Genomic DNA, 452,307 nt, shown 5'->3' with positions numbered 1-452,307 from the left:
ATCTCCGTTCTCCGCCCGGAGCTGGCGGGTGAGGACGGCGTGCGCGCGCTGCGCCACCGTCTCGGCGTGCGTCCGGTCTACAAGACGGTCGACACGTGCGCGGCGGAGTTCAAGTCGGAGACGCCGTACCACTACTCGGCGTACGAGCTGGACCCCGACGCCGAGACCGAGGTCGCGGAGCAGCGCGAGAAGCCCAAGGTGCTGATCCTGGGCTCCGGGCCGAACCGCATCGGTCAGGGCATCGAGTTCGACTACTCGTGCGTGCACGCGGCGATGGCGTTGCGGGCGGCCGGGTACGAGACCGTGATGGTGAACTGCAACCCGGAGACGGTGTCGACGGACTACGACACCTCCGACCGCCTGTACTTCGAGCCGCTGACGTTCGAGGACGTGCTGGAGGTCGTGCACTCCGAGCAGCGCTCCGGCACGGTCGCGGGCGTCATCGTGCAGCTGGGCGGCCAGACGCCGCTGGGCCTCGCGAAGCGCCTGTCCGACGCCGGCGTGCCGGTCGTGGGCACCACGCCCGAGGCGATCCACCTCGCCGAGGACCGCGGCCAGTTCGGCAAGGTGCTGACCGAGGCCGGGCTGCCCGCGCCGAAGTTCGGCACGGCCACGTCGTTCAGCGAGGCGAAGGAGATCGCGGACGAGATCGGCTACCCGGTCCTCGTGCGCCCCTCCTACGTGCTCGGCGGACGCGGCATGGAGATCGTGTACGACGAGGACTCGCTGTCGGGCTACATCGCCCGCGCGACCGAGGTGACGCCCGAGCACCCGGTGCTGGTCGACCGGTTCCTCGACGACGCCATCGAGATCGACGTGGACGCGCTGTGCGACGGCACCGAGGTGTTCATCGGCGGCGTGATGGAGCACATCGAGGAAGCCGGTGTGCACTCCGGCGACTCGTCGTGCGCGCTGCCGCCCATCACGCTGGGCGCGTCGGACATCGAGAACGTCCGCCGCTCCACCGAGGCCATCGCGCGCGGCATCGGCGTGAAGGGGCTCCTGAACGTCCAGTACGCGTTGAAGGACGACGTGCTGTACGTCCTGGAGGCGAACCCGCGTGCGTCGCGCACGGTGCCGTTCGTGTCCAAGGCGACGGCGGTGTCGATGGCGAAGGCCGCGTCGCGCGTCATGCTCGGCGCCACGATCGCGGAGCTGCGCGTCGAGGGCATCCTGCCGGCCACCGGTGACGGTGCCCGGCTGCCCGAGCACGCCCCGGTCGCGGTCAAGGAAGCGGTCATGCAGTTCCACCGCTTCCGCACGCCCGAGGGCCACGGCGTCGACTCGTTGCTCGGCCCGGAGATGAAGTCCACCGGCGAGGTCATGGGCATCGACTCGTCGTTCGGCAAGGCGTTCGCGAAGTCCCAGACGGCGTCCTACGGCTCGCTGCCGACCAAGGGCAAGGTCTTCGTGTCGTTCGCGAACCGCGACAAGCGCGCGATGATCTTCCCGGTGAAGCGCCTCGCCGACCTCGGGTTCCAGATCCTCGCGACCGCGGGCACCGCGGAGGTGCTGAAGCGCAACGGGATTCCGTGCACCGAGGTGCGCAAGCACTTCGAGGGCGAGGGCAACGTCGTCGACATGATCCTCAACGGCGAGATCGACATGATCTTCAACACGCCGTACGGCAACAGCGGCCCGCGCGTGGACGGCTACGAGATCCGCACCGCCGCCGTCGCCAAGGACATCCCCTGCGTCACCACGATCCAGGGTGCCGCCGCGGCCGTGCACGGCATCGAGGCGCTCATCCGGGGTGACATCGGAGTCCAGCCGCTGCAGGCGCTGCAGGCCGCGCTGCGGGGTGACGCGTGACGTTCGGGGAGAAGCTCGCCAAAGCCGTCGCGGCGCACGGACCCCTGTGCGTCGGGATCGACCCGCACCCGAGCCTGCTGGAGTCGTGGGGCCTCTCGCCGACCGCGGAGGGCCTCGAACGGTTCGCCATGACGTCCGTGGAGGCGTTCGGCGGCACCGTCGCGATGGTGAAGCCGCAGGCGGCGTTCTTCGAGGCCTACGGGTCGCGTGGCGTCGCCGTGCTGGAGCGGGTGATCGCGGGGCTGCGCGACTCGGGCACGCTGGTGCTCGTGGACGCCAAGCGCGGCGACATCGGTTCGACCATGGCCGCCTACGCCCAGGCGTACCTGAGCGACGGCTCGCCGCTCGCCGGGGACGCCGTGACGCTCTCGCCGTTCCTCGGGTTCGGATCGCTGCAGCCCGCGCTCGACACGGCCCGCGCGACGGGCCGCGGCGTGTTCGTGCTCGCGCTGACGTCGAACCCCGAGGGGGCCGAGGTCCAGCGCTCGGTTGCTCCGGACGGGCGAACCGTGGCGCAGACGATCATCGATTTCGCAACCGCTCGGAATTCAGGCATTTCCCCGAGCGGTGATGTCGGGCTCGTCGTGGGTGCCACGATCGGGGAAACGGATGTAGACCTCTCCGGGTTCAACGGACCGATCCTGGCGCCCGGTTTCGGTGCCCAGGGCGGCTCTGTGGCAGATCTAAAACGGCTCTTCGGGTCCGACATGCGGGGCGTTCTGCCCACTTCTTCACGGGATGTTCTCAAGCACGGTCCGGACGCATCGTCGCTGGTCAGCGCCGTGCGGAGGGTCCAGGAGACCCTCTAGGGGACGGGCGCGCCACAACTTTTGGGGTGTGGCGCGCTCACCTGGGGAAACATGTGTTGGTAGGGTCCACGCCACCGGCTGCCCCGCTGGTCACCGGGCTCATAGCACACGTAACGTGGGCGACGAGTTGCCGGAGGCAGTGATCAGGCCGCCGGAGGGTGTTGGTACTACTACCACCCGCCGCCTCACTCACCACCGCTGAAGATTTACCTGACTGGGTCACGTTGTACTCAGGCAATTGCGGTCGGTACGGTCGCGGCACCGATCCGAAAAGAATCCACACCACGGAGGAAATCGTGGCTCTTCCCCAGCTTACCGAGGAGCAGCGAGCCGCAGCGCTGGAGAAGGCTGCTGCCGCTCGTCGCGCTCGGGCTGAGCTCAAGGAGCGCCTCAAGCGCGGCGGCACGACCCTGACGGACGTGCTCAAGGCCGCCGAGAGCGACGAGGTCCTGGGCAAGATGAAGGTGTCCGCGCTGCTCGAGGCCCTCCCGGGCGTCGGCAAGGTTCGCGCGCAGCAGATCATGGAGCGCCTCGAGATCGCTCCCAGCCGTCGCCTGCGCGGTCTCGGTGACCGTCAGCGCAAGGCCCTGCTCTCCGAGTTCAGCGGAGAGTGATTGGCACCGAGGCGGGGGCGGGTTCCGCCCGCTCCCGCCTCACCGTCTTGTCCGGGCCGTCCGGCGTTGGCAAGTCCAGCGTCCTGGCGGAGCTGCGCAGGCAGCAGCCCGACGTCTACTTCTCCGTCTCGGCGACCACCAGGAAACCGAGGCCGGGCGAGGTCGACGGGGTGCACTACCACTTCGTGGACCGCGAGAAGTTCCAGCAAATGGCCGAGGCGGGCGAGTTCCTCGAACACGCCGAGTTCGCCGGCAACTGCTACGGAACCCCTCGCCGGCCCGTCGAGGAAGCACTGGCCGCCGGCCGTCCCGCCCTGCTCGAGATCGAACTGCAGGGCGCGCGGCAGGTCAGGACGGCCATGCCGGACGCCCAGCTGGTCATGCTGATGCCCCCGTCCTGGGAGCACCTGGTCGACCGGCTGACCGGCAGAGGCACCGAACACCCGGACGTCGTCGAACGCCGTTTGGAGATCGCCCGCGACGAGCTGGCGGCCGAAAAGGAGTTCGACGAGGTCGTCGTGAACGCCGACGTGCAGTCGGCCGCGGCCGACTTGCTATCCTTGATGGTCGGACCACGAATTTCAGGAGTCTGAAAGTGATCACCCACACCGAGCTCGGTCATCTGACCGGTTCCCCGGAGGGCATCACCAACCCGCCGATCGACGACCTGCTGGAGCAGGTGAGCTCGAAGTACGCGTTGGTGATCTACGCCGCGAAGCGTGCCCGCCAGATCAACGACTACTACGCGCAGCTCGGCGAGGGCCTGCTGGAGTACGTCGGCCCGCTCGTCGAGCCGGGCCCGCGTGAGAAGCCCCTCTCCATCGCGCTCCGGGAGATCCACGCCGGTCTCCTCGAGCACACCGAGGGCGAGTAAGTTCCTCGTGGGGGCCTGGCCCCCACACCCCACGCCGGGGGCAACCCCGGACCCCCAGCGGGTCCTCCCTTGTGGGCGTGACCTCGCGGTCGTCGCCCACAGGAGAGTCTTTGAACCCCGCTGCACCTGACGCCGATGCCCCCGTCAAGCCCAAGATCGTCCTTGGGGTTGGCGGGGGCATCGCCGCGTACAAGGCCTGTGAGGTCCTGCGGCGGCTGACCGAGTCCGGTCACTCGGTGCGGGTCATCCCGACCGAGGGCGCGCTGAAGTTCGTGGGAGCCGCCACGTTCGAGGCGCTGTCGGGCCAGGTCGTGTCCGCGGACCCGTTCGACGACGTGCACGAGGTGCCGCACGTCAAGCTGGGCCAGAACGCCGACCTCGTCGTCGTGGCCCCCGCGACCGCGAACCTCATCGCCAAGGCCGCGCACGGCCTCGCGGACGACCTGCTGACGAACACCCTGCTGACCGCGCGCTGCCCGGTCCTGCTGGTCCCGGCCATGCACACGGAGATGTGGGAACACCCGGCCACCCAGCACAACGTCGCGTTGCTGCGCGGCCGCGGTGTGATCGTGGCCGAACCCGCGTCCGGCAGGCTGACGGGCAAGGACACCGGCAAGGGCCGCCTGCCCGACCCCGCCGAGATCGTCGAGCTCGCCCGGCTGCTGCTGGTGCGGGGCGACGCGCTGAAGCGGACACTCGAAGGCGTGCACGTCGCGATCTCCGCCGGTGGCACGCGAGAACCACTCGATCCGGTGCGGTTCATCGGCAACCGCTCGTCCGGAAAACAGGGCTACGCACTGGCGAGGGTGGCCGCGCAACGCGGCGCGAAGGTGACTTTGGTCGCGGGAAACACAGCGGATCTGGCCACACCCGCGGGCGTCGATCTGGTCCGGGTGGGCTCCGCGACGGAACTGCGCGACGCCATGCACGAGGTCGCGGCGGACGCGGATGTTGTCGTGATGGCCGCCGCGGTGGCCGACTTCCGGCCGTCGTCGCTCACCGGCCACAAGATCAAGAAGACCGACGGCGACCCCGACCCGATCGCGCTGACGAAGAACCCCGACATCCTCGTGGAGCTCGTTTCCGCACGTAGGAACGGCCAGCTCATCGTGGGTTTCGCCGCGGAGACCGGCGACGAGACCACGTCGGTGCTCGACTACGGCCGGGCGAAGCTGCGCCGCAAGGGCTGCGACCTGTTGGTGCTCAACGCGGTCGGCGACGGCAAGGCGTTCGAGCAGGACGACAACGCCGGCTGGCTGCTGTCCCCGGACGGCGACGAGACGCCTATACCCCACGGGCCGAAAACTCAAGTGGCGTCCGCAGTCTGGGACGCGGTTACCGCTCGCTTGACTAGGTCTCGGTAGAGTTTTTCCTCAGTCCAACCCCGCAACTAAGGAGTGTCCGTGAGCCAGCACAGCAGCAGGCTGTTCACCAGTGAGTCGGTGACGGAGGGACACCCGGACAAGATCTGTGACGCGATCAGCGACTCGATCCTGGACGCCTTGCTGGCCAAGGATCCGCGTTCGCGCGTCGCCGTGGAGACGCTCGTCACCACCGGCCAGGTCCACGTCGCGGGTGAGGTCACCACCGAGGCGTACGCGGACATCCCCACGATCGTCCGCGAGAAGATCCTCGAGATCGGCTACGACTCGTCCGCGAAGGGCTTCGACGGCCACTCGTGCGGCGTCAACGTCGCCATCGGCGCGCAGTCCCCGGACATCGCCCAGGGCGTCGACACCGCCTTCGAGAACCGCGTCGAAGGCGCCGACGACGAGATCGACAAGCAGGGCGCCGGCGACCAGGGCCTCATGTTCGGCTACGCGTGCACCGACACGCCCGAGCTGATGCCGCTGCCGATCGCGCTGGCCCACCGCCTGTCCCGCCGCCTCACCAGGGTCCGCAAGGACGGCACCGTGCCGTACCTGCGCCCGGACGGCAAGACGCAGGTCACCATCGAGTACGCGGGCGACCAGCCCGTGCGCCTCGACACCGTTGTCATCTCCACCCAGCACGCCGACGGCATCGACCTCGAGAAGCTCCTCGGCGTCGACCTCCGCGAGCACGTCGTGGCCCCCGAGATCGCCGAGCTGGGCCTCGACACCACCGACGTGCGGCTCCTGACCAACCCGACCGGCCGCTTCGTCATCGGTGGCCCCATGGGCGACGCGGGCCTCACCGGCCGCAAGATCATCGTCGACACCTACGGCGGCATGGCCCGCCACGGCGGCGGCGCGTTCTCCGGCAAGGATCCGTCGAAGGTCGACCGTTCGGCCGCGTACGCGATGCGCTGGGTTGCCAAGAACACCGTCGCGGCCGGCCTCGCCACCCGCGTCGAGGTCCAGGTCGCCTACGCCATCGGCAAGGCGGCCCCGGTCGGCCTGTTCGTCGAGACCTTCGGCACCGAGACCGTGGACCCGCAGAAGATCCAGCAGGCCATCACCGAGGTCTTCGACCTCCGGCCCGCCGCGATCATCCGCGACCTCGACCTGCTGCGCCCGATCTACGCGCCGACCGCGGCCTACGGCCACTTCGGTCGCACCGACGTCGACCTCCCGTGGGAGTCGACCGACCGCGCGGAGGCCCTGCGCAACGCCGCCGGCGCCTGACCGTTCCGCTGTTCTGACGGCCCGTCCCCTGGTGGGGGCGGGCCGTTGACGTTGGTGGGAAGGGTGCGCCTCGCCGGCTGCGTCAGGAGGGAGCGCTGGCGCGTACCGGCGAGGCGCGGCACGCCACCTGGTCCGGGTTGTTCCTGGGGGGCACGGGCCAGGCGGGCGTTGGCCCACGTTCGGGCGGAGTTCGTCGTGGCGCCCCTGATACACGCGTTGCCCGAACTTTCTTGAGCACACCGCTCACCTCGTCGTTGTGATCTGTGAACAAGACCCCGGCCTTCCAGGGTCTCTGTTCATACGAGGGTCGGTTCCGAGTCATGTACCGGGACTACAAACTCGAGGTATGTCGCTCTCTCGTCGTGGGTTCATGGCCGCGGTCGCTGCTGCTGGTGCGGGCACGCTGTTGCCGCCGTCGGTGTACGCCGCGTTGGCCCGCGAGCCCCGTGCGGGCGGGTTGCGCGCCATCAAGCACGTTGTGTTGCTGATGCAGGAGAACCGTTCGTTCGACCACTACTACGGGTCGCTTCGTGGCGTGCGGGGGTTCTCGGATCGCAACGCGCTGAAGGGTGTGTTCAACCAGTCCGGGGTGTTGCCGTTCCCGGTGCGTGAGGCGGCGTCCGGCCGTGACATCCAGTACATCGGCGACCTCGACCACAGCTGGAACGGCGGGCACTCCGCGTTGCGCGGCGGGTGGAACGACAACTGGGTGCCTGCCAAGACCGGGGCGACGATGGCGTTCTACACGCGCCAGGACATCCCGTTCCACTACGAGCTCGCCGACACCTTCACGCTGTGCGACGCCTACCACTGCTCGGTGCCGTCCTCCACGTCGCCGAACCGCAACTACTGGGTTTCCGGCTACACGGGCTATGAGCCGGCAGGGGGTCGTGCGACCGGCAACGCGGCGTACAGCGAGGACACGCACACGGGGTACACGTGGAAGACGTACCCGGAGCGTCTTGAGGCCGCTGGGAAGTCGTGGCGGGTCTACCAGGAGTGGGACAACTTCCAGGACAACAACCTCGAGTTCTACGTGCGGTTCAAGGAGATCGCGCGGAAAGTGCTGCCCGCCGGGTTCAAGTCGCTCGACAAGCTCTACGGCACCGGCGACGCCGCGTTGATCGGCTCGCTGGACCTGACGAAGCTGTCGGCGGCGGAGAGGTCGTTGTACGACAGGGGCTTGCAGCGGGTGAAGCCCGGCGGCCTGGGGGAGACGTTCCGGGCGGACGTCGCCTCGGGGCGGTTGCCCGCCGTGTCGTACCTGGTTCCGTCCTCTGTGGACTCCGAGCATCCCGGTGCGTCGTCGCCGGCCGCGTCCGCGTCGATCACCTACCAGGTGCTGGACGCCTTGGCCTCCAACCAAGACGTGTGGGAGTCCACGGTTCTGTTCATCACCTACGACGAGAACGACGGGTTCTTCGACCACGTGCCGCCGCCGCGGCCGCCGTTGTCCGTCACGGACGAATACGTGGGTGACCGGCCGTTGGGGCTTGGTGCGCGTGTACCCATGACAGTCGTGTCGCCGTGGTCTGTCGGTGGGTACGTCAACTCGCAGGTGTTCGACCACACGTCGATGACGCGGTTCCTGGAGAAGTGGACCGGCGTGCGTTCGGAGGAGATCTCCGCATGGCGGCGCACGGTCGCCGGTGACCTGACGTCGGCGTTCGACTTCGACCGGCGGCGGACGTGGCCCGAGGTCGGGGAACCTGCCGCCGTGCCGCCCGCCACGCCTCGCTGGCGGCCCTCGCCCCCGTCCGAGCAGAAGATGCCGGAGCAGGAGGCCGGACGGCGGCGTGCGCGCGCTCTGCCGTACCAGCCCGACGCGTCGTTGCGCGGGACCACGTTGGAGATGTCGAACTCGGGTGCGGCCTCCGCGCACCTCGCGCTGTACCCGTACTCCGGGCAGTTCGCGGTGCCGCAGCACTTCGACGTCGCTGGAGAGGCGACGATCGAGATCGCCGGGGAGCACGACCTCGTGTTGCTGGGGCCCAACGGGTTCCGCCGTGAGTTCGGCGGTAGTTCTTCGGACCGTGCGCGCGTCTCGTCGTCGGTGCGCGGATACAGCCGTGTGCTGACGTTGACGTTCGAGAACAGCGGTTCGTCGCGGTTGACGTTCGTGCTGGGGCGGCGTCGTTACGTCGTGAGGCCCGGCCATCGCACCGTGATCCCGTGGCTGACCGTCATGAACTCCGGCTGGTACGACCTGACGGTGACCGTGGAGGAGGAGCCAAAGTTCCGGCGGCGGCTCTGCGGGCACATCGAGAACGGCCAGGAGTCGATCTCAGGCTAACGTCGGCCCGTGGAGATCACGGGGGACGAGATCCGGCGGCGGATGATCGAGCACGAGTCGCTGGATCCGGGTGGGTTGAAGCTCGTCGGCGCGACGATCACCGGCCGGCTCGACCTGACCGATGTGGTGGCGAAGAAACCGTTGGTGCTGCACGACTGCACCGCCGAAGCGCCGGTGCTGCTCGGCCGCGCGCAGTTCTCGCTGCTGGACCTGAGCGGACTGGCCGCGCCGATGGTCGAGGCCCGCGGCCTCGCCGTCGACCACCACCTGAGGCTGAGCGGCGCGCGGCTGAGCGGCGCCGAGTCGATCGACGCGCTGCACATGCGCATCGGCGGCAGCGTGTACCTGGACGAGGGCTTCCGCGCGGCCGGCACCGTGACGCTCAGCGGGTCCCGCGTCGCCGGCGTGCTGGCGTGCCAGGGCGGCCGGTTCGAAGACGGGCTGAACCTCGTCGACCTGCACGTCGGCGATGGCATCTTCCTGTCGCACGGCTGCGAGGTGTCCCGCGGCGGTTCGCTCGCCGCGCTGCGCATGCGCGGCACTCGGGTCGACGGCCAGCTCATCCTGCGAGCAGGCCGTTTCGTCTCGCACGACGTCGCGGTGGACCTGCGGCACATGAGCGTGGGCAGGGAGTTGTTCCTGCCGTTCGAAAGCGTCGAGGGGTTGATCAGGCTCGAAGGGCTGACCTACGAAGGACTGCCGCGTGACGCCACCGTGGACGAGTGGTTGTCGGCATTGCCGTTACGCACGCCCAACTACGCCACACAGCCGTGGACACAGCTAGCTGCTGCGCACGCCGCCGCAGGCCATGAACGCGATGTGCGCCGCATCCGCGTTGCGCAGCAACGAGACCTACGCCGCCGCGGCCAACTCTCCCGCTGGGGACGCGTGTGGCACCTGATCCGCGGCGTGACCGTGGGCCACGGCTACCGCCCCGGCCTGGCCCTCGTGTGGCTGGCCGGCGTGCTCGCCGTGTCAGTGGGCGTGGTGCTCACGAGCGGCGCCGTGCGGTGCTCGGCGGTGGAACAGATCGGCTACGCCTTGAACGTGGCGACCCCGCTGGTCAAGGTCGACACCGCCCGATGCACGGTCGACACCGCCACGGGCGCCGGACAACTGGTGCTCGCCTCCACGTGGCTGCTGCAGGTACTGGCATGGGCGTTCGCGACCCTGTTCGTGGCGGGCTTCACCGGTTTGGTGAGGCGCAACGCGTGACTGTCGGACCTGTCTGATACACCAGGAGGCATGAGCGCGAAGACCGGAGCGAGAAAAGGGGAGCGGGTCCCCGCGGAGTCGCTGCCGGTCGCCCGGATCGTGGTGGACGTGCCCCTGGCCCACCTGGACCGCCCGTTCGACTACCAGGTTCCGTCCGAACTGGACGAAGCCGCGGTCCCGGGCTGCCGCGTGCGCGTGCGCTTCGCGGGCCAACTGGTGGACGGCTACCTGCTGGAGCGCACCGAGACCTCGGAGTACGGCAAGAAACTCGCCTTCATCGAAAAGGTCGTCTCCCCCGAACCGGTGCTGGCACCGGAGATCGCCACCCTGGCCAGAGCCATCGCCGACAGGTACGCGGGCGGCATGATCGACGTCCTGCGCCTCGCGATCCCACCCCGCCACGCCCGAGCAGAAGCAGCAGCCCCAGGCGAGCCCCCACCACTACCCCAACTCCCAGCCTGGGTAACGCCCCAGCCGCCCACAAACGCCCCGGCCGCCGTCCTTCCGGGCGCTCCCGCAACCCCAGCAGACACCCCCGCCGACGCCGCTCCGGACGCGCCGGCAGCCCCGGCAGACATCCGCGCCGAAGCCGCTCCAGACGCCGAAGCCGAGTCTGAAGGTTCGCTCGCGAACGCCACCGAACCAAACGCCGCACCTGCAGACGCCACGCCCGCGGCCCCCACCATGCCCGCCTCCAGCGCCTCACCCGCCTCTACCACCGCGCCCGCCCCCAGCGACCTACCCGCTGCGCCCACCTCCGCCGCTGTGCCCGCCGTACCCACTGCCGCGCCCACTCCCGCCACGCCTGCCACCACTGCCGTGCCCGACCTCACTGCGGTATCCGCCGCTCACATCACCTCAGTCCCCATCACCTCAGTCCCCGCCGCCCCGGCCACCACCGCACTCACCGCCACCACCGCCCCGGCGACCGCTACCAACGCACCTACCCCAGCCCCGGCCACCGCCACCACCGCCCCGGCTACCGCCGCCGACGCCCCGGCCACCACCGCTCCCACCCCCGCACCCACCACCGCCCCGGCCACTGCTGCACCCACCGCCACCACCGCAGTCACCGCCACCTCAGCCCCCGCTGCCACCTCAGCCCCCGCTGACACCTCGGCCCCCGCTGCCGCCTCCGCTCCCGCCTCTGTCCCCGCTCCTGCCGCCGCCTCTGCCCCCGCCTCTGCCCCCGCCGCCGTGCCCACCCCTGCTGAGGCGCCCGCTCTCACCCCCGTCCCCGCTGCGCCCGCCTCTGCCGCCGCGCTCACCCCCGACACCGCATCCACCTCACCCTCCGCGACACCCGCCGCACCCGTGCCCGAAGCGCCCGCCCCCGCCGGTCCTGCGCGATCCGCGCTGCCGCCCGTTCCCGCGGACGCCTGGTCGCGGTACCCGCGCGGCCCCAAGTACCTGGAGGCCCTGCGCGAGGGCCGGCCCGCCCACGCCGTCTGGCAGGCGTTGCCGGCGGAGGACTGGCCCGCCCGCCTCGCCGAGGCCGCGGCCGCGGTGGCGTCGTCCGGGCGCGGGGTGGCGATCGTGGTGCCCGACCACCGCGACCTGGCCCGTGTCGCCGAGGCCTGCGGGCGGCTGATCGAGGGCGTGGTGACGTTGTCGGCCGACCTCGGGCCGTCGGAGCGGTACAAGCGGTGGCTGGCCGTGCGGCGCGGCATCGCTCGGGTGGTGGTCGGGACGCGTGCCACGGCCTTCGCGCCCGTCCGCGATCCTGGGCTGCTCGTGGTGTGGGACGACGGCGACGACCTGCACGTCGAGCAGCGGTCGCCCTATCCGAACGTGCGGGACGTGCTGGTGCAGCGCGCGCACATGACGGGTGCGGCGTTGCTCATCGGCGGGTTCGCGCGCACGGCTGAGGCGCAGCTGCTCGTCGAGACCGGCTGGGCGCACGAGATCGTGGCGTCGCGCGAGACGTTGAGGTCCGTGGCGCCGCGCGTGGTGTCGGTGGGCGACAACGACTGGCAGGACGTGAAGGACCCGGCCGCACGGACGGCGCGGCTGCCGTCCATCGCGTTCGACGCCGCGCGGTTCGCGCTGGCCGACTCGCCGGTGCTGATCCAGGTGCCGCGGCGCGGGTACGTGCCGTCGCTCGCCTGCGGGCAGTGCAGGGGGCCCGCGCGGTGCCGCCGGTGCGCCGGGCCGCTGGCGTTGCCCGGTGGCACGCAGGACGGCCTGCCGAAGCCCGCGTACTGCCGGTGGTGCGCGGCCACCGAGGCCGGGTTCCGGTGCCCCACCTGCGGGTCGCGCAAGCTGCGCGGGCAGATCATCGGTGCCCGGCGCACGGCCGAGGAGCTCGGGCGGGCCTTTCCCGGCCACCCGGTGCGCACCAGCGGCGCCGACGAGGTGCTGACGAAGGTGCCCGGCAAGCCCTCGCTGGTGGTCGCCACGCCGGGAGCCGAACCCGTCGCCGAGGGCGGGTACGGCGCCGTGCTGCTGCTCGACGGGTGGGCGTTGCTCGGCAGGGCCGACCTGAGGGCGTCCGAGGAGGCGTTGAGGCGCTGGATGACGGCCGCCGGTCTGGTGCGGCCGGGCAACGGGCGGGTGGTGGTGATCGCCGACTCGTCGCTCACGCCGGTCCAGGCTCTCGTCCGGTGGGACCCGGTGTGGCACGCCGCGACCGAACTGGCCGCGCGCACCGAGCTCGGGTTCCCGCCGGCGGTCAGGATGGCGACCGTCGACGGCACCCCGGACGCCGTCAACGCCATGCTCGACGAGCTGCGGCTGCCCTCCACCGGCGAGATCCTCGGGCCGGTGCCGCTGGGTGACGACGAGACCAAGGAACGCGCCCTGGTGCGGGTGTCGCGCGCGGAGGGCCGGCAGCTCGCCGCCGTGCTGGCCGAGGCTCAGGCCGTGCGGACGGCCCGCAAGGAGCAGGAGCTGGTGCGCATCAAGCTCGACCCGCTCGAGGTGCTGTAGCGGTCAGTTCTCGTAGTGGGAGCGCAGGCCGGCGACGTGCTCGCGGATGTCCTCGTCGGTCAGCTTCTCGTACTCCAGGTACTCGCTCATGTAGGTCATGAGGTCGTTGCGCTCGGGGTGCTGCTCGCCCGCGATCACGTGCGCCGTCGTGCCCGCGATGCCCGCCGGGAACAGCAGGAACCCGTCGAGGCCCGCCATGGTGTCGAAGGAGGCGTTCTTGGCCTCCCACAGGGCCCACACGTCGTCCTCGCGGCCGCACTCGGCGAGCAGCAGCGCGGCCAGCACCAACGCCTCGCGCACGCCCCAGCCCTCCTGGTGCGCGGCGGTCTCCTCGGCGAGCAGGTGGCGCAGCAGGTCCGCGTCGCCGTCGCGGCGTTCGCGCAGCAGGAGGTGCAGCGCCTCCTCGCGGTCGGCCTCGTCGAGCGGGGTGTTCGTGAAATCGGTTCGCAACTGGTCAAGATCGATCGACACGCCCGCACCTTAGGCCTTCCTCAAGGGGTGTTGCCATCCGGTCACAACGGAGTAGAAGTTTCCGCATGTTGCGAACGGTCGCCGCCTTGACGCTCTCCGTAGCCCTGGTCGCCCCCGCCCCGGCGGGAGCGGCGGAGTCCTCGCCAGCGCCACGCGTACCCGAGCAGGTCGGCTGGGGAGGCGCCGTCTCCAGCGTCGACCCGGACGCCTCCCAGATCGGCATCGACGTGCTCCGCCGCGGCGGCAACGCCGTGGACGCCGCCGTCGCCACCGCCGCCGCGCTCGGTGTCACCGACCCGTTCAGCGCGGGCATCGGTGGCGGCGGTTTCTTCGTCTACTACGACGCCCGCTCCGGCAGGGTGTCCACTCTGGACGGCCGCGAGACCGCGCCGAGGTCCGCGACCGACCAGCTGTTCGTGGAGAACGGGCAACCCCTGCCGTTCGCCGAGGCGATGACGAGCGGCAAGTCCGTCGGCGTCCCCGGCACGCCCAAGACGTGGCAGCAGGCGCTGCGCAAGTGGGGCACGCTCAACCTGCGCGAGGCCATGGGACCCGCGGAGTCGTTGGCACGGCGCGGTTTCGTCGTCGACCAGACGTTCAACTCGCAGATCGCGAACAACGCCGCCCGCTTCGCCGACTTCACCTCGACCCGCGACCTCTACCTGCCCGGCGGCCAGCCGCCCGCGGTCGGCAGCACGTTCCGCAACCCGCAGCTCGCCGACACCTACCGCGAGCTCGCCCGCACCGAGCTCGCCTCGCTCTACGGCGGCGCCGTCGGCCGCGACCTGGTGAAGACCGTGCAGAAGCCGCCGGTCGTCCCCGGCTCCACCCGCAACGTGCGCGCCGGCGACATGCAGCTCTCCGACCTCGCCCGCTACCAGGTCGAACGCCGCGAGCCGACGCACAGCCGCTACCGCGGCCTCGACGTCTACGGCATGGCCGCCCCGTCGTCCGGCGGCACGACCGTCGGCGAGGCCCTCAACATCCTGGAGTCGACCGACCTCTCGAAGGTCTCCGACGTCGAGTACCTGCACCGCTTCATCGAGTCGACGAAGCTCTCCTTCGCCGACCGCCTGCGCTGGGTCGGCGACCCGAAGTTCAACCGGGTGCCGACCGAGGGCCTGCTGTCGCAGAAGTTCGCCGACAGCCGCGCCTGCCTGATCAAGCCCGACGCCGTGCTGCCCGCCCCGCAGCCCGCCGCCGACCCGTACAACCCGAAGGCCTGTGAAGCCACCGCCGGCCTCTCCGCCCTGCGCGAGGACGCCGAACGCACCACGCACCTCACCACGGCCGACCGCTGGGGCAACGTCGTCGCCTACACGCTCACCATCGAGGCGGAGGGCGGCAGCGGCATCGTCGTGCCCGGCCGCGGCTTCCTGCTCAACAACGAGCTCACCGACTTCGAGTTCGTCGCCCCGACCGCCGGCGTCCCGCACCCGAACCTCCCCGGCCCCGGCAAGCGCCCGCGCTCGTCCATGGCCCCGACGATCGTCGTCGACCAGGGCAAGGTCCTGCTCGCCGTCGGCTCACCAGGCGGCTCCACCATCATCACCACCGTCACCCAGATCCTGACCGCCCGCCTCGACCGCAAGATGTCCCTGGTCGACGCGGTCAAGGCCCCGCGCGCCTCCCAGCGCAACGCCGCCACCACCCCGGCCGAGGCGGAGTTCATCGCCGCCGCGACCACCGCGGGCCTGCAGGCCATCGGCCACAAGTTCAGCCAGAACGCCGAGATCGGCGCCGCCACCGCCGTCGAACGCGCCAAGGACGGCCGCTGGCGCGCCGTAGCCGAACCCACCCGACGCGGCGGAGGCGCCGCCCGCGTGGTGAAGGTGGGCTGACCGACGGAAACACGACGCAGGTGGGGCAGACCGCGTGACGGCCTACCCCACCTGCGTTGTGGCTACTTGAGCAGTTCACCCTCGTAGACGACCTCGTCGTGGTCGTCGCGGACGACCACGTGCAGGCGTCCGGGCTCGAGCGGCGCGCCCACCTCGATCTCTTCGCGCCCGTCCCGGAGGGGGACCGTCGCCAGGAAGAAGCCGTCCGACACCTCAGCGGTGATCGCGGAACCGTCGCGGTCCGACACCTCGACGGTTCTGGCGTGCGGACCGACACGCCCCATGACGCTGTAGTCCGACGCGGTGAAGCCCAAATCCTCTTCGTAGGACTCGCCGATGTGCTCTCCGCTGATCAAGTACGGCCTGTCTGGTTCTTCCTGGACGTCGCTCAAGATCTCCAAGCGCCTGAGCTCACGCGGGTAGGTGTAACAGGTCGCGTACTCGGTTTCGCCCCGGCGGGCGACCAGCACACCGCGCGGCTCCTCGGTTCCCAGCACGGCGAGGGGTTCCCAGCCCTCCAATTGATCGCCGTTCACCCCCTCGGCTTCCCACCTCTGGTCCGCGCATTGGGCGAGGATGTTCGACGGTGACCTCGGGTCGGGCTCACCGCTCTCGAAGCTGACCGTGGTGGTCGCCGACGACTTGGGATCGATCGGCGGCGTCTCCACGGGCCGATCGTCGAAGAACAGTTCCTTCTTCAGCGTTCCCCAGCCCCAGATCTCGGCGACGAAGAAGCGCTCGGTGACCACCTTGTCGGTGAAGGCGTTGCGATCGATGTGGGTGTAGCTGTTGGGCATTCTCTTCACGGTGGTGGCGCCCGCCGGCGGCACACCGGCGATGATCTTCTCCGAGCGGTAGGCGACCGAGCCCTCCGTCATCGCGACGGGCTTGAAGCCCGGCGACGCGACGCTGGCCTTCGACCGGGTGAGTTCGCAGAACCGGCCGTCCTTGCCGTAGAGGACCTTGCGCAGGTGGAAGACGACCATCTCGGTCGACTGCCAGTTCTGGTCCCCCAGGGCGGTGCGGCAGCGCGCCAGGTCGCGGTCGGAGGGGGTGACGACGCGCACGTGGCCAGGGCTGACCTGGTGGCTGGCCGTCTGCGTGACGACCACACCGCCCGCGACGAGGAGGATCACTCCCGCGGCGACCGCGAGCGGGGCACGGCTGCGGCGCCGAGGTGCGACCGTTTCGGTGAAGTCAGGGCGCATCCGCTCCTTGACGTCCTCGGGCAGATCGCGGCGGGGAGGCAGGTCGAAGGCCATCACCGCACCTCCAGGGTGTCGAAGGAGACTTGCTTGCGGAGGCGCGTGCGGGCGCGCGAGATGCGGGACCGGACGCTCACCTCGGCCACTCCCAGGGCCTCGGCGGCCTGCGCCGTGGACAGCTCGCCGAGCAGGACCAGCTCGACGGCCTCGCGTTCGGCGCGGGGGAGGCGTTCGACCGCCTCCAGCACCTCCCGCAGCCTGGCCTCGTGGTCGAGTGACGCGGCTACGTCTTCGGCGTGGTCGCGCTGCACGTCGTCGCGCGGCACGCGGTGCAGCAGCCGGGTGAACCGCGCCCTGCGGCGGAACTCCGACCGGGCCAGGAAGCCCGCCACGGTGTAGAGCCACGGCAGCGCGCTGTCGTGCACGAGCTTCATCTCGGCGCGGCGGCGCCACGCCGTCATGAACGTCGCGGACGTCAGGTCCTCCGCGGTCGACCACGACGCCGTCAGCCGGTAGGCGTGGTTCCACACCGCCTCGGCGTGGCGGTCGTAGAGCAAGCCGAAGGCGCGCTCATCGCCGCGTGCCCACAGTTCGGCGTCCGACGGGGCGTCGTCAGGCATGGCGGCCGCCCCCTCCCAGATCGGTCGCATCAGCCTCATGTCCCGTTGGTGTCCACCTTCCGGCCGAGTGTTGCACCCGATCTTCCTACCTCGGGCTGACCACACGTCGATACCGCGAGCCGATGTGCGCTGACCTGCGCGAACGGCACAGTTGACACCATGACGACGACTACCGCATCCAGGGCCGCAGTTGCTCACTTCGACTTCCACGCGCTGCTGCGTCCGGTGCTGACGGCGCTGCGCTTCACCGGCCACTTCCTCATGGCACTGGTGGGCGTGATCTTCCTCGGCAGCGCGTCCGAGCACTGACCGCGCTCCTCGTAGACTGACTCCCAGTCCACACGAGGAGCACTGCGTGACCGTCCAACCCATCCGCCTGTTCGGCGACCCCGTGCTGCGCACCGCGGCCACCGAGGTCACCGACTTCGACAAGGAACTGCGCACCCTGGTCAAGGACCTGTGGGACACGATGCAGGACGCGGGCGGCGCCGGCCTCGCCGCGCCCCAGCTCGGTGTCGGACTGCGGGTGTTCACCTACCACTGCGACGGCTTCGCGGGGCACCTCGTGAACCCCACCTGGGACGTCGTCGGCGAGGAGATGCAGGACGGCTCGGAGGGCTGCCTGTCCATCCCCGGCATGTCGTGGGACTGCAAGCGCCACCTGCACGTGGTGGCCAAGGGCTGGAACATGCACGGCGAGCCCGTCGAGGTCGAGGGCACCGAGACGCTGGCGCGCTGCATCCAGCACGAGTCGGACCACCTCGACGGAGTGCTCTTCCTCGACCGCCTCGACGCCGAGACCCGCAAGCAGGCCATGCGCGAGATCCGGCAGTCCTCGTGGTTCGACGGTACGGTCCCCACCTTGAAGCAGAGCCCGCACCCACTCTTCGGCAGGTCCAGCTGACCATGCGACTCGTGTTCGCCGGTACGCCCGAGGTCGCACTTCCCTCGCTGCGCGCCTTCATCGACTCCCCCCGCCACGACGTCGTCGCCGTGGTCACCCGCCCCGACGCGCCCTCCGGCCGCGGCCGGAAGCTGGAGCGCTCCCCGGTCGCCGCCCTCGCCGACTCCCACGGCATCGAGGTCCTCACCCCGGCCAAGGCGGGCGATCCCGAGTTCCTCGACCGCCTGCGCGCGCTGGAACCCGACCTCTGCCCGGTCGTCGCCTACGGCAACCTCCTTCCCCAGCGGACGCTGGACGTGCCGAAGTTCGGCTGGGTCAACCTCCACTTCTCCGTGCTGCCCGCGTGGCGCGGCGCCGCGCCGGTGCAGGCCTCCGTGCGCAACGGCGACGACATCACCGGCGCCTCGACGTTCCGCATCGTCAAGGAGCTCGACGCGGGCCCGGTGTTCGGCGTCGTCACCGAGAAGGTGCGCGACCGCGACACCTCCGGCGACCTGCTCACCCGGCTGTCGATCTCGGGCGCCGGCCTGCTGCTGTCCACTGTGGACGGCATCGAGGACGGCACCCTGGTCGCCGTCGACCAGCCCGCGGACGGCGTCAGCTACGCCGCGAAGATCACCGTCGAGGACGCGCGCCTCGACTTCACCACGCCGGCCGCGGCCGTCGACCGCCTGGCCCGCGCCGTCACACCGGAACCCGGCCCGTGGGCCGAGTTCCGCGGTGAACGGCTCAAGCTCGGCCCGGTCACGCCCGTCGCCGACGTGACGCTGCCCGCGGGCGAGGTGCTCGTCGAGCGCAAGCGCGTGCTCGTGGGCACCGCGACCACCGCCGTGGCCCTCGGCGAGGTCCAGGCGCAGGGCAAGAAGCGCATGGCCGCCACCGACTGGGCGCGCGGCACGCGGATCGAACCAGGGGAGCGCATCGCGTGACGTTCCCCCGACCGAGCTCACCCGACTTCGCCCGTGAGACGCGGGACGCGTCGCTCGTGACCCGTGCCGGAGCACGCGAGTCCGAGCGCGTCGTCCTCGCCGCCGCGAGCGAGCCCAAGACAGTGGAGTGCACCGCATGACCAACGACCCGCGAGGCGCCTCCAAGCCTTCCCGCCCGCGCAGGCCGCACCCGCCGAAGCGGCGCACCGGCCCTTCCCGGCCACCCGTGGAGGACCCGGCCCGCCTCGCCGCGCTGGAGACCCTGCGCGCCGTGCGGCAGCGTGACGCGTACGCGAACCTGGTGCTGCCGCAGATGCTCCGCGACCGCCGCATCACCGGCCGTGATGCCGCACTGGCCACCGAGCTCACCTACGGCGCGGCACGAGCACAGGGACTGCTCGACGCCGTCATCGAGGCGTGCTCCGACCGCCCGCTGTCCGAAGTGGACGGCTCGGCGCTCGACGCGTTGCGGCTGGGCACGTACCAGCTGCTGCGCACCCGCATCCCGTCCCACGCCGCCGTCGCCTCGACCGTCGACCTCGTGCGCGGTGAGCTCGGGTCCGGTGTCGCGGGCTTCGTCAACGCGGTGCTGCGCCGCGTGGCCGAGCAGGACGAGGCCGCCTGGATCGACGAACTCGCACCTGACCCGGACACCGACCCGATCGGCAACGTGGCCTTCGGCCATGCCCACCCGCGCTGGATCGCGCAGGCGTTCGCCGAGGCCCTCGGCAGCCGTGAGGAACCGTTGAAGCTCGCCCTGGAGGCGGACGACGCCCGGCCGGCCGTGCACCTGGTCGCCCGCCCCGGCGAGGTGAGCGCCGACGAGCTCGCCGCGATCGTCGGCGGCGACGTGGCGCCCTACTCGCCTTACGGCGTGCACCTGGAAGCGGGCGCGGGCGATCCCGGTGATCTGGAACCGGTCCGGGAACGCCTCGCCAACGTCCAGGACGAGGGCAGCCAGCTGTGTGCCTTGGCCCTGACGCGCGCGCCGATCGAGGGCACGGACGACCGCTGGCTGGACCTCTGCGCCGGCCCCGGTGGCAAGGCCGCCCTGCTGGCCGCGCTGGTCGGCCTGGAAGGCGGCGAGCTGATCGCCGTCGAGAAGGCACCCCACCGCGCGGAGCTCGTGCGCAAGATCACCACCGGCCTGCCGGTGACCGTGGAGGTCGCCGACGGGCGCGAGACCGACTTCGTCGAAGGAGCGTTCGACCGGGTACTGGTCGATGCGCCCTGCACCGGTCTTGGTGCTCTGCGCAGGCGCCCGGAGGCGCGGTGGAGGCGCCAGCCCGCCGACGTCGGTACGCTCACGAAGTTGCAACGTGAGCTGCTCACCGAGGCGTTGCGGCTGGTGCGCCCTGGGGGCGTCGTGGCTTATGTCGTGTGCTCACCTCATCTCTCGGAGACCGTCGGGGTGGTGACGGACGTCGCCAAGCGGACCGGGGCCGAAGTGCTGGACACGCGGGAGCTCTTCCCCGGAGTTCCGGACCTCGGAGAAGGCCCGCACGTCCAGCTCTGGCCCCATCTGCACGGCACCGACGCGATGTTCTGCGCGGTGCTGCGACGCCCGAACTGAGCGCTCAGGACCTGCGAGAACCACGCTAGCGACGGGGTCTGACACACCCGGACAGGGCGAGGTCGGGCCAAGGGCGCGACGAGCCCGGCAGCAACACGGTGGGTGGCATGCGGAGCGATGCCACCCAGTTCCCTGACGCCCAGGAGAGGTCCGGAGCGGGTCGGTCCGGCGGACTTCGGCATCAGGGAGTCACGCCGGGAGTGACGGGTGCCCCGATGGAGTTGGCCGAGGTCTCGATCGTGTCCTGGGCCGGCGGTGGAGGATCGGCGGTGCGAGAACCGGCGGCGGCGTTCGTCCGGACCACCGAACCTAAGATCGTCGCCATGACACGTGGTCTGCTCGGACTCGTCGCGTCGGGCTGCGGCGGCGTGGAGAAGTGGTTCCGCACCGATCTCGCCGAACCGGCCGTCCAACGGGGCTGGCAGTTGGCCATCACCTTCACCCCGGCGGTCGCGCCGTGGTTCGAGGCGGCGGGGGAGCTCGACCAGCTGCAGGCGCTCACCGACCTCCCGATCCGCTGGGAGCCGCGGATGCCGAGCGAGCCCAAGCCGTACCGCACGCCGGACGCGTTCATCTTCGCCCCCGCCAGCGCGAACTCGGTGGCCAAGCTGGCGCTGGGCATCGGCGACAACCAGGCGCTGACCGCGTTGAACGAGGCGATCGGCGTCGAGGGCTGCAAGGTCGTCGTCCAGCCCCACGCCAACGCCGACAAGCGCCGTCACCCGATGTGGGAGACCCACGTCACGACGCTCACCGGAGCGGGTGTCGTCGTGGTCTCAGACGTGCCTCCCCGCAGCCTGCTCGACCTGCTGGACACCTAGACTTCATCCTCGTGGTCCACACGCCGATGATCGCTCCCAGCATCCTGTCCGCCGACTTCGCGCGCCTCGCCGACGAGCTCGCCGCGGTGCCCACGTCGGACTGGATCCACGTCGACGTCATGGACAACCACTTCGTGCCGAACCTGACGCTCGGCCTGCCGGTGGTGAAGTCGCTGCTCAAGGTGACCGACATCCCGATCGACTGCCATCTGATGATCGAGGACCCCGACCGCTGGGCCATCGGCTACGCGGAGGCCGGCGCGTACAACGTGACCGTGCACGTCGAGGCCGCGAACGACCCGATCGCGCTGGCCAAGAACCTCAGGGCCGCGGGCAGCAAGGCGGGCCTGAGCATCAAGCCCGGCACGCCGCTGGAGCCGTACGTCGAGGTCCTGAAGCACTACGACACGCTGCTGGTCATGTCGGTCGAGCCGGGCTTCGGCGGCCAGAGCTTCATGGCCGACGTCCTGGACAAGGTCCGCCAGGCCCGCCACCTCGTCGACACCGGTCACCTCAAGCTGCTCGTGGAGATCGACGGCGGCATCAACGCCGACACCATCGAGCAGGCCGCGCAGGCGGGAGTCGACTGCTTCGTCGCCGGATCCGCTGTCTACGACTCGGCCGACCCCGGCAAGGCCATCGAGGCCCTGCGCGCTCAGGCGGCCGGCGCCCGGGGAACCAGGACCACGTGACGCCCGAGGACGCGATGGCGCTCGCCATCGCCGAGAGCGAACGGGTGCGGGGCACCACGAGCCCCAACCCGCCGGTCGGCTGCGTGATCCTCGACGAGGACGGCAAGGCCGTCGGATTCGGCGCCACCCAACCCGTCGGCGGTTCGCACGCCGAGGTCATGGCGCTCAAAGAAGCGGGCACGAAAGCACGGGGCGGCACGGCCGTGGTCACCCTTGAGCCGTGCGCGCACTACGGCCGTACGCCGCCGTGCACCGAAGCGTTGCGCGAAGCGGGCATAAAGCACGTCATTCACGCCATCAGCGACCCGAACCCGAGGGCGGCGGGCGGTGCGAAGGTGCTGGAAGACGCCGGCATCACGGTCGAAAGCGGCCTTGGAGCGGACGACGTCGCCAGGGGCCCCCTCAGGGCGTGGCTGCACTACGCGCGCACGGGCCGTCCGCACGTCACGTGGAAGTACGCGGCCTCGCTCGACGGCCGGATCGCGGCAAGCGACGGCACCAGCCAGTGGATCAGCTCGGAGACCTCCCGCAAGGAGGTCCACGACCTGCGCGCGAAGCTGGACGCGATCATGGTCGGCACCACCACGGTCCGCACGGACGACCCCGCGCTGACCGCCAGGGACGCCGACGGAATGCCGTTGCCCCGCCAGCCGTTGCCCGTGGTCGTGGGCATGAGCGACCTGCCGGGTGGAGCGAAGCTCCAGCAGACCGCACTTCATCTGCGCACGCACGACCCGGACGCGGTGCTGAACACACTGGCCGAACGGGGAGTGGTCGACGTGCTGCTGGAGGGCGGTCCGACCCTGGCGGGCGCGTTCCTGCGCGCGGGCAGGATCGACCGCGTGCTCGCCTACGTCGCGCCGGCGCTGCTCGGGGACGGTCCCGCGGCGGTGCTGGGTGCGGGCGTGTCGACCATCACGGACGCTGTGAGGTTGACCGTGGAAGACGTCACCATGAGCGGACCGGACTTGCGGATCAGCGCGGTTCCGCAAACTTAGGAGGAGCGGTGTTCACCGGGATCGTCGAGGAACTCGGCCACGTCGAGGCGATTGAGGACCTGCCCGACGCGGCACGGATCCGCATCACCGGGCCGATCGTGACCAGCGACGCGAAGCACGGCGACTCCATCGCGGTGAGCGGCGTGTGCCTCACCGTCGTGGAGGTCGAGGACGGCGCCTTCACCGCGGACGTGATGCGCGAGACCCTCACGCGCAGCAGCCTCGCCAAGGTCGCGGCGGGCGACCGGGTCAACCTGGAGCGCGCGGCCGCGGTCGGCCAGCGCCTCGGCGGCCACATCGTGCAGGGCCACGTGGACGGCACGGGCACGATTCTCGCGCGGGAGAAGGCGGAGCACTGGGAGATCGTCCACATCGGACTCCCGCCGAGCCTCGCCCGTTACGTCGTCGAGAAGGGCTCCATCACGGTCGACGGCGTCTCGCTGACGGTCGTGACCGTCTCCGAGGACCAGTTCACCGTGAGCCTCATCCCGACGACGCTCGAACTCACCACGCTCGGGCACCGGCTGCCCGGCGACCTGGTGAACCTGGAAGTCGACGTGCTCGCTAAGTACGTTGAACGACTGGCGATCCCGCACCTGCGGGCCATCGCGGGCGAGGAGGCCCAGTGAGCACCGACTTCGCCGACATCGAGCGCGCGATCAAGGACATCGCCGCCGGACGGCCCGTGGTCGTGGTGGACGACGAGGACCGCGAGAACGAGGGCGACCTGATCTTCGCCGCCGAGAAGGCGACGCCGGAGCTGCTCGCGTTCATGGTCCGCTACACGTCCGGGTACGTCTGCGTGGCGCTGACGGACTCCGACTGCGACCGCCTCGACCTGCCGCCGATGTACCACACGAACCAGGACCAGCGCGGCACCGCGTACACGGTCACGGTGGACGCCCGCGAGGGCATCAGCACCGGCATCTCGGCCGCCGACCGCGCCCGCACGATCCGGTTGCTCGCGGACCCGACCGCGAAGGCCACCGACTTCAACCGGCCCGGTCACGTGGTGCCGCTGCGCGCCCGCGACGGCGGCGTGCTGCGCCGTCCCGGCCACACCGAGGCCTCGGTCGACCTCGCGCGTCTCGCGGGAATGTCACCCGCCGGCGTGCTCTGCGAGATCGTGTCGCAGAAGGACGAGGGCGACATGGCGCGCCGCGACGAGCTCGAGGTCTTCGCCGCGGACCACGACCTCGCGCTGATCACGATCGCGGACCTCATCGCGTACCGCCGCCGGGTCGAGACCCAGGTCGTGCGCGCCGCCGAGGCCCGCATCCCGACCGCGCACGGCGTGTTCACCGCGTTCGGCTACGACAGCCTGCTCGACGGCATCGAGCACGTCGCGATGGTGTACGGCGAGATCGGCGACGGCGAGGACGTGCTGGTGCGCGTGCACTCCGAATGCCTCACCGGCGACGTGCTCGGGTCGTTGCGCTGCGACTGCGGCCCGCAGCTCGACGCGGCGCTGGAAGCCGTTGCGGCACAGGGCCGTGGCGTCGTGCTGTACATGCGCGGCCACGAGGGCCGCGGCATCGGCCTGATGCACAAGCTGCAGGCGTACCAGCTGCAGGACCAGGGCGCCGACACGGTGGACGCGAACCTCCAGCAGGGTCTGCCCGCCGACGCGCGCGACTACGGCACGGGCGCGCAGATCCTGGTGGAGCTCGGCATCAAGTCCATGCGGCTGCTGACGAACAACCCGGCCAAGCGCGTCGGACTGGAGGCCGGATACGGTCTTCGCGTGCTCGACAGGGTGCCGCTGCCGATCTCCCCGAACCCGGAGAACCTGCGGTACCTGCGCACCAAGCGCGACCGGATGGGTCACGAACTGAGCCAGCTGGAACAGTACGAGACCGTTGTTTCCGCTACGGAGGACCAGGAATGAGCGGCGAGGGCCGTCCAGAGCAGGCGAAGCTCGACGGCAAGGGCCTGAGCGTCGCCATCGCGGCGACGCGCTGGCACACCAAGATCACCGACCAGCTCGTCACGCGTGCCCTGCAGGCCGCTGAGGACGCGGGCTGCGTCGACACCACGGTCGTGCGCGTCGCGGGCGCGATCGAGCTTCCCGTGGTGGTGCAGGAACTCGCGCGGCACCACGACGCGGTGGTCGCGCTGGGCGTCGTCATCCGCGGCGGCACCCCGCACTTCGAGTACGTGTGCGACTCGGTCACCGACGGGCTCACCCGCGTGGCGCTGGACGAGTCCACGCCCGTCGGCAACGGCGTGCTGACGACGAACACCGAGGAGCAGGCGCTGGCTCGTGCCGGGCTGCCGGACTCGGTGGAGGACAAGGGATACGAGGCGACCGTCGCCGCGATCGACACCGCACTGGTGCTGCGCGGCCTGCGTCAGCCGTGGACCGAGCAGGGATTCGAATGATGACGGCGATCGTGTTGCGCCCCAAGAAGATCCGCCGCGTCGCGTGGGCGTGCGCGATCGGCCTCGTCGCCGTGTTCACGGTGGTGGGCATCCTGCTCGGCGACACCCCGACCGGCGTGATCTTCCGGACCTCCGACCAGGTCGCGATGATCGTGCTCGGTTTCCTGCTGGCGGGCGGTGTGCTGCTGCTGACGCGTCCGCGCGTCACGGCCGATGAGTCCGGTGTCGACGTGCGCAACGTCGTGACGTCCCACCACTACGACTGGAACGACGTGCTGTCGGTCAGCTTCCCGGACGGCGCCGCGTGGGCCCGCCTGGAGCTGCCCGACGACGAGTACGTGTCCATCATGGCCGTGCAGGCGACAGACCGTGAGTACGCCGTGACGTCCGTGCGCGCGTTGCGTGAACTGCACAAGGCAGCACGCATCTAGACCCACAGACCGAGGATCGCGCCCGCGAGCGTGAGACCGACGATGTGATAGCCCGCTCCGATGGCCGCGAACGTCAACGGGGCGGGCTTCGTCATGTCGTAGCTGCCCGTCACCATCCTGACGGGCAGGGCGACGCCGATGCCGACGACCATGCCGAGCAGCAGGCCTTCCATGATGTTGTCGGTGCCGGAGGCGTGCCCGAGCATCGCGGTGGCGAGCGTGATGACGAAGCACGTGAGCAGCGGGACGGCGAAGACGGCCGCGCTCTGCTTCTCCGGAGGGCTCAGGTCCTGGCCGGACGCGCGTTGGTAGGCCCTGCCGAAGGCGTACTCCGCGTACCAGACCGCGCCCAGCCCGAAGTAGGCGATCGTGGCCACGACGACGGCCAACCAGTTCAGGTCGCCGAGCACGCTCAGGTTCATGGAATCTCCCGCAATGATCAGGGTCTCTTGGCATCGCAGGGCGAACGCGGAGCGTTACGAACGCATTGACGGCGAAAGGGCCGCCCACCTCGCGGTGAGCGGCCCTTTCGCACTGACAACTGCTAGCTGCGGACCATCTTGCGCAGCACGTACTGCATGATGCCGCCGTTGCGGTAGTAGTCGGCCTCACCGGGCGTGTCGATGCGGACGACCGCGTCGAACTCCACCTTCGAGCCGTCCGCCTTGGTGGCGACGACGTGCACCGTCGACGGCGTGGTGCCGTTGTTCAGCTCCGTGACGCCGCTGAAGTCGAACGTCTCGGTGCCGTCGAGGCCCAGCGACGACGCGTTGTCGCCCGCCGGGAACTGCAGCGGCAGCACGCCCATGCCGATCAGGTTCGAGCGGTGGATGCGCTCGTAGGACTCGGCGATGACGGCGCGGACGCCGAGCAGCGAGGTGCCCTTGGCCGCCCAGTCGCGCGACGAACCCGAGCCGTACTCCTTGCCCGCCAGCACGACGAGCGGCACGCCGGCCTCCGCGTACGACACCGAGGCGTCGTAGATGGTGGTCTGCGGGGCGCCGTCGGCCAGGAAGTCGCGGGTGAAGCCGCCCTGGACGTCGTCGAGCAGCAGGTTGCGCAGGCGGATGTTCGCGAACGTGCCGCGGATCATCACCTCGTGGTTGCCGCGGCGCGAGCCGTAGGAGTTGAAGTCCTTGCGCTCGACGCCGTGCTCGGTCAGGTACTTGCCCGCGGGCGAGTCGGCCTTGATCGAACCGGCGGGGGAGATGTGGTCCGTGGTGACCGAGTCGCCCAGCAGCGCGAGGACGCGAGCGCCCGCGATGTCGGTGACCGGCTTCGGCTCCATCTCCATGCCCTCGAAGTACGGGGGCTTGCGCACGTAGGTGGACTCGCTGTCCCACTCGAACGTGTTGCCGGTCGGCGTGGGCAGCGACTGCCAGCGCTCGTCACCGGAGAACACGTTCGTGTAGCCCTTGGTGAAGCCCTCCGCGGAGATCGAGGTCGAGATGACCTCGGCGATCTCGGCCGGCGACGGCCAGATCTCGGAGAGGTACACCGGCTTGCCGTCGGTGTCCGTGCCGAGCGGCTCGGTGGTGATGTCCTTGTCCATCGAACCGGCCAGCGCGTACGCCACGACGAGCGGCGGCGACGCGAGGTAGTTCATCTTGATGTCCGGGTTGATCCGGCCCTCGAAGTTGCGGTTGCCGGACAGCACCGAGACGACCGCGAGGTCGCCTTCCTGCACGCCTGCCGAGATCTCCTCCTGCAGCGGGCCCGAGTTGCCGATGCAGGTGGTGCAGCCGTAGCCGACCAGGTGGAAGCCGAGCTTCTCCAGGTACGGCATGAGGCCGGCGCGCTCGTAGTAGTCCATGACGACCTTCGAGCCCGGCGCCAGGGTCGTCTTGACCCACGGCTTGCGCTCGAGGCCGCGCTCGACGGCCTTCTTGGCCAGCAGAGCGGCACCCAGCATCACGGACGGGTTCGAGGTGTTGGTGCACGACGTGATCGCGGCGATCGCGACGGCGCCGTGGTCCAGTTCGAACTCGTTGCCGTCGACGGTGACCTTGACCGGGTTGGAGACGCGGCCGTCGCAGCCCTCCGCGGCGGACTGCACCGGGGCGCCGTTGGACATGCCCTCGTGCAGCGCGGCCGGGTCGGACGCCGGGAACGTCTCGTCGATGGCCTCGTCCACGTCACCCTTCGGGGCGTCGGTGACGTAGGCGCTCAGCGCGGCGCGGAAGGACTCCTTCGCCGAGGTGAGCTCGATGCGGTCCTGCGGGCGCTTCGGGCCGGCGATGGACGGGACGACCGTCGCCAGGTCGAGCTCCAGCGTCTCGGAGAACACCGGCTCGTTGGACGCGTCGTGCCAGAGGCCCTGCTCCTTGGCGTAGGCCTCGACGAGCGCGATCTGCTCCTCGGAACGGCCGGTCAGGCGCAGGTAGTCGATGGTCTCGCCGTCGATCGGGAAGATGCCGACCGTGGAGCCGAACTCCGGCGACATGTTGCCGATGGTGGCGCGGTTCGCCAGCGGAACGGCGCTGACGCCCTCGCCGTAGAACTCGACGAACTTGCCGACGACGCCCTGCTTGCGCAGCATCTCGGTGATCGTGAGCACGAGGTCGGTCGCGGTGGCGCCGGCAGGCAGCTCACCGGACAGCTTGAAGCCCACGACGCGCGGGATCAGCATGGAGACCGGCTGGCCGAGCATCGCGGCCTCGGCCTCGATGCCGCCGACGCCCCAGCCCAGCACGCCGATGCCGTTGACCATCGTGGTGTGCGAGTCGGTGCCGACCAGCGTGTCCGGGTACGCCTGGCCGTTGCGGACCATGACGACGCGGGCGAGGTGCTCGATGTTGACCTGGTGCACGATGCCGGTGCCCGGCGGGACGACCTTGAACTCGTCGAACGCGGTCTGGCCCCAGCGCAGGAACTGGTAGCGCTCGCGGTTGCGCTCGTACTCCAGGTCGACGTTCAGCTCGAACGCGTCCGGGCGGCCGAAGATGTCGGCGATGACCGAGTGGTCGATCACGAGCTCGGCGGGCGCGAGCGGGTTGACCTTCTCGGCGTCGCCGCCGAGCTGGGTGACGGCCTCGCGCATGGTCGCGAGGTCGACGACGCAGGGGACACCGGTGAAGTCCTGCATCACGACGCGGGCCGGCGTGAACTGGATCTCGGTGTTCGGCTCGGCGGCCGGGTCCCAGTTGGCGAGAGCGCGCACGTGGTCGGCGGTGATGTTCGCGCCGTCCTCGGTCCGCAGCAGGTTCTCCAGCAGGATCTTCAGGCTGAACGGAAGACGCTCGGCGCCCTCCACGGCGCTCAGCCGGAACACCTCGTACGAGGCGTCGCCGACGTTGAGCGTGCCGCGGGCGCCGAAGCTGTCCTTGCTAGCTGGTGCAGTCACGTGCAACTCCATCTGGTGACAGCGCGGTGGTCAGTTCGGGATGGGGGCAAGTCTTCCTCAAGCGGCCGACGGCTGCCCCTCGACCCCAAACAGTACGCTTGTCCTGTAAGCCGGTTCAACCCAGGTTGCCCTAAGTCACTCGCTCATCCGGTGATCAACAGCGCGATCGCGAACGCGACCAGCATCAGCACCTTCAGGCCTTCGAGTGCGATGTAGACGAGGTGCGCGCTGCTGCGAGGCGGCGTCTCGCCCGCGATGATGACCGCGGCCCTGGCTTCGAGGCGTGGCCGCAGGGCCGCGACCTGCACCGCGAGCGTCACGGCGAGGGCGACGAGCAGGACGGTCGCCGGTGCGGGACGCGGGGCGAGCGCGAACGTGACCGCCGTCGTGGTGGCCAGCACGATCTCGGCGGCGTTCAGGGCGCGGAACACGAGCCTGCCGATGCCGAGACCCAGCGGCAGCGTGATGCCCGGCGCGCGGAACTTCAGCGGTGCCTCGATCGAGATCGCCACGACCATGCCCAGCCAGATGCACGCCAAAGCGAGCGGGAGGTGCGTCATGAGTGGCTATCTTGGCGTGGTGCACCTCGAACAGGTTTCGAAGCGGTACGGGCGCGGGCCCTGGGTGCTGCGCGACCTCACGCTGGAGGTGTCCGGGCTGACCGTCCTGACCGGGGCCAACGGCACGGGGAAGTCGACGCTGCTCAAGATCGCCGCGGGGGTGCTGAAGCCGACGTCCGGACGGGTGTCGCGCCCTGCTTCGGTCGGCTACGTGCCCGAACGCTTTCCTTCTGACGTCAAGATGTCCGCTTCGTCTTATCTGACGCACATGGGGCGCGTCCGGCGCGCGTCGGCCACGGATGTGCTGGAACGACTGGGGTTCGTCGGCTCGCTGACGGCGCCGATGTCGGAGCTGTCCAAGGGCAACGCGCAGAAAGTCGCGCTGGCACAGGCTTTTCTGGCAGCGGACGTGCTGGTGCTCGACGAACCGTGGACCGGGCTCGATCCCGTGGCGGCCGCGGAGCTGGTGGTTCTGCTGGAGGGACGGACGGCGCTCGTGTCCGACCACGAAGGACACCTCGCCTCGGCCACGCGCGTGGACCTGGCCGGTGGGCACGTGACGATCGACCTGAGCCAGGTGTCGGCGCTGGAACTGCTGGAGGCGCTGGAAGGCGTGCGATCCGTGCAGACCAGGGGATCTTCGGTGCGGGTGCTCGTCTCGCCGGACCGCAGTGATCACGTGCTGGCGGAGGCGTTGCGACTCGGCTGCTCGGTGCGGGGTGTGCGGTGATCTCACTCGTCCGGTACCTCGCGGCGGACGTCCTTCGAGGGCAACGATATCTGGCGCCGCTGCTGGTGTTCCTCGGTGTGATGGGGATGCTGTTCTCCTCGGACGCGGGGCAGCCGCTGGAGGCGTACTCGGGGTCGTCGGCGTTGCTGTACCCGATCGCGGCGTGGATGGCCGTGGTGGTGGCGACGTCCGAGGACGTGGTGCGGCGTGAGATCACCGTCGTGTCCGCGGGCGGGTGGTCGCGGGTGCTGTCCGCCGCCGCACTGGTCGCGGTGCTGTTCACGCTCGTGCTGGCGCTGCTCGCCGCGGTGTGGCCGGTCGTGACCAACCCGCACCCGTACACGGCGGGCGATTTTTTTGTCGGACTGGCCGCGCATACTGGGGTGGCGTTGCTGGGCGTCGGTGTGGGCCTGATGTTCGCCCGCCCCGTTTTCGACGCCATCGGGCGCACCGTGCTGGCGGTGTTCTCGGTGGTGGTGCTGACCTATCCGCTCGGGCGGGCCACCCCGCTCGGCTGGGTGCTGGACGCGCTGGGCCACAACCAGGTGTCGCTGTCCTTGCTGGGGACGGTGGCGGCCGGCGTGGCGCTCGTGACGGCCGCGGTGGTGGTCGGGGTGCGGCGGGCCTGATGAGGGTCGACGTGCTCGGGCCGGTGCTGGTGGCGGGCGTTGGCGTGCCTGGTGCGGTGCGTGACGGGCGGTTGCCTTGGCGCGTGCCCGGGCTGCTGTCCCGGTTCGTGCCGGCTGAGGCTCGGTGGGGCCGGTGAGGTCCAGCCTGCTCGAGTTGTCGCAAGCCGCAGGCGGTGTGTCGGGTGCGGCCGGTGCCCGGTGGCAGCGCTGCTCGGCGCGTGGGGCCGGTGCGGTCCAGGGCGTCGCGAGCCGTGGACGGCGTGCTGGCGGCGGTGTGCGGCTGGCGGCTGCGTTGCTGGGTGGCTGCGGCGTGGTGGTACCGGTTAGGGCCGACGCGCTGAAGTCGTTGCGAGCCGTGGGCGGTGCGCCTGGTGAGGTGCGTCGTGGGTGCTGGTTCGGGCCGGTCTGGGTGCGGTGGGGCCGGTGAGGGTCGACGTGCTCGGGCCGTTGCGGGTCGTCTCGGCGGACGGCTCTGTCGTCGAGGTGCGCGGGAAGCGGCTGCGCTGGTTGCTGATCCGGCTCGCGATGGAACCCGGCGCCGTCGTGTCGGCGGAGCGGCTGGTCGCCGATCTGTGGCCGGACGAGCCGCCGGTCGACGGGTCTGCCGCGGTGCAGTCGCTGGTGTCGCGGTTGCGGCGGGCGGTCGGTGCCTCGGCGGTGTCGTCGCACGCTTCCGGCTATCGGCTGGAGGCGTCGACGGACGTCGAGGAGTTCGCGCGGACGCGTGATCCCGCGTTGTGGCGCGGGGCGGCGTTCGAGGAGGCGCCGTTCGCGGTGGACGAGGCCGTGCGGCTGGCGTCGCTGCGCGCGGACCTCGCGGGTCTGGAGGCGCTGGCGGCCGCGCACCCGTTGCGCGAGGACGTCCAGGCCAGGTTGATGCTGGCGTTGAACGCCGCCGGTCGGCGGCCGGACGCGCTGGCGGTGTTCGCGCGCGTCCGCACGGCCCTCGCCGACGAACTCGGCGTGGACCCCGGCGAGGCGCTGGCGGCCGCTCACCTGACGGTGCTGCGCGAGCGCGTCGCTCGGGGCAACCTGCCGGCGGCGGTCGGTTCGTTCGTCGGCCGCGACGAGGACCTGGCCGCGTTGGCGGACCTGTTGCGCGACAACAGGTTGGTGACGCTGACGGGCTTCGGTGGCGTGGGCAAGACCCGCCTGGCGCTCACGCACGCCGCGACGACGCCGGAGGCGTGGTTCGTCGAGCTGGACTCGGCGGCCGATCCTCTGGCGGCGCTGGACGCTGCCCTGGGGCCGAACCCCTTGGCGGCGCCGGTGTTCACCCGCCTCGGGACGTCCCTGGTGGTGCTCGACAACTGCGAGCACGTCGTGGACGCGGCCGCGGCCCTGTGCGTGCGGCTGCTGGCGGAGGCACCGGACGTGCGCGTCCTGGCGACGTCACGCGAGCCGCTGGGCATCCCGGGCGAGGTGGTGCGCCCGGTGGCGCCCTTGGGGCTCGACCACGCCGTGCGGCTGTTCACGGCACGGGTCGGGGCGGCGTTCGACCTCGACGTCGTGCGCCGGGTTTGCGCTGCCCTGGACGGGATCCCGCTCGCGGTGGAGCTGGCCGCGGCACGGGCGCGGTCGTTGTCGGCGGCGCAGCTCGAGTCGCGGGTGGACAGCCGGCTGCGGCTGCTGGACCGGGGAGCGCGGACGGGGCCGGCGCGGCACCGGACGTTGCGGGCGGTGATCGACTGGAGCTGGGACCTGCTGGACGAGGCGGAGCGGTCGCTGCTCGCGCGGCTGGCGGTGTTCGTGGGCGGTGCGACGGCGGCAGCGGTGCACCTCGTGTGCGGAGCGGGTGCGCTCGGGGCTCCGGAGCCGGGAACGCCTGCGCCTCAACGTGCTCAGGGGGTCCGACAAGATCAGGATCTCTGGGACACCGAGGACCTGCTGGGGGCGTTGGTCGAGAAGTCCCTGGTGGTGCGCAACGGGGATCGGTACCGGTTGCTGGAGACGGTGCGCGAGTACGCGTTGGAGCAGGGGCGGGGTGAGCACGCGCGGCACGCCGAGTACTACACCGGGCTGGCCGAGCGCACCGAGCCGCTGTTGCGGGGGCCTCGGCAGTTGGAGGCGTTGAAGGTCTTCGACGTCGAGCGCGGCAACCTCGACGCGGCGATGGCGTGGGCCGTGGCGCACGACCAGGCCGTCGCGCGGCGGATGATGGCGGCGCGGACGTGGCATTGGCTGGTGATGACCAAGCGGTTCGAGGAGATCCGGCGGTGGGCGCCGCTGGTGCGCGGGGACGCGCTGGCGGAGGTGCTGGCCTCGCTCGGGACTCCGGAGGCGGTCACGGCGGCCGAGCGGTTGTGGTCGGAGGACGTGCCCACGGCGTTGTGCGCGTTGATGTTGACCAGCGGGCAGGTGTGGGGTGATCGGGAGCTGGGGGAGAGGCTCTCGGTGCTGGCGGATCGGCTGGAGTCGTCGCCCGACGCGTGGATGCGGGCGTTCTCGGCGCTGGTGCGCGGGGTGGTGGCCGGGGAGTTCAGCGAAGGGGCCGCGCCCGAGGCCGAGGTGCAGTACCGGCGGGCGTTGGAGCTGTTCCGCGTCGTCGGGGATCGGTGGGCCCTGGTGTTCGGGTTGTCGTGCCTGGTCATGGTGCTGATCAACCGAGGTGCGTTCGCCGAGGGGTTCGCGGCGGCGTCGGAGGCGACTCGGGTCGCCGAGGAGCTGGGGGAGCCGGACAGCGTGCTGGTGCCGATGTCGGTGCTGGTGCAGACGGCGCGGCTGAAGACGCGGATCGGGGACCTCGCCGGGGCGGAGCAGGACCTCGGGAGGGTGCGGGCGGCGATCGACCTGGATCGCGGGCGGATCGAGCTGGCGCACGGCGAGGTGGCGTACTTCAGCGGGGACTTCGAGGAGGCCGTCGCGTTGTACCGCAGGGCGTTGCGGGTGGCCGGGGACGCGGAGGCCAACCAGTTCAAGGCGAACGTGCACGCCGGGCTCGGGCTCGCGCTGACGCGGCTGGGGAGGCTCCAGGAGGCGGGGGAGGAGCACCGGACGGCGCTCGACACCGTCGGGCGGAGCGCGGACGGGCCCGCGCGGGCTTCGGTGCTGGAGTCCTACGCGGACTGGCTGTTCGTCCAGGGCGATCCCACGCGGGCGAAGGACGCCCTGGACGAGGCGGAACGGCTACGCGGCGGTCCCAGCTGCGACCCGGCGGTGGTGCAGCTGCGTGACCGGGTGCGCGCCGAAGTACGCGTCGATCGCTGACCTGCCGACGGCGGCCACGTAGCCGTCCGGGCGGACCAGGACCGGGCCTTCCGGGAGGTCCAGCGTCACGAAGTCGGGGCCGCGCAGCAGGTCGAAGACGCGGCCCTGCGCGGTGACGCCGTCGGGCATGCGGTCGCCGGGCTGGAGACCCGGGCCGTCGGTGGTCCGGTACGACAGGGACAGCTGCAGGGTCTCGTCGCCGCGTTTCTGGAACGGGTTGCCGGACATGGCGATCGCGGTGGTCATGCCCAGCAGCCACTCGGCGACCGGCTTGCGTTCGGCCTCGTAGGTGTCGAGCAACGTCTCCATGCCGAGCTTCCAGCCGAGGTTGTAGGCGTCCTGGATGCCCGTGTTCATGCCCTGCGCGCCCGCCGGGGAGTGCACGTGCGCGGAGTCGCCCGCGAGGAACACGCGGCCCACGCGGAACCGGTCGACCATGCGGATGTTGGTGCGGAACAACGACATCCACGTCACGTCGCGCAGCACCACGTCGCCGCGGCCGGTGCGCTCGCGGATGATCCGCCGGTACAGCTCGACCGACGGGTCGCCGTCGCCCGCCGCCTGGAACTGGAAGAGGTCGGTGCCGGGCAACGGGCACAGCGCGAGCCACGTGTCGGCGCTGCCGCCCCACTGGTGCCAGAAGTCGCGGTCCAGGCCGGAGAGCCGGACGTCGCCGACGAGCATCCGCATGTCCTCGTGGGTCTCGCCGACGAACGACACGCCGAGCTCCTTGCGCACGAACGACTTCCCGCCGTCGCACCCGACGAGGTAGGCGGCCCGCACGGTCTCGCCGCCGACCACGGCCGTCACGCCGGAGTCGTCCTGGACGAACGAGGTGAGCGGCATGCCGTACTCGACGGGCTGTGGCAGGGCCTCTCGCAGGATCTGCTCGACCCGGAACTGCGGGATCAGCATCGTGGCCGCGTACGGGCGGTCGGCGGTGGGCTCGCGGCCCTCGTGCACGTCCCACTCGCGCACGACCTCGGTGCCGCGGTACGCGCGCATCTTCATGTGGAACCGGCCCGACGCCAGCACCGGCTCGATCACGCCCAGGTCGTGGAAGACCTCCATGCTGCGCGGCTGGAGGCCCTTGCCGCGCGAGCCGGCGAACGGCGCGGCCGCGGCGTCGACGATGCGGAACGGCACGCCGCGGCGGGAGAGGTCGAGGGCGAGGGTCAGACCGGTCGCGCCGGCACCGATGATCAGAACCTGTGTGTCCATGGCGGCAACACTGCGCCCACGCACTGCCAGGGCCCTGTCACCGCGCTGTTGCGGGTGACAGGGCCCTGGTCGGAGCACTGCGGAACTACTTCTTCATGAGCGCGATCAGCGCGTCGACGTCCTTCGGCTCGAAGCCGCGGAACAGCGTGAGCGCCAGCTCGTAGTAGGAGCGGACCGGGCTGACGTACCACTTGCCGTCGACCTCGGTGGAGACGACGCCGACACCGGTCTTCATGATCGACCCGGCCACCCGGCCGATGATCTCGACGGCCTCGGCGGGGATCTTCGCGCCGCCCTGCTGCTGCAGGAGCTGCGTGATCTCGTCCGCGCACAGCTTCTGCGAACCCTGGCCGGGCACGTCGGCGGCGTAGCAGTCGCCCTCGCGGGTGATCGTCACGGTCTCGCCCTCGGCGGTGATCGACAGCTTCTTGATCGTCACCTGCTTGCCGCCGGTCACGTCCTTGACGTCGGTCTCCAGCGCGTTCAGCTTGGCGCCGGTCGGCTTCTGCGGGCCGGCCTCGTCGACCAGCAGCGGGCCGAGGTCCTGCAGCACACCGGCCTCGTCCGGCGGCAGCAGCGCGATGACCTTGGTCAGGTCGGCGTCGAGCGCGGCGTTGACCATCTGCTTCGCGGCCTCTTCAGCCGAGTTCGCGCCCGCGGCGGCGATGCCCTGCGACGGCCACTTCTGCTTCTCCTCCTCCAGGACCGCGTTGGCGATCGTGTAGAAGGCGCTCGGGTACCACTTGTCGTCGACCTTGATCGACGCGATGCCGATCGGGGCGCCGCGCTTCGCGACCTCGGCGGTGATGTCGAGGGTCTCGGACTTGGTCGACGTGAGGTTCAGGTCGTCGCCCAGGGCGTCCACGAGCTTGTCCGTGAGCGGGATCTTCGAGGCGTCCGAGGTGATCGTGATCTTGCCCTCGACCAGCTTGTTGATGGTGAGGTGGTCGTTGATCTTCTCGGCCTTGGCCTCGTCGAACTTGATGCCCTCGCTCTTGAACTCGACGCCGGTGAGCTTGTTCGGGTCGGCGTCCTTCTTCAGGATCTCGAGCCGCTTCATCTCCTTCGTCATCGACTCCATGTAGTCCTTGGACAACGCGGCCTCGGCCGGCGCCAGGGAGGCCATGATGCCGACGACGTCACCGCTGCCCAGCTGCTCGATCAGGTTCTTCGCCGCGACGGCGGGCGTGTCCTGACCGGCGTTCGAACCGGGGTCGGCCTTCTTCAGCGCGAAGAACGTGACACCGCCGCCGATCAGCAGCAACACGGCGACGACGGCCGTGACGACCAGGCCGGTGCGCTTCTTCTTCGGCGGCTCGCCGCCCATCGGCGCGTAGCCGTACGGCTGCTGGTCGAAGCCCTGCTGGGGGAACCCCTGCTGAGGGAAGCCCTGCGGGCCCGTCTGCGGGAACCCCTGCTGCGGGTGGCCCTGCTGGGGGAACCCCTGAGGCCCGGTCTGCGGGTAGCCGCCCTGCTGCGGGTAACCGCCGGGCTGCTGCTGCGGGTAGCCGCCCTGCTGCGGCTGCTGCGGCTGCTGGCCGTACGGGTTGTTCTGCGGCGGCCACTGGCCACCGCCACCACCTGGGTAGCTCACGGGTTCCCTCCTGAGGTTCTCACTGCGCTGCGCCTGGTCGAGGTGAGCACCGTGATCGCCCCCACGATCGTCAGTACGGCACCGGCAAGGGTCGTGACTGGTCCGGCGATGCTGATTCCGACCAATGAACCCTTGCTATCCCCTTGGACTGTGGCTAGTAGGGCCACGGTTCCCCCGATCGTGCCAAAGAGAAGTGCGACGCACGCGGCGAATCGTGGAAAACGGACCACGTAGAGACCAATCGCAACCATGGCGAGCGGTGTTAGCCCCACCCAGATCGACGTGACGACCGTCCCCGCCACCCCGTCCAACCCGGCGAGATCACGCAGCGAGAGCACCTCGTAACTGTCCCTCGTGGTCGATCCGGATTTCAGCCAGGGAAGGAAAGTCCCCGCGATGGTCGTGACCAAGCCCACTGCCGCGATGGCGGCTCCCACAGCGCTGCGCACCCGACTAGTGTGAACCGATGGGGTCCCAGGCGTGCGCAGCGGCACGGGCGCTGGTCGCGTCCGCCCACCGGATCACGGTGCTGACCGGCGCCGGAGTCTCCACCGATTCGGGCATTCCGGACTTCCGTGGCCCCGACGGGCTCTGGACGCGCGACGCCGACGCCGGGCTCGGCGCCTCCATCGACGCCTACGTCTCCGACCCCGCCGTGCGCGCGCTCTCGTGGCGGGCGAAGCTCGGCAGTCCCGTGTGGACGGCCAGGCCGAACGCCGCGCACAAGGCGTTGGTGGAACTGGAACGGTCCGGCCGGTTGCGCACCGTCATCACCCAGAACATCGACGGCCTGCACCAGAAGGCAGGCTCCGACCCGCATCGCGTGCTGGAGCTGCACGGCACCCTGCACGCCACCGTGTGCCTCGGTTGCGGTGCCACGGGTCCGATGCGCGACGCGTTGAAGCGCGTCGCGGAGGGTGAGGAAGATCCGGACTGCCTGCGGTGCGGAGGAATCCTCAAGTCCGCCACGGTGTCGTTCGGGCAGGAGCTCGACGGCGAGGTGCTGCGCCGCGCCCGGCTCGCCGCCCTGGACTGCGACGTGCTGCTGGTGGCGGGAACGTCGCTGTCGGTGCAACCCGCCGCGGGACTCGTGCCGCTGGCGGCGAAGGCGGGCGCGCAGGTCGTCATCTGCAACGCCGAGCCGACGCCGTACGACGACGTGGCGGCCGTCGTGCTGCGCGAACCCGTCTCCGACGTGCTCCCCGACCTCAGCTCCGTTCCTCCATCCGGGGGAGGCCAGTTCTCGTCCTGGGGAGATCCGAGCACCTGGTCGTAGTGTCTGTTCATGCGCGTACCGCTGATCACCACGGACTTCCTGGACCGGGCGTCGTTCGCGTTCGCGGCGACCACGGCGACGATCGACGAACCCGACCAGCCCGCGAAACCGGTCGAGACGACGACGTACGCGGACATGGCCAAGCGCGTGCGTGCGTGGCAGGCGGGGTTCGACGCGCTGGGCATCGGTGAGGGCGAACGGGTCGCCGTCGTCAGCCACAACTCCGCGCGGATGCTGGAACTGCTGCACGCGCTGCCCGGCAGCGGGCGCATCTGCGTGCCGGTGAACTTCCGCCTGCGCCTCGACGAGGTGAAGTACATCGTCGAGCACAGCGGCGCGTCGGCGTTGTTCGTCGACCCCGAGCTCGAACTCGGTGACGTCGTGGCGCGCCATCGGTTCACGCTCGGCGAGGAGTCGGAGTCACTGCTTCGGTTCGATGTGGAGCCACGGCCGTGGAGCGCTCCCTCGGAGGACGCGACGGCGACCATCAACTACACGTCGGGCACGACCGCGCGGCCTAAGGGCGTGCAGTTGACGCATCGCAACATCTGGCTGAACGCCGTCACGTTCGCCATGCACACACGGGCGTGGGAAGGCGACGTGTACATGCACGTGCTGCCGATGTTCCACTGCAACGGCTGGGGAATGCCGTTCGGCCTCGCGGGCCTCGGTGTGCCACAAGTGGTGCTGCGCAAGGTCGACGGCAACGAGATCCTGCGCCGTGTGCGCGACCACGGCGTCACGCTCATGTGCGGCGCACCGGCCGTGTGGAACGCCGTGCTCGATGCCGCGCAAACGTGGGATGGCGAGATCCCCGGCCGTGACACCGTGCGGATCGTGTGCGCCGGTGCGCCGCCGCCCTCGCGCACGATCCAGCGCGTCACCGAGGAGCTCGGCTGGGAGTTCCTCCAGATCTACGGCCTGACCGAGACGGCGCCGCTGCTCACCTTCAACCGCGCCCAGCCCGGTCCTCAGGGCGAGGAGAAGGCGAAGCTCCAGTCACGGGCGGGCGCGCCGGCGTTGGGCGCGCGGCTGCGGATCTCGGACGACGGCGAGGTGATGGCGCGCTCGAACGTCGTCATGGAGGGCTACTGGGACAACCCGGAGTCCACCGCGGACGCCATCGAGGACGGCTGGTTCCACACCGGCGACGGCGGCTACTTCGACGACGACGGCTACCTGACGATCTCGGACCGCAAGAAGGACGTGATCATCACCGGCGGTGAGAACGTCTCGTCCATCGAGGTCGAGGACTGCCTGTTCTCGCACCCGGCCGTCGCCGAGGTCGCGGTCATCGGCGTGCCCCACGAGAAGTGGGGTGAAACGATCAAGGCGCTCGTCGTGCTGTCCGGCGAGGCCACCGAGGCCGAGTTGATCAAGCACTGCAAGGAGCGGCTCGCGGGCTACAAGGCGCCGACGTCGATCGAGTTCCGCGACTCCATCCCGCGCACGGCGACCGGGAAGATCCAGAAGTTCAAGCTCCGCGAGCCCTACTGGACGGGGCGCGACCGCGGCGTGAACTGATGATCGCCGACTAGTCCATCCCGGCGACACGCCGGACTTCGATCGTCCCAAAAGGACCACCGCCCGTGTTCCACTGTGACACGTGTGGTTGACGGTGCGTTAGTTCCTGATGCGCCGAATGCGTCTGATTGGTCTAATGCGGTCGGAGGTGATGCCCTGTGTTGACACGAATCTCCGCCGTGGTGGTGTTGATGACGGCCGTCCTCACGGGGACGGCCGCCGCTGTGCCGCCGCCTCCGCCGAACCCCAGTGACGCGGAGATCTCGGCGTCGCGGGCCGAGGCGGACGCGAAGGCTTCTCGCGTCGGTGAGCTGACCGGACGGCTCACGCAGGCGGAGTCACGCCTGCAGGAGCTGTTCGACGACCTGTCGTACAAGCGCGAGCTCGCGAACAAGGCCCGCGTCGACCTGGAGACCGCGATCTCCGAGGCCGAGGCCGCGCGCAAGGCGGCCTCCGCCGCCCGCGTGGAGGCCGACGCCGCGTCCGCCGCCGTCGAGGAGAGCCGCCGCCAGCTCGACGAGTTCGCCGCCGCCTCCTACGCGCAGGGCACGACCGTCGGGTCGTTCTCCGCCTACATCGGCGCCAAGTCGCCGGAGGACCTGCTCGCCCGCGCCCAGATGCTGGAGGCGGTGTCGGCGTCGAGCCTCAACCGCCTCGACCAGGTCACCCGCGACCAGGGCACGGCCGCGAACCTCGACTCGGCCGCCCGTGCCGCGCTGAAGAACGCCGAGGTCAAGCAGGCCGCCGCCGACGAGGCCAAGAAGGTCGCCGAGCAGGCCCAGCAGGCTGCCGTGGACGCGCACTCCGCGCAGTCCGCCGCCACCCAGGAGCTCCAGGGCGACAAGGACGCCGTCGAACGCGAGCTCGCCGCCGCGCGCGGCGAGGTCAGCGGACTCGAAGCCCAGCGCCGCCAGTACGACCAGTGGTCTGAGGCGAAGCGGCTGGAGGACGAGGAGAACGCCCGCCGTGCCGCGGCCGCCGCCGTCGCCCCGGCACCGCAGGCGCCGGCACCCCGGCCGGCCGCGGCGGCACCGGCGCCATCGGGCAACCGCGTGCAGACGGTCATCAACCGGGCGTTGGCCCAACGCGGTGTCATCTACGCGTGGGGCGGTGGCAACTACTACGGCCCGACGTACGGCGTGCGCGACGGCGGTGTCGCCGACTCGTACGGCGACTACCGCAAGATCGGCTTCGACTGCTCCGGCCTGATGATGTACGCCTTCGCGGGCGCCGGCGTGTACCTGCCGCACTACAGCGGCTACCAGTACAACTCCGGCCGCAAGGTGCCGCTGTCGCAGATGGCCCCCGGCGACATGATCTTCTGGGGCCCCGGCGGCGGCACGCACGTGGCGCTCTACCTGGGCGGCGGGATGATGGTCGAGGCGCCGCATTCCGGTGCCGTGGTGCGGATCTCGCCCGTGCGGTACGGCGGCATCATGCCGTACGTGACCCGCATGCTGTGACCTTTGAGGTGGCCCGCTCCGCGAGGGAGCGGGCCGGTGTCGCTCAGGCGGCGCCGAGACGCAGCGGGTTCGTCTTCGTGGTCGCGCTGCGCAGCCAGTTGTGGTGCGGGTGGACCGTCACGCCCTGCGGACCGCGGACGACGACCTCCTCGAGGCACCAGTGCGAGCTGTCGCCCTTGTTGTCGAACGCGATGTCGAACGACGACAGCGGGCCGAGCTCGGACAGCGTGAAGTCGTAGACGTCGGTCTTGCCGCGCTCGCGGTCGTCGCCGGGGTTGTCGAGGTTGAGCCAGCCGGACTGCGTGGTGCCGTTCAGCCGCACCTCGACGCGGGAGTCGGTGCCCGCCTTGTCGACGTTGCAGGTCCTGACCTCGATGCGGTACTGCGCCGGTGCGGCCTGGGCGGTGCCCGTGGTCAGCGTGCCGGCGAACGCGGCGGCGAGAACGCCGATGACCGCGGTGGTCGTCACCCTCATGTTCGTTCCCCTCTCGTGGGTCGTGCCGGGGAAGAACGTGGCACTGGGCGGTTGCGGGACTGTTCGGCGATCATGAAATCCGCAGCTCGCGCCTCCAGACCTGGCCGGTGACGTCGTGGCCGAAGCTGTGTTGCGGCGTCTCTTCTTCGAGGGCGAACCCGTGTGCCTCGTAGATCTTCCGCGCCGAGTCGAGCCCGCCGACCGTCCACAACACCATGTGGTCGTAGCCGGCGTTGCGCGCGAAGTCGACGCACGTGCTGACGAGCCTGTTGCCCGCGCCGTGCCCACGCGCGTCGGGGTGCACGAGCAGCACGCGCAGCTTTGCGGTCGTGTCGTCCTCACGAACGCAGAACACACACCCGACGCGTTGGCCGTCCAGGTCGGCGATCCACGCGCCCTCTCTCGTGGGGTCGTGGTCGGTGGCGTAGTCGCCGACGATCTTGGCGACCAGCGCCTCGAACGAGGTGTCCCAGCCGAGTTCGGACGCGTAGAGCTCGCCGTGGGCCTGGACGACCCAGCCCAGGTCACCAGGCTGGCCGAGCGGGCGGATCAGCATGGGTCTCCTCCACTGACACGAGTGTTTCAGTGGTGCGAGAATAGCCCCATGCCGTCCGCCCGCGAGACCGAGCTGCTCGAAGCCGCCTACCGCTACGTGCTCACCCACGGCCTGGCCGACGTGTCGCTGCGGCCGCTCGCGGCGGCCATCGGGTCGAGCACGCGCGTGCTGCTCTACCTGTTCGGCAGCAAGGACGGCCTGGTCAGGGCGTTGCTGGCGCGGGCACGCGCGGACGAGCTGGCGCTGCTCGCCGACATCGGCACCGGCCCGGGCGTGGCCGAACGGCTGTGGGAGTGGCTGTCGGCACCCGCGCACCGGCCGTTGCTGACGCTGTGGCTGGAGGCCTACGCACGCTCTCTCGTGGAGCCCGACGGACCGTGGGCGGGCTTCGCGCGCGCGACCGTGCAGGACTGGCTTGAAGTGTTGCGCGTGGCCCAGCCGTCAGACGTTCGTGACACCGAGGCGGGTTTGGCGGCGCGCACGCGTGAGCTCGCGTTGTTGCGAGGGGCGTTGCTCGACCTGCTGGCGACGGGGGAGACCGAGCGTGTGCTCAGCGCCGTTCGACTAGTTTGACGGCGTGAAGGTAGTGATTTTCGGTGCGTCCGGAATGGTCGGTCAGGGTGCGTTGCGGGAGAGCCTGCTCGACCCCGACGTGACGTCCGTGGTGACGGTGGGTCGGTCGCCGTCGAGCGTGAACGACCCCAAGCTGCGGCACGTCGTGCACGCCGACTTCGGTGACCTGTCGCCGATCGCCGCCGACCTGGCCGGCGCCGACGCGTGCTTCTACTGCATGGGCCTGACTTCGGCCGGTCTCACCGAGGCCCAGTACACGCCCGTGACGCACGACTACGCGGTGGAGGCCGCACGGGTCGTGGGCGGCACCTATGTGTACGTGTCCGGTGAGGGTGCCGGCGCTGACAGCAGCACGATGTGGGCACGGGTGAAGGGGCGCACGGAGAACGAGCTGCTGGCGCTCGACCGGCCCGTGTTCGTGGTGCGGCCGGGGTTCATCCAGCCGTTGCACGGGATCACCTCACGCACGCGGATCTACCGCTACATCTACTCGTGGTCGTCGTGGCTGTTCCCGGTGCTGCGCAAGGTGGCGCCGAAGTACGTGACGACGACCGAGCTGCTCGGGCGCGCGATGCTGGCGCTGGCCAAGGGCGCGCACGCGGACCGGATCCTGCGCAGCGACGAGATCAACCGGGTGGCCGGATGACGCTCGCCGAGGAGATCCGCGCGTACCAGGAGGACGGGTACGAGGTCACGCACGTCGTCGAGTCGGTGTGCGGCGGGTGCGGTGGCAAGAAGTTCCGCGTGCAGATGACTGCGGACCAGTGCATGCGCCGGACGTGCCTGGCGTGCGGCAAGGCGGAGTTCATCGCCGACTCCGCGGAGCACTGGGACGAGGACGACGCGGAGGAGTGCGAGTGCACGTGCGGCGGCGAGGAGTTCGCCGCCGCGCTCGGGTCGTCGTGCCGGCCCGACGGTGAGGTGCGCTGGGTCTCGGTCGGGCTGGAGTGCCTCGGCTGCGGGCTGGCCGGCGTGTACGAGGACTGGAAGATCGACTACCTGCCGAGCAGGCACCTCATCACGCAGGCCTGACGCGCAACCGCGGCACCGCCGAACCTAGGCCTTGAAGGCGTCCTCGGTCTTCACCACGCCCGCCGACCGGCCCGGTGCGGTGTGGTTCTCCCAGTAGAGGTTGGTGTGCGCGACGACCTTGTCCGGGGTGGGGGCGCCCCACTCCGACAGGTCCTCGGTCGTGTGCGCGTCGCTCACCAGCAGGGCGTCGTAGCCGCGCACGATCGCGCCGTGCAGGGTGGAGCGGATGCACTCGTCGGTCTGCGCGCCGGACACCACGAGGCTGCCGATCCCCTTGCCCGCCAGGACTTCCTCGAGGTCGGTGGCCTCGAACGAGTCGGCGTACGTCTTGTGCACCACCGGTTCGCCCTCGGCGAGCTTGAGCTCGGGCACGAACTGCCAGCCGTCGGACTCCTTCGGCATGTGCTCGGGGTTGCTGTGCTGCACCCACACGACGTCGACGCCGGCCGCGCGCGCCTTGTCGACGAGGGTGGCGACGTTGGCCACGACCTCGTCGCGGTTGTGGGCGTGGTCGACCACGCCGTTCTGCACGTCGATCACGAGCAACGCGGTGTTGGGGCGGTTCGCCAGAGTCGTCACGCGGCCCAGCTTAGGCCCGTTGCGGTGGCGTGCAAGGGTGTTCCTTCGACGGTGGAGGGGCGCACGCGTGCGGCTCAGCGCGAACGCAGGCGGCGCAGCATGCGGGCGTCTTCGAAACCGACGTTGCGGGCAGCGGTCTCGACCGTGGCGCCTTGACCGATCAGGTGTTCCGCCCGTTCGACGCGCAACGCCTGTTGGTACTTCAACGGCGTCATGCCTGTCGCACGGCCGAACAAGCGCGTCACGGTGCGTTCGCTGCATCCCACGTGGACGGCGAGTTCCGCGAGCGACAGACGATCGGCGAGCCGTGTCTCGATCACGTCCTGAAGGCGGTGCACCGTCTCGTTGATGTGAGAACGGTGGCGCAGCAGCACACTTGCTTGTTGGTCGTCACCGTTCCTGCGCGCGTAGATGACCATCGTGCGTGCGATCGCGGCGGCCGCGGCGGGGCCATGACGGACGGCGACGAGGTGCAACGCGAGGTCGATACCGCTCGCGATGCCCGCGGACGTCACGACCCTGTTGTCCTCCACGTACAAAACGTCACGCACGACGTGTGCGGACGGATAGCGCCGTGCGAGTTCGTCCTGCAGTTCGTGGTGTGTCGTGCAACGGCGTCCGTCGAGCAAACCGGCGCGTCCCAACACATCCGCGCCGGCGCACACACTCGCGACCGTGCCACCGGCGTCGTGATGCGCGCGCAACCACGCCAGCACGCGTGCGCTCAAAGGCCCGGTTCCGGCGATCTTCGGCGAACGCCACCCCGGCACGAACACGAGGTCGTCCACCGCGAGAGGGGGCAGCTCAACGGACGCACCGAGCGGCACGCCCTGATGGCTCGGCACGGTGGCCGAATCGCCCACATAGGACAGCGCGTACCCGCAGTCGAGGTCGGCGGCGCTGGAGAACACCTGCGCCGGCCCCGCGAGGTCGAGCAGGTGCACTCCCGGTACGAGCACGAAAACGACTTCAGTCACGATCCGGTCAGCGTAGCGACATCCGAGATCCGCGCGAACCGGCCGGCCAGCACGTACTCGGTCCGCTCGATGATCTCCTCGACGCCGAGCACCTTCCCGGTCCGCCAGTGCGGCAACGGCGTGGTCGCGGTCGCGTCCGTCACGAACGTCATGCCGAACCCGAGGTCGGAGCCGACCCGCGTGGTCGTCTCGCAGCACTGCTCGGTCCGGATGCCGCTGACCAGCAGCTCCCGCACGCCGCGCTGGGTCAGCGTCTGCTGGAGGTTCGTCGTGGTGAAGGCGTTGTGCGCGGTCTTGGTCAGCACGGGCTCGTCGTCGAGCGGCTTGAGGCCGTCGATCAGCCGCACGTGCCCGAGCGCGGGGTCGAACACGTCGCCGGTGCCGGGTTCCGAGTGCAGCACCCACACCACCAGGTCACCGGCGTCGCGGCTCATGTCGACCAGCTGGTTCACCTTGCCCACTACGTCCGGGTTCGACACCTCGGCCCAGTTCGCGCGCTGCCGGAACGACTCCTGCACGTCGATGACGATCAATGCTCGCTTCATGACATCAAGCCTCGCCAACGGCCAGACTCGCGGCCAGGCACGGCCCGGCCGAGCAGCGGACGGATCCGGTCACCGTGGCAAGATCGCGGGCATGCGCATCCTGGCGGGCGATCCGGCGGAGCAGGACCTGGGTGTCGACGTCACCCTGAGCGAGGGCCTGCTGGCCGGGCCCGCGGTGCCGTTCCTGCGGGTCACCCGCAGCCGCAAGATCCTCGTGGGGGAGGCGCGCACCGACGGCGCGAACGTCGAGATCGTGGTCAGGGCGGCCTGGAGCGACGAGCACGGCTGGCGGCAGAGCACCTGGTCGCCGGAAGACCTCGACGGCACGCTCGCCGAACCCGCCCACCGCGTTGAGGAACGGGAACGCGCGCTCACCATCGCGAAGGCGCTCGCCGAGGGGTCCCGCAACGCCGTCGCGGAGCTGCGCGGGCTCCGCTACGAGATGGAACGCCAGGTCGCCGACCTGCTGGCGCAACGCAAGAACACCGCGCTGCGCCTGGTGATGGCCCAGCTCGTCGAGCTGTCGATGGCCGTGAGCCGCGCCCGTGACGTCGCCCAGGAGGCGATCCGCGAGGGCCGCTTCACCACCGTCACCATGCGGCACTGCGAGGCGATGAACGCCGAGCTGGGCGACGAGGTCACCCGCCTGCAGGCACTGCTGAGCAGCGTGTCGACGTTCGCCGTCGCGCAGGAGGGCGAGGCGCAGCAGCGGTTCAACACGCTCGCCGCCGCGGCCGCCGCCGGGCTCGGTCTGCCCGCGCTGATCCTGTCGCTCTACGGCGCCGACGACTACCTGCCGTTCACGTGGGACAAGGCGTGGCGGGCGCTGACCCCGATCGCGGGCGCGCTCACGCTGGCCGCGGCGATCATCCTGAACCGCGTGCCCGGCCGCACGACCGCGAAGCACCACCTGATCGCGCTGGGCCTCATCACCGGGCTCGTCGGCGTGCTGCTGGTCGCCGGGTTCCTCGCGCCCGTCAAATAGGCCTGCGACCCGCGAACCCCAGATCGGTCCGGTGGTACCAGGCCAGCTCGCGGTCGCCCTCGAGCCAGCACAGCAGCACCGGCACGCCGTCGCGTTCGGACGGGAAGTCCACCAGCAACGGCGCGAGGCCCTTCAGCTCGGCCCCGGTGTGCTGCACGGTCTCCATCAGCTCGTCCAGCCTGGCCTGCGCGGCCTTGAACTCCGGTATCCCGCCGAGCGAGGAACCACCGGTGGCGAGCTCGGCGGCGTCGGCGCGCAGCCGCACGATCTCGTCCAGCACGGGCAGCAGCCGCGCGAGTTCGGACCTGGCTTCGTCGAGCGTGAACAGTGACACGACGCCAAGGCTGGCACAGTGGACGGAATGACGTGGCGACTGGGTGACCTGACCGTGCGCCGGATCGGTTTCGGCGCGATGCGGCTGCCGCAGCGGGGCACGGCGTTCGACCTGTCCGCGCCGCCACGGGACCGCGCGCAGGCGATCGAGGTGCTGCGCACGGCCGTCGAGCTCGGGGTGAACCACATCGACACGGCCGCCTTCTACTTCTCCGCCACCAGGTCCGCGAACGAGCTGATCAACAGCGCTCTCGCGCCGTACCCGGACGACCTGGTGATCGTGACGAAGATCGGGCCCGGCCGCTCGCCGCAGGGGGAGTGGCTGCCGCTCGCGACACCGGCGCGGCTGCGCGGCCAGGTCGAGGAGAACCTCCGGCAGCTCGGCCGCGACCACCTCGACGTCGTCAACCTGCGGATCAGCGGTCTCGACGACGTCAGCGCGCACTTCGCGGCGCTGGCGGAGCTCCAGCGGGCCGGGCTGGTCCGGCACCTCGGGCTGTCCAACGTCAGACCGCACCACCTCGACCAGGCGCAGCGGATCGCCGAGGTCGTGTGCGTGCAGAACTCCTACGGCCTCGGCCACCACCCCGAGCAGGACGACTTCCTCGGCGTCTGCGGCGAGCGCGGCGTCGCGTTCGTGCCGTTCTTCACGCTGGCCGGGGCGAACCAGGAGGCCGGGACGTCCGCCGAGGACGACGAGGTCACCGCGATCGCCCGCTCCCGGGACGCCACTCCCGCCCAGGTCAGGCTGGCGTGGACGCTCGCCCGCGGCCCGCACGTGCTGGTGATCCCCGGTACCGGCGACCCCGCCCACCTGCGGCAGAACGTCGAGGCGGGCGACCTCCAGCTCACCCCGGACGAGCTCACCCGCCTCGACGCCGCCCACCTCAGCGGCGGCTGATCCTGCTGAACAACCAGGTCGCCCAGCCGAACGCGACCAGCAGCAACCCGCCGGACCACGCGAGCGCGAGCCGGCCCGAGGTGGCCTCCTGGCCGTTCAGCAACGCCCGCACGGTCTCGATGACCGGCGTGATCGGCTGGTGCTCGCTGACCACCCGCAACCAGGACGGCATGGTCGCCACCGGCACGAAAGCGCTGCTCAGGTAGGGGATGAACAGCATGAAGAACCCGAACAGGCTGGCCGACTCGACGGTCCGCGCGATCACGCCGAGCCCGGCCGCGAGCCACGACAGCGCCAGCACGTAGAGCGCCAGCAGCCCCATCGCGAGGATCCACGACCCGAACGACGCCGCCGGCCGGAACCCCATCAGCAACGCCACGAGCACCACCGCGAACGTCGCGAGGCCGTTGCGCGCGACCGACGCGACGACGTGCCCGGTCAGCACGGAGAACCCGCTGATCGGCATCGAGCGGAACCGGTCGACGACGCCCTTGCGCATGTCGTCGGTCACCGACATGGCGGTGGACGTGGCTCCGTACCCCGTGCACAGCACCAGGATGCCGGGCACCACGTAGTCCACATAGGACCGCGTCGAGCTGATCGCGCCGCCGAACACGTACACGAACAACGCCATCATCAGCACCGGCAGCACGATCGCCATGAACACGAGGTCGAGGTTGCGGCGGCTCAGCCGGATGCTGCGGCCGATCATCGTCAGCGAGGCGGTCACGCGGCCACCGCCACGAGCGAGGTGAACACGTCGTCCAGCGTCGGGCGGTGCGTGGCCACCCGCAGCACCTCGACCTGTGCCGCCAGCAGGTCGTCCAGCACCCGGTGCAGGTGCGTGGCGCTGCCGTCCGAGGGCACGCTCAACACTGGTCCGTCCACCACCCCGCCGACCACGTCCCTGGCCCGCGCGGCGTCACCGGGACTCGCGAACGTCAGGTCGAGGCGCGTGCCGCCGACCGAGTTCTTCAACGCGTCCGCAGTGCCGTCCGCGACGACGTCTCCCCGGTGCAGCACCACGATCCGGTCGGCGAGGCGGTCGGCCTCCTCCAGGTACTGGGTGGTGAGGAAGATCGTCACGCCGTCGCGCACCAGGTCGCCGATCGCGTCCCACATCGTCGTGCGGCTGACCGGGTCGAGGCCGGTGGTCGGCTCGTCCAGGAACAGCAGCCGCGGCCGTGCCACCAGGCTCATCGCGAGGTCGAGCCGCCGCCGCATGCCTCCCGAGTAGGTGCGCACCCGCCGGTCCGCCGCGTCCGCGAGATCGAACCGCTCCAGCAGTTCCCCGGCCCGTGCGCGCGACGCCGGTCTGGCGAAGCCGCGCAGCCGGGCGATCATCACCAGGTTCTCGCGGCCGGTCTGCTCCTCGTCCACCGCCGCGTACTGCCCGGTCAGGCTGATCACGCCGCGCACGTCCGCGCCGGCGCGCACCACGTCGAACCCGCACACCCGCGCCGTGCCGCCGTCCGGCCTGGTCAGCGTGCTCAGGATGCGGATCGTGGTGGTCTTGCCCGCGCCGTTCGGCCCGAGCAACGCGAGCACCGACCCCTCCGCGACCTCCAGGTCCAGGCCGCTCAGGACCGTCGTGGCCCCGTACCTCTTCGTCAGTCCCTCTGTCTCGACGATCATCGAACCCCCTTTTATGCGTACCTCATACGCAAAACCCAAATTAGCGTATGGCATACGCATCTGTTTGACTAGGGGGATGAAGAGGGGGCGCAAGCCGACGATCGACGCCGCCGACATCACGCGGGCGGCCATCGCGATCGCCGACGCCGAGGGGCTTGCCGCCGTGTCGATGGCCCGCGTCGCCCAGGAGATGGGCAACGCGACGATGGCGCTCTACCGGCACGTCAAGAACAAGGACGAGCTGCTCGCGCTGATGTGGGACGAGGCCATGGAGGACCCGCCGCCGCTGCCGGACGGCGAGTGGCGCGACAAGCTCGGGTTCTGGGCGAAGGCGGTGCTCGCGGCGATCCGCCGGCGCCCGTGGTTCCTGCAGATCCCGATCAGCGGCCCGCCCTCCGGCCCGCGCAACCTCGCCTGGCTGGAGAGCGCGCTCACGGCCCTCGACGGCACGCCGCTCGATCCGGGCGAGAAGATCGGCGTCGTGATGGGGCTGTCGACGTTCGTGCAGGGCGAGGCGCGGCTGGTCGGCACGCTGTCGCAGGGGTTCGAGCAGGACCCCGACCGGTTCAACCACCAGTACGGGCAGGTGCTGCGCGAGACCGTCGACCCGCGCAGGATGCCGGCGCTGGCCAAGATCATCGCGGCCGGTGTGTTCGACCTCGACGACGTCCAGCGGGCCGAGGACCTCGGCGCCGACTTCGACTTCGGCCTGCACCTGTTCCTGGAAGGCGTCGCCGCGCACATCGGAGGCAGGGCATGACGTACGCGGTGATCGTCCTCACCGGAGGCAAGGGTGAGCGCCTCGGCGGCGTCGACAAGGCCGCACTGTCCTTTCGGGACGCCACGCTGCTCGACCACGTGCTGTCCGTTGTGGACGACGCGGCGCAGAAGGTCGTTGTGGGGCCGGAGAAGGATCTTCCCGGCGTGCTCTGGGCCCGTGAGGACCCACCCGGCGGTGGCCCGCTCGCCGGACTCGCCGCCGGACTCGCGAAGGTCACCGAGGAGTGGGTCGCGGTGCTCGCGGTGGATCAACCAGGACTCACGAAGGACACCATCGGGCGACTGCGCGCCACTGGTCGCAACGCCGTGCTGAAGGACGACCGCGTGCAGTGGCTGATCGGCTACTGGAACGCCGCTGACCTGCGCGAAGCTCTTCCCGAAGATCCTTCGAACCTGCCGTTGCGCAGGACCTTGCTGAAGCTCGACCCCGTCGAAGTGTCCGCTTTGCCCGGTGAGGCCCAGGACGTCGACACACCGGACGACCTGGACACCCTTCACAGTGGTTGAACAGGCGAAGAGCAAGACTGCTCCACTATCGGTAAACCCTGTTCCGCATGGAGGCCCGCACGTGACCGAGCCCGCCGCCGAGGCAACGCCGAACGCATCGGCGCCCGTCACCCCGGCTCGTGACGCCCAGCTGCTCGAACGCACCGTGTTCGAGGTGAAGCGGGTGATCGTCGGCCAGGACCGGCTCGTCGAGCGGATGCTCGTGGGTCTGCTGGCCAAGGGCCATCTGCTGCTCGAAGGTGTGCCGGGTGTCGCGAAGACGCTCGCCGTCGAGACGTTCGCCCGCGTCGTCGGCGGATCGTTCTCCCGCGTGCAGTTCACGCCCGACCTGGTGCCCGCCGACATCCTCGGCACCCGCATCTACCGCCAGTCCAGTGAGGCGTTCGACGTCGAGCTCGGCCCCGTCGTCGCGAACTTCGTGCTCGCCGACGAGATCAACCGCGCGCCCGCCAAGGTGCAGTCCGCGATGCTCGAGGTCATGGCCGAGCGGCACGTGTCCATCGGTGGCCGCACGTTCCCGATGCCGAACCCGTTCCTGGTGCTCGCCACGCAGAACCCGATCGAGAACGAGGGCGTGTACCCGCTGCCGGAGGCGCAGCGCGACCGCTTCCTGTTCAAGATCCAGGTCGAGTACCCGACGGCCGAGGAAGAGCGCGAGATCGTCTACCGCATGGGTGTCGAGGCGCCCACGCCGAACCAGGTCCTCTCGCCCGAGGAGCTGGTGCGCCTGCAGGGCGTCGCGTCGCGCGTCTTCGTCCACCACGCGCTCGTCGACTACGTGGTGCGCCTGGTGATCGCGACCCGCGCGCCCGGCGAGCACGGCCTCACCGACGTCGCCGGCTGGGTCGCCTACGGTGCCTCGCCGCGTGCGTCGCTCGGCATCATCGCCGCCGCCCGTGGCCTTGCGCTCGTGCGCGGTCGTGACTACGTGCTGCCGCAGGACGTCGTGGACGTCGTTCCGGACGTGCTGCGCCACCGTCTCGTGCTGTCGTACGACGCGCTGGCCGACGGCGTGCCGATCGACCACATCATCACGCGAGTGCTCCAGATCGTGCCGCTGCCGCAGGTGTCGGCCCGTCCGCAGCAGCCGGTGCCGGCTGGTAGGCCGTGAGCCGGGACAAGCAAGAGGAGCGTCCGTCCTGGGCGCCGCCCGTCCTGCGCGGGGTCCGGATGGAAGCCGCGCTGCGCATGCTGGAGCTCGACGTCCGGCGCAGGCTCGACGGCCTGCTGCAGGGCAACCACCTCGGCCTCGTGCCGGGGCCGGGCACCGAACCGGGCGAGGCGCGCACCTACCAGCCCGGTGACGACGTGCGCCGGATGGACTGGGCGGTCACGGCCCGCACGACGATCCCGCACATCCGCGAGACGGTCGCCGACCGCGAGCTGGAGACGTGGGTGGCGATCGACCTGTCGCCGTCGCTCGACTTCGGCACCGCCGCGTGCGAGAAGCGCGACCTGGCCGTCGCCGCGACGGCCGCCGTCGCGCACCTGACGCGCGGTGGTGGCAACCGGATCGGCGCCGCGGTCTCGACGGGAGCGGAGAACGTCCGCATCCCGGCGCGCGGCGGGCTGGCCCACGCGCGCGGCATGATCCGCAAGATCGCCGAGATCGACCGGGCGCCCGAGGGCACCCGCGGCGACCTGGCGGCGTTGCTGGAACAGCTGCGCAGGCCTCCGCGCCGGCGCGGCCTGATCGTGGTGATCTCCGACTTCCTCGGCGGCATGGAGTGGCAACGGCCGTTGCGCGCTCTGTCCGCCCGTCACGACATCGTGGCCATCGAGGTCGTCGACCCGCGTGACGTCGACCTGCCCGAGGTCGGCACCGTCGTGCTGTCCGACCCGGAGAGCGGGCGGCAGCGCGAGGTGACCGCGTCCGCGTTGCTGCGCAAGGAGTTCAACGCCGCGGCCGCCGAACACCGGGCCGAGGTGGCGGCGGGCCTGCGCCGCGCGGGAGCCGGGCACCTGGTGCTGCGGACCGACTCGGACTGGATCGCCGACACGGTTCGTTTCGTGGTGGCGCGCAAGCGCCGCTGGTCTGGGGGTGTCGCATGAGCTTCTCGAACTTCGTCGCCCCGTGGTGGTTCCTGCTGCTCGTGGCCGTCGTGCTGCTGGCGGCCGCGTACGTGTTCGTGCAGCGGTTGCGGCGCAAGAGGGTGCTGCGGTTCACGAACCTGGAGCTGCTGGAGAAGGTCGCGCCCAAGCGGGAACGCTGGTCGCGGCACGTCCCGGCGGCGTTCCTGCTGGCGGCACTGGCGTTGCTGACGGTCGCGCTGGCCGGGCCGACGTCCGAGCAACGCGTCCCGCGCAACCGGGCGACCGTGATGCTGGTCGTCGACGTGTCGCTGTCGATGAAGGCCACCGACGTCAAGCCGTCCCGCCTGGAGGCCGCGCAGGTGGCCGCCAAGTCGTTCGCCGAGGGCCTCACGCCGGGCATCAACCTGGGCCTGATCTCGTTCGCCGGCTCCGCCACGGTGCTGGTCGCGCCGACCACCGACCGGGCCGCCGTCTCGCAGTCGATCGACGGGCTCAAACTCGCCCAGTCGACCGCGACCGGTGACGCGCTGGTGGCCGCGATGGCGTCGATCGACTCGTTCGGCAAGGTCGTCGGCGGCGCCGAAGGACCTCCGCCCGCCCGCATCGTGCTGATGACGGACGGCAAGGAGACCGTCGGCACCCGCAAGGCGTTCGACGCGGCCGAGGACGCGAAGAAGGCCGGCATCCCGATCTCCACGATCTCGTTCGGCACCGAGGACGGCGTGGTCGACATCGAGGGCAGGCAGCAGTCCGTGCCCGTCGACGACGACTCGATGAAGGAGATCGCGAAGATCTCCGGCGGCGAGTTCTTCAAGGCCGCTTCTGCCGAGGAGCTGCGCCGCGTCTACGACACGCTCGGCGAGCAGATCGGTTACGAGAAGAAGCAGGCGGACGCCTCGAAACCGTGGCTGCTGCTGGGCACGATGACGGCGATGTTCGCCGCCGCGGCCGCTCTGCTGCTGGGTCAACGCCTTCCGTAGCTCACCCGTGGAGCCTCCTGTACTCCGCCGCCGCGCCGGGGTGCAGGGGGACCTTCCCGGTGTCTATCAGGCTGCGCACGTCGAGGTACTGCGTGCCGAGCGCCTGCTCCGGCACGAGTTCCGCGGCCCTGCCGACCAGGAGCCTGACGACGGCGCCCGCGTACTCGGTGCTGAGGTCCGGCCGGCACACCAGCAGGTTCGGCGTGCCGATCGTGGGGACGTCGGCGGGGGAGCCGTAGACGCCCATCCGGACGTCCACGCGTTCGTAGACCTTGCCGTGGTCCTGGCGCAGCTTCGGCAGGAAGCCGTCCAGCGGCAGGAGTCTGATGCCGCTGGCCTTGTCGAGCTCCGGGGTGGGGACGCCACCGGACCACAGCAGGGCGGCGATCTCGCCGGACTGGAGTGCGTCGATGGCGTTGCGCAGCGGGTAGTGCTCTTCCCGCACGCCCATCTGCAGCCTGGAGCCCTGCAAGGCGGCGCCTGAGCCGTCGGCGCCTAGCGAGACCGGTTTGCCGGCCAGGTCCGCGGCCGAGGTGTACGGGGAGTCCTTGAGGACCACGAGCTGCAGGTAGTTCTCGTAGACGCGGCCCAGGGCGACGAGGCCGCGTTCCAGGTGGGCGCTGTCGCTCAGGGAGAGGCCGAGCTCGGCGGTGCCTTCGCGGAGGTGCCTGAGGTTGTCGGCGCTGCCGCCGGTCTGGACCGGGGTGATGGTGAGCGGGCTCGGGGCGAGACGGGAGAGCAGCGACGCGAAGTCGTTGTAGAAGCCGCCCGGTTCGCCGCCCGCGATCCGGATGGTGCCCTCCGGCTCGCTCGATCCGCACGCGGTGAGCGCGAGGGTGCCGAGGAGGAACGTCCTGCGCTTCACAGCAGCGGCTCCTTCGGCAGCTCGACCGTGACCACGAGACCGTTGTCGCTGTGCAGCTTCAGCTTTCCGTCGTGCGCGGTCACGATCCGTTCCGCGATCGCGAGTCCCAGCCCCGTGCCGCGTCGTGAGTCGTCGCCGCGCCAGAACCGTTCGGTGGCGTGCTTGATGTCCTTTTTGGACAGCCCCGGTCCGTTGTCCCGCACGGTCAGGGTGGCGCGGTCGCAGATGACCCTGACCTCGGTCGCGCCGTACCTGATGGCGTTGTCCAGCACCACGTCCAGCACCTGGGCGAGGTCCGAGACCGCGCACTGCACGAGTCCGTGCGCGCGGTCGTCGATCGTGATCGTGACGCCCTCGGCCTGTGCCGCCGCCCGCCACGCGTCGACCCGGTCGTGCGCGACGATCTGGAGGTCGGCGAGCTCCGGTTCGACGCCGCCCGCGGCCCGTTCGGTGGCCGTGCTCTCGGCCGACGCGAGCGCGAGAAGCCCGTCCAGCAACGACTCCAGCCGTTCGACCTCGGTCAGCAGCGAGCCGTTGGACGGCAGCATGTCGACGCGCAGCCGCAGTGCCGCCATGGGGTTGCGCAGCTGGTGCGAGGCGTCGGCGATGAGGCGGCGTTGCTGGTCGGCGGCCTCGGCCACGGCGTCGGACATGCGGTTGAACGACTCCGACAACGCCCGCAGCTCCGCCGGTCCGGCGGTGTCGGCGACGTGCGTGCGCCGCTGGCCCGCCGCGACCGCCCGCACGCCCCGGTCGAGCTCCTTCAACGGCCTGAGCAACCACCGCGACACCACGAGCGCGAGCAGCACGCACGCACACGCCGCCAGCAACGCCCCGGCCAGCACGAGGGCCCAGCGCCGGGCCACGTCCAGCGCCGCCACCTGCGTGGAGGCCCTGAGCACCACGGCACCCGCGACCTTGGTGCCGATGCCGATGGGTCGCGCGAACAGGACGTCACCGCCACTCCACGGCAGGACCGTCGGCACGGTCTTCGCGGGCTGGTTGCGCAACGCCGCGTCGATCTGCGCCGACACGTCGTCCGCCGTCATGCCCGACTCCACGACCGGCGTGCCGGCGGCGTCGACCACCACGATCTCCTCGCCGTAGACCTCGGCGTACCGTTCGGCCTCCGACACCACGACGTCGACGGGCAGCGTGGCGAAGCGGTCGAGGTCCGCGGTGCGGCTGATCACGAACTGCTGGGTGCGTTCGTTCGCGGTGCTCATCAGCAACGGGAACGCGAACGCCGTCACGGCCGACAACGAGAACAGCAGCAGCACCAACAGAAGCCGTTGCCGCATCTATTCACCGAGCCGGTAGCCGAAACCGCGGATCGTGTGCAGCAGCCCCGGCCGGTCGAGCTTGGCGCGCAACTGCGTGAGGTGCACGTCGAGCGTGCGCGACACGGCGACGAACGCGTTGCCCCACACCTCGTCCATCAACTGCTGCCGGCTCACCGCCGTGCCGGGCCTGCGCGCCAGCACCGCCAGCACGTCGAACTCCTTGGTGGTCAACGAGATCTCGCGCCCGCCGACCACGACCTGACGGCTCTGCAGGTCGATCTCCACGTCCGACACCCGCACCACGTCGTCGGGTTCCTGCGACCGCGCCGCACTCCGCCGTGCCACCGCGTCGATGCGCGCCAGCAGCTCCGCGAGCCGCACCGGCTTCACCAGGTAGTCGTCCGCACCGAGCCGCAGCCCCCTGACCACCGTCCGTTCGTCGCCACGCGCGGTCAGCACGAGCACCGGCACCGGGTCGATCCTGCGGAGCTTGCGCAACACCTCCAGGCCGTCCTGGTCGGGCAGGCCGAGGTCGAGCAGCACCACGTCGGCGTCGCGGTGGGCGATGAGCGCGTCGGCGCCGCGGCGCACGCGGGCAGGCCGGTGGCCGTTCGCCCGCAGCGCTTCCACCAGGGCGTCGGCGACACCGTCGTCGTCTTCGACCAACAGCACCCGCATTCCAGCAGTATCGGTCATGACGACTGTTGCCCGCGCGTACCGACGCGCTTAAGTGACTGTAAAGAAGCCGCTGCGCGTCCTCGTGCTCGGTCGTTGCAGCGCAGGAGCCGCGTTCTACTGGCTGGACCCCGAGAGCACGCGCGGTTGTACTCACGACCTGTTCGGGAGGTGGGACACGTGGCGGGATGCCTGATGTGCGGGAACAACGAGTTGCGTTGCACGGGGCACCTACCTCCTGACGTCTCGCTCTGGCTCGGAGCCGCGCGACATCCTTCTGGGACGGCATCCGCGCGCTGGAACCCAGTGTGTCCGCCGAATGGCCCTAAGTGACTGTAAAGAAGCCTTCGCCCAGGTTGTGAGGGGTCCCGGGCCGTCGCGATGGTGTCCGGCATGACAGTCGTTCAGGAGAAGAGCAGCGAACGCCGAGTGGTGGCGAACGTGCTGCGCGGGTCGGTCGGCAACCTCATCGAGTGGTACGACTGGTACGCCTACACGGCGTTCAGCATCTACTTCGCGGCCGCGTTCTTCCCCAAGGGCGACCAGACCGCGCAGCTGCTCAACACCGCCGCCGTGTTCGCGGTCGGCTTCCTCATGCGGCCGCTGGGCGGGTGGCTGCTCGGCCGGTATGCCGACCGGCACGGGCGCCGTGCCGCGCTGACGTTGTCGGTCACGCTGATGGCCGCGGGGTCGTTGATCATCGCGGTGACGCCGTCCTACGCGACGATCGGGGTGGCGGCGCCGGTTCTGCTGGTGCTCGCGCGGTTGTTGCAGGGGTTGTCCGTCGGCGGTGAGTACGCGACGTCCGCCACCTATCTGTCCGAAGTGGCCTCACCTCGGCGCCGGGGTTTCTACTCCAGCTTCCAGTACGTGACGCTGACGGCCGGGCAGCTGGTGGCGCTGGGCGTGCAGATCGTGTTGCAGCAGTTCCTGTCCAAGGCCGAGATGACCGAGTGGGGCTGGCGGGTCGCGTTCGTCATCGGCGCCACCGGGGCGATCGTCGTGATGTGGCTGCGGCGCGGGATGGACGAGTCGGCGAACTTCGAGAAGCAGCAGGGCAGCGGCGAGCAGAACGGCACGATCCGGGCGTTGCTCAAGCACCCCAAGGAGTGCCTGACGGTCGTGGGCCTGACGCTCGGTGGCACCGTTGCGTTCTACACGTTCACGACGTACCTGCAGAAGTTCATGGTGAACACGAGCGGGATCGACGCCGCGACGGTCAGCTGGATCAACTTCGCCGCGTTGCTGGTGTTCGTGGTGCTGCAACCACTTGCGGGCGCGTTGTCGGACCGGATCGGGCGTCGTCCTTTGCTGCTAGGCTTTGGTGTGTTGGGCACGCTCGCGACTGTGCCGTTGTTGTCGACGCTGGCGACGACGTCCGCGGTGATTCCCGCGTTCCTGCTCATGCTGGGCGGCCTGGTGATCGTGACCGGGTACACCTCGATCAACGCGATCGTGAAGGCCGAGCTGTTCCCCACGAACATCCGCGCGCTGGGTGTCGGGTTGCCGTACGCGCTGACCGTGGCGATCTTCGGTGGCACGGCCGAGTACGTGGCGTTGTGGTTCAAGCAGGCCGGCATGGAGTCGGTCTTCTACTACTACGTCGCGGGCTGCGTGCTGATCTCCTTGTTGGTCTACGGGTTCATGCGCGAGACGTCGAAGGACTCAGTCCTCGACCGGGACTAGTGCGGCTAGCGCGCTGGCCAGGTGCACCGGTTTGCGTTCGGTGGTGTGCCGGATCTGCGTGCGGCAGCTGAAGCCGTCCGCGATCACCAGCGCGTCCTCGTTGGCGCGCAACGCCGGCAGCAGGTCCTGCTCGGCGCACGCGATCGAGACGTCGTAGTGGCCTCGCTCGAAGCCGAAGTTCCCGGCGAGGCCACAACACCCCTCGACGATCTTCGCGTCGATGCCGGCCTTGGCCATGGCCTCGCGGTCGCGGTCGAAGCCGAGCTCGGCGTACTGGTGGCAGTGGATCTGCACGACGGCCTCGCGGGCACCGTCGAGCGTCGGCAGCCTCGGGGCGACGTGCTCGGCGAACGTGCGGGTGGCCTTGGCAAGCGCTTGCACCGCCGGGTCGTCGGAGAGCTTCGGGGCTTCCGCGCGCAGGAACGCCGTGCAGCTCGGCTCCAGCCCGATCACCGGGACGCCCCGGCTCGTCCACGGCAGCAACGCCCGCGCGGTGCGTTCGACGACCCTGCGGGCCTTGCCGAGCTGGCCGGTGGAGTGCCAGGTCAGTCCACAGCAGACGTTCGCGGACGGCACCTCGACGCGGTTTCCCAGGTGTGCCAGGACGGTCGCGGCGTCGAGGCCGACGCCCGGTTCGAAGTGGTTCGTGAACGTGTCGGGGAACAGCAGCACCGGATCGCCCTGGCCGAGCGGGTGCAGCTGGCGGACCAGGCGGGTGGTCTGGCGCGGCAGCTCGCGTTCCGGAGTGATGCCCGCGAACCGGCCGAACCTCGTCGTGAACCTGTTGACCAGCCCGTACTTCAGCCACGTGGGCAGCCAGCCCATCGTGTAGTGCGAGAGCGGCCTGATGCGCCGCTTGTGGTGCTCGTGCAGGAACTCGGCCTTGTAGCTCGCCATGTCGACGTCGACCGGGCAGTCGCGCTTGCAGCCCTTGCACCCCAGGCACAGGTCGAGCGCCTCGGCGACCTCGCGCGAGCGCCAGCCGTCCTTGATCACGTCGCCGTTGAGCATCTCGAACAGCAGGTGCGCGCGCCCACGCGTGGAGTGCTTTTCTTCTTTGGTGACGCGATAACTCGGGCACATCACGCCGCCCTTGGTGTTCAGGCACTTGCCGACGCCAACGCACCGGCGCGTGTCGCTCGCGAACTCCGCACGGGTCGGGATCCTCGGTGGCGCCACGAGGATCCGCAGGTCGTCGTCGAGCTGGAGAGGCTCGACGATCCGGCCGGGGTTGAGCAGGTTGCGCGGGTCGAAGGCGCGCTTGAACTCGCCGAACGCCCTGATCGCCGCGGCCGGGTACATGCGGCTGAGCAGCTCGGACCGCGCCTGGCCGTCGCCGTGCTCGCCGGACAGGCTGCCGCCGTGGCTCACGACGAGGTCGGCGGCGTCCTGGAGGAACTCGCGGTAGCCGTGCGCGAGGTCGAAGTCGATGCGGACGTGGATGCAGCCCTCGCCGTAGTGGCCGTAGGTGATGCCACGCCGTCCGTAGCGGGTCAGGAGCTGGTCGAACTCGCGCAGGTACGTGCCGAGGCGCTCCGGCGGGACGGCCGAGTCCTCCCAGCCCGACCAGGCCTCGCTGCCGTCCGCCATCCGGGTGGCGAGGCCCGCGCCGTCCTCGCGGATCCGCCACAGCGCCCGCTGCTGTGCGGGATCGTGGATGACCAGCGAGTTCTTGGTGATCTTCGCGACCCGTTCCGGGTGGTCCTCGACCTCGACGAACAGCCAGCTGCGGCCTTCCGGCAGGTCGGGGCGGGTCTTCACGCTGTGGACGAGTGCCTCGTTCAGGCCCTCGATCGCGAGCGCGCCCTCGATCTGGGTGACCTGGTCGGCGGCCTCGTAGGTGTCCGCGAAGCCGAGCACGACCAGGATCCGGCGTTCCGGCCGTCGCACGAGCTTGAGTTCGGCGCCGAGCAGCACCACGCAGGTGCCCTCGGTGCCGACGAGCTGCCGGGTGAGCGTCGGGGCGTCCAGCGCGTACCCGCTGACCCGGCGGCTGAGCTGCGGAAACCACGCCGGGTCGTAGTCCGGGAGCTGGAGCGGCGGCGGGTTCTTCGTGTCGAACGTGCGGCCGTCGGCGGTGAGGACGTGCAGGTTCTCGACGTTCTCGCTGGTCTTGCCCCACTTCACCGAGTGCGCGCCGCACGCGTTGTTGCCGATCATCCCGCCGATCGTGCAGCGCGAGTGCGTGGACGGGTCCGGCCCGAACAGGTGGTCGCCGGCCGCCGCGTTGATCTTGTCGAGCACCGCTCCCGGCTGGACGTGCGCGCGGTCGCCGGAGATCTCGAACGCGTTCAGGTACCGGCTGAAGTCGATCACCAGTCCGGTGCCGGTCGCGTTGCCCGCGATGGACGTTCCGGCACCCCGGCTCGTGATCGGCACGCCATGTTCGGCGGCGAGCCCGACGGCCGTGATCACCGCGTCCGTCGTGCGTGGACGGACGACGACGCGGGGCACGTGGCGGTAGTTCGAGGCGTCCGCCGAGTACAGGGCCCGGCTCGCCGGGTCGTCCAGGACGTCGCCGTCCACCTGGCGCCGGAGTTGATCGAGAAAGGCCCGCATCACCCGATCATGCCCCGCCTGGTGTGACATGTCCCCGCCGATGCCGGTCTACCTGCCGGTAGCCGATAGCCTCACCCGGTCAACCAGCAGCGATTCTCGGGAGAGCTAGTGAGTCGGTCCGTTCTGGTCACCGGAGGCAACCGCGGTATCGGCCTCGCCATCGCGCAGGCGTTCGCGGCGCAGGGCGACAAGGTCGCGGTGACGCACCGCGGGTCCGGCGCTCCCGAAGGCCTGCTCGGCGTGAAGTGCGACGTGACGAGCTCCGAGGAGATCGACGCCGCGTTCACCGAGGTCGAAGCCGCGCACGGTCCCGTCGAGGTGCTCGTGTGCAACGCGGGCATGACCCAGGACACGCTGCTGCTGCGCATGAGCGAGGAGCAGTTCACGTCCGTCGTGGACGCGAACCTCACGGGCGCGTTCCGCTTCGCCCAGCGCGCCTCCCGCGGCATGCTGCGCAAGAAGTTCGGCCGCATCGTCTTCATCTCGTCCGTCGTCGGCCTCACCGGCGGCGCGGGCCAGGTCAACTACGCCGCGTCGAAGTCCGGCATGGTCGGCATGGCGCGCTCGATCGCGTTGGAACTCGGTTCGCGCAACATCACCGCGAACGTGATCACGCCCGGCTTCATCACCACGGACATGACCGCCGAGCTGCCGGAGGCCGTCCGCGACGCCGCTCTCAAGCAGATCCCGGCCGGTCGTTACGGTGCCGCCGAGGAGATCGCGCGCGCCGTCACGTTCCTCGCCGCCAACGAGGCGGGCTACATCAACGGTGCCGTGCTGCCGGTCGACGGCGGCCTCGGCATGGGCCACTGACGTTTCCTCCAGAACTGCGAAAGGGTTGGACCAAGTGACCGGACTGCTCGAAGGCAAGCGACTGCTGATCACCGGTGTCATCACCGACGCGTCGATCGCCTTCCACGTCGCACGCGTCGCCCAGGAACAGGGCGCCGAGGTCGTGCTGACCGGGTTCGGCCGGATGAGCCTCGTGCAGCGCATCGCCCAGCGCCTGCCCAAGCCCGCGCCCGTCGTCGAGCTCGACGTGCAGAACGAGGAGCACCTCGCGACGCTCGCCGACCGCGTCCGGGAGCACGTCGACGGCCTCGACGGTGTGCTGCACTCGATCGGCTTCGCCCCGGCCTCCTGCCTCGGCGCGCCGTTCATGGACGCGCCGTGGGACGACGTCTCCAAGGCGATGCACGTCTCGGCGTACTCCTACATGTCGCTGGTGAAGGCCGTGCGTCCGTTGCTGGGCCACGGTTCCTCGGTCGTCGGCCTCGACTTCGACGCCCGTCAGGCGTGGCCCGCCTACAACTGGATGGGTGCCGCCAAGGCGTCGCTGGAGTCGATCAACCGCTACATGGCGCGCGACCTCGGCCCCGACGGCATCCGCGTGAACCTGGTCGCCGCCGGACCGGTCCGCACGATGGCCGCCAAGTCGATCCCCGGCTTCTCCGAGCTGGAGAAGATGTGGGGCGAGAAGGCGCCGCTGACCTGGGACGTCGACGACGCCACCCCGGTCGCCAAGTCGGTCTGCGGCCTGCTCTCCGACTGGTTCCCGGCCACCACGGGCTCGATGGTGTTCGTCGACGGCGGCGTGCACTTCCTCGGTCTCTGACGTCACACGCGTTCGTCATGTGAGGGGATCGGGCGTCTGATTGGATGGAGCGGTGAGTTTCGATGCGCTGCTCTGGCTGTCGTTCGGCGGCCCAGAAGGTCCAGAAGACGTCCGTCCCTTCCTGGAGAACGTGGTTCGCGGACGTGGCGTACCGCCGGAGCGGCTGGACGAGGTCGAAGCCCACTACCAGCACTTCGGCGGTGTCTCGCCGATCAACCGCCTGAACCTCGAAGCGATCGAGGCCGTGCGCTCCACCGGTTTCGACCTGCCGATCTACTTCGGCAACCGCAACTGGCACCCCATGGTCGAGGACGTCGTCGCCCAGATGAAGGCGGACGGCGTCTCCCGCGCACTCGTGTTCCCGACGAGCGCCTACGGCGGCTACTCCGCCTGCCGCCAGTACGACGAGGACATCGTGCGCGCGTTGCAGGCCGTCCCGGACGGCCCGGAACTGGTGAAGCTGCGCCAGTTCTTCGACCACCCGCTCTTCATCTCCTCCTTCGCCGACGCGGTTCGTTCGGCCGCGGCCTCGTTGAACGGCGCCTACCGCCTCGTGTTCACCGCGCACTCGGTGCCGGTGTCCGCGGACAAGGCCGCCGGCCCGCCCTCCGAGGGCGGCTACCGCTACTCGCGCCAGATCGTGGAGGCCTCCCGGCTCGTGGCCGCGGAGCTGGGCATCACCGAGTACGACGTGGTGTGGCAGTCGCGTTCCGGCCCGCCGCAGATCCCGTGGCTCGAGCCGGACATCGTCGACCACATCGATGCCTTGCACGCCAAGGGAGTCGCGGGCGTCGTCGTGTGCCCGATCGGCTTCGTCTCCGACCACCTCGAAGTGGTGTGGGACCTCGACACGGAGGCGCGCGACCGGGCGTTGGAACTCGGCATGGAGTACGCCCGCGCCGCCACGCCCAACGCCGACCCGCGCTTCGCCGAGCTCGTGACGGAACTGGTCGCGGAGCACACTTCTGGTGCGCCCGTGCGGAAGTTGTCGTCGTTCGTGGCGGCGGGGTGCACCGTGAACGGCGCGCCGTGCGCACCGTTGTGCTGCGAGCCGGCGAAGAGGCCGGTCCGCACCTAGTCATCCGGACGAACTCGTGCCGGGAGGAGCCGCCCCCGGCACGTGACGTCTCAGTGCCTGCCTGCTCCGCTGTCGGCCAGGACGCGGACCGCCTCGTCCACTGCCGCGCAGCGGGCTCGGCGCACGGCCAGGGAGACCGGGCGCAGGGCTTCGGTGCGGGCCGTCATGGCGGAGGCGGAGAGCGCGCCGCCCGGTGCGTCGGAGCTCGCCACCTTCACGATCGCGTCCACCTCCGCCGCGCGCTGGAGCACGCGGAGGGACCGCGGCGGCATGGCGTCCGGCCACGGGAGGGTGGAGTGCTCGGCCGCCAGGTCGGCGATCTCCTTGCGGACGTTCGGGCGGTGCTTGGCCACGTCGAGGCTGGCCAGGGCGGCCGTCGCCTCGCGCAGTGCGGCGCCCAGGCCGTGTTCCGCCTCGCCGATCGGGATGTGCTCCAGGCCGTTGGAGGACGGCAGGTCGAAGACGGTCCAGCGCATCACGCCGTCGGCCACGATCTTGGGGACCAGGCCGATGTGCACGGACGGGACCACCAGCGCCTCGCCGGAGCGGAGCGCGCACGTGGAGAGCGGGCCCTTGCCGCCCAGGCCTCGTACGTCGCCGGGGACTGGTAGGACCAGCCTGGCCGAGGTGGCACCCGCGCGCCGCAGGGCGGCCAGCAGCAGGGCGGGGCCCACAGGGGCCTCGTCGGGACCGGGGAGGTCGAGCGCCGTGGCGGTGCCGTCGTCGTCGGCCACCACCTCGTGCTGCTCGGCCCACAGGTGCAGGGCGTCGAGGACGTCGTCGGAGGCGGCCAGACCGTGCAGCCATCCCGACGCCCACACGACCAGCGTGGCGCTCGCACAGGACACGCGACGAGATTACGTGGCCCCGGCCCGTCCGCCCCACCCGGTGTGCCCGATCCGAGACACCTAGGCGGCTGGACCGATGTGGTTCTCCAACAGCGAACGGAACGAGGTCACGTCCTCATCGGACGCGAAGGCCCGGTGCGGCACGGAAAGCGACGCCGCGCCCTCGTCCAGTGTCTCCAGCACGAAGCCCTGCCGGGTCTCGGTCCAGCCGGGGAGCTCCTGCCAGGCGATCTCCTCGCGGACGGACGTGCCGACCGCCATCCGGAACGACTGGGCGTCGGCGCTGCCCACGACCGTCCGGCTGATCATCTCGTTCGAGCTGAACCGCCACCACACAGCGACCGGCTCCATGAAGCCGATGACCAGCGCGCACACGAGGCCGAACAGGCCCACGACCAGCGCGTCCTCGAACCCGAAGAGCAGCACCAGGGAGAACGCGGCGAGCACGAGCGCGAACCACGGCGCCCATCTGAACATCGGCACCATCGCGCGCAGGCTGGCCCGCCAGTCCGCAGGTGAAGGAGCCCATCTGAAATCAACGCTGTCACTCATGTCGCCCCGCATTCTGGCGCACGTGCCCGGCCCGTGCCTGGAGTTGCTCCACATCGACGGGTCCGGGTTCGGTGCGTAGCGTCGTCTGCGTGACCCAGAACCTGGCCCGCACGGCGGGCGAACTGCGCGCCGCCGGGCACCTGCCGCGCGGCGTCAAGACCGAGATCAGGGAGAACCTCCTCGCGGCCCTGCGCGAAGGACGCAACCCGTGGCCCGGCATCGTCGGTTTCGACCGCACGGTGCTGCCGCAGCTCGAACGCGCGCTCCTCGCCGGCCACGACGTCGTCCTGCTCGGCGAACGAGGACAGGGCAAGACGCGGCTGCTGCGCAGCCTGGTGGCGCTGCTCGACGAGTGGACGCCCGTGATCGAGGGCTCCGAGCTGGGCGAACACCCGCTGGAGCCGATCACGCCCGAGTCGAAGCGCCGTGCCCTCGAGCTCGGCGACGCCCTGCCCGTCGTGTGGCGGCACCGCGACGAGCGCTACGCCGAGAAGCTCGCGACGCCCGACACGTCCGTCGGTGACCTCGTCGGCGACGTCGACCCCGTCAAAGTCGCGGAAGGCCGCTCGCTCGGCGACCCGGAGACCATCCACTACGGCATGCTCCCGCGGGCCCACCGCGGCATCATCGCCATCAACGAGCTTCCCGACCTGGCCGAACGCATCCAGGTGTCGCTGCTCAACGTCATGGAGGAGCGCGACATCCAGGTCCGCGGCTACACGCTGCGGCTGCCGCTGGACGTGCTGCTCGTGGCCACCGCGAACCCCGAGGACTACACGAACCGCGGCCGCATCATCACGCCGCTCAAGGACCGCTTCGGCGCCGAGGTGCGCACGCACTACCCGTTGGAGATCGACGCCGAGGTCGACCTGGTCCGCCAGGAGGCCGACCTCGTCGCCGAGGTGGGCGACCACCTGCTGGAGATCATCGCCCGCTTCGTGCGGCACCTGCGCGAGTCGTCGTCGATCGACCAGCGCTCCGGCGTCTCGGCCCGGTTCGCCGTCGCGGCGGCGGAGACCGTCGCGGCGTCGGCACTGCGGCGGTCCGCGCTGATCGGCGAGACGCCCGCCATCGCCCGCCCGGTCGACCTGGAGTCGGTGCCGGACGTGCTGCGCGGCAAGCTCGAGTTCGAGGCGGGGGAGGAGGGCCGCGAGGACGAGGTCCTGGTCCACCTGCTGCGCCGGTCGATCGCCGACACCGCCCGTGCCCGCCTGGCAGGCCTCAACCTGCGCGCGCTGGCCGAGGTCGTCTCCGACGGCCACCCGGTCGCGACCGGCGACCGCGTGCACGCGGGCGACCTGCTCGCGGCGTTGCCGGAGCTCCCGATCCTGCACGAGGTCGCGGCCCGCATGGGCGCGGGCCCGAAGGACCCGGTCGGCCGCATCGCCTCCGCCGTCGAGCTCGCCCTGGAGTCGCTCTACCTGACCCGCCACCTGTCGAAGGACAACTCCTCCGACGACGACCGATCGGTGTACGGATGAGATACCGCTACGGACGCTGGGGCGGCGGCGCCGATCCGCTGGCGCCCCCGGTGGACCTCCGCGCGGCCGTGGACGAGCTCGGCCGCGAGATCATGGAAGGCGCCTCGCCGCAGTCCGCCCTGCGCGAACTCCTGCGGCGCGGCGTCGACGGCACCCGCGGCCTCGACGACCTGACCTCACGGCTCTGGCAGCGCCGCTCGTCCATCCAGCGCCGGCACCGCCTCGACGGCACGCTGACCGAGGTCCGCCAGCTGCTGGACCAGGCGGTCGAAGCCGAACGCCGCACGCTCTTCCCAGACCCGTCCGACGACGCCCGCTTCCGCGAGGCGCAGCTGGACGCGCTGCCACCGGGCACGGCCGCGGCCGTGCAGGAGCTCTCCTCCTATGACTGGCGCTCCTCCGAGGCGCGCGAGGCGTACGAGAAGATCCGCGAGCTGCTCGGCCGCGAACTCCTGGACCAGCGCTTCCAGGGCATGAAGGACGCGCTGTCCAATGTGGACTCGAAGGACGTGGAGCGCATCCAGCGCATGCTCCGCGACCTCAACTCGTTGCTGGAGGCGCACGCCGCCGGCTCCCCGGACACGCCGCGCATGTTCGACGACTTCATGCGCAAGCACGGCGAGTTCTTCCCGGAGAAGCCCCGCAACGTGGACGAGCTCATCGACGCGCTGGCGGCCCGCTCGGCCGCGGCCCAGCGCATGATGAACTCGATGACCGACGCCCAGCGGGCCGAGCTCTCCGCGTTGTCGCAGCAGGCCTTCGGCGGCATCGGCTCTCAACTGTCCACTCTGGACTCCCTTCTGCAGCAGCTCCGTCCTGGGGAGGACTGGTCGTCCTCCGCCCGCTTCCGCGGCCAGGACCCACTAGGTCTGGGCGAGGGCGCCCAGGCCATGGCGGACCTCGCCGAACTGGACGCCCTGGCCGAACAGCTCTCGCAGTCCTACCCCGGCGCCCGCCTGGAGGACATCGACCTGGAGGCCCTCGAACGCCAGCTCGGCGAGTCGGCGTCGGTCGACGCACGCCGCCTGTCCGAGCTGGAGAAGGCACTCCGCTCCCAGAACATCGTGGAACGAGCCCCCGACGGCACCCTGCGGCTGACGCCCAAGGCGTTGCGGCGCCTGGGCGAGACCGCGCTGCGCGGCGTCGTGGACCAGCTCCGCTCGTCGCAGGGGTCGCGCGAGACCACCTCGGCCGGCGCGGCGGGCGAGCTGATCGGCTCGACCCGGCCGTGGCAGTTCGGCGACACCGAACCCTGGGACGTGCCGCGTTCGCTGCGCAACTCCGTGCTGCGGTCCGGCTCCATGTCCCTCGACGTGGTCGACCTGGAAGTGGCCGAGACCGAACACCGGTCGCGTGCGGCTGTCGCGTTGTGCGTGGACACCTCCTGGTCGATGGTGCAGGACGGCCGTTGGGTACCGATGAAGCGCACGGCCTTGGCGCTGCATCACCTCGTGCGCACGAGGTTCCGCACCGACGCCCTTCAGCTCGTGACGTTCGGGCGCTACGCGGAGTCGGTCGACATCGGACAGCTGACAGCGCTGGAAGGCGTGTGGGAGCAGGGCACGAACCTGCACCACGCCTTGCTGCTCGCCGGCAGGCACGTCCGGCGGCATCCGGACGCGCAGCCCGTCGTGCTCGTGGTGACGGACGGCGAGCCGACCGCACACCTGGAACCCGACGGTGACGCGGAGTTCAACTACCCGCCGCTACCGCGGACGTTGAGCAAGACGCTGAACGAGGTCGACTCGCTCGCGCGCCTCGGGGCGACGATCTCGGTGTTCAAGCTGGGCGACGACCCGCGGCTGGCCGCGTTCGTCGACATCGTGGCCCGGCGCGGCGGCGGCCGGGTCGTGGCGGCGGACGAGGAAGGGCTCGGGGCCGCTGTGGTGAGCGACTACCTGAGGTCTCGGCGTCGGCGGCGGTGAGGTGCTTCCTGCCCGCGGTCGCGTTGGACGGGGTGTGCCGTCCGCGGCGGACGCCTGGGTGCGTGGGTGGTGACGTGGTGCGGGTGACTCGTGGTGTTGGGTCGCCGGTGGACGACTGTTCGAGGTCGCGGCGCTGGCGGCGGTGAAGCGTTTTCTAGTTGGTGGACGGGCGGGAATGGCTATGGCGGTGCGGTAGTGACGACCGCTTGGGGCGTCGGCGAGACGTTTCCTGGTTGTCGTCGTGCTGAGCTCCGTCAGTGGTGGACGCTGTGATGGTGGGTGACGACGGGTGCGCGTGACTCGTGCTGCCGGGTTGCCGTTGGGCGGACGAGGAACGCCTTGGGGCCGCTGTGGTGGGCGGCTGCTTGAGGTCGCGGCATCGCCGGCGGTGAGGCGATTTTTGGCCGCCGTCGTGCTGAGCGGGGTGCCGTCGACCTTGCACGCACTGATGAGCGGTGACGATCTGGCGCGCGCTACTCGTGCTGCCGGGTCGTTGGTCGGCGGTGGGGCTCGTGCGGGCATCGTGGTGCACCTCGCTGTGTCGGCGTTCTGGGCGTTGGTGTTGACGCGGCTTCGCGTGCGGGGTGTTGTCGGTGGGGCGGTGGCCGGGATGGCCATCGCCTTGCTGGACCTGGAGGTCGTCGGGCGCCACAACGCGCTGATTCGGGCGTTGCCGCGGCTGCCGCAGTGGCTGGACCACGTGGCGTTCGGCGTCCTCGTCGCCGGGCGATGAGGACGCTTCCCGGTCAGCTCAGGAACAGGGCGGCCAGGCGGGGGGAGGCGTGCGGCCAGCTCCTCGCTGTCGTCGAAGTCGAAGTCCCAGTCCGGGTCGAGCTCCGGGTAGCGGATCCGGAAGGCGTCCTGGGGTAACTGCATGCCCGTCGCCTTGATGTGCGCGTCCCAGGCGATGGAGAGGGCCGCCTCGCACTCGAACTCCAGGCCCGACTCGGCGGCCGCGACCACCGCGGGCAGGTCGGCCAGGGTGTCCGGGGACGCCAGCACCGCGCCGTGCGTCTCCTCGCCCTGGGTGAGGAGCCAGCCTCGGAAGTAGTCGAAGCCGTCGTCGGAGCAGCCGCCGTTGATCAGGTAGGCCGCCGCCCACAGCGGGTGGGTGTACGAGGTGGCCAAGACGTCCCACAGGACCTGCTGGGCCGCCACGATCTCGGCCGGCGGGCGCGCGGAGAGCAGGGTGACCGCCTCGGCGGCCACGGCCTCGCCGTCGGACGGGTCTGGGACGGTGGAGCGGGCTTGCGCGATGAGGCTCCAGAGGGCGGTTTCGTTCACAGGACGAGCTTGGCAGAGGGGTCTGACAATTTTTGGCGCCTGACGAACCAGCGCCCACGATCTAGGTTGGAGACATGATCAGGACTTTGTTTCGCTCGCTCGAGGCCGTGCACGGAATGATCTACTTCTCGCCCGAGGCGGAGGCGCGGTACGCGGGCGTCGGGCTGGACCGGCCCGGCGGGTACTTCGCGTCGCGGGCGGCGGCGCTCGGGGCGGTCGGGGCCGAGGTCGTGATCGCCACCTTCTACAACTTCAACCCCGAGATCGTGCGCGCCCGCATCCCGCAGGCCTGGGAGAAGGTGACGCCGGAGCGGATGCTCGAACTGCGCTGGGAGGCCGCCGACGAGGCGCTCGCCAAGGTGCTGCCGGACGACCTCAAGGAGATCAACGGGCTCGCTCGGCGGGCCGCCGAGCGCTCCACCGAGATGTTGCACGGGCGCCCTTTGTTCGCCGCGCACGCCCGCCTCGACTGGCCGGAAGAGCCGCGTCTTCAACTCTTCCACGCCCAGACGCTGCTGCGCGAGTTCCGCGGCGACGGGCACCTCGCGGCGTTGCTGCGGCACAACATCACCGGCATCGAGGCGCTCGTGCTGCACGTGGCGACCGGCGACTACCCGGCCGATGTGCTGCGCAAGACCCGCGCGTGGTCGCAGGAGCAGTGGGACGCCACCGTCGGGGACCTGCAGGACCGCGGCCTCGTCGGCGAGGACCAGCTGCTCACCGAGCAGGGACGTGAGCTGCGCCAGGGCATCGAGGACGACACGGACCGCATGGCCGCGCCCGCCTACGACGTGCTGTCGGACGAGGAGAAGCAGCGGTTCGTCGAACTGGCCGCGCCGCTGGGCAAGGCCGTCGTCGAAGCCGGCATGATCCCCGGACGGCGCTAGGACTCGCCGTCCCGCTCCGTCGACGCGAGCGCCTTCTCAGTTGCCTCGTCCTTGCTCACGCGGTGCTTTCCGGGATGGGACAACGAGAAGTGCGCCTCGTCGCGCATCCGCTCCACCATGTGCGGGTAGTGCAGCTCGAACGCCGGGCGCTCGGACCGGATGCGCGGGAGCTCCTTGAAGTTGTGGCGCGGCGGCGGTGACGTCGTCGCCCACTCCAGCGAGTTGCCGTAGCCCCACGGGTCGTCCTGCGGCGCCGGGTCGCCGTAGCGGTACGAGCGGAAGACGTTCCACACGAACGGGAGCACGGACAGACCCAGCACGAACGAGCTGATGGTCGAGATCATGTTCAACGTCGTGAAGCCGTCCGACGGCAGGTAGTCGGCGTACCGCCGTGGCATGCCCTCGTTGCCCAGCCAGTGCTGCACCAGGAACGTGCCGTGGAACCCGAGGAACGTCGTCCAGAAGTGCAGCTTGCCCAACGGCTCGTTGAGCATCCGCCCGGTCATCTTCGGGAACCAGAAGTAGATGCCCGCGTAGGTGGCGAACACGATCGTGCCGAACAGCACGTAGTGGAAGTGCGCCACCACGAAGTAGGTGTCGGACACGTGGAAGTCGACGGCCGGGGCCGCGAGCAGGATGCCCGTCAGGCCGCCGAAGAGGAACGTGATCAGGAAGCCGACGCTGAACAGCATCGGCGACTCGAACGTCACCTGCCCCTTCCACATCGTGCCGATCCAGTTGAAGAACTTGATGCCGGTCGGCACGGCGATGAGGAACGTCATCAGCGAGAAGAACGGCAGCAGCACCGCGCCCGTCGCGTACATGTGGTGCGCCCACACGGCCACGGACAGCATCGCGATGGCCAGCGTCGCGAACACAAGGCCCTTGTAGCCGAACAACGGCTTGCGGCTGAACACGGGGAAGATCTCCGTCACGATCCCGAAGAACGGCAACGCGACGATGTACACCTCGGGATGGCCGAAGAACCAGAACAGGTGCTGCCAGAGGATCACGCCGCCGTTGGCCGGGTCGAACACGTGCGCCCCGAGGTGCCGGTCGGCGGCGAGCCCCATCAGCGCGGCGGTGAGGATCGGGAACGCCAGCAGGATCAGGATCGACGTGACCAGGATGTTCCAGGTGAAGACGGGCATCCTGAACATGGTCATGCCGGGCGCCCGCAGGCAGATCACCGTGGTGGTCATGTTGACCGCGCCGAGGATCGTGCCGAGACCGGAAACGGCCAGGCCCATGATCCACATGTCGGCGCCCACGCCTGGCGAGTGCACCGCGGACGACAGCGGCGTGTAGGCGAACCAGCCGAAGTCCGCCGCGCCGCCCGGCGTGACGAACCCGGCGACCACGATGATGCCGCCGAACAGGTACAGCCAGTACGAGAAGGCGTTCAGGCGCGGGAACGCGACGTCCGGCGAGCCGATCTGCAACGGCAGGATGTAGTTCGCGAACCCGAACAGGATCGGCGTCGCGTACAGCAGCAGCATGATCGTGCCGTGCATGGTGAACAGCTGGTTGTACTGCTCGTTCGACAGGAACTGCAGGCCCGGCCGCGCCAGCTCGCCGCGCATCAGCAGCGCCATCACGCCGCCGATCAGGAAGAACGCGAACGACGTGGTCAGGTACATGATCCCGATCTGCTTGGGATCCGTTGTCTTGAACAGCTGGAGGAAGTACGAACCCTTCGGTCGTGCGCGCGCCGCCCCCGGATGGGGCACTACGGGCGTGGGCTTGATCGTGGTCATCGCGCCTCCTCCGTGCCAGACGTGAATCGTCCTCCGGGTCAGACTCAGGGGCAATCCACGACGAGCGCCGCGCCGGTCACCGGGACCACCGGAGCGCCCACCGCGATACCGCTGACCTGCACGTAGTAGGCGCCGGGAGCCAATTCGCCGAATTTGACCGCCATCTTCTCGGAGATCGCCGGACTGCGCGATTCGACCTGTTTGCCGCTCTCGTCGAGCAACGCCACCTTCACCGCCCGCGCGGTCGTGTCCTTCAGCTCGACGGTGACCTCCAGGGGCTCGCCGACCAGCACCAGGTCGGGCACGCTGACCTGCGGTTCCGTGGTGGTGACGTTGCGCGGGACGACCGGCTTCGCGGTCAGGAACGACTCCACGGCGTCCAGCACGGCAGCGTTGTCCTGCAACGACGTGTGTTGCTCCGTCACGCGGTGCAGAGTGTTCGACGACAATGCCAACCCGCGCCGTGCGGCACCCACGGCAGGCACGGTCGCATCGCCGTAGAGATCATCGCCCTCATATGTCCGATAACAGGTGACTTTGCCGTCCGCAATTCGAGCCGTGGTCGCCGTGGGCTGTTTACCGCCGACGATCGCGTACGTCTGTTCGGCGAACGTGTCGGTCAACGCGCCGTGGAATGCCATCGCGTCCGTGACCATCTTCGTGTCGAGTTCCGGCAACGACACTTCTGTGGTCTTGAGCAGACCGTTGGGTGACTCGATGCAGGCGTACTCGGGCAGCAGCTGGTGCAGCGACGGCATCGACCGCGCGAACTCGGTCAGGTCGACCGCCAGCGGCCCCAGCCCCTTGCGCACGCCGTTGACCAGCTGGTCCAGCGCGGCGGCGGCACCGCGGTACGGCGTGCCCATCGTGATCAGCTTCGCCGTGCGCTCGGCCATCCCGCACTGCTCGATGCACCACCGTGCGACCAGCCCGCCCATGGAGTGGCACACGAAGCTGACCTTGGCGTTCGGACCGATGCGGTCCAACGCCTCGTCGACGCGGTTGGCGAGCAACGCACCGTTGTAGCGGTTCGACAGGCGCCAGTCGTAGGCGAACAGCAGCAGGTTGCCCTTCTCGACCGTGTAGCCGAGTGAGTTCATCCGGCGCGTGACGCGGTCATAGCCCTTCAACGGCGTCCAGATGCCCGGGATGACGTGCAGGTCCGTCATCAGGCCGACGGGCTGCACGCCGTCGCCGGGGTGCTCGTCGCCGATGCCGGCGGGCAGTTTCAGCTGCTTGAGACTGCGGCCCAGCGTGAGCACCGCGCGCAACGCGGCCTTAGGGGACACCTCCCAGACCATGCCGTCGGAGTTGCGCAGGGTGCTGCCGAGAATGCCGGGCAGGACGACGACGAGATCGCTCATCTAGGACTCCTCGGCGAGCTTGCGGATGAGGGAGAGCAACGCGAGGTTCGCGGGGACCAGGTAGGTCAGCTCGTGGATCCACGCCAGGCGCTGGCTGGGTGCGGGCAACGCCAGACGCGCGTCACCGGCGCGAGCGCGCGCGACCGCCTTGTACAGCGCCGCCAGCGCGTGCGGTTCCAACGCCGTGACGGCCTGCGTCAGCGCTTGAGGGGATGCGTGTGCTGCGAGCGAGCGCAGGATGTCCGTGACGCGTGAGGGGTCCTCCACGGCGTCCAGCACGAGGTCGAGCACGTCGGTGTCTTCGTCGGCCAGCAGCAGCATCGCGTGCACGGGCCGGTTGTCGCGGACGTTCTTCAGCACTTCCTTGTCCAGCAACTCCTCCCGGCGCGTCGCGAGCAGCTCGCGGCGGCGGGCGGGCGTGGCGTCGACGAACTCGTCCGCGAGGCTCGCGAGCAGCCACGGCCGGTAGGCGAGCGCGACGCCCTGCTGCTGCGCGGTCGTCCGGCGCGACTGGATGACCTGCGCCTCGATCAGGCTCGTGCCGTACAACGCCTCCGTGACCGCGACATCCGCGTCGGTGGACAACAACTCGGGGTGTGCGACCAGAATCGCGCGCTCTTCGGCATAGGAGCGTGCGAACACCCACGATCGTGAGGTCTTGAGCAGCGTGCGATCGACCGACAGCCAGTCCGGCGTGGTGTCCCAAGGCCACGGTCCCGAGTCGTAGTGGCGGCGCGCGATGTCGTGCACGTCGTGGATCGCCTGCCGTGACTGGCCGACGTGCGTGAGCGCCTGGCACAGCCACTTCGCCGCCTCCGGATCACCGGCCCTGGTGGCCGCCGCCCGCAGCATCAGCAGCGTGGCGAGGTGCGGGCCGTTGAACCGCGTGGTGACCTTCTCCCACGCCTCGTCGACGATCTCCGGCCGCTTCAGGCGCGCGCAGAGGACGTCGAGCGTGAACAACGCGGCCGCGAGCGTCGACAGCCGGTCGGTGTTCTCGGGCAGGAGGCAGACCTCGATGGTCTGCAGACCGGTCGCGAGCGCTTCGTCGGGCTTGTCGGCGTCCCGCTGGCGGCGCATCAGGTTGTGCAGCGCCTGGCCGTGCACGGGAAGCCCGTCGGCGAGTTCGGCCGCTTGACGCGCGGCGTTCAGCGCCGCGTCGGTGCGGTCGACCATGCTGTAGGCGACGCTCAGGCTCAGCGCGGCGTCCGCGAGCTGGGGTCGGAACGCGGCGTGCCGGCCGAGCGTGCCGCTGATCTCCGCGGCCTGCTGGGTCATCGTGCCGGCGTCGGACAGCCTGCCGAGCGCCAGGTGGTCGCGGCTCAGTTCGACGAGCGCGCTGACCAGGTCCGCGAGGAACACCGGGTTCGTCTGCGCGAGCGCGTAGTACAGCTCCACGGCCTGTTTCGACCGTTGCATGGCCTCGTAGCGCAAGCCCGAGTCACTGCACCTTGCCGCCAGACACGTCATCGCGCGCGCAAGCGGTGCGTCGGTGTCCACGGCTGCAACGGCATCACGGGCCGTGGACAGCGCTTCTTGCCTACGGCCCAACATCGCGTAGACCTCGCTCAGATCCACTAGTGCGCCGCTGAGGTGCGCTGCGTACGTCGGGTTCTCACCGCCGTGCGTCGTCGTCTTCGCGAGACGTTGCGCTAGCCGTTTGTGCGTAAGGCTTTCCGCGGTGGTAGGGGTTGATGCCACCAGTTCCCGGTAGCGCACCGCTGCTTCTTCGGCGGGCGCCACGGCCTGTTGCAGCCTGCCCGCGTCACGGAACCTCCTGCCGAGCTTGTTCAGCACGAAAGCCAGGTCCGCCAGGTACATCCGCAGCGTCGGGACGAGCGCGCGGAAGTGTTCGGCGGCCTCTTCGAGCGGCGCGACGGCCTCCTCGCCACGACCCCAGTGCAGCAGCTCGTTCGCCGCCGTCGTGGCCGCGAGCGCGATGTCCGGCAACAACATGCGGTTCATCCGCGCCAGCTCGCGCAGCCCGTCCAACGCCCGCGTGCCGGCGTGCCCGCAGTGCCGCCACGCGTACTTCCACAGGTAGCCCGGCACGTTCGGCGGCACGCCCGCCTCCAGCCGCTGCCGGTACAGCCTGATCAACGCGCAGGCGACCTGGTCGGCGCCGGGTGCGAACACCACGTCCCTGCTGGGTGCGAACTGCGGCCTCAGGTGGTCCGCGAACGTCTGATGCGTGAGCTTGAAAACCGCCGTGCCTTCCTCACCGTCCTGCACGACGTGACGGCCCAGTTCGGTGAGCACGGCCGTGATGTCGTCACGGGTGAACTCCTTACCCGACAACGCCTGCGCTACGGCCATCCACTCGGCCTCTGGGAACCCCGCGCCGTAGCTCCACGTCAACGCCGTCAGCAACGCACGAGCCGATGGCACCTTCGCAAGCTCACGGTCGAACGCCGCGTCCAGCGACAGCTTCAGATCGGCGCCGCCGTCGGCCAGCACCTGGTCGGTGATCATCCACGCGGTCAGGAACGGCAGCTTCGCCAGCTCGTCCAAAGTGGACTGCGAGGCGGTGGGACCCAGCCGTGCCACGACGTACTCGCGCACGTCGGTCTCGTTGTCGGCGGTGTCGAGGTCGAGCACCTCGACCGGCGCCAGCTCGGTGAGCAGGGGAGCGCCGCCCGCGACCCGGTGCGCCTGCCGCGTCGAGACGACCACCACGGCGTACCCGGCGAGCTTGGTGAGCAATGAGGTGGCGATCGAGAACGACTCGCCGCGCGCCTCGTCCAGGCCGTCCACCACCAGCACGGGCGGTGCGGCCAGTGCGCTGACGACCCCGACCAGTTCGGCGGCGCCCCTGCGCGGCCCCTCGGGTGCTCCGATCAGCCCGGCCGCGACGAGCTGGCGGCTGAGCAGGTCGGCCACGCGGTCGGCGTCCATCGCGCGGGCGTGCACGGCCGCGTCGACCGAGTCGGGCCCCGGATCGGCGTGCCGGAACGACGGCCCCGCGGTCAGCAGCAGGTCGCGCTCGGCGGCGTTCGACAGGCTGACCACCCGCCCGACGACTGCGGACTTGCCGGTGCCAGGCGACCCCGTCACCACCCGCAGCCCGGCCACCCCGGACTTCACCCAGCTCACGACCTTGTCGACCTGGGCGGTCCGGCCGGTGAACCACGACCTGTTGTCCCGTGAGTCGCCACCTCGCGCCGCGAGCAGAAGGTGCTTCACGACCGTGTTCGCGGCATAGAGCGGATTGGGCAACATCGGCTGTGCGGACCCGTACTGCATGAAGCGCGGCCGTTGAACGTCGCTGTCCCACGCGTTCAGCAACGCCGTGCCGACCGCACCGCCGTCCACCAACGCGATGCGGTCACTCCACCGCTGCACGTCCTCCACGGCCGTAGGACCCGCACGCAGCAGCTTGCGGAGCTTCCCGCCGAACAGTCCGTCCCGCGCCGTCTCGATGCCCGAGCACGACACCAGGACACCGGCCCAGTGCACCTGTCCCTGCAACAGGTTGTCCTGGACGGCCGCGATCGAGCCCATGACGTCGTCCAGCTGGGCGCCGGCGTAGCAGGCGTCGACGACGACGAGGACCTGGTGGGCACCCGACCGCGCACACCACACCGCGAACTCGGACAGCCCGATGCCGTCGCCGTCGCCGCTGTTGTCCTTCGCCAGCAGCTTGAGGCTCTTGGCCTCCGGGATCGCGTGCCCGCTCCACAGGGCGACGAGCGCGCCGCCGTCCTGCGAGGCCTTCAGGCCCTTCATGAACGTGCGGACCTCGAACTCGGCCGGGTCCGCCAGGGTCTCGCCGTCGTAGCCCTTGAGGAGGGCGTGCAGCTCCCGCACGTCGCTGACGGCGTGCTGCAGCGGCTGCACCAGCTCGTAGGAGCCGACGCCGACGCCGACGAACCTGCCTCTGACCCTCTCCTGCATGCCTCACTACCCCCTGTCCACACGTCGCTTCGGGGGATCGGGCGTTACGGCGGGTAACTCACATGGAGGAACGCGGGGCGGAGCGGAGAGAGGTGTGAGGAAGGAGGGGTGTGCGGGGCGGGAGGGAGAGGCGGAGGAGGGGCGCGGTGTGGAAGGGGCGGTGTGGAAGGGGCGGCGCGGAGGGCGGAGGGCGGAGGGCGGAGGTGCGGAGGGCGGAAGTGTGGAGCTGCGGGGGACAGACGGAGGAGAGCTGTCGGGGAGATGTGCGTAGAGAGAGGCGGGGAAGCGGCGCGGAGGGCAGGCGGTGTCCGCCCGCGCTCGTGCGAGCGCCGGCGGACGGTGTCGTTCACGCCTGCTCGGCGTCCTTCTCAGCGTTCTTCGCGGGATCCTTCGCCGCTTCCTGCGGCAGTTGCTTCACCGGTTCCTCCGGCAGTTGCTTCGGTGGTTCCTGCGCGGACTCCTGGACCGCTTCCGGGGTCGCGGCCGGCGGTGTGGGCGGTTCGGCGTTCGTGTTCTTCTCCAGGAACCGCAGCAGTTCCACCGGGAACGGGAGCACCAGCGTCGAGTTCTTCTCCGCCGCCACCTCCACGATGGTCTGCAGGAGGCGGAGCTGGAGGGCGCCAGGAGTCTCCTCCATCGTGCCGGCGGCCTCGGAGAGCTTCTTGGACGCCTGGAGCTCGCCGTCCGCGGTGATGACGCGGGCGCGGCGTTCCCGTTCGGCTTCTGCCTGGCGGGACATCGAGCGCTTCATGCTCTCGGGCAGGGCGACGTCCTTGATCTCCACCCGGTCTATGTCGATGCCCCAGGCCAGGGCCGGGGTGTCGATCATCAGTTCCAGGCCGTGGTTGAGGTTCTCGCGGTTGGACAGCAGGTCGTCGAGCTCGCTCTTGCCGATGATCGACCGCAGGGACGTCTGCGCCACCTGGAGCATGGCGAAGCGGTAGTCCTCCACGTTGATGACGGCCTTGGCCGGGTCCTGCACCTTGAAGTACACGACGGCGTCCACGCGCACCGTCACGTTGTCGCGGGTGATGCCGTCCTGCGCGGGGACGGGCAGGGTGACGATCTGCATGTTGACCTTGCGGAGCTGGTCCACGCCGGGCACCAGCATCGTGAGGCCCGGGCCGCGGACGGCCTCCTGGAGCTTGCCGAACCGGAAGACCAGGCCCTGTTCGAACTGCTTGATCACGCGAGCGCTCATGGCGAGGCCGAGGCCGCCGAGCGCCACCAGTCCACCTAGGATTTCTACGATCATGAGACCCGCCCTTCGACCGGCGAATGCCCTTGATCTCCGACGGTACGCCTGGGGTCCGACAATTTTCAGCAGTGCAGGACCGGGGCCGCCCAGTCGGCGTGGTCGTGCGCGTTGCCGTCACCTCCGTCCGTCACCCGGAACGTCAGCACGGTTGCTCCGGTCGTGTCGACGGTGATCGGGACGGCTGCGCTCTGTCCGGTCAGAAGTGGGCTCTGGTAGGCCGATCGGTTGTCCTTGACCACTTCGAAGCGAACGCTGCCGGAGCCGCCCGTCTCGTCGTCGACGCCGATGGTGGCGGTGAGGCTGGTGCACTTGCCGCCGGCGTAGACCTGGAACTCCGAGTCGGCGTGGGCACCGACGCCCCGGTCGAACGCGGCGCCGCGGATGCTCAGCGGGCCGCCGTCGCCGCCCGCCTGCTCGCCGTTGCTGCGGTCGCGTTCCAGCGGGCCCCAGCCGTTGCGCTCGTCCAGGAACTCCAGCGCGGACACGGGTGTGGCGCCGGCCGGTGGGCGCGGGGTGGCGGTGAAGTCCGCGGTGAGGCTGCTGGTCCCCTTGCCGGTGCTGATCTCGGCGAAGACCGGGCGGGTGCCGGTCGGGCCGCCCTCGCGCCTGATCGTCACCTTCGCCGAGCCGCCCGACAGGTCGGCCGCCGGGGTGACGGACCAGCCGTCCGGTGCGGTCAGGCGGGCGGTGGTCGTGCCGGGGCAGGGCTTGGTGACGACCAGTTCGGCCTCCACCTGTTCGCCCGGTTCCAGCACGGTGTCGTTGGCGTTGAGTTGTGCCGTAGGCGCGCAGTCGACGTTGGTGCCCAACCGTCCCGTTGCTGCCTCCACGGGCGTGAGTGGGCGCAGCAGCACGGAGTACGCGTACTCGTTGCCCGCCTCCACCTGGTACTGCGGCAACGGCTCGTGGAACGTCTCGCTGACGCCGGTCACCCGGTGCGCCACGTGCAGGCTGGTCCAGCCGTCGTTCTTCTTGAGCGCGAACGGGTACGCGGCGCGGTCGAGGTCGTCGTAGCGGGAGACGCGGACGTCCAGGTCGCCCGCGACGAGCAGGCCCGCGCGGCCGTCGGACAGCGTCGCCCAGCGCGTGTCGGCGTGGTTGCCGAAGTCCTGCGGCTTGTAGTAGTCGTTGAACTCGCGGTCCACTGTGGACTGGTAGACGCCGACCGGGTCGCCGGACCTGCGGTCGTCGTAGTTCTCGCCGGGGCCGCGGCCGTACCAGGTGAACCTGCCGAAGCTGTCCGGCACCTTCAGCGTGAAACCGATGCCCGGCAGGTAGCTGAGGTCGCGCATGCGGTCGCGGGCCGCCACCCGGTGACCGACGTGGATCTCGCCGGCGCCGGTGACGCGGTAGGTGAAGGTCTGCCCGAACGACGCGTCCGCCACGGCCTGGGCCGTCGACCTCACCGAGATCAGAGTGTCGGACCCCTGTGAGACAGTGATCTCGGCTGGTGATGTCTTGAGGCGGTCGAGGCCGCTGCGGTACCAGGACGAGTCCTCGCTCATGAACTCGTTCGACAACGGCGCGCGCCACGCGTCGAACTCCGGGCCCGTGCGCAGGAGCTCGGTGCCGCGCACGCGCATCGACGTGAGAGTGCCGGACGTCTTGCTGACGACGTACCGGAAGTCCTTGCCGGACACCACGATCTCGGACTCGGTCTGGGTGGTGGTGAGCTTTCCGGGGGTACCAGGGGCGTGCAGGCCCGCGATCTGCGTGCCGCCGAGCGGGAACTGCGCGATGCCGACGTCGGTGCCGCGCCGGTCGGTCGCGCGCACGGTCAGCCAGCGGTCGGTGTCGGCGTGGAAGTCGGGCAGCGTCACGGTGCCCGGCCGCAGCGGGCCGCGGTGCTGGGCGACCGTGCGGCCGTTGTCCTGCACCTGCCAGCGCAGTTCGAGGTCGTCGGTGCCGGTGAACTGCCGTTCGCTGACAGTCGTGAGTTCGTTGCCGGAGAAGGAGAATCGTATGGGTGAATGAACGGCCATCAGCTCGGTGGTCTCCGGTTGAGGCCTGCGGTCGGCCCAGACGACGCCGTCGACACCCCCGGTGCCGGCGCCGTACGACTGGTGGCGGCCCTTGTCCTCCAGCGTCTCGAAGTCGAGCGCCAGCACGGCGTCGCGCTTCGGGTCGGACGCGAGCTCGGCGTCGGTGAGGGCGCGGTGGTAGATCCGGACCTGGTCCACGCTGCCGTGCGCCATGCGCGTGCCTGCGTTCTCCTGCATGGTCTCGGAGTTGCGGCCGATGTTGACCGGCCAGTGCGACCAGTCGATCGTGCCGCTGAACGCGGTCGTGGCGACCTCGCGGCCGTCGATCAGCAGCCGCAGCCGCGTGCCGTCGAACGTGCCGGTGACGCGGTGCCAGTTGCCGTGGAAGTCCGCCGGGACGGTCGCGCGGACCGTGCGCCAGGTGCCGCTGTGCACGAAGAACTCCAGCGTCGTGGCGTTGGACATCTTCAGCGCGTACTGGTGGTCGCCCTTGGAGATGACGGTGAAGTCGCCGGTCCAGGTGTCGGGCTTCACCCAGGCGTCGAGCGTGAGCCCGGCGCTGACCTCGTCCAGCTCGCGGTCGCGGTAGACCTCGACGAAGTCGTCGAGTCCGCTGAGCCGCAACGCTTTGCCGTGGGGTCCGTCCTCCTGGGACGGTTTGCCGGAGAGGTAGGTGAGAATGCCGTTGGCGTCGTCGGGGGTGGTGTAGAGCGGTAGCGCGATGTTCTGCTCGGCCCAGTCCCAGATGAACCCGCCCTGCACCTGCGGGTAGGCGCGCACGACGTCCCAGAACTCCTTGAAGTTGCCGAGGCTGTTGCCCATCGCGTGGGCGTACTCGCCCATGATGATCGGCTTGGTCGTGGTCTTCGCCTTGGCTTCGAGGCTCGCGGGCGACGGGTAGCGCGGACCTGCCACGTCCGCGAACGGCGCGTCGCCGTCCGGCACGTTCGGCTGGTGGTAGAGCGGCCGGGTGTCGTTCTTCCGGGCGTGCTCGGCCATCGTGTAATGGGCTTTGCCGAGACCCGCCTCGTTGCCGGTGTCCCACATGACCACGCTCGGGTGGTTCTTGTCGCGCTGCATCATCGCGACGAACCTGTCCTGGAACGCGTCCTGCCACTCGGGGCGTTCGGCGAGGCAGTTGTCCGGGCAGCCGTCGTGGTGGTGGGTCTCGATGTCGACCTCGTCGGCGATCATCAACCCGTTGCGGTCCGCCAGCTCGTAGAAGTACGGGTCGCTCGGGTAGTGCGACGTGCGCACGGCGTTGATGTTGAACCGCTTCATCAGCTCGACGTCTTTTTGCTGGTCAGCGCGGGTGACGTAGCGGCTGCCGCGCACGCTCGTCTCGGCCCGGTTCGTGCCGCGGAACAGCACGCGCTTGCCGTTGATCTTGAACTGCCGGTCGATGATCTCGATCTTCCGGAACCCGACGGGTTGCCGGCCGGTCTGCACGACGCGGCCGTCCTTCAGCAGTTCGATCTTGAGTTCGTAGACGTCCGGGGTCTCGTCGGTCCACTTCAGCGGGTCGGCGACCTTGCCGCCGACGACCGGCACCTCCCGGCCCTTCGGGTCGAACAGCCTGGTCCGGACGGTGTGCCCGGCGGCGGGCCCGCCGATCTCGACGTCCGCGCTGAGCGTGGCGTCGCGGTACTGGGCGTCGAGGTCGGTCCTGACCGTCACGTCGGCGAGGTAGGTCTTCGGCGTCGAGTAGAGCCAGACCTCGCGGAAGATGCCGGAGAACCGCCACTGGTCGTAGTCCTCCAAGTGGGAGCCGGAGCCCCAGCGGTGGACCTGGAGCTTCAGCGTGTTGCGCCCGGCCCGCAGCTTCGAGGTGATGTCGAACTCGGCGGGCGTGTAGCCGCCCTGGTCGTAGCCGACGTACTCGCCGTTGACCCAGACGAAGTACCCGCTGGTCACGCCCTCGAAGCGGACCAGCGTGCGGTCCCAGTCGGACGGCAGCACGAACGTCTTCTCGTAGACGCCGGTCGGGTTGACGTCGTGCGGGACCGACGGCGGGGCGTCCGGGTACATCTCGGTGGGGATGTTGCGGAACATCGGGTGGTCGAGGAAGTCGGTCTGCCACGTGTGGGGGACCTGCACGGTGCGCCAGCCGTCCGGTGTGTCGCGGACGTCCTGCGGCCGGTCGAACATCCGCAGCCGCCAGTCGCCGTTGAGGCTCAGCCGCTTCTCCGGCTTCAGATCCGGGTGCGGAGGCTCCTGGTGCTCCCCTGTCATTCTGGGATTCTCCAGGTACGCCAACGCGTCCAGAGGCTCGGCGTGTGCGGTTGCCGGGGAGAGTGAGAGCGCTACCACCGTGGCTACGACGACACGAAGCATGCTTTCGGAAGCTAGGGGCGGCGCGACCGGACCGTCAACGGATGTCCAGTCTTTCTGTCCGAACGAATCGATCGTGGTCGTCCCAACAGCCGGAAATCTCACTCCGTACGGCGGCACGCGTTAGTGTCGGATCCATGCAGACCTGGTCATCCATTCCTGTGCCGCGGGTTCCGGGGGACCCCCGCCCGCTGCGGCTGTTCGACACGGCTACGGGCGAAGTGCGCCCCACGGCTCCAGGAGACACCGCCAGGTTGTACGTCTGCGGCATCACGCCGTACGACGCGACGCACCTCGGCCACGCCGCGACCTACCTCGCGTTCGACCTCGTGCACCGCGTGTGGCTCGACAACGGACACAACGTGCACTACGTCCAGAACGTCACCGACGTCGACGACCCGCTGCTGGAGCGGGCCGAGCGCGACCAGGACGACTGGGTGGTGCTCGCCATGCGCGAGACCGCCCTGTTCCGCGAGGACATGGAGGCCCTGCGCGTCCTGCCGCCGCAGGACTACGTGGGCATCGTCGAGGCCATCCCGGAGATCGTCGAGGTCGTCGCGAAGCTCGTCGCCGACGGCCACGCCTACCGTGCGGACGACTCCGAGTACCCGGACATCTACTACTCGCACGACGCCACGGGCCGGTTCGGCTACGAGTCGAACTACTCCTCCGAGGAGATGCTCAAGCTCTTCGCCGAACGCGGCGGCGACCCGGACCGCCCCGGCAAGCGGCACCCGCTCGACGCCCTGCTGTGGCGGATGAAGCGCGAGGGCGAGCCCGCGTGGCCGTCCGAACTGGGCGAGGGCCGCCCCGGCTGGCACATCGAGTGCAGCGCCATCGCCCACAACCGCCTCGGCATGGGCTTCGACGTGCAGGGCGGCGGCTCCGACCTGATCTTCCCGCACCACGAGTACTCGGCCGCGCACGCCGAGGCGCAGACCGGCGAGCACCCGTTCGCGCGCCATTACGTGCACGCGGGCATGATCGGTCTCGACGGCGAGAAGATGTCGAAGTCGCGCGGCAACCTGGTCTTCGTCTCGAAGCTGCGCGCCGAGAAGGTCGACCCGAACGCCATCCGCCTCGCCCTGCTCGCGGGCCACTACCGCGCAGACCGCCCGTGGACCCAGTCCCTGCTCGACGAGGCACTGGCCCGCGTGGACAAGTGGCGCCGGGCCGCCGCGCTCGACAGCGGACCGTCCGCAGTGGACACCGTGACGCGGCTGCGCGACCACCTGGGCAACGACCTCGACACCCCGAAGGCGCTGGCCGCCGTCGACGCGTGGGCGGACGAGGCGCTGACGCACGGCGGTTCGGACAAGCACGGGCCGTCGCAGGTGCGCACGGCCGTGGACGCGCTTCTGGGCGTGGAGCTCTAAGCCAGCGGCCAGCCGGTGGCGCTGCTCGGATGCAGCGCCACCGCCAGCTGTTCCGGCACGGACAGGAAGGTCATCGCGATCGTGGTGTTCGCGTCACGGCGCGTCAGGTAGAGCGCGCGCAACTGAGCGAACGCGATGATCCAGTCCTCGATCTCGTCGAAGCCGACCAGCCACGGGGTCGGTTCGTCGACTTTGGCGCGCACCCGTCGGGCAGGGCCCGGGTCGGTGAGGGACTCGCGGTGCCGTTCCCAGAAGTCGTCGGTGACCGGGAACATGCGCCGCAGCAAAGAGGTCGCGGCCGGGGTGCGCCACCACCGCCGGCGGTCCGGGGGCACGACGCCCTCGTCGAGCAGGAGCAGCAGTTCGTCGAGCAGGCGGGTGATCCCGGCGAGGTTCTCGTCTGTGCACCGGGCGAGCACACCGTCGCCCACGGCGGTGGCGTCGAAGTGCGTCATCGTTGTTCGCCCATCGCGGCGCGCAGCCCCAGCCGCAGCAACCGCAGGGTCGTCGCCTCGGCCGAGACGCGGTCGTACGAACCCACGACGCTCTTGCCCGAGCCGTGGATCTCCAACGTCGTCGTGCGCGCTCGTGCGTCGTCGTGGCCGCACACGGTCCGCAGCACGTGATGAACCAGCGCGAACGTGTTGTGGTCGTCGTTGTGCACGACGACCTGCCATCTCTCCCCAGGGATCACGGGGCAGAGTATGCACTCGTGACGAACGAGGCCTGGGAGCAGTTGCGCTACGAGCGCGGCCCAAACGGCGAGGACGTGAACGAGTCCGCCAGAGGCGAGGTCCTGGAGGCGGAACGCACGCCGCAGGACGTCGAACTGTTGCGGTTCCTGGTGGAACAGGAGACCTTGTGCCGCGCGAACTCCACGGGTGGCCTGGGGGAGCAGGCCGCGCTGGCCGGGTTCCTGCTGGCCGAGCACCGGCGACCCGAGGACGTGTGGCGGCACTTCGCCCTCAAGCGCTCCAACTTCGACGCGGGCTGCGCCTACGACGTCGAACACCTGGTGGCGGGTGGGGTCGAGGCCACGAAGACGTACGTGGAGGCGAGCGACCACGCGGACCGCGAGGAGGTGCTGGCGTTGATCGGCGGCTTCGACGAGGACGACGTCGAGGAGTGGTTCGGGTACCGGCGCGCGTACTTCGCCGAGTAGAGGAACCGCCCCCGAGGCGGAAGCGTCGGGGGCGGTTCGTTCAGCGGTGGAGCGCTCAGACGTCGAGCGTCCAGTTGTTCAGCGTGCCGGTGTCGAGGAACGCCGCGTCACGCACGCGCAGCGTCCAGGTGCCGTTCGCCGCCTCCGAGGAGAGGTTGCGGGTGAACGTCTCGTTGATGTTGTCGGCCGAGCCGCCGGTCCGGTTGTGCAGGTTGTAGACCGAGCCGTCGGGCGCGACCAGGTCGACCACGAGGTCGCCCTTGTAGGTGTGGGTGATCGAGACCTTGATCGACGCGGTGGCCGACGCGTTGCCCGCGCAGCCGGAGACGACGATCGTGCTGGTCACGGTCGTGTTGTCGGGGATGGCGACCGGGGTCGAGTTGGTGCGGGCGTCACAGTTGCCGCCGACCGCGTTGACGACCCAGGAGAACGTGGCCGAGCCGGTCTTGTTCGCCGAGTCGGTCACGGTCGCGGTCACCGTGGAGGTGCCCGCCGTGGTCGGGGTGCCGGAGATCGCGCCGGACGCGTTCGCCGACAGGCCGGCCGGGAGGCCGCTCACGGACCAGGTGTACGGCGCGGTGCCGCCCGAGGCCGAGAGCTGCAACGACGCCGCGGTTCCGACCGTGGAGGTCTGCGTGCCGGGGTTCGTCACCGAGGGGTTGCCCGGCTGCGGGTCGCCGCCGAACAGGGTGTAGAGCAGCTTGTTCGGGGTGTTCGCGCCGACGTTGGTGATCTTGTTCGGCGTGGAGGCGGCGTTGAGGCCGTTCCACACGGCGGCGGGGGAGTCGGTCGGGTGCGTGGCGAGCCACAGGGCCGCGGCGCCCGCGACGTGCGGGGTGGCCATCGACGTGCCGGAGATGTTGTTCGTGGCGGTGTCGTTGGTGTTCCACGACGACACGATGTTCGAGCCCGGAGCGTAGATGTCCGTGCAGGAGCCGTAGTTCGAGAACGACGAACGCGCGTCGGTGTTCGTCGAGGAGTTGACCGTGATCGCCTCGGCGACGCGTGCAGGCGAGGTGCTGCAGGCGTCGGTGTTCGAGTTGCCCGATGCGATCGCGTAGGTCACGCCCGACGCGATGGAACGGCGCACGGCCGCGTCCAGGGTCGCGTCCGCGCCACCACCGAGCGACATGTTGGCGACGGCGGGCTTGACCGCGTTCGCCGTCACCCAGTCGATGCCGCCGACGACACCGGCGGTCGTGCCGGAGCCGGAGCAGTTCAGCACCTTGACGGCGACGACCTTGGCCGCCTTGGCGAGGCCGTACTGCGAGCCCGCGATGGTGCCGGCGACGTGCGTGCCGTGACCGTTGCAGTCGCTGTTGTTGCCGTCACCGGAGGTGTTGGTGCCCCACGTCGCGCGGCCGCCGAACGTGGTGTGCGTCGTGCGCACACCGGTGTCGATGACGTACGCGGTGACGTTGGACGCCGTGGTGTCGTACTGGTAGCTGTTGCTCAGCGGCAGGTCGCGCTGGTCGACGCGGTCCTGGCCCCAGGACGGCGGGTTCTGCTGGACGTCGAGCGCGTGCACCTCGGCGTCCTGCTGGACGAACGCGACGGTCGGGTCCGCGGCGAGACGGGCGGCCTGCTTGGCCGTCATCTTCACCGAGAAGCCGTTCAGCGCGTGCTGCCAGACCTGACCGACCTGGCCGCCGTACTTCGACGCGAGGCCCGGAGCGGCGGCCCTCGACGCCGTGCCGGACTTCAGCGAGACGATGTAGCTGTCCTTCACGACATCGACGCGGTCGGCGCCGAGAATCGTCCCCACGTTTTCTTGAGCGGAAGCGGCTGGAACCACAGCGGCGGCCAGACACAGCGCGGCAGCGGCCGTGAGTCCCGCACCCAAGACTCTTCGCATGGCAGGGTTTCTCCCTCGTGCAGGGAACAGGGTGACCAGCACGCTAGCCCTAAACCGCAGGTCAGAGGGATACGCCGTCGAGTGCGAACTGTTGACAGATTTGACATTTCGTGGCAGGGCGAATGGTCGCTCTGAGTCACGGAAATAGACCGAGAGAACGCATTTGGATTCTCTATATCAACTCGGACGCCGCGAGGTCCACCCCTCGATCGACCCTACCGTCCGGTAGACATGCCGAAGTAGCGTCCCCCAGACGGAGGAACGAACTGATCGGGCAGTTCGCCGCCTGGGGACGCCATGCATCCGGTGTCGTACAGGCTGTGTTGCAGCACAGCTGATCTCCTCATCGCGGTTGCCCGGTCCGGCGTTACACCGGCCCTGCACAAAACCGAAGATCAAGGAGAAATGCCTATGAAGCGCATGGCTGTCGCAGCTGTGGCCGTGTTGGCAGGCGCTCTCGCGACCACGGCATCCCCTGCCGCCGTCGCCGCCGAGGGACCCTCTGCCGACCTGCTCGCCGCGATGCAGCGCGACCTGGGACTGGACGCCACGCAGGCGGCGGAGAGGCTGCGCCGGGAGAGCGCGGCCGTTGCCCTGCAGCGGGTGGCCGAGGGGTTCGCCGGTGAGAGCTTCGGAGGCGCGTGGTTCGACGCGGCCACCGGCAAGCTCGTCGTGGGCGTGACCGACGCGGCCAAGACGGACCGTCTGCGCAGGCTCGGAGCGGAGCCCCGCACGGTCGCGCACAAGGCCAGCGACCTCGACGCGGCCAAGCAGAAGCTGGACGCGACGCCGGCTCCGGCCGAGGTCACCGGCTGGTACGTCGACACGAAGGCCAACGCCGTCACGATCACCGTGAAGCGCGGCCAGTCCGACGCCGCGAAGTCGCTGGTGGAGAAGGCGGGCCCGGTCGCGAAGGTCGTCGAGACCGACGAGGCGCCGCGGTTGTTCAAGGACACCCGCGGTGGCGACGCCTACTACATCAACAACGCCGGACGCTGCTCCGTCGGCTTCGCGGTCGAGGGCGGCTTCGTCTCGGCCGGCCACTGCGGGTCGCCCGGCGACACGGTGACCGGCGTCGACAAGACGGCGATGGGTGAGTTCGACAAGTCGTCCTTCCCGGGCAACGACTACTCGTTCGTGAAGACGAACTCGTCGTGGACCTCCACGCCGAAGGTCAACCACTACGGCGGTGCCGACGTCGTGGTCTCGGGTCACACCGAGTCCGCCGTGGGCGCGTCGATCTGCCGTTCCGGCTCGACCACGGGCTGGCACTGCGGCGAGGTCCAGGCGAAGAGCCAGACCGTGAACTACCAGGAGGGCTCCGTCAGCGGCCTCACGCGCACGAACGTGTGCGCGGAGCCCGGTGACTCGGGTGGCTCGTGGGTCAGCGGCACGGAGGCGCAGGGCGTCACCTCGGGTGGCTCCGGCGACTGCACCAGCGGCGGCACGACCTACTACCAGCCGGTCAACGAGATCCTGGAGGCCTACGGCCTGACTCTCACCACCGGCTGATCACCTGGGCCGATAGGCCGTGACCAGCAGTGACACCTGAGTGCCCGGCACGTTCGCGTGCCGGGCACTCGTCACCTGATCGGTGCGCACGGCCACGAAGTACCGCTCCAGGGCGAGGCGCAGCAGCTCCTCGTCCACGGGTTCGCGCACCACGACCAGCACCCCGTCCGGGTGCAGTGCGCGGTGCAGGAGCGGGGCTATATGACGAACGAAGACGTGGAAGAACGGCATGGGTCAGTCCTGGGGGCTGAGTCGTGACAGGGGTGCACGAAGAGGGCGAACGCCGGTTCCAGCGTCGCCCTCATGCCCTCAAGTCACGCGAGATGGCAGCCCACTGGGCAGGATCGTAGGGACTAGCCCTGACGTCCTTCCATCCACTTTTCGCGGTGCACGCGCCAGCGGTCGAGCATCGTGCCGAGCTCGGCGTGCGCGAACCGGAAGAACTCGCGGGTCTCGTCCAGCCGCAGCCCCGCGTCGGTGTCCGCGCCGAGTGCCCGGACGCCCTCGGTGAGCACCTCGTCGATCATCACGAGCATCTGGTCCTTGCGGAACGTCGCCTCGAACCAGACGTTGTCGCGCATCCGGTACACGTCGCGGCGGGACCCCGGCTCGCGTTCGCGGCTGACGATCTGGACGGTGGTCAGGTAGCGCACCGCGCCCGACACCGCCGCCGGGGAGATCTGCAGCAGGTCGGCGATCTCGGCCGCGGTGAGCCGCCCCGAATCCGTCGTCAGCAGCGCCGCGAGGATGCGAGCCGGCATGCGGGGCACGCCGGTGTCCGCCAGAATCCCGCCGAACCGTTCGACGAACTGGCTCACCGCCTGCGTGTCACGCTCCGTAGTACTCGTCACGGCGGCATCATCCCCTTTCGTCAGCCGATCGGGCAAAATTTACGCGCTTCACGAAGTTGTGAAAGAAGTGTAGCTTACGGGGCATGACATCCGCGATATCCGTGTCGGGCCTGGTGAAGACCTTCGGCCCGACGCGTGCACTGGACGACCTGAACCTGGACGTCCAGACCGGTGAGGTGCATGGCTTCCTCGGCCCCAACGGCGCAGGCAAGTCGACGACGATCCGGATCCTCCTCGGCCTGCTGCGTGCCGACTCCGGCACCGCGCGGCTGCTCGGCGGCGACCCGTGGAAGGACACCGCAGCCCTCCACCGCCGCCTCGCTTACGTCCCCGGCGACGTGAACCTCTGGCCCAACCTGACCGGTGGCGAGGTCATCGACCTGCTCGGACGGCTCCGCGGCGGCCTGAACTCCGCGCGCCGCGCCGAGCTCCTGGAGCGGTTCGAGCTGGACCCGCGCAAGAAGGGCCGCACCTACTCCAAGGGCAACCGGCAGAAGGTCGCCCTCGTCGCCGCGCTGTCGAGCGACGTCGAACTGCTCATCCTCGACGAGCCGACCTCTGGCCTCGACCCGTTGATGGAGGCCGTCTTCCAGGACTGCATCAACGACGAACGCGAGCGCGGCCGCACCGTGCTGCTCTCCAGCCACATCCTCGCCGAGGTCGAGGCCCTGTGCGACCGGGTGAGCATCATCCGGAGCGGCCACATCGTCGAGACCGGCACGCTCGCCGACCTGCGGCACCTCACCCGCACGTCGATCTCCGCCGAGCTCGCGGGCCCGCCCAACGGCCTCGCGAACCTCAAGGGCGTGCACGACCTGGTCGCCGAGGGCAACCGGGTCAAGTTCGAGGTCGACTCGGACGAGCTCGACCCCGTGCTCAAGCAGCTGGTGTCCACGGGCGTGCGCACGCTGACCTCGCAGCCGCCCACCCTCGAAGAGCTGTTCCTGCGGCACTACGAGGACGCGAAATGATCGGCACACTCCACCTCGTCCGGCTGGCCCTGCGCCGTGACCGGATCCTGCTCCCGATCTGGGTGCTCTTCCTGGTCGGCGTCACCTACTCGACGACGACCGCGCTGGAGGAGCTGTACGGCACGCAGCAGTCGCGCGACCTGCTCGGCGTGACCGCGAACGCCAACTCGGCGTTCCTCGCGATGCTCGGGCCGTTGCACGACTGGTCGTCGCTCGGCGGTCTGGTCGTGTGGCGCTGGGGCGTCTTCTCCGGCCTGTTCATCGCGATCATGGCCATGCTGGTCGTCACGCGGCACACGCGCGCAGAAGAAGAAGCGGGCCGTACCGAGCTCATCGCCGCCACGGTCGTGGGACGGCACGCGCCGCTCGCCGCCGCCGTGATCGTCGCGGGCGGCACGAGTCTGCTGATCGGGCTGCTCCAGGCACTGGCGTTGATCGGCAAGGACCTGGATCCGGCGGGCGCGTTCGCGTTCGGCCTGTCCACGGCATCGGTGGGCCTGGTGTTCACCGGCGTCAGCGCCTTCACCGCGCAGCTCTCGGAGAACTCCCGCGTGTCGAACGCGATCGCGGGTGGGTTCCTCGGCGTGACCTACATGTTCCGCGCGGCGGGCGACGCGGCGGGGGAGTCCGGTCCGCAGTGGCTGACCTGGCTCTCGCCGATCGGCTGGACCGAGCACGTCAGGTCGTTCGGCGACAACAGGTTCTGGGTGCTGCTGCTTCCGCTCGTGGCGTTCGGTGCGCTCGTGGGCGTGTCCGCGTACATCGTGACGCGTAGGGACGTCGGTCTCGGTCTGCTGGCCGCGCGCCTCGGACCGCCTTCCGGAACGATCGGCACGCCGTTCGGGCTGGCCTGGCGGTTGCAGAAGGGGTCGCTGATCGGCTGGTCCATCGCGTTGTTCGCGGTGGGCGTGATCTACGGCAGCGTCGCGCAGGCGGTCGGGCAGATGGTGCAGGACAACCCGACGCTGGGCCAGATCGTCAGCAAGATCGGCGGCGCCGACGCGATGGTGGACGCGTTCTTCGCCACCATCACCCAGTTGCTCGGCCTGATCACTTCGATCTACCTCGTGCAGGCGATCCTGCGGCTGCGGTCGGAGGAGACGTCGTTCCGCGCGGAGCCGATCCTCGCCACGCCGGTGTCGCGCTGGGGCTGGGTCGCGTCGCACGCGGTGTTCGCCCTGGTCGGCGGCGCGGTCGTGCTCGCGGCGTCCGGGCTCGGCCTCGGCCTGGTCTACGGCCTGCAGATCGACGACGTGGGCACCGTGCTGCCGAAGATGCTCGGCGCGGCGCTGGTCCAGCTGCCGGCGGCCTGGGTGATCGCGGGCGTCGCGCTGGTCCTGTTCGGACTGTTCCCGCAGCTCACGGGCGTGAGCTGGGCGGCGGTGTCGGTGGCGCTGGTACTCACGTTGCTCGGCCCGGCGTTGCAGCTCGACCAGTGGATGATCGACGTCTCGCCGTTCACGCACGTCCCGAAGTACCCGGACATCACGTTCGGGCCGCTCGCCTGGCTCACGCTGGTCGCGGTGGTCCTCCTGGCGGCGGGGTTCGCCGGGTTCCGCCGGCGCGACCTGACCACGTGACGATCGCGGGAATGGTGATCAGCAGACCCGCCGGCACCAGGAAGCCCAGCAACGGGTGGGACTGGTAGAGCGGGACGAACGCCAACGGGGCCGCGGCCGCGCCCATGAAGCGCAGTGACTGCACGACGCTGACGCTGCCGCCCCTGTTGGCGTTCTCGCTCTGCAACACCAACGCGTTGATGCTCACCAACACACCCTGAGCAGCAGCACCGGTCAATGCCCAGCACAACACCACCATGGCGGCCAACGGCGCCGTGCCGACGGCCGCGACCATGGCCGCGCCGAGCGTGGCACCGAGGATCGCGGTGGTGCCGGCGCCGAACCTGTCGATCGCCTTGCCGATGTACCGCGCGGTCAGGAACCCGACGACGCCGAACCCGGTCAGCAGCACACCGCGCTGGCCCGCGCTCAGCCCGAAGACGTCGTCCAGCCGGAACGCCACGAGGAACGACAGCCCGCCGAGACAGCCCCAGCCGATGAACCCGACCAGCGCCGGCCACAGCGTGCTCGGCACGAACGCGCTGCGCAGACTGGCGTTCCGCTCGGGTTCGGCGTCGGTCTGCGGCACGCCCAGGACCGCGAGGCCGACGGCCACGACGGCGATCACGACGAACGCCAGCCGCCAGTCGATCTCGGCGGTCAGGCCGCCGACCAGCGGGGCCGAGGTCTGCCCTGCCGCCTGCATCGACCCGAACAGGCCGAGCGCGCGCCCGAGCTTCTCCTTGGGCGTCGAGGCGGCGATCACCGCGAGCAGCACCGGGGTCGTGAACGAGTTCGCCGCGCCCTGCAACGCCCGCGAGGCCAGCAGCACCTCGAACGTCCACGAGCAGGCGGCGAGCACGGACGTGACGGCGTAGGCCAGGTACGCGATCCGGACAGTCCGTTGTGGACCCCAGCGCTGCGCCAGCGTCCCGGAAGCCAGCATCAGCACCGCGAACGGCACCAGGTAGTACGTCAGCGTCGCCGCGGCCGAGCCCGGCGACCGGCCGAAGCTGGCCCCGATCTCGGGCAGGATCGACGTGGTGACGGCGCCGCCGAACGGCCCGATCAATGCGCCCGCGTACAACCCGGCGCGTGCCAACCGTCCCACAGACACCTCCGCCGCTCACCCTATTGCGGTGAGCGGCGGAGAGCGCCGAAAAGTGGTTGTTGTCGCTAAGTTTTAGCGGCGTGGCGCGGAACGTTGCCGTGGGAATTCGCGGTCAGACGGGCGCATCGCGGTGCCGCCCCCGCGTCCTCATACTGGACGTATGGGGGCGCGGGGGCGGTGCCGTGAGGTGCCCTGCTGAGCGTGAATTCACCGCCGACGTTCCGCGTCACGCCGCTAACCACCGAGGCGGGCGGTGAAGCCCTGGGTCTGCTCCTGCACCCCCGCGAGGTTGCCCTGGAACGACTCCCTGACGTCGCTCACGGTCGTGTGCGGACCGTGCTCCCCGAGGGAGTCGACGGAGGAGAGGGGAGCGGCACTGGCGGGGGACACGGCCAACAGCACGCCGCCACCCGCAGCGAGACCGGCAGCGATCTTGCGCACGAGAGACACGGTGGATCCTGTCTGGGAGGTGGATCTTGGTACCCATTCCTCGGCAGCTGGAAACCAGGACTCGATCACTCGGAAGCGTGAAAAAGCCGTCCCGGTCCAAATGACCGGGACGGCACTTGACCTGTATGAACCCTCAGCGGCGGGGTAGCCCGCTCGGGTCGTGGCTGGTGCTGCCCTGCGCGGTGTGCACGACGACCTTCCACGTGCCGACCTCGCCGCCCTCCGGCCCCGGCCACCACGCGGTCCACCAGCCGGAGCCGGTCCCCGCCGTGATCACCTGACCGTCGGCCAGCGCGATCTCGACCTTGGTGACGTCCGGCCCCATCCGGCCGACGACCCGCGAGTACTCGTCGTCCCCGCTGCCGCTCGAGCTCGACGTCTCGTACGTCACCTCGGCACCGGCGAGCGGGACGACCGGTCCGGCCGTGAGCCCCTGGTAGTTGAAGACCTTCTCGCCGATCGCCATGCACTCGGCGAGGCCGTCGCCCTTCTTCAGGATCAGGATCGTCGCGATGCCGCGCTGTTCGGCGAGCACGACGTCCGCGGCCGTGGGAGCGGCCGCGCCCCACTCCGCGGCGCACGCGCGGGCCTGGGGGAGCACCAGGTCGGAACCGGGTTGTCCGGGCGTGGAGGTCCACTGCGCGAACGCCTCGTCGGTGGCGCCGGGGAACAACGCGATCCCCGCCAGCACCCCCGCGGCGGCCGCGGTCGCCGCGAGTCCGATGATCGTCCGGCGCGACCGGGCCGGGCGCTGCGAGGCGTACGTGCCGGCGATGACGCGCTCGACGTGGGCGGTGGAACGGATCCACTCCACCTGGTTCGGCTCGCGGTCGCGGGCGGGGTCCAGGTCCTTCAGCTCGGTCATCACGTGCGCGCTCCTGTTCGTTCGGGCATGGGGTTCAGGGCCTGGTCCAGTCGCTGCCGCGCGCGTTTGAGCCGCATCGCGAAGGTCGTGCGGCGGCAGCGGAGCACCGTGGCGGCCTGCTCGGCGGTGAGTCCGTCGAACGCGACCAGCGCCAGCACCTCGCGGTCGGCGGCGCTCAGCGTCCGCCAGGCGCGGGCCAGGTCGAGACGTGCCGCGACCTCGGCCGAGCCGTCCGGCACCAGGTCGTCGGAGGACGACGCGATCCGCACGTCCAGCGCTCGTCTGCGCCGCAGCCCGCGGGTCTGGTTCGCCATCGTCTTGCGCGCCACCGCGAACAGCCACGGCCGGGCGTCGTCCGGCACGTCGCCGAGCCGGCGCCACGCGGTCAGGTAGACGGAGGAGACGACGTCCTCTGCCTCGGCGGGAGGCACTCGCCGTTCCACGAACCGCAACAGGTCCGGGTACGTCCGGCGGTGCAGGTCCCGGAAGCGGTCCTCCCTGGTGTCAGGCGGGGATTCCCTCATGTCGTCCTTTCGGTGGTGACCCTTACACCTCCTACCTGTCCGGCAGGCTCGCGGCTGTCACACCCGAAAACGAAGAAGGCCCCCATGGCGGGGGCCTTCTCGGCTGTCTTACTGGCGGGGACCGGTCGACGGCCAGCCGGGACCGCGGCCGCGGCGACGCAGGTAGCGCTCGAACTCCGCGGCGATGTCGTCGCCGGACGCCTCGGTGATCTGCATGGCCGCGTCGCCGCGCTCTTCGAGGGCCCGCACGTAGTTGCGCACGTCCTCGTCCTCGTCGGCCATCTCGGAGACCGTGCGCTCCCACTCCTCCGCCTGCTCCGGCAGCGCGCCGAGCGGGACCTCGATGTCGAGGACCTCCTCGACCCGGTGCAGCAGGGCGAGCGTGGCCTTGGGGGAGGGCGGCTGCGAGACGTAGTGCGGCACGGCGGCCCAGAACGAGATCGCCGGGATACCTGCCTGCACGCACGCGTCCTGGAAGACGCCGACGATGCCGGTCGGGCCCTCGTACTTCGAGTGCTCCAGGCCGAACTTCTCGGCCGCGTCCGCGTCGTAGGCCGTGCCGGTGACCGGGACCGGGCGGGTGTGCGGCGTGTCCATGAGCAACGCGCCCAGCGTCACCACGGTCGTCACCCCGAGCGCGTCGATGTGGCCCAGCAGCTCGGCGGCGAACTTGCGCCACCGCATGTTCGGCTCGATCCCGTGCACGAGGATCACGTCCACGTCGGAACCGGGCGGGCGGCACACCGACAGCCGCGTCGTCGGCCAGTCGACCCTGCGCGTGACGCCGTCCACCAGGCGCACGGACGGGCGCGTCACCTGGAAGTCGTAGTAGTCGTCCGGGTCGATCTCGGCGAGCGGGGTGGCGTCCCAGGTGAGTTGGAGGTGCTCGATCGCGGTGCTGGCGGCGTCGCCTGCGTCGTTCCAGCCTTCGAACGCACAGACCATGATCGGAGCCGTGAGCGGGATGCGCGGGTTCGAGGGGGTCGGGGATTCCTGGGACGGATCGTTCACGGCGCCAGACTACGGGTTCCGCGAGTCAACTCAGCGCAGGCTTGGCCCATGGGTGACCGCGGAGCGTCGCCGTTGCCGGAAGCCCAGCTCAGCCGCGTTGTCATCGCTGACAGCGGACAGCCGATCGCCGATCACGCGGACGAGCTGCCCGGCGGGAACGCGTATCGTGAGCACCTGGAAGTCCACGGACTGGGGGCCGGCTCACCGAAGCGCCGGCGCGTCGACGGACTCCCGGTGCCCGGCCGCGCCGGGGTCCCGCCGTCCGAGGAACTTCCACTCCACCCGGAACAGTCCACCGACGCCTTCGTGGCGCACCATCCGGAGGCGAAGTACTTCGATGTCTGACCTGCGCGCGGTCCTGTGGGACATGGACGGGACGCTGCTGGACTCCGAGAAGCTGTGGGACATCCCGCTCTACGAGTACGCGGAGAAGCTCGGCGGCACGCTGTCGCTGGAGACCCGCGAACGCATGGTCGGCACCAACGTGCCCACGACGATGCGCCTGCTCTTCGCCGACGTCGGCATCGAGCCGACGGACGCCGACCTCGTGGACGGCGGCGCGTGGATCCTGCGCCGCACCGAGGAGGTCTTCCGCGCCGGGCTGCCGTGGCGGCCGGGCGCCCAGGAGGCGTTGCGCGCGGTGCGCGCGTCGGGCGTGCCGATGGCGTTGGTGACGTCGACCGAACGCCCGCTGACCGAGGTCGCGCTGGACACGATCGGCCGCGACCTGTTCGACGTGACGGTGTGCGGCGACGAGGTCGACGGCCTCAACAAGCCGTTGCCGGAGCCGTACCTGAAGGCGGCGCGGCTGCTGGGCGTGGACGCGGCGCGCTGCGTGGCGATCGAGGACTCGCCGACCGGGGTGGCGGCGGCGGTCGCGGCCGGCTGCACCGTGCTGGTGGTGCCGTGCGACGTCGAGGTGCCGGAGGGGGAGCGGCGGATCTTCCGCGAGTCCCTGGTGGGCGTGGACGTCGAGGTGCTGCGGGCTCTCCAGGGCTGAACGCGGGCGGGGTGGCCGAACGGGCGGCCACCCCGGCACCGTCAGGCGACAGCGGCTTTCTGCGCGGCCTTGGCCTTGCGCGTGGCCGGGTCGATCAGCAGGCCGAACACCACGCCGATGCCGACGTAGAGCGTGGCCAGCTGGGCGAGCGAGCTGAGGCGGAACTGCCACAGCACGTTCACCGGCATGTCCGCGGGGATCGTGTCCGGCGGGGCGGGGAACGCGAGCAGCACCACGGCCGTGGCCGCGGCGACCGCGAGCAGCACCGCCGTCGTGCGTACAGGCTGGGACTGCGCGCGCAGCTGCTCGGCGAGCCAGCTCGCACCCCACACGATCAGCAGACCGGCGACCACCACGCCGAGGTAGAGCGCGGTGCGGTAGTTCACCGTCTCCGGGTCGCCGACGGCGGGCGGGTTGGCCGGGTACTTGATCCACGGCAGCAGCGCCACGGCACCGAAGACCGCGGCACCGAACGCGAAGCTGCGGCTGAACGGCGTGCGGTCGGTGAACCAGCGCTTCGACAGCGCGTAGGCCGTGGCGAACACCAGGCCGACCGCGATGCCGACGATCACCACGCCGAGCATGCCGCCCACGACCTGGGCGCCGCGGCTGACGAGCTCCTCCTCGCCGCCGTGGGAGTGGCCGGCCTCTTCGCCGGCGGGTGCGCGAGCCTCCTCGACCGCGAGCGCGGCCCGGATCGGGATCTCGGTCACCAGCAGCTGCACGAGCGCGGACGCGACACCGGCGATGCCGCCGGCCGCGATGCCGCGCAGTGCGATGGACTTGTACGTCGTCGTCATCTGCGTGGATCTAGTGGCAGGGGACGCCGAGGGCGTGCCGGCCGTCGTGGAAGAACTCGTGCAGCAACTCGGAACCCGCGCCGAGCGCGAGACCGTTCTCCTGCAGGACCAGGTACGTGACGATCAGGCCGAGCAGTGCGGCGGCGAACGCCCACTTCGGCACCTGGACGGCGGACAGATTTGCTGCGGGGCTCGTCATGACGGGCTCCTCCATACCTCGTGGAAGGTCAACTCTCCTAGCGGCGCCGCAGCCGGTCTCCTGACTCCCGGATCAACGCTGCCCCCGCGTCTTCCCAGTCCCGGCGGGGACCAGTGACGTGCTCGGCGGGGATCGCTTCCCGGTCACAGTGGCGAGGACCGCGCCGGATTCACACCGGCTTCCCGTCACTGCGGCGCGTGCACCGTAAGTTGAGCCGGCTCTCAAGCACAACCGGCCATAAGAGTTGTTGCGTTCCTCACTTCACGAGTGGGCAGTCGCCACACTTCCCACCTGCGGCAACGCGGTAGTAGAGACAACACGACCGGCGCCGGAACCCGAGCTCGCCGGGAAAGGCCAGAAATTCTCCCGCCTGTTCGAACGGCGGTGCGCTCATGAGCCGTTCGCCGCGTTCTTCCGCTTCCTCCGCGGTGAGCAGGCCGGCGCGCACGACCATTTTCAGCGCGCCCGCGACGTTCGACATCGCATTGCCCCACAGCAACCCGCTCGCCACCGGCGTCACCGCCTGGATCGCCTCGACGACCGGTGCGAGTGCCTCGGCGGCGGGCGGCCCCAGCCGGGGCAGGTCGATGCGGACGCTCAGGCCGTTCGCCGGGTGGTGCTGCCACCAGAGGTTCTCCGGCCGGACGTCGACCGGCAGGTTCGCCGCCGTGAGCGGGCTGAGCAACCGGGCCGTGTAACTGAGGAAGAAGAGACTCGCCGCGACCCTGGGCTCCTCGGCGCGGTAGCGGTCCGCGATGGCGTCGATGGTGGTCTGGAGCGCGGGGCCTTCGAGCAACGCCGTTCCCGGCAGCCACGACTCGTCCGGACGGCCCACGTCGAGGGCGAAGAACGGGTTGATCCCGCGCACCCGGCGCAGTGCTTCGAGTACCTCGGCGAACTCAGACACGGAAGTTCACGCTACTGGGTGTCCATGCAGGACAGATCCGTCCACGGCCTGGGACAGATGCGACCGCGGTGTGGACGGGCGTGCGCGGGATGGGAGGATGTCGTGCCGTGAAGACCTTCGATTCCCTGTTCGCTGAGCTGACCGAACGAGCCGCCACCAAGCCGGAGGGTTCCGGCACCGTCGCAGCGCTTGAGGCCGGGGTCCATGCGCAGGGCAAGAAGGTCCTGGAGGAGGCGGGCGAGGTCTGGATCGCCGCCGAGTACGAGTCCGACGAGAAGCTCTCCGAAGAGATCTCGCAGCTGCTCTACCGCCTCCAGGTGCTCATGCTGGGCCGTGGGCTCACCCTCGAAGACGTCTACAAGTACCTCTGAAAGAGACTTCCACATGCTGCGCGTAGCAGTCCCGAACAAGGGCGCGCTCGCTGAACGCGCCTCCGCCATGCTCACCGAGGCCGGCTACCGGCAGCGGCACGAGCCGCGTGACCTGACCGTCCTCGACAACAACAACGACGTCGAGTTCTTCTTCCTGCGCCCCAAGGACATCGCGATCTACGTGGCGTCCGGTGACCTCGACCTCGGCATCACCGGCCGGGACCTGGCCGCCGACTCCGGCGCCGACGACAACGGCTCCTCGGTCGAGGAGCTGCTGGCGCTGGGCTTCGGGTCGTCGACCTTCCGGTACGCGGGGCCTCGCGGCACCGACTGGAAGGTCTCCGACCTGGAGGGCAAGCGCCTCGCCACGGCGTACCCGAAGCTCGTGGGCCGCGACCTCAAGGCCCGCGGCATCACCGCGAAGGTGATCCGCCTCGACGGCGCGGTGGAGATCTCGATCCAGCTCGGCGTGGCCGACCTGATCGCCGACGTGGTGGGCTCCGGCCGCACCCTGCGCCAGCACGACCTGGTGCCGTTCGGCGAGCCGATCTGCGAGTCGGAGGCCGTGCTGATCCACCGCAACGGCTCCGAGCTCACGGCGGCGAAGAAGCAGCTCACCGCCCGTCTGCAGGGCGTCGTGTTCGCGCAGCAGTACCTGATGCTCGACTACGACTGCCCGCGCTCGATCCTGGACGAGGCCATCGCGCTGACGCCGGGCCTCGAGTCGCCGACGGTCGCGCCGCTCGCCAACCCCGACTGGGCGGCCGTGCGCGCGATGGTGTCGCGCAAGGAAGCGAACAACGTGATGGACAAGCTCGCGGCCATCGGTGCCAAGGCCGTGCTGGCCTCGGACATCAGGTTCTGCCGCCTGTGATCACGGAGCACGCGCTGCTCGACGTCCTGCCGGGTGCCGAGCAGGACTTCGAGTGGGCGTTCGGCGAGGCGCGGGAGCTGATCTCCGCCTCGCCGGGCTTCCGCGGCCTCGAACTGCTGCGCTGCCTGGAAACGGCCTCGCGGTACCTGCTGCTCGTGCGATGGGACTCCGTTGAGGACCACACGGTCGGCTTCCGGCAGGGGCCTTCCTATGCGCGGTGGTCGGAGTTGCTGCACCGCTTCTACTCGCCGTTCCCCGTGGTGACGCACTACGAGAGCGCCCTGAGCACCTCGTCGTCCGTGGTCTGAGCGAAGCTGTCGTACCAGCGGCTCACGGCCTGGAAGTGCTTCGGCGTGAGAACGGCGACGACGGGCGTGCTGAAGGTGTTCAGCGCTTCCCTCGCAGCCACCGGGACGGCCAGGGTGACGCTCTTCGGCGCGTGTTCCGCGATGTGGTGGAGCGCCGCTCTGGCGGTGACGCCGGTGGCGAGGCCGTCGTCGACCAGGATGACGTCGCGGCCGGCGATGACGAGCGGTCTGCCGGCGCGGTAGAGCGCCGTTCGCCTTCTGGCCTCTTCGCGTTCCACGTCGGCCTGGTGGCCCAGTTGTTCCTCGGTGAGGTTCAGCGCCCTGAGAACCCTGGGATCGTAGATCGGCGCGCTGCCGGCCGTGACGGCACCGACGCCGTACTCGGGATGGCCAGGTGCGCCGATCTTGCGTGCCACGACGACGTCCAGTTCGGCGTTCAGGTGGGTCGCGACCTCCTTGGCGACCGGGACACCGCCCCTGGGCAGGCCCAGGACGAGCGGGTCGTGCCAGGGTCGTCCGGCGAGTCGCGCGGCGAGGGCGCGGCCCGCTTCCTGCCGGTTCGCGAACCTCTTCATCGTCGCCCTGACGCTACGCCGTCTCGTGGTCAGTCGAACAGGCCGATGACGTCCGTGGTCATCGAGATGAAACCCGCGCTCGTGGCGACGACCGTGAGCCAGAACAGGACGGTGGCGCGCCGGGGCTCGGCGATGCTCACGTCGGGAACCCTCGCCGGGGCGGCGACGGCGCGGACGCGTTCGTGGCGGCCGAAGTGGGCGCGGAACTTGATCCAGGTGTGGCCGGACTGGCTGCACCCGAACAGCACGCCGTTGGCGCCGTTGCGGCACGAAAGGCCCTGCCTCGTCGTCACCCCGCACTTGACGGGAAACCGGGCGGCGATCCAGGAAATCGCGGCGACACCGAATATCGCGGCACGCCAGTAGTTCTCGCGGTTGAGCGCGACGACGCAGAAGGCCGCGAAGACCCCGATGAAGACCAGGTACGACGTGGCTCTCTGCCGGCGGTTCTTCCTCTTCCCCATGCCGTCCCTCCCGCGCCCACCCTGGTCGTTCGCTGGCGTGGGCCGGAAGAACCCGGTCGTGGGACGGGGGATTGCTCGCAGTCGCAACACTGTGGACGGTGGTGCCGGTGCGACTCCCGTTGCGTCCCGTGGGCTACCGGCACGCCTGGACCTGGTGACGTGGAATGGTCTTGGGCCGGTCGGGTGAAATCCGGCCTGCGAGTGCGCCGAAAGCGTGCGGACGGTGCTGCTGAACGCCGGGCTGGCGCCGACCCGCGTCACCGCTGGCAGCGTCGGGTACCCGATGCCCGACCCGCGCGATCGGCGGGTGACGGTGGAGCGGCTGATCTAGCGCTCGCGCACGAACAACGCCTGCGCCGTGGCGCCCACCGGGCCGGTCGCGTCGTGCACCACGCTGGTCGCAAGGCCCACGCCGTCCGGGCCGATCGTGGTGCGCGCGTCCATGCCGATCCACTCGCCGGCCGGGCGGCGGTGCAGGTGGACGGTCAGGTCGGTGTTGATGGCGTACCACTTGCGAATGTCCACACGGGACGAGACGCCGCTCGCGGAGTCCACGACGGAGAACAGGCGCTCCTCCGGCGTCGGTTCGTAGCCCTCGACGACGGCGACGCGCGGGCGGGCCCACACCTGGGCGTCGCCCGGCGTGAAGATGCCGCCGGACACGGAAAGCCACTCGACGGCCGCCAGGTAGCCGCCGCCCCAGTGGTCGGGGATCTCCATCGGCGTGGCGGAGGAAGGTGGTGGTAGCAAAGGGGTTTCGCCGCCCGCTACGGCTGTGGTGTCCGCGCCGACGATGCGCCACGCGCGGGCCGTCAGCACCGCGCGGCCTTCGCAGGACAGCGATGCCGCGAGCAGTTCCACGGAGCGGCCTGGGCGTTCGACCGAAGTGGACACCGTCAGGTCGGCCACCGGGACCGGGCCGAGCACCTCGAACGTGACGCGGGCCAGCGCCGACGACGGGTTGCCGAGGCCGAGCAACCCGCGCACCAGCAACGCCGAGGGCGGGCCCAGGTGCTGGCTGTCCGGGCCCCACGGGCCGACGGTGTGTTCAGTGGAGCGGAACGTGTCGCCGCCCAGCGGCAGGTAGAAGGCGGCCATCAGTCGCGGTCCTGCAGGGTCTCGGTGTCGTCCGGCTCCGGCCAGCCCGGGTAGGGCGGCGGGGTGCCGTCGAACGCCGGGCAGAACGCCTTGTGGTCGCAGTAGTCGCACAGGCGGCTCGGGCTGGGGCGGAAGTCACCGGTCGGGGCGGCGCGCATGATGGCCTGCCAGATGGCGTCCAGCGTGCGTTCGAACCGCGCGAGCTCCGACTCGTCCGGCTGGTAGGCGAGAGCCTGGCGGTCGGCCAGGTACATCAGCCGCAGCTGCCGCGGCACGACGCCGCGCAGCTTCCACAGCACCAGCGCGTAGAACTTCATCTGGAACAACGCCTTCGCCTCGCCGATCTCGCGGGGCGCGGCGCCGGTCTTGTAGTCCACGACCCGGATTTCACCCGTCGGGGCGACGTCCACCCGGTCGATGTAGCCGCGCAGCAGCACGCCGGACGGCAGCTCGGACTCGACGAGCAGCTCGCGCGACTCCGGTTCGAGCCGGCGCGGGTCCTCCAGGCCGAAGTAGCCGTCGAGCAGCTTCGTGGCCGACGCGAGCCACTCCGCCTCCTCCTCGCTGCCCTCGGACTCGAAGAGACCGGCGAACTCCGGGCGCTCGCCCTTCACCCTTTCCCAGGCAGGGGAGATCATCGCGCGGGCGCGGTCCGGCACGCGCTCGGCGGCGGGCAGCGCGAACAGGTCCTCGAGCACCGCGTGCACCACCGTGCCGCGCACCTGCGCCTTCGTCGGCCGCTCCGGCAACCGGTCGACCGCGCGGAACCGGTAGAGCAGCGGGCACTGCTTGAAGTCCCCTGCCCGGGACGGCGACAGCGCGGGCCTGCGCAACGTGGTGCTCATGCTTCGCACGATAGGACAGAGGTCTGACAATTCCGGGAGCGCCCACCGAACCGCGAGATCACACCACCCGCTCTACAGTGCTCCCGTGGCCGCGCGGATCAACGAACGAGAGGGCGGCCTGCTGCTTTTCCGGGTGGCGGGCATCCCGGTGGTGCTCGCGCCGTCGTGGTGGATCGGCTCGGCGATCGTGGTGGCGTTCTACGCGCCGCTGGTCGACGACCTGGCACCGGGAACCCCGCCCGGCGTCGGCCTGCTCGTGGCCGCGTTGTTCGCCGTCTTCCTCGGCCTTTCCGTGCTGGCACACGAACTCGGCCACTGCGTCGCCGCGCTCCGGCTCGGCCTGCCGGTCAGAAGGCTCCGGCTCTACCTGCTCGGCGGGCTGTCCGAGATCATGCGCACGCCCGGCAGACCCAGCCACGAGGGCGTGGTCGCGGGCGCGGGGCCGGTGGTGTCCATCGGGCTCGCGATCGTGTTCGGCATCGGCGGGTTCGCGATGACGTCCGGCGGCGTGTTGTGGCTGCTGGTGGTGCAGGTCGCCGGCGCGAACCTGGTCGTGGCCATCTTCAACCTGTTGCCGGGGCTGCCGCTCGACGGCGGCAGGATCGTGCGCGCGGGCGTGTGGGCCGTCACCGGTCAACGCGCGATGGGCACCCGAGTCGCCGTGGTCGGCGGTTTCGCCGTGGCCGTCGCGTTGGTGGTGTGGGCGCTGTACGGCGTCGCGCAGGGTGCCGATGACCGTTGGCTGCGGTTCGGCGTGTGCGTGCTCACGGCGTGGGTTGTTGTTGCCGGAGCGCGCAGTGAGCTCGCCAGCGAACGCCGCAGGACGTGGCCTGAAGGGGTCACGCTCAACGACCTGATCCTGCCCGTGCTGCAGCTCCCGGCGGAAAGTCCCGTCGCGGACGCGCTGAGCACCTCGGCGGGGCGTGGCGTGGTGCTGGTGCGCGCGGACGGCGTGGCGGCCGGGTTGCTGGACACCGAACTGGCGCGCAAGCTCGCCGCCGCCAGCCCGTTCGCGCCCGCCGAACAGGCCGCGGAGCCGATCCGGCCGGAGACCGTGCTGCTCGCCGACGAACCCGGCGAGGAGATCGTCGAACGCGTCCAGGGCACGGCCGCGTGGCAGTTCCTGGTCGTCGATCTGGAAGGCCGGCCCGCCGGTGTGCTGCGCAGGGAGGACCTGCGTGCGGCCATTGAGAAGGGCGTTTGACACCATTGCGCGGTGATTAGCGCAAGTGGACCGTTCCAGCCGGGTGACCGGGTACAGCTGACCGACCCCAAGGGCCGGCACTACACGGTCGTTCTCGAACCCGGCAAGGAGTACCACACCCACCGCGGCGCCATCCCGCACGACAAGCTGATCGGCCAGCCGGAGGGCTCCGTCGTCGCGTCGGTGGGCGGCACGAACTTCCTGGCGCTGCGCCCGCTGCTGCCGGACTACGTGCTGTCGATGCCGCGGGGCGCGCAGGTCATCTACCCCAAGGACGCCGCGCAGATCTGCATGTACGGCGACATCTTCCCCGGCGCGCGCGTGCTGGAGGCGGGTGCCGGTTCCGGCGCGTTGTCGTGCTCGTTGCTGCGCGCGGTGGGGGAGAAGGGCAGCGTCCAGTCGTACGAGGTGCGCGACGACCACGCAGTCCACGCGATCCGCAACGTGGAGACGTTCTTCGGCGAACGGCCGGGCAACTGGTCCATCACCGTCGACGACGTGAAGAACCACGAGGGCGAGGTCGACCGGGTCATCCTCGACATGCTCTCGCCGTGGGAGGTCCTGCCCACGATCGCGAAGAACCTCATCCCCGGCGGCGTGCTCGTCGTGTACGTCGCTACCACCACACAGCTCTCCACGGTCACGGAGGCGTTGCGGGAGATGACGTGCTGGACCGAGCCGCACGCGTGGGAGACGCTCGTCCGGCCGTGGCACGTCGTGGGTCTCGCCGTGCGCCCGGAGCACCGGATGATCGCGCACACCGCGTTCCTGCTCACCACGCGCAAGCTCGCCGACGGCGTGACGGCGCCGAAGCCGCAGCGTCGCCCCAGCAAGGGCTGAGGTCGTTCCAGCGAAAAGGGCCCGCCGCACCTCGCAGGTGCGGCGGGCCCTTTCACGTCAGCTCAGTTGCCTTCGAGCTTCTCGATGCCGCAGACCGTCCACTTGCTGCCTTCCTTCGACAGCTTGTAGATGATCGCGCCCTTCGTGGTCTTGCCGGGGTTGGCCGGGTCCGGGAGCCCCTCGATGCTCTGCCGGAACGTGCCGGTGCTGCCCGACGTCTTGACCTCCGACACGGTGGCCTTGACCTCCGGGTGGGGTGCCGACGTCTGCGCCTTGAGCTTGGGGTACTCGGCCGAGCACACGAGCTCCTTGACGTCCTCCGGCTTGCTGTTGCCCGCCCGGACGCCCTTCATGATCCGTTCGGTGAACTCCTCGGCGACGTCCGTGGCCGCGCCGTCACCGCCGCTCGACGAGCTCTTCGACGACGGCGTGGTCGGCTTGGTACCGCCGTCCGTCGGGTCGGCGGCCTGGCTGGTGTCCGAGCCGGTGGCGTTGTCGCTCGAGCTGTTGCCGGACAGCAGCACGGCCGCCGTCACGCCGCCGCCGACGAGCACCAGCACGCCGATGACGACGCCGACGATCAGGCCGGTGTTGCTCTTCTTGGGCGGCGGCGGGCCGCCGAACCCGCCGGGCTGGCCGTAGCCCTGGGGCTGGCCGTACGGCTGCTGACCGTAGGGGCCCGGCTGGCCCTGCTGCGGGAAACCACCGCTCTGCGGGTTCTGGGGTTGCCCGTACGGACCCTGCGGCTGCTGCCCGTAGCCGGGCTGGGGCTGCTGGCCGTACCCCGGTGGCGGCTGCTGGCCGTAACCGGGCTGGGGCTGGCCGTGCGGTCCCGGCTGCTGGCCGTAGGGGCCCGGCTGCTGCGGTGGGTAGGTCATCGGAAATCCCCCGAAGGTGAAGTGTGGAACCCGATCACTTGGTCGGGATCGTGGGAACCTGGAAGTCAGGCAGCTTGAGGTCCTTGGCGAGCGTGCAGAACTTCCAGTCGCCCGACTCCTTCTTGAACTTCACCGTGGTGTCGAAGGTCTTGGACTCGGTCCCGAGCGTCACCGTCGTGGACACGCCGACGTCCGCGGTGTCGCCGCTGACCTTCACGTCCTTGACGTTGACCTTGGGCGCCGGCATCTTCTTGAGCTCCTCTGCCAGCTTGCGCTGGTCCGGCGTGAGCTTCTTCTCCGCCTCCTCGGCCTCCTTGAGGGCCGCGGCGCACGCCATCGACTTGACCTTGCTCTCGTTCTTCGAGGCGCTCGCGGCGTAGTACTCCTCGGCGAACTTCTTCACGTCCGCCGCGTCGTCACCGGACGAGCCGCTGGCCGAGTCGGTCGAGCTGCTCGAGCTGTTGCCGGCCAGCAGCACGGCCGCCGTCACGCCGCCGCCGACGAGCACCAGCACGCCGACGATGACGCCGACGATCAGACCGGTGTTGCTCTTCTTGGGCGGCGGGGGACCGCCGAACCCGCCGGGCTGGCCGTAGCCCTGGGGCTGGCCGTACGGGCCGGGCGGTTGCTGACCGTAAGGGCCCGGCTGACCCTGCTGCGGGAAGCCGCCGCTCTGCGGGTTCTGCTGGCCGAACGGGTCCTGCTGCGGCTGGCCGTACTGCCCGGGCTGCTGGCCGTAACCGGGAGGCGGCTGCTGGCCGTACCCCTGCTGCGACTGCTGGCCGTACCCGGGCTGGGGCTGCTGGCCGTAACCCGGCTGCTGCGGCGGCTGCTGCCCGTGCGGACCACCGGGCGGCGGCTGCTGCCCGTAGGGCCCGGGCTGCTGCGGCGGGTAGGTCATCGAAACTCCCCCGATGCGGATGAGGTGATCTTTCGCTGGACATTGTCGTACTTGGCCGGACAACTCGCGGGCGAATGGTGCCTGTCGACACGCGCGAGTGGTTGTGCACACGGCCTCGAGTTGCGATCCGGCCGCGCGAAGGTCGCGTCTGATAACGATTGTGGCAACTCCACCGGTAATCGAGCGCGATGCTCTGCGCTGTCGGGGTGGTGCGCCGGTCGCGTCGGTGGAACCACCCGGTTGGCCGCACGCCCTCCGGACGCACCGGAGACCTGCTCGAGCGGGCGCTCCGACGGCCACGAACGGGGTGGGTTGCGGTGCGTGACCACCGAACGGGTCAATCGCTGGTCCACCTGGTGGGACGACGACAGATTCGCGCCCGTCGCCGGGCCGTGAGCCGCACCAGGTGTGTCCAGTGGCGTCCGAGGGTGGTCGCGGACAGTGGGGACCGGGCTCACGCCCTGGTGCTCCCATGACCCTCTCCTCGGGCTTCTCGCAGGTCGTCTGGCGTGTCGTCGCGCGAAACGCCGGTCGTGGCTTCTGGGACGCACCGTAGCCGTCCGGTGGTCGCGCCGGACACCGAGATGGACCAGTCGACCTCTCTTGGAGGCCTTGCCGTTGCGTCACACGAGCGAAGATGATGTTGTGAGTACCCCATTTTGTCGGTGATCGCCGGTACCGTAATCGGTACGAACACGGGAGGAGGGTGCCGACATGCAGCACGGTCATCCCGGCAGCCAACCCGATGAGGGTGGCGAGCTGAACCATGGCAACAATTCTGCTGAGCTGACTGCGCAGATCAGGTTCCTCGAGGACGAGATCGCGTCGTTGCGTCGCAAGCTGACCGAGTCGCCGCGGCACACGCGGTTGCTCGAGCAGCGCTTGGCTGAGGCGACAGAGCGCGTCAGCCAGCTGACCGAGCGAAACACGAAGCTCATAGACACCCTCCGCGAAGCACGAAGCCAGCTGCTCGCGCTGCGTGAGGAAGTCGACCGGCTGGCGCAACCGCCCAGCGGGTACGGCGTCTTCATGGCGCGGTACGACGACGGAACCGTGGACGTCTTCACCTCGGGTCGCAGGATGCGCGTGGCCGTGTCCCCCGCGGTCGAACCGGAGAAGATCGCCTACGGGCAGTCCGTCCGCCTCAACGAGGCGCTGACGGTCGTCGAGGCCGGCGGGTTCGAGCGTTCCGGCGAGGTCTGCGCACTGCGGGAGGTGCTCACCGACGACGACGGTGCGGACACCATCGCGCGTGCGCTGGTCGTGGGGCACGCGGACGAGGAGAGGGTGGTCTGGCTCGCCCAGCCGCTGCTCGACTCGCCGCTCAAGCCCGGCGACTCGCTGCTGGTCGACTCGAAGGCGGGGTTCGCCTACGAACGGGTCCCCAAGGCCGAGGTCGAGGACCTCGTGCTCGAAGAGGTCCCGGACATCGACTACAACGACATCGGTGGCCTCTCCCGGCAGATCGAGCAGATCCGCGACGCCGTGGAGCTGCCGTTCCTGCACGCGGACCTGTTCCGCGAGTACGAGCTGCGCCCGCCCAAGGGCGTGCTGCTCTACGGCCCGCCCGGCTGCGGTAAGACGCTCATCGCCAAGGCGGTGGCGAACTCGCTGGCCAAGAAGGTGCGGGAGATCCGCGGCGAGACCGACAAGCAGGCCAAGTCGTACTTCCTCAACATCAAGGGCCCCGAGCTCCTCAACAAGTTCGTCGGTGAGACCGAGCGGCACATCCGCCTGATCTTCCAGCGGGCTCGTGAGAAGGCGTCCGACGGCACCCCGGTGATCGTGTTCTTCGACGAGATGGACTCGATCTTCCGCACCCGTGGTTCGGGTGTGTCGTCCGACGTCGAGACGACGATCGTGCCCCAGCTCCTCGCCGAGATCGACGGCGTCGAGGGCCTGGAGAACGTCATCGTCATCGGCGCCTCCAACCGCGAGGACATGATCGACCCGGCGATCCTCCGCCCCGGCCGCCTCGACGTGAAGATCAAGATCGAGCGACCGGACGCCGAGGGCGCGAAGGACATCTTCAACAAGTACCTGACGCCCAACCTCCCGCTGCACGCCGACGACCTCGCCGAGTTCGGCGGGGACCCGAAGGCCTGCATCGAGGGCATGGTGCAGCACACCGTGGAGCGCATGTACGAGGAGTCCGAGGACAACCGGTTCCTGGAGGTCACCTACGCCAACGGTGACAAGGAGGTCCTGTACTTCCGGGACTTCAACTCCGGCGCCATGATCCAGAACATCGTCGACAGGGCCAAGAAGGCGGCGATCAAGTCGCTGCTGGACACCAAGCAGCCCGGCCTCTCGGTCCGGCACCTGCAGGCGGCCATCCTCGACGAGTTCGCCGAGAACGAGGACCTGCCGAACACGACGAACCCGGACGACTGGGCACGCATCTCGGGCAAGAAGGGCGAGCGGATCGTCTACATCCGCACGCTCGTCACCGGGAAGAACCAGGACGCCGGCCGCGCGATCGACACGGCCACGAACACCGGCACGTACCTGTAAGACAGCACGACCGCACCGCCCCGGCCGCACCTCGCGACCGGGGCGGTGCGGCGTTCTGCGCCCGGTGGCGGAGCGTCAGCCGTCCCTGACCGGCCTGGAATTTCGATCAGGGGGCGACATATGGGGACAACTCGGTACCTGCTGGGGGCGCTGGCCGTTGTCACCGCGCCGTCGTGGACGAGGGCTGCCGGCGGCCGCCCGGCTACCAGCCCAGGACCCTGCAGCGGCTGAACGGCGGCGTCCTGGAGGCGGGCGGCACGCCCGGCGAGCTCTTCGTCTGCGTCGTCCACGACGCCGGGAACGTCACCAGCTCGCTCGTCTCCGGCCCGCCCGGCGGCGACTTCGGCGCCCAGGTGGGCCTGTTCGACGACAGCGGGACGTCGAGGTCGGGCGGGTCACGCCGGACGTCGCCGTGCTGGAGCTGATCCCGCCCAGCGGCCGCGTGGTCAGGGCCGGCCTGCACGGCGAGGTCTTCGTCTGCCGCCTTCAGGAACGGGTCACCGCCGTGCGGGTCCGGGCCTGCGACGCGGGCGGCCGTCTCCTGCGAGACGAAGTCATCTAGCGGACCAGGCCCGACTCGTAGGCCGCGATCACCAGCTGGGCGCGGTCGCGGGCGTGCAGCTTCGCCAGCAGGTTCCCGATGTGCGTCTTCACCGTGCCGGGGCTGACGTGCAGCTCGGCCATGATCTCCGCGTTGGACCGCCCGCGCGCGATCAGCAGCAGGACCTCCTTCTCCCTCTCCGTGACGCGCTCCAGCCCGCGCACCGCGGGTGCCGCGGGCTGCCGGACGAACTCCCGGATCAGCCGCCGGGTCACCGTCGGCGACAGCAGCGACTCGCCCGACGCCACCACCCGGATCGCCGCCAGCAGCTCGGCGGGAGGCGTGTCCTTCAGCAGAAACCCGGACGCACCAGCCCGCAACGCCCCGAAGACGTACTCGTCCAGGTCGAACGTGGTCAGCACGAGCACGCGCGGGCCGTCCATCCGCCGCGTGGCCTCGATGCCGTCCATCTCGGGCATGCGGATGTCCATCAGCACGACGTCGGGTTTCAGCTCCGCCGCCAGCGCGACGGCCTCGGCACCGGTGCCCGCCTCGCCCACGACGGCCAGGTCCGGTTCGTGGTCCACCAGCAGCCGGAAACTGGCCCGCAGCAACGCCTGGTCGTCCGCGATCAGCACGGTGGTCATCGGACCGGCAGCTCCGCGACGACCCGGAAACCGCCGTCCGGGCCGGGACCCGCGCCGAACGTGCCGCCGTACACCGCCACGCGTTCGCGCATGCCGATCAATCCGTGTCCCACGCCGAGCTCCTTCACCCCGGGGCCGTCGTCCGCGACCTCCACCCTGACGGCCTCCGCCGTCACCTCCACCAGCACCGCGCAGGCGGCGGGGGCCGCGTGCTTCACGACGTTCGTCAGCGCCTCCTGCACGATCCGGTACGCCGACAGTCCGATCCCTTCCGGCACGACGGCTTCTCCGCGCACGTCCAGGGTCACGCGCACCCCGGCGAGCGACGCGCGGTCGGCCAGCTCCGCCAGTCCGTCGAGACCGGGGGAGGGGACCAGGTCGGCGTCCGACCGCAGCACGCCGAGAAGACCCCGCATCTCCGTGAGGGCCGCACGGCTCGTTTCGGAGATGACCTGCAACGCCTCGTAGGCGTGCTCGGGTGAGCGCACGTGTGCGGCGTTGCCCGCCTGCACGGCGATCAGGGAGAGGTTGTGCGCCACCACGTCGTGCAGTTCGCGGGCGATGCGCAGGCGTTCGTCGGCGAGCGCCTGCTCGGCCTGGGAAGCACTTTCCCGCTGCAGGAACGAGCGGCGCAGCCGGGTCGTGTAGCCCATCGCCCACACGGCACCGAGCACCGCTACGCAGACCAGCCACGTCTCGGGTTCGCCGCCGGAGACGCCGGACACCGCGACGGTCGCGAACACGAGGCCCGCCAGCGACCACGTGCGGTTCCGCTCGACCGCCACGGTGTAGAGCGCGAAGCAGATCGCGCCGACCGGGGCGCCCAGGGCCACGACCGGCAGCACCTGGCCGACCACCACCGCCACCGTCGCGAGCGTGCTGACCGCCAGAGCGACCACGGGCCCCCGCCGGCGCACCGCGACCGGGAACGCCACCAGCGTGGCTCCCGGTACGACGAGCCACCACGGCTTCTCCTGGTGCTCCACCATGGCGTAGGCGACGAGGACGCCGATCACCACGCTGGCGGCCGCGTCCACCAGGTAGAGGTGCAGTCTCGCGATCACGGAACTCACCGTATCGACCCGGCGGCCGACCTACCTCGGACCACGGTCCGATTCCCGGGATCGGAGCACGGGCCGATCCGCCGGGAGCCCTGAGGGAGAACTCTTGTCCGCATGATCGAGGTGCGGAACCTGACGAAGAGATACGGGGACGTGAAGGCGGTCGACGACCTGTCGTTCACCGTCCACCCCGGACTGGTGACGGGCTTCCTCGGCCCGAACGGCGCCGGGAAGTCCACGACGATGCGCATGATCCTCGGCCTCGACCGGCCCGCGAGCGGGGAGGCCCTGGTCGACGGCCGCCGTTACGCGACGCTCGACCAGCCGTTGCGGCACGTCGGCGCGTTGCTGGACCCGGCGGCGGTGCACCAGGGACGCAGCGCGCTCGACCACCTGCTGTGGATCGCCGCGAGCAACGGCATCGGCAGGCACCGCGCCGTCGACCTGCTGGAGCAGGTGGGGCTGGGAGGCGTGCGGCACAAGCGGATCCGGACGTTGTCGCTCGGCATGAAGCAACGGCTGGGCGTCGCGGCCGCGCTGATCGGCGACCCGCGGACGTTGATGTTCGACGAACCCGTCAACGGCCTCGACCCCGAAGGCGTGCGGTGGATCCGCGACCTCATGCGCGGGCTCGCGGAGGAAGGCCGCACGGTCTTCGTCTCCAGCCACCTGATGAGCGAGATGGCGCTGACCGCCGACCACGTCGTGATCGTCGCAAGAGGACGGCTGGTCGCCGAGACGCCGATGGAGGCGTTGACCCGCAACGGTTCCCTGGAGGACGCCTACCTCGACCTCACCTGCGGGAGGGGCCTGTGAAGAACGCACTCGCCGCCGAGTGGCTGAAGCTCAGGACCGTCAGGGCGCCCAAGGCACTCGTCGGGGCCATCGGGCTGATGGTGCTCGCCGGAGCATTGCTGTCGTGGCTGATGGTCCAGGACTACGACACGTCGCCGGCCGTCGAGCAGGCGAAGTTCGCCTCCGCCGACGCCACCGTGGTGATCACGCCGGTGATCCAGTTCCTGGTCGCCGCGCTCGGCGCCCTGGTCGCCACCTCCGACCCGCGGCTCACCGCGCTGACCGCAGTGCCGGACCGGAAGCGTTTGCTGGCGGCGAAAACCGTGCTCGTCGCGGCCGCGGCGGTGGTGCTCGGCGTCGTCGCGCTGGCCGTGAGCGTCGGCGCGAGCTGGTTGGTCATGGGGGACAGGCCGCCGCCGATCGCGCCGTGGGACGGCCTGGGCGACGTGCTGCCGTGGCAGGGCGCCGCGTTGCTGTCGATCTTGGTAACAGGTCTGGCCGGTCTCGGGATCGGGCTCGCGGCGCGGTCGACGGCCGTGACGGTCGTGGTCGTCGGCGTGCTGCTGTGGGGGCTGCCGGCCATCACGCCGATGCTGCCGGACCCGTGGAACGTCGACGCGTCCGCGGTGATGGTGCCGTACCTGGTGTGGGAGGTCGCGGGGGTCATCGAGGACGCACCGCTGAGCCCGTTCGCCGCCGTCGCATGTTTGGCGATGTACGCACTGGTGACCCTGAGTACCGGAACTGTGACTCTTCTGCGACGAGACGCTTGACTCCCTCTTTAGGCGGCCCTATGGTCATCTATACCTTTAATCGGTAAGGAAACTTACCTAACTAACTCCGCCGCCGCTGTCCGAGAGGAGACGCTTGATGTCCTGGCAGAAGTCTGTGGTGGCGCTCGCCGCGGCAGTAGTGCTCCCGTTGACGGGTGCGATGGCGGGCAGTTCCGTCGCCGCCGCCCCCGAGGGCGACACCTTCGCCGCCGCCGCGCTGCCGCCGGGTTCGCCCGCGGCGGTCAACGGCCAGCTCAAGGTGTGCGGCGTCAAGCTGTGCAACAAGAACGGCAAGCAGATCCAGCTGCGCGGCATGAGCACGCACGGCATCCAGTGGTACTCCCAGTGCGTGAAGACCGCGTCCCTGGACGCGCTCGCCAACGACTGGAAGGCCGACGTCCTCCGCATCTCGATGTACATCCAGGAAGGTGGCTACGAGAGCAACCCTCGCAAGTTCACCGACATGGTGCACGGCTACATCGAGGAGGCCACCAAGCGCGGCATGTACGCGCTGGTCGACTGGCACCAGCTCTCGCCGGGCGACCCGAACCACAACACCGCGCGCGCCAAGACCTTCTTCAAGGAGATCGCGCAGCGGCACAAGGACAAGACGAACATCATCTACGACATCGCCAACGAACCGAACGGCGTGACGTGGGCCCGGGTCAAGACCTACGCGGAGGCCGTCATCCCGACGATCCGCGCGGAGGACCCGGACAGCCTCGTGCTCGTGGGCACGCACGGCTGGTCGACGTTCGGCCTGTCCGACGGCCGCAACATCAACGAGGTCAGCCAGAACAAGGTCAACGCGTCGAACCTGATGTACACGTTCCACTTCTACGCGAAGGACCACCGCGACTCGTACCTGAACGCGCTGAAGACGGTGTCGAGCCAGGTGCCCGTCTTCGTCACCGAGTTCGGGTCGCAGGAGGCGTCGGGTGACGGCACCAACGACTTCACCATGGCGAACAAGTTCATCTCGTTCATGAAGGACGCCAAGATCTCGTGGACGAACTGGAACTTCTCCGACGACCACCGCACGGGCGCGGTGTTCAAGAGCGGCACGTGCTCCGGCAGCAGCTTCACCGGTGAGGGCCCGCTGAAGGACGCCGGCAAGTGGGTGCGCAACCACATCCGCACGGCCGACGACTTCTGAGCGGTCACCGATCGACCTGATCGACCGACCCCGGCGGGTCACGTGAACGGCGGTCCTCCGGGGCCGCCGTTTACCGTTGTCCGCATGGCTCAACTCGCGCTCGGTCTCGCCTCCCTCGGTCGTCCCGCGTACATCAACCTCGGACGCGAGGGCGCGCTACCGGCCGTGCGTGACGTCGAGTCCATGCGCGCGCAGTGCCACCGTGTGCTCGACACGGCCTATGCGTCAGGCATCAGGTGGGTCGACGCCGCCCGGTCGTACGGGCTGTCGGAGGACTTCCTGTCGTCGTGGCTGCCCGGCCACGACGACGTGACGGTCTCCAGCAAGTGGGGGTACGCCTACGTCGCGGACTGGCGGCCGGACGCCGAGGTGCACGAGGCCAAGGAGCACTCGCTCGCCCGCTTCACCCAGCAGTGGGACGAAACCCGCGCGTTGCTGCCGCGCGTCGACCTCTACCAGGTGCACTCGCTGACGGCCGACAGCCCGTTGTTCACCGACCGCGCACTGCAGGACGCCATGGTCGCGATCGGCGTGCCGCTGGGGTTCTCGACGTCGGGACCGCGCCAGGCCGACGCCATCCGCAAGGCCTTGGAACTGGGCATCTTCAGCTCCGTCCAGTCCACTTGGAACGTTCTGGAGACCTCCGCCGGCGACGCGTTGCGGGAGGCGCACGACGCCGGGCTCAGCGTGATCGTCAAGGAGGGCGTGGCCAACGGGCGCCTCGTCGTGCAGCCCCCGCAAGCGGTTGCGGCACAGGCGGAAGCGCTGGGCGTGGGCCCGGACGCCGTCGCGCTCGCGGCGATCGCGCGCCAGCCGTTCGCGGACGTCGTGCTGTCCGGCGCGGCGAGCCCGGAGCAGCTGCTGTCCAACCTGGACGCGCTGAAGATCGACGTCGACCTCCCGGACCTGGCCGAGCCCGCCGAGCAGTACTGGCAGACCCGTTCGGAACTCAGCTGGAACTAGGGTCTGTGTCGAAGCCCGAGTCCCCGACAGCCGGGCGACTCTCATCGAACCCGGACTTCGACACAGACCCTGTGCGACGCAACCACTCCTGGCCGATCACCCGGCCGTCCGGCACGAGCGTCCACGCCGGGTCCTCGATCTTGACGCGCAGCTCGTCCAGGTCCATCCACCCGCCCCAGGCGACCTCCTCCGGCTGGTGGGTGAACGGTCCGTCGGTGCGCGTCTCGTAGATCCACGCGTGGTACCGCGTGAGCCCGTCCACGTAGGTGGTCTGGAAGAGGAACGTCAGCGGCGACTCGACGCCCAGTTCCTCGCGCAGCTCCCGTTTCGCGGCCACCGAGGGGCTCTCGCCCGCGTCGATCACGCCGCCCGCGGTGCAGTCGTAGAGGCCGGGGAACGCGTCCTTGGTGTCGGTGCGCCTGTGCACGTAGACGCGGTCGCCGTCGAGGGACCTCACGACGATCGTGGCGCAGCCGTGCCAGAGGTTCTCGGCGCGCATCCGCTCGCGCGTCACCTCGCCGATGACGTTCGCGTCCTCGTCGTAGAGGTTGATCATCCCCGTGTCCTCCTGTGGTCGTACGCGAGCTTGCTACCCCAGTCCGACGCCCGCTGATCGCCATTCTTCCTACCTTCGGGACCGTCAGACGTCACCGAGGAGGATTCGTGTCCACTTCCCTGCGGCTCGGCGTCGCCGAGTTCCGCGCCCGGCCGGGCCGCGCGCTGCTGCCCGGCGTCGCGCTCGTCGTCGGCGTGGCCTGCCTGCTGGCCGCCCTGGTGCTGAGCGACGCGCTCACCAGGTCGGTCGACGAGGGCGCGCCCCTCACCCCCTCCTCGGTCGGGCACGTGGTGGACGTCAAGCCCTCCGATCACGGCACCGACGAGACGGCCCGGCCCAAGCTCGACGACGTGCTGCTCGGCCGGCTCTCCGCGGTCGGCAGAGCGGTGCCGGTGCAGGTGGCGCAGGCCGACCTGCTGGACGCGAACGGCCGGGCGGGGGAGCACCGCGCCGAGGTGCACGTCCAGCAGCCCGACCTCGCGCGCTGGCCGCTGGCCGAGGGGAAGGCGCCGGCGGCGGACGGCGAGGTCGCCGTCGACAAGATCACCGCGTACGAACGCGGCCTGAAGCCGGGGGACCAGGTGAAGGTCGCCGCCGCCGACGGCAGGCCGGTCTCGGTGACCGTCAGCGGGATCATGAAGAAGGGCGGCCTCGACGCGCGGCCGGTCCTGGTCGCTGGTCCGGACCTGGCGCGCAAGCTCGACCCGGCGCCGTTCACCAAGGAGATCTGGGTGATCGGCGGTGCGCGGGACGCCGTCAAGACCGCGGCGGGTGCCTCGTACGTCGTGTGGGACCCGGCGCCGGACGCGGACAAGATCGGCAACGAGCTGACGTTCATCCTGCTGCCGTTCAGCGTGCTCGCGCTGGCCACCGCGGTGTTCGTCGCGGCCGCCACGTTCCGGGCGGTCTACGCGCAACGGCAGCGGCAGACGGCGTTGCTGCGGTGCATCGGTGCCCAGCGCGGGCCGCTGGTGCGCAGGAGTCTGTTCGAAGCCCTCGTGACGGGGGCGCTGGCAGGTGTCGCAGGCGCGTTGCTCGGCGGGCCGACGGCCTGGCTGCTCGCCAGGACGTTCGACGTCACCGGCATCTCCGTGCTGTTCGGCGCGGTGGAGCTCAGCCCGGAGCTGCTGCCCTCGCTCGGCTACGTGATCCTCGGAGTCGTCGTCGCCGCGCTGTTGAGCGTCATCGCCGCCGTGCGTCCCGCGATCAACGCCGCTCGTGTGTCGCCTCTCGCCGCGTTGCGTGACGCGGACAACGAGGTGCCGCCACGGTCCGTGCGTCGCCTTCGGCTCGTGTTCGGTGTGCTGTTCACCGGTGGCGCGGCGCTGCTCGCGATGGCCGCGATCGCCGCCAAGGGCACGTCCGCCGCGCCGCTCGCCGTCACGTTCTCCGCGATCGCCGCGGTGACCGGCCTGTTCTGGATCCTCGGCCCGGTCACGGTCCCGCTGATCGCGCGGCTGTTCGGCAAGATCGGCGGCACCCAGTGGAAGCTCGCCGGAGCCGAGGTGCGCAGGATGCCGCAGCGGTCGGCCTCGGTCGCGCTGCCGTTGCTGCTGGCGAGTTCGATGGTGACGTTCTTCCTGGTGGTGCTGGGTGGCGCGCAGGAGCTGACGTTCCAGTACGCCAACGAGGAACGTCCGGACGCGACCGTGGTCGACGCGGGCGACCGGCCGTTGCCGGAGATCCCCGCGCAGCCGGGCGTGGCGGCGTCGGTGGTGCTGCACCGGACCGGGGACAGCGCCGCGAGCGTCGACCCCGACCAGTTCCGGACCTGGCTGAAGGCCCAGAACGTCTCCGGTGCGGGCGAGCTCGTCGCCGGGACCGCGCTCGTGCCCCCGCAGTGGGACGACCGGCCGTTCGTCGAGGCCGGAGGTCAGCAGTACAAGGTCGTCGGCACGGTTCCCGGCGGCATCACGCGCTACACGCCGATCGTCGCCGGCCCGACCTCGGGGCCGGTGGAGAAGGTGCTGGTCGCGCTGAAGCCCGGGGTCGACCCGGCCGAGTTCCGGTCGTCGTTGCAGGCCGCGCTGCCGAGCCACCCGACCGTGATCGTGCAGACGGACGCGGACGAACGGGCCGAGGCGGAGCGCTACATGCACCTGGGGACGGTGCTGATGATGGTGCTGCTCGGACTGTCCGTGGCGGTGGCCGTGACCGGTATCGGCACCGCGCTGACGATCTCCGTCCAGGAGCGCCGCAAGGAGCTCGCACTGCGCCGCGCCTTGGGCGTCACTCAAGGCGGACTGCAGGGCGGAGTCATCGCTGAAGCGATCATGTTGGCCCTCGTCGGGGTGATCGGAGGGGGTGTGCTCGGCTTCGCCTACGCCGAAGTGGCCTTCCTGTCGATCGGCGTTCCACTGGTGCTGCCGGGGCTCAAGGTGGTGTTGCCGCTGGTCATCGGCGCGGTGGCGGTCGTGGTGCTCGCGGTGGTGGCCGCGTTCGGGCCTTCTCGCGGCGCATCGAGGATTCGGCCTGCAGCAGGATTGGCCTCCGGGTGAATAGGGTGTGGGGAGCTTCAACGCGAGGCTCCCCACACGCTTTTGCCGGGGTCAGGTCATAAGGTGTTGCGCATGCGGCGGATCATGGGAACCGAGGTCGAGTACGGCATCGCGGTGCCGGGCGACGCGACCGCGAACCCGGTGCTCACTTCGACACAGGTGGTTCTTGCGTACGCGGCGGCGGCGGACATACCGCGCGCCCGGCGGGCGCGCTGGGACTACGAGGTGGAGTCGCCGTTGCGCGACGCGCGCGGGTTCGACCTGGGCTCGCCCGGTGGGCACCCGGCCGACTCCGACGTCGAGGACCTGGGCGCGGCGAACGTCATCCTCACCAACGGCGCGCGGCTCTACGTCGACCACGCGCACCCCGAGTACTCGGCACCCGAGGTCACCAACGCGCGCGACGCGGTGATCTGGGACAAGGCGGGGGAGCGGGTGATGGAGGAGGCCGCGATCAAGGCGGCGTCCGTGCCCGGCCAGCCGCGCCTGCAGTTGTACAAGAACAACGTCGACGGCAAAGGCGCGTCGTACGGCACGCACGAGAACTACCTGATGCAGCGCTCGACGCCGTTCACGGCCGTGATCGCCGGGCTGACGCCGTTCTTCGTGTCGCGCCAGGTCGTGACCGGGTCCGGCCGCGTGGGCATCGGGCAGTCCGGCGAGGAGTCCGGCTACCAGCTGTCGCAGCGCTCGGACTACATCGAGGTCGAGGTCGGCCTCGAGACGACGCTCAAGCGCGGCATCATCAACACGCGCGACGAACCGCACGCGGACGCGGACAAGTACCGCCGCCTGCACGTCATCATCGGTGACGCGAACCTGGCCGAGTACTCCACGTTCCTCAAGGTCGGCACCACCTCGCTGGTGCTCGACATGATCGAGGCCGGGCAGCGGTTCGACGACCTGCGCATGGTCGACCCGGTGCGCGCGGTGCACCAGATCAGCCACGACCCGACGCTGAAGACCAAGGTCGAGATGACCGGTGGGCGCAAGTTCACCGGCCTCGACGTGCAGTTCGCCTACCACGAGCGCGCGCTCGCGTTCGTCGAGAAGGAGGGCGTCGGCGACCGCGACGTCCTGCGGATCTGGGGCGAGGTGCTCGACGCGCTCGCCCGCGACCCGTCCGAGTGCGCCGACCGGCTCGACTGGGTCGCCAAGCTGCGGCTGCTCGAGGGCTACCGGCAGCGCGACGGCCTGGAGTGGGGCGCCGCCCGGCTCAACCTGGTCGACCTGCAGTACTCCGACGTGCGGCTCGACAAGGGCCTCTACAACCGCCTCGTCGCGCGTGGCTCGATGAAGCGCCTCGTGAGCGAGGACGAGGTCCGCGCGGCCATCACCACCCCGCCCGAGGACACGCGCGCGTACTTCCGCGGCCGGTGCCTGGAGCGCTACCCGACCTCCGTGGCGGCCGCGTCGTGGGACTCGGTGATCTTTGATCTCGGTCGAGAATCCCTCGTGCGAATTCCGACGCTGGAGCCCCTGCGCGGGACGAAAGCGCACGTCGGAGCCCTTCTGGAGGCCTCTGACACCGCCGAGCAGCTGGTGGACGCGCTGACTCGCGGGTGATCGTCTACCCGAGTGGCTCAGGATTTTTGTCGGTGCCGCTGGGTAGTGTTCTTGTCAGGCGAGTCAGTGGGAGGCCGAGATGTCCCAGGAACAGAAGCAGCGCCAGGGCGGTGGCGACGGAGACGACGGCGCGGACGACGCCGCCGGCGCCGGTCAGGAACGCCGCGAGAAGCTCGGCGAGGACGTGGACGCGATCCTCGACGAGATCGACGACGTGCTGGAAGAGAACGCGGAGGACTTCGTCCGCGCCTACGTGCAGAAGGGCGGTCAGTAGGCCTTCGGGGGCCTGCGGACCACCTCGGGGACGGGAGAACAACCAACACATGGACAACAGCTCGACCGGGCGTTACCCGGCCGCGGCGCTGCCCTCGGCGTACCTCACGCCGGGCTCGTCGTCGTTCACGGACTTCCTGCGGGCCCAGGCACCCGACATGCTGCCGAGCGCCCGGAAGCTCCCGGAGGGGACGATCCAGGCCCCGCACGGGACGACGATCGTCGCGGCCACCTACAAGGGTGGTGTCGTGATCGCCGGTGACCGGCGCGCGACCATGGGCAACGTCATCGCCCAGCGCGACATGAAGAAGGTCTTCGTGACCGACGACCACTCGGCCGTCGGCATCGCGGGCACGGCGGGCATCGCGATCGAGATCGTGCGCCTGTACACGGTGGAGCTGCGCCACTACGAGAAGATCGAGGGCGTGCCCCTGTCGCTCGACGGCAAGGCCAACCGCCTGTCGGCGATGATCAGGGGCAACCTCGACGCCGCCATGGCGGGCCTCGCCGTGGTGCCGCTGTTCGCGGGCTTCGACACCTCGACCGCCGATCCCGACCGCGCAGGCCGCATCGTGTCGTACGACGTCACCGGCGGCCGTTACGAGGAGTCGCAGGGCTACCAGGCCGTCGGCTCCGGCTCCCTCTTCGCCAAGTCGGCGCTGAAGAAGCTCTACGACCCGGACGCCGACGTCGACACGGCCATCCGCGCCGTCGTCGAGGCGCTGTACGACGCGGCCGACGACGACTCGGCCACCGGAGGCCCGGACCCGGTCCGCCGCCTCTACCCGGTAGTGGTCACCATCAACGGCGCCGACGGTGCCGTGGAAGTGCCGGAGTCGCAGGTCTCCACGGTCGCGGACGCGGTCGTCGAAGGCCGTCGAGCCCGTCCCGCAGGCTGAGTCCCCCACACGTTCGACGTCAGGAGCACCACCCATGACGATGCCGCTGTACGCATCGGCAGAGCAGGTGATGCGCGACCGCTCCGAGTACGCCCGCAAGGGCATCGCCAGGGGTCGCAGCGTCATCGTGCTGAAGTACGCCGACGGGATTCTGTTCGTCGCGGAGAACCCGTCCAGCACGCTGCACAAGGTCTCGGAGATCTACGACCGCATCGGCTTCGCCGCCGTCGGCCGCTACAGCGAGTTCGAGAACCTGCGCCAGGCGGGCATCAGGTTCGCCGACGTCCGCGGCTACCAGAACGACCCGCGCGACGTGACCTCGCGGTCGCTGGCGAACGTCTACGCGACCACCCTGGGCACCTACTTCACCGAGCAGATCAAGCCGTTCGAGGTGGAGATCTGCGTGGCCGAGGTCGGCGACTCGTCCGCCACCGACACGCTGTACCGGCTGACCTACGACGGGTCCATCGTGGACGAGCCCCAGTACATCGTGATGGGCGGCACCGTCGACGCCGCCAACACGGCGCTGAAGGACGCGTTCGCCGACGGGCTCACGCTGGCCGAGGCCGTGCCGGTGGCGGTGCGGGCTCTGTCGGCCGGGTCGCCGTCGACCGGTAGCGGGTCTTCGGAGTTGTTGCCGGCCGCCAAGCTGGAGGTGGCGGTGCTGGAGCGGGCTCGGCCTCGGCGGGCGTTCCGGCGGATCGCCGGTGCGGCCTTGGACGCTTTGATGCCTGCTGTGGAGAAGGACGGCAAGGCTGTCGAGGACGTCGAGCTGCCTCCGGACTCGTCTGACGAGTCGAAGTAGCGCGCTGGTGTGAAGCGTTTGGCCCCCAGGGATTCCCTGGGGGCCTTTGCTTTATGTCGCCTTGCGTTGGTGGTTGCGTTTGGTGCAGGGACTTTGACGAGCGTGGTTCAGTCATCGCCGCTGACGCGTCGATAGAGATTGGGGCTTGACTTCGGGGCCCTTGCGAGGCGCTTGTCGGACCGGAAAAGGCCGGGAAGAACGCCCGGCCGAGCCACAAGTGGTAGCACCTCGCACCCAAAGTCAAGCCCCAATCTCCAGCGTGCGTGGCTGAGTTGGGTCTGTACGTCACCACACCGCTTTCACGATGTGTGCGCTCTGTCGGGCTCGCCTTCGGCTTCGCGGTGCCTTGGCCCGCGTTGCTCAAACCCAGGCCCCACCCGGCTTTACCCGCTCGGCTCGCCCTGCCCCCTGGCCCGGCTTCGCCCGCCCGGTGCGCCTCACCCACTCGAGCTCCGTTCGTTCGCCGATCCGGAGTGTCAGACCCTCTCGGTACGTTGGGTCGCGGGGGAGGGTGGGTTCAACCGGTCGTCGCAACGGTTGATGTTGGTGGGAAGAGTAGTTGGTGGAGTGCTTCGGCTGGGGTGTGCCAGCCGAGGGTTTGTCGTGGTCGGCCGTTGAGTTCGGCGGCGATGGCGGCGAGGTGTTCTGGGGTGTGAGCGGTGAGGTCTGTGCCTTTGGGGAAGTACTGGCGGAGTAGGCCGTTGGTGTTTTCGTTGCTGCCGCGTTGCCAGGGCGAGTGCGGGTCGCAGAAGTAGATGTCCAGGTCAGTGGCCAGGGTGATCTCGGCATGGCGGTTCATCTCCGAGCCCTGGTCCCATGCCAGCGAGCGCCATAGGTGTTTCGGAAGGGCGCCGATGGTGGTGATCATCGCGTCGCGGACGCTGACGGCGTCGTAGCGGGGCAGGTGCAGCAGCAGGCAGTAGCGGGTGGCGCGTTCGACCAGGGTGCCAATCGCGGATTTGTTGTTCTTACCGATGATCAGGTCGCCTTCCCAATGTCCGGGCACGGCGCGGTCGTCGGCTTCGGCGGGGCGTTCGCTGAGCATGATCATGCCGGGGATCTGGCCTCGGCCGGTCTTGCGTTCGGCGCGGTGCGGGCGACGCAACGTCCGCCCGGTCCGCAGACATGTGGCGAGTTCGCGGCGCAACGCGCCCCGGCCCTGCACATACAGCGATTGGTAGATCGTTTCGTGCGACACCCACATCTCCGGATCGTCGGGGAAGTCGATCCTCAGCCTGGCACTGATCTGGCGGGGTGAGTGCCGTCGGGTCAGCCGCCGCTGGACCTCCTCGCGCAGTCGGGAGTTGACCGCGAGCAGGGCCGGTTTCGGGCGCCGGGCCCGCTGGTCGGCCTTGGCCTGAGCTGCTCCGGCGAGATAACGCCGAGGCCGAGCGGTCCGTGAGTTGCGGGCGATCTCCCGGCTGACCGTCGACACCGGCCGGCCCAGCCTGCGGCCGATCTCCCGCATCGACAGGCCCGCAGCCCGGCCCAGCGCGATCTCCTCCCGCTCCGCGAACGACAAATACCGCCCTGACACGGGTCTCGTTCCGTTGCCGCACACCCCGCCAGCCTTGACGAACCACTCCTGGCCCGTCGGCCACGACACACCCGCAGCCCGCGCAGCCGCGGTCACACCCAGACCACCCGCGACACCGGCCCAGAACCGGACCCGCACATCCCGAGACACCTTCGGAACACCCACACAACCCTCCAACCAGGAGCGTTGCAACGACCCACTGACCCCAAGGAGCCGAAACCCGAGGGGACCCCTGCGTCAGCCTGCGCAGGCGACCAGCAGCTCGGCCAGTTCCCTGGGCTTGCTGAGCGAGGCGCAGTGGCCCGCGGCCAGTTCCACCGGCGTGACTCCCGGCAGGCGGTCTGCCACCACCTTGCGCATGAACGCCGGCGTGAAGAACCTGTCCTCTGTGCACAGCACGAAGTGGGTTGGTACGTCGGGGAGCGACGGCAGCGGCCAGGGGGTGGCCATGGCGGCTTCGGACATGCCGCGTTCGCGTTTCTGCGCTTCTGCCACCAGGTCTGGTGGGACGTCGTGGAAGAACTGGTCTTCCAGGCCCGAGTCCTCGTAGCCCGTGTTGGTCCACCAGTCGCCCGGGGTTTCGCCCACGGCGGGGAGCATCGCCGTCACGTAGATCAGCGGGGCGTTGAGGCGGGCGGCTGCCAGAGATGCCACCAGGCCGCCGAAGGAGTGGCCCACGACGACCACGTCTTCTGTGGACGGCAGGGACTCGATGAGGGTGGTGGCCCAGTCCGTGAGGGACTTGGTGTCGTCCTCGATCGGGAGGTCCGGGGCTACCGCGGTGTGGCCCTGGGCCTGGAGTTCGTTCGCTACCAGGTGCCAGGACCAACCCACGTCGCCGCCTCCGTGCGCTATGGCGAAGGTGGTCATGCGGTCGAGCTTAGGCGCGGCGTTCGATCGGGAGGCGGGATCTGGTGAAGAGGGCGGCGCCCACCATGGCGACCGCCGGGATCACCACGACCGAGATTCCCAGGGTTTGCCACGGGATGGTCAGCGGGTTGAGGTCTGGCCGGGGCCAGACGTTCTCGTAGCCCTGGTTCAGGGCGGCGAGCAGGGCCAGGGCCGAGGCCGTGCCCGCGGTGGTGCCGAGCAGGCCGCCCAGGCCCGCGATCACTCCCGCCTGGCTGAGGGACAGGAGTTTGCGGAGGGCCGGGGTGGCGCCCACTGCCGCGAGCGTGGTGAGGTCATGGCGGCCGTCCGCTGCCGCGAGGCCGGTGGCCAGTGCGGCGGCCGCGAGGGTGATGACGCCCGCTACCAGGCCGAGGATCGTCAGGGCCTGTTGGACGTCGGACTCCGTTGGGCGGGCGACTGTCACCTCGTACTCGCCGCCCAGGGCCGCGGTGAGGGCTTCCTGTTCTGACTCGGTGGGCATGCGGGTTGTGGTGGCGTACATGGTGAACGTTGTTACGTCGTAGCCCAACGCGCGTGCGGTTTCTTGGGTCATCACGGCCAGAGGAGCGCCGTGTGCAGCCGTTGCGAAGGCCGGGGCTTCGGTGGTGGTGGCGTTCGTACCGGTGGCCAGGAGGGTTTTGCCGTTCTCCACCAGGGACGGGTCGTTGACGACGATCTTGCCGTCGCGCAGGGCGGCGGAGGCCGTGGCGGCTTCGGCGGCGGTCAGGTGCAGTAGCGATTGGACGGACGTCGGGGTTGCCACCACGAGGAAGCCGTTCGGGGTGGTGTAGATGCCGAAGTAGCGGTGGGTTCTGCCGACGCCGGTGCAACGGGAGTCGGCCAGGGCTTGCTGTTGTTCGGCTTCGGTGGGATCTCGGTGGAGAACGTCCAAGGTGTACGGGCATTCGCGCGCCGCGGGTGGGCGCAGGTGGGCGAAGCACGGGCCGCCGTCGCACGAGAGGAGTTTGAGCTCGTGGGTCTCGGCGGTGGGCACGGTGTCGCGCAACGCGGTGGTGACCGAGGCCGGGATGGGAGCCGTGGAGGACTTGGTGAGGTCGTCCAGGCGGTAGACCGTCACGTCGCCCATGGCGCCGGCGAACTGGGAGGCCTCCTGCTGGGCCTGGGACGTGAGCATCACGCTCACGGCCACCGAGCCGATCACCGCCGCCATCACGGCGGAGATGGCCGGGGCCGCCGCCGTGCGGTTGCGGGAGGCGTCGCGCAGGGCGATGCGGAGCGGGACCGGGAGCCAGCGGCCCGCGCGGGCCAGCAGACCCAGCAGCGACGGCGTGCAGAGGACCAGGCCCACCTCGGTGAGGATGAGGGCGACCAGGATGCCCGGCAGCAGCATGTTGATCGCGCTGACCACGCCGGTCCCCACGCCCGCGGCGATGAGGATCAGGCCCAGCAGCAGCCAGCGGCGACGGGAGCGGGTGATGCCCCGGCGGCCCGCCAGTGCGGTGACCACGTCCTGACGGGAGGAGATCCACGCCGGGACCAGCGCGGCCAGCACGCCGGTGACGATCGCCAGCAACGCCAGGGCGGCCAGCGCCGACGGGAAGAAGCGCTGCGCCGCGAAGCGTTCGGCCAGCAGCCACTCGACCAGCGGACGGGCGGCGACGGCGGCGAGGACGCCCAGCAGGACGCCGCCCAGAGCCGCCGCCGTGCCCGTGACGACGCCGTCGGCCAGGACGACTCGCCGGACGTGCGACGGGGAACCGCCCACGGCCGCGATCAGGGCCAGGTCGCGTTTGCGGCGGCGGGCGCCGACGGCGAGGGCAGAGCCCGCCAGCAGCGACATCTCCAGGACGGCGAGGCCCGCGACCAGCACGAGGACGTCCGCCGTCAGTTCGTTCGAGCCGGGGAGCTCCGGGTAGCGCTCGGACTGCGGCGGCAGGTTGTGCAGCACCTCGCGGGAGAGGACGGCGATGCCGGACTTGTTGAGGTCCTTGACCTTCGACCAGGACAGCGGGGTGGTGACCAGCCACGCGCGGTCGGTGGCGTCGAACGTGCCGGGCAGCGCCACGACGGTGGTGTTGTCCAGGCGGTCCGGTTCCTCGACCGCGCCCACGACCCGGAACGTGCGGGCGTCCTCGGTGGTCAGCGTGCCGCCGACCTGGGTGCCGGTGCGGTCCAACGCCTTGCGGGACAACGCCACCTCGTCCGCCGACGCGGGCGCCCGGCCCTCCAGCAGCGTGATCATGCCGGTGGTGAGCGGGTTGGCCAGGTCGAGCATGCGCACACCGGCACGGCCCACGCCCGCCGTCGTGCGGAGGTTGACGCCGCCGCGGTCCACCGGCACCAGGTCCGCGCCCGGCAGCAGGGCGCGCAGGCGGGCCTCGGACGGCGCCTCGCCGTCGGCGTTGGTGGTGGGGATCGCGAAGTCCCTGGTGGGCTCCTGGACCACCGGGCCGCGGTAGGGCCAGCTCACCAACGCCTCGGCGGCGCCCATGCGGAGGTTCGCGTCCTCGGTCGGCGTCGGGGTGGTGGAGTCCTGGACGATCGCCGCGAACGACAGGGCCGCCACCGGGACCGCGATCAGGGCGATCACGAGCGCCGAACGGCCTGCCGACCTGCGGGCTTCACGGCGTGCGATGCGCAGAGCTGCGCGCCAACCGCTCACGGCGTGCTCAGCAGTTCTTCTGGCTGGTCGCGGGACGAGACGTCGACCACCACGCCGTCGCGCAGGAAGACGACCCGGTCCGCCCAGGCCGCGTGCCGGGCGTCGTGGGTGACGAGGACCGCCGCGGCGCCGGCGTCCACCTTGGCGCGCAGCAGCCGCAGGACGGTCTCGCCGGTGCGGGAGTCGAGGGCGCCGGTGGGTTCGTCGGCCAGCACGAGGCGGCGTTCGCCGATCAGGGCCCGCGCGATGGCGACCCGTTGCTGCTGACCGCCGGACAGCTCGTCCGGGAACCGGTCGGCGTACCCGTCCAAGTCTACTTCGGACAGTGCCTTTTCGGCCTGCTGCCGGGACTTGCGGACGCCGTCGAGGTCCAGCGGCAGCGCCACGTTCTCGGCGGCGGTCAGGCTCGCGATCAGGTTGAGGTCCTGGAAGACGTAGCCGATCCGCTTGCGGCGCCAGGCCGCGAGTTGCTTGCGGGACAACGACCGGAGGCTGGTCGCGTCGACGAGCACCTCGCCGCTGGTGGGGCTGTCGAGGCCGCCCGCGAGGTTCAGCAGCGTCGACTTGCCCGACCCGGACGGGCCCATGATCGCCACCAGCTCGCCGGGCGCGACGGTGAGCGAGATGCCGTCGAGGGCGTTGACCTGCGTCTCGCCGGTGCCGTGCACGCGGTGGACGTCGCGGAGCTCCAGTGCGGTCATCTGGGCACCTCGACGTCCGTCGCCACGGGTGCGGGGGCGGGGGAGTGGCGCAGCAGGCTGGTCTCGCAGTGGTCCAGCCAGCGCAGCTCGGCCTCGGCCTGGAAGATCATCGCGTCCAGCACGAGGAGCCACGGCAGGTCGGCGGGCTGGGTCTTGAGCCGGGTGTACTCCTGCAGCGTGCGCATCGTGGCGGTGCGTTGCGTCATCACGACCTTGGCCACGTCGACCCCCGGTGTGGTGATCGCCAGCGCGAGCTTGATGGCCACCTCGTCACGGGGGCGGTCGGTGCGCTGGACCGGGGTCGCGAACCACTTCCTCAGCTCGTCGCGGCCCAGGTCGGTGAGCTCGTAGGGGCGCTGGCCCTCGCTCTCCGGCAGGGCGGCCACCAGGTCGTCGCGTTCCAGCCGGGACAACGTCGTGTAGACCTGCCCGATGTTCAACGGCCACGTGCCGCCGGTGGCCGAGTCGAAGGCCGCGCGCAGCTGGTAGCCGTACATGGGTCCGCGCTTCAGCAGCGCCAGCAGACCGTGTTTGACCGACATGCCTACCGAGTATGCATACTGAGTATGTTCCTGGCAACGGTGACTGCTCGACCACACGTGCGGGCGGGCCTCGCATCAGGAACCCTGGACAGTGCCGGAGACGTCCGGCGGTGGTCAGGTGAGCTTGGGGGACGTCGTGGTCGACGCCACGGGGAAACGAACTGGGGAAGTGCACTTGCTGGGAGCAACGGGCCGGACCGGCGGCGCGCCGGAACTGCCCGCGGAGATCAGGAGCTACGAACCGGCGGACGAGGCCTCGTGGCTGAGGTGCCGGGTGCTCGGACTGCTGGAGACGAACTACTACGACGACGTGTGGCAGGCCAAGCGCCGCACGGACCTGGAACTCGTCGCGCTGGAATCCGGTGCGGTGACAGGCATCTTGGACGTGACGGTGCCCGCCGGGGAGGCCACGATCGAGACCGTGGTCGTGCACCCGGACCACCAGGGCACCGGGATCGCGACGGCGTTGCTGGAGGAGGCGGTGCCGCGGCTGGAACGGTGCGGGGTGCGCAGCCTCGACGCGTGGATCCTGGAGGACGGGGTCGCGCTGGACTGGTTCGCGCGCAACGGGTTCGCGAAGGCCGAGGCGTACGTGCGCGTCCACGCGTCCGCCGACGAGGCCGACACGGCCGTGATCGCGAGGCACGGGCTGGTCGTGTCCGGCGCGGTGCTGCACGCCCCGATCGAACGGGAAGCCGAGATGCGGCAACGGTTCGAGCGCGTGCACGTGTGCCGGAGGGTGGTGCGCGACCTCAGGCCGTGATGCCGGTGAGCCGGGGGATCGTCGCGGTGCGGCCGGCCAGCAGCATCACCAGCGCCTCGATCGGCCCGCTGATCTCGGCGCCCTCGCCCGCGGACCACTCCGCGTCGGTCGCGACGAGCCGATGCCCCGCGAACCGGCGGCGCGCGTGGAACGGGAACCCGATCCGCTACAGGTCGGCGGCCGCGACGACGGCGGCGTCGACCGGCATGGGCCGTTCGATCCCCAGCGGCAGCCGGATGTCCTGGGGGTGCACGAGCGTGTCCATCAGGCAGTTCAGCAACGTCTGGCCGGGCGCGAGCCGGCGCGACCCGGCGATGCCGCGCAGGGTCGCCACGATCTCGTCGGGCGGTCTGCGCGCCTCGGCCCGCGCGGTCTGGTCGACCATGCGGTCGAAGCTCCCCCGCGCGCGCACGAACGCGCTGAGCGTGTCGCCGATCCGCATCCGCGGCCCGAGCGTCAGGTGGGCGGCCACCTCGCGGACCGTCCAGCCCGCGCACAACGAGGGATGAGCCCACTGCGCGTCGCTCAAGCCTGCCAGCAGGTCCGCGGTCGCCGTGCGTTCGGCGTCGACGACCTGCCAGATCCGGGTCTCGTCCATGGTCGGCCTCCCGCTTGAATTGGTTCGAGAGACTGACTACTTTAATCAGAGTCTCTGACCAAAAGCAACGGGAGTGCGCATGAACATCGGCCTGCTGCTCTTCATCCCGAACCGCGACGTGGAGAACCGCGTCCTGGCGGCGGTCAACGCGGCGGGCTTCGACGTGACGCAGGCCCAGGCACGCGTGCTGATGCGCGTCGGCCCGGACGGCACCCGCCTGACCGTGCTCGCGGAGGCGGCGCAGGTGACCAAGCAGACCGCGGGGTTCCTCGTGGACCAGCTGGAGAAGTCCGGGTACGTCGAACGCGTGCCCGACCCGGCGGACGGCAGGGCGCGGCTGGTCAGGGTCACGGAGAAGGCGCTCGACGCCGTGCCCGTCGCGAACGCGGAGCTGGCGAAGATCGAGGCGGAGTGGGAGAGGCACCTCGGGAAGCGGCGGATGACGCAGCTGCGGGAGGCGCTGGAGATGCTCGGCGAGATCACCGACCCGTACCGCTGAGCAGCGGCACGGGTCGGGACGTTCTAGGACGCGAGGAGTTCCGAGACCCGCGACCGCACCTCGGGCGAGTCGAGGCCGCGCACCATCACGGTCGTGCGGCGCCGCAGCACGTCGTCCACTTCGGACGCCCACTCGGTGCGCCGCGCGTGCTCGACCTGCGCCCAGATGTCCGGGCCGTCCGGGTGCACCCGTTCCAGCAGCGCCGGGTTCTCCAGGCCCAGGGCGACGACCTCGTGCGACGTCGTGCCGTAGTGCGTGGCGAGGTGGCGGACCACATCGTCGGGCAGCGCATCGTAGGCGTGGCCGAGCACCGAGCCGACCGTGTCCGGCAGGGCCGAGCCGGGCAGCGCGACGCCGTCCAGCGGGCCGTCGAAGGTGCGGCCGAGCTCGGAGTTCACTCTGGCCAGGACGGTGGCGCCGATCTTGCGGAACGTCGTCCACTTGCCGCCCGCGACGCTGATCATGCCGCCGGAGCCCGCGGTGATCACGGTCTCGCGCTTGGCGTGCGAGGTGTCGCCTGGGCCGCCGGGCAGCACGCGCAGGCCCGCGAACGTGTACGCGATGCGCGAGCGGTCCAGACCGGCGACCGCGACCCCCGCCTCGCCCAGGATCTGGTCGACGTCGGCGTCGGTGCACGCGACCTTCGCCGGATCGCCGTCGTACGCCTCGTCAGTGGTGCCGAGGAGGAGGTGGCCCTCCCACGGGATGGCGAACGACACGCGCACGTCGTCGACGGGGATCGTCAGCGCGGCCTTCCACTCGGAGTTCTGCTTGAGCACCAGGTGCGAGCCCTTGGACAGGCGGATCGACGGGTCGGCGGCCGGGTCCTCCATGCGCCGCAGCACGTCCAGCCACGGCCCGGTGGCGTTCACGACCACGCGAGCGTCCACCCCGAACTCGCCGAGGCCGTCGCGCAGGTCCACGCCCGTGACCTTCGTGCCGGTCTTGCGCAGGCCCACGACCGAGATGTGGTTGAGCAGCACGGCACCGGCCTCGGCGGCGGCGCGCGCGGCGGTGATCGCCACGCGGCTGTCGTTCATCTGGTGGTCGTAGTACATCGCGGCCCCGCGCAGACCGTCGGCGCGCAGGTCAGGCACCCACTCCACAGCCCTGCGCGCCGACAGCACCTTGCCCATGCCGTCGCCGAAACCCGACAGCGCGGAGTACAGCGTGACGCCCGCGCCCAGCACGAACCGGCTGTGCGGGCCGCCCTTGTAGACGGGCACGAGGAACGGCAGCGGGCGCACCAGGTGCGGCGCGAGGCGGTCGCCCAGCGCACGGCGTTCCTTGTGGTTCTCGTGCACCATCGGCACGGCCGACGGGCCCATCGCGAGGTAGCGCAGGCCCCCGTGCACGAGCTTCGACGACGCGGACGACGTGGCGCCCGCGAAGTCGCCGCTCTCGACCAGGGCGACCCGCAGGCCGGACCGCGCCGCGGCCCACGTCGTGGCGATGCCCAGGATGCCGCCGCCGATCACGACGACGTCGAACCTGCCGTGCTGGAGTTCCTCGCGTGCGCGAATGCGTTGTGCTGAGTCAGTCATCGTCCTCGTCCATCCACCCGACGGTCCGCTCGACCGCCTTCTTCCACTTCCGGTAGCCCTTCGCGCGGGCGGCCGGTTCCATCGACGGCTCCCACTCGGCCGCCTTGTGCCAGTTGGCTTTCAGCTCGTCGGTGGAGCCCCAGTAGCCCACCGCGAGTCCCGCCGCGTACGCCGCGCCCAGGCACGTCGTCTCGGCCACGATCGGACGCACCACCGGCACGTCCAGCACGTCCGACAGGAACTGCATGAGCAGGTTGTTCGCCGTCATGCCGCCGTCGACGCGCAACGTCGTGAGGTCCACACCGCTGTCGGCGTTCATCGCGTCCACGACCTCACGCGTCTGCCACGCCGATGCCTCCAGCACGGCCCGTGCGAGGTGCCCGCGCGAGATGTAGCCCGTCAGGCCTGCGATGACCCCGCGGGCGTCGCTGCGCCAATGCGGGGCGAAGAGGCCGGAGAACGCGGGGACGAAGTACGCACCGCCGTTGTCGTCGACCGTGCGCGCGAGGGTCTCGATCTCCGCCGCCGAGCTGATGAGCCCCACCTTGTCGCGGAACCACTGGACCAGCGCGCCGGTGACCGCGACGGCGCCTTCCAGCGCGTACGCGGCCGGCTGGTCGCCGATCCGGTACGCGACCGTGGTGAGCAGGCCGTTCTGGCTGTGCACCGGCTGGTCGCCCGTGTTGATCAGCAGGAACGCGCCTGTGCCGTAGGTGCACTTGCCCTCGCCGGGCGCGAAGCAGGTCTGGCCGAACAGCGCGGCCTGCTGGTCGCCGAGCGCCGACGCGACGGGCACGCCCTCGTAGGTGCCGTACACCTCGGAGGAGGAACGGATCTCGGGCAGCATCGCGCGCGGCACGTCCATGGCGGCGATGAGCTCCGGGTCCCAGTCGAGGGTCTCCAGGTTCATCAGCATGGTGCGCGACGCGTTCGTCACGTCGGTGACGTGCCGGCCGGTCAGGTTCCAGATCAGCCAGGTGTCCATGGTGCCGAACAGCACCTCGCCGCGTTCGGCCCTGTCGCGCAGGCCTTCGACGTTGTCGAGCAGCCAGCGCAGCTTCGGGCCGGAGAAGTACGTGGCCAGCGGGAGGCCGGAACGCTCGCGGAACCTGTCCTGGTCGCCCAGTCGCTTGATCAGCGCGTCGGTGCGCGTGTCCTGCCAGACGATCGCGTTGTGCACGGGTTCGCCGGTCTCGGCGTCCCAGACGACCGTGGTCTCGCGCTGGTTGGTGATGCCGAACGCGGCGATGTCGGCGTACGTGAGTGATGCGTGAGAGAGGGCGTCGCGCACGACGGCCTGGACGTTCGTCCAGATCTCGGTCGCGTCGTGCTCCACCCAGCCCGGCCTCGGGAAGATCTGCCGGTGTTCGCGCTGGGCGACCGACACGATCCCGCCTGACTGGTCGAACACGATGCACCGGGACGACGTCGTGCCCTGGTCGATCGCAGCGATGTAGCTCACCTGTCAGCACCTCTCTGTGCCGTTCGACAATGTCGAACGGTGTCAGGTTACTACCAGGAGAGGCCGCCGAGCTCCCTGGAAACGCTGCGAGCTGCCTCACGTACGTACGACACGAGCTCGAGCCGGGGCGGCTGGTCGGGGGAGTCGCAGAGCCGTTCGACCGGTCCGGAGATGCCGATCGCGCCCACGACCACGCCGCGCCGGTCCCGGATCGGCGCGGCGACCGATGCCTCGCCCTCGACCAGTTCGTGCAGGTCGTAGGCCCAGTCGCGGCGCTGGACCTCGTGCATCACGGACGCCAGCTGGTCGGTGTTCAGCGTGTGCGGGGTGAAGAGCGTGATCTCCTCGCCCTCCGGCCAGTCGTCGCTGAACGCCACCAGCGCCTTGCCCAGGGCCGTCGCGTTCCACGGCAGCAGCGAGCCGGTGTCGAGGGTCTGCCGGCTGTTGTCCGGCCGGAACACGTGGTGCACGACCAGCACGTGCCTGCCGTGCAGCACGCCGATGCGCACCGCCTCACGCGCGCGCATCGCAAGCGTGTCCGACCAGTTCAACGCCTTGGCGCGCAGCTCGTTGCCGTCCAGGTAGCTCGTGCCGATCTGGAACAGCGCCGCGCCCAGGCGGTACTTGCCGCCCTCGACCTCCTGCTCGACGAACCCGACCTCCTGCAACGTCCGCAGGATGCCGTGGACCGTCGGTTTCGCGAGGTCGAGGGCGCGGGAGATCTCGCCGACGCTCAGCTGGTGCGCGCCGCCGTGCGCGAGCAGCTTCAGGACCTCCGCGGCTCGCTTGATGGACTGAATGGGTCCGGGCACGCACCCCACTCTAGCTGCGCACGTTCGACAATGTCGAACACTTTGCGGCATTGTCGAACGCGTGGCAGCTGATCGTCACGGTCGGTAGATGCCCAGGGCGGCCGCCCGGGAGCGGAACCTGAAGTGGTTGGCCCGCTCGCGCACCTCGCCGTCCGTCGCGATCGAGATGGGCGGTCCGTGCACTTCGACGTTCAGCGAGGCCAGTTCGAGGTGCGTGTACATGCGGGAGTGCTCCAGCGCCCCGAGCAGCGCGCCGATGAAGAACCTGGTCCGCGAGTACCGGCGGTCCGCCCGGACGTACCGAACGTCGAGCAGGCCGTCGTCGAGCCGGGGACGCATGGTCGGCGCGAAACCCTTCGGCCGGTACGGGCCGTTGCCCACGAACAGCATCCAGACGAGGTGCTTGTCGCCGTCGATGGTCATGTGCAGCGGCTTCGCGCGTTGCAGGACGCGGAACATCGCGATCGCCGCGGCGGGCCACTTGCCCCAGCGCTTCTCCAGCTTCTCGCGGATGCGCACCATGTCCGGGTAACCGCCGAGCGACGCCGTGTTGACGAACCACTGGTCGTTGACCTGCGCGAGGTCGACCCGCACGCCCACGCCGTCCGCGACCGCCTGGGCCGTGTCGTGCAGGCCGGTGATGCCGACGTCGCGCGCGAAGTGGTTCAGCGTGCCCGACGGCACCAGCACCATCGGCAGGTCGCGTTCGGCGGCCGCCGCGGCCACGGCGGCGACCGTGCCGTCACCACCGGCGACGCCGAGCGCCTTCGCGTCCGGCAGGTCGTCGAGGTCCGCGACCGACACGACCCGCGCCTTCGGCCACTCCTCGGTGATCTGAGGCGTCGGGTCGGGGCCGATGCCGGAGTTCGGGTTGACGACGACGACCAGTCCGTCGCCCTCCTGCAACGACGTCAGGTCGGCGTGTTCGTACGCCGACGCGGGCTCGTTCATGCCGAGCGGCCACCACCGTCGCGTCAGGAACGCCGCACCGACGCCCACGGCCGCACCGGCCGCGACATCCGTCGGCCAATGAACGCCCGTGTGCACCCGTGAATAAGCCACGGCGGCCGCGATCGGGGCGACCACCGCGCCTGCTTTGGGTGATTCCAACGCCACCGCCGTGGCGAAAGCGGCCGCTGACGCGGAGTGACCGGACGGGAATGACGACGACGTCGGCCGCTTCGACAGCCTGCGCGGCATCGCGAGCAGATCGGCGGCGGGCCTGCGGCGCGGGAAAAGCGACTTGCCGACCAGGTTCGCGCTGGCAGAGGCCCCGGCGATGGCCGCGAGCCCCCTCAGCGCGCCCCGCCGCAACGGGCCTTTCCGCGTTGCCAGAATTGCCGCGATCACGAACCACAGCAGACTGTGGTTGGCGGCTTTCGAAAGTCTCTTCAAACCTCGGTCGAGCCTGCTCGGACGCAGTGCAGCCGAGGAGCTCATGAGCTTCTTGTCGAGAGCGCTGACCCGTTTCCACACCCCTCTGACACTAAACCGCAACCGGCGTGCCGCCCGAACGGATCACCCTGCTACACCTCCACGTCGCCTACTGTTGAGGGATGCAGCGGCGGATCTTCGGCATTGAGACAGAGTTCGGGGTGACGTGCACCTTCCACGGGCAGCGTCGTCTCTCCCCGGACGAGGTCGCGCGGTACTTGTTCCGCCGGGTCGTCTCCTGGGGTCGTTCCTCGAACGTCTTCCTGCGCAACGGTTCCCGGCTCTACCTCGACGTCGGCTCCCACCCGGAGTACGCGACGGCCGAGTGCGACGACCTGGCCCAGCTCGTCACGCACGACAAGGCGGGTGAGCGGATCCTCGAGGACCTGCTCGTCGACGCCGAGCGCAGGCTCGCCGACGAGGGCATCGGCGGCGACATCTTCCTGTTCAAGAACAACACCGACTCCGCGGGCAACTCGTACGGCTGCCACGAGAACTACCTGGTCGCACGGGCCGGCGAGTTCTCGCGCATCGCCGACGTGCTGCTGCCGTTCCTCGTCACCCGCCAGCTGATCTGCGGCGCGGGCAAGGTGCTCCAGACCCCGCGCGGCGCCGTCTACTGCCTCTCGCAGCGCGCCGAGCACATCTGGGAGGGCGTGTCGTCCGCGACGACCAGGTCCCGCCCGATCATCAACACCCGCGACGAGCCGCACGCCGACGCCGAGCGCTACCGGCGCCTGCACGTCATCGTCGGCGACTCGAACATGTCCGAGGTCACGACGCTGCTGAAGGTCGGCAGCGCCAACCTCGTGCTCGAGATGATCGAGCAGGGCGTCCAGTTCCGCGACTTCTCGCTGGACAACCCGATCCGCGCCATCCGCGAGATCAGCCACGACCTCACCGGCCGCCGCACCGTCCGCCTCGCCGGCGGCAAGGAGGCCTCCGCGCTGGACATCCAGCGCGAGTACTACGAGAAGGCCGTCGAACACGTCGCCAAGCGCTCCCCGGACCCGATGGCGCAGCGCGTCCTCGAACTGTGGGGCCGCACCCTCGACGCCGTCGAGTCGCAGGACCTGTCCAAGATCGACCGCGAGATCGACTGGGCCATCAAGAACCGCCTGATGAACAGGTACATGGCCAAGCACAACATGGACCTGTCCAACCCGCGCATCGCGCAGCTCGACCTCGCCTACCACGACATCCGCCGCGGCCGGGGCGTCTTCGACCTGCTCCAGCGCAAGGGCCAGGTCGAGCGGGTGACCGACGACGGCGAGATCGAGGCCGCGAAGGACACCCCGCCGCAGACCACCCGCGCCAAGCTGCGCGGCGACTTCATCGCGGCGGCGCAGGCGGCCGGGCGGGACTTCACCGTGGACTGGGTGCACCTGAAGCTGAACGACCAGGCGCAGCGGACCGTGCTGTGCAAGGACCCGTTCCGCGCGGTGGACGAGCGCGTCGAGCGCCTCATCTCCTCGCTGTAGGGCTGGGACTTCGAGCGGGCGGGACCTCCGGGTCTCGCCCGCTCGGTCGTGTCCGGGCCGATCGGGGCTAGGAAGCGGTCAGCGGCTGGACGAGAGTGGCCGCATGAGGATCATCGCGGCGGCGCTCGCCGCCTTCCTGATGCTGCCAGGGGTCGCCCAGGCCGACTCCTACTGGGAGCTCAAGCCCACCGGCACCGACGCGCGTCTGAGGGGCCTGTCGGCCGTGTCCGGGCAGGTCGCGTGGGCCAGCGGGTCGAAGGGCACCGTGCTGCGCACCGTCAACGGCGGGCGGACGTGGGAGTCCGTCGGTCCGCCTGGGACGGAGGCGTTGGAGTTCCGGGACATCGAGGCGTTCGACGCGCGCAATGCGGTGGCGTTGTCTATCGGTGAAGGGGAGTCGTCGCGTATCTATCGCACGGCCGATGGCGGTAAGTCGTGGCAGGAGGAGTTTCGGAACAACGATCCGAAGGCGTTCTACGACTGTGTGGCGTTCTTCGATCGGTTTCGCGGGTTGGCGTTGAGCGATCCCGTGGACGGGAAGTTCCGGGTTCTGCGGACGTGGGACGGTGGGCGGTCGTGGCACGTCAACGACGCGAAGGGCATGCCTGAGGCGTTGCCTGGCGAGTTCGCGTTCGCGGCGTCTGGGCAGTGCGTGACCACCAGCGGGAATCACGCGTGGATCGCTACCGGCGGCGGGGCGAAGGCACGGGTGCTGGAGTCGCGTGACGGTGGGCGGTCGTGGAAGGCGAGCGAGGTGCCGTTGCCGTCCGGGGAGGCGGCCGGCGTGTTCGCGGTGGCCTTCAAGACGCCCTGGCGCGGCGTGGCCATCGGTGGCGACTACCTGAAGCCGACCGATCCGACGCCGGCGTTCGCCACGAACGACGGGCGCGGGTGGACGGCCGGGAGGCAGGCGCCGGTCGGCTACCGGTCCGGGATCGCGTACCGCGGGGACGGGCTGGTGGCGGTCGGGCCGTCGGGCACGGATGTGTCGAAGGACGGGAAGAGCTGGGAGGTGGCGGACTCCGGGAGTTTCGACACCGTCGACTGCGTCGGGTTCACCTGCTGGGCCGCGGGAGAGAAGGGACGCGTCGGCCGCACCTGAGAGGAGGCGGAGATGCGTCTGCACGCCGGGGAGACTGAAGCCGCGGGGTGGAGGGTCGTGGAGCTGGCCGACGTCGTGCGGCGGCTGCGCGAGGAGAAGCCCGGGGTCACCAGGCGTCCTCTCGTCGTGGCCGTCGACGGGCGTGGTGGCGCCGGGAAGTCGACCTTGGCCGAACGGCTGCGCGCGGCCGTTGCCGGATCCGAGGTCGTGCACACCGACGACATCGCCTGGAACCACGCGTGCTTCGACTGGGGCGGCCTCCTCGAACGCCACGTCCTGGCTCCGCTGCACGGGGGCGGGGCGGTGGAGTTCCGGCCGCCGGCGTGGGTCGCGCACGACGGGCCTGGCGTGATCCGCGTAGCCGCCGGGGCGGACGTCGTGTGGATCGAGGGCACCGGGATCATCCGCGCCGAACTGGCCGGGTGGATCGACGCCTCGATCTGGGTACAGGGCGACCTGGACGAGCAGGAACGCCGGCTGGTCACCCGCGACGGCGACTCGGCGGAGCAACGGCGGCACGTCGCGGCGTGGCTGGAGGAGGAGCTGCCGTTCATGCTCCGCGAACGCCCGTGGGACGTGGCGACCGTCGTGGCGGCCGGCACGACGGGCCTCGACCACGATCCCGAGCGGCAGGTCGTAGTGGGGTGTAACGCCGGGCAGGGCCTTGACGAAAAGGGACGTGTCGGCCGCACTTCGCGGGGGTAACCCCCAGTAGGTGAACGATGACTCTCGGACGCGTTGCAGGGACGCCGAAGAGGTTTTGCCGAGCGTGAGGACCGGTGGTGCAGGGCCACCGGTCCTTCTCGTTTTCCGGAGTCGTGTCGAGGCCCATCCCGCCGTCTGTTCTGAACGGACCGTTGACGGCAGGTGGTGATGAGGTTTCGGCGCGCGCACGCGTTAGGGTTTGTCCGTGGCCATCGCACGCGCCGAACGCCTCGTCAACCTGGTGCTGTGCCTGCTGTCGACTCGTCAGTACCTGACAGCGGAGCGCATCCGCGCCATCGTCCCCGGCTATCACGAAGCCCCCACGGACGAGGCGTTCTTCCGCATGTTCGAACGCGACAAGTCCGAGCTGCGCGACCTGGGCGTGCCGCTCGAGACCGGGCGGCAGTCGAACGCCGAGGGCGCGGAGGACGGGTACCGCATCGCGCGGCGCGACTACGAGCTCGGCGACATCGACCTCGAACCCGACGAGGCGGCCGCGGTCGCGCTGGCCGCGCGGCTCTGGGACTCGCCGCAGCTCACGGGTGCCGTGCACGGCGCGTTGATCAAGCTGCGCGCGGCCGGGGTGGACGTCGACCAGGACACGCCCGCGACCGTCGAACCCAAGGTGCGGGCCAGCGAGCCGGCGTTCCCGCCGCTGCTGCAGGCGGTGCAGGCGGGGCAGGCGGTGTCGTTCGGCTACCGCAAGCCGCCGCCCGGTGGTCAGAAGGAACGCACGGTCGAGCCGTGGGGTGTCGTCGCGTGGCGCGGCAAGTGGTACCTCGTGGGCTGGGATCGCGAACGTGAGGACACACGGTGTTTCCGGCTCTCACGGGTCGTGGGCGCCGTACGGCCCGTGGGCAAGCCTGGTGCGTTCACGGTTCCTGAAGGCACAGACCTGATGAGCCTCATCGCGCGCACGGAGGTCGATCCGCACCACACGGCGCCCGCGCGCATCTGGGTCGCCAAGGACCGTGCGCAGGGGGTGCGGCGGCACGCCAAGGTCGTCGAGGAACGCGACGGCGGCGACGTCGTCGAGATCGACCTGAAGTTCCCCGACTCGGCCGCCAAGTGGCTCGCCGGGTTCGGGCCCGACGTCGTGGTGCTGGAGCCCGAGGTGCTGGCCAAGTCCGTCAGGGACCGCCTGCAGGGCGCACTGGAAGGAGCGCGGTGACCGCGTCGAACGAACGGCTGCCGCGCCTGCTCGCCCTCGTGCCGTACCTGCTCAACCGGCCCGCCATCACCGTCAAGGAGGCCGCCGCCGACTTCGGCATCACGCCGAAGCAGCTGCGCAAGGACCTCGAGCTGCTGTGGATGTGCGGCCTGCCCGGCTACGGCCCCGGCGACCTCATCGACCTGTCGTTCGAGGGAGAGACGATCACCGTGTCGTTCGACGCGGGCCTGGACCGGCCGTTGCGGCTCACCGCGGCCGAGGCGGCGTCGCTGCTGGTGGCGTTGCGGGCGCTCGCCGACACGCCCGGCGTGGTCGACGCGGACGCGGTGCAGCGGGCGCTCGCGAAGATCGAGTCGGCGGTCGGCAAAGCGCAGCCCGCCGGCATGGTGGTCGGGCTCGGCGCGTTCGAACGGGGCGAGACCACCGAGGTCCGGTCCGCCGTGCAGGACGCCGTGAAGCGCGAACGGGCCGTGCGCATCCGTTATTACTCGCAGTCACACGACGCGATGAGCGACCGTGTGGTCGATCCGATGCGTCTGCTGCTCGTCGAAGGGCGCGGCTACCTCGAAGGATGGTGCCGTTCGGCGCTCGGCGTGCGACTGTTCCGGCTCGACCGGATCGACGAGGTGGAGGTGCTGGACGAGCCGTCCGCGCCGCCGCCGCACGCCCAGCTGACCGATACGTCGGAGGGGTTGTTCCAGCCGAGGGACGATCAGAAGATCGCCGTCCTCCTGCTCGAACCCGACGCGCACTGGGTCGCCGAGTACTACCCCGTCGATCACTCCGCGGAGCTCTCGGACGGCCGCACGCGTGTCCTCATGCGCTACGACGACCCGTCCTGGATGGTCCGCCTGCTCCTCGGGTTGGGCGGTGACGTGCACGTAGAGCAGCCTGCGGAACTCGCGCAGGAGGTCGTTCGCCAGGCGGCGGAGGCGTTGCGGCGGGCAGATCACCTGCTGTCCACCTAAGACGTATAACGTGTGCTTGTGCCGTCCACACCGACCCTGGCGCTGATCGTCGTCGCCCTGATCGTGCTCGTCATCGCCGCGATCCGAGTCATCCGATCCTTGCGCCGACTTGCCCGCACCCGCACTCTGGTGAGGGACAAGGTTGGGGACCGCGTCGGTCTGCTGAAGGCGCGATCCGCGGCGCTGAAGGTGGCCCTGGCGGAGCGGCGCACCACGGAACAGGCCCGCACCAGGGCGAACCCCGCGTACGATCGTCGTGGCGGGGCAGACAGGAGGATCACCAATGGGTAACCTCGGACCCACCGAGCTGATCATCATCGCTGTGGTGATCATTCTGCTGTTCGGTGCGAAGAAGCTTCCCGACATGGCGCGTTCGCTCGGCAAGTCGGCCAAGATCTTCAAGGCGGAGACCAAGGGTCTGCGCGACCAGGACTCGTCGGACGACGCGCCGGTCCAGCAGCAGCCCGTGCAGCAGCCGGTGCAGCAGCTCCCCCCGGCCCAGCCGCAGCCGCCGGCCCAGCAGGCGCCCCAGGTCGCTCCTCCCATCGAGCAGACCACCCAGAACAAGGCCGCCAACAACTGACCTTCCGGTCTCTTCTGACTTGTAAGGACGGTCAACGCGGTGGCAAGTCCGTTCCGGTGGTTCGCTGAACGCCGGGAACGCGGCAAGCGCCGTCGGGGCAGCGCCGACGGCACGATGTCGCTCAAAGAGCACCTGTACGAGCTGAGGTACCGGCTCGGCATGGCGATGCTGATCGTCGCGATCGGTGCCATCTTCGGCTTCATCTGGTTCGAGGTGCGCCTCGGCCCGATCCCGTCGCTGGGGGACATCCTGACGGGGCCGTACTGCCAGCCGGACCTGGCGCAGTACCGGGCGGAGATCAGCAACAACGGCAAGTGCGCGTTGTTGCAGACCGAGCCGTTCGAGATCTTCATGGTCCGGTTGCAGGTCGGTACGGCGGCGGGCGCGGTGCTGCTCAGCCCCGGCTGGCTGTACCAGATCTGGGCGTTCATCACGCCCGGCCTCTACCAGAAGGAACGCAAGTTCGCGCGCGTGTTCGTGAGCGCGGGCGCACTGCTGTTCGTGGCCGGCGCGGTGCTCGCGTACCTGGTGGTGCCCGAGGGCCTGAAGGTGCTGCTCGGCTTCGGTGGCGACAACTGGGTCACGGCGCTCACCGGCAGCAAGTACATCAACTTCGTCATCACGATGTTGTTCATCTTCGGCGTGAGCTTCATGATCCCGCTGGTCGTGGTCATGCTGAACCGCGCGGGCGTGCTCTCGTACGAGCGGCTGGCGAAGTGGCGGCGCGGCCTGATGATGGGCCTGTTCGTCTTCGCCGCGATCGCGACGCCGGGCACCGACCCGATCTCGATGGTCGTGCTGGCGCTCGCGCTGGTCCTGCTGTTCGAGATGGCGATCCAGATCGCGCGCGTCCACGACAAGCGCAAGGCCAAGCTGCGTTCGGCAGAGGGCTGGGACGAGCTGGACGACGACGAGGCGGCGCCGTTCAACTACGTCGCGTCCGACGCCGACGGCAACGACCCCGGTGAGAAGGCCATCGCTGCGGAACCCGCGAAGCCCGCGGACCCCCCGAAGCGCGTGAACTACGACGACGCCACGTGACGCGGGCGGCCTTGCTGGTCTGCCCCGCGTCGGGCAAGGGGCGGGCGGCCCGGATGGCCGGGTCGACCGCCGCGGCGCTGAGGCCGCACGTCTCGTCGTTGGAGCAGCTGGTCGCGCACGACGCCGACGGAGCCCTGGAGATGGCGCACCAGGCCGTCGCCTCCGGCATCGACCTGCTGGTCGTGCTCGGCGGGGACGGGGGCGCTCACCTGGGCATCCAGGCGTGCGCGGGGACGCCGACGGCACTGGGGATCGTTCCTGCGGGCACCGGCAACGACCTCGCCGCGGCCATCGGGTCGCGGTCTGTCGAGGACGTCGTGCACGGCATCCGCAAGACGCTCGACCTCGGCCGGTTGTCGACGGGGCAGTGGTTCGCGACGGTGCTGTGCGCCGGGTTCGACTCGGCGGTGAACGAACGCGCGAACGCGATGCGCTGGCCCGCCGGCCCGCGCCGCTACGACCTCGCGATCCTCGCCGAGCTGGCGTCGCTGAAGGCGGCGCCGTTGGTCGTGACCACGGAGGCCGAGTCGTTCGAGCTCGACGCCACGATGGTCGCCATCGGCAACACGCCCAACTACGGCGGCGGCATCCCCGTGTGTCCCGGTGCGGACGCGCACGACGGGTTGTTCGACGTGACGGTCGTCGAGGGCGCGAGCCGGTCGACGCTGCTGCGGATGCTGCCGACGTTGCGCACGGGCACGCACACCGACCATCCGACCGTGCGGACGTTCCGCGCGCGCGAAGTGTCGTTGGCCGGTGACAACGGCTGGATCGCTTACGCCGACGGCGAACGCCAGGAGGCGCTGCCCATCACGGTTCGCACGGTTCCCGACGCCCTCACGGTCGTGGGTCGCTAAATTAGACGGCTGTTCGGTCCGTCTTTCGTTCTTCGGTAGGGATTCATGGAGACGCTGGAGTTTCAGTCCGAGGCGCGTCAGCTGCTGCAGCTGATGATCCACTCGATCTACTCGAACAAGGACACGTTCCTGCGCGAGCTGGTCTCGAACGCCTCCGACGCGCTGGACAAGCTGCGGCTGGAGTCGTTCCGCGACAAGGACATGAGCGTCGACGTCGACGACCTGCACGTCGTGATCGAGTCCGACCCCGCCGAGCGCACGCTCACCGTGCGGGACAACGGCATCGGCATGACGCGCGAGGACGTCGTGCGGCTCATCGGCACGATCGCGAAGTCGGGCACGGCCGAGTTCCTCAAGCAGCTCAAGGAACAGCAGTCGGGCAGCACGTCCGACCTGATCGGCCAGTTCGGCATCGGCTTCTACTCGTCGTTCATGGTGGCGGACAAGGTCACCCTGGTGACGAGGCACCCGCACGCCGAGAAGGGCGTGCGCTGGGAGTCGTCCGGCGAGGCCACGTACACGATCGAGGACGTCGACGACGCGCCGCAGGGCACCTCGGTCACGTTGCACCTCAAGCCGTCCGACGACGAGGACCGCCTGCCCGACTACACCGAGCCGGCGAAGATCCGCGAGATCGTCAAGCGCTACTCGGACTTCATCACCTGGCCGGTGCGCCTGGGCGGCGAGGAGATCAACTCCCGCAAGGCGCTGTGGGCGCGCCCGGCCTCCGAGGTGACGGAGGAGGAGTACGCCGAGTTCTACCGGCACATCAGCCACGACTGGAACGCGCCGCTCGAGACCATCCGCATGCAGGCGGAGGGCACGTTCGAGTACCAGGCGCTGCTGTTCCTGCCGGCGCAGGCCCCGATGGACCTGTTCATGCGCGACGGCAAGCGCGGCGTGCAGCTCTACGTGAAGCGGGTGTTCATCATGGACGACTGCGCCGAGCTGATGCCGGAGTACCTGCGGTTCGTGAAGGGTGTCGTCGACGCGGCGGACCTCTCGCTCAACGTGTCGCGCGAGATCCTCCAGCAGGACCGCCAGATCCAGCTGATGCGCCGCCGCCTGGTGAAGAAGGTGCTGTCGTCGATCAAGTCGTTGCAGGGCTCCCGCCCCGACGACTACGCGAAGCTGTGGGGCGAGGTGGGCGCGGCGATCAAGGAGGGCCTGCTCTCCGACACCGACAACCGCGACGCGATCCTGGAGATCTGCTCGTTCGCCTCGACCGAGTCCGAGTCGGAGCTGACGACGCTGGCGCAGTACGTCGCGCGGATGAAGGACGGCCAGGAGCACATCTACTTCATGACCGGTGACTCGCGCGTCGCCGTCGAGAAGTCGCCGCACATGGAAGCCCTGCGCGCCAAGGGGTACGAGGTCCTCGTCCTCACCGACCCGATCGACGAGATGTGGGTCGACTCCGTGCCGTCGTTCGACGGCAAGACGCTCCAGTCCGTCGCCAAGGGACAGGTGGACCTGGAGACGGAGGAGGAGAAGACCGCCAACGAGGCGAAGGCCGCGGAGTTCGGCGACCTGCTCACGTGGCTCGGCGAGCAGTTGGCGGACGACGTCAAGGAGGTTCGCCTCTCGTCCCGTCTGACGACCTCGCCCGCGTGTGTGGTCGGCGACGCGCACGACATCACTCCGACGCTGGAGAAGATGTACAAGGCGATGGGGCAGGAGCTGCCGAAGATCAAGCGCATCCTGGAGCTCAACCCGTCGCACCCGCTGGTGGAGGGCCTGCACGGGGCGTTCGCGAACGGCGAACGCGACTCGCTGGCCGGCACGGCGGAGCTGGTCTACGGGCTGGCGCTGCTGGCCGAGGGCGGCGAGCTGGCCGACCCGTCCCGCTTCGTGACGCTGGTGGCGGACCGGGTGCAGCGCACGTTCTGAGATAACCGCAGGCAGAGGGCGATGTTCACGGGACATCGCCCTCTGTCGTTTCAGTGTTGGTTGAAGTTAATCTATCTCGACGGCAATTGTCGGTGTGATGTGAAAGCCTGAAGGGGTGTCAAGTGCTTCGCGGTCCCCGGCCGAGGCCTACGCCGACTCCCGGCGTCGTGCCGAACGGCCCAAGCTGACCGACTTCCTGTCCGTGATCTCGTTCGAGCTGGACCCGTTCCAGCGCCAGGCCTGCGAGGCCCTGGAGGACGGCCACGGAGTGCTCGTCTGCGCCCCCACCGGTGCCGGCAAGACGGTGGTGGGCGAGTTCGCCGTGCACCTCGCGCTGACCGAGGGCCGCAAGTGCTTCTACACGACGCCGATCAAGGCGTTGAGCAACCAGAAGTTCGCCGACCTCACCGCGCGGTACGGGCCGGAGAACATCGGCCTGCTCACCGGCGACACGAGCGTGAACGGCGGCGCGCCGGTCGTGGTCATGACGACCGAGGTGCTGCGGAACATGCTGTACTCGGGTTCGTCCACACTGGACGGTCTCGCGTACGTCGTGATGGACGAGGTGCACTACCTCGCCGACCGCTTCCGCGGGCCCGTGTGGGAAGAGGTGATCCTGCACCTGCCGGAGCACGTGCAGGTCGTCGGTCTGTCCGCGACGGTCAGCAACGCCGAGGAGTTCGGCGAGTGGCTGGTCGAGGTTCGCGGTGACACGACGGTGGTCGTCGACGAGCACCGGCCCGTGCCGCTGTGGCAGCACATGATGGTCGGCAACCAGATGCTCGACCTGTTCGAGGGCGACCAGACGCACGCGCGGATCAACTCCCAGGTGCTGCGCAAGACCGAGGAGCTGACGCGGTACCACGTGCCGTTCAGCCGCGGGCGCAACCGCAGCGGGGGCAGTGGTGGCCGCCCGCCGCGCAACACCGGGTACAAGCCGCCGTCGCGCACCGACATGATCCAGCGGCTCGACAACGCGTCGCTGCTGCCCGCGATCGTGTTCGTGTTCAGCCGGGCGGGCTGTGACGCGGCGGTCGCGCAGACGGCGCGCGCGGGGCTGCGGCTCAACACGCCGGAGGAGTCCGAAGAGGTCCGCCGGATCATCGACGAGAAGACGCGCGACCTGCCCGAGGCCGACCTGATGGTCCTCGGCTACTGGGAGTGGCGGGAGGCGCTGGAGCGGGGCATCGCGTCGCACCACGCCGGGCTGCTGCCCGCGTTCAAGGAGACCGTCGAGGAGCTGTTCGTCCGGGGTCTCGTGAAGGTCGTGTTCGCGACCGAGACGCTCGCGCTCGGCATCAACATGCCCGCGCGCACGGTCGTGCTGGAGAAGCTCGTCAAGTACAACGGCGAGGCGCACGTCGACCTCACGCCCGGTGAGTACACGCAGCTCACGGGCCGTGCGGGCCGTCGTGGCATCGACGTCGAGGGGCACGCGGTCGTCGTCTGGCAGCCGGGCATCGACCCGAAGTCGGTCGGCGGGCTCGCGTCCACGCGCACGTACCCGCTGCGCTCGTCGTTCCGGCCCGGCTACAACATGGCCGTCAACCTCGTGCACCAGCTCGGGGCCGAGTCCGCGCGCGTGATCCTGGAGCAGTCGTTCGCGCAGTTCCAGGCCGACCGCTCGGTCGTCGGGCTCGCGCGCCGCATCGACCGCAACAAGGAGGCGCTCGCGGGCTACTCCGAGTCGATGACGTGCCACCTGGGCGACTTCGCGGAGTACGCCTCGCTGCGCCGCCGCATCGGCGACCGGGAGAAGCAGCTCGCGAAGCAGAACACGAACGCGCGCCGCATCGAGACGGCCAAGTCGCTCGAACGGCTGCGCAAGGGCGACGTGATCGCGGTGCCGTCCGGCCGCCGGTCGGGGCTCGCCGTCGTCATCGACCCCGGCCTGGAGCCGCTGGGCGAGGCGCGGCCGCTGGTCGTCACCGAGGACCGCTGGTCCGGCCGGCTCACGTCGGCGGACTTCCCGGCGCCGGTCGAGGTGCTCGGGCACGTCCGGCTGCCCCGGCAGGTCGACGTGCGTTCGCCCAAGTCGCGGCGCGACCTCGCGTCCACGATCCGCAACACGGGCATCACCGTGCCGTCGCGGGGCCGCAGGCAGACCACGGCGGACGACGACCCCGAGCTCGCGACGCTGCGCAGGGCCCTGCGCGCGCACCCGTGCCACGGCTGCGACCAGCGCGAGGACCACGCCCGCTGGGGAGAGCGCTACCACCGGCTGCTGGCCGAGACCGAGCAGCTCGAACGCAAGGTCGCGGCGACGACGCACTCGCTCGCGCGTCAGTTCGACCGCATCCGCGCGTTGCTGCGCGAGCGCGGCTACCTGAGCGAGGCCGAGGAGGTCACCGCCGACGGCAAGCGCCTGACCAGGCTCTACAGCGAGTCGGACCTGCTCGCCGCCGAGTGCATCCGCAACGGCGTGTGGAAGGGCCTCAAGCCGGAGGAACTGGCGGCGGTCGTGTCGTCGCTGGTCTACGAGGCGCGCAGGGACGGTCCCGTCGAGGCGAGGCTGCCGCAGGGCCCGGTCGCGGACGCGATGCTCAAGACCGTGCGGCTGTGGGCGGAAATCGAAGACGACGAGCGCCGGCACAAGCTCGAACGCATCACCCGCCAGCCCGACCCCGGCTTCGCGTGGCCGGTGTACCGGTGGGCGCGGGGCGAGTCGCTGGAGAAGGTGCTGAGCGCGGCCGAGGCCGGGGGCAACGAGCTCGGCGCGGGTGACTTCGTGCGCTGGTGCCGCCAGGTGATCGACCTCCTGGACCAGATCCGCGAGGTGGTCGGCCGTCAGGACCCGGTCGGCGCGGCCGCCGCCAAGGCCGTCGACGCGCTGCGGCGCGGAGTTGTGGCGATGATGTGACATGAGCCTGACGAAGGTTTTGCGAGTCGGAGTAAAGACTCACACGCAGGGTGTGATTGGATTTCGCCGCAACGTCGTACACACGGAGGTCGACTGATGAGCAGCCCGTACGGACCGTCCGGAGGGAACGATCCGCAGCAGCCCTGGGGCCAGCAGCCGCAACCGCCGCAGCAGCCCTATGGAGGCGGTTTCCCTCCCGGCACCCCGTCCGGCGGGTTCCCGGCCCAGCAGCCGGGACAGAACCCCTACGGCCCGCCGCAGCCCCAGCCGGGCCAGCAGCAGCCGTACCCAGGCTTCGACCCGTCGCAGCAGCAGACCCAGCAGTACGGCGTGCCCGGTCAGCAGCCGCAGTCGAACCCGTACGGCACCCCTGCCCAGGACCCGTACGGCCAGCAGACGCAGCAGTACGGCATGCCGGGCCAGCAGCAGCCCAACCCGTACGGCCAGCAGCCGGGCTACGGCCCGCCGATGCCGCCGAAGAAGAAGTCCAGCGCGGGCATCTGGGTCGCCGCGGTGGTCGTCGTCCTGCTCGTGGGCGCCGTGCTGTTCACCGGGTTCGTGACGCCGGCGTTCTTCAAGAAGAAGATCTTCGACAACACGGCCGTGCAGACCGGCATCGTCCAGATCCTCAAGGACGAGTACAAGATCTCCGACGTCGGCGCGGCGAGCTGCTCCGGTGAGAACGAGGTCAAGCCCAACACCTCGTTCGAGTGCAAGGTGCAGGTCGGCGGCAAGGACAAGAAGGTCAAGATCGTCGTCAAGACCGAGGACGGCGAGTACGAGGTCGGCCAGCCGACCGGCTGATCCACGCTGTCGCGATAACCTCCCTCAAGGTGACCTTGGGGGAGGTTTCGTGTCTGTGCGCTATTTCGCACTCCGCTCGGAGGAGACGAACCACTGTCCTGTCGCGGTGGTGCGGCTGTCGCCGGACGGCACCGAGGAGGCGTTCACCCGCTCGCTGGAATGGGGCCCGTCGGACCTGGTGGCGCGGCGGAGCGGTGAGCCGGCCTTCTTCGAGATCTCGGCGGCCGATGCCGAGCAGTTGGTCGTGGACATCATCGTGAAGGTGCGGTCCGAACGGTACGAGGTGCCGTTCGACCAGGGGCTGACCATCTACGCCTGGTTCTGGCGACGTGCCGACGCCCTGGACCTGGACCAGGCGTGCGAGCTGATCCGCACCGACACGAACGTGTCCGAGGCGTTCGGCCGGGACGGCGGCTGGGAACGCACCTACGTGTCCCATGACTACTACTACCCGATGCTGCGGTGGGGGAGCCCGCGGTCCCCGGTGCGCGTGGCGATCAGTCCCGCCGAGGCGGAGCGGCTCATGTCGAGGGGCCTCGCCTGGCCGCCGCGCTGGTTCGTCCTGCCGCCGGACGGGCAGAGGCCGCAGCGGGTGGCGCGAGAGCACGCGGACGGCACCACGGAGGTGCTCACCGACGAGCTGCGCTGGGAGCCGTTCGTGTGGCACGGCCAACGGCGGTTCGTGGAGGCGAAACGCGCGATGGGGGTGTACGCGGAGACAGCGGAGAGCGTGCGTTCGTCCCAGGTGGAGAGTTCCGGCTACCACTACTCCCTGACCTTCGAGGAGTTCGTGCACACGCAGGACCTGCTGCTCGGCCGGGACCTGCTGCGGTGCCGCGACGGGCTCCGCGAGCTCGAAGAGGAGTGGATGGGCGGCGAGTGGGGCGTGGGTCTGCACCGGCGGGAGATGATCAGGGAGCACAACTGGTACGCCGTGGAGCTGCCGATCACCCGAGCCGAGGCCGACGAGTACGTGCGGTCGCACGAGGAGTGGAGCAGGCTGAGGAGGCGGGTGTACGGGCGGCTCGGAAACTGACGTGCGTTCCGCCGCGCCCTGAGCGACGATCGCGGGCGTGACGGACATCCGAGTTCTCGCCGACGACGCGCAGTACCGCGACCACAACACGCTCTTCCGCCGTGCGATGCACTGGGGCCCGCCCACCGACGAGCAGTGGGCGGTCACCCAGCCGTCCTACGAGCCGGGCCGCGTGCTGGCCGCGTTCGACGGCGACACGATGGTCGGCACGACCCAGACGTTCGCGAGCTCGATGGTCGTACCCGGTGGTGCCGTGGTGCCGCACTCTGCTGTGTCACGCGTGGGCGTGCGTGCGGATTACACGCGCCGTGGCGTGCTGAGCGGTCTGATGCGTGAGCAACTCTCCACGCTGCCTGATCCGGTGGCGACGTTGCGTGCGTCGGAGGGACGCATCTACGGCCGTTTCGGCTACGGCCTCGCGGGGCGCGTGCGGTTCCTGCGGATCGACGCACGCAAGGCCGTCATCCCCGGTTCGCCGGTCGGCGGCGTGCGCATGGTGGACCTGGACACGGCCGAGAAGCTCCTGCCGGACCTGCACACCGCGGTCGGCCTCGGGCGGCCCGGCCAGATCTCGCGCTGGCAGGGCTGGTGGGTGCGCGCGTTCGACCGCAAGGGCGACTCGGGCAACCTCGTCACGGTCGTCCACAGTGGACCGGACGGCGACGACGGCTACGTGTCGTACAAGGTGACCGAGGACAAGGACTTCAACCACCACATGGAGGTCGAGGACTTCGCGTGGGCCAACGCCGACGCGTGGCGCGACCTCTGGATCTACCTCACCCGCCTCGACCTGGTCGACACGATCACCGCCGACGTGGCGCTGGACGACCCGGTCACCTGGCTCTTCGAGGACCCGCGTGTCGTCGTCACGAAGGACGTCTACGACCAGATCTGGCTGCGCCTCGTGGACGTGCCGCGCATGCTCGCCGCCCGCACGTACGGCGAGGGCTCGGTGGTGATCGAGGTGCACGACAAGGTGCTGCCCGCGAACGACGGCCGCTACCGGGTGTCGTCCGACGGTGTCGAACGGGTGGACGCGCCCGCCGACCTCACGATCCCCGTCGACCTGCTCGGCGCGGTGTACCTGGGTGACACGAGGTTCTCGCACCTCGCGGCCGCGCGCCGGATCGAGGGGACGCGGCTCGCCGAGGCCGACGCGGTGTTCGCGGTCCCCGTCGCCCCGCTCTGCTCGACGTTCTTCTAGGCGAGGGCCCAGCGGGCGTCCCGCACGATCCACGTGCCGTCACCGGGGAGCTTGATGTCGTAGGTGTCCTCCGGGACGTCGAGCTCCCCGAGCACGGCGCCGGTGGTGAGGTCGAGGACGTGGAAGACGCGGACCTCGTCCTCGTCGGTGTGGTGTTCGGCGATGACGACCGCCCTGGTGGCGTCGAGGTAGCCGCCGCCCCAGCCGACCACCACGCCGATCTCCTCGTCATCCGGACGGGGCAGGTCGCCGACCTCGACGGTGCGCGTGCGGTCGCCGGAGGGGAAGACGTGGAACGCCGCGTCGTTCTGCTCGTGGTCCACCGTCATGAACTCGCCGCCGTCCGGGGAGAGTCCGACCAGGATCCGGTCGGGCCACGGGTAGGCGTGGACCTCCAGCTCCGCGCCTTCGAGGCGGCCGAGGAACAGGCAGGTGCCGTCCTGGCCCTCGCCGACGTCGAGCAGCACGTGCACGCCGTCGGGGTGGAGCACGTGGCCCGCGCCCTGGCCGACGGTCGGCAACGGCACCTCCGCGAGAGGCCGACCGTCCGCCGCGCCGAGCACGAGCCAGGCGTCGCCCTCGCCGCGGCCGAGCATCTCGTCGGGGCGGAACACCCACACGTGGTCACCGCGGACCACGGCGTCGCCGCGGGCGATCGACGACGTCGTGGGAGGGGCGAACACGTGCCGCCAGCGGACGGCGCCGTCGCTCTCGCGGCACACCACCTCGGTCTGGGTGACCTCGACGGTCGGGCCTGCCTCGGGTTCGGTGACGTCGACGGGGCGTGCGCGCAGAACCACCACTAGGGACGCCGTTCCATCGCGTTCACCAGGCGCGGCACCGAGCTGCCGAGGCCCCAGCGCTGCGTGAGCTCCTGCAGCCGTTCGGGGTCGGCGGGCACGCGCGGCACCTCGTCGGACCGGTCGAGCACGACCGGGGCGTCCAGCGCGGTGCGGACGACGACGGGGGCGACGGCGAGGTAGTCCTCGGCGGCGATGAGGGCGTTGCGGGCCTTGGTGGTGAGCTTGCGGTCCATCGGGTCGGCCACGGCCTTGAGGACGGCGTCGAGGGAGCCGAACTCGGTGATGAGCTTCGCCGCCGTCTTCTCGCCGATGCCCGCCACGCCCGGAAGGCCGTCGGACGGGTCGCCGCGCATGACGGACATGTCGGCGTAGGCGGAGCCCGCGTTCTCGACGGGCAGCGAGTACTTGGCGGCGAGCTCCTCCGGGCCGAGCAGCTCGGCCTTGTTCCAGCCGCGGCCGACGTACAGGACGTGCACGGGCGTGGGCTCGAAGCGGACGACCTGGAACATGTCGCGGTCGCCGGTCACGACCTCGACGGGGGAGGTGGTCTCGCGGTGGGCCAGGGCGCCGATCACGTCGTCCGCCTCGTGGCCCGACGCCTCGCCGGTGCAGATGCCGGCCGCGTCGAGCACGTCGAGGATGATCGGGATCTGCGGCGTGAGGGTGTCCGGGACCTCTTCGGAGCCGTCGGTGGCGTCCTCGGCGACGCGGTGCGCCTTGTAGGACGGCAGCGCCTTCACGCGGAACTCCGGGCGCCAGTCGGCGTCGAGGCAGGCGACCAGGCGGGCGGCGCCGCGTTCGGTGATGACGCGGGCGATCGTGTCGACGAACCCGCGCACGGCGTTCACCGGCGTGCCGTCGGGCGCGGTCATCGAGTCCGGCAGCGCGTAGTACGACCGGAAGTAGAGGCTCGCGGAGTCGAGGAGCACGAGGGGATTGGCCACGAAGGGACAAGTTACTAGTGCGGGGGCGGGTGGTGCCTGCTGGGCGCGCGGGGGAGTGGCGGCGAGGGTGGTGGTGGTGGTGGTGGAGGAGGAGGAGGAGGAGGAGGAGTAGGAGGAGGAGGAGGAGGGTGGCGCGCGGGTGCGGCGGCGTGGAGGGAGCGCGGCGACGGCGGGTGCGTGCGGGCGGGGCGCGCGGGGAAGCGGCGACGGCGGGGGAGCGGCGAGGGCGGCGCCGCAGCGGAGGAGAGCGGGGGTGGCGGCGGCGGATGTGTGCGGGCGGGGCGCGCGGGGGAGTGGCGGCGAGGGTGGCGCCGACGGAGGAGGGCGAGGGTGGCGGCGGAGGCGGGGGGTGAACATGGCGCGCGGGTGCGGCGGCGTGGAGGGAGCGTGGTGGCGGCGGGTGCGTGTGGGCGGGGCGCGCGGGGAAGCGGCGACGGCGAGGGCGGCGCCGGCGGAGGAGAGCGAGGGTGGCGGCGGCGGATGTGTGCGGGCGGGGGGAGTGGCGGCGACGGTGGTGGTGGCGGCGGATGCGTGTGGGCGCGCGCGGGGGAGTGGCGAGCCGCTGATGCGGGCGCGCGGGGAATGGCGGCGGGCGCGTGCGGCCGGGTGGACGAGCCGCTGGTGCGGTGGCCGCGGTCGTGCCCGTGCGCGGCGGGCGGCGTGGTCAACGCACTAGGATTTCGGCCATGGCAACGATCACCGGACCCATCGACGTGTCCGCGCTGCGTGCGCGGCTCGACCGCGCCACCGCCGCCGCCGAGCAGGCGGGCGTCGACGCCCTCCTCATCTCGCCCGGCTCGGACCTGCGGTACCTGATCGGTGCCGGTGGCGACTCCTTCGAACGCCTCACCTGCCTCGCGCTGCCGGTCGGTGGCACGCCGCGGCTCGTGGTGCCGAAGCTGGAGCAGCCGGGTTACGCCGCCATCCCGACCGACGAGCTCGGGGTCGAGGTCGTCACGTGGGTGGACGGCGAGGACCCGTACGCGCTGGTCAAGGCCGCTCTCAAGGGTGACCGCACCGCGGTGGCGGACATGATGCCCGCGCTGCACACCATCAAGCTGAACAACGCGATCGGCGGCACGCAGGCGCTGGCCGGGCCGATCATCCGCGAGCTGCGGATGCGCAAGGACTCGGCCGAGATCGACGCCCTGCGCAAGGCCGGTCAGGCCATCGACCGGGTGCACGCGCGCATGGGCGAGTTCCTGCGGGTGGGACGCACGGAGCGGGACATCGCCAAGGACATCGCGGCCGCGATCGTCGAGGAGGGCCACACCGTGGCCGACTTCGTCATCGTCGGGTCCGGGCCCAACGGGGCCTCGCCGCACCACCGCGACTCCGACCGCGTGGTGGAGGCGGGCGAGGTCGTGGTCATCGACATCGGCGGCCCCGTCGCCGAGGGGTACAACTCCGACTCGACCCGCACCTACGTGATGGGCGAGCCGGCCTACGACGACGTCTGGGAGACCTACGCCGTCCTCGAAGCAGCGCAGAAGGCCGCCGTGGAGGCCGTCAGGCCCGGTGTGACGTGCGAGGAGATCGACGCCGTCGCGCGCAAGGTCATCACCGACGCGGGTTTCGGCGAGTACTTCGTGCACCGCACCGGCCACGGCATCGGCCTGGACGTGCACGAGGAGCCCTACATCGTCAGCGGCAACTCCCTGCCGCTCGAAGCGGGCATGGCCTTCAGCGTGGAGCCCGGCATCTACCTGCCCGGCCGCTGGGGCGCGCGCATCGAGGACATCGTGGTCGCCACGCAGGACGGCGTCGAGTCCTTCAACAACCGACCTCACGAACTGGTGGTGCTTTGACCCTCGAACAGATCGACAGAGCGATCCTGAAGGAACTCGCCTCGGACGGCCGGTGCAGCTTCACCGACCTCGCCGAGCGGGTTGGCCTGTCCGTGTCGGCCGTGCACCAGCGGGTGAAGCGGCTCGAACAGCGTGGCATCGTCAAGGGCTACGCGGCCCGCCTGGACGGCGCGGAGATCGGCCTGCCGATGTCCGCGTTCATCTCGCTCTTCCCGATCAACCCCTCCGAGCCCGACGACTACCCGAAGCGCCTCGAGCACCTGCCGGAGATCGAGGCCTGCTACTCGGTGGCGGGCGACGCCTCGTACGTGCTGCGCGTGCGGGTGTCCTCGCCGGTGGCGCTGGAGGAGCTGCTGCAGAAGATCCGCGAGTCGGCCAACGTGTCGACGCGGACGACGGTGGTCCTGTCCACGCCTTACGAGGACAGGCCGCCGGCGGTCTGAACCCGTCCGTCGGCCAGCACGAGCACCCGGTCGGCGATGGCGTGCACGGCGTCGTGGTGCGTGGCGATCAGCACCGCGGCGCCCTCGTCGGCGACGCGCCGCAGCAACCCGACGGCGGCCACCGCGCTCGCGGCGTCCAGGTGCGCGGTGGGTTCGTCCGCGAGCAACGCCGCGGGCCGCGCCACCACGGCACGCGCCAGAGCGGCCCGTTGCTGCTGACCGAACGACACCTGCCCCGGATACCGCGCGCCCAGGCTGGAGATCCCCAGCTCCGCCAGCAGTTCCGCCACCCCGGCGACCTCACGCCCTGCCAGCCGCAACGGCAGCGCGACGTTCTCCTCCAGCGTCAGCTCGGACGCGAGTCCCAGCGACTGCGGCAGCACCGCGCACGCCGACCACGACGCGAGCCCCGGCAGCACCGACCCGCTGTCCGGGAAGTCGAAGCCGCACAACAACGACAGCAACGCCGTCTTGCCCGAACCCGACGGCCCGCTCAGCGTCACCAGCTCACCGGCCGCCACGGCCAGGTCCACCCCGCGCAGCACGGACACGCCACCGAACGCGCGGTGCACCCCGTCCGCCCTGATCACGACGCGGCCAGCGGGATGCACAGGTCCGCCAGCGACACCAGCCGCGGGTCGTGCGACGCCACCACGGCGGGCACCGGCAACGACCGCAGCGTCTCCAGCACGAGGTCGGCGGATCGCACGTCGAGCTGCGACGTCGGTTCGTCCGCCACCACCACCGAGGCGCCACGGGCCAGCGCGCACCCGAACGCCAGACGTTGTTGCTGCCCACCGGAAAGCGCGCCGATCCGCCACGTCGCCGACCCGCCCAGGCCGAGCCGGTCGAGCAGCGAGAAGTCGTCCGCACCGGCCGCCCGCAGGTTCTCCCCGACGGTCAGGTGCGAGATCAGGTTGTCGGCGGGGTTCTGGAACACCACGGCGATCTCCTTGCGCCGCAATGCCCTCAGGTCCGACCACGACATCGCCGACGTCGGCACGTCCCGGACGAAGACCTCGCCCAGCGAAGGTCTTTCCACCAACGACAGCACGCGCAACAGCGTCGACTTCCCGGACCCCGACGGTCCGGAGAGGACGGTGAGACCGGGCGCGATCGACAGCGACACGTCCGTCACGGCCCGCACCGGACCGTAGGACACCCCGACGCCACAAGCGCGGATCACCTGAGCAACTCTCCCATCCGCGCGGTGCGCACACCGCGCAACGCCAACCAGGCCGCCACCACGACCACCAGCGCGCCACCCGCGAGCATGATCCCCAGCAACGGCACCAGATCCGGCAGCATCGGCGCCGGGTTCATCCACGGCGCGGGGTCGAGCCGAGGCACGGCCGCCCCGGCGCTCGCGAACGACGCGACCACGCCGATCCCCATCGCCAGCAACGCCAACGCGCCCACTTCGAGCAGGTGACTCGACCACAGCACGGACGGGCGCATGCCCATGCGGGTCGACAACGCGCCGGACACCGCGTTCTGGCGTCGCCGGACCTCCACGGCCAGTAACAACGCCACGGCGGCGACTACGGCCAGCACCACGCCGATCGCCGCCACGAACCCGAACGTCCACTCGACCGTCAGGAACGGCAGCCCGTCCAGCACCTTCGCGCGGTCGGCGACGTTCGTGTAGTGGATCCCGGCGTCCTGCAACGCGGAGGTCAAGGCGGGCAACGGAAGCGTGGACCACAGGTGCCACGAGCCGACCTGCTCGACGGCGGGCACCGAGTCCTTCGCCACCACGTACCCGCGGGTGCCGAGCTTCGGGAACGACGGCAGCTGCGCCACCGGCTTCACCAGCGGCAGGCCCGCGATCTGGATCTCCTGGTTCGCCGACCGCCCGATCCGCACCGCCGGCGCGACCTCGCCCTCGCGCCGCAGCCCCGAAAGCAGCGTCCGCACCGAGGCGGCGTCGTCCAGCACGGCCGCGTCCGTGAACGTGGCCGGGTCCACCACCAGCGCACCCGTGCTCACGCCGACGAGAGTCGTGTTGCCCCGCAACGAGGACGGCAGCGCGACCCGGCCCGAAGCGATGTCCTGCGACACCTGCACCGTGCTGTTCGCGCCGACGAACACCCCGGACTTCGAGTCCAGCGCCGACCGCTGAGCCCCCGCCACCGCACTACCGACCGCGATCGTGCCGACCGCCAGCACCCCCACCAGCAGCACCCCGGTGACCGGCCCGGCGGCGGCCGCGAGCCGGCGCAAGGCGAGCTGCGCGGCCGGCACCCGCCACCACTGCACATGGTGGGACCAGCCCAAAGACCAGCGCAGCAGCCGCGTCGCGAGCAACGCCGCCGCCAGCACCACGAGCAACGGGAACGCGAGCGCCGCGACGTCGATGCGCGGCAACGTCCCCAGCTTCGGCGAGGTGCCCAACCCGTTGGCGGACAGGCGGAACCACGCGAGCACCGCGAGCCCGGCGACGACCAGCTCCCACGGCACCAGCCCGAGCCGCCGCGACCGAGCCTGCCGCTGGAACGTCCGATGCACCCGCCACGACGCCACCAGGACCGTCACCGCGAGGCTCAGCACCACCGCGGCCAGCACGAAACCCAAGGCCAGCCACAACGTTCCCGGCGCCAGCACCACACCCGGCGCGTACAGCGGCAGCAACAACCGGGCGGCCAGCAGCCCCAGCACCCCGCCCACGACCAGCGGCAGCCCCAGTTCCAGCACGCCGCGGAGACCCAGCGCCAGCGGGCTCGCGCCGCGCACCCACAGCAGCCGCAGCTCGGAATGCCTGCGCTGCGCCCACTGCACGGTCACGGTGCCGACGCCGGCGAGCCCGACCAGCACGCTGATGATCACCAGCGGCAGCAGGGCCGACGACACGTTGCGTTCCGAGGTCTGCGCCGCCGTGATCGCCCCGGACAGCAGGTCCGTGCGCGTCAACGGCAGCGCCAACGCGGACAACCGCGCGTTCCCGGCGTCCCGCAACGCCTCCGCCTCGGCGATCGTCGCCGGAGCGTCGGCGGCGAACCGCAGCGTCACCGTGGCGTCCTGAGCGAACTCCGGCGGCAGCTTCGCGAGGTCGTCCGGCGACGACACCCAGATCACCGACGTGCTCGCGCCGTCGCCGCCCAGCGGGTTCGGCACCGCGGTCTGCGCCTCGGAGCACCACCAGCCGTCCACGGGCTGCGTGAGGTCGGTGTAGATCGCGGTCACGACCAGCGGTGACCCGGTGAGCCGGTCGCCGACCTCGACTCGGGCGGCCGTGGCGATCGACTGCGGCACCCACAACCCGGTGCCGCCGCCCTGCACGACCGCCAGGTGCTGCAACGCGTCCGGCCGATAGCCGAACCTGCCGTAGGTCGCGAGACCGTTGAAGTCGGGCCTGCCGATGCGCGAGTAGGCGCCGCCGAGATCACTGCGCGCCGCCATCGACACGGCCGTGGACAGCGGCAGCCGGTCCCCGTCCAGCGCCGGGTGCACGGAGTGCGGGCACATCCGGCTCTGCTGGTAGGCGAGCGCGGCGCTGCCGGCGGCCGAGGAGTGCAGGGCGGCCGCGGCCACCACGAAGCCCAGCAGCAACGTCGTCGCGATGCTCACCACCAGCGTGAGCGGGCTCGACAGCGCTGCCCTGGGCGCGGCTCTCCACGGCAACTGCACCAGCGCACGCTAACCGGCGTCTCAGGATTTGGGGAGGCTTTCGGTGGTAACAGAACGCATGACCCCGAACCGCGCTCCGAACGGGTCGACCAGCACCGCGATCCGGCCGACGTCGTCCAGGTCGTGGGGTGCGAGCAGGACCGGCGCCGAGGCCGCCGCCCGATCCACATCGGCCACCTCGAAGTACGGCAGCCAGAACGCCTGGGCGTCCGCGACGATCGCGCCGAACATCCGGCCGGGGCCCGCGCCCGCGGGCGCCAGGAACTGGCCGGGCGCGCCGGGGATCAGCTGGATCTCCCAGCCGAAGAGCGCGCGGTAGAACGACGCGGACGCGCTGGGCGCGGGAGAGTGCAGCTCGATCCAGGTGAGCGCGCCGGGCGTGGACACCGCGCCGAGCCCGGCCCCGCCCGGTGGCTGAGGGCCGCCCGGCTCCGCGGGGGCGGTCGACGCCATCCACACGCCGACCTCCGCGCCGTGCGGGTCCGTCAGCCGCGGCGGCGATCCGGGCCCGATCGCGGCGAAGTGGACGGTCCACGAGGAGGCTTGCGCGGCCACGTGTCCCGCGACGGCCAGCCCTCCCCGCGTGAACACGCCGCTGCCGGGCGTGCCCGCCGGGTGGTACTCCCAGCCCAGCACGGCGCCGAAGAACTCGGCCGCGGCCGCCTCGTCGGACGTGCCGAGCTCGAGCCACGCGGGCGCGCCGGGAACGAAGTCCGTGGTGATCACCTATGCCCACCTCCAGCGGATACCTACCCAGTTCACCGACACGTCAGTCTCGAAGTGGTGCACGGAGTGGGTGTGGTCGGGGCTCAGGTCGATCGTGCGGTGCGGTTCCTGCTCCTCCCAGTCCTGCAGGTACACGTGCGGGTCGACGGGCATGGCCGCCGGGTCGAAGTGCACCTCGATCAGGCTTTGCGCGAGGAAGCACCGCACGCCGTGCGCGTACTCGATGCTGTCGAGCTTCGTCGGGTCGTGCGCGGTGTACTCGAAGACCCAGGTCTCGCCTTCGCGCAACGCCCGGTCGAACAGCAGCTCGTCGACGACGAGACGTTCGGACTCGTCGCGGGTGGACCGGCCGGGACGGCAGTTGCGGACGGGTTCCTGGCGCAGCTCCGCGGTCTCCACCGAGTCGTCGCAGAAGTAGTGCGCGTGGTAGCGGTCCACGCCGTCGGTGCGCGCGCGGACCACCATCTTCGCCTCGACGCGGGACGCGTGCCGGTCGGCGTCGACGAACACCCGGTCGTGCCGGGAGAGGATCTCCAGGTCGTTGGCGTTGAAGCCGGGCATCATGCCGGGCACGACGGCGGGCCAGCCGCTCGGGCCGGTGTGCTCCAGCAACGTCAGCAGGGACCGCGGCGGCAGCTCGAGGAGCTCCTCCAGCACCGCCACGGCCTTCAACGACTTCGGGGACACCGGCCGGACCCTGCCCTGCTGCCAGTCGCTGAGCGTCGACAGAGCGACCGCCACGTCCTGCTGCGCGAGGCGTAGCCGGAGCCGTTCCAGCGTGAGCCCGCGGCGGCGGATGGCCGCGCGCAGTGCCGAGTGGAACGGTCCGATGCGCAGCAGCGCTTCCAGACTGGGCGTCGTTGTCACGGACTTGACTGTAGTGACTGCCCGGTGACTAGAGCACGAATCCCTCCGGAAACGGATCGGTCTCGTCCAGGAAGTACTGACCCATGCCGGTTATCCAGGCACGACCGGCCACAGTGGGCACCACGGCGGTGCGGTCGCCGAGCGAGACCTCCTCCACCAGCCGGCCGATGAACCGCGTGCCGATGAACGACTCGTTGACGTAGTCCTCGCCGACCGCGAGCAGGCCGCGGGCGTGCTGCTGGGCCATTCGGGCGCAAGTGCCTGTGCCGCAAGGGGAGCGGTCGAACCAGCCGGGGTGGATCGCCATGGCGTTGCGCGAGTCGGCACCGTCCTCGCCGGGCGCGGTGAACTGCACGTGCTTGCAGCCGTTGATCGCCGGGTCGGTGGGGTGCACCGGGCGGTTGGAGGCATTGATCTCATCCATGATGGACAGACCGGCCGCGAGGATCGCGTCCTTCTCGGCCCGGTCGAACGGGATGCCGAGCTGTTCCAGCGGCAGGATGGCGTAGAAGTTGCCGCCGTACGCCATGTCGTAGGTGATCTCGCCGAGCCCCGGGACGGTGACCTTCGCGTCCAGTTCGTGCGCGTACGCCGGGACGTTGCGGATGGTGACGAGCTTGGTGCGGGTGTCGTAGTCGGCGAGCACCAGCCCGGCGGGCGTGTCGAGCCGCACGGTCGTGACGGGCTCGGTCACCTCGACCATGCCGGTCTCGACGAGCACGGTGGCGACGCCGATCGTGCCGTGCCCGCACATCGGCAGCAGGCCGGAGACCTCGATGAACAGCACGCCCCAGTCCGCGTCCTGCCGGGTGGGCGGCTGCAGGATCGCTCCGCTCATCGCCGCGTGTCCGCGCGGCTCGTTGACCAGCAGCCTGCGGATGTGGTCGTGGTTCTTGATGAAGTTGAGCCGCTTCTCGGCCATGGTGTCGCCGGGGATCACGCCGACGCCGCCGGTGATGACGCGGGTCGGCATGCCCTCGGTGTGCGAGTCGACGGCGCTGAAGTACTTCTTGAACCTCATGACGTCGCCAGCTTCATGTCGGCGTCCACCCGGGCGAGCTGCTCGGCGCTCAGCGGGCCGCGCGGAGGACGGCACGGGCCGCCGTACCGGCCGACGTAGTCCATCGACCGCTTGATGGCCTGAACGAACTCGGTGCGCGAGTCCCAGCGGAACGCGGGCACGAGCTTTTCGTAAAGGGCTCGGGCTTCGTCGAGCTTGCCCTCGCGGGCGAGGGTGAAGAGCGTGTTCGACTCGGCCGGGAAGACGTTGGGGTAGCCCGCGAACCAGCCCGTGGCGCCCATCAGCAGGCTCTCCAGCACGACGTCGTCCGCGCCGGCGACGATCGTGAGGTGCGGGGCGGCGGCCTTGATCTCCAGCACCCGCCGCACGTCGCCGGAGAACTCCTTGACCGCCACGACGTTCTCGATCTGGCCGAGCTCGGCCAGCAGGTCCGGCGTCAGGTCGACCTTGGTGTCGATCGGGTTGTTGTAGACCATGATCGGCAGCCCGGCCTTCGCGACCTCGCGGAAGTGGTGCACGACCTCGCCGCGGTTGGCCCGGTACATGGTGGGCGGCAGGCACAGCACGCCGTCCGCGCCGTCCTCGGCGGCGAGCTCCGCCCAGTGCCGTGCCTGGTGCGCGCCCACGCCGTGCACGCCGATGACCGCGATGCCCTTGCCCTTGACCGCCGCGATGGCCGTCTGCGCGACCTCCCGGCGTTCCTGGTCGGTGAGCGAGGAGTACTCGCCCAGGGAGCCGTTCGGGCCCACGCCGCGGCAGCCGTTCTCGACGACCCAGCGGCAGTGCTCGGCGAACCTGTCGAGGTCGGGCCTGAGCCCCGCCGGTGCCGTGGAGTCCTCGGCGTAGGGGAGTGCGGTGGCGACGATGACGCCGTCCAGGCGTTCGGTCATGACTCTTCCTCCGGGATGGTGGCCAGTTCGCCTAGGGGGATCGGGATCGCGATGACGCGGCGCTGGGCGTCGAACGGGACGCCGGTGAGGTCGGCGGCGTTGCGGGCGCAGATGCGGCCCTGGCACCGGCCCATCGCGACGCGGCTGGTGAGCTTGAGCTCGCGCATGGTGCTGGCAGGTTCCAGGTCTTGTTTCTTGACCTTCTCGCAGCGGCAGACGGTGGTGTCGTCGTTCAGCCACTCCTGCCAGCCCGGCTGGACGGCGTGGGCCCTGGCCAGGGCTCCGGCGAAGAGGCGGCCTCGTCTGACGGCGTCCAGGGCGTGTTTCGGCGGGTTTTGACCCGCTGCGGCTGCTCCGGCGACGACACCTTCGGCTTCGGACAGGTCGGCGCCGCCGATTCCGGTGACCTCACCGGCCGCGTAGACGTTCTCAACGCTGGTCTGCTGGCGTTCGTCGACGACCAGGAAGTCGTCGGCGCGGGCGGCCTCCGGGAGCAGGTCGGTCCTGGGGAGGAAGCCGTAGCCGACGCAGACGAGGTCGGCGTGCTCGGTGCGGTGGGTGGTCGGACGCCACCGGCTGTCCAGTGTGGCGACGGTGACCTTGCTGCCGTGCTTGGCGACGACGGCGGTGCGGGTTTCCAGGTGGGGCAGGACTTTGCGGTAGCTCGCCAGTTCGCCGATCTTGTGGCGGTTGGCGGCGATCGCCCTGGCCTCGCGCAGCCACCGGGTGGGGGAGGAGGCCTCGTAGACGCCCACGAGCGTGGCGCCGAGGTCCTGCAGCGCGGTGGCGACCGGGAGCAGGAACGGGCCGGAGCCGCTGACGATCACGCGTTCGGCCAGCGTGACGCCCTGTTTGGCCAGGGCCTGGGCCGCACCCGCGGTGATCACCCCCGGGCCGTCCCAGCCGGGGAACGGAAGCGGGCGGTCGTAGGCGCCGGTGGCGATGACCAGCGCGTCGAACTGGAGCGGGTGCCGGCCGCGCAGGTGCAGGGTGCGGCCCTCGACCAGCCACGCCTCGGTGTTCTTGAGGTGGGTGACGCCGTCGTGGCCGAACCTGGCCCTGCCGCGCAGGTACTGGCCGCCGGCCTCGGGTTCGGAGTCGACCATGGTGACGGTCGCGCCCGCGTCGGCGGCCGTTCGCGCGGCGGCCATGCCGGCCGGGCCCGCGCCCACCACCACGACCGCTCTCATGGCTGTGTCCTGATCACGTCGCCGTCCTGGAGCTGATGCCGGCAGGCGCGCACCTCGGGCACGCCGTTGATCTCCGCGACGCAGCCGAAGCACACGCCGATGCCGCAGAAGAACCTGCCGGGCAACAACTCCGCGACGTGCGCGACCTCGCGTGGCGCGCCGTTGAACGTCACCTTCACACCATCACCTCCGGCCGGTCGACGCGGAACGGTTCGGGGTCCGTGAGAGGGGTGGCGCCGGTCATCAGGTCGGCCAGCAGGTGGCCGGTCGCCGGGGCCAGGCCGACGCCCGCGCCCTCGTGACCCGTGGCGTGCCACAGGCCGGGGGTGCGCGGGTCCTCGCCGATGATCGGCAGGTGGTCGGGGGCGTACGGGCGGAAGCCGCCGTACGCGCGCATCACCGGGACCGCTTCGAGCATCGGGAACATCGCGATCGCCTTTTGCGCCAACGCTTTCAGCACGCGGCTCTCGATCGTGCCGTCGAAGCCCCTGCGCTGGCGGCTCGACCCGATCAGCACCGTGCCTGCCTGGGTGGACTCGACCACGCCGGACGTCTGGAGGTCGGCGTCGCCGCTCGCCACCGCGCCCACGTAGTCGGCGTCGTAGACCTTGTGCCGGATCCTGCCGGGGATCGGGGTGGTCACCAGCACGACGCCCCGCCTGGGCAGGACGTTGACGCCGAAGGCCCTCGCCCACGGGCCGGTGGCGTTGACGACGGCTCCGCAGCTGATCACGCCGTGCTCCGTGGTGACGCTGCGGCCGTCCGTTGTGGACACCTCGGCCTGCTGGAACTCGATGCCGCGCAGGAGGGTTCTCGTCGCCTTGACCGGGTTGAGCTGCGCGTCCTCCAGGTAGTGGACGGCGGCGGTGATCTCCGGGTTGAGGTGCGGTTCGTGTTCCAGGGCTTCGGCCGTGCTGATCTCGCACGCGTCGATGCCCGCTTCGCGTTGGCCGGCGGCGAACGCTTTCAGGGGAGCTCGGGCGTCCTGAGTGGTCGCCACGACCAGTCCGCCCTTTTCCTCCCATTCGGCGTCCTCCGCGAGCGCCGGCCAGAGCGCGCGACTCGCCTGGGCGAGCGTCAGTTCCGGGCCTGGTTCCTTGTCGCTGACGAGGACGTTGCCCTCGCCCGCGGCACTGGTGCCGGACGCCGGCCCGTGGCGGTCGACGACGAGAACGGAGAGGCCGCGGGCGTGCAGCGCCTGGGCGCAGGCCGCCCCGATGATGCCCGCTCCCATGACCACGACGTCCGGGTGCATCGCCCACCTCCGTTCAATAGAATGAACGTTAGTGCTTCGGGTACTCCAGCACCAGTACCGAGCTGACTTCGCCGTCGAGGGTCTCGTAGAGGTGTGGGACCGAGCCGGGGAAGCACACGTAGTCGCCGGGGCCCAGCTCGTACGGCCTGTCCTGCGGCCCCACCCGCAGCTGACCGCTCGTGACCAGCACGTGCTCCTTGCCGGGGTGACCTTCGGTGGTCTGGGTGGCGCCCGGTCTGACCCGCTGGTCGTAGATCTCGAGGACGGTGTCGCCGATGTCCATCCGGCGCATCAGGCGCAGGTCCACGGCGCTGCTGCTGAGCGTCTCGACGTCCCGTGCCCTGACCAGGACGACGTCCGGAGGCGTCCGCTCGGTGACGAGCTCGGACACCGGCACGTCCAGAGCGTTCGACAAACTGAACACCGTCTCGATGGTCGGGTTGCCCGTGCCGCTCTCCAGCTGCGACAGGGTGCCCTTGGCGATGGAGGACCGCCGAGCCAGCTCGGACAGGGACAGCCCTCGTTGCTCGCGCAACGCCCTGATGTTGGCACCCAGCACCTGACCCGCACTCATGTCGCCGATCGTCGCATAGCGCGGGTGGGCGCACGGGGTGGCGGCTTAGGCTTGGGTCATGAGTGCGTACACGGAGGCGGAGGGGCAGATCCTTCGCACGGCCGTTTTCGGTGCCATGGTGCTGGTGTCCACTGCGGACCCCGGGTCGGTGGACGTCGAGAGCCACGCCGGGATTCGGGCGATCACGCTGCTGTCGGACGACCTGCGGGCGATCGTGTCCGCGGCGCCGCCTTCGTTGCCCGCCGGGTCGGCCGCCGATGTGGAGGCCGGGGTGCTGGAGGCGTTGCGGTCCTCGGTGGTGATCGTCGAGGCGCACGAGCCTCGGGATGTGGCGATCTTCCGGGCCGCGGTGACGGAGATGTGCCGGTCGGTGGCCGGGGCCGACGGGGAGGTCGCGGTGGCTGAGCGGGACATGGTGGGGAAGGTGGTCGAGGCGCTCGGCTGACGGTTCGCGGGCATTCGCCTCGGGGGCTGGCGGTCCGTCGCCTTTTGTGGTGGTTGCGTTGGGGGCAAAGACTTTGACGAGCCGGGTCATTTCATCGCCGCTTCGCGACGATAGAGATTGGGGCTTGACTTCGGGGCCCTTGCGAGGCGCTTGTCGGACCGGAAAAGGCCGGGCTGAAAAGCGCCCGGCCGAGCCACCAGTGGTAGCACCTCGCACCCAAAGTCAAGCCCCAATCTCCAGCGTGCGTGGCTGAGTTGGGTGGGCATGTCACCGATACCGCTTGGACAGCGGTGAGAGGGAAGGACGCCTCGCCTTCGGCATTGCGTTGGGTCTTGGCCCGGCTCGGCTGCGCCATTGCCCTGAGCGCGCGCTCGGTCGGGCTCGCCTGCGGCTTCGCCATTTCCTAAAGCCATCCTTGACCCGTCTCGCCTTGACCCGTCTCGCCTCCTCGCAGTGCTCCGATGAGTCCTCGCGTTCTTGGCGCCTTTGGGCCCTTGACCCGGCCCCTCGGGGTTGCAATCATCGGATCTTCTCGCCGCCGCCCCGGACGAGAAGGCGATGGTCATGGGACTGCGTCGTGTGTGGCTGTTGATGGTGGCCGTGTTGGTGGCCGGCCTGGTCACGGCTGTGGGGGCGGGGGCGGCTCGGGCCGAGGTGCGGCATCCGCGGCAGGAGTGGCTGCGGCAGTCGACGGCGGGGTTGTTCCTGCACTGGGGGATGTTCACCGCGCCCAAGCACCTCGACTGCGCCGGGTGGGAGCGGGACGTCACCGGTGGTGGGTGGACGCCTGACTACTGGATCGACGAGGCTCGCAAGCTCGGGGCCTCGTACGTCGTGCTGGCCACCTTTCACAGTCGGCTCGGGTATGCGCGGCCTTGGCCTTCTGCGGTGCCCGGTAGTTGTGCGACACAGCGGGATCTGCTCGGGGAGTTGGTCCGGGCCGGCAAGGCCAAGGGGGTTCGGGTCGTCCTGTACATGACGGACGACCCGCAGTGGCACAGCGAGCAGGGTGTGCAGATGCTGGATTCGGCCGCCTACTCGGCTTATCGCGGGGAGTCTGTCGACCTGACCACCCGGGAGGGGTTCGGGAAGTACAGCTACGACCTGTTCTTCGAGGTCATGCGGCGGTACGAGGACCTCGCCGGGTTCTGGATCGACAACGACAACGAGTACTGGGAGCGGAACCGGCTCTACGAGCAGATCCGGGAGTTGCGGCCGTCCTGGTTGTTGAGCAACAACAACGAGGACACGCCGATCATGGACACGGTGTCGAACGAGCAGAAGACCGGGATGTTCCCCGCTTACGACTACCCGGCTGCCACGTTCACGCCCATGCCCCGGTTGTCGGAGGCCTGCTACAAGCTGCCCAACACCGGGGACTGGTGGTACGACGGCGGTGATCATGCCGTTGACGTGCGGCTCAACACCGGGCGGTACGTGACGAACGCCGGTTCTTCCATCAAGTCGTTGATGGCCGAGACGCCCATGGTCAACGGGAAGATGCCGGTGCAGCAGGAGGCTTACAACAACTTCATGGCTTCCTGGGTGCCGCCTGTTCGCGAGTCGTTGCAAGGGGTTGAGGGCGCCGGGTACATGTACGGCGGGATGCAGCCCGGGTTCTGGAACGACGGGGCGCACGGGGTCATCACGATCAACCCGAAGACCGGGCGGCAGTACGTGCACGTGGTGACGCGGCCTCGGGCCGACTTCGTTCGGTTGCGGGACAACGGGTATCGGGTCTCGGCGGTGCGGGATCTGCGCACCGGGGAACGGATGCGGTTCTCGCAGTCGGGTGGGTACCTGGCGATCCAGGGGATCACGAAGTGGGACGAGTACGACACCGTGTTCGCGGTGGAGACTATGGGGCAGCAAGGGTTTTACAGCGGCGTGACGGCGTCGGCCACTTCGTCGGCCGGTGGGTTTCCCGCGTCGAACCTGACCGACGGCAGCTACGAGACGTACTGGGACGCCGGTGGCGCGCAGCCCGTGTCGGTCTCGCTCGATCTCGGGCGGCGCAGGGACGTGGCGTTCCTGGCGATCAACCAGCGGGAGTCGTCGCCCACGCACGCGCGGGTGTCGTTCGGGCGGCCCGAGGATTCCAGCCGCATCAAGGACTACCAGGTCACGGCATCGGATGACGGCCGGCGGTGGTGGCACGTCCGGTCAGGGGCGTTGCCGTCCGCCAGGGGGACGCAGTTCATCGATCTCGGGGCGCAGCAGGCGAGGTACCTGAAGCTCACCGTGGTCGGCACCTGGGGTGGGGCGCAGGCGCCGGTGTACTTCAAGCAGCTGAAGATCGACGATATCCGGGTCGGGCACAGCTATCCGCGCGGGGTGTCTCAAGGTGGTCTGGAGGCCGAGGACGCGCAACGGTCGGATGGCGCGCATGGGGAGGCGTGTGCCGCCTGTTCCGGCGGGCGTCAGGTGACCGGGCTGGGGGCCGTGACCTTCCGGGACGTTTCTGTTGGTGCGGCTGGGGATTACCGGTTGCAGCTGGATCTGGCGGCCGGACGGGACGCCGCCGTGTCGGTTTCGGTCAACGGTGGCGCGCCGGTGCCGGTGGCGGTGCCCAAGGGACGGGCGGACGTGCCTGCGCCCACGTCGCTCGCGGTGCCGTTGAACGCTGGGCGGAACACGGTGGAGGTGTTCGGAGGTGGGGTGGGGCTGGACCGGATCTCGGTCGGTGGACTGCCGCCCGCCGGGTACGCGCCCAAGACCACGCTGACGGTGGAACCCCATGGGGTGCAATGGGTCGGAGGCGGGCAGCAGGCGGTGAAGATCGTGGCCCGGCTTCGGCTCGACGCCGACGACCAGATCGACGACGTGGTGCTGGCGCCCTCGCTGCCCGCCGGGTGGACGTTGAGCGGGCCCGGTGCCGCTCGGGCCTCGATGCGGTTGGGCGGGGTGCTGGAAGGGGTGTGGACCGCCACGTCGCCTGCCGGGCGGGACGTCGGGGCGGTGAGCATTCCGGTGAACGCCTCGTTCCGGCTGTTGTCCAGCGAGCGCAGGGTTTCCGGCGTCGTGCCGGTGCGGGTGAGGCCTGCCGACCGCGTGTTCGTGCGGGAGGCGGAGGACTCGGCGAACCTGTTCGGGAGCACCGGGCTCACCGGGTGCGGGGCGTGCTCGGGTGGCGAGAAGGTGCGCAACATCGGCGGAGGTGCGGACGCCGCGGTCACGTTCCCGAACGTCGTGGTGCCGGACGCGCGGACGTACCGGATGTTCGTCCAGTTCACGGTGAACGGGCCGCGGTCGTACTTCGTGTCGGTCAACGGTGGCGCGCCGGTCGAGGTGAAGCTGGACGGGGTCGGCAACAACACGCCGTACGTGGTGGAGGTTCCGGTGGTGTTGAACGCCGGCGCCAACACCATCAGGTTCGGCAACGACTCCGCGGGCGCGCCCGATCTGGACCAGATCGCCCTCGCCTGAGCGATAGGGTGCCGTCCATGGGGGCTGAAAGCCAAGGATGGCAGGGTTTCTCGTACCACCACTGGAAGGACCTCGCGGCCGTGCGGGCACGGCTGGAGGCGGGCGCGGACCCGGACGGCGGGCTGCGCTGGGGAGCGCCGTTGCACACGGCCGTCGAGTTCGGCACCGCGGAGGTGGTCGCCGAGCTCGCCGGCCGGGTCGCTGACGTCGACCAAGTCGTCGGCGGGCGCACGGCGTTGTGGAACGCCGTGCACGCGCGGCAGCAGGAGAGCGCGCGGGTGTTGCTCGCCGCGGGCGCGGATCCGTTGCGGCCCATGATGTCCGGGTGGTCGCCGGCGCGGCTGAGTCTCACCACGCCGCACGTCATCCCGTCGGACGAGGTGCTGACCGCGGCGGAGTGGGCGGCGACGGCGGAGTGCGGGCGGCTGGTCGCCGCGCTGAAGGACTTCCGGTTCTACGAGGGCTACAGCCTCGCGTGCGTGGCGGGTGTCTCCGCCGCTGACGCCGTCGGGCGGCTGAACGCCGAGGTGGTGTCGAAAGAAGAGGCCGGGGAACTGCTGGAGGACTCGGATTTCGTCGCGGGCGTCACCGACGTGCCCGGCGGGTGCATCGTGATGCAGCCCCGGTACTTCCTGGTCTCGACGCCCCTGGTGCTGAAAAGGCTGTCGGCGGGCACGGTCGCGTACGGCATGTACGCGAACGCCAAGAGCGGCAACCAGGGCAGCAGCCACCGCGACGGCGAGATCCTCGGCTGGGACCTGCACCCCGGCGGTGGTCCCGGCGAGGACGGTGACACCGAGGAGGTGCTGATGAAGCACCTCTACGTCCACCAGGCCGTGGCGTTCTGCTGCGCGTACGCGGGCGTGCGGCCGAAGGACGCGAAGGCGTTCACCGAGCCGGACCGGTGGCTGGTCCTTCCCGACGTCAACTACTGGGATGCATGATGGGGTGGTGCTGGAGGCGGTGCGCAGGCAGCTGAGCCGGGGACTCTTCGGGATGGTCATTGGTCCCGAGGGGGAGAAGCACGCGCAACGGATCCACGGCTCGCCCGGCCCGCGCCTGTTCGCCGAGGACCGGCCCGTCCGGCACGTGCACGCCGACAACGCCATGTTCATCGGCGGGTTGCGGGCGTTGCTGCTGCAGTCGTTGCACCCCTTGGCGATGGCGGCGGTGGCGCAGCACTCCGACTACAAGACCGATCCGTGGGGCCGGTTGCAGCGCACGAGCCTGTTCGTCGGTGTGACGACGTACGGCACGGCCGAGGACGCCCAGGCGGCGGTGGCGCGGCTGGCGCGGATCCACGCGCACATCCACGGCGTCGCGTCCGACGGGCGGCCGTACCGGGCCGACGACCCGCACCTGCTGGCCTGGGTGCACGTGGCCGAGGTCGACAGCTTCCTGCGCTGTCACCAGCGGTACGGGGAGAAGCCGCTGGACGACTACGACGGGTACGTCGCCGACATGGCCGTGCTCGCCGAGGAGATGGGCATTCCCGATCCGCCGCGCACGGTCCGCGAGTTGGAGGCCAGGATCGACGGGTTCCGGGCCGAGCTGCGCGGGACGCCCGAGGCGCGTGAGGCGGCCCGGTTCCTGCTGCTCAGGGCGCCGTTGCCGATGCTGGCGCGGGCGCCGTACGCGATCCTGAGCGCCACGGCGGTGGCGTCGTTGCCGGTGTGGGCGCGGGTTCCGCTGCGGCTGCCGTACCTGCCGATCGCCGAGGCCACCGGGGTGCGGTTCGCGGGCCACGCCCTGATGCGCGGCCTGCGGTGGGTGACCGGTTAGGCCTGGAGGAAGCGCACTACGAGAGGGGTGGCCTCGCTCGCGAACTCCTCGAAGTAGCCGTGTCGTGCGCCTTCGATGAGGTGCATGCGTGCGCCGGGGATGCGTTCCGTGATGAGCGGAGCGTTGGCCGTGGGGTTGAAGATGTCGTCGGTGCCGTGCACTACGAGCGTTTGCGCGGTGATGGACGGCAGGACGTCCCACGCGTCGTGTTCGGCACTCGCGAAGAGGTGTCGCTTGCGCGCGTGGGGAGGCATGTTCGGGTCGCCGAGCGTGTTGTACGGGCCTTGGTACGCCGGGGTGTACATGAGCTCTTCCAACGCCCGGCGCGCCTTCATCGGTTCGACCTGGGCGAGCGACTTGCGCACCTCGGCACTGCGTTCGATGCCGTGCGCGCCGCCGGGGGACGTGCAGCCGAGCACGAGCTTGTCGACGTGTGCTCCGTGGTCCGCGGCGATCCACTGCGCGATGCGACCGCCCATCGACGTGCCGTAGACGTGCGCCCTGCCGATGCCCGCGTCGGCCAGGATCGCGATGCAGTCCTGCGCGAACATCTTGGTGCTGTACGGGACGTCCGGCTTGTCGCTGGAACCGGTTCCGCGGTGGTCGGTGACGATCGTCGTGAAGTGCGCGGAGAAGCCCGGGCGGACCTGTGACCACCAGCGGGACGAGTTCGCCTGGCCCGCGACGAGCAGCAGCGGAGGCCCGGAGCCCTCGACGTCGTAGAAGAGCCTGGTTCCGTCTGCGGCACGAGCGTGGGGCACGGGAGGAAGTCTAGAACCTTGACTTCGCGGTAGATGGTCTAGTCCAATTCGGGGTGGACCCCCTGCCGGCCGCCACGTGTGAGGGATGGAGCTACCCATGCTGCTGTTCGCCCGAATATCCGCGGTGGCCGCCCTGGTGCTCGGCACCGTGATCGTCAGCCTCGCCCCTGCCAGCGCCGCCGGAGTCACGGCGACGTTCTCGAAGAACGGCTGGAGCACCGGGTACACCGCGACGGTGACGATCAAGAACGAGACCAGCGCGGCCATCACGTCCTGGAAGGTCGAGTTCGACTACCCGGCCTCGACGTCCGTCGGGGCGTACTGGGACTCGCTGCTCACCAAGAGCGGCAACCGCAACACGTTCGTCAACCGCGAGTACAACGGGAACGTCGCGCCCGGTGCGAGCGTGACGTTCGGGTTCAACGCGGCCGGTACGGCTGACCCCGCCAACTGCACGATCAATGGCGCCGCTTGTACCGGTGGGACCGGGCCTACTACGACGTCGTCTACGACCACGACTACTACGACCACCACCACGACCACAACGACGACGACCACGACCGGTCAGCCGCCCACGGGGCAGTTGCCGAAGAAGGTGCTCGTCGGGTACCTGCACGCCAGCTTCGCCAACGGGTCCGGGTACATCCGGATGCGGGACGTGCCGGACGAGTGGGACGTCATCAACCTCTCGTTCGCCGAGCCCACCAGCGCGACCTCGGGCGAGCTCAGGTTCGCGCAGTGCCCGGTCGCGGAGTGCCCGAACGTCGAGTCGGAAGCCGAGTTCATCGCGGGCATCCGGGCCCAGCAGCAGAAGGGCAAGAAGGTCAACATCTCCATCGGCGGCCAGAACGGCCAGGTCCGGCTGGAGACGACGGCCGCGCGCGACGCGTTCGTGCGCTCGACCTCGGCGATCATCGACAAGTACGGCCTGAACGGTCTCGACGTCGACTTCGAGGGCCACTCGCTGTCGCTGAACCCTGGTGACCTCGACTTCAAGAACCCGACGACCCCGGTCGTGGTGAACCTGATCTCGGCGTTGCGGTCGCTGAAGGCGCGCTACGGAGCCAACTTCGTGCTGACGATGGCGCCGGAGACGTTCTTCGTGCAGGTCGGCTACCAGTTCTACGGCGGCACGGGCACCGGCGACGCGCGCACGGGCGCGTACCTGCCGGTGATCGAGGCGATGCGCAACGACCTGACGCTGCTGCACGTGCAGGACTACAACTCTGGACCCGTGATGGGCCTGGACAACCAGTACCACAACATGGGCGGCGCCGACTTCCACGTGGCGATGACCGACATGGTGCTGGCCGGGTTCAACGTGCGGGGCGACGCGTCGAAGTTCTTCGCGCCGTTGCGCCAGGACCAGGTCGCGATCGGCCTGCCGGCGGCCCAGTACGCGGGCAACGGGTTCACGTCGGTCGCGGACGTGCAGACCGCGCTCGACTGCCTCACCAAGGGGACGCGGTGCGGCAGCTACAAGCCGCGCGGGGTGTACCCGAACCTGCGTGGGCTGATGACGTGGTCGATCAACTGGGACAAGTACAACAACTACGAGTTCTCCAAGGCGCACAGGGCATACCTGCCCCGCTAGCGCGTTTCGGGGGCGGCCGGTGCGGCCGCCCCCGGTTTCGTCATCAGGCGAGCGTGGACCAGAACTGCAGTTCGTAGGCCTGCAGCAGGCGGCCGTAGCGCCAGGCGTGCTTCGGCTGCCAGCCCGCGTCCAGCGCCGCCTGGACGGCGGCGATCGCCCGGTCCTCGAGCTGGGGCGCCGGCGTGGCGAAGAAGTCGACGAACGCGGTCGCCTCGTCGGAGAAGCCGTAGTGCTCCTTGAGACCCTTGGCCATGCGGGCGCAGTAACCGCCCCACGCGGTGAAGTTCGCGAGGATCGCCAGGATCACGTCGGTCGGCTCGCCGTTCAGCGCCATCCACGCCTGGTAGGCGGGGTAGGACTGGCAGCCGGGGAACGGTTCGTAGGACTGGAAGTCCTTGGCCGACATGCCCGCCGCCTCGGCGAGCGGCTGGAGCATCGGGAGGACCAGTTCCTCGCCGCCCGCGAGGAGGGTGAAGAACGCCCGCGCGTTCGGCTCCTCGGCCTTGGCGGCCAGGGAGAGGAATGTTCGCCAGTCCGACGACACGATGTGGCTCTCCTCGGCGGCGAAGGTCGCGATGACCGAGCGGGGCGCTTCGCCCGTTTCGATCAACTTCACCACCAGGTTGTCGTGCTCACCGGGGTGCAGCTCGGTCCGGATGCGCGTGACCAGCTCTTTTGCGTTCATGAGGTGATTCTTCCGCAGATCGGAAATCGTTCGCCAGAGTGGCGGGTGATCGGGGAGCATGCTCGGTCGTGGCTGAACACACCTATCGAGTGCTCGTGCGTGGGCGCTTCGCCGAGTTGACCGATTCGCAGCGCGGGTTGTTGAAGGAGCGGTTGAGCGGCTTCGACTTCCTGCGTGATGCCGGGTTCAGCGAGGAAGGGGCGTTGACGTACGACGAGAAGCTCGACTTCTTCAGCTATCGGGTGATCCTGACGGCCGAGGAGAAGCCGGACGAGGCCGGGTTGAGGCGGGCTTCCGGGGCGCTGGACGCGCTGGGGGTGGACTTCAAGGGGTTGAAGGCCAAGGTCACGGACATGGACGAGATGAAGATCAATCGGCCGCGCCGGCTGGGCTGAGGGGGCCAGGGGTGCCGGGCTGACGGGCTGACGCCGGGTGCCGGGTTCCGTAGGCCGGTTCCTGTTCCAGCGGGGTTGGTCGCGTTTTGTTGGTTGGGTTGCGGTTGCGAGGGCGTTCGCGCGGGTCCTGTCGAAGTGCGGGGTGGCGATTGGGGCTTGACTTCGGGGCCCTTGCGAGGCGCTTGTCGGACCGGAAAAGGCCGGGCTGAAAAGAGGCCCGGCCGAGCCACTAGTGGTAGCACCTCGCACCCAAAGTCAAGCCCCAATCGCGATCGGTGGGTGGTACCGCTGACCGGAGTGGCAGCAGCCCGTTCGAGCTCGCTGCGCTTCGCCACGCCAGGATTCGTCGGTGGTTGGCTTGCGTTGGTGGCTGTCCGGTTGAGAGCGCGCGCCTGGTTTGCGTGCGTGGTCGGCCTGCGTTGGCGGCTGCGGACTGTCAGACCCTCTCGGTACGTTGGGTCGCGGGGGAGCTTGGTTCGAAGGGGACCCCTGCGTCAGCCTGCCTCCGTTTGTTCCGTGGCACAGAAATCCCCCTGCCCCGGCCTCGCGGCCGGGACAAGGGGACGGGACTGAACCGTCAGCCTTGCGGCATCACGGGTTCGGGTAGTGCGCCAGGTAGGCCTCGGTCGAGCCTGCCGTGGCCGTGCCGCCCGCGTTGTTGACGATCCGCTGGATGGTGCCGTTGCCTCCCAGGGAGACGGTCACCATGCTGTGCAGCTTCACGCCAGGGGTGTTCGGGATCTCGAAGGCGCGGTCCGCCGTCACGGAGGCGTTGAAGCGCATGAAGATGTAGCTGCCCAGGCCCCACGCCTCGTGGGAGGTGACGTTGTTCGCCACCTTGTAGGCCGCGTAGCCCCTGGTGGAGCCGTTCATCCAGGCTTGCTGGTTGGGGGCTTCGTAGGGCATTTCGTTCTGGTAGAAGTACGTCCGGCCGCCTTGGCCGTTCCAGATGGTCTGGTACTTCTGGTAGTGCTCCACGAAGAGGCCGTACATCGTCACGTTGTTGCCGTTGACGATGAGGCCCGTGTCGGCCGTGTTGAGGTCCCAGCCGACGCCGATGGAGTGGTCGCCTCGCCAGAGCCAGAGGTGGTCGCCGATCACGTTGTGGCTGTTGACGACGAGCGAGTTCGTGGCGCGGCCGACCGCCGAGCCTCCGATGCGGACGTAGAAGTCGTGCAGAGAGGTCGGGTTGGCCGAGTGGTTGGCGTTGCTGCCCGGTGCGCCGATCTGGGCCAGCAGCGGCGAGTTGGTCGGGGCCGCGTCGATCAGCAGGCCCGCGATCTTCACACCGTCCACATCGGCCACGTCGAGGGCCATGTTGCCGTTGGTGGGCATGACAGTGGCGAGGCCGAGGCCCATCACGACGGTGTCGGGGCGGGTCACGCGGATCGGCTCGGACACCTGGTGGATGCCCGGGGTGAGGATCAGGTGCTTGCCCGCGGCGAGCTGCGCGTTCATCGTCGCGGCCGAGGTGCCCGGCTTGGCGATGTAGAACTGCGACAACGGGATGTTCGTGCCCTGCTGGGTGCCGGACGCCCAGGTGGTGCCGCTCGAGTTCGAGCGGAGCGCGGGGACGAAGACGTTGTAGTTGCCGCTGCCGTCGACGTTCAGGAACGGCTTCTCACGCACGACAGGGGTTTGCGCGACGGTGGTGTACGGGGGTTCCGGGAACGAGGTCTGGGGTGCGTTGCGCGCGCCCACGAAGACCATGTTCCAGTTCTCGCCCGTCCAGGAGCCCCACTCGGTGTTGCGGGACAGCCACTGCTGCTGCGAGCCCGAACGGACCTGACCGGTCACGACCGAGTCGGCGAGGAAGCCGCCGCTCGACCAGCCGTTGTCGTCGAGCTGCATGTTGCCGTAGGTCTTGGTGCGGCGCATGGCCGACGCCTGCGAGACCGCCCAGGTGTTGGTCCCCGACGGCGGGCGGATGGCCAGGTTCTCGGCGCCGCGCCAGAAGTTGTGCGTGGCGTTGCCCTGGAACCAGTCGGCCTCGACGTGGACCTGGCCGTTGATCGTCACGCCGTCCGGCAGCATGCCCAGGCCGAGGACCTGGGTGAAGAAGCCGATGTTGACGTCGACGTTGTAGTTGCCCGGCTTGAACATGATCGCGTACCGGCGGGCGTCGTACTGGCCCTCTTCCTGCTGCCGGAACACGTCGTTCAGGCGCGCCTGGATCGTCGCCGCCGGCATCGACGGGTCGAAGATCAGCACGTTCGGGCCGAAGTCCGGGTTGCCCGGCTGCTGCGGGCCGCCGCCGGACAGGCGGAAGAGCTGCGCGTTGGTCCCGTTGCAGGTGTACTGGACCAACTGGACGTCCTGCGTCGACGCGCCGGGCACGTCGAGGCACTTGGCGCTGTTGCGGTTCACGAACCGGTAGGTGTCCGTGCCGACCTGTTCAGGACGCCATTGCTGGTTGTTCGCGTTGAACGACTGCCACATGTGGACAGCCGCGTTGTCCGCGGTCGAGACGTTCGAGACGTCCCAGACCTGGCCCTGGCCGACGGTGTAGTAGCCGTCGCTCGTGGCCGTGAAGGTCCAGGTCTGTCCCGAGCATCCTTGTTGGCGGAGCTGTGCGCCGTTGGCCGTTCCCAGCGACTCCACGCACTTTCCGCTGCCGACGTTCGTCACTTGATAAGCGGTTCCGGGCACCACGTCGGCCTGCGCCGCGACCGTCCACACAGGAACGATCGCCGCTGCTGCCAACGCTGCCACCAGCAGGGGGGTTCTCACGGGTCACAGGGTGGGGGTGGTTTGTTGCAACCGTCAACGAACCTAACCGTTTCCGGTCCCGTTCCGGTATTGACAGACGATTTTGTCCAATGAGACTGTGCTACGCGTGGAGCTGTCGCCGTTGCGCCGATCGTTGCTGGAGCTGCTGAAATCGCCTGCCTCGGCGACCCAGCTCGCGGCGGCGCTGGAGCTGCCGCGGCAGCGGGTGAACTACCACGTCAGAGCCCTGGAACAGGCAGGACTCGTCGAGCTGGTGGAGGAACGGCAACGGCGCGGGTGCGTCGAGCGCGTCCTGCGCGCACGGCCGGGCCGGGAGATCGCCGCGGACGTCCAGGACCAGTTCGCCGCAACGCATCTGGTGTCGGTCGCCGAGGACACGGCTCGCGACGTCGAACGGATGTCGGGCGCCGCCGCCGACGCGGGAAAGCGCTTGCTCACGTTCACCGTGGAGACGACGGTCCGCTTCGGCGCGCCCGGCGACGTCCACGAGTTCACCAGCGACCTGGCCGAAGCGGTGCGGCAGATCGCGTTGAAGTACGACACCGAGACAGGCCGCCCGTACCGGGTGGTCGCGATGGGCCACCCCGGAGTAGCAGATGAGTGACGAAGGCGTCCGGATCGAGATCACCGTGGCCGCGCCGGTCGAGCAGGTGTGGGAGTCGTTCCGGGACAAGGAGAAGCTGCGCCACTGGCACGGCTGGGACATCCCGGAGCTCGACGCCGAGATCGACCACATCTACTTCCAGAACGCCGTGGAGACCGGTGACACCACGCTGGTCATGCACGGCCACGACACGTTCGAGCTGACCCCGGTCCCCGAGGGCACGCACGTCGAGCTCACCCGCGCGCCCAAGGGCACCACGCCCGAGTGGGACGCGTACTACGACGACATCACCGAAGGCTGGATCACGTTCCTGCACCAGCTGAAGTTCGCGCACGAGTACCACCCCGGCGAAAAGCGCCGCACGCTCTTCTGGCCGCACCCGGTCGACCTCGGCGTGAGCGGCAAGCCGTTCTTCGAGTCGGCGCACCAGCACGGCGTCGTGGTCGAGGAGTTCGGGCCGGGACTGGTGATCACCAGCCACCAGATGACGGTCGTGACGACCTACGGGAAGTCCGACGACGAGCTGGAGGCGATCCGGGCTCAGGCCGCCGGGCCGAAGTAGCGGGTCAGGAACTCGTTGCGGAAGACGCCTTTCGGGTCGTGCTCGCGCAGCAACGACCGGAAGGCGTCCCACTGCGGGTAGCGCGCGGCCAGCAACGCCGGCGGCACGGTGAAGAGCTTGCCCCAGTGCGGCCGCGGCGCGATCGCCTCCTCGAGGCGGGGCAGCAGCCGCAGCACCTCCCGCGTGTCCGGCACCCAGGTGAAGTGGATCGCGACGCTGTCCCGGTCGTAGGCGGGGGAGAGCCACTGCGGTTCCTCGTCGACCGTGCGGATCTCGCAGGCCTGCACCAGCGGTGAGATCACCGTGGACATCTCCGCCAGCGCCCGCAACGCCGTCACCGCGCGGGTGCGGGGCACGAAGTACTCGGTCTGCAGCTCCTCGCCGACCGACGGCGTGAACTCGGCCCGGAAGTGCGGCAGCCGCTCGTGCCACGGGCCGGGCACGCCGCCCTGCACCGTGCAGCGCGAACCGGGCTGGCCGGGCACCGGGTGCACGGGCTCGGTCGCGGCGTGGCCGGGGAACCGGAACTCCGGCTCGCCCACGCGGTGCTTCGCGAAGATCGTCGCACCGCCCTGCCAGTCGACGAACGCGCTCACGCTGTACGCGCCGCCGAAGATCTGCTCCATCTGCACCAGCAACGTCGTCCACGCGACGTCCTCGTAGACCGTCTGGGCGACCTGGAACGACGGCTCCACGTCCAGCGTCACGGTCGTGACGACGCCCAGCCCGCCCATCGACACCGGCGCGCCCGCGGACGTGAGCTCGACGACCGACCCGTCCCCGCGCAGCACCTCGACCGACCGCACCGCGCCCGCGAGCGACCGCGACCCCGAGCCGTGCGTCGCCGTGGCGATCGCGCCGGCCACCGTGATGTGCGGCAAAGACGGCATCGTGTGCAGGGCGAGCCCCTCCGCCTCCAGCCGCACCGCCAGGGAGGCCAGCGTCATCCCGGCGCTCACCCGGACCGCGTGGCCGGACACCTCGAAGACCTCCGGCATCGCCGCCAGCGACACCAGCGCGCCGGTCGTGTCGGCGATCGTGCTGAACGAGTGCCCCGAGCCGAGGACGTGCACGGCCGATGAACCGCGCACGATCGCACGCAGGTCGTCGGCCGTCGCCGGGCTGACGACCTGGGCCGAGGAGAACGTGACGTTGCCAGCCCAGTTGGTGCTCATACGGACACGGTAAGCGCCGACGCCAGCAAACGTTGCGTGTAAGGGTCCTGCGGCGCGGCGAACACCTCCGTGCCCTCCTCGACGACGACGCCCCGGTGCAGCACCGCGACGCGGTCGGCGAGGTGCCCGACGACCGCCAGGTCGTGGCTGATGAACAGGCACGCGAACCGCAGGTCGCGCTGCAGCGATTGGAACAGCTCCAACACCCTGGCCTGCACCGTCACGTCCAGCGCGGACGTCGGTTCGTCGGCGACCAGCAGGTCGGGGCCGAGCGCGATGGCACGGGCGATGCCGACCCGCTGGCGTTGCCCGCCGGACAGCTCGTGCGGGTAGCGGTCGCGCAACTCCCTCGACAGTTGCACGGCGTCGAGCAGCTCGTCGACCTTCGCGGCCAGTTCCCGGCCGCGGGTACGGGTGTGCAGCACGAGAGGCTGCGCGATCGACCGGGCGATCGTGGCGCGCGGGTTGAGCGACGACAGCGGGTCCTGGAACACGAGCCCGATGCGGCCGCGGTCCGCCTTGCGCAGGCCGGCGACCTCCCGGCCGGCCACCGTGATCCGGCCGGTGTAGCGGGTGAGGCCGGTGACCGCGCCCGCCAGGGAGGACTTGCCGGAGCCGGACTCGCCGACGAGGCCGAGGGTCTCGCCCCGCCCGATGGCGAGGGTCACGCCGGAGACGGCGCGGAACTTGCCGTAGGTGACGGACACGCCGGAGAGCCGGAGCACCGGGTCGGTGTCCGCGAGAGGGGAGGTCGGCGATCCCGGTGCGGGTTCCTCGGCGGTGCCGCGGTCGAGGCGCAGCACCGAGTCGAGCAGCGTCCGCGTGTACTCCCGCGCCGGCTCCCGGAAGACCTGGCTCACCGGTCCGGTTTCCACGACCCGCCCGGCGTTCATCACCACGACCCGGTCGGCCAGGTCCGCGACCACGCCCATGTCGTGCGTGATCAGCAGGATCGCCACCCCTAGCCGGTCGCGCAGGTCCCGCAGCAGTCCGAGGACCTCGGCCTGCACCGTCACGTCGAGCGCGGTCGTCGGCTCGTCGGCGATCAGCAACGACGGCTCGTTGGCCACCGCCATCGCGATCACCACGCGTTGCAGCTGACCGCCGGACATCTCGTGCGGGTACGCCCCGAAGTGTTCCGGCGGCAGCCCGACCAGTTCCAGCAGCTCGACCGCCCGCGCACGGGCTGCCGTCCGCGAGACCGCCCGGTGCACCCGCACGGCCTCGACGATCTGGCTGCCGACGGTGAAGACGGGGTTCAGCGCGCTCATGGGCTCCTGGAACACCATGCCCGCCTCGTTGCCCCGCACGGAACGCAGCTCCTCGGCGGTCAACGAGTACAGGTCGCGGCCGTTCAGCACGGCCCGTCCCGACACCGAGGCCGTCGCGGGCAGCAACCCCAGCAACGACATCGCCGTCACGGTCTTGCCAGAGCCCGACTCGCCGACCACGGCGAGGACCTCCCCGGCGGTCAGCGCGAACGAGACCTCGCTGACCGCCGGGGAGCCGGTGCCGAAGTCCACCGAGACGTTCTCGACGGACAGCAGTGCACTCACTTCGAGATACCCACCTGCAGGTAGTTCGGGTAGGCGGGGAAGTCGGCGATGAAGAAGTTGCCGACCTTCGAGCCGTGGATGAACGAGTTGCGCGTGTAGATCAACGGCACGACCGGCGAGTCCTCGAGGATCCGCTTGTCGATCGCGGCCCACTTCCTACCGGCCTCCGCCGGGTCCACAGTGGACTGCGCCGCCTCGATCAGCTGGTCCACCTCGGGGTTCGAGTACCGCGAGATGTTGTAGCCGCCCTTGCCGATCTCCGAGGTGGCGAACAACGGCTGGATGTTCGCGTTGGCGCTGGGGAAGTCCGGCTGCCACGACGACAACGTGAGGTCGTAGGCCGGGTTCTCCGCGAGGTTCGTCTCGGTCTCGAACGCGTCGGCCTCCAGCGTGCGCAGGGTGACCTTGATGTTCGCCCTGGCCAGTGCGGCCTGGATGGCCTCGGCCTTCTCGGTCTGGTTGTTGGACTTGTTCAGCACCAAGGAGAGGTTCTCCAGGCCGTTCGGGAAGCCCGCCTCGGCGAGCAGCGCCTTCGCCTTGTCCGGGTCGCCCTCGGGCTTCGAGGGGTAGAGGTCGAACTGCTCGCGGCCCTCGATGCCCTGCGTGATCAACGTGGTGGCGGCGTCACCGGCCAGCGCGGCCGTGCCGGCGGAGGCGATCTGGTACGCGGACTTGTTCACCGCGTACTGGAACGCCTGGCGCACCTTGACGTTGTTCAGCGGCGCCTTCTGCGTGTTGAGCGCGAGGTAGGCGACCGCGCCCGACTTCGACGTCACGACCCGCGACTTCGCCGAGGCGTTGGCCTGCAGCTGCGCGAGCTGGGCCGGTGAGGCGAACGACGCGCCGAACGCGAACCTGTCGTCACCGGAGTCCGCCGCGAGGCGCTGCGACACGACCGAGGCGTCCTGACCGAGCTGGAACACGACCTCGTCGGGCAGGCCCGCGCGCACCTGGTCCTTCGCGCCGTCCCAGTTCGGGTTGCGGGAGAGCTTGACCTCGACGCCCTTGGTGTAGGTCTGGATCTGGTACGGACCCGAGGCGATCGCGTGTTCCTGGTAGTCGGGCTCGGCGCCCTTGCCCTTCGGCACCGGCGCGAACGCGGGCGTCGAGGCGATCCACGGCCAGTCGCCGTACGGGCGGGTGAGCTTGAACGTGATCGTCTTCGCGTCGGGCGTCTCGATCGAGTCGAGCTCCTTGCCCTCGAACGGACCCTGGTAGCCGGCGCCGCCGAGCAGGTCCTTGTGGTAGCCGAGGCCGCCACCGAACGCCGGCGCGAACGAGCGCTCGACGCCCCACTTCACGTCCGCGGAGGTGATCGGCGTGCCGTCGCTGAACTTCAGGCCGTCCTGGAGCACGAACGTCCAGGTCCTGCCGCCGTCGGTGGTCTTGCCGGTGTCGCCGAGGTCGGGCACGACCTTCGCTGGCTGTCCGACGGAGTTCTGCCAGCCGGTCAGTCTGCGGTGCACGAGGCCCAGGGTCGTGATCGCGAGACTCTGCGACTTGGCCGGGTCGAAGTTCAGCGTGCGCGACTCGGACAGCACGCGCAGCGTCCCGCCCTTGCCGGGCTTGGCCGCCGCGTCACCGGAGGGCTGCTGGTCGTTCGCGCCACAGGCGGCGGCCCCCAGGGCACCGACGAGAACGACCGCAAGGAGTTTCTTGCTGGACAACGGACTTTCCTCCCTCAGGTGAGTCGTGCTCGGGGATCGAGCACGCCGTAGGACAGGTCGACGACGGCGTTGGCGACGACTACGAGAAAACCGGCGAACAGGGTGCAGCCGAGCAACGTCGGCAGGTCCCGGTTGTGGACCGCCTCGATCAGCAGGCCGCCCAGGCCGGGCAGGCTGAACACCCGTTCGGTGATCACCGCGCCGCCCAGCAACGAGCCGAACTCGATGCCGGTCAGCGTCACGACGGGCAGCAACACGTTGCGCAGCGCGTGTTTCCCGACGACGGTCCGCTCCGGCACGCCCTTCGCGCGGGCGGTGCGGATGAAGTCCTCGGACATCGTCTCGAGCATCTGCGAGCGGGTGAGCTTCACGTAGTGGGCGCCGTGCGCGAACGCCAGCACGCACCACGGCAGCACCAGCCCCCACGCCCACCGCACCGGGTCGTCGGCGAACGCGGTGTAGTTGCCGACCGGCACGACGTCGAGCTGGAAGCCCAGCACGAGAATCCCGAGCAGCCCCACCAGGTACACCGGCGCGGACACGCCGATCACCGATCCGGCCAGCGCGACCCGGTCGAACCAGGTGTCCTTGCGCAGCGCGGCGAGCACGCCGATCGCGACGCCCGCGCCGACCCACAGGACCGCGGCGCCGATCGCGAGCGAGAACGTCACCGGCAGCCGGTCGCCGATCAGCTCCAGCACGTCGGTGTTCTGCCGGAACGAGTAGCCGAAGCACGGTGCGGCGCAGTGGATCGCGGTCGCGCCGGTGCCGAACGTCCGCCCGGTGAAGATCCCGCCGAGGAACGTGAGGAACTGCTGCCACCACGGTTCGTCGAAGCCCATGAACTCCCGCGCCAACGCGAGGTTCTCCGGCGTGCACGGCTTGCCGCACGCCAGCAAAGCCGGATCCGACGGCACCAGGTAGAACACGACGAACGTGCAGAAGGCGACGATCAGCAGCACGAGCACCATGCCGCCGAGCCGGGTGAGCGCGTACCTCATCGCCGCACCGACCTCGGGTCGAGCGCGTCGCGCAGGCCGTCGCCCAACGCGTTGAAACCCCACGTGACCGCGAACAACGCGAGCCCGGGGATCAGCAGGTACATCGGGTCGACCCGCACCCAGTCGATGGCGGCGCTGATCGAACGGCCCCAGCTCGGCGTGGGCGGCAGCACGCCGACGCCCAGGAACGACAGCGCGGCCTCCAGCCCGATCTTGCCGGGCACTGACAACGTTGCCATGACCAGCACGGGACCCCAGAGGTTCGGCAGCAGCTCGGTGCGGAGGATCTGCCACGGCGACGCGCCGAGCACCCGTGCGGCCTTCACGAAGTTGCGTTCCTTCAACGTGAGCACCTGCGCGCGCACGATCCGCGCGGTCGACGGCCAGCCGAAGAACCCGATCACCACGATCAGCAGCAGAGCTCGGGGGAACTCGGCCGGCACCACCGCGCCCAGGGCGATCATGAACACCAGGTACGGGAAGCCCAGGAACACGTCGGCGGTCCAGGTGATGACCCGGTCCGCCCAGCCGCCGAGGTAGCCCGCCGCCGCGCCGATCAGCAGCCCCAGCACGATCGACACCACCGTCGCCGCGAGGCCGATCAGGAACGACGTGCGCGCGCCGTGCACGACGATTGCGAACAGGTCGCGCCCGGTCAGCGGCTCGACGCCGAACCAGTGCTCGGCGCTGATCCCGCCGAACGAGCCCGCGGGCAGTCCGGTCGCGGGGTCGAGCGCGGTCGCGTCGTAGGTGTACGGGTCGTGGCCCTCGATGGCGGTGAGGGCGTCCGCGAAGATCGCGACCAGGCCGATCACCACGACGGTGACCGTGCCGGTGAGCGCCCAGCGGTCGCGGGCGAGCACCGAGCGGATCGCGGCGGGCACCGACCGCGCGACGGGAGTGGACAACTGCGTGACCTGCTTCTTCGACCGTGTTGATCTGACGCGGCGAGACAGTAGGCCGATCAGGTGGCGGAATCGTCCACGTCCACTGGCTGAGACCGTGTTAACACTATTGCTTCAGTGTTGATCGAAATTAGATTGCCGGTGGTGGCAGGGTTGATCTACATGGGGACCGAGAACGACGTACAAGCGCTTCGACGGATGTCCGGGTTGGTCACGCCGATGGTGCTCAGAGTGGCCGTGACCTTGGGTTTGCCGGACCGGCTGAGGGACGGCGGGGCGGTCGGGGAGGACGCGGCCGGGAGTGCCGCCACGGTGACCGCGCTCGCCGCCGAACTGGGCGTGGACGAGCAGGCCCTGGCGCTCCTCCTGGCCCATCTCACCGCTCTCGGCGTGACCGAGAGAACAGCCGCCGGCTACCGCACCACCGACTTCGGCGCCCTTCTCGGCGCGGACGCGGGCAACGGCCTGCACGGCTTCCTGCACCAGGACTCCCCGGCGGGCCGCGCCGACCTCGCGTTCGCGGACCTGCTGCACAGCGTCCGCACCGGCGAGGCGGCCTACGAGGCCCGGTACGGCCGGGGTTTCTGGGCCGACCTGGCTGAGAAGCCGGACCTGCGCGGCGCGTTCGACCGGCAGATGAACCACCGCATGGCCACCTGGATCCCGCAGTTGGTGGCGGCGGTCGACTGGTCGCGGTTCGGCACGCTCGTCGACGTCGGAGGCGGGAACGGCCAGACGCTCGCTGCGATCCTCCAGGCGAACCCCGGGATGCGCGGCCACCTGGTCGACCTGGCGGAGACGGTCGAGGGAGCCGCGGAGATGTTCCGCGAACGGGGACTCGACGCCGAGGTGACCGGGGGCAGCTTCTTCGACCCGCTGCCCGCCGGGGACACGTACCTGCTGGTCGACGTCCTGCACAACTGGGACGACGAGAAGGCGCACGAGATCCTGGCGCGCTGTGCCCAGGGCACCAGGGTTCTCGTCGTGGAGTCCCTCGGCGAGAGCACCGAGTTCGACCTCGTCATGCTCGTGCACTTCGGCGGGCGGGACCGAGGGCTCCCCGACCTCGAACGGATGGCCGCGAGTCACGGACTCCGGCTGGAGTCCGTGACTCGGGTGAGCGGGCGCGGCCTGCTGGAGTTCACTCGCTGAGGGCGGCGATCCGTTCCTGCGCCTCGGCGAGGTCGTCGGTGGTCGGGGCGTCGTCCTGGGTGAGCCTCCGCCGCCAGTAGCCGGCGAACTCGATGTCCTTCTTGGACACCCCGAGGCCGACGAAGTGCCTGCGCAGCGCGCGCACCGCGGAGGCCTCGCCGCCGAGCCACACCCAGGTGTCCGCGGGGACGTCCTGCGCCGTCACGACCGAGACCAGGTCCTCCCCGGCGCTGCGGTGGACCCATCGCACGCCGGGGACGTCCTGCTCCTCCAGTGGATCGGCGACCTCGACGAACACCAGCCGTTGCTGTGCGGCGGGCAGGAGTTCGAGCAGGGAGGCGATGGCGGGCAACGCCGTCTCGTCGCCCGCGAACACCAGCAGACCGGCCTCGCCGAGCGGGCGGGCGTAGTCGGGCGACGGGCCGAACCGGCCGAGGACGTCGCCGACCTGGGCCCGTGCCGCCCACCGCGAGGCCGGGCCGTTGTCGCCGTGCAGCACGAAGTCGATCGTCAGCACATCGTCGGCCAACGACCGGACCGTGAAGCTGCGCATCCACGGCCGTTCGTCCTCGGGCAGGGCCAGGTAGGCCTGGTACCAGGTGCCGACGTCGGGTGCGTCCGAGACGTGCGGCGAGTGGCCTGGCTTGGGGAAGAGCAGCTTGAGCTGCTGGTCCGGCCACGTGCCGACCTCGTCCAGGCCGGGGCCGGTGAACGTCATCCTGGTCATCCGCGGGGTGAGCGGGACGACCGAGGTCACCGTCAGCAGGCTCATGACAGGTACTCCTTCAGGTGCCGGGCGGTGAGGGTGTCCGAAGTGGACACGAGGTCTCCAGGCGTGCCCGAGAAGACCACTCGGCCGCCGTCGTGGCCGGCGCCGGGACCCAGGTCGACGATCCAGTCGGCGTGGGCCATGACGGCGAGGTGGTGCTCGATCACGATGACGGTGTTGCCGGCGTCGATCAGCTGGTCCAGCAGGCCGAGGAGCTGGTCGACGTCGGCGAGGTGCAGGCCGGACGTGGGTTCGTCGAGCATGTAGGTCGACGCCTTCTCGGCCATGTGGATGGCGAGCTTGAGGCGTTGCCGTTCGCCGCCGGACAACGTGGTGAGCGGCTGGCCGAGCGAGAGGTAGGACAGGCCGACGTCGTGCAGGCGGCTCAGCACCGCGTGCGCCTGGCCGGACGGGAAGAAGTCGCGGGCGTCGGCGACGGACATGCCGAGCACCTCGCTGATGTTCTTGCCCCGCAATGTGTAGCGCAGCACCTCGGGGGTGAAGCGCTTGCCCTCGCACTTCTCGCAGACGGTGGCGACGCCCGCCATCATGGCGAGGTCGGTGTAGACGAGGCCGATGCCCTTGCAGTTCTCGCAGGCGCCTTCGGAGTTGGCGCTGAACAACGCGGCCTTGACGCCGTTGGCCTTGGCGAACGCGGTGCGGACCGAGTCGAGCAGGCCGGTGTAGGTGGCGGGGTTGGACCGGCGCGAGCCGCGGATGGGGGACTGGTCGACCGTGACGACGTCCGGGCGGCCGCGCAACGAGCCGTGGATGAGCGAGGACTTGCCGGAGCCCGCGACGCCGGTGACGACGGTCAGCACGCCGAGCGGCAGGTCGACCGAGACGTCCTTGAGGTTGTTGGTGCTGGCCCCGCTGATCGGCAGGAAACCGTTGGGGGAGCGGAACTCCGGGCGCAGCTTGGCCCGGTGGTCGAGGTGGCGGCCGGTGAGCGTGCCGGACGTGCGCAGGCCCGCGACGTCGCCGGTGTAGCAGACGTGGCCGCCGTTCACGCCCGCGCCGGGGCCGAGGTCGACGACGTGGTCGGCGATCTCGATGGTCTCCGGCTTGTGTTCGACGACCAGGACGGTGTTGCCCTTGTCCCGCAACCGAAGCAGCAGGTCGTTCATGCGCTGGATGTCGTGCGGGTGCAGGCCGACGGTCGGTTCGTCGAAGACGTAGGTGATGTCGGTGAGCGAGGAACCGAGGTGGCGCACCATCTTCACGCGCTGCGACTCGCCGCCGGACAGCGTGGCCGACTCGCGGTCGAGCGACAGGTAGCCGAGGCCGATCTTGACCAGCGAGTCGAGGGTGTCGCGCAGCGTCGCGAGCAGTGGCGCGACGGACGGGTCGTCGATGGAGTGCACGAACCGCGCGAGGTCGCTGATCTGCATCGCGCTGCAGTCGGCGATGTTCAGCCCGCGGATCTTCGAGCCGAGTGCGGCCTCGTTCAGGCGGGCGCCGTGGCAGAGCCCGCAGGTGGTGAACGTGACGGCGCGATCCACGAACGCGCGGGCGTGCGGCTGCATCGACTCGCGGTCCTTCGACAGGACCGTGCGCTGGAGCTTCGCGATCAGGCCGTCGTAGGTGACGTTGGTGCCGTTGATGTTCAGCTTCGTCGTGGGCTTGTAGAGGAAGTCGTGCAGCTGCTGCTCGGTGAACGTCGAGATAGGCTGGTCGGCGGGGTAGAGGCCGGAGTTCGCGAGCACCTGCCAGTACCAGGTGCCGACGCCGTAGTTGGGCGCGTCGATCGCGCCGTCGTTCAACGACTTCGTGCGGTCGACGATCGCGTCCACGTCGATGGTGGTGACCTTGCCGAGGCCCTCGCACTCGGGGCACATGCCGTCCGGCAGGTTGAAGCTGAAAGCGCCGGACGTGCCGACGTGCGGTTCGCCGAGCCGGCTGAAGACGATCCGCAGCATGGTGTGCGCGTCGGTCGCGGTGCCGACGGTGGACCGCGAGTTCGCGCCCATTCGCTCCTGGTCGACGATGATCGCCGCGCTCAGGTTGTGCAGCGCGTCCACGTCCGGCCTGCCGATGGACGGCATGAACGACTGGAGGAACGCGGTGTAGGTCTCGTTGATCATCCGCTGCGACTCGGCCGCGATCGTGCCGAAGACCAGCGAGGACTTGCCGGAGCCGGACACGCCGGTGAAGACGGTCAGGCGGCGCTTGGGGACGTCGAGCGACACGTCCGCGAGGTTGTTCTCCCTCGCTCCGCGCACCTGGATCAGGTCATGGCTGTCGGCGACAGCGTTCACAGTTCCCCCGGATTTGATTCTTTATGCCGTAAAGTATGCGGCTGTCGAGGTTACTTTACGTTGTAAGGAGTCGCAACCGTGGTCGTCTACGCAGGTCAGGGTGACCCGCGCCGGTCCATCGAGCTGCTCTGGCGCGCGACGGCGGCGGAGCGACGACCCGGCCGCAAGCCCGGCCTGAGCGTGGACCTGATCGTGGACGCGGCCATCGAGGTGGCCGACGAGCAGGGCATGGCGTTCTCGATGCGCGCGGTCGGCGAACGGCTGGGCCGCACCGCGATGGCGCTCTACACGTACGTGCCGGGCAAGAACGAGCTGGTCGACCTCATGTACGACCGCGCCATGGCCGAGCTGCCCACCTCGTACGCCCTCGACGACGGCTGGCGCGCGGCCGTCACGCGGTGGGCGCAGGACCTGTGGGAGTGCTACGCCCGCCACCCGTGGGTGCTCCAGGTGTCGCAGGCCCGGCCGGTCCTCGGCCCGCACGAGTTCGCGGTGATCGAGGCCCTCGCCGCGATCCTGGTGACCACCGGGCTGCCCGGCCGTCAGCTGCGCGGCATCACCGGCGCCCTCAACTACTTCGTGCGCGGCGCGGCCCAGACCGTCGCCGAGGCGCGGGCCGCCGGTGGCGAGACCGGTGAGGGCGACGAGGAGTGGTGGTACGCGCGGTCGGCGGTGCTGGTGGAGATCGAGCCCGACCTGGCGAAGAAGTTCCCGATGTTGCACGTGCTGGAGAGCGACCGCGACCCGGTCGATCCATCGTTGTCCTATCTGGAGAACGACGCCCTGGAGAACTTCCGCGGCGGGTTGAAGGTGCTTCTCGACGGTGTCGAAGGCGCTGTGGCAAAACCGTGACAAACCCCGGACGTGAACGGCACATGGGCTCGGTGAGATCGTGCCCATGGCGATCGGGAGAGTTGTAGTCGCGGTCGTGTGCGCCCTGGTGCTGACGGCACCGAGCACAGCGGCCGCCCCCGCGCAGGAAGAACACCGCCCCGCGACGATGACCATGACGTACGAGGCGAACGGCCTCATCGGTGTGGTGCACGCGCCACGGACCCTTGTCGGCGCACTGCCGTTGGTGCTCACCAGCGACATCTCGGCGCGGCAACTGGTGCGGCAGGGCGCGGTCGTCGTGGTGGTGCACGACCGTTCCGCGCTGCCCCGGCATCGCGAGCTGTGGCGTGAGCTGAGCGACGGCACCGGGCCGTTGGCGGACCGCTTCGCCGGCTTCGCGCGCCATGTCGTTGTGGCAGAACCGTGACAGCGTCCTCACCGGACGCCCACAAGTTCCCGATGGGATCGGCACATGGCAATCGGAAAAGCCGCGGCCGCCGTCGCGATGGCGATGGTGCTGACCGCCCCGACCTCCTCGGCGGCTCCTGACTACGGCTCCGGCGTGCGAAAGGTCGAGTACTCGCTCGGTGACCGGGCATTTCAGGTGCCCGGCTTTCACAGCGCACCAGGAGGTCCGGTCGCGGACCTCGAGCTCACCGCGGTCGTGCACGCGCCGCGCACGCTCGTCGGCAAGCGCCCGCTGGTGCTGCTCGCGCACGGGTACTGGCAGCCGTGCCGCGGCGACCAGTGGGTCTGGCCGTGCCCCTCGGGTGAGCAGTTCCCGAGCTACCGGGGGTACGACTACCTCGCGGAGGAGCTGGCGCGGCAGGGTTTCGTGGTCGTGTCGGTGAGCGTCAACGGCGTCAACGCGGGAGAGCTGGGCGAGATCGCCGACGTCGCGCGGGCGGCCGTGATGAGCAAGCACCTGGAGCTGTGGCGCGACCTGAACGACGGCAAGGGCGCGCTCGCGGGCAGGCTGTCCGGGTTCCGCGGCCACGTCGACCTGGCGAACGTCGGCACGCTCGGCCATTCCCGTGGTGGCCGCGGCGCGGTCTACCAGGCGTCGGACAAGCACGTCGGCGAACTGCCCCGCGGAGTGCGGATCAAGGCCGTGCTGCCGCTCGCGCCCGCCGACTACTACGCGCCGGACCCGGAGGCGCCGGAGAACCTCGACTACCGGATCACGAAGATCCCGTTCGCGGCCATGACCGGCAGCTGCGACGGCGCGGTCAGCGGCACGACGTTCATCGAGAACGCCAAGGGCCGCAACGTCGTGCCGATCCACGCCGTGACGCCGGGGAACGCCAACCACAACTACTTCAACACCGAGTGGTCCTACGAGAACGACAGCACGTGCGCGGACCGTGCGCTGACTCCTGACCAGCAACGACGGATCGCCACGACCTACATCCCGGCGTTCTTCCAGCAGTACCTCGACGGCAGGAGGAACCCGATCGTCGGCAACGGTTTCCCCGGCGTCGACGTCGTGACGCATCAACCGATCGGTTAGGCCTCGTCGAGACCTTCGGGGGACGCTTCCCCCTTCCGCCGCTGCCAGGGTGGTGTGCGGAAGGGGGAGATCTCCATGCTCAAGACCACCGCGCTGCTCACCGCAGCGCTAGTAGTGCTGACCGCGTCACCCGCCACCGCCCACGGCAACGGCGACTGGTCCGGTTGGCAGAAGGACCTCAACGGGTCGCGGCACGCCGCCGGGGAGTGGCGCATCAACGCGGGCAACGCCGCCAAGCTCAAGCTGAAGTGGGCGTTCGCCTACGAAAAGGAGGGCAACACCGCCGTCCGCAGCCAGCCCGCCGTCGTCGGGGACACCGTCTACTTCGGCAGCCCCAACGGGAAGTTCTTCGCACGGGACGCGCGCACCGGCCGGGCGAAGTGGGAGTTCACGCTCCCGCAGGGCGACCGGTACGCGTTCAACTCCGACAGCCCGACGGTCTCCGACGGCAAGGTGTTCTTCGGAGACAGCGCCAGCCGGTTCTTCGCGCTCGACCAGCGGACCGGGCGGCTGAGGTGGCAGGCGCAGCTGGACACCGGCATCGCCTCGGTCACCACCAGCTCGCCGATCGTCCACAACGGACTGGTGTACGTCGGCACGTCCAGCGCCGAGAACACGCTGCCGACCACGCACGACTGCTGCACGTTCCGCGGCCACATCGACGCCTTCGACATCGACACGGGTGCGCTGGTGTGGCGGCACTACACGGTGCCGGAGCCGGTGCAGGTCGGCACGTGGCCCAACGGCGCCAAGCGGTTCGAACCGTCCGGCGCGGGGGTGTGGAGCTCGCCGGTGATCGACCGGAAGACCGGCACGCTCTACGTCGGCACCGGCCAGAACTACACGGGCAAGGGCGGTGAGTTCGACTCGCTGCTCGCGCTGAACGCCCGCACCGGCGCGGTGAGGTGGACCAACCAGGTCACCGACTCCGACACGTGGCGCTCGGCGTGCAACGAACCCGACGCCGAGGGCTACTGCCCCGGCCTGAAGGACGGCACGAACCTCGACTACGACATCGGTGCCACGCCCAACCTGTTCTCGGTGGGCGGCCGCCAGCTGGTCGGCGTCGGCCAGAAGTCCGGTGTGTACCACGTGTTCGACGCCGCGACGGGGCAGGTCGTGTGGCGCCGTCAGCTCGGCGTTCCGCTGCCCAGCGGTGGCATCTCGGGCATCCAGTGGGGATCGAGCTACGACGGCAAGCGGCTCTACATCGCGACCTACTACGCCGATCCCGGCAAGCTGTTCGCGGTGGACCCGGCGACCGGCACCGTGCTGTGGGAGACGCCGGCACCCGCCGACGGCTGCTCCACGGGCGGCGTGGCCGGGCAACCGGGGTGCGACCGGGCGCACGGCCTGCCCGTGTCCAGCTCACCCGGCGTGGTGTGGCTGGGTGCCGCGGACGGCAAGTTCCGGGCGTACGACAGCAGGACCGGCAGGATCATCTGGACCTACGACACCATCCAGGACGTCCGCGGTGTCAACGGCCTGACCGGGCGCGGCGGCTCCATGGCCGGTCCCGGCACGGGCGCGGTGATCTCGGACGGCATGGTCTACGTGCAGTCCGGCTACGGGTCGAGCTACACGAACCCGCACGGGCACGTGCTACTGGCCTTCGGCCTGTAGCTTCGCGCGGACCTGGTCGGCCGAAAGTCCCGCCTGCGTGCGGAGTTCGGCCGACCGCTGCCACGCTTCACGAGCCAGCTCGGCGTCACCCGCGGCCGCGTGGGTGTCGCCGAGCTGTTCGTACGAGCCGGCCTCCAGCGGGATGTCGCCGCCCAGCCGGAAGAGCTCCGACGACCGCGTGTACGCCTGCGCGGCCTTCGCGTGCTCGCCCAGCCCCAGGTAGCCGGTGCCGAGGTTGTCCCACGCCTCGGCCTGGCCGATCAGGTGGTCCATCTCCTGCCACATCCGCATCGCGCGCTCGGCGTACTCGACCGTCAGCGCGTACTCGCCGAGTTTCCCGTGGCCCCAGGCGAGTCCGGTCAGCGCGTTCGCCTGGCCGTAGGCGTCGCCGACCTCCTCGAACAGCGCGAGCCCGCGCCGGGTGTGCTCCAGCGCCTCCTCGATCCGGTCGTCAGGGCACAGCATCGCGATGTTGAGCAGCACCCCGGCCTGGCCAGCCGGGTTGCCCTCGTAGACGTCGAGCGCGCGGCGCAGCGCGGCGGAGGCCTCGTCCGGCCTGCCCATCCGGCTCAGGCTGCGGCCGAGGTTGATCAGCGACCGGCCCAGGCCGTCGGTGTCGCCGAGCCGTTCCACCGCGGCGACCGCGAGTTGTTGCGACGTCAGGAGATCCCGGTAGCGGGCCTGCCGGTCGAGCGCGTCGGCGAGCGACCAGCCCATCAGCCACGTCTGCTCCGCCGTGCCGTGCGGCATCGCGGCCATCAGCGTCGGGTGCTCGGCCATGAGCCACGCCAGCGCGTCCTCGTGCGTCGCGAACCGTTGCACGACCACGCCCGGCGCCGGGTCGGGCGTCGCGGGCCGGTGCCGGCTCGGCGTGTACTCGACGCCCGCCTCCACGCCGGTCAGCGCGAGGTGGTCGAGCAGCCGGTGCAGCGCGTCCTCGCGTTCGCTGTCGAGGGCGAGCTCGGCGGCGTAGTCGCGCAGCAGGTCGTGGCAGGTGAACCGGCCCGGCTCCGGTTCGTCGATCAGATTGGCGCGCGCCAGTTCCGCGAGCAGGGTCCCCGTCTCGTCGAGGCCGACGCCCGCGAGCGACGCGGCGCCCGCGCGGCTGATGTCCGAGCCCGGCATCAGGCCGAGCAGCCGGAACAGCCGCAGCGCGGGCGGGCTCAACGCCTTGCAGGAGTGGGAGAACACCGAGCGCAGGTCCGCCGTGACGTCATCGTCGTCGGCGAACGCGTCGAGGTCCGCCAGTTCGTCCGCGAGCGCGGCCAGCGGGAACTCCGGCTGCGTCGCCGCCCGCGCCCCGGCCACCGCGAGCGCCAGCGGCAGCCGGGCACAGCGGCGGACCACCGTGTCCACGGCGTCCGGTTCGGCCTGCGCGCGGTCGTGCCCGATCCGCGCGGCCAGCAGCTCGCGGGCGTCGTCGGGCGGCAGCAGGCCGAGCGGCAACTCCTTGGCGTACTGGGGTTTCAGCGTGGTGCGGCTGGTGATCACCACGTGCGCGTGCGGGGTGCGCGGCAGCAGCGGCTCGACCTGCTCGGCGTCCGTGGCGTTGTCCAGCAGCATGAGCACCCGCTTGTCCGCCAGCGCGTCCCGCAGCAGCGCCGACTGCCCGGCGAGGTCGTGCGGCACCTGCGCCCTCGGCACGTCGAGCGCCGCGAGGAACCGCAGCACCGCGTCGCCGGGGCTCACCGCGGTGCCGGTCGGGCCGAAGCCGTGCAGGTTCACGTACAGCTGGCCGTCCGGGAACCGTTCCGCCGCCCGGTGCGCCCAGTGCACGGCGAGCGAGGTCTTGCCGACCCCGCCCGTACCGGTGATCACCACGACGCCGGTCGGCACCCGGTCGAGCTCCGCGAGCTCGGTCGCCCTGCCGGTGAACGGCTTGGGCGCGGCCGGCAGCTGCCGCGGCGCCGAGGCGGCCTGCAGGCGCCGGTGCAGCGTCGTGAGGTGCCGGGACGGCTCGGCGCCCAGCTCGGCCGCGAGGGTCGCGCGCACGACCTCGAAGTGCCGCAACGCCTCCGGCGCGCGTCCGCTGCCGTGCAACGCCTCGATCAGCTGGGCGGCGATCCGCTCGTCGAGCGGGCGTTCGGCTGCCAGTGCCTGGAGCTCGGGCACCAGCGTCGCGTGCCCGCCCGCGTCCAGCCGGGCGTCGACGTGGGCGAGCCGGGCCGCGAGCACCTCGGCCGCGAAGTCCTCCCGCAGCTGCCGCGCCCACGGGGTGTCCAGTGTGGACAGCGGCTCGGCCTGGGCCAGTGCCAGCGCCTCCGCCGTCCTGCCCGTGCGCACCAGGTGCCGGAACAGGTGCAGGTCGATCTCCAGCGGATCGACCCGGACGACGTACCCGGCACCCTCGCGTTCGACCAGGCCGGGCAACGTCTGCCGCACCCGCGTGAGCCACGTCTGCATCAACGCGCGGGCCCGCGGCGGGGGAGCGGCGCCCAGCACCCGTTCCACCAGGTCGTCGGCGCTCACCACCTGCCCGGCCCCGGCGAGCAGCACCCCGAGCAGGGCACCGGGGCGCGTCGGGCCGAACTCGGTGACGTGACCGTCCACCCGAGCCGTGACGCCGCCGAGGACCGTGAACCGCACGGTGATCACCGTAGCCGCTCACGTGCGCCGTGATCGGGGTGACCGCTTCCGCCCGCCGTGAACCTCACGTGATCACACTATCCTCACAACAGAAAAGCCTGTCGCAGTTCCTCCGCCATCAGCTCCGGGACCTCCAGCGCGGCGAAGTGCCCACCCCGCGGCATCTCGGTCCAGCGCACGATGGCGTGGTTGCGCTCGGCCATCCGCCGGATCGCCACCCCGACGTCGTGCGGGAACACCGCGACCGACGTCGGCGTGTCCGACGGAGGCTCCAGCTCGCCCCACGTGTCGTCCCCCTCCTGGTAGTAGCGCGCCGACGACCCCGCGGTCCGGGTGAACCAGAAGATCGACGCGGTCGTCAGCAGCTGGTCGAGTGGTACCCCGATCTCCGGGTCGCTCCACGTGTGGAACGCCCACTCGATCCACTCCAGCTGCGCCAGTGGTGAGTCGGTGAGCGCGTGGGCGACCGACTGCGGCCTGGTGCTCTGCATCGACACGTACCCGAACTGCTCGTACTCGTACCGGAAGGCCTTCTCGACGGAGAGGCGCTCGGCCTCGACGCTCATGTCCGCGGTCTCCTGGGTGACGCCGGCGGAGAAGATCTGGTTGACGTGGATCGCCTCGACGTTCTCGCGCAGGCCCAGTTCGCGGGTGAGCTTGGCGCCGTAGTCGTAGCCGTGGGCGAGATACCTGTCGTACTGGAGACGGCGCATGAGCTCCGCGAACATGCCCGCGACCCTGGGGATGGTCCAGCCGAGTTCTGTGGTGGGGCCGGGGAGGCCGAAGCCCGGGACCGACGGGATCACCAGGTGGAAGTCCTGGGCGAGTGGCTTGATCATGTCCTGGAATGCGAAGCAGGTCGTGGGCCAGCCGTGCGTGAGGATGAGCGGCTTCGCGTTCGGGTTAGGGCTCTGGACGTGCAGGAAGTGCAGCGGCGTGCCGTCGATCTCGGTGATGAACTGCGGGATCTCGTTGAGCTCGCGCTCTTTCGCGCGCCAGTCGAAGTTCCGCCACTGCTCGACGAGGGTCTTCAAGCGCTGTTGTGGCGTGCCCTGGGCCCAGCCCGCGCCTTCCGGCTCGACCGGCCAGCGGGTCTGGTCCAGGCGGCGGTGCAGGTCGTCGATCTCTTCCTGCGGGATGTCGATCTCGAACGGCTTCATGGTTCTGGACGCTATGGGGCGTGTAGGACAGTTATGGTCCTACAGTGTCGTCGGCTCGTTTGTTGAAGTTGCTCGGTCTGTTGCAGGCGCGCCGTGAGTGGTCCGGCGCAGAACTTGCCGCACGGCTGGGTGTCACCACACGCACCGTGCGCCGTGACGTGGATCGGTTGCGGTCACTCGACTATCCGGTGCACGCGTCGATGGGCACCTCTGGTGGTGGGTACCGCCTTGGGTCCGGCGCGCAGCTACCGCCGTTGCTGCTCGACGACGACGAGGCGGTCGCCGTGGCCGTGGGGCTGCGCACGGCCAGCGGCATCGAGAACATCGGTGAGACGGCCGTGCGCGCGTTGCTCAAGGTCGAGCAAGTGCTGCCTTCCGCTCTACGACACCGCGTGGCGGCGTTGGAGATCTCCACGGTGCCGTTCGTCGGGTCTGCTCCCGTGGTGGACGCCGCTTCGTTGATGGCGGTCGGCACGGCCTGCCGCGACCGGCAGCTGCTGCGGTTCGGCTACGTCGGGCACTCCGGCGTGCAGTCGGACCGGGAGGTCGAACCGCACCGGCTCGTGACGTGGGGCAGGCGCTGGTACCTGGTCGCCTGGGACGTTTTCCGGGCGGACTGGCGGATTTTTCGGCTCGATCGGATGAGCGTGCGCACCCCGTTCGGAGCACGCTTCACCCCGCGTGAGATTCCCGGCGGCGACGCGGGTGCGTTCGTGGCGGCGCGCGTCGCCGATCGGTGGCCCGTGCAAGGCGTGGTGCGACTGAGCGTGCCCGCCGCTGACGCCGTCGAGTGGCGCAGCTACGGCGAGGTTTTGGCTGTGGACGAAACGTCGTGCCACGTCCGCGTCGGAGGCGAGACGATGGACGACGTGGTGTTCATGCTCGCGAGCATCACGGTCGAGTTCTCGGTCGTGTCACCGCCGGAGCTGGCGGAGGCGCTGCTGCGGGCCGCTGCCCGGTTTCGCCGGGCGGCGAAGTTCTAGAGAATTTCTCAGGGTCCTGACAGCAGACTCCTAGGCGCACGCGGCTTAGTGGAGGTCAGGGAGGTCCGCCATGCTGATCGATCGCACCATGCCACTGGGAGCCGCGCTCACCGTGACCCACGCGTCCGACCGCGGCCCGCGCGCCTACAACGCCGACGCCTTCGCCGTGGGCCGCCGCACGTTCGTCGTGGCCGACGGCGTGGGCGACTCCGCTGCCGCCGCCGAGGCCGCCTGGGCGGCTGCTCGGGCCGCGGCTCTCCTGGTTGACCCGGTCGCCGCGGTGCTGGCCGCCAGGGACGCCCTGCAGGTGCACGCCGGCGACGCGGTGATCGTCGTCGGGGTGGCACGACTAGAGGGCGGCTTCGACGTTGCCTGGGCAGGGGATGCCCGGGCCTACGCGTCGGACGGGTCGGACCTCGTGCAGCTGACCGAGGATCACACCGTGGCCGAGTACTTCCGGGCTCGTGGGGTCGGGTTCGAGCCTCGGATGGAGCACGTCGTGACCAACACCGTGCGGCACGCGACTTCGGAGAACATCGGTCGGGCGTTCACCAGGGCTCCTCGGCTGGCCCTGGTCTCCGACGGGGTCTACGGGCCGTTGGGGCACGAGGGGATCGGGGCGATCCTGTCCGGGCAGGCGTCGGCGGAACGACTGGTGCGGGCAGCGTTGTACGCGCGCGGCACCGACAACGCGACGGCTCTCGTCGTCAGCTGACCTTCCGGCGCTTCTTGCTCGCCTCGACGCTGCGTTGCAAGGCGTCCATGAGGTCCACGACATCGGTGGACTCCTGCGGTTCCGCCTCGGGCTTGACCTTGCGGCCCTTCTGCTTGGCCTTGATCAGCTTGTTGACCTTGGCGGTGTAGGTGTCCTTGTAGTCCTTCGGGCGCCAGTCGTCGGCCATGGACTCGACGAGGCTGATCGCCATGTCGAGCTCCTTGCCCTTCGGGGCCCTGGCGGGCGGGGTCACGTCCAGGACGTCCTTCGGGCTGCGGATCTCGTCCGCGAAGAACAGGGTGTGGACCGCCAGGATGCCCTTGTCCTCCTTGAGGGCGGTCAGGTACTGCTTGCCGCGCATGACGAACATGGCGATGCCCGCGCGGTTGGTCTTCTTCATCGCCTGGGCGAGGAGCTGGTAGGGGCGGGCGAAGTCCTGCTTCGCCGGGCCCAGCCAGTAGGTCTTCTGGAAGTGGACGGGGTCGATCTCGGTCACGTCCACGAAGGCCTCGATGTCGAGGGTTCGGCTGCGGCCGGGGGCGATCTCGTCGAGTTCTTCGGGCTCGATGATCACGTACTCGCCGGACTTGGTCTCGTGGCCCTTGACGATCTTGTCGAACGGGACTTCCCGGCCCGTGCGTTCGTTGACCCGCTTGTAGCGGATTCGGTCCGAGGTTCCGCGTTGGAACTGGTTGAAGTGCACGGTGTGGTCTTCGGTGGCGCTGTACAGCTCCACCGGGATGCTCACCAGGCCGAAGCTGATGGACCCGCTCCAGATCGCCCTCGCCATGGTGGGGCGGGTACCCCGGTTCGTTGGTCGTCTAACGTCACCTTTTGGGTGGGTTGCTTTTGGTGCAGGGACTTTGACGAGCCGGGTCATTTCATCGCCGCTTCGCGACGATAGAGATTGGGGCTTGACTTCGGGGCCCTTGCGAGGCGCTTGTCGGACCGGAAAAGGCCGGGCTGAAAGAGGCCCGGCCGAGCCACTAGTGGTAGCACCTCGCACCCAAAGTCAAGCCCCAATCTCTTCGGGTGCGTGGCTGAGTTGGGTGGGCACGTCACCGATACCGCTTGGGCCGAGCCGAGAGGGAAGGACGCCTCGCCTTCGGCATTGCGTTGGGTCTTGGCTGGGCTCGGCTGCGCCATTGCCCTGAGCGCGCGCTCGGTCGGGCTCGCCTTCGGCATCGCCAGGCCCTAAAGCCATCCTTGACCCGTCTCGCCTTACCCCGTCTCGCCCGAGACCCGTCTTGGCTCGAACCGTCTTGCCCTCGCCCGTCCCCGTGCCTTCGGCTACCTCGCCCAGGCCGTTGCGCTCTGCTCCCTCGCCTCCCCAACCCGCGCATCTTGCCCAGCCGGACTGTCAGACCCTCTGAGTACGTTGGGTCGCGGGGGATCCTGCGCGCGAGGGGACCCCTGCGTCAGCCTGCCTGCTCGTCGTCGAGCAGCCGCAAGCCTTCCTGCGCCCAGGCGATGCGCGTCCGTGCCACCGCCGCGTGCCCCGCGAACACGTGTGCCTTCAGGCGGGCCATGCGGTCGTGCTGCTCCGGCGGGCGCTTGGTCATGCGTTCGCGCAGGAGTTCGGTGTCCTTGGCGAGCAGGCGGGCCTGGTGGGCCTCGGCGTGGTCCAGGGCCTCTTCCTGTTCGCTGATGAACTCCTTCAGCACGCGCCTGGCCGACTCGGCCGGCACCAGGTCGAAGTAGAGGGCCTGGACCTCCAGGGCGTCGCGCGACGGAGGGATCGGCAGGGGTGTGCCGATCCACTCCTTGAGTTCGGACAGGCCCGCGTCGGTGATGGTGTAGACGGTGCGGGTCATGCGGGTGCCGCGTTGTTGTTCCTCGCCCTGGATGAGGCCGTTCTCCTCCATCTTCTTGAGGGCCGGGTAGATCTGGCTCTGCGGAGCCGACCACACCCACCTCGTGGAGGCCCCGAAGAGTTGCGTGAGCTCGTAGCCGCTCATCGGCCTCGCTTCGAGAACGCCCAGCAGGACGTGAGGAAGAGACATGTATCGATGTTAACGTTCCGGCGTTCAGGAGCAGATGCGCATGGTGACGGTGCGCGCCTCGGTGAAGAACTCCTTGCTGCACGTGCCGCCCTCGCGGCCGATGCCCGAGTCGCCGAAGCCGCCGAACGGGGCTCGCAGGTCGCGCACGAAGAAGCAGTTCACCCACACGTTGCCGCTGTTCAGGGTCGACGCGACGCGGTGGGCCCGGTGGAGGTTCTCGGTGAAGAGCATCGCGGAGAGGCCGTACGGGGTGTCGTTGGCGAGCTTGGTCGCCTCGTCCTCGGTGGTGAACGGTGTGATCGTGACGATCGGGCCGAAGATCTCCTCGCGGAGGACCGGGGCGTGCGGTGGTGGGTCCAGGACGATGGTGGGCCTGACGAACCAGCCCGGTGCGGCGCCACCGCCCAGGAGCTTCGAATGGCCGTGGGCCTCGGGGTCCAGGTAGCCGGTGACCTTGCGGTAGTGCTCCTCGCTCGCGAGCGGGCCCAGGCGGGTCGAAGGGTCCTTGGGGTCGCCCAGCGGCAGGGCGGCGGCCGCGGCGGCGAAGCGTTCGGTGAACTCCTCGTAGACGCCCTGCTGGACGTAGAGGCGTGAGCCTGCCAGGCAGACCTGGCCCGCGTTGCCGAAGGCGGCCTCCAAGGACCGCTGGAGGGCGTTGTCGAGGTCGGCGTCGTCGAAGATCAGGTTGCAGCCCTTGCCGCCCAGTTCGAAGCTCACCGGGGTGAGGTTCGCTGCGGCGGCGCGGGCGATCGCCTTGCCGGTGCCGGACTCGCCGGTGAACGTGATGCGGTCCACGGCCGGGTTCGTGGTGAGGGCCTCGCCCGCCGAGCCGGGGCCGTAGCCGTGGACCACGTTGAGGACGCCGTCCGGGATGCCCGCCTCCAGGGCGAGGCGGGCCAGGAGGTACGCGGAGTGCGGGGTGTCCTCGGCCGGCTTGAGGACCACGGTGTTGCCCCAGGCGAGGGCGGGGGCGACCTTCCAGGTCTCCAACATCAGCGGGAAGTTCCACGGCGCGATGGCCGCCACCACGCCTGCCGGGGAGTGCTGGACGAACGTGTGGTGGCCGGTGGCGGACGGCAGGTGCTGCGACTCGGAAAGCCTGGCGTGGTCGGCGAAGAACCGGAAGTTCAGCGCCGAGCGCGGCACGTCCTTGGAGGTGGCGGCGGCGATCGGCTTGCCCATGTCCCGGGTGTCCGCCAGCGCGAGGTCGGCGGTGTGGGCGTCCATCAGGTCGGCCAGGCGGTGCAGGAGTTTTCCGCGTTCCTCGAACGACATGCGCGGCCACGGGCCCTCGTCGAACGCCTTGCGGGCGGCCCGCACGGCAAGATCGGCCTCCTGGGCAGCGCCCAGGGCCACGGTCGCGTAGGGCTCCTGGGTGTACGGGTCCACGTCGTCGAACGTGGCGCCGTCGGCCGAGTCCGTCTCGGCGCCGCCGATCACGTGCTTGATGCTCTTCATCGCTCCCACTCCCGTTCCTGCAAGGTCTTTCCGCCCGCGCTCCAGTGCTGGGGCGGGACTTCGGTCAGCAGCACCCGGACCTGGTCGTCCCGCACGCCCAGGCTGTCGCGGGCCGCCTCGTGGACGGCCTGCAACGCCTTGCGCAGCGTTTCCGGGTCGCGGCCCTGGGCCACCTCGATGCGCACGATCGGCACGGTTCAGCTCCCCACCGCGAGACGGCCCAGGTTGGTGAACTCGACGGACACGGACGTCTCCAGCGGCACGGCGTCCGTCACGCCGCCGGTCAGCACGATCCAGCCGGCCTCGATGCGCTTTCCCCGGCGTGCCAGCGTGTTCGCGGCCAACGCCAACGCCTCGGCGGGGTGGCCCTGAACGGCCGCGCCGGTCGCTGTGTGCACAATGGACGAACCCGACGACAGCACGCAGCCCTCCAGTGCGAGGTTGAGATCGCCGGGGGAGAGGTGGACGCCGCCGGTCACGAACGCACCGGAGGAGGCGTTGTCCGCGACCACGTCCGGGAGCGTGAAGCGGAAGTCCCGGTAGCGGCTGTCGATGATCTCCAGGCCCGCGAACACGCCCTCCACGGCACTCAGGGCCGTCGCGGCCGTCACGCCGGGGCCAGCGAGCCCGCGCCCCATGACGAACGCGATCTCGGGCTCGACGCGCGGGTGGATGAGCGCCGGTACCGGTACGCCCTGCGGCAGCACCATCGCGTCGGTCAGCCACGCCACCAACGGCGAGTCGACGTTCATGCGTTGCTGCTTGGCCCGCGAGGTCAGACCGAGTTTGACGCCGATCAGAGTTTCGCCGCGGGCCAGCCGCAGCCGGATGGTCTCGTCCTGGATCGCGTAGGCGGTGTCGAGGTCCAGGCCGGGCCAGGTGTCGGTCAACGGGTCTCCGTCGACGCGGTCGTCCTCTCGCCGCAGCAGTTCGGCGGCGGCGCTTTCGACGGTCCAGTTCACGCGGGGGCTCCAGCCGGTTCGCGGGTGCGGGGGAACGCCGCCACGGCGGCCGCGCCGAGCACGGCGACCACGGCGAAGAAGTAGAAGTTCCAGCCGGCGCCGAGGCTGGAGTCGATGATCAGGCCGCCCACGGCCGGGCCGAGGATCGCGCCGAGGCGGCCGACGCCCAGCGCCCAGCCGATGCCCGTCGCCCGCACGCCGGCCGGGTACGACCTGGTCACGTGGGCGTTGATCAGGTGCATCGTGCCGATCGTGCCGTAGCCCGCGACGGCGATCAGGACGTAGATCGCGACCTGGCCGGGGTTCGTGCTCAGCGCCGCCGCGCAGATCGCGGCGAGCGCGAAGGAGCCCAGGATCACCGGCTTCGCGCCGTGCCGGTCGGACAGCCGCCCGCCGAGCAGCGCGCCGGCGACCGAGCCCAGGTTGAACACCAGCAGGAAGCTCAGCGCGGAACCCAGCGGATACCCGGAGGCGCGCATGATCTCGGGCAGCCACGTGTTGAGGCCGTAGACCAGCAGCAGACCGCAGAACGACGCCAGCCAGAACAGGAGCGTGCGGCGCAGGTACGGGCGCTGGACCAGCGTGCGCACGCCGTTGCGGGCACTGTCGGACGGCGGTGGCACCGGCACGCCGATCCGTGCGGCGAGTTGGCGGGCTTCGTCCTGGCGGCCGCGCGAAACCAGGTACTCCAACGACTCCGGCAGGTACCGCCACGCCAGCGGCAGCACGAGCACCAAAGGCGCTGCGCCGATCAGGTACATCACCCGCCACCCGGCCGTGGGCAGCAACGGGATCGCGAGCGTAGCGGCCATGATGCCGCCGATCGCGTAACCGGACTGCATTGCGGCGTAGGTGAAAGCGCGGTGCTTCTCGGCCGCGTACTCGATCGTCAACGTCGCCGCGGTCGGCATGAGCCCGCCGAGGCCGATGCCCGCGAGGAACCGCAGCACCAGGAACGTGTCGGGGTCCTGGGCCAGCGCGCACGCGGCCATCAGCACCGAGAACCAGGCGACGCTGAACAGGAACGTCCGGCGCCTGCCCCACCGGTCGGTGAGCGTGCCGACGAGCAACGCGCCGACCAGCATGCCGACCAGGGCGGCGCTGCCGATCGTGCCCGCCTGCGCCGCGCTGATGCCCCACTCCTCGCGCAGGGCCTTGATGGTGGTGCCGTAGACGACGAGGTCGTAGCCGTCGAAAGCTAGAGCCAGACCGCATAAGACGATGATCAGCAAACGCATGACGGCTTCCTTAGGCGTCGAGTGGGCGGCGGAGCTGAGGCTGGGTCTGCACGCGCCGGGTCGGGCCGTGCCACATGTCGATCGCGTCCGGCTCGGCGGGGTCGAAGACCCGCGGAACCCAGTCGTCGCCGAGGTTCCGGACGCCGTAGGAGTATTCGTAGGTGAGGCCTTCGGGCCCTTTGAAGTAGACGAAGATCGCGGTCGACTGCGGGTGCCTGCCCGGCCCCATCTCGATCTCCACGCCGCGCGACTGCAGGAACCGCCAGTTGCGCATGACGTCGTCGAGCGAGTCGACCTGGAAGTTGATGTGGCACAGGCCTGGTTCGCTGCCGCGGAACACCGCGAGCTTGTGGTGCACCGGGTCGAACCGCATCAGGCACGCCCAGTCGCCGATCCAGTCGGACACCTTGACGTTGAACAGGCCCGACCAGAACTCGTAGGCCTGCTTGACGTCCGGCGCGTCGAAGCAGATGTGCCCGAACTCGGTGATGCCCGCCGTCCGTCCGAAGTGGACCGGCCGGGCGAGCTGCACCTGGCCGTGCACGAGCTCGATCCGGTTGCCGAACGGGTCGTCGAACGCGATGAGCTCCTCGACTCGCCTTGACCGCGCCTGCTCCGGCGTGCCCCGGGCGACCTGCACGCCGGCCGCTTCGAGCTCCTTTTCGGCTGTCTCCAACGCATCCGGGCCGGTGAGGCTGAACCCGGACGCGAGCACCCCGGCCTCGCCCTGCACGAACGCGAGGCAGTGGTGCCGCTGGTCGGCGCGCAGGTAGGTGACGCCGTCCTCCTCGGCGACCAGCTCCATGCCGACGACGTCGACGGCGAAGCCAGCCGCCACCGCCGCGTCCGCCGTACCGGACCGCACGTACGCGATGTCGTGCAACGTGATCATGACTGTCCCCTGTCGGTTCGCAGGTGTGCCCAGAGCCGGCCGAGCAGCTCGGTCTCGGCGGCGCGCCACGCCGCCTGCTCGTCCGCGGACAACGCCCTGGGCCGCCCGGCGGCGACGGCCTGGGCGTTGATCCGCGCCGAGGTCTCGAGAAGCCACATCCGCGCCACGGCCTGCCCGACGTCGGCGCCGACGGTCACCGCGCCGTTGCCCCGCATCAGCACGGCGGGCGCGCCGCCGAGCGCGTCAGCGAGTGCGCGGGCGCGTTCCTCGTCGCGCACGAGCCGCGGGTCGTCGAACACCGGCACCTCGGGTCCGAGGAACGTGCCCTGCCCGTGCAACGGACGGATCGGCACGCCGGCGGAGGCGAGCGCGGTGGCCGTCTCGGGTTGGGCGCGGCAGATCGCCCGCACGTCGGGACGGGCGCGGTAGATCGCGAGGTGGATCCACGCCTCCTGGGGCGTCCCCTCCGGCAGTGCGGTGGCCGTGCGGTCGAGCGTGACGGGGCGGTCGGTGAGGGTGAGCGCTCCCAACGGACGCGGCGGTGTGATGAGGACCTGCTCGCCGACGAGTGCCGACACGTGCCCGAACGCCGTGACCAGCCCGGAACGAGCCGTGGTCAGCGCCCCGTCCAGCAGGTCGTCCTCGACCTCTCGTGACTTCATGGTGCCGGACCATATAGGTATGGAGATACCTATCGCTAGACGATTCCGATATTTCTATCGATACATATATGTTCCGAGCGGTGATGGGGCTTGCTACGGTCTGGGCGTGCGAGTCGTCGTGCTGTCCGACACCCACGGGCCGCGGTTCTGGAAGCGCTGCCCTCCCGCCGTCGCGAACCACCTGCGGTCGGCGGACCTGATCCTGCACGGCGGCGACGTCTGCGTGGCCCCCGTGCTGGACGAGCTGGCGCAGTACGCGCCCGTCACCGTCGTGCGCGGCAACAACGACGGTGAGGACGTGGCGGCGTGGGGCGCGCCCGACGTGGTCGAGGGCGAGATCGCGGGGCTGCCGTTCGCGATGATCCACGACAGCGGTCAGAAGGCCGGCCGGAACGCCCGGATGCGCCGGCTGTTCCCCGCTGCCCGGCTGATCGTGTTCGGGCACTCGCACATCCCGTGGGACGAGGAGGAAGACGGCGTGCGGGTGTTCAACCCCGGCTCGCCCACGGAGAAACGCCGCCAGCCGCACGGCACGATCGGGTTGCTGGAGATCGAGGACGGGACGTTGCTCGACGCCAGGATCGTGCCGGTCAGCTGACCTGGAGCGGCTTCACCACGAGTGCGCGCAGCGACGCGTGGCCTGGTCGCCAGCTCGTCGACACCGCCACGTACCGCGCGGACGGCGTGCTGCCGTAGGACTTGCCGTCCACGCTGCAGGTGATGGTGTGCGGCGGTGGCCGTCCGGGTGTCCACTCCAGACTGACGGTGACGTCGTGCGCGGAACCGAGATCCACCACCATGCGGCCGTCACGGCCCGGTGTCCACGCGGTGCGCTCGGAACCGTCGACCGCGGCGGCCGGATCGCTCATGCCGGGCGGTAGCACGGAGTTCGGGAACGTCACGCGGCCGAGTGCCAGGTCGTCGAACGGAAACGCTTGCGCACCAGGAATGACCACCGTGCGTTCGGACCTGCCCAGCACGACCGGGAGCGTGCGGCCGTCGCGGTGGGTCAGCACGAACATCGCCGGGCCGCCCCGGAACGTCACGCTCCGGCCGTCGTGCACGATGGCGGTGATGCCCGCCGGGAGGGTGCGGGCGGTGAACCACGGTGCCTCGACGCGCGCGGTCGCGGCGGGCAGGGTGAGCGCGTACTCGGTGCCGTCGCGGGTGGTGACCTGCGTGCCGCGGTACAGACGGGTGCCGCGCAGCCGCACGGTTCCGGTGACGTCGGCGTCCGAGACGTTGAACAGGCTGAGGAACCCGTCGGCGGTGCTGGCCACCACCCCGGCCGGGCAGACCGGTGCGGGTTCCGCGGCGATCTTGCGCAGGTCGGCGCTGACGTAGCCCTCGACCAGGCCGGCGGGAACGGTGATCGAGTCGCCGCTGACGACGAACGGAGTGGCGGACCGCGCGACGAAGCCCGCCTTGCCGTCCACGTCGAGCCAGCCCGGCGTGCTGAGGTCCGGACGCGGGTACTCCGCGACGGTCGTCCAGGTGCTGCCGTCCAGCGAGGTCTCGATCCGGTACGCGACGGCGGCGGCCGTTTCCCAGCGGAGCCGGACTTTCTGCACGGTCGTGGGAGCGCCCAGGTCGACGGCGAGCCAGCTGTCGGCGCGGCCTCGTTCGGCACGGGCGACCGCCCAGCGGGTGGCCGGGTCGCCGTCGGTCGCCTTGACCGGTTCGTAGCCGGGATCGAACGACGACGCGGTGGTCGCAACCGCTTGCCCCGCCTCGAAGTCGAAGAGCGAGTAGCCGTAGGCCGGGTACGGGGTCACGCCGATCATCCGGACGTGCCGGGCCGTCGTCGGGGCGAACGTCAGCTCGTCCACCCGGAAACCCTCGCGCGCGGCCACGGTGACGCGGCCTGCCGAACCCGTGTAGGTGCGGGTGCCGGTGAGGATCCCGGCCAGCGCGAGGTTGTGCACGTCCACGCGGCCAGGGCGGGGGAGCGCGCACACGATCGTGCCGGTCGGCAGGGTGGCGGTGCCGGCGAACCCATCCGCGAACCGCAACAGGCCCGCCGTCGCGTCGAACCCGTCCCGCACCTGCTGGTACGCAATGGTGTTGCGCTGGGTGACGGTCTGGGACGGCAGCAGCATCGGGGTCGCGCCGCTGATCTTGAACAACCAGTCGTCGTGCGACGGCTGCCAGGCGAGCTTCGTGAACCCCGGCTTGGTCACCGTGCCCGCCCACGCGGCCACCGACTGGTGCGTCAGCAGACCGGGATCGGCGCCGTGGTCGATAGTGGCTGTCGCGCGGGAGAAGAACTCGTGCGACGACACCGGGGTCGCGGCAGGGCGGAGCTCGTGCAGCAGGTAGCTGATCGCGAGCTCCGCGCGGGCTTCCGGTTCGTACTTGGCCTCGCCGGAGAACTTCGCCAGCCGGTGCACGGGCGGATGTGCCTGGTACGCCAGGAGCTTCGCGGCCAGCGCGGCCTCCGCCCAGGCGGCCATTGGGTCGCGCAGGACGGTGGAGCGGAAGGCGAGCGGGATGATGTCACGGCCGTAGAGGTGCTCGCGGTCGTTGACCATCGGCATCAACGGCTCGCCCGCGTCGCTCATCGTGGCGAGGATGGTGCGCCACAGCAGGTCGCCGTTCGGTTGCCTGGTCAGCACCTCGGGCAACGGGCGTCCGGCGAGCAGGAAGTGCACGGCGTTGCGCCCGGACGTGCGCCAGAGCTCTTCCTGGTAGTGCGGGCCGAACGAGCCGTGGTTCTCGACGATGAACGTGTCGTGCAGGTTCGTCGCGGTGTTGGCGCGGATCGGGGCTCCGTCCACAACGGACGGATTGGCGAGGTCGGCGGCGGGCAGGCCCGCCTCGTTGCGGCTCCAGCGGCCGAACGCCTCGCGCCAGCCCGGACCGTCGCCGTGCCAGGCCAGGCCGGGCGCCAGCGCCTGCGCGTAGACGCCCATCTCCTCCAGCTTGGTGTCGCCGCGGTAGCCGCCGGTCAGGCCGTTCGGCGTCCAGCTGCCGGAACGCGGGTCGTTCGCGGTGCCGAGCGATGTCGTGTACTCGGCCTGGCCGCGTGCGATCGCCTCGACGTTCGCACGGGTCTGGGCGTCGAGGTCCGGCCAGACCAGGCGGGCGGCGAGCACGAAGTACGACTGGAACGTGGTCTCCCAGAACAGGGTCTTGCCCCACTCCGTGCCGCCCGCCAGCAGGTTGCTCGCCGCGAAGTGCTTGATCGTGGCGAGGGTGTGGTCGCGCAGGACGTCCTTCTCGACGCCGGCGAGGCCCGCGTCGTAGGTGCCCCGGGTGAGCAGCACGGCGTTGCCGAGCACCACCGCGAACCCGAAGTCGGTGCGCCGATAGCGCCCGGCCGTGGCGTCGTACTGCGTCTCGGCCCACCGCGTGTGCCGGAGCAGCACCTCGTAGTAGGTGTCCTTCAGCTGGGGGAGCGAGACTTTCGGCGCGAGCGCGAGCACTCCGGTGCCGTAGAGGAACGTCCTGCGGTTGATCAGCATGTCAGCGCTGCCTCCGCCCAGTCGGCGTGGTCGAAGTTGCGGCCGTCGCCACCGTCGGTGACGCGGAGGCTGAGCATCCGCACGTTCGCGACGTCGACGTCGATCTGGGTCGCCGCGCCCTTGTCCCGGATGATTCCGCTGTCGTACAGGGGTTTGTCGTCGCCGAACACCTGGAACGCCACCGAACCCGTCTCGGTGGTCTCGTCGTCGAGGCCGATCAGGGCGGTGAGGCGGGCGCAGCCGCGGCCGAGGTAGACCGAGACCTCGGACGGCGCGTGCGTGCCGAGCCCCTTGGCGTAGGTGACGCCGCCGATGGTCAACGGGTTGCCGTCGCCGCCGGTGTTCTCGCCGTTCGACCTGTCGCGCTCGACCGGGCCCCAGCCGTTGGTCTCCGTCATGAACGGCAGGTCGCTGACCTGAGTTCCGTTGCCCGGCACCGGGGGCGGCACGAACGCCTGGACCGCCTGCTCGACGTGGACGTCGCCGAAGGTGGCGACGACCGGGAGGTCGACGGGGCCGGTCTGGCCGCCCGCGCGCAGCTGCCAGCGGCCGTTGATCGACTCGCCCGGCGCGAGCCTGCGCCGTTCGACGGCGGGACCCGTGACCGTCCAGCCCTCGGGGGCGGTCGCGGTCAGCCGGACGTCGCGGATCTCCTTGTCGCCGTTGGTGAACGTGCCGGTGACCTCGATCGACGAACCGGTGGGAACGTCGGTCTGCCCGGCCGGCGTGACGGTCAGCGCGGTCTTCGGGACCTGCCGGATCGGCTGGTCGCACGTCTGCAACCCCGGCCGGTAGCGGCAGATGACCGCCGCGAACCCGCCGTTGCGCTTCGTGGGCATGGAGAGGGTGTCGGTACTGCGCATGATCCGGGTGTCGCGCACGACGTCGGCCCGGACCTCGGGGTCGCGCACGGTCTCGACCAGCCACTGCCCGCCGCCGAGGAACCCCAGCGGTGCCTGGAGGGTGCGGTCCTGGGTGGCGATGCCGCCGACGAACCACCTGTCGCCGTTGCGGCGCGCGACCACGGCGTGCGAGTCCGGATCGCCGTCGAGCAGCCTCGTCTCGTTCCACACGGTCGGGAGCTGGTTCAGGTAGCGCAACGCCTGCGGATGCCGTTCGTACGCCTCGGGTTTGTCGGCGAAGTGCGTCCAGCCCGACTCGTAGACGACCGGCAACGCGACCTCGTGCGCGATCGACGCCTCCTTCGTGCCGACCTCCAGCGACACCGGCGTGTAATCCATCGAGCCGGCGACGTTGCGGGTGAAGAACTGCACGGGGTTGTTGGCGGCGGGCGGGTAGTTCTCGGCGCCGCGCACGGCCTCCATCGTGAGCACGTGCGGCCAGGTGCGGGCGAGGCCGTGCGGGATCGTGGAACCGTGGAAGTTGACCATCAGCTTCAGGTCGGCCGTCTTCTGCAGCACCGCGTCGTACCAGCGGTAGCGGTCCTGCGAGTCGGACTCCATGAAGTCGAGCTTCACGCCCTTGGCACCCCACTGCTTGATCCGCGGCAGCACGGTGTCGCGTTCCTGCGGCGTGTCCAGGTCGCTCCAGCGCAGCCACAGCAGGATCTCGACACCCTGCGCGCGGGCGTACCGGATGAGCTCCGGCACCCACGCGGCGCTCCAGCCCTCGTCGACCAGCGCGTACTGCCAGCCGTTGCGGGCGGCGAAGTCCACGTACTGCTTCTGCCGCGCGAAGTCGCTCGGGCTCGCGTGCTCGCTCAGCCACGACCACGCGACCTTGCCGGGCTTGATCCAGCTCATGTCGGTGAACCTCGCGGGGCTCGCCAGGTCGTCCACGAGGGAGGAGGTGCTGACGGTGGCCAGGTCGCCGACGATCGCGGTGCGCCACGGGGTCGTGCCGGTCGAGGCCACCTGCGGGTCGGCCAGCACGACCTGGAAGCCGTTGCCGGACTTGCGGAGCCTGCTGCCCGCATACCGGCCGTCCACATCGGACTCGGTGAGCAGCGCGAAGTCCTGGCCCGCCTGGAAGAGCGACGGGTAGCCGAAGTCGCCGGTGGCCTCGCCCGCGGTCGTGCGCACGCGGTTGGCCTCGTACCAGGCGTTGTAGGGGAGCAGCCACGCCTTGGCGTCGGCGGGCGGTGCGAAGCTCGACGCCTCGGACGTGACCGTCGCCGCGCCCGGCAGTTCGTACCGGTAAGCGATGCCGTCCGCAGACGCGCGCACGACCAGGAAGAAGCTGCTCTGGCCGTTGCGGAAACCCAGCCGTGTCTCGGTCATGCGCGCGTTGCGCTGCAACCGCTTGCCGGTAGGCATGGTGTACCGCTCGGTGACAACGCGGTCAGACCGTCCGGTGAACGTCAGGTCCTTCGTGAGGTCCGCTGTTGTCGTGGTGAGGCCGACGGACGCCGGCTGCAACACCGTTCTGCCGTGGTTGCGGATCGTCAGGGTGAGGTTTCCGCTGTTCAAGGTCGCCTCAGCGGTGACGGGGCCTGGACCGGTGACGGTCCAGCCGGTCGGCGCGGCGATAGCGGGCGCGGCGGGCAACAGCAGGGCGAGCACGAGTACGAGCAGTCGTGACATCGTTGTCAGCTCCCGGGGTGAGACCGCTCCCATCGTTGGGACCGGATCTCTTCCCGGTCAAGGGGCTGATGGTTATCAGTCCTCTTGCGGACAGGCTTTTCACATGACGACGATCTCGATCTCCCGGCCGAGCTTCGCGCCGCCGAGCAGGTCCAGGTCGTCACCGCTCCAGAAACGGCCAGGGTCGTACCAGTTGGGCCTGCGCTTGGGCAGCAGCCCCATCTCCTCGTACGTGACGGCCACGATCTCCGCGCAGAACGCGCTCTCGATCGTCGCGTCCGCCTTGGGCCCCAGCGGAACCCGCCCGCGCAGCCACCGAGACGCGAGCTTGGCCGTCGACGGGAACGGCGTGCCGTCGAGCCGCGCCACCGTCCGCAGCGCCGCGTCCTCCATCTCGCGCGTCACCTCGACGTCGAGCTGCCGCAGCCACGGCCGTTGCCCGTACTTGTCGTGCCACGTCACCACGGCGTCGCGCAGGTCGTGCAGCTGGGCGCCGCGCTGGTGCGTGCCGCTCCACATGTCCTTGAGCGACTTGCCGAGCTCGGCGTGCCACATCAACGGCGGCAGGTCGTCCAGCACGATCGCCATGCCCACGTGGTTGACCGGGCTGTTGGTCATGGCCTGGATCGCCCGGTCCGCCGCACTGCGCCCGCGGAACACCCACACGTCACCGGTGCGGGTCATCTCGACGGCTTTGTCCAGGGTTGTCGGCATAGCCCCGTACCCTATTCACATGAAGCTCTGGAAGCTGCTCGGCATCGCCGCGTTCGCGGGTGTCGCGGCGAGCGGCGTGGTCGTCGCCCGCAACCAGCGCCGCCGCGCCGCGTACACGCCCGACCAGATCAGGGAGCGCCTGCACGAACGGCTGGCAGAGGCCTCTCGTTCGGAATGAGCCGGTAGGCCACGAAGGCCGCCAGCGCCACGAGTGCCGCCGCCACCAGCGCCGTGCCCTGCATGGCGTCGGTGAACGTGCGCCGTTCCCGGGTCATCGCTGGGCGCGGGTCATGACCTCTTCCTCCGTGAGCGCGGTCGACGGGTGGTGGCTCAGGCACATCGGCACCTGGATCTTCGACGGCGTGGTGCCCTCGGTGGCTCCGTAGAACTGGCCGGCCGGCAGTCGGGAGACGTCGTCGATGCGGCCGCCCTTGGCACGCGCCAGTTCGGTGGCTGCCTGAATCTGGACGGGCGCGTTGAGGAGTCCGACGAACTGGGTGGCGGCATTGCCGGAGACCACGTTGTGCAGCGCTTTGGGTGCCTGCGTCGCGTACACCATGCCCAGCCCGTACTTGCGCGCCTGCGACGCCAGCGTCAGCGTGCTCTGCGTGGAGGCGGTCGCGGTGCGCGACGACACGAATGTCTGCGCCTCGTCCAGCACGAACAGTCCACCGAGGGGCTGGTCCCTGGCAGGATTGCGCTTGATCCACGAGAACAGGGAGAGCTGGAGCTGGTTCACGAACGTCTGGCGTTGTTCCTCGTTGGGCAGCCCGACACAGCTGATCACGGACACCCTGGCCCGCTTGCCGGGGCGGGGCGTCAGCAGCACACCGGGGTCGAGCGGCGTGCCCGCGCCGCCGAACACCGGGTCGTTGATCATCGAGGTGTTGAGGCCGTCCGCCATGTCGGAGGCGAGCCGCGTCGCGTCCCGCACCGTGCTGACCCCGGACGGCAGGTCGTCGAGGAACACTAGGAAGGCCTTGAGGTCGCCGCCTCCGCCACGGACGAAGTGCGTCAGTGCCTGGGTGAGCACCGCTCGGCCGGTGGTGAGCTTGCGGCCGGTGAGGTTCGTCCGGGGGACGAGTCCGGCCACCGCGGCGTCGATCGCGGTGCGGAACTCGTCGGGGTCGTCGGGTTCGGAGTCGAAGCCGGGCAACGGATCGAGCGCGAGCGGCCGGCCCGACTCACGTCGTGGCGTCCAGACCACGACGTCGGTGTCGCGCAGGTAGCGTTCGGCGCGTTCGGCGTCGCCGGGCTCCCAGAGCGGGGGCGGCGACGGCCAGGCGTCGCCCAGCCGGGCCAGGTCGTTGTTGGTGTCGATGAGGATCGAGGAGACGCCGTGCAGGGCGACCTCCTCGACCAGGCGGCGCAGCAGGACGGTCTTGCCCGAGCCGCTGCCGGCGAAGACGACGGTGTGCTTGCGGAGCAGTTCGAGCGGGACGGTGAACGGCGCCCCTGTGACCATGCCGGTGCCGAGACGCACACGAGGTTCGCCGGAATTGTTCTTCTGTTGTGTGACAGCGGTGTTCGCCGGTGCGGCAGGCTCCTCCGCGACAGCGTCATGATCATCGGTCGTGCCGGTCAGCGTGCCGCGCACCCCTGGCCACTCCAAGGCCGGGAAGGAGGTCTCGGCGAAGTGGCCGAGGTCGGCCAGCGCCCTCGTCAGCAACCGGGACGACGTCGCGGGACGCCGGGCGAGCAACCAAGGCAGGAACCCAGGCGGTGAGTGGTCGCGCATCTCTCGCAGAGCCGCGAAGAGGCGCAGGTCGCTCTCGTCGATCGGCAGGTCGAGACCTCCCGCGGAGCGGAACGCCTCCAGCGAGGCCGTGGTGGCGGGGCCGGCGGAGAAGGCGGTGTTGCGCAGCACGACCAGATGGCGTTTGTCGTTGCCCTGCCGCAGTTCCGCCTCCAGCTGCGCAGACCTGAGCCGGGCCAGGACGGCGCGGTGGTGGGGGTGCCCGATGGCGCGGAAGCCCCAGTGGACCTCCCCTTCACCGGCCTCGTCGATCGTGAGGCGCAACCGGGCGTGCAGAGGTGGGTTGCTGCCACGCGCCGCGTCGACGGTCAGCGGTGGACCGTGGGCGCCCTGCTCCAGGACGAAGCAGTGCAGCGCGGCGCCGATCAACGCCTGCATCTGCTCGTCCTCGCGGTGGTGGTCGAGAGGGGCGCGGATGTCGGCGTTGTCGCGCAAGCGATCGAACAGGGCGTCGAGCTCCTCGGCCTCCTGCGAAGAGGCGGCGGGCAGGGCCGCGGACTCGACGACCGCGGCGAAGTCCCGAAGCTCTTCGACGATGTCGTTGGCCAGGCACCAGCGGACGTGCTCGTCCACCCGTTGCAGCAGCTTCCGGGGCGTCCAGTGGGTGACGTCCCGCCCGGCGAAGGCCTGCGCGTGGATCGGCCAGGTGGCGTGTTCCGGGGTGAAGCCGACCTCCCCGTAGAGGTCGGCCAGGTGCCGTTCCACGATCGCGGTGGACACCGCGGCGCTGGGCATCGCGGTGCGCAGGTCGAGCACGCGGAAACGGCCGGCAGCGGAGTTGACGGCGTTGTCCTCGACGAGCTGCCACGAGCGGGGCAGGCAGGCCACCACGACGATGGTTCGCCGGGTCTCCTCGCGCACTCGCATGAGCCCGTCGGCCAGGCGGTCGACCAGGGCCTGTTCCCCCGGCGAGTCGGCGGCCTGGCTGATCACGCTGTCGATCTGGTCGACCGCCATGACGACCGGACCGGCGAGCGCGAAGATCTTCGACAGGTCCCCCAGCAGGAGTTGCGGCGACCGCGAGCGGGAGTGAAACCCCCACTCCACCCGGTCGGTCTCCTCGATGCCGTCGGGCAGCACGAGGTAGGCGTTGCCGACCTCCCACGCCTTGCGCTTCGACCGGTACAACACCAGGGCCCGCAAGGTGTCCTGGCACTCGGTGGCGACCTGGAAGTCGACGGAGCGCAGGCCGTCGAGCAGCGCGTCGACGTCCTGCCGGTGCACCGGCAACGTTCCCGTGAGGCGCATGCTCGTCTCGCGGTCGAGCCCGGTGAGCCGGGCGAGTTCGCCGAGAAGACGCACGAGCTGGTCGCCCTGGCGGTCGAGCAGGCCGCTGACCACACCGTGCACCGCTCCTGCCCAGAACGACTGCCCGTCCAGGAGCTTGAGCAGGAAGAACGACCCGCCCCGCTGCTGGACGTGCTGCCGGAGCCAGCCGAGCATGTGAGTCTTGCCCACACCACGTTCACCGCGCAGCACGATGCCCATCGGGCTCGCCAGCGGACGCCGCGTCGCGGCGGCGACGGCGTGCTCGATCGCGTCGACGGCGCGGGGGTGCAGGCCGTCGACGTGGTGGCGCATCGGGCTCCAGATGTCGTCCGGTGTCAGCGCCCAGCTGCTCTGCACAGAGGACAACGCGTGGCGTTCTTCCTCGTTCACGGCGCCGCCTCGATGACCAGGGTGTGCCGCGCGCTGCCACCGAGGGTGAGGGCGGCCTCCCTGTCCAGGTCGGTCAGCGACTTCTGGTCGGCCTCACCCCACAGGTGGACGTCGGGGCGGTCCGCCAACGTGGTCAGCGCGAGATCGAGGCGGTCTCCCGGCACGTCGTCGAGGTGCTCGCGCAGCACCCGCAGTGACACCGGGTCACCTGGACGGCGAGCGAGCGTGCGGTAGGTCGTCTCTACCCGACGGCACAGGTCCGCGCCGAAGAGCTCGCCAAGGGTTCCGCCCGTGGCCTCCAGGTGCCGGCGCAGCCCGGCCAGCACGACGTAGAGGGCCCCACCGGCGTATCCGGCCCGAGGAGGCCTCTCGGCGGACAGCTCGGTCCGGCATCGCACGGCGCCCTCGTCGGTCAGGTCGTGCACGTAGGCGCGGCCTGCCTTGGTGCTGACGACCAGCCCGAGGTCGTTGAGACGGCGCCGGCAGTCGCCGTCGACGGTGAAGCCCGCGAGCTGGTGCAGTTCGGCGTTGGTCAGCTCGCGGGCCTCGGCCATCAGCACCAGCAGCGCGGCGCGCTCGCGCATGGTCAGCCGTACCTCGGACATTCCCGTTCCCGTTCCCGCGGTCATCCGCGTTCTCGATCGACAACGGTGAAGCCGCCCGGCTCCACCGCGATGCCGTACTTGGTGCCGGCGATCTCCGCTCGGCCTTCCGCTCGCACGAGGCGTTCGGCAGCGTGCGCCTCGACGGCGGCCAGATAGGTCTGCTGGTCCTCGACCTGCACGCGGACGGTCCGCTCCCGGTTGACCGCTCTGCCGTCCAGGACCAGGGTTCCCCGGATCGTGACCACGCGACGTGACCCGTCGTGCGCCAGCCTGGTGACCCGGCCCTGAACCATGGCGCGTGCGACTTCGGGCAGAGCCGTCCTCTCGCGAGGGACGCGCACCTTCGCGGCGAACTCCCGCGGGAAGTGCAGTGAGATGTCCCGCCGGTCGGCAGGTAGTGCCGGCGCCCAGCGGAACGCGAGGTCGAAGGACGACTCCCGCTGTTCGCCCGCGAGGTCCGCGAGGACCGCCGGCAGACCGTTCCCGAGGTCGTCGACCGGTGGCGTGGTGGCCAGGGCGATGTTCGCCGCGCGCAACAGCAGGGTCGTGGTCGCGCGGCCGAACGGGATGGCCTCGTCGAAGACAGGCACGAACACGTCGAACCCGAAGCCGTCGTCCGCGGTCGACATGGAGCTCCGCTCGACCAGTCGGCCGGGTGCGTGGTCGTCGACGCCTGGCAGGTCGTCCGCGGCCGCCCGCGCGCAGGTGGTGATCAGGTGTCTCATGGACTTCACCGCCCTGAGCCCGGTGGCGAGAGCGACCGGGACGAGCCCGGGCAGGACGACGCGGTAGGACACCACGTCGGAGTCCGGCATCGACATCTCCCGCGCCACTGAGGAGGGCGCGCGGTCTTCCGCGTCGGCGACGCAGACCAGCAGGTCCCGCAGGCGCGGCGCGGCGTCCGCGGTGTCGTCGCCCGGCGGCAGCAAGACGTCGAACTCGTCGCGAGTCCAGACGTGTCCGTCGCGCCAGCGCGCCGTGACCTCCCACCCCTTGGCGCTCAGGTAGCCGGCGACCTGGTCGAGGCGGGGGAACGGCGTCACGTGGGCACCGGCGCGAAGGCGTTGTCGGCGACGAGGTCGCGCAGGCTGGCCGCGGTGAGGACGTTGCTCAGCGGCACCTCGACCTTCGTGCGCCGCTTGCTGTCGGGGGCGTCGATCGGATCTCGGTCCCGCAGCGACACGTAGTAACCGATGTGGCGCAGCAGCAAGCCGGAGGTGCTGAGGTCGGCGTAAAGGTCCGGGCGCGGAGGGACGTGCACGACGAACAGGTAGCGCGGTACGAGGAACCCGTCGCCCGCCAGCTTGGTGAACTGCCGCTCGTCGAGGCCCCGGAAGTCGAGAACGCCGCTGCGCGGAGCCACTTTGGACACGGTCTTGACCTGTACGTCGATCCGCGGTGAGAAACCACGCGGCGTGCGTCCGGGCATCTTGATGCACAGGTCGACACCGTCCAGGTCGACGTCGTCCTCCGACCACACCAGGCCCGCGCTCGAAGCAAGCACCCGGACGTAGTCGGCGCCGAACTTCCCTTGGTGGTTGCGCGCGTCCAGCACGGTTCACCTTTCGAGCGAGACGGGCTCTGAGCCGCCGTCGTACTTGACGCGTTCACTCCTATCAGCGATGGGTGTGGATTCGCGAGAAAATTCCAGAATAGGTGGAATCCTTGACTGCTCGAATGGAATTTCTGGCGGAGTTCCTTGGGGGATCAGGGTAATTCGGAAAGCTTTCTGCGTTCGCTCGTGCACGTGCGAGCCTGCTTGTCGATCTCTCGCGGCGCGTGACCGGCCACGAGTCGCTCATTCCGACTCGAAGTACACCGTCATTCCGAACGGGAGGTCCTCCGAATAGGTGTTCCAGGAAATCGCGACGACGGTGAGCGCCCCGTCGCGTCGCGCAAGCCACGCGTACGCCTTGCCGAAGGTCTCCGTCGCCGTTGCTCCGTCGAACTCCATGTACCGCGCGGTGCCTGAATCGCGTGCTGTGTCTTCCACGGCGAACCTGTTTCGTCGAATTCAGGTGGTGGGCGGGGTGTTGATGCCTTGCAGTTCGTCGGCCAGTTCAACCGCGCCGTAGGCCTTGAGCACAGGAATGAACCGGCTCACGATGTCAACGGCCTGTTCCGGCGTCAGGCGCTCGAACAGGCCGATGATCCCTCGCGTGACGAGGACGGCCTTGGCCGGCTCGTGCCACTGCGCGACCTGCGTGACCAGATCCTCCCGGGCGAGCACGTCGCCCAGTTCGCCGGTTCGCGGGGACTTCTCCAGAAGCGCGTAGATCCGTGCGGTTGCGGGGTCCGCGAGGCATTCGTCCCGGACGAACCGAGCCCGAGCTCGGGCCTGTCGCCTCGCGAGCTCGTCGAGCCGAAGCTCGTGGAGCAGGCGTTGGACCTCACGAGCTCGCGCGGCCGCGTCGTCGTCGAGACTGATCCAGACGAACACGTCGGAGATCCGGGCCTGCTTGTCCGACAACGACTTCAAGTCCGCCACCTGGCTCGCGACGGTGTGCTGGAGGTACCCGGCGCGGAGCGCGGCGGTACCGGCCGCCATCGGCCGGATGATCGCGTCGGCGGCCGGAACCACGAGATCGAGCGGGTCAGGAGGCGACTGGCCGCGGCGTCGCGCGACCCGCGCCTGCACGGTCAGCACGACGGTGAACTCGACGCCCTCGTCGGCACTCGGGACACTGTCCCGGTATGAGTACTCTCGCTGGTCGGTCCAGCGCGCCGAACCCCACCTCACGCCGCGCGATCCGTCCCGCTGGTGCCGTCGCCCGCGAGCAAGCGCGCGAAGTCGCTCTGCACGAGCTTGGTCAGCTGGTGGTAGACGTCGTTGCGTTCGGTGGCGTCGGTGCCGTCACCGGATTCGTGCCACGTGAACAGGTAGTGCAGCAGCCGTGCGCGTGGCGAGACCCTGCCCGCCGCTTCGGGGTGGTCGACCGCGTTGCGCAGCACCTCCAGCACGTCGTCGCGGAGTTCCGGCCGGCGCAGCGCGATGTCGATCCACTGGTGCGCGGTCGCCTCGGTCGACTTCTCGGCGTCCTCGCCGCGTGGTGGCGACAGCAGCACCGTCCAGCCCACGGCCAGAGTCGCGGACGAGGCGGTGAAGTCGGTGTCGACTCCTCGCACCAGGAGCGCGGGGACGTTCTCACTGGGATCGATCTTGGCCGCGAGTGCGCCGAACGCACGACGGGCGATCGACGTGGTGGCAGGACCGGCGCACCAGCTGCTGATCATGTCGAAGAGCGTCTTGCGCACGGACTTGTCGTCCCACAGCGTGATGACGCTGCGTTGGACGGCTTCCTCGATACCGGGGTCGTCGACCGCCGCGACGTGCCTGAGCCGTCGCAGGGCTTTGCCTGTGTGCCTGCGGCCGAACTCAAGCCCGCAGACCTCCGCGACCGCCCGCCACAATGACAGGGCGTCCTTCTTGGTCGCCCACTTCAGAAGCATGGAGTGGATGTAGCGGTGGGTGCTCGACTGGATCGCGGCCTCGTCGAGGGCGGAGACGAAGACCTGCCACAGGGGTGTGCCGTGCCAGGCGTCCGCGAGCTTGGCGAGCGGTTCCGGTCGTTGTTGCCTGGTGGCCCAGTGCACCGCGAATCGGGCGATGCGGCTGGCCAGATCGCGTTGCTGCTGGCCGGTGAGCGACTCGAAGGTGCTGCGGTCGGTGTACTTCGGCGCGTCGGCGAGCCAGTCGATGAAGTGCTGACGCGTGTAGGGCCGATCGGTCCAGAAGTAGTGCAACGCCGCGTCGTCCCAGCCGTCGTGCCGGAACTGGACGGTGTCGTGGTGGGAGAGGTCGGCCTCTACGGCGTCCACCAGTTCGATGATCCCGGGAGTGTCGAAGGCGGCGAGCGAGGGCTGCTGCTTCTCGTCCCGGAGCAGGGCGTTCAGCTTGCAGGCCAAGGCGTAGACGTAGGCCGCGGGCGCGTCCGGCAGAGCGGCGGCGGCGAGCAGGAAGCTCCGCTGCAGACTCGTCCGGCCCTGCTTCCCGTGCCAGGCGAGCAGTTGCTTGCGCCAGTTCCTCCTGGCTTCCACTACCGTGAACACACGGCGGGCGAACCAGCGGTCGCCACCGTCGGTGAACTGCCCGTGCTCGGGGTTGTGCTCGTTCTCCTGGAATGCGACCAGTTGGCCGGGATCCGCGTGGTGAGCGGATCGGATCAGCTCGACGACGTCGAGGACCTCGGTGGGTTGCTGGCCGACCAGGAGTTCTGTGATCTGGCTTGCCCTCAGCCAGCGTTCCACGTCGATGTCCGGCTCGTGCACGGCCAGCGCTCTGCGTACGATCTCGGCCGGCTCCGCCTGACCGATTTCGGCTGCCATGGGTGCGATGGTCTCGTCCACGCAGCTCGCCCACTGCTCAGGACTGATCAGGAAGATCAGCCAGGACTCGCGGCGGGCGAGCTCCGCCCCGAGGCTCGTCAGCATCATGCGGAACGAACGGGAGCGGAGTGTGAAGTCCTCTTCGTCCGGAGGAACTTCCACGACATACGCCCAGCGGCGGTGCTCCAGCGGCAGCCGACTGATCGGGAACGTCTCGCCGCCGCCGAACGGCAGTGCCCCGACCTGGATCGCCTGCCCGCTTTCTCGGCGGATCGTCGCGAGCAATGCGTGTGCGATCGTCGTGCGACCGCTGCCGGGCTCACGGGCCAGCACGAGAAGTCGCTGATGGTTCCGCCACTCGCGGTAGCTGTCGTGGAAGCCTTCCGGCGGCGCGAACAGTCGCAGCGCCAGGTCGAGGTAGGCGTCGTCAGCATCGAGGTGCTCCAGTGTCGCCTGAACCTTGTTGACGACCTTCACGCCGTTGATCTCGCCGGCGATGTCGAAGTTTCCTGAGATCGTGACGTTGATCGCGGCGCCGTCCCCGGTCAAATCGGGTGCTTCGGAGACGGGCGCGGGAGTCTCGACCTGCCTTGGCTGCCAGAGGTTGGTGGTCTCGGCCGGATCGCTTGGTGCCAGTGCGCTCGTCGCGTCGGGCGGAGGGTCGAAGGACTGGGTCATCCGATCGGTCCGTTGAGCTCGATGCCCGTGAACTCGCCACCGGCGCGCACCGTGCTGTCGTTGAGCTTCACGCTGACCTTGGCCGTGCCGGCGATTCCGGTCGCCTTGATCCCGGTGACGGTGCCGGTGATGTCGTTGTTCTCGAAGTCGACCCGGACTCCGCGCTGCCTGAGCCCGGCGACCAGGTCTAGGGGCTCGCCGTTGAGCGACTCGATGTGCCGGCATGCGGTGCCGACGGCGTTGCGCAGTTCCTCGTCCGCGGCCTGCGGCTGAGTTCCGTCCACCGCGTACTTCCGCAACACCTGCGCGGACTGCTCCAACTCGCGGAGCTTCTGCGCTTCTTCCGCCCCGGTGGTCTCCACAGCCGCGGTGGAACGCCTTTTGTCCAGAACCTTTCCCGCTTGCTCGAACACGAACTTCACCAGATGTGGAAGGGCGGTGGCGCTGACGGCTGCGAGCGTGAAGGGATCAGGCACGGGACACTCCAAGGACATGGACGCTGATGTGCGCAATGCGTGCGCGGCTGTCGAATCCCGGCGATGACGGCCGCCAGAGACCACAACGTGGCACAGCGACTCGGACCGGAGGAAGAAAAGCGGAGTGTTTCCACCCAAACGGACGTTTTTGCCCTAAATCTAGGACAAGTCTGTATCTGACACTCCGTGTTCCCCACGAACTCGGCCGGAGACGCGATCGGACTGCCGTCCGTCGGCGAGTCGTCGTCCTGGACGGAGGGCCACGGAGGAACGCGTTCGCGCAGGGCGGTCCCGCGAGTTTGATGCCACCGGTTCTGTCGGGTAGCGGCTACTCCTTGCCGGGCACTCGGAAGTCGGTGGTGATCTGGCCGCGCTAGACGAAACCTCTCGCGAGGACTCTACTAGACCGTCCAGACGGTACAATAAAGGTATGACGTCCGGTGATGCTCACGCGGCTACGAAGGTGATGGCCCCCTATCGGCGCAGGTGGGCGGCGTTGGCAGTGCTGGTCGGGTCGATGCTGCTGCTGGCAATCGACGGCACGGTGCTGTACCTGGCCGTGCCATCGCTGACTGCCGATCTGGCACCGAGTTCTACGCAGATCCTTTGGATCGGTGACATTTACGCGCTGGCGTTGGCAGGCCTGCTGGTGACCACGGGCACGCTCGCCGACCGGCTTGGGCGCAAGCGCGTTCTGCTGGTGGGTACCGCGGCGTTCGGGGCGGCTTCGGCGCTGGCGGCGTTCGCGCCGAACGCGGAGATGCTGATCGCGGCACGGCTGCTGCTGGGTGTGGCCGGGGCGACGATCATGCCGTCCACGTTGTCGATCATCCGGAACATGTTCCCCGAACAGGGCGAACGCACCAGGGCGATCGCGATCTGGTCGGCTGCCTCTGCCGGCGGGATGGCGCTGGGGCCGTTGGTCGGCGGGCTGCTGCTGGAGCACTTCTGGTGGGGCTCGGTGTTTCTGATCAACGTGCCCGTGGTGCTGGTGTTCCTGGTGGCCGGCGCACTTCTGCTGCCGGAGTCGCGCGACCCGCGACCAGGCCGGTTCGACCTGATCTCCGCCGCGATGTCGATGACGGCCGTGATCCCGCTGGTCTACGCGATCAAGCACGCCATCAGCGTCGGAGTGGATCTCCAGTCGATGCTCGCCGCAGCGGTCGGCGTGACTGCGGGTGTGCTTTTCGTCCGCCGTCAGCGTCGGCTGAAAACGCCGCTGATCGACGTGGAGTTGTTCTCCAACAAGGCGTTCAGCGGAGCGGTGCTGGCCAACTTCGTCGCGATCTTCGCATTGATGGGCGTGTTGTTCTTCTTCTCCCAGTACCTGCAGCTCGTGCGTGGCCTGCGACCGCTGGCCGCTGGGCTGGTCGAGTTGCCCACGACGGTGGCGTCCGTCCTTGCCGTCGCCGTGGTGGGTGTGCTCGTGGCGCGTCTGGGCACCGGCCGTGCGGTGGCGGCAGGCCTGCTGCTCGGTGCGCTCGGCCTGGTGCTCGTCGCCGTCGCCGAGGGCACCGACGACATCCTCTGGCTGGCTGTGGCGTTGCTCCCGCTGGGGCTGGGCATCGGCGTGGCGATGACGCTCACGGTCGACGCCGTGGTCTCCGCGGTGCCGTCCGAACGCGCCGGTGCGGCGTCGGCCATCTCCGAGACGGCCTTCGAACTCGGCGGCGCGCTCGGCATCGCGTTGCTCGGCTCGACGGTGACCCTGGTCTACCGCGCGTCGCTGGACCTGCCCGCCGACCTGACGGGCGCCACCCGCGTGGCCGTGGAGGACTCCCTGGCCACGGCGGTCAACGCCGCCCGTGACACCGCCGGCGTGCTCGAGGCAGCACAGGAAGCGTTCACGACCGCCATGCAGATCACCTCTGTCGTAGCCGCTGCGATCACGGTGATCGCCGCCCTGATCGCCCGGTACACCATCCCTTCCGGTAGGAAGAGCGGCACCACCAAGAACCCGATCGAGGAGTAGTTCATGCCGCGTGTAGCCGGGCGGACCCCTGAGGACACCCGCCGCGCGCTGCTGGACGCCGCGGGCGCGTGCATCCGCGCCCGCGGCACCTCCGCCACCCTCGACCACATCGCCAAAGAGGCGGGCGTGTCCAAAGGTGGTCTCCTGCACCACTTCGCCACCAAGGACGACCTGGTGCGAGCCCTCGCCCAGGACCTGTTCGACCGGTTCCGCGCCGACGTCGACGCCGCCATGGATCCCGACGACACCGAACCGGGTCGCCTCACCCGCGCCTACATCCGGGTCAGCGCGGCGTTCTCCCGCGACCCCGGCAACTTCCGCGACCTCGTCCCCCTGCTCAGCCACCTGGCCACCATCCCCGAGATCACCGACCTCGCCCGCGAGGACACCCTCCGCTGGCACGACGACCTCGCCGCAGACGGCCTCCCACCTCACGTCACCGCACTCATCACGGCCGCGGCCGATGGCATCAGCGCCATACCCACCTGGCACCACCACCCGGACCGGCAGCCGCAGATCGACCTGGAAGCCCTCCTGGTCAGTCTCACCACGCCCGGTCCCGTCTGGGACCACCTGGCCCCGCCGGACGGCGACACGCCATAGCCGCTGGTCCGAACGGTCCGCGTTTCGTGCGACAGCACCACGCCTATCGCGGGCAACTTGATCGACATCGGTCTGAGAAAGGTGCGGGGTTCGGGTACCTGAACCCCGTGCTGACGTGTCGCAACCGAAGCGGCCCATGCTGTTTGTCTATGAGCAGAGCCTCATGGCGTCTGCTGGGGTGCTGCCCACGCCGCCATCTGCTGCGGGCAGAACGGCTCTCTTCAGCCGAGAGGTTCGCCGCGGTGTGGGACGACTCTGTCGAGTGGTTCATGACGCTGTACCTGGCGGGACCACTTCGCTCGCGTGAGAAGAGCCGTGAGCCGGTCCGAGTACGACGCCAGGTAACGCCTCTCCATCACAACCGATGTGGATGTTGCGGCGTCGGTGGCGCCAACTGACGGGAGCGGAGAACGGTGGACAAGCCTGACGTCGTCCAAAATTCCTGGCGTGATCGTTCGAACACGGTGGGGGTGATTCCAGGAAGGTCTGATGATCAGGCCAACTCGCTCCGCCGCATCATCGAGCAGCTCCCACTGGTCAGCGGTCAGAACGTTACGCTGACGTTCAACGGTGGCGAGGTTCGCTCGGTCGTCTGCGACGAGTTCTTCACTCGTCAGCTGACTCGCGGTGGCATCGTGGTGCGATCGGGGAAGAGTGTCTGGGACGCGTCTCCTGCGGTCCGACACTGGTTCGAATCCGGCGACGACACCTTTTTTGCCCGGCACCTGCACGCGAACGTGAAACTCTTCGGAGAGCTCCTGGCGCACATCAACGATCAGCCGGAGGATGGTGATTTTCTCAAACTCGCTCAGCGGTTCAGCCTGTCGTGGACCAGCCTCGACCAGATTCGGCGGCGTCTCTCCTGGCTGCAAGCGCTCGGGATGCTGGAACGGTGGGGGCACGCGAAGCTAGTCGTGACTGAACGGGGAAAGGAGTTTCTGGGGGAAGTCGAACTCGCCACGCCCGAGAGCGTCGCGCCCGACCTTGATCCCGGAGGTGACGAGGTCGCGGACCTTCCGGAGCCGCAGCCGTTCCTGGCCACGGCACTGGACGCGTGCTGTGCTGAAGAGCTGGCGGAACGCAAGGTTCTGATCGGTTACATCCCCAAGGGGAGGAAGAGCCCGGGGCGGCCGTCGCAGGGGGCGCAGCCCGGAATGTTCGACGCACTGCGCAACTTTCTCGACCTGATCGGTTCTGGCGCGTCGGCGGACGAGATCTTCGTCAAGGCTGAGGCTGCGTTCGGACAGAAGAAGAGCTCTTTCACGCAAAGCATGCACACCCTGCGAAACATGGGTGTTGTCGACATGGTCTCGTTCAACCGGTTCGGGGTGCCCGGTGACATGGGAACTATTCTGCAGTCCGGCAATGAGGTTGACTTCGTCCGGCACCTCCACCTGCGCTTCAGCTTCGTGGGTGAGCTTCTGGCGGCTATCGACGGAAACGTGTCGACGTCCCATCTCATCAGCGTGGCGAAGACCAAGTTCGGGCACAAACAGATGAACGACTCCGAGATTCGCAGCCGATTGGCGTTTCTGTACGAAGCAGGGCTGGTCGAGCGCATCGATTGGTTCCGCTACCGGATCACCGCCAACGGGCGGGCGTTGGTTGACGAACTGCCGTTGGAGATTCCGCGTCAGACGGCGCCGGATTCGTCAGCCGAACCAGCGGAACCCGGCTCGGGTGACGAGTTGCCGACTCGGTCGGTTCTCGCTGAACTAGTCACTGAACTGCGGCGATGTGCGAACGTGAGTGACGCCAGCACGCAGTTCGAGCAGTCGGTGGCGAAGGCGTTCGAGTACCTCGGCTTCGACGCTCAACACCTCGGGGGCAAAGGACAGACTGACGTGCTGCTCACCGTTGACCTGTCCGCGTCCGACCGATACCGGGCGATCGTGGACACCAAGGCGTCCGCGAGCGGCGTGATCGGTGACAACGCGGTGGCGTTCGACGCGATCAAGGACCATCTGAAGAAGCACACCGCGCAGTACGCGGCCATCGTGGGACCGGAGTTCGCGCCCAGGGTGAAGGACTGGGCGTCGAACCACCGAATCACGCTGATCACCGTGGACGAGTTGGTGAGCCTCCTGGAGCTGCACCGCACGGCGCCGCTAACGCTGCCGCAGTTGCGCGTCCTGTTCGAGAATCCGGACGATCTGACCGCTGTTTTCGACGCATACGGCGCGGCAAGCTTCGCTGTGGATATTCTCACCAGAATCGTCAACGTCCTCTACCAGGAGGCGAACGACGACGATCCCATGGCGGAGGGGTACATCTCCACAGAGAACCTGCACTTCACGTTGCGCAAGGAAGTGGTCCCGAGACCTTCGAGGGGGTTCGTTGACGATTGCCTGGCTTTCTTGACCAGCGGCCTGGTCGGGGCGGTCAAGATGAAGGGGGACAAGTGCAAGCTTGTCGACGCACCCATCAACATCGAACGGCGACTGGTCGGGTTGAGCGCCAGTCTCGGCTCTCTTTCTCTCGAGAGCAACAGCTAAGCGCTGGATGCGGACCACGGCTCCGGCGCCGAGCTGCATGATCTAGGGATGGCAGCGAAGCTGCCGCGCAAGCCGAACTGCTCGAGGAGTTATCCACGTCGCGCGTAGCCGAGCGCACCTCCGTGGACGCCCGCCGCGCGCTGCCGGACGCCGTAGGCGCATGCATCCGTGCCCGCAGCACCTATGCCACCGTCGACCACATCGTCAAAGGGCGGGCGTGTCCAAAACCCTCGGGCCATGTGTTGGAGCACATAGGTTGATCACCATGCCCGGAGAGCAGCGCAACGCGCCCCGCACCCGCAGTGAGGTGCTCGCCGCCGCCGCGCGCGCGTTGATCGAGCAAGGGCCGAACGTCAGCCTCGACGCCGTGGCCAAGGAGGCGGGCGTGTCGAAAGGCGGCCTGCTGCACCACTTCCGCACCAAGCAGGCGTTGATCGTCGGGCTGATCCAGGAGTGGTTCGACCACTACGACGCGACCGTCGAGCGGCTGCTCGAACCCGAGGACATGCCAGGCCGGTGGACCCGCGCGCACATCCGGGCGACGTTCGAAACCGACGACCTCTGGTCTCACCCGTCCGTCGTAACGGCGTTGCTGGGCGTTCCGGAACTCCAGCAGCGCATGGACGTCGCCGCGACCCGCTGGCGGCAGCAGACCGATTCGGACGGCCTGCACCCGCAACGGGCGGACCTCATTTCCCGTGCACTCGATGGGGTGACGCTGGCCGATCTGCTGTGGCGCGGCCAGGAGTCCGACGAGGAGCGCGCCCACACCCGTGACCTGCTGCTGAAGCTGACCGAGCAGACGGGCCCGCTCGTCTGACGTTTGTCCACCGAACGTTGTCAAGTGGAACAGCGCTGACACCGGACAACGAATTCTGCGTACCTTCGGAAGTGAGTGGCACTCCGGGGGGAAGCACATGCCAATCGTGATGTCCGAAGCCGTGCCCAAGGGGCGCGGGCTGACGATTCTGTTCGAACTCGAAGACCTCGCGCGCACGCGGTTCGCGTCCGCGCCGCTGCCGATGTACGAGCTGGTGTTCTCGGTGCACAGCGGCAACTGGGACCGCCTGTTGCTCCCGCACATCCGCCCGCTCGCCGAACTGATCAGGCCCGGCCGGTTCATCCCCGACTTCTTCAACTCCGCGCGCCCCGACTTCGACGAGGCCGTCCGGCAGGTCCTCGAGGTGCCGTCGGCGCGGGTGCGCGACCAGATCGCGAGCATGCTCGGCACGACGTCGCCGTGGCTGCGCGCGTTCGCCGCCGGTACCCCGACCTCGCGCCAGGACCTGCGTTCCGCGTTCTCGGCGGGTTTTCGGGACCTGCTCGGCCCGAACTGGTCGCAGACCCGTCAGGCGTTCGACGCCGAGGTGCGGCTGCGGTCGTCGCAGGCGGTGTCGCGAGGCTTCGGCGACCTGCTGGGCCACCTGCACCCGTCGATCTCCTGGACCTCGCCAGCACTGCACGTCGAACTGGGCTGGGACACCGAGATCTCGTTGCGCGGCACCGGAATGCTGATCGTGCCGGTGCTCAACGGCCTCACCCGCCCGGCCGTGTCGATGTTCGCCGAACCACAACCGCTGCTCTTCTACCCGGTCACCGCGCCCCAGCCGAGCGGCGCCAGCCTCGAACTCGCCCTGGGCCGCACCCGCACGCTGGTGCTGCGCGCCCTCACGTCGGAACGCACCACCACCGAACTCGCCAAGCACGTGGGCATCAGCCTGCCCACCGCGTCGCAGCACGCGACCGCCCTGCGCACCGCGGGGTTCGTGTCCACCCACCGCAACGGCAGGTCGGTCCGCCACCGCCTGACCCGGCGAGGCTGGGAACTGCTGAACTGAAGGAGGCCGGCATGACCACCGCCATGCCGCGGTACCGCACCGACCCGAGTCCTCAAGCGCTCGCGACCCGCCTGCGCGCGTTGCGCACAGCCGACGTTCCGGTGGCCTGCGGTGTCTACGCCGGTCTGTCCGCCCCGGTGACCGCGGAACCGGCGCCACGGGCCGGGGTCTCCGCCCTGCACGCCCGCATCACCCACGCGATGGCCACGGCCTTCGTGGCCGGCCGCGCCGCCGACGTGCCGCGCTTCGAAGCCCCGCCCTCGGCCCAGCTCCGGCTGCTGACGGCCGCGAGCTGGGGCCGCCTCGACGCCGTGGGCCCGGACATGACGACGTTCCCGGTCGACCTCGCCTCCGAACTGTGGTGGCGGGTGCACGCCCGCATCCAGGGCACGCTGCGCGTCGCCGACCAACGCGTGGCCTGCGATCTGTTGCTGCGCCTGGGATATCCCCACTCGGCGGCGTCGGTGATCGGCCTGACCGTGATCGATCCCCGCAAGCAGGTCCTCTCACCCGACCTGGCCCTGGAACAACTCGCCGTCCTGCGCTGCCACCTCCCTGCCTCCGCCGTCGAGGCGATGGCGTTGCGCGGCGCCAGGTCCGGCCTGCCCGCCGCGACCCGCCGCGACCTCGCCCTGTTCGTCGTCTTCCGCACCGCCGCGCGAGGCGCCGACTCGACCTCGTTGCACGCGGCCGCCGCCCTGGCGACCAAGGCCTCCTCCGAACTCCCGCAGCACGGCTTCACCGCGTCGCTGCACCGGGCCCGCCTGCACCGCGCGATCGCCGCGGTGCCGTTCGTGCGCCGCGACATCGCCGAGACCCACCGCCTGCTGGGCCGCGCGCTGGAGTCCCTGACCGCCGTCACGCCCGCCGCCGAGATGGACCGGCTGGCCTGGGCGGACGAGGCCTACGCCCTCTACTCCTTCCTGACCCGCACCCACCTGACGGTCGGCCTGAGCCAGCGAGCCCTCGGCTACACCGACGAGCTCGTCGAGCTCAGCCCCGGCGACGACAGGACGTGGGCCCTGCGCGGCGACGCCCTCGCGGCGTGCGGCCGGCTCGAAGCCGCCCTGGACGCCTACGGTCGCGGCATCGCGCTCGGCGGCTGGGGAGCGGCCCGCGCCGCCTACCTCCGCGGCTTCGTGCTGGAACGGCTCGGGCGGGTGGCCGAGGCCGCCGAGGACTACGTGCTGTCCCAGCGGATCGACCCGACCTCGTCCGTGGTGGCCGGTGCGGTCGTGCCGGACGGGGTCGGGCGCGGCCTCGTCAGCGCACGTCGGCCGTGACGAGCAATCGCAGGTGGGCGCGCAGCCAGGTGGCGGATGCCGGGCCGTCGGCGAACGCCGTCACCTGAGCCGCCGCCGTGGTGAGTCCTGCCTTCTGCAGGTGGGCGCCCACCTCCCGGACGCGGCCCAGCAGGCTGTCGGTCAGGTGGTCGAGGCCCCGGTGCGCGGCCTCGGCCAGCACCGTCACCGCGCTGTCGACCGCGGCGCTCAACGGGTCTGACGTGGTGAGGCCCGGCGCCAGCGGCTGGGGCGTCGTGTCCTTCGCCAGGTCCGGGACCACGACGCCGGTCTCGCAGTGGACCGCCAGCGGGTCCACGACCAGTCCGCCGCGGTGCCGCCGGACGCTGCCGGTGACCGTGGTCGGGTTGGCGCGCAGGGCGGTGGTCAGGGCGTCCAGTGCGGTCGGGGCGATGGCGCGGTGGGTGGCCACCAGCGAACACGTGGTGCCCGTGGGGGAGTGCAGGGTCGCGGTCAGGCGTTGGGCCGCAGGGTCGTAGGCCAGGTCGGTCACCTCGGCCACGCGGATCGCCCTGACCAGTTCGGCCTCGACGCGGGCGCGGACCTGACGGGGCGGGAGGTCGGCGAGGTGCGCGGCGGCCTGGTCGTAGTCGTCGATCACTAGTGCCTGGGACAGGTGGTCCCAGGCCGTGCCCACCGGCGTCAGCGAGGTCTTGGCGACCCTGCTGGTCTTCAGCGTCACGGCCCGGCTCGCATTGCGGGTGGCCGACTCCGAGACGACGTTGGACGTGGCCAGTTTCTGGCCCGTGCGCAGGGGAGTGTCGCGCTGGACCAGCACCACGTCACCGGAGGCGAAGTAGACGTCGGCGGTGGTCTCCGAGCGCAGGCGGGCGCCCAGCGCGGTCAGCCGGACCCGTTTCAGCGGGGTCTCGGCCGGCTCGTCCGGGCCCAGGACCTCGGCTCTGGCGCCGGTCGCCGTGGTGCGGGCGTGCAGTTCGGTCAGCAGGGCGGCGAACTGCTCGGCCTCGTAGTCGGCGCTGCGGGTGCGGTAGGCGGCCAGCTGCGCCAGCAGGTCGGTGATGACGGCGGCGGGCCAGTGCAGGCGTTGCGCGGTCAGGTCGCGGTGCAGGCGTTGCCACGCCACGTCGAGCACCTCGCTGGCGTTCGTGGCGCCGTCCAGCAGGAGCTGGTCCAGCAGGTCGGTCACCGCCGTCAGATCCGTCGCGGTGGTGGGAGAACCGCCCACGTCCACCGTGTCGGTGCCTTGGGCGTCCGCCTCCTGGAACGCCCACACGGCCAGCGCGGTGGCCTCGTCCTTGTTGACCGCGTCGGTGTGGACGTACGAGAGGTCGCCGGGCACCAGGAACGTGACGGTGCAGGTGGGCAGTTCCGCCTGCGCGGTCTGGTCCTCCTGCGTCGGGCGGCGGAGCTTGGCCCGGTAGCCCGCCTGGAACGCCCTGCGCGCACGGCGCAGGGTGCGTTCGCCCATCAACGCGACCAGGTCGGTGTCCGTCACCGCGCCCGGCGACCACAGTTCGGCCGGTGCACCGGCCTCCTGGGTGCGCTGGTAGGCGAGGACCACGGCGATGCGGTGGCGGCAGACGCCGGTCGCGCCGCAGCTGCACTGAGCGGCGTCCAGGGCGACGCCCGCCGGCAGGGTCGTGGTGGTGCCGTCGGGGAACTTGCCCTGCACGGTGCCAGACGGGTCCACGTCCAGCGCCGGGACCACGCCCGCGTCCAGTTCCTTGACGGCACGTTTCACCAGCCCGCGGTTGGCGAGCGCCGCCAGCGCGTCCGGGGTCAGCGCCAGGAGGTCGGATCTGGTCACCTGAGTTTCTCCGCAACGAATTCCGCTAGCTGTCCTGGGGTCATCGCGCCGACGTGGGCGCCGACGTTCGCGAGCCGCTGGCCCAGAGCCCTGTCGTAGTCCGGGTTCGCCTCGTCGTCCAGTGCCGCGAGGCACAGCACGTGGGTGCCCTGCTCGCACAGGTTCTTGACCGTGCGCACGAGGTTCGTCTCGCTGCCGCCCTCGTAGAAGTCGCTGATGAGCGCGACGATCGACCGGCGCGGGCTGTCCACGAGGTTCGCGCCGTACGCGACGGCCTTCGCGATGTCCGTGCCGCCGCCGAGCTGCACCTTCATCAGCAGCTCCACCGGGTCCGTCACGTCCGAGGTCAGGTCGACCACGTTCGTGTCGAACGCGACGAGGTGCGTCTTGAGGCCCGGCAGGCCCCACAGGCAGGCCGCCGTGACCGCCGAGTGGATCACCGAGCTGGTCATCGACCCCGACTGGTCCACCAGCAGGATCACCTGCCACTGCTCAAGATGCCGCTTGGTGCGTGAGACGAACTTCGGGTGCTCGATCGCGAGCTTGCGCTCCTCCGGTTGGTAGCGCTGGAGGTTCGCCTTGATCGTGGAGCGGAAGTCGAAGTTGCGGGAGTTCTTGTGGATGCTCGGCCGCCGCGACTTCGTGCCGCTGAACGCCGTGCGCACCTCGGTCTTCAGCTTCTCCATCAGCTGCCGCACGACCGCCTCGACGATCTTGCGGGCCAGCGCGAGGACGGCCGGGTTCATCAGGTGCTTGGTCCGCAGCACCGCGCGCAGCAACGCCGGGTTCGGCTCGATCCGTTGCAGCACCTCGGGATCGGTGACCACGTCGGTGATCTCGTATCGTTCGACGGCGTCGCGTTCCAGCCGTTCGATCGTCTCGCGCGGGAAGAGCTGGTGCACCTCGTCGAGCCAGTCGACGGTCTGGAGCACCGAGTCCTCGTTGCCGCCCGACCTGGGCCCGGTCTTGCGCACACCGCGTTCTGCCAGTTCGGGGTCACGCCCGTAGAGCCACTCCAGCGCGGCGTCCCGGCGGGCGCCCTCGCCCTGCAGACCGCCGGTGCAGCGCGACGCGGGCTCGCCGAGGATCAGCCGCCAGCGTTCCAGGTCCGTCATGCCAGGCCGCCCTTCACCAGCAACGCGTCCACGCGCTTCTCGATCGCCATCGCCTCCGCCACGACCATCGGGTCGACGGTCAGCCGCGTGACGCCCCGCGCGCTGCCCTCCACGCCGCGGTGGGCGAGGACGGTCGACGCGATCGTCTCCCTCTCCCTGGGCGGGAAGTAGCTGAACGCGAGCCGCAACGCGGGCAGCGCCACCAGGAACTCGTCCTCGTTCATCGCGCTGACGAGCTCGTCCAGCACCCCGACCAGGTCGGGGCTCGCCAGCACCTCTTCGCGCGCCACCGCGAACAACCCGGCGAGCCAGTCGCCGAGCGCGTCGATCGCCCTGACCTTGCGCACGTCCGGCTGGCTGCCCAGCGTCCAGGCCAGCCCGAGCGCCGCACCGCGCAGGTCCGGCGGCGCCTGCACGTCGTTGCTCACCCTGGTCGCGACGCCGGTGACGTCCACGACGTCCAGCGACAGCGCCGATTTCGCGTGCAGCACGGCGTCCCTGGTCGCGGCCATCGCCTTGAGCCGGTTCGCGTCGGCCGGCGCCGGACCGCCGTGCAGGCCCTCGATCAGCCACAGCACGCGTGCCGTGCCGGCGTCGATCACCGAGCCCAGCAACGGGTCCCGCCTGGTGCCGAACAACCTGTCGTGCCGCCACAGCCCGAGCACACCGCTCAGCACCTGGCCCAGCGCCGCCAGGTCGCCCGTCTCGCGGACGCCCTCGTTGAGCGACTGCTTGACCCTGCCTGACAACGCCGAGATCCCGCACAGCACCGCGTCGAACAGGATCGTGGCGAGCTGCTGGAGCTGCGCGTCGCGCGAGCGCCGTTCCAGCACCACTCCCGCCGCCTCCTCCAGCGTGGCACCGTTCTCCGCGGCCTCGATCAACGCCGCGAGCCGCTCCTCCGCCGGCCGCAGCGTCCACTGCTCGTCGAACTGGGGCTTGGCGCCCTCGGACGGCCCGCTGGTGCGCTCGAAACCCGGAATCCCCAGCACCCGCAGGCGGTGCAGGATCCGGCTGCGCTCCAGCTGGTCCGCGTCGGTCAGGTCGAGCGCGACCCTGCCCTCCTGGTCGAGCCCGTGCGTCCGCAGCAGCTCCTGCACGGCGTTGACCAGCGGTGGCGCCGGCGTGCTCGGGTGCAGCCGCCCGACCTTGTCGCCCCGCAACGCACCGATCATCTCGATCAACGCCGGGTGTGCCCCGGCCTGGAGCGTGCCGCGCCGCGTCCACGGCGGCGGCTGCGTCAGGTCCTCGGAGATCAACGCGCTGGTGAGCCCGTCGAGCACGTCCGTGCGCGCCAGGTTCTCGTGCCCCCGCAACCGCGCCAGCGCACCGGCCTGGGCGTGCGCGGCGATCAGGTCGGCCGTCGACACCGGCTGCTTGCGCTTGCGCAGCCGCGTCGCGACCGACTCGACCAGCCAGTCCGCCGCGCGCTGCGCCCCGTTCTCCCAGACCTGCTGGTAGTAGCCGGGGGACGGCATGCCCGACTGGTAGCCGGTGAAGGCGTCCAGCCGTGCGTGCGAGTACGGCACGAGGTAGCTCGCACCCCGTTCGCGTTCCGGCACCTCCGGCCACTCGGTGCCGCCGTCGAGCTGGGCCTTGAGCGCGGCCGTGTGGAAGCCACCGGTGACCACGACGACCGGCCGGTCGCCCGCGTCCGCGACCGCCGCCCGCACCCAGCGCGCCATGTACTCCTCGCGCGCCGAGTCGCCGTCGTCGGCTTTTGCCGTGCCGCGCAGCAGGTCGAAGTACTCGGCCATGCCCTTCGGCTCGGTCTCGCACTCGAAGAGGTGGTCCCACAGGACGTCCACGTTGTCGACCGCGAACTCCTGGCACAGCCGGTCGACGACCTCGGCGTAGCGCAGCTCGGCGTCCGCGTACCTGTTGCTGACGTCGCGGAACGCCTCGTGCCACGCCGGCAGGTCGATGAACCTCACCTCGGCGCCGATCCGGCGGGCCTCGGTGATGGCCACCCACTCCGGTGAGTAGTCGCAGAACGGCGACCACGACGCGTGCTGGTCGGAGTAGCTGAACAACGCGACCGGCAGCTCGTGCCCGAGCAGCAGCTCGTCGATGCGCTCGTTGAAGTCGGCGGGACCTTCGATGAGCACGTACGCGGGCTGCTGCTCCTCGATCGTGGCGGCGACGCGGCGGGCACAGGCGGGACTGTGGTGCCGGACGCCGACGAACACGGCCCCCATCAGCCGGGCAGCAGGTGCCGGGCGCGGTGCAGCTCCTGCCACTGCTTGCCCTTGCGCCGCGACGCGTGCTGCTCCAGATAACGGCGCACCCGCGCCAGGTCCTCCGCGTTGTCCTTCGCCGCCGTGCCCGCGAGGCACTCCACGACGTCCGCCGCCGTGCCGACCTCACCGCGCAGGAACCAGCCGCGCAGCCCGACCGCGTGCGCCACGGACACCGCCTCGGCCGTGCTCATCACCGTGGTGAGCCGGTCGCTGCCCTCGCGCAGGTCGCGGAACGTGCGCACGAGCACCTCCAGCACGTCCCGCCGCGGCGCGAGCTCCACGCCGGACTTCGCCAGCAGCTTCGCCGCCTCCTGCTCGACCAGCGCCAGCTCGGTGTCGAAGTCGGCGATCGGGAACACCGTCTCGAAGTTGAACCGCCGCTTGAGCGCGGCGCTCATCTCGTTGACGCCCCGGTCCCGCGTGTTCGCCGTGGCGATCACGTTGAACCCGTCCTGCGCGAACACCATGCCGTCCGGTCCGTTGAGCTCGCCGATCGCCATCACCCGGTCCGACAGCATCGACAGCATGCAGTCCTGGACCTCCAGCGGGCAGCGGGTGATCTCCTCGAACCGCACGATCTTGCCCTCGGCCATGCCCCGCAGCATCGGCGCCGGCACGAGCGAGCGCGGCGACGGCCCCTCGGCCACCAGCAGCGCGTAGTTCCACGAGTACTTGATCTGGTCCTCGGTCGTGGCCGCGCCGCCCTGGATCGTCAGCGTCGACTCGCCGCACACCGCCGCCGCGATCATCTCCGACAGCAACGACTTCGCCGTGCCCGGCTCGCCGACCAGCATCAGGCCGCGGCTGGTCGCGAGCGTCACCAGCGCCCTGTCCACGAGGGAGGGATCGCCGACGAACTTCTTGCTGATGCCCGCCTTGTCGTCGCCCACCACGAACTTCCGCGCGGCTTCGAGGCTCAACGCCCAGCCGGGCGGCTTGGGTGCCTTGTCGCCGTCGCGCAGCCGCGCGAGCTCGTCGGCGTAGCGGACCTCGGCAGGAGGACGCTGCATCGTCTGCGTGCTGGTCATGACTGCAAGGACTCCAGTTCGGAGAGGAGCTCGGAGAGGGTGATCGGGTCGACCGGGTAGGTGGCCGGCGCGTCCTCGGGCGCGGACCACGTGCCGTACCCGTTGGGGGAGAACCACATGTCGCTGAACCCGACCTCGGGGAACACGTCCATGGCGCCCACCGCGATGCCGGGCTCCAGCGACGCGACCAGCGCGCCGCCGGCGGGGAACGGGCGGGTCATCCAGCACTCGACGCCCGCGTCCTGCGGGGCGCCGCGCACCCAGCCCTTCTTGGTGAGGCCGAGGAGCTTGCCGATCGGGTACGGGGTGTTGCAGAACTTCTTGAGCGCGGGGAGGAGCGCGTCGCCTTCCGGCACCAGGTGGACCGGGCGGCCGAGCTGCGGGAACGGCTGGAGGATCTCGTAGTCGGCGAAGACCTCGCCCCAGGCCGCCGCCTCGCCGGTGCCGTGCAGGTCGACCGCGTGGGCCACCCGGATCGTCGCGGTCTCCGGGAGCGTGAACTCGTCGTCGTTCGCGTCGGCGAACGTGCGGTCCTCGGCCAGGCGGAACGAGCCGCCCTCGTCGGTGATCCACACCAGCCGGCGGACCAGGTGCCACAGCAGCGGGTGCGCGGCGAGGACCGTCAGGAACTCCTCCGCCGACCACGTGCGCTGGTCGACCATGGCCCGTTCGAGGCGCTGGATCTGGTCGGACGCGATGGTGCGGACGTCCTTCTTGAGCGCGGCGAACCGCTTGTGCTCCAGCGGCGCCTTGTCCTCGTCGTCCTTCACGCCCGGCTTCGGCAGGTCCTTGCGGCGCTTGCCGTCCGGGTCGAGCACGAACGGCTTGAGCTGCTCGTCGAAGCCCACGGTGAACTGCCGCGGGCCGTAGTCGATGACGAGCGTCGCCGCGTCGTCCAGGCCGAGGCGCGGGACGAGCCGGTCGGAGAGCTGGTCACGGGACAGGCCGAGCTCGGCCGCGATCTGCGCGACCTTCTCCTGCGCCTTGGTCTTGAGGCCCTTGAACGGCACCTTCTCGGCGATGCTGTTGAGGTGCGAGAGGGCGACCTCGGTGCCGATCTCGGCGAGCACGTCGAGACCCGTGACGGCCCGCGCGTGCTGGCTCTCGCCCGGCCAGTTGCGGATCAGCGGCGAGAGGTTGCGGACGGTCTCGTCGTCGCCGAACCAGCCGAGCGCGGCGAGCGCCCAGTTCTCCTTCGACGGCGCGCCACCCTGCTCCCAGGCCTTGAACGCGGCCCAGGCGAACTCCGCGAGACTCGCGGGGTCGAGCGCCTCGCGGACGATCGGCAGCCCGGCGTAGAGCTCGCCGGGCTTCGACAGCGCGGCCGTCATCAGCAGGTGGCTCGTCGCCTCGGCCGGCAGAGCGTGCTTGCGGTCGGCGAGCAGCACCTGCGGCAGCAGCCGGGTGTCCGCCCACTCGCCGATCGCCGGCAGCTTCGCGGGCAGCAGGTCGATCGGGTCGACCGACAGCACCACGTCGATCGCCGCCTCGGCGCCGCACTCCTTCGCGACGGCCGCCACGTCGACGCCGACGTTGTTGTGCAGGTGCCGCAACGCGGCCTCGGCGTTGCGGCGCGGGATGCCCGCCTTGCCCGACGCGGCGGGGATGAGCAGCCGCGCGGCCTGCTCGCGGTGCCGTGCGAGCCAGTCGACGCCCCAGCGGCGCGCCTGCTTGGTGCGCGCGAACCAGTCGGCCATCTGCGTGGCGACCTCGGCCGTGGCGAACGGCAGTAGGACCCCGCCGGCACCCCCTGGGGAGGACTGGACGTGCTTGATCAGCGAAGGCGCGGCGTCGACGCCGAACCGGGCGGCGATGTTCCTGCCCCAGTCCTCGACGCCGTAGCTGTAGTTGGGCGTCCAGTCCCGCACCAGATGTTGCACCGCGTCGTCCGGTGCGAGCAGGAACAGGTCGTTGTCGTAGTAGCCGATCGTGCCGGCCTCGTACTCCTTGAGGAGCTTGCGCCAGTCGTGGTGGTCCTGCCGCCACTCCGCGCCGGCTTCGAGCCACTCCTCGCGCTCACCCGGCTGCCACCCGACCGAGTCGGCCGGCATCGGGACGTCCGTCAGCACGACGGGCTTCACCGGCTTCTTGCGGTGCAGCCACGGCGGCGCGGCGAGCAGGGGCGGGATCTGGTCCGGGGCCGCCTCCGGCAGCACGGCCGGGCCGGACGCGGCGAGCAGCTCCGCCACGTCCTGCGGCACCTCGAGATGAGGGTTTGACGCGAGGTGGGCCTGCAGCAGGGTGCGGACGTCCTTGTTCGTCACGCGCGCCGACATCAGCCGGGCCGCCCTTCGCGGGAACGCCGCCATCGCCTGGATCACCGCGGGCCGCACGAACTTCCCGTCCAGCCGGTCGAGCAGGATCGTGAACGCCTCGTCCGCCGGCAGCGCGGCGAGCACCTTCAACGCCTGCTTGCGCCCGTCCGCGCGCTGGTAGTAGCCGTCGCCGTCGATCTCCGCGGCGAGCAGCGGCGCGACGGCCGGGCCCAGCACGTACACGGCCGTGTAGAGCAGGCCCGCCGACATCAGGACGGACTCGTCGGCCTTCTCGAAGTCCTTCGCCGTGCGCGCGCTGCTCGGCAGCATCCACCACCGGCTGGGCGAGTAGTTCTGCTTGCGGTACTCCTTGAACCAGTCGGCCTTCTCGGGCATCAGGAACGCCCGCAGCTCCTTCTCCTGCTTCGAGCCGTCGAGCTTCTCCAGCGCGGCCTCGGTGGCCTGGTGCTCGGCCTCGTCCGCGACGGCGATCGCGTACCGGACGGCCGTCAGCAGCTGGGCCTCCTGGTCGCCCGGCGAGATGCGGAAGCCGTCGGTCTGGTGCTGGAGGCAGACGTTGGTCCACTTGCCGCGCTTCTGGTTCCACTGCTCGGAGAACGTGAGGCCCATGAGCTGCACGGCCGCGGTGGCGGCGAACGGCAGGCCGTGGTCGGCGATCCAGGCGTGCACGGCCGGTGCGCCGGGCTTGACCACGACGGCGATCGAGGCGGCGCCCAGCGGGTTCGCCTGGCCGGCGAGGTGTTCGCGGGCGGCGGTGACGAGCTCGGGCTTGGAGCCCTTGACGGTGAGGGCGCGCTCGATGGTCTCGGCCTGGTCGGTGATCTGCTGGCGGGCTTGGGCGGCCTTGGCCGGGTCGACCGCGAACTCCGGGGCCGGGGTGAAGCCGCGCTGGCGGACCACGTCGCGCAGCCAGGCCTTGGGGAAGGACCAGGAGTCCTCGTCGAGGACGGGAGCGGGGGTGGGGGCCTCGGAGGTGGCAGCGGTAGAGAGGGCAACGGCGGGAGAAGCGGCGCCGGACGGGGTAGCGGCGGGTGCCGTCGTGCCTGTGGTGCCGGAGGTGGTGGACGCGTCGGTGGTGACCGTGGCCGACGCGGTGCCCGTGGTGCTCGCGGGCGTGGCGGAGCCGGTCGTGGCTGCGGCGGGCGCGGTGCCTGCGGGTGCGGCTGTCTGCGGTCTGTAGCCCTTCTTCTCCTTCTCCGCCACCAGTTTGGCCACGTGGGCGGTGGCTGCCTCGGCGGAGGCCAGCTCCTTCGTCTGGGTCTGGCCGGCGGTGCCCAGCCGTCCGAACCGGACGGTCACCGTCGCGCCGTCCTGCTCGATCTCCCAGAACTTCGCGGAGCCGTCCGCGACGAGTTCCCACCTGCGCACTGCTGTACCTCCTGGGGCCACACAAGGGAGTTGGTGTTGTGCACGGGACGTTACTCAGGGGGTCTGACAATTCTTTAGCGTCAGCTTAAAGAGCTGTTCAGACCCCCTGAGCAGGCGCCGTTACTGCTGGAGTGACTCCAGTTCGGACAGGACTTCCGAGGCCGTGATGGCGTCGGCGGTGAGGGTGGCGGGCTTGTCGCCCTGCCGGGAGTGCCAGTAGCCGTGGCCGGTGCTGGAGAACCACACGTCCGTGAACTTGATCTCCGGGAACACGTCGATCGCGCCCACCGCGATGCCGGGGTCGAGGGAGGCGACCAGGGCGCCGCCCGCCGGCAGGGGGCGGGTGATCCAGCACTCGACGCCGCCGTCCTGCGGTTCGCCGCGGATCCAGCCCTTCTTGGTGAGGCTCAGGATCTTGCCGATCGGGTGGTCGATGTCGGTGTACTTCTTCAGGTGGGCCAACAGGTCCTCGCCCTCGGGGACCAGGTGCAGGGGGCGGCCGAGCTGCGGGAAGGGCTGGAGGATCTCGTAGTCGGCGAAGACCTCGCCCCAGGCCTCCAGTTCCGCCTGGAGGTCGACCGGGTGGGCCACGCGGACCGTGGTGTCGCCGGGGAGGGTGTACTCGTCGTCGTTCGCGTCGGCCAGGGTGCGGTCTTCCGCCAGGCGGTAGGTCTGGCCGTCGGCGGTGATCCAGACCAGGCGGCGGACGATGTGCCAGAGCAGCGGATGTCCGGCGAGGACGGTGTGGAACTCCTCGGTGGTCCAGGTGCGCTGGTCGACCATGGCGCGTTCGAGGCGGTGGATCTGGTCCGCGGCCACGGCCCTGACGTCCTTCTTCAGCGCGGCGAAGCGCTTGTGCTCCTGCGGGGCCTGGTCCTGGTCGTCCTTGGCGGCCGGTTTGGGGAGGTCCTTGCGGCGCTTGCCGTCCGGGTCCTGGACGTAGGGCTTGAGCTGTTCGTCGAAGCCGACGGTGAACTGGCGGGGGCCGTAGTCGATCACCAGCGTGGCGGCGTCGTCGAGGCCGAGGCGGGGAACCAGGCGGTCGGCCAGCTGGTCGCGGGAGAGGCCCAGCTCGTCCGCGATCTGGGTGACCTTGTCCTGGGCCTTCGTCTTGAGGCCCTTGAACTTCACCTTCTCCGCGATGCTGTTCAGGTGCGCCAGCGCGACCTCGGTGCCGATGTCGGCCAGCACGTCGAGGCCCGTCACGGCCCTGGTGTGCTGGCTCTCGCCCGGCCAGCTGCGGATCAGCGGGGACAGCCTGCGGACGGTCTCGTCGTCGCCGAACCAGCCCAGGGCGGTGAGCGCCCAGCCTTCCTTGGACGGGGCGCCGAACTCCTGCCAGCGCTGGAAGACCGCCCACGCGAACTCCGCGAGGGAGGCGGGGTCCAGTGCTTCGCGGGCGATCGTGAGGCCCGCGTAGACGTCGCCGGGCTTGGACAGCGCGGCCGTCATGAGGAGGTTGCGCGCCGCCTCGGCGGGCAGGGCCTGCTTGCGGTCCCGGAGCAGGACCTGCGGGAGGTGGCGGGTGTCCGTCCAGTCGCCGAGGACCGGCATCTTCGCGGGCAGCACGTCCACCGGGTCGATGGCCAGGAACGCGCGCAGCGCGTCGGCCACGGCCTCGCTGGGGGCCTGCGCGACCACGTCGACACCCAGCGCGTGCAGGTGGCGGATCGCGGTCTCGGCGTTGCGGCGGTCCGCGCCCGCCTTGCCCACGGCGGCGGGGATCAGGAAGCGCGCCGCCTGCTCGCGGTGGCGGGCGAGCCAGCCCAGCGCGATCTTGCGGACCTGCTTGAGACGCACCAGCCAGTCGGCCATCAGCGTCGCCACCTCGCGGGTCGCGTACGGCGCCACGACCACCGCGACGGCCGAGTTGCGTTCCACGATCTTCAGCAACGGCGGCAGCGCGTCGAAGTCGAACTTCGACGACAGGCGCTTGCCCACGGTCTCGGCGCTCCAGCCGAGGTTGGGCGACCAGTCCGCGAGCAGGTGCCGCACCTCCTCCTCAGGGGCGCCGATGAGGAGATCGGCCATGCGGTAGCCGATCCGGCCGGCCTTGAACTCCGCCAGCCAGTGCTGCCACGTCTTGTAGGGGTGCGTGTCCCAGTGGCCGTCCTTCAGCCACTCCTCGCGCTCGCCCGGCAGCCACGTGATCGACGGGGCGGGCACGGGGACGTCCGCGATCACCACGGGCTTGGGTTGCGGCTTGCGGTCGACCCATGGCGGCGCGGCCAGGACCTGCGGCAGTGCTTCCGGCGGCGCGTCCGGCAGGGTGACGGTCTCGACCTCGACGAAGCCCTCGGGCGCCTCGAGGTGCGGGTACGTCCTCAGGTGCACGCTGAGGAGCTGGCGCAGTTCGGCGTTGCCCGCGCGTTCGCCGAGCAGCCTGGCGGCGCGGGCGGGGAACGACGCCATCATGGAGAGCAGTGCCGGGCGCACGTACTTGCCGTCGAGGCGGTCCAGCACGATCTTGAACGCCTCGTCGGTGGGCAGCGCGGCGAGCACCTTCAGCACCTGCTTGCGGGTGTCCGCGCGCTGGTACTCCTGGTCGAGGTCGGCGGCGAGCAACGGCGCGAACGACGGGCCCAGCACGTAGAGCGCCGTGTACAGGATCGCCGTGCTGTGCGTCAGCGAGGCGTCGGCGGACTCGAACTCCTCGTACGTGGTGGCGCTCAACGGAAGCATCCACCAGCGCGTGCCCGTGTGCGCCGTCTGACACGCCTCCGCGAACCAGTCGGGCCTGCCCGGCAGCAGGAACGCGCACACCATCTTCACGTTCTGCTCGTCGAGGGCGCCGTACCTCGCCAGCACGGTCTCGGCCGCGTCGCGCTCGTCGTCGGGTGCGAGGGCGAGCGCGTACCGGATGGCCTTGAGCATCTTGCCCTCCACGTCGCCCTGGACGATGTGGAAGTAGCCGCCGCGCCACGCCAGGCGTTCGGGGCCGTACGCGCTCTGCTGCGAGAGCCAGGTCGGGCCGGAGAGCAGCCGCACGTACTCGACGGTGGCCTCCGTCGCGAACACCAGGCCGTGGTCGGCGATCCAGGCGTGCACCGACTGCTCGCCCCGGGAGATCATGGCCGCGACGGCCGCGGCGCCGACCGGGTTGGGCGGGCCCGCCAGGTGGGCGCGGGTGGCCTCGACGATGTCGCGCTCGGACTCCGGTTCGGACAGGATCCGTTCGATGGTCGTGTCCACCAGTTCGGCCTGCTGGCGGCGGGCCACGTCGGCGAGTGCCGGGTCCACGGAGAACTCGGGTGCGGGGTGGAAGCCGCGCTGGCGGGTGACGTCGCGGAGCCACGCCTTGGGCATGGTCCAGGTGTCCTCGTCAGGGGAGGCGCCGGTGGGCTGCTCGGTGGACGGAGTGGTTGGCTGCTCGGAGGCGGCGGCAGCGGGCTGCCCGCCGGCGGAGGGCGTGGCGGGGGCGGCCTGCGTCGAGGAGGCGACCGGTCGGTAGCCCTTCTTCTCCTTCTCCGCCACCAGTTTCGCGGCGTGCGCCGTGGCTGCCTCCGCGGTGGCCAGGTCCTTGGTCTGGGTCTGGCCGTTCGTGTCCAGCCGTCCGAAGCGGACGGTGACCGACGTGCCCTGCTGGTCGATCTCCCAGAACTTCGCCGAGTCGCCCGAGACGAGCTCCCACCTGCGCACTGACTGCTCCTTGCTTCTGGTTCGGGGGTGTGGCCTCGGCGTCGCCGAGCCGGTCTGACGTTGGAGGTCGAGCGATCGTTCCCGCGATCACGCGTGGAGCGACTCCAGTTCGGAGAGGAGCTCGGAGGCGGTCACCTCGTCGACCTCGAAGGTGGTGGGCAGGCCTTCCCTCGGTGCGACCCAGGCGCCCTCGCCGGTGGCGGAGTACCAGAGCTCGTGGAACCTCTGCTCCGGCTCCAGGTCGACCATGCCCACCGCGATGCCGGGATCGAGCGAGGCCACCAGGGCGCCGCCGGACGGCAGGGGACGCGTCATCCACGGTTCGATGCCGTTGTCCTGGGGCTGGCAGCGCAGCCAGCCTCGTTTGGTGAGGCCCAGGACCTTGCCGACGGGTGCGTCACGGTCGAGGTACCGGCCGAGCTGCGGGATGACGTCGCCCGGTGCGAACGCGTGGGTGGGGCGGCCGAGCTGCAGGAACGGCTGGAGGAGCTCGTAGTCGGCGAAGAGCCGGCCCCAGGCGTCCACGCGTTCCGCCAGGTGGACTGGGTGGGCCAGCCGGACGGTGGCGGTGTCCGGGAGGGTGAACTCGTCGTCGTTCACGTCCGCGAGGGTGCGGTCTTCGGCCAGGCGGAACGACGTGCCCGTGTCGGTGATCCACACCAGGCGGCGGGCCAGGTGTGCGAGCAGCGGGTGTCCGGCGAGGACGGTGTGGAACTCCTCGGCGGTCCAGGTGCGCTGGTCGACCATCGAGCGTTCGAGGCGGTGGATCAGGTCCGCGGCGATGGAGCGGACGTCCTTCTTCAGCGTCGCGAACCGCTTGTGTTCCGCCGGGGCGAGCTCCTGGTCGTCGCGCGCACCCGGCTTGGGGAGGTCTTTGCGGCGCTTGCCATCGGGGTTCAGCACGAACGGCTTGAGCTGTTCGTCGAAGCCCACGGTGAACTGGCGCGGGCCGTAGTCGATGACCAGGGTTGCTGCTTCGTCGAGGCCGAAGCGGGGGACCAGACGGTCGGAGAGCTGGTCCCTGGAGAGGCCCAGGGCCGCGGCGATGTCCGTGACCTTCTCCTGCGCCTTCGCCTTGAGGCCCTTGAACTTCACGCGTTCCGCGATGCTGTTCAGGGCCGTCAGCGCCGCCTCGCTGCCGATCTGGGCGAGCACGTCGAGAGCGGCGACCGCGCGGGCGTGCTGGGCCTCGCCCGGCCAGAGGCGGATCAGCGGGGCGAGGCGGCGGACCGTCTCGTCGTCGCCGAACCAGCCGAGCGCCGTCAGCGCCCAGCCGTCCTTCGCCGGCGAGCCGACGTCGAGCCAGCGGCCGAACAGCGCCCACCCGAACTCCGCGAGCGAACTGCGGTCGCAGGCTTCGACGGCCGGCGGCAGCCCGGCGTAGACGGCGTCCTGTTTGGACAGTGCCGCCGTCATCAGGAGGTTCTTCGTCGCGGCCGCTGGCAGCGCGCCGGAGCAGTCGGCCAGCAGCACCTGCGGCAGCAGCGCGACGTCGGCCCACGCACCGACCGCCGGCAGCTTCGAGGGGAGGACGTCGACGGGGTCGATCTCGATCAATGCCCGGATCGCCGCGCCCGCCTCGGGGCTGAGCGCGGTGGCGAGGGCGACGACGTCGGTCTCCAGGTGCAGGTGGCGCAGGGCGAACTCGGCGTTGCGGCGGGCGGGACCTGCCGGGCCCAGTGCGGACGGCAGGAGGAGGCGCGCGGCGGTGTCGCGGTGCCGGGCGAGCCAGGAGACGGCGAACGCGCGGGCCGACTTGAGGCGCACGAACCAGTCCGCCATCAGGGCCGCCACCTCGGCCGTCGCGTACGGGAGCAGCACGACGCCGGAGACGTGCGGATTGCTCGCGGCCAGACGCAGCATCGGCGGCAGAGCGTCGAGCTCGAAGCGGGCCGTGATGCGCCTGCCCCAGCCCTCGCTGCGCCACGTGTCGGTGGGCGTCCAGCCGGCCAGCAGGGGACGCGCGAGGTCTTCCGGCGCGCTCTCGAACAGCTGGTGGTCGTCGCGGGTGGGGTAGCGGCCCTCGCGCATCCTCTCGGCGAGCGGCTCCCAGTTGCCGTGGCGGGCGGTCCACCAGCCTTTGAGGGCGAGCCACTCGTCGCGTTCGCCCGGCAGCCAGGTGATCGTGGGGGCGGGGACCGGGAGGTCCTTCAGCACCACGGGTTTCGGCTGAGGGCGGCGGTGGGTCCAGGGCGGTTCGGCCAGCACCCGCGGCAGCGCCTCGGCCGGCGCGTCCGGCACTCGTGCGGGGAGGAGGTCTGTGGGGAGCGCGGGATTGGGTGGCGTGGGCAGGCGGTCTGTGGGGCGTGTGGGGCCGGGTGGCGTGGGGGGGAGGTCTGTGGGGAGTGCGTGGCCGGGTGACTTGGGTGGGAGGTCTGTGGAGAGTGTGAGGCCGGGTGGCGTGGGCAGGCGGTCTGTGGGGAGTGCGGGGCCGGGTGGTGTGGGGAGGAGGTCTGTGGAGAGTTCGCGGCCGGGTGACTTGAGCGGGAGGTCTGCGGGGAGTGCGGGGCCGGGTGGTGTGGGCGGGAGGTCGGTGCCGAGTGCGGGGGCGGGCCGCGTGCCGGCGGCTGCGGAGGGGCCGGGGTGCGTGGGCGGGACGTCTGCGGAGAGGCCGAGGCGGGTGAGGACGTGAGCGCGCAGCAGGTTGCGGACGTCGGCGTCTTCCGCTGCGCGCGGTGCCATCAGGCGCAACGCCCTGGCGGGGAACCGTTTCATCGCCGACACCAGCACCGGCCGGACGAGCCGTTCGTGCAGGCGGCTCAACAGCATCAGGAACGCCTCGTCGGTCGGCAGGACCGACAGCACCTCCAGCGCCCGCTGGCGGTTGTCTCCGTTCCACTCGCTCTTCGCGCGCAGTTCCGCGTCGAGCACCCGCGCCACGGCCGGGCCGAGGACGTGGAGCGCCGTGTAGACGTTCGCGACGGACCAGAGCAGGTTGCCGTGCGTGAACCCGCTGAAGTCTTCGAGAGTGGTGCCCGACGCGTGGATGAGCCAGTTCGGGCCACCGGTCGTCTTCGCCTCGGTGAACCAGTCCCTGCGCGACGGCACGAGGAAGGCGCGGGCGGCCTGGACGAACCAGTTCGGATCGAGCTTCTCCAGCTCTGACACGGCTTGCGCGAACGTCGCGTCGTCGGTCGCGGCCAGCGCGGTGCGGGCGTCGATCAGCGTCTGGTCGTCCCAGCTGGAGTGCGGGAGGTAGACCATCAGGCCCTGATGGGTGTTGCTCACCGTGGAGAGGTGCACGGCCGCCACGGCGGCGAACGGCAGCCCGTAGTCCTCGATCCACCAGTGCAGCGGGGAGGTCTGGTGGTCCCAGCCGATGAGCTTGAGGAGCGTCGCGGCGCCCAGCGGGTCCGGCTCGCCCCGGTGATGGGCGCGCAGTGCCTGTGCGAGGGCGGATTCGTGTTGGCCCGATGTCAGGGCCTCCTCGACCTTCTCGGTGTGGGCGGCCGCGTGGGCGCGCATCTGCTGGGCCTGGGCGCGGTCGACGGTGAAGGTCGGGGCGGGGTGGACGTCGCGTCTGCGGCGGGCCTGCGCCAGCCACTCGGCCGGCATGCCCCAGGTGTCCTCGTCGAGAGGGGTCGGGGGCGCGATGTGGTTGGTGGCGGCGGGTTTCGCGGTGGTGGGGGAGGCGGACTCGGCGGCGGGGTTGGGAGCGGCGGGTCGAGGGGCGGATGGGGCGGCGGCAGGCTTGGCGTTGGTAGCTGCGGAGCCGCGCGGCGCAGGGTTGGTGGGCGCGGTGGCTGAAGGAACGGCGGTGGCGGAGTCGGCGGTGGAGGCCGCGGCGGCGGGGCCGGCTGTCGCTGAGGTCGGGCCAGTTGGCGCGGCTGCCTTCTGGTAGCCCTTCTTCTCCTTTTCTGCCACCAGTTTCGCCACGTGGGCGGTTGCTGCCGCGGTGGAGGTGAGCTCCTTGGTCTGGGTCTGGCCCGCGGTGCCCAGCCGTCCGAAGCGGACGGTGACCGTCTCTGCGTTCTGGGTCACCTCCCAGAACTTCGCCGAGTTGCCGGAGACGAGCTCCCACCTGCCCACTGCGAGACCCCCTGAGTTTCGGTCTGGAACTGATGTCCACGGACCGTACCCAGGGGGTCTGACAGTTTCTGTCGATCAAGGGAAGACGCTGGTCAGAGCTTCCACCAGAGGGCCGTGTCCGGGGGCAGGAGCAGGAGGCCGTCGCGGACGCCGTAGTAGGACGAGGCGAGCAGGACCGAGCCCGGGTCCGGGAGTTCGACCACGGTTGCGGACAGGTTCACCGCGCAGGCGATGCCGTCGCGTTCGAACCACAGGACGTCGGCGGGGCCGTCCACCCAGTGCAGGGTCGTGCCCAGCGCCGGGTTTTCGCGGCGGGCGCGCAGGGCGTTGCGGTAGAAGGACAGCATCGAGTCCTGGTCGCCTGTTTGCGCTTCCACGCTGAGCTTGGCCCAGTCCGCGGGTTGTGGGAGCCACGAGCCGCCGGTGCCGAAGCCCAGGGACGGGCCGGTCGCCGACCACGGGAGCGGGACGCGGCAGCCGTCGCGGCCTCGTTCGGTGTGGCCGGACCGTTCCCACATCGGGTCCTGGAGCACCTCGTCCGGCAGGTCGAGGACCTCGGGCAGGCCCAGTTCCTCGCCTTGGTAGAGGTAGACCGAGCCCGGCAGCGCCAGCATCAGTGCCAGTGCGGCGCGGGCGCGGCGCACGCCCGTTTCGCCGCCGCCGTAGCGGGTCACGTGGCGTTGCACGTCGTGGTTGGAGAGCACCCAGGTTGTGGGCGCCCCAACGGGTTCGACTGCGGCCAGCGACGAGTCGATGACCGCGCGCAACGCCTCGGACGTCCACTCCGCAGTCAGGTAGTGGAAGTTGAACGCCTGGTGCATCTCGTCGGGACGCAGGTACATGGCGGTGCGTTCGGCGGAAGGCGTCCATGCCTCCGCCACGAGCACACGCTCGCCATCGTAGGAATCGATGACCTCACGCCACTCGCGGTGGATCTCGTGCACGCCGTCCTGGTCGAAGAACGGCAGCGGTTCCGTGCCCAGCAACTTGAGCTGGTCGGCGTGGCCGATGTCGGGCAGGCCCGGCGCCTTGATCATCCCGTGCGCCACGTCCACGCGGAAGCCGTCGACGCCCAGGTCCAGCCAGAACCGCAGCACGTCGCGGAACTCCGCGCGCACCTCGGGCAGCTCCCAGTTCAGGTCGGGCTGCTCGGGCGCGAACAGGTGCAGGTACCAGGACCCGTCGGCCACGCGCGTCCACGCGGGGCCGCCGAACACCGACTCCCAGTCGTTCGGCGGTTGGTCGCCGACACCCTCACGGAACATGTAGCGCTCACGGCCGTGTCCGGCCAACGCTTCCTGGAACCACTTGTGCTGGTCCGAACTGTGGTTCGGCACGATGTCGACGATCACCCTGATGCCGAGCGTGTGCGCGTCGTCGACCAACGCGCGCACGTCGTCCAGTCCGCCGAACTGCGGGTCGACGGCGCGGTAGTCCGCCACGTCGTATCCGCCGTCCGCCATCGGCGACGCGTAGAACGGCGTGATCCAGACCGCGTCGACGCCCAGGTCGCGCAGGTAGGGCAGGCGTGAGCGGATGCCGGGCAGGTCGCCGACGCCGTCGCCGTCGGAGTCGGCGAAGCTGCGCACGTAGACCTGGTAGATGACGGCGTGTCGCCACCAGTCCTGGGACATGTCCATGCCTTCCGGTGGGGTGTGTCAGCGGTCCAGGAAAGACGTTGCAAAAGTTTTCCGCAAGTCGGCTTGAGGATTGCTTGAACAGATCGAATATTCCTGCAAACTTTTGCAGACCGTTTAATGCGTTGCGACGGTCTGTCGTCATCCGTCAGAGTGGATCGCGACGAACCGGAGAAGGGAGCCAGCCGTGATGCAGCAACACATGCGCCATCAGCACGTCTGGTGCTCCTCGGCATGAGCTGACCCTCATGACAACCGGGGAGCCGTCCCGTCGCCACCGCAGCGACGAGGCGGCTTTTTTGATGCCCGTTGGTCCAATTGGCACGGACGCCGCGCTCTGGACGCGGAGATCGAGGTTCGAGTCCTCGACGGGCAGCTGTGACCGAAGCCGAAGCAGTCGAGGCGCCAGGTTGTGGTCCTGGTCGAAGCCGGTGCGAGTCCGGTCGGTCACCCCAACGCGCGGGATCCGGCGATCACCCGGGCCTCATGAGCCTGGGGTGCCTGGTTCGACACCAGGACGCGCGACCACGTGCGCTTCCCACTCCGTGGAACGGGGAAGCGCGGCGCCGAGTCCTTCGTTCGCAAGGACATGAGCGCCTTCGCGGACGACTGGCAGACCTGGAAGACGGACCGGGAGAAGACCCTCGCCGACCCCTACGGGTGGTTGGCGCTGGTTTCACTCGATTGGCTGGACACGACCCCACGCGCCTATGAGGGCCTACCGGGCGAGTGGTGGCAGGACGACGACGCGGCGTACTGGCGCGACGGCGGGGAGACCAAGCGGTTCGAACTCGTCCAGAGCGGCGCCGGCACGCGGGTCGTCGCCGGAGACGTCGAGATCGAGATCGCCCGGCGCGGCGGCTACCTGATCCGCGTGCACGACCCGAAAGCCGACGTACTACGGCAGTTCAAGGGTGTTCCGTCCTACGAGCCGCACGAGCAGTGGGTGGTGGAAGGAGCGTACGAGCCGTTCGACGAGCCCGTGCCCACGACCGTTGGTGCTGTCGTTGAAGGTCTTAGCCACGTGTACGAGGCACCGGGCCGTGTGCGGTTCACGTACAACGGCACCGAACACACGCTGACGGCGTTCAACGGGCGCAACGGCGGACTGAGCATCCTCTTCACCGATGAGACCAGCGGTGCCACGACCTACGCGGCGAACCGGCAGCTCGCCGCCACACCGCGGGACGGCAAGGTCGTGCTCGACTTCAACCGCGCCACCAACCTGCCGTGCGCGTTCACCGACTTCGCGACGTGCCCGCTGCCGCCGGAGGGCAACCACCTGACGTTCGGCGTCGAGGCCGGCGAGAAGACGCCGTACGAGCGCGGTTAGAAGAACTCGTCGAGCAGGCGGTACCAGGCCAGCACCTCGGGGCGGGGGGTGAGGCCGTAGGCGCGGTCGAACGCGGCTACGGCCTCTTCGCCCAGTTCTCGGTGCGCCAGCGCGAGGTCGCGGTGCCGGTCGGACACGCCGAGCCTGGCCACGTCGATCAGCACCGTCGTGCCGTCCGGGCGCAGCAGCACGTTCGGCGGGCAGAAGTCCCCGTGCGCCACCACGAGGTCCTCGTGCGCCGGGGCGGTGGCCACGAGCCGTTCGAACAGTTCCTCAGGCGTGGCACCGAGATTGTCGTCGTCGAAGTCGTCCGCGTCGACCAGGCCCTCCGCCACGTTGCGCCGTGCTTGTTCCAGCACAACGGGAATCGTCGCGTCGAACGGGCACGAGGTCACGGGCAACGCGTGCAACTCGCGCAGCACCTCGCCCATGACCGCGGCCGCGCGGACGGGATCCGCCGACGTCAGCGAAGGGGCGCCGACGTCGGCGAGCACCAGCCAGCCTTCGGCGAACGCCCTGATCTCCGGAACCTCGAAGTGCTCGCCCAGCCACCGCAGGCGGTCGTGCTCGGCGACGCCCGCGCGCTTCACGTAGCTGGAACCGACGTGCCACACGTCGCCGGAGAGGCCTTCGTGGTCGGCGGACCAGACGGCGTCGGGACCGACCGCGCGCAGCACGTCGTCAGGGATGCTCATTCGCAGGCGATGCCGTCCTTGTCGCTGTCGAGCCCGTAGATGTCGGAGCCGATGACCTGGATGGGGCCGCTCACGTAGGCCGGCCCGTTGCCGGAGCCGCCCGCGCAGTCCACGTCCGACGCGATCGGCACGCAACCACTGTAGTTCGGGTCGCACGCCGGCTTGGGCGCCGGTTGCGGCTGCGGCTGGGGTTGGGGCTGCGGCTGGGGATTCGGCTGCGGGTTGGGCTTGGGCTGGGGGTTCGGCTGCGGCTGGGGCTGCGGCTGGGGCGCTGCCGGGGGAGTGGTGGTCGTAGTCGTTGTGGTCGTCGTAGTAGTAGTGGTGGTGGGCTGCGTGCTCGTCGTGGTGGTGGGCGCGACGGTGGTGGTGGGTGCCGTCGTGGTGGTGGAGAGTCCGGCCGCCTTGTTCACGTTGGACGGGCCGTTCGCGATCGCGCCGATGATGCCGATCGCGAAGAAGAACGCGAGCAGGCTGGCTGCGCCGATCGCCACCGGTGCCACCCACGACCTGCGCGCCGTCGGCACCGGCACGACCGCGCCGCGCGGGATCTCGCGCGGCATCCGCAGCGAGATCTGAAGCAGCCCGTTGGGGCCGCGGTGCACGAACGCCGTGCAGCCGGTCGCGCCGCCGCCGGACTCCACGTTCATCAGCACGGGCGCATATCGTTGCGACATCAGGAAAGTCAGCTCGCCCACCCGGTACCCGTCGAGCCGCACCTCGATGCCGCGCTGACCCCGGTACTTGCCGGCCGCGATCATGCACCACGTCAGGTTCACGGCGACGTGCCGCGTCACGCCGTCCGGAACGGCGTAGCGGGACAGCACGTCCTGGTGGTGCTGCTCGCCGGTGACGGTCACCGTCACCTCGCCGGGGACCATCACCAGACCGGCGGCCGAGTTCTCGATCACTGTCGCAACTCCCTCGGGTGGGTTCGTACGGCCTGACCATCGAGGACCCACTCCAGGTGTTACCGACGGTGCCGCCAAACTGCGCCGAACGGGTGAAAATCGACCGGACTCGTCACGGACGGTCGATGACCGGCGATGTTAATCCTTTGCACGCGCGCCGGACTGAGACGCGTCGCTTCCGAGAGAGCGTTTCCACGCTAGGTTGAGCCGAAGGGCGTAACACCTTCACCCACAGGAGAACCGATGGCGCTGGACACGCCGTGGCGGGCGTAGTGAGAACTGGACGGAATCCCGCGAGCACACGGTGGGAAGAGCTTCGTACGGTGTGCTCATGTTGCAGCCGGACCGCGAGACCAGGGCCGAGTGGACGAAGACGGTGACCGCCTTCGTCGAGGAGTTCATCGAAGGACTGGAGGCCGCGCCCGCGTCGTCGCCGGGCACGGCACTCCTGCCTCCTCCACCGGCGGAGACACCGGGCGAGCTCGGCGCCCTCCTCGACACCTTCCGCACCGCGGCCGGCCAGGCCGTGGAGACGGCGGGCCCGCGTTACCTCGCGTACTTCCCGGCGGGCGGCCTGTACAGCTCGGTGCTCGCCGAGTTCCTGGCCCAGACCACCAACCGCTACACCGGTGTCGCCTCGACCGCGCCGGCGCTGGTCGCGTTGGAGCAGAGCGTGATCCGCTGGATGTGCGACCTGTTCGAGCTCCCCGCTGGATCCGGCGGCATCTTCACCACGGGCGCATCCCTGGCCACTCTCTCGGCGGTGCACACGGCCAGACAGGACCGCCTAGGCGCCCACGACCCCAACGGCACGATCTACGTCACGGCACACACGCACCACTGCGTCGCCAAAGCCGCGCACATCACGGGTTTCCCGTCCGAACGCATCCGCGTCGTCCCCACGGACGCCGACCTGCGCATGGACGTCGCCCAGGCCCGAGCCATGATCACCGAGGACCGCGCGCACGGCCTGCGCCCGTTCCTGATCGTCGGCACCGCGGGCGCGACCAGCACCGGCATCGTCGACCCGCTGGACGACATCGCCACCCTCGCGCAGCAGGAAGGCCTCTGGTTCCACGCCGACGGCGCGTACGGCGGCGCCTTCCAGCTCACCGAACGCGGCCGAGCGACCCTCAAAGGCATCACCAGGGCCGACTCGATCGCCTGGGACCCGCACAAGAGCCTCTTCCTCCCGTACGGCACGGGCGTCCTGCTGGTCCGCGACGAATCCCGCCTCCGCGCCGCCCACGTGGCCGACGGCGACTACCTCCAGGACCTGGACCACGGCACCGGCCTGCCCGACTACGCCGACCTCGGCCCCGAGCTCACCCGCGAGTTCCGCGGCCTGCGCGTCTGGCTCCCGCTGCACCTGCACGGCGTCGCCGCGTTCCGCGAGGCCCTCGACGAGAAGCACGACCTCGCCGACCACCTCCGCACCGAGCTCGCGAAGATCGACGGCGTCGAGGTGCTGAAGTCCGGCCTCACCGTCGTCGTGTTCCGCGGCACCGACAGCGAACGGCTGCTCAAGGACATCAACGGTTCCGGCCGTTTCTTCGTGTCGAGCACACGGCTCGACGGCAGGTTCACGCTCAGGATGTGCGTGCTCAGCCACCGCACCCACCGCGAGCACGTGGACGAGGTGATCGACTTCGTCAGGCGCTGGCGCGCTTGATCAGCGTCGTCGGCAGCAGCAGGGACGGCGGGAGGCCGCTCTCTCCCGCCAGTTCCGCCAGCAGCCGCCACGTCATCGTGCGCCCCAGCTCCTCGACGTCCTGGCGGATCGTCGTCAACGGCGGCGTGGCGGTCGCCGCGAACACCGAGTCGTCGAACCCGACCACCGCGACGTCCTCCGGCACCCGGCGGCCCTGCGCGTGCAGCACCTGCAACGCGCCGAGTGCCATGATGTCCGCGGCCACGAAGACGGCGTCGAGGTCAGGAGCCTTGCGCAGCAACGCTTCCATGGCCCGCACGCCGCTCTCCGGCGTGAAGTCGCCGTGCGCGACCAGGTCGGCCTGCAGCTTCGCCTCGCTGAGGCCCCGCTTGAACCCGCTCAGCCGGTCGGCGCCGACGGCCATGTCCTTCGGTCCTGCGACGGTCGCGATCCGCTTGCGCCCCAACGAGGCCAGGTGCCGGGCGGCTTCCAGCGCACCCGTGAAGTTGTCGGCGTCCACGAACGGGACGGTCCTGCCCAAAGGCCGCCCACCGGACACCACGGGCAGTCCGATCTCGGCCAGCATCGGCACCAGCGGGTCCTCGCCGTGCAGCGACACCAGCAACGCGCCGTCGACGTGCCCGCTGCTCAGGTACGCCACCAGGTCGCCCACGTCGGCGGGCTGCGACATCATCAGCAGCAGCTGGACGTGGCGCCCGGCCAGCTCGGCGTGGACCCCTCGGAGCACCCCCGCGAAGAACGGGTCGGACAGCACCCGACCGGTGGGTTCGGAGACGACCAGCGCGATGGCGTTCGCGCGGTTGCCGGCCAACGCACGTGCGGCCTGGTTGGGGGAGTAGCCGAGCTCCGCGATCGCGGCGTGCACGGCCTCGCGGGCCTTGGCGCTCACGTACTGCTCGTCGTTGATCACGCGCGAGACGGTCGACTTCGACACCCCGGCGACCCGCGCGACCTCTTCGATCCGGGGGCCGGGACGTCGCTTCGCCGTCTCGGTCATGCGCTCATCTTAAGCCGCCTGGCCGGACCATGATCTGTTCAGGGCCATCGCGTGTTCTCCCTCCTCGCGGCGGGGCCGGCCAAGTCTGCAAGATCGTGTGCACAAATCGCGCACAGCGCGTCCCGGTTCTGGCACCATGCGCACCGAGGAGGGCTAGTGCGGTATCGGCTTCTTGGGCCGCTGCAGATCTGGCGTGGGGGCGTGGAACTGCGGCTGGGCGGGCCCCGGCAAAGGGCTCTGCTGGCAGCGTTGGCACTGCACGCCAACGAGACGGTCAGTTTTGAACACCTGAGCGAGGCGGTGTGGGAATCTCCACCCGCTGCTCCCGAGTCGAACATCCGGACGTACGTCGCGGCACTGCGCAAGCTCGTGCTGGACGACCTCGTCACCGTCCCCGGCGGGTACCGGCTCAAGGTGCCGGACGCCGAGGTGGACGTCGAGGTCTTCCAACGCAGCTGCGCGGCGGGCGACGAGGCGTTGAAGCAAGGAGAACACGCACAGGCGGTCACCCGTTACGGCGAGGCGCTCGCACTGTGGCGCGGGCCTGCGCTGGACGGGCTCACGGTCGGGCCGCGGCTCGAGGCGGAGCTCACGCTGTTGCAGGAACGCCGGCTCACCGTCGCCGAGCAGCACGCGCGCCTGTCCATCGAACTGGGCCAGGGCGAACGGCTGATCGGCGAGCTGCGCCGGCTCACCAAGCAGTTCCCGCTGCGCGAACAGCTGTGGTTGCAGCTCATGCACGCGCTGCACCGCGCGAACCGGCCGGCCGAGGCGCTGCGGACGTTCGAGGACGTCCGGGTGCTGCTCGCCGACCAGCTCGGCACCGATCCCGGACCTGAGCTGCGCGAACTGCACGGCAGGCTGCTCAGGGGCGACGAGCCGCGGCCCGCGCTGAACACGCTGCCCCGCGACGTCGCGGACTTCACCGGCCGCACCGCCGAGATCGAACGGCTGACCAGGGCGGTCACCGGCAAGGCGGCGGTCGTGATCTCCGCGATCGACGGCATGCCGGGCGTCGGAAAAACGACCCTGGCCGTCCACTTGGCACACCGGCTGGAGTACCCGGACGGCCAGCTGTTCGTGGACCTGCACGCGCACACGGCAGGACGTGCGCCTGTGGAACCGACAGACGCGCTCGACGTGCTGTTGCGCGCGCTCGGCCTGGAGGAGATCCCGGTCGGTCTGGACGAACGCGCCGCCATGTGGCGTGCGGAGTTGTCGCGCAGACGGTTGCTCGTCGTGCTCGACAACGCGGTGAGCGCCGACCAGGTGCGTCCGCTTCTGCCCGGTGTGCCGGGTTCGTTGGTGCTCGTCACGTCCCGTGCGCGCCTCACGGAACTCGAAGGCACATCAACGCTCACGCTCGATGTGCTCTCCGAAGAAGAAGCGTTGCAACTCTTCGCCACGATCGTGGGCGACGAACGCGGCACCGACGACGCGGCCCGCCAGGTCGTGGAACTGTGCGGACGCCTGCCGCTCGCCGTCAGGCTGGCCGCCGGACGGCTCCGCAGCCGTCCCACGTGGACCACCGCCCACCTCGCGACGCGGCTGCGCGAGGGACGATTATCCGAGCTGGACGCGGTCTTCGCGTTGTCGTTCGGCCAGCTCCCCGCCGCGCACCAGCGGCTGTTCTGCCTGCTGGGCCTGCACCATGGCACGGACCTCGACGTCCACCAGGCCGCGGCGCTCGGCGACCTCGGCGTGCTGGAGTGCGACGGCATGCTCGAAGACCTCGTCGACGTGCACCTGCTCGAAGCCACCACGGTCGGCCGCTACCGGATGCACGACCTGCTCCGGCAGTACGCGCAGTCCAAGGTGCACACCACCCGCGAGCCGCTGACCAGGCTGCTCGACCACTTCCTGGACACGGCGAACCAGGCGACCAGGCTCATGTCGCCCGCCGCGCGCAAGTACGAGGTCGACATCACCTACCGGCCGGACGGACGGCTGGTGCTGCGCGACTACGACCACGCCGTCGAGTGGCTGGAGACCGAACGCCAGACGCTCGTGGCCGCCGTGGCGCTCTCACTCGACGGTGACTGGCGCACGCACACGTGGCAGCTCGCGCGCGCGTTGACGTTCTTCTGCATGGTGCGCGGCCACACGCGTGACTGGGCCACCATCAACGAACTCGCGTTGGAGGCGGCGAAGGACGAGCCGGTCGCGCTCGCGATCACCACCAAGAACTACGCGATGGTGTTCTGGCAGACCGCCCAGTACCCGAAGGCGATCCACTACAACGAACGCGCGATCGAGATGCTCCGCGACCTCGGCGACCTGCAGGGCGTCGCGGGCACGCTGAACAACCTGTCGCTGGTGTACCGGACCCTGCAACGCCACGCTGAGGCCGCCGAGCTGCTCGAACAGGCGATCACGGTGGCGCGTCAGCTCGGCGACCGGCACCTCGAGTCGCAGGCGATGAGCAACGTCAGCAACATCTACAGCGCGCTCGGCCGGTACGACGAGGCGTTGCAGGCGTGCACGTCGGCGCTCACGCTCATGCGCGAGATGGGCAGCCGCCGCGACGAGGCCGACACCCAGAGCGCGCTGGGCATGATCCTGCACGCGATGGGACGGCACGCCGAGGCGTTGGACGCGCTGGAGTCCGCGCTCACGGCCGTGCGGGCGATCGGTGACGTCACAACGGAAACGGTGGTGCTCAACTACCTCGGCGAGGTGCTCACCGCCGCCGGACGCCCCGAGGAAGCCGTGACCCGGCTGCACGAGGCGCTCGAACTCGCCGAACGGATCGACGACCGGCGTGAGGCCGCGAACGCGCACAAGCACCTGGCGCAGGCCGTCGCGGATCCGGTGAAAGCCCAGGAACACCAACGGGAAGCGGACGAGAGGTTCGCCGCGCTAGGCACCGACTGAGCGCGGTCCCGGCCTCCCGCCGGGCAGCACCGCCCCGCGCGGCAGCCCGTCCCGCAGCAACGGCAACAGCCGCGGATGCTTGCTCATGAGCACCGCGGCTGTGCCGTTGCGCTGCTGGACCCGGCGGCAGAAGTGCGGCGCCAGCGGCACCCCGAGGTACGCCTCGGCCCGCGGCCCGTAGACGACCGATGTGCCGAGCCCGCACCACGCCGCCGCGACGGCCTGGCCGGCGGCCCAGATGAACCCCTCGACGTACACGCCGCCGCTGTGACGCCCGGCCTCGCTGAAGGCGTCGCTGAACGTCACCTGCGGCTGCACCCGCGTCCGGTCGTCGGCGGTCCACCACGTGCCGGAGTCGAGCACCAGTCCCTCCACGCTCGCGTGCGCCCACTCCGAGTCGTCCACGAGCGTGCGGAACGGGGCCTCCAGCTCCGCCAACGCCGCCGTGAGCTCGTCCACCCGTCCATGGTGCGGCGCGCACGCCGATCCCGCTGTCCGAAGTGGACTCTCAGGCGGACGCCTGGGCGATCGTGATCGAGACGCTGACCCGCACGCCGCCCGCCACGGCCGTGATGACCCCGTCGCCCGCCTTGTTGCCCGCCTGCAGCCGTGCCCGGAACGTGATCGACTGGCCCTGTTTGAGCGGCTGCCCGCCCTCGCAGGAGACCGAGCCCTTGCCCGCGGGGCACCCGATCATGCCGACCGACATCTTGCCCGGTCCGACCGTCTTGATCTTGTCCGGCATGGTCAGCGTCAACGTTGGCACCGTGGCGTCACCCGGTCCGTTGTTGGTGATGACGATGTTCATCTCGTTCGCCGGGCCGTCGGTGGTCATCGCGATGCTGCCCGGGCCGGACCCGGACAGCACCCCCGACTGCACCAGCGGGCCCTGGGTGGTCGTCGTGGGCGAGTCGGGGTCGCTGGGCTCCTCGCCCGGCTCCTCCGACCCGGCCGAGGTGTCCGTGGGCGCCGTGCCCGCGCTCTTCGACGTGCCGGGCTGACCGGTCTGCGCGACGCCTTCCGACGCGCTCGTACCGCTGACCACGGGCGCGGCGCCCTGGATCGTGGTGCTGCTCTCGGACGTGACGCTGTCCGAGCTCACGACGCCGGACGCGGCGACCACGACCACCGCAGCGGCCGAGGCGGCGACGCCGATCCACGACGTCAGGCTGATGCCGACGGCCGCACCCTTGCCGGCCGCGGCAGCCGCCGCGAGGTAACCGGCCGTTCCGGTGCCCAGCACGATCGGCGCGACCAGGCCGCGCAACGCGCCGTTGACGTCGGACAGCTCGCTGGCGAGCTTGCGGCACTCCGCGCACGTGTCCATGTGCTCGTCGATGGAGATGGCCTCGCGTCCCTTGATGCCGCCACGGGTCCACGAGCCGAGCTTCTTCACCGTCGCCTTGCAGTTCTCCGCCGGCTCCTGGTTGACGTGCGCCTGCAGGAACGCCTTGCGCAGCCCCTCGCGCGCACGGAACGCCATCGCGGACACGCCGTTCGGGGTGAGTCCGAGCAACGGCGCGATGTCGCCGGGCGACTGCCCCTCGATCGCCGTGTGCCACAGGACCGTCTGCCACCGCTCCGGCAGCGTCGCGAACGCCGTCGCCGCCAGCGTCTGGTCGAGGTTCTCCAGCGCCACGTCGCGGAACGGCACGCTGGTCGCCTTGGTGGCGCCCGGCACCTCCTCGACGTCACCGGCGAGCTCGAGGCGCTTCTCCTTGCGGGTGCGGTCGTACGCCGCGTGCCGCACCGCCGTGAGCAGGTACGGCCGGAACGACGCCCCCGGACCGCCACCTCCGCGCAACGCGGCGAGCACCTTCGCGAACGCCTCCGCGACGAGGTCGTCGGCGTCCGAGGACGACGAGGACAGCTGCATCGCCAGGATGGTGGCCGAGCGCACGTGCCGTTCGTAGAGCTTGCCGTACTCCTCGACTCTGCCGTCTCTCACGGCGTCGATCAGGTCGGCATCCGACGGCGGTCGTCCACGCTGCCCGATCAAAGAAAGTCCTCTTAACGTGATGCCCTGTGGTGATACGCGGACCCTATCGAGTTGTCTCAACACGAACAATCCACGCATCCGGAGCCGATGCATTAAAAGGCGTTCGGGGCAACGGCAAATCCGTACGAACACGGGCCGGATGGCCCTAGTGGTTGCACGCTCAACCAGTCGTCACGGACCTGTGCACTCGCCTGGTCACCATGAATGCGGAACGTCACCTTCGTTCGCAAAACTAATAGCAGCCCAGGTCATTTTTTGATAACGCCGCAAAGGGAGCAGGTAGCGTTAGGGCAAAAGCATCAGTGGTCGTTCCGGAATGTGAACGACGGAACCGTGACCACGACATGAGTAGCCGTACTCATGACAGCGGTGCGGTGACCCAGGACTCTCGGGATCATGACTGCTCCCGCACCCTCGCACACGCCGACGACCGCCGCGTTCTACGTGCAGGCGGTCCTCTCGTTCGGGCTCTCGCTGACCGCCGTCGGCATCGGAGTCGTGTTCCTGCCCGTCGACGGCTGGGTCCGCGCGTTCCTCGGCATCGCCATGCTCTACACCGTGACCTCGGCGTTCACCCTGGCCAAGGTGCTGCGCGACCGGCAGGAGGACACCTACATCACGAGCCGCGTCGACCGCGCCAGACTCGACAAGCTGCTGACCGAGCACGACCCGTACAAGCTCGACGTCGCCTAAGGGTGCCGGTGCCACAGCCGCCAGGCGCGCGGGCTCTCCGGTTCGTGGTGGCTGTTGGCCTCCCCGAACCGCAACCGCACGCGCGCCCCGCCGAGGCGTCCGCGCTCCAGGTGGATCGTGCCGCCGGTGGCCTCCGCTGCCGCCCGCGCGATGTCGAGACCGAGCCCCGTCGAGCCGCCTCCGCTGCTGCCGCGGTGCAACGCCGAGGACGGGTCGGCCAGGCCCGTGCCGCCGTCCTCGACCACCAGCGTCACCCAGCCCGCGTGCCGCACCACCGACACGCCGACCGGAGCGGCGGGCGGGGTGTGCCGGAAGACGTTCTCCAGCAACGTGTCCACCACGGCGCCCAGCGCGTCGGGGGAGAGCGGCACCCAGCACGGCTCGCCGACGTCGATCTCGCACAGCCTGCCCTGGTCGGCGGCGTGCGCTGACCAGAACGCCATCCTGGCCTCGACGACCGACGCCACGTCGCACTTGCCGGGCGTCTCGATCTCGGCCGGTTGCAGCGACTGGATGATCCGGTCGACGTCGTGGCCGAGGGTGCCGACCGCGCTGCGGATCCGGTCGGCCACCGGACCCGAGCCCACCGCGTCCGCGTCCAGCCGCAGGGCCGCCAACGGCGTGCGCAGCCGGTGTGAGACGTCCGCGATCATCTCGCGTTCCTTGGCGAGCAGCAGCGACGTGCGCGACGACGCCTCGTCGATCGACTCGGCCAGTTCTTCCAACTCGCGCGGCCCGCGCAGCCGCACCCGCCGTCCCACCGACGACCTCAGGTCGCGCAACGCGTGCAGCACCGGCGTGAACGGCCGATGCCCCAGCCACACCGCGCCCGCGAGCGCCGCGAGAGCGATCGCGATCACCAGCGATACCACCGCGAACGGGAACTCGACGGGGGCGGGCACCACGGAGACCACCGCTCCGCCAACGGAAGTCAGCGGCTCGCCACCACCGGCGCCGAGCCGCGTGCCGTTCGCCAGCACCACCGACAACCGGCCTTCGGCGCCGGCGGTGGTGCGCGCGATCGTTCCCCGCACGGAGTCGGCGTCCGACGACACCGCCAGCACCCCGGCGACCACCGCCGCGTCACGCCGGTCCGCCTCCACGGCGGTGTACGAGGCGTGCGAGTAGGCCAGAAACCCTGCGGTGAGCACGAGAACGAGGGCGACCAGCCCCGCGCCGAGCAGCAGCGCGCGGGTGATGACAGCCCTCATTCCGGCGCCGCCAGCTTGAACCCGACGCCGCGGACCGTGTGCAGATAACGGGGATGCGCCGCCGTCTCGCCGAGCTTGCGCCGCAACCACGACGCGTGCACGTCGATCGTCTTGTCGTCGCCCACGTACGCGGTGCCCCACACGGCCTGGATCAGCTCACGGCGGGAGACGACGCGCGCCGGCCGTTGCGCGAGATAGGCGAGCAGGTCGAACTCACGCCTGCTCAGCGCGAGCACGGAGTCGCCGAGCGTGGCCGTCCGCTGGGCCAGGTCGATGCGCAGGTCGCCGAGCTCCACGACCTCCGACGGCGTGGCCGCGCCGTTGGTGCGGCGCAGCAGGGCGTTGATCCGCGCGGCCAGGTGCTCTGCCGAGAACGGCTTGACGATGTAGTCGTCCGCGCCGGCGTTCAGCGTGCTGACGACCGACGTCTCGGCTCCCCGCGCCGTCGCCACGATGACCGGCACGTTGCTCACCCCGCGCAGCATCCGCAGCGCCGCCACGCCGTCGAGATCGGGCAGCCCGAGATCGAGGATCACCAGGTCGAGGTCGGAGGTGCCGGCCTCCCGCAGCGCCGCCACCGCCGTGCTGACGGCCTGCACGACGTGCCCGAGGTCGGTCAGCGCGTGCACGAGCGCCGCCTGGACCACCGGGTCGTCCTCGACCACGAGCACCTTCGACATAAGACGCAGGGTAAGCAGCGAACGGGTCGTTTGGGAGGCTTGCCACGAGCTTATCGCGATCGTGTTTCGTCCTTAAATCTTCCTTAGGACGGGCGGGCCTACGGTCTGCGGACACACCGGACCAGGGAGTTGGCGTGGCAGAAGTCGTTCTGACGGGGCTGGGCAAGGCCTACGGCGACGGCACCAGAGCGGTCACCGATCTCAACCTGGAGATCCGCGACGGGGAGTTCCTGGTGCTCGTGGGCCCGTCCGGCTGCGGCAAGACGACGGCGCTGCGGATGATCGCCGGACTCGAGCAGATCACCGAGGGCACGATCCACATCGGCGAGCAGGTCGTGAACGACGTGCCGTCCCGCGACCGCGACGTGGCGATGGTGTTCCAGTCGTACGCGCTCTACCCGCACCTCAACGTCTTCGACAACATCGCGTTCGGTCTCACCCTGCGCAAGCTGCCGAAGTCCGAGATCGACCACCGGGTGCGCGAGGTCGCGGCGGTGCTCGAACTGACCGAGCACCTCGGCCGCCTGCCGCGCAACCTCTCCGGCGGGCAACGGCAGCGCGTCGCGATGGGCAGGGCGATCGTGCGCGCGCCCCAGGCGTTCCTGATGGACGAGCCTCTGTCCAATCTGGACGCCAAGCTGCGCGTGCAGATGCGCGCGCAGATCGCCCGCATCCAGCGGGAGATCGGCGTGACCACGGTGTACGTCACGCACGACCAGACCGAGGCCATGACCCTGGGCGACCGCGTGGCCGTGATGCGCCGCGGTGTGCTGCAACAGGTCGGGCCGCCCCAGGAGCTCTACGACCGCCCGGTCAACCTGTTCGTCGCCGGGTTCATCGGCTCGCCGGGCATGAACCTGGTGTCCGCGAAGCTCAGCGAGGACGCCGAGGGCAGGTTCTGGGTCTCGCTCGACTCCGACGCGTTGCTGCTGCCGGAATCCGTGCTGCAGCAACGGCCGCGTCTCAAGCAGTACGTCGGCCGCGACGTCGTGGTCGGCATCCGCCCGGAGGACATGGAGGACACGGCGCTCGCCGACGCCCGCGAAGGCGAGATCCTGCACTCCGTGGCCGATCTGGTCGAGGCCATGGGCTCCGACGTCCTCGTGCACTTCCCGGTCGACGTCCCTCCGGTCGTCACCGACGACACGCGTGAGCTGGCGCAGGACGCCGGCACCGACGACCTGCCCACGGGCGGCAAGGGAACCGTGCTGGTCGGCCGGTTCAGCCCGCGCACCCGCATCTACGAAGGACAACCCGTCGCCGCCTGGGTGGACACGTCCCGGCTGCACTTCTTCGACCCGGCCACCGGGTCCTCGATCTGGAAGTAGGAGCTTCGATGAGGAAGCAGTGGATCGCGTTGCTCGCACTCGCCGCCGCCGCGTGCTCCGGAGGTGCGACGGGAGCCGGTCAGGACCTCGGTGGCCAGACCGTCGAGGTCGTCGGGCCGTGGACCGGGGACGAGCAGAAGAACTTCGAGCAGGTGCTCAAGGCGTTCGGCGACAGGACGGGCGCCGAGGTGAAGTACACACCCGCCGGTGACGAGCTGCCGACCGTGGTGCAGACCAGAATCTCCGGAGGCACACCACCGAACATCGCGCTCGTCGCCCAGCCCGGTCTGGTCGCGCAGTTCGCGAAGGCCGGGTCGCTCAAGCCGTTGAGCGCGGACGTCGAGAAAGCCGTCACCGAGCACAACGCCGGGGTGTGGAAGCAGCTCGGCAGCGTCGAGGGCAAGCTCTACGGCTTCACCTTCAAGACCGCCAACAAGTCAGCGTTCTGGTACAGCGAGAAGGCGTTCCAGCAGGTCGGTGCCACGCCGCCGGCCACGTGGGACGACCTGATCAAGGTCAGCAGGGCGATCTCCGAGACCGGTCTCGCGCCGGTGTCGGTCGGCGGCGCGGACGGCTGGACGCTCACCGACTGGTTCGAGAACGTCTACCTGCGCACCGCGGGGCCGGAGAACTACGACAAGCTCGCGAAGCACGAGATCCCGTGGACCGACCCGAGCGTGAAGAAGGCGTTGGAGGAACTGGCGAAGCTCTGGGGCGACCCCACGTTGATCGCCGCCGGCGCGCTGCAGACCGAGTTCCCGAAGTCCGTGATCAACGTCTTCGGTGAGCCTTCGAGCGCCGCCATGGTGTTCGAGGCGGACTTCGTGGCGAGCGTGATCACCACCAACACCAAGGCGAAGGTCGGCGAGGACGCCAAGTTCTTCCCGTTCCCCTCGGTCGCGGGCAGCAAGGACGCCGTGGTCGCCGGCGGTGACATGGCCGTGCAGTTCAAGGACGACAGGGCGACGACCGAGCTGATGAAGTTCCTGGCGTCACCCGAGTCCGGCAAGATCTGGGCCGAGCTCGGCGGGTTCCTCTCGCCCAACAAGGACATCCCGGAGACCGCGTACCCCGACGCCGTGACGCAGGACCTGGCGCAGCGGATCGTCGACGCGGGCGACAACGTCCGGTTCGACATGTCCGACCTGGCGCCCGCCGCGTTCGGCGGCACGAAGGGCGCGGGGGAGTGGAAGGACCTGCAGGACTTCCTGGCAGACCCGAAGAACGTCGACGGGATCATGGCGCGCCTGGAGGCCAACGCGGCCAAGGCCTACGCCGGATGATGCCCGGAAAGCGGAGGTTCAGCGCGAACGTGGACGCCGCGCCGGGGCGCTCGCCCCGGCAGGCGATCCCGTTCCTGCTGCCCGCACTGGTGGTGCTCGCGGCGCTGGTGCTGTACCCGCTGGTGTTCTCGCTGATCCGCAGCTTCTTCGACGCCACGGGTGACGAGTTCGTCGGCGTGCGCAACTACGTCGACACGTTCACCGACTCGCGGACGCTGACGGCGTTCCGCAACAACGTGATCTGGGTGGTCGTCGCACCGGCGGCGGTCACCGGGCTCGGCCTGGTCCTCGCGGTGCTGACCGAACGGATCAGGTGGGCGACGGCGTTCCGGCTGGTGCTGTTCATGCCGATGGCGATCTCGTTGTTCGCGTCGGGCGTGATCTTCCGGCTGGTGTACGCGCAGGAGCCGGAGGAGGGCGTCGTGAACGCGGCCATCGTCGGCGTGCACGACATCTTCAGCCCGGCCTCGCAGTACCCCGGCGCGCGGCCACGAGACGGTTATGCCGCAACGGATGCCGGGTTCGCGTCCATCCGCCCGGCGCGGGCGGGCGAGACGATCTCGGTGCCGCTCATCGGATATCCGCCGCAGGACGTGTCGGAGAAGGCGCTGCCCGCCTCGGTGCCGGCCGCGGGTCCCGGTGAGCTGCGCGGCGTGCTGTGGCTCGACGTGTCGCTGGGCGGGAAGGCGGGCACGGTCGACCCGACCGAACGCGGCCTGCCGGGCGTCGCGGTGGAGGCCGTGCGGGACGGGAAAGTGGTGGGGCGCACGACGACCGGGGACGACGGCCGGTTCACGTTCCCCGACCTGGGCGAGGCCGAGGTGACCGTGCGGCTCGCGAAGGAGAACTTCTCGCTGCCGTTCCGCGGGCTGACCTGGCTCGGGCCGTCGCTGATCACCCCGGTGATCATCTCGTCCTGGATCTGGATCATGACGGGCTTCGCGATCACGTTCATCGCGGCGGGGCTCTCGGCCATTCCCCGGGACGCGCTGGAGGCGGCGCGGGTCGACGGCGCGACGGAGTGGCAGGTGTTCCGGCGCGTCACGATCCCCTTGCTGTCACCGGTTCTGCTGGTGGTGTTCGTGACGTTGGTGATCAACGTGTTGAAGATCTTCGAGCTGGTGTTCGTCATCGCGCCGGGGTCGGTGCAGGGCGAGGCGAACGTGCTGGCGTTGCAGATGTGGCAGGTGTCGTTCGGCACCGGCGGCGACCAGGGGGCGGGCAGCGCGCTCGCGGTGATCCTGTTCCTGCTGGTGGCTCCGGCGATGCTGTTCAACATCCGCCGATTCCGACGGGAGCGGTCGTGACTGCTGTGGCCGACGAGGTCCGCATCGACGTGCCGGTGTCCGGCACGCCCCGGCGCGGTGTGCTGACGCGGGTGGTTTCGCGGCTGGGCAACGGTTTCGTGCAGGTTGTGCTGGCGCTGGTGGCGGTGTTCTGGCTGGTGCCGGTGTTCGGCCTGCTGATGGCGTCGCTGCGGGACGAGTCGGCGAACACCGCGAGCGGCTGGTGGACCGTCTTCACCAAGCCGGCCGAGCTGACCCTGGCGAACTACGCCGACCTGGTGGCGGACCGGGAGGTGTGGCAGTCGTTCCTCAACACGTTCTACATCGCCGTGCCCGCAACGGTTCTGGTCGTGGTGATGGCGTCGCTGGCGTCCTACGCGCTGGCGTGGATCGAGTTTCCCGGCCGGGAGACGGTGACGGTCGTCGTGGTCGGGCTGCTCGTCATGCCGATCCAGGTCGCGTTGATCCCGGTGGCGAAGCTGTTCGGCGCTCTGGGGCTGTTCGGCACGATCGCGGGGGTGGTGCTGTTCCACGTCGCGTTCGGGCTGCCGTTCGCCATCTTCCTGCTGCGCAACTTCTTCGCCGGCATCCCACGCGACCTGATCGAGGCCGCGCGGATGGACGGCGCGACGGAGTGGGTGATCTTCAAGCGGGTGATCCTGCCGGTCGCGAAGCCGGCGATCGCGTCACTGACGATCTTCCAGTTCCTGTGGGTGTGGAACGACCTGCTGGTGGCGCTGGTGTTCGCGGACCAGGACTCGGCGCCGATCACCGTGGCGCTGCGGGCGCAGCTCCGCCAGTTCGGCACCAACATCGACATGCTGTCGACCGGCGCGTTCCTGTCGATGGTCGTGCCGCTGGCGGTGTTCCTGGTGTTTCAGAAGTACTTCGTGCAGGGCGTGCTGGCCGGGTCTACGAAGTGACGGTGGCGAGGTCGCGGGTGGCGTAGCGCAGGTGCTCCCACTCCTCCTCGAGGATCGTGTGCAGGCACGCCAGGGTGGTCTCCTGGTGGTCCGGCGCCCACGGGTTCGCGCGGACGACGGCGAGGTCCTCCTCGGTGACGGTCGCGAGGAAGTCGCGGACCATCGCCACCCGGTCCGCCCGTGCGCGCAGCACCTCGGCGTACGGCGGGGTGCCGAACGTGAAGACCGCCATGTCGTGGCCGTCGGTCTCGTACTCGGCGTTCGGCATCCCCAGCGGGTGGTAGGGCTTCTCGACGCCGAGCACCGCGCCGCGCAGCCAGGTGTCGGTGGCCATGACCAGATGGCGGAGCGTCTCGGCGAACGACCACTCGCCGTCGACCGAGACGTCCTGCGCGCCCTCCGGCACCCGTTCCGTGATCGTGGCCCAGGCGGCTTCGACCTTCGCCCACGCCGCCCGCAGCCCGTCCGGGTCCTGCGCGCGGCGTTCGGACCGGCCGGGGAAGCGGCGGTCGAGCTCGGCCTCCACGAACGGCACGACGTCCACGCCGTTGACCAGGAGCGCGCTCTCACCGTCGAGCAGCCACGGCGCGTCGATGTCCGTGCCGCCGACGTCGACCGCCCGCATGACCACGCCGGAGAAGTTCGCGCGGGTGAACCGGGCACCGCGCAGGCTCACGTCGGTGAACGCCGCGCCGCGCAGGTCGTCGGGGAGGCTCATGGGGGTCCTTCCGGATCAGTCCGAGATGCTGCCCGACAGCCTGGCGGAGTTCGTGCTGCCCGGCGAGCCGCTGCCACTGGTCTGGGTGAGCAGGCGCCCGGCCGAGACACCCTTCGCGAGCACGGTGCCGCCCTCGTAGGACATCTCCAGCTTCCACTCGTGCTTGCCGCTCTTCTGCGGGAACTGGAGCGTCTTGTGCCAGGGCAGCGTCACCGACTTCTCCTCGGTGGCGGTCCCGTCGACGGTCAGCGTCAGCGTGGTGATCGTGGCCGTGCCCGTCACGTCCAGCGCGATCTCCGTCATCTCGGCGGCCGTGGTGGGCGCCGGGCTCTCCGACGGAGGTGCGGGGGTGCTGCCGCAGGCGCTGAGCAGTCCCGTGACGAGCAACGCGAGGACGAACCGTCGACTCATGCGTTCACCCTGGCAGAGCGGGTCCGGTACCGGTCCCGAACGGACCGGTTAGGACTGTCCGCACTGGACGTTCGTTCGGTCCTGAACGGACCGGTTACTCCGAACAGGCCTGTCATTAGCCCCTTCGTGGCGACGTAGGGTGACGTGATCACACGGGCTGCCTGCGGTTTTTCGGTGGGGCATCGGCGAAATCGCAACCGTGTGTGACAAGGCGCGCACGAGGAGAAGCATTCGGATGAACATCGAAACGGCGCTCAAAGAGGCGATGACCATCACGGGAGCGGTGGGTGTCGCGCTCGTGGACTACGACAGCGGGATGTCGCTCGGCTCGATCGGCGGCGGCGACTGGCTGAACCTGGAGGTGGCCGCGGCCGGCAACACGGAGGTCGTCCGGGCCAAGCAGCGGGTGATCTCCGCGCTGAACCTGAACGACGAGATCGAGGACATCCTGATCACGTTGCACCGCCAGTACCACCTGATCCGCCTGCTCTCCGGGGGCAAGCGCGGCAACGCGCTGTTCCTCTACCTCGTCCTGGACCGCGAGCGCGCGAACCTCGCACTCGCCAGGCACAGCCTCAGGGCCATCGAAGCCGACCTGACGGTGTGAACGACATGTCCACCCAGGCAGCGCAGAACTCCGGCGCGCTGCCCCTGCGCAGGCGCGGCGCGGCGAAGCCGGCACCGGCGATCGCGCGACAGGGAGCGGGTCACAACGCCAGGAGGATGACCGAGGCGCTGCAGACGATCCAGGACGACATCGACTCCATCTCGATCAACGGGGTGCTGGTCGCGACCCGCGACGGCCTGGTGCTGTGCGGGATCACGCGCGGCATCGAGGACGACGGCGTGGCCGCGATGGCCGCCGCCGCTGCGGGCCTCGCGACCCAGTTCACCTCGCAGGCGAGGGTCGGCAGCCCCAGGGCCGTGTTCTTCGAAGGGGAGTCCGGCCAGGTCGGCGTCTTCGGTGTGGACGAGGACACGCTGCTGGTCGTGCTCGGTGAACGGGACACGACGATGGGCATGTTCAACGTTCGCGCCAAGCAGGCGCTCGGCCTGCTGCACACGGCACTCGCGACGTCGTGAGACGGGAGGCCGGTCGCTCGGCGGCGACCGGCCTCCCTCGCGCGACCGTCAGGACGTGTGCGTGTCCGTGCCGTGGGCGAACGCGGCGGAACCCTGGTCGTGGCGCGGCTGTTGCTGGGCCTGCAAGGCGGGCAGGCTGCGGCCGAGGTCGTCGATCAGGAGGTCGGCGAGGTCGTGGGTGAACCCGTTGCGCACGACGATCCGGAGCACGGCCAGGTCCTCGCGGTGGGCGGGGAACGTGTAGGCGGGGACGAGCCAGCCGCGTTCCCGCAGAGCGGCCGAGACGTCGAACACGGAGAACCGGGTCTCGTCGTCGGCGACGGTGAAGGCGAACACGGGGAGCTGGTCGCCTCGGGTGAGCAGCCGGAACGGGCCGAGCGCCGCGATGCGATCGGCGAGGCTCGTCGCGACGTCCCGGCTGTAGTTCTGGACGCGGGTGTAGCCCTCGACCCCGAGTCGCAGGAACGAGTAGTACTGCGCGGCGACCTGGGCGCCGGGGCGGGAGAAGTTGAGGGCGAACGTGGGCATGTCGCCGCCGAGGTAGTTGACGTGGAACACGAGGTCCTCCGGCAGCGCGGCGGCGTCGCGCCAGAGCACCCAGCCGACGCCGGGGTAGACGAGCCCGTACTTGTGGCCCGAGGTGTTGATCGAGGCGACCCGCGGCAGCCGGAAGTCCCACTCCAGCCCGGGGTCGCAGAACGGGGCGATCATCGCGCCGGAAGCGCCGTCGACGTGCACCGGGATGTCCCAGCCGCGTTCGGTCCGCAGCGCGTCCAGCACCGCGCAGATCTCGGCGACGGGTTCGTAGCTGCCGTCGAAGGTCGACCCCAGGACGGCGACCACGCCGATGGTGTTCTCGTCGCAGTGCTCGGCGACCTGGTCCGCGGTGAGGTGGAACCGGTCGCCCTCCATCGGCACCAGCCGGCACTCGACGTCCCAGTAGTTCGCGAACTTCTCCCAGCAGACCTGCACGTTGACGCCCATGACCAGGTTCGGCCGGTCGGTGGGGAGCGAGGCCGCGCGGCGCCGGTGCTGCCAGCGGCGTTTCAGCGCGAGGCCGGCGAGCATGCACGCCTCGCTGGACCCCGTCGTGGAACAGCCGGTCGGCTGGTCCGCGTCGGGCGCGTGCCAGAGCGCGGCGAGCATCCGCACGCACCGCTGTTCCAGCTCGGCGGTGCGCGGGTACTCGTCCTTGTCGATCATGTTCTTGTCGACGCAGTCGGCCATCAGCCGCGCGGCCTGGGGCTCCATCCACGTGGTCACGAACGTGGCCAGGTTGAGCCGGGAGTTGCCGTCGAGCATCAGTTCGTCGTGCACCACCTGGTAGGCGGTGTCCGCGTCGAGCTCGCCTGCGGGCATCCGGTCGCGGGGGATGCCCCCTGGCTCGCGGAGGAACACGGGGTTCGCCTCGACGTGGCCCCTGCTGTGGCGGCGCGGGTCGGACGGATGGGTGAGCGGCACGCCCCCATTCTCGCGGTCCGCGGCGATCTCGCCACCGGACCAGGCGTCAGCGGTCGAGATCGGCCAGATCGAGCACGAACCGGTAGCGCACGTCGTTGCGCGCCAGGCGTTCCAGCGCGGTGCCGACCTCGCGGGACGGCACGACCTCGACGTCGGCCGTGATGCCGTGCTCGCCGCAGAACTCCAGCATCGCTGCGGTCTGGGCTCGTCCGCCGCTGCCCGACGAGCTGAGCTTCTTCCTGCCCTGCAACAGGTCCATCACGTCCACGGTGACCGTGCCGAGGTCGCCGACCTGGCTGAGCGTGCCGTCCACGGCCACGACGCCGAGGTACGGCTTGAGGTCGTGCGGCGCGGCGATGGTGTCGATGAGGACGTCGAACCGGTGGGCCGCGGCGGCGAGCTGCTGCTGGTCCGTCGTCACCAGCAGGTCGCGGGCACCGAGCTTCGCCGCGTCCGCCGCCTTGTCCGGGCTGCGGCTGAGGACCGTCACCTCGGCGCCGAGCGCGGCGGCGAGCTTGACGGCCAGGTGCCCGAGCCCACCGAGGCCCGCCACCGCGACGCTGGTGCCGGGTCCGACGTTCAACGCGCGCAACGGTTCCCACACCGTGATGCCCGCGCACAGCAGCGGCGCGGCGGCCGCCGGGTCCAGGCTCGCGGGCAGGGGATAGGCGAAGTCCTCGCGCACCACGTACTCGCGTGAGTAACCGCCCAGCGTCGTCGTGCCGTCGTGGCGGTCCTTGCCGCCGTAGGTGAGGGTCGGGAACTCCGCGCAGTAGTTCTCCTGGTCCCGCAGGCACATCGCGCACTCGCCGCACGAGTCGACGATGTTGCCCACCGCGACGGGATCTCCCGGGGCGAACCGCGTGACGGCGGGCCCGATCTCCGTGACGACGCCGGTGAACTCGTGGCCGGGGACCAGCGGACCGCCGTCGTGGGAGTTGAGGGCGTGCAGGTCCGTGTGGCAGACGCCGCAGAAGTCCACGCGCACCGCGACGTCGTCCGGTCGCAGGTCGCGGCGCTCGATCGGGGTCTCGCGCAGGCCGTCGTCGGTGGCCTGCCAGCCGGTGGTGGTGCGCATCGCTCTCCCAAACAGAACAGTTGGTTTGTTTCTTCGACCGTACCCCTCTCCGGCTCGAAAGCAAACCGACTGTTCTGTTGCTAGGGTCGCGCGCATGGCCGAGAAGCCCCTGACCGCGCGCGGCGCCGCCACCTGGGACCGCATCATCGAGGCGGCGACCGACGAGTTCGCCTCCCACGGGATCGCCGGCGCGCGCATCGAACGCGTCGTGGAGACGGCCCGCACCAACAAGGCGCAGCTCTACGCCTACTTCGGCAGCAAGGAAGGCCTGTTCGACGAGATCTTCTTCGCGTCGCTGGAACGGATCATGACGGTCGTCCCGATCGACGCGACGGACCTCGCGGACTGGGCGGTCCGGCTCTACGACGAGTACCTGCTCCGCCCCGACCTCATCCGGCTGGCCACCTGGACCCGGCTCGAACGCCGTCCAGCGGGGTACCTCGTCGCGGACGGCGACCGGATGGACGCGACCAAGCTGAGCGCGATCGCCGACGCGCAGGCCGCCGGTCTGGTGCGGGCGGGCGATCCGTTCGACGTGATGGCGATGGTCATCGCGATGTCGATGGCGTGGTCGCCGGTCAGCAACGTCTACGCGGCGACCGCCGAGGAGCCCGGCGAGGTGCACGACCAGCGGCGCGAGTTGCTCCGCGACGCCGTTCGGAGAGTCATCGCACCCTGAGCACGAGCTGCTCGAGATCCCGCTCGCCCTCGACGGTCTGCGCTCCCGCGGCGAGCGCGGCGCTCATGAGCCGTTGCGCGGCGGGCAGTGCGACCAGGGACGCCCACGCGTCGTTCTCCACGGCCAGCCCGGCGCCGAGATCGGCGGGCGGCAGGGCGCGCTTGGCCGCCGCGACCACGCCGTCGGCGAGCCCGGCGATGGTGCGCGCGACCCGGTCGACGTGCTGGTCCAGTTCGGCCGCGGGGACCGCCCGGTTGATCCAGCCGTAGGCGGCGGCGGTGCGCGCGTCGACGAGCTCGCCCGCGAGGACGAGCTCCAGCGCGCGGTGCCGGCCGACCCGGTCCAGCAGGTACTGTGTCGCCCCACCGCCGGGCGTGATGCCCATGAGCGCCTCGACCTGCCCGAGCCCCGCGGTCTCCTCGGCGGCGAACACCAGGTCCGCCGCGGCGACGAACTCCGCGCCACCACCCCTCGCCTTGCCGGCCAGCTTCACGATCGACACCTGCGGCTGGTGCCGCAGCAGCTCGCCGGTGGCCTGGAAGACGTTCACACCGTCCGGTGTGGACGCGGCGAGCTCTTCCAGGAGTTCGCGCTGGTCGAGGATGTGCATGTCCACGTGGGCCAGGAAGTACTCGGGGTTCGCGCTCTCGAAGACGACGACCTTCACCGCGGGGTCGTTCGCGATGCCGTTCAGCAGGTCGCGCAGCTCCCTCATCATCGTGGCGCCGAGGACGTTCACCGGAGGGTTGTCGAGGACGACCGTCAGCACGCCGTCCCGCAGGCCGGTGCGCAGGGTGGAGAAGTCGTCGAGGTTCATGTCAGCTCCGTCGTCTAGGTATTCAACGCATACCTAGGGTCAAATGCGGTGCTAACCTCGTCAAGAACGCACTTCAGGAACACCAGGGATGCTGGAGGACACCACCGTGGCTGAGCCCGACGTCGTCTTCAGCGCCGACTGCCCGAGCCGGCCGATCCTGGACCAGATCGCCGACAAGTGGTCGATGATGGCCATGGCGGTGTTGGAGAAACCGACTCGCTTCAACGAGTTGAAGCGCCGTCTCGACGGGGTGACGCAGCGGGTGCTGACGCAGACCCTGCGCCGCCTGGAGCGCAACGGCATGATCGTCCGCACGGTCCTGCCGACCTCCCCGGTCGGCGTCGTGTACTCCCTCACCCCCATGGGGGAGTCGTTGCGGGAGCCGTTCTGCCACCTCTACGGCTGGACCGTCGAGCACAGCGCGCGGATCCAGGACTGCCAGCGCGCCTACGACGAGAACCTGCTGCGACAGCAGGAAGGCGCGCTCGGCTGATCGGACGCAAGTTGTCCCGGTAACAATTTGATTGAGCCGATGAACCTGGCTGTACGTACTCCCGGTCATGCGCCGCTTGAACGAGGAGTCCGTATGACGCACCGCGTGACGGACAGACGGAAGTTTCGCCTGATCGCATCGTTGTCCGCGGTGGCCGTGGTCGCTGCGGGCACCGCGACGTACGCTTTCGCCGCGAAGAACGGCGAGCCTGCGCCGCTCAGCGCGTTCGTGCCCATCGAGAAGGTGGCGCAGAACGTCGTCGAGCCCAAGGTCGGCAAGGACGGCACCAGTGGTGTGTTCAGAGTCGACTGCGGCACCAACGAAGAAGGCAAGTTCAGCGCCGACAACCCGGTCGCCCAGCCAGGTCTGAAGCACGGCGCCCAGCACGTCCACGACTTCGTGGGCAACCAGGGGATCAGCGCCGAGTCGACCGACGAGAGCCTGCTCGACGCGGAAACCAGCTGCCGCAACGGGGACAGGTCGTCGTACTTCTGGCCGGTCGTGCGGATCAACCCCGCCGCCAACCCGCAGAACGTCGGCTCGAACCCGGACAAGATCAAGGACATGGGACCGGGCGAGGTCGCCTGCCCCGGTGTCGCGACCCGGCTGCCCGCCGTGCCGCAGCGCCTGCGCGACCAGATGATCCGCAGTCTTCAGCAGCTCGCCCAGCAGCTCCGCGAGGCCAACGACCGCGTGGCCAAGGCCCAGAACCCGGCCGACCCGAACTTCGTGAACAACACCGTCCTGGGTCCGTTGCGCGCCAAGCGTGCCGCCACCCTCGACGCCATGGCGAACGCCCTGGCCCGCCAGGGCCGCAAGCCGAACCTGAAGCCGCTGGCCGACTGCGACCTGCGCTGGGGCCACGGCAACCACGGTGGCGGCGGTGGCCACAGTGGACACTCGAAGCCGAAGAAGTTCGCCGCGGAAGGCATCTTCCAGCAGGCCGAGCAGAACAACGACCCGAAGCAGGACCTGCAGGACGCCGCGACGCCGACCATCAAGTGCCCGTCGGCACGTGAGGCGCTGCCCGGTGTGCCGGACGAGGCCCTGGACGAGGTCGACAACAACCTCAACCAGCTGGACAAGCAGATCGCCGAAGCCAACCAGCGCCTGGTCAAGTCCAAGGGCCAGGGTGGCGCGAACTTCATCGACAACGCGATTCTCGGGCCGCTGAAGGACAAGCGGGCCGCGACGCTGGACCGGATCGCGATCGCGATCGGCCGCAACGCCGAGAAGCCGAAGAACCTCGACCAGCTCGCGAAGTGCGGCCTCAACGAGGACGAGGGCAACGCCGGCGAGAACAACAACGGCGGCAACGAGAACAACGGCAACGGCAACAACAACGGCGGCAACAACGGCGGCAACAACAACGGCGGTAACAACAACGGGGGCAACAACAACGGTGGTGCGACGACCACCACCGCGCCTCCGGCCACCACCACCGCCCCGCCGGCCCCGCCGCTGGCCGCCCCCACCGGCAAGAACCTCGAACTGGTCGGCAACAACGGCAAGATCGTCCGCCCCGCCGAGGTGAAGCTCGAGTACCGCGGCAACGCGACCAGCAAGGTCACCGGCATGCCGCTGTTCCTCAAGATGGTCACCGGTGACGCCAAGCCCACCAGCCGCGGCCCGGCCAACGCCCGCGCGACGTGGACCTGCAGCGGCTTCGAGAACCGCCTGTCGGACAAGTACGTGATCTGCCCCAACGGCAGCAAGGTCATGCGAGTGCACGACTTCGCGGGTTGCTGGGACGGCCAGAACGCCGACAGCGCCAACCACCGCGACCACGTCCGCTTCGCCGACAAGCAGACCGGAGCCTGCCCGCAGGGCTTCAAGGCGATCCCGCAGCTGCGGATCAGCATCTCCTACAACATCGGCCGCGACGTCCAGCAGAAGGGCCAATACCAGCTGGACGCGTTCCCGGAGGAGGAGCACAACCCGTTCTCCGACCACAACGACTTCGCCAACGTCAACTCCGAGCAGACGATGGCCAAGATCGTGAAGTGCGTGAACGAGGGCCGCAAGTGCAAGGAATGACCGAAGCCTGACCCGACACGCGGGGAGCCTTCCCGGACCTCAAGTCCGAGAAGGCTCCCCCTTCGCGTTGCCGGGGCCGGGTTCTTGCCGGAGCCGCGCGGACAACGGGCGCGGTGTCGTTCCGCGGCGACTCTCCGGTCACTTGTCGCGCTGGGTCTTCACGGGTCCGGGGAAGAACATGTTGGTGGTGGCCTGGTAGCGCGCGTAGTCAGGACGCTTGCGCACGCTGTAGTACTCGGCCGGACGGGCGCCGGTGTGCTTGGTGAGCGTGACGTACAACGTCCACGACGCGAGGAACAGACCCAGTGCCAGCACCACCCACACCGGCAGCGCGGTGTCGCTGAACAGGCTCAGCAGCGAGGGCAGTGCGAGCAGCACCAGGGCGTTCCACTGCATCCACTGGAAGAAGTAGTTCGGGTGCCTGCTGTAGCGCCACAGCCCGGTGTCGCAGGTGCCGCGCGAGCCGCGGGCCGCGAACTGCTGCTTCTGCCTGTCCGCCACCGACTCCAGGACGTACGACGCGACCCACAGGGCGAGTGCCAGGACGGACCAGAACGACAGCGGTCGTCCCGCGTCGCCCGCCACGAGGAACGCGGGGACGGCCAGCACCGAGGCGTTCGCCAGGCCCTGCAACCAGATCTCGTACTGGACCGACCACGTCTCGTTGTGGAATCCCTGCCGCTCCCAGCGCCGCCGCTGGTACTGGTAGCGGGGCAGTTCCACCTTGGGCGCGCCGGGTTTCCACCAGCCGTGCTTCATCGTCAGCGCGATGCTCCACAGCCCCATCCGCAGTCCCATGGCGAGGTAGGCGATCGCGATCGCGGCCGTCACCGCGGTGAGTCTGTCCGCCGTGACCAGGGTGACGACGCCGATGCCCACCAGACCCCACGGCCAGGCCACGTCGACGTACGACACGTGGCGGGTGAGGTAGCCGGGGATCGCCGCGGCCAGTGTGAACAGCACGACCTGGACGAGCAGGTTCCACCCGGCGTAGCCGTTGGTGGCCGGCGCCAGCAGCAACGCGACTCCGACCAACGCGAACGGGAGCATGCTCGACAGCCTTGGCACGCGGTCCTCCTCGGCTCGGGGTGAGACATTGTGGTGCAATGTCTCAGATGAGACACTTTATACATGGTGTCTCACGCGGTGGCCAACGTGGACCTGACCACCGAGCCCGAGGTGGATCCGGTCATCGCGCACGCGCTGCGGCAGTTCCTGCGGGAGAGCCGCATCGACATGGGCGAGCTCGCGGTGTCGGCGGGCATCGGCCGGGCCACGCTCTACCGGCGGTTCGGCGACCGCGACCGCGTTCTCGGCGAGGTGTTGTGGGCCATCACGCACCGGGCGTGGGCGCGGCTGTGGCGGGCCAGTGCGGAACGGGGCATGGCGCGGGTGGTCTCGGTGCTGGACCAGGCGATGCGCGACACGGTGGCGTCGTCGGCGTTGCGGGTGCTGCTCGAACGCGACCCGGAGACCGCGTTGCGGGTGCTGACCTCGCAGCAGGGGGTGGTGCAGCACCGGCTCGTGAACGGGCTGGCGGGCCTCATCCGTGCCGAACGCGGTGAGGTGGCGGAGATCCCGGTGACCAAGCTGGCGTACGCCGTGGTGCGGCTCGCCGAGTCGTTCTGCTACTCCGACGTCATCACCGGGGCGCCGCCGGACATCGACACCGCCACCGAGATCATCCGCAAGCTCCTCGGCTGAGGTTCCCGCACGTCAGCACTGCTGGCGGCCGACTATGGTCTCTGCCATACTCCTGAATCCGGGAGGTGTGATGGGCGAGCCGGGCAGGCGGGGCACCAAGCAGCGCATGCTGGACAGCGCGGTGCAGCTGTTGCGCGAACGCGGTGCCGCAGGTGTCACGGTCGACGCGGTGCTGGCGCACAGCGGTGCGCCGCGCGGGTCCGTCTACCACCACTTCCCCGGCGGCCGGAACGAGATGGTGCAGTGCGCGGTCCGCCAGGCCGGGGACTACATCAGCGCGATGGTGCGCGAGTCGGCCGCCGAGGGCGACGTCCGGGTGATGCTGGAACGGCTGGTCGCCTTCTGGAAGCGGTCGTTGGTCAAGACCGACTACCGGGCGGGGTGTCCTGCGGCCGCGATGGCCATGGACAGCCGTGACATCGTGCCCGAGGCCGCGGACGTGGTGCGGGAGATCTTCGTGCGGTGGCAGGACGGGATCGCGGAGGCGTTGTCCGCCAACGGGTTTGCCGGTGGGCGTGCGCAGCGGCTGGCGACCGTGGTCGTGTCCGCTGTGGAGGGCGCGATCATCCTGTGCCGCGCGCAACGTGACCTGGGGCCGCTCGACGACGTGCTCGCCGAGATCGGGCCACTGCTGGAGCGACGAGACTAGGAGCCCCGACGTGTGGAAAGCCAGCGCCTGCATTCTCTGCGAGTGCAACTGCGGGATCGAGATCCTCGTCGGTGAGGACGGGCGGTCGTTCGACAAGATCCGCGGCGACAAGCTCCACCCCGCGTCCGCCGGGTACACGTGCAACAAGGCGTTGCGGCTCGACCTGCACCAGAACGGGAACACCGGGCGGATCACGCGGCCGTTGCGGCGGCGGGACGACGGTGGGTTCGAGGAGATCGACTGGGACACCGCGATCAGCGAGATCGCCGCCCGGCTGGGCGAGGTGCGCGACGCGTTCGGCGGGGAGACGATCTTCTACTACGGCGGCGGTGGGCAGGGGAACCACCTCGGTGGCGCGTACTCGCCCGCCACGCTCGCCGCGTTCGGGGCCAGGTACCGGTCTTCGGCGCTCGCGCAGGAGAAGACCGGCGAGTTCTGGGTGAGCGCGCGCATGCTCGGCAACATGACCCGCGCGGACTTCGAGCACTGCGAGGTCGCGCTGTTCGTGGGCAAGAACCCCTACCAGTCGCACGGGTTTCCGCGCGCCCGGTCGGTGCTGAAGGAGATCGGGAAGGACCCCGCGCGGGCGTTGGTCGTGATCGACCCGGTGCGCACGGAGACGGCGGAGCTCGCGGACTTCCACCTGCAGGTCCGGCCCGGCACCGACCTCTACCTGCTCACCGCGCTGGCCGCGGTGCTGGTGCAGGAGGACCTCGTCGCCGCCGACTGGCTCGCCGCGCACGCCGACGGCCTCGACGCCGTCACCGCGGTGCTGCGGCAGGTGCCGGTGGGGGAGTACTGCGCTGTCGCGGACGTCGACGAGGCGCTGGTGCGGGCGGTGGCCGCGCGGATCGCCGCCGCGGACTCCGTGGCCGTGTTCGAGGACCTCGGGGTCCAGATGAACCGCGACTCCACGCTGGTGAGCTACGTCGAGAAGCTGATCTGGCTGCTCACCGGCAACTTCGGCAAGCGCGGCGCCCAGTACGTGCCGTCCAGCCTGGTGCCGATCGGGCGCGACCGCGGGCACGCCGGGGACGAGGGGCCGCGCAGCCCGGTCGCGGGGGCGCGGATCATCACCGGGCTGGTGCCGTGCAACGTGATCGCCGAGGAGATCCTCACCGACCACCCGAAGCGCTACCGGGCGATGCTGGTCGAGAGCGCGAACCCCGCGCACTCGCTGGCCGACTCGGCGCGTATGCGGGAGGCGCTCGCCGCGCTGGAGCTCGTGGTCGTCATCGACGTCGCGATGACCGAGACCGCGCGGCTGGCCGATTACGTGCTGCCCGCGCCGACGCAGTTCGAGAAGTTCGAGGCCACGTTCTTCAACTTCGACTTCCCGCGCAACGTCTTCCACCTGCGGCACCCGGTGGTGGCCGCGCCGGAGGGCGTCCTGGGCGAGCCGGAGATCCACGCGCGGCTGGTGGAGGCGTCCGGCGCGCTCACCGAGGCCGACTACGCACCTCTGCGCGCGGCCGCGGCGGCCGGGCGCGCGCAGTTCGCCCAGGCGTTCCTCGGCGTGCTCGCGGACCCGGCGAAGCGGCGGTTCGCGTCCGTCCTGCTGTACCGCACGCTCGGCCCGACGTTGCCGCACGACGCCTCGGCGGCCGCGGTGCTGTGGATGGCCGCGCACGACTGCGCCCGCAAGAACCCGGCCGGCGTCGAGAAGGCCGGGTACGGCACGGGGCTGGAGGCGGGGGAGCGGCTCTTCGAGGCGATCGTCGACGGCGCGCACGGCGTGCACATCACCGACGACGAGTACGACGCGTCGTGGGGGCGGATCTCCGGCGACCGCGTCCACCTCGACGTGCCGGAACTGCTCGCCGCCGTGGCCGCGCTGAGCGAACGGCCTGTGCCGCACCAGGATCCGGACTGGCCGTTCGTGCTCTCCGCGGGCGAACGCCGGGCCTTCACCGCCAACACGATCATGCGGGACCCGAGCTGGCGGCGCCGCGACCAGGAGGGCCGCCTGCGGATGAGCGTCGCCGACGCGACCCGGCTGGGCGTCACGACCGGCGACCGGGTCCGGCTCACCACCCGCCGCGGCAGCGCGGAGGTGGCGGTGGACACGACGGACACCATGCGCACCGGTCACATCTCGCTCCCCAACGGCCTCGGCCTCACGGTGAACGAGCGCACGGGCGTCGCGCCCAACGAGCTCACCGCCGCCGAGGACCGCGACGAGTGGGCGGGCACGCCGTGGCACAAGCACGTGCCGGCGCGGCTCGAACGGCTCACGACAGCTTGACCTCCAACGCCGTGGCCAGCCAGCACAGGTCCACAGTGGAGTCCGGCGCGCCCTGACGGCCCTGCACGCGACCGACGAGCACGCGATAGCGTTCCGCGCGCGCGTCGATCCCGGCCCGCAGCGAGGCCAGCACCGCGGAGAGGTCGGTGCCGCCGAACGTGGTGCTGATCAGCTCCGCGGCGGCCGCGCTGTCGGGCTCGACGCCCTCCTGCCTGGCCTGCGCCACGGTGTTCACGACCTGCCGAGCCCACCAGATGTTCGCGCCTGGCGGCTTCTTCTGCTCGGGAGTGGGTGTGTTGAGCTCGAGGAACGTGCCCAGCCGGGTGCGGAAGTCCGGGTCCTGCAGCAGTTCCGCCAGCTCGATCCAGGCATCGACCTGGTCGGGGGTGGGGTCCTCTGGCAGGTCGATGCGCAGGGCCTGCACCCGTTCGCGCAACGCGGGCTCGACGTCGAGCCTGCCGAACACCTCCGCCTTGAACTCGTCGATGATCTGCGCCCGCTCGGCGGCCGACAGCCGTGCCAACCTGTTCATCAGTGCGGTCTCCTCCAGCGTCGATCCACGGTGCGCCACAGTGGACAGAACGGCACGGCTCACCTTGAGGGCGCGGATCTGCGCGTCGATCGCGGCCACGTGCGCCACGGCGACGTCGGCGACCGTGTCCTCGCGGTCGAGCACCCGGCGCACGTCGTCGAGCCCGAGACCCAGCTCCCGCAACGTGCGGATGAGCTCGACCCGCGCCACCCCGGCGGCGTCGAACAGCCGGTAACCGCCGGCTGAGCGACCGGCCGGCGCGATGACCCCCTCGTTCGACCAGAACCGCAGCGTCCGCGCGGGCAGACCCGTGCGGCGCGCGAGCTCGCCGATGGTGAGGAGGCCGGTGCGTTCGTCCATGAGAGCAATCCTCAACGTTGCAGCCGCTGGAAGGTCAAGCGAGAACTTTCAGGGGGCGAGCGCGCGCTTGAAATCGGGGCAGTCGACCAGCGGTTCGTGGGTGCAGGTCGCCGCGTGGTCGAGGCTCGCGCGCATCCGTTGCAGGCGGGCGATGTCCTCGTCGAGCAACCGGGCCTTCGCGGCCATGCCGGCACGGGCGGCCTCGTCTCCCGGCGTGGCGACCAGGAACCGGCTGATCTCCGCGATGGTGAACCCGGCCCGGCGGGCGCAGGTGATCATCGTCAGCCGGGAGAGCACCTCGGGGTCGTAGGTGCGGCGCAACCCGTTGCGGCCGCTGGAAGCGAGCAGGCCCTTCTTCTCGTAGAACCGCAGGGCGGACGGTGCCAGCCCCGACTTCTCCGCTACCTCGGCGATGTCCAGCGCGGTGCCGACCCTAGCGGCTTGACTTGAACCGCGTTTCAAGTCGCACGATCACCGCCATGCGACTCCACCACCTGAACTGCGGCTCGATGCGCCCGATCGCGCCCACCCGCCACGGCCTGCCCACCGCGCCCGTCGTGAACCACTGCCTGCTGGCCGAGACGGACGACGGTCTCGTCCTCGTGGAGACCGGACTGGGCCTCGACGACGTCCGCGACCCGTCGGGCTCGCTCGACGACGGCTGGGTGGCGATGGTCGAACCGGCGCTGGCAGCCGAGGAGACCGCCGTGCGCCAGGTCGAAGGCCTGGGTTTCGCGCCCGCGGACGTCCGGCACGTCATCGTCACGCACCTGGACGTGGACCACTGCGGAGGACTGCCCGACTTCCCCGAAGCCGCCGTCCACGTCCTGGCGGCGGAGCTGGACGCGGCGCTGCGCGAGGCCCCGAGCCGCCGCTACCGCCCGGCCCATTGGGCACACGGTCCACAGTGGACGACCTACGAGGCCGCGAACGACCGGTGGTTCGGGCTCGACGCCATCCAGCCCAAAGGCCTGTCCGAGGCCTTCAAGCTGGTGCCGCTGGCCGGCCACAGCGCGGGTCACACCGGCGTGGCGGTGCACGACGGCGACAGGTGGTTCCTGCACTGCGGGGATGCCTACTACTACCACCGGGAACTCGACGAGAACCCCGAACCGCACCCCGTGCTCGACGTCGTGCAGACCGGGTCCGAAGTCGACCACGGCGACCGGGTCGGCACGCAGTCAGCGCTCCGGACTCTCGCGCGCGACCACGCGGCCGAGGTCACGCTCTTCAGCGCCCACGACCCGTGGGAGTTCGCCAGGCTGAAGAACGCCCTCTAGCCCGGTGGGTTCTTGCAGTCGCTGCGCGTTCGCCGGTTACGTCGCGCCGTGCCGAAGCGAGTACATGGTGTGGACGAGACTCTTCTGCGCGACGCACTGCAGAGCCAGGAGCGCGGCGTTCGGAACCGGCGACGGCTCCGCCTGGTGGCGGCCGGCCTGGTGGTGCTGGCAACCGCCGGAGCCGGGTGGCAACTGGTTGCGCTGGACGCGGTGCCATCCTGGGCGTTCGTGGCCCGGTGGTGGCCCGCGGCGACGGCAGGCGTGGCTCTGGCGACTGCCGTTGTCCTCTGGTCGCGCACCCGGCGTCACCCGGCCGGCCCGGCGGCCGGACCTGAGGGCCGCTGGTCCCGGATCGGCGGGGTGGTCACCACGATCACCGCGATCGGCGCGCTGGTGTTCACCGCGCTCTCGCTGGCGGCCACCAGGGACCAGATCGACGTGGCACGGCAGGGACAGCTCACCGACCGGTTCACCCGCGCCGTCGACCAGCTGGGCTCGGAGGGCCCCGCGAACGTGCACCGGCGGCTCGGCGGGATCTACGCCCTGGAACGGATCGCGGTCGACTCACCACGGGATCAGGCGACGATGGTCGAGGTGCTGTCCGCGTTCGTCCGCTCCAGCAGCCGGCGCGTCAAAGGCGAGGCGTGCCCGCCGACGCCGGCGGACGTGACGGCCGCCTTCACGGTGCTGACCCGCCGCGACGTCGGCCGCGATCCCGAGCGCATGGTGATCGACCTGCGCGAGGTGTGCCTGCGGGACGTGCGGGTGGTGAACGGCGACCTGACCGGCATGTCGCTGCTCGGCGCGGATCTCACCGCGGCGAACCTGAACCGCACACGCTTCGGGCTCACCACGCTGTCCAACGCCACCCTGGTCGACGCGTCCCTGTACGGAGCCGATCTGACCGACGGTTTCGTCTTCTTCGAGGACGCGGACCTCACCCGAGCCCAGCTCGACAGCGCCGAGCTGGGCGGTGCGGACTTCTCCGGCTCGACCATGACCGGGGTGGACCTCAGGTCGGCGGACCTTGGCTACGCCGACTTCTCCGGCGCCGATCTCACCGGCGCCCTGCACAACGCCGACACCAGGCAGGGCAGTGCGAAGAAGGACTCCTCGACGGTCGGCGCCTGGTGGTGAGACGACCCGAGGGGTCACCTGCTTCGCGGACCCAGCGCGGTCACCAGTGCCGCGGCCGTCACGCGGACCGAGGGCGTGTCGTAGCGGTCGCATTCGGCCAGGGCGCGCACGCGAAATTCTCTCGCCTGGGCCGGTTCTCCCGCTGCGTCGGCGAGGTCGGCCAGGCGCGCCATGATCTCCACGCGGTGGTCGGACAGGCGTGCCTCGCCCAGTGCCGCCAGGAGTTGGTGGCGTGCTTCAGGAAACCGGCCCGCGTCCATCAGCACGACGCCCCGGTTGTGCTGCACGCGGGCGGTTCCGGCGGTGTTGGAGTGCTTGCGGAACAACGACTCCGCCTCGTCGAGGAGGCTCAGGGCGGCGGCCACCTCGCCGGCGGCGGCCCTGGTGGTGGCGAGTCTGATCAGCATCATCGACAGGAGCTCGTCGTCGCCGGACGCCGCGCGGTGCTGTGCCACGGCGCGTTGCTGCACCGCTACTGCCTCGCCGAGGTCGCCCGCGGTGTGCAACATCAGGCCCAGCAACGACAACGCCAGGTTCTCACCGATCGGGTAGCGGGCCTGCGCGAAGAGGTCCACGGATCTGCGGCCCAGGTGGACGGCCTCGACCGGCTGGCCGACTCTGCGCCGGATCGCTGAGCCGTAGTAGTTGGTCCAGGCCTCGGTGAGGGTGCCGACGGGGATCGCCGCGGCCTGCTCGTGCACGGTCAGGGCCTCCTGGGGGCGGCCGCACAACGCGTAGAGCGCCCAGGAGAGGTAGTTCAGCTGTTCGGCGGCGTTTTCGGGGTGGTGCAGTTGCTGTGCCGCGTGGGCTCCTGCCGCGAACACCTCGCGCCACAGTTCGCCGACGCCGTGCATGTCCGAGTACCAGTGCATCGCCTGTGCCAGCGCGAGAACGCGGTCGTGCTCGCCTGCGGTGGCGGCCTCGCGCAGTGCCTCGCGCCAGTTGTCGAGCTCGCGGTCGAGCCACCGCGCGGCGGAGTCCTTGTCGTGCACGGGGCCCGCGCGTTCGGCCGGGATGTCGTGGTCGAAGAAGCGCGCCGCTCCCGTGGCCACGTCCAGGAGCCAGTGGCGCAGCCGGGTCCTGGTCCTGCGGACGGTGTCCGGGGTGTCGTCCAGCTCCAGCCGTTCGGAGGCGAAGACGTGCAGGAGGTCGTGGCGGGTGTAGCGGCCGGGGGTCTCGCCGATGCCCAGCAGGCTCGCGTCGGCGAGTTCCTCCAGGGCCTCCTCGGCGTCGTCGACGAGCACGGACGCCAAGGAAACACCTGTGTCCGGACTGGGAATCAGCGCCAGCCTGCGGAACAGCGTCGCGGCGGCGGGGCTCAGCTGGTGGTAGGAGAGCTCGAACGCCGCCCGCACCTGGAGATCGCCCGCGCGCAGCACGGACAGCCGGCGGCCCTCGTCCTCCAGCTGCTCGGCCAGGTGGCTGATCGTCCACTGTGGTCTGCTCGTCAGCCGGTTGCCCGCGATGAGCAACGCCAGCGGCATGCCCCCGCAGAGTTCGGCGACCCGTTCGGCGGCCTGGGGTTCGGTGTCCAGCCGGTCAGGGCCGGTGACGGCGCGCAGCAGCGCCACGGAGTGGTTGAGGGGCAACAACTCCAGCGGCAGGCGGTGCCGGGCGTCCAGACCCGTCAGCGTGCGGCGGCTGGTCAGCAGCACCAGCGTGCCGGGGCTGGAAGCCAGCAACGGCCGCACTTGTGCCTCGTTGGCCGCGTTGTCGAGGACCAGCAGCACGGTCCGGTCGCGCAGTTGTGAGCGGTAGAGCGAGAGCTTGTCGTCCGGGTCGGCGGGGATCTGGCGTTCGTCGACGCCGAACGAGCGCAGCAGGCGGTGCGCCGCCTTGTCCGGGGTGAGCGGTTCGGGATCGGTGCCGCGCAGGTCCAGGAACACGCAGCCGTCCGCGAACCGCGCGCCGAGGCGGTGGCCCGCGTCCACGGCCAGCGCGGTCTTGCCGGAGCCGGGCGCGCCGTGCACGACGGCGATCTGCAGGCGCGACGACGAGGCTGCGTCGGCGGCGAACCCGGTGAGCAGCTTCTTCTCGTCCTCGCGGCCGGTGAGGTCGAGCAGCACCGGCGGCAGTGAGCAGGAGACCACCGCGAACGGCGTGTCGGGGCGTTCCTGAGCCGCGACGACCCGGCTGGCGCGGGCCAGTGCGGTGAACTCGGCCGCCTCGTCGTCGCGCAGCCCCAGGCCGTCGACGAGGAGCTGCACGGTGCGGAACTGGGGGCTGAGAGTGCGGCCGCGTTCCATGTCGCTGATCGCGCGGGTGCTCAGTCCGGTGTGTTCGGCCAGTTCCTCCTGGGTCAGCGGAACACGCGACCGGTAAAAGCGGAGAAAGTCCCCGAACGCCGTCGTAGCCACTGCGCGCCCCCCTCGTCACTGCGCATTGTTCGAACTGTATGACGCCGGACCCGGCCCGTCGTTGCTGGCAAGAGCACTTCTGCCGGTGGTTCTGCCGGTCGTTCAACAAGGTGCGACGGCGTTGTCGTGGCTAATTTCGAATAGGTGTCAATCGTGTCGTCGACGCGGAAAACCGTTCTGGTTCCGCGCGGATTCTTCCCCGTTCTCGCTGGTGCGGCCTGGTGTGCGGCGCTGGCGTGGCTGCTTTTCACCTGGTCGGGTCACTACCCGATCGACCTCGACGTGTACCGGCTCGGCGGCCTCGCCTGGCTCGAGGGCAGATCGCTCTACACCGGGTTCACCGGGCCGCCGCTCGACCCGCAGCTGCCCTTCACGTACCCGCCCGCCGCGGCGGTGCTGTTCAGCATCCTGAGCTTCGTGCCGAGCGGGCTGCTGTTCCCGGTGATGGTCGTGTCCGGGTTCGTGGCGCTGACGGCCGTGTGCGTCGCGGTGGCGGGGAAGGTGAACCCGCGTCTCAAATGGACGGCCGGGCTGCTCGCGCCGATCGGCGCGCTGGCGCTGGACCCCGTGTGGATGACCTACGGCTACGGGCAGATCAACCTGTACCTCATGGCGCTGGTCGTGATCGACGTCCTTTTGGTGACGGATCGACGGTGGCGCGGGGTGCTGATCGGCGTGGCCGCGGCGGTCAAGCTGACGCCCGCGATCTTCGTGCTCTACTTCCTGATGCGCCGCGACTGGCGGGCGGCCGGGACGTCCGTGGCGACGTTCCTGGGCCTGGCGGCGGTCGGATTCCTCGCCGCGCCAACGGATTCGGTGCAGTACTGGCTGCACTCGCTGCTGAACCCCGACCGGATCGGCGACATGTCACTGGCCACGAACCAGTCGATTCGCGGTGTGCTGCGCGGGTTCGGGCTCGCCCCTGGCTTCGAGACCCTGCTGTGGGTGGTGCTGGCGGGGCTCGCCGTGGTGACGGCGCTGGTGGTGGCCCGGCGGACCCGCGATGACCTCGTCGCGCTGTTCGTCATCGCGGCCGCCGGGCTGCTGGCGTCACCGGTCTCCTGGCTGCACCACTGGGTGTGGTGCGTGCCCGTGCTGGTGTTCCTCTTGCTGCGGCACCACTTCTGGCTCGCGGGCGCCGTGTTCCTCGTGTTCGTGACGCGGCTGCACGAGTTCGACACCTACGTGTGGCTGACCGCGATCACGTTGGGAGGCCTGGCTTTCAGGCAGGCGACACGTCCGTCACCTCGACCGACGAGCCCCGCAGCGGCTGCCCGTCCGGCCACGACACCGTGACGGTGTGGCCGTCGGCGGCGGGCAGGTCCAGGTTGACCACGGAGGGCTGGAAGCTCACCGGCTCCTGCGACGCCATGAGGATGCGCGACTCGGCCGCCTTGCCCGGCTGGACGTTCACCGGCGGCGCACCGCCGTTCGGGTTGTCGAGCACGACCTCGATGCCGCTGCCGTCGCCCTCACCATGACCGCTGCCCTTGGTGAACGTGACGTGCGACGGCGCGCCCTGCAGCTTGCAGTTCGTGTGCTCGCCGGCGGCGACGTAGTGGATGACGAACGCCTCCTGGCCCGCGGAGGACTGCGGGTCCTTGGTGACCGAGACGGCGAGGTCGCCGACGTCGCACGGCTGGTCGGACGGGTTGGCCGACGCGGCTCCGGCCACCAGGGGCAGTGCGGCCGCGGCGAGCAGCGCACCGACACCCAAGGCCGACTTGTACTTGTTGTTCATCGTCAATCCTTCCCTCGTCAGAGATCGTCGGCGCTGACGTACAGCGCCTCGACGGCCTCGGAGAACGCGGCTCCGCTCAGGTCGGTCGTGACCAGGTCGCCGTTCATGCTGCCCCGGCTGGTGACCGAGAAGATCGTTCCCCTCCCGGTCGCGGGGTCGAACCCGCGCAGCCACGGGCCACCGCTCGCGCCACCGGCGAGGTCGCAGTCCGTCTCCCACGCGCTCATCACGGAGTTGACCTTCAACGTGGCCGGCCGCACGCACGACAGCAGCGCCTCACCCCTCGCGAGCTGTGACACCGGGTACCCCAAGATCGTGGTGTCCACCGGGCTCGCGACCGTGTCGAACGACACGTCCTGCGACCCCGCCACGTCCTGCACGTGCCTGCCGTCCACGGGGTCGAGCGCGATGACCGCGTCGTCGTCCAGGCCGCTGGTCGGCCCGGTGTACGTGCCGGACCACGCGAACGCGCGCGCCGCGAACACCCCGTTCTTCGCGCCGTGGTCATAACCGGGCGCGAACACGACGTTCAGGATCTTGATCGGGTTGTCCCAGCGGTCGAAGCCGCCGTTGACGCAGTGCCCTGCCGTGAACACGACGTCCCTGGTGGCGCTGGGCACGACCGTCGCGGTGCACGAGTGGTCCTGGCCGGTGGAGGTGGTCATGAACAACCTGCCCACGCCGGGCACCTGGTCGTGCGGCTGCGAGATCTGCTCGGCGGGTGGCAGTTCGCCGTCTCCGACCGATTTCATCCGTTCCGGGGTCCAATGGGCGAGAGCGGTCCCACGGTCCTGTTCGGACACTCTCGTCACCACCTGGCCCGCCTCCGCTGCCTGCGCCGGGGCCGCGATGAGGGCCGCCGACAGGACCAGTCCGGACGCGCTGAGTGCTTTCCAGGTCATGATCGGAGGACGTGGTGGTTCGCGAGGGCGTTGCGCCGGCCTGTTCAAACCAGCTTTTAGGATGAGATCCACGTACGTCCTCAGGAGGAGCCTGGTGATCGAACAGCGCGTGCTGAGGTTCGCGCCGCTGGTGTTGCTGGTGTCGCTGGCCGCCTACGCGGCGACGGCGAACTGGGGGATGATCGACCTCAAGGTCTACTGGACCCTCGCGCCGAACGTGCTGACCGACCAGCTCTACTCGATCGACATGCCGTTCACGGCGGACTTCCCGCTACCGTTCACCTACCCGCCGTTCGCCGCCGCGGCGTTCCTGCCGCTGTCCGCGCTGCCGTGGATCGCCGCCCGCGCCGTGTGGCAGGTGCTGTCGCTGGTGTGCCTGTGGTGGCTCGTGCGCACCGCCCTGAAGGTGTTGAGCAACGGCCGGTTCGACGAGACGTGGCGGCGCCGGGCTCTGTTGTGGACGGCGATCACGTTGTGGTTCGAACCGGTGCGCAAGACACTCGACTTCGGGCAGATCAACCTCGTGCTGGTCGCCGGTGTGTTCGCGGCGATGCTCGCGGTCCGGCAGACCGTGGCGGGCCTCGGGGTGGGGGTGGCCGCCGGGATGAAGCTGACGCCGGCGATCTCCGGGCTGTACTTCCTCGTCACGCGCCGGTGGAAGGCCGCGCTGTGGTCGGTCGCGGGCTTCCTGCTGACGGTGGCGCTCGGCTTCCTGGTGTCGGCGCGGAACTCCTGGCAGTACTGGTTCGAGCTGCTCGGCGCGGCGGACCGGGTCGGGCCGGTCGGCTCGGTGATCAACCAGTCGTTGCGCGGGGCGTTGTCGCGGTCGCTCGGGTACGACGTGGAGACGTCGTGGCCGTGGCTGGTCGCGGTGGTGGTGTCGGCGGTGCTGACGGGGTTCGCCTTAAGGACCGCCGTGCGCGCTGGTGACACGTTGTCTGCGGTGATCACCGTGCAGCTCTTCGGGTTGCTGGTCTCGCCGATCTCGTGGAGCCACCACTGGCTGTGGGTGATCCCGCTGGTGCTGTGGCTGGTCTACGCGCGGCGGAACTTCGTGCTCGCTGGCGTGTGGGCGGTCGCGGTGCTGTCGGACGTGATCACGATCCTGATCAACCTCCAGCCGTCGATCTGGGAGATCCCCCGGCCGTGGCCGCTCGCCCTGCTCGGCTGGGTCTACCCGGCGCTCGCCCTGGTCACGCTGGCGCTGAGTGGATCGAGTCGCGTTCCACGAGAATTTGCAAGCGGCCAGGAAAATTCTTCTCCGCCGGGAATCAATTCGTCGCCGCAGTGATGGCGAAGCGGTTTCTTCCTGTGTTCGGATAGCATCTCGCCGGTGGGAAAAGACTCAAGGAACGTGCATCGCGGGGACAACCTGGGAAACATGTTCCAGATCGGGAATGTGAACGGCGACCTGCACGTCGGTAATCCCGGTCAGCCGGCTTCAGGACCGCAGACGCCTTCGAGGTGGTACCGCGTCGCCGGGATCGTGTTCGTCGTGGGAGTGGCTCTCAGTTGGCCGGGTGTGGTGCCGGCGCCGTCGAGTCCGCCGGCCCAGCGGTCGTCGTCGGTGGATCAGCCTCGGGAACTCCTGCCGCCGGTGTCGCACGCGCAGGCCTCGCCATTTCCGTCTTCGCCGCCGCCCGCACCTCAGTGGCGGGAACCGCAGTACGAACCGGCGCGATCGCGGCCGCCGCAATTGCAGGTGGCGAAAGAGAAGCTGGTCAACGGTTGCGGGGGCAAGCGGGTGGATCAGCGAACCCAGGAGGGCGGGCCGATCGGGTACACGCCGGGGCTCGTGTACGAGATCGTGGTGCAGAACCCGAGTGACACCGAGATCGTGCTGACCGGGCTGAGGGCCGACGTGACCCGGCGCAAGATGTCGACGGCCGGCGACGTCGACCCTCCACCGGGCGGGTGTCGGTTCTGGACGGACATGCCGGTCCGGGACCTGGTGCTGAACCTCGACGTGGAAAGTCCGCGAGCCGTTCACGCGGAGCGCGCCGAGGCGGACGGGACCGTCTCGATGCAGTTGCCCACGACGGGTGCTCCGCGCAAGTCATTTCCGTACAAAGTGCTGAAAGGTGAATCTGAGGTTTTTCACGTGGGTTTCGAGACCGCGCGATGTGACTGCGAGTTCCAGCTCGTCGTCGAAGCGACAGCCGGTGGGGAATCGATCGATGCTGTGCTTTCTACGGTTCATCGGGTCGTTCCGAGGAATCAGTAGGTGTGCGAGTGGTCGTGCAGATCGCTGAAGTCCCACTCCGGCAACGGGTCCTCGAACGTCCGCCACGCCTCGGGTCCCGCCGCCAGCTCGGCGTCGGTGAGCAGCGCGGGGTCCAGGCGCCGGGCGGGCTCGGTCACGTCGAGGTCCACACCGATGAACACCAGCTCCTGGCGTGCGGTCGGCGAGGAGAGCAGCTGACCGGGTTCGATCACGAGGTTCGGCCCGGCCTGCGACCACACCGCGAGCACGTCCGGGCGGGACGCGATGTGGCAGAAACCCTTGCTGCGCAACACACCCTCCCAGTCGCTCAGGGCGTGGGCGAGCCGGGCCGGGTGGAACGGGCGTGACGCGCGGTAGGTGACCGACCGGATGCCGTACTCCTCGGTCTCCGGCGTGTGCCCGCCCGCGAGCTCGGCGGCCCAGCCCGGTGCCTGCGCGGCCGTGATCGGGTCGTAGAGGCCGGTGTCGAGCACGTCAGACAGCTCCACGACACCGCGCCGGGTGTGCAAGACGCGGGCCGAAGGGTTCATCCGGCGCAGCAGGGCGTCCAGCCTCGGGAGGTCCTGAGCCAGGTCGGTCTTGTTCACCACCAGCACGTTCGCGAACTCCACCTGGTCCACGAGCAGGTCGGAGACATCGCCCGCGGCCATCTCGCGCAGGAACCCGGACGCGTCCACGAGCGTGACCATGGTGTCGAGCCGCGCGTGGTCGGAGAGGCTCGTGCCGTCCTCGAACGTCCAGTCGAACGTCGCCGCCACCGGCATCGGCTCGGAGATGCCCGTCGACTCGACGAGGATCGTGTCGAACCGGCCGGAGCGGGCCAGGTCGCCGACGCTGTCGAGCAGGTCCTCGCGCAACGTGCAGCAGATGCAGCCGTTGGTCAGCTCGACCAGCCGTTCGGTGGACCGGTCGACGAGCGCCGCGTCGATGTTGACCTCGCTCATGTCGTTCACGATCACCGCGACCCTGCGGTTCTCGCGGTTCGCGAGGACGTGGTTGAGCAGCGTCGTCTTGCCGGCGCCCAGGAAACCGGACAGCACGGTCACGGGGGTGCGCATCAGAGTTCCAGCTCCTCGTGCCAGTCGGTGAACGGGTCGGCGAAGTCGAGCTCGGTGATCAGGCCCAGTTCCTCGTCGGTGACGAGCGCGGCGCGCAGGGCGGCGGTGACCTCGGCCGGGTCGGACCTGGTGATCACGACGACCTCCTGGTCGCGTTCGCCCTCCCACGGGCCGAGGTTGCCGACTCGCAGCCCGCCGCCCGCGGCCTCCATCCACAGCGCCGCGCCGGGCTGGCTCGCCACCCACACCCGGCCGCGCACCCGCACCACGCCGTCGAGCAGCACGCCGATGCTGTCGTGCAGCCGCATCGGGTGGAACGGGCGCCGGTCGGTGAAGTGGACGACGGACACGCCGTGCGCCGGTGCCATGGGCGGCCGTCCGAACAGCAACGAGCCGAACCCGTCGTCGATCTCACCCCGGCGAGCGCTCGGCGGCAGCGCGTCGAGCAATGCGGCAACGTCCTCGGTGACGAGCTTGCGCGGCGCGGTGGGGGAGAGGCGGTCGAGCACGGCGGTCAGCACCGGGTCCGCCTTCCCGGTCAGCACCAGCGCGTCCGCGAACTCCGCCTGCCCGACCACGACCTGCGCGACGGTGCGCTCGTCGCCTTCGGCCGCGCGCAGGCCCCTGTCTGCCAGCGAGTCGGTGCCGGTCGCGTCGTCGAGCCAGGTCGCGGTGTCGACCACCGTCAGCACGGCCTCGACCTCCACCTCGGTCTCCGCGAGCGCGAAGCAGACGGCCTCCGGTTCGAGCATCGGGTCGAGCTGCACGATCACCCGGCCGTCGATGCCTTCGAGCAACGGCACGAGGTCGAGCCGCAACGTGCACGAGACGCAGCCGTGCGCGAGCTCCAGCACGGTGAGCGCGCCGTCCTTCCACCGCCGCACCACGCCTTCGGCCAGGCTGCTCAGATCGTGCCTGACCAGCGACGACTCCGGCGACGCCCGCCAGAGCTCGTCCGCGACGTCGTGGTGGGTGAACCCGGCTACCAATACGACCCGTGCTGCCATGCCCGCAGCCTACATGACAATGATTGTCGTTTCTGAACGGACGTGCGGCCCTGGTCGTGACATGATCGAACGATGCAGGTCGAGTTCTGGGCTGACGTCATCTGTCCGTGGTGCTACATCGGCAAGGCGCGCTTCGAGAAGGCGCTCGCCGCGTTCGAGCACCGTGCCGAGGTCACGGTGGTGCACCGCGCGTTCGAGCTGGACCCCTCCAGGGAGGGGGTGGAGTCCGTGCAGGACATGCTGGCCGCGAAGTTCGGGCCGCGCGCCGCCGAGATGGAGGACTCCGTTGCGCGGCTCGCGCGCGACGAGGGCCTGGAGTACCGGCTGGACCGCGAGGTCGGCAACACGTTCGACGTGCACCGGGTGCTGCACCTCGCGGAGGAGAAGGGCGTGCAGCCGCAGGTGCTCGACGCCGTGCTGCGGGCCAACTTCGGGCAGGCGCGGTCGTTGTTCACCGCCGAGTCGCTGACGGAGATCGTCGTCGAGGCCGGGCTCGAGGGCGCCGACGTGAAGGCCGTGCTGGAGGATCCGGCGGCGTACGCAGAGGCGGTGCGCGCCGACGAGCAGCGGGCGCGCGAACTCGGCGTGTCCGGCGTTCCGTTCGTGGCACTCGACGGGCGGCTTGCCGTCGCCGGTGCTCAGCCGGTAGAGCTGTTCGGGCGGGCGCTGACGCAGGCTTGGGAGGCGTGAGATGGACGACGCGCTGTTGACGGTCGAGTCGGAGAAGGTCGCCGGCGTGGTGCTGCTGCGGGCCGAGGGCGAGGTCGACTCGTACACCGCGGAACTGTTGCGGGACAAGCTCTCTGAGGCGTACGGCGCGGGTGTTCCCATCGTGCTCGACCTCAGCGGCGTCGAGTTCTTCGCGTCGGTCGGGCTGTCCGTGCTCGTGGAGTACCACCAGCGCGGCGAGGAACGCGGCACGGCGCTGCGGCTGGTGTCGCCGCGGGGGAGCGTGCTGCGGGCGCTGAAGGCGACGACGCTGAACGAGACGCTGGACCTCTACGTCGATCTGGACGCGGCGCTCCGTGCCTGATCTGCCGTCCCGGCCGTTGCCGGACGGGATCGTGCTCGCCCGCACGAAGGTGATCGTCGCGGTCGCCGCGGGGGTGGTCAGCGGGCTCGCCGTGACGTTCACCGGGCACGGCGAGTTCGGGTTGCTGGTCGGCTGGGACGTCGCCACGCTCGTGTACCTCGTACGCGCGTGGCTGGTCATCTGGCCGATGGACGCCGAGGAGACCGCACAGCACGCCGTGCGCAACGACCCCACACGCCGGGTCGCCGAGGTGCTGCTGCTCGTGGCCGCGTTGGCGAGCCTTGTGTCCGTGGGCTTCGTACTGGCCCGTGCGGCACACACGACCGGTGGCTCCGAACTGCTGCGCGTCGGCCTTGGCGTGTTGTCCGTCGTGTTGTCGTGGATGGTCGTGCACACGATCTTCACGCTGCGATACGCGCGCCTCTACTACTACGGCGCGGACGGCGGCATCGACTTCAACCAGGCCGAACCGCCGGACTACGGCGACTTCGCGTACGTGGCGTTCAGCATCGGCATGACGTTCCAGGTGTCCGACACGAGCCTGTCCGGCCGCGAGATGCGCCGCACGGCGTTGAAGCACTCGCTGCTGTCGTACCTGTTCGGCACCGGCGTGCTGGCCACGACCATCAACCTGGTCGCGAGCATCAGCAGTCAGTGAGCCGGGTGCTCGGCCATGAGCAGGACCGCGTCGAGCACCCGCCACCAGTCGTGCTCGCCGGCCTCCCGCCCCAGCGCCTGACCGATCAGGACGCACGCGCTGACCAGCCGTGCCGCCACCTCCTGCTCCTGCTGACCCGACTTCTCGGTGAGCGCGGTCACGGTGGTCCTGAACCGCCGGCTCCGGCTCAGCTTCACCACGCCCGGTGGCACGTCGGTCGCCGTCGCGCCTGACGTGAACCCGATCGACAGCTCCGTGCCGAGTGCCGTGGCCAGCCGGTCCAACGCGCCGGTGGTCGGGTTGCCCCGGCCGTTCTCCAGGTTCGCGATGTAGGGCACGGACAGCCCGGCGTCGGCCGCGACCGAGGCGACGGTCCGGCCGGAAGCCTGCCTCAGCGCGCGCAACCGCGGCCCGATGGGCTCGTTCGGCACTCTTGCGCTCCTATCTTGACAGAACACTTCAGGCGAAGTTCTTATTCTGACGGGACTCTACCTGGGGGTGGTGTCGTGCTGGAAGCACTGCGCGATCGAGACTTCCGGCTGCTCTGGGCCGGGCGGACGATCAGCGCGCTGGGCTCGTGGCTGCTGGTCATCGCCATCCCGGCGCACGTCCACGCGCTGACCGGCTCGCTGCTCGCGACCGGCCTCACGCTGGCCTTCGAACACTTGCCGCCGTTGCTGCTGGGCCCGGTCGCGGGCGTGCTGACCGACCGCTGGGACCGCAGACGCGTCATGATCGCCGCGGATCTGCTCCGCGCCGCCGCCGTCACCCTGATGCTCGCGGCGACGACCGACCACCGCCTCATCTACGCGGCCCTGGTCGCCGAGAGCGCCGGTGCCGTGCTGTTCCGCCCGGCCGCCCAGGCCCACGTCCCGGCCGTCGTCGGCACCGGCCCCGGACTCAGCAGCGCCAACTCGCTGAACGCCTTCACCGACGGCACCGTCCGCCTGGTCGCCCCACCGCTCGGGGCGGCGATCCTGACGTTGACGAGCTTCCAGACGCTCATCTGGATCGACGTGACGAGTTATCTCCTCTCGGCCCTCGCGATTGCGTGCACGACCCGTCGTCCGAGTCCGGCCCGTCAGTCCACCCCGGACCTCGCCGGTGGCTGGAAGGTGTTGCGCGGATTGCCGATCGCGCGAGCGCTCCTGCCGTTGACCGCTGTTTTCCTGGCGGCCAACGCGTCGTTGAGCGCGCTTCTCGTGCCGTTGGGAATCCAGCGACTCGGTGGCACCGAACAGATGGGCCTGGTGCTGTCGGCGTTGGGCGTCGGCTTTCTCCTGGGCGCGGTGGCGATCCGGCGGTTGGTCGATCGCGTCCGGCCGCGTTTCCTCCTGGCCGCAACGCAACTGGCGACCGCTGTGTCGCTCTACGCCCTCTTCGCCTCGACCTCGCTCGCGGTGGCACTGCCGGCGGCCGTGGCGATCGGCACGTTCGGGTCCATGACTCTGGTGACACCTCAGACGGCACTCCAGCGGGCGGTCCCCAACGAGGCCCTCGGCCGGATCAGCGCGGTGTTCCTGTCCGCCGAAGCTTTGGCGACACTGCTCGGTTCGGTCGCCGGACCCGTGCTGGCGCAAGCGTTTTCGCTCTCGATGGCGGCTCTGGTGGCCTGCCTGGTGATCACGGCAGGATCCCTGGCCGCCCTCGCGCCCTGGGACCGGTCCCGCGCGCCCGAACCTACCGTCCTCGCCCGTGGCAGACCTGGGTGAGGAACTCGAACGGTACGACGCGAACAACCGCCGCCGAGCGATCAGAGGTGTCCTGGCGATCGTGGTCGGCACACCGGTGCTGGCGCTCGGCGCGTTCTCGATCCTGGTCCTCGACCCAGGCCGGGCCGGCGACCCTTTTTCATCGTCGGCATCATGACCGGCGGTGGCCGCACCACCGTCGTGCCGTGGACGGACGTCGCCGACGTGACCGACATCGGCAAGAACACGTTCCTCGCCAAGGCTTTCGGCGGCGACGTCGGCTGCCGGATCACGCTGACCGACGGCCGCAGGGTGACCATCAACTCCCACACCGACGGCGCGCCCCTGCTGATCCACCGCGTCTTCGAGGCCACTGCGGCAGACTGACCCGTGTGACCGACAAGCTGACCGTGGACCTGCACCCGATCTTCCGCAGCGACCAGGACATCGCCCAGGCGGTCCGCACGGCGTTGTTCCGCGCGGCCGGGCAGAAGGTGCCGGTCGTCGAGATCATCACGGGCAAGGGTTCCGGCACGTTGCGCACCCGCGTGCTGGCGATGCTCAAGCAGCCGCACGTGAAGAAGCTCTACAAGCGGGTCGAGGTCGCGCCCGGCAACGACGGGATGGTGCTGGTGCACCTGCGGTGAGGCTCAGCCCTGGCTGGTGCGGCGCATCACGCGGTCGAGCAGCTCGGCCTCCTCGCGGTCCTCGTCCGCGGAGGTGAGGGCCAGCAGGAAGATGATGAGCACGCTCACGCCGGCGCCGCCGATGATCAGCGACGTGATCAGCTCCTCGGAGTTGCCGACGACGACGGACGCGCTGTGGTCGTGCGCCATCGTCATCGCGTACATGCCGGTGTAGTGCATGCCGGTGACGGCCACGCCCATGACCAGGGCGGCGCCGACGACGGCCGCGAAGCCGCTCACCTTGCGGGTGAACCAGAGCGCCACTGTCGAGGCCACGACGGCGATGACGACGGAGAGCACCACCAGGCCCGCGTTGTAGGAGACGTCGGCGTTGATCACGATCGCGGCCATGCCGGTGTAGTGCATCGCGGCCACGCCCAGGCCTGTGACGAGGCCGCCGGCGGCCAGCGGCCAGAAGCGGGTGTCGCCGTCGATGCCGTAGCGGCGGACGAGGAACAGGCCCGCGGCCACCACGAGGATGGCGACGACCATGCTGAGCAACGTGATCGGGATGTCGTAGGAGACGTTGGCGCCCATCCAGGTGCCGAGCATGGCGGTGAAGTGCATGCCCCAGATGCCCAGGCCGCCGATCGACACCGCGGCCACGCCGATCCACCAGTTGCGGGTCGTGCGCGTGGCGTGACGGGCACGCTCCGTGGACAGCAACCCGAGGATGGAACCGAGAACGGCGACCGCGTAGGCGGCCAGCGGCGTGTATGTGCCCATCTCCATGGGCGAGATGAAAACATTTCCGATCTATGGGGCACAAGTCCGTTGGCATTAAAGGATTCCACTAACACGAAGTGCGATCGAGTGGGCACTCGGCGCGTCCGTCTACACAGGACTACTGTGCGTCTGCGTGAATGCGCGAACGGAGCATTCGCTGTGCTCGCGGGAAGTCGCGAAGCTCTACGCCCAGAAGGTCCAATGTGGGCTCGAGAACGCGGTTCGGCACGCCTCGGGCGTCGAGCACTTCACCGGTCCAGGAGAGGAACGCACCGAACAGGGAGTCATCGTCCACGTACAGCGCGGTACCGAGGAACTCCACGATGTGCGCCAGGTCCTGCGCGGTGTGCTGGCGCTGTTCGTCGCTGTAGGACCGCATCGCGGGCACCCGCTCCTCCAGCCCGCGGTAGACCGACCGCACGAGGTCGCGGGCGCCGCGGGTGACGAGGGTGTACTCCTGGTCGGCGAGGTGGGGGAGGTCGTCCACCGGCTGGTGCGGGCGGCCCGGCGCCGGCAGCTCCTGGGACAGCAGCATGTCCGCGGCCGAGCGGGCGTCGGCCGCCCACGCGTTCGCGCCGAACCGCCGGGCGTGCGCGCCGTCGGCCCCGAAGGCCGCGCCGCCGACCATCACCGGCACGCCCGCCGCCTGGCACGCCGTCATCGTGGCGTGCGCGGTCGGCAGACGGGTCGCGATCGAGCTCGACAGCGCCACCACGTCCGGGCCGGTGCGGTGCAGGTACGTGATGAGGTGCGGGGCCGGCACCTGGGCGCCGAGGTAGTCGACGGCGAACCCGCGCAGCGCCAGCACTTCCGCCAGCAGGCGCGCGGGCAGGGCGTGCCACTCGCCGTCCACGCACGCCACCGTGACGCGGCCGTGCACCGGTGCGCGACGCGGGCGGGTGATCGACAACGCGGTGACCGCGCGGTCGTTGATCGCGGTGATGGCGTGCTCCTGCGCGACGCTGATCCGGTTCGCCGCCCACTCGCTGCCGACCCGGTGCTGCACGCCGCCGATCACGTCGAGCAGCACGACCTCGTGACCGTGCTCCTGCGCGGCGGCCAGCACCACGTCGGTCGCGCGGTGCTCGTCACCCTCGAGGGCCGCTTCCCAGAGCAGATCGACGGACTCCACTAGGACCTCCTGCGCGGCGCGGTGATCGCCAGGACCGCCATGTCGTCGTGCTCACCGCCGCCGACCCACTGCGCGGCGAGCATGTGGACGTGTTCGACCAGCGCCTCGGCCGGCATCCCGCCGCACGCGGTGAGGGCGCGGCGCAGGCGTTCCTCGCCGAACTCCTCGTCACCCAGCGGGCCGCCGTGCGCCTCGGTGATGCCGTCGGTGTAGAGCAGGCACGAGTCGCCAGGCGCGAGCACGACCTCGTCCGTCGCCGTCACGATCCGCGGCAGGATGCCCACGAGCGTGCCCCTGGTCGCGGCCGCCTCCACCGTGCCGTCGGACCGCACGATCAACGGCGGCAGGTGCCCGCCCGACGTCAGTCGCACGTGCAGACCTGCGTCCACGGGACTGACCGTGCCCACGACCGTGGTGATGAACCGGGACTCGTCGGTCGTCAGCAGCGCCTGGTTCAGGGCGGCGAGCATCTGCTCGTGATCCGTCACGACCTGGAGCAGCGCGTGCACGGCCGTGCGGACCTTGCCGGTCTGCGCCGCCGCGTCGAGGCCCTTGCCGCAGACGTCGCCGAGCACCACGAACAGCCGGTCGTCCGGCAGTTCGTGCACGTCGTAGAAGTCGCCGCCGACGCGTTCGGTGTCCGCGGCGGCCCGGTAGCGCCCGGCCAGGTCGACGTGCGCGTAGCGGCGCAGCACCGGCGGCAGCAGGTCGCGGGTCAGCCGTTCGGTGATGGCGGCCTGCTGGGTGAACAGGCTCGCCGCCGAGATCGCGACGCCCGCCCTGGACGCGAACAGCCGCGCGAACGCCTCCTCGTCGTCGCTGAACGCCTTGTCCCGCCGGATGAGGATCAACGCTCCGGCCGGCACGCCGTGACCGGGCAGCGGCGTCACGACGATCGACATCCCGTCCCGCGCGAGCCACTCCGGGGCCGCGGCCGGGTCGATCCACCGCGACGGCACTGGCGGGAAGCCGCGCAACGCCTCGCTGAGCCCGACGACCTCCTCGACGTCGACCTCCCGCAGCTCGTACGTCGGAGCCTCGCCGCGACGGCAGCGCGTGACGGGGTGGCCCGAGCTCGACTGCGGCGCGATGACCAGGGCCTCGTCCGCGAGGTGCGCGGCGGCCAGCTCGGCCACGACGGTCATGCAGCGCTCGGGGTTCAACGAGGTCATCAGGGCGCTGGACATCTTCGTCAGCAGCGCGGCCCGGTCGCGTTCGAGCAGCAGGTCGGTCTGGTCGAGCAGCCACCAGGTGACCGAGCCGTCCTCGTTGTCGACCCGGTGCGCCGCGTAGCTGCGGTCCGCGACGTGCACCGACTCGCCGTGCCGCCACTCGGACGGCAAGACCTCGTTCTGGAGCAGGGACGTGGCTGCGTCGTTCATGCTGTGCACGGCACCTGCGGTGTCGACCACGAGCGCGGGGCACGGAGAACGCAGCCAGTCGGAGACCGTGACCACGACCAGAGTGTTTCATCCGAACCCGATCAAGAACAACGTTTGAAGCTGGTCGGGAGCGGGTAGCAGTCCTCAACGGACCGGTTGCAGGGCCACTTTTCCGGTGATCCCCACCACAGTGTCGCCGCCCACCCAGATCTGCCCGTCCGCCTGCGACAGGTGGACGCGCCCCCGCCTGCCGAGCACCGTGCCCTGGGCGGCGACGTACTGGCGTCGCGCGATTTCCGCCGGGATCAGCCACTGCGCGATCGAGGCGTTGAGGCTGCCCGTCACCGGGTCCTCGCCGAACCTGCCGTCCTCGTCGACGAACGCCCGCACCTCGAACGCCGCGTCCCCGCCGTCCTCGTGCGGGCCGACGACGCCGATGCCGGTGAATTCACCGAACCGGGTGTAGTCCGGGCGCAGCGCCAGGACGGCGTCGGCGGAACGCAGCAGCACCGCGACCCATCCCGGCCCGTTGTCGGCCCAGCGCGCCTCGACGATCTCGTCCGGCGGGATCGCGAGCCCGGCGGCCAGAGCTGGGAGGTTCTCCACGGGGCCGGTGCGGAGGAGCGGCGGCGCGGCGAACGCCAGCTCGCGGCTGGTCGTGAAGATCCGCACCCGGTAGTCGGCGGCGGGGTCCCGCGGCGGCAGCAGGAAGGTGGTCTCGGCGAGGTTCGTCCAGTTCGCGAACGCCGCCATCTCCTCTGTGGACAGGCCCTCCGCGTCGTGCACGACCGCGAGCGCGTTGCCCTTCGTGAGCTCGTCGGTGAACACGTCGACCTGGCTGAACCTCAGCATCCCGCCAAGCTAGTCAATGGTGGCGGTCCACGCCTGACCTCGTCACGAGATGGCTTGCGCACACGTGGTGGGGACCAGTTACCGGCTCTTAATCTGCAGGTCCTGCCTGCAATGACGGAGGCGAACACATGCGATTGAGGAACGCGCTCGCAGTCCTGGCCGGAGCCATCGGCCTGACCGCGGCAACCCTGTCGATCTCGCTCGCGGCGGTCCCGCCACCCCAGGCCGGGACGCTCACCAAGTACGACATCACCGGCACCTACGTCAGCGGGATCTCGTCCGGTGGCTACATGGCGAACCAGCTCCACGTCGCCTACTCCAGCGTCTTCCAGGGCGCCGGGATCTTCTCCGCCGGCGCCTACGACTGCGCGCAGAACAACGTGAACACCGCGCTGCTCGCGTGCATGGACACGTTCCAAGCCCGCAGGACCCCTGCCCAGCTCGAACAGCTGACCCGCGACCGGGCGGCGGCGGGCACGGTCGACCCGCCGCAGAACCTGTCGGGCGACCCGGTGTGGCTGTTCCACGGCACCGCGGACGACACCGTCGACGCCGCCGTGAACAACGACCTGGCCACCTACTACCGCGACTTCGGCTCCCGCGTCGTCTACAACAACACCACCGCGGCCGGGCACGCGTGGATCAGCCCGATCGGCCCGAACGCCTGCGGCACAACGGCTTCGCCGTACGTCAACAAGTGCTCGGCCGACGTCGTGCGCGAGATGCTGGGGCAGCTGTTCGGCTCGGTGAACGCCGCCGCGCCGACGTTGTCCGGCAAGCTCGTGCAGTTCGACCAGAACACCTACGCGCCGGGCGGTTCCGCGTCGGCGATCACCATGGGGCGGGAAGGTTTCGCGTACGTGCCCAAGGCGTGCGAGACCGGTCCGTGCAAGCTGATGGTCACCCTGCACGGCTGTCAGCAGACGTTCGGTCAGATCGGCAACGCGTTGATGGACAAGGCTTACCTCAACGAGTACGCCGACACCAACGGCATGATCGTGCTCTACCCGCAGGCGACCACGTCCACCGCGAACCCGCGCGGGTGCTGGGACTGGTGGGGCTACCAGTCGTCCAGCTACGCGCTCAAGTCCGGGCCGCAGATGACGGCCGTGGTGAACATGGTCAAGGCGTTGAGCAACGGCGGCCCGCCGCCGACGACCACCACTACAACGACAACCACCACCACTACAACGACAACCACCATCACTACAACGACAACCACCACCACCACGAACCCGCCTTCGGGGTGCGTGACGGCCAGCAACTACGCGCACACCGTTGCCGGGCGGGCGTATGTGACGCTGGGCCAGACCTACGCGCTCGGGTCGAACCAGGCCCTGGGGCTGTGGAACATCTACACGAACAGCACGCTCCGGCAGACCGCGCCGAACTACTGGGTGAGGTGCTGAGGTCCGTCAGCCGCGCCGGGCCCGCCTGTTCACGCGCAACGCGCGCAGCAGCGAGCCCGGCGTCGCCAGGACCGACGGTCCCGTGAACCCGCGATCACCGAAGTGTGCCCGGTCGCCGCTCGGTGGTGTCGAAACCCTGTGTTCCCACCACGCTCAGCAACGCGAGCGCCTCGGCGTCGCGCGATCCGGGCGGTGCGCTGTAGAGGACCAGGTGCTGGTCGGCGTCAGTCAGCGCGAGCGAGTCGCAGTCGACGGTGATCTCGCCGACGAGCGGGTGCCGGAACGTCTTGGTGAGCATGGTCTCGCCGCGCACGTCGTGCCGTTCCCACAACCGCGCGAAGTCCTCGCTGGCCTTGAGCTCCTCGACCAGCCCGGAAACCTCGGGGTCGTGCGGATACCGCGCGAGCGTGGCCCGCAGCTCCATCACGACGTGGTGGCGGAACTCCGTGACGTCCGAGACCCCGTACAGCGACGGCGGCCCGAGGAACGCGCGACGCGCGAGATTGCGTTGCCGGGGCGGCAGTTCGCGGAAGTCCTCCATCAACGCGGCCGCGAGGTCGTTGCACGCCAGCACCTCGAAGATGGCGGACGTGACGAAGCCCGCGGTCTGCGGAAGCCGTTCCAGCAAAGCCAGAACGCTCGGCCGGACGTCGCGGCGGTGGTGCGCGACGCGGCTGGGCGCCGTGCCCGCGAGCACGTGCAGGTGGTCGGACTCGGCGTCGGTGAGCTTGAGCGCGCTGGAGATCCCGGCCAGCACCTCCGCCGACGGCCGCGGCGCCCGCCCCTGTTCGAGGCGCACGTAGTACTCGGTGGAGATGTGCGCCAGGACGGCCACCTCCTCGCGCCTGAGCCCTGCCGTGCGCCGGCGCGGACCGGCCGTCAGCCCGACGTCCTGCGGCTTGAGCCGTTCGCGGCGGCTGCGCAGGAAGGCTCCGAGCTGCTGCTTGTCCATACCCCGAGTATGCGCGGCCGTGGTGTGCTCAGCCTGGTACAGCCTGTGCCTGCCTCCGGTTCCTCGTCGGCCCGACGCTGGTCTCCATGAACACTTCTGGACTTCTTCCCGGCAAGGTCGTGCTGGTCACCGGCGCCAGCAGGGGCATCGGCGAGGCGGCGGCCAGGCTCTTCGCTCAGGAAGGCGCTTTGGTCGTGCTGGCGGCCCGGAGCACCGACGCGCTGACCCAGGTCGTCACCGAGATCCGGGCCGACGGCGGCACGGCGGACGCGATCACCATGGACCTGGGCGACCGGGCAAGTGTGCGCGCGGCGCTGGACCAGGTCGCGGAGCTGCACGGACGTCTAGACGGCGCCTTCAACAACGGCGCCGTCGTCCAGCAGCCCGGCCCGCTCGACACCACCAGCGACGACGAGATCGACGAGCAGTTCGCGGTGAACTTCCGCGGCCACTGGACCGCGATGACCGCCGAGGCCGCTCTCATGCGCCGCAACGGAGGAGGCGCGATCGTGAACACGTCCAGCATCGGCAGCCGCCGCGCGAACCCGGTTCTCCCCGCCTACGGCGCCATGAAGCGAGCGCTGAACAGCCTCACCGAGTCCGCCGCCGTCACGTGGGGCGGCGAGGGCATCCGGGTCAACGGCATCACGCCGGGCGGCACCGAGACGGCGATGATCGACCAGTGGGAGGCCGCGACCCCCGGCGTCGTCGCGATGATCACCTCGTCGAGCCCGGCCGGCCGGATGGCACAGCCGCGCGAGGTCGCCGAGGTGGCGGCGTGGCTGCTGAGCGACCGGGCGTCGATGGTGAACGGCGCGATCGTGCCTGTCGACGGCGGCGCGGGTGCGTAACCGCGCCTGAATGCGAATGCGGAGTGCGGGCGTCACTGACTGGCCGGAGGCCGGTCAGCCGTTCGTCCTCCGCGGGATCGGCTACGGGGCCGACCCGTGATCACCGCAGGGCGTTGGTGATCGGCGCCGCGATCGCCAGGCCCGCCCGTGCCACCAGGCCGAACAACGGGTTGCGCAGCCGCTTCTGCCACACGATCGGGATCATCGACACGCGCACGGCCTCGGCCGCGTAGGTGGCGAGGCCGCGTTCGTACTCGTGCACGGCGAGCGGGATCGTGGTGAGTCCCTTGGCCGCGTCCGCGAGGTGGGTGGCGAGCAGGTCGGCGTCGCGGATCGCGGTCGCGGCGGCCCTGCCCCCGGTGGGCGGCATGGCGTGCACGGCGTCACCGAGCGCCGTGACCGTGCCCGACGACCAAGGCGTGAGGTGCGCCTCCGGGTCGGCGGCGTGGTAGCGGAACGTGCCGACGGTGCTCAGATCTGCTTGGGAGACAACGGTTCTCAGCGCGGGAGCCCACGTCCTGAGCAGGTCGACGGCCGTCTGCACGGCGGCCTCGACGCCGGTCTCGCGGGCGTTCGGCAGCCGGTCGAGCGGCACGTTCACGCCCCAGTAGACGGCGGACGGCTCGTCGAACCGCGACAGCCTCGGGTCGGCAGCTGAGCCCGCCGCGGCGTCGAACAGGGTGATGAACGCGCCGGTGCCGTCCGGCCCGACCGCCAGCACCGACCCGGTCTCCAACGCCTCCGGCAGCATCGCGCGGAGCTCGGGCGTGAGCGGCGTGCGTCCGGCGATGCCGCCGATGCCGACGGGTTCCGACGTCGGCCTGCCCGCGAGTTGCGCGGCCACCTTCGACGTCGAGCCGTCCGCGCCGACGAGCAGGTCGCCGTGGTCGACCGTGCCGTCCTTGAAGTACGCGGTGACCGTGCCGTCGTCGTGTGTCTCGTGGCGCACGTACTCGCTGCCCCACGTGATGGCGTCGTCCAGCCCGTGCGTCAGCAACACCCGAAGCGGCACACGGCCGACGAGCAGCATCTCTTCTTCGAGCGGGAACTGGACGTTGCCGAGCACACGGAGCTTGTGGTCGGAGAACGAGATCCCGCGCTGCGCCGACCGGCTCGGCGAGCTCGCGAGCAACGCCTGGTAGGGCTCGGCCGGCAGGTGCCGCCGCAGGATGCCGGACGCGATGTCGTCGATGTGCAGCCGGTAGCCGCCGGTCGCCTCCGCGCGCGGGTCGCGGTCGTGCACCGCGACGTCGATTCCGTTGTGCCGCAGGGCTTGCGCGAGCGTGAGACCGCCGATGCCCGCCCCGATGACGATGACCTTCATGACTACATCCGTCCCTTCTGGGTGAGAGCGAGCGCTTCCGCGTCGGCGCCGTAGGGCCGGGTGAGGATCTCGAAGCTGTGGCCGCCGGGGACGGTGAAGTACACGCCCCTGCCGCCCTCCAGGTGGTTGATCTCGCCGGGCCGCTGGTCGCCGTGCTCCGCGAAGTACTCGATGTTCCTGCTCTGGATGCGGCCGAAGATCTGGTCGAACTCCTCCTCGCTGACGAGGAACGCGAAGTGCTGCGGCTGGAACGGGAAGCCGATCTGCAGGATCTCGAGCTGCACGTCGTTGGCGAGGTCGATGACGAGGAAGAACTCGTCGGCGAAGCTGCGCGCGGGCTCGAGCCCCAGCACCTCGGTGATGAAGCCGGCGGTCGCGTGGCGGTCGTCGGTCAGGACGATCGTGTGGTTGAGCTGGACGGTCATGAGGTGTCCCTCCTCGTTCGGTTACCTTGACCACAGAGTAATCAATAAACCGAGGTATATCGAATATTGCCGAGGTGAGGACGATCACCGGGGTCGTGCGGAATAAAACGACTAGCTGTACTGACCCGAGACGTTGCGAACGGTCCGACACGTGATCGGATGATCTTGGAATGAGGGAGGGCCTCCGGGTTCGGTGTGGATTGCGACATCTGCACCGGCTACCCAGGAGGCCCTCGATTACTCACGCTAACGCACCGCTGACCGAGCTGGGCCGGCTGCGCCTGGCCCGGTGTGTCGTCGATGACGGATGGCCGCTTCGACGAGCCGCAGAGCGGTTCCAGGTCTCGGTCAGCACCGCGAAACGCTGGGCCGACCGCTACCGCGCCGAAGGCCTCGCGGGCATGGCCGACCGATCCTCACGCCCGCATTCCAGCCCTGCTCGCACCCACACCCGCCAGGAACGCCGGATCATCAAGGTCAGACTGGACCGGCGGTGGGGACCCGCCCGCATCGCCTACCTGCTCGACCTGAACCCGTCGACCGTGCACCGGGTCCTGCGCCGCTACCAACTGGCCCGGCTGCGGCACCTGGACCGGGCCACCGGCCAGCCCATCCGCCGCTACGAGCACGCCGCCCCTGGCGATCTCGTGCACGTCGACATCAAGAAACTGGGCAACATCCCCGACGGCGGCGGCCACAAAGTCCACGGCCGGACCATCGGCACACGCAACAGCTCCGCCCACCGCGATCCCGCCCGGCCACGCAGGAACAGCAGCCGCGCCAACCTCGGCTACAGCTACCTGCACAACGCCGTCGACGACCACAGCCGCCTCGCCTACACCGAGATCCTCACCGACGAGACCAAGGAAACCGCCATCGCGTTCTGGTCACGCGCGCAGACTTTCTTTCACACCAACGGGATCACCGTTCGTCGAGTTCTTACCGACAACGGATCCTGCTACCGATCCCGGCTCTGGCACGACGCTCTGACCACAGCCGGGATCACCCACAAACGCACACGACCACGCCGGCCTCAGACCAACGGCAAAGTCGAACGCTTCAACCGCACCCTGCTCGACGAGTGGGCCTACGCCCGCCCCTACCGCACCGAGAACGAACGCCGCGAAGCGCTCCCGCGGTGGTTGCATCTCTACAATCACCACCGCGGTCACACCGCACTCGCAGGCAAGCCACCCGCCAGCCGCGTTCCTAACCTCTCAGGGCACTACAGCTAGCCGAGGAGCTGCTGGACCAGGCTCTCCGCGAGCCAGCGCTCGTACTCGTCGTCGGACCACCCGAGCCGCGTCGCCCGGAAGTACAGCTCCAGCGCGCTCAGCATCCAGGCCCGCTCGACGGCGTTCTCCCTGCTCAGCCCCTCGCGCAACGCCCCGGCCGCGTCGATCGCCGCGACGATCGGCCCGAGCGACTCCCGCGAGTCGCGCTCACCCTGCTCCTGCAGCTCCACGACGGACGGGTCACCGGCGGCGTTGATCGCCGCCGTGAACACGTCCCGCCCCGCCACGTAGAGCCGGCGCATGAACGTCGCGTACAGCCCCAGCTTGGCCCGCGGGTCGGCCTCGGCCTGGATCTGCCGCCACCAGGTCTCCCGATCGGCCTGCGCGCCGACCTCCCCGATCATCGCGCCGATGATCGCGGCCTTCGTCCCGAACGTCGCGTACACGGTGGGCTTCGCGACCTTCGCGTGCTGGGCGATCATCGCGACCGTCGTGGCGGCGAACCCCTCGCGCGCGAACAGCTCGCGGGCGGCGGCGACGATGCGGGTGCGGGTCTCGGCGGCACGTTCCTCGCGCAAGGGCGACTGGTACGACCGCCGCGGCGCAGAGTCGTTCACGCGCCTGAAGTTACCCCATGCGGCTCAGCACCATCGGGCCCGAGCGAGGACCTCGTCCAGTCGCGGCGTCGACCACATCGGTGATCAGGATCCGCGAGGTGGGCAGCCACCAGTCACGTTGCACGAAGCTGGCGAACCGCCAGAACAACGAATGCGGCGCCTGACGTCACTCGCTGCGCACCAGCATCGGCGCGACGTCCAGGTCTGCCTGCAGCAGCCCGTACGTCTGCATGAGGGTCGCTACGCGCTGCAGCCGCTTGGGGTCGAGTGACGTCGGGAACTCGCCGAGGTGAACCAGCCGCGCGGTGTCGCGGTCCACGCCCGCGTAGTCCGGCAGCAGGGCCTGGACGGTGGCGCGGTCCGAGGCGTCGCGCTGGCCCTTGGCCATGGCGCGCTGGAACGCCGCGACGGTGTTCGGGTTCTGCGCGGCGAAGTTGCCCGTCGTGCCGTAGCCCGCGATCGGGATGCCGTCGGTGGGGCCCGAGGCGGCGTCGAGGATGGCGAGCTGGCCGGAGTTGCGTTGTGCCTTGGAGATGAACGGCTCGCTCATGAAGCCGGCGTCGACCGTGTTGCGTTCGATCGCCGCCTCCATGTCGGGCATCGGCATGGCCAGGAGGGTGACCCGCTTCGGGTCGATGTTGTGGGCTTCCAGGACGGCTTTGGTGGTCAGCTCGGAAATGTTGTTGAGCGTGTTGATCGCGATCCTCTTGCCGATCAGGTCCTGCATTGTCTTGATCGAGCCGTTGCCCTTGACGAGGATCAGGAACATTCCCGGTTTCGCCTGGTAGCCGTCGGAGATCAGCTTGATGCCGCCGACCGCTTTCGCGTCCCCTTTGGACTCCGTGCCGATGAACGAGACCCAGTTGCCGAAGGTGATGTCGAGGCCGCCCTGGATCAGGCTGGGAATGGCGGCGGCACCGCCCTGGACGGTGACCGTCTCGACTTCCAGACCCTCTTTCTCGAAGTAGCCGTTCTTGATCGCGATGTGCAGGGGTGCGACGTCGACGACCGGCAGCACACCGACCTTGACCCTGGCTTTCTCGACCACAGGCGGCGGCGCTGAGGCGGGAGGCTGCTGCTCGCCGGTCAAAGCGCAACCGGCGGCCATCGTGAGCGCGCACGCGGCAGCCAGGAGGCGGGTGACTCGGTGCCTGCGAATCATGTCAATTCTCCAAGTGACGTGGAAAAGATGCCCGATCCGAGGCGTGTTTCAGCTCGAATGACGCAACGAATTGCGCCATTCGTCGTCCTGTCCGACTCGGAGTTCGGAGATTAATCCGACGTTTTCGTGAGCATCTTTGCACGTCAGTCAAGGAGGGAATTGTTGTCCGTGAACAATGACTGGCACTTCCGGCCAGCGGAAGATCTGTTGTCCGGCTGGAGAGTGCTGTGATAGCCGGAATCGGCGCCGTTTTGAGAAGAGGCGAAATTGCCTAGCTCGGCGTTGGCGCGGTCGGCGAACAGCCGCGAGCAGGTGTCGGCGAGCTCGTTGGGGTTGATCACATGCAGTCCGAGGCCGCTGATGAATGGCTGGGATCCACGGTCGTCAGCAGCAACAGGTCCGCGAGCGGCGCCAAAGTCGCGCTGTCGGGCTGAGCCGTCGGGACGAACGACATCTGCTCGACCGTCCCCCGAAGCACCCTGGTTGACCCGGCGGCGTGAAGTCGGGAGCGACGTCTCCTCAGCTCATGTCCGGTGTTCAGACAGGTTCACGCCGCGGATTGGTCCTGCTGGGTGTCGCTGCGCCGATTGGTTCACTCGATGGTGTCAGCGATTCCGTGAACGAGAGGCCGGGGTGGTAGGCCGTTCTCGACCACTGCCCTCTGAACCGCGATGTGTGGTGCCGCTTGGTGGCCTGCATCGACGTGACGCGCGCCTCACCCATCCGAGTAGGCGTCGGCTCCGAATGGAAGCCGGGCAGGTGACGATGAGGAGCTCGATGCTGGAGCGAGAGCGGGCGCAGTCGACCGTCCTGCGTGGTTCTGAGGACTTCGAAGGGCCTGCGGGCGCCGAGGACCTGTTGCTGCGGGTGGCCCGTGGTGATGAGGCGGCGTTCGGGCAGTTGTACGACGTGGTGTCGGGTTCGGTGTTCGGGCTGGTGCGCCGGGTGGTGCGGGATCAGGCGCAGTCCGAGGAGGTGTTCCAGGAGGTCATGCTGGAGGTGTGGCGGACCGCCGGCCGGTTCGACCCCGACCGGGGCAAGGCCATGACCTGGATCCTGACGATGTCGCACCGGCGTGCGGTGGATCGGGTGAGGTCCGCCCAGGCGGCTTCGGTTCGTGATGAACGGATCGGTGTGCTGGGTGTGACGACGCCGTTCGACGAGGTCGTCGAGCAGGTGACCGAACGCTTGGAGCAGCGCAAGGTCCGGCGGTGCCTGAAGTTCCTGACGGATCTGCAGCGGGAGTCCGTGGTGCTGGCCTACTACCAGGGCCACAGCTATCCGGAGGTGGCCGGCTTGCTCGGCGTGCCGCTGGGCACGGTGAAGACCCGGATGCGGGACGGGCTGATCCGGCTGAGGGACTGCCTCGGGGTGACGGTGTGAACACGTCTTCGGATCTGCACGTGTTGACGGGCGTATACGCGATGAACGCCTTGTCCGATGTCGAACGCGCGGAGTTCGAAGCCCACCTGCCGCACTGTTCGACGTGTGGTCAGGAAGTCGCCGAGTTGCAGGCGACCGCTGGTTTCCTCGGTGTGGTCGCCGACGTCGCGCCACCCCCGCGGTTGCGGGATCAGGTGCTGACGGCGGTGGCGGCCACGCGCCAGCTGCCGCCGCAGGCGCCGGTACCGGTTGTGCCGGTGGTGCCTGCCCGGAACCGGTGGCTGGTCCGCGGGAGTGTGCTCGCGGCGGCGGCCAGTGTGCTCGTGGCGATCGTGGTCGGGGTTCAGGGCGCGCGGGACCGCAGCGAGCTCGACGCGTTGCGGCAGTCGGCGGCCGGCTACGGCCAGGTGTCGGAGCTGCTCGGTGCCGCCGATGTGAAGGTGTTGAGCGGCAACGGAACCGATGGCGGCCATGGCACCGTCGTGATGTCACCGAGCCGAGGCAGGGCGGCGTTCATCGCGGACGGGTTGCCGGCGTTGCCGGCGGATCGCGTCTACCAGCTGTGGGTCGTCGAGTCCGGTGGGCCGCGCTCGGCCGGGTTGGTGCGGGGCGAGCCTGTGGTGGCCGAGAGGGTGGCCGACGCTCAGGCGATCGCGCTCACCGTGGAACCGAGCGGCGGTTCGTCCGCGCCGACGACGACGCCGGTGCTCGCGATCTCGATGGTCTGACCTGGACACGACGCGACCCCCGGAGTGGATTGCGGCCGGTTCAGCGAAGCACGACGGTGAGCACCGGTGCGCCCGTCGGGCCGGGTGACCCACCCGCGGGCTCGACCGTGAGGATGACCTCGCGCACCTGCGCGATTCCCGACACCAGCGACGACGACGTCGCGGAGCCTGCCGGCCGCACGAGCCCGGCCGGCCGCGTGCCCTGATCGCCCACCAGCCAGAGCTGGTACGCGCGATCAGCGGGCAACGTGGGCAGGTCGTCCGCCAGGAACAGCATTTCGTCGCGGTCGTGCGACATCGCCACGGTGCCGGCCGGAGTTCCCGCGGTGGCGAGGCGCAGGTCCGGTGCCGCCAGCAGATCACCGATCCGAGTGCGCGGGGGAGTCAGCGGGGACGTGCGGGTCGGCGTGGTCGACGCGCCGTGCACGCCCGCCACCACCGCGGCGGCGGCGCAGGCAACGGCGACGAGGGCGGCGGCGCGCCGGAAACCCTGGCGCCGCGTGGGAAACGTCGTGATCTCCGTCGTCGGTGGTGTCTGCCGCACCGACTGGACGGCGCTGAGCACACGTGGCCGCAGCGCACGCGGAGAGACGTGGTCGACGGCCCTGCCGAGCCGGGCGGTGGTCTCCCGCAGACCGGCCACTTCGTCGGTGCAGGCCGGGCATCGGCTCAGGTGTGCCTCGAACTCGACGCGTTCGGCATCGGGCAGCGCGCCGAGTGCGTGTGCACCGGTCAGCAGGTGCGGGTTGATCGCACTGGTTGTTCCCCGGTTCACGGTCGTGCTTCGGAGCGGTCCGATCATCGGATTGGCCCTCGCGCGAACGCGGCAAGGCCGCCCCGGGGCGCGGTCGGGGCGGCCTTGGTGGTGCGGGAGGGATCAGAGGCCGAGGTCGAGGTCGTTGAGCACGCCGCCGACGTTGACGTCACCCAGGTTGCCGGTCACGTCGCCGATGTTGCCGATGTCCCCGACGTGGCCGACGCCGGTCACGTCGCCGAGGTTGCCCACGTTGGACACGACGTCGGTGACGTTGCCGACGTGGTCGAGGGACAGGTCGTTGCCGGTCACGTTGCCGACGACGGAGGTGACGTCGCCGTTCAGCACGTCCTCGACGCCGAGGTTGCCGGCGGTCACACCGCTGGTGACGTCGCCGACGACGTCGGTGACGTGCGTGGTGTCGAGCAGCTCGGTGCCGTTGGTGATGTCGCCGACGGTGTTCGTCACGTCGAGGTCGGTGACGGTCTTGGTGACGTCGGTGATCTCGGTGGCGCCGCCGACGACGTCCAGTGCGGTGGTCGGGTCGCTGAGCACGTCGAAGCCGTTGGTCACGCCGTGCACCGCGGCGGTCAGGCCGGAGACCGCGCCGAAGACCGTGTTGTCGTCGAACTGCTGGCCGACGGTGTTGTGCACCGTGCTCATCAGGTCGAGCTGCTGGTCGAGGTCCAGACCGGAGAGCGAGGAGCCGAAGTCGCCGAGGTCGGTGACCGGGGCGAAGTCGAGCACGAGCGGCAGGAGCTCCTGGATGTCCGCCGGCGCCACGTCACCGAGACCGGCGGCGTCGAGCGTGCCCTGCGGGTCGAGCTGGAAGGCCGACCGGGCGTCGGGGTCGCTGAGCAAGCCGAGGGTGAAGTCGTGCAGCGTCTGCGGCAGGGTCACGTCGAACTCCAGATCACGTCGTTGAGCTTGTGCCACAGAAAGTTACGAAGAACCCGACGTTCGCCGCATCGGGTGACGTGCCTGGTCTGGTTCTGCGGGCGTGGATGGGGGATCGCGCGCACCGCGAGTAGGGGAATAGGGGGATGTCCTGATCTTTGGGCCGTGACCAAACTCGAACGGGTGATGCTCCGAAGTAGTGGGGTACGAGTAGGCACCAGGAGGTTCACGCGCTCATGTCCCCGCTGTCGGCCGGTCCCTTGTTGCTCGACAGCGGGACGACCCGCGCCCTCGAACGCGCCCGTGCCGCTGACCACGTCGTGCTGACCGGTCCTGCCGGATGCGGCAAGACCACCGTCCTGCGGACCTTCGAGAACGCCGTCGCGGTCGACGACGGGCACCTCCTCGGCGAGGACGACGTCGACCGCCTGCTCCGCGAGGTGGCAGCCGGGGCCCGGCTCGTCGTCGCCCATCGACCGTGGCCGGACAACCGCGCCCTCACCCGTCTCGTCGCCGCGCTTCCCGGCTCTGTGGTCCGGCTGCAGCTGCGGCCCTTGTCCCGCGAGCACGTCCGGTCCCTCGCGGCGCACGCGCTGGACACCGAGGTGAGCGAGGCGTTCGCGCACCGCCTCCACGACCGCACCGGTGGCACGCCGAGGTTCGTGCTGGACGAGCTCTCGCCGGACCCGCTCGCCGCGTTCGCCCGTCACTTCGACGAACTGTCCGTCGCTGCGAACGACCTGCTGCTGGCCCTGGCGCTGGGCGCGCCGTTCGACGTCGACCTGCTCACGACAGCGCTGGACCTCCGTGCGACCTCGGAGTCCGTCGAGGCGCTGCGGTCGGCGGGCCTGCTCCAGCTCGACGGCACCCCGCTCCCTGTCGCGGCCGACGCCGTCACCGCTCTCGCTCCCGCCGAACAGCGCGCGGACCTCCTGCGCAAGCTCGCCCTCCTGCAGGCCGGACGTGCGCAACCGGTGTCGGGCTACGCGGAACAGCTGCTGGCGCTCGGGGTGGCGGATCCAGGTCTGCTCGGCGTGTTCTCCGCCGCCGGCCACGAGGTGATCAACGACGACCCGGCGCTGGCCGCGCGGCTGTTCACCGCCACCGGCACCGGCGCGTCCGCCGACGTGGCCCGAGCACGTGCGCTCAGCGGTGATCTGGACGGCGCCGTGGAGGCGGTGAACCTCGACCACGCGGACGAACTGCTGGTCGCCGCGACCGTGCTCACGATGCGGGGCCAGGTCGGTCGCGGCGGCGAGTTGCTGCGGCGCTCGGACAACGGCCTGGCGCTGGGGTTCGCGGTGACCGGCCTGCTCGGCGCCGGACGCGTCGAGGAGGCCCGCGCGGTCCGGCTCGGCCCCCAGCCCGACGGTTCGCTGACCGACACCCTCGGGCAACGACTGGCCGCCGTGGTGCTCGACACCGTCACCGGGCCACCGATGGCCGCCGTTGCCGCCGCCGTCGCCACGGCCGGGGTGAACCAGGCAGGTTCCCGCGCCTCGGTGCAGCCCGACAGCCCGACCGCGCTCGCCGCGTTGATCTGCGTGCACGCGGGCGAGCTGACGGTGGCGAAGTCCTTGCTGACCAAAGCCGTCCAGGGCGATGACGGCAGAGGGCTGCACGCGGACCGGCACCGGCTGCTGCTCGCCACCGTCGAGCTGCTGTGCGGTGACGTCGAGGAAGCGCAGCGCTTCCTGCCCTTGGAGACGGTGAGAGAACCGAGGGAGGCGTTGTTCGCCGCGGCGCTTGAGCTGGGCGCCGCCCGCCGCACCGGTGACCTCCACGCTCTGCGCGCCGCGTGGGAACCGGCCCAGCAGGCGCTCGTCGTGCACCCGGTCGACCTCTACACGCTCCTCCCGCTCACCGAGATCGCCGTCGCCGCGGCCAGGATCGGCCAGTTCCACCGCGTCGAGGCACATCTGACGGAGGCGTGGACGTTGCTCGGCGATCTCGGCAACCCTCCACTGTGGTCGGTGCTGCCGCGTTGGCACGCTTTCCACGCCGCGTTGCTCCTCGGCGACCACGCGGCGGCCGAGGAACACACCGCCGCACTCGAGGACGCCGCCGAGGCCTTGCCGTTCGCCCGCGCCCTCGCCGCCGGCGCACGGTGCTGGAGCCGTGCAGGCCGGGGCGAGGTCGACCACGTGCGCGTGGAGGCGGTAGCGCAGGAGCTGCGCGCTCACGGCCTGCGTGCGGACGCCGCGCGACTGGCCGGGCACGCCGCCATGCACACCACCGACCGCAAGGCCATGACGCAGCTGCTCGACATCGCGCGGCAGTTCCACGGCGCGAGCGGCGGCCAGGGCAACGCCGAGGTGCTCAGCGACCGCGAACAGGAAGTGGCCGCCCTCGTGCGTGACGGGCTCACTTATCGCGAGGTCGGCGACGCCTTGTTCATCTCCGCGAAAACCGTCGAACACCACGTCACCCGCATCCGGAACAAGCTCGGTGCCAAGAATCGGCGCGAGTTGGAGCGAGCACTCGAAGACGTCGACCTGTCCGTCGCGAGGTAGTCACCCCATCGGGTGGATCGGCTGCCCGGCACCGATCCGGTGCCGGGGTGCGCTGCGGATGTACTGAGCGCGGATCCGCCAGATGCGGTTCAGCCGGCTCGGGACGGCGCCACGCACGTCCCTGTGCGTCTGATGTTGGAACCGGACGCACAGGGACGCGGCCCCTCGCCCGGCGTTTCCGCTGAGCAGCAGATCACCGTGTGTCGAGGTTATCGGCGTTAATTTGTGTCCCAAAGTAGTTGGAAATGAATGTTTCAAATTATTTTGACCCGCTGAGCTGCGGCTGAAGAAAAACCTCCACTTTCGAGTGAACCGGCGCCCGTGGGGTATCGAATCCCTGGATGTACAGGTGCTGATTCGGTGAAAGGGGGTGATTACATGAAGTCGACATGCTCCAGGGTGATTCGGCGGACGCTCGGTGTGGCCGGGTTCCTGATCGGGTTCGGTCTCCTGTCCGCAGGAGTGGCGAGTGCCGACGAGGGCGACTCACCCGGCCTGCTGGGCGGGGTCGCCGACCTCGTCGCACCGGTCACCGAGTCGCTCTCGCCGGTCACGGACGCCGTCGCTCCGGCGACCGACGCGGTCGCTCCGGTGACCCGGACCGTCACCGCGGTGGCGGACCCGGTGGTGAAGCCGGTGCTGAAGGCAGCCGAACCGGTCACCGGTCCGGTGCTGGCACCGCTGGCACCGACCGTGGACACCGTCTCGCGGGCCCTGGGCCCCGTGGTGGAGCCGCTCCAGCCCGTCACGGCGCCGCTGCTCGCCCCCGTGGTGAACACGGTGCAGGACGTGCCGGTCGTGGCTCGCGCCGCGCAACCGTTGGTGACGACGCCTTCCGCTCCGGCGGAGGAGGTCGTGCCGCCGGTCGCCGTGCCCGCTGCCCCGGACGTTCCGCAGGCACCGGTCGAGGTGCGGGAGGTTCGTTCTCCAGCGCTGCCCGATCGGGTCGCGGCGGTGACAACCGCGCGACAGCAACAGATCTCCGCACCTGACGTGGCGCCACCCGTTGAGGCGCCGCAGAAGCAGTCGCCTGACGTGCCTTTCGCACTGCCCGGCACGACAGGATCGGCGTCCTCCAACGGATCGGCGGGCGCGACCGTCTCGGATGTTCCCGCGGCACAAGGGGTTCATCCGGACGGCGAGTCGCCAGCGGTGATCACCGATCACCAGGTCCACGGGTCGTGGTGCTACTACTACGGCCGAAGTCATCCCAGTTGATCAGTCCTGACAACCAAGCCGACCAGATCACCCAGCTTGATTGACAGGAAGAAGATCAGCAATGCACAGCTATGTGAAACGCGGTCTCCTGGCCGCGGCGTTCTCAGGAGGCTTCCTCCTGGCCGGAACGGCGATGGCGAGCGCTGACACGGGCGGCAACGGCCTGCTCGGTGGCGTTGGCGACGTCGTGCACTCGGTCGTGAACGGTGGCAACGGCGGTAACTCGGGCAACGGCGGCAACGCCTCCAGCTCGAACAACGCCACGTCCGGCAACTCGGGCAACTCCGGGAACTCGGGCAACACCGGCGGCAACAGCGCCACGGGCGTCTGCGTGCTGGCCAAGTGCAACACCAACGTGAGCTCGGGTGACTCCGGGAACACGGGCGCCACGGGTTCGACCGGTGACGCTTCCAACCACAGCAACACCGTGGGCGGGAAGTCCGGTGCGGCGGGCAACGGCGGCGACGCCACCGCCGCAGGCCGTGCGCAGAACGCGAACGCCAACGCCGGCGACGGCGGTGACTCGGGCAAGGGCGGCAACGCCACGAGCTCGAACAACGCCACCTCCGGCAACTCGGGGAACTCGGGCAACTCGGGTGACACCGGCGGCAACAGCGCCTACGGGCTCTGCGTGCTGGCCGAGTGCCACACCAACGTCAGCTCGGGCGACTCCGGGGACACCGGTGCCACGGGTTCGACCGGCGACGCCTCCAACCACAGCAACACCGTGGGCGGGAACTCCGGCGCGGCCGGCGACGGCGGCGACGCGGCGGTCATGACGAAGGACCAGAAGTGGGGCCACCACAGCAAGTCCGGCTCCACCGAGGCCACCGCGGGCAACGGCGGCAACTCGGGCAAGGGCGGCAACGCCACCAGCTCGAACAACGCCACGACCGGTAACTCGGGCAACTCCGGGAACTCGGGCGACACCGGTGGCAACAAGGCCGTCGTGCGCACCATCGGTTCGGACAAGGGCCACGGCAAGTCGTGGACCGGCAGCAAGTCCTGGACCACCGTGACGTCCGGCGACTCGGGCGACACGGGTGCCACCGGCGCGACCGGTGACGCGTGGAACCACAGCACCACCAAGGGCGGCAACTCCGGCCCGGCCGGTGACGGTGGCGACGCGTGGGCGATGACCGAGCAGGGCAAGAAGTCCTGGAACCACGGCAAGTGGAGCAAGAACAACGGCTCCACCGAGGCCACCGCGGGCAACGGCGGCAACTCGGGCAAGGGCGGCAACGCCACCAGCTCGAACAACGCCACGACCGGTAACTCGGGCAACTCCGGGAACTCGGGCGACACCGGCGGCAACAAGGCCGTGGTGAAGACCGAGAACAAGAAGTGGAACGACAACCGCGGCGACAAGTGCCACGGCTGGAAGCACCACAACTGGAAGCACAGCTGGAAGAACCACGGCACCAAGTCCTGGACCGAGGTCACCTCGGGCGACTCCGGTGACACCGGTGCCACGGGTTCGACCGGTGACGCGTGGAACGACAGCAACACGGTCGGTGGCCACTCCGGTCCGGCGGGCGATGGCGGCGACGCCATGGCCTGGACCCACGGGAAGAAGCACTCCGTGAAGGCGTGACCATCAGGTGATCACAAAGCGGGGCCGGCACCAGCCGGTCCCGCTTTTTCATGCCCTCAGAACGGTTTCAGCGCCGGGGAAACCTGGAGGACAGGGCGATCGCGCCGGCCGCGCCCCGCACGACGAGCCGGACGCGTTTGCGCGCAGCACCGCGTCCGCGTCACCGGCCTCAAAGCCCACGACCTGCTCGCCGGGCGACCGCGCGGCCGGCCGAGCCTCTGCCGCCCCGCCTCTGCGTCGTCGTCACCTCAGATAATCCGTGCACTCAGGATTGGATCGCCGCGGAACGGGTACCGACTCGATGGGGGACAGATCCGGATCTACGAGTGAGGTGTTGGGTGGCTTCGAACGACGCGGCGCCGACGGCCGGCATCAAGACAGATGACCACGACGGGGTTCTTGTGGCCACGGTCAGCGGTGAGCTCGACATGATCAGCGTTGACGGAGTCGGAGCGTCCCTGTTCGAGCTGCTGAACAAGCAGCCTGACGGGTTGGTCGTGGAACTGGCCGTCGACTTCATGGGCTCGTCCGCGTTGTCGATGCTGCTGGAGCTGCACGGGAGGGCGCAGCGCGAGAAGGTGGGGTTCGCCATCGTGGCGGTGCAACCCGCGGCGGTGCGTCCCATGATGGCCAGCGCGCTGGGCCAGGTGCTGCCGTTGACCGACTCGGTGGAAGCTGCCATCGCGTTGATCCGCGAGGCGCTGAAAGCGAGTGACAAGCCCTCCTAGCGAACGATCACGCGACAGTGCCGTCCACCGCAAAGCGCCTCCACTACACCGAGCGGAGGCGCTTTTGCAGGCGACGAACCGTTGTCAGGACTCGGCCGGGTACTGCTCGGCATGCAACAGCCGGGCCAGGTGAGCGGCATTGCGCGCGGCGGTGGCGTTGGTGGACTTGACGGCGTCGGGCGTCTCGTCGAGGTCGTTGTAGTCGACGGTCTGCATGGCCTGGCCGTTCCAGTAGGTGCAGCCCTGCGCCGGAATGGAGAAGCCGGTGTCGTTGAGCGCCTGGAAGAGGTCCGCGACGATCTTGTGAGCGCCGTCCTCGTTGCCGACCACGGCTGCGAGGGCGACCTTGCCGAACATGGCGGGGCGGCCCTCGTCGTCGGTCTCCGAGAGCGAGGCGTCCAGGCGTTCGAGCACGCGGTGCGCGACGCTGGAGGCGTGTCCCATCCACGTGGGTGTGGCGATGATCAGGATGTCGGCCTCGCCGATGGCACGGCGCAGGGCGGGCCACTCGTCGCCGTCGCCCATGTCGGCCTCGACTCCGGGTTTGACGTCGTGATCCACCACGCGGATCGTCTCGCCGACGACATCGTGGTTCTTGAGCTCGTCCAGGAGCTGGCCCGCGATGAGATCGCTGCTGGACGGGGCGGGGGACGGCTTCAGGCTGCAGACCAGAGCCAGGGCGCGCAGTGACACGGTGAACCTCCAGTATCGCGCTCCGATTGGTCGATACGAGCGCACCCTTGAGGAAGACCCGGTTTCGCCGGGATCAAACCCATGTGGCCGTACCGGATCGGATGGACGTCCCCTCCACTGTGGAGGCCGGCGTTCAGGACGAGGTGTCGACCGCCGGGATGCGGGAGTTGATGTTCTTGCTGTGCGCCGAGGAGAAGTGGTCCTAGGCCTCATCTCGATGTGCCAGACTGCTTCGATGGTTTCCGAATACGTTCAGAGCGACCAATTTCGCGGTGCGCGCATCCACCTGAGCGATCTCGCGGGCCTTGAGATCCGCGATTGCGGGGTGGACGGTCTGAAGATCGTCGACTGCTACGGCAGCGACGTCTACCTCGGTGGCTTCTTCGAGCGCCTCGTCGTCAACGACGTCGACGTGACCGCCTACGTCGAGGCCGAACTCGACCGCCGGCACCCCGCGCGGGTGCTGGCGCGGGACGCGGCGTCGCCGCAGGACTACCGGGCCGCCTGGGACGCCATCGAGACCCTGTGGAATGCGACGCTCGAGCGGGCGAGACTGTTGCCCGAGGCCAAGTTGCACGAGCAGGTCGGCGGCGAGTGGTCCCTGGTCGAGACGCAACGGCATCTGCTGTTCGCCGGCGACGCCTGGCTCGGCAATGCCGTGCTCGAGGAGGAAGCGCCCTACCACCCGCTGGGCCTGCCCGCCGGCGGGACGCCACCCGACGCCGCGGCGAGCCTCGGCCTCACCCTTGACGCCGTCCCAACGCTCGACGAGGTGCTCGCGCCGCGGCTCGCCCGCATGGCCGCGATGCGGCGGGTCGTCGACGGGCTCACCACGGCCGAGCTCGACCGGGCGTGCGGTCGCAAGCCGGCGGACATGTATCCCGACCAGGAGTACGTCGTGCGCCGCTGCCTCAAGGTGGTGCTGAAGGAAGAAGCCGAGCACCACCGTTACGCGGTGCGCGACCTCGCGGTGCTCGAAGGTGTGTCCGAACCGCGGTAGTCGCCGAGCGATTCCGGGCCAGGTGGCGACGCCGGAGCAGCTGCTTGCGTGCCTGCCGGGTGGCGGATTCGAGGCCACTCAATGTCGAAGGCGGGCCAGGCCGCTGATCGCAACGGGTTCACTGTTGCTGGCCGCTCGTACACCAAGCATCAATCCGGTGCTACCGGAAAACGGCAGGGGAATTCGAAGTTTCCGCTCGCCGGCATGGTGCTCGCGTGGGCGTCGCCCGTGCTGCCGCGATGCGTGACGTGCCGGCCGGACTCGCGTGCGGGTGAGGGCCTTGCTTGTCAAGGAGAGCACGTTCCTGGTGCGTGTGTCTCCGACACCTGGTGCCTTCGGAAGACGGGAAGCCTTGGCGGTGGAACCGCCCTCGTGCCTGCCCGGTGACAACGGAGGTCTTGTCTCGTCACGGTTGCGGCCGCGTTGTTGTTTCCTCGTCATCCAGCGGATAGCGTGGAGAACAGGAAATGATCATGTGGGTAGGCGTCTCCACTGGTTTCCGGCCGAGGCAGTGGCTCGCGTCGGCGCCTTCGCTGTTGGCTGAGGAGGGTCGAAATGGAACACCAGTCCAACGAGGCCGCTGGTCCGCCGGTCTTGGGGACCGTTGACCACGACGGCATCACAGTCGCCGCGCTCGCCGGAGAAGTCGACATGAAGACCGCGAAGACCTTGCTCGCGGACACCCTCCTCGTGCTCGATCGGCAGCCTGAGGGGATCGTCATCGACCTCCACGCGGTGACGTTCTTCGGTTCCGCCGGCATCAGCCTGCTCGTCTCCGTTCGGAGGGAAGCCGAGCTGCACGGCGTGCCCTTCGGCGTCGCGGCGGCGAGCAGGGCTGTGACGAGGTCCTTGGCCGCGAGCGGGATGGACGCGCGGCTGTCGATGTTTCCCACCGTTGACGACGCCGTCGCCGCCATTCGAGCTTCGTCTGCGCAATCGGGGCACTGACGGAGCCGGGCGACCACCACGGTCTTCCCGCGCACCGCTTGATGCTGTGCATGAACGCGTCGGCGCTCTTGTACTCGGAGGGCGAGCTGCTCAGTAGGGCTGGTGGATCAGCGTGGGCACGTCGATTCCCAGGGTGAGCGCGAGAACGAGAGGTTGGATGAGCGTGGCAGCCTGACGTATTGGCTTAATTTAGGGGCTCGAAGGTAGTTCTTTGACTCGGTGTCCCGCTCAGGCAACCGAGATTGACCCTCGCGGAGGCGTTGAGGGTGTACACGAAAGGCGCTTGGGGCGAAGCGGCCTACCTCGAAGACCGTTCCGTAGCACGCGCCGAATGCGAATGGTTGACGTTCGCGCAGTCGTCGTCACCGCGGCAGGTAGTCGAGCTGCCGCCGCATCTGGGCGGCGTCCTCGTCGCGCCCCTGGTCCCGGTACAGCTCCAGCGCCTCCTCCCAGACCGTGCGGGCCTCGTCGTGCTGTGCCAGGGCGAGATGTGAGCGGCCGACCCCGTCGAGTGTCTCTGCGACGGGCAACTACAACTGCGTCGTGGTCAAGGGCCACCACGGCTTCCCCACGCTGGTGCTGCAGGAGAGCCTGGTCCGCTGCTGCGGCCAGTACGTCGGCCCGAACCGGCATGTGCTACCGCAGGTAGTCCGCTGGACGCGGGTGGCGTCGAAGGACAGGCGCCACCCGCCACTTCTCAGGGCCTGACCGCGGGCAACGACGCCAGCGGCACGTGGTGCTGGCCCGCGTGGACGTCCCGGTCCCGCAACCCGCCCTGCGGCACCGGGCGCGGGTACGAGATCTTGACGACGTTGAGCGACGGGATGCGGAAGATCTGCACGTCCTGCGCCCGCACCTCGTACAGCGACGCGACGAGGTCCTCGGTGACGGTCTCGGCCGCGAGCGCGTAGCCGGAGGAGTCCCGCATGAACAGTTCCATGGTCACCCAGAACGGTCCGGCGTTCTTGGAACGGACCTCCAGGGCGAGGTCGCCGAACGTGAGGTGCTCAGTCATGGGTGATGGCCTTCCGGTGCTCGGTGCGGAACATCTCGGTGGGGGAGTGGGTGTCGACGACGTGGTGCAGCGCGAACTCGTAGACCGCGCCCCGTTCGGTCTCGGCGGGGGAGGTGGCGAACGCGAGGCTCGGCAGGTAGTCCATGTCCGGGGTCGGCAGGTGCAGCATCAGCGGGTTCGCGACCTTCGCGACGGCGGTCGCCAGCTCCTGGGTCGCGGCGCGGACCAGCAGCATCACGCCCACCTCGCGCGGTGGGCGGGTGGCCGGGTCGAGTGCGCCCAGCACGGCGTCGTAGCCGTAGCGGCGCAGGTCGAAGGCGTAGTCGGCGGGGTCCAGGCCGAGGGTTTGGGTGACGCGGCCGGTGAAGACCTTGACGAACAGGTCGGTCCACTCCTCGATGTTCGCGAGGATGCGCTCGTCGCGGATCGCCGTGAACGACATCGTCTCGTAGCCGGTGATCCGGGCGCCCTCCAGCTTGATCGTGTGCCGGTCGGGATGGAACCGCGAGCCCTCGACGCGCACGCGCCGTGGGTCGAGGGCCGTGTACACCGCGTCGGTGACGTCCAACGATCCTGCGGGTTCGCGCATGACGAACGGGTTCACCGTCTCGTAGAGCATGTGCGCCGCAACGGAGATCGGCGTGCAGGCGGCTTCGGGGTCGAGTGGTTCGATGGTGAACCCGGTGTGGTCGATCGTGGCGAGGACGCCTCCCGCGCGCGGGTTCGTGGTGCACTGGCCGCCGCACTCGACGATCTTCGCGGCGTGCCAGGAAGGTCCGGCCGGCATGCCCCTCATCAACGGGACGGCGGCGGCGAGCGCGGTGTCGGTCGCGCGGCCTGCCAGCACCACGTCGGCGCCCGCGCGCAGGGCCTCCACGATGGGTTCGTGGCCCATCATGCCGACGATGTGCGTGCAATCGTCCACAGTGGTCTCGTCCAGCGGGCCGTTGGGTGCCAACGGATGTACGGCACCCGAACGCAGACTTGACTTGACGATGGTCGAGGTCTGCTCGCTGAAGATCGTCGCGACGGACAGGTCGAGCTTCTCCTCGCACAAGATGTCCTCGACGATCCCGGCCACCCAGGTGACGCCCGAGTCGGTGCCGCTGGTGCCGCAGGAGCCGACGATCAGCGGGATGCGGGCACGGGCGGCGGCGCGCAGCAGGATCCGCAGGTCGCGGGCGACGGCCGCGGCGGTCGTCTTGGCGGTGCCGGAGCCGAGGTAGTGCGGGCCCGAGTCGGTCGAACCGCCGTCGACGGCGATGACGTCGGCGCCCAGCTCCAGCCCTCTGTCCACCGAGGACTCGGTGAAGCCGGCGCCGAGCATGCCGGTGGGCGTCAGGACGCGCACGGCTCCGTCGGGAGCGCTCATGGGATTTCCCTTCCGGTGGAACGGTTCTACAGCGAGACGGAACGACGGCGGCTCAGCACGGCGACCCGCAGGATCACGGCGGTGGCGAGCGCGGTGACGACGGCGATGTCGAGGAGCATGTAGCGCCAGCCGGTGATGTCGACCATCGCGCCGACGATGCCCGGCCCGACGAACCCGCCCGCGGCCCAGCTCACCGTGTACAGGCCGGTGTAGACGCCGATCACGCGGGCGGACGGAGCCAGGTTCCACAGCACCACGGCGGCGTTGATCAGGAACCCGGACGCTCCGGCGGCGGCGACGCAGAACGAGACGACGGTGACGGCGGGCGTCGGCACGAGGGTGCCGAGGGCGAGCGACGTGCCGAAGACGGTCATGCCGATCGTCATCGTCCGGATGCGCCCGATCCGTTCGGCGAGCAACGCGGCGGGGTAGGCGGCGACGAGGAACGCGATGCCGCTCGGGAACGTGAGCGAGCCCGCCGCGCCACGGGACAGGCCCAGCGTCTCCATGCCGTACGGGGTGAACAGCGACCGCGACGAGAACCAGGCGGAGGCGAACAACAACACGGCGGTCACGACGAGGAGACGGCTGCGGTCCCGGTCGCGCAGGATGTCCCGCGCGAGTTCGCGCAACCGTTGCGGGGGCTCGTCATCGGTGTCCTCGGTGAGCGCGAGCCGGTAGCCGCGCGAGGTGTTGTCCCGGACGCGCGAGACGAGCACCGCCGTGCACACCAGCATGAGCAACGCGGGAACGGTGAAGGCGAGCTTCGGGTGGTCGTCCACCAGCACCGCGCTGATCACCGCGGACACCACCACCGTCAGTCCGGAGGCGATCTTCACCACCGCGTTCGCGCGGCCACGGCGTTCCGGCTCGATGAAGTCCGGCAGCAACGCCTGGGCGATCGGCTTGAAGCTGTTGCCCACCAACGAGTACACGAAGATGACCGCGATCAGCGCCGGCAACGCCGTGGTCAGCGGGATCAGCGTGAACAGCAGCGCGGCGAGCGGCATGCCCACCGCGAGGTACGGAATCCGGCGGCCCCAGCGCGTGCGGGTGTTGTCCGACCGGTGGGCGATCCAGGGCTGGACGAAGATCCCGAGCAGGTTGTCCATGCCCATGAGCAGGCCGACGATCGCGGTGCTCGCGATGTGCTCGCGCAGCAGCGGCGGCACCTGGGCGTCGTAGAAGTCCCAGGTCGCCTCCTGCGCGAAGACGGCGAGCGCGACGAAGAACGTGATGCGCCTGGTGAGCCGCCGTTCGGCCGGCGCGGCGAGTGACGACATCGGAAGCCTCCGTTGGCTCGGGAACGTCGCGGCGTGCCCAAGCTAGGATGCTATAGCAAAATGCGCAAGCAATAGCTTCGAGGTTTGTCGTAGTATCGGCGCTCGTGATGGTCGACAAGGACGCGCAGTCCGACACGCTGGCCGGCCGGGCCTACCGCTCGGTCCAGGAGGCCATCGGCGCAGGTGAGCTGGCCCCCGGCGAGAAGATCACCGAACGCGGCCTGGCCGAACGGCTGGACATGAGCCCCACCCCGGTCCGGGAGGCCATCCGGCGGCTCGAACAAGACGGCCTGATCACCAGGACCGGCCCGCGCACGGTCGTCGTCGCGGACATCGGAGCCGAGGCCGTCGAGGACCTGGCGGAGGTGGAGATCGCGCTGCGCGGCCTCATCGCCCGGTTCGCCGCCCGCCGCGCGACCCCGGCGCAGGTCGACGACCTCGACGCCGTGCTCGACGACGCGGACGACCTGCTGATCGTCATCAAGCAGCGCGCCGCCGAGGGCCGTCCGGTCGACAAGCACCTGGGCACCCTGCTGGACACCATGCAGCGCTTCAACGACGCCGTGGCGGCATGCGCTGGCAACGCGGTGTTGGTGCGGTTGCTGGAGCAGACCAGGGTGTTCACCCGCGCCGAGCGCAAGAGCCTGGTGCTGGAACGGGTGCACGAGAACCACGAGTTCGGCCTCGGCCGCTACACCGGGCACCGCGCGCTCGTCCGAGCCCTGCGCGCGGGGGACTCGGCCGCCGCCGAGCAGATCGCGATGGACGACGTCCGGGGCGGCCTGGACGACCTGCGTCGCTGAGCGGTCACCAGCCGCGCAGGCGTGGCCAGACCGCTTCGACGTCCGTGCCGCGGACCACGTGGTACCGGTCGTGCTGCGCGGCCGTGGCGCAGGCGTGGTTCGGCAGCACGCGCAACCGGGTCCCGATCGGCAGGTCCGGCACCGGGTCGCCATCCCTGGTGCTCAGCACGCCGTGTTCCTGGCTCGCGCCGGTCATGAGCAGGCCGGGGATCAACTCGCCGCGCACGTCCGCGACGAGCCCGTAGCCCTGGTCGACGGCCTGCGCCTGCGTGCCGCGGTCCCGCGAGGTGGCCATCCAGCCGCCGTCGGTCAGCACCCAGTTCTTGTCGGGCCGGTGGCCGATCACCGTGACCATCACGGAGAGCGCCAGATCGTCTGTGCCGCAGACGCCGATGCCCGCCATGACGAGGTCGAAGAAGACGTAGTTGCCCGCGCGGACCTCGGTGACACCGCTGAGGTCGGTCGCCGCGTGCGCGGTGGGGGTCGAGCCGACGCTGACGATGCCGTAGCCGAGTCCGTTGGCGCGCAACGCTTCCGCTGCTGCGACAGCGACGTCTCGTTCGTGCTGCGCGGCCTTGTGGAGTGCTTCCGGGGTGTAGGCGAAGTACGACTCGCCGGCGTGGGTGAGCACGCCCGCGAGGTTGTTCCCGAGCGCACGGCCGATCAGCGGGAGCACGGGATCGTCGGCCTGGACGCCACCGCGGTGGCCGTCGCAGTCGATCTCGATCAGGGCAGGCACGCGGAGGTTCTCCCGCTCCGCGAACGCGTGCAGTGCCTCGGCCTGCGCGAGGCTGTCGAGCAGCACCGTGAGCGTCACGCCCCGGCGCGTCAGGGCGGCGACGCGCGGCAGCTTGTGCGGGTCGATGCCGACGGCGTACAGCACGTCCCGGTAGCCCGCGTCGGCGAAGTGCTCGGCCTCGGCGAGCGTCGACACCGTGATCGGCCCGCCTTCCTGGACCCGTGCGGCGACCTCGACCGACTTGCAGGTCTTGACGTGCAACCGCAACGGCACCCCGAGCCCGTCGAGGCGGTCGCGCAGCCTGGACACGTTGCGGTCCAGCCGGTCGGCGTCGACCACGGCGAACGGCGTGCCGGGTGTGTCCACAGTGGTCATTCGGTGCCTCCGGCGGCGCGGCGCAGCAACGCTGCGGCGAGAGTGAGGTCCTGCAGGGCGAATCCTGAACTGTCGAACACCGTCACGTCGTCCGGCGAGGTCCGGCCCGCGGTCTCGCCGGCGAGCACGGCCCCGAGCGCTGCCGGCAGGGTGTTCGGTGCGTGCTGGAACTCGCCGATCGTCGTGGACTGGCCGGGCAGGTCGCAGAACAGCAGCGCGGTCCCGTAGAGCTCGGTGGGCAGTTCCTGCTTGCCCGGCCCGTCCGCGCCCATCGCGGAGATGTGCGTGCCCGGCCTGACCCATGCCGCGTCGAACAACGGTTCCCGCGCGGTCGTGGCCGTCACGAGCACATCCGCCGCCGCGACCCCGGTCCTGGCGTCGGTGGCCTCGGCGGGCAGCCCGGTCGTGGCGGTCACCTGCGCGGTGAAGGCCGTTGCGGCGTCAGCGCGCCGGCCGACGACGAGGACCCGTTCGATCGGACGGACCCTGCTCACCGCCCGGACCTCGTGCAACGCCTGGTGGCCCGTCCCGATCACGGTCAGCGTGCGGGAGTCCCCGCGTGCCAACGTTTCCACGGCGAGCGCGTCGGCCGCCGCGGTGCGGTAGGCGTTGGCCGCCGCTGCCTCGACCACCGCGCTCAGCCGTCCCGTGGCGGGGTCGAGCAGCACGATCGTCGAGCTGTGCCGGGGCAGGTCGACGTTGCCCGGCCAGAAGCTGCCGATCTTCACGCCCACCAGCTCGCCCGCCGCCCCGGACTTGAGCGTGAACCTCGTGTCCGGTGTGGACGAACCGCCGATCACGACCGGGAACGTGGAACCGTTCGCAGCGGCCAAGAACGCCTCCCGAGCTGCGGCGAGCGCGAGTTCGTCGTCGACGAGCGAAGCCGTTTCGGCTTCGGACAGGAAGGTGGTCATGACGCGTCCTTCTTCAGCTCGGCGAGGTCGTTGTACAGGGCGGTGCGGGAGATGCCCAGCCGTCCCGCGAGCCGCCCCGGAGCCCCGCGCAACGCGAACACCCCGGCGTCGTTCAGTTCCCGCACGAGCCCCAGTCGCTCTTCACGGCCGAGAGACGCCACCGGCACCGCGTGCGCGCGCTCGGCACGTTCGATCAGCGACTCGACCACCTGGTCCAGGTCGCCGGAGAAGTTCGTGGACGCGACCGGTTTCTCCGCCGGCGACAACCCGAGCAGGTCCGCGAGCACTCCGGTGGCACGGTCGATGGCCGAGACGTCGATGTTGATGCACAACGCGCCGATCAGCGTGCCGTCGGCGTCGCGCAACGGCACGGTCGTGCACTTGAGCACCCGTCCGTCCTGCGCCCGCGTCACGTACCCGACCTCGGTGCGGGCGTCGTCCCCGGCGGCGAGGACGCGCAGCCCGATCTCGCTCATCGCATCGCCTGCCTGCCGTCCGGTGACGGAGCCCGCGACCGCGACGACCGAGCGTTCCTGGTCGCGGTAGTCGTGCAGCACGACCTCGCAGCTGCGGCCGAACGTCGCCGCGATGCCCTCGACCACGGGCGTCAGGGCGGCGAACATCGCGTCGGCGGTGCTGGTGGTGTCGGGCACGGTGACCGGCCTCCCGCGTGGACGAAGTGTCAGCCTGTGGACAAAGTGTCACACGCAAGGCGGCTTGAAGCGATGTGGTGCTCGACACGGGGCGACTGAGCTGCGGGCAGCGTGCCTGGTCAGGCCTCGGTGGCGGCTCCGCCGATGAGGCTCGCTGCCCGTTCCGCGATCGCGATCACCGTCGCGTAAGTGTTGGCCGACGGGATCGACGGGATCACCGAGGCGTCCGCGATCCGCAGCCCCTCGACGCCGTGCACGCGAAGGTCCCGGTCCACCACCGACATCTCGTCCACGCCCAGCTTGCAGGTGCCGACGTAGTGGTAGTACGGCCCGACGGTCGCCCGGATGTGCTCCTCGCCGCCCGCCATCACTTCCTCGCCCCGCCACGGCTTGAGGGCGTCGGTCGCGCCGATCTCGCGCAGCAGCCGCATGCCGTTGACCATCGCGGTCATGTCACGCGGGTCGGTCAGGTAGCGCGGACTCAGCGCAACGCCGTCGCCGGACAGCCGGAGTTGGCCACGGCTGTAAGGCGTCATCAGGGAGAGCGGCAGCACGTAGTGGTTGTCGCCGGCGGGTGCGGACAGGCCGACCTGGAGGTCGCAGAACTCCAGCGAGGGGTCGCTGCGGATCAGGCCCAGGACCTCGATGTTGTTGTAGGCGCCCGGCGGGATCGGTTGCGCGCCCGAGTACATCGCGAACGTCAGCGGGTGGTCGTGCAGGTTCTCGCCCACACCGGGGAGGTCGGCGACCACGGCGATGTCGTTGTCCCGCAGGTGGTCCGCTGGGCCGAGACCGCTGCGCAGCATCAGCTCGGCGGTGCCGATCGTGCCCGCGCACAGGACCACCGAAGGGGCGGACGCCTGGAGTTGTTGTCCGCCAACGCTGTAGGCCACGCCGGTGGCTCGGGTGCCGCTCAACACCACCCTCTGCACCAGAGCGTCCGCCACCACGGTCAGGTTCAAGCCAGGGCGCAGGTAGGCGTCGGCGGCGGACTGCCGGGCGCCGTCGACGATGTTCAGGTCGACCCAGCCGACACCCTCTTCCAGGCCACCGCTCACGTCCGTCGCCTGACGGTGGCCCGCTTCGAGCACCGCGTCGAGGAACGCCGCCGCGGCCGGATGTTGTTGCGAGGCAGGGGTCACCACGAGCGGTCCGCCCACTCCGCGCAACGCCGGGTCACGGGTCGGGGCGTGTTCGCTGCGCTGGAAGAACGGCAGCAGGTCGTCGAACTCCCAGCCCTTGCCCCAGTCGTAGCTGGAGCGGTGGCCGCGCAGGAAGATCATGCCGTTGATCGCGGACGACCCGCCGAGCGCCTTGCCGCGCGGCCACGGGATCGGCCTGCCCAGCTCGGGTTCTGGCAGAGTCGTGTCCTGCCAGTCGGCCGAGGAGCCGAGCAGGGTCAGCCACGCGCCGGGCGGTGCGGTCGGCGGGGTGGCGGTGCCTGCTTCGAGGAGCAGGACGCGCGCGTGCTCGGACAGGCGGGCGGCGAGCACGCAGCCCGCGCTCCCTCCGCCCACGACGATGTGGTCGTAGTCAGTCAAGTTCGGGACCTCGTGCGTACTGGCGGATGAGCGAGCGGGTCAGGTGCGGGATGTCGCCGACGGCCTCGTGGAAGCGGGCCGACGGGACGGTCGGGCCGGGTGGCGCCGCCTCGGCGAAGCCGTGCAGCAGCGGGAGGATCGTGTACTGGCGCTGCGACTCGGGCAGGCCGCGCAGAGCGGCTTCTACCCGGACGAGCCAGTCGCCGTAGTCGTCGATGAGCTCGATCCGGTGGCCGTCCTCGATCAGCCAGCGCACGACCGTGTCGAGCGAGATGCCGTCGTCGTGCGGGTTGACGAGGCTGAACGTCCGGTAGCCGGAGCCAGAGCCGAGCCGGACGATCGACGACGCCGTGAAGTCGACGGGAAGGCCGTCGTAGTGGGCGCCTTCAGAGCGGTAGAACGAGCGCGGGACCACACCGGTCGCCCGGACGCTGAACAGCAGGCGGCTGAACATGTCGTGGGCGTTGTGCTGCCCGGCGTACGTCGAGTGCGCGAGGATCATGGTCGAGCGGAACACCGTCACCGGCAGGCCGTGCCGGTCGTGCGCCTCGTGCAGCAGGACCTCGCCCGCCCACTTGCTCGTCGTGTACCCGCTCGCGTAGCCGGCGTCCACGGGCTGAGGCGGCAGCGAACGCACGTCGGCGTCCTCGTCCAGCGGAGCCCCGGAGGCCGCGTGGGAGACCGCCACGCTGGAGACGTACGTGACCGGCTTGAGCCGCGAGGTCAGGGCCAGCCGGATCACCTCGGCGGTGCCCAGCACGTTGGCGTCGAACAGATGGCTGTACGGCAGCACGTGGTTCACCAGCGCGCCCGCGTGCACGACCAGGTCCACCTCGGCGGTCAGCCGGTCCCAGGTAACGGGGTCCAGCCCCAGGCGCGGTGCGGCGATGTCGCCCGCCACCACCTCCAGGTGCGAGGCGGCCAGCTTCTCGAACGTCCGCGTCAGGTCGGGGTCAGCGGTGCCGAACGCGTCCACGAGTCGTTGCCGCGCGGCGGCGGCGTCCTTGCCCCGGACGACCGCGATCACCTTGCCGCCCAGGGGTGCCAGGCGCTGGAGCCACTCCAGCGTCAGGAAACGGCCCAGGTAGCCGCTCGCGCCGGTCAGCAGCACGCAGTGCGGTTCGCCGGCGGGAGAAGGGGTGTTCTCCAGCGGCTCCAGGAAGCGGTCCAGGGTGAGATCCGCGGCGCTCACCGAGATGGCGTCGGCGCCGTGCACCGACGCGAACGTCGGCCGGGTCGCCCCCGCGTCCAGCTTGGCCTCGACGTACGCGGCGAGTGCCGCCAAGTCGTTGGCAGGGCTGATGATCACGTCGACCGGGACGCGCACGCCGAACGTGTCGTGCAGCAGGGTCGACAGCGACACCGCCGAGAGCGAGTCGCCGCCCAGGTCGCGGAAGTGCGCGGACGGCAGCACCTCCACCGCCAGCAACGCGCGCACAGCCCGTTGGACGGTCTCCAACGCCGGGCGGTCACGACCAGTGCGGGTCAGGTCCAGCAGCTCCTGCGCTTCGCGGTCCGCGATCTCGGCGTAGAGCTCCTCCAGACGCGGGCCGTAGCGTTCGGCGAGCTTGGGGGACAACAGCTTGCGCTGGTCCGACAGCAGACCGTTGGCCTGGCTGAACGGCTCGGGCTCGATCAGCAGGCCGCGCGGGACCTCGTACGACTGGAGCCCCTCGGCCTGCGCGATCTCCCGGAACGAGTCGGCCAGCAGGTCCGGAAGACCTTCCCGCCCCAGCGCGTCCGGCATGGGCACCACGACGGCGACCAGGTGCGAGCGTTCGCTGTTGCCGTACAAGAAGATCTGCTGCACCAACGGACTCGCGGCGAACACGGACTCCAGCCGTGCCAACGCCACGAACTCGCCCTGCGACAGCTTCAGCACGCTCTTGAGCCGGTCGACCACCGCGATGCGGCGAGGCCCGAGCTCCGCCACGATGTCGCCGGTCTTGTAGAAGCCGTCCTCGTCGAAAAGATCCGCCGTCAGCTCAGGATGCCGGTAATAGCCGGGAATGCCGTCGGCCTTGATCCGCAGCTCGCCGCGCGGATGCGGGGAATCGGTGCGGAAGTAGCCCAGTTCCGGCACGTCGGCGATCTTGTAGTCGAGCACGGGCGGGTTCATCAGCATTCCGTTGATCGCGATGCCCGCGACCTCGGTCGACCCGTACATGTCGTACAGCTGCACGCCCAGCAACGACTCGACGAACTCGCGCAGCGCGTCCGACAACGGCGCGGAACCACAGGCGGCGAACACGATCCGCCCGCCGAGGGGGTCGGTGCGGTCCAACGAGCCCTGGTAGCGCTGGTACAGCATCTCGACCACGCGCGGCACCAGCGAGATCTCGGTCGGCCGCACCAGGTCGACGTCCTCGAAGAACGTCGAGAGGTCGCTCGCGGCCGTGAAGCAGCTCAACCCGCCGCGCGCCAACGCGTTCGTCAGTGTGAAGTGCCCGCCGATGTGGCTCAGCGGCGCGTAGTTGAGGCTCACCAGGCCGTCCCGCTTCGCCCGGTCCTCCCACATGATCCTGGCGAGCCGCTCGGTGTAGATCGCGCCCTTGGGCGTGCCGGTGCTGCCCGACGTGTAGACGAGCATCGCCAACGGGTCCTCGTCGTCGGCCGCGACGTGCGGAGGCCGTAACGGCAGCGCTGCCCCGCGTTCCAGCACCTCGGCCAGTGCGACGACTTCCACGTCCAGGTCGGCACAGGCGGCGAAGCGCGCGGCCTGCGCCGAGTCACGCGGGTGGTAGTCGAACACCACCAGCCGCCGCACCGAAGGCGTGCGCCGCACCAGTTCGCGGGCCACGTCCAGCCGTTCGACGCTCGCGCAGACCAGCACCGGCGACGTCTCCGCGGCGATCGTGGCCAGCACCTCGACCGACGCACCGGTCTGCAACGGCACGCTGACCGCGCCCAGATACCCGCACACCAGCCCCAAAGTCGCGTAGTCCGCGCTGGTGAACCCGAGCAGCGCCACCCGATCGCCCGCCACGACGGGCAGTTCGGCGGCCACCGCCTGGACGCGGCGCCACACCTCGGCGTAGGTGATCGTGTCGTACCGGGGCAGCAGCCGCGACGTCACGCGACCGTCCGGGTCCGGCACGAGCTCCCGCGCGCGTTCACCCAGCGCGGGCCGCTCGCCGAAGCGCTCGAAGACGTCCGCCATCACCTGCGCAAGTCGCAATGTTGTCTCCGCGTGAGAACAGGCCCGGTAATCATGCACCGTAGCAGGACCCGCGGAGGGCCGTCACGCCGTTCGAGACGGGAATTAGGCTTTTTGATAAGCGTGATTGCGGCGAACGGTGGGCCTTGATAGGGATTCAGGTGAGGACTCCTGCAATCCGAGGACGTGCCGATGGACCACGATTCCGCTCTTCTGGAACTCGACGAAGCGTTCGTGCAGGACCCCTACTCGGTGTACGCGAAACTCGCCGAGGAGGGCCCGGCGCACCGCGTGCGGATGCCGCCGGGAGTCCCGCTGATCGGCGGGCTGCCGGTGTGGGTGATCACCGGTTACGACGCCGTGCGCGCGGCGTTCGCGGACCCGCGGCTCAGCACCGACCTGAACCGCATCGACGGCCTGTTCGCGCAGAAGGAACCGGACAGCGGCAAGCGCGGCGGGTTCTCCAAGGTCATCGCGAGCCACATGATGCACACCGACCCGCCGGACCACACCCGGCTGCGCAAGCTCGTCAGCAAGGCGTTCACCGGCCGTGCCGTGCAGGCGTTGAGGCCGCGGATCCAGGCCGTCACCGACGAGTTGATCGAGGGGCTCAGGGACGAGAACGAGGTCGACTTCCTCGACGCGTTCGCGTTCCCGCTGCCGATCCGGGTGATCTGCCTGCTGCTGGGCGTGCCGGTGCAGGAGCAGGGCGCGTTCAAGGACTGGTCCAGCGCGCTCGTCTCCGGTCACTCCCCGGAGCAGGCCACCGCCGCCGCCAACGCCGTCGCCGAATACCTGGCCGACCTCGTCGAACGCAAGCGCAACGCCACCACCGACGACATCCTCACGGCGCTGGTGGCGGCGCACGACGTCGACGACCGGCTGACCACGACCGAGCTGATCTCGACGGCCTACCTGATGTTCATCGCCGGTTTCGAGACCACCCTCAACGCCCTGGGCAACGGCACGCTGCACCTGATGAGCCACCGCGACCAGTGGGAGGCGTTGCGGGAGGACCGCACGCTGCTGCCCGGCGCGGTCGAGGAGTTCCTGCGGCTGGAGGCCCCGCTCAAGCACGCCACCTTCCGCTGCGCCACCGAGGACCTGACCGTCGGCGACGCCGAGATCCCGGCCGGCGACTTCGTGCTGCTCGCGATCGCGTCGGCCAACCGCGACCCGGAGCGGTTCGGCGACCCGCACGCGCTGGACGTCCGCAGGCCCGCCGCGGGCCACCTCGCGTTCGGCCACGGCATCCACCACTGCCTCGGCGCGCCGCTCGCGCGGATCGAGGTGCAGATGGCGTTCGACTCGCTGCTCGACGCGTTCCCCGCGATGACGCTCGCCGCCGAGCCCGGCGACCTGCGCTGGCGCAACAGCACGATCATTCGCGGACTCGAATCGCTGCCGGTGCGACTTCACCGGTAGACACTTTCTCTCATTTCCGAAAAGGGTGCGGCTGACCAATGCGGATATGCGGAATCAAGGCATCACACGACGGTGGCGTCGCGGTCATCGAGGACGGTCGCCTTCTCTTCAGCTACGAGATCGAGAAGCTGAACAACGGTGAGCGGTACAGTTCCCTCGGCAGCATCGAACGGGTGGCGGAGATCCTCGCCGCCGAGGGGCTGAAGCTCTCCGACATCGACCGGTTCGTGGTCGACGGCTGGTACACGACCGACGCCGACGGCCAGGTGGTCGTCTCCGTCACCGAGGGCGGCGAGCCGATCGGGCTGAAGGTCGCGCCGTACGTCGAGACCGACGGCAGTCCGTTGGGGCGCCACACCTTCAGCGGGCACGGCCTGGGCGAGTACGCGAGCTACCACCACGTCGCGAACCACCTCATCGGCACGTACGTCTCCAGCCCGTTCGCGGCCAGAGGCGAGGACGCGTTCGTCCTGGTGTGGGACGGCATCATCACGCCGCGCCTCTACCTCGTCCGCGCGGAGACCCGCGAGGTGACGTTCGTCGAGGCCCTCATGCCGGTCTTCGGCGGCAGCTTCGCGGCGTTCTGCGCGCGGTTCGAGCCGTACCTGCGGCCGTACGAGGACATGACGTCGGAACCGGCCATCCGCCACCACCTCTCCGTGGCGGGCAAGGCGATGGCCTACGCGGCCAAGGGCACGGTCGACACCGGCGCGTTCAAGGTCTTCGACGACCTCATGGCCGAGCTGAGCGACATCACCGTCGACCGCGTCGGCGTGCTGGGGGACAAGGTCGCCGCGAACCGCGACGAGCTCATGCCGGGCCTGTCCAACGCCGATCTCATCGCCACCTACCAGGCCTACCTGGGGCACAACCTGCTCGACCGGCTCACCAAGGCCGTGCAGAGCCGGTTCCCCGGAGGCGGCCACAACCTGGTCATGGGCGGCGGCTGCGCGCTCAACATCAAGTGGAACACCGCGATCCGCGCCAGCGGAGTGTTCCAGGACGTCTTCATCCCGCCGTTCCCCAACGACGCCGGCGCGGCGATTGGCACCGCGGCCTGCGAGATGTTCCTCAACGGCCACACGGCGCTGGAGTGGGACGTCTACAGCGGCCCGCGGATCACCGTCGGCACCCTGCCGGACGGCTGGAGCTCCCGGCCGTGCGACGAACGGCAGCTGGCCGAGCTTCTGCACACCGAGGACGAACCCGTCGTGGTGCTGTCCGGACGCGCCGAACTGGGGCCGCGCGCGCTGGGCAACCGCAGCATCATCGCGCCCGCGACCAGCACGCGGATGAAGGACGTCCTCAACGACATCAAGAACCGCGCCTCGTACCGGCCGGTCGCGCCGATCTGCCTGGAGGAGCGCGCACCCGAGGTGTTCGACCCCGGCACGCCCGACCCGTTCATGATCTTCGAGCACCGCATGCGGCCGGGCTGGGCCGAGCGCGTGCCGGCGATCGTGCACCTCGACGGCACCGCCAGGCTGCAGACCATCAAGTCCACTCAGGACACCGCGACCGTCCGCGTGCTGAAGCACTACGCGGAGATCAGCGGGGTGCCCGTGCTGTGCAACACCAGCGCGAACCTGGAGGGCAGCGGCTTCTTCCCCGACGTCGAGTCGGCGGCGAAGTGGGGCGGCACCCGGTACATCTGGTCAGAAGGAACGCTCTACACCAACGAGGGCTGAGGTGCGACGGGCGCGAGGTGACTCGCGCCCGTTCGTCAGCGCAGCAGGTCGGCGAGCAGGAACGCGAGCTCCAGCGACTGCCCGGCGTTGAGGCGCGGATCGCAGGCGGACTCGTACCGGCGGTGCAGGTCGTCGAACCCGACCCCGGCGCCGACGCACTCGGTCACGTCCTCGCCGGTCAGTTCCACGTGCAGGCCGCCCGCGTGGGTGCCGAGCGCCCGGTGGACCTCCAGGAACCCGGTGACCTCGGCCAGCACGTCCTCGAACCGCCGCGTCTTGTGCCGGCTCGGTGCCTGGAAGGTGTTGCCGTGCATGGGATCGCACACCCAGGCCACGGCCGCGCCGGATGCGGTGACCTTCTCCACCAGCTCCGGCAGCAGGTCCCGCACGCGGCGGGCGCCCAGCCGCACGACGAACGTCAGCCTGCCCGGCGTGCGGTCGGGGTCGAGCCGGTCGATCAACGCCAGCGCGTGCTCGGCCGTCGCGGACGGGCCGAGCTTCACCGCGATCGGGTTGCCGATCGACGCGAAGTAGGCGACGTGCGCGCCGTCGAGCTGCCGGGTGCGGTCGCCGATCCACAGCAGGTGCCCGCTGCCCGCGTACCGCCTGCCGGTGCGCAGGTCACGCCGGGTCAGCGCTTCCTCGTAGTCGAGCAGCAAACCCTCGTGGCTGACGAACATCCCGCCGCGCAGAACGTCCACTGTGTACTTCGACGCGTCGTACACGCGCCTTAGCCTCGTGGGGTCCGGCCATCGCTCGACGTCGGTGAAGGCGGTGCCGTTCACCGCGTCGCCCCGGTACACCGGCAGCGTGCGGCCGTCGACGGTCTCGGTCGGCCAGGACCGCGGCTTCGCGTACTGGCCGGCGATCCGGCCCACGGTCACGACCGGGAGCGGCAGGATCGCGGACATCTTCCGCAGCAGTCCGAGCTTGCGTTCGATCGCCGGCGCGGACGCCTGGTCGAGTCGTTCGGCGCAGTCACCGCCCTGGAGCAGGAACGCCTTGCCCTCCGCCACCTGGGCGAGGCGGGCGGTGAGCGCGTCGCATTCGTCGGGGGTGACGAGCGGGGGAGAGGCCGCGAGATCCGCCACCACCTCGCCAAGCCGGGCCTCGTCCGGCCACGGTGGTCGCTGGCGGGCGACGAGCGTCCGCCAGCCGGGGACCGTTTCGACCGTGCCGTCGCTCATGGGTCCTCACGTCTTGACGAGGTCGTGGCTGATGCCCAGGTCGTCGAGCAGCAGTTGCAACGGGCCGGTGTCCCGCTTGGGCACCGGCCGTGCCGCAGCCCACTCGCGCAGCTGGTCGGCGCCGATCTCGAAGCCGCCCTGCGCCGCCACGGTCACCCACGGCTCGAGGTCGGCCGAGCGGAACGCCGTCAGCCCGTCCACGAGCGCCTCGCGGAACATCGCCTGCTGCCCGCCGTCGAGGCTGCGGTAGAGCGACCCGCACAGCTCGCGGAACACCACCGCGTGCCCGCTCTCGTCGCGCCGGTGCATGTCCGTGGTGATCCGGTTCATCGGCTGGATGTCCTGCGCCGTCGACAGCGTCGAGAGGAACCCGCTGATCGTCGTCTCCGCGGCCAGCGAGAACGCGATGTCGACGACGTCCCGGTCGAACCCGGACAGCCCCTCGCGAGCCGCCTCCCGGCCCTGCACCACCGACCAGACACCCGGCGCGAACCGCACGTCCGCCATGTCCCTGCGGCGCCGCGTGACACCGACGGCGTTGTGGCACATGAGGATGTGGTAGTGCTCGTCGATGATCGTCTGGTGCAGCGCGTCCACCGCGACGTCGTCCCGGCGCACCGGAATCCGCTCCTGGAGCATCAACCGGCACGCGGGCAGGATGATCTCGTCCTCGATGGCCGCGGTCTTCGCGTTGTAGGCGATCCACGCGGCGGACAGGATGCGCTCCTTGGCGTCGCGGTCGAGCTTCTCCGCGCCCGGCAACGCGAGCACGGGCACGAGGTGTGCGGGGAAGTCCGGCAGCGACGCGTCGAAGTGCCCGTCCAGGTCGAGCTCGTCCTTCTTCACGGCCACCCGCTTGCCCCAGCGCTCGGTCAGCTGGACCAGCAGGTCGCGCTCGAAGTCAGCGGACATCGGGAGGAACCTCCTTCACGTGGTCGGCGCGGAGGCGAGTGCCTCCAGCCGCGTCTGCCAGCGCTCCGCCCGCGCCAGGTCGGGTTCGCGGCCCAGTCCCTCGGTGACCGGCCTGATGCCGTGCAGGGCGTTGACCGTCCACACGGGAACGTTCGCGAGGTCGGCCGGGGTGGCGAGCTCCTCGGTCACCGGTCCGAGCAGGGCACGGGTGACGCCGGGCAGGACCTTCCCGAGAGGCGGGCCGCAGAGCGTGTCGCCGCGCCACCAGACGATGCTCGTGGTGGAGCCTTCGAGCACGTGTCCTTCTGGTGACAGCAGAAGTGCCTCGTCGGCGCCTGCTGCTTGGGCGGCTGTACGCAGGGAGGCGAGGTGGTCCAGGTCGGGGCCTTTGACGGACGGCTGGGCTCGGCGGTCGGGGCCCGCGTGCCAGAGTCGAACGGTCCTGGTGCGCGGGGGAGCGGGGCGCAGCCACAGCCGCAATCGCTTGCGGGAACCGGTGTCGACGAGTTCGACGCGGGGGAACCAGCGGCCTTGCTCGGGCAGGGACTCGGCGACCGCGCGAAAGAAGGCGTCGGTTCGGGTCGCGGAGTGGAGGGGCGCGGAGTGGGGAGGTGCGGAGTGGGGAAGCGCGGAGTGGAGGGGTGCGGGGGACAGGGGAGCCGAGACATCCGCGAATCGGCCGCAGGCTTCCGCGAACCGCCGCGCGTGCAGGCCGAAACCCCGCACCCGCCCCTCCTCCACGAGCCACGAGTCGATGACCCGCACCTCGCCCGAGTCGTCGGCGTCCGACCACCCGTCGTCCCACCAGCGCCGCACCCGCTCGCTCGTCCGCACCCCGTCGCTCATCGCGGCAGACCGCCCGCGTCCGACACGGCCGGCGCCCGCCAGGCCCGCAGGGAGGCCGCCGCCTTGAGCAGCATCTCCTCGTACTCCTCCTGAGCATCCGAGTCGAGCACGATCGCCCCACCGGCCCCGATCGACAGCCGGTCGCCGACCCGGACCGCCGTGCGGATCACGATGTTCAGGTCCGTGCCGCCGGACAGCCCGAAGTACCCCAACGTGCCCGAGTACACGCCTCGCGCCTCGGTCTCCAGGCCGTCGATGATCTCCATGGTGCGCAGCTTCGGCGCCCCCGTCATCGACCCGCCCGGGAAGCACTGGCGGACGCAGTCCATCGCGCTGACGTCGTCCTTGAGCCGTCCGTGCACAGTGGACACCAGCTGGTGCACGGTCTGGTAGCTCTCCACGGCGAGGTACGGGTCGACGTCGATGCTGCCCACCTCGCACACCCGGCCGAGGTCGTTGCGCAGCAGGTCGACGATCATCAGGTTCTCGGCCTGCGTCTTGGCGCTCGACGCCAGGGTGGCGGCGATCTCCGCGTCCCGCACCGGGTCGGCGTCGCGGGGAGCGGTGCCCTTGATCGGCTTGCTGGTGACCGAGCGGTCCCGTTCGATGCGCAGGAAGCGTTCCGGCGACGAGCAGAACACCGACACGTCGCCCAGGCGCAGCAACGCGGCGTACGGTGCCGGGTTCGACCGGCGCAGCCGCAGGTAGAACTCTGTGTCGTCGTCGCGGAACGGCAGGTGCAGCTTGTTCGTCAGGCAGATCTCGTAGCTCTCGCCCAGCCGCAGCTGCCGCTGGCACTCCTCGATGTCCGCCAGGTACTGGTCCTGGCCGCGCACCAGGAACTCCTCGGCGTCGGCCGGAGGAGCCGGCTCGGCGACCGGCACCACAGCCGGACGTAGTCCACTGAGGACGGTCGCGGTGCGGTCCACCCACGCCTGCGCGTCGTCCCTGGTCGCGGCGGAGTGCACGGCGACCAGGTAGGTGAGGCCCTCCTGGTGGTCGACCGCGACGATCCGGTCCGCGAACATCCAGGCGGCGTCCGGGGTCTCGGCCCGGTGGCGGACCGGGGCGCCGCACTCCGCCCGCAGCTCGTACCCGAAGTACCCGACGTAGCCGCCGGTCAGGTCGAACGGCAGCGAGGTCTCGGGGATCCGCCGCTCGCGCAGCCGTTGTTCGAGGAAGTCGAACACGTTGCCGGGCACGTCACGCACGCCGTGCGCGTCCCGCACCTGCACGGCCCCGCTGCCGGTGCGGTAGGTCACGACCTCGCTGAGCGGCCCGGAGGTGTCGCCCAGGAACGAGAACCGCGACAGCCCGCGCTCGACGCGGCTGCTGTCGAGCCAGAAGCAGTGCTCGCTGTCGCCGAACAGCGACAGGAAGATCGACTCGGCGTCGGCGCCCGGCACCACGGCGCTGACCAGGCCCAGCTCGGAGGCCTGGGTCTGCCGGGTCAGGTCGGCGAAGTTGCGCAGGATCTCCCTGCCGTACCCGGACGCGACCGACTCGGGGTGGAACTGCACGCCCCACTGCGGCCGGTCCCGGTGCCGCAACGCCATCAGCACGCCGTCGTCCGCCCACGCGATCGGGACGAGCTCGGCGGGCAGCGGTTCCTGCACGCTGAGCGAGTGGTACCGCACCGCCACGAACTCCCTCGGCACGCCCGCGAACAGCGGGTCGCCCTCGTGCGAGACCTTGGCGAGGTGCCCGTGCCGCGGTTCGGGCGCGGCGCCCACCGAGGCGCCCGCCAGGTGCCCGATGATCTGGTGCCCGAGGCACACGCCGAGCACCGGCAACGTGGTGCGCCGCAGCAGGTCCCCGACCAGGCCGATGTCGCGGGAGTTCTGCGGGCGGCCAGGGCCGGGGGACACGACGACGTTGTCGAAGTCCTCCAGCCGCAGGTCGAGCAACGCCGGGTCGTCGTTGACCACGACCGTCGGCTCGCGGCCGTTGATCTCGGCGATCAGCTGGAACAGGTTGAAGGTGTAGGAGTCGTAGTTGTCGATCAGCAGGGTTCGCGTCATGGGCCGGCCAGGGTCTTGCGGAGTGTCCGGACGTCGTCGGGCGCCAGCGCGATGCCGAAGATCTCCTCGGTGACGGCCAGCGCCTCGGCCTCGTCGAGCTCGCGCGACGACGTCTCGCCCGCCCGGATCTCCAGCAGCGTGGTGCCGGCGAGCAGGTGCCGGACCTTCGCCTGGGTGCGCTGCAGGACCATCCGGTGGTTGAACGGCGACCGCGGGTGCGTGAGGCAGAAGTGGTTCAACAGCTCGAAGTCCGACGGGTACCGCGCGTCCGTGGTGAAGCCGTAGAGGTCCACGGGGCCCTCAGGGCGCAGGAACCGCAGCACGTACTCGCCGGAGTACTCCCGCGCCACCTCGAACGAGAAGTCGCCGTCCAGCCGTGCTCCTGCCGCGAGCAGGATCGGCTCGTGCAGCCCGTGCGCGCCGAAGCTCACGTCGTGCAGCCAGGTCTCGCCCTCGAGTTCGACGGCCAGCGCCACGTGCAGCGCCGGTCCGAACGGGTTGCCGGTGCGGATCCGCGTCCGTCCGGCGAACGCGGTGAACGTGAACCCGATGCGGTCCAGCACGGCCGCCATCAGCACGACCTGCTCCAGGCACCAGCCGCCGCGGCCCTGCCGCACGATCTTCTCCTGGACGCGGGCGATGTCGAGCGGCACCTCACCACGCCCGAGCAGCGCGTCGAGGTTGTCGAACGGGATCGCGTCCACGTGCGCGGTGTGCAGGCGCCGCAACGTCGTGAGGTCCGCCGCCACGTCACCCTCGAACCCGATGCGCGCGAGGTACGCGTCCAGGTCGACGCCGTCGCCCTGCCACAGCCCCGTCACGTGAGCTGCCCGGCGATCAGGGCGGCGAGCACGAGCCAGCCGTAGTTCGTGTTGGCGCAGAACGTGTCCCAGCACGCCTTCGGGTCGTCCAGGTCCACCTTCTTGATCAGGTGGCCCAGGTAGGCCGCGGCGAGCACGACCACCACGTAGAACGCCCAGCCGATCGTGGTCAGCGACGCCGCCCAGACCACGCCCGCGAGGCTGAGCAGGCCGAAGAACGCGAGCCACACCTTGGTGGAGCCGCCGAACAGCAGTGCCGACGACTTGACCCCGATCTTTCGGTCGTACTCCTTGTCCTGGTGGGAGTAGATCGCGTCGTGGATCATCGTCCAGAACGTGCCGGCCGCGTACAGGCCGTAGACCTGCGGCGGGTAGTCGGCGTTGCCGGTCGCCGCCGTCCAGCCGACGAACACGTAGGTGCTCATCACCAGCCCGAGGAACGCCGAGGGCCAGACGAAGAAGCGCTTCATGAACGGGTAGGCGACGATCAACGGGTAGGTGGCCAGCGCGACCAGCACCGTCTGCCAGTTCGCCACCGCCAGCACCAGCAACGCGGCACCGGCCTGCGCGGCGGCCCAGAGGACCCCGTTGCGGACGCTGATCGTTCCCGCCGCGACGGGCCGGCCGACCGTGCGGGCGACGCGGCGGTCGATCTCCACGTCGGTCACGTCGTTGCTGGCGCAGGCGAAACCGCGGATCAGCACGGCGGCGACCGCGACCGCCGCCACCGCGACGAGGTCCGACAGGTCCTGGAAGGCGAAGACGACGGCCCACAGTCCGGGCAGCAGGTAGAGCACGTACCCGGTCGGCCGGTCCAGCCGCATCAGCAGCAGGTACGAGCGGATCGCGTCCGGGCTCTTCGTGACGACGCCCGCGGATATCTTGTGCAGCATCAGTTCCCCATCACCAGGTCACCGGGAGTTCGAACAGACCGCCGATCAACGTCTCGTGCCGCAACCTCAGCTCGTCCACACCGACGGCCAGGCGCAAAGTCGGGAACCGCGCGACGAGCTGGGCGATGACCACCTGCAGCTGCATCCGCGCCAGTGCCGCGCCCACGCAGGCGTGTGCCCCGTACCCGAACGCGAGGCTGGCGGCGGTGTCGCGCGTGACGTCGACCCGGCCCGCGCCGGCGAACACCGACTCGTCGTGGTTGGCCGCGATGACGTTCAGCATCACGAAGTCCCCGGCCCGCACGACGACCCCGTCGATCTCGAAGTCCTTCGCCGCCCACCGGGGCATGCCGCCGTTGTGCGGGTTCGGCATCGACCGCCGCAAAGTCTCTTCCACCGCACCGGGAACGAGGTCCGGGTCGTCCACCAGCGCCTGCCACTGACCGGGTTCGGACAGCAACAGCAGCACGCACGTGCCGATCCGCGCGACCGTGGTCTCGTAGCCGCCGAACAGCAGCAACGCCGTCAGCCCGAGCACCTCGTCGTCGGTGATCCCGTCCGCCGCGCACAGCCGTGAGATGGCGTCGTCGCCGGGGTTGCGGCGCTTGTCGGCGACGAGCTGCCTGCAGTAGCCGAACAGTCCGCCGAGGCCCTGCTTGGACTTGACCGGGTCACCGACGTTCGCGGCGTCCTGCGTCCACGCGCCGAAGCGGTCCTTGTCCTCCGGTGGCACGCCGAGCCACTCGCACATCACCTGGATCGGCAACGACAGCGCCACCGCCTCGCGCAGGTCGACCGGAGGTCGTTGCGCGGCAAGGGAGTCCAGCAGACGGCCTGCCTGCTTCTCCACGTACGGGCGGAGTTCTGCCATCCGCTCGGCGGAGAAGTGCGGCTCCAGCAACGCGCGCATCCGGGCGTGGTCCGTGGCGAACCCGCCGAGCAGACTGGCGAGCAACGCCGCCCCGGCGTCGGTCGCGGCCGGGTCGGGGTTGGTGCGGCTGAGCCGTTCGCCGTCGTCCAGCAACCGCCGCACGTCGGCGTGCCCGGTGACGAGCCACCCCTCACCGCCCTGGGGCGTGCGGACCCGGTGGACCGAACCCTGGGACTGGAGCGCGCGCACACCGGGCGCGAGCTCCAGCACGTTCTCCTGCTCGAGAGGCAGTTGAACCGGGGTACTCACTGACGACCTCCGGGGGTCATGCCGTGCGACGGACGATGCGGTGGAACAGGGCGGTCAGCTCGGCGGTCGCGGCAGGCGTCAGCCCGGCCCTGCCGAGGTGCTCCAGGGCGGAGTCGAGGTGGCCGCTGGAGAGCTTGTCGGCCGTGTCCCTGCCACCCGTCTCCTCGGTCAGGTCCGCCATCTCCTGCAGCTGTGCCGGTGACGTTCCGCCGGAGTCCCACAGCTCGCGCAGCCGTGCGCTCACCGGGCTCTCGGTGGCCATCGCCGCGAGCACCGGGAAGGTCGGGTTGCGGCGTTCGACGTCACCGCGGACGGGCTTGCCGGTCACCTCCGGGTCGCCCCAGATGTCCTCGACGTCGTTGGAGATCTGGAAGGCGAGGCCGAGGTGCCTGCCCGCGCCGCGCAACGCCGCGACGACGCGGTCCGCTTTCCCCGCACGCAATGCCGGGGTGACGAGTGCGCATTCCAGCAGCGCGGACGTCTTCTCCTCGACGATCCGCTCGTACTCGGCGAGCCCGGTGTCCGGGCCCAGCCGCACGGTCAGCTCGCGGGACTGCCCGGACAGCACCAGCCGGGTCGCGTCGGCGAACGCCTCGGCGATCTCCGCGCGGCCGGGACCGGGGTCGGTGACGACGATCTGCAGGCTGAGGTTCTGCGCCGCGTCCCCGGCGAGGATCGCGAGACCGGCGCCGAACACCTTCCACGCGGCCGGGCGGCCCCGCCGCAGGTCGTCGGCGTCGATGATGTCGTCGTGGATCAGCGTGGAGTTGTGCAGCAACTCCAGGGCGGCCGCGGGGAGCAGCACGTCCTCCGCGCGCAGGCCGAGACCCTCTGCTGTCACCATCATCAACGCGGCGCGGGTCATCTTGCCGCTCGGCGCGCTGATCGGCTCACCGCGTTCGTCGGCGAGACCGAGGTGGTACGAGCAGATCCGGGCCAGGGCCGGTTCCAGCGCGGACACCTGCTGCCGCACGACGGGCAGCACCTCGGACCGCACGGTCCGCGGCGGCGCGAGCCCGGTCTCCGACGTGTCGAGTGTGCTCATCGGGATTCTCCGCACTGGTGTTCGTGAATTGAAACCGAAATGCGCGGGCAGCTCCCGGCTGCGCGCAATCAAATCCTGAGCGGGGCTCGGGAATTCGGGCAGGAGTTCCGATCTGCATCCTGCGGGACCCCTCGCGTTCGTGTCAACGACGCCTCGGGTGACACCTGCGGGTTTGGGAAAAACCCCAATCCGCGCGGCAGGTCACCCGGATGGCACTAATCTGTGGATTGGTGGCTGCTGGGTGGCACCGGGCGGTGCTGGTCAGCGCCGGGGAATGGTGCACCGAGAGCTGGAGAGGCTAAATGGCTGTATCAGCCGATTCTGGGAAATTGCGTGAAGGCAGGCCGTTCGACCCGTACGGCGAACACCGCGACGACCCGTACTCATTCCTGGCCGGCATCGGGGACGACGAGCCGGTGTTCTACGCCCCTTTGCTCGACGCGTGGTGCGTCACCCGGCGCGAGGACATGCTCGCCGTGCTCAAGGACGACGGCGGGTTCTCCGCGCGCGACCACAACCCCCGTCCCAAGGTCGCGCTGCCCGACGACGTGGCGAAGATGTTCAAGACCTGGCGCGGCGCCGGCGCGGTCGCGGTCGGCTCGCTCGACCCGCCAGAGCACACCCGCATCCGCGAGGTGCTGAACACCGGGTTCACCCCGGCGCGGGTCAGGGCCTTCGAGCCGACCATGCGGGAGATCGCCGCCGACCTGGCCGAACGGGCCGCGAAGGACGACGAGTTCGACTTCATCGCGTCGTTCGCCGTCCCGTACGCCCTGGAGGTGATGTGCCGTCGGCTCGGCATCCCCGAGGAGTACTACGAGCGGTGCCGGCTGTGGTCCGAGCAGCGCATCGAGCTGATGATGCTGCAGCAGGACACCGATCCGGACCTGCTGCGCGAGCACGCCCAGGGGCTGATGGAGTTCGGCGCGTTCGCCCGCGCGATCGCGCAGGACCGGCTGGCCGACCCGCGCGACGACCTGATCAGCGAGCTGCTGCACGACGGCAAGGCGGGCAACACGCTCACCGCCGCCGAGGTCGCCGTGCAGATCCCGACGCTGATCTTCGCGGGCCACATGACCTGCGCCGAGGCGTTGGGCACGATCTTCTACCAGCAGCTGCTGGCACCGGACGGCTGGCAGTCCGTCGTCGACGGCACGGTCTCCACGCGAGAGCTCGTCGAGGAGGGGCTGCGGTTCGACAGCCCGCTCGCCGGCATGTACCGGACGGCGACGCGCGACGTCGTCGTCGGTGACGTGCACCTGGCGGAGGGCAGCCGGTTGCTGCTGCTCTACGGCGCGGCCGGACGCGACAGCCGCGCGCACGCGTGCCCCGCCGCGTTCGCCCCGAACACGAAGTCCTCCTCGCACCTCGCGTTCGGCCACGGCATCCACTTCTGCCTCGGCGCCGGGTTCGCCCGCGCCGAGCTGGAGGTCGCGGTGCAGGCCGTCGCCGCCCGGATGCCCGGCCTCTCACTGGTGCCGGGCCAGGCGCCGAAGCACCGCCCGGTGTTCCCGCTGAGGGCGCTCGCCGAGCTGCGCGTTCGACATTGACGAACGCGGTTCGGCATTGACGAACACGAAAGGAGCCCCGGCCGAATCGGCCGGGGCTCCTTTTCGCGTGTGCGTCAGGCGCGGGTCGCCGTCAGGAACACGTAACCCTGCTCCGGCGTGACCGCGGACAGGCGCATGAAGTCGAGCAGCGACTGGGCCTGCTCCTCGCCGACCAGCGCGTTCAGCTCGTCCCGGCGGGTCTCCACGGCGTCGGCCATCACCGCGAGGGTGCGGTTGCAGTTGGCCGTGACGTCGCGGATGTCCACGTCGACGAACCCGTTGGCGGCCAGCGCCTCGCGGTACTCCTCGATCGTGCCGAGCGACTTCACCGCGTAGTTCGCGCAGACGTGGTCGAGAACCTTGCGGCCCTCGGGGCTGACCGGGCCGCGTTCGATGACGTCGGCGATCGCGAGCCGGCCGCCGGAGCGCACGACCCGGGAGATCTCCGACAGCACCTGGGCGCGGTCGGGCATGTGCCACATCGACTCGAACGCCCAGGCCGAGTCGAACGAGCCGTCCGCGAACGGCATGTCCATCGCGTCGGTGAACTGGAACGTCGCCTTGTCCGCGAGCCCGGCACCGGCCGCGAGCTCGTTGGCCTGCGCCACCTGGACGTGGCTGACCGAGATGCCCACGACGTCCACGCCCGACTTCTGCACCAGCCGCAACGCCGGATGCCCGATGCCGCAGCCGACGTCGAGCACGCGCTGGCCGGCCTGCCCGCGCAGGCCCTCGATCATCATGTCCGTGAGGCGGTCGGTGGCCGACTCGATCGAGGCGTGGTCGTTGTCGTCGTCCCAGTAGCCGTAGTGGTAGTTGGGACCCCAGGCCGCACCGTAGATCTGACCGATCCCGTCGTAGACGTCCGCGACGTCGCTGGGAGCGGGGGACTGGCCGAGCGTCATGTGGAACTCCGCATCGTTCGTGATGGGTGGCACGAGGTCATTTCTTCTCGAAGCGCAGGAAACCCAGCTTCAGGCCGCCCGCCTTCCACTCGGCGCCCAGCGCCCGGTTCGCGAGCAGGGAGATCCGCATCTGCCTGCGCTCGACCGCGGACAGGGTGTGGTCGTCGTCCAGCCCCGCCTGCGTCCAGGCCGCGCTCTCGTCCCAGAACGGCGCGGTCTCCGCCGTCGCGTCCACGTCGTCGACCAGCTCGAACCCGGCGGCGTTGGCGGCCTTCTCGTAGTCGCCCACGGTGACCGGCTTGCAGTAGAAGTACTCGGCCCACACGTCAGCACCGTGCGGCCGTGTCGTGAAGACTTCCTCGACACACACACTCGCGCCGGGCCTGAGCACGTGCGAAAGGCGCTCGAACCACTTCGGGCGGTCGAAGTACCCGCTGCTCTCGATCGCGACCGCCGCGTCGTACGGGCCGTCGTCCACGGTCAGCTTGTTCGCGTCGCAGATCAGCGCCTTGACCTTGCCGTCGAGGCCGCACTCGCGCGCGAACCCCTCGACGATCGGCGCGTGCTCCGGCGCGTTCGTCACCGACGTGACCTCGGCGCCGTACTCCTGCGCCCAGAACAGCGACCCGCCGCCGAGGCCGCAGCCGACGTCGAGGACCTTGCCCGACAGGCGGTGCTCGGCGCCCCAGATCTTCGCGCCGTAGCGCAGCAGGCCCTCCTGGTGCAGCCGGATGCTCGCGCGGATGTCGTCCGCCGTCGCGTTCGCCGGGTAGACCGGCGTCTCGGAGCCGGGGTAGTAGCCCACGTGGTAGTGGATCCGCGGACCGGGCCCGTATTTGCGAACGAGTTTGGCGGTCTTGTCGTCGTAATACTGGCCGACGACCCGGACCTCGTCCTGCGGGTCGAGCGCTGCCAGCGGTGAACTTGCAAGATTTGACACGGTCACTTCTCCAGGGCTCGGATTTCTCGCAAGCAGCGACTCGTTCGAAATTCGGCGCCGCCTCACGATCCGGAATCCTGAGTCGCCCCGAAATCAGCTGGCGGCCATCGGATTCCATCCTGGAGCGGCACACAGCGCCGTGTCAACGACGGGGAGGACGCTCGTTCGACTTTGGGAAAAACCCCAACGGTCCCGGCGAATAGCTCCGTCTGCACTATTCTCCGGATTGGTGGCTGCTGTGCGACGCCGAGGCCGTGTACTACTCCGGCCATTGCGCGGGCGGCCAGGACTTCCCTGAGAGGGACTCGGTTTCTACCGGCCGGCGCGGAGGTCATCGCGCGGAACGGGAGTGGGAAATGAGCGGCGACAAGCAGGTCGTGCTGGCCGAGCCGCGGAGTCTGTGCGCCGGCGTGCGCAGGGCGATCGCCATCATCGACCTCGCGCTGGAACGGCACGGCGCGCCGATCTACGTCCGCAAGGAGATCGTGCACAACCACTACGTCGTGAACGAGTTCCGCCAACGCGGCGTGGTGTTCGTCGACTCCGAGGAAGAAGTGCCGGAGGGCGCGGTGTGCGTGTTCTCCGCGCACGGCGTTTCCCCGCAGGTGCGGGAGAACGCGGCGGCCCGCGGCCTGGACGTGCTCGACGCGACCTGCCCGCTGGTGGCCAAGGTGCACCAGGAGGCCCGCCGGTTCGCCCGCGACGGGCGGACGTTGCTGCTCGTCGGCCACGCGGACCACGAGGAGGTCGAGGGCACCTTCGGGCACGCCCCCGACCAGACGATCATCGTCGAGACGGTCGCCGACGCGGAGGCGCTGGACCTGCCTGCCGACGCGCCGGTCGCGTTGCTGACGCAGACCACGCTCTCGGTCGACGACACCAGGGACATCATCGCCGTGCTGGAGCGCAGGTTCACCGATCTGCGCGGACCCGGGACCGACGACATCTGCTACGCGAGCCAGAACCGGCAGGACGCGATCAGGGCGATCGTGCACGACTGCGACCTGGTGCTGGTGGTGGGATCCACCAACTCCAGCAACTCGATCCGGATGGTCGAGGTGGCGCGCAGGCAGGGCGGGCGCGCCGAGCTCGTGCCGGACGTGACGCACTTCGACACGGCGTGGCTCGACGGCGTGCGCACGGTCGGCGTGAGCGCCGGGGCGAGCGCGCCGGAGGTCCTCGTCGACGAGGTGGTCGCGAAGCTCGCCTCACTCGGCTACGGGGACGTGGCCGTGCACCGGGTGGCGACCGAGGACGTCGTGTTCACCCCGCCCGCACGACTCACCGGCGTGCCGGACGCGCGCTGACCGACCGTGAGGAGCTCTGTTCGACATGGCGCTGCTGGACACCGTGCGCGACCCGGCCCGGCTGCGGGAGCTGACCGCGGCGCAACTGCGCGACCTCGCGGGGGAGATCCGCGCGTTCCTGATCGACCGGGTCTCCGCGAGCGGAGGACACCTCGGCCCCAACCTCGGCGTGGTCGAGCTGACCATCGCGCTGCACACGGTCTTCGAGTCCCCGCGCGACCGGCTGTTGTGGGACACCGGGCACCAGTCGTACGTGCACAAGATCCTCACCGGGCGGCAGGCCGGGTTCGACCGGCTGCGCAAGACCGGTGGTGTCTCTGGCTACCCGAGCAGGGACGAGTCCGAGCACGACCTGGTGGAGAACTCCCACGCGTCCACCGCACTGTCCTATGCGGACGGTCTGGCCCGTGCGGACGCGCACCTGGGACGGCGTGACCGGGCGACCGTCGCGATCATCGGTGACGGCGCGATGACCGGCGGCATGGCCTGGGAGGCGCTCAACAACATCGCGGGCGGGCCCGACCGGCCGCTCGTCATCGTGCTCAACGACAACGGGCGCTCCTACGCGCCCACGGTCGGCGGCCTCGCCGAGCACCTCGCCGACCTGCGCTCAGGCCACGGGGCGACCCTGTTCGAACAGCTCGGCCTGCTCTACCTCGGCCCGGTCGACGGGCACGACATCACCGCCGTCCAGGACGCCCTGCGCCAGGCCGTGGCGCTGGAGGGACCGGTGGTCGTGCACGTGATCACCGCCAAGGGCAGGGGATATCCGCACACCGAGAGCAACGAGCTGGACCTCGGGCACGCGGTCAAGCCGATGGACCCGGTGACGGGGCTGCCGCTCGGGTCGTCCGGCCGGTCGTTCACGGCGGTGTTCGGCGAGAAGCTCGTGGAACTGGCGGAGGCACGCGCCGACATCGTGGCGATCACGGCCGCGATGACCGAGCCGACGGGCCTGCTCCCGTTGCAGCGCAGGCATCCCGGCCGGGTGATCGACGTGGGCATCGCCGAGCAGCACGCGGTCACGATGGCCGCAGGCCTGTCGATGGGCGGCGTGCACCCGGTGGTCGCCATCTACTCGACGTTCGTGAACCGCGCGCTGGACCAGCTGCTGATGGACGTCGCGCTGCACCGGCGCCCGGTGACGTTCGTGCTCGACCGCTCCGGCGTGACCGGCGACGACGGGCCGAGCCACAACGGCATGTGGGACCTGTCGGTGCTCCAGGTCGTGCCGGGCCTGCGGATCGCCGCGCCGCGCGACGGCACCCGGCTCGGCGAGCTGCTGGCCGAAGCCGTGGCCTGGCAGGAAGGCCCGACCCTGCTGCGCTTCCCCAAGGGATCCGCCGGCGACGACGTGCCCGCCGTGGCCGTGTTCAACGGACTGGACGTGCTGCGCCGCACCGGGCCGTCGGACGTCCTGATCGTCTCGGTCGGCGCGCTCGCCGGGCTCGCGCTGCTGGCCGCCGAGGACCTGGTGGCACGGGGGATCGGGGTGACGGTGGTGGACCCGCGCTGGGTCAACCCGGTCAACCCCGCGCTGGCCGACATCGCCCGCCGCCACCGGCTCGCGATCACCGTCGAGGACAACAGCAGGGTGGGCGGCGTCGGGTCCGCGATCGCGCAGGCGTTGCGGGACAACGACGTGCGCACGCCGTTGCGCGAGTTCGGCATCCCGCGCCGGTTCCTGCAGCACGGGTCGCGGGCCGAGGTGCTCGCCGCGTGCGGACTGACCGCGCGGGACATCACCGAGGCCGTGACAGGACTGATCACCGATCTGGACGCGCGCGAGCCCGTCGGTTCAGGAGTGGAGCTATGACCGTCGCCCTGGGGATGCCGGTGCCGCGCAAGGAAGAGCTCTCGGTGGCCACCCGCCGGACCTCGCGGAAGATCATGGTCGGCCCGGTGGCGGTCGGCGGGGACGCGCCGGTGTCGGTGCAGTCGATGACCACCACGCCGACCGCCGACGTCGACGCGACGTTGCAGCAGATCGCCGAGCTCACCGCGGCGGGCTGCGAAATCGTGCGGGTGGCGGTGCCCTCCGCCGACGACGCGGCCGCGTTGCCCGCGATCGCCCGCAAGTCCGGCATCCCGGTGATCGCCGACATCCACTTCCAGCCCAAGTACGTGTTCGCCGCGATCGACGCCGGGTGCGCGGCGGTGCGGGTGAACCCCGGCAACATCCGGCAGTTCGACGACCAGGTCGGCGCGATCGCCCGTGCCGCGGGGGACGCGGGCGTGCCGATCCGGATCGGCGTGAACGCGGGGTCGCTGGACAAGCGGCTGCTCGCCAAGCACGGCGGCGTGACGCCGGAAGCGCTGGTGGAGTCGGCTTTGTGGGAGTGCTCGCTGTTCGAGGAGCACGGCTACACCGACCTGAAGATCTCGGTGAAGCACAACGACCCGGTCGTGATGATCGAGGCGTACCGCCGGCTCGCCGCCCGCTGCGACTACCCGCTGCACCTCGGCGTCACCGAGGCGGGACCGCGGTTCCAGGGCACCATCAAGTCGTCGGTCGCGTTCGGCGCGCTGCTCGCGGAGGGCATCGGCGACACCATCCGCGTCTCGCTGTCCGCCCCGCCCGTCGAAGAGGTCAAGGTGGGCAACCAGATCCTGGAGTCGCTGGGGCTGCGGCCGCGCGGGCTCGACATCGTGTCGTGCCCGTCGTGCGGCCGCGCCCAGGTGGACGTGCACACGCTGGCCGAGCAGGTCACCGCGGCCCTCGAAGGGTTCCCAGTGCCGTTGCGGGTGGCGGTGATGGGATGCGTGGTGAACGGACCCGGCGAGGCGCGGGAGGCCGACCTCGGGGTCGCCGCCGGCAACGGCAAGGGGCAGATCTTCGTGAAGGGCCAGGTGATCCGCACGGTCCCGGAGTCGCAGATCGTGGAGACCCTGCTGACCGAGGCCGCCAGGATCGCCGAGGAGATGGGCGTCGACGTCGAGGCGGCCACCTGAGCACCGCGGTTCAGTCCACGGTCTCGCACGCGACCCGCGGTGGCCACGAGTCCGTGCGCAGGATCTCCAGCACGAAGGCCCGCGAGATCAACGCGACCCGGTTCGGCGCCTGGAGCTTGTCCGACAGAACGCGCACGTGGTAGTCGATCGTCTTCGAACTGAGGTACAGCTCCCGCGACAACCGCCCGCTGGAGAAACCGGCCGCGACGCCTTCCAGGATGCGCGCCTGGGTGGAGCTCAGCATCAGACAGCCGACCGGGTCGTGCGGTTCGTGCTTGCGGACGCAGCCCGAGTGAGGTTCGCAGTTCTTCTGCCCGGAGTACATGGCACCGTCCGTTCCCGTAGAGCTCTGACCGGAAAGGAGATTCAGTGTTGACAACGTTGGCATCTGGCGACACGACCACGTCCGCGGACGCGCTGCTCCAGTCCCTGCACGACGATCTGAGCGGACTGCCCGCCAGCGCGCGGCTGGACGCGGTGCTGTGCCTGCTGGAGGCCGCCCGGCAGGTGCTGCGCGCCCCCGATCCCGCGACCGGGGAGGATCTCGACCGGGTCCGCGCGGCGATGCGCGCGGCGTCGCTCTCGGTGCGCAGCCACCTGTGGGCGAACGGGAACGGCTAGCCGCTCACCGGTTGCGGCTGCTTCGCTGTCCTGGCGCGCAGGTCGGGCAGGAACGTCATGGCGACGGCGGCGCAGGCCATGAACCCCGCGCACACCAGCAGACCCGCGCCCAGCCCCGACCCCGTCGCGAGCACACCGAGGGTCAGCGGGGCGAACGCGGACACGCCGCGCGCGATGTTGTAGCAGAACCCGGCACCGGTCGTCCGCACCCTGGTCGGGAACAGCTCGCCCAGGTAGACGCCGAAGATGCCCGCGTAGGCCGCGAAGAAGGCGAACATCGGGCCCAGCCACAGCAACGCGGTGCGGTCGGCGGCCACCACGTAGAGCGGCAACGTCAGCGCCACGCCCGCCAGCGACAGGACCAGCGCGTACTTGTGGCCGATCCGGTCGGCGATGAAGCCGAAGACGTTGTAGCCCACGAACATCCCGAGGTTGAGCACCAGCAGGAACATCGCGACCGTGGTGGGCGGGATCCCCTTGTCCACGCCGAGGTAGGTCGGCAGCCACGTGGACGCGCCCCACGCGCCGAACATCGCGAAGCCGGCCACGACCGCGCCGAGCACGGTCCGCTTCCGCAGTTCCGGGGCGAAGATCTCGGTGATCCGCACCGGCGTCGACCGCTGCTGGACCCATTCGGCGGACTCGCGGAAGAACAACCCGACGATGAGCAACGGGATCACCACGCCCGCGCCGCCGAGGAAGAACAGCAGTCGCCAGTCCGGCAGCAACGCGCCCGACATCAGCGCGGCCACCACACCACCGACCGGAAACGAGCTCAGCACGAACGCGACCGCACGACCTCGTTGCGCGGCGGGCCAGGTCTCGACCACGTACGCCGACACCACGCCCCACACACCGCCGAGGCCCATGCCCGCGAGGAACCGCAGCACCACGAACAGCGTGAAGCTCGGCACCACCGCGATCGCCATGGTGAAGAGCCCGAACACCGCGAGCGACAGCATCAACGCGCGCTTGCGGCCGTAGTTGTCGGCGAGCCAGCCGACCGTCACGCTGCTCACGCCGATGCCCAGCAACGTGGCCGTGGCGAGCAGGCCCGCCTGGGTGGTCGACAGGTTCAGATCAGCCCGGATCACGGGTAACGCGAACGACAGCAGCAGGATCTCCAGCGCGTCGAACATGTACGCGACGAACGAGCCGATGAGCACGACCCACCGGTTGGATCCATTCACGCGAACCAGTCCATTCCTGTCGTCGGGTCACTTGTACTGGTCGTCGAGATCGCTGACGCGGTCACCGAACTCGGACCAGAACCGGGCGTTGTGCCGGGCGAGCGCCGCGATCGAGCCCGCGCAGTGCGCCGGGACGTCCACCGCGGGCGCGTCGCCGGTCACGGTGTGCGCGTCGAGCCAGCGCAGCAACGTGCGTCCCGCCTCGGTGAGCCGCAGCGACGGGTCCTTGCAGAGCGTGCGCATGATCGCGAGCGGATCGGGTTCGGCCACCGGTCTGCGCGGCAGCGGCACGGATCTCCTGGTGGGAACCGGGTCCTCGCCGCAGCTGATGCGGTTGCGCACGTCCAGTACGGTGGAGGGCGCGATACCGGCCGCCTTGGCGATGTCGCGCAACGACCGGTCCGGATCGGCCCGCATGAGTTTGCCCGCGAGCCTGCGCCCCTGCGAGCTGTCGAGCGGGCGCGTCCTGCCGTCCCGGCCGACGCGGGCGTTCGACCGCGCGGCCTCGACGGTCGAACACCGGCGGATCTCGCCGACCGTGCTCGCGGTCAGCCCGCTGATCACGGCGATCCACCGGTCCGACCGCGTCGGGTGGGTCACGATGATCCGCGCCGCGGCGGCCTTGCGGTCGGCGACCGACAACGGCAGCCCGTGCGCCGTGTTCGCCTCGACGGCCAGCACGAACGCGTCGTTCTCGTCGCCGTCGAAGAACTGCGCCTCGATGTGGTCGCGGGCGCTCAGCGTCGCGGCCCGCACCCGCTGCACGCCGTCGAGCACGCACATGGTGCCGCGGTGCACGATGATCGGCGGCATCGGCACGGTCACCCGCGCCAGCACCCGGATGTGCTCGGCGCTCACGTCGTCGGTGCGCGGCGAGGCACCGAGCCGGAGCCGGTTGATCGGCACCATCTCGGCGGGGACGACACCGGCCTGGTAGGCGCGCCACGGAGACGGCAGGTCCTGACGGTCGCAGTCGAATCCTTGATTTTGCAACGAAGCCGTCCTTCGGTGCGCGATCGAGTGCGAGGGGTACTCGGGTTTCCACCGTCCTGAATGGACGGACGCCTCGCGTTGGCTCACCGGCGGACTGACGATTCCCCGGCCGCTCCCGACGCTACGAAAGATCGCGGTTCGCGGTCAACCGCGGACCGGCGCGCACCGCTAAAACTGTGGTCCCGCCGAGGGTGCGGGGCGGTCGGGCCGACAGAACACCGACGGAAGGTACGGCCCAGTTGAGATGCGGCGCTCACCTTGCTTCGCAACCGAATTAGTTGCCTTTCCAGACCGGTCGGAATTCAAACACGCCCAACGCCGACTCGGGCGCGTTCCGGTCAGAATCTCGTGCATTCCAAGCCTAAAAGCAAGCTCAAAACGGGTGGTTGAACGCTCCGGCGAGGTCGGCCCTGCTCACCACGCCGAGCTTGCGGTACGAGTTGGTCAGGTGTTTCTCCACCGCCCTGGTGCCCACGGAGAGCGCTTCCGCGATCTCCTGGTTCGACCGGCCCTCCGCCGCGAGCGCGACGACTTTCCGTTCGGTGCGGGTGAGTTCCGCCCTGCGGACCTCGCCGCGCAGGTGCGTGGCGGCCTGCCGGGCCAGCCGGTGATCTCCGCAGGTGACCGCGATGTCGTGGCACGCCTGGAGGTGTGCGGCCTGCTCGGCGCGGTCGCGCAGGCGCAGTCCCAACGCCAGGTGGGTGCGCGCCAGTTCCACCCGGTCGGCCGATTGTGAGAGCGCTTCCATAGCTGAGAGCAACAGGTTCGTTCCCTCGGTGCCGTCGGTCAGGCCACCGAGCACGCGCAGGGCCCTGCCGATGCCCGCCGGCGCGCCCCACTCGACCGCGCGGTCGTGGTTCTCCTCGGCGAGGACCCTGGCCGCCGCCACGTCGCCGAGCCGCTGGTGCAGCCGCACGGCCGCCGTGCGCCACGGGAAGAGCACGACGTTGCGCCAGCCCAGCCGGTCGAGGCGCCCGCCCGCGCCGGTCAGCAGCCGCAGGCCTGCCCCGGCGTCGCCCTTGGCGGCCGCGTCGGCGCCGCGCACCAGGTCGAACACGGCGGCCGCGCCGGGGTTGTCCACTTCGGACGGAAGACGCGCCAGCAGCCGTTCGCACAGGTGCTCGTCGCCGACCTTGAGCGCCACGAGGGCCAGGTCGAGCAGGGCGTCCTGGGTGACCGGGGCGTCCAGCGCCGCCTCGGCCAGGTGCTTCGCGCGCGCGAGGTCTCCGGTGTGAGCGGCCACGAGCGCCTGGCCCGTCCCGGTGGCCGTGGGCGGGGAGTCGGCCGCGCACAGGGTCTTCACGAGCAGGTGCGCCACCTCGTCCGCCGGGGAGTGGGCGAGCAGGCGGCCTGCCAGCGACGCGATCTCGTGCGCGGGCGTGCGGCCCTGCAGCGTCGCCGAGAACGACAGCACCGCGAGCAGTTCCCGGTGCGCCTCGGTGTCGGGTTCGAGCTCCCGCAACCGCGCGGTGGCGTCGGTGAGCTCGGCGGGATCGGTGTGCCCGGCGTACCGCGCCCGTGCTTCGAGGCGCAGCTTCAGGCCGGGATCCCGCACGCCCCTGCCTGCCTCGTCGAGGACGTCCCGGACGAGGGGGAGTGCCGTGCCCAGCGCCGTGATCGGCATCCGGAGCACGGCCTCGGCGCGCTCGCGGCCCGGATCGCACAGCTCGACCGCGTAGCACAGGTGGTGCAGGGCGAGGAGGTTGTCGGTCGCGCTCTCGGCGAGGGCGAGGTCGGCCAGCGTGGCCGCCCGGCCGGGACCGGACACCGCTCCGCGCAGGTAGGCCACCGCGTTCGGGCTGCGCTGCGCGGCGGCTCTGAGCACCTCGACCGCCCACTCGTCGAGCGGCACCCCGGACGCGACGAGGTGGTCGGCGACGTGCGTGACCGGATGGCCGAGGTCGTGCAGCAGCACGGCGGCCGCGCGATGACAGGCGCCGGGATCGGAGATCGTGCGCGCGACGTCCGCCACCTCCTGCGCGACGAACTGCGGATTTCCTTGCGCCGTCACGAACCCGAGCGAGCGGAGCGTCCGCACCGCCGCGCCGCACGTGCCGTCGTCGAGCCCGGTCAACGCGGTGATCAGGTCGCTTTCCGCGAGGTGGTCCAGCACGGCGATCGCCTGGGCGACGGCCCGCACCGGAGCCGGTTGCCGGCGCAGGCACTCGGCGACCCGGCGCGGCGACCACGAGACCGACGGCAGCGGCGGCAACCGCACCACCGAACCGGGCAACGGACCGGCACCGGGCTCGCCCTCCCGCACGGCCGTCACCACCAGCGCACGCGAGGCGAGATCGACCAGCCACCGCACCGACGACGGGTCCGCCCACTGCAGGTCGTCCACCACGACGACGGCGAACCCGTCCGGGACGGGCCGCAGCTGGTCCGCCACCCCGAAGTCCCGGTCGCGTTCGGCGGGATCACCGCTCGCCCGCAACACGACCAGGCCCGCCTGCTCCGCCAGTTCCCGCAGCAACCCGGACTTGCCGGCGCCCATCGGCCCCCTGACCGTCACGAACGCCCCGGTGCCCGCCGCCAGCGCAGCCCTGAGGTGCTGCTTCCCGGCCGCTCTGCCGGACACCGCCTCAGCCACGAGGCTGCTGCCGGTTGAGGTGCACGGGGAAGAACTGCTCCACGAACGCCCTGGCGGCCTCTCCCTCAGGCGTGGCGCGCACGACGTCCACGAACCCCCGCGTGTCCTCGACGATCTGCGGCACACCCCACCGTTCGACCACCTCGCAGGCGTCGGTGATGAGAGCCTCGGCCGCGGCCGGCTCGCCCGCCGCCCGGTGGCCCATCGCCGCCAGCAACCGCCACGGCAGCACGGAGTGGGTGACCACGTCGACGTCCCGCAGCTGGCGGCCGCACTCCACGAACGGCCCGGCGGCGCTCGCGGAGTCCGTCACCAGCGCGACCACACCGTGCGCGAACAACCGCCACGCGCACGTCAGGCCGTGCCCGCCCGCGGGCATCTCGCGGGTCAGGGCGAGGCGTGCCTCGTCGACCATCCCGGCGGCGAGCAGCAGCACGACCTCCAGCACCAGGTGCCGTGCGGCGAGCAGGGGAGGCCAGCTGTGGCGCGGCAGTTCCGCCTCGACGTCCGCCAGGTCCTCCGCCGCCCCGACCACCCGGCCCTGCCGCAACCGCACCGCGCACCGCAGCAACATCGCCTCGGCCACTGCGACCCTGGCGCCGCACCGGCGCGCGTCCACGAGCACGGCCTCGGCACCGGTGAGAGCGCTCTCGTACTCGGCGGCCCAGGACAGCACGTCGGCCGCCGCGAGCCTCGGGGCGAACGGTCCCCGGCCACGCGCGGCCAGCGCCCGTCGCGCGAGCGCCACCGCGGCGCCGTTCCCGGTCCTGGCCAGCCGCCAGGCCGCGATCCCCTGGCACACCGGGTCTTCCGGCGCGTCCCGGAGCGCAGGCACGGAGGGCACGGCGAGCTCGCCCGGCTCGCCTTCCGCGTACCAGTAGAGCGCCGCCAGCACTTCCTGTTCGGATTCGGCCAGATCCGGCTGGGCGAGCGCGGTCTCGATGGCACGCCGGGACGCGCCGAACCGCTCCCGGCACGCCAGCACGTCCGCCGCCCGCACCCGCGCGCCGGACAGCTCGGGCCCGGTCAGGCGCAGCACCTGCGCCAGCCGGCGGTCGGCGGCGTCCGGCGCGTGGTCGAGCTCGCACAGCGCGAGCCGCACCAGCAGGTCCGCGCGCGTCGCCTCGTCCGCGGGCTCGCGCAACGCCCTGGCCAGCAACCGCGCCGCGTCCGCCGTCCGCCCGGCGGAGGCCAGCACGGCGGCCTCGCGCCGCAGCACCGACGACGCCCACGGCGCACCGGCCGGGGGAGCGTCGAGGAGGAGCGCGCTCATCCGCCCGAACCCCAGCGCGTTCCGGTGGCCGAGCGCCACCGCCTCGGCCCGCAGGTCGTTCCGCTGCTCCTCACCGATCCCCGCGAGCACGGCCCGCCCGATCCCGCCGGTCAGCCGGTCGCCCGTGACCAGGCCGAGGCCCTGCAACCGGAGGAGCGCCTGGTCGAGGTGCTCCTCCTCGGCGAGCTCTCCCGCCAGGGTCCGTTCGCCGCACACCGCCAACGCGCGCAGCAGCCTGATGTCCTGCTCCCGCAGGAGGTGCAGCGTCCGCGCGAGCAGGTCCTCGTCGGCGACGGGCTCCGGCAGCCGGACGACGTACCAGGGCGGGGTGGTGACCGAGCCGTCCTCGGCGAGCCCGGCGAGCATCTCCTCGGCCGCCGTGCCGAGCCCGGCCGTCGCGAGGACCACGGTGACCGGAAACCGGTGGATCCTGCGCAGCAACGCGCGGAACAGGCGGGTGGAGCTCTCGTCCAGCCACTGCGCGTCGTCCAGCACGAGCACGAGCGGCCCGGCGTCGAGATCGGCCGTGACCAGGGCGTGCACCGAACCGTCCACATCGGACTCGAACGCGGTCGCGCGGGCGGTGATCACCCGAGCCCCGGTGACGTGCCGGGCGACGCGCCGCAACACCGCCGTGCGACCTGATCCCGGCGGCCCGGTCACCTCGAACACGGTCCCGCCGCCGCGACGCGCGCCCGCGTCGAGTTCGGTGACGAGCTCCTGTTCGGTGATCCTCCTGCTCACGCGGAACTTCGGGCCTGCTGAAGCAGATCGGTGGTCACGGACGAGAGGCTATTTGTTCCCTTCGTCGCACGTCAACGATGTCATCTCAGGTGGGAGAGCGCTGTCGACAGGCCACCACGACCCTGGACACCGAGCTTTCGGTAGGCGTTCGTCAGGTGTTTCTCGACGACCCGCACGCCCACCCTCAGGTGCTCCGCGATCTCCTGGTTGGACCGGCCCGCCAGCGCGAGCTCGACGACCCGTTGCTGCGTGCCGGTGAGAGCGGGACCGTCGTCGCGCCGCCGGTCCGCCGTCCTCCGCCCGAGCTGCCACAGCGCCCTGGCCAGCTCGAACCGGTTGCCCGTGCCCTCCAGCACCTGCACGGCCTGGCGCAGCATCGCGACCCCGGCCTGCCCGCCGGTCATCGATCCCAGGTGGCACAACGCCTTGCCGATCCCGGTCGCCGACCCCCACCGCACCGCGAGCGCGTGCTGTTCGGCCGCCAGGTCCCTGGCCCTCGTGACGTCGCCGAGCCGCCACAGCACCCGTGCCGCCTCCGTCCGCCACGGGAACAGCACGGGGTTGTGCCAGCCGAGGTCCCTCGCCTGGCTGCCCGCGTCGAGGAACGAGGCGAGCGAGGCGCGGAGGTCCACCGCCGCCACCCCGGCCGCGCCGCACAGCATCCGGTGCGCGACGGACGACGCCGGGGTGTGCGCCCGGCCGTCGAACAGCCGGAGCAGCCGGTGCACCAACTGGTCGTCCTGCGTCTCGCAGGCGAGCGCGGCCAGCGCCACCCGCGCCTCGGTGGCGACCCCACCCGTGCCCACGGCCGTGAGAACGCTCTCCGCGACGCTGCGCGCCGACGTGATCCGGCCGGCGTGCAACAACACCGACACCTGCTCGGCCTCGACGAGCACCCGCTCGGCACCGGCCCGTTCCCACGCGCTGTCGAGCCAGCCGAGCGCGGAGTCCCCGGCGCCGGCCGCGCACAACGTCGTCACCAGGGTCGCGATCGGCGTGTGGACGTGCTCCGGCGCGGCCGGCGACTCCGCCAGCACCCGCAGCGCCTGCGCCGCGACGTCGTGCGCGCGCCAGACCGCGCCGACCGTCGCGCAGTGCAGCCGCACCGCCCGCAGTTCGCGTCCGGCGGCGGTCGACGGCACCGTCCTGTCGCGCAGCCGGTCCACGCACCGGGCGGACCGGCGCGGCGCCAGGCACTCGGCGTGGTGCGACCTGGCCTCGACCCGCAGCGCGAGGTCCTCGTCGTGCGGCGCCGCCGTGAGCTCGCCCTCGACCTCCTCGACCAGTTCCCGCACCCCGGCCGGCGCCTCGGCCAGCGCTCCCGGCACGAACCTGGCCACGATCGCGGCCCGTTCGCGCGGACCGGGCACCATCCGCGCCGCCACCGACAGGTGCGCGACGGCGGCCGCGCGGTCGACCCCCCGTTCCGCCGTGGCCAGGTCGACGAGCAACGCCGCCCGCCGCCACCCCGCCTCCGGTTGTTCGAGCAACGCCCGCCGCAGGTACTCGACCGCGACCACCGGCGCACCCCGCCGCACCGCCATCGCCGCCGCCAGCCGCAGCACCTCGACGGCCCACCACCCCTGGACGGACGTGATGGCCAGCAACCTCCCGGCCACGACCTCGGCCGGCGCGCCCGCGTCGTGCAGCAGCCGGACCGCGTTGGCCTGCAACCGAACCCGGTCGGCCGGCGCCATCGTCGCCTCGACCGCGTCCCGCACGACGTCGTGGGCGAACAGGAACGACCACCGGTCGACGAGCCCGAGCCGGTCCATCGCCCGCAACGCGGTCGCGCACCCGACCTCGTCCACCTCCGCGAGCGGCGCGAGCAACCCGGCGTGCGCGTCCTCGCCGAGGACCGCGAGCGCGTCCAGAACGGCACGGGTCGGCGGCGGCTGCGCGCGCAGGCAGGCGACGATCTTCGGCCGGGCGCTCTCGTCCAGTCGCGCCGGACGCAGCGCCACGACGTGCGCGGCCTGCCGGACGACCTCCGCCACGAGCGGCGAGTCGGCCCCGACGTCACCGTCGCGCACGCAGACCACCAGCACCGCCGGCACCCGTCCGGCCGACCGGGCCAGCACGCGCAACGACTCGTCGTCCGCCCACTGCAGGTCGTCCACGGTGACCAGGGCCGGTCCGGCCGGCAGCGCGTCCGCCCCGCCGGTCAGCTGGTGCACCACGCCGAACGGGAAGTCCTTCTCCCGCCGCGCGCCCACCGCCCGCAGCACCGGGAGACCGAGGCCGTCCGCCAGCTGCCGCGCGTCCTTCAGCACCGCGGAACGCCCGCACCCCAGCGGCCCTCGCAACACCACGAGCGACCCCGTGCCGGACCTGAGCGCCGCCGCGATGACGTCGAGCCCCGTCATGCGGTGTTGCGCAGGCTGGTCTCGAGGTCCGCCCGCAGCTCGACCCCGAGCTTGCGGTACACGTTGGACAGATGGCTTTCGACCGTGCGCAGGGTGACGAACAGCTCCCCGGCGATCTCCCGGTTGGTGGCGCCGGCCGCGGCGAGCTCGGCGACCCGCCGTTCCCGCCCGCTCAGCGCGTCCGCCGGCCGTGCGCCCAGTCGCGGCATGCGCCCGCCGGCGAGGACGAGCAGGTCCCGCGCCTCCTGCGCGGCCGCCCGGTCGCCGAGCCGGATGGCCAGGTTCACGGCGGCCCGCAGGTGTTCGCGCGCGCCCTTCGCGTCCCCGTTCGCGAGCCTCGACTCGCCCAGCAACCGCACCGCACGCGCGTGCAACGGCCGTGCGGACGTCCCGGCCAGTTTTGTGACCGCGCTCTCCAGCAGCTCCGCGGCGATCGTTCCCTCGGCCACCATCCCGGCGGCCATGAGGCTGAGCGCCATCGCTTCGGGGGTGTTCCACCGCCGCGCGCGTTCCGCTCCGTACTGGGCGAGCGCGGCGGCTTCGTCACGCCGGTTCACGCGCACCAGCAGGCACACGGCGTCCAGCCACCAGGGAGCCCAGACCGGGTTGTGAACACCGGCGTCCTGGAGGCGGCGTCCGCACTCCAGCAGCAGGTCCAGCGCGCCGCCGACGTCACCGCGAGCGCGCAGGAGGTGCGCTTTCAGGACCATCACCGGCCCGTAGGTCCAGCCGAACCGCGGCTCGCCGGCCTGGTCGAGGTGCGCCTCGGCGTCGGCGAACTCGCCACGCCGGAAGAGGATCGAGGCCGTGGTCGCGTGCAGCACCGCGACCTCGGCCGGTTCCGGGACCTCGAACGCACTGCGCGCCGCGGCGTGGGCCGCCGCGAGGTCCCCGGTGCGTTCGAGCAGCCCGGCCTTGGCCGCCAGCGCCACCGCGTCGAGCGCACCGGCCGTGCCGATCAGCCGGTCCAGCGCGGCCAGCCCCTCCGCCGGTTCCCCGCACACCCCGAGCACCGCGGCCGCCGTCACGACCGGTCCCGCGTGCGCCACCGCACCGGGCACCAGCCCCAGCCTGGCCAGCGCGAGCGTCTCCTCGACCGACTCGCCGGCCAGCATCTCCGCCTGCGCGGCCACCCCGGCGACCAGCCGCCCGGACGGCGTGTCGCGCACGGTCGCGGCGGACAGGCGGTACCGCTCGACCAGGCGCGCCGTGCCGTCCTGCTCACCCAGCCCGACCGTCAGCAGGACCGCGTGCACCTGCGCCAGCGCCTCGGCGTCGATCCCGGCGCCCTCGTCCACGATCAGCGCGAGCCGGTCGAACGCGGCCTCCGACCACGACCCGGCGACCGCGAGGAGGCCGACCCGGCAGAGGATCCGCACCTTCTCGCCGACGTCGGTGAGCTGGTCGACCACCTCGGTGAGCCGCGGCACCGCCGCGTCGGCGCCCATCATGACCAGCACGTCGGCCAGTTCCACCACCGTGGCCGCGTGCCCGGGAACCTGCGCCAGCACCCTGGTCAGGTACCGCTCGGCCGTCGCGAGGTCCCCACGGCGCACCGCCGTGGCCGCCGCTTCCCGCAGCGCACAACACATCCAGCCCTCCGGCAGCTCCGGCAGCCACACGAGCTGCTCCGCCACCTCCTCGGCCGGACGTCCCTCGTCGTTGAGCAACGTGGCGGCCCGCTGCCGCAGGTCCGTCAGCGCGGCCGTGGGCACCGCCGACAGCACGGCACCGCAGACGTCCTCGTGCCGGAACGCCGACCCCGCCAGCACCTCGTTGTGCCGCAACGAGTCCACCGCCCTCGCCACGAACGGCTCCGGCAGCCCCAGGAACCGTCCCACGGTCCGCGCGTCGGCCGTCCCGAGCACCGCGATGGCCCGCGCCACCTCCGGCACGTGGGGTTCCTCCAGCAGGTGCGGCAGGCCCCCGGCCACCATCCGCCGCCCGAGCTCGCCGACCACCGCGACCCCGCGGACGTCCGGCGGCACGTTCCGCCCGGCCAACGCCCCGAGCAAAGTCCTGAGCGACAACGGGTTCCCGCCGCTGACCCGTGAGCAGGCGGCCGCGAACGCCGGGTCGACCGCGCACCCGAACGTCCGCTCGACGACCTCCGCCACGTCGAGTTCGGTCAGCGGCGCGAGGTCCACCACCGTCACCGGCCCCGCCTCGGCCAGTTCCGCGAAGACCGGGTCGGCCGCGCCGGCGAGGACCACCGTCAGCGGCGACTCCGCGGCACGCCGCAGCAGGAACCCGGCCGTCGCCGCGTCGCCTGCGTCCGCGTCGTCCAGCAGGAGGACGAGCGGGCGCCGTGCCATCAGCTCCACCGCGAGGCGATACGACTCGGACAACACCGCGTAGTCGTCCCCTGCGGGCGCTCCGCACCACACCGTGACGTCGTGAGCCGCGAGCTCGTCCCGGACCGCGGCCAGCAGACTGCTCTTGCCCGTACCGCGCGACCCGCGCACGAACGCCAGGCGCGCCCCCTCGTCCCGGCTGGCCACCGCCAGCCGGACCAGGGTCTCGCACTCCACCGTTCGACCGACCAGGTCAGTCACAGCCGCTCCCCGATCACCCGGGCCAGGCCCGAGCTACTTCGCTTCGTCACGATTCGCGTTTGATCGGCACCTTTCCGTAACCAATACGAGTGACGCAAGCTCCACGACGGGGAACAAACTTCCCGGAACGGACAGGGCTGTCCGCTCAGCCGAGCGCGCGACGCACGATGGCCAGCAGCGTCGTCACGTCCTGCGGGGTCAGGCCGGACAGCGGGCTGTGGTCGACCGTGATGCGCATGACCTGCGCGCGCACCTGCTCGCCCGCCTCGGTGAGGACCAGGGCGCGCGACCGCCCGTCACGCGGGTCGGGAACCCGTTCGACGAGGCCGCGGGACGCGAGCTGGCCCGCGACGAACGAGAGGTTCGGGGCGTTGCAGTGCAGGCGTGCGGCCACCGCCTTCATCGATGGCGGCTCCTCGTCCGGCGACAACGCCCACAGCGCCTGCGCGGTGGCGGGGGTCAGGCCCAGCTCCGCGAGCGGTCCGGTGATCGCCGCCTCGGTGCGCAGGAAGACCTCGTGGATCGCCTCGATGGCGGCCACCGGCGGCTGTTCGTCCATGCCGGCAGTCTACTTGCTTCGAGGCTCGAACTAGCTATGCTGAAGATACTTCGAGACTCGAACAACTGGAGCAGGTCATGTACTCCTTCGCCGGCATCACCGCGCTCGTCACCGGGGCGTCCAAGGGGCTGGGCCGCGCCTACGCGCGGGAACTGGCCCGCCGAGGCGCACACCTGGTGCTCGTCGCCCGCACCACGACCGCCCTGGAGGACCTGGCCGCCGAGGTGCGGGCCGCGCACGGGGTGAGGGCGGAGGTCGTCGGCGTCGACCTGGCGGACCCGGCCGGTCCCCAGGCCCTCCGCGACGCCGTCGCCGGTCTCCAGGTCGACCTGCTGGTGAACAACGCGGGTTCCGGCTCGGCGGGCAGGTTCTTCGAGCGGCCGTTCGGGCAGAGCACGCGCTCGGTCGCCCTCAACGTCGGCGCGCTGATGGAGCTCACCTACCTGTTCGGCCGCGACATGGCGGCCAGGGGAGCGGGCGGCATCATCAACGTCGGCTCCACCGCGGCGTTCCAGCCCATGCCGTACCAGGCGAGCTACGCGGCGACGAAGGCGTTCGTGCTGTCGTTCACCGAGGCCGTTGCGGAAGAACAGCGCGGCACCGGCGTCCACGTCATGGCCGCCCATCCCGGCGCGACCGACACCGGCTTCTTCGACGGCACCACGGCCACGATGGACCCGCGCGCCACCGACTCGCCGGAGTCGGTCGCCATTCGCACGCTCGACGACTTCGCCCGCGGCCGGGCCGCGTCCTACCCCGGCCGCCCGGCGAACCGCCTGGCCACGCTCGTGGCGCGGGTGCTGCCCCGCCGGGCGGTGACCGGTGCCGTGGCCGCACTGAACCGCAAACTCGGCCTGGACCTGGTCAAGGACCTGCCCTAAGGCTTCTCCAGCAGCGCCAGGAACTCCGCCCGCGTGCTGTCGATGCGCGCGCTCAACTCCACCAGCCGCTCGCTGGTGCCCGACTCCCGTTCCGCGCGAGCCACCGTGCGGGCCTCTTCGAACTGGTTGCGCAGCAACGCTTTCACCTGCTCGTCGAAGTCGGCCTCGGTCGCGTGCGCGGCGGCGGCCAGTTCCGCGGCCGTGATCATGCCGGGCATGTCGTGACCCTCGTGCTGGTCGCTCTCCTGGGTGCCCGCCTCGGCGAGCACCGCGCGCACCTGAGCCAGTTCGGCCCGGTAGTGCTCCTCGACCCTCTGTGCCAGCGGCCGCAACGATGAGTCGCGTGTCGTGGTGAGCGCGAGCGCGGCGAGCGCCGACTCGTTCTGCGGGATCACCAGGTCCGCGAACGCCAGGTCGGTGGGGGACAACGCGGCCCGTGGTGCCTCTGCCGGAACTTCGGCCGGGGCACCACAGGCCGTCACCGCGAAGAGCACCGCGATGAGAAAGGCTCGCACTACGGGCGTCCGTCCGGCCCGCACTTCACGATCCGGTTGATGCAGTCGCGAACCCGTTGCGCCATCTCGGCTTCCGGCCACACGTTGAAGAAGTCGCCGTGCATGGTGAACCCCGGCCCCGACGACAGCTTGAACCGCGCCGGATCCCCGTTGACCGGGTACCGCAGCACCTGACGCAGCTTCGGCACGGGCACGGGGTGCGTGGCCGGGCACTCGGCGTTGACCGGGTACGACATGTGGCTCTTGTGGTCGGCCGAGTCGAGGTCCTTGCCGTTCCAGCACTGCGGGAAGTCCAAGTAGGACTCGATCATCGTGCCGGCAGGGCAGTTCACGAAGTCCTTGGACGCGCCGACGTGACCGGCGTGCAGGCACGACCACCGCGACATGGTGGACCCGTCCGGCGCCGTCGCCTTGGCGTTGCCCGCGACGATGCGCAACCCGTGCGGCAACGGCTGAATGCGCGCGGTCACGTCGTCCCGCACACCCTCACCGAGGTAGTAGAACGTCGTCCCGGTCGGCTCGACGGGCTGCCCGTCCACCAGCAGCGTGGGCACCCAGTACGACGACAGGTCGATCTTCGGGTTGCAGCTGCTGCGCCCCTTCTCGAGGCTCGTGACGTCCGACCGCGCGTTGGTCGAGTCGTTGCCGAAGAAGCTGTGCATGTGCGACGCACCAGGCAGGTTGGGCATCACGATGGGGTCGTCCGGCAACCGGTGCGTGAAGGGACACTCCGCGACGAACTCCGCCACGCGCACGGCGTTCGGCGGAATCGGCTCCTGCGCCTTGGTGGGCGCGACCGCGGCCTGCGTGGTCTCCGGAGCGGCCTGCGTCGTTGTAGTGGTCGTGCCGGTGGTCGTGGTGACCGGCGTCGGCGGCGCGACCGTGGCCGAGGAGACCTGGGCGGCCTGGGGCTTCGCGGGCGGGGTGAAGAACATCGCGTTCGCGGTCACGGCGGAGGCCGCGACGCCCGCCACGGCGAGCGCGGCGATCCACACGCGACGCCGCACCCGTGAGCTGGGGACGAGGGGCATTGAAATCCTTCCGGGCAGGGGTGGCCGGCACAGGCCGGTCCGGTGTCTTCTGCTCAGGAGATGCCCAGGTCACCGGCGGATAACAAAAATCCTGCGGCCTGGACCACCCCCGTTCAGCTCACCAGCCCGAGAAAAGTCCACTCTCCGTATTCCCCTGACGGTTGGCTGCCTGAATTCAGACACTTTTGCCACCCGAAAGTGAGCGTGTTGCTACTCTCCGAAACAGGGAGGTACTTCATGACGGAGGGTGACAGGGTGGGCGAGGGCCAGGACTACGAGGCCCGGCTCGCTGAGCAGCACCATCGGCTGGCGCTGGCGAGAGCGGGGTACACACCGCCGGCACCGGAGCCGTACGAGCTCGAGGACTCGGTCGCCACCGCACCAGGGGTGAGCGTCGTGGTGCGCGACCGGCGGATCATCTGGCTCGAACTCCACCCGGACCTGCTCACGCAGCCGCCCGGCGCCGTGTCGCAGCCGCTGAGAGAGGCCATCAACGCCGCACTGGAGCAGTCGTTGATCGACACGCCCGGCGCCGGCGACCCGGGACCCGATCTCGCCGCGCTGGGGCAGCAGCTCGCGGACTTCACCCGGCAGGGCGGCGACGCGTTGCGCCGGATCCAGGGGCTGCTCGAGGCGTCGATGGCGAAGACCGGCATCAGCGGTGACAGCACGCCCCAGTACGTCGATCACCTGTTCCAGGACGCGATGAACGTGGTCGCCTCCACCCAGGCGGCCCTGTCGGCGGATCCGGCGCCGATGGTGCTCGGTGAGGGCAGCGACGACGCCAACGAGGTCAACGCCGCCGTCACCGGAGGCCGGGTCGACGCCCTGACGCTGACGGTCGTCGCCCTGCAGTACCCGCCGGAGCAGTTGACGCAGGCGGTGATCCAGGCGGTCAACACCGCGATCGACGAGTGGGAGCGCCAGGCCGCGGACAGGCCGGCGCTGGACGTCCAGGCGTTGCAGGCGGTCAGCGACCAGGCCGAGAAGGTCCGCGAGCAGAGCATGCGACACCTGCGCGACTACGCGACGAACCTCACCTCGATCATGCGCACCGTCCACTAGGGAGTGACAACGATGTCCGGGATGGAAGTGTCCGCCGAGATGATCGGCGGATCCGCGAAGCAGATCCTGGGGACCGGTGACTCCCTGGCAGGTGAGGTCGCCGCGTTCCGCAGCCAGGTCGAGGCGCTGACCGGCGCGTTCGGCGGAGACGAGCTCGGCTCGGCGCTGGGCACGATCTACCAGATCGTCTCCGAGGCCGCGTTCGAGTCGTTCGAGGACAACGCCGACGGTCTCACGGAGATCGGCCAGAACCTGCAGGCCATGGCCGACGACTACACGGCCGTCGAGACGGCCAACCAGAACTCGTTCCAGCAGCTCTTGGGAGATCAGGCATGACCACCGGCATGATGCTGCCCCCGGAGCTGTCCGGGCTCCTCAACACCCTGGGCTTCAACTGGCCCGAGAGCGACGAGGGCAAGCTGTTCGACCTCGGCGGCCTCTGGTCGGGCTTCGCCGACCAGCTCAGCCCCGCCGCGGCCACCGCCGAGGAACACGCCCAGCAGGTGCTGACCGGCAACACGGGTGCGGCCATCGACGGTTTCAAGGCGTACTGGACGGACGGCGAGTCACCGAAGAAGAACCTCGAGGACGGCGCCACCGCCTCCTCGCTGATCGGCGCCGGCCTCTACGTCTGCGCGGGCGTCGTGGTCGCGCTCAAGATCGCCGTCGTCGTGCAGCTGGCCATGCTCGCCATCCAGATCGCCCAGGCCATCGCCACGGCGGTGCCGACGTTCGGCGCCTCGCTGCTGGAGATCCCCATCTTCAAGGAGATCACCTCGATCCTCCTCGACCAGGCGATCGACCTCGCCGTCAGCCAGGTGCTCAGTGCCTAAGGTCAAGAAGCCCAAGGCGAACAAGGCCATCACCAACGCCGGGGTCTTCAACCCCATCGGCACGAAGCTGCGCCCGGCCAAGCGCCCCGCCAACAACGTCCAGGCGCTCGACGTCGACTCGTACGCGAACCTCAAGAAGCGCGAGAAGGTCGGCGACAACCTCGAACACGACCACATCCCGTCGTCGGCCGCGCTGAAGAAGGCCGAGGAGAAGAGGCTCGGCCGCAAGCTGACCAGGCAGGAAGCCGACGCCCTGCACAACAAGGCGAACGCGATCGAGGTCCCGAAGGACGTCCACGCCAAGAGCGACACGTTCCGCGGCAAGAACACGAAGAAGCAGATCGAGGACGACGCGGCTGATCTCAGCAAGGCCGCGGACAGGGACTACGCTACGACCCGCAAGAACCTCCTCGCACACGGTTACTCGGCCAAGGACGTCGACGCGGCCCTCGCCGATCTGAAGGCTGCGAACCGAAAGAAGGGCATATGACCACGGTTTCCGGTGAGATCACCGTGCTGCTGGACGTGCTGGGCCACCGCCAGGGCGACAGCCGCATCCTCGAGGCGATCGTTCTGGTCGGCCCCAAGATGGAGGTCAGCGAGTACGACTTCGACGGCGAGAAGTCCACGTACTTCGTCTTCAAGGAAGCCGGTACGGAGCTGCTCTTCGAGGACGACGTCCTGGCGTCGGCGATGGTGCGGACCCAGCCGGACCCCGAGGACGAGACCTACGGCGAGTACCCGCGTCCCGCCGAGCTGGTGCAGGGGCTCTCCGCCACCGCCACCCGCGACGAGGTCAGGGCGTTCCTGGGCACGCCGGAACGCACCGGGCCGAGCTTCGACCGGTACGAGGTCAACAACCGCTACCTGCACTTCGAGTTCGGCGCGAACGAGCGGGTCGCCCGCATCTCCGCGCTGCTCGAAGCGGTCTAGGCGGCAGGTCCGAGGTCGTCGCGGCGGTAGTCGGCTGGTTTCGCGAACCTGGTGGCCAGGCCGCGGAACTGCTTGAGCCGGTTGTAGCAGCGTTCGACCACGTTGCGCGCCTTGTGGATGTCGGGGTCGAAGGCCGGTGGCCTGCCACCGGCCGAGCCCTTGTACCTGCGACGGTCGATCTGGTCGATGCGCTCGGGAGTGGTGGCCTTGATCCGCCGCCGTAACGCGGCTCGGGTGCGTCACATCACCACCGTCCTGTCGCTGGAGCGGTTCCGGCGCGCGGACCGACGGCTCGACCTGACACCGGACGACCGCCCAGCCCTCGCGGACCGCCGGAGTTCACCGGTTCAGACCAATTCTGACCGGCTGAATCGAAGAAGCACCGATCGCTCGCTTCCCCTCGTCAGCAGCTCTGGCCCATCCTGCTTATGAGAGCGCTCCCATACCCCTGCCTGGGCTGTGATCGACCGAGGGATGTCACCATGACGTTGTCCCGTTTCCTGCGCTGCACAACGACTCTCGCGTTGTGCACGATCATGGTCGTCTCCGGTGCCGCGAGCGCCGGCGCTGGACAGACCACCCTGAGAGCCGCTGATCCGAGTGTGATCCGCGTCGGCTCCACCTACGTCGGGGTGCACGCGGCCGGAGGGGGCATCGTCGCCCGCCAGGCCTCGACGCTCGCCGGTCTCGCGACCGCGCCGGCGCAGCGGATCTGGACCGACAGCCGCAACCTCGGTGATGTGTGGGCGCCGGAGATCGTGATGGACGGCGGCCGGTTCTACGTCTACTTCACCGCGGGACGCAGTGCGGCACACCGCATGTACGTGATCAGCTCGGCACAGGCCACCGCGGGCTACGGTGCGGAGACCAAGCTCGCTCTGCCCGGCGACAGGTGGGCCATCGACGGCACTCTGTTCACCTTCAACGGGCAGAGGTGGTTCGTGTGGTCGGGATGGGCGGACGACACGGGTCACGAGCAGAACCTCTACATCGCCAGGATGAGCAGCCCGACCACTCCTACCGGAAGCCGGTACGTCATTTCCCAGCCGCGGGAGAGCTGGGAACGGGTCGTGGGCAACCCGTACATCAACGAGTCACCGCAGGCGATCAAGGACCCGAACGGCCAGCTGCACATCGTCTACTCGGCCAACGGCAGCTGGAGCAGCAGGTACTGCCTCGCCGACCTCCGCCTCCGCGTCGGGGGCGACCCGGCGAACGTGTGGGACTGGTACAAGTCGAACGGCTGCCTGTTCGGCTCCTACGCCGAGCAGATGATGTACGGCTGGGACCCGACGGTGAACGTGGACGGCCCGGGGCACAACAGCTTCGTGCTCGCCGGAGGGGACATCGCCGCCAGTCCGCCGTCTGGAAACCGCTTCCCGCTGATGTACCACGCCGTCCCCAAGGGCACCCCGTACCAGTGGAGCAATCGCTACTGGTACACGGGAACGGCGGTGTGGTGGGGCTCGACCACCTACCGCCGCGGCAACTCGCCCGGTCCCGCCACCGACACCGGATTCAGCCTGAAGTTCTTCGAGTAGTGCGGCGCGCCATCTCAGAACGCTCTTGGCGCCGGAGTTCTCGGGCGCGGGGCACGGTCATCCCGCTCCGCCGTCCAGCAGCCAGTTGTAGCGGAGCCGCGTCGCCCGTTCCGTGCTGGCCATCGCCGCGACGACTCCGACCGCGATGTTGAGCCACGCCGGGAGGTCCACGGGTGAGACGAAGGTCCCGATGTGCGCGGCGATCGGCGCCGGCTGGGTCAGCTTCTCCAGCAGCTGCGAGATGAGCACGGCCAGAGCACCGAACAGCACGACCGACGAGAGGAAACCGATCCCGCGGCTGAGCGCGGGGTGGTCGCGGTCGAGACGTGCGCGACGCCCTTCCGCCGAGGCGCGGTCCGGTTCGAGCTGGTGCTCGGCGCCGCCGGTGGTGACGTAGTGACACCGCTTGAGCCCGAAGGCGCACTTCTTCACCTCGATCGTGCCGCCCGGGACGGGAAAGGCGGCGGGGAGCCGGGACCGGGCGTGGTGCCTGCCGTCGACGAACAGGTCGGCGTTGGCGTACCCGTCGGCGTCGGACCTGTTGTGCCGGACGTCGACGGCGTAGACCGAGTGCCCGCCCTCGCCGCCGGCCAGCCGGAGGTAGAACAGGGAGCGGCCGAGGCTCTGCCACCAGCGGAACCGCCGCAGCTCGTGCCCGTCACCGGGCTTGATCCGCTTGGCGGCCCGGCGGCTGCGCATCTCCTCGAACATGATCAGCTCCTCACTTCGCCTGGTCCGCGGCGCAGGAGAGGTCCCGCGCCGGCCGGTTCCCGGTGGTCAGGAACTTCGTCGTGGCGGTCTTGGCGCACGCGTTGCCCCACGGGTAGACGCCGTGCCCGCCCTGGTCGGCGGTCACCATCGTGGCCCGCTGGCCGAGTGCCCTGCGCAGCTCGCGGGCGCCGGACATCGGCGTGCCGGGGTCGCGTTCGTTCTGCAGCATCAGCACGTTCGACGGGCCCCGGTCCCCGATGCGCACCGGCGGTTCGGTGCGTTCGCGCGGCCAGAAGGCGCACGGCCCGATGTTGGCCGTGACCCCGCCCAGCATCGGATGCTTCGCCCGGTCGGCGGCGGCCGCGCGCTGGTAGTCGCGGACCGAGTCGGGCCAGCGCGAGTCGCCGCAGATCACGTGCAGGCGGGCGGACATCGAGTTGTCGCGGTCGACCGAGGGCGGCAACGGCACCGGCTCGTTCCTGTCGATCGCCTGCCAGGTCTTGGCCAGCGCGGGCAGCGCGGCGTCGCTGTACAGGTACTCGAACGTGAGCCCGCGGAACGCCAGCCCGGTCACGCCGTGCACCGGCGCCGCGTCCAGCCGCTTCGCCAGGTCGAAGTACTTGGCGGTCACCTGTTCCGGCGTGGTGCCCAGGCCGTGCTCGGGGTGCGCGACGACGTACGCGGCGAAGTCAGGGAACCGCTCTTCCAGCCCACCGGCCATCCTGCGCAGGGCGGTGACGTCGTAGCCACCGGCGCCCAGGTTGCTGTCGAGCACGATCCGGTCGCCGCGCTGCGGGAACATCGTCGCGTACGCGGCACCGAGGTAGGTGCCGTAGGAGGCGCCCAGGTACGAGATCTTCCGCTCTCCCAACGCTTTCCGGATGCGATCCATGTCCCGCGCGGTGTTCGCGGTGGTCGTGTGCGGCAGCATCCGCGCGGTGGGGGAGGTGGCGCACTGCTCGGCGATGGCACGGGCGTAGCCGGCCTCACGGGTGACGTCGGCCGAAGTGTGCGCGTAAGAGGCGAACGCACCACGTGCCTGCTGTTCCGGGGTCAGCCCGCAGCTCACCGGCGTGCTGCGACCGACGCCACGCGGGTCGAACCCGATGATGTCGTAGGTGTCCAGCACCTCTTCGGGCAGTCCGGACTTCGCGAGCAGGGCCGGGTAGCCCAGCCCGTCGCCGCCGGGGCCGCCCGGATTGGTCAGCAGGACGCCACGACGCTGTCCGGGGCGTTCGCTGGGAAGCCTGGAGATCGCGATCCTGATCTGCTCGCCGCCGGGATGGCTGTGGTCCAACGGGACTTCGAGGGTCGAGCACTCGAGCCGGGGCGCCGCGACGCCTTCCGGGCACGCGCCCCACGCCAGGGTGTCCACCGCCGCCGCCGAACCGGCGGGAACGGCGGCGGCCAGCACGGCGGTCGCGGCGAGGGCGACCGGCAAGGTCCTGCGCATTCGTTCCTCCAGTGTCGAAGCCGTGCCGGGGCAAGGGAATCTCCCCGCGAGGCGACTGGCCCGCCCGTCCCGTTCCCCGGCTTTCCGTTGCGGTACCGAGTCTGTCCACTGGGCACCTCGAGCACATCGGCCCGGCGGATGGGCCGCACTGGACCTGGGTCGAGGGCGGTGGTGCGACTTCGGTCGGGGGTGCTCCGGTCCCGCGGGCGCATGCGCCCGCGTCGAGGTGTGGCGACAATGACCGGGTGAGCACGGACTCGGCATCACGGTCGGCGAGGTGGCTGGGACAGGCGTGGCGGCTGGCGGTCGCGGCGCTGCTGGGCATCCCCTTCTGGCTCGTGACCGCGGCGTTGGTACCGCCGGGGTGTGCGGCGACCACGTGCTCCTGGTTGGCCACCGGCGACCCGTTGATCGCGCTCGTCTGCCTGGTGCTGCTGCTGTGGCGGCGGAGGTCTCCCCTCGCCGTTGCCGTCGTGGTCACGGTCGCCTCGGCCGGCTCGACGCTGGCCGCCGGTGCGGCGCTGCTCGCCCTGTGCTCGATCTCCACTCGCCGCCGCCCGGCCGAGATCGGTGTGGTGGTGCTGGCGTTCCTGGTCAGCTCGCAGCTGCTCTACGGCATCTACCCGCTGGAGGTCCCGCCGGTCTCGGTGTGGCTCCGGCTCGTCTTCCCGTTGCTGAGCGCGGGAACCGCGGTGTCCATCGGCGTCGCCATCGGCGCCCGCCGAGTCGAGCTGCGCTCCCTGCGGGAACGGGCCGAGAGCACCGAGCGGGAGCAGAACGCACGAGCCGCGCAGGCCAGGGCCCAGGAACGGAACCGGATCGCCCGCGAGATGCACGACGTGCTCGCACACCGGATGTCCCTGGTCGCCATGCAGGCAGGCGTGCTGGAGCACCGCCACGACCTCAGCAGCGAGGACAACCGCCTCCTGGTGAGCGGGATCGCGGACGGTTCCCGGCAGGCGCTCGAAGAACTGCGGGACGTGCTCGGGGTGCTCCGCGGCGACCCGGACCACCCCGAACCACCACAGCCCTCGCTCGATCACGTGCCTGCCCTGGTCACGGACTCCCGGGCGTCCGGTCTGGACGTCACCCTCACCGGCACCGTGACGGGCCGGCCTTCCGCGCTCGTGGGCCGCACCTGCTACCGCATCGTCCAAGAAGGACTGACGAACGCCGCGAAACACGCTCCCGGAGCACAGGTGAGCGTCACCCTCGCCGGAACCGCGGGCGACGACCTGCGCGTCGAGATCCGCAACTCGCGCGCCACCGCGCCGGGCGGCCGGACACCCGCCTCCGGTTTCGGCCTGCTGGGCCTGCGAGAACGCGTGGTTCTCGCCGGCGGCACACTCGAGCACGAACCCACGCCCGGCGGCGGGTACCGGCTCACCGCGCGACTACCCTGGCCGGACCAGAACCTCCCCGGGGAGAACGCGTGAGCAACGAGCGCAAGCCGGTGCGGCTGATCATCGTCGACGACGATCAACTGGTGCGCATGGCTCTGCGGATGGTCTTCGAAGGTGAGCCGGACCTGACCGTGGTCGCGGAGGCGGCCGACGGCGAGGCGGCGCTCAGCGCGGTGGACGAGCACCGGCCGGACGTGGTGCTGATGGACGTGCGCATGCCCGGCCGCGACGGAATCAGCGCCACCCGCGAACTGCTCACCCGCCCGGCACCACCGAAGGTGCTCATGCTGACCACCTTCGACTCCGACGAACTCGTCCTCGGCGCCCTGCGCGCCGGAGCGCTCGGCTTCGTGTTCAAGGACACCCCGCCGCCCCGGATCGCCGACGCGGTGCGCGTCGTGGCCGAAGGCAACCCGGTGCTGTCGCCGGCGGCCACGGCGAGGGTGATCGCCGCCGCCACCAGCCCGCAGTCGTCCAGCGCCCGCCGCGCGTCCCGCGAAGCCGCGCGGGCGAAGCTGTCCGCGTTGACCGAACGCGAACTTGAGACCGCGCGGGCCATCGCCGACGGGCTGAGCAACCCGGACATCGCCGCACAGCTGAGCATCAGCGTCGCGACGGTGAAAGCCCACACCGGCAACTTGTTCGCCAAACTGCAGGTCGAGAACCGGGTGCAGATCGCCCTCGTGGTGCGGGACGCGGAGGACTGAAGCGGTCCCTCGCCCACGGCGCGGGATCAGCCGATCTCGGCAGCGCCGACCGTCTGGGTGAAGTCGCCGGACAGCGGAGCGCCTGCCACCAGGCGCGGTCCGAGGACGAAGCTCATCGGGTCGGCCGGGATGACGGAAGGGTCGGTGATCTTCATCAGGAGTCGTCCGTCGAAGTAGAGGTCGACCGACGACGAGGAGTACTGCAAGGTCGCTGTGTGGTACCTGCCGTCGTAGAGGTCGACTCCGGTGTCGACCTTGAGCGAGACGGCCTTGCCGCGCCGGGCGCTCTCGAAGCGCAGCTGCGTGTTCGTGTAGCTCTGGTCGGTGGTGTAGCCGAAGTTGATCTCGTTGAACTGGCTGCCGTCCGCGGCGGGGCCGTCGCTCCACAGGGCGGAACCCCACCACACCTTCTGCTTCGGCCGGTGGCTGAGAGCGAATCGCGTCGTGAACCTGCCCGAGGTGAAGCGCTGCGGCTTGTACCTGATCTTGGACCACGACCCCGCGGTGCGGGGCGGGACGCCCGCGCGCAGTTCGAACCTCGCGACGCCGTCCACGACCGCCGGGCAGGTGTACTCGCACTGCCAGATCGCGGTGTCGAGCGAGTCGAAGTTCTCGACGTACCTCGCTCGCGCGTCAGTCGAGGCGATCGTGTGCGGGGCGGCCGCCGCCGAACCTGCCCCGAGCACGAGTCCCGTTGTCACCGCGCAGAGCGTTGTCCATCGCCTTCCGAGCATGCGATCTCCTCTCAACCGCCCAGGTTCGCGTCAGAACCCCATCGCCTTGGAGCGCTTACCACTAATGGGTATAGACCACTTCGGGCATGATCGGTACCGCGCTGTGGAAGCGCTCTCACGGCTGCGCGCCGACTCGGCGGAGGGCGGACGAGGCCTCCCGTTGACGGCACCCCGGCACGGCACGTGGCAAGGTGCAGCAGGATGGTCCAGCCGGAGGAACGGCTGTCCACAGCAGAGTCCACGAGGGAGATGATCGACGGTGCCGCGGGCTGAACGCGAACTGGTCCGTGACGGCACGCCGCTCGTGGAGTTCGCCGCCGAGCTGCGGTTGCTGCGCGCGAAGGCCGGCACTCCGTCGTACCGGGACATGGCCGGCACCGCGTTCTACTCGGCGAGCACGCTGTCGGACGCGGCGAGCGGGCGGAAGCTGCCCAGCCTGGCCGTGACGCTGGCGTTCGTCCGCGCCTGCGACGGCGACGAGGACAAGTGGGAACAGCGCTGGCACGCGCTCGCGGCCGAGCTCAACGAGAGCTCCGCGATGACGTCTGCCGAGGAGTTCCGAGACGCGCCGTACGTGGGACTGCGCGCGTTCGGGCCGGATGACGCGCACCGGTTCTTCGGGCGCGAACGGCTCGTCGCCGAGATCGTCGGCAGGACCCAGCGGTTGGTGCTGCTCTTCGGCGCTTCCGGATCGGGCAAGTCGTCGGTGCTGCGCGCGGGCGTGGTGCCCGCGTTCGCCGCCACCAGGAAGACCACGCTGCTCTTCACCCCCGGGACGCACCCGATCGAACGGTGCTCGGTGCTGTTCGCGAACGAGCTCGGCGTGACCACGGCGGCGGTGCTGGACGAGTGGCACGACGACCGGGCCCTGCACCGGCTCGTGTCGCAGGTGTCGGGGGACCGGGAGATGGTCATCGTCGTCGACCAGTTCGAGGAGGTCTTCACGCTCTGCGACGACGAGGACGAGCGCGCCAGGTTCATCGCGGCGCTGGCCACCGCGGCGAACACGCCGGGTAGCCGGTGCCGCGTCCTGCTCGGCATGCGGTCGGACTTCTTCGCGCACTGCTCGGCCCACCCGGAACTGCTCGACGCCCTGCCGGAGGGGCAGGTCGTCGCCGGGCCGATGAGCGCGGAGGAGCTGCGCCGGGCCATCGTGGCGCCCGCGAAACAGGCGAACTGCACCGTGGAGAGCGCCCTCGTGGCCGACCTGATCACCCAGGCGCACGGCAGGCCGGGCGTGCTGCCGCTGTTGTCGCACGTGTTGCTGGAGGTGTGGGTCCGCCGCAGCGGCCACCGGCTCACCGTCGCCGGGTTCCAGCAGGCCGGCGGCCTCGACGGGGCGTTGAGCCGCACCGCGGAGGACGTCTTCACCGGCCTCGCCGAGGAGGAGCAGCAGCTGGCCAGGACGTTGTTCGGCAGGCTGGTCGCACCCGGCGAGGGCCCGGAGGACACGAAACGACGGCTGGACGTCACCGAGCTCGGCGACGCTCCCGGCCTCGCCGCCGTGCTCGAGGCGTTCACCGCGGCCCGGCTGCTCACCAAGGACCTGGACGGGGTCGAGATCGCGCACGAGGCGTTGATCCGGGCCTGGCCACGGCTGCGCGACTGGCTGCACGACGACCGCGAGAGCCTCCGCCTGCACCGCCGGCTCACCGACGCCACGGACTCGTGGGAGTCGGTGGGCAAGGACAGCGGCGCGCTGCTGCGGGGCGCCCATCTCGCGCTGACGCTCGACTGGGCGGGCCGGCACGACGCCGCGTTGTCCCCGCGTGAGCACGACTTCCTCGAAGCCAGCCGGTCCGCCGAGATCGCCGGTGGCCGACGGCTCCGCAGGCTCGTCGCGCTCCTCAGCGTCGTGACCCTGGTCGCCATCACGGCGACGGTCGTCGCCTGGGTCGCGCGGCACACGGCCACCGAGCAGCGCAACGCCATCCGGGCCCAGGTCGTGGCCGAGGAGGCCGCCGAGCTGCACCGGAGCAACCCTCAGCTGGCCGTGCAGCTCGCACTGGCCGCCCACCGCCTGGCCCCCTCCCAACGGACGCGCGACGGGGTGGTCAGCACCCTGCCGCTCGCGGTGATCCGGCAGGCCGATGTGATCTCGGCGGCCGACGTGAGCCCCGACGGCCGGACCCTGGCGACGAGCAGCGAGGACAGCACCGTGCGGCTCTGGGACATCACCGACCCCCAGCAGCCGGTGGAGATCACCAAGCTGAACGGCCCGACCGAGATGGTCTACACGGTCAGGTTCAGCCCGGACGGCCGCACGCTGGCGACCGCGGGCTTCGACCGCGAGATCCGGTTGTGGAACATCACGGACCTCCGGAACCCGGCGCTGGTCAGCACCCTCAGCGGCCACACCGAGAACGTCCACTCGGCGGAGTTCAGCCCGGACGGCCGCACCCTCGTGTCCGCGGGCTGGGACCGCACGGTGCGGCTCTGGGACATCACGAACCCGCGCGAGCCCACCGTGGCCGCCGTGATCGACGAGTTCCGCTACAAGCTCCTCTACGCCCAGTTCAGCCCGGACGGCCGCACGCTGGCCGTGGTCGGCGACGAGTCGGTCATCCGGCTGTTCGACGTCACCGACCGCCGGCGGCCCGCCCAGGTCGCCTCCGTCCCCGGCCACGCCGGCGGGGTGGCCCAGACGGACTTCAGCCCGGACGGCCGCGTCCTCGCGACCGTCGGCCGCGACCGCGTCATCCGGCTGTGGGACGTGTCGGACCCTCGCAGCCCGGCCGCGCTGTCCACCCTCGAAGGCCACGAGGAAGGCGTCTACATGGTGGAGTTCAGCCCGGACGGCAAGACCCTGGCCACCGCCGCGGGCGACCGCACCGCGCGCCTGTGGGACGTGACCGATCCCCGGCGCGTGACCGAACTGGTCAGCTTCACCGGCGAGGTGGACACCGTGCAGGCGGTGGTCTTCAGCCCCGACGGGCGCACGCTCATCACCGGAGGCTGGGAAGGAACGGTCCAGCTGATGGACACCGACCTCGAACGGACCATCGCCCACGCCTGCGACCACGTCCGGACCGTGCTCACCGAGGCCGAGTGGGACCGCTACTTCCCCGGCCTGGGCTACGCGCCACCGTGCCCCGGCTGACGCTGCCGGTGCCGCCCCCGCAACCGGCGCCAGTGCCGGCCCCGTCCCGGCCCGTCTGCCTGCAACGGCAACGCCAGTCCGGGGTGCCGCGCGGCGAACTCGGCCGCCGAGATGGACATCGTCACCAGGTGCCCGAACGAGCCGCGCGCGCCGTCCGGGTCGGCGAGCAGACCGGTCTCCCGGAAGCCGAGCCGGGTGTGCAGGCTCTGCGACGCGAAGTTGCCGCCGTTGATGCTGATCTCGCACGCGCGGTAGCCCCGCTGGCCGAACATCAGCGCCAACAGCACGGTGATCGCGTCCGCCGCGTACCCGCACCTCGAGTGCCAGGACCCGATGCCGACCCCGTAGCTGAACCAGCCGGGCCCCGAGTCCGTCCGCACGGTGGTCAGCGACCCGACGAGCACCCGGCTGCGCAGGCTCACGATCGCGAGCTGCAGGTCCTCGCCGGTGGTGTCCGCGCGGTGCGCCGCCCAGTGCCGATAACCGCCCACCAGCGGCGGATGCTCGTCGCGGTCGAATCTGGTAAGCGTTTTCCGGTCGGCGGGCGCGACCTCGCGCAACCACACCTTCCTGCCCACCCAGGACAGGGAGGGGTTCGCCGAGGTGCGGACGTGTGCGGTGACCGGCGGGCGCGTGATCATCGCGCCCAACCCTAGCGGAGTCCGGTGGGGTGGACGTCTGGCCGGGAGGGGCTCGGCATGCCGACGGAGGAGTCCGACGAGGTGAGCTTGGGAAGTCGCTTCCACCGGCTCTTCGGCGCCACGCTCGTGTCGTCCGTCGGCACCGGCATGCACGCCGCCGCGTTGCCCCTGCTGGCGTTGCAGACGGGTGGCAGCCCGATGGCGTTGAGCGCCGTCGTCATGGCCGCCGAGATCCCGTGGGTGCTGCTCTCGCTGCACGCGGGCGTCGCGGTGGACCGGCTGGACCGCCGCCGGGTGATGGTGCGGGCCGACCTGGCCCGGTTCGCCGTCCTGGTCGTCCTCGCGGCGCTGGTCCTGACCGGCCGGGTGACCCTGCTGTGGCTGGTGGCCGCGGCGTTCCTGCTGGGCGTCGGCCAGGTCTTCTTCGACATCGCCGCCCAGTCCGCCATCCCGGACTTCGTGTCACGTGATCCGCGCAAGCTCGCGAAGGCGAACGGGCGGATCGTCGCGGCGGAGAGCAACGGCGAGGACTTCGTGGGCCCACCGCTCGGCTCCGCCTTGTTCGGCGTGTGGAACTTCCTGCCGTTCGCCGGCAACGCCCTCTCGTTCGCCGCCAGCGGCCTCCTGCTTGGGCAACGTCTCCGCCACCGCGCAGTTCGCGGTGCTCGCGCTGCTGGCCAAGGAGGTCCTCCACCTGCCGGACTTCGGCTTCGGCCTGCTGCTGACGGCCACCGCCATCGGCGCGACGGCCGGGGGACTGACCGCCGCGGCCGCCACCAGACTTCTCGGCCCCGGCACGGTGATGCTGGTGGTGATGGTCGGGGACCGGTCGGTGCGGCGCTCGGCGGCGTTCTCGCGAGCGTGTTCACCATTCAGGTCACGTACGTGGTCGCCGGTGCGTTCCTCGTCCTGGTGGCGGTGGCCTTCTACCCCTTGCTGAACAACCGCGCACTGGCCAGAGCAACGGACGAGTCGGCCGGGTGAACGACGACGGGGCCGTCTTCGGGAGATGTCCCGAAAACGGCCCCGTCCGCGACCCCCGTCGTCAGGACTGGTCGGACCACCACTTCTGGCCGGTCTCACCAAGGGTGGAGATCGGGTCGTAGTAGGGGTAACGGCGGTTCAACGCCTCCGGGTCCTCCAGCTCGATCCCGGTCCGGTAGTTCTTGGTCCAGTAGGAGATCCCGAGCTCGCGGTCGTACTCCTCGAGCTGGTGCACCCACCGCTTGCCCACGTACGGCACGTCGCAGACGATGCGCGGCGTCGCGTACCCCGGCAGGTAGCCCATGATCGAGTGCTGGAGCTCCTGCGCCTCCCACACCGCCACCCGCCAGTGCTCGGAGTTCGGGATCATGTCGCACATGTAGAAGTAGTACGGCAGGATGTTCGCTTCCCCTTGCAGGGCAAAGCAAAGGTCGAGCAGGTCGTCCGAGGTGGCGTTGACGCCCTTCATCAGCACGCCCTGGTTGCGCACGTCGCGGACGCCGACTTCCAGAGCCGTGCGTGCGGCCTCGGCCACGAGGGGCGTCACGGACTGCGCGTGGTTCACGTGCGTGTGGATGGCCAGGTTGACGCCTCGGCGGGAGGCGGTGCGGGCCACGCGTTCCAGACCCTCGACGACGCGCGGCTGGAGCCAGTGCTGCGGCAGCCCCGCCAGGGCCTTGGTGGCCAGGCGGACGTCGCGGACCGTGTCGATGTCGAGCAGGCGCATCAGGAACGACTCGAGCTGCGGCCACGGCACGTTGGCCACGTCGCCGCCGGAGACCACGACGTCGCGGACGCCGGGGGTCTTCTTCAAGTACTCGATCATCTGGTCCTGGCGGTCCACCGGCTTCAGGGACAGCTTGTGCTTGTCGATCAACGGCGTGCTGTTGCCGACGAGGTCCATGCGGGTGCAGTGGCCGCAGTACTGCGGGCAGGTCGAGACCATCTCGGCCAGGACCTTGGTGGGGTAGCGGTGCGTCAGGCCTTCGACGACCCACATCTCCGCCTCGTGCAACGAGTCGCGCTCGGAGTGCGGGTGGGAGGGCCAGGAGGCGTCGCGGTCCGAGGCGACCGGGAGCATGTAGCGGCGGACGGGGTCCGCGAGGAACGCCTCGGTGAAGGCGTCCGGGGTCAGCGGGGCGTTCACCGCCATGGTGTTGAACATCTGCGGCGGGATCAGCATCGACATCGTCGCGAACGCAGACTGGTCGGCCGCCAGGTCGTCGTAGAACCTGTCGGTGAGCAGGTCGCCCGCGACCTTGCGGAGCTGCTTCACGTTCTTCACGCAGTTCACGCGTTGCCACTGGGCGTCGCGCCACTGCGTCTCGGTCACGTGCGACCAGCCGGGGAAGCGCCGCCAGTCCGGTTCGACCAGCTCACGGCGGACGTACGTGTACGGCTGGCGGTCCAGCCGCTCCAGCGCCATGGGGGCGTCGTGCAGCGCGGTCATCCGTACTCCTCAGCGTCGAGGTCGCGTAAAGATATCCTGTCACATCGCTAGCTCGCCGTAAATATTTCAGCTCAAGACCTGGTCGTGGCCTGGTCGGGAGCAAAGACGCGACCTCGTTCGTTGAAACGGACATGCCCCTCTTCGCGCTGCTGCTGCTCGGGATGTTCGCCGAGATCGCGGTCATGGTCGCCGTCGGCAACGCCATCGGCGGGCTCTGGATGATCGCCCTGCTCCTGGTGGGCACCCTCGTGGGTCTGTCGCTGGTGCGCCGCCAGGGCGCGCAGGTGATGGCGGCGTTCCGCGAGTCGGTGTTCAACCGCCAGCAGCCGCACCAGGAGATGGCCGACGGCGTGCTCATCGCCACGGCCGGCGCGTTGATCATGGTGCCGGGCTTCATCAGCGACGTGGCCGCGTTGTTCCTGCTCTTCCCGCCCACGCGCAGGCTCGTGAGCCGCCGGATCGCGCGCAAGGCCGAGGCCGCGGCGCTCAAGTTCGAGCACGAACGCCGCTTCGGCGCCGGTCAGGTCGTCGAGGGCGAGGTCGTCGACGTGGACGCGGACCCGGTCGTCATCGCGGAACGGCGCGAGCTCACGTGATTCGCGCGTACCGGCCCGCTGACCTGGACGCGCTCTACGACATCTGCCTCGACACCGGCAACGGCGGCCTCGGCGCGCGCCACCTGTTCGAGGACCCGGAGCTGATGGGCCACGCCTTCGTCGGCCCGTACGCGGCGTTCGAACCCGACCTGGTGTTCGTCGCCGAGGACGACGAGGGCATCGCCGGGTACGCGCTCGCGACGGCGGACACCGAGGCGTTCGAGGACCGCTGCGACCGCGACTGGTGGCCCGACCTGCGGGTGCGCTACCCGTTGACCAGGGACCCGAACCGGATCGTGCGGCACATCCACCACCCGCCGCGCGTCGACCCGTTCCTGGTCAGGGACTATCCGGCGCACATGCACGCGAACCTGCTGCCCCGCGCGAAGGGGAGGGGTTTCGGCGGCACGCTCGTGCGCACCGTTCTCGAACGTCTCGAGAAGGGCGTCCACATCCACGTGCGGCACCACAACACACACGCGATCGGCTTCTGGGAACACCTGGGATTCCGCGTGATCGACTCCGCGGACAAGCTCGTCCTGGGGCTGCGCCTCTAGACGACCGGGGCGGGCGAACGCCCGTCAGCCGAGCAGGTCCTTCATCAACAGGTCGAAGTCGAGGACCTCACGCCCGGCGGGCACCGCCGCGTACGTCGAGTCGAGGAACTTCTGCAGCTCCGCCGCCGACAGGTGGAACACCGCGTGCGAGTCCTCGGTGAAGAGCTCCAGCACGAGCACGTCCCCGTCACCGGGCCGCAGCCGCACGTCCCCGAGCCCGGACGGCGCCAGGATGCCGTCCGCGAGCAGCTCGCGGCCGACGAGCCAGCTCGACTCCTGGTCCCGTGCCTGGAACCGCATGGTCACGGCATGGGGATCGTCCGACCGGTACTGGAGGTCGACGCTCATCGGCTCGACCGAGCCGTCCGGCCGGATGAACTCAACGACGGTGGCAGTGCCTACCCGAGTCTCGTTGAACATCGCCGTTCCTCCTCCGCGGTGAGGGTGCTGCCATCAACACGGGTGTGGTCGCGGGGCGGTTCAAGAAATCGCCGAAGTTTTTTCCGAACGCCCTCCCACCTGCGCGTGCTTCTCCCGGAGGCTTCCTGGGTACTGGAGTCGCATGACCGTTTACGGCATCCATGCGTCACATGAGCAGATCCACCCCAGCCGCCTGCTCGACGCCGTGACCAGGGCCGGACAGGCCGGGTTCGGCGCGGCGATGAGCTCCGACCACTTCTCGCCGTGGAGCGCGCGGCAGGGCGAGTCCGGGTTCGCCTGGTCGTGGCTCGGCGCGGCGCTGCAGGCCACGAACCTGCCGTTCGGCGTGGTCACGGCACCGGGCCAGCGCTACCACCCGGCCATCACCGCCCAGGCGATCGGCACCCTCGCCGCCATGTACCCCGGCCGGTTCTGGGCCGCGCTCGGCACCGGCGAGGCCAGCAACGAGCACATCACCGGCGCGGGCTGGCCGCGCAAGGACGTCCGCACGCGCCGGTTGCGCGAGTGCGTCGACGTCATCCGCGCACTCCTCGGAGGCGAGGAGGTCAGCCACGACGGACTGGTCACGGTCGACCGCGCGAAGCTCTGGACCCTGCCGGACGAGGTACCGCTGTTGATCGGCGCCGCCGTGAGCCCCGAGACCGCCCGGTGGTGCGCGGAGTGGGCCGACGGGCTGATCACCGTCAACGCGCCACCGGACCGGTTGCGCACCCTCGCCGACGCCTACCGCGACGCCGGCGGCCGGGGGAAGCTGCACCTCCAGGTGCACCTGAGCTGGGACCCCGATGAGAACACCGCGATCAAGACCGCGCACGAACAATGGCGCACCAACGTGTTCCGCCCGCCTGTGTGCTGGGACCTCGAACTCGCCGAACACTTCGACATCGCCGCCGAGCACGTCACGCCCGATGAAGTCGCCAAGGTCGTGAACGTGTCATCAGACCTGAAGTGGCACATGGAGCAACTGCACACCTACGCCGAACTCGGCTTCGAGGAGATCTACCTGCACCACGTCGGCCAGGACCTGACCGCGTTCGTCGACGCGTTCGGCGAGCACGTCTTACCGGAGGTGACCGCGTGATCCGCACGTCCGACGTCTGGTGGAAGAACGCCGTTCTCTACTGCCTCGACGTGGAAACGTTCACCGACGACGGCTTCCGCGGCGCCACCGAACACCTGGACCACCTCCACGCACTCGGCGTCACGTGTGTGTGGTTGATGCCGTTCTACCCAACCGCCGAAAAAGACGACGGCTACGACATCACCGACTTCTACAACGTCGACCCACGGCTCGGTTCGCTCGGCGACTTCGTGGAGTTCGTGCGCGCCGCACGGGACCGTGGCCTGCGTGTCATCGCGGACCTCGTCGTCAACCACACCTCCGACCAGCACCCGTGGTTCCACGACCCGGAGAAGCGCGACTGGTACGTCTGGGCCGACGAGCCCCAGGACGACGGGCCGCAGGGGATCACGTTCCCCGACAAGGAGAACTCGCTGTGGGAGTACTCCGAGGAGGTCGGGAAGTACTACCTGCACCGCTTCTACAAGCACCAGCCCGACCTCAACGTGTCCAACCCGCAGGTCCGCGACGAGATCGCCCGCATCATGGGCTTCTGGATGGAACTGGGGCTGAGCGGGTTCCGCGTGGACGCCGTCCCGTTCCTGTTGGAGCACAACGACCCGATGGACGCGCTCGCGCTTCCCGACCCGCACGACTACCTCACGGACCTGCGCGCGTTCCTCAACCGCCGCAACGGTGAGGGCGTGCTGCTGGGCGAGGTGAACCTGCCGTACAAGGACATCATGGCGTTCTACGGCCAGGGCGTCGGCGACGAGCTGACCATGTGCTTCGACTTCGTCGGGATGCAGGCGCTGTTCCTGGCTCTCGCCCGCAAGTCGAGCGGACCGCTCACCAAGGCGTTGCAGGAACGGCCGCAACCGCCGCGCGACGGCCACTGGGCGACGTTCGTCCGCAACCACGACGAGCTCACGCTCGACAAGCTGCCGGTCGACGAACGCCAGGAGGTCTTCGACGCGTTCGGCCCGAAACCGGAGATGCAGCTCTACGGGCGGGGCCTGCGCCGGCGGTTGCCGGGCATGCTCGACGGCGACCAGCGCCGCATCCGGATGGTCTACAGCCTGCTGTTCAGCCTGCCGGGCACGCCCGTGCTGTTCTACGGCGAGGAGATCGGGCTGGAGGAGGACCTGTCGCTGGAGGGCAGGCTCGCCGTGCGGGTGCCGATGGACTGGGACGCGGCGGGACGGCAGCGGCACGACCCCGACTCGTTGCTGACCTGGATGCGACGGCTGGTCGAGTGCTACCGCGAGTGCCCAGAGCTCGCGTGGGGTGAGGTGAAGGTGCTCGACGTCGGCGATCCCGCCGTGTTCGCCCATCGCGCCGACTGCGACGGCGGCGCGGTGATCGTCGTGCACAACTTCACCGACCAGGAGATCACCGTGCGCGTTCCCGCCGAGGGGCCGCTCACGAACGTGCTGACCGGGGAGCGCGTGAAGCCCGCGAAGAGCGGGGCCAAGGTCGATCTGGCACCGTACGACTGCCGCTGGTACCGCCTGACCGTCGAGTGATGCTTGCGGAATCTTTACGTCTAGCGTGAAGATATTGCAGAGACAGCGTCGTCGACCGAAGGATTTTCGCGTGAGCGCGTACGGACTGCACCGCGTCCTCGAACCGGCCGGGGTACTGCCGCAGCAGGCGTGGCGGCTCGACGCGGAACCCGTGCCCGCGGCCGACGAGGTGATCGTCGCGGTGGAGCGGCTGAACCTCGACGCGGCGTCGTTCCGGCAGCTCAGGGAGCAGCACGGCAACGGCGCCGCGGTCCGGCAGGCCGTCCTCGACATCGTCGGCGAGCGCGGCAAGATGCAGAACCCGGTCACCGGGTCGGGCGGCATGCTGCTCGGCACGGTGCTCGAGGTCGGGCCGGAGTCGCCGCTCGGGCTCAAGGCCGGCGACCGGATCGCGACGCTGGTCAGCCTCACGCTCACGCCGCTCAGGATCACCGACGGCCTGCAGGACTGGGACGGCGAGGACGAGCAGGTGCCGTGCCGGGGGACCGCCGTGCTGTTCGGGCGGTCGATCGCGGCCGTGCTGCCGGACGACATGCCCAACGAGCTTGCGCTGTCCGTGCTCGACGTGTGTGGTGCACCGGCGCTGACCGACCGTGTGGTGCGCAGGCACCCCGGTGGGTCTGTGCTCGTCCTCGGCGGTGGCGGCAAGTCCGGGTCCCTCTCTCTTGCGGCCGCACGTCAGGCAGGTGCGTCGCGTCTCGTCGCACTGGTGCCCACGGAACGTGAGGCCGCACAGGTCCGTGAGTCCGGCCTCGCCGACGAAGTTGTGATCGCCGACGCACGCAACCCCGTGGCCGTTGCGGAAGCAGTGGGCAAGCAGGTCGATGTCACGGTCGTGTGTGTGGACGTGCCCGGCTGCGAGCACGGCGCCATCCTCGCGACCGCGGACGGCGGCACCGTGATCTTCTTCTCGATGGCCACCTCGTTCAGCGCGGCCGCCCTCGGTGCGGAGGGGCTCGCCGCCGACGTGGAGATGATCGTCGGCAACGGCTATGTGCCTGGTCACGCCCAGTTCGCGTTGGACCTGGTCCGGAGCCGGGCGGGTGTGCGGGCCCTCTTCGAGCAACGGCAGACTGCGTGACGTGAGTACGCAACTTTTGGTCGGCGGCCGCATCTACGCACCGGATGCGACGGCGATGGCCGTCACGGACGGCGTCGTCGTGTGGATCGGACAGGACTCGGTCGGGCACGCGCTGCACCCCGACGCCGAGGTCATCGAGCTGGGCGGCGCGTTCGTCGCGCCCGCGTTCGTCGACGCGCACGTGCACGCCACGTCCGCCGGCCTGCTGCTGACCGGCCTCGACCTGACGAAGACGTCCTCGGTGAACGACCTGCTCGACGCCGTGCGCGCCGCTCCCGGTCCGCTCGTCTGGGGTCACGGCTGGGACGAGACGCGGTGGAGCGAGAACCGCGCGCCCACGCGCGCCGAGATCGACGAGGCCGCGCAGGGCAAGACAGTCTACCTGTCGCGCATCGACGTGCACTCCGCGCTGGTGTCGTCGGACCTGGTCACCGACGAGGCCCGCCACGCCGACGGGTACTCCGAAGACGGCCCTCTCTCGCGCGCTGCCCACCACCACGTGCGCGGCACGGCGAAAGCCGCCATCACGTCCGAACAACGTCAGGCCGCACAACTGGCGTTTCTGCGCCACGCTGCGTCCATGGGCATCGCGTCCGTGCACGAGTGCGCCGGTCCGGACATCTCCGGCGAGGACGACCTGCGTGAGCTCCTCGCGCACACCGAGGGGCCCGAGGTCGTGGCCTACTGGGGTGCCGCCGAACCGCCCGGCGTCGAGGTGCGCGGCCTCGCCGGCGACCACTTCGTCGACGGCGCCCTCGGCTCGCGCACGGCCGCGCTGACCGAGCCCTACGCGGACGCCGCCACGTCCGGAGCGCTCTACCTGGACGGACGCCAGATCGCCGACCACCTGATCCGGTGCGACGAGCTGGGGATCCAGGCCGGGTTCCACGTCATCGGCGACGCGGGCATGGCCGCCGTCATCGAGGGCTTCGAGCTCGCCGAGAAGGCCATCGGCACGCCGTCGCTCGCGTCCGCGCGGCACCGCCTCGAACACGTCGAGATGGTGTCGGAGGAGCAGGCCGCGAAACTGGCGGGGTGGGGCGTCATCGCGTCCGTCCAGCCGTTGTTCGACGCCGAGTGGGGCGGGCCGGCCGGGATGTACGTGCAGCGCCTCGGACCTGAGCGCGGAGTGGGGCTCAACCCCTTTTCGAAACTCGCCGCCGCAGGCGTCGCGCTCGCGTTCAGCTCGGACACCCCGGTGACCGCCATCGACCCGTGGGCCGCCGTGAAGGCCGCCGTGCACCACCGCACCGAGGGCCACGGCATCTCGCCACGCGCCGCGTTCACCGCCCACACCCGCGGCGGCTGGCGGGCGGCGGGCGTGAACGACGGCCTGACCGGCACGTTGCAGCCCGGCGCGCCCGCGACGTACGCGGTGTGGGAGACCGGTGACCTCGTCGTCGCCGGGTCCGACGCCCGCGTGCAGCGCTGGTCGACCGACCCGCGTTCGGGCGTGCCCGGCCTGCCCGACCTCACCGGTCCCGCGCCCGTCTGCGTGCGGACCGTCCTGAACGGCCGGACGATCTACGAGAGGAAGTGACTCATGGCGTTGCTCGACCTCGACCCGCAGGTGGTCGCCGGTGCGCGCGAACTCGCGGCGCGGGCGGCCGAACCGGTGGTGTCCCTCGCGAAGGCGCACACCACGGTCGCCGTCGAGCGCGCCACCCTCCGCCTCGCGGGCATCACCGGCGCGGACTCGACGCACCGCGCCGGTGACGTGCCGTGGGTCAACCGCGTGATCGACACCGTGCGCGAGCAGTGCGGGCTGGAGCACGGCGTCGTGCTGCCGGCGTTCCACGCGTTGCGGCAGCACGACCTCGGCTCTTTGACGGAACTCGCCGAGGCCACGGCGGCGGGCCAGATCCAGTTCACGATCCCGACCGGCAAGGACCTGACGGCGGCGCGGAAAGCCTCGACCTCGGCTGTCGCAAGAGGACTGAAGACCGTTGACCGCAACAAGGTCCAGCGCGACAAGCTCGTCGCCAAGCTCGGTGATCCCGCGCAACGGCCGTGGATCTACCTGATCGTCGCGACCGGCGACATCGACGAGGACGTCGTCCAGGCGAAGAACGCGGCCCGCGCGGGCGCCGACATCATCGCGGTGATCCGGTCGACCGGGCAGTCGCTGCTCGACTACGTGCCGGAAGGCGCGACGCACCACGGGTTCGCGGGCACCTACGCCACGCAGGAGAACTTCCGGATCATGCGCGCGGCGCTCGACGACGTGTCGAAGGAGGTCGGCCGGTACGTGCGGCTGACCAACTACGCGTCCGGCCTGTGCATGCCGGAGATCGCGGTGCTGGCGGGACTCCAGCGCCTCGACATGATGCTGAACGACTCGATGTACGGCATCTTGTTCCGCGACATCAACCCGATCCGCACGTTCGTCGACCAGCGGTTCTCCCGCCAGGTGCACGCCCGCGCGGGCATCATCATCAACACCGGCGAGGACAACTACCTCACCACCGCGGACGCCGTCGACGCCGCCCACACCGTCACCGTCTCGCAGTTGCTGAACGAGCACTTCGCTCACGAGGCGGGACTGCCCGACCACCTGCTGGGCCTCGGGCACGCGTTCGAGATCAACCCGAAGGTGCCCGACTCGTTCCGGCTGGAGCTCGCGCACGCGTTGCTGGCCCGCGAGCTCTTCCCGGACGCGCCGCTGAAGTGGATGCCGCCGACCAAGCACATGACCGGCGACGTGTTCGACGGCTACCTGCTGGACGGGTTCTTCAACCTCGCGGGTGTCCTGACAGGACAGTCGATCCTGTTGGTGGGCATGATGACCGAGGCGGTCGTGACGCCGTTCCTCTCCGACCGCGACCTGGCGCTGAAGAACGTCCGGTACGTGCTGAACGCGGCGGGCAGCCTCGCGGAGGACTTCCGCCCGGCGCCGGACGGCCTGATCGTCAAGCGCGCGCACCAGGTGCTCGGCGAGGCCGTGGACCTGCTCGGGCGGATCGTGGACGACGGCCTGCTGAACGCGATCGCCGACGGCACGTTCGGGTTGATGAAACGCCCGGCGGACAAGGGCAAGGGCGCGGACGGCGTGGTCGAGAAGGCCTCCGGTTACTTCAACCCGGCCTCGGAGATGCTGGAGGCGAACGATGTCTGACGCGAAGAAGTACGTGCGGCCGTACGGCGACACCACCGGCGACGGCATGATCCAGACGTCGTTCACGCTGCCCGTCCCGTTCGGCCCCAAGGCGGACGGCGCGGCGTTGCAGCTCGCGAACAAGATGGGCATGGACCCCGCGATGGTGGTCCACTCGAACCCCATCGGCGACGACTTCACGTTCTTCGTCGTCTACGGCTCGGTGAAGCACCTGGTGGACCTGGACGAGGTCAAGGTCGTCGAGCGCGAGTACCCGCTGCTGTCACCGTCCGAAGTGAACTCGATGCTGAAGAAGGTGTTGCGGCGCAAGCTCGTCGTCGTCGGCGGCTGCATCGGCACGGACGCGCACACGGTCGGCATCGACGCGATCCTCAACATCAAGGGCTTCGCCGGCGAGAAGGGCCTGGAGTACTACCGCGAGCTGAAGGTCGTGAACCTCGGCGCGCAGGTCAGCGTTCCGGAACTGGTGCGGTCCGCCCGTGCCGAGAAGGCCGACGCGGTGCTGATCTCGCAGGTCGTGACGCAGCGGGACGCGCACATCCTGAACACGCAGGAGATGTCGGCGGCGTTCCGCGAGGCGATGGGGGACCGGCGACCGCTGCTCGTCGCCGGCGGCCCGCGCTTCGACCCGTTGATGGCGGGCGAACTCGGGGTTGACCGGGTGTTCAGCCGGGGTACCACGCCTGGTGAGGTCGCGAGCTACCTGGTGCACGCGATGCAGGAGAAGAAGGGGGTCGCCGCGTGAGCGGAGCTTTGGTCGAGGGTTTCGCGGTGACGCACCGCCGTTATGTGCCGCACTCGCACGCGCATTACGGGGGCAACCTGGTCGACGGTGCGTACGGGCTCGGCATGTTCGGCGACGTGGCCACGGAGTTGCTGATCCACACCGACTCCGACGAGGGGCTGTTCGCGGGCTACAGCTCGGTCGAGTTCGCGGCGCCGATCCAGGCCGGTGACGTCGTCGAGGTGACGGCGACGCTGGTGCGGATCGGGACGCGGTCGCGGGAGATCGAGTTCGAGGCGCGGGTGGTGTGCCGGTCCGCGCCCGAACGCGGTCCGTCGGCGGCCGACGTGCTCGCGGAGCCGATCGTGGTGACGCGCGCCCGCGGCACGGTCGTCGCGCCGAAAGCCGCGGAATAGCTCCAGAACTCGGCCCGGACCGCGCCGGCGGCACGAGCGTCCGGGTGCCGGGCAGAACAATCCGCGCTGAATTGACCGCAACCTCCGCCGCCTTCTCCCGTTGGTCAATACAGAAGGCGCTACATGCGGGGAGGACGCGGCGTGGTGAAGATCGACCACCAGGGGGACACACCTCCGTACGAGCAGGTGCGCGTGCACTACGCACACGCCATCTCGAACCGGGAGCTGCCGGTGGGAGCGAAACTGCCGACGGTGCGTGCCCTGGCGAAAGACCTGGGTCTGGCGGTCAACACGGTGGCGCGCGCCTACCGCGAGCTGGAGGAGGCCGGCCTCGTCGAGACGAGAGGCCGCGCCGGCACGGTGGTCAGCGCGAACGGCGACAGCAACCGCGAACGCGTGCGCGCGGCGGCGGCCCAGTACGCGGCGATGTCCGCGGAACTGGGCCTCGCGCCGCAGGAAGCCCTGGAGATCGTCCGCGCGGCTTTCCGCGCCTGAGTCGTTCTTCCGGATGCAGCGCGGTTTCTGAACCGCGACGTTCCACATAGGTCATCACCGTGATCACGTCGGCTGCCGGCGTGATCACGAAGCCGTGCGCGCGTCTGATCGTCGTCCGCCGCACCGGGAGTGCGCTGCGGGGTCGGCCCCTGCTCCATGCGAGTGATCACATCCGCCCTGGTAGTCACCCGTTCGCGAGCCTCACGAGGCGTCTTGACAGAGCTAGGCTGCCCCGTGGATCGTGAATAACTGATTCGTCAGTCAATTTAGGGGTGCGAGATGGGGCGGACCGTCCGCGACGGCCTGCGGCTCACGGCCGAGCAACAGCAGTTCGTCGAGCTGGCCAGGGAGTTCGCCGCGCGCGAGATCCGGCCGCGCGGGCGGGCCGTGGACGAGGCGGACACCGAGTCGCCGCTCGACGTGTGGGAGAAGGCGGCGGCACTCGGGCTGACGTCGTTCATGCTGCCGGAGAAGTTCGGCGGCGGTGGCGTCACCGACCTGCTCACCCAGGTGCTGATCCAGCAGGAGCTGTGCCACGGCGACATCGGCATCGGCAACCTGGTCACGTCCAACGGGTTCTTCAGCGCGCCGGTCGAGCACCTCGGCACGCCAGAGCAGCAGGAGCGGTTCCTCACGCCGCTCTCCGGTGCGAAACCGCCGCTCACCGCCGTCGCCGTGACCGAGCCCGGCAGCGGTTCGGACGCGGCGAGCATCCAGACGTCCGCACGGCGCGAGGGCGACGAGTACGTCCTCAACGGACAGAAGACGTGGATCTCCAACGCGCCGTACGCCGAGACGTTCGTGATCTTCGCGACCGTCGATCCGGCGCTGAGGTCCCGTGGTGTCACGGCTTTCGTCGTGCCGCGGTCGGCGCCGGGGCTCACGGTCGGGCCGCCGTTCCAGAAGATGGGGCAGCGCGCGATCGTCAACGCCGAGGTGTTCCTCGACGACGTGCGGGTGCCCGTCGCGGACCGGCTCGGCGAGGAGGGGCAGGGGTTCGCGGGGCTGATGCGGACGTTCGACGCGTCGCGCATCCTGATCGGCGCGGCCACCACGGGACTCGCCCGTGCCGCGCTGGACTTCGCCACCGCGTACGCGCACGAGCGGGTGCAGTTCGGCGTGCCGATCGTCCAGCACCAGGCGGTCGCGTTCCGGCTGGCGGACATGGCGACCCGCGTCGACACCTCGCACCTGCTCACCGTGCGGGCGGCGACGCTGTACGACGACGGGCACGCGGTGGCGCAGGAGTCGGCGATGGCCAAGCTCGTCGGCTCGGAGAACGCCATGTGGTGCACGCACGCCGCCGTGCAGACGTTGGGGGGATACGGATACTCCCGCGAGTACCCCGTCGAACGCTGGATGCGCGACGCCAAGCTCGAGGAGATCGAGGAAGGCACCTCGGACATCCAGCGCCTGATCATCTCCCGCGGCCTCGGTGCGAGATGATCTTCTCCGATCCCGCGTCCGTCGCCGTCGTCGGCGCCAGCGACGATCCCGCCAAGTGGGGTCACTGGCTCGCCCGCGGTGCCCTCGACGGCCACGAACGCCGCGCGGTGCACCTGGTCAACCGCGGTGGCGGCGCGGTGCTCGGACGGCCGACCGTGCGGTCGCTCTCCGAGCTCGACGAGGCCCCCGAACTGGTCGTGCTGGCCGTGCCCGCCGCGCACGTGCCGGCCGTGGTGGACGAGGCGCTGGCCGTGGGGGTGCGCGGGTTCGTGGGCATCCCGGCGGGGATCGACGAGGCCGTCATCGGCCGGATCCGCGAGGCGGGCGCCCGGCTGCTCGGGCCGAACTGCCTGGGGGTGTTCGACGCGGCGACGTCGTTGCACCTCGCGTGGGGCCGGTTCCAGGCCGGGTCGCTCGGGGTGGTGTCGCAGAGCGGGCAGGTCGGGCTGGAGATCGCCGGGCTCGCGGCGTCGACGGGGATAGGCGTCAGCAGGTTCGTCTCGGTCGGCAACCAGGCGGACGTGACGGCCGCGGAAGCGTTGCGGGACCTGGTGTCCCACGACCTGACCACGGTCGTGGGCGTCTACCTGGAGAGCTTCGGCCCCGGCATCGTGGCGGCCATGTCGGACCTGCGCGCGGCCGGGAAACCCGTGGTGCTGCTGACCGTCGGGTCGTCCCTCGCGGCCCAGGAGGCCGCGCGCACGCACACGGGGGCGCTCACGTCCTCTTTGGACGTCGTCGACGCGGCCTGCCGCCGGGCGGGCGCGGTGCGGGTGACGACGCCCGCGGCGCTGGTCGACCTGGCGTCGGTGCTGGCCTCTGGGGTGCCGGGTGGGGGCAGGGTGGGGGTTATCTCGGACTCCGGTGGTCAGGGCGCGATCGCCGCCGACCTCGCGGTGGCGGCGGGTCTCGCGGTGCCGCAACTGTCTGTTGTGGACGGACTGCCCGCCGGCGCGTCGGTGCGCAACCCGATCGACCTCGCCGGCGCGGGCGAGCAGGACCTCGCCAACTACGCGCGGGCCGTGGAGGTGCTGGCGCGCGGCGGTGAGATCGACACCGTGGTGCTGTCCGGGTACTTCGGCAGCTACGGCGAGGACACGCCGTCGCTGGAGTCGGCGGAGGTGACCATCGCGTCCCGGATCTGTTCGGTGGCACGGGAGACCGGCGTTCCCGTGGTGGTGCACAGCATGCGCGCGGACTCCGCCGCCGTCCGGGCGTTGCGTGCGGGCGGGGTGCCCGTGCAGCACACGATCGAACGCGCGATGGCCGCTCTGGGCAACGCCCATCGGTTGACCGGGCACACCGCGGAGGTGGTTGCGCGCGTCACGACGTCCACGCCGTACGAACCCGGCTACCTGGCGGCGCGCGAGCTGCTGCACTTCGTGCGGTTTCCCGAGGCCCACGCCGTGACGTCGGTCGAGGACGTGACGGGCACGCGGCTGACCGGGCCGTTCGCGCTCAAGGCCGACTGGCTCCCGCACAAGAGCGAGCACGGCGGCGTGAAGATCAACCTCGCCGACCCCGCGGCGGCGTTCGACGAGATGCGCGCGAGGCTCGGGCCGGGCACGTACGTGCTGGAGGAGATGGACACGCGCGACCACACCGTGGAACTGATCATCGGCGCCAAGCGCGACCGGTCGTTCGGCCCGGTCGTGCTCGTCGGCGCGGGCGGCGTCCACGCGGAGCTGCTGAGGGACACCGCGGTCGAGCTCGCCCCCGTGACCCCCGCGACGGCGACGGACATGGTGGCACGCCTCATCTCTGCCCCACTCCTGTCAGGCACGCGTGGCGCCCCGCCGGTCGACGTGGCAGCGTTGGCCGAGGTGATCGCGCAGATCTCCGAGACGCTGGCGGCCAGACCTGACCTGGCCGAGATCGAGCTCAACCCCGTGCGCGTGGGGCCGGACGGCGTCCTGGCGGTGGACGCGCTGGTCATCCCCTCCAGCGAAGTGAACGATTCGAGCGGACGACGCGTGGCATGAGCATGACCCCACCTCGCCTCAGCGGCGCCGACGCACTGGTGCGCGCCCTGGTGGCCCACGGCGCAGACCTGGTCTTCGGCATCCCGGGCACGCACAACCTCGGCATCTACCGGGCGTTGGCGGCGCACGACGTGAAGCACGTGACGCCCCGCCACGAACAGGGCGCGGGCTTCGCGGCGGACGGCTACGCCCGCGTGACCGGCAAGCCCGGCGTGTGCCTCACGACGAGCGGCCCCGCGGTGCTGAACGCGATGACCGCGGTGACCCAGTCCTATTCGGACTCGGTGCCGGTGCTGCTCATCTCGCCGGGCATGCCGTTGCGGCATCCGGGCCGTGGCAACGGCATGCTGCACGAGGTGCGCCACCAGAGCGTCGCGCTGGAGGCCGTGATCGGGTACTCGAACCGCGTCCAGAGCGTCGCCGAGATCCCGCTGGCCGTGGCGCAGGCGTACGCGCACATGACGTCAGGCCGGCCGCGCCCAGCCCACCTGGAAATCCCGCTGGACCTCATCGACGCCATCGACGGGGTTACAGAAGTACCCCCACTGGTCCTCGCCCACCCACCCGCCGACGCCGTCACGATCGCCGCCGCAGCAGGACGCCTCAACGCGGCCACCGCGCCGGGCATGATCATCGGCGGCGGCGCCAAGGCCGCGGCCGAGCAGATCACGGCACTGGCCGAACGCCTGGGCGCTCCGGTCGTGACCACGGCCAACGGCAAGGGCGTCGTCTCCGAGCACCACCCGCTCTCGATAGGCGCGGGCCTGCACCACAAGGCGGTCGCGGACTTCGTGGCCGAGTGCGACGCAGTCCTCGCCATCGGCACCGAGCTGGCCTCCACCGACCTCTGGAACGGCCCGCTGAAGTTCCCCGGCGACCTCATCCGCATCGACGTGGACCCGGCCCAGATGATCACCAACGCGCTGCCCGACTACCCACTGGTAGGCGACGCCGAGGCCACCGTAGCGGCCCTGAACCAACGCCTGGGCAACTCCTCAGCGCCCTACGACACCACCAGAGCCGACCGCTGGCGCAAGCTCTTCACCAAGCACGCCAGAACCCAAGGCACCCCATGGCTACCCCTAGTAGGGTCATTGACAGACGCCCTGGCCCCAGGCGCCATCATCGCCGGCGACAGCGCCATGGCCTGCTACTACGGCGCCCTGTCAAACCTGCGCCTGGACAGCCCGGCAAGCTTCCTCTACCCGACCGGCTTCGGCACCCTCGGCTACGGCCTGCCAGCCGCCATCGGCGCGAAGATGGCGGCCCCACACCGCCAGGTAGTCGCCCTGCACGGCGACGGCGGCGTCATGTTCACCCTCGCCGAACTGGCCACGGCGGCCCAGGAACGCCTGCCGCTGCCGGTGATCGTCGCGGACAACGGCGGCTACGGCGAGATCCGCCGCGAGATGGTCGACCGCAGCGAACCGGTGCACGGCGTGAACCTCCCCGGCGTCGACTTCGTGAAGGTCGCGCGCGGCCTCAACTGCCACGGCGTCACCGTGGACGACGAGGACCGGCTCACCGTAGCGCTGCGCAAGGCGTTCACCGCGGACCGTCCGACGGTGATCCACGTGACGGGGGACCTGGCAGGCGCCTGACCGTCCTTGATTTGTCCAGAAACGACCCTGCCCGGCGTGGGATCATCCCCGGATGGCGCGCGACGACCTGGGGTTCAGCACCGGCGACGTCACCGGCTCGGTGTTCCAGGCCCAGCACATCCACGGCGACGTGTACGTGCACCCCAGCAAGACCCCGAGGCCTGTCCACGACCCGCCGTCGAGCTGGGACGACGTCCCTGAACCGCCGCCGGAGATCCAGTCGTTGCTGTGGGCACAACTCCACGCCGCGCATGAGACCCCGTACCGCCTGCCGGGCGCCCGCAAACCGTCCCTGGACACCGTCTACGTGCGCCAGGACCTGGGCAACGCTGTGGACGAACCCGAGACACCCCGTCAAGGCCCCGTCCTGGATGACGACGGCCGGCTGATCGAGACGCCGACCCGCCCGGCCGTGCGCATCACCGTCCGCCCGCCGTCACGCGCGATGAGCACCGCCCTCGACGCGGACGACCACCTCGTCGTCACCGGCGGCCCCGGCCTGGGCAAGTCCACCCTGACCCTGCGCCTCGCCGCAGACATCGCCCAGAACTGGAAAACCCGCGCGGACACCGCCCCATTGGCTGAACCCGTGATCCCGCTGCGGATCACCGCCCGCGCCCTGGCCGCACGTCTGGATCTCCCGTTCGCCCAGGCCCTAGCCGACAGCGCCGCCGCCGAGTACGGCCAACTCCTGCGCGAACCCGTGGACCAGGACCTCTTCACCACTCGCCCGCTCGGCTGCCGCTGGCTCCTGCTGGTAGACGGCTTGGACGAGGTTTCCGACCCGGACCAGCGCCTCCGACTGGTCAACGCCCTCGCCGCCTGGGCTTCTGACGACGCCTACCGCCTCCTGCTCACCACCCGCCCCACCGAAGGCGGCGCACTGGCGGCCCTGCATCGCATCAGCGCAGTCCGCTACGAGATCCAGCCCTTCGACGCCACAGCCCTCCGCCGTTTCGCCGCCAACTGGTTCCCCGACGAGGACGCCCACCGCTTCCTGCGCCAGATCCGCGAGGCACACCTCGACGAACTCCTCCAGGTCCCCCTGCTCGCTACGATCGCCGCCATCATCTACGGCGAGTACACCGCAGAACCTTTGCCAGGCAACCAATACTCCCTCTACGTCACCTACCTCGCCCACATCCGCCGCGACCAACCAGACCGCTTCGACCGCGAAAGCCTCCTCGAACACCTGGCCCGAGTCCGCCTGGAAACCGAACTCCCACTCCTGCCTACCGCGCGTGCCTTCGTCGGTGAAGAAATGTGGTCAGAGGACTTGCTCGACTATCTGCTCTCCGTCGGCCCGTTCATCCTGCGTGGCGATGACCTCCAGTTCCTGCACCAGAGCTTCGCCGAACATCTCGCCGCCACGTCCCGGGCCCGCGAACTCCCCGATGAGTTCTGTCCAGAGGCGTTCGCAGACCTCCTGCACGCGGCCAATGCCCGCGAGTCGGGCCGCTTCGCCCGAGCCGTCCTCCTCCACCACTCCCGCCTGCACCCGACAGAAGCGGACCACCTCCTGGCCTGGCTGCACCAAGGAGATGCCTCCCAACACCTCCTGGCCGCCCGCCTACTGGCTCACCACCTAACGGCCTCGCCCGCGGAGACCGAGTCGTTCCTCGCCACGGTCGGCGGCTGGGCCATGACCACCCACACCGACGCGCCAGAAATGCTCGCCGAGGCGACACGAGCCACCCGCTACCCAGACCTTGTGCAGTGGCTGAGCAACCTGATGCACCAGAACAACGCTCCGTCGCGCTCGCGTACCGAGTGCGCCGCCGCTCTCGCGATTCGCGTGAGAGGACCGCACAGCGCGGAAGCTACGAGATTCTTGCGGCTCTTGGTAGACGCTCCCAAGGCGTTGGTAAGCGATCGACTCAAGGCCGCAGAGGCGCTTGCGCAGTGCGGATCTGCCGAACGAGATACGGCCGAACGCGGCCTGCGCGAAGTACTTACAGACCCGGACGTCGGCGACGTGTCCCTGCGAGTCGCTGCTGTCGTGCTGGCGGCGTTCGACGGCGAGGCACGCAAGTTCGCGATCGACTCTCTAATCCGCGTTCTGTCCGATGAGGACTCACGGCCGGGCCACATCACGGAAGCGGCAACAGGCCTTCTCGAAATCAACCCTGAGTTCGCCGACTTCTGCGTTCACCACCTCCTAATCGTCTTACGCGGTGCGGAAGGAACCGCGCACTGCTGGGATACAGCGGCGCTCAGTTTGGCCTCAATCAGCCCCGCACACCTCGATCAGGCGGCCGCCGTACTCGCCAAGCACGTGACCAACCGTAGTCTGTCAGCACGCGGCCAGGTCCGAGCGGCGCGGGCATTGAGCGAGCTGGGATCACAGCACCGTCGCACTGCCGGTCGGCTGATCGCGGCGATGGCGGCGGGTGCGCGCCGGGCGTTCGACCGGTCTGTCCTGCTCGGATTCCTGGTGAGCTACCAGCCGGAACGCGACGCGGCACTAGCTGGACTGCGGGCGATGCTCTCCGAACGCCACCAGGACTGGAACAACGTTGCGTGGGCGGCCGAAGCTTTGGGTGCTGTCGGGCCTGCCTACCGAAGTGAGGTGGCCGAAGCTCTGCTGGCATCCAAGCCACCACACGGCTCGCACGACCATCTCACGATGCTGGACGAGCTCGTTCGCCTTGGCGAGCCGCATCGGGCGCGCGCGATTGCCGAACTTCGCGATCTGCTTGCCGATGCTGCGGTGTCCGCCGTGGTGCGGCGCCGTGCCGCAGACGCTCTCATCCGGTCGGGTTTGGACTTTCACCCGGAAGCGATCTCGTGGCTGAGGCACCTCATCTTCGAGGAACCGAGGGCGTACTACGAACTGTGTCGCACCAGTGCGGGTCGCGAAGCCCTCGCAGGGCTGCTGGAGGACGCTCGATCGGAGGAATCGGACGCGGTATATGTCCTGGCAGCGACCGTGGCAAATCTGGACGGCGTGAGGGCGGATGACGCGGTGGAGGTGTTGCGCGCGGTTGTCCGCGACCGGAACCGATCGATGCACGCCCGCGTCGTTTCAGCCGGTGGGCTCAGTGTGCTGGCAGCACGATTCGACCGCGAGTCAGCTGTCGAGCTGAGCCGGATGATCATCGGTGAGCCGATGATCACCGACTTTGTCTATGCCGTCACATACCACTCCAGCAACGGTCCCGGCCCTCGCAATGAGCTCGCGCGCGCACTGTTTGCGGTGCTCGTCGACAGCCGCACTTCTGTTGAACGTCGCCAAAGCGCGGTGCAGGCACTGCAAGGTCTGGGGTATGGCGAGGAACAGGAGACCTTGGCGGCCCTCCAACGCCTGGCTGAGTTCCCCGGCGTTCATCCCGAGCATCGGGCGGAAGCGGCGGTCCGGATCGCGTCCTGGATGCCTGATCACCTTGGACTCGCGGCGGACCTGGTTGCGTCTGCTGCGAGGTATTTCACTGATGAGCGTTTGAAGACCGTGGTCGGTGACCTGCGTTCGTCCGATATGGACTTAACATTAAGGTTCCGTGCTCAGCTTGCCGCCGATGCGACGGTCCTAGGGCAGCGCATCGCCGCTGCCACTGTGCTCGAAGACGTAGACGAACTGCGCCGGATCGCTTGTGACGAGACTGTGTCTTACGGGGCAAGGGAATGGGCGTACGAGAGTCTCACGCAGGCGATCGAGTTCCATCGGTCGGTGCTGGACGACGCAGATGTTCCGGTCGAGGAGCGAGGCCAAGCGGCTTGTGCTCTGGCGAGGCTGGACAGGAGAACCTGGCCGTCCTCGATCGACGCTCTGTGGAGGCTGGCTGTGGACCCCGGCATCACTGCAGAAGAGCGCGCGAAGACGTTGCGGTATCAGAACTTTCTGCTTCGTCCGCGTCCGGAGCGGTACAAGCGGGCGGTGATCGAGGTCTTGCGAGGGCCTGACGTCCTGGGTGAGTCGTGGCGCTCACTTATTGGCACGCTGGACCGCGCGGTGCGTACCGATCTCGAACGCACCCGGCTGCACATCAGGTCGATCTCGATCGAGGATCGGGTGCCAACTGCCGACCAGTGGGACGATCTGCCGTTGCGCGACGAGGCTGTCGCGGAGATCCGAGATGTCCTCGCCGGTCCCGAGACGATGTGCAGGGAGCGGATTCGAGCTGCGGTCGCCCTGTTCGGGATCTCGTTCACGCATCACGCCGAGGCTGTCGCGGTGCTCGAACGATTGCCGGGAAGGGTTGCGCGGAACGCGCTTTCAAGGATGGGCGAGGCGCAGTGGTGGCTGGTGCGTGACGAGGCGTTCGCCGAGGTGGTGGACGTGAGTCTCTCGCGTCGGGTTCGTGGGCAGGCCGCCCAGGTACTCGGGGATCTTCGCGTCGACGTGCCGAGCGACGTGTGGCTGAATCGGATCGACGGGTTGGCGGCCTATGAGGACATCGATGCACTGCGGTGTGTTCGGGATACTGGGGAGCTGGCTGAGCAGGTGCGAGCGGCTGAAGTGCTGCGGACGCGTACGCGGGATGACCGGGTTGCCGGCATGCAGGTGCTTGCGCGGGTGGCGACGGACGGGGCGGTGCGGCCTGCGTTGCGGGTTTGGTCGGTCGGGCATCTGTTGAAGTTCGGGGCTGCCGGGAGGAAGGAGGCGGCGGCCATCGCGCGGGCGATGATGGCTCATGAGGGGCTTCCTGTGTTGGTTCGGGCCAAGGCCGCTTCAGTTCTCTGGCAGGCCGCGCGCACGGCGCTGCGGGAAGTGCTCGCCACCCTCACGGAACTGGCCTCGGTGGCTGACCCGCTGCGGCGGGTTGAGGTGTTGAGGCGGCTGGGGGCGGTGGACTCCGCGAGGGCGGTGGAGTTGTTGCGGGGCGTTGAGGGCGGACCCGTGGTGCGAATGCGGAGTGCTCGGGCTGCGGTCGGCCTCAGGCACGATCAGCGGGAGTGGGGCTCGGTGGTGGCTCGGGCGGTGGCGTGGGATGAAGGGGTTGCTCGGCACGTCAGGTGTGGTGCGGCTCGGGATCTGGCGTTGTGGAGTGCGTTGATGCGGGAGGACGCGCGGGGGCTGTTGGTCCGGTTGAGGGACGCGTGCTCGGAATAACAGGTGCGCGGTTGACGTTCTCTGCTATGGTTCGTTCATACCGGCGGTGTGCGGGAGCACACGTAAGGACCGGATCAGCTGCTGGACCATCTCAGATCCGCAGCGAAGACCCCTCCAGTTTCTCACGCTGGCGGACCTGTATTCGAAGCGCTCTCCTCCGAAAGCGGCCACACGACGTGGCCGGGGAGTCGATGAGGCGCACCTGAAGCAACCCTCCTGAAAGGACAGTATCGATGGACATCGGTGTACTCGACGTACGTAACAACAAGGCGTTTCTCGTTGGCGGGCCTCAGGTTCCGCAGGCGCTCGTGCGGCAGTTCGACCTGCGGCGCGGCGACCGGATCAGCGGGGAGGCCGAGAACGACAGGCTCACGAGCGTTGACACGGTCAACGGGCGTGCGCCGCACAAGAGGCCTCGGTTCGAGGATCTGACGCCGCTTTATCCCAACGAGAGGTTGTGGTTGGAGCACGATCCTGAAGAGCTCACGAGTCGGGCGATCGACCTGGTCATGCCGGTCGGGAAGGGGCAGCGGGCGCTCGTCGTCGCGCCGCCCAAGGCTGGTAAGACCATTGTGCTGCAACAGATCGCGCAGGCGATCGCCAAGAACAACCCCGAGGTGCACCTGATCGTGGCGCTCGTCGGCGAACGGCCCGAAGAGGTCACCGACATGCGCACGACGATTCCTGGGGAGATGTTCACCTCCACCTTCGACGAGCACCCCGGCGAGCACATCCGGGTCGCGGAGCTGGCGGTCGAACGGGCCAAGCGGCTCGTCGAGGACGGCCAGGACGTGGTGATCCTGCTCGACTCGCTCACGCGGCTGGGGCGGGCCTACAACCTCGCGCAGCCCAACGGTGGCCGGATTCTCAGCGGTGGCATCGACGCGCGGGCTCTCACGCCGCCCAAGCAGTTCCTCGGCGCGGCGAGGAACATCGAGGGCGGTGGCAGCCTGACGATCTTCGCCACGGCGTTGGTGGAGACCGGGTCGCTGGCCGACACCGCGATCTTCGAGGAGCTCAAGAGCACCGGCAACGCCGAGCTGAAGCTGGATCGCAAGGCCGCCCAGCGCCGGATCTACCCCGCGATCGACCTCACGCAGTCGAGCACGCGCAAGGCGGAGCTCATCACCTCGAAACAAGAAATGGCCATCATGGACGCGGTGCGCCGGGTCATGGCGGACCGGGACATCGACGTGATCGTCGAAGGCCTGCGCAAGACCCGGAGCAACGCCGAGTTCCTCATGCAGATGTCGAAGTGAGCTCCCGGTCACGAGCGCGCGTCGGGGAACCCAAGGCGTAGAACAGGAAACCGATGCCGATCACGATCAGCAGCGGCACCACCTGCGAGAGCGTGTACTCGGTCCGCTGGCCCTTGAACGCCGACGGCAGCTCCGCCGGCCAGATCAGCACCACGACGGTGAACGCGACCAGGCCCGTGGTCAGGATCGTCACCAGCCAGGCGAACGGCGCGCGGAACGGGCGGTCCGCGCCGGGCATCCGGTAACGCAGCACCAGCATCGACGGGAACGTCAGCAGGTAGCTGATGAACGTCGTGCAGATCACCAGTGCGAGGCCCGCGGTGAAGTACTTCTCGGAGTCGCCGCCGCTGAGGTTCAGCGCCGTCACCAGCACCACGGACGCCAACACTCCCGAAAGGACGTTCACCCGGACCGGGGTGCCGTGCTTCTCGGAAAGCCGCCCCAGGTAAGCAGGTCCGGAACCATCGGCGCACGCCACGGCCTGCGCGCGGTGCGCACCGATCGCCCACGACACACCGGAAGTCAGCACGCCGACGATCAACCCGGCCGCGCACACGCTGCCCAGCACGGCGCCGGCCCCCGTCAGCGTCACGGTCCCGTCCGCGGCCACGGACCCGCCGTAGACCGTCAGCACCTGCTTGGCCGCGTCGATGAACCCGCCCAGCCCCTGGATCTGCGAGGCGGGCACCACCAGCAGGATGCCGAGAATCGGGCCGCCGTACAGGAAGAACGCCGACAGCCCCGCCCGCAGGATCGCGAACGGCACGGTGCGCTGCGGATCCGTCATCTCCTCGGTCGCGGTGGACGGCAGCTCGAAGCCCACGTAGTTGAAGATCAGCACGGGCACCAGCACGACGAACCCCGACCAGGTCGGCACGAAATCGTTCCCTGCCAACGGTTGCACGCCGTTCTTCACCGCGTACACGACCACCGAGATCATGAAGAACCCCAGCAGCACGATGCGCGCGAACGCACCCGCGATGGGCACCCACTTGCCGACGTGCAACGACGCCGCCACCGCAGCGACGCCGACCCAGATGAACACCAGCCCGGCGACGAGCTTGCCCACCGTGCCCAGCGGCAGGAAGAACGTCTCGAACGTCGTCACGGCGATGATCGCCAGCGTCCCGCCCATCCACAGGGGGTTCGACAGCCAGTAGAGGACCTGGTTCACGCCGGCCGCGAGCCGCCCGTACGCGAGCTTCGTCCACACGTACGGCCCGCCCTCGACCGGGAACGCCGTGCCGAGCTCGGTCGTCAGGAACCCGTACGGCAGGAAGAACACCACCGCGAGGATCACCATCCACACGAGCCCCTGGGGCCCGCTGGCCGCCACGCTGCCGATCGTGTCGAGGCCGACGAGGGTGCAGAGCAGGTAGAACGTCACGTCCGTGCGCCGGAGCGACTTGCGCAGGTGCGTGCGTTCGCTGAGCCAGTTGCCGCTGAGAGGCTGTACCTCGCTCACGGGCCCTCCAGATGGTTAACTGATTCGCCAGTCAGTTATTTGCGACGGCCACTGTGACCGCGGTCATACGGTGAAGTCAAGGGGGTGCGTTCGATGAGTTATCTCCAGGTCGCCTGGACCGACCCGGCCACGCAGGCGCGCGGTTACCTCGTCATCGACCGGCTGGTGCGCGGTGTCAGCAGCGGAGGTCTGCGCATGCGCGCCGGCTGCACGATGGACGAGGTGCGCGGTCTCGCCGAGGGGATGACGGCGAAGGAAGCCCTCAACTACGACCCCCAGGCGAAGTACGTCCCGCTCGGCGGTGCCAAGGGCGGCATCGACTTCGACCCCTACGACCCGCGCGCGAAGGACGTCCTCACGGCGTACCTCAAAGCCATGTCCCCCTACATCGAACGCTTCTGGACGATGGGGGAGGACCTCGGGCTGCGGCAGTCCACGATCGACGAGGCCATCGCGAAGATCGGCCTCCAGTCGTCCATCCAGGCCGTCTACCCGTTGCTCGACGACGAGCAGAAGGCCCGCCAACGGCTGAAGGACGCGTTCGCGGTCACCGTCGACGGCGTCAGCCTGGACGAGCTCGTCGGCGGCTACGGCGTCGCGCAGGCCGCGCTGACCGCCGCCGAGCACCTCGGGCTCACGAACCCCACGGCGTTCGTGCAGGGGTTCGGCTCCATGGGCGGTGCGACGGCCCGCTACCTCGCCCAGGCGGGCGTCAGGGTCGTCGGGCTCGCGGACGTCCACGGCGTCGTCACGAACCCGGACGGCCTCGACGTCGAGACCCTGTTGCTGACCAGGGACGCGCACGGTGCCATCGACCGCGGCAAGCTCAGGCCGCAGGACCGGCAACGAGACCGCGACACCTGGCTCACCACGAAAGCCGACGTCCTGGTCCCCGCCGCCACCAGCTACGCGATCAACGAGACCAACGCGCACCTGGTCAACGCCAAGCTGATCGTCGAAGCCGCCAACATGCCGGTGACGGCGGAGGCCGAGGCCGAGATCCACGCGTTGATCATCCCGGACGTCGTCGCGAACTCCGCCACCAACTCCTGGTGGTGGTGGACCCTGTTCGGCGACATCGACCCCACGGCCGAGTCGGCGTTCGCGAAGATCGCCACGAGCATGCGCGCGCTCACGACCAAGGTCCTCACCGACGGCACCTCGCCGCGTGAGGCCGCCAGGAACATCGCCGGGAAAGCGGTGCAGGAGATCGAAAAGCGGTTCTAGACTTCGGGGCCATGCCGGGCCTCAAGAACATCTCCACGATCGCCGCACCGCCCGAACGGGTCTGGGCGGTGCTCGCCGACGTCGAACGGTGGCCGGAGCGCATCCCCACCGTCACCGTCGCGGAACGCCTCGACGACGGTCCTCTGCACGTCGGCGCCCGCACCCGCCTGAAACAGCCGAAGCTGTCCGAGGCGGTGTGGACGGTCACCGAGCTCACCGAGAACTCCTCGTTCACGTGGGAGTCGAGGTCGCCCGGCGTGAAGATCACGGCCGAGCACCTCGTCGAACCGCACGAGAACGGCACCCGGCTCACCCTCAGCCTGCTGCTGACCGGTCCGCTCGCGGGCTTCGGCTGGTTGCTGACCCGGTCGATGACCCGGCGGTACGTGGCCGCCGAGGCCGCCTCCATCAAGAAGGCGGCCGAGTAGCCCGTCAGCGCTTCCTGCGACGAGCGGGCGCGCCCACGTAGTCGGCCAGGTGCTCGCCGGTCAGCGTCGACCGCTTGGCCACGAGGTCCGCCGGCGTGCCCTCGAACACGACCTTGCCGCCGTCGTGCCCGGCGCCGGGGCCGAGGTCGATGATCCAGTCGGCGTGCGCCATGACGGCCTGGTGGTGCTCGATCACGATCACCGACTTGCCCGCCTCGACGAGCCGGTCGAGCAGCCCGAGGAGCTGTTCGACGTCCGCGAGGTGCAGACCGGTCGTCGGCTCGTCCAGCACGTAGACGCCGCCCTTGTCGGCCATGTGCGTGGCGAGCTTCAGGCGCTGCCGCTCACCGCCCGACAGGGTCGTCAGCGGCTGGCCGAGCGACAGGTAGCCGAGGCCGACGTCGTTCAACCGCTCCAGAATCGCGTGCGCGGCGGGCGTGCGGGCCTCGCCGGAACCGAAGAACTCCACGGCCTCCGCGACCGGCATCGCGAGCACCTCGGAGATGTCGCGCCCGCCGAACTTGAACTCCAGCACGGCCTGGTCGAACCGCTTGCCTTCGCAGACGTCGCAGGGCGACTCGATCGTCGCCATGATCCCGAGGTCGGTGAACACCACGCCGGCGCCGTTGCAGTTCGGGCACGCGCCCTCGGAGTTCGCCGAGAACAGGGCGGGCTTCACGCCGTTGGCCTTGGCGAACGCCTTGCGGATCGGCTCCAGCAACCCGGTGTAGGTCGCGGGGTTGGACCGGCGCGACCCCTTGATCGGCGTCTGGTCGACCACGATCGCGCCCGAGTCGCGCGGCAGCGACTGGTGGATCAACGACGACTTGCCGGATCCCGCCACCCCGGTGACGACGGTCAGCACCCCCAGCGGCACGTCGACGTCCACGTCGCGCAGGTTGTTCGCCGACGCGCCGCGGATCTCCAGGACGCCGGTCGCCTCCCGCACCACCTCCTTCAACGACGCCCGGTCGTCGAGGTGCCGGCCGGTCACGGTGTCGGACTTGCGCAGCCCTTCGAGGGACCCCTCGAAGCAGATCGTCCCGCCGTTCCGCCCCGCACCGGGACCGAGGTCGACGATGTGGTCCGCGATCGCGATCGTCTCCGGCTTGTGCTCGACGACGAGGACCGTGTTCCCCTTGTCGCGCAAGCGGAGCAGCAGGTTGTTCATCCGCTCGATGTCGTGCGGGTGCAGCCCGATCGTCGGCTCGTCGAACACGTACGTCACGTCGGTCAGCGCGGAGCCGAGGTGCCGGATCATCTTCACGCGCTGCGCCTCACCGCCGGACAACGTGCCCGCAGGCCGGTTCAGCGAGAGGTAGCCGAGGCCGATCTCCACGAACGAGTCCAGCGTGTGCGCGAGCTTGTCGACCAACGGCGCGACCGACTTGTCCTTCACCCCGCGGATCCAGTCCGCGAGGTCGGTGATCTGCATGTCGCACAGGTCGGCGATGGACACGCCCTTGATCTTGGACGACCGCGCGGCCTCGGTCAGCCGCGTGCCGCCGCAGTCGGGGCAGGTGCCGAACGTCGCCGCGCGGTCCACGAACGCCCGGATGTGCGGCTGCAGCGCCTCGCGGTCCTTCGACAGCATCGACTTCTGCAGCTTCGGGATCAGGCCCTCGTAGGTCAGGTTGATGCCGTTGACCTTGATCTTGATCGGGTCCCGGTAGAGGAAGTCGTGCAGTTCCTTCTTGGTGTACTTGCGGATCGGCTTGGCCGGGTCGATGAACCCGGACTGCGCGAACGTCTGCACGGTCCACTGGTTGTCGACGTTGTAGCCGGGCACCTTGATCGCGCCTTCGAGGATCGACTTCGACTCGTCGTAGACCTCGGTCAGGTCGATGTCGGACACCTGCCCGCGGCCCTCGCAACGCGGGCACATGCCGCCGGTGATGGAGAACTCGCGGCGCTCCTTGACCTTCTGACCGCCCTTCTCGATCGTCACGGCGCCCGCGCCGGAGATCGAGGCGACGTTGAACGAGAACGCCTGCGGGCCACCGATGTGCGGCGTGCCGAGGCGGCTGAACAGGATGCGCAGCATCGCGTTCACGTCGGTCGCGGTGCCGACGGTGGAGCGCGGGTCGGCGCCCATCCGCTGCTGGTCGACCAGGATCGCCGTGGTGATGCCCTCCAGGAGGTACACCTCGGGGCGCGGCAGCGTGGGCATGAAGCCCTGGATGAACGCGCTGTAGGTCTCGTTGATCAGGCGCTGCGACTCCGCCGCGATCGTGCCGAACACCAGCGAGCTCTTGCCGGAGCCGGAGACACCGGTGAAGACCGTCAGCCGCCGCTTCGGGATCTCCACGTCGACGTCGCGGAGGTTGTTCACCCGCGCGCCCTGCACGCGGATCAGATCGTGGGTGTCCGCGTCGTGCGGCGCCGTCCTGGTCATGGCGCAAAACTAACTCGCGCACCCGGCTCGTGCTTCTTGATTCGTGATCGGTCATCCACGAATTCGATAGTGGTAGGTGCACACCTCGCGGAACCCCGTTCGTTCGTACAGCCGGAACGCCGTGGTGTTCGCCTTCTCCATCTGCAGGTACATGTGGTTCGCCTCGCGCGCGGCCGCCCAGGACGCCAAAGCGGCGAGCACGGACCGTGCGGCGCCTTGTCCCCGTGCGTGCGGAAGCGTCGCCATGCCGAACACACCGGCCCAGCTGTCCTCGGCCACCGCGCGTCCGACGGCCACGACCTGGCCGTCCACCTCGGCGTACGCGTAGGCGGACGGGTGCTCGACGCGGCTGAGCAGGTCGCGTTCGGCGCTCACGTCCCGCGTGGTCACCGCCTGCCACGCGGAGAGCCACTCGTCGGTCGGCCGGACCGTCACCTCGCCGGCGTCCGAGTCGGAGTGCCGCAGCACGTCCGCGGTCGACGCGATCTGCAGCGACATGTGATGACCCCGGGTGTAACCCCTGGTGTGGAGCGTCTGGTCGAGATCGTCCGCGCACACGCCCGGCGTGATCTGGAACCGCGCGCCGGAGCCGCGTTCGGCGCAGAACTCCTCCGCCTGCTCGACCCGGTCCTCGCGGTCGTGCGGCAGCACCGCGCTCACCCACCACGCGTCACCGGGGGAGTGCCGCAGCCACCAGCCGCCCGCCTCCTGCACGTGCGCGGCGGGCTGGGCGTGGGCCGCGTACTCCTGCAGCGTCCTGAGCAGCACGTCAGTCCAGCGAGCCCAGCAGCCAGTTGCCGGCCTCGGCGGGATCCTCGGAGAAGTAGAACTCCCGGATCGCCGCCAGCAGGGCCTGTGTGGACAGCAGACCGTCCTCGTCGGACAGCAGGTCGTGGATGCCGCGCGCGTCGCCCTCGGACAGGCCCATCAACGCGCCGGTCCACGTCACGTGCTCCTGCACCGTCAGCCTGCCGTCGCCGTCGGAGTCCGCGACGGCCATCAGCGCGTCGAGGAACGGCACGTAGCCCTCGTCGAACGACGCCGGCGTCTCCAGCAACCCGTTCGCGAACGCCTTCTTGTACTCGTCGACGCTGATCCGCCCGTCGCCGTCCAGGTCGGCCACCGAGGCCAGGTGCTCCCACAGCCCGAGCAGCATTCCGTGGAACCGCACGGCTTTCGGGTCGTCGGCTGTCAGCCCGAACGCCTTGGTGGTGCGCTCGCCGGCCTGGGTGAAGTCCTCCCGCTCGATGAACCCGTCGCCGTCGGTGTCGTAGGTCCGGAACCGGCGCGCGAGCTTGCGGTCGAGGAAGGCGGTGATCTCCACACGACCCTTCTACCGCATCCGGCTGTGAAACGACACGCCTGGGTTCACGTTTCGAACGAGCGTTTGCACGCTGTTCAACGACGCCCCAGGCCGGAGAACGCGCTGGCCACGACCACCATGCCGATCATCCCGATGACCGCGGCGATGCCGCCTGCGGCAGGTTTCGAAACCTGCTCCAGGTGCGCCACGGGCTTCGGCGGCAGGGGGACGTCCTGCGCGGGGGGTTCCGGCAGGGGTGGCAGCGGGGCGGACAGCGACTCGACGCGCACCACGGCGCTCTCGCCGATGGCGACGTTCGTGCCGGCGCCGGACACCGTCAGCCGTGAGTTCAACGGGGCCGTGGCGAGGCACGTGTAGGTGACGCGCTGCCGTGGTTCCAGCGCGTCGAACGTGCGGCGGCACGCGGCGGGCTCGCCCTCGACGCGGACGTCGGCGATCCGCGCGTCCGACGGGTTGCCGACCGTGACGGTGACGGTGACCTGCTCGCCGTCCCGCGCGCGGTCCTTCGACCAGGCCGCGCTGATCGTCAGCCGCGGGTAGATCACCCTGACCTGCACGGAAGCGGAGGCCTCGACCTTGCCGCCGAGCCGGTCGGCGGCGGTGACGGTCGAGGTCAGCGCGCCGCTCTCGTCCCCGGCCGGGACCGTGCAGTCCACCGTGGACGAGGCGCCGGGGTCGAGCTGACCCTGCATGGGGTTACACGGGGCACCCGCTTTCGCGGTGAAGCCGAAGAGCGGGGTGTCGCCGGTGTTCGTGACGGTCGTCGTGAACGTGACCGGCTGGCCCGGCAGCGCGGTCAGCGGTTCGGCGGGGGTGGTCGCGCGCAACGCCGGGTGCAGCACGTCCACGGTCGACGCCTTCTGGATCGTCAGCTGGTCTCCCGCGAGGCTGGAGCCCCTGACCTCGACGTTCGCCGGGTAGTCGTCGTCCGCGGCCGTGGTGGTGCAGGTCTGCGTGACGGTGGCGCGCGGGGCGAGCGTGCCGACCGGCTTGCCGCACACCGTCACGTCGGCGGCGGGCGCGTCACCGGCGTTGGTGACGGTCGCGGTCTGCGTGACGGTCTCCTCGGCGTGCGCGGACGGTTTCTCGGGAGCGACCGCGAGGGTGAACTCGGGCAGCGGGAACGACCAGGCGACGCTCTGCACCAGGAACGCGTCATCGGCCCGCTTGAAGCTCAGCTCGGCGCTTCTCGTGCCGGGTTTGAGGACGTTCTCGCCGATGGTCACCGTGTGCGCGTCGACGCTCATGTTGTTGGGGTGCGCGGCACCCTGCGCGAACGACGTGAACGCGTTGCGCCCGCCGATCTGCTGGCCGTTGACCAGCATCTGGTCGCCGTCGGTGGCCCAGTCGCCCTCGTACGCCGTGATCCCCATCCGGACGATCCCGCCGGCGGGGTGGGTCGGCGCGACGGGGGTGGCCAGCAGCGGCTTCTGGGTGGGCAGGCGGACATGGCCGCCGTGCACCGCCACGTGCCGTTGGGCGGGCGCGGCGGCCGTGGCGTGCGGGAACTTCCACACGACCGTCAGCGACCAGCCTCCGAAGCAGTCGAAGCCCTGCGGTGCCCAGACGTTGCCGACCGTCACCGTGCCGCTGGTCAGCGCGCGGGTGACGTCGGCTTCGGCGCTGTAGAAGGCGTTGTCGGTGTGCGCGAGGTCGCCCGGCGCGTCGATCGCGAAGGTGCCGGGGGAGACGCGCGTGCCGTTGAACGTGATGGGGTCACGCGGGGTGCCAGGTGGGGTTACGCCATCCCGGCAGGTGGCGCTGCCGGCCCAGCCGAGCTTGGCGTAGGCGACGGTCGCGCCGTCCGGGATCGTCAGCTGGGCGGTCGACGAGTTGTACGTCGCCGGGTCGGCGTCGGCGTCGAGCCACGACATGCGGTGGCCGTTGTTCAGCGCCGACGGCCCGGAACCCTTGCGGTCCAGCGCGTCCACACAGGACTGCGGCGGGTACTTCGGGTGCGGACCGGCCTGCTCGGCCGTCGGGCAGGTCAGCACGGAGTTGCCCACGACCACGACGTCCCCGTACACCGCCTCGTCGAACTGGGTGTGCCACACCTCGGCCGCGGCGACCGGCGGCCCCGGTGTGAGCAGCGGAACCAGCAGCACGACGGCGATGAGGATCGGGACACGCATGCCACGCCTTCCGGTCGGGGTCGGCCACAGGTTGGCACGCCTGAGGGTGCTTGTCACCGCACGGAGATCACACCGTCCTCACTCTCCGTTGAGGACGGCGGCCATCGGTTCTCTCTTTCGTGTCAACGGCTTCGGGACGCGCCCTCCGATGTGGACTTGCTGTGCACATGATCAACAGCCCGTTGCTCTTGATGGGCGGGGAAGAGTGCCGGGAAGCGTGGTGTCTGTGGTCAAACGGTGTCCGCTGTGGGGAGATGGAGGCCATGTGGAACGGCGTTGTCATCGTGCTCGCGTCGGTGGTCGTCACGGCGATCGCCTTCCTGCTGTTCGGGCGTTCGCGCGCCCACGAGCAGGCCGACGACAGGGACGCCGACTCGCGCGGCTTCCTCGGCGCGGTGATCAGCGGCCTGTTCATCGTGGCGCTGGCGTTCTACATGGTGATCGTCTGGGAAGAGGGCGGCGCCGCCGAGGACAACGCCGCGAAGGAGGCCGCCGCCGTCGCCGACGTCTACTGGCAGACCGCCGTCATGCCGCAGCCGCAACGGGACCAGATCCGCTCGTTGCTCACCGAGTACCCGAAACTGGTGGCGGACAAGGAATGGCCGAAGCTCGCCGTGGGCGAGTCGGACGACGCCACCACCACGGCGCTGAACTCGCTGCACACCGAGATCCTGTCCCTGCCGTCGTCACCGGACCAGGTGAAGAGCGCGCGCGAACGGTCCCTGGAACGCCTGCGCGAGGTCACCGACCTGCGCCGCGACCGCCTGGACTCGGCGAGCGGCCTCGACAACACCGGCCGCATCATGCTGATCGGCACGATCGCGGGCGCCGTCGCGATGATCGTGTTCCCGCTGCTGATCGGCTTCACCGCGCGCAAGCGCCACATCCTGCAGATGTGCCTGACCTCGGCCGTGCTCGCGTTCGTCTGCGTGCTGTGCCTGGGCATGACCCAGCCGTTCGACGGGTGGTTCCGGGTGGAGCCGGAGTCGTTCACGGGCCTGTCGGACGAGCTGGCCGGGATCCCGATCGACGAGAACCGCTGAACAGCGCCTCGTCCGGCAGCCACTGGGTCCGCGGGTCGAACGGGCGGTAGCGCTCCTGGACGTGGGCGACGAGCAGCGGGATCGCCGGGTGGCGGTTGGCCGCGTGCCACAGCAGCGACCACGGGTAGACGGGCGTCGGACCGGTGACGGACACCTGCACCACGTCCGGGTGCACCGGGAACTGCCGGGTCGTCCCGAACGTGACCAGCTCGGCCGAGGCCGCGATCTCGTCCATCAGGTGCTCGCCCCCGAACACCGGCCCGGACGTGTCGATCACGACGCCGAACTCGGCGCTCAGCCGCCGGTAGTAGTCCGCCCACTCGCTCTCGCCCGCGCAGCCCGGCATCCACGCCGTCGTCCCGGCCAGCTCGGCCATCGGCACCGACCGGCGCCGGGCCAGCCGGTGGCGGCGGCCGACGAGGATCGGGATCGGCTCCAGCCAGGCCGGTGTCCGCTCGATCCCGGCCGGCAGCGGGCCCGTGACGCGGCCGAACGCCACGTCGACCGACCCGTCCGCCAGCGCGGTGTGCGGGGACACCGCGCCGCGCGAGACCACGACGTCCACGTCCACGTCGCCCGCCTCGTAGAACGCCCTGACCACGTCGAGCGGCGCGGCGACGCGGGCGAGCACGTCGACGCGCAGCGGGCGGCGGCGGGCGCGGAGCAGCGCGGTGGCCTGGTCGGCCAGGCCGATCAACGCCCGTGCGTGCGGGAGGAACGCCGACCCGTCCTCGGTGAGGACCACCCCGGTGCGCGACCGGGTCAGCAACGAGACGTCCAGATCGGACTCCAGCCTGGCGAGCCGCTTCGACACGGCCTGCTGGGACACCCCCAGGCGGTCGGCCGCCTCGGTGAAGTGCCCGTCGTCGACCACGGCGAGGAACGCCCTGACGGCACCGAGGTCCAGCTCCACTCACAACTCCTGGTTGTTCGTCGACGCGTGTCGGTTGTTGGACAGCACCTCGCGGAGAGCGATCTCATGGCGCGTGCAACGACCTTAGGACAACCAGGAGGAGTTCGAGTGGCGAGCGTCGAGATCCCGTTGACGGGCGGCCGGATCACCGTGGGAGTGGTCCGCGTCGGGGACACCGTGCGCAGGCCGGTCGGCCCGCACTCGCCGTTCGTGCACCGGTTGCTCCGGTACCTCGACGACGTCGACGTGGCGCCGAAGCTGCTCGGCATCGACGAGCGGGGCCGCGAGATCCTCGGCTTCCAGCACGGCGAGACCCGGTCCGAGTTCCGGCCCAGGGACTGGTCCCGCGACCAGATCGCCGCCGCGGCGCGGTTGCTGCGCCGGCTGCACGACGCGACCGCGGGCTCCCCGCTCGCGAGGGGTGAGGAGACCGTGTGCCACAACGACTTCTCGCCGCTCAACGTCACCTTCGCGGACGGGCTGCCGGTGGCGGCGTTCGACTTCGACCAGGCCGCACCCGGCCCCCGCGCACGAGATCTCGCCTACGCCGCCTGGTTGTGGCTGCTCGGCGCCGAGATCGTCCACGACCTGGACCACCAGCTCGGTCTCGTGCGGGTCCTGCTCGACGAGTACGGCCTCGCGGACCGCCGGGACTTCGGGAAACGCGTGGTCGCGAGGGTCGAGGCCGAACGCGACCTCCACGCCAGGGCCGGGCGCGTGACCGGCCCGGACTCCTGGCTGGCGCGGGAGATCGAGTGGCTGAGGGGACACGCCGACGAGATCGACAGGGCCGGATGAGATGATCCCGACAGGACGGAGCTCGGGGGAGACGCACGTGTGGGGACTTAGAAGCGCGCCGCAGAAGCTCGTCGACGCGTCGGGGTTCGGCTGGAAGCACCTGGAAGACCGCAGCGAGTCGAGCGCCGCCATGGTCACGGCCTACGTGGCCGCGCAACGGTCGGCGCCCGACGACGTGCTGCCCACGGTCGCGCGGGTCGCGGAGAAGCTGCTCGCCGACTCCGCCAACCGCGGCCTGGTGGCGGAGCTGGTCGAGGACTTCCAGAACCTCGCCTCGCACGGGCTGGAGCAGCTCCGCACCGCGCAGGAGATCCGCACGGCACTCGGGCCGCGCACCCTCGACCTGTGGGACGAGGTCGAGCTGTTCTGGACGGACGTCGCGCACTGGCGGCGCGGCACCGGAGAGCCGATGCGGCACAACGCCGACATCCTGTCCGTCGAGAACGAGGCCCTGCGCACTCAGGTCTGGACGTCGAACAGGAGCCTCGGCGACGGCACCCGCGTGGGGCTGCCCGAGGCCGTCCTGTTCGAGCGGGCCGGCGGCGAGCCGATCAGTAGCCGCGGTCCGGCATGATCACCCAGAGGACGAGGTAGACGACGAACTGCGGTCCGGGCAGAAGGCAGGACAGCAGGAACAGAAGGCGCACGGTGCCCGCCTTCATCCCCCAGCGCTGGGCGAGCCCCGCGCAGACACCCGCGATCATCCGGTTGGTCCTGGGCCTGCTCAATGCGACTGTCGTGGTCATGCACCAAGGATGCCCAGTCCAGGGCATTTGTAGCATCGGGGACGAACCCTGGTTCGACCCCGATGATCGGCGTCACCCGATACCGGGGATCTCCCGTTCAACAGAACGGGCACCCGAAACGTCTAGACGGACGCCGTCGACAGCTGGTCGACGAACCGCAGGCACGTCGCGCGCATCGTGTCGACCGTCATCGCCCTCGAGCCGGCGAGCACCTGCAACGCGAGGCCGTCGAGCATGCTGACCATCATGTTCGCCAGCTCCAGCGGGTCGCCGGACGTGACGAGGTCACCGGACGCCTGACCGTCGCGGAAGATGCTCGCCACGATGTCGCGCCACTCGCCGTAGAAGCGCTCGTTGAGCTCCTGCAGCTCCGGGTTGCGGATCGCCTCGACCCACAGCTCGGCCCAGACCTTCCACGCCTCGACGGTCTCCGCGCCCTCCGGCAGGTACGACTCGACCACCATGCGCAGGCGTGACAACGGCGGCTCGTCCGACTCGAGGATCCAGCGGCGGCGGCGCACCGAGATCTCGAAGCAGTGCTCGAACGCCGCGTCGGTGAGCTCGCGCTTGGTCTCGAAGTAGTAGTGCACGGTCCCGCCGGACACGCCGGCGTCCTTGGCCACGTCGGAGACCCGGAGATGGCGGAAGCCCTCGGCCGCGATCACCTTGCAGGTGGACGCGAGGATCTGCGCCTTGCGTTCGGCTTCCACGCTTGGACGGGGCATCCGTCACCTCCTGGTTTGGCCAGAACCTTACCGAAACAGGGAACGCAACTTGCGCTTGTCGACCTTTCCCACCGCCGTCAGCGGGAGTTCCGGCACGACCGTGACCCCTCTGGGCTGGTAGAGCTCACCCAGTTCGGCCACCACCGAAGCTCTAATCCTGTCGACATCGACATCCGGTCCTTCCGCGACCAGGAAGACGTGCACGGCCTCGCCGAGCGCCTCGTCCGGCCGGGCGACCGCCGCGGCCTGCCTGATGCCGGGCAACGTCACCAGGAAGTCGTCGAGCAGCCGCGAGTAGACGTTGTCGGACGTTCTACCGGTGACGATGACGTCCTTGCTGCGGTCGTTGAGGTACAGGTAGCCCTCGTCGTCGAAGTAGCCCATGTCGCCGGTGTTGAACCAGCCGCCGGCCGTTTCGGCGAGCGTCGGTTCGCCCCAATAGCCCTGCATCACGAACGGACCGCGCACCCACACGTCGCCGTCGCGCGTCTCGACCTCCAGCACGGGGTTGGCCTTGCCGACCGTCCGCGTCGTGTCCGGCCGGTCGAAGTCGACGGACGTGGCGGGCATGCTCGTGATCGAGAGGGCCTCCGTCATGCCGTAGGTCTGGTGCACGACCGGGCCCCACGCCTCGATCGCCTCGCGCAGCCGCCGCGGGGCGAGCGCGGACCCGCCCACGATGACGGAGCCGAACTGCGGGCCGGGCCGGTCGGGGTGGTCGAGGACCTCGTACATCATCGGCGGCACGAACACGGTCGAGGTGATCCCCTCCTCGCGGGCGAGGCGGCAGAACGTGCCCGCGTCGAACACCGACGGCCCCAGCACCAGCTTCGAGCCGGTGGTCAGGGCCATCTGACAGGCCGCGGCGCCGCTGCCGTGGGTGATGAGGGTGGTGCAGAGCACGCTCATCGGCGGCATGGCCCGGAACGCCTCCCAGCGGCGGTTCGAGTGGTGGACCGCGAGCTTCGGCAGGCCGGTGGTGCCGCCGGTGTACATGACCGTCGTGAAGGTGGGCTCCGGCGTGCGGACGACCGGATCGCCCGGCAGGTCGCGCAGGTCCCAGCCGCCGAGCCGGTCGCTGAACGCCGGGTCGACCACGACGCCCTTCACCTCGGCCCGCTCGATCAGCGCCTTCAGCTCGTTCGTCCCCGGCTCCGGCGGCACGTAGACGAGCCGCGCGCCGAGCAGGTGGACGGCGACCACGAGCAGGACGGCCTCCGGGGTGTTGCCGACGAACGCCGCCACGCCGTCGCCGGGGCCGATGCCGCGTCGAGCGAGTCCGTCGGCGAGGCGTAGCAGCAGGTCACGGGCCTGCGCGCGGGTGAGTCTGGTGTCGCCGCCGATCAAGGCCTCTCGTTCGTCGTCTGTGGACAGTCGCTCCAGCACGAGATCGACGTAGTTGACGTGCTCCCCGGTTCGAACGCCGGAGGTTCCCGCGCGGTCAGGCCGCGCCCTGGGTGCTTCCTGGTTCATCGCCCACCGCCTTCCCTGAGGAAGGACTTACTGGGGCTCCACAGTCGTTTTGCCTCTCCGTCCGCCCGACGGCGAGGATGTTCTGAGCCGCGTTGTGGTCCCGATCGTGCTCTGCTCCGCACTCGGGGCATGTCCACGCCCTGATCTTCAACGGCATCGCCTTCATGACGTCCCCACAGCCTGAGCATGTCTTCGAGCTTGGCAGCCAACGCGACACCTTGTGGACCACGCGTCCGTGTTGTTCGGATTTCTCTTCCAGCAATCGGACGAACTGCGCCCATCCGGCGTCTGCGATCGCTCGTGCGAGCCTGCGGTTGTGCAGCATTCCTGCGATGTTCAGATCCTCCACGTAGATCGCTTGGTTCTCGCGAATCAGGTGAAGGGCTTGCTTGTGGTGGAAGTCGCGCCTGCAACGAGCGACTTCGCCGTGCTGGACGGCGCCCTGCGCCGTGCTTTCGCACGGTTGGCGCTGCCCGGTGCGCAGCGTGCGGTCCGCCGTTGCAGACGGGCGAGTTTGCGCTGTTTCGCCGCGAGATGCCTGGGGTTGGGCATCGTCGTGCAGCGGCCCGCGGTGTCGACGATCGTCGCGAGCACGGAAAGGCCGAGATCGACTCCGGCTTGCCGGTCTGTGAGCGGCAGCGCCGCTGGGGCGACGTCCACCACGAAACTCGCGTAGTAGTGGCCGTCCGGTTCCAAGATGATCGTCACTGAACTGGGAGTCGAGGGAAGGTCACGAGACCAGCGAACGCGTACGTCACCCACCTTGGCCACGTAGAGCCTCCCGTCCGGGCGCAGGGTGAAGCCGTTGCGAGTGAGGCGAAATGATTGCCGAGCAGCCTTGCGGGACTTGAATCTGGGCCTGCCGATCTTGCGTCCTCTTCTCCTGCCTTTGGCGGAGTCGAAGAAGTTGGCGTACGCCCGATTCGCGTCTCGGACCGACTGCACGAGAGCGACAGACGCGACCTCGCCGAGCCAGGACCGCTCTGCACGGGTCTTGGCCTCGGTGATCACGCACCTTTGGACTTCGGTCGGCGAAAGCTTCTGCCCGGCCCGGAACGCCTCTTCTCGGAGGCGGATGGTGTCGTTGAACACCACCCGAGCGCATCCGAACGTGCGTGCGAGCATTTGCCGTTGTGCGTCGGTCGGCTCGATCCGATAGCGATATCTGGATCGCATCAGCCCATTGTGTTCATTCAAGATCGTCGCTGTGTTTCCCGGCTTCCGAGGCCGTACGCCCGGTGTACTCCTGGGCCTCGTACGCTGATCGGGTGGTCGCACCCCCCATCGCGCCGGAATCGCCGGAATTGCCCGCGCGCAGGCGAAAGCTGAGCGTGCCGGTCCTCACCCGCACGGCACTCGCCCTCGCCGGCGGCGTGCTGGTCTACCTGAGCTTTCCGCCGCGTCCGCTGTGGTTCCTGGCGCCGGTCGGCTTCGCGCTCCTCGCTCATGTGATCTACGACAAGCGTGCGCGCGCCGGGTTCGGGTACGGCGTGGTGTTCGGGCTCGGCTTCATGGTCCCGCTGCTGCGGTGGACGGGTGAGTTCGTCGGCCTGATCGCGTGGCTGCCGCTGGCGCTGGTGTGCGCGTTGATGATCTCGCTCGGCACGGCCGCGATGGCGTTCGCCTCCCGCGTGCCGGGGTGGCCGCTGTGGGCCGCGTGCCTGTGGGTGGCGGACGAGTGGGTGCGCGGGCTGGTGCCGTTCGGCGGGTTCACCTGGGGCAAGATCGCGTTCGGGCAGCCGGAGGGGTGGTTCCTGCCGCTCGCGTCGCTGGGCGGGGCGCCGCTGCTGACGTTCGGCGTCGTGCTGACCGGGTTCGGGCTGTTCTGGCTGGTCAGGAACTGGAAGCTCGGGCTGCCGCTGGTCGCCGTGCCGCTGGTGGCGGGGCTGGTGCTACCCGTGGGGGTGGACGCGTCCGCCGGGACCGTCACCGTCGCCGCGATCCAGGGCAACGTGCCGCGCGCCGGGCTCGACTTCAACTCCCAGCGCCGCGCGGTGCTCGACAACCACGTCAACCGGACGATCGAGCTCGCGAACGACGTGCAGGCGGGCAGGCAGAAGCAGCCCGACGTCGTCATCTGGCCGGAGAACTCGTCCGACATCGACCCGTTCCGCAACCCCGACGCCGCCGCGCGGATCGACCAGGCGGCGAAGGCCATCAAGGCGCCGATCGCGGTGGGCGCCGTCGTGGTCGACGAGAACGACGGGCTGCCGCGCAACCAGGTGGTGCTGTGGGACCCGGAGAAGGGGCCGGCGGACACCTACACGAAGCGCAAGCTCCAGCCGTTCGGCGAGACGATGCCGATGCGGTCGTTCTTCCGGCTCTTCTCGTCCACGGTGGATCGGGCGGGCGTCTTCCAGCCCGGCACCGACCCCGAGGGTTTCGTCATGGGGCCCGCGAAGGTCGCGATCGACACGTGTTACGAAGTGGCGTTCGACTCAGTGGTCCGCGACACGGTGACGGCCGGCGCGACGATCATCGCGATCCCGACGAACAACGCCACTTTCGGCTACACGGAGATGACCTACCAGCAGCTTTCCATGTCCAGGGTGAGGGCCGTGGAGCACGGGAGGGCGGTGGTCGTGGCCGCCACCTCTGGGGTCAGCGCCATCGTCGAACCTGACGGTTCCGTCACTCAGAAGACTGGGCTTTTCGAGCCGGGTGCCCTGGTCGCGACACTGCCGCTGCGAACGCAGACTACGCTGGCGACTTGGCTAGGAGCCTGGCCCGAGTGGGTGATTTCCGCTGCGGGCCTCGTGGCGTTGGCGCTGGGCTTCACCCGACGACGGAAGGACTCGAATGGCGCGGCAGCCTGACCAGGAACTCGGGCAGGTGCTGGTGGTGATCCCGACCTACAACGAGCGGGACAACATCGGAAAGATCGTCAAGCGGCTGCACACGGCACTGCCCGAGGTGCACGTCCTGGTCGTCGACGACGGCAGCCCCGATGGCACCGGCCAGCTCGCCGACGAGATGGCGGCCGCTGACGACCGGGTTCACGTGATGCACCGCACCGAGAAGTCCGGTCTGGGAGCCGCGTACGTCGCGGGCTTCAACTGGGCGCTGGAGCGGGACTACGGCGTCATCTGCGAGATGGACGCGGACGGCTCGCACGCGCCGGAGCAGCTGCACCGGCTGCTCGACGCGCTGCCGCAGGCCGACCTCGTGCTCGGCTCGCGCTGGGTGCCGGGCGGCGAGGTCGTGAACTGGCCCGCGCAGCGCAAGTTCCTGTCGCTGGGCGGCTCGCTCTACTCGCGGCTCGCGCTGGGCGCGAACGTCCGCGACATGACGGGCGGCTTCCGGGCGTTCCGCGCGGACACCCTGCGCAAGCTGAACCTCGCGTCGGTGGCGTCGGCCGGGTACTGCTTCCAGATCGACCTGCTGTGGCGCACGATCGAGCTGGGCTTCCGGGTCCGCGAGGTGCCGATCACGTTCCTCGAGCGCGAGTTCGGCGAGTCGAAGATGAGCGGCAACATCGTCCGCGAGGCCCTCGTCCGGGTGACGAAGTGGGGCCTGCGCCGCCGGGGCAACCAGGTGAAGGCCCTGTTCACCGGCAAGAAGAAGTAGCCGCGGTTCGCGTGTCCGGCGGTTGCGAGCGCGACCGCCGGACCGCACTGTGTGACCCATGGGCCTCGCCGACCGGATGATCCGCCTGCTCTGGGCGGTCGGCGGTGAGGGCGTGGCGTCCCGGATCCTGGCGGCGCACTGGCGGCTGCTGCCGTCCGACGACCCGCTGGGCAGGGCGTTGCGGGGCAGGCTGGTGGAGGCGTTGCGCGCCGAGCTGCCCGGTCACGACGCGGCGATCCGCGAGGCCGTGCTGGTCGACGAGCTCACGTTGCTGGGTCCCGCCGAACGGCAGCGGCCGAGCCGTGCGGCCGTGCTCGGGATCGTGCGTGCTTTGCCGGGTGCCGGAACGGGTATGTGAGTGCCATGACGCTCGTATCCGAACGGCACCCTGTCCGCGCCCTGGGGCTGTTCGCGGGGGCTGTGCTGGTCACGGCCGTGGTGGGCTCGTTGTTCTCCGTGTCGGCCGGGTCGACCTACGCGATGCTGGAGCAGCCCGCCTGGGCGCCGCCGGGGTGGTTGTTCGGTCCGGTGTGGACGACGCTCTACGTGATGATCGCGGCCGCGGGGTGGCTGGCCTGGCGGTCCGGCGCCGGTCGCCGTGAGCTGACGTTGTTCGGCGCGCAGCTGGTGCTGAACGCGGCCTGGACGCCGTTGTTCTTCGGGCTCGGCTGGTTCTGGCCGGCGTTCGCCGAGATCCTCGTGCTGTGGCTGTCGATCGCCGCCCTGATCGTGGTGTTCTGGCGCCGGAACAAGGCCGCCGGTCTGCTCCTCGTGCCCTACCTGGCGTGGGTGAGCTTCGCGGCGGCCCTGAACCTGTCGATCGCCGTCCTCAACTGACCGGCACGAACTCGCGCAGCACCTCCATGCCGGTCATCGCCGGCGCCCCGGAGGGCTCCGGGCCGAGCACGCGGGCGAGGATCGGGCCGAGCACCTCGCGGAAGAAGCGGTCGGCGTGCTCCCGCGACTCCCAGACGGCGACGACCCGGAACTGGTCGCCCTCCCGGCAGGCGTAGCGGGCGCGCAGGCCGTCCGGGGTGGCCGCCCCCATCACCTGGTCGAGCTGGTCGAGGGACGTGATCGGCGGGGTCGCGATGGTGAGCCACATGGGGTCCTCCTCGGTCAGGGTGTGGGACCCAACCTAGGAAGTTCGCGCTGGTCAGCCATCCGCCGGAGTACTCGGTGCGGTACTCATCCACGCCGCGATCTGGCTGCGGGTGCGGAAGCCGAGCTTGGTGAGGACGTGCTGGACGTGGTTCTGGGCGGTCCGCTCGGAGATCACCAGCCGGCGGGCGATCTGGCGGTTGGTCAGGCCCTGGGCGACGAGCGTGGCGACCTCGTGCTCGCGGCTGCTGAGCTCGGTCGTGCTGAACGCGGTCATGCCCAGCGCGCGGATCGTGTGGTCGGCGGCGCGTTGCACGGCGTCGGCGTCCTGGCCGGTGGCGCGCAACGCGGCCGCGAGGTGCCAGCGGGCCTCGGCGGCGAACGCCGGGGCGCCCGCTCTGGAGGCCTCGTCGACGGCGGTGGTGAGGTCGGTGATCGCCTGTTCGTGCTCGCCGAGGGCCAGGTGACCACGTCCCAGGGCGAGCGTCACCGGGCCCATGTACGCGACGCCGTTGCCCGCCGCGTGCTCGCCCCGGAACTCCGCGAGCCGCGGCAGGATCAGCCGCAGGTCACCGGTCAGGCCGAGCCCCGACGTCACCAGCACGGCGTCGACCAGGCCGGGCAGCACGAAGAACGCGGGCAGGTCCCACTCGGCGATCGGCCCGGAGCGCCGGTAGAACTCCAGGGCCTCGTCCCTCAGTCCTGCGCGCAGCAACAGGAACGCCCGCGTCAGCTTCGACATCAGCCGGAACCGCGGCGGCGGGTCGTGGAAGTGCCTGGCCAGCGCGAGCCCGTCCGCGGTGGGCTGCAGGTGGCAGGAGAGCCCGCACTGCAGGGCGAAGTACGCGCCGGACGCCGGTTCGCGTTCGATCACCCGCATCCGGTCGTAGGCTCGGCGTCCGATCTCCTGTGCCTCCGCGAACCGGCCCTGCGCCTGCGCGATGCACGCCGTCACGACGTCGAGGTGCCACAGCGGGACCTGGCCACCGACGCGTTCGCAGGCTCTCGCGAGAGCAGGTAGTTCTTCCTGCGCGGCAGCGAGTTCACCGCTCTCGACCAACGCGTGCACCCGCCACAGCGACCCCCACATCGCGCCGCGCGGGCTGTGCGTGCGGTGGGCGAGCGCGATCATCTCGGTGGCGAGCTCCAGCCGTTCGGCGCGCCCGGACGGCCCCGGACAGGCTTCCTGCCTGGCGTGCAACGCTTCCGCGAGCGCCCGGTCGTCCCCTCTGGCCAGCCTGAGCGCTTCCCGGCTGAGGTCGTCGAGCCGGTGCTGTTCGCCTTGGTAGAACGCGAGATGGCTGCGCTGGGCGAGCAGCCGGGCCCGGGTCGGTGCGCTGACGTCGTGCCGCAGAGCGTTGTCGCACAACGGGGTCGCGATCGCGTTGACGCCCGCGCCGGGTGCGGCCTCGAGCACCAGCGCGGCCTCCGCGACCTGCTCGGGCGTCTCCGCGAGCTCGGCGGCGCGCTGGGCGGCCGCGACGCACCCCGCGAGGTCCCCGGCGAAGTAGGCCGCCCTGCCCAGCGCCACCTGGACGTCGTGACTGTCCTCGATGGACGCCGCCGCGCGGTAGAGGCGCACGCCCTCCTCGTAAGCGAGCCGGGTCACGGCGTCCCGCGCGGCGCGGACCGTCCACACGCGAGCTTCGCCGTGCTCACCGCAGGCGTGCCAGTGCCGTGCCACGTCGGCGTAGTGCGTGCTGTCCGTCATCGCCTCGGCGATCCGGCGGTGCCGCGCGCGCCGGTCGGCGGGGGAGAGGGACGCCTCGACGGCGTCGCGGGTCAGCGCGTGGGTGAACCGGTGCCCGGTCGCGTCGATGAGCGACGCCGCCTCGTCCAGTGCGCCGATCGGCAGCCCCGAGGCTCTCGCCGCCAGGTCGAGGTCGAAGTCGCGGCCGATCAGCGCGGCCGTCCTGACCAGCTCGCGGGTGTCGTGCGGCAACCGCGCGAGCCGTGCGGTGACGACGTCCCGGACGCTGCGCGGCGGCTGGTCGGCCCGCCACGTGCCGTCCGCGATCGCCCGCGCGATCTCTGTGACGAACAACGGGTTCCCGCCGGTCAGCTCCATGATCGTGGCAGCGTGCCCATCCCCGGCCAGCAGCGCCACCTCGGCCTCGGACAGCCCGTGCAGGTCGATCCGCTCGGCCGAGCGCATCAGGTCCGCGACCGCGGTGCACGGGTCGCGGAACGTCGCGAACAGCAGCCCGCGCGGCGCCGTGGCGAGGTGGGCGAGCACCAGCAACGAGGCCTCGTCGGCCCAGTGCACGTCCTCCAGGACCACGACCAGCCCGTCGCGGTCGAGTGCCGTGGCGACCGCGTCGAACACCCGGAACCGGTCCTGCGGCACCTCGGCGTCGTGGGCGAGCACCACGTCCGGATCGGCGCCGACCCCCTTCAGCACCTGCCGCCACGGCCAGAACGCGGGCGCCCCGGCGGTCTCGACGCAGTGCCCCCACACCACCTGGCGGCCGAGCGCCAGCGCGTGCCCGGCCAGCTCCTGGGCCAGCCGCGTCTTGCCGATGCCCGGCTCGCCGCCGCAGAGCACCAGCCGTCCGGTGTCCGCCGCGAGCCACGACCGTGCCGCGGCGAGCTCTCTCGCGCGTCCGACGACCTGCACGCCTGGATATCGCGCCCGCCGCCGGGCACGTTTCGGTGATAAATCGGTCGCGGGCCGGCGCGGGGATCGGGCAGGCTGGTCCGCATGCGCAGCTATCCGCCCAGCTCAGGCTCTCCGTCGTGACGCTCTGACGCGTCGCCGACGTCGAGAGCCGCCCTCCCGTGCAGCACGGGCAGGGCGGTTTTTTCTTGCGCTGGACCAGGGTGGAGAGGGGGCTGTGGAGCCCCGCCCGTCTGTAAAACGGGAGCCTCGTGCGAAGTCGGTTCGACTCCGACCTCCACCACCGGTGTGCGGGCCAATCCCGCACGTGATCACCCCGCCACCCCGCGTGGTGAGCTAGGACACGGGCTCAAGCGAGACTGTGCCGAGGACCTGGTGGCTTGTTGGTTCTATACAAACCACGCTGCTCAACTCGCTTCGATCTAGCGGTTTTCCTACCGGGTAGTAGACGAGAGTGTGTACACCGATTGGGCGGCGTTTGCCGCTGAGGTCGTATGTCCGCGAGGAGCCAAGTCGTTGTTCAGTCGTGTAGCGATCGTCAACCGCGGGGAAGCCGCAATGCGGCTGATCCACGCCGTCCGTGAGCTCGCCGCCGAGTCAGGGGAACGGATCGAGACCGTTGCCCTGTACACCGATGTCGACAAGTCGGCGCCCTTTGTGAGGGAAGCCGACCTCGCCTACAACCTCGGTCTGGCGGCGGATCGTCCCTACCTCAACCTGGAGGTGCTGGAGACCGCCCTCGTCGAGACGAAGGCCGACGCCGCGTGGGTCGGCTGGGGCTTCGTCGCCGAGATCCCCGAGTTCGCAGAGCTGTGCGAGAAGGTCGGGGTCACGTTCGTCGGCCCGTCCGCCGAGGCGATGCGCAAGCTCGGTGACAAGATCGGCTCGAAGCTGATCGCCGAGGAGGTCGGGGTCCCGGTCGCGCCGTGGTCGCGCGGTGCGGTCGACAACCTCGAGCACGCCTTGAAGGTGGCCGAGGAGGTCACCTACCCGTTGATGCTCAAGGCGACCGCTGGTGGTGGTGGCCGGGGTATCCGGAAGATCACGTCTCCCGAGGAGATGGAAGAGAACTTCGACCGCACCAGCATGGAGGCCGCACGCGCGTTCGGCTCCGGCGTGATGTTCCTGGAGCGCCTCGTCACCGGTGCCCGGCACGTCGAGGTGCAGGTCATCGCCGACGGCCAGGGCACGGCGTGGGCGCTGGGCGTGCGCGACTGCTCGGTGCAGCGGCGCAATCAGAAGATCATCGAGGAGTCGGCTTCGTGCGTGCTGGAACAGCACCAGGTCGACGAGCTGAAGTCCTCGGCCGAGCGGCTCGCGAACGCGGTGGGCTACCGCGGCGCGTGCACCGTCGAGTTCCTCTACCACCCCGGTGAGAAGCTCTTCGCGTTCCTCGAGGTCAACACGCGCCTGCAGGTCGAGCACCCGATCACCGAGATCACCACGAGCTTCGACCTGGTCAAGGCGCAGCTGCACGTCGCAGGTGGCGGCAAGCTGGAGGGCGAGAAGCCCGTCGAGCTCGGTCACGCCGTCGAGGCGCGGCTGAACGCCGAGGACCCGGACCGCGACTTCGCGCCGTGCCCCGGCACGATCGTTCGTCTGGAGCTCCCGGCCGGCCCGGGCATCCGCGTCGACACCGGTGTCGCGGAGGGGTCGCAGATCCCCGCCGACTTCGACTCGATGATCGCGAAGATCATCGCGTACGGCCGCGACCGCGACGAGGCGCTGGGCAAGCTGCGCCGCGCGATGGCCGAGACGACGGTCATCATCGAGGGCGGCACGACCAACAAGAGCTTCGTGCTCGACCTGCTGGACGAGCCCGCCGTGATCGACGGCAGCGCCGACACGTCGTGGATCGACCGCGTCCGCGCCGACGGCGGCCTGATCTCGCACCGCCACTCGGCGATCGCGCTGGCCGCGGCCGGCATCGAGGTCTACGAGGACGAGGAGCAGATCAACCGCTCCGAGCTGCTCGCCTCCGCGCGGGGCGGTCAGCCGCGCACGAACCACGAGGGCGCGGTCAAGCTCGAGTTCGTGCTGCGCGGCCAGCCGTACGTCGTGAACGTCGCCCGCGTCGGTGCCACGAGCTACCGCGTCGGCGTGTCCGCCGCGGACTCCGACACGGTGCTGACCGGTGACGTCGACGTCGAGCGGTTCGACCACCACGTCGGCCAGATCACGGTCAACGGCTCCCGGTTCCGCGTCGTCACCGGCACGCACGGCCCCGTCCACCAGGTCGAGGTCGACGGCGTCACGCACCGCGTCACCCGCGACGAGGGCGGTGTCCTGCGCTCGCCGATGCCCGCGCTCGTCGTCGCCACCCCGCTCGCGGTCGGCGCCGAGGTCGAGGCCGGCGCGCCCGTTCTCGTGCTCGAGGCGATGAAGATGGAGACGGTGCTGCGCGCGCCGTTCCGCGCTCGTCTCAAGGAACTGAACGTCGTCGTCGGCACCCAGGTCCCCGCCGGTGGCGCGCTGCTCAAGCTGGAAGAGATCGAGGACGAGGCCGGCACGGAAGAGGTCGCCAAGTCCGAGTCGTCCGTCGAGCTCGAACTGCCCGCGCCGCGCACCGGTGTGCGGCCGGAGGAGCTCGTCGCGGACGGTCTCGACGACCTGCGCAACCTGTTGCTGGGCTTCGACACCACCGCCGGCGAGACCGACCGCGTGCTCAAGAACTACATGGGCGCCCGGCAGGACCTGGATGAGCGGCCGCTCGTCCAGGAGGCGAAGCTGCTCGGCATCTTCGCCGACCTGTGCGACCTCTCGCGCAACCGCCCGGCCGGTGAAGAGACCAAGCCGGAGAACCACATCCACTCTCCGCGCGAGCACTTCCACACCTACCTCAAGACGCTGGACGCGGACCGTGCTGCGCTGCCGGAGGGCTTCCGGGCCCGTCTGCAGAGCGTGATCGGCCACTACGGCATCGCCGAGCTCGACCGCACGCCCGAGCTGGAGCAGGCCGTCTTCCGGATCTTCGTGGCGTTGCGCCGCGGCGTGTTCGACGCGGCCGTGGCGACGACCGTGCTGCGCCAGTGGGTGCAGGAGGCGCCGCCGGTCGAGGCCGAGCGGGTCCAGATCGGCCTGGTGCTGGAACACATCATCGCCGCGACGCAGGTCCGTTACCCGGCGGTGGCCGACCTCGCCCGCAGCGTCGTGTTCACCTGGTTCGCGCAGCCGCTGGTGCGCCGCACCCGTGCCCGCGTGCACACCGAGGTCCGCAAGCACCTGATCTACCTGGACGGGCAGCCCGCCGCCGCCGACCGCGAGGAGCGGATCGTGGCGATGGTGGCGTCGGCTGAACCGCTGGTGCGCCTGCTCGGTCAGCGCATCGGCAAGCCCGGCGCGGACAACACCCCGTTGCTGGAGGTGCTGGCCCGCCGCTACTACACCAAGAAGGCGCTGGAGACCCCGCGCGTCGAGGGTGCGTTCTTCCTCGCGGAGAACGCCCCGGAGCAGACCCGCCTGATCTCGACGGCGGTGGAGTTCGCGTCGCTGACCGAGGCCGTCGGCGAGGTCGTCAAGCACGGCAACGGCAGCGCGGTCGTCGCGGACCTCTACGTCAAGTGGACCGACGGACCGTCCGACCAGGACGAGATGGCCGCGGCCCTGGGCTCGGCGCTCGCCGCGCACCAGCTGCCGCCGACGATCACCCGCGTCACCACCACGGTGGCCGGCCGTCTCGGCGAGTCGATGCACCACCACTTCACGTTCCGCCCGTCTTCCAACGGGTTCGCCGAGGAGAGGCTGGTGCGCGGGCTCCACCCGCGCATCGCCGAACGCATGCAGCTCGAACGGCTGCGCGAGTTCGACCTCACGCGGCTCAAGTCCGTGGACGAGGACGTGTACCTCTTCCGCGCCGTGGCGAAGGCGAACAAGTCCGACGAACGCCTCGTCGCCCTGGGTCAGATCCGCGACCTGACGCCGTTGCGCGACGACGAGGGCCGCATCGTCGCCCTGCCCGCCGCCGAGGACGTGCTGGCGACCTGCCTGGACGGCATCCGCCGGGCCCGTGCGCAGTCCGGTGGCCGCACGCGTCTCGCCACCAACCGCGTGGTGCTCTACGCGTGGCCGCCGACCGAGCTCGGGTCGAAGGACCTGGACGCGATCGGTCAGCGCGTGCTGCCCACGACCGCCGGACTCGACCTGGAAGAGGTCCTGTTCCTGGCGCGCCGCCGCGACCCGGTGACCGGTGAGCTCTCCGACATCGGTGTGCGGATCGCGAACGACGCGGGCGCCGGCGTGCGCTTCTCGTTCGTGCAGCCGCCGACCGAGCCGATCCAGCCGCTCGACGACTACCGCCAGAACGTGCTGCGCGCGCAGTCCCGCGGCACGATCTACCCGTACGAGCTGGTCGACATGCTCGTCGGCGACGGCGGTTCCTTCGTGGAGCACGACCTCGTCGACGGCGCCCTGGTGCCGGTCGACCGCCCGCGCGGTGGCAACAAGGCGGGCATCGTCGTCGGTGTGGTGACCACGCCGACCCCGGCGTACCCCGAGGGCATGAAGCGCGTGGTGCTGCTGGGCGACCCGACCAAGTCGCTGGGCGCGCTGGCCGAGCCCGAGTGCTCGCGGGTGATCCACGCGATCGACCTGGCAGAGTCGCTCTCTGTGCCGCTGGAGTGGTTCTCGCTCTCGTCCGGCGCGAAGATCTCGATGAGCTCCGGTGTCGAGAACATGGACTGGGTCGCGGCTGCTCTGAAGCGGATCGTCGAGTTCACGCAGGACGGTGGCGAGATCAACGTCGTCGTCAACGGCATCAACGTCGGCGCCCAGCCGTACTGGAACGCCGAGGCCACGATGCTCATGCACACCAAGGGCATCCTGGTCATGACCCCGGACTCGGCGATGGTGCTGACCGGCAAGCAGGCCCTGGACTTCTCCGGCGGTGTCTCGGCGGAGGACAACTACGGCATCGGCGGCTACGACCGCGTCATGGGCCCGAACGGCCAGGCGCAGTACTGGGCCCCGAACCTGCGGTCGGCGTTCGACGTCCTGCTGGCCCACTACGAGCACAGCTACATCGCTCCCGGTGAGCCCGGCCCGCGCCGGGTGTCCACTTCGGACCCGTCGTTCCGCGACGTCTCGTCGTACCCGCACGTGGTCGGCGACAGCCCGTTCACCACGGTCGGCGAGATCTTCTCGCTCGAGTCGAACCCGGACCGCAAGAAGCCGTTCGACATCCGCACCGTGATGCGGGCGCTCTCGGACCAGGACCACGAGGTGCTGGAGCGCTGGGCCGGCATGGCCGACGCCGACACCGCCGTCGTCCAGGACGTGCACCTCGGCGGCATCCCCGTGACGTTGCTGGGTGTCGAGTCGCGCGGCGTCGCCCGCACCGGCTTCCCGCCCACCGACGGCCCGGACACCTACACCGCCGGCACGTTGTTCCCGAAGTCGTCGAAGAAGGCGGCCCGCGCGATCAACGCGGCCTCGGGCAACAGGCCGCTCGTGGTGCTGGCGAACCTGTCCGGCTTCGACGGCTCCCCGGAGTCGATGCGCGAACTGCAGCTCGAGTACGGCGCCGAGATCGGCCGCGCGATCGTCAACTTCCGCGGCCCGATCGTCTTCACCGTGATCTCGCGCTACCACGGCGGCGCGTTCGTGGTCTTCTCGAAGGCCCTGAACCCGTCCATGACCGTGCTCGCGGTCGAGGGCTCCTTCGCCTCGGTCATCGGCGGCGCCCCCGCCGCGGCCGTGGTGTTCGCCCGCGAGGTCGACGGCCGCACGGCCAACGACCCGCGCGTGAAGAAGCTGGAGTCCGCCGTGGCCGAGGCCTCCGGCGCCGAACGCGCGGCCCTGACCGCCGAGCTCGCCTCGACGCGTCAGTCCGTCCGGACCGAGAAGCTGAACGAGATGGCGGCCGAGTTCGACCGGGTGCACAGCGTGCAGCGCGCGGTCGAGGTGGGCGCGGTCGACGCGATCATCTCGGCGGCGGAGCTCCGTCCCGCGATCATCAAGGCGATCGAGGACGGCCTCGCGAAGTAGTTCTCCTGGGACAGAGCCCGGTCACCCTTTGGTGGCCGGGCTCTTCTCGTTCGACACCCCGAACGGCACGTGCACGCACGGCACGGTCTGCGTCAGGTGCCCGCGCTGGTCGTCGAAGAAGATGTGCGGCTTCAGCACGTCCAGGATCGGCGCCTTCTTCAACCCTCCCAGGAAGAACGCGTCGTTCACCGTCAGCCCCCACGCCTTGAGGCTGTTGATCGCCCGTTCGTGCGCCGGCGCCGATCGCGCCGTCACGACTGAGACGCGGACGCGGTCCTCGGCGACCTGCTGGATCCGGTTCACTCCCGCGAGGAAGTTGCGCAACGGCCCCGGATCCAGCGGCGTGACCACGTTGGACGCCTCGTGCTGCTGGAACTCGTCGAGCCCACCGGCCTGGTAGATCCGCTCGGACGCGTCGTCGGCCAGCACGCCGTCGAAGTCGAACGCGATCCGCAGCGCCGGATCGTCGTCGTCCTCGAACGACGACGCGAGCACCTGGCCCGCGGGCATTCCGGCGAGCGTCGCCTTGCGGACGTCGTTCTCGTTGGCGGACAGGAAGAGCGACATGTTCAGCGCGGGCATGAACTCGTGTGGCGCGCGGCCCTCGGTGAAGATCGCGCGGCTGATCGTCAGGCCGTGGTGGGCGGCCGAGCGCAGGATCCGCAGGCCGGTGTCGGGGGAGTTGCGCGACAGCACGATCACCTCGACCAGCGGTGCCAGCGCGTTGAGCTGGAGCAGGCGGCGCAGGAACGGGAACGCGACGCCGGGCGCGAACGGGTCGGCGAGGTGCGCTTCCTGGTGGGCCCGGTAGGCCTCTTTGCCCTCCGACGCGAACACGGCATCGGAGGTGCTCAGGTCGAACAGGGCGCTCGACGCGACGCCTACGACCAGCAGGTTTTCCAGGCTGGGAGCCACATCACGTGATCGTAGACGGCGGACCCGGGTTTTTCTGGTACGGTCGTACCAATGTACTGGGTGGTGCTGATCGCGTCCGGGGTGCTGGAGGCCGTGTGGGCCACGGCGCTCGCGGCGTCGAAGGGTTTCCGCCGGCCGTGGCCGGTGGTGGTGTTCGCCGTGTCGATCACGTTGAGCCTGCTCGGCCTCGCATGGGCGATGCAGGAGATTCCGGTCGGCACGGCGTACGCGGTGTGGGTCGGCGTGGGAGCCGTGCTCACGGTGCTCGTCGCGGTGCTGCGCGGTGAGGAGAAGCTCGACGTCAAGCGCGCACTGGTGCTGATGGCGCTGGTCGGCTGCGTCGTCGGCCTGAAGGTGGTGAGCTAGATGTACTGGGCCGTGTTGCTGGGAAGCGCGGTGCTCGAAGCGGTGTGGGCGACGGCTCTGTCCAGAGAGGCCTACGTCCTCTTCGCGGTGGCCGCGACGCTGAGCATGGTCGGGCTGTCCTACGGCATGAAGCGCATTCCGGTCGGGACCGCGTACGCCGTCTGGGTCGGCATCGGCGCCGGGCTGACCGTGACGTGGGCGATGATCACCGGCGAGGAGACGGTCTCCGCGTGGAAGATCGTGTTCCTCACCGGGATCATCGCCTGCGTCATCGGCCTGAAGTTCCTGAGATCAGGCGTTGATGGCCCAGCGCTGGTTGGCACTGGCGAAGCAGTCCCAGACCTGGAGGCGGGTGCCGTCGGCGGAGCTGTTGCCGGTGGCGTCGAGACAACGTCCTGACGCCGCGTTGCGCAGCTGGCCGTTGGACTCCAGCGTCCAGTTCTGGTTGCCGGAACCCGTGCAGTCCCACAGTTGCGTCACGGCGCCGTTGGCGGTGCCGGACGCGTCGAGGCACTTGCCCAAGGCGCGCAACGTGTTGCCGTTGCGCGACCACTGCTGCGCGTTGGTGCCGTTGCACGTGTAGAGCTGCACGGCGGTGCCGTTGGCGGAGTTCGCCGCCGCCACGTCGACGCACTTGCCGCCGAAGCCGGTGATGGTGCCGCCGGTCGGAGGCTGGGGGTTGCCGTTGCCGGCGGTCTCCCAGATGGCGTTGAGCAGGCTGGTGCTGCCGGTCGTGTCCTGGGAGAGCTCCCAGTTCATGATGCCGCCCGCGTTCGCCAGCGCCCACTGCGTCTTGCGACGGATCGTCGGCAAGCCGTTGTAGGAGTTGCCGTTGTACGAGTCGCGGTTGGCGTTGGCCGGGTCCTGCGCGACCAGGTCGCGGTAGGAGATGTAGGTCGGCCGGCTGTAGAACGGAACGCCCAGAACGGCCTTGCTCGCAGGCAGCCCGCGGCCCTTCCAGAAGTTCACGGAGTTGATCGACCAGTCGTAGTTCGCGTGCGGGCTGCCACCGTCGTAGGCCATGATGTTCAGCCAGTCGACGATGCCGAAGACCTCGGGCTGGACGCCGTTGGCCGTGCCGCCCTCGCTGACGACCGCGGCGGTGAGGAGCTTGCCGCGGTTGTGCAGCTCGGTGCCGAGCTGGCGCATCATCGCCGTGTAGTTGTTCGCCGACTGGCCGGGATCCGGGTACTCCCAGTCCATGTCAACGCCGTCGAGGTTGTACTGGTTGACGAGGTTGACCAGGCTGTTGACGAACGTCGTCCGCGAACCGGCGTTGCCGGCCAGCTGCTCGAACGCCGAGTCGTTGCCGTCGTTCCAGCCACCGATCGCGATCGAGACCTTCACGCCGGCGGCGTGACCGCGGCTCACGAGCGTCTGCAGCTTCCCGGGGTCCGGCACGCCCTGGAGCGTGCCGTTGCCGTTCGGCAGCACGAACGAGTAGTTGATGTGCGTCAGCTTGTTGTACGGAAGCGTGTTCACGTCGCCGGACCACGACGGCATGTAGCCGACGCTCTTGAACCCGGCCGGGTAGGCGGCCTGCGCGGCAGGCGCCATGACTGTCAAAGTCGCCGCGGCGGCGGCCAGCGCGAGGCCGGCGGCACCGAGGCGTGAGCGGAATGAACGCATTGCAGGGGAGGCCTTCCACTTCGTCGAGCGCCCACCGCGACGTTAGTGGTCTAGACCGGTTGCTGGAAGATCAACTGGAGACCGGAACTCGTTCCGGTCTGCGGTCGGCGCGTCACCGCAGGTAGGAGGCGCCGTTCACATCCATGATCGTGCCGCTGGCCCAGGTCGCCTGCTCCGAGGCCAGCCACGCGACCGCCGCGGCGACCTCTTCCGGCTCGGCCACGCGCCCGAACGGGCTCTGCGCGCGGATGGCGTCACCCGCCGGGCTCGCCATGAGGTCGGTGACCATCTCGGTGTTGACGAACCCCGGTGCGACGGCCGCGACCGCGATGCCCTGCGGCGCCAGGGACTGCGCGAGCGACTGGGTCATCGCGTGCAGCCCGGCCTTCGCCGCTCCGTACGCGGGGGCATCCGGCTCACCCCGGTAGGCACCCCGCGAGCCGACGTTGATGATCCGGGCACCCTCCGTCATGTGCCGGACGGCGTGCCAGGCGAGGTCGGCGGGCCCGTACAGGTTGAGCTCGACCGTGCGGCGCCAGGCGTCCTGCCACTCCTCGAAGCTCGTCGTGGAGATGGGGTGGAAGAAGTACACGCCCGCGTTGTTGACGAGGACGTCGAGACCGCCGAGCTTCTCGACGGTCTCGTTCACGACCTGCTCGGCCTCGTTCTTCCCGAGGTCACCCCGGACGGTCACGTGCCCGTCGCCATGGAGGCTCTCGCAGACGGCCTGCACCTCCTCGGCCCCGGAGCGGTAGTGGACGGCGACCCGGTGGCCGCTGTCCGCGAGTGCGTGGGCGGTCGCGGCGCCGATGCCGCGGGACGCTCCGGTGACGAGTGCGCGTCGGGTCATGCCACGATCATGCCTGACTGTCGATCATCCACTTGCCGTTCTGCTGTACGAAGGTGAACGTCGCCGTCTCGGACTGGTCGACGGCTCCGCCCTTCAGGTAGGTGAGCGTCACGGTGACGCCGTTGTCGCCCTGAGGCACGGGGTTCGACACCTGCACGCCGGAGTACTGGCTCCACCACGACTGGTAGTTCCCGTAGGACGGCGCGCGGGCCGCCTTGAACCGGTCCGTGAGCAGGGAGTAGCCCTCCTGCAGGTTGCCGGGGATGAGCGCGTAGTAGGCGGTGATCGCCTCCTGCGCGTTCTTCGGGCCGGCGGGGGCCTGCGGCTGGCTCGGCGTGTTGGCCGGCGGTTGCGTCTCGGAGTTTGCCGGGGGCTCGGCCTGGCTGCTCGTCTGCTGGGGCTGCGACTGCTCGGTCGTCTGTCCCGTGGTCTGCCCGGTCGTGGTGCTGCCGGTCTGGCCGCCGGTGTTGGGCGTCTGGGCGTTCTCGTTGCTGCCGCCCTTGGGCCACAACAGGAACGAGCCGACACCGACCGCGATCACCAGCAGCGCGATGAGGATGGGGACGAGCGGGAACTTGCGCCGCTCCTCGTCCTGCGGGGGTACGGGTGGGGTGTCGACTGGGGTTACCGGCGTGGAGGCGGCCTGCGCCGCCTTTGCCGCCGCAGCGATCCGTGCCGACTCGGCGGCCGCCTGTGCGGCGGCGGCCTGCTCGGCCGCTACCCGGTCGGTTTCGGCCTTCTCGGCCGCCGCTCGCTCGGCCGCTGCCCTTTCGGCCGTTGCCTTCTCGGCCGCGGCCTGGTCTGCCGCGGCCTTGTCGGCCGCCGCCTTCTCCGCGGCGACGCGCTCGGCGGCGAGCTTCTCTGCCGCTACCTCCGCGCTCGCCCCGACCTCGGCGGCCGTTCCGGTCGCCGAGGCCGCTGCCGCTTCGGCTCCATCCGCCGCGACGGACTCGCCTGCGGCCGTGCCATCCGCCGCGGTTGCCGTGCCCGCTCCATCAGCCGTGCCGGCCGTGCCCGCGCCGCCTCCAGCCGCCGCAGCGGACTCGCCCGCCGCGCCGCCGGCGGATCCAGCCGCCGCGTCCACACCTGGCCCGGGCCTGCTCACCAACCCGGCGGCCTCCGCCGCCGCGGCACCCGCGACCAGCCCCGCCGCCGCGGCCGCCGACTCCTGCTCGGCCTTCGCGCCCGGCTGAGCCTCGACCGGCAGCTGCACCGTCGCCGGGATGATCACCGTCGCCGCCGACACCTGCGGCGTCTCGTTCACGACGGCCGCCAGCAGGTGCACCGCCTCCTGCATGCTCGGCCGCCGCGCGGGATCCGTCGCGAGCAGCCGGAACAGCACCGGCGACAGCAGGGGACCGGCGTTCGCGGGCGGCATGATCGAGCCGCCGGCCACGCGGTGCAGCATCGCCAGGTGGTTGTCGGCGGTGCCGAACGGCGGGCCGCCCTCGACGGCGTTGTAGAGCGTGGCACCGAGCGAGAACACGTCGGAGGGGAGACCGGCGTCCTCGCCGCGGGCGACCTCGGGGGAGAAGAAGGCGGGTGTGCCGACGGTGCCGGTCGCGGTGGCGGCGGCGTCACCGGTGGCGCGGGAGATGCCGAAGTCGGTGATCTTGACTTCCTGGTCGCCGATCAGCACGTTGCCGGGCTTCACGTCGCGGTGCTGGATGCCGTGGCGGTGCGCGGCGGCCAATGCGGCGGCGGTGTAGCACCCGATCCGGGCGACCTCGCGCGGCGGCAGCGTGCCCTGCTCGGTGATCACGGCGGCGAGGCTGCGGGAGGGGAGGTACTCCATGATCAGCCAGGGCCTGCCGTCCTCCTCCACGACGTCGTAGACGCGGATGGCGTTCGGGTGCTCCAGGCGGGCGGCGAGGCGGGCCTCGCGCATGGCTCTGGCCTTCGCGCGATCCACTCTGGCGTCGTCGAGACCGTCCAGCGCGAGCAGTTCCTTGGCGGCGACGACGCGGTGGAGCTGTTCGTCGTAGGCCTGCCAGACGACTCCCATCGCCCCTTGGCCGACCTTCTGCTTCAACTGGTAGCGGCTCCCGATGAGCCTGCTGCTCTCCTCCACGGTGGTTTACCCGTCCCCTCTGATCACTCACAAGTGTGACGGTTGCCGCGTTCGCCGTTGACTGTAACCCTATATGGGGGTACATATGGGGTTATGCCGAAAATCAACGTGTACCTCCCTGACGAGCTGGCGGAGTCCGTGAAGGACATGAACATCCCCGTCTCGGCGATCTGCCAGCGTGCGCTCGAAGGCTCCGTCAAGCGGATCGCCGCGATCAGGGGGCTCACCGTCACCGATCTCAGACGCGAGAACTTCCCGCAGGTCACCGAACGGGCCTGGAAAGCCCTCCAGATAGCCGGCGAGGTCGCCCAGGGCGTCAAGATCGGCACCACGCACCTCCTCGCGGGCATCGTGCGGGAGGGCGAGAACCTGGCCCTCGACGTCCTCCGCGCGATCGACATCGACCCGAACAGCCTCGCCACTTTCATTCCCGTGGACCTGGGCCGGAAAACCGGTATCGCCGACGACGCGGCCGCCGCCCTGGAGCTAGCCGTCACGGAGTCGATCGCGCTCGGCCACAACTACCTGGGCTGCGAGCACCTGCTGCTCGGCATCCTCGCCGAACCGGACGGCCCCGGCGGTCAGGAGCTGCGCGACCAGGGCGCCGACCTGAAGGGCACGCGCCGGGCCGTCCAGACGGCGCTCGCGGGCATCATCCACCTGAAGAAGCAGCAGCAGGCGGGCCAGGACGCGGCCAAGGTGCTGGAGATGATCATGGCTCGGCTGACGCGGCTGGAGCAGCAGGCGGGTATCGCCTGACGAGCTCGGCGCCGATGCGGGCGAGGTGCGCCTGGACGTCCGGCGACTCGACCTCGACCAGCCCGCCCCACCCGGCGACGTTGCGGGCGATGTCGAGTGCCGTCGGCGCGGTGAGCTCGACCTTCGTCACCTCACCGAGGTCTTCGACGACCGTGCAGTGGCGGCCGTGCATGTGCTGGAAGATCTTGACGTACCTGGCCGGTACGAGCACGGTCGCCGCGGTCTGCGACCGCTTCCCCTCGACGGCCGTGACGACCTCGTCCCACGCGCCCGCCAGCGTGAAGTCCGCCGGCCGCTCCGATGGGGTGCCAGTGAGGGTCATACCCAGGATCCGATCGAGCCGGAACGTCCGCTGCCCGTCCGCGGTGCCGGCGATGAAGTACCAGGTGCCGTCCTTGTCGACGAGCCCCCACGGGTCGACCTCACGCCCTTTCGGCGCCTCGCCCCGCTTCTGGTAGGTCAGCCGCACCCGAACCTGTTTGACGACGGCCTGTTGCAGCCCCTTGACCAGGGCCGGCCGGTCCTGGGTGTCCTCACCCCACGCGGCCGTGTCGACGAGCGTCGAGTCGGCGGCGGCCTCCGCCTCCGCCCGGAACGTCTGCGGCAACGCCCTGACCAGCTTGCGCAACGCCGACTTGATCTCGGGCGCAACCGTGGCCGCGGGCCCCGCGATCAGGAACAACGCCTGCGCCTCCGCAGAAGTCAGCCCGCTCAGGTCAGTGCGGGCCCCACCGACAAGCGCCCAACCCCCACCCCTCCCCGCCTGGGGATACACAGGTACCCCCGCCGCAGACAGGGCTTCGAGGTCACGCCGCGCGGTCGCGTTGGACACCTCCAACTCAGCAGCGAGCTCCGCCGCCGTGACCCGGCCACGGGCCTGCATCAACAACAGGACGGCGACTAACCGATCGGCGCGCATGTCCCCAGTCTCCCGAGAAAAGTGCTCACAAGATGAGCACTTTACGGCCGAAGCTGAAACCACAACGCCCAACCTTCCCCGGAGGCCACCGATGTTGCGAGGCATGTCGACCGTGTCCTACTTCGCCGACGACCTGAACGAGGCACGCGCCTGGTACGCGTCGTTCCTGGGCGTGGACGCCTACTTCGCGCGAAGCACCCCGGACGGCACGCTCGCCTACGTGGAGTTCCGCCTGGGCGACTTCCAGGCGGAACTGGGCATCGTGCACCGCAGCTTCGAGGTAACCCCGTCCGCCGGCCCGGCGGGCCAGATCCTCTACTGGGCAGTGGACGACCTGGACGCCACCCTGACAAGGCTCCTCGACCTGGGAGCCAAGCCCCACGACGAACCGCGGGTGCGCGGCGAGGGCTTCGTGACGGCGTCGGTAGTAGACCCGTTCGGCAACATCTTGGGCGTCATGACCAACGCCCACTACCTCTCAGTGGTCGAGGGACTCCGCCCGTAACGCGCGCCAGCCGACCGATCCGCCGGGGGTGGTGGCGCGCAGCAGCGTGGCACGCGACCCATCCCGGCGCGGATCGCGTCGAGCATCTGAGCGGCCGCGCGCCTCGGCTTCGCCCGGCAACGCCCGCCGAGCCTGATTCCACCCGACCGCCCAGCAATGCCCGCCTCGCCCGGCTCCGCTGCCTCACCCGATCGCGGCCGCCCCCGCCCCTGGGGCCGGCCACGCTCGCGCCGCCCCGCCTGCACTGTTCGCCCAGCCCGCCCGCGCCCGCTCCGCCTGGCGCCGATCGTGCCGCCAGGCCATGCCCGCCCCCTGCGCCGCCTACCGCCCGCCCGCCCTGCCTGGCCGCGCCCGTCCAGCCCGGCGCGCCCGTCCCACTCGCGCCGTCCGCCCCGCCTGGCTATACCCGCCCCGCCTGCGCCGTCCGCTCGGCTCGCCCACGCCCGCCTCGCCCATGCCCGCCTCGCCTGGCTACGCCCGGTCCGCCTGGCTGCACCCGGTCCGCCTGGCTGCACCCGGTCCGCCTGGCTACGCCCGGTCCGGCCCTCCCCGCGCCAGCGCCCTGACCAGCACGCCCGGCCTCAGCAACCGCGCCGGGTGATCGACGAGCTGCGCCACCCGCACCGACGCGCGGTGCACCCGCCGGCTCCCCGGCACCGCCCGCACCACGCGCTCGGCGTACCACCGCGCCACCCGAGTTCTGACCGGCAGCTTCTTCGCGCTCCACCCGAGGTCGGCCGAAGTGGTGGCCTGCCAGGGGATCCGGGCGGCTCTGGCGACCGCGCGCTGGAAGATCAGCGGCTCCTGGGCGAGGTCGTGCTCGCGTGCGAGGGCCCGCAGGTCCGCGCAGTTCGCCGCAGCCAGCGTCAGGCCGTGCCCGCGCACCGGGTTGAGCGACACCGCCGAGTTGCCCAGCGCCAGCAGTCCGCGCGGCCAGTCCGCCACCTGCTGGAACCGGTTCGAGCGGCTCCGCAGGTTCACCGCGCCCCGGATCTCCGACGCCGGCGTGGCCGTTTTGATGATCTCCGCGACCTCCTGGCACCGCAGGCTCGCCGCGAACTCCAGGAACCCGTCCTCGTCCAGCGGCGGCACCTCGCCGTCGGCTCCCACCAGCGTGACGAGCCACCGCAGGCCGTCCACAGAGGACACCACGGCGCCGCGTCGGACGGTCGGCGCGCGGGTGACCTCACAGGCGATCTTCCAGTCCAGGCCCAGATCGCGGTTGATCTCGTAGAGGCGGGACGCGGTCGCGACCTGCCCGTTGACGATCACCGGCGCCGGGCAGCGCACCCCCAGTTCCGCGAGCCACGAGACGAGCTTGCCGTCCCGGCCGGACACGTCGACCACCAGGTCCGCGTAGTCGGTGAACGGCCGGTCCCCGCGCCAGCCCCGCACGCCGGTGACGGTTCCCCGGTCGTGCAGGAGGCCGTCCACCGCCACGCCGTCCACGAGCGACACGTTGGCCAGCCGGCCCAGCCGTCGCCGGACGGCGCGCTCCACGGCGCCTCGCGTCGCAGCCAGCACCTCGACCCCGAGCCACTCCCGCGGCGCCCATCCGCCGGGCAGCCGCACGAGCAGGTCGCTCCCGAGATCGGCACGGACCGCGCCGCCCTCCTCCAGTTCCACCCCGAGGCGTGGGAAGAGCGCATCCACCACGCCCATCACCGGCTCGGACAGCAGACACGCCTGGGGCACCCCGTCGCGGAAGCCGGGGCCGATCACCTCGCGCTCGACCACCACCACGTCGCCGTACGACTCGGCCAGCACCCGCGCGGCCAGCAGTCCCGCGAAGCCGCCCCCGATGACCAGCGCCCGGTCGGAGTACATGGCGGCCATGCTGGCAGAACCCCCGACCCGGGCGAACCCGCCAAGAGTCCCGTGTTCACCAAGCCCGCGGGCCCCTTCTAGGCGTCGCTGACCAGCCCCTCGCGCACCGCCCACAACGCCGCCTGCGTCCGCGACTCCAGGCCCAGCTTGCCGAGCACGGCCGACACGTGCGTGCGCGCCGTCCGTTCCGAGATCATCAGCTCCGAAGCGATGTCCCGGTTCGACCTGCCCTGCGCCACGTGCACGAGGATCTCCCGTTCCCGCGGCGTGAGCGCGGCGGACGTGCGGGCCGGTCCCGCCAGGGAACGGGTGAGCGTCCTCGCCACGGCCGGGTCGAGGTGCACCTGCCCGCGCGTCGCCGCCCGCACCGCCGCGCCCACCTGGTCCGCCTCGGCGTCCTTCAGCAGGTAGCCGGCCGCACCCGCCTCCAGCGCCACGTGCACGCGTTCGGCCTCGGAGAACGACGTCAGCGCGACCACCTGCACCCGCGGGTAGAGCTGTTTGATGGCACGAGTGGCGCCGATGCCGTCCAGGCGGGGCATCAGGAGGTCCATCAGCACCACGTCGGGAAGCTCGTCCAGGCCGGCGAGCACGGCCAGTGCCGCTTCGCCGTCGCCCGCCTCGCCGACGACCTCGATGTCGTCCACCATCTCGAAGAACGCCCGCATGCCGCTGCGCACCACCGCGTGGTCGTCGACGAGGAACACCCTGATGGGGACCGACGAGTCCACCGGGGCCAAGGGGGCAAAGGGGATCAACGCCGCACTCCTGCCGTCGCCGGGGGCAGCACCGCGCGGACCGTCGATCCGGCAGGGCCGCTGTTGATGACGAGGCCGCCACCGATCCGCTTCATCCGTTCCCGCATGCTGACGAGACCCATGCCGTCCGCGGCGGCCGGGTCGAAACCGGCACCGTCGTCGGCCACCTCGACGACCACGCCGCCACCCTCGTCCAGCAGCGTGATCGAGATGCGGCGCGGGCCGGCGTGCTTCACGGCGTTGTGCACGGCCTCCTGCACGACGCGGAACAGCTCCGCCTCCGCGCGGTCGTCCAGACCCAGCCGGTAGCCGGGTGCCTCGACGGCGATGACGACGCCCTCACGCGAGGCGATCGCGGCGGACTGCTTGCGGATCGCCTCGGCCAGGCCGTCCTCGCGCAGGCCGTCGGGGCGGAGCTGGAAGAGGGACGCGCGCATCTCGGCCAGCGCGTCCCGGGTGAGGCCGCGCAACGACGTGATGCCGCGTGCGACCGGGCCGTCGGGGTCGCCGCCCTGCTTCTGCAACGCCAGTTCGACGGCTCGGGTGTGCAGGGTCATCGAGAACAGCGCCTGCGACACCGAGTCGTGCAGCTCGCGCGCCAGGCGGTGGCGTTCCTCCAGGGCCGCGACCTGCGAGGCCTCGTCGAGCATCTCCATCACCTCCTCCACGCCGAGCTGCTCCTCGCCGGCGACCGAGGTGAGCATGATCCGCGCGGACGCCGCACCGACGGCGCCGGTCAGCACGGTCTCCACGTGGTGCACCAGCTCGGGGTCCGCGTCCTCGCCGGACGAGAAGTCGTTGGCGCCCAACGCCTTCAGTGCGGCACGGCGTCCGAGCGACCGCGCCAGCACGTCGTACAACGCGCGCACCGGCACGCGGCTGCGCCACAACCGGGGACGCGAGGGGTCGTCCAGAGCGTCGACGAACAGCACGGCCTGCGCCTGCTCGCGCGCCTGCGGACGGCCGAGCAACGACACCACCACGTAGCAGCCCGCGTTCACGAGCATGCTCCAGAACATGCCGTGGCTGATGTTGTCCATGCCGGCCACGCCGAGCAGGTGTTCCGGGCGCAGCGCCGAGATCCCGAACGGCCCGTGCTCGAGGAACGCCGTCGGCACCCACCCGGTGGCCGCGAAGTTGGGCAGCAGCAACGTGTACGTCCACACGCCGAACCCGGCGACCAGCCCGGCCACAACGCCGTCGCGCGTACCGCCCTTCCAGTACAGGCCGCCGAGGATCGCGGGTGCGAACTGGGCGACGGCCGCGAACGACACGAGTCCCATCGACACCAGCGCCGCGCTCTCGCCCGCCAGCCGGAAGTACGCGTAGCCGAGCAGCATCACGGCGACGATCGACAGCCGCCGCGTCACCAGGATCAGTCGCGCCAGCCTGCCGGAGTAGCCGCGGCGCAGCAGCACCGGCACGACGATCGAGTTCGACACCATCGTCGACAGCGCCACGGTCTCCACGATGATCATGCCGGTCGCCGCGCTCAGCCCGCCCACGAACACCAGCAGCGCCAACGCGTCCATGCCCGCGGCCATCGGGACGGTGAGCACGAACGTGTCCGCCTCCGCGCCGTCCCCGAAGCGCAGCAGGCCCGCCGCCGCGATCGGCAGCACGAACACGCTGATCAGCAGCATGTACAGCGGCGTCATCCACATCGCCTGCTTGACGTGCCGCTCGTCGACGTTCTCCACGACGCCGACCTGCCACTGCCGCGGCAGCAGCACGATCGCGAAGAGCGACAACACGTTCAGCCACACCCATGTGCCGGTCGAGTCGCCGAGCGTGAACAGCTCCGTGTGACCCGCCCGCGAAGCCTGCTCGAACAGGTCGCCGAACCCGTCGTACAGCCCCCACGTCACGGCGATGCCCGCCGCGACGAACGCCACCAGCTTCACCACGGACTCGAACGCGATCGCCGTGACCATGCCCTCGTGCCGTTCGGTGGCGTCGAGATGCCTGGTGCCGAACAGGATCGTGAAGCCCGCCAGCAGCAACGCCACGTACAGCGCCGTGTCCTCCAGCACCGGCACCTGGCCGAGCGAGGACGACGGCGTGATGGCGGGCGCACGGCGGATGATCTCGAACGTCGTGGAGACCGCCTTGAGCTGCAAGGCGATGTACGGCACGACACCCACCACGGCGATGGCCGCGACCAGCGCACCGAGGCGCGCGCTCTTGCCGTAGCGCGCGGACACGAAGTCGGCGAGGCTCGTGATGCGGTGCCGGTGGCTGATGTGGATGATCCGGCGCAGCACCAGCCAGCCGAGGGCGAGCATGATCGTCGGCCCGAGGTAGATCGACAGGTAGCTCACGCCCGTGGACGCCGCCCGCCCGACGCTGCCGTAGTAGGTCCACGACGTCGCGTACACGGCCAGGGAGAGCGCGTAGATCGTGCCGCGGCCGACGATGCTGCGTCCCGCGTCGGCCCTGCGGTCGCCGTAGAACGCGATCGCGAACAGCACGGCCAGGTACGCGACGGAGACCGTGACGAGGAACCAGGTCTGCAGCACGTCAGCCCAGCCACCGGACGAGCACCGCGACGAGCGCGATCACCACGAGCCACGCGCCGAACAGGTACGCGGCGACCAGCGGCACGCCCGCGATGGTGCCCCCGCCGTTCGCGGAGGTCAGCAGAGGCGGTAGAAACAGGACGAGTCCGGTCGTGGCCGCGAGGATCGTGAGCCCGGTGAACCGTTGATCGTTCCTGGCGCCCCGTCGCACCGCCACCACCTTCGACTCTTCGGCGAACTCGGCGAGACTAGTACGAACGGAGCAATCCACGTTCAGGTCCTCCGAGATCACCGGACGGCGTTCGGAACGACTGTTCGGGGGACCGTTTCATGAAGACGATCGAGCTACCCGACGGCGCGGTGATCACGGGGCGTGGCCTGCGCGACGGCAGGATCGTGGAGCCGCATCCCCAGTACGGGGTGTACCTCCAGCCGAAGCCGGTCGACGTGCCGTGGCCGCACGACTGGATCGACTGGCCGGACTTCCGCCTTCCGCGCGACCACCAGGCCGCGATCACGCTGATCCGCGCGCTGCACGCCCGCGCGTTGTCGGGCGAACGGGTCGAGGTGGCGTGCAGTGGCGGAATCGGCAGGACCGGCACGGTGATCTCGTGCCTGGCCGTGCTGGCGGGCGTGCCGGCGGCCGACGCGGTGGCGTGGACGCGCGCGAACTACCACCGGCGCGCGGTGGAGACGCCGTGGCAGAAGAGGTGGGTGCGGAACTTCCCGCTCGTTTAGAGGGAGTCGAGCTCGACCACGGAACGCTTGTGCACCAGGTCGACGACCTCCGGCGGCACCGAGTCGCCGGCGTCGAGCAGCCGGGGCAGCAGCGCGGCCTCCGTGGTCACGGCGCGGAAGAACAGCGCGACCGTCACGTCGTGGTCGGGCCGGTGCACGACGGTGATCTCGTCGCCCGGCCCGATCAGGCCTTCCTCCAGAACGCGGAAGTACGCGCCGGGCCGCACCTGCTGGGTGAACCGCTTCACCCAGCCGCGCTGGTGGAGGAACTCGGCGAACGTCCGGCACGGGATGCGCGGCCCGGTGACCTCCAGCAACGCCGTGCCGATCCGCCACCGCTCGCCGACCAGCGCGTTCGTCTGGTCGATGCCCTGCGTGGTGAGGTTCTCGCCGAACTGCCCGGCCTCGAAGCCCGTGCCGAGCTCGGCCTGCCACCAGTCGAGGTCCTCGCGCGCGTAGCCGTAGACCGCCTGGTACTCGCCGCCGTGCACGGTCCAGTCGCCGATCGCGTCGCCCGCGACCCCGCTGCCCGCTCCGCCCTTGGGCCCGACGGGGCTGACCAGCAGCGGACCGGCGACGGGACGTTTGTCGATGCCGGTGACCCCCGCGCGGGCGTAGTCGACCGGGACCACCTTCGGGGCGACGTTCAGCGAGAGCACGACGGGCATGGCCCCGAGATTATTGGCCGACGGCCCTGGTGGCGATCGAATTGACGTAGTCCTCGTACTTGCCGACCTTGTAGGTGATGAGGTCGAGGCACTCCTGCAGCTGCACCATCTGCTGCTGGACGCGCTCCTGGTGCTCCTTCAGGATGTCGAGGCGCTGCAGCTCGTTGCCGTCGCCCTGGCGCACCAGCTCGGTGTAGCGGCGGATCTCCGGCACGGGCATGCCGGACATCCGCAGCATGATGCACATGCGCAGCCACTCGACGTCCTGCTGCGTGTAGACGCGGCGGCCGCCCGGTCCTCTGTGGACCTGGTGCGCGAGGATGCCTTCCTTCTCGTAGAAGCGCAGCGCGTGCACGCTCAGTCCGGTGCGTTCGGCCACCTGTCCGATGCTCAGCCCCATGAGTCCGAGCATAGGTCCAGCCCGGCCAGGCACGCCTGGCGCAGCCGCAGGTCCCGCATCGCCGCCTCGGCGAACTCCCCGTCGTGGGCGAGGAGCCACTGTCACGCGAACTGGGTCCGGTTGCCGCCTGCGCTTGACCTAGAGTCCGCTCTACTTCATAGGTTCGCCGCATGAACATGCGCTATCGCGTTCTCGGGGGAACCGGCATCGAGGTCAGCCACCACTGCCTCGGCGCCATGATGTTCGGCTCTGTCGCCAACAACGACCACGACGAGGGCGTGCGGATCATCCACCGCGCCCTCGACGCGGGCATCAACTTCGTCGACACCGCCGACATGTACTCGGCGGGCGACTCAGAGGTGATCGTCGGCAAGGCCCTGAAGGACCGGCGCGACGACGTCGTGCTGGCCACCAAGTTCCACTTCCCGCTGGGGGAGGGCCGCAACCGCAGCGGCAACTCGCGTCGTTACATCGTCAGCGCGGTCGAGGCCAGCCTGAAGCGGCTCGGCACCGACTGGATCGACGTCTACCAGGTGCACCGGCCGGACTACACGACCGACGTCGAGGAGACGTTGTCGGCGCTCACGGATCTGGTGCGGGAGGGCAAGATCCGGGCGTTCGGCTGCTCCACGTTCGGTGCCGACGAGCTCGTCGAGGCGCACCACGTGGCGCTGAACCGCGGGCTCATGCGGTTCCGCACCGAGCAGCCGCCGTACTCGTTGCTGGCGCGGGGGATCGAACGTGCCGTGCTGCCGATGGCGCAACGGCTCGGCATGGGGGTGCTGGTGTGGAGCCCGCTCGGTGGTGGGTTCCTGACGGGCAAGCACCGCAAGGGGGCGTCGCCGGAGGCGTTCCGGGCGTCGCTGAACCCCGAGCGGTTCGACGAGTCGATGCAGCGCAACGCGGCCAAGTTCGAGGCGGTGGAGCAGTTCGCGAAGCTCGCCGACGAGATGGGCGTGTCGTTGCCCGCGCTCGCGATCGCGTTCGCGACGACGCACCCCGGGGTGACGTCGGCGATCACCGGGCCGCGCACGATGGAGCAGCTGGAGTCGTTGCTGGAGGGCGCGGGGCTGGTGCTGACCGACGACGTGCTGGACCGGATCGACGAGATCGTGCCGCCGGGCGTGGACACCTACGACCCCAACGGGTTCTGGAAGCCCGCGCCGCTGACGGATGTCCACCAGCGGCGCAGGCCGCTCGATCAGCGCTGAGTCACCACTGCTGGGTGCTCAGGCCGGTGCCCAGGTAGATCTGGTCGAACCCGTTGCCGTCGTTGTCGTCGGTGTAGACGACGGTGACACGGCCCCACGGGTCGACGCCCACGGCCGGTTCGTCCTGCCTGCCGGTCGCGGTCGAGACCGTGAGCTGCCGTGCGGGACGGCCGGTCGTCGAGCCGTCGGGGTTGTAGACGCTGGTGTGGACGTCCGACGCCTCGGCCGTGGTCACCGCGACGCCGAGCTGGTCGTCGATGCCGACCTGGGGGTCCGCGCCGGTCGTGGCGGCCACGGCACCGCGCGAGGTGCCTGAGGCCGTGAACGACTGGACGCGGACGCCCGACTGCTCCCAGGCGACGGCGAAGTCGCCGTTGAAGTTGGCCGCCACGGCGGGGCGTTTTCCTTGCCCCGTCGTGGTTTGCGCCTGCTTCACGGTGCCGGCCGGGGTGACGGTCTTGCGGGCGACGTTCGCGTCCGCCTCCCACACGATCACCGCGTTGCCGGCCGCGCCCATCGCCACCTGCGGCTTGGCGTGCGTGCCGCCGGCGTTGTTGACCAGCGCCTCGTAGGACTTCGAGCTGATCGACGCGAACATGCTCACCCGCACGGTGGGCGCGGCGGTGCCCTGCTTGTCCTCCCACGCGACGGCGAAGCCGGGACCGTCCGGATCCGCTGCCACGCTGGGGAAGTACTGCTGGCCGTCCGCGTTGGCGTTGGCCGTGCCGGAACCCGACACGGTCCCGGTCGCGCTGACGGAACGCACGGCGATGTTGTAGTAGCCGTTGCCGTCCGGGTCCTCCGACCACACGACGACGGCGCTGCCGTCCTCGCGCACCGACACGTCCGGCTGCCAGTGCCGCCACGTGCCGGTGCCGCCGGTGGAGAGCTTCTTCTCGTAGACCGGCGCGCCCTCCTTGTAGAGGCGGATCCAGACGTCGGAGTGGACCGGGTCCTCGGGGGCGGTGGTGTCGCGGTCGTCCTCCCACACGACGGCGGTGTAGCCGTTGCGGGACGTGGAAACGGACGCGTTGTCCTGGTCGCCGGTCGAGTCGCTGTTGACCGTGGACCACGTCATGGGGGCGGGTGCCAGCAGGAGGCTCGCGATCAGGAGTGTCTTCACGGCGCCTGCAATCCGGGGTTGGCGGCCTCGACGACGTAGCTGCCGACGGTCTTGACCGGGTAGTCGCGCACGGTGACCTTGTCGACGGCGCGGAAGTCGACGTTCATCTGCGCCGACGTGGTGCGGGTCTTCACGTAGCCGCGCAGGTTCTTGAAGTACTTGACGTGCGGGTTCAGCGTCGGGTTGAGGCCGGTGTCGGCGGCGTTGCCGTCACCGCCGGAGGTGATCGACGTCGTGACGAGCTCGGTGCCGATGATCCGGTTCTGGGTGCCGTAGTTCTGCATGAGGTTGGCGGCCCAGCTGCGGTGCACGTCGCCGGTGAGCACGACCGTGCCCTTGTTCCCGTTGGTGTCCCACGCGTTCTGGATGCGCGCGCGGTTGGCGGTGTAGCCGTCCCACGCGTCCATGCTCTTGGACCCGTCGGCGGCGGCGAGGCGTTGCGCGAAGAACACCTGCTGGCCCAGGAAGTCCCAGGTGCCGAGCTTCTGGCGCAGGCCGTCGGTCAGCCAGGTCTCCTGCGCGTTGCCGGTGAGCGTGCGGGCCGCCGCGTCGGCCTCCGGGCAGACCTTGGTGCCGTCGCCGCAGGCCTGGTCGTCGCGGTACTGGCGGGTGTCGAGCATGTGGAACGTGGCGAGGCTGCCCCAGCGGACCCTGCGGTGCAGCAGCATGTTCTCGTTGGTCGGTGCCTGGGCGCTTCTGA

407 protein-coding genes, 4 tRNA genes, 7 pseudogenes and 1 riboswitch (2 of these 419 cut by a window edge) are annotated in these 452,307 nt (G+C 70.2%); of the genes and pseudogenes, 209 read left to right on the top strand and 209 right to left on the bottom strand.

The window, feature by feature from the left end; translation table 11 throughout:
- The 11 genes and pseudogenes from carB to ACQEU1_RS12520 form a co-directional block, all read left to right on the top strand.
- Positions 1–1,812: the 3' portion of a carbamoyl-phosphate synthase large subunit gene (gene carB, locus ACQEU1_RS12570; protein WP_433199708.1), read on the top strand. It extends 1,491 nt beyond the left edge of the window; only the last 1,812 of its 3,303 coding nucleotides appear in the window; its start codon lies off the left edge, out of view; its stop codon occupies positions 1,810–1,812.
- Positions 1,809–2,621 carry an orotidine-5'-phosphate decarboxylase gene (pyrF, locus tag ACQEU1_RS12565; RefSeq protein ID WP_433199705.1) on the top strand — a complete coding sequence of 271 codons (813 nt, stop codon included), beginning with the start codon at positions 1,809–1,811 and terminating at the stop codon, positions 2,619–2,621. Before carB ends, pyrF begins: the two co-directional genes overlap by 4 nt.
- 296 nt (positions 2,622–2,917) lie before the next feature.
- Complete coding sequence (gene mihF, locus ACQEU1_RS12560) at positions 2,918–3,235, top strand: integration host factor, actinobacterial type (protein WP_030471603.1); 318 nt, start codon at positions 2,918–2,920, stop codon at positions 3,233–3,235.
- Positions 3,232–3,828, top strand: a complete 597-nt coding sequence (gmk, locus tag ACQEU1_RS12555) for a guanylate kinase (protein ID WP_433199702.1) — start codon at positions 3,232–3,234, stop codon at positions 3,826–3,828. The genes mihF and gmk overlap by 4 nt, the downstream gene beginning before the upstream one ends.
- Before the next feature lie 2 nt (positions 3,829–3,830).
- Positions 3,831–4,109: a DNA-directed RNA polymerase subunit omega gene (rpoZ, locus tag ACQEU1_RS12550; RefSeq protein WP_045313812.1), complete on the top strand. Its 279-nt coding sequence runs from the start codon at positions 3,831–3,833 to the stop codon at positions 4,107–4,109.
- 110 nt (positions 4,110–4,219) lie between these two features.
- Entirely contained in the window at positions 4,220–5,473 is a 1,254-nt protein-coding gene (gene coaBC / locus ACQEU1_RS12545; protein WP_433199698.1) for a bifunctional phosphopantothenoylcysteine decarboxylase/phosphopantothenate--cysteine ligase CoaBC, read from the top strand.
- A gap of 39 nt (positions 5,474–5,512) precedes the next feature.
- Entirely contained in the window at positions 5,513–6,715 is a 1,203-nt protein-coding gene (metK, locus tag ACQEU1_RS12540) for a methionine adenosyltransferase (protein ID WP_285642301.1), read from the top strand.
- A gap of 346 nt (positions 6,716–7,061) precedes the next feature.
- A complete protein-coding gene (locus tag ACQEU1_RS12535) occupies positions 7,062–9,008 on the top strand; it encodes a phosphocholine-specific phospholipase C (RefSeq protein ID WP_433199694.1) in 1,947 nt (648 codons plus the stop codon).
- A gap of 9 nt (positions 9,009–9,017) precedes the next feature.
- Positions 9,018–10,223: a hypothetical protein gene (locus ACQEU1_RS12530; RefSeq protein ID WP_433199691.1), complete on the top strand. Its 1,206-nt coding sequence runs from the start codon at positions 9,018–9,020 to the stop codon at positions 10,221–10,223.
- Between the two features lie 30 nt (positions 10,224–10,253).
- Positions 10,254–10,604 (top strand): annotated as a pseudogene (locus ACQEU1_RS12525) (primosome assembly protein PriA); the annotation flags it as partial.
- An 819-nt stretch (positions 10,605–11,423) separates the two neighbouring features.
- Positions 11,424–13,151 (top strand): annotated as a pseudogene (locus ACQEU1_RS12520) (primosomal protein N'); the annotation flags it as partial.
- Positions 13,152–13,154: 3 nt separating this feature from the next.
- Here ACQEU1_RS12520 and ACQEU1_RS12515 read toward each other — a convergent pair.
- Positions 13,155–13,622, bottom strand: coding sequence for a hypothetical protein (locus tag ACQEU1_RS12515; protein ID WP_433199688.1), 468 nt, complete (start codon positions 13,620–13,622; stop codon positions 13,155–13,157).
- Between the two features lie 65 nt (positions 13,623–13,687).
- Here ACQEU1_RS12515 and ggt point away from each other — a divergent pair, with 65 nt between their 5' ends.
- A complete protein-coding gene (gene ggt / locus ACQEU1_RS12510) occupies positions 13,688–15,463 on the top strand; it encodes a gamma-glutamyltransferase (protein ID WP_433199685.1) in 1,776 nt (591 codons plus the stop codon).
- 62 nt (positions 15,464–15,525) lie between these two features.
- Here ggt and ACQEU1_RS12505 read toward each other — a convergent pair whose 3' ends face one another.
- Positions 15,526–16,725: a hypothetical protein gene (locus ACQEU1_RS12505; RefSeq protein WP_433199682.1), complete on the bottom strand. Its 1,200-nt coding sequence runs from the start codon at positions 16,723–16,725 to the stop codon at positions 15,526–15,528.
- Complete coding sequence (locus tag ACQEU1_RS12500) at positions 16,725–17,318, bottom strand: RNA polymerase sigma factor (protein ID WP_433211458.1); 594 nt, start codon at positions 17,316–17,318, stop codon at positions 16,725–16,727. Before ACQEU1_RS12500 ends, ACQEU1_RS12505 begins: the two co-directional genes overlap by 1 nt.
- 129 nt (positions 17,319–17,447) lie before the next feature.
- Between ACQEU1_RS12500 and ACQEU1_RS12495 the strand changes: the two genes are divergently transcribed.
- The 12 genes from ACQEU1_RS12495 to ACQEU1_RS12440 all read left to right on the top strand — a co-directional run bounded on the left by ACQEU1_RS12495 (position 17,448) and on the right by ACQEU1_RS12440 (position 26,018).
- The gene (locus ACQEU1_RS12495) at positions 17,448–17,597 is read left to right on the top strand and encodes a hypothetical protein (RefSeq protein ID WP_382442123.1); all 150 of its coding nucleotides are present in this window, start codon (positions 17,448–17,450) and stop codon (positions 17,595–17,597) included.
- Between the two features lie 46 nt (positions 17,598–17,643).
- On the top strand, positions 17,644–18,192 hold the full coding sequence (gene def, locus ACQEU1_RS12490; RefSeq protein ID WP_382442122.1) for a peptide deformylase: 549 nt from the start codon (positions 17,644–17,646) through the stop codon (positions 18,190–18,192).
- Between the two features lie 2 nt (positions 18,193–18,194).
- Positions 18,195–19,121: a methionyl-tRNA formyltransferase gene (gene fmt, locus ACQEU1_RS12485; protein ID WP_433199678.1), complete on the top strand. Its 927-nt coding sequence runs from the start codon at positions 18,195–18,197 to the stop codon at positions 19,119–19,121.
- Positions 19,118–19,261 (top strand): hypothetical protein, encoded by a 144-nt coding sequence (locus ACQEU1_RS12480; RefSeq protein WP_433199675.1) that lies wholly within the window; start codon positions 19,118–19,120, stop codon positions 19,259–19,261. Before fmt ends, ACQEU1_RS12480 begins: the two co-directional genes overlap by 4 nt.
- Positions 19,258–20,694: an RsmB/NOP family class I SAM-dependent RNA methyltransferase gene (locus tag ACQEU1_RS12475; RefSeq protein WP_433199672.1), complete on the top strand. Its 1,437-nt coding sequence runs from the start codon at positions 19,258–19,260 to the stop codon at positions 20,692–20,694. The genes ACQEU1_RS12480 and ACQEU1_RS12475 overlap by 4 nt, the downstream gene beginning before the upstream one ends.
- A 323-nt stretch (positions 20,695–21,017) precedes the next feature.
- Positions 21,018–21,515: a flavoprotein gene (locus ACQEU1_RS12470; protein WP_433199669.1), complete on the top strand. Its 498-nt coding sequence runs from the start codon at positions 21,018–21,020 to the stop codon at positions 21,513–21,515.
- 26 nt (positions 21,516–21,541) lie between these two features.
- On the top strand, positions 21,542–22,207 hold the full coding sequence (rpe, locus tag ACQEU1_RS12465) for a ribulose-phosphate 3-epimerase (protein ID WP_433211455.1): 666 nt from the start codon (positions 21,542–21,544) through the stop codon (positions 22,205–22,207).
- A 14-nt stretch (positions 22,208–22,221) separates the two neighbouring features.
- On the top strand, positions 22,222–23,205 hold the full coding sequence (ribD, locus tag ACQEU1_RS12460) for a bifunctional diaminohydroxyphosphoribosylaminopyrimidine deaminase/5-amino-6-(5-phosphoribosylamino)uracil reductase RibD (RefSeq protein WP_433211452.1): 984 nt from the start codon (positions 22,222–22,224) through the stop codon (positions 23,203–23,205).
- A gap of 8 nt (positions 23,206–23,213) precedes the next feature.
- Complete coding sequence (locus tag ACQEU1_RS12455; protein WP_433199666.1) at positions 23,214–23,834, top strand: riboflavin synthase; 621 nt, start codon at positions 23,214–23,216, stop codon at positions 23,832–23,834.
- Positions 23,831–25,093: a bifunctional 3,4-dihydroxy-2-butanone-4-phosphate synthase/GTP cyclohydrolase II gene (locus ACQEU1_RS12450; RefSeq protein ID WP_433199663.1), complete on the top strand. Its 1,263-nt coding sequence runs from the start codon at positions 23,831–23,833 to the stop codon at positions 25,091–25,093. Before ACQEU1_RS12455 ends, ACQEU1_RS12450 begins: the two co-directional genes overlap by 4 nt.
- Positions 25,090–25,587 carry a 6,7-dimethyl-8-ribityllumazine synthase gene (gene ribH, locus ACQEU1_RS12445; protein ID WP_433199660.1) on the top strand — a complete coding sequence of 166 codons (498 nt, stop codon included), beginning with the start codon at positions 25,090–25,092 and terminating at the stop codon, positions 25,585–25,587. Before ACQEU1_RS12450 ends, ribH begins: the two co-directional genes overlap by 4 nt.
- On the top strand, positions 25,587–26,018 hold the full coding sequence (locus ACQEU1_RS12440; RefSeq protein ID WP_433199657.1) for a PH domain-containing protein: 432 nt from the start codon (positions 25,587–25,589) through the stop codon (positions 26,016–26,018). Before ribH ends, ACQEU1_RS12440 begins: the two co-directional genes overlap by 1 nt.
- Here ACQEU1_RS12440 and ACQEU1_RS12435 read toward each other — a convergent pair.
- The 3 genes from ACQEU1_RS12435 to ACQEU1_RS12425 form a co-directional block, all read right to left on the bottom strand.
- Positions 26,015–26,440 carry a DUF1761 domain-containing protein gene (locus ACQEU1_RS12435; RefSeq protein ID WP_433199654.1) on the bottom strand — a complete coding sequence of 142 codons (426 nt, stop codon included), beginning with the start codon at positions 26,438–26,440 and terminating at the stop codon, positions 26,015–26,017. The genes ACQEU1_RS12440 and ACQEU1_RS12435 overlap by 4 nt on opposite strands.
- 122 nt (positions 26,441–26,562) lie before the next feature.
- On the bottom strand, positions 26,563–29,361 hold the full coding sequence (gene acnA, locus ACQEU1_RS12430; RefSeq protein WP_433199651.1) for an aconitate hydratase AcnA: 2,799 nt from the start codon (positions 29,359–29,361) through the stop codon (positions 26,563–26,565).
- A 143-nt stretch (positions 29,362–29,504) separates the two neighbouring features.
- Complete coding sequence (locus tag ACQEU1_RS12425) at positions 29,505–29,921, bottom strand: hypothetical protein (protein WP_433199648.1); 417 nt, start codon at positions 29,919–29,921, stop codon at positions 29,505–29,507.
- Here ACQEU1_RS12425 and ACQEU1_RS12420 point away from each other — a divergent pair.
- The 4 genes from ACQEU1_RS12420 to ACQEU1_RS12405 all read left to right on the top strand — a co-directional run bounded on the left by ACQEU1_RS12420 (position 29,920) and on the right by ACQEU1_RS12405 (position 34,487).
- The gene (locus ACQEU1_RS12420; RefSeq protein ID WP_433199645.1) at positions 29,920–30,651 is read left to right on the top strand and encodes an ATP-binding cassette domain-containing protein; all 732 of its coding nucleotides are present in this window, start codon (positions 29,920–29,922) and stop codon (positions 30,649–30,651) included. The two genes, ACQEU1_RS12425 and ACQEU1_RS12420, sit on opposite strands and share 2 nt — an antisense overlap.
- Positions 30,648–31,280, top strand: coding sequence for a hypothetical protein (locus tag ACQEU1_RS12415; RefSeq protein WP_433199642.1), 633 nt, complete (start codon positions 30,648–30,650; stop codon positions 31,278–31,280). The genes ACQEU1_RS12420 and ACQEU1_RS12415 overlap by 4 nt, the downstream gene beginning before the upstream one ends.
- A complete protein-coding gene (locus tag ACQEU1_RS12410) occupies positions 31,280–31,417 on the top strand; it encodes a hypothetical protein (protein WP_433199639.1) in 138 nt (45 codons plus the stop codon). The genes ACQEU1_RS12415 and ACQEU1_RS12410 overlap by 1 nt, the downstream gene beginning before the upstream one ends.
- Before the next feature lie 286 nt (positions 31,418–31,703).
- A complete protein-coding gene (locus tag ACQEU1_RS12405; protein WP_433199636.1) occupies positions 31,704–34,487 on the top strand; it encodes a BTAD domain-containing putative transcriptional regulator in 2,784 nt (927 codons plus the stop codon).
- Here the strand turns inward: ACQEU1_RS12405 and ACQEU1_RS12400 are convergent.
- The 3 genes from ACQEU1_RS12400 to ACQEU1_RS12390 form a co-directional block, all read right to left on the bottom strand.
- Positions 34,407–35,708 (bottom strand): FAD-dependent monooxygenase, encoded by a 1,302-nt coding sequence (locus tag ACQEU1_RS12400; RefSeq protein ID WP_433199633.1) that lies wholly within the window; start codon positions 35,706–35,708, stop codon positions 34,407–34,409. The two genes, ACQEU1_RS12405 and ACQEU1_RS12400, sit on opposite strands and share 81 nt — an antisense overlap.
- Before the next feature lie 85 nt (positions 35,709–35,793).
- Positions 35,794–37,302 carry a proline-rich domain-containing protein gene (locus tag ACQEU1_RS12395; RefSeq protein WP_433199630.1) on the bottom strand — a complete coding sequence of 503 codons (1,509 nt, stop codon included), beginning with the start codon at positions 37,300–37,302 and terminating at the stop codon, positions 35,794–35,796.
- A complete protein-coding gene (locus ACQEU1_RS12390; RefSeq protein WP_382442106.1) occupies positions 37,299–37,751 on the bottom strand; it encodes a hypothetical protein in 453 nt (150 codons plus the stop codon). Before ACQEU1_RS12390 ends, ACQEU1_RS12395 begins: the two co-directional genes overlap by 4 nt.
- A gap of 17 nt (positions 37,752–37,768) precedes the next feature.
- Here ACQEU1_RS12390 and ACQEU1_RS12385 point away from each other — a divergent pair, with 17 nt between their 5' ends.
- The 3 genes from ACQEU1_RS12385 to ACQEU1_RS12375 all read left to right on the top strand — a co-directional run bounded on the left by ACQEU1_RS12385 (position 37,769) and on the right by ACQEU1_RS12375 (position 41,565).
- On the top strand, positions 37,769–38,578 hold the full coding sequence (locus ACQEU1_RS12385; protein WP_433199626.1) for an SIR2 family NAD-dependent protein deacylase: 810 nt from the start codon (positions 37,769–37,771) through the stop codon (positions 38,576–38,578).
- 9 nt (positions 38,579–38,587) lie between these two features.
- The gene (locus ACQEU1_RS12380; RefSeq protein ID WP_433199623.1) at positions 38,588–40,102 is read left to right on the top strand and encodes an AMP-binding protein; all 1,515 of its coding nucleotides are present in this window, start codon (positions 38,588–38,590) and stop codon (positions 40,100–40,102) included.
- A gap of 158 nt (positions 40,103–40,260) precedes the next feature.
- Complete coding sequence (locus tag ACQEU1_RS12375) at positions 40,261–41,565, top strand: NlpC/P60 family protein (RefSeq protein WP_433199620.1); 1,305 nt, start codon at positions 40,261–40,263, stop codon at positions 41,563–41,565.
- A gap of 43 nt (positions 41,566–41,608) precedes the next feature.
- Here the strand turns inward: ACQEU1_RS12375 and ACQEU1_RS12370 are convergent, their stop codons facing one another.
- Together ACQEU1_RS12370 and ACQEU1_RS12365 are read right to left on the bottom strand one after the other, a co-directional pair.
- Positions 41,609–42,040 carry a PLAT/LH2 domain-containing protein gene (locus ACQEU1_RS12370; RefSeq protein ID WP_433199617.1) on the bottom strand — a complete coding sequence of 144 codons (432 nt, stop codon included), beginning with the start codon at positions 42,038–42,040 and terminating at the stop codon, positions 41,609–41,611.
- A gap of 70 nt (positions 42,041–42,110) precedes the next feature.
- Positions 42,111–42,596, bottom strand: coding sequence for a GNAT family N-acetyltransferase (locus tag ACQEU1_RS12365; protein WP_433199614.1), 486 nt, complete (start codon positions 42,594–42,596; stop codon positions 42,111–42,113).
- A 48-nt stretch (positions 42,597–42,644) separates the two neighbouring features.
- Here ACQEU1_RS12365 and ACQEU1_RS12360 point away from each other — a divergent pair, with 48 nt between their 5' ends.
- Genes ACQEU1_RS12360 through ACQEU1_RS12350 form a run of 3 tightly spaced genes read left to right on the top strand, consistent with a single transcriptional unit; the run spans position 42,645 to position 44,201 of the window.
- Positions 42,645–43,169, top strand: a complete 525-nt coding sequence (locus ACQEU1_RS12360; protein WP_433199611.1) for a TetR/AcrR family transcriptional regulator — start codon at positions 42,645–42,647, stop codon at positions 43,167–43,169.
- 4 nt (positions 43,170–43,173) lie between these two features.
- Positions 43,174–43,815 carry an epimerase gene (locus ACQEU1_RS12355; protein WP_433199608.1) on the top strand — a complete coding sequence of 214 codons (642 nt, stop codon included), beginning with the start codon at positions 43,174–43,176 and terminating at the stop codon, positions 43,813–43,815.
- On the top strand, positions 43,812–44,201 hold the full coding sequence (locus ACQEU1_RS12350) for a hypothetical protein (RefSeq protein WP_433199605.1): 390 nt from the start codon (positions 43,812–43,814) through the stop codon (positions 44,199–44,201). Before ACQEU1_RS12355 ends, ACQEU1_RS12350 begins: the two co-directional genes overlap by 4 nt.
- Before the next feature lie 24 nt (positions 44,202–44,225).
- Here ACQEU1_RS12350 and ACQEU1_RS12345 read toward each other — a convergent pair whose 3' ends face one another.
- The 3 genes from ACQEU1_RS12345 to ACQEU1_RS12335 all read right to left on the bottom strand — a co-directional run bounded on the left by ACQEU1_RS12345 (position 44,226) and on the right by ACQEU1_RS12335 (position 46,302).
- Positions 44,226–44,780: a cysteine hydrolase family protein gene (locus ACQEU1_RS12345; RefSeq protein WP_433199602.1), complete on the bottom strand. Its 555-nt coding sequence runs from the start codon at positions 44,778–44,780 to the stop codon at positions 44,226–44,228.
- Between the two features lie 74 nt (positions 44,781–44,854).
- A complete protein-coding gene (locus tag ACQEU1_RS12340) occupies positions 44,855–45,757 on the bottom strand; it encodes a GlxA family transcriptional regulator (RefSeq protein WP_433199599.1) in 903 nt (300 codons plus the stop codon).
- Positions 45,754–46,302 carry a cysteine hydrolase family protein gene (locus ACQEU1_RS12335; protein ID WP_433199596.1) on the bottom strand — a complete coding sequence of 183 codons (549 nt, stop codon included), beginning with the start codon at positions 46,300–46,302 and terminating at the stop codon, positions 45,754–45,756. The genes ACQEU1_RS12340 and ACQEU1_RS12335 overlap by 4 nt, the downstream gene beginning before the upstream one ends.
- Here ACQEU1_RS12335 and ACQEU1_RS12330 point away from each other — a divergent pair.
- Positions 46,301–47,287: a hypothetical protein gene (locus tag ACQEU1_RS12330; protein WP_433199593.1), complete on the top strand. Its 987-nt coding sequence runs from the start codon at positions 46,301–46,303 to the stop codon at positions 47,285–47,287. The two genes, ACQEU1_RS12335 and ACQEU1_RS12330, sit on opposite strands and share 2 nt — an antisense overlap.
- Here the strand turns inward: ACQEU1_RS12330 and ACQEU1_RS12325 are convergent.
- A complete protein-coding gene (locus ACQEU1_RS12325; RefSeq protein ID WP_433199590.1) occupies positions 47,280–47,621 on the bottom strand; it encodes a DUF2203 domain-containing protein in 342 nt (113 codons plus the stop codon). The two genes, ACQEU1_RS12330 and ACQEU1_RS12325, sit on opposite strands and share 8 nt — an antisense overlap.
- Positions 47,622–47,648: 27 nt before the next feature.
- Here ACQEU1_RS12325 and ACQEU1_RS12320 point away from each other — a divergent pair, with 27 nt between their 5' ends.
- Positions 47,649–48,521 carry an oxidoreductase gene (locus tag ACQEU1_RS12320; protein ID WP_433199587.1) on the top strand — a complete coding sequence of 291 codons (873 nt, stop codon included), beginning with the start codon at positions 47,649–47,651 and terminating at the stop codon, positions 48,519–48,521.
- Here ACQEU1_RS12320 and ACQEU1_RS12315 read toward each other — a convergent pair.
- Both ACQEU1_RS12315 and ACQEU1_RS12310 read right to left on the bottom strand, forming a co-directional pair.
- Entirely contained in the window at positions 48,508–49,251 is a 744-nt protein-coding gene (locus ACQEU1_RS12315) for an ABC transporter permease (protein WP_433199584.1), read from the bottom strand. The two genes, ACQEU1_RS12320 and ACQEU1_RS12315, sit on opposite strands and share 14 nt — an antisense overlap.
- Positions 49,248–50,156 carry an ATP-binding cassette domain-containing protein gene (locus tag ACQEU1_RS12310; RefSeq protein ID WP_433199581.1) on the bottom strand — a complete coding sequence of 303 codons (909 nt, stop codon included), beginning with the start codon at positions 50,154–50,156 and terminating at the stop codon, positions 49,248–49,250. Before ACQEU1_RS12310 ends, ACQEU1_RS12315 begins: the two co-directional genes overlap by 4 nt.
- A gap of 76 nt (positions 50,157–50,232) precedes the next feature.
- Here ACQEU1_RS12310 and ACQEU1_RS12305 point away from each other — a divergent pair, with 76 nt between their 5' ends.
- The 5 genes from ACQEU1_RS12305 (at position 50,233) to ACQEU1_RS12285 (ending at position 54,457) form a co-directional block, all read left to right on the top strand.
- Entirely contained in the window at positions 50,233–50,916 is a 684-nt protein-coding gene (locus ACQEU1_RS12305) for a TetR/AcrR family transcriptional regulator (protein WP_433199578.1), read from the top strand.
- Positions 50,913–51,443 carry a molybdenum cofactor guanylyltransferase gene (gene mobA, locus ACQEU1_RS12300; RefSeq protein ID WP_433199575.1) on the top strand — a complete coding sequence of 177 codons (531 nt, stop codon included), beginning with the start codon at positions 50,913–50,915 and terminating at the stop codon, positions 51,441–51,443. The genes ACQEU1_RS12305 and mobA overlap by 4 nt, the downstream gene beginning before the upstream one ends.
- A gap of 61 nt (positions 51,444–51,504) precedes the next feature.
- Complete coding sequence (locus ACQEU1_RS12295) at positions 51,505–52,554, top strand: AAA family ATPase (RefSeq protein WP_382442086.1); 1,050 nt, start codon at positions 51,505–51,507, stop codon at positions 52,552–52,554.
- Positions 52,555–52,613: 59 nt separating this feature from the next.
- Positions 52,614–53,495, top strand: coding sequence for a DUF58 domain-containing protein (locus tag ACQEU1_RS12290; RefSeq protein ID WP_382442190.1), 882 nt, complete (start codon positions 52,614–52,616; stop codon positions 53,493–53,495).
- Positions 53,492–54,457 carry a VWA domain-containing protein gene (locus ACQEU1_RS12285; protein WP_382442085.1) on the top strand — a complete coding sequence of 322 codons (966 nt, stop codon included), beginning with the start codon at positions 53,492–53,494 and terminating at the stop codon, positions 54,455–54,457. Before ACQEU1_RS12290 ends, ACQEU1_RS12285 begins: the two co-directional genes overlap by 4 nt.
- A 1-nt stretch (position 54,458) precedes the next feature.
- Here the strand turns inward: ACQEU1_RS12285 and ACQEU1_RS12280 are convergent, their stop codons facing one another.
- From ACQEU1_RS12280 to ACQEU1_RS12270, 3 genes are read right to left on the bottom strand one after another with little or no spacing between them, the layout of a single operon-like run.
- Positions 54,459–55,322 (bottom strand): TAXI family TRAP transporter solute-binding subunit, encoded by an 864-nt coding sequence (locus tag ACQEU1_RS12280; RefSeq protein ID WP_433199570.1) that lies wholly within the window; start codon positions 55,320–55,322, stop codon positions 54,459–54,461.
- On the bottom strand, positions 55,319–56,623 hold the full coding sequence (locus ACQEU1_RS12275) for an ATP-binding protein (RefSeq protein ID WP_433199567.1): 1,305 nt from the start codon (positions 56,621–56,623) through the stop codon (positions 55,319–55,321). Before ACQEU1_RS12275 ends, ACQEU1_RS12280 begins: the two co-directional genes overlap by 4 nt.
- Positions 56,624–57,283, bottom strand: coding sequence for a response regulator transcription factor (locus ACQEU1_RS12270; protein WP_382442081.1), 660 nt, complete (start codon positions 57,281–57,283; stop codon positions 56,624–56,626).
- Between the two features lie 390 nt (positions 57,284–57,673).
- On the opposite strand from ACQEU1_RS12270, the gene ACQEU1_RS12265 reads away from it, so the two are divergent.
- Complete coding sequence (locus ACQEU1_RS12265) at positions 57,674–58,966, top strand: MFS transporter (protein WP_433199563.1); 1,293 nt, start codon at positions 57,674–57,676, stop codon at positions 58,964–58,966.
- Here ACQEU1_RS12265 and ACQEU1_RS12260 read toward each other — a convergent pair.
- Positions 58,946–61,525, bottom strand: coding sequence for an FAD-binding and (Fe-S)-binding domain-containing protein (locus ACQEU1_RS12260; protein WP_433199560.1), 2,580 nt, complete (start codon positions 61,523–61,525; stop codon positions 58,946–58,948). The genes ACQEU1_RS12265 and ACQEU1_RS12260 overlap by 21 nt on opposite strands.
- Positions 61,526–61,633: 108 nt before the next feature.
- Between ACQEU1_RS12260 and fabG the strand changes: the two genes are divergently transcribed.
- Genes fabG through ACQEU1_RS12245 form a run of 3 tightly spaced genes read left to right on the top strand, consistent with a single transcriptional unit; the run spans position 61,634 to position 64,218 of the window.
- Complete coding sequence (gene fabG, locus ACQEU1_RS12255) at positions 61,634–62,338, top strand: 3-oxoacyl-ACP reductase FabG (protein ID WP_433199556.1); 705 nt, start codon at positions 61,634–61,636, stop codon at positions 62,336–62,338.
- Positions 62,339–62,372: 34 nt separating this feature from the next.
- Complete coding sequence (fabI, locus tag ACQEU1_RS12250; RefSeq protein WP_433199553.1) at positions 62,373–63,140, top strand: enoyl-ACP reductase FabI; 768 nt, start codon at positions 62,373–62,375, stop codon at positions 63,138–63,140.
- Between the two features lie 52 nt (positions 63,141–63,192).
- On the top strand, positions 63,193–64,218 hold the full coding sequence (locus ACQEU1_RS12245; RefSeq protein ID WP_433199550.1) for a ferrochelatase: 1,026 nt from the start codon (positions 63,193–63,195) through the stop codon (positions 64,216–64,218).
- Positions 64,219–64,268: 50 nt separating this feature from the next.
- Here the strand turns inward: ACQEU1_RS12245 and ACQEU1_RS12240 are convergent, their stop codons facing one another.
- Positions 64,269–65,066 (bottom strand): hypothetical protein, encoded by a 798-nt coding sequence (locus ACQEU1_RS12240; RefSeq protein WP_433199547.1) that lies wholly within the window; start codon positions 65,064–65,066, stop codon positions 64,269–64,271.
- 60 nt (positions 65,067–65,126) lie between these two features.
- Positions 65,127–65,543 (bottom strand): hypothetical protein, encoded by a 417-nt coding sequence (locus tag ACQEU1_RS12235; protein WP_433199544.1) that lies wholly within the window; start codon positions 65,541–65,543, stop codon positions 65,127–65,129.
- A gap of 164 nt (positions 65,544–65,707) precedes the next feature.
- Here ACQEU1_RS12235 and ACQEU1_RS12230 point away from each other — a divergent pair, with 164 nt between their 5' ends.
- The 3 genes from ACQEU1_RS12230 (at position 65,708) to ACQEU1_RS12220 (ending at position 69,757) form a co-directional block, all read left to right on the top strand.
- Positions 65,708–67,099, top strand: a complete 1,392-nt coding sequence (locus ACQEU1_RS12230) for a sigma 54-interacting transcriptional regulator (protein ID WP_382442073.1) — start codon at positions 65,708–65,710, stop codon at positions 67,097–67,099.
- The gene (locus ACQEU1_RS12225; RefSeq protein WP_433199540.1) at positions 67,096–69,024 is read left to right on the top strand and encodes a vWA domain-containing protein; all 1,929 of its coding nucleotides are present in this window, start codon (positions 67,096–67,098) and stop codon (positions 69,022–69,024) included. Before ACQEU1_RS12230 ends, ACQEU1_RS12225 begins: the two co-directional genes overlap by 4 nt.
- Positions 69,025–69,412: 388 nt before the next feature.
- The gene (locus tag ACQEU1_RS12220; RefSeq protein ID WP_433212008.1) at positions 69,413–69,757 is read left to right on the top strand and encodes a hypothetical protein; all 345 of its coding nucleotides are present in this window, start codon (positions 69,413–69,415) and stop codon (positions 69,755–69,757) included.
- Positions 69,758–69,927: 170 nt separating this feature from the next.
- Here ACQEU1_RS12220 and ACQEU1_RS12215 read toward each other — a convergent pair.
- Positions 69,928–70,308, bottom strand: a pseudogene (locus tag ACQEU1_RS12215) (DUF4240 domain-containing protein); the annotation flags it as partial.
- Positions 70,309–70,382: 74 nt separating this feature from the next.
- Here ACQEU1_RS12215 and ACQEU1_RS12210 point away from each other — a divergent pair.
- Positions 70,383–71,195 (top strand): SCO6745 family protein, encoded by an 813-nt coding sequence (locus tag ACQEU1_RS12210; RefSeq protein WP_433199537.1) that lies wholly within the window; start codon positions 70,383–70,385, stop codon positions 71,193–71,195.
- On the opposite strand, the gene ctaD is transcribed toward ACQEU1_RS12210, so the two are convergent.
- From ctaD to ACQEU1_RS12185, 5 genes are all read right to left on the bottom strand, one after another.
- Positions 71,192–72,952, bottom strand: coding sequence for an aa3-type cytochrome oxidase subunit I (gene ctaD, locus ACQEU1_RS12205; RefSeq protein ID WP_433199534.1), 1,761 nt, complete (start codon positions 72,950–72,952; stop codon positions 71,192–71,194). The two genes, ACQEU1_RS12210 and ctaD, sit on opposite strands and share 4 nt — an antisense overlap.
- A 44-nt stretch (positions 72,953–72,996) precedes the next feature.
- A complete protein-coding gene (locus tag ACQEU1_RS12200) occupies positions 72,997–74,316 on the bottom strand; it encodes an esterase/lipase family protein (protein ID WP_433199531.1) in 1,320 nt (439 codons plus the stop codon).
- The gene (locus ACQEU1_RS12195; RefSeq protein ID WP_433199528.1) at positions 74,317–78,210 is read right to left on the bottom strand and encodes a hypothetical protein; all 3,894 of its coding nucleotides are present in this window, start codon (positions 78,208–78,210) and stop codon (positions 74,317–74,319) included. It lies immediately after the preceding gene.
- Positions 78,211–78,556: 346 nt separating this feature from the next.
- A complete protein-coding gene (locus ACQEU1_RS12190) occupies positions 78,557–79,465 on the bottom strand; it encodes a slipin family protein (RefSeq protein WP_433199525.1) in 909 nt (302 codons plus the stop codon).
- 65 nt (positions 79,466–79,530) lie between these two features.
- On the bottom strand, positions 79,531–83,682 hold the full coding sequence (locus ACQEU1_RS12185) for a glycoside hydrolase family 2 TIM barrel-domain containing protein (RefSeq protein WP_433199522.1): 4,152 nt from the start codon (positions 83,680–83,682) through the stop codon (positions 79,531–79,533).
- 236 nt (positions 83,683–83,918) lie between these two features.
- On the opposite strand from ACQEU1_RS12185, the gene mshC reads away from it, so the two are divergent.
- Positions 83,919–85,157: a cysteine--1-D-myo-inosityl 2-amino-2-deoxy-alpha-D-glucopyranoside ligase gene (gene mshC / locus ACQEU1_RS12180; RefSeq protein ID WP_433199519.1), complete on the top strand. Its 1,239-nt coding sequence runs from the start codon at positions 83,919–83,921 to the stop codon at positions 85,155–85,157.
- Here mshC and ACQEU1_RS12175 read toward each other — a convergent pair.
- The gene (locus ACQEU1_RS12175) at positions 85,154–85,612 is read right to left on the bottom strand and encodes a hypothetical protein (protein ID WP_433199516.1); all 459 of its coding nucleotides are present in this window, start codon (positions 85,610–85,612) and stop codon (positions 85,154–85,156) included. The genes mshC and ACQEU1_RS12175 overlap by 4 nt on opposite strands.
- Entirely contained in the window at positions 85,609–85,851 is a 243-nt protein-coding gene (locus ACQEU1_RS12170; RefSeq protein WP_433199513.1) for an ATP-dependent Clp protease adaptor ClpS, read from the bottom strand. Before ACQEU1_RS12170 ends, ACQEU1_RS12175 begins: the two co-directional genes overlap by 4 nt.
- An 18-nt stretch (positions 85,852–85,869) precedes the next feature.
- Between ACQEU1_RS12170 and ACQEU1_RS12165 the strand changes: the two genes are divergently transcribed.
- On the top strand, positions 85,870–86,319 hold the full coding sequence (locus ACQEU1_RS12165) for a hypothetical protein (RefSeq protein WP_433199510.1): 450 nt from the start codon (positions 85,870–85,872) through the stop codon (positions 86,317–86,319).
- A 55-nt stretch (positions 86,320–86,374) separates the two neighbouring features.
- Here the strand turns inward: ACQEU1_RS12165 and ACQEU1_RS12160 are convergent, their stop codons facing one another.
- Positions 86,375–88,084 carry a S8 family peptidase gene (locus tag ACQEU1_RS12160; protein WP_433199507.1) on the bottom strand — a complete coding sequence of 570 codons (1,710 nt, stop codon included), beginning with the start codon at positions 88,082–88,084 and terminating at the stop codon, positions 86,375–86,377.
- Positions 88,085–88,585: 501 nt separating this feature from the next.
- On the opposite strand from ACQEU1_RS12160, the gene ACQEU1_RS12155 reads away from it, so the two are divergent.
- Positions 88,586–89,686 (top strand): S1 family peptidase, encoded by a 1,101-nt coding sequence (locus tag ACQEU1_RS12155; protein WP_433199504.1) that lies wholly within the window; start codon positions 88,586–88,588, stop codon positions 89,684–89,686.
- Here the strand turns inward: ACQEU1_RS12155 and ACQEU1_RS12150 are convergent, their stop codons facing one another.
- Both ACQEU1_RS12150 and ACQEU1_RS12145 read right to left on the bottom strand, forming a co-directional pair.
- The gene (locus ACQEU1_RS12150; RefSeq protein ID WP_433199501.1) at positions 89,687–89,839 is read right to left on the bottom strand and encodes a hypothetical protein; all 153 of its coding nucleotides are present in this window, start codon (positions 89,837–89,839) and stop codon (positions 89,687–89,689) included.
- Between the two features lie 200 nt (positions 89,840–90,039).
- Positions 90,040–90,537, bottom strand: coding sequence for a GbsR/MarR family transcriptional regulator (locus ACQEU1_RS12145; RefSeq protein WP_433199498.1), 498 nt, complete (start codon positions 90,535–90,537; stop codon positions 90,040–90,042).
- Between the two features lie 83 nt (positions 90,538–90,620).
- Here ACQEU1_RS12145 and ACQEU1_RS12140 point away from each other — a divergent pair, with 83 nt between their 5' ends.
- Together ACQEU1_RS12140 and ACQEU1_RS12135 are read left to right on the top strand one after the other, a co-directional pair.
- The gene (locus ACQEU1_RS12140) at positions 90,621–91,508 is read left to right on the top strand and encodes an ABC transporter ATP-binding protein (RefSeq protein ID WP_433199494.1); all 888 of its coding nucleotides are present in this window, start codon (positions 90,621–90,623) and stop codon (positions 91,506–91,508) included.
- Complete coding sequence (locus ACQEU1_RS12135) at positions 91,505–93,088, top strand: ABC transporter permease (protein WP_433199491.1); 1,584 nt, start codon at positions 91,505–91,507, stop codon at positions 93,086–93,088. Before ACQEU1_RS12140 ends, ACQEU1_RS12135 begins: the two co-directional genes overlap by 4 nt.
- Here ACQEU1_RS12135 and ACQEU1_RS12130 read toward each other — a convergent pair.
- The 5 genes from ACQEU1_RS12130 to ACQEU1_RS12110 form a co-directional block, all read right to left on the bottom strand.
- Positions 93,018–94,178 (bottom strand): MFS transporter, encoded by a 1,161-nt coding sequence (locus tag ACQEU1_RS12130; protein ID WP_433199488.1) that lies wholly within the window; start codon positions 94,176–94,178, stop codon positions 93,018–93,020. The genes ACQEU1_RS12135 and ACQEU1_RS12130 overlap by 71 nt on opposite strands.
- 234 nt (positions 94,179–94,412) lie before the next feature.
- Positions 94,413–94,619, bottom strand: a complete 207-nt coding sequence (locus ACQEU1_RS12125; protein WP_433199485.1) for a hypothetical protein — start codon at positions 94,617–94,619, stop codon at positions 94,413–94,415.
- A gap of 142 nt (positions 94,620–94,761) precedes the next feature.
- Positions 94,762–95,493, bottom strand: a complete 732-nt coding sequence (locus tag ACQEU1_RS12120) for a hypothetical protein (RefSeq protein ID WP_433199482.1) — start codon at positions 95,491–95,493, stop codon at positions 94,762–94,764.
- The gene (locus ACQEU1_RS12115; RefSeq protein ID WP_433199479.1) at positions 95,493–96,017 is read right to left on the bottom strand and encodes an RNA polymerase sigma factor; all 525 of its coding nucleotides are present in this window, start codon (positions 96,015–96,017) and stop codon (positions 95,493–95,495) included. Before ACQEU1_RS12115 ends, ACQEU1_RS12120 begins: the two co-directional genes overlap by 1 nt.
- 108 nt (positions 96,018–96,125) lie before the next feature.
- A complete protein-coding gene (locus tag ACQEU1_RS12110) occupies positions 96,126–97,028 on the bottom strand; it encodes a PAC2 family protein (protein ID WP_285642163.1) in 903 nt (300 codons plus the stop codon).
- 114 nt (positions 97,029–97,142) lie between these two features.
- On the opposite strand from ACQEU1_RS12110, the pseudogene ACQEU1_RS12105 reads away from it, so the two are divergent.
- Positions 97,143–97,373 (top strand): annotated as a pseudogene (locus ACQEU1_RS12105) (hypothetical protein); the annotation flags it as partial.
- On the top strand, positions 97,366–98,028 hold the full coding sequence (locus tag ACQEU1_RS12100; protein ID WP_433199475.1) for an HAD family hydrolase: 663 nt from the start codon (positions 97,366–97,368) through the stop codon (positions 98,026–98,028). The pseudogene ACQEU1_RS12105 and the gene ACQEU1_RS12100, both read left to right, overlap by 8 nt.
- 41 nt (positions 98,029–98,069) lie before the next feature.
- Here the strand turns inward: ACQEU1_RS12100 and ACQEU1_RS12095 are convergent, their stop codons facing one another.
- From ACQEU1_RS12095 to ACQEU1_RS12085, 3 genes are all read right to left on the bottom strand, one after another.
- Positions 98,070–98,828, bottom strand: coding sequence for a CbtA family protein (locus ACQEU1_RS12095; RefSeq protein ID WP_433199472.1), 759 nt, complete (start codon positions 98,826–98,828; stop codon positions 98,070–98,072).
- Between the two features lie 10 nt (positions 98,829–98,838).
- Positions 98,839–99,027, bottom strand: coding sequence for a CbtB domain-containing protein (locus tag ACQEU1_RS12090; protein ID WP_330277318.1), 189 nt, complete (start codon positions 99,025–99,027; stop codon positions 98,839–98,841).
- Between the two features lie 33 nt (positions 99,028–99,060).
- A riboswitch (cobalamin riboswitch) is annotated at positions 99,061–99,235 on the bottom strand.
- Positions 99,236–99,283: 48 nt separating this feature from the next.
- Positions 99,284–99,934, bottom strand: coding sequence for a (2Fe-2S)-binding protein (locus tag ACQEU1_RS12085; RefSeq protein WP_433199469.1), 651 nt, complete (start codon positions 99,932–99,934; stop codon positions 99,284–99,286).
- A gap of 107 nt (positions 99,935–100,041) precedes the next feature.
- On the opposite strand from ACQEU1_RS12085, the gene ACQEU1_RS12080 reads away from it, so the two are divergent.
- From ACQEU1_RS12080 to ACQEU1_RS12070, 3 genes are read left to right on the top strand one after another with little or no spacing between them, the layout of a single operon-like run.
- Complete coding sequence (locus ACQEU1_RS12080; protein ID WP_089912086.1) at positions 100,042–100,305, top strand: phosphoribosyl-ATP diphosphatase; 264 nt, start codon at positions 100,042–100,044, stop codon at positions 100,303–100,305.
- A 13-nt stretch (positions 100,306–100,318) separates the two neighbouring features.
- On the top strand, positions 100,319–101,179 hold the full coding sequence (gene hisG, locus ACQEU1_RS12075; RefSeq protein WP_433199465.1) for an ATP phosphoribosyltransferase: 861 nt from the start codon (positions 100,319–100,321) through the stop codon (positions 101,177–101,179).
- Complete coding sequence (locus tag ACQEU1_RS12070; protein ID WP_433199462.1) at positions 101,176–101,487, top strand: antibiotic biosynthesis monooxygenase family protein; 312 nt, start codon at positions 101,176–101,178, stop codon at positions 101,485–101,487. Before hisG ends, ACQEU1_RS12070 begins: the two co-directional genes overlap by 4 nt.
- Here the strand turns inward: ACQEU1_RS12070 and ACQEU1_RS12065 are convergent.
- The 4 genes from ACQEU1_RS12065 to ACQEU1_RS12050 all read right to left on the bottom strand — a co-directional run bounded on the left by ACQEU1_RS12065 (position 101,448) and on the right by ACQEU1_RS12050 (position 104,469).
- The gene (locus ACQEU1_RS12065) at positions 101,448–102,062 is read right to left on the bottom strand and encodes a phosphoribosyltransferase (RefSeq protein ID WP_433199459.1); all 615 of its coding nucleotides are present in this window, start codon (positions 102,060–102,062) and stop codon (positions 101,448–101,450) included. The two genes, ACQEU1_RS12070 and ACQEU1_RS12065, sit on opposite strands and share 40 nt — an antisense overlap.
- Before the next feature lie 29 nt (positions 102,063–102,091).
- Positions 102,092–102,526 carry a hypothetical protein gene (locus ACQEU1_RS12060; protein WP_433199456.1) on the bottom strand — a complete coding sequence of 145 codons (435 nt, stop codon included), beginning with the start codon at positions 102,524–102,526 and terminating at the stop codon, positions 102,092–102,094.
- Between the two features lie 327 nt (positions 102,527–102,853).
- Complete coding sequence (locus tag ACQEU1_RS12055) at positions 102,854–103,624, bottom strand: thioesterase family protein (protein WP_433199453.1); 771 nt, start codon at positions 103,622–103,624, stop codon at positions 102,854–102,856.
- A complete protein-coding gene (locus tag ACQEU1_RS12050; RefSeq protein ID WP_433199450.1) occupies positions 103,624–104,469 on the bottom strand; it encodes a RecB family exonuclease in 846 nt (281 codons plus the stop codon). The genes ACQEU1_RS12055 and ACQEU1_RS12050 overlap by 1 nt, the downstream gene beginning before the upstream one ends.
- Before the next feature lie 85 nt (positions 104,470–104,554).
- Here ACQEU1_RS12050 and ACQEU1_RS12045 point away from each other — a divergent pair, with 85 nt between their 5' ends.
- Both ACQEU1_RS12045 and ACQEU1_RS12040 read left to right on the top strand, forming a co-directional pair.
- Positions 104,555–105,673 (top strand): site-2 protease family protein, encoded by a 1,119-nt coding sequence (locus tag ACQEU1_RS12045; protein ID WP_433199447.1) that lies wholly within the window; start codon positions 104,555–104,557, stop codon positions 105,671–105,673.
- Between the two features lie 15 nt (positions 105,674–105,688).
- Positions 105,689–106,513: a tRNA (adenine-N1)-methyltransferase gene (locus ACQEU1_RS12040; RefSeq protein WP_433211449.1), complete on the top strand. Its 825-nt coding sequence runs from the start codon at positions 105,689–105,691 to the stop codon at positions 106,511–106,513.
- A 62-nt stretch (positions 106,514–106,575) separates the two neighbouring features.
- Here ACQEU1_RS12040 and ACQEU1_RS12035 read toward each other — a convergent pair whose 3' ends face one another.
- Both ACQEU1_RS12035 and ACQEU1_RS12030 read right to left on the bottom strand, forming a co-directional pair.
- A complete protein-coding gene (locus ACQEU1_RS12035; RefSeq protein WP_433199444.1) occupies positions 106,576–107,391 on the bottom strand; it encodes a hypothetical protein in 816 nt (271 codons plus the stop codon).
- A 34-nt stretch (positions 107,392–107,425) separates the two neighbouring features.
- Positions 107,426–108,292: an Rv0361 family membrane protein gene (locus tag ACQEU1_RS12030; protein WP_433199441.1), complete on the bottom strand. Its 867-nt coding sequence runs from the start codon at positions 108,290–108,292 to the stop codon at positions 107,426–107,428.
- Between the two features lie 714 nt (positions 108,293–109,006).
- Here ACQEU1_RS12030 and arc point away from each other — a divergent pair.
- The 3 genes from arc to ACQEU1_RS12015 all read left to right on the top strand — a co-directional run bounded on the left by arc (position 109,007) and on the right by ACQEU1_RS12015 (position 111,368).
- The gene (arc, locus tag ACQEU1_RS12025) at positions 109,007–110,806 is read left to right on the top strand and encodes a proteasome ATPase (protein WP_433199438.1); all 1,800 of its coding nucleotides are present in this window, start codon (positions 109,007–109,009) and stop codon (positions 110,804–110,806) included.
- 173 nt (positions 110,807–110,979) lie between these two features.
- A complete protein-coding gene (locus ACQEU1_RS12020) occupies positions 110,980–111,231 on the top strand; it encodes a hypothetical protein (protein ID WP_433199435.1) in 252 nt (83 codons plus the stop codon).
- Entirely contained in the window at positions 111,219–111,368 is a 150-nt protein-coding gene (locus ACQEU1_RS12015) for a hypothetical protein (protein ID WP_433199432.1), read from the top strand. Before ACQEU1_RS12020 ends, ACQEU1_RS12015 begins: the two co-directional genes overlap by 13 nt.
- Here ACQEU1_RS12015 and ACQEU1_RS12010 read toward each other — a convergent pair.
- Entirely contained in the window at positions 111,365–111,994 is a 630-nt protein-coding gene (locus tag ACQEU1_RS12010) for a response regulator (protein ID WP_433199429.1), read from the bottom strand. The two genes, ACQEU1_RS12015 and ACQEU1_RS12010, sit on opposite strands and share 4 nt — an antisense overlap.
- Positions 111,991–113,058, bottom strand: a complete 1,068-nt coding sequence (locus ACQEU1_RS12005; protein WP_433199426.1) for a sensor histidine kinase — start codon at positions 113,056–113,058, stop codon at positions 111,991–111,993. The genes ACQEU1_RS12010 and ACQEU1_RS12005 overlap by 4 nt, the downstream gene beginning before the upstream one ends.
- A gap of 111 nt (positions 113,059–113,169) precedes the next feature.
- Between ACQEU1_RS12005 and ACQEU1_RS12000 the strand changes: the two are divergent.
- From ACQEU1_RS12000 to ACQEU1_RS11985, 4 genes and pseudogenes are all read left to right on the top strand, one after another.
- Positions 113,170–113,811 (top strand): annotated as a pseudogene (locus ACQEU1_RS12000) (ABC transporter ATP-binding protein); the annotation flags it as partial.
- 56 nt (positions 113,812–113,867) lie between these two features.
- Entirely contained in the window at positions 113,868–114,623 is a 756-nt protein-coding gene (locus ACQEU1_RS11995; RefSeq protein WP_433199423.1) for an ABC transporter permease, read from the top strand.
- 97 nt (positions 114,624–114,720) lie between these two features.
- Positions 114,721–115,779 carry a glycoside hydrolase family 5 protein gene (locus ACQEU1_RS11990; RefSeq protein ID WP_433199420.1) on the top strand — a complete coding sequence of 353 codons (1,059 nt, stop codon included), beginning with the start codon at positions 114,721–114,723 and terminating at the stop codon, positions 115,777–115,779.
- A gap of 84 nt (positions 115,780–115,863) precedes the next feature.
- A complete protein-coding gene (locus ACQEU1_RS11985) occupies positions 115,864–116,742 on the top strand; it encodes an aldo/keto reductase (RefSeq protein WP_433199417.1) in 879 nt (292 codons plus the stop codon).
- Here the strand turns inward: ACQEU1_RS11985 and ACQEU1_RS11980 are convergent.
- Complete coding sequence (locus tag ACQEU1_RS11980; protein WP_433199414.1) at positions 116,729–117,298, bottom strand: NUDIX hydrolase; 570 nt, start codon at positions 117,296–117,298, stop codon at positions 116,729–116,731. The two genes, ACQEU1_RS11985 and ACQEU1_RS11980, sit on opposite strands and share 14 nt — an antisense overlap.
- Before the next feature lie 107 nt (positions 117,299–117,405).
- Here ACQEU1_RS11980 and ACQEU1_RS11975 point away from each other — a divergent pair, with 107 nt between their 5' ends.
- The 5 genes from ACQEU1_RS11975 (at position 117,406) to prcA (ending at position 123,339) form a co-directional block, all read left to right on the top strand.
- Positions 117,406–119,796 carry an FtsX-like permease family protein gene (locus tag ACQEU1_RS11975; RefSeq protein WP_433199411.1) on the top strand — a complete coding sequence of 797 codons (2,391 nt, stop codon included), beginning with the start codon at positions 117,406–117,408 and terminating at the stop codon, positions 119,794–119,796.
- 72 nt (positions 119,797–119,868) lie between these two features.
- Positions 119,869–121,362, top strand: coding sequence for a depupylase/deamidase Dop (gene dop, locus ACQEU1_RS11970; protein WP_433199408.1), 1,494 nt, complete (start codon positions 119,869–119,871; stop codon positions 121,360–121,362).
- Between the two features lie 79 nt (positions 121,363–121,441).
- Entirely contained in the window at positions 121,442–121,636 is a 195-nt protein-coding gene (locus tag ACQEU1_RS11965; protein WP_030471529.1) for a ubiquitin-like protein Pup, read from the top strand.
- A gap of 49 nt (positions 121,637–121,685) precedes the next feature.
- A complete protein-coding gene (gene prcB / locus ACQEU1_RS11960; RefSeq protein WP_433199404.1) occupies positions 121,686–122,534 on the top strand; it encodes a proteasome subunit beta in 849 nt (282 codons plus the stop codon).
- A gap of 34 nt (positions 122,535–122,568) precedes the next feature.
- Positions 122,569–123,339, top strand: a complete 771-nt coding sequence (gene prcA, locus ACQEU1_RS11955) for a proteasome subunit alpha (RefSeq protein WP_433199401.1) — start codon at positions 122,569–122,571, stop codon at positions 123,337–123,339.
- A gap of 517 nt (positions 123,340–123,856) precedes the next feature.
- On the opposite strand, the gene ACQEU1_RS11950 is transcribed toward prcA, so the two are convergent.
- From ACQEU1_RS11950 to ACQEU1_RS11930, 5 genes are all read right to left on the bottom strand, one after another.
- Positions 123,857–124,978 (bottom strand): IS30 family transposase, encoded by a 1,122-nt coding sequence (locus tag ACQEU1_RS11950; protein WP_433211446.1) that lies wholly within the window; start codon positions 124,976–124,978, stop codon positions 123,857–123,859.
- 135 nt (positions 124,979–125,113) lie between these two features.
- On the bottom strand, positions 125,114–125,746 hold the full coding sequence (locus tag ACQEU1_RS11945) for an alpha/beta fold hydrolase (RefSeq protein WP_433199398.1): 633 nt from the start codon (positions 125,744–125,746) through the stop codon (positions 125,114–125,116).
- A 10-nt stretch (positions 125,747–125,756) separates the two neighbouring features.
- The gene (locus ACQEU1_RS11940) at positions 125,757–128,390 is read right to left on the bottom strand and encodes an FtsX-like permease family protein (RefSeq protein ID WP_433199395.1); all 2,634 of its coding nucleotides are present in this window, start codon (positions 128,388–128,390) and stop codon (positions 125,757–125,759) included.
- A complete protein-coding gene (locus ACQEU1_RS11935) occupies positions 128,387–129,091 on the bottom strand; it encodes an ABC transporter ATP-binding protein (RefSeq protein ID WP_433199392.1) in 705 nt (234 codons plus the stop codon). Before ACQEU1_RS11935 ends, ACQEU1_RS11940 begins: the two co-directional genes overlap by 4 nt.
- Positions 129,088–129,633 (bottom strand): PadR family transcriptional regulator, encoded by a 546-nt coding sequence (locus ACQEU1_RS11930; RefSeq protein WP_433199389.1) that lies wholly within the window; start codon positions 129,631–129,633, stop codon positions 129,088–129,090. The genes ACQEU1_RS11935 and ACQEU1_RS11930 overlap by 4 nt, the downstream gene beginning before the upstream one ends.
- Positions 129,634–129,808: 175 nt before the next feature.
- On the opposite strand from ACQEU1_RS11930, the gene ACQEU1_RS11925 reads away from it, so the two are divergent.
- Positions 129,809–130,396 (top strand): GNAT family N-acetyltransferase, encoded by a 588-nt coding sequence (locus ACQEU1_RS11925; RefSeq protein ID WP_433199386.1) that lies wholly within the window; start codon positions 129,809–129,811, stop codon positions 130,394–130,396.
- Between the two features lie 166 nt (positions 130,397–130,562).
- Here ACQEU1_RS11925 and ACQEU1_RS11920 read toward each other — a convergent pair whose 3' ends face one another.
- Positions 130,563–130,994, bottom strand: coding sequence for a maleylpyruvate isomerase family mycothiol-dependent enzyme (locus ACQEU1_RS11920; RefSeq protein ID WP_433199383.1), 432 nt, complete (start codon positions 130,992–130,994; stop codon positions 130,563–130,565).
- 79 nt (positions 130,995–131,073) lie between these two features.
- On the opposite strand from ACQEU1_RS11920, the gene ACQEU1_RS11915 reads away from it, so the two are divergent.
- On the top strand, positions 131,074–131,493 hold the full coding sequence (locus tag ACQEU1_RS11915) for a MarR family winged helix-turn-helix transcriptional regulator (RefSeq protein WP_433199380.1): 420 nt from the start codon (positions 131,074–131,076) through the stop codon (positions 131,491–131,493).
- 23 nt (positions 131,494–131,516) lie between these two features.
- Here the strand turns inward: ACQEU1_RS11915 and ACQEU1_RS11910 are convergent, their stop codons facing one another.
- The 4 genes from ACQEU1_RS11910 to ACQEU1_RS11895 all read right to left on the bottom strand — a co-directional run bounded on the left by ACQEU1_RS11910 (position 131,517) and on the right by ACQEU1_RS11895 (position 136,751).
- A complete protein-coding gene (locus ACQEU1_RS11910) occupies positions 131,517–133,037 on the bottom strand; it encodes an FAD-dependent oxidoreductase (RefSeq protein ID WP_433199377.1) in 1,521 nt (506 codons plus the stop codon).
- Positions 133,030–134,499 (bottom strand): glycerol kinase GlpK, encoded by a 1,470-nt coding sequence (glpK, locus tag ACQEU1_RS11905; protein WP_433199374.1) that lies wholly within the window; start codon positions 134,497–134,499, stop codon positions 133,030–133,032. Before glpK ends, ACQEU1_RS11910 begins: the two co-directional genes overlap by 8 nt.
- Before the next feature lie 50 nt (positions 134,500–134,549).
- The gene (locus tag ACQEU1_RS11900; RefSeq protein ID WP_433199371.1) at positions 134,550–135,311 is read right to left on the bottom strand and encodes an IclR family transcriptional regulator; all 762 of its coding nucleotides are present in this window, start codon (positions 135,309–135,311) and stop codon (positions 134,550–134,552) included.
- A gap of 75 nt (positions 135,312–135,386) precedes the next feature.
- Entirely contained in the window at positions 135,387–136,751 is a 1,365-nt protein-coding gene (locus tag ACQEU1_RS11895) for a bifunctional phosphatase PAP2/diacylglycerol kinase family protein (RefSeq protein ID WP_433211443.1), read from the bottom strand.
- Positions 136,752–136,867: 116 nt separating this feature from the next.
- Here ACQEU1_RS11895 and pafA point away from each other — a divergent pair, with 116 nt between their 5' ends.
- The 14 genes from pafA to ACQEU1_RS11825 all read left to right on the top strand — a co-directional run bounded on the left by pafA (position 136,868) and on the right by ACQEU1_RS11825 (position 152,447).
- On the top strand, positions 136,868–138,226 hold the full coding sequence (pafA, locus tag ACQEU1_RS11890; protein ID WP_285642094.1) for a Pup--protein ligase: 1,359 nt from the start codon (positions 136,868–136,870) through the stop codon (positions 138,224–138,226).
- 103 nt (positions 138,227–138,329) lie between these two features.
- Complete coding sequence (locus ACQEU1_RS11885; protein WP_433199367.1) at positions 138,330–139,328, top strand: WD40/YVTN/BNR-like repeat-containing protein; 999 nt, start codon at positions 138,330–138,332, stop codon at positions 139,326–139,328.
- A 12-nt stretch (positions 139,329–139,340) separates the two neighbouring features.
- A complete protein-coding gene (locus tag ACQEU1_RS11880; RefSeq protein WP_433199364.1) occupies positions 139,341–140,033 on the top strand; it encodes a uridine kinase family protein in 693 nt (230 codons plus the stop codon).
- A gap of 205 nt (positions 140,034–140,238) precedes the next feature.
- Positions 140,239–141,204 carry a helix-turn-helix transcriptional regulator gene (locus tag ACQEU1_RS11875; RefSeq protein WP_394620775.1) on the top strand — a complete coding sequence of 322 codons (966 nt, stop codon included), beginning with the start codon at positions 140,239–140,241 and terminating at the stop codon, positions 141,202–141,204.
- Entirely contained in the window at positions 141,201–142,172 is a 972-nt protein-coding gene (locus ACQEU1_RS11870) for a helix-turn-helix transcriptional regulator (protein ID WP_433199360.1), read from the top strand. The genes ACQEU1_RS11875 and ACQEU1_RS11870 overlap by 4 nt, the downstream gene beginning before the upstream one ends.
- An 18-nt stretch (positions 142,173–142,190) precedes the next feature.
- Entirely contained in the window at positions 142,191–142,463 is a 273-nt protein-coding gene (locus ACQEU1_RS11865) for a bacteriophage holin (protein WP_433199357.1), read from the top strand.
- Positions 142,456–142,755 (top strand): Sec-independent protein translocase subunit TatA, encoded by a 300-nt coding sequence (gene tatA / locus ACQEU1_RS11860; protein WP_382442007.1) that lies wholly within the window; start codon positions 142,456–142,458, stop codon positions 142,753–142,755. The genes ACQEU1_RS11865 and tatA overlap by 8 nt, the downstream gene beginning before the upstream one ends.
- A gap of 114 nt (positions 142,756–142,869) precedes the next feature.
- The gene (gene tatC, locus ACQEU1_RS11855; RefSeq protein WP_433211440.1) at positions 142,870–143,796 is read left to right on the top strand and encodes a twin-arginine translocase subunit TatC; all 927 of its coding nucleotides are present in this window, start codon (positions 142,870–142,872) and stop codon (positions 143,794–143,796) included.
- Positions 143,793–144,653 (top strand): diacylglycerol/lipid kinase family protein, encoded by an 861-nt coding sequence (locus tag ACQEU1_RS11850; RefSeq protein WP_433199353.1) that lies wholly within the window; start codon positions 143,793–143,795, stop codon positions 144,651–144,653. The genes tatC and ACQEU1_RS11850 overlap by 4 nt, the downstream gene beginning before the upstream one ends.
- A gap of 45 nt (positions 144,654–144,698) precedes the next feature.
- Positions 144,699–146,543 carry a molecular chaperone HtpG gene (gene htpG, locus ACQEU1_RS11845; RefSeq protein WP_433199350.1) on the top strand — a complete coding sequence of 615 codons (1,845 nt, stop codon included), beginning with the start codon at positions 144,699–144,701 and terminating at the stop codon, positions 146,541–146,543.
- Between the two features lie 115 nt (positions 146,544–146,658).
- The gene (locus tag ACQEU1_RS11840; protein ID WP_433199347.1) at positions 146,659–149,403 is read left to right on the top strand and encodes a DEAD/DEAH box helicase; all 2,745 of its coding nucleotides are present in this window, start codon (positions 146,659–146,661) and stop codon (positions 149,401–149,403) included.
- A gap of 96 nt (positions 149,404–149,499) precedes the next feature.
- Positions 149,500–150,207, top strand: a complete 708-nt coding sequence (locus ACQEU1_RS11835; protein ID WP_433199344.1) for a DUF4333 domain-containing protein — start codon at positions 149,500–149,502, stop codon at positions 150,205–150,207.
- 49 nt (positions 150,208–150,256) lie between these two features.
- Complete coding sequence (locus tag ACQEU1_RS11830; protein WP_433199341.1) at positions 150,257–151,243, top strand: hypothetical protein; 987 nt, start codon at positions 150,257–150,259, stop codon at positions 151,241–151,243.
- 37 nt (positions 151,244–151,280) lie between these two features.
- Positions 151,281–152,447 carry a GNAT family N-acetyltransferase gene (locus ACQEU1_RS11825; protein WP_433199338.1) on the top strand — a complete coding sequence of 389 codons (1,167 nt, stop codon included), beginning with the start codon at positions 151,281–151,283 and terminating at the stop codon, positions 152,445–152,447.
- On the opposite strand, the gene ACQEU1_RS11820 is transcribed toward ACQEU1_RS11825, so the two are convergent.
- Both ACQEU1_RS11820 and ACQEU1_RS11815 read right to left on the bottom strand, forming a co-directional pair.
- Complete coding sequence (locus ACQEU1_RS11820; protein ID WP_433199335.1) at positions 152,444–153,250, bottom strand: hypothetical protein; 807 nt, start codon at positions 153,248–153,250, stop codon at positions 152,444–152,446. The genes ACQEU1_RS11825 and ACQEU1_RS11820 overlap by 4 nt on opposite strands.
- Positions 153,250–154,194 (bottom strand): 5'-3' exonuclease, encoded by a 945-nt coding sequence (locus ACQEU1_RS11815; RefSeq protein ID WP_433199332.1) that lies wholly within the window; start codon positions 154,192–154,194, stop codon positions 153,250–153,252. The genes ACQEU1_RS11820 and ACQEU1_RS11815 overlap by 1 nt, the downstream gene beginning before the upstream one ends.
- 686 nt (positions 154,195–154,880) lie before the next feature.
- Here ACQEU1_RS11815 and ACQEU1_RS11810 point away from each other — a divergent pair.
- Both ACQEU1_RS11810 and ACQEU1_RS11805 read left to right on the top strand, forming a co-directional pair.
- The gene (locus ACQEU1_RS11810) at positions 154,881–156,002 is read left to right on the top strand and encodes a M24 family metallopeptidase (protein ID WP_433199329.1); all 1,122 of its coding nucleotides are present in this window, start codon (positions 154,881–154,883) and stop codon (positions 156,000–156,002) included.
- Entirely contained in the window at positions 155,999–156,445 is a 447-nt protein-coding gene (locus ACQEU1_RS11805; protein WP_089911942.1) for an Lrp/AsnC family transcriptional regulator, read from the top strand. Before ACQEU1_RS11810 ends, ACQEU1_RS11805 begins: the two co-directional genes overlap by 4 nt.
- Here ACQEU1_RS11805 and ACQEU1_RS11800 read toward each other — a convergent pair.
- Genes ACQEU1_RS11800 through ACQEU1_RS11750 form a run of 11 tightly spaced genes read right to left on the bottom strand, consistent with a single transcriptional unit; the run spans position 156,418 to position 166,595 of the window.
- A complete protein-coding gene (locus tag ACQEU1_RS11800) occupies positions 156,418–157,032 on the bottom strand; it encodes an ATP-binding cassette domain-containing protein (RefSeq protein ID WP_433211437.1) in 615 nt (204 codons plus the stop codon). The genes ACQEU1_RS11805 and ACQEU1_RS11800 overlap by 28 nt on opposite strands.
- The gene (locus ACQEU1_RS11795) at positions 157,032–157,631 is read right to left on the bottom strand and encodes an ABC transporter ATP-binding protein (protein ID WP_433199325.1); all 600 of its coding nucleotides are present in this window, start codon (positions 157,629–157,631) and stop codon (positions 157,032–157,034) included. The genes ACQEU1_RS11800 and ACQEU1_RS11795 overlap by 1 nt, the downstream gene beginning before the upstream one ends.
- Positions 157,628–160,072, bottom strand: coding sequence for an ABC transporter permease (locus tag ACQEU1_RS11790; RefSeq protein ID WP_433199322.1), 2,445 nt, complete (start codon positions 160,070–160,072; stop codon positions 157,628–157,630). Before ACQEU1_RS11790 ends, ACQEU1_RS11795 begins: the two co-directional genes overlap by 4 nt.
- A 21-nt stretch (positions 160,073–160,093) precedes the next feature.
- A complete protein-coding gene (locus ACQEU1_RS11785) occupies positions 160,094–160,798 on the bottom strand; it encodes a hypothetical protein (RefSeq protein WP_433199319.1) in 705 nt (234 codons plus the stop codon).
- On the bottom strand, positions 160,799–161,665 hold the full coding sequence (locus tag ACQEU1_RS11780; RefSeq protein WP_433199316.1) for a hypothetical protein: 867 nt from the start codon (positions 161,663–161,665) through the stop codon (positions 160,799–160,801).
- Positions 161,666–161,693: 28 nt separating this feature from the next.
- Positions 161,694–162,686 (bottom strand): proline racemase family protein, encoded by a 993-nt coding sequence (locus ACQEU1_RS11775; RefSeq protein WP_433199313.1) that lies wholly within the window; start codon positions 162,684–162,686, stop codon positions 161,694–161,696.
- Entirely contained in the window at positions 162,683–163,576 is an 894-nt protein-coding gene (locus tag ACQEU1_RS11770; protein ID WP_433199310.1) for a dihydrodipicolinate synthase family protein, read from the bottom strand. Before ACQEU1_RS11770 ends, ACQEU1_RS11775 begins: the two co-directional genes overlap by 4 nt.
- A complete protein-coding gene (locus tag ACQEU1_RS11765) occupies positions 163,573–164,766 on the bottom strand; it encodes an FAD-dependent oxidoreductase (RefSeq protein ID WP_433199307.1) in 1,194 nt (397 codons plus the stop codon). Before ACQEU1_RS11765 ends, ACQEU1_RS11770 begins: the two co-directional genes overlap by 4 nt.
- Positions 164,763–164,945, bottom strand: a complete 183-nt coding sequence (locus ACQEU1_RS11760; RefSeq protein WP_433199304.1) for a 2Fe-2S iron-sulfur cluster-binding protein — start codon at positions 164,943–164,945, stop codon at positions 164,763–164,765. Before ACQEU1_RS11760 ends, ACQEU1_RS11765 begins: the two co-directional genes overlap by 4 nt.
- Complete coding sequence (locus ACQEU1_RS11755) at positions 164,942–166,021, bottom strand: NAD(P)/FAD-dependent oxidoreductase (RefSeq protein WP_433199301.1); 1,080 nt, start codon at positions 166,019–166,021, stop codon at positions 164,942–164,944. The genes ACQEU1_RS11760 and ACQEU1_RS11755 overlap by 4 nt, the downstream gene beginning before the upstream one ends.
- A gap of 28 nt (positions 166,022–166,049) precedes the next feature.
- A complete protein-coding gene (locus ACQEU1_RS11750; RefSeq protein WP_433199298.1) occupies positions 166,050–166,595 on the bottom strand; it encodes a helix-turn-helix domain-containing protein in 546 nt (181 codons plus the stop codon).
- Between the two features lie 58 nt (positions 166,596–166,653).
- Here ACQEU1_RS11750 and ACQEU1_RS11745 point away from each other — a divergent pair, with 58 nt between their 5' ends.
- The 4 genes from ACQEU1_RS11745 (at position 166,654) to ACQEU1_RS11730 (ending at position 172,248) form a co-directional block, all read left to right on the top strand.
- Positions 166,654–167,040, top strand: coding sequence for a hypothetical protein (locus tag ACQEU1_RS11745; RefSeq protein WP_433199295.1), 387 nt, complete (start codon positions 166,654–166,656; stop codon positions 167,038–167,040).
- Positions 167,041–167,604: 564 nt separating this feature from the next.
- Positions 167,605–170,466 carry an alpha-L-fucosidase gene (locus ACQEU1_RS11740; protein ID WP_433199292.1) on the top strand — a complete coding sequence of 954 codons (2,862 nt, stop codon included), beginning with the start codon at positions 167,605–167,607 and terminating at the stop codon, positions 170,464–170,466.
- Between the two features lie 17 nt (positions 170,467–170,483).
- Positions 170,484–171,410 (top strand): ankyrin repeat domain-containing protein, encoded by a 927-nt coding sequence (locus ACQEU1_RS11735; protein WP_433199289.1) that lies wholly within the window; start codon positions 170,484–170,486, stop codon positions 171,408–171,410.
- A complete protein-coding gene (locus ACQEU1_RS11730; protein ID WP_433199286.1) occupies positions 171,403–172,248 on the top strand; it encodes an oxygenase MpaB family protein in 846 nt (281 codons plus the stop codon). The genes ACQEU1_RS11735 and ACQEU1_RS11730 overlap by 8 nt, the downstream gene beginning before the upstream one ends.
- On the opposite strand, the gene ACQEU1_RS11725 is transcribed toward ACQEU1_RS11730, so the two are convergent.
- Complete coding sequence (locus ACQEU1_RS11725; protein WP_433199283.1) at positions 172,245–173,009, bottom strand: alpha/beta fold hydrolase; 765 nt, start codon at positions 173,007–173,009, stop codon at positions 172,245–172,247. The two genes, ACQEU1_RS11730 and ACQEU1_RS11725, sit on opposite strands and share 4 nt — an antisense overlap.
- A 97-nt stretch (positions 173,010–173,106) precedes the next feature.
- On the opposite strand from ACQEU1_RS11725, the gene ACQEU1_RS11720 reads away from it, so the two are divergent.
- Positions 173,107–174,603, top strand: a complete 1,497-nt coding sequence (locus ACQEU1_RS11720) for a chitinase (RefSeq protein ID WP_433199280.1) — start codon at positions 173,107–173,109, stop codon at positions 174,601–174,603.
- Positions 174,604–174,646: 43 nt separating this feature from the next.
- On the opposite strand, the gene ACQEU1_RS11715 is transcribed toward ACQEU1_RS11720, so the two are convergent.
- Complete coding sequence (locus tag ACQEU1_RS11715; RefSeq protein WP_433199277.1) at positions 174,647–175,288, bottom strand: transcriptional regulator; 642 nt, start codon at positions 175,286–175,288, stop codon at positions 174,647–174,649.
- A gap of 68 nt (positions 175,289–175,356) precedes the next feature.
- Here ACQEU1_RS11715 and ACQEU1_RS11710 point away from each other — a divergent pair, with 68 nt between their 5' ends.
- Positions 175,357–175,683 carry a DUF6204 family protein gene (locus ACQEU1_RS11710; RefSeq protein ID WP_433199274.1) on the top strand — a complete coding sequence of 109 codons (327 nt, stop codon included), beginning with the start codon at positions 175,357–175,359 and terminating at the stop codon, positions 175,681–175,683.
- Between the two features lie 591 nt (positions 175,684–176,274).
- On the opposite strand, the gene ACQEU1_RS11705 is transcribed toward ACQEU1_RS11710, so the two are convergent.
- Positions 176,275–178,413, bottom strand: a complete 2,139-nt coding sequence (locus tag ACQEU1_RS11705; protein WP_433199271.1) for an RICIN domain-containing protein — start codon at positions 178,411–178,413, stop codon at positions 176,275–176,277.
- A gap of 97 nt (positions 178,414–178,510) precedes the next feature.
- Between ACQEU1_RS11705 and ACQEU1_RS11700 the strand changes: the two genes are divergently transcribed.
- Positions 178,511–179,017 (top strand): ArsR/SmtB family transcription factor, encoded by a 507-nt coding sequence (locus ACQEU1_RS11700; RefSeq protein ID WP_433199268.1) that lies wholly within the window; start codon positions 178,511–178,513, stop codon positions 179,015–179,017.
- A complete protein-coding gene (locus ACQEU1_RS11695; RefSeq protein ID WP_433199265.1) occupies positions 179,010–179,579 on the top strand; it encodes an SRPBCC family protein in 570 nt (189 codons plus the stop codon). Before ACQEU1_RS11700 ends, ACQEU1_RS11695 begins: the two co-directional genes overlap by 8 nt.
- Here ACQEU1_RS11695 and ACQEU1_RS11690 read toward each other — a convergent pair.
- The 5 genes from ACQEU1_RS11690 to ACQEU1_RS11670 are packed head-to-tail and all read right to left on the bottom strand — an operon-like array spanning position 179,558 to position 185,886.
- Positions 179,558–180,754, bottom strand: a complete 1,197-nt coding sequence (locus ACQEU1_RS11690) for a D-arabinono-1,4-lactone oxidase (protein ID WP_433199262.1) — start codon at positions 180,752–180,754, stop codon at positions 179,558–179,560. The two genes, ACQEU1_RS11695 and ACQEU1_RS11690, sit on opposite strands and share 22 nt — an antisense overlap.
- On the bottom strand, positions 180,751–182,310 hold the full coding sequence (locus tag ACQEU1_RS11685) for a dipeptide ABC transporter ATP-binding protein (RefSeq protein ID WP_433199259.1): 1,560 nt from the start codon (positions 182,308–182,310) through the stop codon (positions 180,751–180,753). The genes ACQEU1_RS11690 and ACQEU1_RS11685 overlap by 4 nt, the downstream gene beginning before the upstream one ends.
- A complete protein-coding gene (locus ACQEU1_RS11680; RefSeq protein WP_433199256.1) occupies positions 182,307–183,977 on the bottom strand; it encodes an ABC transporter substrate-binding protein in 1,671 nt (556 codons plus the stop codon). The genes ACQEU1_RS11685 and ACQEU1_RS11680 overlap by 4 nt, the downstream gene beginning before the upstream one ends.
- Before the next feature lie 14 nt (positions 183,978–183,991).
- Positions 183,992–184,978: an ABC transporter permease gene (locus ACQEU1_RS11675; protein ID WP_433199253.1), complete on the bottom strand. Its 987-nt coding sequence runs from the start codon at positions 184,976–184,978 to the stop codon at positions 183,992–183,994.
- The gene (locus tag ACQEU1_RS11670) at positions 184,975–185,886 is read right to left on the bottom strand and encodes an ABC transporter permease (RefSeq protein ID WP_433199250.1); all 912 of its coding nucleotides are present in this window, start codon (positions 185,884–185,886) and stop codon (positions 184,975–184,977) included. The genes ACQEU1_RS11675 and ACQEU1_RS11670 overlap by 4 nt, the downstream gene beginning before the upstream one ends.
- Positions 185,887–186,027: 141 nt before the next feature.
- Here ACQEU1_RS11670 and ACQEU1_RS11665 point away from each other — a divergent pair, with 141 nt between their 5' ends.
- On the top strand, positions 186,028–187,035 hold the full coding sequence (locus tag ACQEU1_RS11665) for a methyltransferase (protein ID WP_433199247.1): 1,008 nt from the start codon (positions 186,028–186,030) through the stop codon (positions 187,033–187,035).
- Here ACQEU1_RS11665 and ACQEU1_RS11660 read toward each other — a convergent pair.
- Together ACQEU1_RS11660 and ACQEU1_RS11655 are read right to left on the bottom strand one after the other, a co-directional pair.
- Positions 187,025–187,807: a siderophore-interacting protein gene (locus tag ACQEU1_RS11660; protein ID WP_433199244.1), complete on the bottom strand. Its 783-nt coding sequence runs from the start codon at positions 187,805–187,807 to the stop codon at positions 187,025–187,027. The two genes, ACQEU1_RS11665 and ACQEU1_RS11660, sit on opposite strands and share 11 nt — an antisense overlap.
- Positions 187,804–190,062, bottom strand: coding sequence for an ATP-binding cassette domain-containing protein (locus ACQEU1_RS11655; RefSeq protein WP_433199241.1), 2,259 nt, complete (start codon positions 190,060–190,062; stop codon positions 187,804–187,806). The genes ACQEU1_RS11660 and ACQEU1_RS11655 overlap by 4 nt, the downstream gene beginning before the upstream one ends.
- A 78-nt stretch (positions 190,063–190,140) precedes the next feature.
- Between ACQEU1_RS11655 and ACQEU1_RS11650 the strand changes: the two genes are divergently transcribed.
- From ACQEU1_RS11650 to ACQEU1_RS11635, 4 genes are all read left to right on the top strand, one after another.
- On the top strand, positions 190,141–190,914 hold the full coding sequence (locus tag ACQEU1_RS11650) for a TetR/AcrR family transcriptional regulator (RefSeq protein WP_433199238.1): 774 nt from the start codon (positions 190,141–190,143) through the stop codon (positions 190,912–190,914).
- Between the two features lie 46 nt (positions 190,915–190,960).
- Positions 190,961–191,323, top strand: coding sequence for a hypothetical protein (locus ACQEU1_RS11645; RefSeq protein ID WP_433199235.1), 363 nt, complete (start codon positions 190,961–190,963; stop codon positions 191,321–191,323).
- A 45-nt stretch (positions 191,324–191,368) separates the two neighbouring features.
- Positions 191,369–192,406: a hypothetical protein gene (locus ACQEU1_RS11640; RefSeq protein WP_433199232.1), complete on the top strand. Its 1,038-nt coding sequence runs from the start codon at positions 191,369–191,371 to the stop codon at positions 192,404–192,406.
- Positions 192,407–192,481: 75 nt separating this feature from the next.
- Positions 192,482–194,029: a PQQ-binding-like beta-propeller repeat protein gene (locus tag ACQEU1_RS11635; RefSeq protein WP_433199229.1), complete on the top strand. Its 1,548-nt coding sequence runs from the start codon at positions 192,482–192,484 to the stop codon at positions 194,027–194,029.
- Here the strand turns inward: ACQEU1_RS11635 and ACQEU1_RS11630 are convergent.
- Complete coding sequence (locus tag ACQEU1_RS11630; RefSeq protein WP_433199226.1) at positions 194,009–196,615, bottom strand: tetratricopeptide repeat protein; 2,607 nt, start codon at positions 196,613–196,615, stop codon at positions 194,009–194,011. The genes ACQEU1_RS11635 and ACQEU1_RS11630 overlap by 21 nt on opposite strands.
- An 83-nt stretch (positions 196,616–196,698) precedes the next feature.
- Positions 196,699–197,775, bottom strand: coding sequence for an epoxide hydrolase family protein (locus ACQEU1_RS11625; protein ID WP_433199223.1), 1,077 nt, complete (start codon positions 197,773–197,775; stop codon positions 196,699–196,701).
- Between the two features lie 44 nt (positions 197,776–197,819).
- Here ACQEU1_RS11625 and ACQEU1_RS11620 point away from each other — a divergent pair, with 44 nt between their 5' ends.
- Together ACQEU1_RS11620 and ACQEU1_RS11615 are read left to right on the top strand one after the other, a co-directional pair.
- Positions 197,820–198,758, top strand: a complete 939-nt coding sequence (locus tag ACQEU1_RS11620; protein ID WP_433199220.1) for a helix-turn-helix transcriptional regulator — start codon at positions 197,820–197,822, stop codon at positions 198,756–198,758.
- A 70-nt stretch (positions 198,759–198,828) separates the two neighbouring features.
- Positions 198,829–199,473, top strand: a complete 645-nt coding sequence (locus tag ACQEU1_RS11615; RefSeq protein ID WP_433199217.1) for a PP2C family protein-serine/threonine phosphatase — start codon at positions 198,829–198,831, stop codon at positions 199,471–199,473.
- On the opposite strand, the gene ACQEU1_RS11610 is transcribed toward ACQEU1_RS11615, so the two are convergent.
- From ACQEU1_RS11610 to ACQEU1_RS11575, 8 genes are all read right to left on the bottom strand, one after another.
- Entirely contained in the window at positions 199,466–200,263 is a 798-nt protein-coding gene (locus ACQEU1_RS11610; protein ID WP_433199214.1) for a Ku protein, read from the bottom strand. The two genes, ACQEU1_RS11615 and ACQEU1_RS11610, sit on opposite strands and share 8 nt — an antisense overlap.
- Positions 200,264–200,891: 628 nt before the next feature.
- Complete coding sequence (locus tag ACQEU1_RS11605; protein ID WP_433199213.1) at positions 200,892–201,476, bottom strand: PadR family transcriptional regulator; 585 nt, start codon at positions 201,474–201,476, stop codon at positions 200,892–200,894.
- 24 nt (positions 201,477–201,500) lie between these two features.
- Complete coding sequence (locus tag ACQEU1_RS11600) at positions 201,501–202,934, bottom strand: aldehyde dehydrogenase (protein ID WP_433199212.1); 1,434 nt, start codon at positions 202,932–202,934, stop codon at positions 201,501–201,503.
- A complete protein-coding gene (locus ACQEU1_RS11595; RefSeq protein ID WP_433199210.1) occupies positions 202,931–203,128 on the bottom strand; it encodes a tautomerase family protein in 198 nt (65 codons plus the stop codon). Before ACQEU1_RS11595 ends, ACQEU1_RS11600 begins: the two co-directional genes overlap by 4 nt.
- Positions 203,129–203,131: 3 nt before the next feature.
- A complete protein-coding gene (locus ACQEU1_RS11590) occupies positions 203,132–203,896 on the bottom strand; it encodes a 2-keto-4-pentenoate hydratase (protein WP_433199208.1) in 765 nt (254 codons plus the stop codon).
- Positions 203,893–205,134, bottom strand: coding sequence for an MFS transporter (locus ACQEU1_RS11585; protein WP_433199206.1), 1,242 nt, complete (start codon positions 205,132–205,134; stop codon positions 203,893–203,895). Before ACQEU1_RS11585 ends, ACQEU1_RS11590 begins: the two co-directional genes overlap by 4 nt.
- A gap of 10 nt (positions 205,135–205,144) precedes the next feature.
- A complete protein-coding gene (locus ACQEU1_RS11580; protein WP_433199204.1) occupies positions 205,145–206,026 on the bottom strand; it encodes a VOC family protein in 882 nt (293 codons plus the stop codon).
- Positions 206,023–206,688 (bottom strand): class II aldolase/adducin family protein, encoded by a 666-nt coding sequence (locus ACQEU1_RS11575; RefSeq protein ID WP_433199202.1) that lies wholly within the window; start codon positions 206,686–206,688, stop codon positions 206,023–206,025. Before ACQEU1_RS11575 ends, ACQEU1_RS11580 begins: the two co-directional genes overlap by 4 nt.
- Before the next feature lie 106 nt (positions 206,689–206,794).
- Here ACQEU1_RS11575 and ACQEU1_RS11570 point away from each other — a divergent pair, with 106 nt between their 5' ends.
- On the top strand, positions 206,795–207,286 hold the full coding sequence (locus tag ACQEU1_RS11570) for a metallophosphoesterase family protein (RefSeq protein WP_433199200.1): 492 nt from the start codon (positions 206,795–206,797) through the stop codon (positions 207,284–207,286).
- On the opposite strand, the gene ACQEU1_RS11565 is transcribed toward ACQEU1_RS11570, so the two are convergent.
- From ACQEU1_RS11565 to ACQEU1_RS11555, 3 genes are all read right to left on the bottom strand, one after another.
- A complete protein-coding gene (locus tag ACQEU1_RS11565; RefSeq protein ID WP_433199198.1) occupies positions 207,279–210,152 on the bottom strand; it encodes a discoidin domain-containing protein in 2,874 nt (957 codons plus the stop codon). The two genes, ACQEU1_RS11570 and ACQEU1_RS11565, sit on opposite strands and share 8 nt — an antisense overlap.
- Positions 210,146–212,695 (bottom strand): glycoside hydrolase family 97 catalytic domain-containing protein, encoded by a 2,550-nt coding sequence (locus tag ACQEU1_RS11560; protein ID WP_433199196.1) that lies wholly within the window; start codon positions 212,693–212,695, stop codon positions 210,146–210,148. The genes ACQEU1_RS11565 and ACQEU1_RS11560 overlap by 7 nt, the downstream gene beginning before the upstream one ends.
- A 99-nt stretch (positions 212,696–212,794) precedes the next feature.
- Positions 212,795–213,409 carry a hypothetical protein gene (locus tag ACQEU1_RS11555; RefSeq protein ID WP_433199194.1) on the bottom strand — a complete coding sequence of 205 codons (615 nt, stop codon included), beginning with the start codon at positions 213,407–213,409 and terminating at the stop codon, positions 212,795–212,797.
- Positions 213,410–213,428: 19 nt separating this feature from the next.
- Here ACQEU1_RS11555 and ACQEU1_RS11550 point away from each other — a divergent pair, with 19 nt between their 5' ends.
- Complete coding sequence (locus ACQEU1_RS11550) at positions 213,429–213,587, top strand: hypothetical protein (RefSeq protein ID WP_433199192.1); 159 nt, start codon at positions 213,429–213,431, stop codon at positions 213,585–213,587.
- Positions 213,588–213,680: 93 nt separating this feature from the next.
- On the opposite strand, the gene ACQEU1_RS11545 is transcribed toward ACQEU1_RS11550, so the two are convergent.
- The 8 genes from ACQEU1_RS11545 to ACQEU1_RS11510 form a co-directional block, all read right to left on the bottom strand.
- Positions 213,681–216,824 carry a helicase HerA domain-containing protein gene (locus tag ACQEU1_RS11545; protein WP_433199190.1) on the bottom strand — a complete coding sequence of 1,048 codons (3,144 nt, stop codon included), beginning with the start codon at positions 216,822–216,824 and terminating at the stop codon, positions 213,681–213,683.
- A complete protein-coding gene (locus ACQEU1_RS11540; protein ID WP_433199188.1) occupies positions 216,821–217,429 on the bottom strand; it encodes a hypothetical protein in 609 nt (202 codons plus the stop codon). The genes ACQEU1_RS11545 and ACQEU1_RS11540 overlap by 4 nt, the downstream gene beginning before the upstream one ends.
- A gap of 20 nt (positions 217,430–217,449) precedes the next feature.
- Positions 217,450–218,472, bottom strand: a complete 1,023-nt coding sequence (locus ACQEU1_RS11535; RefSeq protein ID WP_433199186.1) for a hypothetical protein — start codon at positions 218,470–218,472, stop codon at positions 217,450–217,452.
- Complete coding sequence (locus ACQEU1_RS11530; protein WP_433199184.1) at positions 218,469–218,984, bottom strand: DUF4365 domain-containing protein; 516 nt, start codon at positions 218,982–218,984, stop codon at positions 218,469–218,471. The genes ACQEU1_RS11535 and ACQEU1_RS11530 overlap by 4 nt, the downstream gene beginning before the upstream one ends.
- A 243-nt stretch (positions 218,985–219,227) precedes the next feature.
- Positions 219,228–219,422 (bottom strand): hypothetical protein, encoded by a 195-nt coding sequence (locus ACQEU1_RS11525; RefSeq protein WP_433199182.1) that lies wholly within the window; start codon positions 219,420–219,422, stop codon positions 219,228–219,230.
- A gap of 21 nt (positions 219,423–219,443) precedes the next feature.
- Positions 219,444–220,169: a hypothetical protein gene (locus ACQEU1_RS11520; protein ID WP_433199180.1), complete on the bottom strand. Its 726-nt coding sequence runs from the start codon at positions 220,167–220,169 to the stop codon at positions 219,444–219,446.
- Entirely contained in the window at positions 220,166–222,433 is a 2,268-nt protein-coding gene (locus ACQEU1_RS11515) for a hypothetical protein (RefSeq protein WP_433199178.1), read from the bottom strand. The genes ACQEU1_RS11520 and ACQEU1_RS11515 overlap by 4 nt, the downstream gene beginning before the upstream one ends.
- On the bottom strand, positions 222,430–222,909 hold the full coding sequence (locus ACQEU1_RS11510; RefSeq protein WP_433199176.1) for a hypothetical protein: 480 nt from the start codon (positions 222,907–222,909) through the stop codon (positions 222,430–222,432). The genes ACQEU1_RS11515 and ACQEU1_RS11510 overlap by 4 nt, the downstream gene beginning before the upstream one ends.
- A gap of 430 nt (positions 222,910–223,339) precedes the next feature.
- On the opposite strand from ACQEU1_RS11510, the gene ACQEU1_RS11505 reads away from it, so the two are divergent.
- The 6 genes from ACQEU1_RS11505 to ACQEU1_RS11480 all read left to right on the top strand — a co-directional run bounded on the left by ACQEU1_RS11505 (position 223,340) and on the right by ACQEU1_RS11480 (position 231,100).
- Positions 223,340–224,881: an MFS transporter gene (locus ACQEU1_RS11505; protein WP_433199174.1), complete on the top strand. Its 1,542-nt coding sequence runs from the start codon at positions 223,340–223,342 to the stop codon at positions 224,879–224,881.
- A 3-nt stretch (positions 224,882–224,884) separates the two neighbouring features.
- Positions 224,885–225,484, top strand: a complete 600-nt coding sequence (locus ACQEU1_RS11500; RefSeq protein ID WP_433199172.1) for a TetR/AcrR family transcriptional regulator — start codon at positions 224,885–224,887, stop codon at positions 225,482–225,484.
- A 413-nt stretch (positions 225,485–225,897) separates the two neighbouring features.
- Complete coding sequence (locus ACQEU1_RS11495) at positions 225,898–227,979, top strand: restriction endonuclease (protein ID WP_433199170.1); 2,082 nt, start codon at positions 225,898–225,900, stop codon at positions 227,977–227,979.
- A 265-nt stretch (positions 227,980–228,244) separates the two neighbouring features.
- The gene (locus tag ACQEU1_RS11490; protein ID WP_433199168.1) at positions 228,245–228,799 is read left to right on the top strand and encodes a TetR/AcrR family transcriptional regulator; all 555 of its coding nucleotides are present in this window, start codon (positions 228,245–228,247) and stop codon (positions 228,797–228,799) included.
- Positions 228,800–228,896: 97 nt separating this feature from the next.
- Positions 228,897–229,817, top strand: a complete 921-nt coding sequence (locus tag ACQEU1_RS11485; RefSeq protein WP_433199166.1) for an ArsR/SmtB family transcription factor — start codon at positions 228,897–228,899, stop codon at positions 229,815–229,817.
- An 11-nt stretch (positions 229,818–229,828) separates the two neighbouring features.
- Complete coding sequence (locus ACQEU1_RS11480; RefSeq protein WP_433199164.1) at positions 229,829–231,100, top strand: BTAD domain-containing putative transcriptional regulator; 1,272 nt, start codon at positions 229,829–229,831, stop codon at positions 231,098–231,100.
- Here ACQEU1_RS11480 and ACQEU1_RS11475 read toward each other — a convergent pair.
- The 8 genes from ACQEU1_RS11475 to ACQEU1_RS11440 form a co-directional block, all read right to left on the bottom strand.
- Positions 231,081–232,886: an SWIM zinc finger family protein gene (locus ACQEU1_RS11475; protein WP_433199162.1), complete on the bottom strand. Its 1,806-nt coding sequence runs from the start codon at positions 232,884–232,886 to the stop codon at positions 231,081–231,083. The two genes, ACQEU1_RS11480 and ACQEU1_RS11475, sit on opposite strands and share 20 nt — an antisense overlap.
- On the bottom strand, positions 232,883–234,001 hold the full coding sequence (locus ACQEU1_RS11470) for a VWA domain-containing protein (RefSeq protein WP_433199160.1): 1,119 nt from the start codon (positions 233,999–234,001) through the stop codon (positions 232,883–232,885). The genes ACQEU1_RS11475 and ACQEU1_RS11470 overlap by 4 nt, the downstream gene beginning before the upstream one ends.
- Entirely contained in the window at positions 233,998–236,241 is a 2,244-nt protein-coding gene (locus ACQEU1_RS11465) for a DUF5682 family protein (protein ID WP_433199158.1), read from the bottom strand. The genes ACQEU1_RS11470 and ACQEU1_RS11465 overlap by 4 nt, the downstream gene beginning before the upstream one ends.
- The gene (locus ACQEU1_RS11460) at positions 236,199–237,269 is read right to left on the bottom strand and encodes an ATP-binding protein (protein WP_433199156.1); all 1,071 of its coding nucleotides are present in this window, start codon (positions 237,267–237,269) and stop codon (positions 236,199–236,201) included. The genes ACQEU1_RS11465 and ACQEU1_RS11460 overlap by 43 nt, the downstream gene beginning before the upstream one ends.
- Positions 237,266–240,913, bottom strand: coding sequence for a WGR and DUF4132 domain-containing protein (locus ACQEU1_RS11455; RefSeq protein WP_433199154.1), 3,648 nt, complete (start codon positions 240,911–240,913; stop codon positions 237,266–237,268). The genes ACQEU1_RS11460 and ACQEU1_RS11455 overlap by 4 nt, the downstream gene beginning before the upstream one ends.
- A 120-nt stretch (positions 240,914–241,033) precedes the next feature.
- The gene (locus ACQEU1_RS11450) at positions 241,034–244,552 is read right to left on the bottom strand and encodes a DUF4132 domain-containing protein (RefSeq protein WP_433199152.1); all 3,519 of its coding nucleotides are present in this window, start codon (positions 244,550–244,552) and stop codon (positions 241,034–241,036) included.
- 87 nt (positions 244,553–244,639) lie between these two features.
- The gene (locus tag ACQEU1_RS11445; RefSeq protein WP_433199150.1) at positions 244,640–248,581 is read right to left on the bottom strand and encodes a DUF4132 domain-containing protein; all 3,942 of its coding nucleotides are present in this window, start codon (positions 248,579–248,581) and stop codon (positions 244,640–244,642) included.
- A 92-nt stretch (positions 248,582–248,673) separates the two neighbouring features.
- Positions 248,674–250,215 carry a glycoside hydrolase family 13 protein gene (locus tag ACQEU1_RS11440; protein WP_433211434.1) on the bottom strand — a complete coding sequence of 514 codons (1,542 nt, stop codon included), beginning with the start codon at positions 250,213–250,215 and terminating at the stop codon, positions 248,674–248,676.
- A 306-nt stretch (positions 250,216–250,521) separates the two neighbouring features.
- On the opposite strand from ACQEU1_RS11440, the gene ACQEU1_RS11435 reads away from it, so the two are divergent.
- The 4 genes from ACQEU1_RS11435 (at position 250,522) to ACQEU1_RS11420 (ending at position 251,551) form a co-directional block, all read left to right on the top strand.
- Positions 250,522–250,594 (top strand) — tRNA-Gln (locus ACQEU1_RS11435).
- A gap of 2 nt (positions 250,595–250,596) precedes the next feature.
- Positions 250,597–250,673: transfer RNA gene (locus tag ACQEU1_RS11430), tRNA-His, on the top strand.
- Position 250,674: 1 nt separating this feature from the next.
- Positions 250,675–250,746 (top strand) — tRNA-Ile (locus tag ACQEU1_RS11425).
- A 61-nt stretch (positions 250,747–250,807) separates the two neighbouring features.
- The gene (locus ACQEU1_RS11420; protein ID WP_433199148.1) at positions 250,808–251,551 is read left to right on the top strand and encodes a DUF1684 domain-containing protein; all 744 of its coding nucleotides are present in this window, start codon (positions 250,808–250,810) and stop codon (positions 251,549–251,551) included.
- Here ACQEU1_RS11420 and ACQEU1_RS11415 read toward each other — a convergent pair.
- Together ACQEU1_RS11415 and ACQEU1_RS11410 are read right to left on the bottom strand one after the other, a co-directional pair.
- Positions 251,548–252,246: an aminoglycoside 3'-phosphotransferase gene (locus ACQEU1_RS11415; protein ID WP_433199146.1), complete on the bottom strand. Its 699-nt coding sequence runs from the start codon at positions 252,244–252,246 to the stop codon at positions 251,548–251,550. The two genes, ACQEU1_RS11420 and ACQEU1_RS11415, sit on opposite strands and share 4 nt — an antisense overlap.
- Complete coding sequence (locus ACQEU1_RS11410) at positions 252,243–253,154, bottom strand: hypothetical protein (protein WP_433199144.1); 912 nt, start codon at positions 253,152–253,154, stop codon at positions 252,243–252,245. Before ACQEU1_RS11410 ends, ACQEU1_RS11415 begins: the two co-directional genes overlap by 4 nt.
- 331 nt (positions 253,155–253,485) lie before the next feature.
- On the opposite strand from ACQEU1_RS11410, the gene ACQEU1_RS11405 reads away from it, so the two are divergent.
- Positions 253,486–254,826 (top strand): pyridoxal phosphate-dependent decarboxylase family protein, encoded by a 1,341-nt coding sequence (locus ACQEU1_RS11405; protein ID WP_433199142.1) that lies wholly within the window; start codon positions 253,486–253,488, stop codon positions 254,824–254,826.
- On the opposite strand, the gene ACQEU1_RS11400 is transcribed toward ACQEU1_RS11405, so the two are convergent.
- The gene (locus tag ACQEU1_RS11400) at positions 254,807–255,823 is read right to left on the bottom strand and encodes a LacI family DNA-binding transcriptional regulator (protein ID WP_433199140.1); all 1,017 of its coding nucleotides are present in this window, start codon (positions 255,821–255,823) and stop codon (positions 254,807–254,809) included. The two genes, ACQEU1_RS11405 and ACQEU1_RS11400, sit on opposite strands and share 20 nt — an antisense overlap.
- 201 nt (positions 255,824–256,024) lie before the next feature.
- Between ACQEU1_RS11400 and ACQEU1_RS11395 the strand changes: the two genes are divergently transcribed.
- Positions 256,025–258,697, top strand: a complete 2,673-nt coding sequence (locus tag ACQEU1_RS11395; protein ID WP_433199138.1) for a BTAD domain-containing putative transcriptional regulator — start codon at positions 256,025–256,027, stop codon at positions 258,695–258,697.
- Here the strand turns inward: ACQEU1_RS11395 and ACQEU1_RS11390 are convergent.
- Both ACQEU1_RS11390 and ACQEU1_RS11385 read right to left on the bottom strand, forming a co-directional pair.
- Positions 258,683–259,156, bottom strand: a complete 474-nt coding sequence (locus tag ACQEU1_RS11390) for a hypothetical protein (RefSeq protein WP_433199136.1) — start codon at positions 259,154–259,156, stop codon at positions 258,683–258,685. The genes ACQEU1_RS11395 and ACQEU1_RS11390 overlap by 15 nt on opposite strands.
- 49 nt (positions 259,157–259,205) lie before the next feature.
- A complete protein-coding gene (locus ACQEU1_RS11385) occupies positions 259,206–260,645 on the bottom strand; it encodes a sigma-70 family RNA polymerase sigma factor (protein WP_433199134.1) in 1,440 nt (479 codons plus the stop codon).
- Positions 260,646–261,092: 447 nt separating this feature from the next.
- Between ACQEU1_RS11385 and ACQEU1_RS11380 the strand changes: the two genes are divergently transcribed.
- Positions 261,093–261,389 carry a YiaA/YiaB family inner membrane protein gene (locus ACQEU1_RS11380; protein WP_394620692.1) on the top strand — a complete coding sequence of 99 codons (297 nt, stop codon included), beginning with the start codon at positions 261,093–261,095 and terminating at the stop codon, positions 261,387–261,389.
- Here ACQEU1_RS11380 and ACQEU1_RS11375 read toward each other — a convergent pair.
- Both ACQEU1_RS11375 and ACQEU1_RS11370 read right to left on the bottom strand, forming a co-directional pair.
- Positions 261,386–262,600, bottom strand: coding sequence for a sensor histidine kinase (locus tag ACQEU1_RS11375; protein WP_433199131.1), 1,215 nt, complete (start codon positions 262,598–262,600; stop codon positions 261,386–261,388). The two genes, ACQEU1_RS11380 and ACQEU1_RS11375, sit on opposite strands and share 4 nt — an antisense overlap.
- On the bottom strand, positions 262,597–263,280 hold the full coding sequence (locus ACQEU1_RS11370; RefSeq protein WP_433199129.1) for a response regulator transcription factor: 684 nt from the start codon (positions 263,278–263,280) through the stop codon (positions 262,597–262,599). The genes ACQEU1_RS11375 and ACQEU1_RS11370 overlap by 4 nt, the downstream gene beginning before the upstream one ends.
- 134 nt (positions 263,281–263,414) lie before the next feature.
- Here ACQEU1_RS11370 and ACQEU1_RS11365 point away from each other — a divergent pair, with 134 nt between their 5' ends.
- Genes ACQEU1_RS11365 through ACQEU1_RS11350 form a run of 4 tightly spaced genes read left to right on the top strand, consistent with a single transcriptional unit; the run spans position 263,415 to position 268,100 of the window.
- Complete coding sequence (locus ACQEU1_RS11365) at positions 263,415–264,608, top strand: ABC transporter ATP-binding protein (protein ID WP_433199127.1); 1,194 nt, start codon at positions 263,415–263,417, stop codon at positions 264,606–264,608.
- An 8-nt stretch (positions 264,609–264,616) separates the two neighbouring features.
- Entirely contained in the window at positions 264,617–265,891 is a 1,275-nt protein-coding gene (locus tag ACQEU1_RS11360; RefSeq protein WP_433199125.1) for an ABC transporter substrate-binding protein, read from the top strand.
- A gap of 29 nt (positions 265,892–265,920) precedes the next feature.
- Positions 265,921–267,198: an ABC transporter permease subunit gene (locus ACQEU1_RS11355; RefSeq protein ID WP_433199123.1), complete on the top strand. Its 1,278-nt coding sequence runs from the start codon at positions 265,921–265,923 to the stop codon at positions 267,196–267,198.
- The gene (locus tag ACQEU1_RS11350; protein WP_433199121.1) at positions 267,195–268,100 is read left to right on the top strand and encodes a carbohydrate ABC transporter permease; all 906 of its coding nucleotides are present in this window, start codon (positions 267,195–267,197) and stop codon (positions 268,098–268,100) included. Before ACQEU1_RS11355 ends, ACQEU1_RS11350 begins: the two co-directional genes overlap by 4 nt.
- Here ACQEU1_RS11350 and ACQEU1_RS11345 read toward each other — a convergent pair.
- On the bottom strand, positions 268,090–268,818 hold the full coding sequence (locus ACQEU1_RS11345) for a DinB family protein (RefSeq protein WP_433199119.1): 729 nt from the start codon (positions 268,816–268,818) through the stop codon (positions 268,090–268,092). The genes ACQEU1_RS11350 and ACQEU1_RS11345 overlap by 11 nt on opposite strands.
- 15 nt (positions 268,819–268,833) lie before the next feature.
- Positions 268,834–269,229, bottom strand: a complete 396-nt coding sequence (locus tag ACQEU1_RS11340; RefSeq protein WP_433199117.1) for a hypothetical protein — start codon at positions 269,227–269,229, stop codon at positions 268,834–268,836.
- A gap of 235 nt (positions 269,230–269,464) precedes the next feature.
- Here ACQEU1_RS11340 and ACQEU1_RS11335 point away from each other — a divergent pair, with 235 nt between their 5' ends.
- Positions 269,465–269,836, top strand: a complete 372-nt coding sequence (locus ACQEU1_RS11335) for a hypothetical protein (protein WP_433199115.1) — start codon at positions 269,465–269,467, stop codon at positions 269,834–269,836.
- A 5-nt stretch (positions 269,837–269,841) separates the two neighbouring features.
- On the top strand, positions 269,842–270,312 hold the full coding sequence (locus ACQEU1_RS11330) for a roadblock/LC7 domain-containing protein (RefSeq protein WP_433199113.1): 471 nt from the start codon (positions 269,842–269,844) through the stop codon (positions 270,310–270,312).
- A 48-nt stretch (positions 270,313–270,360) separates the two neighbouring features.
- Here ACQEU1_RS11330 and ACQEU1_RS11325 read toward each other — a convergent pair whose 3' ends face one another.
- Both ACQEU1_RS11325 and ACQEU1_RS11320 read right to left on the bottom strand, forming a co-directional pair.
- Positions 270,361–271,773, bottom strand: a complete 1,413-nt coding sequence (locus tag ACQEU1_RS11325; protein ID WP_433199111.1) for a glutamate decarboxylase — start codon at positions 271,771–271,773, stop codon at positions 270,361–270,363.
- A gap of 46 nt (positions 271,774–271,819) precedes the next feature.
- Complete coding sequence (locus ACQEU1_RS11320) at positions 271,820–272,851, bottom strand: NAD(P)-dependent alcohol dehydrogenase (RefSeq protein ID WP_433199109.1); 1,032 nt, start codon at positions 272,849–272,851, stop codon at positions 271,820–271,822.
- A gap of 94 nt (positions 272,852–272,945) precedes the next feature.
- Between ACQEU1_RS11320 and ACQEU1_RS11315 the strand changes: the two genes are divergently transcribed.
- Positions 272,946–273,530, top strand: coding sequence for a TetR family transcriptional regulator (locus tag ACQEU1_RS11315; protein ID WP_433199107.1), 585 nt, complete (start codon positions 272,946–272,948; stop codon positions 273,528–273,530).
- Here ACQEU1_RS11315 and ACQEU1_RS11310 read toward each other — a convergent pair.
- Positions 273,517–274,347 (bottom strand): enoyl-CoA hydratase/isomerase family protein, encoded by an 831-nt coding sequence (locus ACQEU1_RS11310; RefSeq protein ID WP_433199105.1) that lies wholly within the window; start codon positions 274,345–274,347, stop codon positions 273,517–273,519. The two genes, ACQEU1_RS11315 and ACQEU1_RS11310, sit on opposite strands and share 14 nt — an antisense overlap.
- Before the next feature lie 106 nt (positions 274,348–274,453).
- On the opposite strand from ACQEU1_RS11310, the gene ACQEU1_RS11305 reads away from it, so the two are divergent.
- Positions 274,454–274,840, top strand: coding sequence for a winged helix-turn-helix transcriptional regulator (locus ACQEU1_RS11305; RefSeq protein WP_433199103.1), 387 nt, complete (start codon positions 274,454–274,456; stop codon positions 274,838–274,840).
- A gap of 150 nt (positions 274,841–274,990) precedes the next feature.
- Positions 274,991–276,877 carry a DUF1996 domain-containing protein gene (locus ACQEU1_RS11300; protein WP_433199101.1) on the top strand — a complete coding sequence of 629 codons (1,887 nt, stop codon included), beginning with the start codon at positions 274,991–274,993 and terminating at the stop codon, positions 276,875–276,877.
- 138 nt (positions 276,878–277,015) lie between these two features.
- Here the strand turns inward: ACQEU1_RS11300 and ACQEU1_RS11295 are convergent, their stop codons facing one another.
- Complete coding sequence (locus ACQEU1_RS11295) at positions 277,016–277,945, bottom strand: DUF1295 domain-containing protein (protein WP_433199099.1); 930 nt, start codon at positions 277,943–277,945, stop codon at positions 277,016–277,018.
- Between the two features lie 63 nt (positions 277,946–278,008).
- On the opposite strand from ACQEU1_RS11295, the gene ACQEU1_RS11290 reads away from it, so the two are divergent.
- From ACQEU1_RS11290 to ACQEU1_RS11280, 3 genes are all read left to right on the top strand, one after another.
- Complete coding sequence (locus ACQEU1_RS11290) at positions 278,009–278,581, top strand: QsdR family transcriptional regulator (protein WP_433199097.1); 573 nt, start codon at positions 278,009–278,011, stop codon at positions 278,579–278,581.
- A gap of 70 nt (positions 278,582–278,651) precedes the next feature.
- Positions 278,652–279,230 carry a TetR/AcrR family transcriptional regulator gene (locus tag ACQEU1_RS11285; protein ID WP_433199095.1) on the top strand — a complete coding sequence of 193 codons (579 nt, stop codon included), beginning with the start codon at positions 278,652–278,654 and terminating at the stop codon, positions 279,228–279,230.
- 10 nt (positions 279,231–279,240) lie between these two features.
- Complete coding sequence (locus tag ACQEU1_RS11280; RefSeq protein WP_433199093.1) at positions 279,241–281,475, top strand: molybdopterin-dependent oxidoreductase; 2,235 nt, start codon at positions 279,241–279,243, stop codon at positions 281,473–281,475.
- Here the strand turns inward: ACQEU1_RS11280 and ACQEU1_RS11275 are convergent.
- Positions 281,462–282,367 carry a MerR family transcriptional regulator gene (locus tag ACQEU1_RS11275; protein ID WP_433199091.1) on the bottom strand — a complete coding sequence of 302 codons (906 nt, stop codon included), beginning with the start codon at positions 282,365–282,367 and terminating at the stop codon, positions 281,462–281,464. The genes ACQEU1_RS11280 and ACQEU1_RS11275 overlap by 14 nt on opposite strands.
- 48 nt (positions 282,368–282,415) lie before the next feature.
- Entirely contained in the window at positions 282,416–282,829 is a 414-nt protein-coding gene (locus ACQEU1_RS11270) for a MerR family transcriptional regulator (protein ID WP_433199089.1), read from the bottom strand.
- Positions 282,830–282,846: 17 nt separating this feature from the next.
- On the opposite strand from ACQEU1_RS11270, the gene ACQEU1_RS11265 reads away from it, so the two are divergent.
- Both ACQEU1_RS11265 and ACQEU1_RS11260 read left to right on the top strand, forming a co-directional pair.
- Entirely contained in the window at positions 282,847–283,647 is an 801-nt protein-coding gene (locus ACQEU1_RS11265; protein ID WP_433199087.1) for an MBL fold metallo-hydrolase, read from the top strand.
- A gap of 69 nt (positions 283,648–283,716) precedes the next feature.
- The gene (locus ACQEU1_RS11260; protein WP_433199084.1) at positions 283,717–284,784 is read left to right on the top strand and encodes a pentapeptide repeat-containing protein; all 1,068 of its coding nucleotides are present in this window, start codon (positions 283,717–283,719) and stop codon (positions 284,782–284,784) included.
- 14 nt (positions 284,785–284,798) lie between these two features.
- Here ACQEU1_RS11260 and ACQEU1_RS11255 read toward each other — a convergent pair whose 3' ends face one another.
- Positions 284,799–287,141, bottom strand: a complete 2,343-nt coding sequence (locus ACQEU1_RS11255; protein ID WP_433199082.1) for an ATP-binding protein — start codon at positions 287,139–287,141, stop codon at positions 284,799–284,801.
- Between the two features lie 144 nt (positions 287,142–287,285).
- Here ACQEU1_RS11255 and ACQEU1_RS11250 point away from each other — a divergent pair, with 144 nt between their 5' ends.
- Positions 287,286–288,437, top strand: coding sequence for a glycosyltransferase 87 family protein (locus ACQEU1_RS11250; protein WP_433199080.1), 1,152 nt, complete (start codon positions 287,286–287,288; stop codon positions 288,435–288,437).
- Here ACQEU1_RS11250 and ACQEU1_RS11245 read toward each other — a convergent pair.
- Complete coding sequence (locus ACQEU1_RS11245; protein WP_433199078.1) at positions 288,364–288,882, bottom strand: DUF4232 domain-containing protein; 519 nt, start codon at positions 288,880–288,882, stop codon at positions 288,364–288,366. The two genes, ACQEU1_RS11250 and ACQEU1_RS11245, sit on opposite strands and share 74 nt — an antisense overlap.
- A 17-nt stretch (positions 288,883–288,899) precedes the next feature.
- Complete coding sequence (locus tag ACQEU1_RS11240; protein WP_433199076.1) at positions 288,900–289,784, bottom strand: trypsin-like serine peptidase; 885 nt, start codon at positions 289,782–289,784, stop codon at positions 288,900–288,902.
- A gap of 94 nt (positions 289,785–289,878) precedes the next feature.
- Between ACQEU1_RS11240 and ACQEU1_RS11235 the strand changes: the two genes are divergently transcribed.
- The gene (locus ACQEU1_RS11235) at positions 289,879–291,075 is read left to right on the top strand and encodes a glycosyltransferase 87 family protein (protein ID WP_433199074.1); all 1,197 of its coding nucleotides are present in this window, start codon (positions 289,879–289,881) and stop codon (positions 291,073–291,075) included.
- A gap of 90 nt (positions 291,076–291,165) precedes the next feature.
- Positions 291,166–292,008 (top strand): hypothetical protein, encoded by an 843-nt coding sequence (locus ACQEU1_RS11230; protein ID WP_433199072.1) that lies wholly within the window; start codon positions 291,166–291,168, stop codon positions 292,006–292,008.
- On the opposite strand, the gene ACQEU1_RS11225 is transcribed toward ACQEU1_RS11230, so the two are convergent.
- Both ACQEU1_RS11225 and ACQEU1_RS11220 read right to left on the bottom strand, forming a co-directional pair.
- Entirely contained in the window at positions 292,002–293,066 is a 1,065-nt protein-coding gene (locus ACQEU1_RS11225) for a GTP-binding protein (RefSeq protein ID WP_433199070.1), read from the bottom strand. The two genes, ACQEU1_RS11230 and ACQEU1_RS11225, sit on opposite strands and share 7 nt — an antisense overlap.
- Positions 293,066–294,073, bottom strand: coding sequence for a GTP-binding protein (locus tag ACQEU1_RS11220; RefSeq protein WP_433199068.1), 1,008 nt, complete (start codon positions 294,071–294,073; stop codon positions 293,066–293,068). The genes ACQEU1_RS11225 and ACQEU1_RS11220 overlap by 1 nt, the downstream gene beginning before the upstream one ends.
- 72 nt (positions 294,074–294,145) lie before the next feature.
- On the opposite strand from ACQEU1_RS11220, the gene ACQEU1_RS11215 reads away from it, so the two are divergent.
- The 3 genes from ACQEU1_RS11215 to ACQEU1_RS11205 are packed head-to-tail and all read left to right on the top strand — an operon-like array spanning position 294,146 to position 295,764.
- Complete coding sequence (locus ACQEU1_RS11215; RefSeq protein WP_433199066.1) at positions 294,146–294,763, top strand: DsbA family oxidoreductase; 618 nt, start codon at positions 294,146–294,148, stop codon at positions 294,761–294,763.
- Between the two features lies 1 nt (position 294,764).
- Positions 294,765–295,106 carry an STAS domain-containing protein gene (locus ACQEU1_RS11210; protein ID WP_433199064.1) on the top strand — a complete coding sequence of 114 codons (342 nt, stop codon included), beginning with the start codon at positions 294,765–294,767 and terminating at the stop codon, positions 295,104–295,106.
- Positions 295,099–295,764 (top strand): DUF1345 domain-containing protein, encoded by a 666-nt coding sequence (locus ACQEU1_RS11205; protein WP_433199062.1) that lies wholly within the window; start codon positions 295,099–295,101, stop codon positions 295,762–295,764. The genes ACQEU1_RS11210 and ACQEU1_RS11205 overlap by 8 nt, the downstream gene beginning before the upstream one ends.
- Here ACQEU1_RS11205 and ACQEU1_RS11200 read toward each other — a convergent pair.
- Positions 295,758–296,195 (bottom strand): helix-turn-helix domain-containing protein, encoded by a 438-nt coding sequence (locus ACQEU1_RS11200; protein ID WP_433199060.1) that lies wholly within the window; start codon positions 296,193–296,195, stop codon positions 295,758–295,760. The two genes, ACQEU1_RS11205 and ACQEU1_RS11200, sit on opposite strands and share 7 nt — an antisense overlap.
- 75 nt (positions 296,196–296,270) lie before the next feature.
- On the opposite strand from ACQEU1_RS11200, the gene ACQEU1_RS11195 reads away from it, so the two are divergent.
- The 4 genes from ACQEU1_RS11195 to ACQEU1_RS11180 are packed head-to-tail and all read left to right on the top strand — an operon-like array spanning position 296,271 to position 298,102.
- Complete coding sequence (locus ACQEU1_RS11195; RefSeq protein WP_433199058.1) at positions 296,271–297,476, top strand: MFS transporter; 1,206 nt, start codon at positions 296,271–296,273, stop codon at positions 297,474–297,476.
- Positions 297,460–297,633, top strand: coding sequence for a hypothetical protein (locus ACQEU1_RS11190; protein WP_433199056.1), 174 nt, complete (start codon positions 297,460–297,462; stop codon positions 297,631–297,633). The genes ACQEU1_RS11195 and ACQEU1_RS11190 overlap by 17 nt, the downstream gene beginning before the upstream one ends.
- Positions 297,630–297,842 carry a hypothetical protein gene (locus tag ACQEU1_RS11185; RefSeq protein WP_433199054.1) on the top strand — a complete coding sequence of 71 codons (213 nt, stop codon included), beginning with the start codon at positions 297,630–297,632 and terminating at the stop codon, positions 297,840–297,842. The genes ACQEU1_RS11190 and ACQEU1_RS11185 overlap by 4 nt, the downstream gene beginning before the upstream one ends.
- Positions 297,843–297,847: 5 nt before the next feature.
- The gene (locus ACQEU1_RS11180; protein ID WP_382445330.1) at positions 297,848–298,102 is read left to right on the top strand and encodes a Smr/MutS family protein; all 255 of its coding nucleotides are present in this window, start codon (positions 297,848–297,850) and stop codon (positions 298,100–298,102) included.
- Between the two features lie 3 nt (positions 298,103–298,105).
- Here the strand turns inward: ACQEU1_RS11180 and ACQEU1_RS11175 are convergent, their stop codons facing one another.
- The 4 genes from ACQEU1_RS11175 to ACQEU1_RS11160 form a co-directional block, all read right to left on the bottom strand.
- Positions 298,106–298,873 carry an MHYT domain-containing protein gene (locus ACQEU1_RS11175; protein ID WP_433199052.1) on the bottom strand — a complete coding sequence of 256 codons (768 nt, stop codon included), beginning with the start codon at positions 298,871–298,873 and terminating at the stop codon, positions 298,106–298,108.
- Between the two features lie 112 nt (positions 298,874–298,985).
- On the bottom strand, positions 298,986–299,999 hold the full coding sequence (locus ACQEU1_RS11170) for a cobalamin B12-binding domain-containing protein (RefSeq protein ID WP_433199050.1): 1,014 nt from the start codon (positions 299,997–299,999) through the stop codon (positions 298,986–298,988).
- Positions 299,999–301,456 carry a PP2C family protein-serine/threonine phosphatase gene (locus ACQEU1_RS11165; protein WP_433199048.1) on the bottom strand — a complete coding sequence of 486 codons (1,458 nt, stop codon included), beginning with the start codon at positions 301,454–301,456 and terminating at the stop codon, positions 299,999–300,001. The genes ACQEU1_RS11170 and ACQEU1_RS11165 overlap by 1 nt, the downstream gene beginning before the upstream one ends.
- Positions 301,457–301,525: 69 nt before the next feature.
- Positions 301,526–302,233: a PhzF family phenazine biosynthesis protein gene (locus ACQEU1_RS11160; protein WP_433199046.1), complete on the bottom strand. Its 708-nt coding sequence runs from the start codon at positions 302,231–302,233 to the stop codon at positions 301,526–301,528.
- A gap of 128 nt (positions 302,234–302,361) precedes the next feature.
- Between ACQEU1_RS11160 and ACQEU1_RS11155 the strand changes: the two genes are divergently transcribed.
- A complete protein-coding gene (locus tag ACQEU1_RS11155) occupies positions 302,362–303,642 on the top strand; it encodes an extracellular catalytic domain type 2 short-chain-length polyhydroxyalkanoate depolymerase (RefSeq protein WP_433199044.1) in 1,281 nt (426 codons plus the stop codon).
- 94 nt (positions 303,643–303,736) lie between these two features.
- Here the strand turns inward: ACQEU1_RS11155 and ACQEU1_RS11150 are convergent, their stop codons facing one another.
- Positions 303,737–304,594, bottom strand: a complete 858-nt coding sequence (locus tag ACQEU1_RS11150; protein WP_433199042.1) for a helix-turn-helix transcriptional regulator — start codon at positions 304,592–304,594, stop codon at positions 303,737–303,739.
- Positions 304,595–304,680: 86 nt separating this feature from the next.
- Between ACQEU1_RS11150 and ACQEU1_RS11145 the strand changes: the two genes are divergently transcribed.
- A complete protein-coding gene (locus tag ACQEU1_RS11145) occupies positions 304,681–305,445 on the top strand; it encodes an SDR family NAD(P)-dependent oxidoreductase (protein WP_433199040.1) in 765 nt (254 codons plus the stop codon).
- Between the two features lie 100 nt (positions 305,446–305,545).
- Here ACQEU1_RS11145 and ACQEU1_RS11140 read toward each other — a convergent pair whose 3' ends face one another.
- Both ACQEU1_RS11140 and ACQEU1_RS11135 read right to left on the bottom strand, forming a co-directional pair.
- Entirely contained in the window at positions 305,546–306,769 is a 1,224-nt protein-coding gene (locus tag ACQEU1_RS11140) for an FAD-dependent oxidoreductase (RefSeq protein ID WP_433199038.1), read from the bottom strand.
- 2 nt (positions 306,770–306,771) lie between these two features.
- The gene (locus tag ACQEU1_RS11135; protein ID WP_433199036.1) at positions 306,772–307,194 is read right to left on the bottom strand and encodes a VOC family protein; all 423 of its coding nucleotides are present in this window, start codon (positions 307,192–307,194) and stop codon (positions 306,772–306,774) included.
- 236 nt (positions 307,195–307,430) lie between these two features.
- Here ACQEU1_RS11135 and ACQEU1_RS11130 point away from each other — a divergent pair, with 236 nt between their 5' ends.
- Positions 307,431–308,429 (top strand): IS481 family transposase, encoded by a 999-nt coding sequence (locus ACQEU1_RS11130; RefSeq protein ID WP_433211431.1) that lies wholly within the window; start codon positions 307,431–307,433, stop codon positions 308,427–308,429.
- Here ACQEU1_RS11130 and ACQEU1_RS11125 read toward each other — a convergent pair.
- From ACQEU1_RS11125 to ACQEU1_RS11115, 3 genes are all read right to left on the bottom strand, one after another.
- Positions 308,426–309,046 (bottom strand): TetR/AcrR family transcriptional regulator, encoded by a 621-nt coding sequence (locus ACQEU1_RS11125; RefSeq protein ID WP_433199034.1) that lies wholly within the window; start codon positions 309,044–309,046, stop codon positions 308,426–308,428. The genes ACQEU1_RS11130 and ACQEU1_RS11125 overlap by 4 nt on opposite strands.
- 166 nt (positions 309,047–309,212) lie before the next feature.
- Positions 309,213–310,208 carry an ABC transporter substrate-binding protein gene (locus tag ACQEU1_RS11120; protein ID WP_433199032.1) on the bottom strand — a complete coding sequence of 332 codons (996 nt, stop codon included), beginning with the start codon at positions 310,206–310,208 and terminating at the stop codon, positions 309,213–309,215.
- A gap of 143 nt (positions 310,209–310,351) precedes the next feature.
- Entirely contained in the window at positions 310,352–310,549 is a 198-nt protein-coding gene (locus tag ACQEU1_RS11115) for a hypothetical protein (protein ID WP_433199030.1), read from the bottom strand.
- A gap of 436 nt (positions 310,550–310,985) precedes the next feature.
- Between ACQEU1_RS11115 and sigK the strand changes: the two genes are divergently transcribed.
- Entirely contained in the window at positions 310,986–311,591 is a 606-nt protein-coding gene (sigK, locus tag ACQEU1_RS11110) for an ECF RNA polymerase sigma factor SigK (RefSeq protein ID WP_433199028.1), read from the top strand.
- Positions 311,588–312,319: an anti-sigma factor gene (locus tag ACQEU1_RS11105; RefSeq protein WP_433199026.1), complete on the top strand. Its 732-nt coding sequence runs from the start codon at positions 311,588–311,590 to the stop codon at positions 312,317–312,319. The genes sigK and ACQEU1_RS11105 overlap by 4 nt, the downstream gene beginning before the upstream one ends.
- A gap of 40 nt (positions 312,320–312,359) precedes the next feature.
- Here the strand turns inward: ACQEU1_RS11105 and ACQEU1_RS11100 are convergent, their stop codons facing one another.
- Both ACQEU1_RS11100 and ACQEU1_RS11095 read right to left on the bottom strand, forming a co-directional pair.
- A complete protein-coding gene (locus ACQEU1_RS11100) occupies positions 312,360–313,094 on the bottom strand; it encodes an anti-sigma factor (protein ID WP_433199024.1) in 735 nt (244 codons plus the stop codon).
- Positions 313,095–313,196: 102 nt separating this feature from the next.
- Positions 313,197–313,973: an IniB N-terminal domain-containing protein gene (locus ACQEU1_RS11095; RefSeq protein WP_433199022.1), complete on the bottom strand. Its 777-nt coding sequence runs from the start codon at positions 313,971–313,973 to the stop codon at positions 313,197–313,199.
- 233 nt (positions 313,974–314,206) lie between these two features.
- Here ACQEU1_RS11095 and ACQEU1_RS11090 point away from each other — a divergent pair, with 233 nt between their 5' ends.
- The 4 genes from ACQEU1_RS11090 to ACQEU1_RS11075 all read left to right on the top strand — a co-directional run bounded on the left by ACQEU1_RS11090 (position 314,207) and on the right by ACQEU1_RS11075 (position 320,023).
- On the top strand, positions 314,207–316,483 hold the full coding sequence (locus tag ACQEU1_RS11090) for a LuxR C-terminal-related transcriptional regulator (RefSeq protein WP_433199020.1): 2,277 nt from the start codon (positions 314,207–314,209) through the stop codon (positions 316,481–316,483).
- A 378-nt stretch (positions 316,484–316,861) separates the two neighbouring features.
- Positions 316,862–317,701, top strand: coding sequence for a hypothetical protein (locus tag ACQEU1_RS11085; protein ID WP_433199018.1), 840 nt, complete (start codon positions 316,862–316,864; stop codon positions 317,699–317,701).
- Positions 317,702–317,762: 61 nt separating this feature from the next.
- Positions 317,763–319,295, top strand: a complete 1,533-nt coding sequence (locus ACQEU1_RS11080; protein ID WP_433199016.1) for a hypothetical protein — start codon at positions 317,763–317,765, stop codon at positions 319,293–319,295.
- Between the two features lie 338 nt (positions 319,296–319,633).
- A complete protein-coding gene (locus tag ACQEU1_RS11075; protein ID WP_433199014.1) occupies positions 319,634–320,023 on the top strand; it encodes an STAS domain-containing protein in 390 nt (129 codons plus the stop codon).
- Between the two features lie 84 nt (positions 320,024–320,107).
- Here the strand turns inward: ACQEU1_RS11075 and ACQEU1_RS11070 are convergent, their stop codons facing one another.
- On the bottom strand, positions 320,108–320,716 hold the full coding sequence (locus ACQEU1_RS11070; protein ID WP_433199012.1) for a flavodoxin family protein: 609 nt from the start codon (positions 320,714–320,716) through the stop codon (positions 320,108–320,110).
- Between the two features lie 83 nt (positions 320,717–320,799).
- On the opposite strand from ACQEU1_RS11070, the gene ACQEU1_RS11065 reads away from it, so the two are divergent.
- The 3 genes from ACQEU1_RS11065 (at position 320,800) to ACQEU1_RS11055 (ending at position 322,664) form a co-directional block, all read left to right on the top strand.
- Positions 320,800–320,922, top strand: a complete 123-nt coding sequence (locus ACQEU1_RS11065; RefSeq protein ID WP_433199010.1) for a hypothetical protein — start codon at positions 320,800–320,802, stop codon at positions 320,920–320,922.
- A 29-nt stretch (positions 320,923–320,951) separates the two neighbouring features.
- Positions 320,952–321,716 carry a DinB family protein gene (locus ACQEU1_RS11060; RefSeq protein ID WP_433199008.1) on the top strand — a complete coding sequence of 255 codons (765 nt, stop codon included), beginning with the start codon at positions 320,952–320,954 and terminating at the stop codon, positions 321,714–321,716.
- Between the two features lie 555 nt (positions 321,717–322,271).
- Complete coding sequence (locus ACQEU1_RS11055; protein ID WP_433199006.1) at positions 322,272–322,664, top strand: STAS domain-containing protein; 393 nt, start codon at positions 322,272–322,274, stop codon at positions 322,662–322,664.
- Between the two features lie 362 nt (positions 322,665–323,026).
- Here the strand turns inward: ACQEU1_RS11055 and ACQEU1_RS11050 are convergent, their stop codons facing one another.
- Positions 323,027–323,194 (bottom strand): hypothetical protein, encoded by a 168-nt coding sequence (locus ACQEU1_RS11050; RefSeq protein WP_433199004.1) that lies wholly within the window; start codon positions 323,192–323,194, stop codon positions 323,027–323,029.
- Positions 323,195–323,207: 13 nt separating this feature from the next.
- On the opposite strand from ACQEU1_RS11050, the gene ACQEU1_RS11045 reads away from it, so the two are divergent.
- A complete protein-coding gene (locus ACQEU1_RS11045; protein ID WP_433199002.1) occupies positions 323,208–323,372 on the top strand; it encodes a hypothetical protein in 165 nt (54 codons plus the stop codon).
- Here the strand turns inward: ACQEU1_RS11045 and ACQEU1_RS11040 are convergent.
- Genes ACQEU1_RS11040 through ACQEU1_RS11030 form a run of 3 tightly spaced genes read right to left on the bottom strand, consistent with a single transcriptional unit; the run spans position 323,362 to position 326,334 of the window.
- Positions 323,362–323,679 (bottom strand): DUF4387 domain-containing protein, encoded by a 318-nt coding sequence (locus ACQEU1_RS11040; RefSeq protein ID WP_433199000.1) that lies wholly within the window; start codon positions 323,677–323,679, stop codon positions 323,362–323,364. The genes ACQEU1_RS11045 and ACQEU1_RS11040 overlap by 11 nt on opposite strands.
- On the bottom strand, positions 323,672–325,051 hold the full coding sequence (locus tag ACQEU1_RS11035) for an acyclic terpene utilization AtuA family protein (protein ID WP_433198998.1): 1,380 nt from the start codon (positions 325,049–325,051) through the stop codon (positions 323,672–323,674). Before ACQEU1_RS11035 ends, ACQEU1_RS11040 begins: the two co-directional genes overlap by 8 nt.
- A gap of 26 nt (positions 325,052–325,077) precedes the next feature.
- Positions 325,078–326,334, bottom strand: coding sequence for an MFS transporter (locus ACQEU1_RS11030; protein WP_433198996.1), 1,257 nt, complete (start codon positions 326,332–326,334; stop codon positions 325,078–325,080).
- 107 nt (positions 326,335–326,441) lie between these two features.
- Between ACQEU1_RS11030 and ACQEU1_RS11025 the strand changes: the two genes are divergently transcribed.
- A complete protein-coding gene (locus ACQEU1_RS11025) occupies positions 326,442–327,137 on the top strand; it encodes a GntR family transcriptional regulator (protein ID WP_433211428.1) in 696 nt (231 codons plus the stop codon).
- Between the two features lie 4 nt (positions 327,138–327,141).
- Here the strand turns inward: ACQEU1_RS11025 and ACQEU1_RS11020 are convergent, their stop codons facing one another.
- From ACQEU1_RS11020 to car, 5 genes are all read right to left on the bottom strand, one after another.
- A complete protein-coding gene (locus ACQEU1_RS11020; RefSeq protein ID WP_433198994.1) occupies positions 327,142–328,251 on the bottom strand; it encodes an alanine racemase in 1,110 nt (369 codons plus the stop codon).
- Positions 328,248–329,165, bottom strand: coding sequence for an ornithine cyclodeaminase family protein (locus tag ACQEU1_RS11015; protein WP_433198992.1), 918 nt, complete (start codon positions 329,163–329,165; stop codon positions 328,248–328,250). Before ACQEU1_RS11015 ends, ACQEU1_RS11020 begins: the two co-directional genes overlap by 4 nt.
- Positions 329,162–329,818: a helix-turn-helix transcriptional regulator gene (locus ACQEU1_RS11010; RefSeq protein WP_433198990.1), complete on the bottom strand. Its 657-nt coding sequence runs from the start codon at positions 329,816–329,818 to the stop codon at positions 329,162–329,164. The genes ACQEU1_RS11015 and ACQEU1_RS11010 overlap by 4 nt, the downstream gene beginning before the upstream one ends.
- A gap of 119 nt (positions 329,819–329,937) precedes the next feature.
- On the bottom strand, positions 329,938–331,359 hold the full coding sequence (locus ACQEU1_RS11005; protein ID WP_433198988.1) for a GMC family oxidoreductase: 1,422 nt from the start codon (positions 331,357–331,359) through the stop codon (positions 329,938–329,940).
- Entirely contained in the window at positions 331,352–334,537 is a 3,186-nt protein-coding gene (car, locus tag ACQEU1_RS11000) for a carboxylic acid reductase (RefSeq protein ID WP_433198986.1), read from the bottom strand. The genes ACQEU1_RS11005 and car overlap by 8 nt, the downstream gene beginning before the upstream one ends.
- A 171-nt stretch (positions 334,538–334,708) precedes the next feature.
- On the opposite strand from car, the gene ACQEU1_RS10995 reads away from it, so the two are divergent.
- Positions 334,709–335,941, top strand: coding sequence for a cytochrome P450 family protein (locus ACQEU1_RS10995; protein WP_433198984.1), 1,233 nt, complete (start codon positions 334,709–334,711; stop codon positions 335,939–335,941).
- 38 nt (positions 335,942–335,979) lie between these two features.
- Positions 335,980–337,629, top strand: coding sequence for a carbamoyltransferase N-terminal domain-containing protein (locus tag ACQEU1_RS10990; protein ID WP_433198982.1), 1,650 nt, complete (start codon positions 335,980–335,982; stop codon positions 337,627–337,629).
- Between the two features lie 35 nt (positions 337,630–337,664).
- On the opposite strand, the gene ACQEU1_RS10985 is transcribed toward ACQEU1_RS10990, so the two are convergent.
- Genes ACQEU1_RS10985 through ACQEU1_RS10950 form a run of 8 tightly spaced genes read right to left on the bottom strand, consistent with a single transcriptional unit; the run spans position 337,665 to position 346,534 of the window.
- Positions 337,665–338,816, bottom strand: a complete 1,152-nt coding sequence (locus tag ACQEU1_RS10985) for a 3-deoxy-7-phosphoheptulonate synthase class II (protein WP_433198980.1) — start codon at positions 338,814–338,816, stop codon at positions 337,665–337,667.
- 6 nt (positions 338,817–338,822) lie between these two features.
- Positions 338,823–339,728 (bottom strand): AurF N-oxygenase family protein, encoded by a 906-nt coding sequence (locus ACQEU1_RS10980; protein WP_433198978.1) that lies wholly within the window; start codon positions 339,726–339,728, stop codon positions 338,823–338,825.
- A gap of 15 nt (positions 339,729–339,743) precedes the next feature.
- The gene (locus ACQEU1_RS10975) at positions 339,744–340,574 is read right to left on the bottom strand and encodes an aminotransferase class IV (protein WP_433198976.1); all 831 of its coding nucleotides are present in this window, start codon (positions 340,572–340,574) and stop codon (positions 339,744–339,746) included.
- The gene (gene pabB / locus ACQEU1_RS10970; RefSeq protein WP_433198974.1) at positions 340,571–342,595 is read right to left on the bottom strand and encodes an aminodeoxychorismate synthase component I; all 2,025 of its coding nucleotides are present in this window, start codon (positions 342,593–342,595) and stop codon (positions 340,571–340,573) included. The genes ACQEU1_RS10975 and pabB overlap by 4 nt, the downstream gene beginning before the upstream one ends.
- Complete coding sequence (locus ACQEU1_RS10965; RefSeq protein ID WP_433198972.1) at positions 342,592–343,416, bottom strand: arylamine N-acetyltransferase family protein; 825 nt, start codon at positions 343,414–343,416, stop codon at positions 342,592–342,594. Before ACQEU1_RS10965 ends, pabB begins: the two co-directional genes overlap by 4 nt.
- Entirely contained in the window at positions 343,413–344,309 is an 897-nt protein-coding gene (locus ACQEU1_RS10960) for a UbiA family prenyltransferase (RefSeq protein ID WP_433198970.1), read from the bottom strand. Before ACQEU1_RS10960 ends, ACQEU1_RS10965 begins: the two co-directional genes overlap by 4 nt.
- Positions 344,310–344,319: 10 nt before the next feature.
- Positions 344,320–345,489, bottom strand: a complete 1,170-nt coding sequence (locus ACQEU1_RS10955) for a cytochrome P450 (RefSeq protein ID WP_433198968.1) — start codon at positions 345,487–345,489, stop codon at positions 344,320–344,322.
- Positions 345,490–345,505: 16 nt separating this feature from the next.
- Positions 345,506–346,534 (bottom strand): polyprenyl synthetase family protein, encoded by a 1,029-nt coding sequence (locus ACQEU1_RS10950; protein ID WP_433198966.1) that lies wholly within the window; start codon positions 346,532–346,534, stop codon positions 345,506–345,508.
- Between the two features lie 329 nt (positions 346,535–346,863).
- Here ACQEU1_RS10950 and ACQEU1_RS10945 point away from each other — a divergent pair, with 329 nt between their 5' ends.
- Positions 346,864–348,084, top strand: a complete 1,221-nt coding sequence (locus ACQEU1_RS10945; protein ID WP_433198964.1) for a cytochrome P450 — start codon at positions 346,864–346,866, stop codon at positions 348,082–348,084.
- A gap of 74 nt (positions 348,085–348,158) precedes the next feature.
- On the opposite strand, the gene ACQEU1_RS10940 is transcribed toward ACQEU1_RS10945, so the two are convergent.
- Together ACQEU1_RS10940 and ACQEU1_RS10935 are read right to left on the bottom strand one after the other, a co-directional pair.
- Complete coding sequence (locus ACQEU1_RS10940) at positions 348,159–348,989, bottom strand: methyltransferase domain-containing protein (RefSeq protein WP_433198962.1); 831 nt, start codon at positions 348,987–348,989, stop codon at positions 348,159–348,161.
- Between the two features lie 37 nt (positions 348,990–349,026).
- Positions 349,027–349,929 (bottom strand): SAM-dependent methyltransferase, encoded by a 903-nt coding sequence (locus ACQEU1_RS10935; RefSeq protein WP_433198960.1) that lies wholly within the window; start codon positions 349,927–349,929, stop codon positions 349,027–349,029.
- A gap of 356 nt (positions 349,930–350,285) precedes the next feature.
- On the opposite strand from ACQEU1_RS10935, the gene ispH reads away from it, so the two are divergent.
- The 3 genes from ispH to ispG are packed head-to-tail and all read left to right on the top strand — an operon-like array spanning position 350,286 to position 354,188.
- A complete protein-coding gene (ispH, locus tag ACQEU1_RS10930) occupies positions 350,286–351,236 on the top strand; it encodes a 4-hydroxy-3-methylbut-2-enyl diphosphate reductase (RefSeq protein ID WP_433198958.1) in 951 nt (316 codons plus the stop codon).
- A 25-nt stretch (positions 351,237–351,261) separates the two neighbouring features.
- Entirely contained in the window at positions 351,262–353,052 is a 1,791-nt protein-coding gene (locus ACQEU1_RS10925; protein WP_433198956.1) for a 1-deoxy-D-xylulose-5-phosphate synthase, read from the top strand.
- Entirely contained in the window at positions 353,049–354,188 is a 1,140-nt protein-coding gene (gene ispG / locus ACQEU1_RS10920) for a flavodoxin-dependent (E)-4-hydroxy-3-methylbut-2-enyl-diphosphate synthase (RefSeq protein WP_433198954.1), read from the top strand. The genes ACQEU1_RS10925 and ispG overlap by 4 nt, the downstream gene beginning before the upstream one ends.
- Before the next feature lie 10 nt (positions 354,189–354,198).
- On the opposite strand, the gene ACQEU1_RS10915 is transcribed toward ispG, so the two are convergent.
- Positions 354,199–354,513, bottom strand: coding sequence for a LuxR C-terminal-related transcriptional regulator (locus tag ACQEU1_RS10915; RefSeq protein WP_433198952.1), 315 nt, complete (start codon positions 354,511–354,513; stop codon positions 354,199–354,201).
- A gap of 44 nt (positions 354,514–354,557) precedes the next feature.
- Here ACQEU1_RS10915 and ACQEU1_RS10910 point away from each other — a divergent pair, with 44 nt between their 5' ends.
- Entirely contained in the window at positions 354,558–354,809 is a 252-nt protein-coding gene (locus tag ACQEU1_RS10910; RefSeq protein WP_433198950.1) for a hypothetical protein, read from the top strand.
- On the opposite strand, the gene ACQEU1_RS10905 is transcribed toward ACQEU1_RS10910, so the two are convergent.
- From ACQEU1_RS10905 to ACQEU1_RS10875, 7 genes are all read right to left on the bottom strand, one after another.
- On the bottom strand, positions 354,806–355,999 hold the full coding sequence (locus tag ACQEU1_RS10905) for an MFS transporter (protein ID WP_433198948.1): 1,194 nt from the start codon (positions 355,997–355,999) through the stop codon (positions 354,806–354,808). The genes ACQEU1_RS10910 and ACQEU1_RS10905 overlap by 4 nt on opposite strands.
- 27 nt (positions 356,000–356,026) lie before the next feature.
- The gene (locus ACQEU1_RS10900) at positions 356,027–356,992 is read right to left on the bottom strand and encodes a streptomycin biosynthesis protein (protein ID WP_433198946.1); all 966 of its coding nucleotides are present in this window, start codon (positions 356,990–356,992) and stop codon (positions 356,027–356,029) included.
- Between the two features lie 373 nt (positions 356,993–357,365).
- The gene (locus ACQEU1_RS10895; protein ID WP_433198944.1) at positions 357,366–359,585 is read right to left on the bottom strand and encodes a helix-turn-helix transcriptional regulator; all 2,220 of its coding nucleotides are present in this window, start codon (positions 359,583–359,585) and stop codon (positions 357,366–357,368) included.
- Positions 359,578–361,602: an AAA family ATPase gene (locus ACQEU1_RS10890; protein WP_433198942.1), complete on the bottom strand. Its 2,025-nt coding sequence runs from the start codon at positions 361,600–361,602 to the stop codon at positions 359,578–359,580. Before ACQEU1_RS10890 ends, ACQEU1_RS10895 begins: the two co-directional genes overlap by 8 nt.
- Positions 361,603–361,682: 80 nt before the next feature.
- Complete coding sequence (locus ACQEU1_RS10885) at positions 361,683–363,968, bottom strand: LuxR C-terminal-related transcriptional regulator (protein ID WP_433198940.1); 2,286 nt, start codon at positions 363,966–363,968, stop codon at positions 361,683–361,685.
- Entirely contained in the window at positions 363,965–366,523 is a 2,559-nt protein-coding gene (locus ACQEU1_RS10880) for a LuxR C-terminal-related transcriptional regulator (RefSeq protein WP_433198938.1), read from the bottom strand. The genes ACQEU1_RS10885 and ACQEU1_RS10880 overlap by 4 nt, the downstream gene beginning before the upstream one ends.
- A 145-nt stretch (positions 366,524–366,668) precedes the next feature.
- Complete coding sequence (locus tag ACQEU1_RS10875; RefSeq protein ID WP_433198936.1) at positions 366,669–367,082, bottom strand: MarR family winged helix-turn-helix transcriptional regulator; 414 nt, start codon at positions 367,080–367,082, stop codon at positions 366,669–366,671.
- Positions 367,083–367,159: 77 nt separating this feature from the next.
- On the opposite strand from ACQEU1_RS10875, the gene ACQEU1_RS10870 reads away from it, so the two are divergent.
- Positions 367,160–367,963: an SDR family NAD(P)-dependent oxidoreductase gene (locus tag ACQEU1_RS10870; RefSeq protein WP_433198934.1), complete on the top strand. Its 804-nt coding sequence runs from the start codon at positions 367,160–367,162 to the stop codon at positions 367,961–367,963.
- Here the strand turns inward: ACQEU1_RS10870 and ACQEU1_RS10865 are convergent.
- Both ACQEU1_RS10865 and ACQEU1_RS10860 read right to left on the bottom strand, forming a co-directional pair.
- Positions 367,960–368,478, bottom strand: coding sequence for a DUF305 domain-containing protein (locus ACQEU1_RS10865; RefSeq protein WP_433198932.1), 519 nt, complete (start codon positions 368,476–368,478; stop codon positions 367,960–367,962). The genes ACQEU1_RS10870 and ACQEU1_RS10865 overlap by 4 nt on opposite strands.
- Positions 368,478–369,509 carry a DUF1996 domain-containing protein gene (locus tag ACQEU1_RS10860; RefSeq protein ID WP_433198930.1) on the bottom strand — a complete coding sequence of 344 codons (1,032 nt, stop codon included), beginning with the start codon at positions 369,507–369,509 and terminating at the stop codon, positions 368,478–368,480. Before ACQEU1_RS10860 ends, ACQEU1_RS10865 begins: the two co-directional genes overlap by 1 nt.
- A gap of 237 nt (positions 369,510–369,746) precedes the next feature.
- On the opposite strand from ACQEU1_RS10860, the gene ACQEU1_RS10855 reads away from it, so the two are divergent.
- From ACQEU1_RS10855 to ACQEU1_RS10835, 5 genes are read left to right on the top strand one after another with little or no spacing between them, the layout of a single operon-like run.
- Positions 369,747–370,574, top strand: coding sequence for a hypothetical protein (locus ACQEU1_RS10855; protein WP_433198928.1), 828 nt, complete (start codon positions 369,747–369,749; stop codon positions 370,572–370,574).
- 12 nt (positions 370,575–370,586) lie between these two features.
- Positions 370,587–370,910: a WXG100 family type VII secretion target gene (locus tag ACQEU1_RS10850; protein WP_433198926.1), complete on the top strand. Its 324-nt coding sequence runs from the start codon at positions 370,587–370,589 to the stop codon at positions 370,908–370,910.
- Positions 370,907–371,407 carry a hypothetical protein gene (locus ACQEU1_RS10845; protein WP_433198924.1) on the top strand — a complete coding sequence of 167 codons (501 nt, stop codon included), beginning with the start codon at positions 370,907–370,909 and terminating at the stop codon, positions 371,405–371,407. The genes ACQEU1_RS10850 and ACQEU1_RS10845 overlap by 4 nt, the downstream gene beginning before the upstream one ends.
- The gene (locus tag ACQEU1_RS10840; protein ID WP_433198922.1) at positions 371,400–371,897 is read left to right on the top strand and encodes a hypothetical protein; all 498 of its coding nucleotides are present in this window, start codon (positions 371,400–371,402) and stop codon (positions 371,895–371,897) included. The genes ACQEU1_RS10845 and ACQEU1_RS10840 overlap by 8 nt, the downstream gene beginning before the upstream one ends.
- The gene (locus tag ACQEU1_RS10835; protein ID WP_433198920.1) at positions 371,894–372,340 is read left to right on the top strand and encodes a hypothetical protein; all 447 of its coding nucleotides are present in this window, start codon (positions 371,894–371,896) and stop codon (positions 372,338–372,340) included. The genes ACQEU1_RS10840 and ACQEU1_RS10835 overlap by 4 nt, the downstream gene beginning before the upstream one ends.
- A 32-nt stretch (positions 372,341–372,372) precedes the next feature.
- On the opposite strand, the pseudogene ACQEU1_RS10830 reads toward ACQEU1_RS10835, so the two are convergent.
- Positions 372,373–372,576, bottom strand: a pseudogene (locus ACQEU1_RS10830) (IS5-like element ISMt1 family transposase); the annotation flags it as partial.
- Between the two features lie 246 nt (positions 372,577–372,822).
- Between ACQEU1_RS10830 and ACQEU1_RS10825 the strand changes: the two are divergent.
- Entirely contained in the window at positions 372,823–373,881 is a 1,059-nt protein-coding gene (locus ACQEU1_RS10825) for a glycoside hydrolase family 43 protein (RefSeq protein ID WP_433198918.1), read from the top strand.
- Positions 373,882–373,938: 57 nt separating this feature from the next.
- On the opposite strand, the gene ACQEU1_RS10820 is transcribed toward ACQEU1_RS10825, so the two are convergent.
- Positions 373,939–374,592 (bottom strand): hypothetical protein, encoded by a 654-nt coding sequence (locus ACQEU1_RS10820; RefSeq protein WP_433198916.1) that lies wholly within the window; start codon positions 374,590–374,592, stop codon positions 373,939–373,941.
- A 10-nt stretch (positions 374,593–374,602) separates the two neighbouring features.
- Complete coding sequence (locus ACQEU1_RS10815; protein ID WP_433198914.1) at positions 374,603–376,045, bottom strand: alpha/beta hydrolase; 1,443 nt, start codon at positions 376,043–376,045, stop codon at positions 374,603–374,605.
- Positions 376,046–376,290: 245 nt separating this feature from the next.
- Between ACQEU1_RS10815 and ACQEU1_RS10810 the strand changes: the two genes are divergently transcribed.
- Positions 376,291–377,481 carry a sensor histidine kinase gene (locus tag ACQEU1_RS10810; protein ID WP_433198912.1) on the top strand — a complete coding sequence of 397 codons (1,191 nt, stop codon included), beginning with the start codon at positions 376,291–376,293 and terminating at the stop codon, positions 377,479–377,481.
- Complete coding sequence (locus tag ACQEU1_RS10805) at positions 377,478–378,155, top strand: response regulator transcription factor (protein WP_433198910.1); 678 nt, start codon at positions 377,478–377,480, stop codon at positions 378,153–378,155. The genes ACQEU1_RS10810 and ACQEU1_RS10805 overlap by 4 nt, the downstream gene beginning before the upstream one ends.
- Positions 378,156–378,181: 26 nt before the next feature.
- On the opposite strand, the gene ACQEU1_RS10800 is transcribed toward ACQEU1_RS10805, so the two are convergent.
- A complete protein-coding gene (locus tag ACQEU1_RS10800; RefSeq protein WP_433198908.1) occupies positions 378,182–378,856 on the bottom strand; it encodes a hypothetical protein in 675 nt (224 codons plus the stop codon).
- A 292-nt stretch (positions 378,857–379,148) separates the two neighbouring features.
- Between ACQEU1_RS10800 and ACQEU1_RS10795 the strand changes: the two genes are divergently transcribed.
- The gene (locus tag ACQEU1_RS10795; protein WP_433198906.1) at positions 379,149–381,989 is read left to right on the top strand and encodes a hypothetical protein; all 2,841 of its coding nucleotides are present in this window, start codon (positions 379,149–379,151) and stop codon (positions 381,987–381,989) included.
- Here the strand turns inward: ACQEU1_RS10795 and ACQEU1_RS10790 are convergent.
- Complete coding sequence (locus ACQEU1_RS10790) at positions 381,965–382,630, bottom strand: GNAT family N-acetyltransferase (protein WP_433198904.1); 666 nt, start codon at positions 382,628–382,630, stop codon at positions 381,965–381,967. The two genes, ACQEU1_RS10795 and ACQEU1_RS10790, sit on opposite strands and share 25 nt — an antisense overlap.
- Positions 382,631–382,687: 57 nt before the next feature.
- On the opposite strand from ACQEU1_RS10790, the gene ACQEU1_RS10785 reads away from it, so the two are divergent.
- A complete protein-coding gene (locus tag ACQEU1_RS10785; protein WP_433198902.1) occupies positions 382,688–383,614 on the top strand; it encodes an MFS transporter in 927 nt (308 codons plus the stop codon).
- Between the two features lie 61 nt (positions 383,615–383,675).
- Here ACQEU1_RS10785 and ACQEU1_RS10780 read toward each other — a convergent pair whose 3' ends face one another.
- Positions 383,676–385,064, bottom strand: a complete 1,389-nt coding sequence (locus ACQEU1_RS10780) for a KamA family radical SAM protein (RefSeq protein WP_433198900.1) — start codon at positions 385,062–385,064, stop codon at positions 383,676–383,678.
- A 131-nt stretch (positions 385,065–385,195) separates the two neighbouring features.
- Here ACQEU1_RS10780 and ACQEU1_RS10775 point away from each other — a divergent pair, with 131 nt between their 5' ends.
- On the top strand, positions 385,196–385,660 hold the full coding sequence (locus ACQEU1_RS10775; protein WP_433198898.1) for an FxsA family protein: 465 nt from the start codon (positions 385,196–385,198) through the stop codon (positions 385,658–385,660).
- The gene (locus ACQEU1_RS10770) at positions 385,657–386,217 is read left to right on the top strand and encodes an N-acetyltransferase family protein (protein ID WP_433198896.1); all 561 of its coding nucleotides are present in this window, start codon (positions 385,657–385,659) and stop codon (positions 386,215–386,217) included. Before ACQEU1_RS10775 ends, ACQEU1_RS10770 begins: the two co-directional genes overlap by 4 nt.
- Before the next feature lie 24 nt (positions 386,218–386,241).
- On the opposite strand, the gene ACQEU1_RS10765 is transcribed toward ACQEU1_RS10770, so the two are convergent.
- Complete coding sequence (locus tag ACQEU1_RS10765; RefSeq protein ID WP_433198894.1) at positions 386,242–386,637, bottom strand: SsgA family sporulation/cell division regulator; 396 nt, start codon at positions 386,635–386,637, stop codon at positions 386,242–386,244.
- A 142-nt stretch (positions 386,638–386,779) separates the two neighbouring features.
- On the opposite strand from ACQEU1_RS10765, the gene ACQEU1_RS10760 reads away from it, so the two are divergent.
- From ACQEU1_RS10760 to rho, 13 genes are all read left to right on the top strand, one after another.
- The gene (locus ACQEU1_RS10760) at positions 386,780–387,739 is read left to right on the top strand and encodes a TIGR03885 family FMN-dependent LLM class oxidoreductase (RefSeq protein ID WP_433198892.1); all 960 of its coding nucleotides are present in this window, start codon (positions 386,780–386,782) and stop codon (positions 387,737–387,739) included.
- Positions 387,736–389,244, top strand: coding sequence for an alpha-amylase family protein (locus ACQEU1_RS10755; RefSeq protein ID WP_433198890.1), 1,509 nt, complete (start codon positions 387,736–387,738; stop codon positions 389,242–389,244). Before ACQEU1_RS10760 ends, ACQEU1_RS10755 begins: the two co-directional genes overlap by 4 nt.
- Positions 389,245–389,314: 70 nt before the next feature.
- Positions 389,315–390,325, top strand: a complete 1,011-nt coding sequence (locus tag ACQEU1_RS10750; RefSeq protein ID WP_433198888.1) for an L-erythro-3,5-diaminohexanoate dehydrogenase — start codon at positions 389,315–389,317, stop codon at positions 390,323–390,325.
- The gene (locus ACQEU1_RS10745; RefSeq protein ID WP_433211425.1) at positions 390,318–391,865 is read left to right on the top strand and encodes an amidohydrolase; all 1,548 of its coding nucleotides are present in this window, start codon (positions 390,318–390,320) and stop codon (positions 391,863–391,865) included. The genes ACQEU1_RS10750 and ACQEU1_RS10745 overlap by 8 nt, the downstream gene beginning before the upstream one ends.
- Positions 391,866–391,868: 3 nt before the next feature.
- Positions 391,869–393,440 carry a lysine 5,6-aminomutase subunit alpha gene (locus ACQEU1_RS10740; RefSeq protein WP_433198886.1) on the top strand — a complete coding sequence of 524 codons (1,572 nt, stop codon included), beginning with the start codon at positions 391,869–391,871 and terminating at the stop codon, positions 393,438–393,440.
- On the top strand, positions 393,433–394,185 hold the full coding sequence (locus tag ACQEU1_RS10735; RefSeq protein WP_433198884.1) for an OAM dimerization domain-containing protein: 753 nt from the start codon (positions 393,433–393,435) through the stop codon (positions 394,183–394,185). The genes ACQEU1_RS10740 and ACQEU1_RS10735 overlap by 8 nt, the downstream gene beginning before the upstream one ends.
- A complete protein-coding gene (locus ACQEU1_RS10730) occupies positions 394,182–394,580 on the top strand; it encodes a hotdog domain-containing protein (RefSeq protein ID WP_433198882.1) in 399 nt (132 codons plus the stop codon). The genes ACQEU1_RS10735 and ACQEU1_RS10730 overlap by 4 nt, the downstream gene beginning before the upstream one ends.
- Positions 394,581–394,703: 123 nt before the next feature.
- A complete protein-coding gene (locus tag ACQEU1_RS10725) occupies positions 394,704–395,075 on the top strand; it encodes a GntR family transcriptional regulator (protein WP_382439001.1) in 372 nt (123 codons plus the stop codon).
- Positions 395,076–395,354: 279 nt separating this feature from the next.
- Entirely contained in the window at positions 395,355–396,521 is a 1,167-nt protein-coding gene (locus ACQEU1_RS10720; RefSeq protein WP_433198880.1) for an acyl-CoA dehydrogenase family protein, read from the top strand.
- Positions 396,518–398,503 (top strand): acetate--CoA ligase family protein, encoded by a 1,986-nt coding sequence (locus ACQEU1_RS10715; protein WP_433198878.1) that lies wholly within the window; start codon positions 396,518–396,520, stop codon positions 398,501–398,503. The genes ACQEU1_RS10720 and ACQEU1_RS10715 overlap by 4 nt, the downstream gene beginning before the upstream one ends.
- Positions 398,500–400,104, top strand: a complete 1,605-nt coding sequence (locus ACQEU1_RS10710; protein WP_433198876.1) for a 5-guanidino-2-oxopentanoate decarboxylase — start codon at positions 398,500–398,502, stop codon at positions 400,102–400,104. The genes ACQEU1_RS10715 and ACQEU1_RS10710 overlap by 4 nt, the downstream gene beginning before the upstream one ends.
- A 52-nt stretch (positions 400,105–400,156) precedes the next feature.
- Positions 400,157–405,154 (top strand): NACHT domain-containing protein, encoded by a 4,998-nt coding sequence (locus tag ACQEU1_RS10705; protein WP_433198874.1) that lies wholly within the window; start codon positions 400,157–400,159, stop codon positions 405,152–405,154.
- 233 nt (positions 405,155–405,387) lie between these two features.
- The gene (rho, locus tag ACQEU1_RS10700; RefSeq protein WP_433198872.1) at positions 405,388–406,413 is read left to right on the top strand and encodes a transcription termination factor Rho; all 1,026 of its coding nucleotides are present in this window, start codon (positions 405,388–405,390) and stop codon (positions 406,411–406,413) included.
- Here the strand turns inward: rho and ACQEU1_RS10695 are convergent.
- Positions 406,394–407,878, bottom strand: coding sequence for an APC family permease (locus ACQEU1_RS10695; protein ID WP_433198870.1), 1,485 nt, complete (start codon positions 407,876–407,878; stop codon positions 406,394–406,396). The genes rho and ACQEU1_RS10695 overlap by 20 nt on opposite strands.
- 93 nt (positions 407,879–407,971) lie before the next feature.
- Between ACQEU1_RS10695 and ACQEU1_RS10690 the strand changes: the two genes are divergently transcribed.
- Positions 407,972–409,105 (top strand): Glu/Leu/Phe/Val dehydrogenase dimerization domain-containing protein, encoded by a 1,134-nt coding sequence (locus tag ACQEU1_RS10690; RefSeq protein ID WP_433198868.1) that lies wholly within the window; start codon positions 407,972–407,974, stop codon positions 409,103–409,105.
- A gap of 11 nt (positions 409,106–409,116) precedes the next feature.
- Positions 409,117–409,533: an SRPBCC family protein gene (locus ACQEU1_RS10685; RefSeq protein ID WP_433198866.1), complete on the top strand. Its 417-nt coding sequence runs from the start codon at positions 409,117–409,119 to the stop codon at positions 409,531–409,533.
- A 4-nt stretch (positions 409,534–409,537) separates the two neighbouring features.
- Here the strand turns inward: ACQEU1_RS10685 and ACQEU1_RS10680 are convergent, their stop codons facing one another.
- The 4 genes from ACQEU1_RS10680 to ACQEU1_RS10665 form a co-directional block, all read right to left on the bottom strand.
- Positions 409,538–411,928: an ATP-binding cassette domain-containing protein gene (locus tag ACQEU1_RS10680; protein WP_433198864.1), complete on the bottom strand. Its 2,391-nt coding sequence runs from the start codon at positions 411,926–411,928 to the stop codon at positions 409,538–409,540.
- A gap of 51 nt (positions 411,929–411,979) precedes the next feature.
- On the bottom strand, positions 411,980–412,696 hold the full coding sequence (locus ACQEU1_RS10675; RefSeq protein ID WP_433198862.1) for a GNAT family N-acetyltransferase: 717 nt from the start codon (positions 412,694–412,696) through the stop codon (positions 411,980–411,982).
- A gap of 1 nt (position 412,697) precedes the next feature.
- A complete protein-coding gene (locus tag ACQEU1_RS10670; protein ID WP_433198860.1) occupies positions 412,698–413,252 on the bottom strand; it encodes an EF-hand domain-containing protein in 555 nt (184 codons plus the stop codon).
- 74 nt (positions 413,253–413,326) lie between these two features.
- Complete coding sequence (locus tag ACQEU1_RS10665) at positions 413,327–415,384, bottom strand: hypothetical protein (RefSeq protein WP_433198858.1); 2,058 nt, start codon at positions 415,382–415,384, stop codon at positions 413,327–413,329.
- Between the two features lie 263 nt (positions 415,385–415,647).
- Between ACQEU1_RS10665 and ACQEU1_RS10660 the strand changes: the two genes are divergently transcribed.
- Positions 415,648–416,427, top strand: coding sequence for a hypothetical protein (locus ACQEU1_RS10660; RefSeq protein ID WP_433198856.1), 780 nt, complete (start codon positions 415,648–415,650; stop codon positions 416,425–416,427).
- Here the strand turns inward: ACQEU1_RS10660 and ACQEU1_RS10655 are convergent.
- On the bottom strand, positions 416,375–417,340 hold the full coding sequence (locus tag ACQEU1_RS10655; protein ID WP_433198854.1) for a LysR family transcriptional regulator: 966 nt from the start codon (positions 417,338–417,340) through the stop codon (positions 416,375–416,377). The two genes, ACQEU1_RS10660 and ACQEU1_RS10655, sit on opposite strands and share 53 nt — an antisense overlap.
- Positions 417,341–417,448: 108 nt before the next feature.
- Here ACQEU1_RS10655 and ACQEU1_RS10650 point away from each other — a divergent pair, with 108 nt between their 5' ends.
- Entirely contained in the window at positions 417,449–418,138 is a 690-nt protein-coding gene (locus ACQEU1_RS10650; protein WP_433198852.1) for a phosphotransferase, read from the top strand.
- Between the two features lie 37 nt (positions 418,139–418,175).
- Positions 418,176–418,712, top strand: a complete 537-nt coding sequence (locus tag ACQEU1_RS10645; RefSeq protein WP_433198850.1) for a hypothetical protein — start codon at positions 418,176–418,178, stop codon at positions 418,710–418,712.
- On the opposite strand, the gene ACQEU1_RS10640 is transcribed toward ACQEU1_RS10645, so the two are convergent.
- From ACQEU1_RS10640 to ACQEU1_RS10620, 5 genes and pseudogenes are all read right to left on the bottom strand, one after another.
- On the bottom strand, positions 418,690–418,884 hold the full coding sequence (locus ACQEU1_RS10640; protein ID WP_045313734.1) for a PspC domain-containing protein: 195 nt from the start codon (positions 418,882–418,884) through the stop codon (positions 418,690–418,692). The two genes, ACQEU1_RS10645 and ACQEU1_RS10640, sit on opposite strands and share 23 nt — an antisense overlap.
- A 122-nt stretch (positions 418,885–419,006) precedes the next feature.
- Positions 419,007–419,609: a TetR/AcrR family transcriptional regulator gene (locus ACQEU1_RS10635; RefSeq protein WP_433198847.1), complete on the bottom strand. Its 603-nt coding sequence runs from the start codon at positions 419,607–419,609 to the stop codon at positions 419,007–419,009.
- A gap of 27 nt (positions 419,610–419,636) precedes the next feature.
- Positions 419,637–421,082: a class I adenylate-forming enzyme family protein gene (locus tag ACQEU1_RS10630; RefSeq protein WP_433198845.1), complete on the bottom strand. Its 1,446-nt coding sequence runs from the start codon at positions 421,080–421,082 to the stop codon at positions 419,637–419,639.
- Positions 421,051–421,437 (bottom strand): annotated as a pseudogene (locus ACQEU1_RS10625) (RNA-guided endonuclease InsQ/TnpB family protein); the annotation flags it as partial. The gene ACQEU1_RS10630 and the pseudogene ACQEU1_RS10625, both read right to left, overlap by 32 nt.
- Positions 421,438–421,454: 17 nt before the next feature.
- On the bottom strand, positions 421,455–422,258 hold the full coding sequence (locus ACQEU1_RS10620) for an RNA-guided endonuclease InsQ/TnpB family protein (RefSeq protein ID WP_433198843.1): 804 nt from the start codon (positions 422,256–422,258) through the stop codon (positions 421,455–421,457).
- Positions 422,259–422,350: 92 nt separating this feature from the next.
- On the opposite strand from ACQEU1_RS10620, the gene lnt reads away from it, so the two are divergent.
- From lnt to ACQEU1_RS10600, 4 genes are read left to right on the top strand one after another with little or no spacing between them, the layout of a single operon-like run.
- A complete protein-coding gene (gene lnt / locus ACQEU1_RS10615) occupies positions 422,351–423,898 on the top strand; it encodes an apolipoprotein N-acyltransferase (RefSeq protein WP_433198841.1) in 1,548 nt (515 codons plus the stop codon).
- Positions 423,882–424,649: a polyprenol monophosphomannose synthase gene (locus tag ACQEU1_RS10610; RefSeq protein ID WP_433198839.1), complete on the top strand. Its 768-nt coding sequence runs from the start codon at positions 423,882–423,884 to the stop codon at positions 424,647–424,649. The genes lnt and ACQEU1_RS10610 overlap by 17 nt, the downstream gene beginning before the upstream one ends.
- A gap of 58 nt (positions 424,650–424,707) precedes the next feature.
- Positions 424,708–425,007 carry a hypothetical protein gene (locus ACQEU1_RS10605; RefSeq protein ID WP_433198837.1) on the top strand — a complete coding sequence of 100 codons (300 nt, stop codon included), beginning with the start codon at positions 424,708–424,710 and terminating at the stop codon, positions 425,005–425,007.
- Positions 425,008–425,012: 5 nt separating this feature from the next.
- On the top strand, positions 425,013–425,486 hold the full coding sequence (locus ACQEU1_RS10600) for a TspO/MBR family protein (protein ID WP_433198835.1): 474 nt from the start codon (positions 425,013–425,015) through the stop codon (positions 425,484–425,486).
- Here the strand turns inward: ACQEU1_RS10600 and ACQEU1_RS10595 are convergent.
- Together ACQEU1_RS10595 and ACQEU1_RS10590 are read right to left on the bottom strand one after the other, a co-directional pair.
- On the bottom strand, positions 425,479–425,754 hold the full coding sequence (locus tag ACQEU1_RS10595; RefSeq protein ID WP_433198833.1) for a hypothetical protein: 276 nt from the start codon (positions 425,752–425,754) through the stop codon (positions 425,479–425,481). The two genes, ACQEU1_RS10600 and ACQEU1_RS10595, sit on opposite strands and share 8 nt — an antisense overlap.
- A gap of 51 nt (positions 425,755–425,805) precedes the next feature.
- A complete protein-coding gene (locus ACQEU1_RS10590; RefSeq protein ID WP_433198831.1) occupies positions 425,806–428,367 on the bottom strand; it encodes an ATP-binding protein in 2,562 nt (853 codons plus the stop codon).
- 202 nt (positions 428,368–428,569) lie between these two features.
- Between ACQEU1_RS10590 and ACQEU1_RS10585 the strand changes: the two genes are divergently transcribed.
- Positions 428,570–428,650 (top strand) — tRNA-Tyr (locus ACQEU1_RS10585).
- A gap of 233 nt (positions 428,651–428,883) precedes the next feature.
- Entirely contained in the window at positions 428,884–434,349 is a 5,466-nt protein-coding gene (locus ACQEU1_RS10580) for a carboxyl transferase domain-containing protein (protein WP_433198829.1), read from the top strand.
- 21 nt (positions 434,350–434,370) lie between these two features.
- On the opposite strand, the gene ACQEU1_RS10575 is transcribed toward ACQEU1_RS10580, so the two are convergent.
- Positions 434,371–435,264 carry a 5'-nucleotidase gene (locus ACQEU1_RS10575; protein WP_433198827.1) on the bottom strand — a complete coding sequence of 298 codons (894 nt, stop codon included), beginning with the start codon at positions 435,262–435,264 and terminating at the stop codon, positions 434,371–434,373.
- Positions 435,265–435,315: 51 nt separating this feature from the next.
- Here ACQEU1_RS10575 and ACQEU1_RS10570 point away from each other — a divergent pair, with 51 nt between their 5' ends.
- Positions 435,316–435,630 (top strand): DMT family transporter, encoded by a 315-nt coding sequence (locus ACQEU1_RS10570; RefSeq protein ID WP_433198825.1) that lies wholly within the window; start codon positions 435,316–435,318, stop codon positions 435,628–435,630.
- Entirely contained in the window at positions 435,631–436,029 is a 399-nt protein-coding gene (locus tag ACQEU1_RS10565; protein WP_433198823.1) for a DMT family transporter, read from the top strand.
- Here the strand turns inward: ACQEU1_RS10565 and ACQEU1_RS10560 are convergent.
- The 3 genes from ACQEU1_RS10560 to ACQEU1_RS10550 all read right to left on the bottom strand — a co-directional run bounded on the left by ACQEU1_RS10560 (position 435,922) and on the right by ACQEU1_RS10550 (position 440,180).
- A complete protein-coding gene (locus ACQEU1_RS10560) occupies positions 435,922–437,259 on the bottom strand; it encodes a glycosyl hydrolase family 18 protein (RefSeq protein ID WP_433198821.1) in 1,338 nt (445 codons plus the stop codon). The genes ACQEU1_RS10565 and ACQEU1_RS10560 overlap by 108 nt on opposite strands.
- Positions 437,260–437,371: 112 nt before the next feature.
- Positions 437,372–438,109: an SDR family NAD(P)-dependent oxidoreductase gene (locus ACQEU1_RS10555; RefSeq protein ID WP_433198819.1), complete on the bottom strand. Its 738-nt coding sequence runs from the start codon at positions 438,107–438,109 to the stop codon at positions 437,372–437,374.
- 7 nt (positions 438,110–438,116) lie between these two features.
- Positions 438,117–440,180 (bottom strand): serine/threonine-protein kinase, encoded by a 2,064-nt coding sequence (locus ACQEU1_RS10550; RefSeq protein ID WP_433198817.1) that lies wholly within the window; start codon positions 440,178–440,180, stop codon positions 438,117–438,119.
- A gap of 93 nt (positions 440,181–440,273) precedes the next feature.
- Here ACQEU1_RS10550 and ACQEU1_RS10545 point away from each other — a divergent pair, with 93 nt between their 5' ends.
- On the top strand, positions 440,274–440,939 hold the full coding sequence (locus ACQEU1_RS10545; RefSeq protein ID WP_433198815.1) for a Clp protease N-terminal domain-containing protein: 666 nt from the start codon (positions 440,274–440,276) through the stop codon (positions 440,937–440,939).
- Here the strand turns inward: ACQEU1_RS10545 and ACQEU1_RS10540 are convergent.
- Complete coding sequence (locus ACQEU1_RS10540; RefSeq protein ID WP_433198813.1) at positions 440,893–441,858, bottom strand: helix-turn-helix transcriptional regulator; 966 nt, start codon at positions 441,856–441,858, stop codon at positions 440,893–440,895. The two genes, ACQEU1_RS10545 and ACQEU1_RS10540, sit on opposite strands and share 47 nt — an antisense overlap.
- Before the next feature lie 103 nt (positions 441,859–441,961).
- Here ACQEU1_RS10540 and ACQEU1_RS10535 point away from each other — a divergent pair, with 103 nt between their 5' ends.
- Positions 441,962–442,363, top strand: coding sequence for a VOC family protein (locus tag ACQEU1_RS10535; RefSeq protein WP_433198811.1), 402 nt, complete (start codon positions 441,962–441,964; stop codon positions 442,361–442,363).
- Between the two features lie 528 nt (positions 442,364–442,891).
- Here ACQEU1_RS10535 and ACQEU1_RS10530 read toward each other — a convergent pair.
- The 4 genes from ACQEU1_RS10530 to ACQEU1_RS10515 all read right to left on the bottom strand — a co-directional run bounded on the left by ACQEU1_RS10530 (position 442,892) and on the right by ACQEU1_RS10515 (position 447,678).
- Positions 442,892–444,190: an NAD(P)/FAD-dependent oxidoreductase gene (locus ACQEU1_RS10530; RefSeq protein ID WP_433198809.1), complete on the bottom strand. Its 1,299-nt coding sequence runs from the start codon at positions 444,188–444,190 to the stop codon at positions 442,892–442,894.
- A gap of 77 nt (positions 444,191–444,267) precedes the next feature.
- On the bottom strand, positions 444,268–444,921 hold the full coding sequence (locus ACQEU1_RS10525) for a response regulator (RefSeq protein ID WP_433198807.1): 654 nt from the start codon (positions 444,919–444,921) through the stop codon (positions 444,268–444,270).
- A 23-nt stretch (positions 444,922–444,944) separates the two neighbouring features.
- On the bottom strand, positions 444,945–447,467 hold the full coding sequence (locus ACQEU1_RS10520) for a histidine kinase (RefSeq protein WP_433198805.1): 2,523 nt from the start codon (positions 447,465–447,467) through the stop codon (positions 444,945–444,947).
- Position 447,468: 1 nt separating this feature from the next.
- Positions 447,469–447,678 (bottom strand): hypothetical protein, encoded by a 210-nt coding sequence (locus tag ACQEU1_RS10515; protein WP_433198803.1) that lies wholly within the window; start codon positions 447,676–447,678, stop codon positions 447,469–447,471.
- Positions 447,679–447,797: 119 nt separating this feature from the next.
- On the opposite strand from ACQEU1_RS10515, the gene ACQEU1_RS10510 reads away from it, so the two are divergent.
- Entirely contained in the window at positions 447,798–448,205 is a 408-nt protein-coding gene (locus ACQEU1_RS10510; RefSeq protein ID WP_433198801.1) for a protein-tyrosine phosphatase family protein, read from the top strand.
- Here the strand turns inward: ACQEU1_RS10510 and ACQEU1_RS10505 are convergent.
- Together ACQEU1_RS10505 and ACQEU1_RS10500 are read right to left on the bottom strand one after the other, a co-directional pair.
- Complete coding sequence (locus ACQEU1_RS10505; RefSeq protein ID WP_433198799.1) at positions 448,202–448,873, bottom strand: MOSC domain-containing protein; 672 nt, start codon at positions 448,871–448,873, stop codon at positions 448,202–448,204. The two genes, ACQEU1_RS10510 and ACQEU1_RS10505, sit on opposite strands and share 4 nt — an antisense overlap.
- Before the next feature lie 10 nt (positions 448,874–448,883).
- Positions 448,884–449,273, bottom strand: a complete 390-nt coding sequence (locus ACQEU1_RS10500; RefSeq protein WP_433198797.1) for a MerR family transcriptional regulator — start codon at positions 449,271–449,273, stop codon at positions 448,884–448,886.
- Positions 449,274–449,449: 176 nt separating this feature from the next.
- On the opposite strand from ACQEU1_RS10500, the gene ACQEU1_RS10495 reads away from it, so the two are divergent.
- Entirely contained in the window at positions 449,450–450,484 is a 1,035-nt protein-coding gene (locus tag ACQEU1_RS10495; protein WP_433211422.1) for an aldo/keto reductase, read from the top strand.
- Between the two features lies 1 nt (position 450,485).
- Here the strand turns inward: ACQEU1_RS10495 and ACQEU1_RS10490 are convergent, their stop codons facing one another.
- Positions 450,486–451,607 (bottom strand): hypothetical protein, encoded by a 1,122-nt coding sequence (locus ACQEU1_RS10490; protein ID WP_433198795.1) that lies wholly within the window; start codon positions 451,605–451,607, stop codon positions 450,486–450,488.
- On the bottom strand, positions 451,604–452,307 hold the 3' end of the coding sequence (locus tag ACQEU1_RS10485) for an alkaline phosphatase D family protein (RefSeq protein WP_433198793.1). It continues 811 nt past the right edge of the window; only the last 704 of its 1,515 coding nucleotides appear in the window; its start codon lies off the right edge, out of view; it ends in the stop codon at positions 451,604–451,606. The genes ACQEU1_RS10490 and ACQEU1_RS10485 overlap by 4 nt, the downstream gene beginning before the upstream one ends.

The sequence above is a fragment of the Lentzea sp. CA-135723 genome, from assembly GCF_050936595.1.
Lineage (GTDB): Bacteria > Actinomycetota > Actinomycetes > Mycobacteriales > Pseudonocardiaceae > Lentzea.
The sequence above is the reverse complement of the archived record's forward strand: the minus strand, read 5'-3'. Positions and strand labels throughout refer to the sequence as shown.

What these genes read in the sequence shown, in the direction of transcription:
- ACQEU1_RS11490 (WP_433199168.1), top strand. Translation starts at nt 228,245, where the DNA reads ATGCCCGGAGAGCAGCGCAACGCGCCCCGCACCCGCAGTGAGGTGCTC.
- ACQEU1_RS11135 (WP_433199036.1), bottom strand. Translation starts at nt 307,194, where the DNA reads ATGACCGTCCAGCTCAACCACACGATCGTCCTGACCGACGACCGCCAC.
- ACQEU1_RS10915 (WP_433198952.1), bottom strand. Translation starts at nt 354,513, where the DNA reads ATGTACTCCGGGCAGAAGAACTGCGAACCTCACTCGGGCTGCGTCCGC.
- ACQEU1_RS11150 (WP_433199042.1), bottom strand. Translation starts at nt 304,594, where the DNA reads ATGGACAAGCAGCAGCTCGGAGCCTTCCTGCGCAGCCGCCGCGAACGG.
- ACQEU1_RS11315 (WP_433199107.1), top strand. Translation starts at nt 272,946, where the DNA reads ATGGCCGAGAAGCCCCTGACCGCGCGCGGCGCCGCCACCTGGGACCGC.
- ACQEU1_RS12360 (WP_433199611.1), top strand. Translation starts at nt 42,645, where the DNA reads ATGCCGTCCGCCCGCGAGACCGAGCTGCTCGAAGCCGCCTACCGCTAC.
- ACQEU1_RS12285 (WP_382442085.1), top strand. Translation starts at nt 53,492, where the DNA reads ATGAGCTTCTCGAACTTCGTCGCCCCGTGGTGGTTCCTGCTGCTCGTG.
- ACQEU1_RS12115 (WP_433199479.1), bottom strand. Translation starts at nt 96,017, where the DNA reads ATGAGGGAATCCCCGCCTGACACCAGGGAGGACCGCTTCCGGGACCTG.
- ACQEU1_RS10825 (WP_433198918.1), top strand. Translation starts at nt 372,823, where the DNA reads ATGACGTTGTCCCGTTTCCTGCGCTGCACAACGACTCTCGCGTTGTGC.
- ACQEU1_RS10665 (WP_433198858.1), bottom strand. Translation starts at nt 415,384, where the DNA reads ATGCGTGTCCCGATCCTCATCGCCGTCGTGCTGCTGGTTCCGCTGCTC.
- ACQEU1_RS10980 (WP_433198978.1), bottom strand. Translation starts at nt 339,728, where the DNA reads ATGTCCGCTGACTTCGAGCGCGACCTGCTGGTCCAGCTGACCGAGCGC.
- rpe (WP_433211455.1), top strand. Translation starts at nt 21,542, where the DNA reads ATGATCGCTCCCAGCATCCTGTCCGCCGACTTCGCGCGCCTCGCCGAC.
- ACQEU1_RS11675 (WP_433199253.1), bottom strand. Translation starts at nt 184,978, where the DNA reads ATGAGGTACGCGCTCACCCGGCTCGGCGGCATGGTGCTCGTGCTGCTG.
- ACQEU1_RS12055 (WP_433199453.1), bottom strand. Translation starts at nt 103,624, where the DNA reads ATGGCCGCCTTCTACCTGCCGCTGGGCGGCGACACGTTCCGCTCCACT.
- ACQEU1_RS11895 (WP_433211443.1), bottom strand. Translation starts at nt 136,751, where the DNA reads ATGAGCTCCTCGGCTGCACTGCGTCCGAGCAGGCTCGACCGAGGTTTG.
- ACQEU1_RS11745 (WP_433199295.1), top strand. Translation starts at nt 166,654, where the DNA reads ATGAGTGCGTACACGGAGGCGGAGGGGCAGATCCTTCGCACGGCCGTT.
- ACQEU1_RS11175 (WP_433199052.1), bottom strand. Translation starts at nt 298,873, where the DNA reads ATGGAGATGGGCACATACACGCCGCTGGCCGCCTACGCGGTCGCCGTT.
- prcA (WP_433199401.1), top strand. Translation starts at nt 122,569, where the DNA reads ATGACGATGCCGCTGTACGCATCGGCAGAGCAGGTGATGCGCGACCGC.
- ACQEU1_RS11025 (WP_433211428.1), top strand. Translation starts at nt 326,442, where the DNA reads ATGGTCGACAAGGACGCGCAGTCCGACACGCTGGCCGGCCGGGCCTAC.
- ACQEU1_RS11910 (WP_433199377.1), bottom strand. Translation starts at nt 133,037, where the DNA reads ATGACTGACTCAGCACAACGCATTCGCGCACGCGAGGAACTCCAGCAC.
- ACQEU1_RS10690 (WP_433198868.1), top strand. Translation starts at nt 407,972, where the DNA reads ATGAGTTATCTCCAGGTCGCCTGGACCGACCCGGCCACGCAGGCGCGC.
- ACQEU1_RS10925 (WP_433198956.1), top strand. Translation starts at nt 351,262, where the DNA reads ATGGCGCTGCTGGACACCGTGCGCGACCCGGCCCGGCTGCGGGAGCTG.
- ACQEU1_RS11310 (WP_433199105.1), bottom strand. Translation starts at nt 274,347, where the DNA reads ATGAACCTCGACGACTTCTCCACCCTGCGCACCGGCCTGCGGGACGGC.
- ACQEU1_RS10740 (WP_433198886.1), top strand. Translation starts at nt 391,869, where the DNA reads ATGGCGTTGCTCGACCTCGACCCGCAGGTGGTCGCCGGTGCGCGCGAA.
- ACQEU1_RS12420 (WP_433199645.1), top strand. Translation starts at nt 29,920, where the DNA reads ATGAGTGGCTATCTTGGCGTGGTGCACCTCGAACAGGTTTCGAAGCGG.
- ACQEU1_RS12305 (WP_433199578.1), top strand. Translation starts at nt 50,233, where the DNA reads ATGAAGAGGGGGCGCAAGCCGACGATCGACGCCGCCGACATCACGCGG.
- ACQEU1_RS10985 (WP_433198980.1), bottom strand. Translation starts at nt 338,816, where the DNA reads ATGAGCGACGGCACGGTCGAAACGGTCCCCGGCTGGCGGACGCTCGTC.
- ACQEU1_RS11275 (WP_433199091.1), bottom strand. Translation starts at nt 282,367, where the DNA reads ATGGACGAACGCACCGGCCTCCTCACCATCGGCGAGCTCGCGCGCCGC.
- ACQEU1_RS11540 (WP_433199188.1), bottom strand. Translation starts at nt 217,429, where the DNA reads ATGTCCGAGGTACGGCTGACCATGCGCGAGCGCGCCGCGCTGCTGGTG.
- ACQEU1_RS11885 (WP_433199367.1), top strand. Translation starts at nt 138,330, where the DNA reads ATGAGGATCATCGCGGCGGCGCTCGCCGCCTTCCTGATGCTGCCAGGG.
- ACQEU1_RS10960 (WP_433198970.1), bottom strand. Translation starts at nt 344,309, where the DNA reads ATGCTGCACAAGATATCCGCGGGCGTCGTCACGAAGAGCCCGGACGCG.
- arc (WP_433199438.1), top strand. Translation starts at nt 109,007, where the DNA reads ATGCAGCACGGTCATCCCGGCAGCCAACCCGATGAGGGTGGCGAGCTG.
- ACQEU1_RS11660 (WP_433199244.1), bottom strand. Translation starts at nt 187,807, where the DNA reads ATGAGCCTGCTGACGGTGACCTCGGTCGTCCCGCTCACCCCGCGGATG.
- ACQEU1_RS12225 (WP_433199540.1), top strand. Translation starts at nt 67,096, where the DNA reads ATGAGATACCGCTACGGACGCTGGGGCGGCGGCGCCGATCCGCTGGCG.
- ACQEU1_RS11220 (WP_433199068.1), bottom strand. Translation starts at nt 294,073, where the DNA reads ATGGCAGCACGGGTCGTATTGGTAGCCGGGTTCACCCACCACGACGTC.
- ACQEU1_RS11185 (WP_433199054.1), top strand. Translation starts at nt 297,630, where the DNA reads ATGACCGGCGGTGGCCGCACCACCGTCGTGCCGTGGACGGACGTCGCC.
- ACQEU1_RS10635 (WP_433198847.1), bottom strand. Translation starts at nt 419,609, where the DNA reads ATGCCCCGTCCAAGCGTGGAAGCCGAACGCAAGGCGCAGATCCTCGCG.
- ACQEU1_RS11610 (WP_433199214.1), bottom strand. Translation starts at nt 200,263, where the DNA reads ATGGCGAGGGCGATCTGGAGCGGGTCCATCAGCTTCGGCCTGGTGAGC.
- ACQEU1_RS11330 (WP_433199113.1), top strand. Translation starts at nt 269,842, where the DNA reads ATGTCCACCCAGGCAGCGCAGAACTCCGGCGCGCTGCCCCTGCGCAGG.
- ACQEU1_RS11020 (WP_433198994.1), bottom strand. Translation starts at nt 328,251, where the DNA reads ATGACCACTGTGGACACACCCGGCACGCCGTTCGCCGTGGTCGACGCC.
- ACQEU1_RS11555 (WP_433199194.1), bottom strand. Translation starts at nt 213,409, where the DNA reads ATGCCGACAACCCTGGACAAAGCCGTCGAGATGACCCGCACCGGTGAC.
- ACQEU1_RS10760 (WP_433198892.1), top strand. Translation starts at nt 386,780, where the DNA reads ATGACCGTTTACGGCATCCATGCGTCACATGAGCAGATCCACCCCAGC.
- ACQEU1_RS11690 (WP_433199262.1), bottom strand. Translation starts at nt 180,754, where the DNA reads ATGAGCACCAACTGGGCTGGCAACGTCACGTTCTCCTCGGCCCAGGTC.
- ACQEU1_RS11380 (WP_394620692.1), top strand. Translation starts at nt 261,093, where the DNA reads ATGACTGCTCCCGCACCCTCGCACACGCCGACGACCGCCGCGTTCTAC.
- ACQEU1_RS11750 (WP_433199298.1), bottom strand. Translation starts at nt 166,595, where the DNA reads ATGAGTGCGGGTCAGGTGCTGGGTGCCAACATCAGGGCGTTGCGCGAG.
- ACQEU1_RS10850 (WP_433198926.1), top strand. Translation starts at nt 370,587, where the DNA reads ATGTCCGGGATGGAAGTGTCCGCCGAGATGATCGGCGGATCCGCGAAG.
- ACQEU1_RS11470 (WP_433199160.1), bottom strand. Translation starts at nt 234,001, where the DNA reads ATGACGGACCTGGAACGCTGGCGGCTGATCCTCGGCGAGCCCGCGTCG.
- ACQEU1_RS12320 (WP_433199587.1), top strand. Translation starts at nt 47,649, where the DNA reads ATGACGTGGCGACTGGGTGACCTGACCGTGCGCCGGATCGGTTTCGGC.
- ACQEU1_RS11600 (WP_433199212.1), bottom strand. Translation starts at nt 202,934, where the DNA reads ATGAAGAGCATCAAGCACGTGATCGGCGGCGCCGAGACGGACTCGGCC.
- ACQEU1_RS11920 (WP_433199383.1), bottom strand. Translation starts at nt 130,994, where the DNA reads ATGGACGAGACCCGGATCTGGCAGGTCGTCGACGCCGAACGCACGGCG.
- ACQEU1_RS12235 (WP_433199544.1), bottom strand. Translation starts at nt 65,543, where the DNA reads ATGTTCAGATGGGCGCCGTGGTTCGCGCTCGTGCTCGCCGCGTTCTCC.
- ACQEU1_RS10710 (WP_433198876.1), top strand. Translation starts at nt 398,500, where the DNA reads ATGAGCATGACCCCACCTCGCCTCAGCGGCGCCGACGCACTGGTGCGC.
- ACQEU1_RS11730 (WP_433199286.1), top strand. Translation starts at nt 171,403, where the DNA reads ATGCATGATGGGGTGGTGCTGGAGGCGGTGCGCAGGCAGCTGAGCCGG.
- ACQEU1_RS11565 (WP_433199198.1), bottom strand. Translation starts at nt 210,152, where the DNA reads ATGCTGATCAACCGCAGGACGTTCCTCTACGGCACCGGAGTGCTCGCG.
- ACQEU1_RS11945 (WP_433199398.1), bottom strand. Translation starts at nt 125,746, where the DNA reads ATGACCACCTTCGCCATAGCGCACGGAGGCGGCGACGTGGGTTGGTCC.
- ACQEU1_RS12505 (WP_433199682.1), bottom strand. Translation starts at nt 16,725, where the DNA reads ATGGCCTTCGACCTGCCTCCCCGCCGCGATCTGCCCGAGGACGTCAAG.
- ACQEU1_RS11335 (WP_433199115.1), top strand. Translation starts at nt 269,465, where the DNA reads ATGAACATCGAAACGGCGCTCAAAGAGGCGATGACCATCACGGGAGCG.
- ACQEU1_RS10815 (WP_433198914.1), bottom strand. Translation starts at nt 376,045, where the DNA reads ATGCGCAGGACCTTGCCGGTCGCCCTCGCCGCGACCGCCGTGCTGGCC.
- ACQEU1_RS12440 (WP_433199657.1), top strand. Translation starts at nt 25,587, where the DNA reads ATGACGGCGATCGTGTTGCGCCCCAAGAAGATCCGCCGCGTCGCGTGG.
- ACQEU1_RS12030 (WP_433199441.1), bottom strand. Translation starts at nt 108,292, where the DNA reads ATGACCTACCCGCCGCAGCAGCCCGGGCCCTACGGGCAGCAGCCGCCG.
- ACQEU1_RS12310 (WP_433199581.1), bottom strand. Translation starts at nt 50,156, where the DNA reads ATGATCGTCGAGACAGAGGGACTGACGAAGAGGTACGGGGCCACGACG.
- ACQEU1_RS10820 (WP_433198916.1), bottom strand. Translation starts at nt 374,592, where the DNA reads ATGTTCGAGGAGATGCGCAGCCGCCGGGCCGCCAAGCGGATCAAGCCC.
- ACQEU1_RS10535 (WP_433198811.1), top strand. Translation starts at nt 441,962, where the DNA reads ATGTCGACCGTGTCCTACTTCGCCGACGACCTGAACGAGGCACGCGCC.
- ACQEU1_RS10605 (WP_433198837.1), top strand. Translation starts at nt 424,708, where the DNA reads ATGGGCCTCGCCGACCGGATGATCCGCCTGCTCTGGGCGGTCGGCGGT.
- ACQEU1_RS12290 (WP_382442190.1), top strand. Translation starts at nt 52,614, where the DNA reads ATGGAAGCCGCGCTGCGCATGCTGGAGCTCGACGTCCGGCGCAGGCTC.
- ACQEU1_RS11035 (WP_433198998.1), bottom strand. Translation starts at nt 325,051, where the DNA reads ATGAGCGCTCCCGACGGAGCCGTGCGCGTCCTGACGCCCACCGGCATG.
- ACQEU1_RS11040 (WP_433199000.1), bottom strand. Translation starts at nt 323,679, where the DNA reads ATGACTGAGCACCTCACGTTCGGCGACCTCGCCCTGGAGGTCCGTTCC.
- ACQEU1_RS10510 (WP_433198801.1), top strand. Translation starts at nt 447,798, where the DNA reads ATGAAGACGATCGAGCTACCCGACGGCGCGGTGATCACGGGGCGTGGC.
- ACQEU1_RS11755 (WP_433199301.1), bottom strand. Translation starts at nt 166,021, where the DNA reads ATGCACCCGGACGTCGTGGTCATGGGAGCGGGCATCATCGGGGCGGCC.
- ACQEU1_RS11615 (WP_433199217.1), top strand. Translation starts at nt 198,829, where the DNA reads ATGCTGATCGATCGCACCATGCCACTGGGAGCCGCGCTCACCGTGACC.
- ACQEU1_RS11360 (WP_433199125.1), top strand. Translation starts at nt 264,617, where the DNA reads ATGAGGAAGCAGTGGATCGCGTTGCTCGCACTCGCCGCCGCCGCGTGC.
- ACQEU1_RS11990 (WP_433199420.1), top strand. Translation starts at nt 114,721, where the DNA reads ATGTCCTGGCAGAAGTCTGTGGTGGCGCTCGCCGCGGCAGTAGTGCTC.
- sigK (WP_433199028.1), top strand. Translation starts at nt 310,986, where the DNA reads ATGCTGGAGCGAGAGCGGGCGCAGTCGACCGTCCTGCGTGGTTCTGAG.
- ACQEU1_RS11340 (WP_433199117.1), bottom strand. Translation starts at nt 269,229, where the DNA reads ATGAGTCGACGGTTCGTCCTCGCGTTGCTCGTCACGGGACTGCTCAGC.
- ACQEU1_RS10845 (WP_433198924.1), top strand. Translation starts at nt 370,907, where the DNA reads ATGACCACCGGCATGATGCTGCCCCCGGAGCTGTCCGGGCTCCTCAAC.
- ACQEU1_RS11605 (WP_433199213.1), bottom strand. Translation starts at nt 201,476, where the DNA reads ATGTCTCTTCCTCACGTCCTGCTGGGCGTTCTCGAAGCGAGGCCGATG.
- ACQEU1_RS10855 (WP_433198928.1), top strand. Translation starts at nt 369,747, where the DNA reads ATGACGGAGGGTGACAGGGTGGGCGAGGGCCAGGACTACGAGGCCCGG.
- ACQEU1_RS10775 (WP_433198898.1), top strand. Translation starts at nt 385,196, where the DNA reads ATGCCCCTCTTCGCGCTGCTGCTGCTCGGGATGTTCGCCGAGATCGCG.
- ACQEU1_RS12050 (WP_433199450.1), bottom strand. Translation starts at nt 104,469, where the DNA reads ATGAGCACCACGTTGCGCAGGCCCGCGCTGTCGCCGTCCCGGGCAGGG.
- ACQEU1_RS10975 (WP_433198976.1), bottom strand. Translation starts at nt 340,574, where the DNA reads ATGAGCGACGGGGTGCGGACGAGCGAGCGGGTGCGGCGCTGGTGGGAC.
- ACQEU1_RS11695 (WP_433199265.1), top strand. Translation starts at nt 179,010, where the DNA reads ATGAGTGACGAAGGCGTCCGGATCGAGATCACCGTGGCCGCGCCGGTC.
- ACQEU1_RS10500 (WP_433198797.1), bottom strand. Translation starts at nt 449,273, where the DNA reads ATGGGGCTGAGCATCGGACAGGTGGCCGAACGCACCGGACTGAGCGTG.
- ACQEU1_RS11240 (WP_433199076.1), bottom strand. Translation starts at nt 289,784, where the DNA reads ATGACCTGGAAAGCACTCAGCGCGTCCGGACTGGTCCTGTCGGCGGCC.
- ACQEU1_RS11090 (WP_433199020.1), top strand. Translation starts at nt 314,207, where the DNA reads ATGTCCCCGCTGTCGGCCGGTCCCTTGTTGCTCGACAGCGGGACGACC.
- ACQEU1_RS10555 (WP_433198819.1), bottom strand. Translation starts at nt 438,109, where the DNA reads ATGACCCGACGCGCACTCGTCACCGGAGCGTCCCGCGGCATCGGCGCC.
- ACQEU1_RS11645 (WP_433199235.1), top strand. Translation starts at nt 190,961, where the DNA reads ATGGCGATCGGGAGAGTTGTAGTCGCGGTCGTGTGCGCCCTGGTGCTG.
- ACQEU1_RS11245 (WP_433199078.1), bottom strand. Translation starts at nt 288,882, where the DNA reads ATGAACAACAAGTACAAGTCGGCCTTGGGTGTCGGTGCGCTGCTCGCC.
- ACQEU1_RS12330 (WP_433199593.1), top strand. Translation starts at nt 46,301, where the DNA reads ATGACATCAAGCCTCGCCAACGGCCAGACTCGCGGCCAGGCACGGCCC.
- ACQEU1_RS11585 (WP_433199206.1), bottom strand. Translation starts at nt 205,134, where the DNA reads ATGCGTTTGCTGATCATCGTCTTATGCGGTCTGGCTCTAGCTTTCGAC.
- ACQEU1_RS11720 (WP_433199280.1), top strand. Translation starts at nt 173,107, where the DNA reads ATGCTGCTGTTCGCCCGAATATCCGCGGTGGCCGCCCTGGTGCTCGGC.
- ctaD (WP_433199534.1), bottom strand. Translation starts at nt 72,952, where the DNA reads ATGACCACGATCAAGCCCACGCCCGTAGTGCCCCATCCGGGGGCGGCG.
- ACQEU1_RS12410 (WP_433199639.1), top strand. Translation starts at nt 31,280, where the DNA reads ATGAGGGTCGACGTGCTCGGGCCGGTGCTGGTGGCGGGCGTTGGCGTG.
- ACQEU1_RS11285 (WP_433199095.1), top strand. Translation starts at nt 278,652, where the DNA reads ATGGGCGAGCCGGGCAGGCGGGGCACCAAGCAGCGCATGCTGGACAGC.
- pafA (WP_285642094.1), top strand. Translation starts at nt 136,868, where the DNA reads ATGCAGCGGCGGATCTTCGGCATTGAGACAGAGTTCGGGGTGACGTGC.
- tatC (WP_433211440.1), top strand. Translation starts at nt 142,870, where the DNA reads ATGTCGCTCAAAGAGCACCTGTACGAGCTGAGGTACCGGCTCGGCATG.
- ggt (WP_433199685.1), top strand. Translation starts at nt 13,688, where the DNA reads ATGTTGCGAACGGTCGCCGCCTTGACGCTCTCCGTAGCCCTGGTCGCC.
- ACQEU1_RS10995 (WP_433198984.1), top strand. Translation starts at nt 334,709, where the DNA reads ATGGACCACGATTCCGCTCTTCTGGAACTCGACGAAGCGTTCGTGCAG.
- ACQEU1_RS11290 (WP_433199097.1), top strand. Translation starts at nt 278,009, where the DNA reads ATGGTGTCTCACGCGGTGGCCAACGTGGACCTGACCACCGAGCCCGAG.
- ACQEU1_RS12435 (WP_433199654.1), bottom strand. Translation starts at nt 26,440, where the DNA reads ATGAACCTGAGCGTGCTCGGCGACCTGAACTGGTTGGCCGTCGTCGTG.
- ACQEU1_RS12175 (WP_433199516.1), bottom strand. Translation starts at nt 85,612, where the DNA reads ATGACGCACTTCGACGCCACCGCCGTGGGCGACGGTGTGCTCGCCCGG.
- ACQEU1_RS11915 (WP_433199380.1), top strand. Translation starts at nt 131,074, where the DNA reads ATGAACATCGGCCTGCTGCTCTTCATCCCGAACCGCGACGTGGAGAAC.
- tatA (WP_382442007.1), top strand. Translation starts at nt 142,456, where the DNA reads ATGGGTAACCTCGGACCCACCGAGCTGATCATCATCGCTGTGGTGATC.
- ACQEU1_RS10610 (WP_433198839.1), top strand. Translation starts at nt 423,882, where the DNA reads ATGGCGCGGCAGCCTGACCAGGAACTCGGGCAGGTGCTGGTGGTGATC.
- ACQEU1_RS11560 (WP_433199196.1), bottom strand. Translation starts at nt 212,695, where the DNA reads ATGTCACGACTGCTCGTACTCGTGCTCGCCCTGCTGTTGCCCGCCGCG.
- ACQEU1_RS12370 (WP_433199617.1), bottom strand. Translation starts at nt 42,040, where the DNA reads ATGAGGGTGACGACCACCGCGGTCATCGGCGTTCTCGCCGCCGCGTTC.
- ACQEU1_RS12120 (WP_433199482.1), bottom strand. Translation starts at nt 95,493, where the DNA reads ATGACCGAGCTGAAGGACCTGGACCCCGCCCGCGACCGCGAGCCGAAC.
- ACQEU1_RS10940 (WP_433198962.1), bottom strand. Translation starts at nt 348,989, where the DNA reads ATGACGCTCGGCCAGTCCCCCGCTCCCAGCGACGTCGCGGACGTCTAC.
- ACQEU1_RS10870 (WP_433198934.1), top strand. Translation starts at nt 367,160, where the DNA reads ATGTACTCCTTCGCCGGCATCACCGCGCTCGTCACCGGGGCGTCCAAG.
- ACQEU1_RS11055 (WP_433199006.1), top strand. Translation starts at nt 322,272, where the DNA reads ATGGAACACCAGTCCAACGAGGCCGCTGGTCCGCCGGTCTTGGGGACC.
- ACQEU1_RS12265 (WP_433199563.1), top strand. Translation starts at nt 57,674, where the DNA reads ATGACAGTCGTTCAGGAGAAGAGCAGCGAACGCCGAGTGGTGGCGAAC.
- ACQEU1_RS11160 (WP_433199046.1), bottom strand. Translation starts at nt 302,233, where the DNA reads ATGCTGAGGTTCAGCCAGGTCGACGTGTTCACCGACGAGCTCACGAAG.
- ACQEU1_RS10565 (WP_433198823.1), top strand. Translation starts at nt 435,631, where the DNA reads ATGTACTGGGCCGTGTTGCTGGGAAGCGCGGTGCTCGAAGCGGTGTGG.
- ACQEU1_RS11935 (WP_433199392.1), bottom strand. Translation starts at nt 129,091, where the DNA reads ATGACCGCACTGGAGCTCCGCGACGTCCACCGCGTGCACGGCACCGGC.
- ACQEU1_RS11080 (WP_433199016.1), top strand. Translation starts at nt 317,763, where the DNA reads ATGCACAGCTATGTGAAACGCGGTCTCCTGGCCGCGGCGTTCTCAGGA.
- pabB (WP_433198974.1), bottom strand. Translation starts at nt 342,595, where the DNA reads ATGACGCGAACCCTGCTGATCGACAACTACGACTCCTACACCTTCAAC.
- fmt (WP_433199678.1), top strand. Translation starts at nt 18,195, where the DNA reads ATGCGACTCGTGTTCGCCGGTACGCCCGAGGTCGCACTTCCCTCGCTG.
- ACQEU1_RS10785 (WP_433198902.1), top strand. Translation starts at nt 382,688, where the DNA reads ATGCCGACGGAGGAGTCCGACGAGGTGAGCTTGGGAAGTCGCTTCCAC.
- ACQEU1_RS12060 (WP_433199456.1), bottom strand. Translation starts at nt 102,526, where the DNA reads ATGGGGAAGAGGAAGAACCGCCGGCAGAGAGCCACGTCGTACCTGGTC.
- ACQEU1_RS12495 (WP_382442123.1), top strand. Translation starts at nt 17,448, where the DNA reads ATGACGACGACTACCGCATCCAGGGCCGCAGTTGCTCACTTCGACTTC.
- ribD (WP_433211452.1), top strand. Translation starts at nt 22,222, where the DNA reads ATGGCGCTCGCCATCGCCGAGAGCGAACGGGTGCGGGGCACCACGAGC.
- mobA (WP_433199575.1), top strand. Translation starts at nt 50,913, where the DNA reads ATGACGTACGCGGTGATCGTCCTCACCGGAGGCAAGGGTGAGCGCCTC.
- ACQEU1_RS10495 (WP_433211422.1), top strand. Translation starts at nt 449,450, where the DNA reads ATGCGCTATCGCGTTCTCGGGGGAACCGGCATCGAGGTCAGCCACCAC.
- ACQEU1_RS11060 (WP_433199008.1), top strand. Translation starts at nt 320,952, where the DNA reads ATGGTTTCCGAATACGTTCAGAGCGACCAATTTCGCGGTGCGCGCATC.
- ACQEU1_RS10715 (WP_433198878.1), top strand. Translation starts at nt 396,518, where the DNA reads ATGATCTTCTCCGATCCCGCGTCCGTCGCCGTCGTCGGCGCCAGCGAC.
- ACQEU1_RS12035 (WP_433199444.1), bottom strand. Translation starts at nt 107,391, where the DNA reads ATGACCTACCCACCGCAGCAGCCGGGCCCCTACGGCCAGCAGCCGGGA.
- ACQEU1_RS11485 (WP_433199166.1), top strand. Translation starts at nt 228,897, where the DNA reads ATGCCAATCGTGATGTCCGAAGCCGTGCCCAAGGGGCGCGGGCTGACG.
- ACQEU1_RS10725 (WP_382439001.1), top strand. Translation starts at nt 394,704, where the DNA reads ATGCGGGGAGGACGCGGCGTGGTGAAGATCGACCACCAGGGGGACACA.
- ACQEU1_RS11155 (WP_433199044.1), top strand. Translation starts at nt 302,362, where the DNA reads ATGCGATTGAGGAACGCGCTCGCAGTCCTGGCCGGAGCCATCGGCCTG.
- ACQEU1_RS11740 (WP_433199292.1), top strand. Translation starts at nt 167,605, where the DNA reads ATGGGACTGCGTCGTGTGTGGCTGTTGATGGTGGCCGTGTTGGTGGCC.
- ACQEU1_RS11930 (WP_433199389.1), bottom strand. Translation starts at nt 129,633, where the DNA reads ATGTCGGTCAAACACGGTCTGCTGGCGCTGCTGAAGCGCGGACCCATG.
- ACQEU1_RS10780 (WP_433198900.1), bottom strand. Translation starts at nt 385,064, where the DNA reads ATGACCGCGCTGCACGACGCCCCCATGGCGCTGGAGCGGCTGGACCGC.
- ACQEU1_RS11370 (WP_433199129.1), bottom strand. Translation starts at nt 263,280, where the DNA reads ATGTCGAAGGTGCTCGTGGTCGAGGACGACCCGGTGGTCCAGGCGGCG.
- ACQEU1_RS10540 (WP_433198813.1), bottom strand. Translation starts at nt 441,858, where the DNA reads ATGCGCGCCGATCGGTTAGTCGCCGTCCTGTTGTTGATGCAGGCCCGT.
- ACQEU1_RS11210 (WP_433199064.1), top strand. Translation starts at nt 294,765, where the DNA reads ATGGACGACGCGCTGTTGACGGTCGAGTCGGAGAAGGTCGCCGGCGTG.
- ACQEU1_RS12155 (WP_433199504.1), top strand. Translation starts at nt 88,586, where the DNA reads ATGAAGCGCATGGCTGTCGCAGCTGTGGCCGTGTTGGCAGGCGCTCTC.
- ACQEU1_RS10860 (WP_433198930.1), bottom strand. Translation starts at nt 369,509, where the DNA reads ATGCCCCTCGTCCCCAGCTCACGGGTGCGGCGTCGCGTGTGGATCGCC.
- ACQEU1_RS11405 (WP_433199142.1), top strand. Translation starts at nt 253,486, where the DNA reads ATGTTGCAGCCGGACCGCGAGACCAGGGCCGAGTGGACGAAGACGGTG.
- ACQEU1_RS11440 (WP_433211434.1), bottom strand. Translation starts at nt 250,215, where the DNA reads ATGTCCCAGGACTGGTGGCGACACGCCGTCATCTACCAGGTCTACGTG.
- ACQEU1_RS10630 (WP_433198845.1), bottom strand. Translation starts at nt 421,082, where the DNA reads ATGAACCAGGAAGCACCCAGGGCGCGGCCTGACCGCGCGGGAACCTCC.
- rho (WP_433198872.1), top strand. Translation starts at nt 405,388, where the DNA reads ATGGACATCGGTGTACTCGACGTACGTAACAACAAGGCGTTTCTCGTT.
- ACQEU1_RS10835 (WP_433198920.1), top strand. Translation starts at nt 371,894, where the DNA reads ATGACCACGGTTTCCGGTGAGATCACCGTGCTGCTGGACGTGCTGGGC.
- ACQEU1_RS11980 (WP_433199414.1), bottom strand. Translation starts at nt 117,298, where the DNA reads ATGATCAACCTCTACGACGAGGACGCGAACGTCATCGGCGAGGTGACG.
- ACQEU1_RS11375 (WP_433199131.1), bottom strand. Translation starts at nt 262,600, where the DNA reads ATGAGGGCTGTCATCACCCGCGCGCTGCTGCTCGGCGCGGGGCTGGTC.
- ACQEU1_RS12190 (WP_433199525.1), bottom strand. Translation starts at nt 79,465, where the DNA reads ATGATCGTAGAAATCCTAGGTGGACTGGTGGCGCTCGGCGGCCTCGGC.
- ACQEU1_RS11015 (WP_433198992.1), bottom strand. Translation starts at nt 329,165, where the DNA reads ATGACCACCTTCCTGTCCGAAGCCGAAACGGCTTCGCTCGTCGACGAC.
- ACQEU1_RS10640 (WP_045313734.1), bottom strand. Translation starts at nt 418,884, where the DNA reads ATGACCACGACAGTCGCATTGAGCAGGCCCAGGACCAACCGGATGATC.
- ACQEU1_RS11810 (WP_433199329.1), top strand. Translation starts at nt 154,881, where the DNA reads ATGGCAACGATCACCGGACCCATCGACGTGTCCGCGCTGCGTGCGCGG.
- ACQEU1_RS11575 (WP_433199202.1), bottom strand. Translation starts at nt 206,688, where the DNA reads ATGAAGTCACGAGAGGTCGAGGACGACCTGCTGGACGGGGCGCTGACC.
- ACQEU1_RS11775 (WP_433199313.1), bottom strand. Translation starts at nt 162,686, where the DNA reads ATGAGGTTCAAGAAGTACTTCAGCGCCGTCGACTCGCACACCGAGGGC.
- ACQEU1_RS11515 (WP_433199178.1), bottom strand. Translation starts at nt 222,433, where the DNA reads ATGACCCAGTCCTTCGACCCTCCGCCCGACGCGACGAGCGCACTGGCA.
- ACQEU1_RS12400 (WP_433199633.1), bottom strand. Translation starts at nt 35,708, where the DNA reads ATGGACACACAGGTTCTGATCATCGGTGCCGGCGCGACCGGTCTGACC.
- ACQEU1_RS10685 (WP_433198866.1), top strand. Translation starts at nt 409,117, where the DNA reads ATGCCGGGCCTCAAGAACATCTCCACGATCGCCGCACCGCCCGAACGG.
- ACQEU1_RS12200 (WP_433199531.1), bottom strand. Translation starts at nt 74,316, where the DNA reads ATGAGCGATCTCGTCGTCGTCCTGCCCGGCATTCTCGGCAGCACCCTG.
- ACQEU1_RS12380 (WP_433199623.1), top strand. Translation starts at nt 38,588, where the DNA reads ATGCGCGTACCGCTGATCACCACGGACTTCCTGGACCGGGCGTCGTTC.
- ACQEU1_RS12425 (WP_433199648.1), bottom strand. Translation starts at nt 29,921, where the DNA reads ATGACGCACCTCCCGCTCGCTTTGGCGTGCATCTGGCTGGGCATGGTC.
- ACQEU1_RS10720 (WP_433198880.1), top strand. Translation starts at nt 395,355, where the DNA reads ATGGGGCGGACCGTCCGCGACGGCCTGCGGCTCACGGCCGAGCAACAG.
- ACQEU1_RS11480 (WP_433199164.1), top strand. Translation starts at nt 229,829, where the DNA reads ATGACCACCGCCATGCCGCGGTACCGCACCGACCCGAGTCCTCAAGCG.
- ACQEU1_RS12100 (WP_433199475.1), top strand. Translation starts at nt 97,366, where the DNA reads ATGTCTGACCTGCGCGCGGTCCTGTGGGACATGGACGGGACGCTGCTG.
- ACQEU1_RS11550 (WP_433199192.1), top strand. Translation starts at nt 213,429, where the DNA reads ATGAAGCTCTGGAAGCTGCTCGGCATCGCCGCGTTCGCGGGTGTCGCG.
- ACQEU1_RS10705 (WP_433198874.1), top strand. Translation starts at nt 400,157, where the DNA reads ATGGCGCGCGACGACCTGGGGTTCAGCACCGGCGACGTCACCGGCTCG.
- ACQEU1_RS12090 (WP_330277318.1), bottom strand. Translation starts at nt 99,027, where the DNA reads ATGACGAGCCCCGCAGCAAATCTGTCCGCCGTCCAGGTGCCGAAGTGG.
- ACQEU1_RS10790 (WP_433198904.1), bottom strand. Translation starts at nt 382,630, where the DNA reads ATGATCACGCGCCCGCCGGTCACCGCACACGTCCGCACCTCGGCGAAC.
- ACQEU1_RS12210 (WP_433199537.1), top strand. Translation starts at nt 70,383, where the DNA reads ATGATCAGGACTTTGTTTCGCTCGCTCGAGGCCGTGCACGGAATGATC.
- ACQEU1_RS10660 (WP_433198856.1), top strand. Translation starts at nt 415,648, where the DNA reads ATGTGGAACGGCGTTGTCATCGTGCTCGCGTCGGTGGTCGTCACGGCG.
- ACQEU1_RS11420 (WP_433199148.1), top strand. Translation starts at nt 250,808, where the DNA reads ATGAGCGCCTTCGCGGACGACTGGCAGACCTGGAAGACGGACCGGGAG.
- ACQEU1_RS11635 (WP_433199229.1), top strand. Translation starts at nt 192,482, where the DNA reads ATGCTCAAGACCACCGCGCTGCTCACCGCAGCGCTAGTAGTGCTGACC.
- ACQEU1_RS12010 (WP_433199429.1), bottom strand. Translation starts at nt 111,994, where the DNA reads ATGACCACCGTGCTGATCGCGGACGACCAGGCGTTGCTGCGGGCCAGT.
- ACQEU1_RS11505 (WP_433199174.1), top strand. Translation starts at nt 223,340, where the DNA reads ATGACGTCCGGTGATGCTCACGCGGCTACGAAGGTGATGGCCCCCTAT.
- ACQEU1_RS12270 (WP_382442081.1), bottom strand. Translation starts at nt 57,283, where the DNA reads ATGCGGGTGCTGTTGGTCGAAGACGACGACGGTGTCGCCGACGCCCTG.
- ACQEU1_RS11030 (WP_433198996.1), bottom strand. Translation starts at nt 326,334, where the DNA reads ATGTCGTCACTCGCCGCGCCGGCCGAACGGCGGCTCACCAGGCGCATC.
- ACQEU1_RS11640 (WP_433199232.1), top strand. Translation starts at nt 191,369, where the DNA reads ATGGCAATCGGAAAAGCCGCGGCCGCCGTCGCGATGGCGATGGTGCTG.
- ACQEU1_RS11625 (WP_433199223.1), bottom strand. Translation starts at nt 197,775, where the DNA reads ATGAAGCCGTTCGAGATCGACATCCCGCAGGAAGAGATCGACGACCTG.
- ACQEU1_RS12185 (WP_433199522.1), bottom strand. Translation starts at nt 83,682, where the DNA reads ATGACAGGGGAGCACCAGGAGCCTCCGCACCCGGATCTGAAGCCGGAG.
- ACQEU1_RS11345 (WP_433199119.1), bottom strand. Translation starts at nt 268,818, where the DNA reads ATGAGCCTCCCCGACGACCTGCGCGGCGCGGCGTTCACCGACGTGAGC.
- ACQEU1_RS12260 (WP_433199560.1), bottom strand. Translation starts at nt 61,525, where the DNA reads ATGCGGGCCTTTCTCGATCAACTCCGGCGCCAGGTGGACGGCGACGTC.
- ACQEU1_RS11765 (WP_433199307.1), bottom strand. Translation starts at nt 164,766, where the DNA reads ATGAGAGCGGTCGTGGTGGTGGGCGCGGGCCCGGCCGGCATGGCCGCC.
- ACQEU1_RS10680 (WP_433198864.1), bottom strand. Translation starts at nt 411,928, where the DNA reads ATGACCAGGACGGCGCCGCACGACGCGGACACCCACGATCTGATCCGC.
- ACQEU1_RS11985 (WP_433199417.1), top strand. Translation starts at nt 115,864, where the DNA reads ATGGCTCAACTCGCGCTCGGTCTCGCCTCCCTCGGTCGTCCCGCGTAC.
- ispH (WP_433198958.1), top strand. Translation starts at nt 350,286, where the DNA reads ATGAGCGGCGACAAGCAGGTCGTGCTGGCCGAGCCGCGGAGTCTGTGC.
- ACQEU1_RS11225 (WP_433199070.1), bottom strand. Translation starts at nt 293,066, where the DNA reads ATGCGCACCCCCGTGACCGTGCTGTCCGGTTTCCTGGGCGCCGGCAAG.
- ACQEU1_RS12385 (WP_433199626.1), top strand. Translation starts at nt 37,769, where the DNA reads ATGGGGTCCCAGGCGTGCGCAGCGGCACGGGCGCTGGTCGCGTCCGCC.
- ACQEU1_RS10620 (WP_433198843.1), bottom strand. Translation starts at nt 422,258, where the DNA reads ATGCGATCCAGATATCGCTATCGGATCGAGCCGACCGACGCACAACGG.
- ACQEU1_RS10735 (WP_433198884.1), top strand. Translation starts at nt 393,433, where the DNA reads ATGTCTGACGCGAAGAAGTACGTGCGGCCGTACGGCGACACCACCGGC.
- ACQEU1_RS12065 (WP_433199459.1), bottom strand. Translation starts at nt 102,062, where the DNA reads ATGAAGAGGTTCGCGAACCGGCAGGAAGCGGGCCGCGCCCTCGCCGCG.
- ACQEU1_RS10570 (WP_433198825.1), top strand. Translation starts at nt 435,316, where the DNA reads ATGTACTGGGTGGTGCTGATCGCGTCCGGGGTGCTGGAGGCCGTGTGG.
- hisG (WP_433199465.1), top strand. Translation starts at nt 100,319, where the DNA reads ATGCTGCGCGTAGCAGTCCCGAACAAGGGCGCGCTCGCTGAACGCGCC.
- ACQEU1_RS11120 (WP_433199032.1), bottom strand. Translation starts at nt 310,208, where the DNA reads ATGATTCGCAGGCACCGAGTCACCCGCCTCCTGGCTGCCGCGTGCGCG.
- dop (WP_433199408.1), top strand. Translation starts at nt 119,869, where the DNA reads ATGCGGCGGATCATGGGAACCGAGGTCGAGTACGGCATCGCGGTGCCG.
- ACQEU1_RS12275 (WP_433199567.1), bottom strand. Translation starts at nt 56,623, where the DNA reads ATGCGGCAACGGCTTCTGTTGGTGCTGCTGCTGTTCTCGTTGTCGGCC.
- ACQEU1_RS11230 (WP_433199072.1), top strand. Translation starts at nt 291,166, where the DNA reads ATGTTCCAGATCGGGAATGTGAACGGCGACCTGCACGTCGGTAATCCC.
- ACQEU1_RS10875 (WP_433198936.1), bottom strand. Translation starts at nt 367,082, where the DNA reads ATGGACGAACAGCCGCCGGTGGCCGCCATCGAGGCGATCCACGAGGTC.
- ACQEU1_RS12535 (WP_433199694.1), top strand. Translation starts at nt 7,062, where the DNA reads ATGTCGCTCTCTCGTCGTGGGTTCATGGCCGCGGTCGCTGCTGCTGGT.
- ACQEU1_RS12135 (WP_433199491.1), top strand. Translation starts at nt 91,505, where the DNA reads ATGATCGGCACACTCCACCTCGTCCGGCTGGCCCTGCGCCGTGACCGG.
- ACQEU1_RS12365 (WP_433199614.1), bottom strand. Translation starts at nt 42,596, where the DNA reads ATGCTGATCCGCCCGCTCGGCCAGCCTGGTGACCTGGGCTGGGTCGTC.
- ACQEU1_RS11145 (WP_433199040.1), top strand. Translation starts at nt 304,681, where the DNA reads ATGAACACTTCTGGACTTCTTCCCGGCAAGGTCGTGCTGGTCACCGGC.
- ACQEU1_RS11265 (WP_433199087.1), top strand. Translation starts at nt 282,847, where the DNA reads ATGCGACTCCACCACCTGAACTGCGGCTCGATGCGCCCGATCGCGCCC.
- ACQEU1_RS12095 (WP_433199472.1), bottom strand. Translation starts at nt 98,828, where the DNA reads ATGACGACGACGTACAAGTCCATCGCACTGCGCGGCATCGCGGCCGGC.
- ACQEU1_RS11500 (WP_433199172.1), top strand. Translation starts at nt 224,885, where the DNA reads ATGCCGCGTGTAGCCGGGCGGACCCCTGAGGACACCCGCCGCGCGCTG.
- ACQEU1_RS10990 (WP_433198982.1), top strand. Translation starts at nt 335,980, where the DNA reads ATGCGGATATGCGGAATCAAGGCATCACACGACGGTGGCGTCGCGGTC.
- ACQEU1_RS12195 (WP_433199528.1), bottom strand. Translation starts at nt 78,210, where the DNA reads ATGCAGGAGAGGGTCAGAGGCAGGTTCGTCGGCGTCGGCGTCGGCTCC.
- ACQEU1_RS11140 (WP_433199038.1), bottom strand. Translation starts at nt 306,769, where the DNA reads ATGAAGGTCATCGTCATCGGGGCGGGCATCGGCGGTCTCACGCTCGCG.
- ACQEU1_RS12470 (WP_433199669.1), top strand. Translation starts at nt 21,018, where the DNA reads ATGACACGTGGTCTGCTCGGACTCGTCGCGTCGGGCTGCGGCGGCGTG.
- ACQEU1_RS12350 (WP_433199605.1), top strand. Translation starts at nt 43,812, where the DNA reads ATGACGCTCGCCGAGGAGATCCGCGCGTACCAGGAGGACGGGTACGAG.
- mshC (WP_433199519.1), top strand. Translation starts at nt 83,919, where the DNA reads ATGCAGACCTGGTCATCCATTCCTGTGCCGCGGGTTCCGGGGGACCCC.
- ACQEU1_RS12475 (WP_433199672.1), top strand. Translation starts at nt 19,258, where the DNA reads ATGACCAACGACCCGCGAGGCGCCTCCAAGCCTTCCCGCCCGCGCAGG.
- ACQEU1_RS11770 (WP_433199310.1), bottom strand. Translation starts at nt 163,576, where the DNA reads ATGACCGAACGCCTGGACGGCGTCATCGTCGCCACCGCACTCCCCTAC.
- ACQEU1_RS10560 (WP_433198821.1), bottom strand. Translation starts at nt 437,259, where the DNA reads ATGCGTTCATTCCGCTCACGCCTCGGTGCCGCCGGCCTCGCGCTGGCC.
- ACQEU1_RS10505 (WP_433198799.1), bottom strand. Translation starts at nt 448,873, where the DNA reads ATGCCCGTCGTGCTCTCGCTGAACGTCGCCCCGAAGGTGGTCCCGGTC.
- ACQEU1_RS10545 (WP_433198815.1), top strand. Translation starts at nt 440,274, where the DNA reads ATGCCGAAAATCAACGTGTACCTCCCTGACGAGCTGGCGGAGTCCGTG.
- ACQEU1_RS10595 (WP_433198833.1), bottom strand. Translation starts at nt 425,754, where the DNA reads ATGTGGCTCACCATCGCGACCCCGCCGATCACGTCCCTCGACCAGCTC.
- ACQEU1_RS11400 (WP_433199140.1), bottom strand. Translation starts at nt 255,823, where the DNA reads ATGACCGAGACGGCGAAGCGACGTCCCGGCCCCCGGATCGAAGAGGTC.
- ACQEU1_RS11320 (WP_433199109.1), bottom strand. Translation starts at nt 272,851, where the DNA reads ATGCGCACCACCACCGGCTGGCAGGCCACCGACGACGGCCTGCGCGAG.
- ACQEU1_RS11735 (WP_433199289.1), top strand. Translation starts at nt 170,484, where the DNA reads ATGGGGGCTGAAAGCCAAGGATGGCAGGGTTTCTCGTACCACCACTGG.
- ACQEU1_RS11965 (WP_030471529.1), top strand. Translation starts at nt 121,442, where the DNA reads ATGTCCCAGGAACAGAAGCAGCGCCAGGGCGGTGGCGACGGAGACGAC.
- ACQEU1_RS10530 (WP_433198809.1), bottom strand. Translation starts at nt 444,190, where the DNA reads ATGTACTCCGACCGGGCGCTGGTCATCGGGGGCGGCTTCGCGGGACTG.
- ACQEU1_RS12500 (WP_433211458.1), bottom strand. Translation starts at nt 17,318, where the DNA reads ATGCGACCGATCTGGGAGGGGGCGGCCGCCATGCCTGACGACGCCCCG.
- ACQEU1_RS11580 (WP_433199204.1), bottom strand. Translation starts at nt 206,026, where the DNA reads ATGATCACGTTGCACGACATCGCGTACGTGCGGTCCGGTACGGCGGAC.
- ACQEU1_RS11085 (WP_433199018.1), top strand. Translation starts at nt 316,862, where the DNA reads ATGAAGTCGACATGCTCCAGGGTGATTCGGCGGACGCTCGGTGTGGCC.
- ACQEU1_RS10950 (WP_433198966.1), bottom strand. Translation starts at nt 346,534, where the DNA reads ATGAGCACACTCGACACGTCGGAGACCGGGCTCGCGCCGCCGCGGACC.
- ACQEU1_RS10600 (WP_433198835.1), top strand. Translation starts at nt 425,013, where the DNA reads ATGACGCTCGTATCCGAACGGCACCCTGTCCGCGCCCTGGGGCTGTTC.
- ribH (WP_433199660.1), top strand. Translation starts at nt 25,090, where the DNA reads ATGAGCGGCGAGGGCCGTCCAGAGCAGGCGAAGCTCGACGGCAAGGGC.
- ACQEU1_RS11460 (WP_433199156.1), bottom strand. Translation starts at nt 237,269, where the DNA reads ATGACCAGCACGCAGACGATGCAGCGTCCTCCTGCCGAGGTCCGCTAC.
- htpG (WP_433199350.1), top strand. Translation starts at nt 144,699, where the DNA reads ATGGAGACGCTGGAGTTTCAGTCCGAGGCGCGTCAGCTGCTGCAGCTG.
- prcB (WP_433199404.1), top strand. Translation starts at nt 121,686, where the DNA reads ATGGACAACAGCTCGACCGGGCGTTACCCGGCCGCGGCGCTGCCCTCG.
- ACQEU1_RS11715 (WP_433199277.1), bottom strand. Translation starts at nt 175,288, where the DNA reads ATGAACGCAAAAGAGCTGGTCACGCGCATCCGGACCGAGCTGCACCCC.
- ispG (WP_433198954.1), top strand. Translation starts at nt 353,049, where the DNA reads ATGACCGTCGCCCTGGGGATGCCGGTGCCGCGCAAGGAAGAGCTCTCG.
- ACQEU1_RS10885 (WP_433198940.1), bottom strand. Translation starts at nt 363,968, where the DNA reads ATGACGGGGCTCGACGTCATCGCGGCGGCGCTCAGGTCCGGCACGGGG.
- ACQEU1_RS12335 (WP_433199596.1), bottom strand. Translation starts at nt 46,302, where the DNA reads ATGAAGCGAGCATTGATCGTCATCGACGTGCAGGAGTCGTTCCGGCAG.
- ACQEU1_RS11415 (WP_433199146.1), bottom strand. Translation starts at nt 252,246, where the DNA reads ATGAGCATCCCTGACGACGTGCTGCGCGCGGTCGGTCCCGACGCCGTC.
- ACQEU1_RS11215 (WP_433199066.1), top strand. Translation starts at nt 294,146, where the DNA reads ATGCAGGTCGAGTTCTGGGCTGACGTCATCTGTCCGTGGTGCTACATC.
- ACQEU1_RS10765 (WP_433198894.1), bottom strand. Translation starts at nt 386,637, where the DNA reads ATGTTCAACGAGACTCGGGTAGGCACTGCCACCGTCGTTGAGTTCATC.
- ACQEU1_RS11880 (WP_433199364.1), top strand. Translation starts at nt 139,341, where the DNA reads ATGCGTCTGCACGCCGGGGAGACTGAAGCCGCGGGGTGGAGGGTCGTG.
- ACQEU1_RS11835 (WP_433199344.1), top strand. Translation starts at nt 149,500, where the DNA reads ATGAGCAGCCCGTACGGACCGTCCGGAGGGAACGATCCGCAGCAGCCC.
- ACQEU1_RS12140 (WP_433199494.1), top strand. Translation starts at nt 90,621, where the DNA reads ATGACATCCGCGATATCCGTGTCGGGCCTGGTGAAGACCTTCGGCCCG.